Origin of the sequence: Sulfitobacter aquimarinus (assembly GCF_040149565.1) — a bacterium.
GTDB classification, from domain to species: Bacteria; Pseudomonadota; Alphaproteobacteria; order Rhodobacterales; family Rhodobacteraceae; genus Sulfitobacter; species Sulfitobacter aquimarinus.
Genome location: NZ_JBEFLO010000002.1, coordinates 285,510 through 608,916, shown reverse-complemented (window position 1 = coordinate 608,916; position 323,407 = coordinate 285,510). Strand labels below are relative to the sequence as shown.

Here is a 323,407-nt window from a genome sequence, read left to right as displayed (position 1 = left end):
CCCGGGATAGATAATGACAAGAAAATTCGCTTACGTCGTCCACAAGATCACTTTTCCCAACGGCAAGATCTACATCGGCAAGGATATAGGCAAGGACGGTCACACGATCCGATACTTTGGAAGCTGAAACCATGCCCGCGTCGAAGCTGACTTTACCAAAGACGAACTGAGAGACTTCACCATCCGCCGCGAAATCCTGTTTGAGGGAAACGACAAGATTGAGGTTGGACAAAGAGAAATGGCTTTGATCGTTGAGCAAGGATCGAATGATCCGGAACGCGGCTATAATACTGTGCCTAAATTCCGCCCCCTGCCAAAAGCCACTTGAACAGATCAGGCGTCCAAGCAGTTCCAGTACGCAAAGGGGTATCAGGTGGCGGATCGGGGAAGTAAAACCCCAACATATACCAAACAAAACATACGCTTAAGCGAGATTACTGGCGGAGGCTCAGGGATTCGAACCCTGGGGACGCTTCCACGCCCGTCGGTTTTCAAGACCGGTGCATTCGACCACTCTGCCAAACCTCCGCAGTGGGCGCTTACTAGAACGGTCGAAATGATTCTGCAATCGGGCAAAATTCACGCGGCGGTGGGGAAATTTGCCGATGGGGGCGGCGCTCTCTTGTCGGGCGGGGGGATCGCGGGATAGAGTGGCGCAAAGGCTCCGCAAAGGGGCCGTATGGTGTGCCGCCTCAAAAAGCACATCCACAGGCAAGGACGAGGGAATATGGGCAGTCGTATCAATCAGTTACACAAATTCCAGCATGCAACGCGATGGCGCGGCATGCGCAGGGCGGTTGTCCCATTTGTGATCGTCGGCGCCTTGGCTGCCTGCGACGAGCAAGGGCAATTCGCGTTTCCGACCGCTGGTGCAAAAAAATCCAGCGTCCAAGCGGCAGCCCCCAGCGGCCCCACGATCGAGCGTGACGTCGAAGCGCCCGAGGTGTTTTCGGTCACGGGTAACGGGCTTTGGGACGGACGGCCCAGCCTTGGCGGTGTCTGGGTAGCTCACCCCGACGTCACCGACCCCGAGCGTGTGATTATCCGCAACCAGACCAATGGCAAATTCGTCGTCGGTGCCCTTTTCCGTCGCGAGCGTGACATTCCCGGCCCCAGCTTGCAAATCTCGTCCGATGCGGCAGAGGAACTGGGCATTCTGGCCGGTGCGCCCGCAAAGCTGAACGTGACGGCCTTGCGCAAAGTTCAGGAAGCACAGGCCGCGCCTGCCGCTGCGGCTCCTGCGGATACCGGCGTGCCGCCGGCCCCCGACGTGACGGCAGAACCGCTTGATCCTGTTGCTTCAGCAGCGGGGGCCGCGATTGCTACAGCGAAACCCACGCCGCCGCCTGCCCCGCCGAAACCGGCCGCGCAGCCATCCAGCCTGTCAAAGCCCTTCATCCAGATCGGTATTTTCAGCATCGAAGCCAATGCCAACCGTGCCGCCAAACAAATGCGCGGGGCGGGCCTTGCGCCGACGATCAAGAAAAGCACAATCAACGGCAAAACATTCTGGCGCGTTGTTGTCGGCCCCGCCGCCACCAGTGCAGAACGCAGCAGGATCCTGTCGACCATCAAATCGGAAGGCTTCACTGATGCCTATGCCGTTTCCAGCTAACATCTAGAGGTGTCACACATGCGCGGATTGAAAACCACACTCGGGGCGCTTGCCCTGCTTGTCTCCAGCGTGAGCGCGCATGCTTTCGATACCCGCGCCACAGCCGCCTATGTGGCGGATTATCAAAGCGGTACGGTCTTGATGACGAAGAACGCCGATCAGCCGTTGCCGCCTGCGTCCATGTCCAAACTGATGACGCTCTATATGGCGTTCGAAGCGATTGAGAACGGCATTCTGGATCTGGACCAGCAATTGCCCGTCTCTGCCGCAGCCCAGGCCTACGGCGGCTCAACGATGTTTTTGAAAGCGGGTGAGCGGGTCAAGGTCGAAGATCTGATCCGCGGGATCATCGTGCTCTCGGGCAATGACGCCTGCGTTGTGATCGCCGAAGCGCTGGCAGGCACGGAAAGCAAATTCGCACGGCAGATGACAATGCGTGCGCAACAGTTGGGCATGACAAATTCGACCTTCTCGAACTCGAACGGTTGGCCGAAGGCAGGCCACCGCATGTCGATGCGCGATCTAGGGCTGATTGCGACAAAGCTGATCAAGGACTACCCACAATATTACCCTATGTTTTCGCAAAAAGAGTTTCTCTTTGACCCAAAAGAATCCGCGAACCGGTTGAATAGAAACCCGCTTTTGGGCCTTGGCATCGGTGCGGACGGGTTGAAGACCGGCCACACACAAGAGGCGGGATACGGCCTTGTCGGCTCGGCCAAGCAGGGAGACCGGCGGATCATTTTTGTCCTCTCGGGACTAACATCTGCGCAGGCCCGCGCCCGCGAGGCAGAGGCCGTGACCAATTGGGCATTCCGCCAATTCGCGCAAACCTCGCTTGGCGATGCAGGCACGAAAATCGCGCAGGCCGATGTGTCTATTGGCGCAGAAACGACCGTTGGGCTGGAGCTGGCTGAGGATGTCTCGATGCTGCTGCCCGTGAACCCGATTGAGCCGCTGAAAACCGAAGTTGTCTATGACGGTCCCGTCAAAGCGCCTATTCGCAAAGGCGACCAGATCGGAGAGCTGATCATCAGCCCAGAGGGCCTGCCCGAAAAACGTGTGGCGCTGCTAGCCGATCGCGATGTGGCCCCGCACGGGTTTGTAAGCCGCGTGGTTGCCGCCGCCCAACACGTGATTGCCCGCATCAACGCAGGCCCCGCGCCTGAGGCTTCGTGAGCAACAGCGGCCTTTTCATCAGCTTTGAAGGCATCGACGGCTCGGGCAAATCCACCCAGGTGATGCGGCTGGCTGATCATTTGCGTGATCAAGGCCACGATGTTGTCCTCACCCGAGAGCCGGGCGGCTCTGACGGGGCCGAGGAAATCCGTGCGCTGGTGCTGCAAGGCGATCCTGACCGCTGGTCGGCCGAGACGGAAATCCTGCTGTTCACCGCTGCACGCCGCGACCATCTGGAGCGGTTGATCCGCCCTGCCCTTGCCGCGGGGAAGATCGTGATTTGTGATCGCTTTGCCGATAGCACGCGGATGTATCAGGGCCTCAGCCGTGGCGATCTGCGCGGCACGGTCGACACGCTGCATGATCTGATGATCGGGGTAGAGCCCGACGTGACGATTCTGATTGATATGGACCCTGTCGAGGGGCTCAAACGCGCCAAAGGCCGCCAAGGCACCGAAGAGCGGTTCGAGGATTTTGGCGCCGATTTGCAAGCCGCCATGCGGGCGGGGTTTCTGGACCTTGCCGCACAGTTCAGCGACCGCTTTCGCGTGATTGACGGTGCGCAAGCTATGGACGCGGTCACCGCCGACATCCGCACGGCGGTAGCCCAAGCCCTGACAGCGCGGCACTAACCGTTTTCTTACAATGAAAACGACCGGAATTTTTGAAAAATTCCGCCCCGCGCCAAACTGCACACCATTCCAAACCCAACCAATCCCCGATACACCCGACGCATGAGCGACGATACCCCTCCCCAGCCCGAGCGCCTGACCGGTGCGCCACATCCGCGTGACACGCCTGTTTTGATTGGCCAAGACGCCGCAAAGGCCGCGTTTCTGGACGCCTTCAACTCGGGCAAGATGCACCATGCGTGGATGCTGACCGGACCGCGTGGCGTGGGCAAAGCCACATTTGCTTGGGCCATTGCACGTTTTTTGCTGGCCACGCCTGCGCAGGACGGCAGCGATATGTTCGGCGAGACAAAGCCGGACACGCTGGACATTTCTCCTGACCATCCAATCGCCAAGCGGATCAGCGCGGGCGCCGAACCCGGTGTGCATCTGGTGCGTTTGGGCGGGCGTGGCAGCACGGAATCAGACCGCATCAAGAATTTCGCGGACAAGAAATACTCGGCCGTGATCCGTGTGGATGAAATCCGCGAGCTGAACAATTTCATCCACATGAGCGCCGCAGACGGCGGGCGGCGTGTCGTCATCGTGGACGATGCCGATCTGATGAACCCCAACGCCTCTAACGCCCTGCTCAAGATGCTAGAAGAGCCGCCCGCCCGCACTTATTTCATGCTGATCTCGCACCAGCCGTCGGGATTGCTGCCCACCATCCGCTCGCGCTGTCGCACGCTGGCGCTGCGTACGCTGGACGCGGGCGAAGTGGCCGCCGCGATGGATCAGGCGCAGGTGCAGGCCGCCAATACAGACGCGCTTGCCGCGCTGTCGGGCGGCTCTGTCGGCGGGGCGATGCGGCTGTCGCTGCTGGGCGGTGCCCCGCTTTATGCCGAGCTGATCGGCATTCTTGACACCCTGCCCCAGATGGACCGCCCCCGCGTGCTGAAACTGGCGGAACTGGCCGCTGCGCGGGGCGGGGAAGAGCGCCGCGATCTGATGTTTTTGCTGATCGACCTGATGCTTAGCCGATTGGCCCGCAGCGGTGCCTTGGGCCAGCCGCCCCAACCGCAGGCCGCCATGGGCGAGGCAGACGTGCTGATGCGCCTCAGCCCTACCCCGCACCACGCCCGCATCTGGGCCGACACAGCCGAGCAGATCAGCGCCCGCGCCCGCCACGGGATTGCGGTCAACCTTGACCCTGCTGCGCTGGTTCTAGATACCTTTTCACGAATGGCAAAAGCAGCCCCTCGCTAAGCGTTGGATGGACCCCCATGACAGATATACCACAGATCACCGATAGCCATTGCCATCTGGATTTCCCCGAACTCATCGCGGAACTGCCCGATGTGATCGCCCGCGCCCAAGAGGCAGGCGTGGCCCGCATGGTCACCATCTGCACCAAGCTCATAAACGAACCCGCCGTGCGCGCCATCGCCGAGACCCACGCACCCGTGTTCTATGCCGCAGGCACCCACCCGATGAGCGTCGCCTCGGAGCCGATGGCCACCGTAGATCAACTCATTGAAATCGCGCAACATCCCAAGATGGTCGGCATCGGCGAGACAGGGCTGGACTATCATTATACAGCCGAGAGCGCACAGGCGCAGCAAGAAAGCCTGCGCCTGCACATCACTGCTGCGCGTGAGACAGGTTTGCCGCTGATCATCCACAGCCGCGATGCGGATGCTGATATGGCCGAGATCCTGCGCGACGAGCACGCAAAGGGGGCCTATACCTGCGTGATGCACTGTTTCTCCTCCTCTGCCGAACTGGGCCGCGCCGCCCTTGATCTGGGCTTCTACCTAAGCATGTCGGGCATCACCGCTTTCCCCAAAAGCAGCGATTTGCGCGACATCTTTGCCGCCGCCCCGCTGGAGCGTATTCTGGTCGAGACAGACAGCCCCTACCTCGCCCCGCCGCCGCACCGTGGCAAACGCAACGAGCCTGCGTTCACAGCCCACACAGCCCGCCGCGCGGCTGAGACTTTCGGCATCGACTACGCCACATTCGCTGCACACTCCGAGGCGAATTTCGAGCGGCTGTTTACCAAAGCCGCAGCATACGGTGCCACGTTATGAGCGACATGATGCGCGTGACCATCCTTGGCTGTGGCTCCTCTGGTGGGGTGCCGCGTCTGGGCGGTGTCTGGGGTGCCTGCGACCCGACGGAGCCGCGCAATGCGCGCAGGCGGTGTTCGGCGCTGGTTGAGCGGGTGACAGAGGCTGGCACGACATCGGTGCTGATCGACACCTCGCCCGACATGCGTGCGCAGCTGCTGGACGCGGGTGTGGGACGGCTGGATGGGGTGCTTTATACCCACGCCCACGCGGACCATGTGCACGGCATGGATGACTTGCGCATGATCGTGATCAACATGCGGGCGCGGCTTCCTGTCTGGGCTGATGCACCGACGCACGCCGCGCTGATGGACCGCTTCGGCTATGCCTTTATCCAGCCCGAAGGCTCGATGTATCCGCCCATCCTCGAAATGAACCTGATGGAAGGGGACGTGACCATTGACGGCCCCGGCGGGCCGCTGGTGTTTGCGCCCTTCACTGTGCCACACGGCGGTATGGATGCGCTGGGATTTCGGGTGAACGACGTGGCCTATCTACCTGATGTCGCAAGTATTCCCGATGACATCTGGCCCAAACTCGAAGGTTTGCGCTGCTGGATTGTGGACGCGTTGCGCCGCGAGCCGCACCCGACCCATAGCCACCTGTCGCAAACCCTTGACTGGATTGCCAAAATGGCGCCCGAGCAAGCGGTGCTGACCAACATGCACACCGACCTCGATTATGCCACGGTTGAGGGTGAAACGCCCGACCATATCCATGCCGCCTTTGACGGGATGCAGCTTGAATTCGACCTGACATGACACTTAACGCGCCACATAAAGAATGCCGCTTAGGCATTTGATATGCAAACACTTCTTGATGTAATCCTACCCGTCTTCCTTGTCATTGGATCAGGTTATCTGGCCGTTTGGCGCGGGCTGTTTCCCGTGGCCGGCGTGGACGGCGTTTTGCGTTTTGCACAAAGCTTTGCAGTGCCTTGCCTGCTGTTCCAAGCGATCTCGACCCTTGATCTGGGGGCCGCTTTCGACGCCCGCCTGTTGATCAGCTTTTACTGCGGGGCCTCCGTGTGTTTCGCCCTCGGCATGGTCGGCGCACGTGTCCTGTTCAAACGCGACTGGGAGGATTGCGTGGCCATCGGCTTTTGCTGTCTGTTCTCGAACTCGGTCCTTCTGGGTCTACCGATTTCCGAGCGTGCCTACGGCGCGGATGCATTGTCGGGGAACTATATGATCATCGCCATGCACTCGCCCTTTTGCTACGGGCTGGGCATCACGGTGATGGAGATTGTGCGCAACCGTGGCAAGGCGCGGGGCGATACGGTGCGTGCCATAACCAGTGCGATGTTTCACAACCCGTTGGTGATTGCGATTGCGCTGGGATTTGCCGTGAACCTTGGCGGCATCGGCCTGCCCTTGGTGGTGAATGATGCGCTGTCGCTGATCGTGCGGGCGGCCCTGCCTGCTGCGTTGTTTGCGCTGGGTGGTGTGCTGATTCAATACCGCCCCGAAGGCGATATGAAGGCTATCGCAATGGTCTGCTGCATCACCTTGCTGCTGCATCCTGCCATCGTGTGGACCATGGGCACAGGGCTGGGCGTGCCGCAGGACCTGTTCCGTGCAGGCGTGTTGACGGCCGCCATGGCGCCGGGCTTCAACGCCTATATCTTTGCCAATATGTACGGGCGCGGCAAACGGGTCGCCGCCTCCTCGGTGCTGATCTCGACGGCGGCGTCGATCGTGACGGTCTGGATCTGGCTTGAGGTGCTGTCCTAGACCCGCAGCACCACCGCCTGCGGCATCCGCAACACGGCCGCCACAGGCAACTCGTTCGGGTCCGCATCCGCCGCCATCGACAATTCCAGCTGCGCCACTTTGGTGGCGTTATTGGCCAGCATCAGGATGACCTTGCATTGCGCAATCGCCCCCAGACCCAGCGTCAGGCGCGGGGCGACATTGGGCGCGGTTTCCGGCACGGCTGCGGTGAAAATCTCTGGATCGCGTGCCTCGATCCGGCGGGGGAAGATGGACGCCGTATGCGAGTCGTCGCCCACGCCCAGAAAGGCCACCGCAGGCGGCCAGGCCATGCGATCAATCTCGCTGTTCCAAGTGGCGACCGCGATGTCGGGATCAAGGTCGCTACCAAAGCTCATGTAATGGCACGGAATACCTGCATCCGCGAACAGCCCGCGCAACATCCCTTCGGTCGAGGCGGGGTCATCCACAGGGACCAAGCGTTCGTCGCTGGCCAGCGTGTCAACGCGGGCCCAGTCGATGTCGGTCCGCGCCAGAACCAGCGGCAGGATGCTGCGCGGGGTGCGCCCGCCTGGAACCACCCATGACACACGGTCCTGTGTCGCGGCACAGGCCGCTGCCAAGGCATCGCCCATAATCTGCGCCGCCGCAGCGCCCAGCGCATCCGTATCGGGGAGGGTTCTAATATCTACCATCGTGCTACCTTTGCCGCCTGCGCCCGCATCAGGCGCCATAAATGTTACCGCTCACATTATGGCAAGCGGCCCTCAAGGGCAACGGGACTTAGGCCCGCAGCGCCTGCCATTGCGCAACCATCGCGGTGGCGGTGCTGTCTGAGGGCACAAAGGGGTGCAAGACTGCCAGCCTGTTGCAATTCAGCGTGATATACTGCGCGCCTGTGTCCGCCTTTGCGGCCATCGTGACAGGCACGCCTGCCGCCTGCGCCAGTGCGCCCATCTCTAACGGCTCAGGTGCCCCGATGTTGAGCACCTGCGGCAGCGCCCCCTCTGCATGGATCAATGTGCCGATCACCTGCGCAAACGTCTGCGGCCCGATATATGATCGCAAAGGGGTGCCGCCATTGGGGAACTGGTCAAGGCGCAGCGCCTCCCCCTCTTGCAAGACGGCGGCGTTCAAGAGCAGCGCATCTGCGCCAGCGACATTGCCGATCCGCATCAGGCACAGCTCGATCCCCAGTGTTTCGGCCAACGGGATGCAAGCCAACTCCATCTCCAGCTTGCTTTTGCCGTAGTCATTGACGGGGCGTGGCTCGGCGTCCTCATCAAAGGGTGCATCGCTGTGCAGCCCGTAGACAGCCGAGGTCGAGGCCAGCAGCACCCGCCCCACGCCCATCTGAGCCGCCGCGTGCAGCGCCGCCACCCCGATGGAGGTGTTGAGTGCAAAATCAGCACCCGCACGCGGCACCACACCCGACAGGACAACCATCACATCAAATGGCCCTGCGGCGATCACCGCATCATTGGGCGGATTTTGCATATCCCACAGCAGCCCCGCACCGCTGCGGGTTTGGTATGCAAACGTGGTCGGCATGTGCAGGGGCCCACGCCGCCAACTGCGGCGCAGCATCGTGCCAACGCGGCCACTGCCGCCCAAGACCAGAACCTTTGTCATCGCCCCCCCTTTTGCGTTTGCACTGACATATCGCAGCGAGACGCGGCGGTCTATCGCCGCGCGGGAAAGTCTTGCCAAGCGCCACAAAAGGTTAAAGGCTGGAATTATTGTTAACAGGCGGATCTTTATTCCCACCGCCACTGCTTTTTCCAGGAGCACCCTATGACCCTGACCCTTGATGTTGTGGCCACCGGCCTCGGATTTCCCGAAGGCCCCGTAATCATGAACGACGGTGCGCTGTTGTTTGTCGATATTGAAAAGCAAACCTTGTCGCGCCTCTGTCCCTCTGGCGAGGTTGATGTGGTGGCCAGCCTTGGTGGCGGCCCCAACGGCGTAGCGATCGGGCCCGATGGGGCTGCCTATGTCTGCAACAACGGCGCCGCCTACGGCTTTGTGCAAATGCCTTACGGCGGCAAGACCGTGACAGTGCCCAGCCCCGAGCGGCCCGACTTTCACGGGGGCTGCATCCAGCGGGTCGATTTGGAAACGGGGGCGGTGTCCGTGCTTTATGATGCCTGTAACGGCAAAAAGCTGCTGGCGCCTGATGACATCGTCTTTGATGCAAGCGGCGGGTTCTGGTTCACCGAAACGGGGATACAGGACGACGACACGCTGCAAAAGGGCGGCGTTTACTATTGCACCACCGACGGCACCTCGATCACCAAAGTCGCGACGATTGATATGGCCAATGGCATTGGCCTGTCGCCAGATGGCAAGGTTGTCTATGTGGCCGACACGATCTTCGGGCGGCTTTGGGCGCTGGATATTGTGGGGCCGGGTCAGGTCAAACCCGGCCCGATGCCGGGAATGCCGGGGCGCGTGATCCAAACGTTGCCGGGCTATCAGTGGGTCGACAGCCTCAAGGTTGAGGCGGATGGCAAGATTTGCGTCGGCACGATCTTTAATGGCGGCATCACCGTCTTTGACCCCGATGGCACGACCGAGCATGTGACGGTGCCTGATCTGTTCACCACCAACTTGTGCTTTGGTGGCGCGGATATGCGCGATGTGTGGATCACCGCCTCCAGCAGCGGCACGATTTACAAGGCACGCTGGCCGCGGGCGGGGCTGCCGATGGCCTTTACGGCATGACGCAGCACCAAGGGGGGAAAGACATGGATATCGCGGAAGAGCTTGTCGACACGCTTTACCGCCCCGACGGCAGCCGCGCATTGCGGCCCGTGCACAGCATTGGCATCGCGGCAACGGGGCATTTCACCGCCTCGGACGTGGCGCATGATTATTGCACAGCAGCGCATTTTTCAGGCGATGAAGTGCCCGTGAACCTGCGGTTCTCCAACGGGTCGGGCTGCGCGGTCGCGCATGACGGCTGGTCGGATGTGCGCGGCATGGCCACGCGGTTCCACCTGCCCGACGGCTCTGCCACCGATCTGGTTGCGATGACCCTGCCCGAGTTTTTTGCCCCCACGCCCGAGACGTTTCTGGAATTCGCCAAAGAGGCGCAGCCGGTGCCCGTGGTGCGCCAGACCCCGTGGCAAAAGTTCAAATCCATGCTGGCCCTCACGCCGCCCCTGCCCAACCCCTATCCCGGCGAAACGATCAGCCCCGACCCCGGCGCGATCCGTTTTGCCGACAAACACAAATACGCGCAGTTGGCGGTCTGGCAGGCGGCCAACATCGGCGCACCACAAAGCTATGCGCGGGCGTCCTATCATGCGGTGCATACGTTTGTGGTGACGGGCGCGGATGGCACCAAACGCTGGGTGCGCTTTACCTGGCAGCCCGTCGCAGGCGTGCTGAACACCAACCCCTTGGCACCCCCTGTGGACCGCTATCTGCAAAAGGAGCTGCGCGAGCGGCTGGACCACGCGCCTGCGCGGTTCTCGCTGATGATGGTGATCGGCGAGGTGGGAGATCCCTTCAACGACAGCACCAAACCGTGGCCGCCCCACCGCAGGCGCATCAGCATGGGCGAGCTGACGCTGACCCATGTGCCCGATAACCAAGAGGCAGAGAGCGAAAAGATGAGCTTTAACCCCTGCTTGCTGACAGACGGGATTGCGCTGTCGGATGATCCCGTGCTGCGCATCCGCAAAGAGGTCTACGAGACATCCAGCAAATGGCGCGGGGCCACGCCCTGCCCCTTTGGCAAAGGAGCGGCCTCATGAGTACCCAAGAAAGCTGGCTTGGCAAATTTGTTGACAGCCTGCCTCAACGCGGCTGGTTCAAGTTTTTGTCGAAATACGTTGTGGTCCCCTATTGGGTTTGGCGCGATCCCAAACCCAAACTGGCAGGTGGGCCGCGCCCGTCACCGCAGCCCTCCGAGAATGTGCAGCGGATGATGAACCTGATTATGCCGCTGAAAGATGCATCGCCTGTCGGGCGGGCGCAGGCGACCCTCGCGATTGCCCAAAACGTGGACGAGATTTTCGACGGGCTTGATAATGTCGGCACCGTGCATTTTGCGCGTTTTCTGATTTTGGGCGACAACATCTGCATGATCTCGGTCTATGACGGGGATTTCAGCAATTATATCCGCGATTTCATCGAAACCATCGGGTCGGTCTTTGATGATGTGATCGCGCTGGTCGATGGCGGCGATGCGATGATCCCCACCAACCAGAATGTCGAGACCTTCATTGACTGGGTTCACGCCCATGATCTGTTCCAGGCGCCCGACTTTCCCACCGATCTGTTCGGCCTTCAGGACGCGGCCAGGGGGCTGGGGCCGGACGCGCCCGCGCATGAGCTGATGTCGCTCCCGCGTGAGCTGATCTTGCAGCTAAACGCCAATCCCAACATCTCGCTCGGGGGGGGCTACCGCGCCTATCCGGGCTTTTCCGCCGCCCAGGTGCGCGACAAATTCGGAGTAGGCTGGTGAACGATTTCCACCCCAAAGACCTGCAAGGCAACATCCTGCGTGGCTATCGCCGCCGTTTCGTGCGCTATCTCATGCTGGAAGTCACCGACCGCGCCGCCGCCCGCGCCTTCCTGAGCGTGGCGGTTGAGGGCGGCAGTACCGACATCCCCGCCATCAGGACCGAAGAGACGTGGAAGGTTAAGCCCGCGTCGAGCTTTAACATAGGCATCACACACACGGGCCTGCGTGCCTTGGGCGTGTCCCAAAAACATCTGGACAGCTTCCCGACCGAATTCATCCAAGGCATGGCCGCCCGCGCGCCCAAGCTGGGTGATTTTGGCGACAGCGCGCCCGACCAATGGCCCGCGCCCTTTGACACGCCTGACCGCGTGCATATCGTGGCCTCCATCTATGCCGACGCCCAAGAGGAACTGGACCACGTCGAGGCGCAAGTTGCCCCTGCCTTCAACATCATCGGGTTGCGCAACGGGCGCGGGCTGGAGGATGGAAGGGTCTTTTTCGGCTATAAGGACGGCATATCCCAACCCCGTTTCCCCGCCGCCCATGATCCCGCGATGGCAAAAGTGGACGAGCCTGCGGACCCGCTTGGCACTTTGTTGCTGGGCTATCCCACCTCGCTTGAGAACCTGCGGTTTGCGGTACCGACGCCTGCGCAACTGGGTCTGAACGGATCGTTCAACGCGTTTCGCGTGCTGTCGCAGGATGCGGCGGGATTCGAGCGGTACTTGGACACGGCAGCGCAGACGCTGCTGGCCCATAAGGACGTGAACCGCCTTCTGCCAAAAGGGGCAGAGGATAAGATCGGCAAGGACATGACCCGCGCCCAAGCCCTGCGCGAGGTTATCGCCGCGCAGATGTGCGGTCGCTGGCGCAACGGTGTGCCGTATGCCTTATCGCCCGATACCCCCCACCCCGACCCCGAAGTCTCGCTCACGAATTTTGATTACGGGCGCGAGACGCGCTGCCCTGCGGGGGCGCATATGCGCCGCGTTAATCCGCGTGGTGGCAAGATCGTGCAGCGCATCGCCAATTACACCCGCCGTCTGGTGCGGCGCGGCATGTCCTACGGGCCTGACTTTGACCCCGCCCGCCCCGACGATGCCGAGCGCGGATTGCTGGGCAATTTCATCGGGGCCAACCTTGGCGCACAGTTCGAGGCGGTGATGTGTGACTGGCTCAACCTTGGGCTACAATCGCCCGAGGTCACAGGCTCGAACGATCCGTTGATCGGTGCCAACGCCCCCGAGACAAGCTGGTTTGATCTGAAACTGGCGGATGGGGGTACAATCCGCCTGCGCAATTTCCCGCGCTTTGTGGTGACACGCGGCGGGGCCTATACTTTCCTGCCCAGCCTCCCCGCGATCCGCTATCTCGCGGCGCTCGAGGGTTAGGAGGAAGCGGGCAGTTCGGCCAGCGCCTCTTCGATCTTGGTCAGCATCGGCGACGGGCCGGCGGCCGAGACGATGCTTTGGGCGATGGTCAGATGGGTCCGCGCCAGCGCGTGCTTTTTGCGGACCTTATACATCATGCCAACGATCATTTCGGTCCGCCCGATATGGTGGCAGCCTTTGTCCCACAGTTTGTTTTGGCGCACTTTGTCGGCCAATGCGATAATCCGTTCGGGGCCGCGCAGCATCACCCCCGCCAAGGCGCGGAAGTTGCGCAGCATCACGCCCAATGATGCCTCGCCGTTGCCTGACAGGATTTCCAGATAAACCTCGGCCAGATAAAGGCGGTACCAGTCCGCTGCGTTCCGAAGGCCCATCGCATCGCATTGGGCAATCACCTCTTCGACCTGCGCCAGCCCTGCGCCGATACGCCCGTCCATCACATTGGCAATGCCCGCCATTACATCCGCCGTCACACGGTAAAGGCCAAGGCCACGCGCGTTGCACATGGCGGTAAAGCCCTGCAACTCCTCCGCCGCACCCGGCTTGCCCAGTGGCACCAGCGCGCCGTATTTCGAAATTTTCGCGATAGTGCGCTCAAACTCGGCACGGGATACGGACAGGGCGTGGTCGGAAATACCCAGCGCGGTTTCGTGGTCGTCGGTCGCCAGTGCCGTCAGCGCCGTCATTGCGGTGCCATAGCCAAGGGCGCGGGGGTCATTGGTGGCGCGGCCGACCTTTACCATCTCTTGCGCGGCGGTATGGGCCTGCACCACGCGCCCGCGGCTGACCGCGTTCCACCCCAGATTGGCCAGATAGAAGTTCTTGAGAAACGCATCATCCATCTGCGCCAGCAGCGCCTCCGCTTGCGCAGATTTGGCGTCGAAGGCATCGCTGTCCAGCGTGCCGCTGTAGCACGAGGTGGCAAGCTCGCTCACCAATGCGTAGGCGGTTGCCTCCGGGTCGTCCAACCGCGCGGCCATGGCGGTCAAATCCAGCTGGATCGCGGCGGCGGTGTTGATCTGGCCGCTGGACACTACGCAAGACACCAGATGGTGCAGGAAATGCACATGCGCACGGCTGTCGCCGATCCGGTCCAGATACGGGCGCATCTTGTCGGCCAGGGCGATGACCTTGTCCACATTCATCGACAGGTTACAGCACAGGGCATAATCCGCCAGAAAGGCCACAAACGCCGCATCACTGGCACAGGTCGGGTCACGTTCGTACATGGCGAGGCCGGAGGTGAAATAGGCGTCCGCCTCAACCAAAGAGAAGATGCCGAGGCTGCGTGCCCCTGCAAGGGCTGTGTATTTGAACGCCAGATCATCGCGGCCCGAACGGGCATAGTGATAGGCAAGCGTGTCGGCCTCTTGTGCGGCGTGCTGCGGGCCTGCGCGGGTTTCAATCGCCTGCCCTACGGCCAGATGCAATGCACGCGATTGCTCGGACAGCAGGCTTTGATAGACTGCATCGCGCAGCAGCACATGGCGAAAGATATACTCCGAGGTGTGCGCCTCCGGGGTGATGATGTCCTGAGCCTGCAAACGGGTCAGGGCCGCCTCGGCGTCCGCAGCGCTGCCCAGCACCAGTGCCAGCACCGATGGATCAAACCTGCGCCCCATCACCGCAGCGGCGTGCAGCGTATCGCGGTCTTGCGCGGGCAAGCGGTCAAATCGGGCGGCCAGCAGGTTTTGCATACTTGCAGGCAACGCGCCCTCTGCCGTTTCGCTGTGGAACAAGACGGTGCCGTCTTGCACGCTCAGCTCGCCGCGCTGGGTCAGATAGCTGATGATTTCCTCACCAAAAAGCGGATTGCCCCCTGCCCGTTCTGTCAGCTGCGCCACCAGATCGGCGGGCAGGTCTTCGACGCCCAGATGGCTTTGCGCCAGAAGCAAAATATCGTCGGCCTCCAACGGGGTCAGCGGCAGCTGCGTGACATTCGGACTGTCGAGCCATGTTGGCGCACGCTCTGGCCGTCTGGTGTAGACCACCAACAGATTGGCGCGGTCGGGGGCGCGGATCAGCTTTTCCAGCACGTCTTCGCTTGCGCCATCGATCCAGTGCAGATCCTCGATCCGCAGCACAACCAGACCCAGGCGGCAGCGCTCTTTTAACAAGGTGGCAAGCAGGTCGCGGGTCCGCAGACCGATCAAAACCCCGTCCATCCCGTCCAGCGCCCCGTCGGGCACAGGCAAGCCCAGAAGATTGAGCAGCAGCCCGTGGTTCTGGTCGGAATAGACATGCGCACGGTCCAGCCCCTCGCGCAGCTTTTGCGCCGCTTGCGCGCCCGTATCATGGCGCCGCACCCGATAAGCCGTGCGCAAGACTTCGAGGAAGGGAAAGAGGGGCGTGTTCCGGCTGTCGGCGGCACATTGCCCCGTCAGAACGGTGACGCCGTCATGGCCGATGCGCCGCAGAAACTCATGCACCAAACGGGTCTTTCCCAACCCCGGTTCGGCCACCAGATCAATCGCCGTGCTGTTAGTGGACGCCCGCGCCAACGCCGCATCCATCACGGCAAGCGCATCTTCGCGGCCAACATATTCCTTCAACCCTTGCGCCACCGAGGCATCAAACCGCGTCGCGCCCTCCAGCACCGACCGCAGGTGCCACAGCTTTTGGGTGTCGGCCATGCCTTTGATCTTATGGTCCGCGTCAAATTCTGTCTCGGTGCGCCAGCGGACCAGACGGCGGGTGGCATCGCACATCAGACACCCGCCCGCAGGGGCCAGCGCCTGAATCCGCGCCGCCAGATTGACCGTATTGCCCACCGCCGTCAGCTCGGACCCCGCGCCCTGCACAGGTGCCATCACCGCCAAACCGGAGGAGACCCCCACACGCATCTGCGGACGCAGGCCGAATTCGGCCTCGAACAGATCACCATCCGCCGCGAACCTCTCGGCCACTGCCAAGGCGGCCCGACAACTGCGCAGGGCGGAATCCTCCAGTGTTTCGGGGATGCCGAAGACCGCCATTACGCTGTCGCCCGCAAAGCTGCGCACCGCACCGCCCTGCGCCACAATCGCATCCGTCAGCCGTTGGTAAATCATACGGGTAAGGGCCAGCGACTTGTCCTCGCCCAATGCCTCAACCGTGGCGGTATAGCCCACCATATCGGCGAACAATACGCTGACCTGTCGCCGTTCACCCGCATGCAGTGCGGGGCGGTGATTAATTGAGTGCAGATCATCCATTGCGGCGAAGTTAGCCTACCTAACACGCATAGGTATAGCACTCTGCGCACAAGGACCCCTTTTTTCTTGATTTTTCTCGTATTGCGTGTATTTTGCGCGCAAGTTAACGCGGCGCTGCCGAACTGACACGGGTGTCAGTTGCATTCTTGCTGTTCTGCCAATGCGCGGGCCAGTTTCATCCAGATGCCGCCCTTGCCGACGATGTCTTCGGGGGCACCCAATGCGATTTCCTCCAACATTCTGGCGTAGAAATTCGCGAACTCTGCCTCGAATGTCTCCCTGTCGGTCCCATCGTCTACCGCTGGTCCCTCGCGCAGATAAAGCTCTAGCTTGCCATCGCTGCGCCAGCGTGCGCCACCAAAGAAGGTTGCGGCCTTCCCGTGCCATGCCAGCGTCCCTGCGCCCGCGCCAATATCCAAAGAACATCCCAAGATATCAACGGGGATACGGTCGCCACCGTCCCCTCCGTCAGGGAAAATCCTGACAAGGTGCTGGTCGCGCTTGATCATCTTGACCGCTTTCATGAAATTCATCGCGCCATTGCTTCGGGTCGACAACCGATGCATCAGCGGCTTGTCTCCCGTTTCGCTGTTTGCCGAGAACAGCAGCGATTTCATGCCCAATTTGCGGACAAACACGGCCCAGCCCGCTGCAGCACCAGCGTGCGCATGCGCGAGGAGGACTGTCCGGCCTTTTTCCTTGGCCCGTGTCAGTGCCCCGGGTTCTGGCAACACAACCAGCGCCGAGCGTTGTTTGTGAAGTTCCTCAATCCGCGCAATCTGGTCACGCGACATAGGATCATCTGTTATTTTCCGGGCATTAATCAACGACGTGATAAACTTGAAGTAGTTGCGCGTATGGGCACCCCAATACAGTTTTTTGCGAAATGTCGCCGCTTCTACACCGGACAAACCACGCTGGGCGATCAGCGCATCTGCAAAACGTGCGGTTCTGAGGTCGGGACAGTCGCGATCATAAAAGCTCTCCATCACTTCTACCAATGGCGCGTCAAGCGATCCATATTCGCCATAATCCGAAATCGTCCAGACGTCGGGGCGGCGCGCTTTCATTTCCGAAACGAGTGCGTCAAGTTCCGGCGCAGAAGCGTGACGGCTTTCGATTTCTTGCCAATGCGCCCGCAAGCGTACGCTATCTCTCTCGTGGTCCAGAGAACGAATGAAAATACGGCTCAACGGCAAATCGGCGGGGACCGCTTGCCACAACTCCAACAAGGCTTCGTCCTCACGGGCCGCGGCCAACCTTTGCGCGGCACCGCGGAAAACAGCGTTTCGATGGCTTATTCGGTTCTTGTAAAACTCAAGCGGTTTACCGCGCGCCTCAAAGCTCGCCTCGACGGCTGCGCGAATTTTTTCCAAAGATGCGGCACCGGTCAACTCCAGCAAAAGAGCATCACATATATCCGACATTCTGCTCTCCCCTGAGCCTTTAGTATTCCAGCGCAAATCTACCCTGCATGGGGAATGAAATCCAGCAAACGATCGCCTAATTCCGCGCATTATGCGGCTATGAATACGAAATTCACCTTGCGATAAAACCACTTCGATCTAATCATTTGCGCCATCGGCCCCATCACATAAGGAACGACCAACCATGAGAACAGTCCTGCACGCAGGTATGACCAAAGCAGGGTCCAGTTCCATTCAGGCGACACTGCGCAACTTAACCATGAAAGACTGGGTCTATCCCGACATGTCGCCTACAGGAAACCTGACCGGCGTGTTTGCTACCCTGTTCTGGATCGCACCCGAGACACATCACGCGGCAAAAGCACAAGGGTTCGATGCAGATGTGATCGCGCGCCGAAAAAGCAACTGGCAAAACAAGCTGGACACGCTGATTGAAGAAACAGACAAAGATCTGATTTTTTCAGCAGAGGTGATTTCCAATACCGATGTAGAAGGCCTGACAGCCGCGCGCGACTATTTTGCGGCGCGATCCGAACGGGTTGAGGTCATGGCCTATGTGCGCCCGCCCGTCGCCTATATGCAAAGCGCATTTCAACAACTCTTGAAGGGCAGCAAACTCGACACTCTGAATCTGAATGTCGTTTGGCCGAAATACCAGTTAAGGCTAAGCCGTTTGGACGAGGTGTTTGGCCGCGAGAATGTGACCCTCAAGCTGTTTGATCCTGCCGCGTTTGTCGGCGGTGATGTGGTGCAGGATTTCTGCGCCGATTTGGGCATCGACATTGATCCCGCCCAATGCCTGCGTGTGAACGAAAGCCTGTCGCTAGAGGCGACGGCGCTGTTGTTTGCCCAACGCAACAAGGGCGAAGGCTTGGAAATGGGCATGCCAAACACCTTGCAACGCAACAACCGCTTTATTCAGGCGCTTTCGTCTATCGGGTCGGCCAAGCTCAAATTCTCGGCCGCAGCTGTGGCCCCCGTGATCGAGAGGAACCGCGCCGATATCGACTGGATAGAGGCGCGATTGGGGTGTTCGGTGCTGGATGCTGCTGCACCCAAAGGGCCGTTCATCGAAACCGATCAGGACCTGTTGGACGTGGCGGCCAAAAGTGCGGGTTTGCTGCAAGAACGACTGACCCAGATGCTGGAGGCAAGGACAGATGACCCCTTTGCCCAAGTGCTGCGCAACATCGAAGTGCTGCGCCAGCTCAGCGCTTAACCGCCCTCGTTCTGGCTGCGTTCATGGGCCAGTTTTTCCAACCGTTTGAGCCTTATGGACTGCTCCAGCGTGATCTCGATCAGATAGTCGATCAGACGAGTCTGGAGGGCTGCCTGATCGGGTTGCCGTGGCGCTGTGGGCGGGCCTGACAAAAAGTCGAAACCCAGATTTTTCTTGATGAATTCAAACAGTTCGCGCTGTTCTTCCACGATGCCATCGATGTTGTCATGTTTGAAACACAGGTCCATCAACGTCTCGAATGTGGGGACAGGACGGGCGTGCACATTATGGACCTGACGGTCGAATGTCTCGGGCATGCCGCCTGTGGCAAGGCGCGCATTGAAGGCGGCACGCAGGTAGGTTTCCGCAGGCTCGCTCCGCTCAAGGTGGCGCACGTCGGGCAGGTCCAGTGTGAGGCCGCACCCTTTGGCAAAATCGGCAACCACATCGGTGCCTTTGTCATGCAGGCGCACATCCAGAATATCGCTGAAATGCCCCTGCCAAATGCGGATCGCCTCGTACTGTTTTATCAATTCGGGGGCGAAATCGCTGAACGACCGCATCGGGCCTTCATAGGTTTTGTGCCGCAAGCTCCATTGATGAAACGCGGAAGGCAGCCATTGATGCGGGTCACGCATGTAAGCCAGCACCGACACATCCAATTCACCGCGCAGCGCGTTAAGGAAGGGCAGTATTTTATCGACGCGGTCGAAAAGCCCCTCGTTGGACATGATAAAGGTGCGCGTACCGTTGGCATCGGCGGTTTTTGCCAGCGCCTGTTTGAACAGGCGGGCATATTCGACCTGCTGTTCGGCGGTGCTGTTGCAAAAGGCCATCAGCCCGTCATGCCCGTCAAACTTTGTATCAATCGCGGAAAACCACATACCCAGATACAGCGCATCCTGCGCCGCAAGCGTCTGCGCATTGCCCTGCAACGCACGCTGGATCGAGCTGGTGCCCGTCTTTCCCATACCGACATGAAGAATGAGCCGCATTACAACCTCTTTTGATCTGGTTTGGCGATAAACACCGCCTTGCTATGGGTCAACGCCGCCGCCGTGGGCCATAGCCGCTCAATCAGGTGAAAGATAGTCCCGTCATTTGGCAACGGCTCGTTCGGCCATGCAAAGTTGGGATTGAATAAATCGATCATCTGTTGCGCGACACTGCTTTTGCACCAGAACATGTTTCCCACGGGGAATAGCACAGGTTGTGCTGGAAGGCGGTCACTTATTTCCGGCGAAAGTGCAGAAAAATGGCGCCGCGCATCCCCCCAGCCCAGAATATGCGGATCAAACGCTGTGACCAGCCCGTTGCCCGCCCATGCTGCGGTGAACATTGCAGGCGACAGGCGCGTCTCGTCCCCCAAAAGGATGGTCATCAGGAAGTCTTTCCAGACATCGGCGGCATCCGTCACGCCGATGGATTTTTTCAGATGCACATGGCACCACAGCTCGTCCGTGCTGCTGTCGGCGTAGCCTTCCGAGAAAAGCTTGAGAAACGGCAGGATGTCGCGCCCCTGATTGGGCAAGACAACGGGGGTAAGGGCGATGCCTGTCTTTTCGCCAATGGCAGTAATCTGGCGGGCCTTGGCAAGAGTGTCTGTAGTGACAAGAACCTTGCTGGCCACTTTGAACGCGCAAAAGCGGCGCAGATCAGCCTCCAGATCATCGGGGTAGAAGGCATGCACATGGATCGAGAATTCGGGCGGTGTGGCGGCCTCGGCTTTGGTGGGCCACTGGAATGTTTCGATCTCGCAGGCGTTATGGACAAAGTTGACCGATTGCGCCAGCGCATCGCGTGCCTCTGACATATCGCCCCAGACACGGCGGCGGCCATAGGCTTGCAGCTTTGCACGCTCGACCCTGCGGGCATCGCGGTCGTCGTCTGCGCCGGTAAAGAGAACCGGCACGTCGATGCTGCCTTCGGTCGCATCACCCTTGAGGGTGGCGGTCTTGTTGTCGCTCAACCCGTCGACAATCTGGCTGAAGACATCTGTGATCTTGGCCGCAGCCGTGCGGCCATGCCCTCTGCGCCCCGGAGCTTTGCGCGGCAGATCGGGCAAGGCTTTGGCCGCTTCGGCGACGTTGCAATACTCAACCGCGTGCATCATCTTGTGATCCGCATAGCGCGGGTCATCAAAGCCCGAGGCATTGCGGAACAACAAAACCTCGCAGCCTGCGCGGACCGCGTCAAAGACCACATTCGGCAGCGGGTCCAGCCTTGATGGCAAGAACAACACATCGGCAGCGGCACAGATGTCCGGATAATACTCCCCCGCAGGAATGAAATGCAGGTTAGACGCAGCCGTGCCCGCATTGATCTCGCGCAGGTGGAGATCCAGCCAGACGCCAAAGTTAACGTCTTCGGGGTTCAGACCGTCACCGATCCAAATAAACACGGTGTCATCGCCATTTGCCCGTGCAATCTGTGAGGCTTGCACAAACATATCCGTGCCTTTGCGCAGCTGCACCTGCCCCGCTCCGTACACCAGCCTGCGATTACCCAGATCAATCCCCAGCACATCACCGATACGTCTGCGGGCTTTTGCATATTCGGCTTGCCCCACCTGTCCGGGGACCAGCTCGGCTTGTGGCACGATGAAGCTGTCGCGCTCTACATCAAAGGACAGATCGTCAAACAGCCCCCCCCACGACCAGCGCACAGAATCCGACGAAAACACCAATACATCCGAAAACAGCGCCACATGGATCGGTTTGTACGTCGGGAAGGTGTAGTGGGTGAACTCATGCAGATACGACGCAAAGGGGATGTCGCGCCGCACCAGAAATTTCAAAAAAGGATGGCTCTCGACCGAGTTGAGGATACCGCGGTCAATCTTGTCGATGGCGTCCAACCCCAGAAACGGCGCATCGCGGTCAAGGTTCTGGGACACGACAACCGCATGACAATGCTTGAGGAATTGCCCCATCAGCGGGCCTCGGCGCAGGGTGCCTACAATCACGTTGTGGGTTTCTTGCGCCTCTTTCACGATGTCTAACCCGACCAGCGGCGCACCTGTTCGCGAGCATTCGTGCACGCCAACGAAACAGGTTGGCTTGGACGGATCAAACACTCGGGCACCGTTCAGGCGATCCTTGCGCAGATGTTGCAGGCTGCGCCGCCCCTCATGCAGGCCGTGGCGCAAAAAGTGCATCAGCGGGTCCATGCCAGCCGCCGCAACATCCGTATTTTGCGCCAGATAATAGGCCGCCGAAAAGTCCGAGATCGTCAGATCAAAGGGATGGCCCAGATTGATCAACTCATAAGCCAGTGCGGTAAATTCAGGCTCACCACGCTCAAGCCCTTCGCGCAGCGCGGGCAGCGTGACCAGATCCGCGATCAGCGCATCAAGGTTCGGCAAACTCGCAAGGACGCTCTCATATCCGGTGCCTGCGCGGCCCTCTTCACGGCCGTGGTTATCGTAATGCACCTGCGGGTCCACACCTGCCGCAGACAGGTCGGGATTGTTCTCAATATAGAAGACCGGATCAAACCTGAAATCAGGCCGCGTGTCTTCAAGATCGCTGCCTGCAACAACCGAAAGCCATATCTCGTCCGGGGTCATTGTGCGTCACTCACAACTGCGCGCTCACCGCTTTTGCTACTCCCAAACCGTTATGCCGCGCCAGTGACACGCAGCTGGTCGTACAACTGCCCCGCCGTCTTTATCGAGGCATCCAGTTCGTCGATATCGATATCCAGATCGCAGGTTTCTTCTAGATCAAGGATGAATTCCGCAAACCGGATTGAGCTAAGATTAAGCCCGTCACCGAATAGAACCGAGTCCCGCGCGACGTCGACTTTGGTATAACGCGAAAGGATTTCGCAAAAAACAGACCATTCCGGCATAAGGCGTCCTAAAAATCGTGTTATCAATGGGTTAGTTGTTAAAAAAATGTAATGGAAACACCTGCGATACAAGCATAAAGTGAAATAAAGGCCTGAAGAAAGTGCGCCGATGGCAATATTGACTACAACTTGGCAACATCTGGCGGGCCTGCCCGAACTGGACATCCACACCATCTCCGAAGACTGGGCGCTGACCGCAAGCCTTAAGGCGCATTGGTCACTGATTGCGCAGGATATGGGGCTGCCGCCGTCACGCTGGCTCGATACAGGCGGCGACCGGATGTATTCCGCTGTGATGTATTTGCGGACGTGGTTTGATCTGGACGCCCCCGTCGGTGAAGATGACACCATCCAAAGCCACACCAGTCTGGTCGCAAAAAAGAGCCCCCATTCCCTGGCGGTCACAAAATACACCGTGAACGGTGAACTGCGTGGTGAGGCGGAGTTTCTAACAAGCCTGATCAAGCGCCAAACCCGTGGCAGCAACAAGAAGTTCGCAAAAGTGCGCGGCATCTGGACCACGCCCGATTATAATACAGAAGCGATAGACACACTGCTGGACCAGCATCACGCCAAGAAGTTGACCGCTGCTACAGGCTCCCCCGACCTTGTGCATCAGGTGAACCGCATCCGTGATTTTAATGCTGCGGATTTTTTGTACTTCAAGAATTTTGTAGTCATCGCCAAAGCCGCTGAATGGGCCCAGAACCGCGCTGCACCGCCGCGCCTGAACGCCACACGCAATGCGTGGTTTTTCGGGAACGTCGAGGACGGCGATGACATCCACGCCCATGTGGCGCGCGACGGCGACGCGTTTGCGACGACCCTGACAGACGCAGATGGCCGCCTGCTGTTTTGCAGTGACGGCACTGCACCCACTGTCGACATAAAGGTGCGTTAATACACACTGCCCCCAAAACTCAGGAAATCAGACAATGACCGCCCCCCCCCCAATCCCGATCTACACAAACTGCGCAAACTGGTCGCCCTCGAAATCTGGCGGATGGAGCCCGCAGGCGAAGCGACAGCGGAAGAACGCCGCGCTGAGTTTATTGAAAACCGCAAAGAATACGGCGCAAAAGCGCAGCGTTTCATAAAACGGTTAGAGAAAAGCGGCGTTAATCTGACACTGACCGATCCCGAAATCTGAAGCACGCACAGTGAACTGACGCCGCGGTCACGCAGTGATGCACAGGTCGCGACACACAGAGCCAAGCGCGTCTCATTTCGGCCACCGCGAAACAATCATTCAAAAACAGAAGTTTATAGTGGTGCGGGTGAAGGGACTCGAACCCCCACGCCATAGGCGCCAGAACCTAAATCTGGTGCGTCTACCAATTCCGCCACACCCGCACACGTTGAATTCGAACACTGCCGACATCAACACCGCGTCACTAACAAACCACAATCAAAGATACGAGACTAAAAAAACACGCGACATGAACATTTTCTTGTCATATTGTTGCGACAACCTGAGGCAGGTTAGACAACAAGAGAGACACGCCATGAAACCGAAAACGGTCGGGCTTGTAGGTGGAGAGCTTCCACAGACGGGCCGTTACGCGCCTTATGCACCTCGTGATACGGGGCTGCTGCAAGGCACCACAGTACTGACACTCGATGGCGAAATGCCAGCGGAATACCTAAGTGTCGGTGACAAAATCATTACACGCGACAGCGGCATCGCCCGCGTCGAGCATATCCAGCGCACGACGCGCATGGTGCGCACCATCGCATTGGCGGCAGGATCGCTGGGTCACACCCGCCCCGAACGCGATGTGCTGCTGGCAGGGGATCAGATGTGTCTGATCCGCGACTGGCGCGCACAGGCGATGTTCAGCGCGGACCGCGCATTGGTCGCCGCACGCACGCTGGTGGATGGCGAATTCATTCGCGATCTGGGTATGCAGGAACAGACATTGATCCAGATTTTCTGCGACGGGCCGCATGTGCTCTATGCAGACGGGCTGGAGATCAGCACCGCAGACGGCGCCCGCGCCCGCGGCGAAGTCCTGCACGCAGCCTAACGCCTGCACAAAAATAGCGCGGCCATGGCAGTTCCTTCGGAAAATTGCATGGCGCGCAGCACATAGCCGTAGCTTTTGGCCCCTCCCGCGTGTTGTCTAACCGGGTGGGCGAAAGCTGCGGCTTTTTTGCGTTAGCTCCCTGCGCTGCGGATAACGATTCCCTTGGTGGATGCCGTGCATGTTTTCATTTCGCACAATAATTGATCGCAGCGCCTACTTTTGCATCACGCGCATCGCTTTTCGCCCGCGATCCTGCCCGCGCCCTACGGTTGGCGATGGATTCTCGGGCAGCTGGATGTGATCACTTGCACGGAAAGACGAAGGGGAAGACCATGAAAAAGATCGAAGCGATCATCAAGCCATTCAAACTCGACGAGGTGAAGGAAGCCCTTCAGGACGTCGGCGTGCAGGGGCTTTCCGTTATCGAAGTCAAAGGCTTTGGCCGTCAGAAGGGCCACACCGAGCTGTATCGCGGCGCGGAATACGTTGTCGACTTTCTGCCCAAGGTGAAAGTCGAAATCGTGCTGGACGATGATCAGGTTGATGCCGCCATCGCCGCCATCGTAGATGCCGCCAAAACCGAAAAAATCGGCGATGGCAAAATCTTTGTCTCGCCCATCGAACAAACCATTCGCATCCGCACCGGCGAGACCGGTTCAGACGCGCTTTAATCCACGACATCTACACTATACTGGAAAAGGATACCGCCATGAGCGCCAATGCAGACCTGATCAAACGGATCAAAGACGAGGACATCGAATACGTCGACATCCGTTTTACAGACACACGCGGCAAGCTGCAGCACGTCACAATCGTCAACGATCTCGTTGACGAGGACTTCCTCGAGGAAGGCTTTATGTTTGACGGCTCGTCCATCGCGGGCTGGAAATCCATCGAAGCCTCCGACATGAAGCTGATGCCTGACGTATCCACCGCTTATGTTGACCCCTTCTATGCGGAAAAAACGATCTGCATCCACTGCTCCATCGTCGAGCCCGACACAGGCGAAGCTTATGAGCGTGACCCGCGCGGCACGGCGCAAAAAGCCGAAGCATACCTGAAGTCCTCGGGCATCGGTGATGTTGCCTACATGGGTCCCGAGGCCGAATTCTTCCTTTTCGACAACGTGAAGTATTCCAACAGCATCAACAAAGTGTCCTACGAAGTAGACGCGTCCGATGCCTCATGGAACACTGACACGGATTACGAGATGGGCAACATGGGCCACCGCCCCGGCCTCAAAGGCGGCTATTTCCCCGTCAACCCGACAGACGAATCCCAAGACCTGCGCGCAGAGATGCTGAGCACGATGAAGCGTCTGGGCATGAAGGTCGACAAGCACCACCACGAAGTGGCGTCCTGCCAGCACGAGTTGGGCCTGATCTTTGGCTCGCTCACCGAGCAAGCGGATGAGCTGCAGAAATACAAATACGTGATCCACAATGTCGCCCACGCCTACGGCAAATCCGCGACATTCATGCCAAAGCCGATCTATGGCGACAACGGCTCGGGTATGCACGTGAACATGTCCATCTGGAAAGACGGCAAGCCCCTGTTCGCAGGCGACAAATACGCTGATCTGAGCCAAGAGGCGCTGTATTTCATCGGCGGCATCCTGTCCCACGCAAAAGCTCTGAACGCGTTCACCAACCCGTCCACAAACAGCTACAAGCGTTTGATCCCGGGCTTTGAAGCACCCGTTCTGCGCGCCTATTCCGCACGCAACCGTTCGGGCTGTGTTCGTATCCCATGGACAGAATCCCCCAAAGCCAAGCGCGTCGAGGCCCGCTTCCCCGATCCGGCAGCCAACCCATACCTGTGCTTTGCAGCGCTCCTGATGGCCGGCCTTGACGGCATCAAGAACAAGATCGATCCCGGCGAAGCCATGGACAAGAACCTCTATGACCTGCCCGCAGAAGAGCTGGCCGACATCCCGACCGTCTGCGGCTCCCTTCGCGAAGCTCTGGACGAGCTGGGCAAAGACATGGACTTCTTGCTGGCTGGTGACGTGTTCACCAAAGACCAGATCGAAGGCTACGTTGCGCTGAAGATGGAAGAAGTGCACACCTATGAGCACACGCCCCACCCTGTGGAATTCGGCATGTACTACAGCTGCTAATCCTTCCCGCAGCAAGATAATCAGGGCGTCCTTCGGGGCGCCCTTTTTCAATTCTGACGTGTAGATTTCCGTTTAAAGTCTCAATCTCGCCCGATTGGTTGTGCATGCTTCCATAATTGAACCGACGCGAGACGCCGGATTTCAGTTCAGGAGGGCGTGATGAAAACCGATTTTGAAGAACGCATTGCGCGTCTTGCAGCCAAAGAGCAGACCCCAGCCGCGCCGCAACCCCCGCCTCCCCCGCCACAGCGTTCGCGTTCGGGGCGCAGGCGATTTGTGGTGCCGGGTATTATCGCGATTGCGATCGTTGGTGCTTTGCTCCCCGTTGGTGTTGCTTTTGCAGCCCTGGTTTATATGACGGCCAATGATCCGACCACGTCGACCCGAACACCTGCTGCACCTAAAGATACCGTTTCAGCGGCAAAGGCTACAGGCTCCAAAATCCTGAACAACGCGAAGGTCAGCTATATCCTCATGCGGTATGAAAGCGGCAAGCTCACCAAAGAAGAGGCTATGGAGAAGCTGAAGAAAGCAGGCGTCACGCGCTTTGATTAAGTGCGGGAAGAAAAGGCCGCACGCCAGTTAATGCATGAGCCGCCAAAGAACGGCACTTTTCCGCGCACGCTGGCGCGGATCGCTGCGTGCCGGCGACAAGACTATGCAAGCGCGACAGGGTTGGGTAATGTGCGCCCAATCAGCATATCAGAGGACCTTGTTCATGCGCGCACTCAAGACACTTTCAATTTCGCTTGCTCTATCGGCGGCTCTGGCCGCGCCCGCAGTCGCGGCGCAATGCGGCAATAACGCAAGCGGGTTTGGCGCGTGGAAAGCGGCCTTTGCAGCCGAGGCGCAAAAGGCGGGCGTCAAGCAGCGCGGCCTGCAAGCGCTGGCCGATGCGCAATACGCCTCTGGCACGATCAAAGCGGACCGCAACCAGAAGTCGTTCAAATACACATTGGACAAATTCCTGAAAATTCGCGGCGCAGACACCATTGTCAGCCAAGGCCGCAAGCGCAAGGCGCGCAACGCGGGTTTCTACCAGTCGCTTGAGGCGCAATACGGCGTGCCGTCTGGCGTTCTGCTGGCGATCCACGGGATGGAGACGGGCTTTGGCGGGTTCATGGGAAACAGCCGCGTTGTGTCGGCCATCACCACGCTGGCCTATGATTGCCGCCGCTCGGCGTTTTTTGTGCCGCACGCCATTGGTGCGCTGATGCTGGTGGACCAAGGCACCATCGACAGCAACACCAAAGGCGCCAAACACGGTGAATTGGGGCATACGCAATTCCTGCCCGGCAATGCCATGCGCTATGGTGTGGACGGCGACGGCAACGGCCGCGTTGATCTGTATAACCAGACAGACGCGATGGCCTCGACCGCGAATTTCCTGCGCCGCAAGGGTTGGAAGCCCGGCCAAGGTTATCAGGAAGGTCAGCCGAACTTTAAGGTCATCAAACAGTGGAACGCGGCGACCGTGTACCAGCAGGCGATTGCCATCATGGGTGCCAAGATCGACCGCTAACGCGTCCAAGATACAACCGAATTACCACAGACCCCGTAGGCCCACGCCTGCGGGGTCTTGTTTTATGCGCCCTGCCCGCCTATTTCGGCGTCATAGGGTCAGGCCCCTGCCGTCCGCAAATGGTGAAGCCCTGAAGCAATTAGACGTCCTCAACCACACCTCGCGTGGACTGATGGCAACGCGGACACCCCTCGGCAATTTACGCAAAAGGAGTGATGGACAATGACACAAATACCTTCCCGTGACGTGCTGAAAGCACAAGCAAAGCGCCTGCGTGCCGATATGCGCGACAAAGGCACCGAGATGACCCACGCCAGCGCGCTGGAGACCGTCGCGCACCAATGGGGCATGCGCGACTGGAACACGCTGGCCGCAAAGGCGGATGTGAGCGCGGTGCAATGGCACCCCGGGCAGCGGGCTTCGGGCCGCTATCTGGGACATGCGTTTGACGGGGTGATCAAGGCGGCAAGGCTGTCGTCTTCGGGCGTCTGGTCGCTGACCGTGCGCTTTGACGAACCTGTGGATGTGGTGGAATCGCAGCATTTCACCTCGCTTCGGCGTCAGGTGAACGCGACGATCAACGCGCAGGGTGAAAGCCCGCAGAAAACCTCGGACGGGCAACCGCATATGGTGATTGGCCCTGCATAAATGCTACGGGTCCAGTGGTGAAGGCCGCCGGATGCCCTCTCAGGTTGTGACGACATAGGTGTGGATCGAGAAAACCACCACATCGCTGAGCGGCATACGGATCAGGCATTGCCGTTCTGACCGGATGTAGGGCGCGGCCATTTTGTCCGGCTCGATCCGCCGTGTGGCCCCATGTGCCGAGCGCGGCTGATGCAGTTCGGCATCGTCATACCACAGCTTGTTGAAGCGCCACAGCGGTGTGCCAACGCGGATGGCGTTGAACAGCCGTTGCACGCGTTTGGCGATTGTGCTGTCGTATTCCGCGACAGGTTCATGGATACCGATCAGCGGCTTGCCCGCCTTTTCTGCCAACCGCCAACTGGCGGGAAAGCAGAGGACCGCGCCGACCAACACATGCTCCTCGCCGTGTTTGCGCATCAGGCAGATGTCTTCTTGGACCAGCTGGCCCAGCGTCAGCATCGGCTCCTCGCGCCGGATGGCGACCTGCCGCGCGTCGGGGCAGATGACGTGGGTGGGCGTCACCTCAAAGCCCAAGGCGGGCAGCACGCCCAGCGCCTCCTCCAGCACCTCGACCGCCGCCGCCTGGGCTGTCGGGTCCAGCCACAAGACATTCTTGCGGTGATGCTCCAACAGCGCCAACCGCCGCTGCATTTGCGCCGCGTAAGCATCATCCACGCGCAGCCAGTCGTGCGCCGCCGCTGGCGCCATACCGGGCAGCCCTGCCTCACCGCGCATCTCTGGCGGGAGGGTGTTTTGCAGAATCGCAGTCATCCTCCGATGCTATCGCCCTGCCCCACCGGATGCAAAAGCGACACGCGCTATGTCGCAGCTGCTGTGTGCTGATGTCGGTATAGGAATGCGGGACTAAAAACGCGCCTGTCCCAAGCGCATTTGCCCCGCTGGTGGCAAAGCGCTGATTGGGCGTCTTTTGCCCCTGCATGGATGGGAGAGCCATAGCAAAAAAGGCATCCCGACCTGCGGGATGCCCTTGCGGCGTTATTTCAGTGAGTTGAGGCCGATCATGTTGCCTTCGGTGTCTTGCAAAAGGGCCACAAATCCGAACTCGCCGATGGAGAATTTGGGCCGGATCACCTGACCGCCTGCGGCCTCGACGCGGGCTTGCTCTTGCGCGCAGTCCTGCACCGAGAAGTAGACGATTGTACCGCCGACACCCGGTCCTGCGTGGGGCGCCTTGGTCAGCGCACCGCCTGCGCCATAGGCGCTCATCTCGGCGGGAAAGCTCATCATCTGGCTTTCGCCTGTGGGGTCACCCATGGCTTCCAGCTTGGTATCCAGCACGGTTTCGTAGAACTTGGTGGCGCGGGCCAGATCGTCTACGTAAATGTCGAACCATCCTACTGCGTTCATCTGTGTCATGTCGCTGTCTCCTTGTGGTGTCTAACTTGATGAGACTGTTTTACGCGGTCACACACCAGCGGTATTGTAGAAATCGGACACGCCTGAATTAAACGTCGAATTTTTTCGTGTAGCGCGCAGGGGTGTAGCCCGTCGCATTGCGGAAGGAGTGGATGAAGTGGGACTGGTCGGCATAAGACCACGTATCCGCCCCGTTCAGCGATTGCTGCAAACGCAGGACTTTCAAAAAGTCGTGCGGCGCAAACCCCGTGGTACGTTTCAGCGTGCGCTGTAGCTGGCGCGTAGACAGATCGCAAAGCGCGGCAATATCTGCGACAGTCTGGATCTCGTCGAGGTGTTCAAAAATCTTGGCCGTGACGGGATTGGGCGCAAGGTAGCCTTGGGCCATCAGCGTCTCAACCAGCGTCGAGAGCGTGTCCAGCCCACCTTCAAAACCTGTCTCTGCCAATTGCTGGTTCACTGCAATAAACGGCAGATCACCGCCGTAGGGCGTGTCGAGCTGGCCATAAGCAATCGGCTCGCCCTGTTCCTGCCAGACACCGGGCAGGAAGCGGATGTTGATAAAGTGGAAATCGCGCCCCAGATTGAACTCCTCTGATCTGGCGCGGAGTTTCGAGACGCCTGTCACGTCGCGGTTATACTGGTCGAACACCACATAGGTGCAGGCATCGGGTAGCGCGTGAAAGCGGTAGTCGGCCTGCAAGGGCGTGCTTGTATGCAGCTCCAGATAGCGGTGCACGATACCGCGCAGATGGGCGGGCGGCTCGACCTCGTGAAAGGCGACTGTGTCCACCGCTTTCTCTTTGGCGTTGCCCTTGGGGTCGTACATTGCCGTTACTGCCCCAAGGCTTGGGCCAGATCGTCGATCAAATCGCCCGCGTCCTCGATCCCGACGGACAGGCGCAGCAGCCCTTCGGGGATGCCTGTATGCGGCTCGATTGTGTGGCGATGCTCGACCAGACTTTCGACCCCGCCCAATGATGTGGCACGGTGAAAGAGATTGAGCTTGCCCGTAGCAGCAAGCGCGGCCTGCGCCCCGCCTTTGACCACAAACGACAACAGCGGGCCAAAGCCCCCCTGCATCTGGGTGCAAGCCAGCGCGTGACCAGTGTGGTCAGGCAGGCCGGGGTAGAGGACTTCGGTGACCTGCGGGTGATCGCTCAGGTATTCGGCCAGCTTTTGCGCGTTGCTGGACATTCGCTCGGCGCGCAAGGGCAGCGTGCGCATGCCGCGCAGCAGCAGCCACGCCTCGAACGGACCCAGCACCGCGCCGGCGGTGTCGCGGTCGATGCGGATCGCCTGCCACATGGCGCTTTCCGCATCGGCGCAAGACAGCGCACCGGCCAGCACATCGGAATGGCCATTCAATCCCTTGGTGGCCGAGTGCATCGCAATATCAGCTCCGAACGCCAGCGCCCGCGACAAGGCGGGTGTTGCTGTGGTCATGTCGGCCACCAGCACCCCGCCCACCGCATGCACAGCCTGCGCACAGGCGGCAATATCAACGATGCGCAGCCACGGGTTCGAGGGCGTCTCGATCCACGCAAGTGCAGGTTTATGGGTGGCGCAGGCGGTGGCAAAGGCATCTGTGTCGGCGGCTTCGACCTCGACCAGCGTGATATCACGGCGGGTGCAGAAATCACGGATCCATGCGGTCGTGCCCCAGTAGATCTGGCTTTGCACAAGGGCGGTCGCCCCTGCGGGCAAGGTGCGGAACACCGCCGCGACCGCCGCCATACCAGAGGGAAAGACCATCGCATCGGCGGCCCCTTCCAGCTGTGCCAGAACCTGTTCGACCATCCGGCCATTGGGCGCATGGGAGCGCAGATAGACGTTGCCCTCGACCACGGGCGCGTAGTCTTCGTCGCGCACGAAGGTCGTCGCGGGATGCAATGAGGGCACAACGCCGCCTGTTTGCGGGTCGATCTGGCCTGCGGCCTGCGCTGCGATGGTGGCCGGTTGTAGCTTTGGGGTGGGTTTCGATGTCATCACGCGGCTTTCTGTCAGATTTGTTTGTCTTTCGGTGTATGCGGCGGCTGCGGGCAGTGCAAACGTTCCGTGACGGCCCTGTCCGGGGGTGCCCTTCCTTTAAGCGTTCGTGTCATCGGCGGGCCGCTCATCGCTTCCCGCGGGCGCTCTTCGCTTTGGTTAAACGTCGTGCGGATTGGCGGGCGTGCGCAGATTATCCCCCGCATATCCCCGCCCGCACCTTGTTTCCATGACGCGCACGGTCTATTGCGCCCCTGTCTGCTCGCATAGCTGTCCCTGACAGTCTCACATAAAGGTGTTTCAATGATCCCCCGCTATTCCCGCCCCGACATGGTATCCATCTGGTCGCCTGCGACCAAATTCCGCATCTGGTACGAGATCGAGGCGCACGCCTGTGACGCGATGGCCGATATCGGCGTGATCCCGCGTGAAAACGCCGATGCGGTTTGGAAAGCCAAGGACGTGGAATTCGACGTGGCCCGCATCGACGAGATTGAAGCCGTGACAAAGCATGACGTCATCGCCTTCCTGACCCATCTGGCCGAGCATGTCGGCAGCGACGAGGCGCGTTTTGTGCATCAGGGGATGACATCCTCGGACGTGCTGGACACCTGTTTCAACGTGCAACTGACCCGCGCCGCCGACATTCTGATCGCGGACATGGATCTGCTGCTGGCCGCGCTCAAGCGCCGCGCCATCGAGCATAAGGACACCGTGCGCGTGGGCCGCAGCCACGGCATCCACGCTGAACCCACCACCATGGGCCTGACATTCGCGCGGTTCTACGCCGAGATGGACCGCAACCTGACCCGCCTGCGCACCGCGCGCGAGGAGATTGCAACGGGCGCCGTGTCGGGTGCAGTCGGGACATTTGCCAACATCGACCCCCGTATCGAAGAGCATGTGTGCGAAAAACTCGGCCTCAAGCCAGAGCCGATCAGCACCCAAGTTATCCCCCGCGACCGCCACGCCGCGTTCTTTGCCACGCTGGGTGTAATCGCATCCTCGATCGAGAACGTCGCCACCGAAGTGCGCCACATGCAGCGGACCGAAGTTCTGGAAGGCGCGGAATTCTTTAGCGCGGGTCAAAAAGGCTCCTCCGCGATGCCGCACAAGAAGAACCCCGTGCTGACCGAGAACCTGACCGGTCTGGCCCGCACCATCCGCATGGCCGTGATCCCCGCGATGGAGAACGTGACCCTGTGGCACGAGCGTGACATTTCGCACTCTTCCGTGGAGCGTGCGATTGGCCCCGACACCACCATCACGCTGGACTTTGCCCTGCACCGTCTGACGGGCGTGATCGACAAGATGCTGATCTATCCCGACAACATGCTGGCCAACATGAACAAATTCAGCGGTCTGGTCATGTCCCAGCGCGTTCTGCTTGCCCTGACCCAAGCGGGCGTGAGCCGCGAAGACAGCTATAAGCTGGTGCAGCGCAACGCGATGAAGGTCTGGGACCACGGCAGTGATTTCAAAACTGAGCTGCTGGCGGATGAGGAAGTATTGGCTGCACTCAGCGTTGAAGAGATCGAAGAGAAATTCGACATGGGCTACCACACCAAACATGTCGACACGATTTTCAAACGCGTTTTCGGCGACTGAATATTGCGCATCAGCCCCGGCTGATCGCCCCAATACAAAGCGACAAACAAGCACACGGCGGGATTTCTTTGGAAATTCCGCCGTTTTGCGTTACCTTGGGTCAATGTCACAAAAGGAGTAATGGACATGAAAATGAAGATTGCACTTTCTGCCGCGGCCCTGCTGCTGCTTCCCTCGCTTGGGATGGCTATGGGCTGCAACCAAAGCAAGCAGGCGATGTCCTGCGCTGACGGGTCGGTTTACGATTCCGAAAGCCACAGCTGCGTGGCCACGACCACCTGAACCGCACTGGTTCACCGACCTATCCAACAGTAATGTGATGGGGCGCAGGACGATTTAGCATTTACTGCGTGCCATTGCGCCCTAGCTTCAAGGGCATCAGACATTCAACCGGAGACTTCACCATGCGTATTCTTCTTGCAGCCTCGATCGCTCTTGCCCTTCCCGCCGCGGCCTTTGCCAACGGCGAAGAGTCCTCCACCCCGACCAAGCCGAAATGCGAAAGCGGCTTTGTCTATGACGCGAGCACAAAGAAATGCAAAAGCAAAAACGGCCATACGCTGACCGTTGACGAGCTGTATCAAGAGGTCCGCTCGATGTCTTATGTGGGGCGCTATACGGATGCGCAGGACCTGTTGGCGCAGATGCCCGCAGATGACGACCGCACACTGACCTATCTGGGCTTTACCAATCGCAAGATGGGCAACACAGACGTGGCGATGGAATATTACGCCCAAGCGCTGGCCAAGAACCCCGCCAATATTCTGGCGCGGGCCTACATGGGCCAAGGCTTTGTCGCGGATGGTAAAATCTCGGCCGCGCTGGAGCAGTTGCGCGAAATCCGCGCCCATGACGGCGCTGGCACATGGGCCGAAGCCTCGCTGCGCACGGCGATTGCAACGGGCAAAACCGTCGACTGGTAAGGCCCGACGACACCTGCACGGATAAAATCACACGCGGCGCGTTCTTTTTCCAAAGAATGCGCCGTTTTCTTTTGCGAAACACACAGAAACAGCGGCGTATTTCAGTCCTTTTTTACCTTTCTGCATCACACCTGTCGGCACAGCGTCCCTGCCAAAAAGAACGGTGCCCATGAACGATCTGCTCCCCCTGCCCGGTATGTCATCTGATCTGGGCATGCCCAAAATCATCCCGCAACCCGCGCTTAGCCAGCGTGCAAAAGCCGCGATTGTTGTGCGGTTGTTGATTAACGAAGGCGCAGAGATTGCGTTAGAGGATCTGCCCGCCGACTTGCAGGCGCATCTGACACAACAGATGGGTGCCATGCGGGTGGTGGACCGTGTCACCCTTGCTGCGGTGGTTGAGGAATTCACAGAAGCACTCGATTCAATCGGCCTGTCCTTTCCGGGCGGCATCGCCGGCGCGCTAGAGGCGTTGGACGGCAAGATCAGCCGCGAAACCGCCGCGAGGCTGCGCAAGGAAGCGGGCGTGCGGGCTGCGGGCGATCCGTGGAAACGCTTGCGTGCCCTCACCGTTGAAGAACTGCTGCCGATGATCGAAAGCGAAAGCACCGAAGTCGCCGCCGTGCTTTTGTCAAAGCTGGATGTGCCGATTGCGGCGGCGTTGCTGGGCAAACTGCCCGGCCCCCGCGCGCGTGAGATTACATATGCCGTCTCGCTCACCAGTGATGTGACGCCCGACGCGGTGGACCGGATCGGCCTGTCGCTGGCTGCACAGCTCGATAACAAGCGCATCCCCGCCTTCGACGCAAACGCGGTGGAGCGGTTGGGCGCGATCCTCAATTCATCCTCGACGCCCACGCGCAATGATGTGCTGACGGGACTGGACGAAACGGACGAAGATTTGGCCACAGCCGTGCGCAAAGCCATTTTTACCTTCGGCAATATCCCCGACCGTGTTCCCGTGCGCGACGTTCCCCGCATCCTGCGCGAGGTCGAACAAGCCACGCTTGTCGTGGCAATGGCAGGGGCCGAAGCCGCCGGTTTTGGCGACAGCCGCGATTTCATCCTCGACAATATGTCTGCGCGTATGGCCGACCAGATGCGCGAGGACATCGAGAATTCGGGCAAGATCAAAGCCGACGATGCCGATACCGCGATGCAAGCTGTCATCAGTGCCATCCGCGAGATGGAGGAGCGTGGCGATCTGACCCTTGTCAGTCCGGATGACGACGAAGACTAGGACACCTTGTTGCACGGGGCAGCAAGGTTTATGTGAAAGGTCCACGCAACTTGCTCAGGTATTCATGTCCGCCCCTCAGTCCGCCCCCCAAAAGCCCAAGCCGCCGTTCTGGCGCAATGCAGGGCATTACGCCAGCAATCTGGTGATTGTCGGGCTGATCCGTGCGGCCTTGATGCTGCCCTATGCGACCCGCGTGCGGTTCATGGGCGCGGTGGTGGAACGGGCGATTGGTCCGTTGGCGGGCTACCGCAAGGCCGCGCTGAAAAACCTTGCGCTGATTTGGCCGCAAATGCCCCAGTCCGAGCGAGACGCGATCGCATCGCGCTGCCTCAACAACGTGGGCCGCACCTTTATCGAAAATTACTCGTCCCGCGATTTTCCAAAACGGCTGGCGGATAATCCGCTGACAGGCGACGGAGCTGCCGCATTGGAGGCGGCGGTGGCCGAAGGGCGTCCCGTGGTGCTGGTGACCGGTCACTACGGGAATTATGAGGCGACGCGGGCTGCACTTGTGGCACGGGGGCTGAATATCGGCGGGCTCTACCGTGATATGAAGAACCCCTATTTCAACGCCCATTACGTCAAAACGATGGAGGCCTTTGGCGGTCCTGTTTTCCCACAAGGGCGGCGTGGCACGGCGGGCTTTGTGCGCCACCTCAAGGACGGCGGGCAATTGGTGCTGTTGTTTGACCAACACGTCTTTGGCGCGCCGGAATTCGACTTTCTGGGTCAGCCCGCCAACACAGCCCCCTCGGCGGCCGAGCTGGCACTGCGCTATGACGCGCTGCTGATCCCGTTTTACGGCATTCGCCAACCTGACGGTCTGAGCTTTGAGACAGTGTTGGAAGCGCCCGTGGAGCACACGGACGCGATGACCATGACCCAGGCGATCACCGACAGTCTGGCCAAACGGGTGCGCGATGACCCGACGCAATGGTTCTGGGTGCATCGCCGTTGGCGGCCCAAGGCCGCCAGTTAGTCCAGCCGCGCCGCCGCCACGATGGGGCCGGCATCTGCTTCTTGCACCAAAACAACCACGGACGCGTCACCCGTCACGCTTACCGTCATGTCCAGCGGGCTTTTTCCATCCCAGCTGCCCAGATTTTGCAGATCATGGGCAATGTTGGTGTATTCATAGGTGCTGCCGCGGTTCTCACCGCGCGTAATCTTGCTTTGCTGTTCGGGAATGACCCGCAGCAGATGCACGTCCATCGGCACCGCCGCATCACCAAGCGCGCTGCCTTTGACCGTCAGCGTATCGCCGTTGCGCGTTGCCTCCAGCGTCATACGTGGCGCTCTTGCTTTATGCTCTGCAATCGCCTTGGACAGGTCCATCGGTTTGGCCCCGACGATATCGGTCTGCCCGTTCACAATCATCTCGGGCGTATAGACCGAACGGCGACCTGCATAAGACGCATAAGCCCGCTGCCGTTTGGCATGGGCGGGATCGCCAAATTCATCTGTCCAGCCGATATAGTCCCAATAATCCACATGCAGCGCCAGCGCAATCACATCGGACCTGCCGCTCAGCTCGCTCAGGATGGCATCGGCGGGCGGGCAGCTTGAGCAGCCTTGCGATGTATAAAGCTCGACCACGACGGGCCGTTGTTCGGCGGCGAGCGGGGAGGTCAGCCCAAAAAGAAGGGCCGCGAAATGGGCGATGCCTGGTTTCATGTGATTCCTGTCACGTCGATGTCTGCCCCCTGACTACCGTGGTTCAGCTGTAATAACCAATCAAGGTTTCGAGAGAGCCGCGTGTGGGCTGTGTGTTTGCGCAAAAACGCGAAAATACTGCATACAATGGTATACAAAGCCTTTCTTTGATGTTGAAAACCACGACGAATTGCGCCATTACGAGGCCAAATCCACACCATAGCCACTGCACATACTGGAGCCATGCATGACAATCATCGTCGGTCAGGATACTGCCAAAGCCCGCAAAACGATCACAGCGGGCGATCAATCCATTGCCTATTACTCCATCCCCGCCGCGCAGGCCGCAGGTTTGGGTGATTTCTCAAAGCTGCCCGCCGCGCTCAAAGTGGTGTTGGAAAACATGCTACGCTTTGAAGATGGTAAAACGGTTACCGTCGACGACATCAAAGCATTCGCCGAATGGGGTGCCAATGGCGGCAACAACCCGCGCGAAATCGCGTACCGCCCTGCCCGCGTTCTGTTGCAGGATTTCACAGGCGTTCCCGCCGTGGTCGACCTTGCCGCGATGCGCGATGCGCTGGTGAACCTTGGCGGCGACGCCGAGCAGATTAACCCGCTCAACCCTGTCGATCTGGTCATCGACCACTCGGTCATGATTGACGAATTCGGCAACCCGCGTGCGTTCCAGATGAACGTCGACCGCGAGTACGAGCGCAACATGGAGCGGTATACATTCCTAAAATGGGGCCAGAAGGCGTTTAACAACTTCCGCGTGGTTCCCCCCGGCACGGGCATCTGCCACCAGGTGAACCTGGAATATCTGGCGCAGACCGTCTGGACCGATACGGACCAGAACGGCGAACAGGTTGCATACCCTGACACGCTGGTCGGCACCGACAGCCACACCACCATGGTCAACGGCATGGCCGTTCTGGGCTGGGGCGTTGGCGGGATCGAGGCCGAGGCCGCGATGCTGGGTCAGCCTATCTCGATGCTGATCCCCGAAGTTATCGGGTTCGAGCTGACAGGCGCGATGATGGAAGGCACCACAGGGACCGATCTGGTGCTGAAAGTGGTTGAAATGCTGCGCGAAAAAGGCGTTGTAAGCAAGTTCGTCGAATTCTACGGCGCGGGCCTTGATACGCTGCCGCTGGCCGACCGTGCCACCATCGCCAACATGGCGCCCGAATACGGCGCGACCTGTGGCTTCTTCCCGATCGACAATGAAACCCTGCGCTACCTGCGCACCACGGGCCGTGACGAAGACCGCATTGCATTGGTCGAAGCCTATGCACGCGAAAACGGCATGTGGCGCGATGCGGACTATGCGCCAATCTATACCGACACGCTCAGCCTTGATATGAGCACCATCGTGCCTGCGATTTCCGGCCCCAAACGGCCACAGGATTATATCGCGCTGACTTCTGCACACACGGCCTTTGCAGAATACGTCAAAGGCGTGCGCGAGGGTAAAGACGCCTCAGCCAATGCCGAGGTGCGTTGGGAAGGTGAAGGCGGCCAGCCCGAGCCACAGGATATCCCCGGTGATGAAGGCAACCACAAGCGCGGTTACGTGAAAACCGAGGACGGCCACTATCAACTGCATGACGGTTCTATTGTGATCGCGTCGATCACCTCCTGTACCAACACTTCGAACCCTTATGTAATGATTGGTGCCGGTCTGGTGGCGCGCAAGGCGCGGGCTCTCGGCTTGACCCGTAAGCCATGGGTCAAGACATCGCTGGCTCCTGGCTCGCAGGTGGTGTCGGCCTATCTTGAGGCGGCAGAGCTGCAGGAAGATCTGGATGCCATCGGCTTTAACCTGGTTGGCTATGGCTGTACGACATGTATCGGCAACTCCGGTCCGCTGGAGCCTGCGATCAGCAAGGCAATTAACGACTACGATCTGATCGGCACCTCGATCCTGTCGGGCAACCGCAACTTTGAAGGGCGCATTTCGCCCGACGTGCGCGCCAACTATCTGGCATCGCCTCCTCTTGTGGTGGCCTATGCACTTGTCGGCGACATGAACCACGATCTGGCCAATAGCCCACTGGGTCAGGACAAGGACGGCAATGACGTCTATCTGCGCGACATCTGGCCCACGACGCAGGAAGTGGCAGAGCTGGTCGAACAGACCGTGACGCGCGAAGCTTTCCAAACGAAATATGCGGATGTCTTTAAGGGTGATGAAAAGTGGCAGGGCGTGGAAACCACGGATGCCAAGACCTATGACTGGCCGCCTGCTTCTACCTACGTTCAGAACCCGCCCTACTTCCAGAACATGTCGCCGGAGCCGGGCGTGATCACCAACATCGACGGCGCTAAAGTGCTGGCGATCCTGGGAGATATGATCACCACCGACCACATCTCGCCCGCGGGTTCGTTCAAAGAAACCACGCCGGCGGGTCAATATCTGGTAGAGCGTCAGGTCCCCGTGCGTGAGTTCAACTCCTACGGCTCGCGTCGCGGCAACCACGAAGTCATGATGCGCGGCACCTTCGCCAACATCCGCATCAAGAACGAGATGCTGGACGGCGTCGAGGGTGGCTACACCAAAGGGCCTGATGGCGCGCAGACCTCGATCTTTGACGCGGCAATGGCGCATCAGGAAGCTGGCACACCGCTGGTTATCTTTGGGGGTGAGCAGTATGGCGCGGGTTCGTCGCGTGACTGGGCGGCCAAAGGCACGGCCCTGTTGGGCGTCAAAGCCGTCATCGCGGAATCGTTCGAGCGTATCCACCGTTCCAACCTGGTTGGCATGGGTGTTGTCCCGTTCGAATTCACCAATGGCGACAGCCGCAAATCGCTGGGTCTGACAGGTGAAGAAACGGTGAGCATTTCCGGTCTGGATACAATCCAGCCCCTGCAAGAAGTGCCTTGCACGATCACCATGGCAGACGGTTCTGTGAAGAACATCATGCTGAAATGCCGTATCGATACCGCGATCGAAATCGAATACATCGAACACGGCGGCGTTCTGCATTACGTGCTGCGTGATCTAGCAAACAAAGGCATCGCAGCCGAGTAAGCCTTTGCGATAGTGAAATAAAAGCCCCCGTTGGTGCAAACCAGCGGGGGCTTTTTTTATGTATTGGTCCTTGGGTAAATCTGTATCGGCCTTGGTCAATAGCACAATAACATGCGTGCCCCCCTGCAACGCGTATCCGCATCATGCGACCGGGTCGGAGCGCGCAAGCAGGCCTGTGTATTCCCTGCGCTGGGCCGCGACCTTGCTTGCTCTTGCGGGCCAGTATCCATAAACCTGTTGTACAGGCGTGATTTAGCGCTGGAAGCGCCGAATATATACGGGACTTTTCGAATGGACCTCTCTGCCAGCCCAAGCCGCGATTGTAGCGGATGCCCGATACGGCACCGCGCCGTTTGCTCGTCTTGTGACGCGCATGAAATCACGCGACTGGAGGCGATAAAATACTACCGCTCCTTTGAAGCGGGCCAGCCGATCATGTTCAGCGGCGACCATATGGCGTTTGTCGCCTCGGTTGTCAGCGGCACAGCCACAATCGAGCTTTTGATGGAAGACGGGCGCAAGCAGACGGCGGGTCTGCTGTTGCCATCCGATTTCATCGGCAGGCCAGGACGCGACACAGCCGTGTATGATGTGACAGCAGTAACTGATGTCACGCTGTGCTGCTTTCGCCGCGATGCCTTTGAGGAGCTGGTGGGCGACACGCCTCATATTGCCCAGCGGATGCTTGAAATGTCGCTGGATGAACTGGATGCGGCGCGGGACTGGATGTTGCTGCTGGGGCGCAAAACCGCACGCGAGAAGATCGCGACTTTTCTGCTGATGATCCAAAAGCGCACCCAAAGCACCGTAGAGGGAGCGCAGGATGACGGCAAAGAAATCGCGCTGCCTCTCACCCGTGAGGCGATGGCCGATTATCTGGGGCTAACCATTGAGACGGTCAGCCGCCAATTCTCCGCAATGAAAAAGGCAGGGCTGATCGTGCTGAATGGCCGCCGCGGAGTGGTGATTCCCGATGCGGCCGCGCTGCGCGGTGAAACGGGAACCACCTAAGGCACGTCAATGCGCCATGAGGACCGGCACGGTCGTTGTACGCAGCATATCGCGGGTTGCGCCGCCGAGTATCGCCTCGCGCAGGGGCGAATGGCCGTAGGCCCCCATGACAATCAAATCCATCTGCCGGTCCGTGGCCGTTTGTAGCAGCTGCGCGGAAACAGTCGGCAGGCTGCGCGCCATGATCGCAATATCCGCCGATGCCCCTGAGCGCGCCAGATAGGTGGCCACCCGCCCACCCGGGTCCGAGCGGTCAGGGCCATGCGGGGCAGGATCAATAATGACGATCTCGGCCATATCTGCCTGCACAATCAGCGGCCGCGCTGCGCGGACAGATGCCAACGCCTGCTGCCCGTCATCCCACGCGACCATGATACGTTCAAACGAACAATCGGTTTTGGCGGCGTCCGGCACGATCATGACGGGGGCGCCCGCGCTAAACAGGGAGGTCTCGAATATCTGGCGGTCCAGATCGCTGTGCTTGGCCGCATAGGGGGCGCGCAAGAACATCAGATCGAAGAACCGCATCGTGTTGGAGAAGACACCCGCCAGACCACCCGGCATCACGGTCATGGACCGTATGTCCCATTTGATGTCCTCAACCTCCAAACGGGCCAAGGCGCTGGCCTCGACCTCTTGCGCCAGTTGTTGCGCGTGTTCAAAGTTCTGCTGGACGGCATAGGCCTGCGCCCCTGCGTAATAATACCCCGCTTCGGTCTGGTCGATGCCAAGGCACAGCACATGCAGATGTGCGTCGTGTTTGCGGGCGAATGAAATGGCGGCCTCAAGGGCGGCGGGCGACTGCTCTGGACGGTGCAAGACCGTTGCGATGGCGCTGTATGTCATGTTTCTCATCCTTTCAAATACTGGGTTACACCCGCACGGTGCAGCCAATATCCTGCGGCGTCTTTGACATAGGACAATTTCGCGCAGGCGCTGCGTTTGATCCAGATCAAGACCGCACGCCCGCGCAGACGCAGCCAGCCAACGGCGCGTTTATTGCGCTGCATTTGACCCAGATCAAAGAATCCCCCCTCACCTGCTCCTAAGACTTGTCGATGAACAGGAGCGCCAATTGGGGGCTCGACGCGAAACAGGGACATGTCATGGACTATGTGAAACTCATTCTTTTAGCGCTGGTGGTGCTGTTTTCGGCAGTGGCCAGCAGTTGGGCGCATGATATTGCGTATCAGGTACACGCCGTTCTAATTCTGGCAATTGCTTCGGGCATGTTTATCTGGGTGTTGCGCAACACCGATGAACCCAAGCCAGCGGTCGTCCAGCACAGCACATACGCAGATGGTGTGATCCGCGCTGGCGTGATCGCGACAGCCTTTTGGGGCATCGCGGGATTTCTGGTCGGGACGTTCATCGCCTTTCAGCTGGCCTTTCCCTCGCTGAACTTTGACTGGGCGCAACCTTATGCCAACTTCGGGCGTTTGCGGCCGCTGCATACCAGCGCCGTAATTTTTGCGTTTGGCGGGAACGCGCTGATCGCCACGTCTTTTTATGTCGTGCAACGCACCAGCGCGGTGCGCCTGTGGGGCGGCAACACGGCGTGGTTCGTGTTCTGGGGCTATCAGCTGTTTATCGTGCTGGCTGCCACGGGCTATTTGCTGGGGGCCACCCAGTCCAAAGAATACGCCGAGCCGGAATGGTACGTCGACATCTGGCTTACCATCGTTTGGGTCACCTATCTGGTTGTCTTCATGGGCACGATCTTTAACCGCAAAGAGCGTCACATCTATGTCGCCAACTGGTTCTACATGGCCTTTATCATCACAGTTGCCATGCTGCATGTGGTCAACAACCTGTCGGTGCCTGTCAGCATCTGGGGCAGCAAATCCGTGCAGGTCTTTTCGGGTGTGCAGGACGCGATGACCCAGTGGTGGTACGGCCACAACGCCGTTGGCTTCTTCCTGACTGCGGGTTTCCTTGGCATGATGTACTACTTTTTGCCCAAACAGGCGAACCGCCCTGTCTACAGCTATAAACTGTCCATCATCCACTTCTGGGCGCTGATCTTTCTCTACATCTGGGCGGGACCGCACCATTTGCACTACACCGCCCTGCCCGACTGGGCTGCAACACTCGGGATGGTGTTCTCGATCGTGCTGTGGATGCCCAGCTGGGGTGGCATGATCAACGGCCTGATGACCCTGCAAGGGGCATGGGACAAGCTGCGCACCGATCCGATCTTGCGGATGTTCGTGCTGTCTCTGGGCTTTTACGGCATGTCCACCTTTGAGGGTCCGATGATGTCGATCCGCGCTGTGAACTCTCTCAGCCACTATACCGACTGGACCATTGGCCACGTGCATTCCGGCGCATTGGGTTGGAACGGGATGATCACATTTGCCTGTATCTACTTCCTGACGCCACGCCTTTGGGGCCGCAAGCAGATGCATTCGATGGCCGCGATCAACTGGCACTTCTGGCTCGCGACCCTTGGCATCGTTTTGTACGCCGCCTCCATGTGGGTCACCGGTATTATGGAAGCGCTGATGTGGCGCGAAGTCGATGATCAGGGTTTCCTCGTGAATTCCTTCGCCGACACCGTGGCCGCCAAATACCCCATGTATGTGGTGCGCGGAACGGGCGGTATCCTGTTTCTGGGCGGTGCTTTGATCATGGTCTGGAACATGTTCATGACCATCCGCGGGGCCAAACCCGCGGACATCGCCTTGCCCCACGCAACCCCTGCAGAATAGGAGCCCACAATGGCCTTTCTTGACAAACACGCCATCCTTGAAAAAAGCCCGACGCTGCTTTTGACTGCCTCTTTGTTGGTCGTCACCATCGGCGGGATCGTGGAAATCGCGCCTTTGTTCTGGCTCGAAAACACCATCGAAGAGGTAGAGGGCATGCGCCCCTACTCGCCGCTGGAGCTGACGGGTCGCGACATCTATATCCGCGAGGGCTGCTATACCTGCCACAGCCAGATGATCCGCCCCATGCGCGACGAGGTGGAGCGGTACGGGCATTACTCACTGGCGGCGGAATCCATGTATGATCACCCGTTCCAGTGGGGCTCCAAGCGCACCGGCCCTGATGTGGCGCGTGTGGGCGGGCGGTATTCGGACGCTTGGCATGTGGACCATTTGCGTGACCCGCAATCCGTCGTGCCAGAAAGCATCATGCCCAAATATGCCTTCCTTGCAGACACGCGGATCAACGACAAACACATCGAGGCGCTGCTCTCGACGCACCGTTTTGTCGGCGTGCCCTACACGGACGAGCAGATCGAACAGGCCAGATCGGACTTTAACGTGCAGGCCGATCCCGACGCCGATTGGGATGCCATGCTCGAGCGGTATCCGGGTGCGGCTGTGTCCAACTTTGACGGCCAGCCCGAGCTGACCGAGATGGACGCGCTGATCGCTTATTTGCAGGTGCTTGGCACCATGGTCGATTTCTCGACCTTCACCCCTGACGCAAGCCGATAGAGAGGATTTCACGATGGAAACCTACAGCCTTTTACGACAGTTCGCAGACAGTTGGGTGCTGCTTGCGATGTTTGTGTTCTTCATCTGTGCAGGCATCTGGGCCTTTTTGCCCAGCCAAAGCAACGCACGGACCCAAGCCAGCATGATCCCGCTGCGCGATGATAAACCCGTAGCCGACCCCGCAAACGCGAAAGGACCAACCGATGTCTGACCGCAAGATTGACGACGAAACCGGCGTCGAGACAACTGGCCACAGCTGGGATGGCATCGAAGAGCTGAACAACCCGCTGCCCCGCTGGTGGCTTTGGACGCTGTATCTGACGATCATCTGGGGCATCGGCTATACCATCGCCTACCCTGCATGGCCGATGATCTCGTCCGCGACGTCGGGGACGATGGGCTGGTCCACACGGGCCAATGTGGCGCAGGACATCGCCGATCATGACGCGAAGAACGCCGATTTGGTTACCAACCTGCTGGCCGCTGATATGGAGACTTTGCCGCAAGATGAAGCACTTAATCGCTATGCGGTGGCCCGTGGCGGCGCGGTGTTCCGCGCCCAGTGTTCGCAGTGCCACGGCTCTGGTGCGGCGGGGGCCGTTGGCTATCCCAACTTGCTGGATAACGACTGGCTTTGGGGCGGCTCGATGGAGAACATCATGCTGACTGTTGCCCACGGCGTGCGCAACGACACGGACGAGGACGCCCGCTGGTCCGAGATGCCCGCATTCGGCGAGCTGCTGGAAGCCGAAGAGATCGAGGCGGTGGTGGAATACGTCATCTCCCTTTCGCATCCTGAAAATGCGGGGCCTTTGGCGCAAACAGGGGCCGAGCTTTTTGCGGATAACTGCACCGCCTGCCACGGTGAGACAGGACTGGGCGATGCGGAGATGGGCGCCCCCAATCTGGCTGACGAAATCTGGCTCTATGGCGGCGATCGCGCCACGCTGACGGCGACCATCACCAACTCACGGTTTGGCGTTATGCCCGCGTGGGGCCAGCGGCTGCGCGATGAAGACGTGCGTGCGGTCACGGCCTATGTGCACGCGCTTGGCGGTGGCGAATAAGCCATCAACGCCAAATCAAACAGGGCCTCTGACCTTTCCCCGGCCTAACCAGAGGCCCCGTTCCCCTGCCCCCCGAAGAGACCTGTCTTTTCGGGGGGCAGGACTTGATACAGATCAAGGTACGCGGGTGCGGCCTGCGATATTCTGGATCGGCAAACAGGAATCACAGCTATGTCCGACGGTCCAGTCCCCTCTCTTTATGCCCCTCAGGAACCGATCTTTCCCCGCAAGGTGAAGGGCTTCTTCCGCACGTTCAAATGGTGGATCATGGCGGTCACGCTGGGTATCTACTACCTGACCCCGTGGATCCGCTGGGACCGTGGCGCAAGCCTGCCTGATCAGGCCGTGTTGATCGACATGGCCAACCGCCGCTTCTATTTCTTCTGGATCGAAATCTGGTCGCACGAGTTCTATTTCGTGGCGGGATTGCTCATTATGGCGGGGCTTGGGCTGTTCTTGTTCACCTCTGCCTTGGGGCGGGTCTGGTGTGGCTATGCCTGCCCGCAAACGGTTTGGACTGATTTGTTCATTCTGGTTGAGCGCTGGATTGAAGGCGACCGAAACGCCCGCGTCCGCCTGTGGAAAGGCGCATGGACCGCCCGCAAATGGCGCTTGCGGATCACCAAATGGATCGTCTGGCTCTGTATCGCTGTGGCAACGGGCGGCGCGTGGGTGTTCTACTTTGCCGATGCGCCCACTTTGCTGGCCAGCCTTCTGACCTTCACCGCGCATCCCGTTGCTTATATCACCATCGCGATCCTGTCGCTGACCACCTTTGTCTTTGGCGGGTTCATGCGCGAACAGGTATGCATCTATATGTGCCCGTGGCCGCGCATTCAGGCCGCGATGATGGACCCTGACACGATCACTGTCGCCTACCGCGACTGGCGCGGCGAGCCGCGTGGCAAAAAGCGGGACGCCTCCGAAGGCGATTGCATAGACTGCATGGCTTGCGTCAATGTCTGCCCGATGGGCATCGACATCCGCGACGGCCAACAGATGGAGTGTATTACCTGCGCGCTGTGCATTGATGCCTGCGACGACGTGATGGACAAAATCGGCAAGCCCCGCGGGTTGATCGACTATTTTGCCCTGTCGGACGAACCGGCCGAGCGTGCAGGCGCCGCCCCCAAGCCCGTGTGGAAACACATCCTGCGGCCGCGCACCTTGCTTTATACTGCGCTTTGGTCTGCCATTGGCATTGGACTGGTCTATGCCCTGTTCATCCGCAGCGACATCGAGCTGACTGTCAGCCCCGTGCGCAACCCGACCTATGTGCTGCAATCCGACGGTGCCATCCGCAACATCTATGACGTGCGTTTGCGCAACAAACTGGGCGAGGATCGCACCTTTTCGCTGAACCTCACCAGCGAGGCGATATTGCGGATCGAGCTGGAAAGCAGAGGCCAAGCGGTCGCTGTGCAAGTGCCCGCGGACACCACAATCCTGCAACGCGTCTATGTCACGGCACGCCCGCAAGACAGCGCCGCCTCCAGCGCCAGCACCCCGCTGCGCCTTTGGGTCACCGACCGCGAAAGCGGCGATTCCGCCCACCAGTCAACCATCTTCAACGGAAGGGAAAAACCATGACACAGATAAAAGGATGGCACGTTCTTATGTGGTTTTGCATGGCCTTTGCCGTGATCATCGGCGTGAACCTCACGCTCGCCTATCAGGCGGTCCGCACTTTTCCGGGTCTTGAGGTGCGCAATTCCTACATTGCCAGCCAGTCGTTTGACACCAATCGCACCGCCCAGACTGCATTGGGCTGGGATGTGTCCGCGACCCTGACGGACCACACCCTGTCGTTGATCGTGCTGGAGGACGGCACCCCCGTCGCGCCTGTGGTTGAACAGGCCACATTCGGGCGGGCCACAAATGTGCAGTTCGACGAGACGCCCGAGTTCACCTTTGACGGACAGGCATTGCGGGCGCAGGTCATCGCGGGTGAGGGCAACTGGAACCTGCGGCTGAAACTGCGGGCTGCCGATGGCACCTTGTTCCAGCAACGGGTGATCGTCGAGGTCGCCCCGTGACCGCCGCCTGCGCCGCCTGCGTTGCCGTCCCCACGCCCGAGCCTGTGGATCTGTCGCAAAGCCTCCAGTTCTCCCTGCCAACAATTCATTGCGCCGCCTGCATCGGCAAGATCGAGCGCGGCCTCGCTCCCCTGCCCGGTGTTTCTGGCGTGCGGGTCAATCTGTCGCTCAAGCGTCTGACGGTTGCGGGCACCATAGAGCCGTCCGAGATTCTGGCCGCGCTGAACGATTTGGGGTTCACGGCCTACCCGCTCGACCTTGATGCCCTGACTGCCACAGGCGATGATGCGGGCCGCGCCTTGCTGACACGGTTGGCCGTGGCAGGGTTTGCGATGATGAACGTGATGCTGTTGTCCGTGGCCATCTGGTCGGGGGCAACAGACGCAACCCGCGACCTCTTCCACCTGATCTCGGCGATGATCACCCTGCCCGTGATTGCCTTTTCCGCCCAGCCGTTTTTCCAGAATGCATGGAGCGCCCTGCGCAAGCGCCGTCTGAACATGGACGTGCCGATTTCGCTGGCGATTATTCTGGCGGCGGGGATGTCATTGTTCGAGACTTTGAACAGCGGCGCACATGCCTATTTCGACGCCGCGCTATCGCTGACATTCTTCCTGTTGGTCGGGCGCTATATGGACCACCGCACGCGCAGTGCCGCGCGCTCTGCCGCGAAAGAGCTGACCGCACTGGAGGTGCAAACCGCGCAACGTATCACCGACGGCGAACAAGAAACAGTTGCCGTCTCGGCGCTGAGCGTTGGTGACATTCTGTCGATCCCCACAGGTGCAAGGGTTCCCGTCGACGGTGTGCTTTTGTCCTCTACCGCGCTGATGGACCGCTCGTTTCTGACAGGGGAAAGCGCCGCGATCGAGCTGGCGCAAGACGCAACTGTGCAGGCAGGCGAGATCAACATCGCGGCAGCAGTGAAGATGCGGGCCACTGTGGTGGGACAGGATACAACCCTGCGCCGTATGGCAGCCATGATCGAGACCGCCGAAAACGGGCGCAACAGCTATACAGCCTTGGCCGACCGCGCCGCACAGATTTATGCGCCCGCCGTGCATCTGCTTGCGCTGCTGGCCTTTGCGGGATGGGTCTTTGCGACAGGTGACATACGCCATGCGGTTAACGTGGCCATTGCAGTGCTGATCATCACCTGCCCCTGCGCCCTCGGGCTTGCCGTGCCTGCGGTGACGACTGCCGCGATCAGCCGCCTGTTCGCGATGGGCTATCTGGTGAAACATGCCACCGCACTAGAGCGGCTGGCAGAGGTCACACAGGTGATCTTTGACAAGACCGGCACGCTGAGCGTCGCATCCGTTGCCCTGCCCGACACGCTGACGCCTGCGCAGGCGCAGGTGGCCAAGGCGCTGGCTCAGGCATCCATGCACCCGTTGTCGCGGGCTTTGGACACGGCGCTGAAAGACGTACACCCCGCCGAAGTGACCGGGATTTCAGAGACCGCAGGCCAAGGCATCACAGGTCGCTGGAACGGGCAAACCGTACGGCTAGGGCGCGGTGGCTGGCTCGGTGCGCCGTTCACAGACCTTGGGCTGCAAATCGCGGACGGGCCTGCGTGCCGTTTTGAAAACAGCGAAGCCCTGCGCGACGGCGTGCGCGAGGCCATCGACAACCTTGATCTGCCCTGCGAGATCGTGACAGGCGACGCGCCCGCACCCGCGCAGCGCTTTGCCGCGCCTTTGGGCCTGCCCGTGACAGCAGACGTGCGCCCGACTGAAAAGCTGCGTCTTTTGGAAGATCGCACCGAGGACGGCGCGTTGGTTTTGATGGTCGGTGACGGGCTGAACGATACGGCGGCACTTGCTGCGGCCCATGCCTCCATCGCGCCTGCAACCGCGCTTGATGCCTCGCGCAGCGCGTCGGATGTGGTGATCCTCAAGGACAGCTTTGCCGAGCTGCCGTTTCTGTTGCGCATCGCCCGCCTGACGCGGCACCTGTCGACGCAGAATTTCGCGATTGCGGCGGTCTACAACGCAATTGCGATTCCGATTGCTTTGGCAGGCTACGCCACCCCACTGGCCGCCGCATTGGCAATGTCGGCGTCTTCGATTACCGTATTGCTCAACGCTCAACGTATCAGGATAGCACAATGAATGTTCTTGTCGTTCTCATCCCCGTCTCCCTCGTTTTAGGGGCTGCGGGTCTGGCCGCCTTTATCTGGACCGTGCGCAGTGACCAATACGACGATGAAAAAGGCAATGCCGCGCGGATCTTGCTGGACGACTAGCGGCCCCTCCCCCACGGCGGGTGGGAAAGAGCCACGGGCCTAGTTGCCCTGCGCCGCCTCCAGCGCAGGCAGGAACCTTTGTTCAAAGTCGCTACCGATCAGCGGACCGGCAAAGCGGAACAGCACGATCCCGTCCGCATCAAGGATGAACGTCTCGGGCGGGGCGGTCACGCCCCAGTCGATGGCAGTGCGCCCTTGGGGGTCAAAGCCCACAGCGGCAAAGGGGTTGTCGTCCTCGATCAGGTATTGCGCGGCGTTGCGTTCGGTATCCTTGAAGTTGATACCGATCAGGTTGATGCCCTGCGCCTGCATTTCCAGCAACTTTGGATGTTCGGCGCGGCAGGGCGGGCACCAGCTGGCCCAAAAATTCACCAACGTCACCTGACCCGCCGCCAGCATGTCGGGGGTCAGCGGCGTAAACCCCTGCAACGGCTTTTCAGGCACGCCGGGGGCCGCCTTCCCGATCATCGTTGACGGGATGCCATTGGGATCATCGCGGTACATGCCCACAGCCGCCAAGGCCACAAACGCCGCAAAGATCAGCGGCGGGGCGATCATCATCGGGCTAATTTTTGCCATTGCGCGAGGTCTCCTCTTCGATCCGGCGCAACGCGGTGCGCGCCTTGCGGCCACGGCGCAGGGTCAGCGCCAACAGAACCACCAGCAGCCCGATCGACAGCCCGTAAGAAAGCAAAACGTATTCGGTGTATTTCCCCAAATCAGGCATCAGACATCCCTTTCCAAACGCACGGCCAACGCCTTTGTACGGCGCAGCGCGATCTCGGTGCCTGTGCGGTACAGCACCAGCGCGATAAACAGCAACGTGAAGCCCACAATCGACAGCACCAGCGGCTGCCAGAAAACGTCCGAGATGTTCTCTTCCTTATCAAGGCTCAGCGTCGCGCCCTGATGTAGCCCTTGGCTCCAGAACAGCACGGCGTACCGTGACATCAGCGCAAAGACCGAGCCAACAAGGCACAAGATCGCGGTCAGATCGGCGGCGGTGTCGGGGTCCTCAATCGCCTCCCACAGGGCGATGTAGCCCAGATAGAAAAGGAACAGGATCAGAAACGAGGTCAGGCGCGGATCCCACGCCCACCATGTGCCCCAGATGGGCTGGCCCCAGATTGCCCCCGTCAACAGGCCGATCACCGTCATCACCAGCCCCACAGGCGCCGCCGCACGGGCCGCGAGGGCGCTGACGTGATGGCGACGGACCAGCCAGATCAACGAGGCCACCAGCATCATCATCCACGCATTGACCGCAATCCACGCCGAGGGGACGTGAATATAGATGATCTTGATCGAGGCACCCTGACGGAAATCATCAGGGGTGAAAAAGAACCCCCAGATCAGCCCGACACCGATACCGATTGCCGCCACAGCCCAGGCAAAGGGCTGCACCTTGGCGCTCAGCGCCAGAAACTTGACCGGATTTGCATATTCCCAAAGTGACATGAGAGGTCCCTAATACTTCGTTGTTAAAGGCTCAATGGGCAACTGCGCCCTCACCTGATTGTCATCCGCAAGGCGGCAGCCGCGGCAAAGGGCAGCAAGGCGACAGCACCAAGGCTGATCCCCGCCAGCAACACCAGCGGCGTTTGCGCATCCATCAACGCCGCGCCGCGCCGCGCCGCCTCGGCCCCGAAGATCAGCGTCGGCACATAGAGCGGCAACACCAGCAACGACATAAGCAAGCCCCCCCGTTTGATCCCGACCGTCAGCGCCGCGCCAAAGGTCCCGATCATCGACAGCGCAGGCGTGCCCAGCAGCAATGACAGGACAAGCCAGCCGTAGCCGCCCGCAGGCAAGCTCAGCAAGATACCCAAAACGGGGGCAGCCAAGACCAAAGGCAGCCCCGTGGTGATCCAATGCGCCAACGCCTTGACCGCCAGTGCGGCCTCCAACGGCAAAGGGGCTGTGGCCAGCACATCCAAAGTGCCGTCTTCGAAATCCAGCGCCAACAGACGATCCAGAGACAGAAGACAAGCGAGGAGCGCCCCGAGCCACAGGACACCTGGGGCGATGGAAGCGAGGAGCGCGCTTTGCGGGCCAACACTAAACGGCACCAGCACGACCAAAATCAAAAAGAACGCAAGGCCAAGGCCAAAGCCCCCGCCCGCACGAATGGCCAGCCGCAAGTCACGGATCAACAGCGCGGTCATAAAAATGCCTCGTCACTGGCGCCGTGAAGGGCCGTGGGGGCCGCCCGCAGATCGCTGACATCCAGCACCTGCGCCTCTAGCCCTAGATTAATATGTGTGGCCAGCAGCGCCATACCTCCCCCCGCCAGATGCGCCCGCACCGCATCCGCGAACATCGCCACAGCACCTGTGTCCAAAGATACCGTCGGCTCGTCCAGCACCCACAAGGGGCGACCCGTTACCATCAGCCGCGCCAGCCCCGCACGCCGCTTTTGCCCCGCCGACAGCGTGCCTGCCAACCGATCGGCCAGAGGCGTCAGAGCATAGGCTTGCAAGGCGGGTTCAATATCTCTTTGCCCGTAAACGGCGGCCCAGAAATGCAGGTTCTCGGCCACGCTCAGCATCGCCTTTAGCCCGTCCGCATGGCCTGCATAGGCGACCGTGTCCACCGCACCCTCAATCTGTCCTGACAGAGGCGGTTGCAGCCCTGCAATCGTGCGCATCAATGTGGTTTTGCCCGATCCGTTGGGCCCGCGCAGCACCAGCGCCTCACCCGCGGTCAACGCAAACGACACCCCGCTGAGGACGGGCACGCCGCCACGGGCCACGGCCACATCTGTCAGACGCAGGCCCATCCGCCTAGACCGGCAACATGGCAAGGGCCACGCGGCGCCCCTCGCTCAGCAGTATGTTATAGGTGCGTGCCGCGGCGGGGGAGGCCATCGTCTCGATCCCCGCGCCCATCTGCTCCAGCTGTTCGCGCAGACCTGCGGGCAGATGGGCGATCTCGGCCCCTGTGCCGATGAAAATCACATCCGTCTCCGGCACCAGCGCCTCAAGGGCTGCCACATCATCCAGGCCGCCCCACGTGCGCGTGCCGGAGGGTGCGGTAATCACCGCCCCCTCGATCACCTGACCGCCAATGCGGAAAAAACCGGGGCCGTACCCCTCTACTGGTTTGGCGTCGTTAAACACAATCTCATTCAGGCGCATGGGTCATCCCTTCCAAACTGGCAGGCCGATGATAGCGGATGCTGCGATGACAAGGTAGGCCACGCCCCGAAAAAGACGCTCGTTCGCGGGGTCAAAAAGCCGCGCCCCCAACATGTTTGCAATAAGGTTGGGGATGCCGACCAGCGCACCCAGCAAAACGATGGGCCAACTGATCAGGCCAAAGGCCCACAGCATCGGGAACAACAGCAAATCCAACCCCACCAGATACAGCAGAAAATTCGCTCGAATGACCGAGATCGGCAGTTTGCTCGCCATATAGAGCATGATGACGGGCGGTCCGGGAATCCCCGCAAAGCCGGTCATAAAGCCGCCCACCGCACCCGTCATCACCGTCAACCGCGTCGTCAACGCGCCCTTCAGCCGCCAGCCCGACATGGTCAGCACCAAAAGCACCATCACCAAACCCGACACCACCCAGCCAAAGGCCGTCGCATCCATCGAGGTCAGCGCCCAGATGCCCAACGGCAGCGCCATTACCGCCCCGCAGATCAGCAGCCCCACATCACGCGGCGCGCCGTCGCGCCATGCAGCGGGTGCATTGGGCAGCGGACCAACCACTTCGGCCACAATCAGGAAAATAACCGCCTCAACAGGCGACAACACCGAACTGGCCACAGGCATGATGATCATGGCAGAGCCAAAGCCCGCAAACCCGCGCACCAATCCTGCGACAAAGACCGCAGCAACCAACCAGACAAGCCCCTCGGTCGCGAAGGCCGAGGCAAGCATGTCAGGCATCAATATTCGCGTATTGGCCGCTGGCACTTGGATCTGTCTTGGACCAATCGCGTTTCACGCCAAAGTACAGCAGTGCCGCCGTGGCCACAAAGATCGACGAATAGGTGCCCACAATCACGCCCCAGATCATCGCAAAGACGAAGCCACGGATCACATCCCCACCCAGCACAAACAGCGCAATCAGCGCCAGCAGCGTGGTCACGGATGTCATGAATGTCCGGCTCAGCGTTTCGTTGATCGAGATGTTCAAGACTTCTTTCAGCGGGCGTTTCTTGTACTTGCGCAAGTTCTCGCGGACGCGGTCAAACACCACCACCGTATCGTTGAGCGAGTAGCCCACGATGGTCAGCAAGGCCGCAATGATCGCCAGATCAAACCTGATTTGCAATTCCGAGAAGACACCAATCGTCAGCACCACGTCATGTACCAGCGCCAGCACGGCACCCGCTGCAAACTGCCACTCGAACCGCAACCAGATATAGATCAGCACCGCCCCGATCGCGAGGACCACGGCGATGATGGCCGTGTTGATCAACTCACCCGAGACCTTGGGCCCCACAGATTCGACAGAAACAAATTTGATGTCGGGCCGCACGGTCTTTAGCGCGCCTTCTACGGCCTCGATCACCTCTGTGGTCACCGCCTCTTGGTCATCTTGGGCCTGAATGCGGATCATGGCCACGTTTTGGTCATCGCGAAACTGCGGATCAAAAACTTCGGTGATCGTAATGTCACCCAGCTCCAGCGCCGCCATGGCATCGCGGTATTCCGACACCACCACAGGCAGCGGCGATTCCGTGCGCACGGTTGTCCCGCCGCGGAAGTCGATGCCAAAATTCAGCCCTTGGAGAGCGAACGAAGCCGCGGCAACCACCACCATCAACGCCGAGATTCCCAACCACAGTTTCCAACGGGTGAAGAAGTCGAAGTTCGTGTTTTCTTTTACAAGTCTGAGGCGCATATCAAAGCTCGATTGTTTTGGGACGGCGGCGTTCATACCAGATAACCACCATCAGACGTGTGACAAAAATCGCCGTAAAGACGGATGTAAGGATGCCGATCCCCAGCGTGATCGCAAAGCCGCGCACAGGACCCGACCCCATGGCGAACAGGATAACGGCCGTGATGAACGTGGTGATGTTGGCATCCAGAATAGCGCTGAGCGCCTTTTCATAGCCCAGCGCAATGGCGCGTGCAGGGCCTTTGGAGGTGCGCAACTCTTCGCGGATACGCTCAAAGATCAGCACATTCGCGTCCACGGCCATACCCACGGTCAACACGATGCCCGCAATACCCGGCAGGGTCAGGGTCGCGCCGATCAGGCTCAGCAAGCCGAACAGCAGCCCTACGTTGATGACGAGGGCGATATTGGCGAAGATGCCGAACATTCCGTAGGCCGCAAACATAAAGAACAAGACGGCTGCGAAGGCGACGATGGTCGCAACCTTGCCTGCATCAATGCTGTCTTGACCCAACTCTGGCCCGATGGTGCGCTCTTCAAGGAAATCGAGCTTGGCAGGCAGTGCACCCGCACGCAAAAGCACGGCCAACCGCGTCGATTCCTCGACCGAGAAGTTACCCGTGATAATGCCCGAGCCACCGGGGATGTGGCTTTGGATGGTGGGGGCGCTGACGACTTCGTCATCCAGCACAATCGCGAAGGGCGAGCCGATGTTTTCGGCCGTGTAGTCACCGAACTTGCGCGCGCCGCTGGTGTTGAACCGGAAGCTGACGGCAGGGCCGCCGTTCTGGTCAAAGCTGGGCTGCGCATCGACCAGTTCTTCACCGGTCACAACAGGCGCACGCTCGATCACATAATAAACGCCCGCATCATCCAGCGACGGGACGATCTTGTTGCCGAAACCCGCATTGTCAGAGGCGTCGGTGGTGAAACGCACAACGGGGCTGAATGTTAGCTGGGCGGTGGTGCCGATGATCTCTTTCAGCTCGGCGGCTGATCCGATGCCCGGCACCTGAATTAGAATTCGCTGGGTGCCTTGGCGCTGGATCGTAGGCTCGCGCGTGCCGACCTCGTCGATGCGGCGGCGGATGATTTCCAGCGATTGCTGCATTGTCCGCTCGTCCGTGGCGCTTTTTTCAGCGTCCGACAGCGCTACGGTGATGATGCCATTGTCGCCAGACACCACGATGTCGTTGGCCCCTGCCCCTGTCAGGGTTTGTACAGGCACCGCAAGGCCACGCACGATCTGCATCGCTTCGGCCATCTTGGTCGCATCGCTCAACCGAAAGCGGAGCGTGCCCACCTCGGATTGCACTTCGTTCACAGGGGTCAGCCCGCGCACAGCATCGCGCACAACGGGCCACATCGCATCCATGCGGGCGGCATAGACGTCTTCGACCCGCACTTCGGCCAGCAGATGCGCACCGCCGCGCAGATCAAGACCCAGATTAACCAGACCGTTGGGCAGGAAATCAGGCCACAGCGCCCGCTGCGCCTCCAACTCGGGCGTATTGCCCGACAGCGCGATCTCTTTGACGGCGTCATTATGCCCCTCGACGGGACCGTAAAACGCATTTGGCATAGCCAGCAAAAGGCCGACCGCACAGGTCAGCCAGATCGCAATGCGTTTCCAAAGGGATATCTGGAGCATGAGCCGCCCGCCTTTTGTCTTATACTTGGGAGTGCAGGCTTACTTGGCCGGCTCTGTCTTGTTGATCACGGTCGCGATGGTTGACTGGATCACGCGCACTTTGACGCCATCCGCGACCTCAAGCTCAAGCTCGCCGTCTTCTTTGACTTTGACGACTTTGCCGATGATCCCGCCTTGGGTCACGACCTGATCGCCACGGCGCAGCGCTGCAACCATCGCCTGATGGTCCTTCAGCTTTTTCTGCTGCGGACGGATCAGCAGGAAATACATGATCGCAAAGATCAGAATGAGGGGGATAAACTGCTCGATACCTGCCATGGAGGTGTCCTTTTTACGCGTCTGTCAGGGGCGCATGCCCCCTTCTGTTGAGTTCGCCAGAACCTATGCGCGGGTGCAGGTGTTTGCAAGGACCCCGCGCCCTAAATACAGGGTGTTTACCGAAGATTAACCGCTCCTCCGTAGGCGCCCGGGGCGTGCCCCCTATTCTGGCGGGAAATTATCGGCCATAAGCGCCGAACACGATTCACCAAACGAAGGACCTCACCATGCATGACATCCGCGCTATCCGCGACAATCCCGATGCTTTTGACGCTGCTTTGGCGCGGCGTGGTGATGCGGCGCTGTCGTCGCAGGTTCTGGAACTGGACACCGCGCGCCGCGCCAAAATTCAGGCGGCAGAGGCGGCGCAGGCCGACCAGAACGCCGCCTCCAAACAGGTGGGCGCGGCCAAGGCTAAAGGCGACGAGGCCGAGTTCGAGCGCCTGCGCGCGCTGGTGTCCGACAAAAAGGCCGAAGTCGCCACCATGCAGGCCGAGGCCAAGGAGCTGGACGCCCAGTTGACCGACATGCTGGCCCGTATTCCGAACACCCCCGCCGATGACGTGCCCGAAGGCGCGGATGAGGCCGACAATGTCGAGGTCAAGACATGGGGCGATGTGCCGACCTTCGCCTTCACCCCGCGTGAGCATTTCGATCTGGATAGCGTCGCGGCCAGCATGGATTTCGAGACAGCAGCCAAAACATCGGGGGCGCGGTTTGTCATGCTCAAACGCGGCGTGGCACGTATCCACCGTGCGCTGGCGCAGTTCATGCTCGACACGCATGTAGATGAAAACGGACTGACGGAAGTGAACACTCCCGTGCTGGTGCGCGACGAGGCGATGTATGGCACGGACAAGCTGCCGAAATTCGGCGAAGACAGCTATAAAACCGAAGAAGGCATGTGGCTGGTCCCGACCTCCGAAGTGCCGCTGACCTATACCGTCGCGGGCGATGTGCTGGAGGCCGCCGATCTGCCCCGCCGCATGACCGCGCACACCCTGTGCTTCCGCTCCGAGGCGGGATCGGCGGGCCGCGATACATCGGGCATGTTACGCCAGCACCAGTTTGAAAAGGTCGAGATGGTCAGCATCACCCTGCCGGAGGACTCAGACGCCGAGCAAAAGCGCATGTTGGGCTGCGCCGAAGGCATCCTTGAGGCCTTGGGTATCCCCTACCGCACGGTGATCTTGTGCACGGGCGACATGGGGTTCGGCGCGCGCCGCACCTACGACATCGAAGCCTGGCTGCCGGGACAAGACGCCTACCGCGAGATCAGCTCGGTCTCGACCACGGGTGATTTTCAGGCACGCCGCATGAATGCACGGTTCAAACCCGCCGAGGGGGGCAAGCCGCAGTTCGTGCATACGCTCAACGGTTCGGGCCTTGCGGTGGGGCGCTGCCTGATCGCGGTGCTGGAAAACGGCCAGCAGGAAGACGGCACTGTGCAACTGCCCGCCGTGCTTGCCCCCTATCTGGGTGGCAAGACGGTACTGTCGCTGGACGGCACGCTGGCCTAGTCCTCCTTTGGCGCATTGCCAAAGAGTTCCGGCATCAGCCTGAGCAATGACTTGGGGCGGTAATCGCGCCGCCCCTTGATCCGCGCTGCCGCACTGGCCGACAGTGCGATAGGATGCTCCGGCCCGCTGCGCCATTTCAACAAATGCCCCGCAACCGTGTAGAGCCACGGCACCCGCGTCAGCTCTGCACTGTTGGAAAGCGGATCGGGGGTGGCGTCCAGCAAGGTCTGCATATCAATTTCAAGCCCCGCCTGCTGTGCGCCTGCTGCTATCCATTCAAGCGTGTCTTCGGTCAGCCCGCGTGATTTTGCTGTCGCGCCGCCAAGGATCGCGTGGTTGCCTACAAACCAAAGCTGTTGGTAGGGGCGCGTGTCGCTGGTGTCGCCTTGATTAAGGCCCGGCCCCTGCTCCGTATCCTCCAGATTGGTCCACAGCGACGGTTTGTAAAATATCCGCCGCTCGTCCAGCGCCACAGCGTGACGCGCCGCACTGACCAGTGAGGTAAGCGAGGTATCGTGAAAGCGGAACTTCTTGTTCCACAGGGTCGCGATCTGCCCCAAAATCGGCTCAGGCAGGCCAAGCGCGCCAACCGTATCCCACACCCCGACATAGGCGATCTGGACCTTGTGGTGGTTGCCACCATCGTCCCACGGATGCGCCATGCGCCATTCCAGATCCTGTTGTGAGGTGGCCGCATGGGGCGACAGGCTGCGCCGTGCGGACAAGGTTCTGAGCGTATCAGGCCGATGCGCGTGCCCGCGAGAGCGGTAGAGGTCAAAGGCTTTGTCGACATTTGCCGCCGTGGGGTCTGCGACGATCCCGCATTTGCGGATCATGCCCGTCAAGGAACGTGCCGTATAGGCCCCCCGCGAAAAGCCGAAAATGAAAATCTCGTCGCCCGCCTCGTATTGCTCGCACAAGGTGGTGTAGGCTGCTTTGATATGGTCGTTCAGCCCCCAGCCAAACAGCCCGCCGCCGACCTTCATGGCGATCTTTTCGACAAAGCCGGGGGTGTCGTCGCCAGTGCCGACCCCTTCGAAGTAATGCGTATGTTGGGCGTTGGTGTTGGGCGTCTTGCCCCACAGCCGCACCACATGGGTTGGTTGCGGCATTTTCGGGGTGTCCCATGTGCCGTCGCAAAAAATCGCGATCCGTGCCATTGGCATTCTTCCTTTTCGCTTTATCTCGATCAGAAATTCCAGATTTGACCAGAAAGGTCCAGATGTCACGTCAAGCCACCGCCGTTCTCGCATGCATTTTAGCAATCCTCTTTGCCGCTTCGCCGCTTTTTGTGCCGGATTTTGGCGGCTTTGACGCCGACCAATTCCCTGTTCCGCAACAGGATCCTGCCGTGCAGCCTGCGGGCTATGCCTTTGCGATTTGGGGGGTGATCTATCTGTGGCTCATCGTAGGCTTGGGGTATGGCGCGTGGCAGCGCGGCGAGGATGGGGGCTGGCACGAGATGCGCAAGGCGCTGATCCCCTCGCTGGCCGTGGGCTGCGCGTGGTTGGCGGTTGCCGTGGCCAGCCCTGTCTATGCGTCAATCCTGATCTGGATCATGCTTGTCTCGGCGCTCGTTGCGCTGTTCCGCAGCCCGCGGGAGGACAAGTGGTTCGCCTCATGGCCGCTGGGCCTTTACGCAGGTTGGCTGAGTGCGGCATCCTGTGTATCGCTTGGACTGTTGGCCGCAGGATACGGGTATGTGGATGAAGGCACCGCAGCCTTGGGCGCAATTTTCCTCGCCTTGGTGATCGCCTCAGCGGTGCAAAGCCAGCTGGGCCGCGCGCCGACCTATGGCATCGCCGTGATATGGGCGCTGGTGGCGGTCGTTGTGCAGAACCTTGGCCAGAACACGACAGTCGCAGCCCTTGCGGCAGGCGGCGCACTGGCGCTGGCCCTTCCGACGTTCAAGGCCGCACGAAACGGCTGAGCGGGGCGGCGGAATTTTCAAAAATTCCGGGCCGTTTCCTGCAAAGGAAACGGTTACCTGCTGCCATCGTTGCGGTTGCTGCCGATATGTTTGCGCAGTTTGGACGGTGCCGCCTTCTTGCGCCCCTTATAGGGGTTCGCGTCAGACTGGCCGCGCATCCACAAACGGATCGGCGTGCCGGGCATGTCGAAATCAATCCGCAACCCGTTTACCAGATAGCGGCTATAGCTGTCTGGCACTTTGTCAGGGTGACTACACATCACCACAAAACCGGGCGGGCGGGTTTTGGCTTGGGTCATATAGCGCAGCTTGATGCGTTTGCCTTGGGGTGCGGGGGGCGGATGCGCCTCCAACATGCCCGACAGCCAGCGGTTCAGCTGCGCCGTGCTGACGCGGCGGTTCCACATCTCGTAGGCGCGCATGATCGCCTGGTGCAGACGGTCAAGGCCCCTGCCCGTCTTGGCCGACACGGTAATCAGCGGCGCACCTCGCAACTGCGGCAACAGCCGCTCGAAACTCTCTTTGAGTTCTTTGAGCTTGGCCTGACGGTCTTCTTCAATGTCCCATTTGTTCACGGCGACAACCACGGCGCGGCCTTCACGCTCGGCCAGATCGGCGATACGCAGGTCCTGCTGTTCAAACGGGATTTCGGCATCCAGCAGAACAACCACCACTTCCGCGAATTTCACCGCACGCAAGCCATCGCTGACGCTGAGCTTTTCCAGCTTTTCCTGCACCTTGGCCTTTTTGCGCATGCCCGCAGTGTCAAAAATCCGCATCGGCACAGGTTCGCTGTCAAAATCCGCCGCCCATTCGGTGGTAAGCGAGATCGCATCGCGGGTGATCCCCGCCTCTGGCCCCGTCAACAGACGGTCTTCTTTCAGAATCTGATTGATCAGCGTGGATTTACCCGCGTTCGGGCGGCCTACAACGGCCACTTGCAACGGGCGTGAACGGGTTGGCACGCGGACTTCGTCATCGTCTTCCTCGCCCACATCAACATCCACCTCTGGCGCGTCATCGCGGGCCTTTTCGGCATAGGCGTCGGCCAACGGCATCAAATGGGTATAGAGATCGTTCAAGCCTTCGCCGTGCTCGGCCGACAGGCGGATCGGCTCTCCAAGGCCCAGCGAATAGGCCTCAATCACGCCGGCATCGGCGGCTTTGCCCTCGGCCTTGTTGGCTGCCAGAATAACATGGGCCGAGCGTTTGCGCAGAATATCGGCGAATACCAGATCGGAGGGCGTGATCCCCACCCGCGCATCGACCATAAACAGGCAGATGTCGGCCATATCCACCGCACGCTCGGTCAGGCGGCGCATACGTCCCTGCAAACTGTCGTCGGTGACCTCTTCCAAGCCTGCCGTGTCAATCACGGTGAAACGCAGGTCGGCCAGCCGTGCCGCGCCTTCGCGCAAATCACGGGTCACGCCGGGTTGGTCATCGACCAAAGCCAGACGTTTGCCCACAAGGCGGTTGAACAGCGTGGATTTGCCCACATTGGGACGGCCCACAATGGCGAGGGTGAAGGACATGGTATGCTCCGAACGGGTCTAGACACGCGCCATAGCGCAAAGAAGCGCGGGGCGAAACCCCAACGCCCCGGCTTTAGAAGAACGCAGCGTTACAGGTCTGCGCCTTTAACGGTAGGCCAACAGCTGCCCCTTGGCCGAAACAACATACAGCGTGCGGCCCGCGATCACAGGTGCCGTTGTCGCCCCGCCGGGAATTTCAACCGAAGAGGCAAGCGCCCCGCTGGCTGGATCAAAGCTGCGCAGCACGCCGTCGCCCGAGGCGATGCGCACGCGGCCACCTGCCACAACGGGCGCATGGTGGGCCACTACGCGGCTTTGTTTCAAAGGCTTGCGTTCGGTAAAGTTCGGCAACGGCACGCTCCAGATCTTTGCGCCGTCGCTGGCATCAAGGCGGATCAGCTCGTTTACGTCGCTGATCGCAAATACGCTACCGCCCACAGGCCAAACAGCACCAATGGCGCCTTCACGCGCCGACCAGACCCGCGCCCCCGAGTTCACATCCAGCGCCGCAATACGCCCCGACTGGTTGCCCACATAGACGCGGTCACCCGACACGACAGGCGCCGAGGTCACATCAGACACGTTGCTGAGCGCGCGGCCTGCCCGTTTGCCCAGCACGGAGGCGTCCCAGCGGCTCAGCCCGCCTTGGCGGAACACGGCCTGCACTTCGCCCGAGCCGAAGGCAAAGATCGCCAGATCGGACGTCACCGCAGGGGCCGGAGCGCCCAGAACGTTTGTGGTGTCCTCCGAAGCCCCGACCTGCCACGCAACAGTGCCGTCTTTGCGGTTGATCGCCCAGCCGGTGTTGTCGCCAGACGTCAGATAGACCAGATCGCCCGACACAGTCGGCGTGCCTGAACCGCTGGCGTCCAATTGCTGTGTCCAGCGCACCTTGCCCGTGGCGGCCTCGACTGCGGCCAGCTCGCCGAAGCCGAGCGAGATATAGACAGTGCCGCGATCCTCTACCAGACCGCCGCCTGTCGCGTCGCCTTCTTGGTCGCGCGCGGGGCGCAGATCAACCTGCCACAGGGTTTCGCCCGCAGTGGAGGTGGCTGTCACGATGGACTGGCTATCAAGGGTAAAGACGCGCCCATTGGAGACAACGGGTGCGGCAGTGATGCGGAACTTGCGGCTGTCGCCGTTGCCGATGGGGGCCGACCACGCAAGCGCGGGTGATGCGGCCAAAGCAGGGTGGCTGACCCGCGCCGCAGGGCTGCCCGGAGTTTGCGCCCAATTGGCGTTGGCTTTTGCCCGGGGCAACGAAATTTTGGCTGTTCGGTTGCCCGCAAATTCCACCTGCCCTTGCACAATTCCGTCATCGCTTTGCAGGACCGAGCGTACATCTTCACGCACACCGGGCAGCACGACCTGAGGCTCGGTGCAGGCGGTCAGCGCGGTGATGCCGCCCAGCAGGGCCAGAACCATGCCGTTGCGTGGTGCAAAGTTTTTGGCCGTGCGGCGCTTTGAAAAGCTGTGTTGTGTCATTGCCTGCTCACTCCGGTCTGCGTGATGCCCTGTTTGCGGTATCCCGTTGATACATGCAAACCGCGCCCGCGACATCCTTATCCGTTACTTTCAGTGATGAGGCCCGACGTCAGATCAGGCTCCCCGCCCAAGGCTACAATCACCTGCAATGCGCGTTGTTGCAAGTCTGGCGTGACGCCTGCATCATTCAGCACCGCCTGATAGGTTGCAATCGCAGCCTCGGTGTCGCCCTGCTGGATCGCAATCAGCGCCAATTGCTCTTGGGCCAGCAGGCCCAATGGGCCACCCACAGCGGCCAAAGCCTCGAAACCCTGCTTGCGTGTGTCGGCGTCCATCGTTTCGGCCTGAAGGGTCAGCGCCTTGAAGCTGGCGATCTGGCGGTAAACCTGCGGAATATCCCCGTTCACCGAAACCTCGTTGAGGGTGGCGATCGCGCCGTCCAGATCATCCGCCGAAAGTTGCTCGGACGCGGTCAGCATCGACAAAACGGCGTCTGCTTGCGCACTGCCGCCTTCAATCCCTTGCAGCGCCGTGGCACGCACTGCGGCATCATCGCTGTCCAAAGCGGCAAGAACGGCATCGCCCAAACCTTCGGCCTGTGCGCGGGCCTGCGCCTTGCGGTATTCCGAAAACGCGGCCCCACCTACGATCAAAAGCACTGCCAAGACAGCGATCCAGCCATATTTCTTGAGCTTCGCCATCATCTGATCGCGACGCAGCTCTTCGGTGACTTCTTCGATAAATCCGTCGCTATTGCTCATCCGCGCGTGACCTTTAACAAATCTGTTTTGCCTCTCTTAACGAAGCTACAGGACCAAGCCAAGACCGAAGCGAACCACGCCCGCACTATTGCCCAGCGGCGCGGGGCCGCAAAATTCGGTCTATCAGGCGCAAAAAACCCCGATCTGAACTAGTCGGTTTACGTTCCATGCAGTACACAGCCTCCATCTGCAGGCGCGCGCGGAGCCCTATGCCGCCAACTCTCCTGCTGCTGAATATATGAGGCATCCACATGCGTTTCTTCCCCCTCCTCGCGGCCGCCATCCTTGCTGGCCTCATGTACCTGGCCATTTTCGAGCGGCCCAGCCTGATGGCATTTTTCGGTAGTGACGCAGAAGAGGCCGAGGAAACGGCAACGCCGGATCAGGCGGCTTCTGCCGTTCCGGAAAGCACGCAGTTGGTGCGGGTGGTGGTCAAAACGCTCACCGCGCAGCAAATCGACAGCGCGGTGGTCCTGCGCGGACAAACCTCTGCGGCGCGGCAGGTTGATGTCCGCGCCGAGACATCGGCCGTTGTCGTGTCAGAGCCGCTGCGCAAGGGGGCCTCGATCACGCAGGGGCAGGAAATGTGCCGTCTGGACGAAGGCACGCGGCAGGCCGCATTGGCTCAGGCGCAGGCGCAACTCTCCGAGGCGCAATCACGCGTCCCTGAATCAGAATCCCGCGTGCTGGAGGCGCAGGCCCGTCTGGACGAGGCATTGATTAACCAGAACGCCTCGTCGCGGCTGAATGCCGACGGCTTTGCCTCGACCACGCGGTTGGCCAGTGCCGATGCCGCCGTGGCCGCCGCCCAAGCAAGCGTCAGCACCGCCCAGTCGGGCCTGCGGGCTGCGAAGTCAGGGATTGAAGCTGCCCAAGCCGCCGTAGCAGGGGCCCAGACCGAACTGGGCCGTCTGGTCATCAAAGCGCCCTTCAGCGGCCTGTTGGAAAGCGACACAGCCGAGCTGGGCACGCTACTGCAACCCGGTGCGCTGTGCGGCACGATCATCCAGCTTGATCCCGTCAAACTGGTTGGCTATCTGCCCGAAACCGAGGTTAACCGCGTGACGATTGGTGCGCAGGCTGGTGCGCGACTGGCCGCAGGCGGCAACGAAGTGCGCGGCAAGGTGACCTTTATCTCGCGCTCTGCCGATCCGCAGACACGCACCTTCCTGACCGAAATCGAAGTCCCCAACCCCGATCTGGCCATTCGTGACGGGCAGACGGCGGAAATCCTGATCGCCTCTGCCGGAGCGGATGCGCATCTGGTCCCGCAAAGCGCGCTGACGCTGAATGCCGAAGGCACCATCGGCCTGCGCACGGTGGACGCAACCAACACCGTACAGTTCCAAGCGGTCAAAATCGTGCGCGACACGGTCGACGGCATCTGGGTCACGGGCCTGCCCGCGCAGGCGGATGTGATCGTCGTGGGACAGGAATACGTAATTGAAGGCGTGCAGGTCGCGCCGACCCCGTGGGAGGCAACCCAATGACGGGTATCGTCGACTGGGCCGCCTCGCGCGCCCGCATGGTGCTGGCCTTCATTCTGCTGAGCCTCGTCGTGGGCGCCTTTGCCTATACCACCCTACCCAAAGAGGGTGAGCCGGACATCGAAATCCCCGCGCTGTTTGTGTCCGTCCCCTTCCCCGGCATTTCGGCCGCGGATTCCGAGACTCTGCTGCTCAAACCCATGGAAACCGAGCTGAGCGATCTGGACGGTTTGAAAACCATGACAGGCACGGCGGCCGAGAACTATGCGGGCCTTGCGCTTGAGTTCGAATTCGGCTGGGACAAGACCTCGATCATTGCGGATGTGCGCGATGCGATGGGCACGGCGGAAGCGCTGTTTCCCGACGGGGCCGAGACCTATTCCATCAACGAGATCAACTTTTCCGAATTCCCGATCATCATCGTCAACCTAACAGGCCCCGTGCCAGAGCGCACGATGGCACGCTATGCCAAGCAGCTTCAGGACGATCTGGAAGGCATGGACGCGGTGCTGGAGGCGGGCATTGCAGGCAACCGCGACGAGATGCTGGAGGTGCTGATCGACCCGCTCAAGCTGGAGGCCTATAACGTCACCGCGAACGAGCTGATCAGCACGGTCCAAAACAACAACCAGCTGATTGCCGCGGGCGAAATCGAAAACGCCAATGGGGCATTCTCGGTCAAAATCCCGTCAAGCTTTGACGAGCCGCGCGATGTTTATAACCTGCCCGTAAAAACCAATGGCGACCGTGTGGTCACTTTGGGCGATCTGGCAGATATTCACCTCACATTCGAAGACCGCCTTGGCACCGCCCGTTTCGACGGCGAATCCTCGGTCGCGTTGCAGGTGGTGAAACGCAAAGGTTTCAACCTGATCGACACCGCCACCGCGGTAAAGGAGATGGTCGCGCAGCGCAGCGCCAACTGGCCCGAAGAGCTGCGCACAGCCGTCGAAGTCGGCACCTCCAACGACCAAAGCCGCGTTGTGGACAGCATGGTGCAACAGCTTTTGGGATCTGTCTTTACGGCGATTGCGCTGGTGATGATTGTGGTGCTGGCAGCCCTTGGTATTCGTGCGGCGTTGCTGGTGGGGTTTGCGATCCCGACATCGTTCCTTTTGTGTTTCGCTTTCTTGGCGCTAATGGGAATTTCGATTTCGAACATTGTGATGTTCGGCCTGATCTTGGCCGTGGGGATGCTGGTGGACAGTGCGATTGTGGTGGTCGAATACGCCGACCAACAACAGCAAAAGGGCAAAGCCCCGATGGAGGCTTATGTCGACGCGGCCAAGCGGATGTTCTGGCCTGTAATCTCGTCCACCGCGACAACGCTTTGCGCGTTTCTGCCGATGCTCTTCTGGCCCGGCGTGCCGGGGCAATTCATGGGAATGTTGCCTGTGACACTGATCTTTGTGCTGTCTGCCTCGCTGGTTGTGGCGCTGGTCTATTTGCCCGTTATGGGCGGCGTAACCGGCACGCTTGAGCAGTGGATGGCCTCCAACATGGAGCGGATCGCCTCGCTGCCGTGGTATCTGCACCTGTTGCTGTTCCCTGCCGCTTTTGTAATGATCTTTCCCGCGATAGCCTTGCTGGCGCCTGCGGGCGCTGGCCAATCAGGGCTGATCTTTGGGTGGATCGGGGCGCAATTTGCAGGCATGGACGGGCTTGACCTGCTCACCTCTGTGATCCCGACATTCGCAGTTGTCTTTGGGCTGGTGATGGTGGCGGTGGCTGTGCTGCTGGTGGCGTTGGGTGGTTTCATGCTGTTCCTGCTAACGCTGTTTGCCGTGCTGACGCGCATGGGCAAATGGGGCCGCTGGATCGCGGCGCGGCTGTTCCGCCGTCAGCCCGACCGCATCAACGCAGGCTACAAACGCTCGTTCTTCGGGCATATGATCGAGGCGATCACGGGCAACCCCGTCATGCCCTTGGTCATGTGCGGCATCGTCTTTGTCTTTGTCGGCACCACGCTGATCTTCTTTGGCAACAACTCCAAAGGCGTCGAATTCTTTGTGGAATCCGAACCCGAGCAGGCCATCGTCTATGTGCTGGCCCGCGGGAACATGTCGCTGAGCGAAAAGGACGATCTGCTGCGTCAGGCCGAACAGGTCGTACTGGACCACCCCGGCATCGCCACGGCATTCGCCTTTGCGGGCGAAGGCGGGCTGGACAGCAACACGGGCGGCTCTCAGGCCCCCAAAGACCTTGTCGGCCAAGTCCAGTTCGAGACGATCCCGTGGGAAGAACGCGCCCTGCGCCCCGAACTGGACGGGGATATCGTCATCGCAGAGCTGACCGAGGACCTCGCCGCGATCCCCGGCATCCAGATCGAGGTCTTGTCGCTGGACCGTGGCCCTGCCTCGGGCAAGCCTGTGCATCTGCGCCTCAAAGCCGACCGGTTTGACGATCTGGTTGCCGCGACAGCGCAGGCGCGATCCTATTTCAACGCCGTGCCGGGCCTGACCCTGATCGAAGACACGCGCCCCCTGCCCGGCATCGACTGGCAGATCGACGTGGATGTGGAAAAAGCAGGCCGCTACGGCGCGGATGTCCTCAGCGTGGGGGCGATGGTGCAACTGGTCACGCGCGGGCTGTTGCTGGATACCATGCGGGTCGACACCTCGGACGAAGAGATCGAGATCCGCGTGCGCCTGCCCGAAAAGGACCGCCTGCTCAGCACGCTTGATACGCTCAAGGTGCGCACGCCCGACGGGCTAATCCCGCTGAGCAATTTCATCACCCGCACTCCCGTCCCGAAACTGGCCGAGATCAACCGCATTGACCAGAAGCGCTATATGGACGTGAAGGCCGATGTGACACCGGGCCTGATGAAGATCGTCGCCGCCACCCGCGCGGGCGAAGACGCGGCCGAGGCGCCCACCCTCGCCACCCTGCGCCCTGCGGGGGGTGATGCCGATTTCACCACGATCGAAGGCGACAAATTCAAGGTCACAGACCGCACCGAAGCGGGACGCGACATCGATCTGCAAGCGGGCTACGACAGGCTGGAGCTGCGGCTGGTCCCCGTCAACGCGAACGAGCGGATTGCAGAGATTACCAAATGGCTCGACACCTCCCCCCTGCCCGATGATGTCACCTTCGAATGGACGGGCGATCAGGAAGATCAGGCCGAAAGCCAGGCCTTCCTCAGCTCGGCCTTCACGGCGGCACTGGGGCTGATGTTCATCATCCTGCTGGCACAGTTCAACTCTTTCTATAACGCAGTGCTGGTGCTGGTTGCGGTGGTGCTGTCGACCACAGGAGTTCTGATCGGGATGCTGGTGATGGACCAGACGTTCAGCATTATTATGACAGGCACAGGGATTGTCGCGCTGGCGGGCATTGTGGTGAACAACAACATCATCCTGATCGACACCTATCAGGAGTTCAGCCAGTACATGCCGCGGATCGAGGCGATCATCCGCACCGCCCAAGCGCGCATTCGGCCTGTGCTGCTCACCACGATCACCACAATGGCGGGGCTTGCGCCGATGATGTTCGGCCTATCGCTCGACTTTGCCGAGGGTGGATACACCATCGACAGCCCCACGGCGCTGTGGTGGAAGCAGCTGGCAACGGCGGTGGTCTTTGGCCTTGGCGTGGCGACGGTGCTGACGCTGATGGTGACGCCCTCGCTGCTGGCGATCCGCGTCTGGGCCAGCACATATGCCCACTGGATTGCCCGCCTGCTGGCGCGTATGTCGATGGGTCGCGCCAGCCGTGCCGCCCGCGACTGGGCCCTGCAACGCGACGCCAAACGCGCCCCCGCGAACGAGCTGATCTGGAGCGACGACAGCTTTGAGCCCGCAACCCGGGTCAAGCCCGCCGAATAGCTACGGCCAAGCCTGAGCGGTTATTCAATTTGCGGTTGTTCACTTTATTGTGACAGATCCCCCCTCGCACGGCCTGTGTGAAGGGGGGTATCGTTCGATCTCCCGAACCTCAAAAGGAACACCCGATGCGTAACGCTTTGAAACCGCTGATGGCGGCTGCCGCCCTGACGCTTGCCGTGACTGGGGCACAGGCCGAAATGGTCCACAAAACCAGCCCCCACAGTGTCGCCGCAACCATGGACCGCTTGCAGGCCGCCGTAACGGGCGCAGGCGCCACAGTCTTTGCCCGCGTCGATCACGCAGCAGGCGCAACAAAAGCCGAGATGGATTTGCGTCCCACGCAGCTGTTGATTTTTGGCAACCCAAAGCTGGGCACCCCCGCCATGCTGGACGCACAGACCGCGGGGCTTGATCTGCCGTTGCGCGTGCTGGCCTATGCCGATGACAAAGGCGTGGTCCACGTGACCTATCACAGCCCCGCCACACTGGCCGAAACCCACGGCCTGCCAAAGGACGCAAAATACATCAAGATGATGACCGGCGCTTTGGACAAGCTCACCGGTAAGGCGATCGCAGCAGAGTAAATCCTGCCGCCTCCTGAGGACTGACCGAAAGACAGGCGCGCGCAAAATATGGCGTCAGGCCCTTGGGCCTGACATTTGCTTCAAGACTGGTTGGTTACTCTTCGTTTTGCTGACGATGCCACAGCTGGGCATACCGCCCGTCTTGCGCGATCAACGCCTCATGGGTGCCTTGCTCGACCACATGACCTTGCTCCAGCACGATGATCTGGTCCGCTTCCGCGATGGTGCTGAGGCGGTGCGCAATGGTCACAACCGTGCGCCCCTTGCCTGCACGGCGCAGCGCATCCTGAATCTCGTGCTCTGTCTCACTGTCCAGCGCACTTGTCGCCTCGTCCAGCAACAGGATCGGCGGATCTTTCAGAAGCGTACGCGCAATGCCCACCCGCTGCTTTTCACCGCCCGACAGCTTCAGCCCACGCTCGCCCACCGAGGTGTCGTAGCCTTCGGGTAGGCTGGTTATAAAGTCGTGGATTTGCGCCGCCCGCGCGGCCTCTTCGATCTGGGCTTGGGTCGCGCCATCGCGCCCGTAGGCGATGTTATAGCCGATGGTGTCGTTGAACAGCACCGTGTCCTGCGGCACCACGCCAATCTGGCGATGCAGCGAGTTTTGCGTCACATCGCGCACGTCTTGCCCGTCGATGCTCAGGCTACCGCCCTGCACATCATAGAACCGGAACAACAGCCGCCCGATGGTCGATTTGCCCGATCCGGTCGAGCCGACAATGGCCACCATTTGCCCGGGCTCTGCCGTCAGGTTCACGCCTTTCAGGATCTGGCGGTCATCGTTATAGCCGAACTCAACGTCTTTCAATTCAATCCGCCCGCCCGACACCTTCAACATCGGCGCATCGGGCTTGTCTGTAATCTCGGCGGGCTGTTCCAGCAGATCAAACATCTGCCCCATGTCCACCAACGCCTGCCTGATCTCGCGGTAGACCGTGCCAAGGAAATTCAGCGGCACGGTGATCTGGATCATATAGGCGTTCACCATCACAAATTCGCCCACCGTCAGCGTGCCGTCCTGCACGCCATAAGCCGCCATGACCATCACGGCCACCAGCCCTGCGGTGATGATCACCGCCTGACCAAAGTTCAGCGCAGCAAGCGAGTAATTCGTCTTGATCGCCGCTTCTTCGTATTTCTCCATCGCGCTGTCATAGCGACCTGCCTCGCGGGCCTCGGCCCCGAAGTATTTCACCGTCTCATAGTTCAGCAGGCTGTCGATGGCTTTCTGGTTGGCGTCGGTGTCTTGATCATTCATCTGGCGGCGCAATTTCACGCGCCATTCGGTCACGGCAAAGGTGAACCAGACGTAAAACGCGATGGTGACGGCCACCACGCCCATATAGCTGGCATCGAACTGGATCGTGAGGATGATCCCGATCAACAGCAGCTCCAAAATCAGCGGTCCGATGCTGAATAGCAAAAACCGCAGCAGGAATTCGACGCCCTTCACGCCACGCTCGATGATCCGGCTGAGGCCGCCGGTCTTGCGCGTCATGTGGTAGCGCATGGAAAGGCGGTGGATGTGGTTGAACGTCTCAAGCGCCAGCATCCGCAAAGCGCGCTGTGCCACCCGCGCAAAGATCGCATCGCGCAGCTGTTGGAAACCGACGCCCATCAGCCGCGCCATGCCGTAAGCGACAGTCAGGCCAACGGCCCCCAGCGCCAGCATCGGCACGCCCTCACCCGCCAGCGCGTCGACGGCACCGCGGTAAAACTGCGGCGTGGCGACAATTACCAGCTTCGAGACGACAAGCGCCAGCATCGCCCAGATCACCCGCTTGCGCACCCACGGCATATCCGCAGGCCACAGATAGGGTGCCACCTTGCGCAGCACGCGCAGGGACGACTGGCGTTCTTGCTCGGTGGCGATTTCTTCTTCGGTCATGGCCGGTTTGGCCTGTGCCGTTCTAGATGTGTTTGGGGCGGCTTGGTCTTTGGAGGCGGGTGTATCGCGGGTCATGTAGGTTCCTATGCAGTCACCCGACTACATAGGTCTCTTTGCCCCCAAGGGCCACCTTAGTTCGGCAAATCGAATATCTGACCAGGATAGATCAGATCGGGATTGCGGATGCTGTCCGCGTTCGCCTCGAACACCCGCACGAACAACGTGCCGTCGCCGTACCGTTCACGCGCAATAGCCCACAGCGTGGCACCCGTTTGCACGGTGATGGATTTCACAGGGCCGTCTTGCACAGCACTGGCCTGCGCCAGCACTTCGGCAGATTCGCGTTTAAAGGGCGTCTCGACGCGGCTGCTTACGGTGCCTTCCGCGCTGACCTCGTCCACGCGCAGGGTATAAATCCCCTCGTCCACATTCGGCAGATCGCCGCGCCAGCGGCCATCGTCATCCACCGAGAGCGTCACAACCGAGCGATTATCAAGATAGACCCGCACCCGCGCCGTATCCGCCTGCGCCCGCCCCGACAGCTGCACAGCGCCCAGATCGGAATAGCCGATGGTATCCAGCGCAATCGCCGTCATCGCCTGCGGCCTTGCCGCCTGCAACAGTTGCACCCCGCTGGCGTCGGATTTCAACACAGCCACAGGTGCAGGAGTGGTCTCGGTCTGCGCCACAGGCTCGCCATCGGTTGGCGCAGCCGGCAATTCGGTATCGGCCTGAGCCAGCGCATCCGTTCGCGTTGGCGCGGCGGGCGCCTGCGTATCTGCCTGAGCTTCGTCTTCAGGCGCGGGCTGTACGGGTTGTGCCGCAGGGGCAAGGATGATCTCATCCAACGAGGCGGTCTTCTCCTCTCCGCTGCTGGCGGACAGGCTGACCACTTGCGCAGCCGCAGTCGGGGCCAGCACCGCAATGGCCGCGAACCCGCCGCTCCCGTCTGCTTTGGCAGTGGCGACCTGCTCTCCGTCCAGCAAGATGGCCACATCGCTGAGCGGCTCGGCACGGCCCGCGATGATGGTTGTGCCATCCGCCTCACGGCGCAATTCGTCGAAACTGGGGGCAAGGGGGGCGGATGGCTCCGCGCTTGCCAGCTGGTCTGCGTCGACTGTCTGGGCGCTGGAGCTGTCTTGTTGTGCGGTGGGCGCTGGGGCCGCGTCGCTGTCGGGCGTGCGCATCGGCGTGCCGAACCCGATATAGGCGCCAAGAGCCAAAGCCACGCACATGCCCCCACCCGCAAGAACCGCGCCTGCGTTGCCCCCTAAAGCTGCCGATAATTTGGTCATTCATTCGCGCCTTTGTGCCTTGCGCGTTTTCCACGCGTTGAGGCTTTGTACCGCGCAGGGTAGGATCGGTCAAAGCCGCAGGTCGGCTTATGCCATTTTCGTGAAAACCGATGCAAAGGGTCCCCCATGTCTGTGAAATCAATCTGTGTCTTCTGCGGCTCGCGCGCCGGCGACACGCCCGCCTTTACCACTGTGGCCGAAACCATGGGCCAAGGCATTGCCGCACGCGGCTGGCGGCTGGTCTACGGCGCGGGTGATGTGGGGCTGATGGGCAGTGTCGCCCGCAGCGCCCAAGCCGCAGGCGGCGATACGTTTGGCGTAATCCCCCAGCATCTGGTGGACTGGGAAGTCGGCAAGACCGACCTGACCACCTACATCGTCACCGAAACCATGCACGAGCGTAAGAAGGTCATGGTCATGAATGCGGACGCCTTTGTGGTGCTGCCCGGTGGCGCAGGGTCGCTGGATGAGCTGTTCGAGGTTCTGACATGGCGGCAATTGGACCTGCATGAAAAGCCGATTTACGTCGTGAATACAGATGGCTACTGGGACCCGCTCATGCAGTTGATGAAGAACATCACAGGGCGCGGGTTTGCCGATGACAGCTTGCTTGAGTTTGTGACATGGGTCGAGGACGCCGATGCGGCGCTGGAGGGCTTGGCGCAGGTTCTAGCCTGACCGGTCGCGCAGGTTTCATAAAAAAAGCCCCGCAGCGATATGCTTGCGGGGCTTTCCGTTTCTAAGGTTAAGAAACCTAGGGCTTCCATGCGGGAGGCAACGTTGTCCCAGTTCACCCAGCGTATGGCGAAGCCATGCGCAAGGTCACTGGGAGAGCTGCGCTTGCTATTACATGCGGGACGCGACGTTGTCCCAGTTGACAAGATTGTCGAGGAAGTTGGTCAGGTAGTCGGGGCGCGCATTGCGGAAGTCGATGTAATAGGAATGCTCCCACACGTCACAGCCCAGCAGCGCGGTCTGGCCAAAGCACAGCGGGTTTACGCCGTTCTCGGTCTTGGTGACCTTCAGGCCGCCGTCAGTGTCCTTCACCAACCACGCCCAGCCCGAGCCGAACTGGCCCGCGCCTGCGGCTTTGAACTCGTCCTTGAACTTGTCGACCGAGCCAAAGCTCTCGACCAGTGCCTTTTCCAGCTCGGAGGGCATGGCGGATTTGTTCGGGCCCATCATTTCCCAGAACTGGTTGTGGTTCCACAGCTGGGAGATGTTGTTGAAGATACCGCTTTGCGCAACAGCTGTGCCGTCATAGGTGCCTTTGATGATCTCTTCGAGAGATTTGCCGGCCCATTCCGTGCCTTCGATCGCTTTGTTGCCGTTCACGACATAGGCGTTGTGGTGCTTGTCATGGTGGAATTCCAGCGTCTCGGCGCTCATGCCGTGGGCGGCAAGGGCATCGTGGGCATAGGGAAGATCGGGAAGTTCAAAAGCCATAATATGGGCCTCCTGTTAACGGGATTTCTATCCCGCTAAATGGAGGGCGTTTTGGCCTCGCGTCAAGGCGATACCATAAGATGAATGCCCTTTAGCCCTGTTCCCGCCGATATGCTGTACAAATTCAGCCCGTTCTTTTCTTGCAGCTCCCCCCGCTGCGCAGCCCTTTGTCATAGCCATGCGGGATGGCCGTCAGATCGACCTTGCCCGACTTTTTGCCGATCGAGGCGCGGTAATCAAAGTCGGCAAAGCTGGTGCCGTTGTCCGCCTTTGCCCCTTTCACGGTCCATTTCACAACCGCACGGCTGGCGTTATTGCGCAATACCGTGCCCTTGATCGGCCCCCCTGCAAAATGCAGGATAACCGCGTCCACAGCCTTAACAGAGCCGTCCTTCGCAAAGATCAGCGCAATCTTGGGCGAAATCCAGCCTTGGCTGCGCGATGCGTCTGCCATGTCGCATTCATACATGAACGCCTCGGCCGATACGGCGGGCGTGGCCCCTAAGGCAAGCGCCACACAAGCGGCAAAAATTCTCGATTTAGAGCGGCGCATAGGTTGGGTTCCTTAAAGTCGAAGTTCCCCCAACCTATCCGATTACACCGAAGGGTCAAGGCGACGTCGCCGCACATGCCCTGATTTGCCCCTAGAATGCATCCACTTCCGAGCCGGGCTGTGCCGCGACGCCCAGCACATCGAACACGTATTGCGCGACCGAACGGAAGCAAACCACATGAAACACATCCGCCTCGGGCATCCAGAAGGCGGCGGGCACTTGGGCGATGCGTGTGCGGCGGAACATGCCGGTGGTGAACTGGGCGGGGGCCAGATCAACGGGGGCGAGTTTGGCCATAACCTCCCGCGCACGAGGGCCGCGCACCTCGAACACCGCGCGAGCGTCTGAGACGTTCACGCATAGCGCATGTTGTTTGGCCAGCTTGGTATTCAGCGCCGCGACTTTCTCGCCTGCCTCGGCATAGTCGCACATGACCAGCAATTCGTCGGGTGACATCCACGCGATTCCGTCTGTGCCGCTTTGGGCGCAGGTGCGGATGTCTGGCACAGCCACACCTGCCACAGACGCGACAGCTTTGGTAAAGCTGCGGGCCGACAGGTCGCCGCGCAGGGTGATCATGCCGCGTGGTCCCAGCTCAGTGATTTGGGCGATGCCCGTGGCAAAGGCCGCGCCGTTCAAAGCGGATACTGGCTCAGACATTTTGCTTCTCCCCGTCTTTGTCATAGAACACCGGATCGACGATCCGTGCGCTGTAGGTTTTGCCGTCAGTTCCGGGGAACTCCAGCACCTCTCCCATGCGGTCAGGCCCGTGATGCACCAGCCCCATGGCGATCCCCTTGCCCAACGTGGGTGAATGGTAGCTGGAAGTGACGCGCCCGATCATCTTGCGCTGACCGTTGGCGTTGGTCCCCTCGCCCACGGCATAGGCACCGTCGGGCAGTGTGCTGCCGTCTGTGGTCTCAAGACCCACCAGTTTCCAGCGGTTCGGGTCTGCCATATGGCTGCGCTGGTGGGCGCGTTTGCCAAGGTAGTCCTCTTTCTTCTTGCTCAGCGCCCAGTGCAGGCCAAGGTCTTGGGGGATGACGGTGCCGTCCGTCTCGTCCCCGATCATGATAAAGCCTTTCTCGGCCCGCAGGATGTGCAAGCATTCGGTGCCATAAGGCATCACGCCCAGATCGGCCCCCACAGCCATCAGCGCATCCCAGAAGGCCTGGCCGTGGCTAGCATCGACCGCGATCTCGTAACTCAGCTCGCCCGAGAAGGAGATGCGGTAGACGCGGACCTTGAAGCCGCCAATCACACCGTCCGCCCACTCCATAAAGCCAAGCGCCTCTTTACTGACGTCCATGCCGCCGAGGCTTTCCAGCGCCTTGCGGGCGTTAGGGCCCACCACGGCGACCTGCGCATATTGCTCGGTCACATTGGCGACATAGACCTTCATGTCCCACCATTCGGTTTGCAGCCATTCCTCCATATGGGCATGGATCGATTCCGCGCCGCCCGTGGTCGTGTGGCACAGCCATGTGTCCTCGTCGATGCGGGCGACAACGCCGTCGTCAATGAGGAACCCGTTGTCGTTGCACATCAGCCCATAGCGGCATTTGCCGATCTTCAGCGTGCTCATCATGTTGGTGTAAAGCATATCAAGGAACTTGCCTGCATCCGGCCCCTTAACCACCAGCTTGCCAAGGGTCGAGGCATCGAGCAGGCCCATGTTCGTCCGCGTGTTGGTGACTTCGCGCATCACGGCATCATGGGTGCTTTCGCCTGATTGCTTGTAGGCATAGGGACGGCGCCATTGGCCGACAGGCTCCCACTCGGCGCCGTTCGCTTCGTTCCAGTCATGCATGGGTGTGCGGCGGACGGGCTGGAAGGCCGCGCCGCGTGCCTCACCGCCGATCGACGCCATCGAGATGGGGTGATACGGCGGGCGGAAAGTGGTGGTGCCCACGGTGGGTATATCTTCACCCAAAGCATTAGCAAGGGTCGCGAGACCATTGATATTACTCAATTTACCCTGATCCGTCGCCATGCCCAAAGTGGTATAGCGTTTGGCGTGTTCGACGCTGACAAAACCTTCCTGCGCAGCCAGCCGCACGTCCGAAACTTTGACGTCGTTCTGGTAATCCAGCCACGCCTTTTCGCGCAGCTTCACGCTGGCCCCTTGCGGCATCAACCAGACGGGAGCCATGGGCGCTTCCTCGCGCCGCTCCCCTTGGGAAGCTTTGGTGCCACGCGGCAGTTTCATGCCCAGACAGCGCAGCGTGCCATCAGCCGCCGCATAAGCATCGTTGAGCAGATCATCCAGCGCGAAGCTGCCAGAGGCCGCCCCTGCGGTAGAGACAAACTGCCCCCCGTCCGCACCTTTTGGCGGGCGGTCAGGGTCTGGGCTGAAACAGGCGTTTGCCTCGTCCCAGAACAGCTTGCCGCCGCAGTGGGACCACAGGTGGACAACAGGGCTCCACCCGCCTGACATGGCAACGGCGTCACACGGAATTTCTTCCAGCACCGCGCCTTCGCCCGCTTGGGAGCAGACAGCAACGCCTGTCACCCGCTTGCCGCCTTTGACCGAGGCGATACCGTGGCCCATCAGCACACGAATGCCCAGCGCCTTTGCCTGCGCCATTGCTTCGCTGTCTTGCGGCAGCACGCGGGCGTCGATGATGGCAGGCACGTCGAGGCCTGCGTGTTTGAGGGCAATCGCCGTGAGGTAGGCATCGTCGTTATTGGTTACCACCACCGTGCGGTCGCCCACCGAGACGCCGTAATTGACCACATAGTCGCGCATCGAGGCGGCCAGCATGACACCGGGAATGTCGTTACCCGCAAAGCTGAGCGGGCGTTCAATCGCCCCCGTTGCCGTGATCACATGCCCTGCTCGCACGCGCCACAGGCGGTGGCGGGGGCCGATCGCGTCGGGGTCGTGGTCGGTCAACCGCTCGTATCCCAGCACATAGCCGTGGTCGTAGACCCCTGCGCCCATGCAGCGGGTGCGCAGGGTAACGTTCTCCATCCCCTCAAGCTGGGCAATCGTCGCGTCGATCCAGTCCTGCGCGGGCATGCCGTCAATCTCGCCCCCGTCGACAGGCGTGCGGCCACCCCAATGGGCGGTTTGCTCCATCAGTATCACGCGGGCACCGGACAGGGCCGCGGCGCGGGCGGCTTCCAGCCCTGCAACACCGCCACCGACGATCAGCACATCGCAGAAGGCATAGAAATGCTCGTACGTGTCTTCATCGCGGGCCTTCGGGGCGCGGCCAAGGCCAGCAGAGTGGCGGATGATCGGCTCGTAGACATGCTTCCACAAGGGGCGCGGGTGGATGAACATCTTGTAGTAAAAGCCTGCGGGCAAAAAGCGGCTGAGGTGCTTGTTGATCGCACCTACGTCGAACTCAAGGCTGGGCCAGTGGTTCTGGCTCTCGGCGCGCAGACCCTCGAACAGCTCGGTCGTGGTGACGCGGGCGTTCGGCTCGAAATTGCCTTCGGTGCCGAGGTTGACCAGACCGTTGGGTTCTTCGGGACCAGCGGCCACGATGCCACGCGGACGGTGGTATTTGAACGAGCGGCCGACCAGCATTTGGTCGTTGGCCAGCAGGGCGGAGGCGAGTGTGTCGCCCTCGAAGCCGCTCATGTGGCGTCCGTTGAAGCGAAATTTGACGGGGGTGGCTTTGTTCAGCAGGCGGCCACCAGTGGCGAGACGGGTGCTCATATATCGGCTCCAGCGCGGGTTGTGGATGCGGGATTGAGTTTAAGGGCAAAGAAAAGAAGGGACATCAGATGGCGTCGCGCCAACCGGGGCGTTTTGCGTCGATTTGAGCGAGTAATTCTTCGGGCGGGGTGTAGGTTTGGGCGCTGTAGGTGCCGAAGACTTCGAGGGTCATCGTGCAACGCGCCATGTGGAACCACTTGCCGCAGCCGTTCTGGTGGCGCCAGCGCTCAAAATGCACGCCTTTGGGGTTTTTGCGCATGAACAGATAGGTTTCCATCTGGTCATCGGTGGAGCCTACGGTGTGGCGGGTGATATGCGCCTCGCCGTGGGCGTGGAATTCGGTTTCCTCGGCTGTGATGCCGCAGTTGGGGCAGGATACGATCAGCATGGGCAGTCTCCAGACTTTGAAGAATGACAGGGAGCGGCGGTCGAAAGGGTCCGCTGCCATAACGCAAAAAGGCTGTCTCTTGAGAAAGAGACAGCCGTCAAGTTCGTCACCGGATTGGTGGTGGTTTTATTCCGAAGCGGCGCCTGCTGCTGCGTCTGCAGCGCCTTCAACGGCGTCTGCAGCACCTTCGACGGTGATGTTGACATCGTTTGCACCCGCGCCTTCAAAGCTGCCGCCAAAGACGAAATATGCGAGAACGCCGACCACCACGACAAGCGCGCCGACAATGAAACCCATGCCGGAGCCACCGCCGGTTGTGGTTGTTGTCGTGGTTGTATTCTGACGTTCAACGGCTGGTTGTTGCTGTGCCATGTTCTTTGTTCCTTTGGTCTGTTTGTTTCATTAACAACAGACAAGGCGCCCGAAAGGTTCCATCCTTTTCCGACAACTTCAGACATCCGCGGTGCGCACAGTGCATACATCAATGCGCTACCCCCGCTGCAACACTTTCGTCGATGAAGCGACCTTCGACGAACCGCTCCAGCCCGAAGGCGTCGGTGAGGGGTGAGTAGCCCTTTGCCATCAGCTCGGCCATGGCCCAGCCGGAGCCAGGGATGGCTTTGAAGCCGCCAGTACCCCAGCCGCAGTTGATGAACACGCCGTCGACGGGCGTTTTGCTGAGGATGGGAGAGCGGTCGCCCGTGACGTCCACGATGCCGCCCCATTGGCGCAGCATTTTGAGGCGGGAGACCATTGGGAATGTCTCGACCAATGCGCGGACCGTTTCTTCGATATGGTGGAAGGAGCCGCGCTGGGTGTAGTTGTTGTAGCCGTCCGTGCCGCCACCGATGACCATCTCGCCCTTGTCGGACTGGCTCATGTAGCCGTGGACTGTGTTGGCCATCACGACGACATCCATGCAAGGTTTGATCGGCTCGGACACCAGCGCCTGAAGGGCGACTGATTCCACGGGCAGACGGAAGCCCGCCATATCGGCAAGGTGCCCCGAGTGGCCCGCGACCACCATGCCCAGTTTATCACAGGCGATGTCGCCACGGTTGGTGGACACGCCCGTGACCTTGCCACCCTCGGACCGGATGCCCGTGACTTCGCATTGCTGGATCACGTCCATGCCCATATCCGAACACGCCCGCGCATAGCCCCACGCCACTGCATCGTGGCGCGCCGTGCCGCCGCGGGCCTGCCACAAACCGCCCAGCACGGGATAGCGGGGACCCTCGATGTTGATGATCGGCACCAGCTCTTTGACACGCGCGGGGGGGATGAATTCGGTGGTCACACCTTGCAACATGTTGGCATGGGCCGTCCGCTTGTACCCACGCACCTCATGTTCGGTTTGTGCAAGCATGATGACGCCGCGTGGGGAAAACATCACATTATAGTTGAGATCCTGCGACATCGTCTCGTACAGGCTGCGCGACTTTTCATAGATCGCGGCCGATGGATCCTGCAAATAGTTGGATCGGATGATGGTCGTATTGCGGCCCGTGTTGCCGCCCCCCAGCCAGCCCTTTTCCAAAATCGCCACATTGGTGATGCCGAAGTTCTTGCCCAGATAATACGCCGTCGCGAGGCCGTGCCCCCCTGCCCCGATGATAATCGCGTCATAGCGTTTCTTGGGGGCTGCATCGCGCCATGCGCGGGTCCAACCGGTGTGGTGGCGCATCGCTTCGCGTGCCACGGCAAATACGGAGTATTTCTTCATCACGGGTGTTCCCTGCGGCAATAGTTGTCTGGATTCGGGCACAGCGGCCCGCATACGTCCTTCATGGTGAAGCGGACGGAAAAGAGGATACTCTTCGCGGCATTTGTTAGCTAATTTACGACATCCCCCGCAAGCAGGCAAATTCGGGCGGTGTCTATTCGTCGCGGGGTGGGCAATCGCCCCTTTTGGTCGGGGCGCGGGCGTATTACATCTGGCAAAACGAGGGAGGCGGGTGCCGTGGTGAGTTTCTGGATTGTTGCGGGTGCGATCACAGTGAGTGTGGCGGCCGTTCTGGTGCGTGCGGTTCTGCGCGGTGCGGGGCGCGATACGGGATCGCGGACGGCCTCGGACATAGAAGTGTACCGTGCGCAATTGGCCGAGGTTGACCGTGATGTGGCCCGCGGCGTGGTCACAAAAGACGACGCCGAGCGGGTGCACGCCGAAATCGCACGCCGCCTGATCGCTGCCGACAAGGCGCAGAAATCCGAAGACAGCACACAGCACCGCGCCCCTGTCGGCGCCGCGCTGGCAATCATAGCTGTTGGCGTGGTGGGCAGTCTGGCCAGCTATCTGTGGTTGGGCGCGCCAGGCTATGGCGACATGGCGCTAAAGGACCGGATCGCCTTTGCCGAAGAAGTTCGCAAAACGCGGCCCGCGCAATCGGTGGCCCAGGATTCGCTTCCGCCGTTTGTGGACCCTGCCGAGATGGACGACCGCTACCGCGCCTTGATGGCGCAACTGCGTGAGACGGTCGCAGCGCGGCCAGACGACCAACAGGGCCACGCGCTACTGGCGCAGCAAGAACGGCGCATCGGGAATTATGCCGCCGCCGTGCAGGCGCAGGCGCGACTGGTCGAGTTGAAGGCAGGCGGTGCCAGCCCGCAAGAGCTTGCTGATTTGGGAGAGTTGCGGATTTTGGCGGCGGGCGGCTATGTCTCGCCCGAGGCCGAGATGAGCCTGCGGGCCGCATTGGTCAAGGACCGCTCAAACAGCACGGCACGGTATTATATCGGGCTGATGCTGGCGCAGACAGGCAGGCCCGATCAGGCGTTCCGCATCTGGGATCAGTTGCTGCGGGCGGGTCCCGCTGATGCGCCGTGGATCCCCCCCATTCTTGAACAGATCGAGGAGCTGGCCCAGCTTGCCGGCGTGAACTACTCTGTTCCCGACATCGGAACCGGCACGCAGCGTGGCCCCACGGCAGCAGATGTCGAAAACGCAGCCGAGATGACCCCCGCCGAGCGGATGGAGATGATTGGCAGCATGGTTGTGGGGCTGTCAGAACGCCTCGCCACCGAGGGCGGGCCTGCACGCGACTGGGCAAGGCTTATCTCGTCACTGGGCGTTTTGGGCGAATGGGAACGCGCGGCGGCGATCCATGCCAACGCGGTTGAGGTCTTCGCAGGCGACCAGAGCGCGATTGAGTTGATTAACGCCGCAGGTCGCAAGGCGGGGGTGGTCGAATGATTTTTGATCGGATCGAGGATTTCGCCGCCAGCCTGCCGGCAATGCAGGCCCTGATCGGGCTTGATCTGGGGGAAAAGACCATCGGCGTGGCTGTCAGCGACAGCTTCCTGTCTATCGCCACCCCGCTTGAGACCGTGAAGCGCCGCAAATTCGGCCTTGATGCGGCGCGGCTGGGCGAGATTATCGCAGAGCGAAGGATTGGCGGGCTGATCCTTGGGTTGCCGTTCAATATGGACGGCTCGGAAGGTCCGCGATGCCAATCAACCCGCGCCTTTGCGCGCAACTTTGACAGGCTGCATCCTGCCCTGCCCATCGGGTATTGGGATGAGCGGCTATCCACCGTCGCCGCAGAACGCGCGTTGCTGGAGGCAGATACATCACGGCGGCGGCGCTCGGAAGTGATCGACCATGTCGCCGCTGGCTATATCCTGCAAGGTGTGTTGGACAGGCTGGCCGTTGTGCGCCGCAATCAGGAGGCCGAAACATGAGTGACAAGATCTGGAAGCGGGCCGAGATCGAAAGCCCTTGCATCAAGATTTGTGTGATCCACCCCGAAAGCCGTTTGTGCACGGGCTGCCTGCGTTCGATAGACGAGATTGGCGCATGGTCGCGGATGAGCGCAGAGGTGCGCCGTGCGGTGATGGATGAACTGCCCACCCGTGCGGGTGCGCTGACCAAACGGCGCGGCGGGCGGGCCGCCCGACTGGCGCGTAAGCCCTAGTTTTTGCGGCGCTCTGGCGTTCCGAACATCGCAATCGCTGCGCGGCGGCGCGTTTGACGCGGCAGGGCCACCACGCGGGGTGGCAGAGGGCTGTTTGCAGCCTGCTGGGCACCGGCACGGGCGAAATCGCATTCGGGAATGTTCAGAGCAGGAAACTGCGCAGGGGATTTCCCTGTTGAATTGAAATACGCGACATAGCCAAAAGGCCCGGTCATGGTCTGTTTCATCTTCTGCCTCAAATCCTGATGCCCCTCTTTCGGGGGCGTTACACAAGCGTACATGCCAAAGGCTTGGGGCAACAATGGGGCAAAGGTAAGTTTATTGTGCGCCGCGACGAAACAGCTACAGTTGTAGCCATTCTGACGCACCGCCTGCGCATTCAGGGCGAAAGAAGGCGACCATGCGGCCCTGCCCGTCGGGATCGCGGTGCGCGCCCCAGCTTTGCGTGCCATGCAGCAAAAACGGATGCAGCAGCGCGGATTGCCCCTGCCGCAACAGCAGCGGCACTGGGGTGCATACCTCGAACACATGGGCGCGGGCCTGTTTGTAAGCCTCTGTAATATCGACCTGGTCGGCGGGATTATCGCCAATAGCCCTACGAAGGGCCGCCTGCATGATCTGCTGGCTTGCGGGCCAGACAACGGTGGGGGCCGCAGCGCAGTCTCCCAGCGGGATGGCCAGAATATAAGCGTGGTATTCACGCGCAAAGCGGCGTCGATCTGGCCCCACGGGCAGCAAGCCGTCCACATGCGCCGCACAGCGGTTTAGTCGGTAGCGGTGGTTTGCGTCGCTCTCGCCGGCGTCCTGTTTGGGGTAGCCTTCATAGATGATCGACAGTTGCGCAGGGTGCAGCGGCAGCTCCGGCACCGCGCTCTGCCATGGGCCGCGCAGTGGCACGCCTGCGATACTGCCGTCTGCCGCATTGGGCAGCGCATCCACACCTACAAACCACGTCTGACCGTGGCGCAGATTGTCGGGGCCGCGCATCTGTGGCTGTGCCACGATGGTGCGGGCGATGTCGGCTGCGGCCTTGCTCCATGCAGCGGTGTGCGAATCGTGATCGTAAACGGTATACCCGTCCGGCCCCGTCACCCCATCAGCGCCTTGCGCAGCATGTTGAGCGCCACCAAAACCAGAAACACACCAAACGCCCGTTTGAGCGGTTTGGGATCCATCGCATGGGCCAGCCGTGCGCCGTAGGGTGTGGTAATCAGCGTCATCGCGATCACCAGCACAAAGGCCACCAGATTGACCGCTCCAACAGTAAAAGGCGGCTTGGACGCGGCGTCCATCTCAACGAATAAAAACCCGATCACCGAGGGCACGGCAATCACCACGCCAAAGCCTGCCGCCGTAGCCACCGCACGGTGGATCGGCGTGTTATACAGACTCATCAACGGGACGCCAAAGCTGCCCCCGCCGATCCCCATCAAGACCGACAAAAAGCCAACGGCAGGCGACAGACCAGCACGCGCCACACCTTTGGGCATTGCCTCACCCAGCCGCCACTCTGCGCGGCCAAAGCTCATGTACAAGCCCACCACCAGCGCCAGCACGCCAAAGATCGCTTGCAGCGTTGAGGAGCGCAGGCCCGAGACGGCGACCATGCCGATCACTGCACCAATCACGATGCCGGGGGCCCAGCTGCGCAAGATCTGCCAATCCACCGCGCCCTTTTTATTGTGCGACAGGACCGAACGGACGGATGTGACGATGATCGTCGCCAAAGATGTGGCCAGACACAGCTGCATCAACTGTTCACCGCCATAGCCAAGCGTCTGGAAGGCGTAAAAAAACGCAGGCACCAGAACGATGCCACCGCCCACGCCCAACAGCCCCGCAAGCACGCCTGCAAAGGCTCCGATGACCATCAGCATAACTGCCATTTGTATCAGCAAAATTGTGTCTGGCATGGCGCGTCTCCTTGCGGTGTGGAATGTGTTAAGGTGTTGCTACACTGCGCGGGCGGCGGCGGCCAGTGCGGTTTGCTCTTGTGTTTGCTCCAGCGCGTCGCGGACCAGCGCAGTCCCCGCCCCCTGCAGATGCGCGCCCTGCGACAGCACCCGCCGCCACACCCGCGCACCCGGACGGCCCGCAAACAGCCCCAGCATATGCCGCGTGACCGAACCAAGCTTGCCGCCCGCCTCCAAATGCGCCTCGATATACGGCAGCATGGCCAGCACGGTGGCTTCGGCTGTGGTGTCGGTGCCGGTCCCGTAGATCAGGCGGTCGGCCCGACACAGGATGTCGGCGGGTTGGTGATAGGCCGCCCGCCCGATCATCACCCCGTCCAGCCCCGCGTCCAGCGCCGCCTGCGCCGTCTCCAACGTGGTGATCCCGCCATTGAGGGAGATATGCAGATTGGGAAACAGCTCTTTCATGCGGTGAACCAGCGGATAATCGAGCGGCGGGATGTCGCGGTTTTCCTTGGGGCTAAGCCCGTCCAGCCACGCTTTGCGGGCGTGGATCGTCACGCGTTCAACACCCGCCGCGACAATGCGGCTGAGGAATTCGGGCAGGATGTATTCGGGGTCTTGGTCGTCCACGCCGATGCGGCATTTGACCGTCACCTCAACATCCACAGCACGGCGCATCGCGCCCACACAGGCCGCCACCAGCGCCGCGTCCTTCATCAGCACCGCGCCAAATGCGCCTGATTGCACACGGTCAGAGGGGCAGCCGACATTCAGGTTAATCTCGTCATAGCCCGCTTGTGCGCCGATGCGCGCCGCCTCGGCCAGTTCGGCGGGGTCGGAGCCGCCAAGCTGCAGGGCCACGGGGTGTTCGGCAGGATTGTGATCCAGCAGATGCAACGCGCCGCCGCGCACCAGCGCGGGCGCGGTGACCATCTCGGTATAAAGAAGGGTTTGCGTGCTCATCAACCGATGCAGATACCGGCAGTGGCGGTCGGTCCAGTCCATCATCGGGGCGACGGATAGGCGTGAGGCCCGCACGACCATGGCGCGGCCCAGATTGGGCCGGTGTGGCGGTTGTTCTGCGGGCTGGTTTGCATCAGACATGGTCGCGTCGTCTCGCCTTGTTTGTGTCCATCACGCCCGCCTGATGCGGGCCTTGTGTGTCGTGACATAAGCGACAAATCGGGTTTGGCCAAGGGGGCGTTCCCCCTACCCCATCCAACGCGTCAGGCAAATACAAGCGCCCGCAGTAGCAGGCGGCTCATCTGCAGGGTTCCTAAAACTAGCGCCGCGTGGCTGCACCGCCTATACAGGCATCAGATAGCGCCAAGTGAAAGGCAGATAATGACCACCTACACCACCGTCACCGCCCCGATCGAAGGGCAAAAACCCGGCACATCCGGGCTGCGCAAGAAAACCCGTGTGTTCATGGAGCCGAATTATCTGGAGAATTTTGTGCAGGCCACGCTAAACGCGATTGGCGGCGCACAGGGCAAGCGGTTTGTGGTGGGCGGCGACGGGCGCTATTTCAACCGCGAGGCGATCCAGATCATTTTGCGGATGGCCGCCGCCAATGGCGCAGCCGAGGTGATCGTGGGCCGTGACGGTATTCTATCAACGCCCGCCGTGTCGCATCTGATCCGAATGAACCAGACGGACGGCGGGTTCATCCTGTCGGCCAGCCATAACCCCGGCGGCATCGACGCGGATTTCGGCATCAAGTTCAACTCCGAAAACGGCGGCCCCGCGCCCGAAGGGCTGACCAACCAGATATTTGCGCAGACCAAAACGCTGGACGCTTATCACATCACGCAAAAGGATGACGTGGATCTGAGCCGCATCGGCATCTCCCGACTGGGCAGTATGACCCTGCATGTCGTGGACCCTGTGGAAAGCTATAGCACGTTGATGCAGACGCTGTTCGACTTTGACGCGATCCGTGCGCTCTTTGCCTCTGGCTTCACCATGCGGTTTGATGCGATGCACGCGGTCACGGGCCCCTACGCAACCGAAATTCTGGAGGAAATGCTGGGCGCACCCGCTGGCACTGTCATCAACGGCACCCCCTCCGAGGATTTTGGCAAGGGCCACCCCGACCCCAACCCCATCTGGGCCAAGGATTTGATGACCGAGATGATGTCGGACAGCGCGCCTGATCTGGGTGCAGCCTCGGACGGGGACGGCGACCGCAACATGATTGTGGGGCGCGGTGCCTATGTCACCCCCTCTGACAGCCTTGCCGTACTGGCTGCCAATGCGCATCTGGCCCCTGCCTATCGCCGCGGTTTGGCGGGGATCGCCCGCTCGATGCCGACAAGCGGGGCGGCAGACCGCGTGGCGTCGTGGCTTGGCATTCCTGCGTATGAGACGCCAACGGGCTGGAAGTTCTTTGGCACGCTGCTGGATGCGGGCAAGGTGACGCTATGTGGCGAGGAAAGTGCCGGAACGGGGTCGGACCATGTGCGCGAAAAGGACGGGCTTTGGGCCGTTCTGCTATGGCTCAACATCCTTGCTGTGCGCAAGCAGTCGGTTGCACAGATCATGGCCACGCATTGGGCGGAATACGGGCGCGACTACTATTCACGCTATGATTTTGAAGCCGTCGCATCGGACAAGGCCAACGCCTTGATGCAGGGGCTGATCGCCAAACTGCCGCAGCTGCCGGGCCAGCAGATCGCGGGCCTGACGGTCAGCGCGGCGGATGAGTTTACCTATACCGACCCGGTAGATGGGTCTGTCGCGAGCAATCAAGGCGTGCGGATTATGTTTGAAAGCGGGGCGCGCGCTGTGTTCCGCCTGTCGGGCACAGGGACCGAAGGGGCCACGATCCGCGTGTATCTTGAACAGTTCTCGGGCTTGGGCGGCGACATCAGCCAAGACCCGCAAACCGCATTGGCCGCCGTTTGGGCCGCAGCGGTGGCGCTGACGGATATGGAGCAGACAATCGGGCGCATCACGCCTGATGTGATTACCTGAGGGCACAGGCGTTGGGGGGTATTCTCCCAACGCCTTTGCGGGTTATTCCGATACCGTGACGCCCCTACGGGGCATTTCAATACAGTGACGCCCTTACGGGGTCTTCCAATACAATGACGCCCCTACGGGGCGATTATCGGGCTGGCTGCGATCTGCGACGCTGACGTGTCGACGCCCACAAACCGCGTGCCGTGCTCGAACCAGCTTTTGGGCGCTGCCGCCCCCCACAGCGTCTGGCGCTGGGGGTCCTTGAGGTCCCAGTGGATCGGCTCCATATCAGGGTCGACGGTCTGGTAGTCCGAGCAGTAGATCTCGATCCGGTGGCCGTCAGGATCAAGGATATAGAGGAAAAAGGCGTTGGAAATCCCATGCCGCCCCGGTCCGCGCTCGATATTATCGACATAACCCGTGGTCGCCATCAGATCGAGCAGATCAATGATGTTAAGCGGGGTCGGCACCCAAAACGCTACATGGTGCATGCGCGGGCCCGTGCCGTTGGTGAAGGCCATGTCATGCACGCCGCCCTTGCGGTGCATCCACGCGGCCCACAGCTTTTTGCTCTCGGCGTCTTCGGTGTATTCCGTCACGCGAAAGCCGAAATCGCTGTAGAAGGCCACGCTGGCATCTACATCGGGTGAGAAACAGTTGAAGTGGTCGATCCGAAGCGGCTTCACCCCGCGGTACAGCGCGTATTGCTGGTGGATCGGCGGCAGGCGGTCCATCTTGTGATAGAACTCCAGCGGAATGCCGTGGTTGTCGGATGTCAGCAGCGTGCGGCCCTGATAGGCGCGGTCCACCCATTGGGTCGGGCGGCCTTTGGACTGGAAATACGTCTCGGCGCGGTCCAGATCATCCTCGTCAAAGGTTTTGAACCCCATCACCTCGACCGTGCCGGGCTGCTCGGATTTTTGCAGGATGATGCAATGATGCCCGCGTTCTTCCATGGCGCGTAGATAGATGTGGCTGTCGTCCTCATCCGTCACTTGCAGGCCTAAAATCTCGGTATAGAATTTACGCGAGGCATCCAGATCGGCCACATTCAGACAGGCATGGCTAAGGCGGATGGTGTTGAAATCAGGGTACAGGTTCGGCGCGGGTACAGGCATCAGAGCGCTCCTAGTTTCGTGATTTTATGCTGGCCCGTAGCAAAGCCTACGTGCTTTTGCTCCATGTAGAAATCGAACGAGAAATCACCACCGTCGCGGCCGATGCCGCTGCTTTTTACGCCACCAAAGGGCGTGGGCAGGTGGCGCACGTTCTCGGAGTTTACCCAGATCATCCCCGCCTCCAGCTTGTCGGTAAAGCGCAGCGCACGGGTCAGATCATTGGTCCAGAGATAGCCCGTCAGACCATAGTCGGTGTCATTGGCCATCGCCAGCGCCTCTTCCTCGGTGCTGAAGGGAATCGAGGTAAGGACAGGGCCAAAAATCTCCTCACGGGCGACGCGCATCTCGTTGGTGGCGTTGGTGAACACCGTGGGGCGGATGAAGTATCCCTCGCTGCCCACAACCTCACCGCCTGCGGCGATGGTCGCGCCGTCGGTGCGGGCGATGTCGAAATAACTGGTGACTTTGGCAAAGTGTTCTTCGCTGACCAGCGGGCCGATCTCGGTGGCGGGGTCCAGCGGATGCCCGACCTTGATCGCCTCGACCCGTGCGACCAGCCTGGCCTCGAATTCTTCGCGAATAGTATCTTGCACAAACAGGCGCGAAGACGAGGTGCAGCGTTCGCCATTGATCGAGAAGATCATGAAGATCACCGCGTCCAAGGCCCGCTCAAGATCGGCATCATCAAACACGATGACAGGGTTTTTACCGCCCAACTCCAGATGGTTTCGTTTGAGCGTATCTGCCCCCTGCTTGGTGATCAGGCTGCCCGTGCTGCTTTCGCCCACAAAGGCGATTGCCTTGATCTTGGGGTGTTCGCACAGCGCACGGCCCGCATCATCGCCAAAGCCGTTCACGGTGTTGAGAACCCCCGCTGGCAGGCCTGCCTCCTCAGCGATCTCGACCAACAACCGCGCGGTCAGGGGCGAGGCTTCGGCGGGTTTATGGACCACGGTGCAGCCTGCCGCGAGGGCGGGCGCGATCTTCCATGTGGACAGCATGAAGGGCGTGTTCCACGGCGTGATGACCCCCACGGGGCCAATGGGCACGCGGCTGGTGATGTTCATCAGCGTGGGCGATTGCAGGCTTTGGCCGTCGCGTGCCTGTACCACCTGATCCGCGAAATAGCGGAAATTTTCGGCACCGCGCAGGGCCGCCTTTGACATGAACTTGATCGTCTGGCCCGTGTCCCAACACTCGCACAGGGCGATCTCTTCGGCGCGGGCTTCGATCCCTTCGGCGACGCGGATCAGGATGCGCTTGCGCTCTAGTGCGGGCATGTCGCGCCACGTCACAAACGCCTCAGAGGCCGCATTGGCCGCGGCATCAATATCGGCTGCTGTGCCGCGGGCGACATCGCAGATCAGTGATTTATCCACTGGCGAACGGGTCTGGAACACGCCGCCACTGCCCGCCACATCACCGCCCGCGATACGGTTGGGGATGCCGTCAGTGCGGAACCGCGCCAACAGGGTTTCGAGCTTTTCCAGATTGGTGTCAAAAGCGGTCATTGCGTATCCTTCAAATGGTGGCGGATGGTGCCGTGCTTGGGGGACAGGCCCGCATCTATATCGCGCATCTCGGCCGAAAGCGCGATGGAGCGGGTGGCAAGCGCGGGGGCGACAAACGTCTTGAGCGTGTCGAAAATGCGGGTCACGGCCTCTTGTTTCACGGCCTCTGGCCGCCCTTCGCGCAGGCGGATCGACAGGTCGATGAAACCGTGCGCCGGGCTGCCATCAGCGATGGCATAGTGATCGACCCGCGTGGCCCGCACGCGCACGCCTGCCATGGGGAATGTCTCGATCTGCACAGCCGCTGCGCGGATAGCCTCGCACAGTGCGCCCATGTCCACGACATCTTCAAGGTTGGCGGAATAGTCGATCTGGAAATGCGGCATCACGGGCTCCTCAATTACTTATCATGTTAATTAAAATGCTCCACCTGTCAACCCTGCTATAGCCCACCCCGGTTTACCCCCGGCGGTCATGGCTCAGGCCCACTGCGCTCCGCGTAAAGTGTGACCAGTTCCCCCCCCCGACGCAGGCACCACCGCATCCAGGCTCGGAAGGCTTGCGCCGATCTATATCAGCTGCGTTTGAAATGCCGGCTTGGGTAACATCGGCATTGGTGTCCGCTGCGCGGCAATTCCATCGGCACGTGGCCCAGAGGTATTTGCGCGAATGCCCTGCGCGGCTATTGGCCCGCCGTGCTTCTGACGATAGGTTTGCCTCCATGACACGCGAAAGAACCCTTGCCGCCGCCGCCGCCCGATTTGATAGCGGGCAATTGCAACATGAGCTGACCGATTTGGTCCGCTACCAGAGCGAAAGCCAGAACCCCGATCAGCTGGCGGTGCTGGCTACCTACCTGACCGAAGCGATCCGCCCACGGCTGGAGGCGGCGGGCTTTGCCTGCACAAGCCACGACAATCCTGTGGCGGGCGGCGGCCCCTTCCTGTTTGCCCAACGCATTGAGGACGCGGCCCTGCCCACTGTCCTGATCTACGGTCACGGGGATGTCGTTCTGGGACAGGCCGAACATTGGAGCGAGGGGCGTGCCCCCTTTGAGCTGCGCGATGAAGGAGACGCCCTTTACGGGCGCGGCAGTGCCGACAACAAGGTGCAGCATCTGATTAACATCATGGCGCTAGAGACGGTGCTGGCCCAGCGCGGGCGCCTTGGCTTTAACGTCAAGATCGTGATGGAAACCAGCGAAGAGATCGGCTCCCCCGGGCTTGCGCAGATGATGCAGCAGCACGCAGGGACATTGGCGGCGGATGTGCTGATCGCGTCAGACGGGCCTCGGCTGGCGGCGGATGTGCCGACCATGTTTATGGGATCACGCGGGGGGATCGGATTTGATCTGGTGGTGGATTTGCGGGACGGCGCGCATCACTCGGGCAATTGGGGCGGGCTGTTGGCCGACCCTGCGATGATCCTTGCGCATGCGCTGGCCAGCATCACGGATGCCCGTGGCCAATTGCGCATTCCCGAATGGCGCCCCGACAGCCTGACACCTGACATTCGCGCAGCCCTTGCGGGTCTGCCCGTGGGTGGCACGGGCGGCGCGGGGCCGCAGATTGATACGGATTGGGGCGAAGCAACGCTGACGCCCGCCGAGCGCGCCTACGGTTGGAACAGCTTTGCGGTGCTGGCGATGAAGTCAGGCACGCCCGAAGCGCCGCTCAACGCGATATCGGGCTATGCGCGGGCGACCTGCCAGCTGCGTTATGTGGTGGGGACAGATGCCCAAGGCGTGCTGCCTGCGCTACGCCGTCATCTGGATGCGGGCGGGTTTGAAGCGGTGGAGGTTGTGCCGTCGGAGGCAGGCATATTTGCCGCTACACGCCTTGCGCCGGGCCATCCTTGGGTCAGTTATGTGAAACGCTCGATCACGCAGACAACGGGCAAAGCACCCCATGTGCTGCCAAATCTGGCGGGCTCGCTGCCCAATGATTGCTTTGCCGATATTCTCGGCCTGCCGACGGTGTGGATTCCGCACAGCTATATGGGGTGCAACCAGCACGCGCCGGACGAGCATGTGTTGAAATCCATCTGCCGTGAGGGGCTGGAGATCATGGCCGGCCTGTTCTGGGACATCGGCGAGGGCGGCGGGCCCGCGCCTCAATAGGCGTTGAACTCCAGCAACATGCGCGTGCGCTGCGCCGTCAGTTCGGACAGACAGGTCGCGCGGATCAGCGGCTGGAGTGAGCCGCCCTCGAACGGGCTGGCATGAACGGCACAGGCCGCATCACGGTAGGCCAGCCAGGCACGCTGCGCTTTGAGCAAGGCCGCCCCCTGCCCGATTGCATCGGCAAATGATTTCGCGGATTTCCACGCTGTGTTTAGCCCGGCATCCGCTTTCTCGTAGTCCTTTGCAGCGCAGGCATTCATCAACTGCTGCGCTTGCGGCGCGATGCACTCCGCCGCCGTTTGCGCCTGCGCCCCCCCAGCGAGGAGCAGCGTAGCGGCAAGGGCACATGCCCTTGTCGCACCACAAAGCCACACCAGCCCGGCAGAAAAACTGTTAAACGTCATCGCAATCCCTCCCTTAGACAACAAGATACCCCACGGCACGCCAAGACGCGCCATGGGCAAAGCTCAGTTCGCGAGCGACGGCAACCACAGCACAATCGCGGGGAACGCCACCAACAGCGCGATCGTCACCGCATCGGCGATGAAAAACGGTGTCACACCGCGAAACACGTCTTGCACGGTCAGGTCATCGCGCACGCCCGCCACCACAAAGCAGTTCAGACCGATCGGAGGGGTGATGAGGCAAAACTCGGCCATCTTCACCACCAATATCCCGAACCAGATCGCACACATCTGCCCCGACATGCCAAAGGCGCTATCCGCAGCCGACACCATCTCGCCGCCATTCAGCGCCATAACCGCCGGATACACTACAGGCAGCGTCAGCAACAGCATTCCGATCGCATCCATGAACATCCCCAGCACCGCATAAGCCAGCAGGATACAGATCAGGATCACAATCGGCGCCAGCTCCAACGAGGTGATCCAGTCCGAAAACGCATCGGGCAGCTCTGCAAAGCCAAGGAACCGCACATAGATCAGCACGCCCCAGATGATCGTAAAGATCATCACGGTGAGTTTGGCCGTCTCCAGCAACGCTTCCTTCAGCTTGGCCCAGCGCATCCCGCGATAAAGCGCCATCAGGAAGACGATGAACGCGCCCACGGCGCCGCCCTCGGTCGGGGTGCCCCATGCGTCGCCAAAGGGGTTGTAGACAAAGAAGATGATGATCACGACCACGGCCACAATGGGCAGCGCAGGCGGCAGGCTCTCGAACCGTTCTTTCCATGTAAAGCCGGTCACGGGCGGGCCCACGTTCTTCCAGATCATCGCAATGCCGATGATCAGCGCGGCATAGACGATGGCGCTGAACATACCGGGGATGAACCCCGCCAACAGCAACATGCCCACGTCCTGCTCAACGATAATTGCGTAAATTACCAAAATGGCCGAGGGCGGGATCAATGAGGCAAGCGTGCCCCCAGCAGCCACAACTCCCGCCGCAAATTGCTTGTTATACCCGATCTTGAGCATTTCGGGGATGGCGATCCGCGCAAACACAGCCGCCGTAGCCACAGACGCGCCCGACACGGCCGCAAAGCCTGCGGTGGCAAAAACGGTCGAGACAGCCAAGCCCCCCGGCACCCACGCGATCCAGCGTTTGCACGCCTCGAACAGCGCGGTCGTCAGCTTGGCGTGATAGGCCAGATAGCCGATCATGATAAAGACGGGGATCAGGCTCAGAACCTGCGCCGAGACTTTGGAGTGCGGCGTAAGGCCCGCGATCTTTGTGCTGATCTCAACCGCTTTCCAGAAACGGTCCGGGTCGTAGTCAAAGCCGTTCCAGCGCAGCCAGATCAGCCCGACATACCCAGCAAGGCCAGCGGCAAAGGCCACGCGCATCCCCAGCACGACCATAAGAAGCATACCGCCCGAGACCCATAGGCCAATTTCAATCGGTTCCATCAGTCCGCCCCTTCCATCATCTTGGCTTCTGCCATCGCCTGCTGCTCAACCGTCAGCGACAAAGGCACGGCGACAGGGCTTTCCAAGCCCAGCACCAGCGCACGCGCATAGCCCCACGCCTGCAAAACCAGCCGCAGGATCAACACCGCAAAGGCAAACGGCACGACGATCTTGCTGGGCCAGATCGGCAGGTTCACATCAATCGAGCTATCGCGCGAACAAAACGGGCGCGCGCAGTCAAACGAGCGGTCAAAATGCTCCCATGCGCCGTAGGTCAGGCCCACGATCAGCAGCAGCATCAACAGCACCGAGACCAGCTCAAACAGCCACAAGACGCGACCCTTGAGCGCGTTGACCAGCATGTCCATGCGGATATGCGTGCCGTCGCGTGCGACATAGGACACGCCCATGATCGCGATGATCGGCATCGCCGCCTCGATATAATCGACGTAGCCCAACAAGGGGCTGGCAAAGAATTTGCGCGCCGTGACGGAATAGGCCGCCAGAAACATCAGTGAAAAAATCGCAAGCCCGCTCAGCAGGGCGCAAAAGCGCTCCAGCGGCAGTAGCATGCGGTCAAGTTTGCTTAAGATGCTGGAGTCTTCCAGCACTGCGGCTGATCCCGCCATCGGCCCGCCCCCTTGTTTAAAATCATGTGCAAAAAGGGCTGCGCGATGTCCCGCGCAGCCCAGTGTTTTCAGCGGTCAGGGCTGGTGTGCCCCGCCCCTTTAGCTGCCGCTTTTTGCGTCAGCGAGTGTTTTGACAACCAGATCATACAGTTCTTGACCCGGCATGCCCTGGGCTTCCATGTCGGCGATCCATTTGTCGCGGATCGGGTCCGCCGCGGTGGAGCGGAAGGACGCGATCACATCATCGGAAATCTCGACTTTTTCCACGCCTTTTTCTTCCAGCACGCTATCCCAGCGTTGCAGCAGTTCGCCGTAGTTGGCCAGATAGTGGTCCAGCGCCTCGTCAACCGAGCTGTCGAGTGCTTCGCGGTGCGCGTCCGACAGACCTTCATAGGCGTCGATGTTCACCACAACAGGGCAGTTCACCGTGCCGGGATTCAGGTTGGCTGTCCACCAGTCGGCCTCGTTGATGGTGCCAAAGCTGAGGTGGGCGTGCTGTGCGAAGGCAACCGTATCAACAACGCCCGAATCCATCGCTTGGAATGCTTCGGTGGCTGTCACGGATGTGGGCACACCGCCAACGGCTTCGAAGGCTTGGCCGATACCGCCTGTGGCGCGGACGCGCATACCTTTGAAATCTTCCAGCGTGGCACGAGGAGCGCCGGTGCCGACAAGGTTGTATTGCGGCATGGGCGACGTCATCAGCAGTTTTGCATTCCACTGCGCCATTTCTTCGGTCGCGGCGGGGTGGGCATAAACGGCTTTGGAAATCGCGACTTCCTGTTCAAGATTCTCAACGCCGAGGAACGGCAGTTCCAGCACGGTCACAACGCGGTTTTTATCGCGGTGATAGCCCGCGCAGAATTGTGCCATCTCGAACGCCCCGATCGAGATCCCGTCAAGGTTCTCGCGGTTTTTGGACAGGCCGCCGTAGCTGACGTTCATGGTGAATTCGCCGTTTGTCTTTTCCGAAACCAGTTCGGCCAGTTTTTCAACATGCTCGGTAAACGCGCGGCGTTTGCCCCAGACAGATACGTTCCATTCGGTTGCAGCGGCTTCGGATACAAATGCAAAGCTCAGTGCGCAGACGGCTGCGCCGCTCAGAAATTTATTCATCGGTTTCTCCCTTTGGTGCGCGTCCTTCACGGTGCGCTTGGGGCAGAGCCTACCGCGTGATCTTGGCGGTGCCAAGCCCCGACTGACGGCGCGTACGCCCAAGGCCCGTGCGCGCTAACGAGGATGAATTTACAAGATTTACCAGAATTGGGAAATTTCTTTACCGAAGTCACCGCCCCCACCGCCACCCAATATTCCCTTCCCCGCATACAGCCCATAAGGTCGGCCCAAACACCGGCGAACTAGCGCACATAGATGACGCAGCCGCCCCCAGGAGGAGACCTTTTATGTCCACAACAGCAAAAACCTATCCGCCCAGTGCCGACCTGTCCGCTGCTGCCCACGTTGATGAGGCCAAATATGACGCGATGTATGCCGCGTCGCTGGCCGACCCCGATGCGTTCTGGCGCGAGCAAGGGGCGCGGGTGGACTGGATCAAACCCTTTACCCAAGTCAAAGACGTGGATTTCACGCTGGGTCAGGTCAAGATCAACTGGTACGCGGACGGGCAGCTGAACGTCGCCGCCAACTGTATCGACCGCCATCTGGAAACACGCGGCGACCAGACAGCCATCATCTGGGAGCCCGACAGCCCCGAAGACGACGCCCTGCACATCACCTACAAAGACCTGCATGCAGGCACCTGCAAAATGGCTAATATCCTCAAGGATATGGGTGTGGGCAAAGGCGACCGTGTCATCATCTATATGCCGATGATCCCCGAAGCCGCCTTTGCCATGCTGGCCTGTGCGCGCATCGGTGCGATCCATTCCATTGTCTTTGCGGGCTTCTCGCCCGATGCTTTGGCTGCCCGTGTGAATGGCTCCGAAGCCAAGGTCGTGATCACCGCGGACGAGGCACCGCGCGGCGGGCGCAACACGCCGCTGAAGGCCAACGCCGACAAGGCGCTGGAGACCTGCGACGCTTCCGTCAAATGCCTTGTGGTGCGCCGCACCGGTGGCGATGTGGCATGGAACGAGGCGCGCGATGTGGACTATACCGCGCTGGCCCCGACTGCCTCGGCCACCTGTGAACCTGAGGCGATGGACGCCGAAGACCCGCTGTTCATCCTCTATACCTCGGGCTCGACGGGTCAGCCCAAGGGCGTCGTCCACTCAACCGGCGGCTATCTGGTTTATGCCGCGCTGACCCACGAGACGACGTTCGACTATAAGGACGGCGACATCTTCTGGTGCACGGCGGATGTGGGTTGGGTCACGGGCCACAGCTATATCGTTTATGGCCCGCTGGCCAATGGCGCGACGACCGTCATGTTCGAGGGCGTTCCGACCTATCCCGATGCGGGCCGCTTCTGGCAGGTCTGCGAAAAGCACAAAGTGAACCAGTTCTACACCGCCCCCACAGCCATCCGTGCGCTGATGGCGCAAGGTGACGACCACGTCAAAGGATCGGACCTCAGCAGCCTGCGCATCCTTGGCACCGTGGGTGAGCCGATCAACCCCGAGGCGTGGAACTGGTACAATGACGTCGTCGGTGGCGGCACCTGCCCCATCGTGGACACATGGTGGCAGACCGAAACAGGCGGCCACCTGATGACCCCGCTGCCCGGTGCACATGCGATGAAGCCCGGCTCGGCAATGAAGCCGTTCTTTGGCGTCAAACCGGTCGTGCTGGAACCCACCACTGCGGAAGAACTGCAAGGCAACCCCGTAGAAGGCGTGCTGTGCATCGCCGATAGCTGGCCCGGCCAGATGCGCAGCGTCTGGGGCGATCACGAGCGGTTCGAGAAGACGTATTTCGCCGACTACCCCGGCTATTACTTCACCGGTGACGGCTGCAAACGCGACGAAGACGGCGATTACTGGATCACGGGCCGCGTCGATGACGTGATCAACGTCTCGGGCCACCGCATGGGCACGGCAGAGGTCGAAAGCGCCCTTGTCGCTCACCCCAAAGTCGCCGAAGCCGCCGTTGTCGGCTACCCGCACGAGATCAAGGGCCAAGGCATCTATTGCTACGTCACCCTGATGGGCGGCGAGGAATACACAGACGAGCTGCGCGCCGAGTTGCGCACATGGGTCCGCACGGAAATCGGCCCCATCGCCTCTCCCGATTTGTTGCAGTGGGCACCGGGGCTGCCGAAAACACGCTCGGGCAAGATCATGCGCCGCATCCTGCGCAAGATTGCCGAGGATGATTTCGGCGCGTTGGGTGATACCTCGACGCTGGCGGACCCGTCGGTGGTGGATGATCTGATCGCCAACCGTATGAACAAGTAAATCATCATCGCACATGCGGTGATGTAACAGGCGTCCCTTCGGGGGCGCCTTTTGCCGTTCTTGCCGGGCAGCGATCCAAACACCGCCACATGCCTGCGTGGCAGAGTGCCGCAGAGCGCCCGACCGCGCCAATGCCGCCCCCCGAACCCACTGGACAAATCCCGCGTTGCGTGGCACCGCTGAACCCATTGGAGACCGACATGAACAGTTTTACCCCCGACCCCACCCGCACCACCGATCTGCGCCGCGCCTTGGGGCAGTTTGGCACTGGTGTGGCTTTGATCACTGTGCAATCGCCACAGGGACCTTTGGGCATGACGGCGAATTCGTTTTCCTCTGTCTCGCTGGACCCGCCACTGGTGCTGTGGTCGGCGGCGCGCAGCTCGAAACGTCATGATGCCTTTGCAGGGCAGACCCCGTTTTGCATTCATGTATTAAGCGCCGAGCAAACCGAACTGGCCCGCCATTTTGCAGCCCAAGGGCATGACTTTGCCCCCTACCCCTATGATGAAGGTCCCAACGGCGCGCCTACGCTGCGCGGGTGTCTGGCCACCTTCCATTGTGACGCATATGCGGTGCATGGCGCGGGGGATCATTCGATCATTCTGGGCCAGATCACCCATATCGCCACCCAGCCCGATGAGCCTGACGGCCTGCTGTTCAAACGCGGCACCTTCGGGCGCTTCACCCCTGCGGGTTAATAGTCTTTCTCGAAGAATATCCCGATGGATGAATCTCCGTCCGATCCCAGTGTCGCCCGTCCCGTCAGGTTGGGCGTCAGATCGATGTTGAGCGAGACTTCGCCCGTTCCGTCAGACGCCGCCGTCACATCTGTATAAACATTATCGCTGAGGTATTTGCCCACGCGCAATGCCGTCTCGCCGCTGTCGGTGGTGGTCACGTCCAGATCATCCAGACCAAAGCGGTCGCGCAGATTGCCGACCACGCCGGTGCCGCCGCGCCCTGCCAGCGTGGCCACTGCGTTGGCCAGTTGCAGCGCCTGAAAGGCTGAAATCTCGGACAGGTTGCGCCCGAACAACAGTTGGGCCAGCACCTCGTCCTGCGGCCCTGCAGGTGAGCTTTCAAAGGTCACTTCGGGCGCGTCTGCCGGACCCTCGACAATGACGCTGGCGGTGCCCGTGTCGGTCGAGGTGGTCGAGACGAAGCGGATGTAGGGCACAAAATCGCCCTGAAACTGGGCGCTGCCTTCGGCCAGATCAAACCGTTTGCCCAAGATGTCCAGCCGCCCGCGCTCCAGCTCGAACCGGCCTGTCGAGATGATGTTGTCGGTCGTCCCCGTCAGACGCAAGCGCCCGCCCAGCTCGGCATCCAAGCCGCGCCCGCGCACAAAAATCCGCCCCGGTGCGTCGACCAGAATATCCAGACCAAAACCGCCACTGCCCCCGCCCGAGGAGGTAACATTATCGCTGGCGGCACTGCCCTGATCCAACAGCCCTGCGCGGGCGCGTGTTCTCTGGTTGGCAGAGGACGCGCCCACATGAGTAATGTCCGGAATGTCGCCAATGCTGGTCAGTCCCGTCGAGGGGACAGTCACAAATGTCTCGTTGATCGTGAGTCCGCCGCTGATCTGCGCCCCGCCTGAAATCGGGCCGCGCAGGCCCAATGCTCCGCTGATCGAGGTCCGGTAAAGGCGCGGATCAATCAGCGCCACGTTGCGCAGGGCGATGTCGATATCCGCCTGCTGTGCCCCCGACAGCCCCACGGTGCCGTTCACGGCAATGTCGCCGCCATTGCTGGCCCGTGCGGTCATGTCCACAGTGGCGCGGGAGTTGGCCATTTGCACGGTTGCGTTGATCCCCTCCAGCGCCACGCGCAGGTTCGGCGCGGTTAGCGTGGCACCTGTGGTCTGGATGGTTCCGCTGAGGGCCTCCAGCCCCGCGGGGCCGTCAAGGCGCAGGTCAAACCGCGCCTGACCTTGCAGGCTACGCGGCGCGATGAAGGGCGCGGACAGGCCCAAGGGCGCACTGCCGTTGATCCCGATGTCCAGCGTGCCATCGTTGCGGGCCAGACCCGCGATCTGCGCTTGGGTACCTGAAGGGCCACGGGCCGAGGTGTTGATCTGCCAGCCCGCAGGCGTCTTGTCCGCCCGCCCGTCAAGGCTCAGCGGGCCGCTGACCTTGGGCACCAGCGCACCGAGGTTGGGCATATTGAGCGTAAAGGCCACGCCCGCATCCGCCCCCGTCACCACACCGTTCACCGAGGCGCGGGTGCTGTAGGGACCAAAGGCATTGGTGCGCACGACCAGCCCCTCAGGGGTCTGGCGCAGGGTGCCATTGGCCGAAAGCGGTCCGTTCACACCCGGGGCCAGCGGTGCCACGTTGGGCACGGATACATCGAAATCAAGCGCCATGTTGTCGCCCGTGGCAAGCCCTGCAACCTTGGCCCGAGCGCCGTAGGGGCCGCTTGCGGTTGTGTCGATCACAATGCCCGCATCAGTCACGCGCAGCTGCCCCCGGGCGCGCAACGGGCCGCTGACCTGGGGCACCACGCGAGAGACTTGGGGCACGGACACATCGAAATTGATGTCCACGGCGGGCGTGATCAATCCGTTGATCCGCGCAGTCGCGTCATAAGGCCCGTTTGCATCAGTTTGCAGCATCCAGCCTTGCGGCGTTTGACGCAGGGTGCCCGCAGCGTTCAGCGGCCCTGTGACCTCTGGCGCAAAATCCTGCACCTGCGGCACGGCGGCGGTAAAGGCCAGTTCCGCATCTGGTCCTGTGGCCAGCCCGTCCAACTTGACATTGGCACCATAGGGACCATCCGCATCCACATTCACACGCCAGCCTTCGGTGTCGCCTATGGCACTGCCCGTCAGCTCCACGCGGCCCTCGTATTGCGGCAGCACCACCGCGATGTCGCGCAGCACGATATCCGCGTCCACCCGGCTGGAGGCGGTGGCAAGCTGCGCCTCGCCTGTCATCAGCAGGGCCGCATTGCTCAACTCAAGCCCGCGCAGAAAGGTGCCGTTCACGTTGCGAATGGCATTCATTTGCACATCTGTGCGCCCTTCGAGCAGCGCATCAGCTTGCGCGATGCCCGTCTTGATCCCCTCGGCCGTGCCCTGTGCTTGCAGGTCGAACTCCCCGCTTAGCGGTGTGACGCTGCCCTTGAGGGTCAGCGATGTGGCACCGTCCAATTCGCGCCCCGCCAGCGCGGAAAAGCGGCTGAGGTCGGTGGCGTTCAGCACAGCGTCCAGTGTGGTTTGCAGCCCCGCGCCCAGGCCGCTGAACTCCAGATCGCCTTGCAGGTTGTAATCCGCCCCCTCAAGCGCCAGCGCACTGATGCGGAACGGCTGGTCGGTAAGGTAGTTGATATCCGCACGCCCTGTCACATCCGTGCCAACCGCCTCGGCCAGCGCGGGGTCCGTCAGGGTCACGCCCTGTGCGCCGAACTGCACCGCGCCGCGCAGCTGGCCAATGGCGCCATTGGCCCCCGTCAGCGTCCCTGTCGAGCGTAGCGTGGTCTGCGCAATGCTGGCCGCAGCGCTGGTCAGGTCGGTGATGTCAAATTGCGCCTCATAGGCTTCGCCCGCATCCAGATCATAGTCGATGTTCAGCGTGACGCGGTCGAGCGCCACGTCGCCCTCGCCCCCCGGTAGCAAGACCGCTTTGCCATCGGCGCGGGCCACGGTGCCTTCGATGTCGATGAACGCGGGCCATTTGTCAGCGTCAAGGCGCACCTGCCCCTGCAGGTCAACGGCAGCCGCTTGCAGATCCAGCTGGTCTACAGAGACCGACCCGTCCGCCGCAAGAAGCGCGTCGGCCTTCAACCCCACATCAGGGCCAAAGAAATCGCGGTATTCGGGCGCGATCACCGCCGTGATGTCGCCGCCGATATCGGCCACGATGCGGCGGTCGGGGTTTGCTGCGTCGCCTGTTGTCTTGACCGCAATCTCGCCCGCCAAACGCTCGGACCCGTCGGTGTCGATTTGCAGATCGAACACCAGATCATCCAGCGGGCCGTTTGCCACCACGCTCAAATCTACCGAAGGTTCGTTCGGGATGGCCAGCACAGTGGCCGCAATGCCGTTTTCCTGCTCGCTCAGCTTTAGCGTCAGATCCAGTGTGCCCGCATCGCGTGACAGGATCGCGGCCAGATCAAAGTCACCGCGTTTGCCATCGGTACGGCTGGCCACAAATTCCGCGACAAGACCGTCACTGTTGAGTTGCGCATTGGCTGTCATCTGCAGGCGCAGTGCCTCGCCCACGATCGGTTCGCCCACATCCAGTTGCGCGATCCGCAGCTTTTGAATGTCGATGGACACAGGAAGATCGGGCAGCGTGGGGAAGGTAAACGGCGTGGCCTCGGCGCTTGGCGGCGCATCTTGCTCGGTCACTGGCAGGCGGGGCAGATCAATGCGCGCGGCGCTCAGCTCCTCCACCTCCAGCCGCCCGCGCAACAGCGCAGAGCGGTTCCAGTCCAGAACGACATCCTCCATCGTGAGCCAGACACCATCGTCGTCGGCAATGGACAGCAGGTCGAACGAGGCGGCAGAGCTGAGCGCCCCGCGAAAACCGATGATTTGCACGTCACGGCCCGCACTGCTCAAAAGCTCCTGAATTTTGGAGACGAGAAAGCCTTTGTCTTCCTCCTGTGCGTAGGCAGGCACGGCAAAGAGTACGGCAACAAAAGCGAGAGCAAGGCGGATCATACGCATCAGAACGACTGCCCTATACCGATATAAACCTGAAAGTCGTCTTCGTCCTCGGGGCCAGACGTCGGCACCGCCACGTCCAGCCGAATGGGCCCGATTGCGGTGTCATAGCGCAGGCCCAGCCCCGCGCCCGAATGCCATATGCCAGAGCCGTCATAAAACTGCTCCTCTCCGATGTAGCCTGCGTCGGCAAAGGCCACGATGCCGATGCTGTCGGTCACGCTCAGCCGTGCTTCGGCAGAGAGGCCCAGAAAGCTGCGCCCGCCGCTGGTGTCATCACCAACGGCCACGCCAAGGGTCTGATAAGATTGGCCGCGCACGGTGCCGCCGCCGCCCGAGTAAAACAGGTAGTCGGCGGGCGCTTCGGACAGGTCCGGCCCCGCGACCGATCCGAATTGACCGCGCAAGGCAAAGGTCACGGGGCGCGCTGTGCCCACCGTGTGATAGCCGCGCAGATCGACAAAGCTGCGCACGCCATTGTCCGAGCCTGACAGCGCAAGGAAGGGCATCACATCGGCCTTGAAGTAATAGCCTTTGCGCGCATTCAGCGGGTTGTCGCGGTAATCAAATACGGTCCCCAAAGGGGCGGTCAGCAGGGTATATTCATTCTCGCCAAAGGCGTCGCGGGTCTGCGCCGTGCGCAGCCCAAGGCCCAGCGTGTAGGTGCGTTTTTCGTTGGCCCGCCGCTCGATCCCCGCGCCGATGTCAAGCTGGCGCGAGAAAAAGGATTCCTCGTCCAATTGCTCAAGCTTGGCGAGCGCAAAGAAATTTGTATCCTCGTTAAAGGTGGCGGGACGGTCAAATCGGGCGGACAGGCTGTAATCGGTGCCGCCTGTGTCACCGCCGATGCTGCTGATTTCACCGTCAAGGCGCAGCCGCTCGGCCCCGCCCAAAAGGTTGCGGTGCAGCCAGAAGGCGCTGACCGCCAATCCATCCCGCGAGGCAAGCTCGGCCCCGAAGCCGATGCGGCGCTTGGGGGCGTCGATGATCTGGGCGGTGACGGGCAGCGTGTTGTTCGGGCCGATCTGCTCGGCCTCCGTGAGGACGGCAGCGTTAAAGGCTCCGGTGCGGCGCAAGCGGTCCGTGGCAAGACGCAGCTCTTCGGGGGAGTAGACCTCCCCCTCGGGCAGACCCGCGATGTCGATGATGCGCTGGTGGCGCACGTCCGTCTCACCCGAGATCAGCAGCGGGCCAAAGCGCAATTGCGGACCGGGCCGCAGGGTCAGGGCGGCATCAATGCGCCGTTCGGGGTGATTGGCGGTCAGTTCCTGCCCTGCAAGTTCGGCCTTGGCGTGGCCGCGATTGCGCCACCCGTCAACGCCTGCGGAGACGGTATTTTTAAGCACGCTCAAGCTGGCGGTTTCACCAGTGGCAAAGCCATCGGGGAGCGTGGTGTTCTTGGCCAAAGGCGCGATGCGGGCGTTGCCAAAGCGGAATTTCGGCCCCGCATCGACCTTGATCTGCACCTTCGAGATGCTGGCGGGTGGATTGACCGGCGCGATACCTGCCGCTTCGCGTCCATCGACCAGAATACTGATGCTGCCACCAAAATGTCCGTTGTCATAAAGCACAGCCAACAGACGTTTGTAATCTGCTTGGGCTGCGGCCAAAATCTCGGAGGCCGACGGTTTATTTTCCTCCAGCAAGGTCTGCTCGACCAACAGCGATCCACCGCGCAGCGTGTCCTTGAGGTCGTCCCCTACATCACCGCTCAGCCGTACATCTGCGGCTTGCGCCCCGATGGCGCCGGCGCATAGCACCGCCGCCGCTACTGCATGGCCCCGCAGCCCGATCCGAAACATTGGTTTCACTTGGCTTTCCTCAGACTCGAACCCCTCGTACGCCGTCTGCGGTTTGCCGCAGCTCTGGATCAGGGTCTTCACACTCTATTTTCGCGCCAGCATACAAGGGGAATACCCTGTTACGCAAACAGCTTCATGCGGTTTGCGCGCAAATCCCCCCTATATCTTGAGCGGGCAGAGCGAAATGCCACGCCCCGCCCTGCACTGTGCCGCGCGGACGATTGCAAATGACCGCGCAGGATCGTTAAAACAGCGCAACAACGAAAAGGGGATACGATGACGGTATTGATTGCAGGTGGCGGGATTTCAGGGCTGGCGCTTGCGCTGAGCTGTCATCAGGTGGGCATCCCGTTTCAGGTCTTTGAGTCCGCCGCCCGGATGCGCCCCTTGGGCGTGGGCATCAACCTGCAACCCTCTGCCGTGCGCGAGCTTTTCGCACTGGGGCTGGAGGACCGTCTGGACGAGGTGGGCATCCGCCTGAAGGATTACGGGTTTTACACCAAAAAGGGTCTGCATGTCTGGACCGAACCACGCGGCCATGACGCGGGCTATGACTGGCCCGCCTATTCGGTGCATCGCGGGCGGCTGCACATGATGCTCTACGATGAGGTGATCCGCCGTGCGGGACCGGACGCGGTGCAGACGGGGTGGAAGGCGACAGGCTTTGCCCAAGAGGACAACGCGGCCGTCTTGTCCCTATCCAGCCGCGACGGGCAAAGCAAAACGGTGCGCGGCGACGTGATCATCGGGGCGGACGGCATCCATTCCGCGATCCGCAGCCAGATGCAGCCGCAAGAGGCCGCGCCCAAATGGAGCGGCGCGGTTCTGTGGCGCGGCACCACGCAGGCCAAGCCGTTTCTAAGCGGCGCGTCGATGGTGTTGATCGGGCATGAGGGCCTGCGCTTTGTCAGCTATCCCATCTCGGCCCCTGACCCGCAGACGGAGCTGGCCACAATCAACTGGATCTGCAACCTGCAGGTCGACAAGGCCGATGCCTTCCGCAAGGAAGACTATAGCCGCGCCGCAAATCTGGACGACTTTTTGCCCGCGTTTGAGCAGATCAAGTTTGACTGGCTGGATGCCCCTGCCCTGATCCGCGCCACAGACGAGGTGTTCGAATACCCGATGGTGGACCGCGACCCGCTGGACAGCTGGACGGTCGGGCGCACCACGCTGATGGGTGACGCGGCCCATGCGGCCTATCCCGTCGGCTCCAACGGGGCGGGCGCGGGCATTACGGATGCGCGGAAACTGGTGGCGCGGTTCCTACAGCACGGCCTGACCGAAGACGCCTTGCAGGCTTACGAGGCCGAAATGCTGCCCGCGACCTCCAAGATCATCCTGATGAACCGCTCTGCGGGACCGGATAAAATCCTCGACGTGGTCGAGCAGCGCTGCGGCGGGCAATTCGAGCGGATCGAGGACGTGATCCCCCACGCCGAGATGGCCGAACATGCCGCCGCCTACAAGCGCGCCGCGGGCTATGGCATCGCCGAGACGAACGACGCACCGCCGATTATTCCAGCCGATGCACGGTTTACGCCTGCGGTCTAAGCCGCTGTTATCGCGACACGAAACCCCGCCTTGCAGCAAATGCATGGCGGGGTTTTGCATGTCGTGGTTGAAATCTGTCAGCGCTTTGGATAGGATACCGCTATCCGAGGAGGTCTCGGACAGACATCGTTGCGGAGGACGCACGCTATGACGACCAAACAGACTCTGGCTGTATTTATCGGCCGTTTCCAACCCTTTCACCTTGGACATATGGACGTCGTCACCCGCGCACTCGACGCGGCGGACAGTATCCTGTTGCTGGTGGGCAGCGCGTATCGCCCGCGCTCCTGGAAGAACCCCTTTACCTACGCCGAGCGGCGCGATTTCATCATGGCGGGCACCGCTGCGCTGGATAAACCTGTGGCGACGCTTCCCTTGGTGGACACGCTTTATAATGACCGCGCATGGACCACCAATGTCCGCACCGCTGTGACCGCGCATATGCGCAAGGCAGGGCTTGATCCTGCGACGACGGATGTCATTTTGACGGGGTTCGAGAAGGATAAATCCTCGCGCTATCTCAGTTGGTTCCCGACGTGGAAAATGCTGGATGCGACCCCCACCAAAGACGGCACCGCCATTCTGAACGCCACCGACCTGCGCGAGGCGCTGTTCTTCGGCACACACGATCCCGCCCGCTTTGGCACGGCCCATGTCGCGCCCGTGACCCAGTGGATAGACGCCAACAAAGATGCAGTGCAAACCATCCGCGACGAGGGCAAATTCGTGAGCAACTACCGCGCCCGCACGGCAGCGGCCGAGGCCGTTTATGGCTACCCGATCCCAGTGAACACCGCCGATGCGGTGGTGGTGCAATCGGGCCATGTACTGCTGGTCAAACGGGGCGCGCATCCGGGCCGCGGGCTTTGGGCCCTGCCCGGTGGCCACATTGACCCCGGCGAGACGTCCCAGGATGCAGCCCTGCGCGAGCTTTACGAGGAAGCCGGGCTGGACATGCCACGCGGCGCGATGCGCGGGCGGATGCGGGCGCGGCGGGTGTTTGACCATCCTGAACGCTCGGAAAAAGGCTGGGTGCGGACCGAGGCGTTTGTCTTTGAGCTGCAAGATCGCGCCAAGCTGGAGAAACTGAAATCGGGCAGTGACGCGCAAGCCGCAGAATGGGTGCCGATCACCGAGATCACGCCCGACACGCTGTTCGAGGACCACTTTGACATCATCCACGCGATGGTTCCCGAAGTGCCCTTTGCCTATGCGTCCATCCTGATGGCGCATTAAAGATCGCTGCTGCGCGAGCGTATCGTGCAGACCCTACCGCTGTGGGAGGTCCACAGCGCAGACCGTCCAAATCCGAGGAGGAACAGGACAATGACCACACGAAACGCCAGCGCTTATGCGCTGTTTGATACCGCTGTTGATGCGCAAAATCTGATCTTTGACACCGACAGCTACAAACTTTCCCACTTCACTCAATACCCCGAGGGCACCGAATATGTGTCATCCTATATCGAGCCGCGCCGCGCGTGGGGGCAGATCGACCACGTCGTCTTTTTCGGCTTGCAGATCGAGCTGGCAAAGCTGGCGGGTGAGGTCGTAACCCAAGTGATGCTGGACGAAGCCGCCCCCTTTCTGCGCACCCACGGGTTCGAGATTTTTGTGGAAGGGTGGCAGCATATTATCGACGCGCACGGCGGCCGTTTGCCCGTGCTGATCGAAGCTTTGCCCGAGGGCACCATCGCCCCCGTCGCCGTGCCGCAGGTGCGGATTGAAAACACCGACCCTGCCTGTTTCTGGCTGGTGTCCTATCTTGAGACTCGATTGCTGCGGGCGGTCTGGTATGCCTCGACCGTGTGTAGCCTGTCGCACAGCGTCATGCGCTCCATTCGGACCCGTATGGAAATGACTGATGGGACTGTGGACGGGGCCGAGTTCAAGTTGCACGACTTTGGTGCCCGTGGTGCCGCCAGTGCGGATGCAGCGGCCATTGGCGGTGCGGCGCACCTTGTGAACGCAGCAGGCACCGACACCATCGGCGGGCTGGTTGTGGCGCGCAATGTCTACGGCGCGGATATGGCTGGCTTTTCGATCCCCGCGACCGAACACTCGACCATGACCGCCGCAGGTGTGGCGGGGGAGTGCGACCAGATGCGGCGCTTTCTGGAGGTGAACCCAACCGGCATAATTGCCTGTGTGTCAGATAGTTACGACCTGATGCGGGCGATCCGTGACTATTGGGGTGGTGCCTTGCGCAAGGCAGTGCTGGCGCGTGACGGCGTGCTGGTCGTGCGTCCCGACAGCGGTGACCCCGTTGCGATTGTGCCCGAGGTGATCGAGGCGCTGATGGTTCAATTCGGGTATACCACCAACGCCCAAGGCTACCGCGTGCTGAATGACAAGGTGCGGGTGATTCAAGGCGACGGTGTCGATCAACACTCGATCCTCGCGATCATGGAGGCGATGATGGCGCAGGGTTTGGCCATCTCCAACATCGCCTTTGGCATGGGCGGCGGGTTGCTGCAAAAGCTTGACCGCGACAGCTTTGGCTATGCGATGAAGGCTTCGGCGATTTATCGCGGCGGCGCATGGCACGATGTCTACAAAGATCCGGTGACTGCCAAGGGCTCCAAAACCTCGCGGCGCGGCAAGCAAGGCGTGATGCGCAGTGACCACGGTGCGCTGGTAGCACGGCCTGCGGCCAATATCCCGCAAGGGGCCGACGCGCTGGGGCCAGTGTTTCGCGATGGCCGGATCCTGCGCCGCCAGCGGTTTGAGGATATCCGCGCCCGCGCATGGCTTGCGGCCTAAACGCCCCTGCCCCTCGCGCCACCTGCGCGGGGGGCATTTCGTTGCCTAGCCAACAGGTAAGGGCAGGCCAAGCGGCGCCATCGCGACTGGCGTCCATAGCGCCACCCGCAGTGTTAGGGTGTTTCTTCGATCACCTTGCGGGCCACGCGGAAACATTCCAACGCCTGCGGCACACCGCAATAGATGCCGATAACGTGGATGATGGCCCGCAGTTCATCGTGGCTCACCCCGTTGCCAAGAGCCCCGCGACAGTGGGTTTCCCATTCGGCCATCTTGCCCAGCGCACCGATCATCGACAGGTTCATCATCGAGCGCGTCTTGGCGTCGATCACGTCATCGCCCCAGCCGAAGCCCCAGCACCACGCGGTCATCGCCTCTTGGAAAGGGCGCGTAAAATCATCGGCGGCGGCAAGGTTCTTTTCAACATACTCCGCGCCCAGTGTCGCCTTGCGTTGCGCTAAACCCTTTAGAAATAAGTCCTCGTCAAATGCGCTCATGTCTTTACCGCCCTTTATCACGCCGCGGGTCCCTGCCCGCACAACCCAGGAATAGCCCAAGCTGCGGCCACGGCGCAACGGCCCCTAGGCCGCGTTTCGGTGCGCCAGATTCACCGTCTGGCTGGTCTGGAAGGCCTGCATCAAATCCAGCAGGCTTTTGGCATCTGCCGCCAGCCGCATGCCTTTGGTCGACAGCTCGTCCGCCATTGCTGCGTTGTGCTGGGTCACTTTATCGAGGTTTCCAACACTCGAATTCATCTCATCCAAGCCTTGCGCCTGATCGCCCGAACGGCTGGCCACCTGCGAGACGGAGTCCGCAATTTCGTTGAACTGGTTCACGATCGCCTCGATCGAGGCGCCCGCCTGCCCCACCAGATCGACACCTGATGTGACCTGATCGGTGCTTTGCTTGATATATCCTTTGATCTCTTTTGCAGCTTCGGCAGAGCGGTGCGCAAGCGCGCGCACTTCGGTGGCGACCACCGCGAACCCCTTACCGGCAGAGCCCGCACGCGCGGCTTCGACGCCCGCGTTCAGGGCCAGAAGGTTAGTCTGGAACGCGATGTCGTCAATCACGTTGATGATTTTGGAAATCTGGGTCGAAGATGCCTCGATCCCTTCCATCGCCGTCACGGCACCTTTGACAATCTCTCCGCTGGCCATGACTTCGTTACGCACTTCGGTGGCACCCTGCTGCGCGTCTTTGGCCTTGCTTGCGGCCTCGTCCACCGAGCTTGCGATCACCTGCATCCCTGCGGCAGTCTCTTCCAGTGTGGCGGCTTGCGTTTCAGTGCGGCGCGACAGATCAGTGGTGGCAGCGCTCATCTCGCCGATATTCATCTCGATCCGCTTTGCGGTCTGCGTTACCTCGTTGATTGTGGCACCCAGTTTCCGGATGGCGCTGTTGTGGCTCTCGCGCAGCTGGATGTACTGCGCGGGGAAGTTTCCGCCGATCTCGTTGTCCAGCCTGCCGTCCGCCAGATCGCTCAGGTGGCGCTCCAGCACCTCGACAACGTATTCCGCACTTTTACGCACCTCGTTCGCCTCTTGCTCCGCTTGAGTAGCGGCCTGTGCTTGCTGACGGGATTCGTTTTGCTCTTGTTTCAACGCCTGTTCAGCCGCACTGCGTTTCACAAGGCTCACCATAAGGATGCTTGTTTCCAGAATCACCACTGCGGCATGAAATGCGGCGCGCTCTATATTCTGCACCAAATCCGCGCTTGGAAAAATCATCCGTGGCAGAAGAACGCTCAGCGAGAGGTGATGGACCGCAACGAGAACTGTCGCCAGCAGCAGCGCACGCGCGCTGTTCAAGGTCGACACAATCGCGAGGATCGCAAAGAACATCATATGCGAATCCAGCTGCCATTTGTGCCCGACCAGGGCGGATGTGAACAAAATGCACTGGCCGACGAACGTAAAGCTCAGCACATAGCTGCGCAGCGAGTCCGACATTTGGCTGCTGGCCCATGCCAACAGGCCCAAAGCGCCCCCTGCAATGGCAAACACCCACCACATCTCCAGACTGTTCAGAAAGAAGGCCGCAGCAGGAGACAGCGGCACCAGCAACCAGCTGACCGCCTGTCGCAAATACTCTTCACTGGTCCAGATTTTTGCCGACAGGGCGGGGTTTGAAGCGTTTTTCAGCATAATTCCAATATCTTCTTTCCGTTCAGGACAAACCAAGCACCGCTTTGATAAAGACGCTCAAGGCTGTCGGTATGGGACAAAACCACAAAGGCCCCAAAGGGCGCACGATCGGGGAAGGCTTCGGGGACACCAGATGCCGCCAGGACGTCCGTGATGGGCTGCCCCCAAGGGGCTGCGACGACCAGCGCCAAGCCGTCGCGATCTGGCGCGGGCTGGGTCGCAAGGGTAACAGCAGGCAATGCCGCCGTGGTCAGCATTGCTGCCGATATGAATATGGCCGTTTTCATTCCATTCCGCTCCCAAAGGGGCATTGCGCACCGAATTGCAACAGGCATAGCTATGCCTCGCACAGATGAATTTTGCGTTTACGGCTACTGTGCAAAGGTATTTCGTGCGAGCGGTATGCGGAGCTTCTGCACTCCTCTTCCCGCAGCGTTTTTCTGGAGTGGAACTTTGGCATCGGCCTAGTGCATTTCGCGGACAACATCTGTTCTTTGGCCTAGATTGCCTATCGGTCTTTAGACTGGAGTAGCTTGTCTGTAACTCGTCCGGATTGCCTTACGCGTCGTGCGTCAAGCCAAACAGGCGCTTGGCTTTGGCAATATCTCTGGTCCCGGTGCTTTTTCTGATTGGCGTCTGACGACAAGCTTTTGCCACGTCAGCCGCTGCGCCGACAAGGTAAACATAGATACTGCTCTTCAACTTGGTCGGGTAAGGGATGCGCATTCCTGCACGCAACATCAACAGACGATCGACCCATCGGCTTCGCCGCAAACAATTGCATTTTAGGAAGATAGATTGGTGCGGTCGGAGAGACTCGAACTCTTGAGGTGTTCTTATAGGATGTTGTTTTAATATACTTTTAGCCCCTCCCCTTCAAGAGCTGTGTACCATCCTTGTGTCCGCCCATTGGACGAAAAATAAGAACCAATAATCGTCGTGACATCTGACCGAAAGGCCTCTTTCAGAAAGTGGGAGGTTTACGCCCTCGATCTTCCCACCAAGGTAGCAATCGCCCTAGATCATCTGCGAATGGATATCTTCGCTTATCTTTGTCCGCCTCCACAGGTAGCTTGTGAGCTATAGTATCCAGCCGCCAACCTAGAAATTCTGTGGTGTTGGACGAAATTAGAGCCTCTTTAAAGCTGGCTTCGCTAACGACAGTCAAAGTCCTCTCTAGTTCAGGTGCTGCGACGAATGGGATTGGCCTACGATCCTCTTCCGTGATTAACGGTTCTTTTTTGCAGGCCATCTCTTCCGCACCTTTAAACACCAGCCTCCTTAGAGGCTCCGACATTTCTAGCCAATTATCTAGCGTGAGTACGACACCTACCGCGTCTGGGGTAACAGACAGGCCAGAAAAGCCACGGCGGCAGTGGGAAAAGAATCTCCAAATCTGAAACACCGCTTTCGTCATGTCTTCGTACCCTCTAGCTGCGATAGGGTCTCTTCCGAACATCGCCTGATGTGACATCTTTGTAGCTTTGCACTCTATCGCAATATCTATTTCCCCTTCCAGAAAACAAAGAATGTCTGGAGATGCGTAGGAATTTGGTTTCTTGCGGTAGTCGAATTCACGCGTCCACTTCGAGTTGGGAAGTGAAGTGGTTAAATAGTTGAAACAGTAGTCCTCAAACCGCTTACCATAGTCATCTCTAATTGGCCCGCCGCCTCCTACCACATCGTAGAATACACCCGATGTAACTCTCTCGAGGATCAAATCAGGCAATGGAGCACGTATCCTTTCGCCTTCTTCGCCGAACCTGAGGCAGGGTGACTGCCGCAATATGCTAGGTTTGTCAGCGGTATGAATAACTCCTCGACGGTTTTCTCGCGCCTGCTTTGCCGCTTGAGGATACGGAAGCGCAACCAATGACAAGACACGTTCAACTTCATATGGTTTGATCCCCATCTGCCCCCAAACATCGTTGTTTCGGATTACAGGGTATTGAGTCAGAAGAACGTAAAGCATGAAGCCAATATGAACAAAGCGATCAAGGGAAATGCCATGTGTGCGCTCGAAATATGCCGCGCATTCTCCCTGACCATAGACATAGACGTTCCGATAAAACTGAGGAACATTCACGTACCCACGTTGCCAATCGAATTGCCGAGCTGCGATCCGCCCCATCTCAAAAAAGACGTCCTGGCGTTCTTTCTGTATGCTAAATTCAGCATTTTCGAGATGCCTTAGCCAGTTGACACACTGGGCAGCAGCTTGGAAATGATCCCAATGAAGTGTTCGCGTCCTTCCGTTCCTTGTGGTCTTCTTTTTGCGGACCGTCATCAGTTCGTTAGCGAGCGTTTCAATTTCCCAAGGCCTTATCGAAAGCTCGTCCCACATCTCTACAGTTTCTGCACCCTTAGGAATCGTGTCAGACTGGATGAATTTTCTTGCGGGTTCGGGATTGTCTGATTGTAATATATGTGTTGCCCACAGAAGCTGGATGAACTCCTCTTTTCCGGCAGCGCCAATCAATCTGTTGAGCTTTTTGCGATAATAGGAACGCATTTCGACTACCCCTGCTAGGTTGCGTTTTTATCAATGCTATCAGTTCTCCACCCAACCAAAGAGCAAAAATGAGGCCACCCAAGAGCACCACCAAGTTACGACAGTGGATCAGCAGCTCACTCAGCTTGCAGGACTACGTCTGGGTTGGGGCGCATTGGCTGCAGGTTCTGGAACTGGATTTGGAATGACCGCCTCTAAGCTTCTACGCAACGCATCACCCTTCATCAGCAGCTTTTGGACAGCAACTTCATATTGCTTAGTCCCCTTGTAACCGAGCGTGACTGCAACTTGTTTTGTGGACGGAGTAGATTTGATCTTCATCTTTTGGATCAAGCCTTCCCAGTTCCCAGACTCCCTTAGCGCCTTCAGTTCCTCTTTAAGTCTATTTAGCTTTGCGGTCGGGTCGTCAAAAGTGATCTGAAAGTCTGCTGTTTTCTCCATTAGCTCACTTGCACTTATCCGCTTGCTTTCAAACTCCTGTCGAAAGGATTTATAGACTGCGTCCTTTGCTAGGGCCTCAATGTTGTCATCAGATATTGAAGCACAGGCTCCGGCTAGGACATCTGAAAGGGCTACGTCTGTCCCTGCTATTGGAATAACCGCCTCAATTACAGTTGGATGATAGTAAACTGACTCAATCGCGTAGACACCCAAAGCCGCAATACCTTCGGCCTGTAATGTACTTAGGTCCTGACGGTTATCGGAATCGACAATGCCGCCTGCCTGCATGTGATGAAGGCCACTCGAATTGTTTAGCGAGATTACAGAGTTTCTGACATCCTTGCATGTTCCGCACGGCACAATGGTCGCCCCTGCAAAGAACAATTTATAAAGAGGCAGATCCAAACTTTTTTCCGCATCGCCTTCAACAAAAATGACCTTTTCACGCGCTCCGTAGATCGCTTCTGCAACTAACGGATCGAGAGAGCCAATATTGTCGATCTTTTCCGCCTGCCAGTTTGAGCCGTCAAAAGCGTAGACAATAAGAATTTGAGCGTCTTGATGATCTCTTGGCAGGCTCAGGTCATGCGTTGAAATAACCCATTTGAGATCTGGTCGTATCTGCCGAAGATATGAGAGCAATGGACTAGAGATTGACCTGTGGAGGTGTCTCTCTGGCTCATCAAGGAAAATAGTGGCGGCTTGCCCGGCAAGGATAGCGCTCGCGGCGATAATGAAAGCGGACCGCTCACCGTCAGACATCTCGTTGAACCCGTATTCGCCTTCAATACCTTCCTTCTTGACGTTCAGCTTCGACTTGTCGTCCCAATTCAAACTGATCGGCAAATTTGCAGACATAAATGCTAAGTTGAGCAAATCGATAGGCATCTCCGAGGCAATCCGTGCCTTCTCAGCATCATTGCCCGCCTTGTCTGCCTCAAAGTATTCGGAATAGAGATAGTCACCCCGTGATTTCAACCTGAAGAGTAGGCCGTTTAGCCAATCGGCGTTGTTATGGTATTGCCGAGAAAAACGGGCTTCACTATTTCCTTGGATCGAGCTTCTGGCGTACTGTTCCTGCTTGGAACTCTGCTGAGCGCTGGTCGTAATAGCGGCTGAAGCAAAGCTAATTTCTCTGTTGCCCGCAATAAGGTGTGAGGTCTTGTCCTGCTTGCCCCAGTTGAAGAGCAGTGTTGACTTGCCAGATCCATTTGCGCCCAGCACATAGAGTGCCTCCCCTTCAGCAAGTTCGATACTTAGTGCATCAGCGTTTTGTCTCTGAACATTCAAAGTAGCCATTTGGAGAAATCACCTCAGTAAAAATACACGTACAAACAGCAGCATAAATCAGATTTCTGCAATGCGAAATGCAACTCAAAGGTGAGAAACATAAATACTAGAGCGAACCCGTTAGTCTAAGTGCTCCACCTTTCAATCGCTGCCTGCGCTGCTACTGGATTCTCTTTTATCCTCAGCACGGCCTGTCGCGATATTCTGGTAGCCTTCGCAATCACTGTGGCCCCCTGCCCCTGCGACAACATTTCTTGCACCGTTTCGAGTATGCCTTGGTCATAGCTCGGTTTCTTCCCACGGTACTTCGTAGGATTGCCCTTTACGGCCTGTATTCCAGCCTTCTGGGCCTCCTTCGTTGCTTCTGCCTGAGCCTGTGCCGTTGCAGCCATGAACGCAATGAGAGCGTCGCTCACGGCCTCATGCATCGGATCTGTAGTGGCTCCGTCGAACGTCATGTTGTTGATTACCGTGCGGATGACGACACCCTGCCGCATGAAGGCACGGATTGTGTCAGTCACATCCTGATAGTTTCGCCCTAGTCGGTCCACCCACCGTACGACCAGCACGTCACCTCGCCTCAACTTGTCAAAGAGCCGCCTGCCCTCTTTTCGATCCGACAACTTGGTGCTGAGACCTGAAACGCCATGATCTGCGATCACCTCGTCGATCACAAAGCCTGCGGCCTCTGCTTGGGTTCTCTGGTGGTCAATGTTCTGGTCCGCAGTGCTGACGCGGGCATATAGAATGGTCTGGGACATGCTGTTCCTTGAGTGTTCGTTAAGGTTCTGTCCCTTGATATGCGTGTCCGATAAAAACGATCAACCCTTACGGACAGAAATCAAGTCAACTTCAGGCTGTCCGCTGCACTATACCTTTACGGACAGAGCTTTACCACTTGCTGTGCTGTGGCGGGCGATAACCTTAAGGCAGCGAAATCAATTCAGGCTGATATCGATGCCAAGAACTTGCACAACAACACTTAAGGGAATGCTTTTCATGGTTATCCGCCTACCTGCCCCACTCCATCACCACGCTGACATTCATCCGCCACGCCCCCTGCCTATCTTACACCAGCCCCGCCATAGAGCGCCTGTGTGGCCCTGAGAGCGTTGAGATGCGCTTTCTGCGTCACTTCTCCCTGACGCCCTGCACATGGCCTATGGCGGCCTCTGTTGTGGTTCTGAGTATCATGGTAAGACCAGCTTCTCCTCACCTATGACATGCCCACCATCTTTGCGGGTAGATGGGAAAAAGGGACGCGACTACCCAAGAGTAATTTAGGTAGTGAAGATTTTCACACGCGCCGCTTGTCGTACTTGGCCACATAGTTCAGCTCCTGAATACATCTCAAGGCCCATCGCTGTGTAGGCGTCAGTGGCCACGGATCACCGCCGATCTGGGCGGGCCACCCCCTCCTCGAAGGGTATGGGGGAAGAAACGCCTTCACGCCGTTATAGATAGGGGCTCAGATATTTGCTGTTTGTTTGGTCCCCCCTAAAACGGTAGGTCGTCTTCATAATCATGGTCGGGATCGTAATCTGCATCGTACGCGGCAAAGCTCATAACGGTATGAAAGTCAGGCCCCAAACGGCAGGCAAACAGTTTTCCCAACGCCGCTGGGCACCGCCGCCCTGCTTCTGTGAGTGCAGAGCCGAAAGCCGCGTCCATCTTCGCGTAGTGAGCCTCTAGACGGGCCTCGTCATCGCTTGGATCCTCTTCATCCTTTGTTCGACCTAGCGCTTCAAACCAAGTTTCTGGAATATGCTCGTCCATTTTATGTAGACGCTCTAGCACCTTGCGCATATTGGATACCTGAGAGGTGCTTATACCCGCGCTTCTTGCAGTATTCGCGATGCTCAGTGGGTATTCATGTTCGCCCGTCCGTTGACATACCAGCCGCCATGCGCCGTTTTGCCGTTCTTCGGTGGTCATTGGCAGTTGGTTCTTTGTGTTTGATCGCAGTGCGTATGCTTGTGCTTCTTCAAACGAACCACTGAATACTTCAACTTGCACAGCCGCTGTTTTGCAGTTGCGGCGATACGCTTGGTGCCTGTGGTGGCCTGCAAGGACACAGTAGTATCCATCTGTTGGGTTCCTCCAGACCACCATCGGGTCGAGAACAACGCCCCTCTTCACCAACGCCGCGAGTTCTGTGACGTGCGCAGGGTCGAGACCGTGCTTCCTGAACTGGAAGGAGCTTGGGTCGGTTTTAATGTTGCTGATCTTCAGCTTGGTTCGCCTTGTTTTCGCTAAGGCTTCAGCGTTGTTTTTCTGGGTCATTTCATGGTCCGCATGTGAGTTTTATGAAGACCAGCCCGTTCGCCAGCCTCTACAAAATGTAGACCCTAAGGGTGTATAGCTAAGAAGCGCCAAAGGCCCCCGCAGACCTCCTAGGAGACCTGCGAGTGCAAGGCTGCGGACCAGTCAAAAGAACGACTTAGGTTGCCTCTTAGTAGCTAAGGTGGGCACCTACTCGTCGTTTCCTTCTAATGGTGGCGCTTAATGGTTGAGGTGGCTACCGGACCCTGTCGAGCCAACCGTTGAAACTACAAGCCGCACCGTGAAGCTGAGTACACTCTGGCCCTTGGCGCAACGACACAGCAAACTTACCATGCTGGCCAATCGCTATCGCGCAGCCGTCCTCTTTGTACTCAGAGGACAGTAAAAAAGTGTCCCCCTTTCGGTTGTTCGCGAAGTATCCTTCGACGTACCCAAAACACCCCTTCATTTTTATGCTTACGCCAACGTCTTTCCCATCGACAATCATACGAACCTGTCCACCGTCTTGGCCTTGGCCTTCATAGACACCATCAAGAACATCTTGGGACCAACCTATCGAAGGGACAGACAAGACTGCAATTATTAGCGAAACAAAGACATTCATTCGGTTCATCTTCGATATCCTTCATTATGTGTAAGCGCTTAAGTGGCCAGATCATCACCCAGCTCAATTTTCGGAATTTTACAAAGCTCTCGGTACAGAACTGCTACAGGGGTTTCTCCATAGCTTGCTGCCGCCCGCCCGTCTTCATGGCCTTTCAACACATCGCTATACTCTGGTGCAATGTCCGCCTCTCGAGCTACCGTTGCAAACCTATGCCGCCAAGCATGGTTTGGCTAAACTTCGGGATCTGTGATGCCCACCTCAGACCTGATCCATTCGGCAACTTTCCCATAGACACCCCCAGCTCTAGCCCCAATTTCTTTAGCTTCAGGGATATCAGCAAAGACATACATACCAGCCCGCTTTTCAAACACATCCACCAAGCCTTGTTCTAATAGTTGTGGGTGCAGCGGCACTTGCCGAAAGTTTCCAGTCTTCACGCGTCCAGCTTCCGGAGTGATGTAAAAGTAGTAGACTCCCTTGTCTATTTTGAGATCACTAGCTCTAAGTTGGGCTACTTCACCTGCTCTTGCCCCAGTTAAGGCACATATCCATGGCAACCATCTAATCGCTCTTTGATTGTGGTCGTGCATCCCTGTCGGCAATCTCGACGGGTCTAGAGCGGCTCTAAGGATACTTTTGGCCTCGTCGTCCGTAAATCCTTTAGGACGCAGCCTTGGCTTCTTCCGATACTTGAAACTGAACCCTTTGGTAGGGTCATGGTCTGTGCGGCCCTTCTCGATAGCGGTTCGGTAAGTTGCCCTCACTGCGCTTAGGTATTTGGTGCTGATGGTTCGTGGAGCCAAACCCTGCTCATCTCTTAGATATTCACACCACCTGTCTATATCTTGCTTGGTAACCCTCTCAGCCACGCCGTGTCCCACAAATGCAATCAAGCTGTCGAGCTTCTGGCGGCTATCTTGAATTGTTTTGGGTGCCTTACCATCGGCAAGGTGCGTTGTTTTCCACCATTCAAAGAATGCAACTAGTGACTGGTCTTCGATTTCTGGTCGAACGTCTTTAGCGGCATTCGGTGCAGACCACTCCGGATATCTGCTCCCGTCTGGGTCATCCCTGTAATCGCCTTCAGTGTTCTTCTGAAGCTGTCGCCTCGCCTGATGGTCAGCCTTATACATCTCACGCAGCAAGGCCGTCCTTTGTTCACTGCTAATTTTCAACCCTTTGGAAAGCAGTAGCGCATCAGTCGCTCTTCCATACCAAACCGCCAGCCTTTCATGGTCGTCCGCTAGGCCTTCGGTCATTTCGGTGAGGTTCTGATAGGCTGCTGTACTTCCTGCATCCTCATGGAAGGTCTCCAACCATTTGCGATAATACTCACCGCTTAGTGCAACCATTTGCCTTTGGCTCAGCTGCACCACACCAACGCGCAACTGCGCCCAAATAGCCTCGTTCTCGCCGTGCATAAGATTGAAAAGGCGCTTGGCCTCGACAGGGTCTCTAGTCTTGAGGCTCCTTTTTATGTTCGCTGCGCCAAAAGCTTCGATGACATCAGCGGGCACGCGAACACGATATTCGTAGATGCCGCTTTTCTTATTTTTCTGAGGACCAGCCATGCGCATTCCTGTGTGTACCGCCCTTGTGTACCACAAAGATCGAGACAAACCACTGATCGCACTTAACTTATTGCTTTCGAAGAAAGATAATTGGTGCGGTCGGAGAGACTCGAACTCTCACGGGTGTTACCCCACAGCGACCTCAACGCTGCGCGTCTACCATTCCGCCACGACCGCACGCCATGGATGGTGCGTTCCAATAGCGCGGGCGGCGCTGTACCTCAAGAGGCAAATTGCACCAATTCGTACTGTTTCGAACATCAGCCCTCTGCCCTTGCGCTTGGCGGCGAAAACATAGACCCTTGGTTGGCACAAAATCGGTAGAGAGCCCCATGCCCCAAGACACAGCTGAAATCCCCCCCCTTCAAATCGACATCGTATCGGATGTGATGTGCCCGTGGTGCATCATCGGATTTCGCCAGCTGGAACAGGCGCTTGGCGCGACGGGAATCGGCGCGTTCATCCGCTGGCATCCGTTTGAGTTGAACCCGAACATGCCGCCCGAAGGGCAGAACCTGCGCGAACATATCGCCGAGAAATACGGCGCTACACCCGAACAGAGCGCGCAGAACCGTGCGCAGCTGTTGGCGATTGGCGCTGATCTGGGGATCGACTTCACCTATTCGGACAGTTCGCGCATCGTCAACACCTTCGCCGCGCACCAGCTTTTGGACTGGGCGCAGGAGCATAACCTGCAACACCCGCTGAAGATGGCGCTGTTTAACGCGCATTTCACGGCTGGGCGCGATGTTTCCGATACGGATGTTCTGGTCGAGGTGGCGCACTCCGTCGGGCTGGACGCGGATCAAGCGCGCGACGTTCTCGGGAGCGGATCGCACGCCACCCAAACCCGCGCACGCCAGCAATTCTGGACCGAACGCGGGATTAGCGGCGTGCCTGCAATGGTGTTTGAGGGCAAATACCTGCTGACTGGCGCGCAGGGGGCGGAAAACTATGCACAAATGCTGCACAAGCTGGTACAGGAACGGGCCGAGGCGGCACCAGCGTGACCGCGCCTGCCCTGCCTAGACTTCACGCATGATAGAATGGATCATCACCCCCGGCCTGACCGACTTTCGCACTGCCGAGCAGGCGATGGAGGCGCGTGTTGCCGATATTGCCGCGGGCACGGCGGCGGAGTGTATCTGGCTGGTCGAGCATCCGCCGATGTACACGGCCGGCACCTCGGCCAAAGACGCCGACCTGCGTGAGCCGGACCGCTTTGATGTGTACGCGACAAAGCGCGGCGGGCAATACACCTATCACGGGCCGGGACAGCGGGTCGCTTATGTGATGCTGGATGTGGGCGCACGCGGGCATGATGTGCGTGCCTTTGTCAAACAGCTAGAGGCTTGGGTCATCGCCGCATTGGCAGAATTCAACGTGACGGGTGAAATCCGCGAGGGGCGCGTGGGCGTCTGGGTCCCGAGGCCCGAAAAGCCCGCAACCGCAACCGGATCAATGGCCGAAGACAAAGTCGCGGCCATCGGCATCCGCCTGCGCAAATGGATCAGCTTTCACGGAATCTCGATCAATGTGGACCCCGATCTGAGCCATTTTTCAGGCATCGTGCCCTGCGGCATTACCGAACACGGGGTCACCAGCCTTGTTGATCTGGGCCTGCCCGTAACCTTGCCCGATGTTGACCTGGCCCTGCTGCGCAGTTTTGCGCAGATTTTTGGCGAAGCGCCGCAAATCATCACGCCATCCTGACACGGCGTCAGGCGACAGAGCGCCCTTCCGCATCTTCGGGCTGAAATTCCTCGATCAAGGTGATCAGGTTTTCTAACCGCAACGGTTTGTCGCAAAAGCTGTGCACGTTTGGATCAGCCTCGGCGCGCCAGTGGTCGGCGGGCAAAAGAGAGGTCGACAGCATCACAATGATCAACTGCGCATCCGCTTCTACGTTCAGCTTCGGGTATTGCTCCAGAAACTCGAAACCGCCCATGCCGGGCATATTAATGTCGAGAAAGATCAGCTCGGGCAGCGGGCGGTGCGCGGTGAGGTCGGCGTTCAGAATATCCAACGCTTCCTGACCGTCTGTGGCCACGTCTATCACCTCTACCAGGCCCGATTTGGCGATCACACGTTGATGCAGCATGTTCGTCACGGTGTCATCGTCGACAAGCAATATGCGTTTAATCAGAGTCATGTTGAATATCCTTGTCTGGGAAGTTTATCTGGAATTCTGCGCCTTGCCCGCGGGTACCGGACAGCGTGATACTGCCGCCGCGGTGTTGCAGCATCCGCTTGGCACAATAAAGCGAGATGCCGTTACCAGCCGGCGCCTTGTGGGCGCGCTGGAACAGGCCGAATACTTTTCCACTGTCGGTGGCTTCATCGATCCCTGTGCCGTTGTCCGCAATCGCAAGCGTAACCCGACCGTCCACTTCAGTCGCGCGGATGGTGATCGAAAGCGGCCGGTCGGGCGCTGCGTATTTCACGGCGTTATCAAGGATTGACGACAGAATGCTGCTCAGCTCGAACCGCGCAAAGAACACCTCGATCTGCGGAGCAACATCCACAATGACCGGTAGTGCATTCTGCCCCATCGCCTTTTGCAGGCTGCCGATCGTCGCCATCACCTCATCACGCAGGTTGAACATTTTTGCGGGCAAGGCACTGCTCAGCCTGATTTGCGCCACCAGAACAAGGCCGTGGATCTTACTGTGCAGCTGCGCGGCGCTGGTGTTGATCCATCGCACCAATTCGACCCGTTCTTCGCGGGGCTGGTCGGGATGGTCTTGCAGCATCAGCGCCAAACGGCTGAGGTTATTGGCAGGCACTTTCAGGTCGTGGGTCGCGATAAAGGTCAGCTGCTCCAGCTCTACCACCGCATCTTCGAGTTGGGATGTGCGTTCGGTAATCCGTTCTTCCAGCTCTGCGTTGAACATAGCAAGCTCGGCGGTGCGGGCGATGACTTTGGCCTCCAGCTCCACGTTCAATGCGGCCAGTTCGTCCTTGTTGGTCTTTTCGACAGTGATGTCAGTGGCAGAGCCGATATGGCGCAAGACACGCCCCTCGGGGCAGCGGTCAAACACAGTATCGACCGAACGCAACCACCGTATCGCCCCGTCTTTTCTGATCACACGGTATTCGATGGTCAGGCTTTCATCGTCCTTCAGCTGCGCGATTCGCTCCATGTTGCTGGCAACCGAGGGGAAATCATGGGGGTGAACGATATGTGCCAACACCTGATCCCCCAATGCTTGAATCTGGGCACTGGAATACCCCAGATAGGCCGCAATCGAGCGATTCATATATTCATTGGAAAAGGTTTGGTGATTGAAAACATAGACAAAACCGGGCATCATCTCGATCACGCGATTGATTGAGGGCGCACGCTGTGGTTCCCCCGACAGCAGCCCGTCCGCCGTTAGCTCGCCAATGTTGTGTTCTCTGGTGTCCACGCGTTCTTTCCAAATCAATTTGATCAGCGGTAAATTCGCATCAAGGGATTACTCGGCGGTTAACTTTTTCAAAACTGAAGGGTGCAAAAACACCGTAAGCTGCACCCGAGCGACCGATTTCGGAGACCATTGATAAAATTGGGTCCAGTTGCCTTGAAAATACTTGGGCCTGCGACCATCGCGCCCATTGCGCGGCGGTGCACATGCTTTTAGAAGACATTCCAAGACCGTGATGCGTTTTGCCAACAGCCGCATTGCGAATTTCAATACCAAGCCAAGGAGGCACCGCATGGCAGACGCAGCCATTAACGGGCACGACCATGAAGACGAGCGTGGATTTTTCACGCGCTGGTTTATGTCCACAAACCATAAAGACATCGGTATTCTATATCTGATCGTCTCCGCATTTGTCGGGTTCATCTCTGTCGCATTCACGATCTACATGCGTCTCGAGCTGATGAACCCCGGCGTTCAGTACATGTGTATGGAAGGCGCGCGTTTCATCGCCGATTCCGCCGCGACCTGTACGCCCAACGGTCACCTTTGGAATGTTCTGATCACCGGTCATGGCATTCTGATGATGTTCTTTGTCGTGATCCCTGCCCTGTTCGGCGGTTTCGGCAACTACTTCATGCCGCTGCAAATCGGCGCGCCTGACATGGCGTTCCCACGGATGAACAACCTGTCCTTCTGGCTTTATGTTGCTGGTACGTCACTCGCCGTTTGTTCGGTGGTGATGCCCGGTGGTAACGGTCAGGCCGGCTCTGGCGTGGGTTGGGTTCTGTACCCGCCGCTGTCCGTGAAAGAAGGCGGCATGTCCATGGACTTCGCGATTTTCGCGGTTCACGTCTCTGGTGCGTCATCCATCCTTGGTGCGATCAACATGATCACGACATTCCTGAACATGCGTGCCCCCGGCATGACCCTGTTCAAAGTGCCGCTGTTCTCGTGGTCGATCTTTGTGACCTCGTGGCTGATCCTGTTGTCCCTGCCCGTTCTGGCCGGTGCGATCACGATGCTGCTGATGGACCGCAACTTTGGCTTTGCCTTCTTTGACCCCGCTGGCGGTGGTGATCCGGTTCTGTATCAACACATCCTATGGTTCTTTGGCCACCCGGAGGTCTACATCATCATTCTGCCAGGTTTCGGCATCATCTCTCACGTGATTGCGACCTTCGCGCGCAAGCCGATCTTTGGCTACCTGCCGATGGTTTGGGCGATCATCGCGATTGGTGCACTGGGCTTTGTTGTGTGGGCACACCACATGTACACAGTCGGGATGACACTGAACCAGCAGGCCTACTTTATGTTGGCGACGATGGTGATTGCGGTCCCGACTGGCGTCAAAGTATTCAGCTGGATCGCGACCATGTGGGGCGGCTCTGTTGAGTTCAAGACACCGATGCTGTGGGCCTTTGGCTTCCTGTTCCTGTTCACCGTTGGTGGCGTGACAGGCATCGTATTGTCGCAGGCCGCTGTGGACCGTTATTACCACGACACCTACTATGTTGTGGCGCACTTCCACTATGTGATGAGCCTTGGTGCCGTGTTCACGATCTTTGCGGGTATCTACTTCTACCTGCCGAAGATGACGGGCCGCATGTACCCTGAATGGGCAGGCAAGCTGCACTTCTGGGCGATGTTCATCGGTGCGAACCTCACATTCTTCCCACAGCACTTCTTGGGTCGTCAGGGTATGCCACGTCGCTACATCGACTATCCTGATGCGTTTGCATACTGGAACTGGTGGTCAAGCATGGGCGCGTTCCTGTCGTTCGGCTCGTTCATCTTCTTCTTTGGTGTGATGGCATGGACATTGACACGCGGCGCGCGCGTCACGGCCAACAACCCATGGAACGAGTATGCAGACACGCTGGAATGGACTTTGCCGTCCCCTCCACCAGAGCACACGTTCGAACAGCTGCCGGTACAAGCGGATTGGGACAAATCCCACCACTAAACCAGCAGCGTCAGCCAAGGCTGACTGCATAAAAGGCAGAGGGCTCCAACGGCGGTTGGGGTCCTTTTTTTTGTGGCGCTCGAACTTTGCCGTTATGCGGGTTGAGGGTGCGGGATTGAGTTTAAGGGCAAAATAAAGAAGGGGGTGGTGCTGATGTCTGTGTTTATCATTTGTGTGGTTCTGCTGGGGCCGCAGGCGTTTGCCGCGATGCGCGGCGTGGGGCCTGCGGGGATGCTGATGCTGCTTGTGCTTTGCATCGCGGGGATGATGGCTGTTCTGGTCGTGGCTGCGATGCCGCCGGGGGGCGCGTTGGAGAGTACCGCCTATGATCAGGACACCTATTATGTCGTGCATCTGACGCTATTTGGGTACGCCGTTCTTGGGGTAATGCTGCTGACGCTTTTGTATTGGGTGGTGGAGTGGGCGCGCCCGCAGGCGGACATGCGGGTCGATGTTGTTTTGGTGCAGGGGGTTGTTGCGTTGATGACCGCTGCGGTTGTTCTGGGTCTAGGGCCAGACGGATCGGGCTATGGCGGGGATATGCGTCCGGTTGTGCTGATTGAAGGGGGGGCATTGGCGATGGTCGGCGTTTTGGCAGTGCGTGCGGTTTGGCATCTCTTGCTCCAGCGCCCGAGGTAGCCCCGCACTTATTGTCGCATTGATCGCACGGGCGATCGGGGTACAAGGGGGTATGCCTTATGAATGGACCTCACCGCCCCAGAGCACGCCGCAGACGATGCGGCTTTGGCCGCATAATTCCTTGCCTGCGCGGGGCATGGCTGCCTTTGTGCTGACCACTTTTACGCTGATCTCGATCCCTGTGCTGCCCTTGCTGGGCTCGCCCATTCTGTGGGGAATGTTGCCGTTTACCCTTGCGGCGGTATGGGCAATTTTCTGGGCGCTACAGCGCAACCACAAGGTCCGCCAGATCAATGAGGAATTGGTGCTGGGGGACCGCATGGCCGTGCTGGTGCGCACCAACCCCAAGGGCGATGTGCAGGAATGGGATTGCGAACGCTATTGGACGCAGGTCACCAAATACGAGAGCGAGGGTCCTGTACCCCACTACGTCACCCTGCGCGGCAAGGGCCGCGAGGTCGAGATTGGTGCGTTTCTGAGCGAAGAAGAGCGGATCGCCCTGTATGACGATCTGCTGCGGGCGCTGAAGCGCGACTAGTTCGACAGCCGCTCTTTGAGCATGGGTCCAACGCGACCAAAATCCATCTGGCCTGTGTATTTCGCTTTCAGGGCGCCCATCACCTTGCCCATATCGCGGATGGATGTCGCACCCGTTTGCGCGACCACAGCATCCACAGCCGCCTTCGTCTCATCCTCGGAGAGTTGGCGCGGGAGGAATTCCTCGATCACTTCGATCTCTTCGCGCTCGCGCTCTGCCAGATCAAGGCGCCCGCCCTCTTCGTAGGCGCGGGCGGATTCGAGCCGCTGTTTCGCCATTTTACCAAGGATCGCGAGGACTTCACCTTCGCCCACTCCTTCGTCGGTGCCTTCGGCACGCGCCGCGATGTCTTTGTCCTTGATCGCAGCATTTACCAAGCGAAGCGTCGACAGCCGCTGGGCTGCTTTGTCTTTCATTGCTTGCTTCAACTCTGTACTGATACGGGTACGCAGGTCCATGAGGTGCCTCACTCGGGTTATCGGGAACAAGAGCGGGGACACTACCCAAACCGCCGCGAACATGCAATGCGGCAGGGTGGCGCTAAGGCGCTGTTATACATAAGTTTTTCATTTCTGCTAAATCTTGACCCTCCCCCGACTGCGCTATAGGTTGCACCCGTTTGCCGCCACAAGAGCCTTGCGCTCTTGCCCCTCCGGTCGGGCCTGCCGCCCTGCCTCTGCTCAAAGGATATGACCATGGCCACCGCTGTTCCTGCACACCCCACCGCCTGCCTTGCCCTTGCTGACGGGTCGATATTTTACGGCGTCGGGTTTGGCGCAACGGGGCAGACCGTTGCCGAGATGTGTTTTAACACTGCCATGACGGGGTATCAGGAGATCATGACCGACCCGTCCTACGCGGGCCAGATCGTGACCTTTACCTTCCCGCATATCGGCAACACAGGCACCAATGCCGAAGATGACGAGACAGCAGACCCGGTGGCCGCTGGCATGGTTGTGAAATGGATGCCAACCGAGCCGAGCAACTGGCGTGCGACGCAAGACCTATCCGCATGGCTGGCCGCACGCGGGCGCATCGCCATCGGCGGGATCGACACGCGGCGCCTGACCCGCACCATCCGCCAGCAGGGCGCGCCCCATGCTGCCCTTGCCCATGACCCCGACGGGAATTTCGATATTGAGGCGCTTGTCGCCGCTGCCCGTGGCTTTGCGGGCCTTGAAGGGATGGATCTGGCCAAGGATGTCACCTGTGCGCAATCCTATCGCTGGAACGAGATGCGGTGGGCGTGGCCCGAAGGCTATGTCCCGCAAACCGCGCCCAAACACAAGGTTGTGGCGATTGATTACGGCGCGAAACGCAACATCCTGCGCTGCCTTGCCTCGGCGGGCTGCGATGTGACCGTGCTGCCTGCTTCCGCAACTTACGAAGATGTCATGGCGCATCAGCCTGACGGTGTCTTTTTGTCCAACGGCCCGGGCGATCCTGCAGCCACGGGCGCTTATGCTGTTCCGATGATCCGTGACGTGTTGGACAAAACCGAGCTGCCGGTTTTTGGGATTTGCCTGGGTCACCAGATGCTTGCCCTTGCCCTTGGCGGCGCGACGGTCAAGATGGGCCATGGCCACCACGGTGCCAATCACCCCGTTAAAGACATTGATACGGGTAAGGTTGAGATCACCTCTATGAATCACGGGTTCGCGGTTGATAGCCAGTCCTTGCCAGCAGGCGTGGTCGAAACGCACCGCTCGCTGTTTGACGGCTCAAACTGCGGTATCCGCATGGAAGGTCGCCCTGTCTATTCGGTCCAGCACCACCCCGAGGCCTCTCCTGGTCCGCAAGACAGCTACTACCTGTTCGAGCGTTTTGCGGAGGCCATGTCGGCCCGCGCCTAACGCCCAACGCGGTCAGCCCTTGATTAACAGATCCTTAAGACTTCTTTGCGATAGTCTTAACTGATTTGAAACGATCTTGGGTGAAACCGCGATGAGCGAACTCTACCTGCGATTGCCCGACCCACAGGCTGTTGCCCCACCAAAGGTTCGGCTGCCGCTGGGTCGGGTGATGGTCAACGCAGGCCATATTTCACAACGCGACCTCGTTCACGCGCTGGATTTGCAGCGCCACATTGATGCACCTTTGGGCGAAATTCTTGTGTCCGAAGGGCTCGCTAGCAGCTCCGAGATCCTTCAAATGGTCTCTAGGCAGCATAATATTCCTGTGGCAGATCTGTATGCCGACCCGCCGGATGTCACGATCAGTGATGCGCTTCCCTCTGCGCTGTGCCTGACGCATCGGTGTGTGCCGTGGATGAAGATGGGTGATGTGCTTTTGGTCGGGACCGCGCACCCCGATGATTTCAACCAGCTATGTGCCTGTTTGGGCCGCAAAGGGCGGCGGATGCTGCCCGTATTGGTGGACGAGCATCAAATTCGCAGCCATATCGGTACGCTTTACGGGGCCGAGCTGGCGCAACGGGCCGCGACCCGCGTCCCTGCCGCGCAAAGTTGCCGCAGTTGGGACCCCGATGCGCCATTGCGCAAACCGTTTGTCTTTGCGTTACTTGCGGTCTTTGTCATTGCCACCCTGCTGGAGCCACGTTGGATGTTCACCATCGGCGTGGTCGTCGCCTTCGTCACCCTGATGATGAGTACGGCGCTGAAAACCGCGGCGTTCATCGCTCAACTCTCCGAGATGTCACAAAAGACCCCGCCCCTGCGGCCCCCGAACCGTTCGGTATTTCCCTTGCCGAAAGTATCGATTTTGGTGCCTTTGCTGCGCGAAAAAGAGATTGCTGGCAAATTGATCCAGCGTCTGACCCGCCTGACCTATCCCAAATCCTTGCTAGAGGTCGTTCTGGTCCTTGAGGCCGACGACACAGTCACACGTGACACCATCGCGCGGACCGACATGCCGGGCTGGATTTCGGTGATCGAAGTTCCGGGGGCAAACAACCTCACGACAAAGCCCCGTGCGCTCAACTATGCGCTGGATTTTTGCCGCGGGTCTATCATCGGCGTCTGGGATGCAGAGGACGCGCCAGAGGCAGATCAGATCGAAAAGATCGTTACCCGTTTTCAGGATGCGCCCGCAAATGTTGCGTGTTTACAGGGGGTTCTGGACTATTACAATCCGCGCAATAACTGGCTGTCGCGGTGCTTTGCCATTGAATACGCGACGTGGTGGCGCATGATTTTGCCGGGCGTTGCCCGCTTGGGGCTGGTCATTCCACTGGGCGGCACCACGCTGTTTTTCCGCCGCTCTATCCTTGAAAAACTGCACGGATGGGACGCCCATAACGTGACCGAAGACGCCGATCTGGGCATACGGCTCGCCCGCCACGGATATGTCACCGAACTGGTCCCCACCGTCACCTATGAGGAAGCCAATTGCCGTGCGTGGCCTTGGATCAAACAACGCTCACGCTGGCTCAAAGGGTTTGCGATCACGTGGTTGGTGCATATGCGTGCGCCCGCCGCGTTGATGCGGGATCTGGGGTTTGTGCGGTTCTGGGGGGTGCAGACGCTGCTGTTTGCTACCTTTGCGCAATTTGCGCTGGCGCCGCTGCTGTGGTCGTTCTGGATCACGCTTGCAGGGTTCGAGCATCCCGTAGCCGCGACATTGGGTGCGTCTGCCGCCTCAACGATGGCGTGGATCTTTATCGTGACCGAAGTGGTAAACCTGAGCATTTCGATGGTCGCCGTCTCGGGGCCGCAGCACCGACATCTGTTGATTTATGTTTTGACGCTACCGCTGTATTTCCCGATGGGCGCCCTGTCTGCCTATAAGGCCGTCAAGGAAATGGTTTTTGCGCCCTATTTTTGGGACAAAACCGAACACGGCATCGCCGCAGCCGAGCAGAATTAAGCTTCGGCCTCTCGGGCCTCGGCCTCTTGCTTGAGCCGTGTTGTAAACGCGACAGAGATATGCGCCCGCAATGCCGCGTCTGCGGCATCCCCGTCCCGTGCCTCGATTGCGGCGACGATCTTGTCATGCTCGGCTTGCGCAATCTCCCCGCGCCCGACAACCGCCAGCGACGTTGTCGCCATCAACGCCATAGAGCGATGCACAAGGTCCAGTTGTTGCACCAAAAATCGGTTATGCGAGGCAAGGTGGATCTGCTTGTGAAAGCGGCGGTTGGCGCGGGCCAAGGCGGCGGGGTGTTCGACCAGCGCGTCATCCTCTGTCACCATTTCGCGCAGCAGGCGCACTTCTTCTTCGGTGGCGTTACGGGCGGCCAGTCGGGCGGCCAGCCCTTCCAGCTCTCCGCGCACAACGTATAGCTCGGCCATCTGGTTGTGATCCAGCGAGGCCACGATCAGGCTGCGCCCGTCCCGTGCAAGAAGCGATTGCGTCTCGAGCCGCTGCAACGCCTCGCGGATGGGTGTGCGCGAGACGCCAAAACGCTCGGCCAGCTCGCTCTCTACCAGACGGCTCCCGGGGCGGTAGGTGCCCGTGTCGATCGCATCAAGGATCATCGAATAGGCATCGGTATTGCCAGAGCGTCCGGCAGTATAGGCGGGGGGCATGGCGCAGCCCTTTCTGTTTGACTCGCAGCACCTTATCCAAAGACCCCTTGCACGCCTAGCCCCCCTTGCCTACCAAAGGCCCATGCCCCGCGATGCTTTCTCTCATGTGGATACTTGGGTCTTTGACCTTGATCACACGCTGTACCCGCCCTCTGCGCGCCTGTTCGACCTGATCGAGGTACGGATGCGGGCGTGGATCATGGACACCATCGGCGTGGACCAGCCCGAGGCCGACCGCCTGCGCAAGCATTACTGGGAAACCTATGGCACCACGCTCACGGGTTTGATGCGCGAGCATGGCGTTGATCCTGCGCCCTATCTGACGGATGTGCACGACATTTCGATGGAGAGCCTGACGCCCGATCCGCAACTGGCCGCCCGCATCCGCGCCCTGCCCGGACGGCGCATTGTCTACACCAACGGCTGCGCCCCCTACGCCGAGCGTGTGCTGGAGGCCCGCGGCCTGTCGGGCATCTTCGACGCCATCTACGGGGTTGAACATGCCGACTACCTCCCCAAACCCGAGCGGGCAGCGTTTGAGCGGATCTTCACCCGCGACACCCTGACCCCGACCCGCGCCGCAATGTTCGAGGATGATCCGCGTAATCTGGCAGCTCCCCATGACATGGGGATGCGTACGGTCCATGTGGCCCCTAAACGCGCCGACGGATCGCATGTGCATTTTCACACCGACGACCTATCTTCTTTCCTGAACGAATTGACGCGGTAGGCACCCATGGACAGCACATGTGACATCCTGATTTCGGGCGGCGGCATTGCAGGCATGACCGCAGCGGCGGCCTTTGGCACCGCAGGCTTCAACGTGATCTGCGTGGACCCTACGCCGCCGGTGACAGACGGTGCAGCGGACGGGGCCGACCTGCGCTCGACCGCGATGCTGCAACCTGCGCGGACTTTGCTTGAGCGTGCAGGGCTTTGGGACGCACTCGCCCCCCATGCAGCCCCTTTACAGATCATGCGCATCATCGACGCAGGCGGGTCCGAGCCAGAGCCGCGTGTCACTCGCGAATTCGACGCCTCCGAGATTTCGGACCAGCCCTTTGGCTGGAATTTCCCCAACTGGCTGCTGCGCCGCGAGATGCTGGAGCGGCTACACGCGTTAGACACCGTTGATTTCCGCGCAGGTGTGGGCACGGCGCGGCTGTTCACCCGCGAAAGCGGGGCCAAGGTCACGCTGAGCGATGGCACGCGCATCGCCGCCAAACTGGTGATTGCCGCAGACGGACGCGGATCGCCCATGCGGACGGCCGCAGACATCGGCGTGAACACGCAACGCTACGGGCAAAAGGCGCTGGTCTTTGCTGTGACCCATGAGGTTGCGCATAACAACGTCTCGACCGAGGTGCACCGCACGGGCGGTCCCTTCACGTTGGTGCCCCTGCCCGACCGCGAAGGCAAGCCTTGCTCTGCCGTGGTCTGGATGGACGATGGGCCCAAGGCACAAGCGCGGATGGAGATGGATGTGGCCGCGTTCGAGGCCGAAGCCTCGGCCCGCTCAACCCATCATTTCGGGCCTTTGAAACTGGTCAGTCAGCGGCAGGTCTGGCCCATCATCACACAGCACGCTGAACGGCTCAGCGCCGAGCGCGTGGCCCTGATCGCCGAAGCGGCCCATGTCATGCCCCCCATCGGGGCGCAGGGGTTGAACATGTCACTCAGCGATATTGCGACGCTGCTGGATCTAGCGATCAAGCGGCCCGAGGGGTTGGGCGATGCGAAGATGTTGGAAGCGTATCATAAGGCCCGCTATGGCGATATTACCCTCCGCGTGCGCGGGATTGACCTGCTCAACCGCGCCTCACAGGCCAGCAGCACGCTGGCGCGGGATGCGCGGGCCGCAGGGCTTAGCGCACTTTATGGCGCGGCGCCTGTGCGTAAGATGTTGATGCAGATGGGCCTCGGGATGCGCTAGGCGTCTTCGGCTTTCTCCGCCTCCAGCTTGGCGGCGTGTGCCTCGACCTGCTCGACGATGTGATCGACCATGCTGGCATTATCCTGTTTGTGGCTTTGCTTGCCCGCCAGATACACCATGCCGGAGCCAGCCCCCCCACCGGTAAAGCCCACGTCCGTCATCAGCGCCTCACCGGGGCCGTTGACGACACAGCCGATGATGCTCAAGCTCATGGGGGTCTTGATATGCTCAAGCCGCTTTTCCAGCGTCTCGACCGTTTTGATCACATCGAACCCTTGGCGGGCGCAGGACGGGCAGGAAATGATGTTCACACCGCGGTGGCGCAGGCCCAGAGATTTGAGGATCTCGAACCCCATTTTCACTTCTTCCACGGGATCGGCAGACAAGGACACGCGGATCGTATCACCGATGCCCATCCACAAAAGATTGCCCATACCGATGGCTGATTTGACAGTGCCCGAAATCAGCCCGCCTGCCTCGGTGATCCCAAGGTGGATGGGGGCGTCTGTGGCCTCGGCCAATTGCTGATAGGCAGCGGCGGCCATGAAGACGTCGGAGGCCTTGCAGCTGATCTTGAACTCGTGAAAGTCGTTGTCTTGCAGGATTTTGATGTGGTCCAGGCCACTCTCGACCATCGCGTCGGGGCATGGCTCCCCGTATTTGTCCAGCAGGTGCTTTTCCAGCGATCCTGCATTCACGCCAATGCGGATCGAGCAGTTGTTGTCGCGGGCGGCTTTGATGACTTCCTTGACGCGTTTCTCATCACCGATATTGCCGGGATTGATGCGCAGGCAGGCGGCGCCCGCCTCGGCGGCCTCGATCCCGCGTTTGTAATGGAAGTGGATGTCGGCGACCAAGGGCACGGGGCTTTCGCGCACAATCTGTTTCAGCGCGGCCGAGCTTTCGACGTCGGGCACAGAGACGCGTACAATGTCCGCGCCTGCCTCGGCGGCGGCCTGAATCTGCGCAATCGTCGCAGGAGCGTCCGTGGTCAGCGTGTTGGTCATTGTCTGCACGCTGATCGGCGCATCGCCACCCACAGGGACGTTGCCCACCATAATCTGGCGCGATTTACGGCGATAGATGTTGCGCCAAGGACGAATATGATTCAGCGACATGCCAACCTCACCAGACAGTTCAGACACGACTTAAGTAGCCACGCAGGCGGGGCACTGCAATGCAAAGCTGTGTGATAAATGGGGATTAGATCGGGTTTACTGATCTTCGGCGGGTTCTTGCAACGGCCCTGCCGCTTCGGCGCGCAATTCCGCCACAAGCGTTTCCAGCGCGCTGTCATCGCCTGGCACCGCAGGCTCATACAGTTCGGCCAAAGCCTGCTGTTGCAGCGGTACATTCGACGTCACGCTGCCGCGGCCGCCAACGGGGCCGAAGAATTCGCCGTTCATGACAAAATAGACAGCGCCGCTTTGACCTGTGCGCAGCACGGGGGGCTCTTCCAGCGCAGGCACGTTGAACGTGTCGCCCTTTTGCATGACTTTTTCAAAGATGTTTGAGCCGTCGGCCGCTGTCACACGCACCCATGTCTCGCCCGTGGCGATGACCTGAACGGCGGGGGCTGGCCCCTCAACAACTTGTGGAATGCTAAGGCCCGCTGTCAGCGTATCCTCGTCGGCCAATGCGTCCTGCACGGCGGTGTCAATTGCGCCCGTCAGCGGATCGGCTGGAACGGCGGGCGATTGGAACAGGCCGCTGGTGCGCGGGTCAAGCGACGCGATCGGTGCGTCACGCGCAACCATTACAGGCACATCCAATGCGGCAGGGCGGTACAAACGGTCCAGCGCCTCGATCCGCGGCGCATCGGCCAGCGGAGAAGGCGTTGTAACGTCAACACCTGCGATACCTGATGCTGCTGTCGGCGCGTTGGCCTGCAGCGGGTCAAGATCGGACAGAACAACAGGCGTCTGGTCAACGGGTGCAACCTGCACGCGCTGCACTTCTTGCATTACGGTCCAGCCACCAAAACCGATGGCACCGATCAAGGCAACCAGCACCCCCATCGACCCGATGGCCGCAGGTTCGATCCGCGCCAAAAAGCCTTCACCATCCGGTGCGAAGGGCATCGCGGGACGCGAGAAGATATCATGTTCGGCTTGCCGGCTCAGCCGGTCTTCGCGGGTGGGTTTATTCACCACGGAAGCTTTGGCCGACATGCCGTGGGCCACGCTGAAGCCGCTTTCGGCACAAAACGCATCAAACGCCTTGTCGGGGTCCATGTTCAGATAGCGCGCATAGGACCGCACATAGCCCGCGATAAAACCAGGGGTGTCGAACGCGTCAGGGTCCGCATTCTCGATCGCCGCGATGTAGGAGGCCTTGATCCGCAGTTCGCGCTGCACATCCAAAAGAGATTTGCCAAGCGTCGCACGCTCGCCCCGCATTAGATCACCAAGACGCAATTCGAACGCGTCAAAGCCCGTCTGCTCTGCCGCATCGCTGTTTTTATTCTTGGAGGCCCAACGCCCAATCATAACTACTGCCCTAGTCCCGTCTATTTACCCACTTGTCCTGTGGGACAAGAAACCATTGATTCGTCACGGTCACTTGTTGATAGAAACCTAACACAGCGCAATCGCTTTAGCGAGTTTTAGCAGGACTATCCCGCCAATTCGGCACGATTCAGCGCACAATGCGCCCAAAGACCGTCCATTGCAGTCACCAATGCATCCATTTCTTGCGGTCCGTGCACGGGAGACGGCGTAAAACGCAGGCGCTCTGTGCCGCGTGGGACTGTCGGGAAATTAATGGGTTGCGCATAAATACCGTGCTCGTCCAGCAGCATATCGGACAGCATTTTAGTATGCACGGGGTTACCCACCATCACGGGCACGATGTGGCTGCCGTGATCGATAATCGGCAGGCCAAGCCCCTTGAGACGCAGTTTCAACGCTGCGGCCTGTGCTTGATGCTGCTCGCGCAATTCAGGGGCGCGTTTCAGGAAGGCGACACTGGCGGCGGCCCCTGCGGCCACGGCGGGAGGCAGCGAGGTGGTGAAGATAAATCCGGGCGCATAGGACCGGATCGCATCGCACATCTTCTCGGATGCGGCGATATAGCCACCCATCACGCCGTAGGCTTTGGCCAATGTGCCGTTGATGATGTCGAGACGGTGCATCAGGCGGTCACGCTCGGCCACCCCTGCCCCGCGTGGGCCATACATGCCCACGGCATGCACTTCGTCGATATAGGTCAGCGCGCCAAATTCATCCGCCAGATCGCAGATCGCCTCGATCGGGCCGAAATCGCCGTCCATCGAATAGATCGATTCGAACGCAATCACCTTGGGTGCGTCGCTGTCGTCGGCAGCCAGCAACTCGCGCAGGTGCTCAACATCGTTGTGGCGGAAGATGCGCTTGGCCCCGCCGTTGCGGCGCACACCCTCGATCATGCTGGCGTGGTTCAATTCATCCGAATAGATGATCAGCCCCGGAAACAGTTTTGGCAGCGTGCTGAGCGTGGCATCATTGGCGATATAGGCCGAGGTAAACAGCAGCGCCGCTTCCTTGCCGTGCAGATCGGCCAACTCGGCCTCGAGCCGTTTGTGATAGACCGTTGTGCCGGAGATGTTGCGTGTCCCGCCCGAGCCTGCGCCCGTCGCCTCAATCGCCTCATGCATGGCCTCGCGCACGACGGGATGCTGGCCCATGCCCAAATAATCATTGCCGCACCACACGGTGATGTTCTGTTCCGTCCCGTCGGGTTTGGTCCAGACAGCGTGGGGGAAATTGCCATTGCGGCGTTCGATGTCGATGAATGTGCGGTAGCGGCCTTCGTCGTGCAGGCGGGCAAGCGCCGCATCAAGCTGTTCCGAATAAGTCATGCGCGTCTCCATCGTAGGCCACACAACATGTGCGGTATTTACAAAGGGGAAATATAGAACGGTTCCAAGTCGATCAATACGCAATCCAGCGCGATGTGTCGCAGGCGGGTTTCCGATTGGAAAACCGCGCCACTGGACATCGCTTACCGCGCTGTTAGGGTCGCGCCAAATCCCTGATAAACGGAGCACTTTTATGTCCCTCGACGCCGTCCTTTCCCAGATCGACACCGACCTTCCCGCCGCGACCGAGCGGTTGCTGGAGCTTTTGCGCATTCAGTCCATCTCGACCGATCCGGCCTATAAAGACGCCTGTCAGGACGCGGCAGACTGGTTAGTGGCCGACCTGCAAAGCCTTGGTATTGATGCACAAAAACGCGAAACGCCGGGCCACCCGATGGTGGTGGGGCATGTGGGCCCCGAAGACGGCAGGCCGCACCTTTTGTTCTACGGCCACTACGATGTGCAGCCCGTGGACCCGATTGAGTTGTGGGACCGCAACCCGTTTGACCCCGCCGTTGAGGAAACCGATGCAGGCCCCGTCATCCGTGGCCGCGGTGCGGCGGACGACAAGGGCCAATTGATGACATTTATCGAGGCTTTTCGCGCGTGGAAGACCGTCCATGGCGACTGGCCCTGCCGTGTGACCTTCTTTTTCGAGGGGGAAGAGGAATCAGGCTCGCCCTCGCTGGTGCCCTTCATGGAGGAGCATAAAGAAGAGTTGCGCGCCGATTTTGCGATGATCTGCGACACAGGCATGTTCGAGAGCAAGACGCCGTCGATTGTGACCATGCTGCGCGGCTTGCTGGGCGAAGAGCTGACCATTACGGCCCCCACCAAAGACCTGCACAGCGGCATGTTCGGCGGGATCGCCATGAACCCCATCCGCGTCATGTCACGTATCATCGCATCCCTGCACGACGATCAGGGCCGCATCACCGTGCCGGGCTTTTACGACGGCGTGCCAGAGCTGTCGGACGAGCTGGAGGCCCAGTGGCAGGGCCTTGCCTTTGATCACGCGGCATTCTTGGGCGATGTCGGCCTGTCGGAGCCTGCGGGCGAACAGGACCGCACACCGCTCGAGATGATCTGGTCGCGGCCCACGTGCGAAGTCAACGGCATCGGCGGCGGCTATCAGGGCGACGGGTTCAAAACCGTGCTGCCGTCACAGGCCCATGCCAAAATCTCTTTCCGACTGGTCGAGGGGCAAGACCCGCTGGTTATCCGCGAAAACTTCCGTGCCATGGTGGAAGGGATGCTGCCCGCTGATTGCTCGGTCGAGTGGACGGGCCACGGGGCAAGCCGCGCCTCGGGCACGCCGACAGACGATCCCGCCTTTGGCAAGGCGCTGAAAGCACTTAGCGACGAATGGAACGTGCCCGCCGCCTATATCGGTTGCGGCGGGTCGATCCCCATCGCGGGCCATTTCCAGAACATCCTCGGCACGCCGCCCGTGCTGATCGGCTTTGGCAAGGACGACGACCAGATCCACTCCCCCAACGAAAAATACGACATGGAGAGCTTCCACAAAGGCATCCGCTCGTGGGCGCGGATTCTGGACGCGATTACCTGAGCGTAGATTGCGGCGCACCCTCAAGTCATATTCAGGACGGGTGCGCCGCCCTTCAGGGACGGTCCAGAATATAATCGGGGCGAATGCCTGACGCTGCGATGGATGTCTCGACATCATTACCGGCAAAAAATCCGTAGCCCGCGATCAGCGCGGTCTTTACCCCCGCAGCCTGCCCGCCCAGAATGTCGGTGTGCAGGCTGTCGCCCACCATGACGGTTCGGTTGCGGTCTACCCCGCCCAGATGAGCGAATGCCAGATCAAAGATGTTGCCAAACGGCTTGCCAAAGAACTGCGGTGCGACGCCTGTGGCATCGGCAAGACGGTGCGCAAAATGGCCCGGCTCAACCGAAAAACCGGTTTCGCGGGGGGCTACGATGTCGGGGTTGCCCACATAAACGGGGCGCGGATTGCGTTTCAAGGACGCATCAAGCATGGTTTGGCGCGTGTCCGTCCAGACCGCACTGCCCAGCAGGACAAAGGCGTCAACCGAGTCGTATTCGGCGGCATCTTCGGCGAGATACACCATGTCAAACGGCTCAATATCGCCGCGCCCAAGGCTGGGCGTGGCCATCAGCCCCCATTTCACAGGTGCTATATTGTGCAGCGCGTGCAGCGTGGCCTTGCGGCTGGTGATGACGTCCTCGGGGGCGAAATCATAACCGAGGCGCTGGTATTTTTCCATCAGATTGGCGTGGGGAAAGCCCGCGGCGTTGGAGACGACGATCACCCGCTTGCCCGCCCGTTGTAGGCCCGCCACGCGCTCTGGCACGCCGTCAATCGCGGTCTCCCCGATGTTCAGAACACCAAAGGCGTCCAGCATAAAGACGTCCATATCGCCTGCCAGCGCATCAAGGTTGTCCAACCGCACGGACCCTGCAACGGGCCGTGCCGCAGGCAAACGCTGGCGCACGGCCTCATAGGCGGCGAAAGCCTCCTCGAACGTCAAATGATCGCGCCGCGCACTTTGGCCGACACCCATTCCGAGATCACGACTGCCGCCAAAATCACCAGCAGGATCAGCGACACCTGCGGCCATGCCAGCACGTTGAGCGAGGACGAAAGCTGCAATCCGATGCCGCCCGCGCCCACAAGGCCCAGCACGGTGGATTCGCGGATGTTAATGTCCCAACGGAACACGGCGATGCCCGCAAAAGCCGGCAGGATTTGCGGCACGATGCCGTAAGCCATTACCTGCCAACGTGAGGCTCCTGTGGCGGTGACGGCTTCCACTTGCGTCTGGTCGATCTCTTCAATCGCCTCATACAGCAGCTTGGCGCAGAACCCGATCGAGCGGATAGCGATGGCCACCACCCCCGCAAACACACCCGGCCCGATGATCGCGATCAGCAGCAGCGCCCAGATGAGCGAGTTGATAGAGCGGGTCGCGACGATGATCAGCAGCGCGATGGGGCGGACAAACAGCTTGGACGGCGTGGTATTGCTGGCCGCCAGAAAGGCCACCGGCACTGCCAGCAACAGCGAAAAGATCGTGCCCAGCGTCGCGATGTTCAGCGTATCCCAAATCGGCTTGCCCAACTGGGTGATGTATTCCCAGCGCGGCGGGGTCGCACGGGTCCAGATGTCATCGGCAATGCGCGGCGCATCCCAGACAAAGAACCATGTGGTCGAGGCGGAAATCTGTTGCCAGCAATAGGCAAAGATCGCCACACCGATCAGCCACAACACCCAATGAGAGATGCTTTCGCGGCCCGTGCGGCGCTGCCAGATTTTCTGGCCCTTAAGGTCTTGTACCGGCATTATTGCACCCTCGCCCGAATGACGCCTGACAGATATTCCAACGCCATAACGATCCCGATGATGATCAGCAAAATCGCCGCCGCCGTGTCGTACTCATAGCGGTCAAAGGCGGTGTTCAGCGTGGCACCAATGCCCCCCGCCCCGACCAGCCCAAGGATCGCGCTTTCGCGAAAGTTGATGTCGACGCGGTATATGCTGAGCCCGATCAGGCGCGGCATGACTTGCGGCTGCACACCGTAGTTGATCCACTGCGTCCAACGCGCCCCCGAGGCCTTGATCGCTTCGGCCTGTACGCGGTCCATGCTCTCGATATCTTCGGCCAGCAGCTTTGACAAAAACCCTATCGTCGCAAAGCTGAGCGTGAGGAAGCCCGCCAAGGGACCAAAGCCAAAGATGGCGACCAGCAGGATGGCGACGATGATTTCTTGCAGCGCGCGGCTGACGGCGATGATGCCGCGGCACACCATATAGACAGGCAAAGGTGCGATGTTGCGCGCCGCGCCCAGCGCGATGGGGATCGAAATGGCGATGCCCACCACCGAGGCCGCGATGGTCATGATGATGCTTTCCAGCATCCCCTCGTAAATATCGGACGAGCGGGTGGTGAAGTCGGGGCTGGTGAAAGCCAGCACAAATTTTTTGCCGCGCTCAAGCCCCTCGTAGACGCGGTTCCAGTTCACGTCGATGGTCATGTAGGCCGCGACCAGATAAGCCAGCGCCCCGATCAGCAGCGCCCAGCGCAGCCATGGCCGTTTGATGAAAGCGGGCTTGCGCCACGGCTTGCCGACCAGGTTGTCCAGCTCGCTCATGCGACCGCCTCGACGTCGTCTTCGTCTTCGTCGACTTTTTCGATGGTCGCTTCCCAGTCTTCTGCGCCGTAGATCGTGGTCAGCACATCAGGGGTCAGCCCCTCTGGCGGGCCGTCGAATTCCACCGCGCCGAAACGCAGGCCGATGACGCGCTGCACAAACATCTGCGCAAGCGCCACATCGTGGATGTTGATAATCGCGGCCAAGCCGCGCTCTTTGCACAGCTCGCAAATCAGGCGCATGATCTGGCGCGAGGTTTTGGGATCAAGCGAGGCGGTGGGTTCATCCACCAGCAACAGCGCAGGGTTCTGGATCAGCGCACGGCAGATGCCCACCCGCTGGCGTTGCCCGCCCGACAGCTCGTCCGCGCGTTTGTCCGCCATATGGGCAAGGCCCACACGGTCCAGCAGGCGAAACGCCTCGTCCACGTCGGACTGTGGAAAGCGGCGCAGGAAGCTGCGCCAGAACCCGACATAGCCCAAGCGGCCCGACAGGACGTTCTCCATCACCGTCAGCCGCTCAACCAGCGCGTATTCCTGAAAGATCATGCCCATGCGGCGCCGTTCACGGCGCAACGCGCCCGACGACAGGCCCGTCAGTTCAACATCACCCAGATACACCTTGCCCGATGTCGGCTCGACCAGACGGTTGATACAGCGGATCAGCGTGGACTTGCCCGCCCCCGATGGCCCGATCAGCGCCAGTACCTGCCCCTCGGGGATCTCCAGCTCAACCGCCTTCAGCGCCTGATCACCAGTTTTATACGTCTTCACAAGCTTCTCAAGCCGCAGCATGAAAGCCCCCCTACCCCAAGTTCAATTATGGTTGAAAAAGGCGGACCCGAAGGTCCGCCAGATCACGTGTTATTCACACGCGTAGCTGACACCGTTTGCGGTGTCGATTTTGCGGATCACTTCCCAGAATTCCTTGTAGGTCATCGGCAGGAACTGCCCCTCGTTCGATTTCTCGAACTCGGCCTGAAGCGATGTGCCTTCCCAGTCAAAGTTAAAGAACGCGCCTTTGATCTGTTCCTTCAGCTCGGGCGTCAGGTTATGCGCCGTGCCAAAGCCCGTGGTCGGGAAGGTTTGCGATTTGTAGATCACTTTGACCTGATCCTCGGTGATGACATCGCGGCTCAGCATACGGGCCTTGACCGAGTTGGCGATAGAGGCCGCCATGTAATCCTTGTTGGCCACACCAAGGATCGAGTTGTCGTGCTTGCCCGAATAGACGGGCTCAAAGTCACGCTCGGGCAGCATGTCAAAATCACCCTTCAGGATCGCGGAGGGTGCCTTGAAGCCCGAATTAGACGTGGGCGAGGTAAAGGCCAGTTGCTTGCCCTTGATGTCCTCGACCTTTTCGATGCCCGAACCGGGATAGGTGATGATCTCCATCTCGTAGCCGAAATTGCCGTCCTTGGACGCCATGATCGTAAAGGGGTTAAAGCCCGCACAGTTCACAGCCAGCGGATTGGAACCTGTGTTGAAGCCCGCGATGTGCAGACGGCCCGACCGCATCGCCTCGATCTGGGCGGCGTTGTTCTGGACCGGAAAGAAGACGACCTTTTTGCCGGTTTCTGATTCGAGGTGCGTCAGGAAATCGGACCACGCCTCCTTGTAGACCGCGGGATCTTCAACAGGTGTGTAGGCAAAGATCAGCGTGTCAGGATCAACCTGATCGGCCACATCGGTGGGCGTATCTGCAATCAGATCGCCGTCCACATCGCAAAACTGCTTGTCCAGATCGCCACGCGGGCAATCCTGCGCCGCAGCGGGGCCCGCCAGTGAAAGTGCGAATGCCATGGCCGCGCCAGACAAAAGTGAGTTCATTGTTTTCATTAAAGTATCCTCCCAAGACCTAGAAGCTACCGCGAAACCACAGATAAGCAATAGAGTTTCTTTTGGCCTTCGCAAAGAAATTTGGCGTGGTTAGAGGCCGGACCGCAGCGTGAAACAACGGCCCAGCACGGGCGCCAGATCGCGCCTGTTACAGAACCTTGTCGACAACCGTTTTCAAACGGCCCAGCGTGCCGTCGACATCATACAGCTTGTCCAGACCAAACAGGCCCAGACGGAAGGTGCTGAAGCCGTCAGGCTCGCCCACTTGCAACGGCACACCTGCAGCGATCTGCATGCCCTGCGCGGCAAAGGCTTTGCCCGTCTTCACATCAGGATCATCGGTATAGCTGACGACAACACCAGGGGCACCAAAGCCCTCGGCGGCCACCGAGGCGATGCCTTTTTCGGCCATCATGGCACGCACGCCCTCACCCAGCTTCCACTGCGCTTCCTTCAGACGGTCGAACCCGTAGTCGCGGGTCTCTTGCATCGTATCGCGGAACACGCGCAGCGCATCGGTAGGCATGGTCGCGTGATAGGCATGGCCGCCGTCCAGATAGGCCTGCATGATCGCATGCCATTTGCCCAGATCAATGGCAAAGCTGTCCGAGGTCGTCTCGCCCAGACGGGCGACACCACGATCCGACAACATGACCAGACCTGCACAGGGCTGCGCGCTCCACCCCTTTTGCGGGGCCGAGATCAGCACATCAACGCCAAGTGCGGCCATATCCACCCACGCGCAGCCCGACGCGATACAATCGAGCACCATCAAGGCACCCACCTCATGCGCGGCTGCGGCCATTTCGGCGATATAGTCGTCGGGCAGGATCACGCCTGCCGATGTCTCGACATGGGGGGCAAAGACCACGGCAGGCTTGTCGGTGCGGATTGCCGTGACCACATCTTCGATGGGCGCAGGGGCGTAGGGCGCAGGTGCTGTATTGCCCTGGGGGCGGGCCTTCATCACAGTTGTATTGGCGGTCAGCCCGCCCGTCTCGATGATCTGGCTCCAGCGATAGGAAAACCAGCCGTTGCGCACAACCAGCACATCGCGGTCGCGGGCGAACTGGCGGGCTACGGCCTCCATGCCGTAAGAGCCGCCCCCGGGGACCACCACGGCAGAAGCCGCACCGTACACCTCACACAACATCTCGTGAATATCGCGCATCACGCTCTGGAACGCCGCGCTCATGGAATTGAGCGAGCGGTCCGTGAACACAACCGAAAATTCCTCCAACCCTTGCGGGTCCACTGTATCAAGCAATGCCATTTCTGATCCTCCAACCAAATTTATCACTCTGGGACATAGAAACAGGGGGCCTTTTTGGCAAAGTCTATTTGGGTGCACCGCGCCCCTATCACAGGGGCAGACGTTCACATCGCGCCCGCAGGTTTCCTTTGATAGACATTACAGCGGTCCCGCCAACCGCTCCTCGCTCAGCAACACATTCGCCTCGACCTCCCCCGCACCGGGCAGGGTCATGATACGGCGCCGCAAAACACGCTCGAAATCGGGCAGGTCACGGGCCACAACCCGCAGGCGGTAGTCATACAGACCCAGGACATGCTCAACGGTCTGCACCTCCGGAATGGCCATGACCGCCCGTTCGAAATCCTCCAGACTGACGCGGCCCCGCAAGGCCAGCTTTACCCCCAGAAACACCGTGACCCCAAAGCCCAGCTTTTCCGCATCCAACCGCAGGGCGCGGCCGGTGATGATGCCTTCGCTCTCCAACCGCTTGATCCGCCGCCATGTGGCAGGCTGGCTCAGGCCCAGCGCCCGCCCCAACGCCCCCGCACTTTGCGTCGCATCCCGCGCCAGCGCCCGCAGCAGCTGCGCGTCAATCGCATCTAATTCACTCACAACGGCAGCCCCTCACTCGTTTTAATCCGCGCCACATGCATCAACGCCTCAATCTCGGAAATATGCGGCAAGGTCAGAATAGAGCTGCGGTAGATCTGCTGATAATGCGCCATATCCCGCGCAATGATCGACAGGCGCACATCCACACGCCCCAAAAACGTCTGCACCTCGATCACCTCGGGCACATCCCGCGCCTGCGCCAGAAACACATCAAACGCATTGCCTTGCGTTTTATCCAGCGTAATTCTCAGCGAAACCTCAACCGTATAGCCAAGGGCCGCCCAGTCAATTACCGCGCCCACGCCCTGCACCACACCCAAGTCCTGCATCCGCGCAATCCGCCGCGCCGCCCGTGCCCCGCTCATCCCCGCACGTGCGCCCAACTCCGCAGGGCTCAGGCTCGGCTCCGCCTGCCAATAACGCAACAAACGTCGATCCGCATCTTCAAGCATGATTTTTCCAGCAAAGGCCCATATAGCGCATGATTTTCTTTATTTTGCTTTCTAAACTCATAAACCAACACTAGCGCCCCGCGCAACACCCGCTATGTTGCACCCCAGTTCAATCCAACCAAGGAGATTCCAATGCGCGTTTATTATGACCGTGACTGCGACGTAAACCTCATCAAGGACGCAAAAGTTGCGATCCTCGGCTACGGCTCACAGGGCCACGCCCATGCTCTCAACCTGCGCGACTCAGGCGCCAAGAACCTCGTCGTCGCCCTGCGCGAAGGCTCGCCCTCTGCTGCAAAAGCTGAAGGCGAAGGCCTCAAGGTGATGGACATCGCCTCTGCCGCCGCATGGGCCGACGTAATCATGTTCACAATGCCCGACGAACTGCAGGCCGACACCTACAAGAAATACGTGCACGACAACATCCGTGAAGGCGCTGCAATCGCATTCGCCCATGGTCTGAACGTACACTTCGGCCTGATTGAGCCGAAAGCAGGCGTTGACGTCATCATGATGGCACCCAAAGGCCCCGGCCACACTGTGCGCGGCGAATACACCAAAGGCGGCGGCGTGCCTTGCCTTGTCGCCGTTGACCAGAACGCATCAGGCAAAGCCCTGGAAATCGGCCTGTCCTATTGCTCCGCCATCGGTGGCGGCCGCTCGGGCATTATTGAAACCGACTTCCGCGAAGAATGCGAAACCGATCTGTTCGGCGAACAGGCCGTTCTGTGCGGCGGTATCGTTGAGCTGATCCGCATGGGCTTTGAGACCCTTGTTGAAGCAGGCTACGAGCCAGAGATGGCCTATTTCGAGTGCCTGCACGAGACAAAGCTGATCGTGGACCTGATCTATGAAGGCGGCATCGCGAACATGGACTACTCGATCTCCAACACAGCCGAGTATGGCCAGTACGTCTCCGGCCCGCGCATCCTGCCCTATGACGAAACAAAAGCCCGCATGAAAGAAGTCCTGAGCGACATCCAGACAGGCAAATTCGTCCGCGACTTCATGCTGGAAAACGCTGTTGGCCAGCCAACGCTCAAAGCGTCGCGCCGCTCCAACGACGAGCACCAGATCGAAATCGTCGGCGGCAAGCTGCGCGACATGATGCCGTGGATCTCCGCAGGCAAAATGGTCGACAAAGCAAAGAACTAAGCCTTCACTATCACGCGAAAGGCCCGAGGTTTCCCTCGGGCCTTTTTGCATTCAAACGGCCGCCACACGCATTCTAAGACGAGCCTGCTAATCTCGATCCGCCGCCAAGGCCGACTTGCGCGCCCCAAGGTCGCTCATCCGCCGATCTACTTCAGTCTTGGAATAATAGGCAAAGCCCGCCGCCACCAGCAAAGTGGTAATGGCCATCGCACCGATCAGCATGGATATATCCATCGTTCGTGTCCTTTTCAGATTCACGTCCAGACAAACCCGCAGACACGGCACCGCGTTCCCGTCCGAATTGCCGCACCCCTTGCGCCCACCCTGCCTTTCCCCGTATCTGGACGAATGAATACCTCCCCCAACATCACCCCGCTCAGCTGGTTTATGATCGCGATCCTTGGCCTCACATGGGGCGGCACCTTCATGGTGACCGAAGTGGCGCTTGCCGGAGGCATGCCGCCCTTTTGGCTTGCCGCCTCGCGCATCGCTTTCGCCGCTGTGCTGATGGGGCTGATCTGGGCCGCTTTGGGCTGCCCGCTGTTTGGGGCGCCGACCACTGGCGCAGACAAACGCAATCTGGTGATTATCGGCGGGCTCAGCTCGGCTGTGCCGTTTTCGCTGCTGGCGTGGGGGCAACAGTATGTGACGTCGGGCTTTGCGGGCGTTTCCATGGCGGCCGTGGCGCTTATCGTCCTGCCCCTCGCCCACTTCACCGTTGCGGGCGAACAAATGACCCTGCGCAAAACCATCGGGTTTGTGATCGGATTTGTCGGCGTGGTCATCCTGATCGGCGCACAAGCGTTCGAGACATCAGGCAGCGCGTTTGAAACCTCGGGCCGCATCGCCTGCGTTCTGGCCGCAAGCTGCTATGCTATCGGGTCAATCATGCTGCGCCGCTTGCCCGCCGCGCACCCCATCGGCCTCGCGACTGTGCTGCTGATGATCGGTGCTTGCATCACCGTCCCGCTGGCTTGGGCGGTGGAAGGGCCACCCCCGGTCCCGTCCAAAGAAATTCTCGCCGTTTTGGCGTTTCTGGGGCTGATCCCAACCGCAGGTGCGAATTTCCTGCGCGTGCTTGTCGTGCGCAGCGCGGGTCCAGTGTTCATGTCACTGGTAAATTATCAGGTCCCCGTCTGGTCTGTGGTCTTGGGCAGCTTGATCTTGGGCGAAGCTTTGCCCCGCTCGCTCTTGCTGGCCATGACGCTCATCCTGATCGGCGTGGGCCTCAGCCAATATGGCGCCCTGCGACGGCTCTTCCGCCGCTAGGGCCTCCTCCTGCGCGCATCGGCTGCGGCCGGATGCGCGCAAAAACATGTTGTGCAGGCCTTGGCCTGCGCCTTCAGGTCACGTTTTCACCGCATCCTCAACAGCCACCACAACCGCGCGGACCGCCCGCGCCATCAGCGCGGCATCCTCATGCTCGGCCATGACCCGAACGAGCGGCTCGGTCCCTGATTTACGGATCAACAACCGCCCATCTTGCGCCAGATCGGACTCGGCCTGCGCAATCGCGGCCTTCACGTGCGCGTCCTCCAGCGGGGTCTGCCCCGCGCTGAAGCGCACGTTTTCCAACACCTGCGGCACCGGCTCGAATTGGTGCATCAACTCCGACGCGGGTCGCTCGGCGCGGATCATCTCGGCCAGAAACTGCATCCCCGCCATCAGACCATCGCCTGTGGTCGCGTAATCGGTCATCACGATGTGACCCGACTGCTCGCCGCCAAGGTTAAAGCCGCCCTGCCGCATCCGCTCTACCACATAGCGGTCGCCGACTGCGGTGCGTTCCAGCCGCACGCCTTTGGCTTGCAGAAAATGCTCCAGCCCCAGATTGCTCATCACGGTGGCAACCAAAGCATCGCCCTTCAGCCGATCCTCTGCCTTCCAGCGGGCTGCCATCAGCGCCATGAACTGGTCGCCGTCGCCCACCTGCCCCTTTTCATCGAGCAAGATCACGCGGTCCGCGTCACCGTCCAGACAGATGCCCACATCTGCCCCATGCGCTACCACAGTCTCGGCCGCCGTTTGCGGATGGGTCGAGCCGCAGGCATCGTTGATGTTATGGCCGTTGGGCGATACGCCCACAGGGATCACTGTCGCGCCCAGTTCCCACAGGGCCATCGGGGCCACATGGTGCGCTGCGCCGTTGGCGCAATCAATGACCACCTTCAGACCGTCCAGACGCATCTGTCGCGGAAAGCTCGACTTGACCCGCTCGATATAGCGAAAGCGGCTGTCGTCAATCCGCTTGGCGCGGCCGATTTGCGGCGCGGTTGTGGGCTCCACACCTTCCGCCACCAGCGCCTCGATCTCGGCCTCGACCGCATCGGACAGCTTGAACCCGTCGGGGCCGAAAAACTTGATCCCGTTATCTTGTGCAGGGTTATGGCTGGCCGAAATCATGACCCCCAGATCGGCCCGCATGGAGCGTGTCAGCAACCCCACCGCCGGCGTCGGCACCGGCCCCAGCAACAGCACGTTCATCCCCGTTGAGGTCAGCCCCGCCGTCAGCGCGTTCTCAAACATATAGCCCGACAGGCGCGTGTCTTTCCCGATCACCACGCGGTGAACCGAAGACGCACCATCGCGGCGGAAATACCGGCCCACGGCGGCGCCGATGCGCAACGCCATCTCGGCGGTCATAGGGTGAATATTGGCCGTGCCGCGCACGCCGTCTGTACCAAAGAGTTTTGTCATATCAGCATCCTGCCATGCTCGCGCGCCAAAGTGCAATGGCCTGCGCGGTCTGCGCTACGTCATGCACGCGCAGAATCTGCGCGACTTGTGAAATCCCTGCCAGCCCCACCGCGATTGAGCCTGCCATCCTGTCCCGCGCCTCGGGTGCGTTGCCAATCGTGCCGATAAACCGCTTGCGCGATGCGCCCAGCAGCACAGGCACGCCCAGCGCATGAAACAGGCTCAGCCGTGCCAATAGCGCAAGATTATGCTCTTGGGTCTTGCCAAAACCGATGCCTGGGTCCGCAATGATGCGGGTGCGGTCTGCGCCCTTGGCTTCCAGCATTTCGATTTGACCAGCCAGAAAATCATACACGTCCAGCAAGACGTCATCATATTGCGGATCATGGTGCATCGTCGCAGGATCAACGGGGCCGTGCATCACGCAGACAGGCACCTGCGCCTGAACAGCCACATCCGCCAAAGCAGGGTCATAGGTAAAGCCCGACACATCGTTGATCAGGTCCGCCCCCGCCGCCAACGCCGCCTGCGCGACATGCGCCTTCCGCGTATCAACCGAGATTTGCCCCCCGTAGCCTTGCGCCCGCAAGCCTGCGATCACAGGCACAACCCGCGCCGCTTCTTCGTCCGCGTCAACTGTCACGGCACCGGGCCGTGTGGATTCGCCGCCGATGTCCAGAATATCCGCGCCCGCAGCGGCCATCGCCAAACCGGCCGCAACCGCGTCATCCGCCGCCGCATGCAGCCCCCCGTCCGAGAAACTGTCAGGCGTTGCGTTCACAATCCCCATGATCTGCGGCCGCCCGCCCCCCAGCGAGGAGCGTGAAGCGAGGAGCGCCCCCCGTGCGGTGTCAGGAATGTCGCACGCAGGCACAACACGCGGTGCCACACCACGCTGCAAAACCTCTACATGCGTGAACCAGCCCCATCCGCCACCCAGCTGCAACGCACCATCAGGCCGAGCAACATCGCAGCTTACCAAGGGGCGGTAGTAGATCTTAGGCATGTGGCAGCGTCTTTGCATCAACTGAAACAGCGCGCAACGGCACTGGCGCGTCATCGGGCAGGTCGGCACCAATCACCAACATCTCCCGCGCCTCGAAAGTCGCAGCAAACCACGCGGCCAACGCCACCGCATCGCGGGGCTGGGCCGAGGGCGTGTCCACACTGTCCAACACAATCTTCGACGGTGCCCAAACACAGGTCTGGCCGTTCTTCATCGCCCACTCCAACTCGGTCCGCGTCTCGACCACCACACAGCGGTCATCGCGGGCAGCCAGCACCCATGCGTTCTGCTCGATCGCGAGCAGATCAATCCGCCGCTGCGCCATTTTATGCGCCACCTGTGGCGCCGCACTGTCAGAGGCCCCCACACACAACACCAATGGCCGCCCGAATCCGTGCAGCTGATCCAGCCAACCGTTCAGATGGGGCGCGGCGATGGCTGCATTGCTCAGAAACACCAACTCGGGCTGTTCGGGCACATCGGGTGTTACCTCGGTCGGGGATGGCGTGCTGTCTTTGGCGCGCATAATCTCGACACCCAAGGCACCGGGGCCACGGTCCAGCTTTTCAATGCGCACAAAAACCCGCATGGCCTGCGGCTCGGCAAGGATCAATTCGGCCACGCGGTCGGCCAGTGTCTCGAGCAGGGCCAAGCGCTCCACGGCCAAAGCCGCCTGAATGGCCTCCGTCACGCGGTCATACGACAGGATCCGATCAACATCGTCATCAATCGGGCCGCTCAGCGGTTGCACCTCGACGGCGATGTTAAAGCAAATGCGCTGGGTCACGCCGCGCTCGGCCTGAAAGGCACCGATCTCGACCTCTACCGTGTGGTCGCGCACCGAAATACGGTCCAGCACATCGCTGGTCGCTGTGGCCGCCGCCCGCTCGGACGGGTGGGCAAAGGCAAGGCGCGTCTCGGTGGTCATAGGATTACTCCGCGGCAAAGAATATACAGCGCGTGTATCGCGCCACACAACGCCGGTCTAGGTCCGGATGCGCCCCTATGCCCGCGATTGGCGCCAGCTTTGCCCGCAAGCAGTGCGGGCGTCTTAGTTGCTGGCGACGCGTGCGCCGCGGCGGTAAAACAGATGCACGCCAAACCGCGCCGTGCGCTTGAACTTGGAGGCCCAGCTGGGTTTCACGGCAGTGGTATGATAGAACGTCGCCCCGTCCGTCACATCAGGCGATTTGCCGTCCAGCGTGGCACGCGCCACTTTGGCCACGCGGGCGTGGGCGGCAGGCTCGGACACGATCTCGGGGCGGCCATCGCAGGTATAGGTAAACTGGCAGGCGTATTTACGCCCCGTCCCCTGATTAATCACACCGCAATAGGAATTCGGGAAGCGTTTGGATTTAACGCGGTTGCGGATCACCTCGGCCACTGCGAACTGCCCCTTGAGCGTCTCGCCCCGCGCCTCGAAATAGAGCGCCTCTGTCAGGCATTTGAATTCGGCCCCGCCGGTCGGCTTTGGCTGGGCAGACAGCCATTTGGCCGTAAAGACCTTGTCGGTCGCTGTTCCTGTTACGGCCGCAACGGGAGGAGTCGCCAGCGCCTTGAGCTGTCGGGGCGCGGCGCTCGCAAGGCCGCGTGCCTCGATCTTGGCCAACGCCTTGGCCGTGGTGTTGGCCTGTACGCTTACAGGCAAAGCAACAGTTGCCATCACAAGCCCTGCAGCCATCAAAGTCCGAACAGTAAAATTCATCATCGTTTCCAGCGTCGTTTCATCGCTGCGGCACCTAAGGCGTGGCCTGCGCGGCTGCAACCCGCGCATTAGAACATGCGCGGCCTCGTGCCGACAAGCCCAAGGGCACGCGGCCAAGCCCCCTTAATGCTTGGATATTTTTTCGGAGATAGCCAATTGCGCTGCGGCAAGACGCGCCACAGGCACGCGAAACGGCGAACATGAAACATAGTCAAAGCCCGCTGCGCGGCAAAATGCGATTGATTCGGGGTTGCCGCCATGCTCGCCACAGACCGACAGGGTGATGTCGGGCCGCGCCATGCGCCCACGTTCGGCCCCCAGCTTCAACAATTCGCCCACGCCGTCATGATCCAGCGTGTGGAACGGGTCTTCGTCGAACACACCCTGACGCACGTAATCGGACATAAACCGCCCCGCATCGTCACGCGACAGGCCGTAGGCCATCTGCGTCAAGTCGTTGGTGCCAAAGCTGAGGAAGGCGCAATGGGGCGCGATCTCTGCGGCGCGCAGAGCGGCACGCGGAGTCTCGACCATGACCCCAAGGCGGTAGTCAAAGGCCACGCCACGCTCTTGACGCACGGCATTGGCCACGGCCTCTATCGCGGTTTGCACGATCTCGACCTCGCGGCGGGCGGACACAAGCGGGATCATGATCTCGGGCACGATGTCGCGGCCGTCCTGAATGGTCTCTGCGGTTGCCTCAAAAATAGCGCGGGCCTGCATTTCGTAGATTTCGGGCACGGTGATGCCAAGGCGGACACCGCGCAGACCCAGCATCGGGTTGTATTCCCGCATCGCCTCGATCCGCCGCGTCACATGGGACCGCGGAAGATCAAGCGCATCGGCCAAGGCACTTTGCCCTGCTTTGTCGACGGGCAGGAATTCGTGCAAGGGCGGATCAAACAAGCGGATGCAGACGGGGCTGCCCTGCATGATGCGGAACAGCTGGCTAAAGTCGTCGCGCTGCATGGGCAGCAACCGCTCCAGCACGGCGCGGCGGCCATCCGATGTATCGGCAAAGATCATCTCGCGCATGACCGTGAGCCGCCCTTGGTCAAAGAACATATGCTCGGTCCGACACAGCCCGATCCCCGTCGCGTTGAAATTACGCGCCGTCTGGGCGTCCGCAGGCGTGTCGGCATTTGCGCGGACCTGAATATCGGCGCAGTCTGTCGCCCATTGCATCAAGGTCTGGAAATACTCGTCCAAAGCCGCCTCTTGCAAGGTGGCCGCCCCCGCAAGGATCTGACCCGTCGAGCCATCGACCGTCATTTCATCGCCTGCGCGGAAGACGCGGCCGTCCGCGGCGGTGATTGTCTGCTCCACCTGATTGAACGTCAGGGTCGAGGCCCCCACCACACAAGGCAGCCCGATGCCACGGCCAATCACCGCCGCGTGGCTGGTGATCCCGCCCCGTTCGGTCAGCACGGCGGTGGCCGCATGCATCCCGCGCACATCCTCCGAGGTCGTCTCGCGGCGGACCAGAATACAGGCTTCCTTGCGCGCGGCGCTGGCCTGCGCTTCGGCGGAATCAAACACCAGACGGCCCGTGGCCGCACCGGGGCTGGCGGCGATGCCCGTGCCCACCACATCGCGCCGCGTTGAGGGGTCGATCTGGCGGTGCAGCAATTCGGTCAGCAGGCCGGGTTGCACGCGCATCAGGGCTTCTTCGCGGCTGATCACACCGTCCTGCGCCAGCTGGACCGCGATCCGCACCGCCGCACGGGATGCACGTTGCACCCGCACCCCGTCGAGGATGTGAACGGTGCCGTCTTCGATTGCGAACTCGACCTGCATCTCGGCCCGCAGGCGTTTGCGCATCAAGGTGGCATAGTCTTTGAGCGTCTGAAACGCCTCTGGCAGCGCCTCTTCCAGTGCGGGGCCACGCGGGTCGCGGGTGAGGTAGAGCGAGGCGGAATCCCCCGCAAGTGCATCGCGGCCCTGACTTTGGCTCAGATAGCGGCCCGTGACCTGCGGCGCGCCTGTGTCACTGCTCACCAATTGCAGGACGCCTGAACCGCAATGTCCTGCCCCCAGACCAAAAATCATCTGCTGCACCACAAGGCCCAGCCCCGCATCCAGCGGCGCGCCTTTGGCCTGCCGCAGCAACCGCGCCGAGGTGCCGTTCCACGCCCGCGCCATCGACAACAGCACCGCCGCCAGCTGGACGCGGCGCGATTGGGGGAACTTCTCGTCGGTCTCGCTCTCGTAAGCGGCGAGCGTTTGGGCCAGCCCTGCGCGGCCTTCGGCCTCGACATCGTCGAACATATCGGGGTCAAGGCGGGCGACGTTGATGGCATAGGACTGGATGAAGCGCGTATAGATCGCGGCGGCGGCGTCTTCGCCCATATTGGCGCTATAGGTCGCGAACCGTGCGTCGTTCATCCCGATGTTGAGCACCGCGCCCGGCCCGCCCCAATCGGGGTCCTGACTGGACGGGCGTACGCACAGCAGCGCGTCATTCGGGAATTGGTCAACGATACAGTCAACGTCCGGCAGCTCGCCGTTGGCAATCGCCTCGACCGTTGCAAACGACAGCGCGATGGTGCGCGGCACGGGCAGATCTAGCCGCACCAGACGTTGCAAACACTTGGCCCGCCCGCCGTGGGTATCGGTGGCGACAGGCGCTGTTTGTGTAATCAGCGTGGTATCTGGATTATTCTGCACGGGGTTTCTGCACTGCGGCACCTTTTGGTTTCACGCGCAGCATAAGGGCATCCGCGCACAGGGCAAGCCTTTGCTTACACTGTGCGCTACTACGTCAACTAGCCGTCGATGCGCGTGAGGTCCGCAATGGAGGCACATAGCGTGCGGATACGGCCCAGCAGGTTCAGACGGTTGCGGCGCACCACGTCATTATCGGTGTTGATCTGCACCGCGTCGAAAAACGCATCCAGCGTAGGCCGCAGCGAGGCCAGCGCCGACATGGCGGTCGAGAAATCCTGAGCCACCATGGCGGGCGCAATCACGCTGTCGGCTTGGTCCAGCGCCTTGAACAGCGCGCGTTCCTCCTCTGTCTCGGCGTATTTGATGTCGCCGCCGTGGGAGTATTCAATGTTGCTGCCCGCCTCGGCCTGAGACAGGATGTTGTTGGCCCGCTTGAAGGCTTGCAGCAGGTTTTCACCATCGTCGGTTTTGAGCGTATCAGAAAGCGCACGGGCGCGTTTGACCAGCAGGGTGAGGTCGTCGTTGCCTTCCATCGCGATACAGGCGTCGATGATGTCGTGCCGGATGCCTTGGTCTTTGAGGTAGACTTTTAGGCGGTCGTGGAGGAAGGCGAGGAGGTCAATCGAATTTCTATCAGGCGTCAGGTCCAGACCAGTCCAATTAGATAACTTCGCAGCCTGCGCAGAATACCAGTCCGCTGCACGAAGATCTTTTTCTGACCTCTCCTCTCTCTCTTCCACTGTCATTTCAATCCAAGGCTTGTCCGCAGACATATCAAAAGGGTTTTTAGATTTCAGCCATACCAAGTGTGAGGAAAGCCCGAAATAGAGCCAGTCGCTTAACGGAAGTGATAAACCGTTCTGCAAAACCAATCTAATAACCCCCAGCCCAGCCCTACGCAGCGCAAACGGGTCTTTGCTGCCTGTCGGCTTCTCATCAATCGCCCAGAAGCCTGTCAGCTTGTCGATCTTTTCGGCCAATGCCACGGCGATGGAAACGGGTGCTGTGGGCACATCATCTGACGGGCCAAGGGGGGCGTAATGCTCCTCGGCTGCTTGCGCTACCTCCTCGCTATGGCCAGCGGCGGCAGCGTAGTAGCGGCCCATGAGGCCTTGGAGTTCGGGGAATTCGTAAACCATTTCCGAACTGAGGTCGGCTTTGGCGATCCGCGCGGCTTGCTCGGCGGCGTCTGCGTTTGCACCGACCATCGGGGCGAGTTCGCGGGCCAGCACGGCCATACGCTCGATCAGCTCGGCCTGCGTGCCCAGCTTGTTGTGGAAGGTCACGTTCTTGAGGTTCTCGACCCACGCGGCCATCCCCTCTGACGATTGGGCCACCCGCAAGTCGTTGTCCCAGAAGAATTTCGCATCGGCCAGACGGGCGCTCAGCACCTTCTCGTTACCCGCAAGGATCGTCGCGCCATTGTCGGCGGTGGTGCGGTTGGCGACGGTGATGAACTTCTCGATCCGCCCTGTCTTGGGGTTGCGGACGGAGAAGAATTTCTGGTGCTCTTTCATCGAGGTCTGCAAAACCTCCGGCGGCAGGTCGAGGAAATCATCCCCGATGCGGCCCATCAGCACGACGGGGTATTCCACAAGGCCCGCCACCTCGGCCAGCAGGCCTGCGTCCTCGACCACTTCCATGCCACTGGCAAAGGCCACGTTGGTCGCATCGTTCCAGATGGTGTCGGCGCGCGCAGCCGCGTCCAGCACGACAAAAGCGCGGGAGAGTTTGGCGGTGTAGTCATCAAAGCTGCTGACCGTAAAAGCATCGGGCGCAAGAAAACGGTGGCCGCGGGTGGTGTTGCCCGACACGATCCCGTCCACGTCCAGCGGAACAACCTCGGCCCCGTCTTCACGGCTGAGGATGCACAGGATGGAATGCAGCGGGCGCACCCATTTGAGTGAACCACTGCCCCAGCGCATGGATTTGGGCCATGGGAAGGTGCGGATGGTTTGCTCCAACACTTCGCCGATGATGTCGGCGGCGGGGCGGCCTTCGCGGGTGATCTTGGCAAACAGGATTTTGCCTTTGGGCGTGTCGCGCTCTTCCAGATCATCGCGGGTCAGGCCCGCACCGCGCAGGAAGCCCTCGATCGCCTTTTCGGGCGCGTCTGCCTTGGGGCCTTTACGCTCTTCCACCGTGCGGGGGCTGGCGTCCAGCACGCCCTCGACCGTCAGACACAGGCGGCGCGGCGTGGCAAAAGCGGCAGCGCTGGCATAGGTCAGACCTGCCTCGACCATGCCGTTGGTCACCAGCTTTTTCAGATCCTCGCAGGCGCGTTTTTGCATGCGGGCGGGGATTTCTTCGGAGAACAGTTCAATCAGCAGATCAGCCACGGGGATACCTCGGGGTGTTATTCGGTTGGTGCGGTCGGCAAGGCGGGGCATTCTTCGCCCACCACCGTGCCGTCATAGGCTTTTTCGCCACAATCGTTCAGTTCGTGCCAGACATAGCCGCGCCCGTCCTCGGTGATCGCGACCACGCGGTCCACACCGTAATGGATGTTCTTCTGGCTCAGAAAGGTGAGCGCGGTGCCTGCGGCCAGCTCATTCGCGATGGCCTCGGCGTTGAAGCAGTCAAACCAGTTTGGCGCGTTGCGCGGGGTCATGTCTTCGACCATCTGGAAGGTCTCGGTCATCAGCGCGAGGCTGTAGGGTGTGGTGAAACACGCACGGTAGCGAATGGGAGAACTGTCGGCGTCAATGGCCTGGAAGTCATCGGTAGGAATGACTTCGCCTTGCGCACTGCCCAGCATGATTAATTCGACCCCGTCCGCGGGGGCGTCGACCTCTTGGTAGAAGCCGTAGACTTGCAGATAGTATAGTGCCGCACCTGCGGCCAAGGCTGAGATCACGATGAACCCCCCTAAAAATTTACCCATCATACCGGATACTCCCGCGGCGCAGGCATCATGCCGCGTCCTCGGACCAGCCGCCTGCGCGGGTTTGCACAAAGGCGTCGGCGCACATCTTTGTCAGTGCGCGCACACGGCCAATGTAGGCTTGGCGTTCCGTCACCGAAATCACGCCCCGTGCGTCCAGCAGGTTGAACATATGGCTCGCCTTGATCGCCTGATCATAGGCGGGGTGTGCCATGACGATGCGCTTGCCTGTCTTGGGGTCCACATGCTCTTGCGCGATGATGGCTTTGCACTCGGCCTCTGCCTCTTCGAAATGGCGCAGCAGGACCTCGGTGTTGGCCACATCAAAGTTCCAGCGGGCGTATTCTTCTTCGGTCTGTTTGAAGACATCGCCATAGCTGAGCGGGATCAGCGCGTCGGGGTCGTTGAACGGCATGTCCATGACGTGATCCACGCCAAGGATGTACATCGCCAAACGCTCCAACCCATAGGTCAGCTCACCCGAGACGGGCTGGCAGTCGTGCCCGCCGACCTGCTGGAAGTAGGTGAACTGGCTGACTTCCATACCGTCACACCAGACCTCCCAGCCAAGGCCCCATGCGCCCAGCGTCGGGCTTTCCCAGTCATCTTCGACAAAGCGGATGTCGTGCAGGTCCATGTCCACGCCAATCGCTTCCAGCGAGCCGAGGTAAAGCTCTTGCAGGTTGGGCGGGCTGGGTTTGATCAGGGTCTGGTACTGGTAATAGTGCTGTAGGCGGTTGGGATTCTCGCCGTAGCGGCCATCGGTCGGGCGGCGCGAGGGCTGCACATAGGCGGCGGCCCAAGGGTTTGTCCCAAGCGAGCGTAGGGTCGTGGCAGGGTGGAAAGTGCCCGCCCCTACTTCCATGTCATAGGGTTGCAGAATGGCGCAGCCTTGGCGTGCCCAATACCCCTGCAACCGCAGAATAATTTCCTGAAACGAACGAGGAGTGTCAGCCATGATGCGTCCTTTGCCATTTGACGCTCTTACTAGGGGCACGCGGGGCTAGGGTCAATCAGCGCGCAAACATGCCGCAGCTTGGGCACAACGGCAGGTAAATCTGTTCGAAAGGCCTGATTATCATATGGGAATCACCGCTAAATACTGTTTATGTGCCGCAAAGTAATATAATGAGAGCTATTGCCCTGATGCTGCGCCTTATCCTGATCTGCCTGACTTCCCTGATGCTTGCGTTTACGAACGCTGCCGTTGCCCAGTCCAACAACCCGGATGAAGTCGTCTGGATCCAGATCGAAGCGCAACAATCGCTGACCCGCGCAACAGACCGTGCCACGGCTTATACGACCTTGTTGCAGGACGTGAACGGCTTTTCAGTTGGCGGTGGCTGGTATGCGGTTGTCGTCGGCCCCTACCGCCGTGCCGACGCCGAGCTGGTCTTGCGCCAGTATCGCCGCGACGGGTTGATCCCGCGTGACAGCTTTATCCAGCGCTCAAGCCGCTTGCGCCAACAGTTCTGGCCCGTAGGTGCAAATGTGTTGGGCAACGGTGCGGTGGCTGCACCTGATGGCACCGTGCCCGCGCAGCCCGAGGCCCCTGCCCCCGCCGCGCAGCCCGAAACGCCTGACGAACAGGTTGCAGAAGTGGCCCCCACGCCCGAGCCTCAACCCGAACCAGAGCCGGAACCACAGCCCGCAGACGAAACTCCGGCCGAGGCCCAACGCTCGGAACGCGCGCTGAGCCGTGACGAGAAGAAGCAGTTGCAGGTAATGCTGAAATGGGCCGGCTTTTACACAGCGGCGATCGACGGGTCTTTTGGACGCGGCACCCGCAATTCGATGGCAGCATGGCAAGAGGCCAACAACTTCACGAAGACGGGCATCCTGACAACGCTGCAACGTGCCGAGTTGAAGAAACAGTATAACGCCGTGCTCGACGGGCTTGGCCTGCAAACGGTGCGCGATACCCAAGCGGGGATCGAGATGACCCTGCCCACAGGCGTGGTCAGCTTTGAGCGCTACGAGCCGCCCTTTGCCCAATACAAGCAATCCGGCGATGTCGCCGCCCGCGTGCTGCTGATCAGCCAACCTGGCGATCAGGACACGCTGTTTGGCCTGTATGAAATCATGCAAACCCTTGAGATCGTGCCGCTGAATGGCCCGCGTGAGCGTAAGAAGTCCAGCTTTACGCTGGTCGGCCAAAACAGCAGCATGATCAGCTATACCCAAGCGGCGTTGGAAAACGGCGAGATCAAGGGCTTTACGCTGATCTGGCCTGCGGGCGACGAAGAGCGCCGCACACGCCTGTTGGAAGAAATGAAAAACAGCTTTACCCGTATGCCCGGTGTGCTGAGCGCGACGGCAGGCAATGCCTCGCAACAGTCGATCGACATGATTTCAGGGCTGCAAATCCGCAAACCGAAACTGTCCCGCTCGGGCTTTTTTGTGAACGCGAAGGGCACGGTCGCGACGACATCGGCAGCCGTGCAAAGCTGTTCGCGCATCACGTTGGATGGCGACACGGATGCAGAGATCATCACAGATGACGCAGCACGCGGTGTGGCGTTCCTGAAACCAAAAGCCTCGCTTGCGCCCTTGTCCGTTGCCAGCTTTGCCGCAGCGCCAACACGCCTGCACAGCGAAGTCGCTGTCGCCGGATACTCGTTCGAGGGAGTGCTGAGCGCACCTTCCATGAGCTTTGGCACATTGGCGGACGTGCGCGGTCTGGATGGTGAGCAGAATATCAACCGCCTCACGCTCAAAGCGCGGGCGGGCGATGCGGGTGGTCCTGTACTGGACCGTACGGGCGCGGTGATCGGGATGCTGACGGCCGCGCCTGAAGGCGGCCCGACCCTGCCGGGCGACGTAAGCTTTTCGGTGGATGCCGCGACCGTTGTGGCTGCCAGTGGGGATGCGGGCGTGACCTTGCCAGGCGCAGCGGCAGACGGGGCGGCCAGCCTCACCGCTTTCCAGCTGTCGCAGAAGGCCAGCGGCATGACCGTATTGGTAAGTTGCTGGGAATAACGCCAGCCCCGGGGGACGGAATTTTCAAAAATTCCGCCCCGTTTTTTTTCGAAAAAAACGGCTCCGACGCGGGCGGAGTTTCTATGACGTAAGCTTTGGCGTCGCGTAGATCAGCGTCGGCCCGTCCGCGTTGAACGCATCACGCACGGCATCTTGGAAAGCCTCGATGCTATCTGGTGCCACCGCCTGCGCACCAAAGGCTTCGGCCAGTTTGCAAAAGTCGGGATTGCCTGCGACGACGGCATTGGGCGCGATTTGGGCGCGGACCATGCTGTCCTCGATCTCGCCCAGTTTGCCGTTGTCCCACAGAATGATCGGCAGGCTTAGACCCAGTTCAACCGCCACGCCCAACTCTTGCACCGTATAGTGAAAACCGTAGTCCCCGATGATCGCCATCGTGGGTTTGCCTTGCCGCGCAATCGCGCCACCGATCGCCGCAGGGGTGGCATAGCCCAGCGTGCCAAAGCCATAAGGATGATGCCAATGGCCTGCGCGGTCCATGTCCCAGACTTCTTTGGCGACATAGGCGAATTGGGTCATATCCGAATAGATCATCGTACCTTCGGGCACCGCGTCGCGCAGCGCGTCACATAGTGGCACAATGCCCGGGCGCTCCGCATCCACCTCGGCACGCCAACGCGTACGGGCGGTCGAGATCTCGCTTGTGGTCCAGTCCGTGTCAGGCGTGTGTCCTTGCGCCATCTCACGCAGCTTGCGCAGGGCGGCACCTGCATCGCACTGCACATGCACGCCTGCGGGGCCACCTGCCAGCACCTCTGTATCCTTATCGATGCGGATGAATTCACCTTTGTGGCCCAATTCATCCCGCCACAGGTCAACCTCGGCCAATTCTGTCCCGACGGCGACGACCATATCGGCCTTCGCAAAGACCTCGGCGCTGTCGGGGCGCGCCAGTGACGCGCCGAAATGCAGTGGGTCTTCGGCTGTAACCACCCCTCGCCCCGCATAGCTGGTGAAGGAGGCAGCCCCAAGTTCTTGCATCAACGCCTGCGCATCATGCGATGCGCTGACCGCCCCGCCCCCAAAGACAAAGAGCGGGCGGCGGGCGGTCAGGATCGGTGCGAGAGAGGCCGCGATGCCGAGTGTACTTGGCGCTGTCAATGTGCTGCGCGGACCTGCGGCCACGGCGGGTGCCTCTAGTGCGGCAATAGGCACCTGAATATGTTTCGGCCGGCGGCGGTCGAGTTCAAATTCGCTTAGGGCGCGGTCGATCAGGGCATAGGCCGCCTGCGCGGTCACGGCCTCTTCGGACCAGTCGCAGACGGTTGCCGCCGCCGCACGCTGGTCGCGCATCTGGTGAAGTTGCCCGCGTGTCGCCGCCACCTCGTCCAGACAGCTTGAGATCACCAGCATAGGCACACTATCGCTATAGGCCTGCCCCATCGGCGTCATGATATTACACAGGCCGGGCCCCGTGATCACATAGGCCACGCCGACCTTGCCGCTCGCCCGCGCATAGCCATCGGCCATAAAGCCCGCGCCCTGTTCGTGACGGGCCAGCACATGGGTGATGTCTGCCTCTTCGATGCCACGGTACATTTCCTGATTATGCACGCCCGGAATGCCGAATATCACATCCACGCCGCGTGCCTTGAGCATATGCGAGATTTGCGCGCCCAGCGGGCGGGTTTGTGGATCGGTCATTATGCTCTCCAGAACTTAACGGTAAAAATCACGTAGACGACCATCAGTTCCAGCCGACCGACCAACATGGCCAGCGTCAAAATCCACTTGGCCGGATCATTGAGGGTTGAGAAATTGCCCGCAGGGCCAATGATGTCGCCCAACCCCGGGCCGATATTGGCCAAAGCCGCCGCCGCCCCCGAAATTGACGTGACAAAATCCAGCCCCGTCATCGAAAGCGCCACGGACACAATACCAAGGGTCAGCACAAAAAAGATAAAGAAGGTCATGACCGAGGCAAGGACGTCCTCGCCTACCGGTTTGCCGTCATAACGCGGGGTAAAGATGCCGTGCGGCGAGCGGATGCGCCGCAGTTGCGCACGGATCGAGGCGAACAAAAGCTGATAGCGGAACACTTTGACCGAACAGGCAGTCGAGCCCGCACAGCCGCCGACCAGTCCGATAAAGAAGAACAGCGCCACCGCGAAGCTGCCCCACCTCATATAATCAACCGAGGCATAGCCCGTGCCCGAGATGATGGAGGTGACGTTGAAAAGTGCCTCGCGGACGGCTTGTTCGCGGTCCAGATGCACGCCATCTTCGAGGATCAGGATCAGCAGAACGATCAGCACGCCAATCGTGCCGACAAAGCCGCGCACCTGCGGGTCACGCCACAGCGCAATCGGGTTCCCGTTGATAAGCTGCACGTAGCGGACAAACGGCAAAGCCGCGAGGATCATAAAGCCAGCCGCCGCATACTCCAGCGGGCCGGCAAACGCGGCGAACGAGGCGTCGTAATTGGCAAACCCGCCCGTGGCGATCGTGGTCATCGCGTGGGCTGTGGCGTCGAACACATCCATCCCGAAATACAAATAGACCATGGCGCAGATCAGCGTCAGCGCCACATAAAGCCCCGAAATTTGCGTGGCAATCTGCCCTGCACGGGGCAGGATTTTACCAAAAGTATCAAAGCTTTCGGATTTAAAGATTTGCATGCCGCCGACGCGTAATTCGGGCAGGAACACCATCGCTACAACAATGATACCGATCCCGCCCAACCATTGCAGGATCGCCCGCCAGATCAGCAACCCTTTGGGCAGATCATCCAGCCCCACCAGCACGGTGGAGCCTGTGGTGGTCAGGCCCGACATCGCCTCGAACACCGCGTCGACAGTTCGCGCGTCCGTTTCGCCCAGAACGAAAGGGATGGCCCCGAACAGCGGCAGCGCCACCCAGACCGAAGATGTCAGAAGAAAGGTTTGCTGGATCGTCAGCCCTTCGCGGACGCCGCTGGCGCAGGCAAGGGCGATGACGGTGCCCGCCAAGACGGTGATGATGCCGCTTTGAAGAAACACGGGCCAATGGCCGCGCCCCTCGGCCAGATCAACCATCAAAGGGATCAGCATGGCGGCGCCAAGCACCGCCACCAAAAGGCCAATCACGTATCCTATCGGGCGCACATCCATGCGCGCAGGGTTGGCGCGGGCGGCGTCAGGTGTCAAGCAACCGCCGCCCATGCCCGTGCAGAAAGACGCAAGGCGTGGCCCTTCAGAGGTAGTAGATATCGCGCAGCACGTGGCGCGTGATGTCTTCGCGCTTCAGCCCCAGATGGGCCAGTTCGGCGTCTGATTTACCCTGTAGCGTCCGGATCAGGTGCATCCGCGATGACGCAACCGATGCGTCCATATAGCTTTTGCCGATGGATTTCAGCACGTCACCCACAGCCGTGATCGCGGCGCGCAGGCCCCCAACGGCAGAGTGGAAGGCAGAGTGATCGTTTGCGGTTTGATAGGTCATTTTGGATGCCTCGGCTCGTTACTTTGTGTGTCTGTGTTGAGAACAAAACTAGGCCATGCTGCAGCGCAGCACCACCGACAATAACGCATAGCCGCTTGCCGTTTGCTGCAACGAGCCCACCGCGAAAACGCAAAAGACCGCCCCGAAGGGCGGTCTATGTTGTTAAATACAATGGCCGTTTCAGCCTACATGGAACAATGTGTTGAATAGTTTCGGATCAAAGCTGGATTGTGCAAAGGTCGGTCCCTCAGTCAGAACGCTGACCGCGTCGTGGCTGTGCAGGCTTTCCTGATGGCTGGCGATGACACGGAAATCGGCGATGCGCGTGTCGGCGAGCAATTGTTCGCAAAACAGGCGGGCTGCGTCCTCCACAAAGATCGGGTTGGCGGCGTTCAGCTCGGCAAAGGCTTGCTCGTCCTCGCGCTTGACCATGACTTGCGTCTCGGTGGGGACGGCGCGGCGACAGGCGTCGATCAGGTCCTCGAACCACAAAATATCTGCGCCGTCTTCCAAAAGCACCGACACCCTGGCAACCGATCGTTGCGAATGCGGCGTCGCCAATTGGTTGCGGGTGGCGCGGGCATGTTCGGACAGCTCAAGCGAGCACGGGCATGTGCTGGAATAGACGTAATCCAGATGGATGATCCGCTGGCGCACGCCCGCAGTCTCGACCAGTTCAAGGGCCACGTCGTAATACTGATACCCCTCCAGCCCCGACCGCAGACTGGCGATTTTCATCGGGAAAGAGAACCGCATCTGGATGCGGGCGTCAAAGCTTTCGAGGTCATTGATGTAGTCATCAAGGGCGGCTTCGATCACCTGAAAGCTGAACGTGCTTTCGGCGTGTTTGTAGAAACTGCGCATGATGCGGGACATGTTGATGCCCTTCTTGTCCGCCTCAAGGCTGACGGTGCCTGTCACGGATGTTTGCAGGCTCAGCGGGCCATTGTCGCGGGTGGCGAACTGCACGGGCAGGCGGAAGTTCGAAATGCCGACGTGCTGGATTTGCTGGTTGGCACCTTTGATCAGGCTGGAGGGGCCGTTTTGCAGGTCCGGCAGGCTGGCCTTATACTCCGGCTCAATCTCGAAATCTTCAGGATAGTCGCGTTCGAATAAAGGATAGGCCGCGCCTCCGCCCAGCAGCTGCGCCACAGCAGGGTCGAGCGTGGCAAGCTCTGTCTGATCCGCAGTGGCGGCCCAAGCACGCAAAGTCTCAAGTGCCGCTTCGGCCGCTGTGCGGTCTGGCGCAGGTGCAATCGGTGTCGAGATATTCATGGGTCCGCCCCCTTGTCTGTCTGAACCCATATGTAAGCGTCCTGCACCATATTGCCAAAAATTAAACAAAGATAACGGGGAATACCGCCCCATCCCGCTTATTTTACGGCATCTAGCGCTTGTAAAAAGTCTTTGACCAGATCGCTTTCCTCTTCCAGACCGATGCTGATCCGCACCAATCCCGGCGCAATGCCAAGGCTGGCTTTCTGATCCTCGGGCAGGCGTTGGTGGGTTGTGGTGGCGGGGTGGGTCAGGATGGTCTTGGCATCGCCAAGGTTGTTCGAGATCACCCCGATTTTCAGCGCGTTCAGGAAGGCAAATGCCGCGTCCTTGCCGCCCTTCACATCCACGGCCAGCACGGTGCCCCCTGCCCCCATCTGCCGCTGCACCAGCGCGTTTTGCGGATGCGCCGCAAGACCGGGGTAGATCACCGCGTTCAGCCCCGCGTGCTCTTCCAGCGCCTGTGCCACCGCCTGCGCGGTCGCCGTTTGCGCCCGCACCCGCAGGCGCATCGTTTCCAACCCTTTAAGCATGACCCAAGCGGTGAAGGGCGACATAGAGCCGCCTGTGTGCTTCATGTAAGGCTCGACCGTGTTGCGAATGAAATCGGTGCTGCCAAGGATGACACCGCCCAAGGTGCGCCCCTGCCCGTCGATATGTTTGGTGGCCGAATAGACGACCACATCGGCGCCTTGCTCAAACGCGCGCGAATAGACGGGCGTGGCAAAGACATTGTCGATCACAACCAGCGCACCTTGCGCATGGGCGAGCGCCGAGACAGCCTCGATATCAATGACTTGCAGGGTGGGATTGGAGATGGATTCGAAAAAGACAGCGCGGGTATCGGGGCGGATCGCGGCCTGCCACTGATCCAGATCGGTGCCATCGACAAAGGTGACCTCAACGCCATAGCGGGTCAGGATTTCTTCGAGAACATAGAGACACGAGCCGAACAAGGCGCGGGCGGAAACAACGTGATCGCCAGCCTTGAGCATCGACATCAACGCGCCCGAAACGGCCGCCATGCCCGAAGCCGTGGCAAAGCCGTCCTCGGCCCCTTCGAGCGCCGCGATGCGTTCTTCGAACATCGCAACCGTGGGGTTGCCGTAGCGGCCATAGATGTATTCATCAGGGCCGGACGCAATGAACCGCTGTTCGGCGTGTTCTGCGCTCTCGTAGACGAAGCCCTGCGTCAGGAAAATCGCCTCTGACACTTCGCCAAACTGGCTGCGTTTTGTGCCTGCGTGTACGGCCTTGGTACCTGGTTTCCAATCGTCGCTCATTACGTATCCTTTCTGTGCCCGTGGGATGGGGTCGGGCAACAAAAAACCCCCAGACGCGGTCAAGCGAAAGGGGGGCTTTCATCCTGACCTTTTAGCGGAATGTTTAACGTGGCCCGCAATCCGGTAACAAATCGCCACGCCTGAGTGGTTAGGCTATCGGCCCGCAGCGGTCAACAGGCGCGAACGCGGATGTAACGCAATGTTCATCCAAAGCTGCCATCGTGGTCCGACACCCCAGATCATCACGCGCCTCTTGGGGGCGCCTTCGGAAAAGGACGGGCAATGCCATTGCTCCGCATCAATGCCGCTGTGCAAGGGCTTTGTCTGCATGGCTCGGCCCAGCCGGTCGCCAGTGCGCTATCGCAACGGTTGGCAGGGCGTGATCCTGTGGTGGTGATGGTGCACGGGTACAAATACTCGCCCTTTGTTGCAGATCACTGCCCTCATGCGCGGCTGTTTCACGCGCAAGGCTGGCCCGCAGGGCTGGGCGTGTTTGACGGCAGCCAATCCGCCATCGCATTTGGCTGGCATGCCCGTGGCGGGCTGCGCACAGCGCACAGCCACGCGCTTGAACGTGCCGTCCGCCTGGCCGAACTGGTGCGGGCATTGCGCGGGCGTGGTCCCGTGCATTTGATCACCCATTCGCTGGGGGCAACACTGGTGCTGGCGGCCCTACCCTATCTGAACGAGGGCGATGTGGCGCGGATCGTTGTGTTGAACGGGGCCGCACATCTGGGGTTGGCGCGTCATGCGCTGGCCACCCCCTGCGGGCAGGCAGCCACCCTGTTTCATGTCACATCACGCGAAAACCGCTTTTACGATCTGGGGTTCGAGGCAATCGTCGCAGGATCCGGCACCATGGGGCGCGGGTTGCAGGCGCGCAACACGGTCGAGATACAGATCAGCTGCGCGCAGACGTTGGCAGGTTTGCGGGGCCTTGGCTACGATATTGCCCCGCCGCAACACAGGGTTTGCCACTGGTCCAGCTACAAACGCCCCGGCGTGATGGCGTTGAATGCTGCTTTGTTGAACGGGGCGCTCGACCTGCCACAACTGCGGGCGATCAAGCCACAGGTTGCGCCGCGGTGGACTGCAGTTTTGCGCCGCAAATCACAGGTCATACGCGGGCTTCAGTCCCCCAAGGGTCCCCTGAATGGCCGCGCCTCATAGGCATCGGCCGGGCGTCAAACTCTCTCAGAGAGTTTGTGCACAAATCTTCTTCGAAGATTTGCCTACCCCTCGCCGTCCGCGTCTTCGATGACATAGGGTTGCAGCTTGGCAAATTGCCAAAACAGGAACAGCATAAGCGCTACGGGGAAGGCGAAGGTTTCGATCTTGACCCACGCGTCGGTGGACATCGTCCGCCAGATCACCTCGTTCACGACGGCCAGCACTGCAAAGGCAAGCGCCAGACGCCGCGTCAGGATCATCCAGCCCTCGTGTTGCATCGGCATCATATCGGCCATCACATATTCCAACCACGACCGCCCGCGCAAAAGCCCGATGCCAAGGATCGCCGCCAGCAGCCCGTAGACGATGGTCGTCTTCATCTTGAAGAACCGCTCGTCATTGAACCACGCCGTCAGTCCACCAAAGAAGATCACCATAAAGGCCGTGAACACCTGCATCCGGCTCAGCTTGCCCGTCAGCGCCCACAAGATCCCCATCGCGATCAGCAAGATCGGCACAAACACCACCGCCGCCACGATAAAGCCCGTGTACTCCACGCCACCAAAGCTGAAAACATCGTCCTTGATCCGCACATAAAGCACGAAAAAGGCCAACGTGGGGCCCAGCTCCAATACCTGCTTCAGGATCGGGTTAATTTCGCGCGGTTGCGCCATGACTAGCCTCCAAATTCTACAATCACCGCCCCTGCGGCGATCAACATCATCAGCATCACGCGGCGCGGGCCGACTGTCTCTTTCAGAACCAGCCAGCCGATCAGGGCCGCGAAAACCGTTGATGTCTCTCTCAATATTGCGGCCTCGCCCACCTTATCAAGGCGTGTCGCCATCATAATCGCGCCAAAGCTGAGGAAAGCGATCACACCACCGAACACACCGCGCTGCATCAAAGGCCCCACGGCGGGTGAGTCCTCCATCCGGTGCCAGCGGCGGTACGCGATGATCGGGAACAAGAACCCGTCGATCATGAAAAACCACGCCAGAAAGGTAAACGGATTGGCCGTGGCCCTGATCCCGTAGGCGTCAAAGGTCGTATACATCGCGACCAGCACGCCGGTCAGCACCGCCAGCCCCAATGCGGCGCGCAGGGTGTCCCGCTCGGTTTGTAGATACATCAGGTTATAAAGCGCCAGACCAAAGATCCCCGCCATAAGCACCAGCACCCCGATCCACTGCACGGTGTTAAAGCTTTCATTGAAAATCAGGTAGGCACCGACCACGGTGAAGAGCGGCCCCGTGCCGCGCACGACGGGATAGACGACCGTATAGGCACCTTTGGTATAGGCGGCGGCCTGCAAGAGTTTGTAGATACTGTGGATCACCCAAGCGCCCGCAAAAATAGGCCACATATGCGGCTCGGGCCATGGCACGACAAACAGCGCAAAGGGCGCTGCCATCACGCAATAACTGCCGTCGATCGCACCGCGCGTCAGCCACGGATCATGCCGCCCCTTTTGCAATGCGCCAAAAACCGCGTGCAAAAACGCCGCCATAAGCGCCAGACCCAGCGCCATATGATGCCCCGTTTGCGTCCCCTCGATCGAGATGAGCCAGTCTGTCACGACAATGCCCCAAGCGGCATCTAGCGGTCCAAACCAGTGAGCGCGTCAGCAAATTCCTGCGGGTCAAAGGCTTGCAGATCGTCGATCTGCTCCCCCACGCCAATCGCGTGAATCGGCAGACCGAACTTATCGGCCAGTGCAACCAGCACACCGCCTTTGGCAGTGCCATCCAGCTTGGTCATCACAAGGCCCGACACGTCCGAGATTTCCTGAAAGACCTTCACCTGATTGACTGCATTCTGGCCCGTTGTCGCGTCCAGCACCAGCAAAGTGTTATGCGGCGCGTCGGGGTCTTTCTTGCGAATGACGCGCACGATCTTGGCCAACTCCTCCATCAGGTCGCCGCGGTTCTGCAACCGTCCCGCCGTGTCGATCAGCAACAAATCAGCGCCGTCTTCCTGTGCGCGACCCATAGCGTCAAACGCAAGGCTGGCAGGGTCCGAGCCTTGGGGCGCGGTCAGCACAGGCACGCCTGCGCGGTCGCCCCAGACCTGCAACTGCTCAACCGCGGCGGCGCGGAAGGTGTCGCCTGCTGCAATCACCACCTTCTTGCCCGCAGCGCGGAACTGGCTGGCGAGTTTGCCAATGGTCGTCGTCTTGCCCGACCCGTTGACCCCCACCACCAGCACCACCTGAGGCGTCTTGGCATAGAGCGGCAGCGGCTTGGCCACAGGCTCCATAATGCGGGCGATCTCGTCGCTCATCAGGGTCTTGATCTCTGTGACCGAGAGTTTGCGCCCCAAACGCCCCTCGGCCATGTTGGCGGTCACGCGCAGGGCGGTATCAACGCCCATGTCGGCGGTGATCAGCAATTCTTCCAGCTGCTCCAGCATGGCGTCATCCAGCACGCGGCGCACGACGGGGGCTGCTGTTTTGCGCCCCATAAGACGGCCAAGAAGGCCGGGTTTGGCGGCAGGCTCTTCGGTTTCTTTGCCCTCAAGGATGGGCGCGACGGGAGTGAGCGTGGTGCGCAAAGGCTCGGGCGCGGCTTCCGGCTCTGGTGCCTCCTCGGGCGCGGGCGCTTCCTCCTCGGCAGCGAGACGGGCCGCTTCGGCTTGTGCCTCTTGCTCACGGCGGGCCGCTTCGGCCTGCGCCTGTTTCTGGCGGGCTTCTTCGGCGGCACGCTCGGCGCGCAGTGCTGCTTGCGCGGCTTCTTCTGCGCGGGCGGCCTCTTGCGCTGCCTGTTCCGCACGGGCAAGCTTTTGTGCCGCTTGCTTGGCAAGGGCTGCATCTTGCGCGGCCTGCGCTGCGGCTTGGGCCGCTTTTTGCTGTTCGGCCAATGCGGCGGCGTCACGCTCTGCCTGACGGGCCGCTTCTGCCTGTGCTTGTAGCCTTTGCGCTTCGGCATCGGCGCGTTCTTGGGCCTGCCGCGCCGCCTCTTCGCGGGCCTGTGTTTCGGCTTGCTCGGCCTTTGCCTGCTCTGCCTGACGACGGGCTTCTGCCTCGGCCTGCGCCGCGATTGCGGGGTCAGGCTCTGCTGTGATCTGCGCGGGGGCGTCATCCACCTGCCCGCCATCGCTGACAATCGCCTCCAGCCCTTCGTCGATCTTCGAGGAGGAGTTGAACAGTCGGTCTTTTAGCTTTTTGAAAAACGCCACGCGGCAGGTCTCCGGCTTGATATACCCATCTGATCTAACCGCTCTGGGTGGCGGATGGAAGGGCACGCGATTGACAAGCCTGCTGCGGGTTGTCACCAACGCCCTATGCGGTTGGTTTTGATCCTTTTATCCCTGATCTGGGCAGGCACGGCGATGGCCGACCCGCGTGCGCCCAAATGCAGCACGGGAAAATGGGGCCACGCCCATTGCATCCGGTCCGAGCATTTTGTGCATGACACCTGCAACGCGATCGAGGTCTTCTCGAAACGTCACGGGCTGGACACCGGTTTTTTCGCCCGCCTTATCTGGCAGGAAAGCCGCTTTGATCCCAACGCACTGAGCCACGCGAACGCCCGCGGCATCGCGCAGTTCATCCCCTCGACGGCGCGGCTGCGCGGGCTGAAAGACCCCTACAACCCCGCCGACGCGCTGGAGCATTCCGCGCAATATCTGGCCGAGATGGTCAAACGCTACGGCAACGAAGGCATGGCCGCCATCGGCTATAACGGAGGTGAGCGGCGGGCGGCGGGATTTCTGGAGGGCAAGGGGCTGGCGCCCGAGACAGTGAACTATGTCCCGATCATCACCGGCCTCACGGCCGAGCAATGGCGCGATGCGCCCCCCAAAGACCACGACTTCCGTCTTGATAAAACCAAGAGCTTTTATGCCGCCTGTAGCGAGATGGCGCGCAAACGCAGACTGACGCCGATAAAGCGGGTCAAACCCGCCCCGCCCCCTGTGAAGCCATGGGGCGTGCAGCTGGGATTTGGTGTGTCCAAAAAGGCGGCGCGTAACAAGATCAGCCAGCAAACAAGCTCGTGCCGCGCCACGGTGCGGCGTGAGAAGCTGGATTTGATTTATGTAAAAAACCGTGTGTCGGGCAAAAAGGGATACTTCTTTGGCCGCATCGGGCGCAACACGCGGCAGTCGGCTCAAAAGCTATGCACCACGCTCAAACGGCAAAGATGCCGCTGTCTTGTGGTGCAAAACAAATAAGGTCGTCAAAGGGTGGAGGAGCGCCCCCCGTGCATCACACAGGGGTCGTCCTTTGGTCAAATCTCGTCCGCGAAATGCTTCATCGTCAGGCGGATCGGGTTTGGGGCCGCTTGGCCCAAGCCACAGATAGACGCATCGACCATGGCCGATGAAAGCTCCTCCAACAGGCCCTGATCCCATGTGTCGGCCTGCATCAGCTTGACCGCCTTTTCACACCCCACACGGCAGGGCGTGCATTGGCCACAGCTTTCATCCTCAAAGAACCGCAGCATATTGAGTGCTGCGTCCCGCGCACGGTCTGCCTCTGACAAGATCACTACGGCGGCGGACCCGATGAAACTGCCGTGCGGCTGCAACGTGTCGAAATCCAGCGGGATGTCGTTCATATGTGCGGGCAGCAGGCCCGAAGACGGGCCGCCCGGTTGGTAGGCCTTGAAGCTATGCCCATCCGCCATCCCGCCTGCGGCGTCGATGATGTCCATCACAGTCGAGCCCGCGGGCAGCAGATAAACGCCCGCCTTGGCCACGCGCCCCGAGACGGAGTAGCTGCGCAGGCCTTTGCGCCCGTTCTTTTCGACGCTAGACAGAATCTCAGGCCCCTCGCGGCAGATGCGGGCGATCCAGTGCAGCGTCTCGACGTTGTGGACCAGTGTGGGCTGACCGAACAGGCCCACTTGGGCCACGTAAGGAGGACGGTGGCGCGGTATTCCGCGCTTGCCCTCGATGCTTTCGATCATGGCGGATTCTTCGCCGCAAATATAGGCACCCGCCCCGCGCCGCAGATCTATATAGCCAGCCGCCACAACGCCTGCGTCCTCTAGTGCTGCAATCTCGCGGGAGAGGATTTCCAGCACGGCGGGATATTCGTCGCGCATGTAGATATAGCAGCGGTCCGCCTCGACGGCCCAAGCGGCAATCAACAGGCCCTCAAGGAACAGATGCGGCGTGCGCTCCAGATAATAGCGGTCTTTGAATGTGCCAGGCTCGCCCTCGTCCCCGTTCACGGTGAGGTAGCGCGGCCCTGCATTGCCCCGCACAAAGCCCCATTTTTTGCCCGACGGAAAACCCGCCCCGCCCAAGCCGCGCAGACCAGAGGCCAGCACGCTTTCCTGCACCGCCTCCCAATCGCCGTTCTTGCGCAGATCGCTCAGCGTGGCGTAGCCGCCGTTGGCCGCATAAGTGGCATATGTCTCGTAGTCGGGGATGTGGGCGTGGGTGTCGTTTGCCGCGATGGCGGCGTGGACTTTCTCTGGCGTGGCGTTGTCGATATGGGCGTGGCCCAGCTCCAGCACCGGTGCGGTATCGCAGCGGCCCATGCAGGGCGCACGCAGCACGCGGACCTCCGCTGGGTCGAGCCCGTCTTCGAGCGCGGATTTCAGCGCCTGCGCGCCCGCCAGTTCACAAGAAAGCGAATCGCACACGCGGATGGTGAGCGCGGGGGGCGGTACCTCGCCCTCCTTCACCACATCGAAGTGAGCGTAGAAGGTGGCGACTTCGTAAACCTCGGCCATACTAAGGCGCATTTCCTCGGCCAAGGCACGCAGGTGGGCGGCAGAAAGGTGGCCGTATTCGTCCTGAATGAGGTGGAGGTGTTCGATCAGCAGATCGCGGTCGCGCGGCTCTGCGTCCAGCAGATCGCGGACCTGCCCCCAAGCCTGATCCTCAAGCTGGCGGCCTTTGGTATGGCGGCGGCCTTTGCCTTTGCCGGATTTCCACACGCCTTTGTCCGGCCCGTTTGATTTATTGTCCAATGCCATTGCGCAGGCCCCTTTGTCTGTTGCCTGTTGGTAGCAAAATGCAGGCACGGCGTTGAGGCGAAAAGCGACAATTCGGCGGCTCTTTGCGCGGTGGATAGGCGGGGATTGGGGCGGATCGGAAACCTATGGGCTGCGGCTCTGGTAAGGGCGCCGTGCATCTGGCAGGTTGTCGCCATGAGATATGCCATATTTATCATCGCGGCCTTCTGTGCCCAATCTGCTGCTGCCCAGTCCACCATGACAGCAGAGGAGTTTGATGCCTATACGCGGGGCAAAACGCTGTATTACGGGAACGGGGCGGCGCCCTACGGGGCGGAAATATACTTGCCCGACCGACGTGTGCGGTGGTCGTTTCTGGATGGGCAGTGCCGTGACGGGGTCTGGTACGAGGAAAACGGGCTGATTTGTTTCACCTATGAAGAGCGTCCAGAGCCGCAATGCTGGAGCTTTGAGCTGGGGCGACAGGGATTGATTGCGCGGTTCGAAAATGATCCTGCGGTGACGCCCTTGTTTGAGGCCAATGAGAGCACGCAAGAAATGCTGTGCTTGGGGCCCAAAGTCGGGGTGTGATCTCGGGCGGTGGCCGGGGGCCAGCCCCCTTTTTGCCCAAGGCAAAAATTCCCCCATAGGATTTATAGCCAGAAAAATATGCGCTTGGCGGACAGGCTTATTTTTTCGAGGGATGGACGGTGACGGTGTTGTCGGCGAATTGAATTGTCAGCGTGTCGTGTGTGGTGGCCTGTGCGCTGGTCGTGATGAGGGTTTCATCGGCGCGGATCACGGCAAAGCCGCGTTCGAGTGTGGCCTCGTAGCCCAAGGTGCGGCGCAGGCGTTCGGCTGTGGTGATCTGGCTTTGCCATTTGGCGATTTGACGGTTTGCGGCCTCGGACAGGGATTTTGTGGTGCGGGTCAGGCGTTGGGCCTGCTGCTTGCGCTCTCGCATCAGGGCGGGGGCAAGGCGGGCGGCGCGATCGTTCAGGCGGGCGCGGTCTTGGGACAATTTGCGGGTGAGCGTGGCGGGGCGCAGGCCGCCTGCGATATTCGTCAGGCGCATTTTGCGGCGCTGCACGCCCGCCATCAGGGCGGGATCAAGGCGGGCGGTTGCGCGCTCCAGCCGCAGAGCGGCGGCATCGGTAAGAGAGGCCGCGCGCATCAGCCTGTCGCCTGCGCGGTCAAGGCGCTGCCGCGGCGTGTCGAGCAAGCTGTCGGGGCGCGGCAGGGCGCGGGAGACGTCGCGCAGGCGTTGGCCGCGCTGGATCAACCCTTGGCTCAGGGCGCGGCTGAGGCGGGCATGTTGCTGGTCAAGATAGGCAAGGAGTTCGACGCGCACGGGCACGGCGAGTTCGGCTGCCGCCGTGGGGGTAGGCGCGCGTTTGTCGGAGGCGTAGTCGATCAGCGTTGTGTCCGTTTCATGCCCCACAGCCGAAATCAACGGGATGTCGGAGGCGGCGGCAGCACGCACCACCGCTTCTTCGTTAAAGCCCCACAGGTCTTCGACCGAGCCGCCGCCACGGGCGACGATAATCAGATCGGGGCGCGGAAGTGCGCCGCCAGGCGTGAGGCGGTTGAAGCCTTCGATCGCGTGGGCCACTTCTGGTGCGCATTTGGCACCTTGTACGGCGACGGGCCAGATAAGCACTTTGCGCGGGAAGCGGTCCCGCAGGCGGTGCAGGATGTCGCGGATCACCGCCCCTGAGGGCGATGTGACCACGCCGATGATGTGGGGAAGATAGGGCAGCGGTTTTTTGCGACTTGCGTCAAAGAGGCCTTCGGCGGATAGCGCCGCTTTGCGTTTCTCCAGCACCGCCATGAGCGCGCCCATGCCTGCGGGCTGGATGTCTTCGATGATGATCTGGTATTTCGACTGGCCCGGAAATGTAGTGATGCGGCCTGTGGCGATGACCTCCATCCCCTCTTCGGGCAGGGTTTGCAGGCGCGATGCCACGCCTTTCCAGATGATGCCCGCCATCACGGCTTTGTCGTCTTTGAGGTCAAGATACATATGACCCGAGCGTGGCAGGCTCACGCGGCCGACCTCGGCGCGGACGCGGACGTGGCCGAACTCATTCTCGATCACGCGTTTGATCGCGCCTGACAGCTCTCCGATGGTGTATTCGGGGCTGTTGTCCCCTGCGGGGGTGTCGTCTGGTGCGTCGTCAAACAGATCCATGTGCCGCGTCCTTGTGCCTGCCGCCTGTGCAGCATAAAACGCGACTGCATAAGTTCCAAGGGAGTGCGCGGCATGAATATTCTGATTTTGGGCAGTGGCGGGCGCGAGCATGCGCTGGCGTGGGCTGTGATGCAGAACCCCAAATGTGACAAGCTGATCGTCGCCCCCGGCAATGCGGGCATCGCGCAGATCGCGGATTGCGCCAGCATCGACATCAACGATGGCGCCACGGTTGTGGAATTTGTCGCCCGCAACAACGTGGACTTTGTGATCATCGGACCAGAGGCGCCGCTGGCCGCTGGCGTGGGTGACCGTTTGCGCGAAGCTGGTGTACTGGTGTTCGGGCCGTCCAAGGCGGCGGCAGAACTGGAGGCCTCCAAAGCCTTCACCAAAGAAATTTGCGATGCCTGTGACGCGCCCACGGCGGCCTACGGTCACTTCACCGATGCGGCGGCGGCCAAGGCGTATGTGCAGGCAAATGGCGCACCGATTGTTGTGAAGGCCGACGGGTTGGCCGCAGGCAAAGGCGTGATTATTGCCGAGACCGTGGCACAAGCCGAGCATGCGATTGACGATATGTTCAGCGGTGAATTCGGTGCGGCCGGCGCCGAGGTCGTGATTGAGGAATTTATGGAAGGCGAGGAAGCCTCGTTCTTTATTCTGTGCGACGGCGAGAGCGTGCTGCCCATTGGCACCGCTCAGGACCACAAGCGTGTGGGCGACGGCGATACGGGCCCGAATACGGGCGGAATGGGAGCTTACTCGCCCGCGCCTGTCTTGACGGATGCGATTGCCCAGCGGGCGTTGGACGAGATCATTCGCCCGACCATGGCCGAGATGGCAAAGCGCGGCACGCCCTATCAGGGGGTTCTATATGCGGGATTGATGATCAAGGACGGCGCGCCGCGACTGGTGGAATATAACGTGCGCTTTGGCGATCCTGAGTGTCAGGTGCTGATGATGCGGTTGGGCGCGCAGGTGCTGGACCTGTTGCAGGCAGCCGCCGAAGGGCGTCTGGACGAAGCGCAGGTGAACTGGGCCGATGATCATGCGCTGACGGTCGTTTTGGCCGCCAATGGCTACCCGGGCAGCTATGAGAAAGGCTCGGTCATCGGGGGGCTGGACCGTTTCGAAGGCGACAGCAAAAATATGGTGTTCCACGCAGGCACTGCGATGCGAGACGAGGGAATCGTGGCCGTCGGCGGGCGTGTTCTGAACGTCACGGCGCGGGGCGAGACCTTGTCACAGGCACGCGAGCGGGCCTATTCGATGGTCGACGGTATCGACTGGCCCGAGGGGTTTTGCCGCAGCGACATCGGGTGGCGGGCGCTCACCTGATCTGCTTTTGCCCGTGGCCCCTGTGGGATTGAGTTTAAGGGCAAAATGAAGTCAGGAGGACGGCGTGTCTTCGCAGATCACGGGGTCTTGGCTGATGTCCGAGATGCGCTGCACCTCACGGGATCTGTTGGCCATGACCAGCAGCGTGCCTTGGTCCATGAAAGGAATCCAGCAGTTTTCAGGATCTGGCGCGTCTTCGTAGATAAAGCACAAAAGCGGGCCGCGCAGTTCAATCCGGCCATAGGTACAGCGGCCCGACTCGTCGGCCCAAACCGTTAGATCGCGGCGCAAGAACTCCTCGACGCCGACCAGCCTGTCCGTGCTAATGCTGGAAAAGCTAAGCGTGCGTTTCAGGACAAGGTCGATGAAAGCATCAGGAGTGATCTGTTCCTGAGCTGTGGCGGGCGCTGTGGCAAGCAATAGCAGAAAAGCGGCGAGGCGTTTCATTTGCACCCCAATGCTGCGGCAAAGCTGTCGCGGTTAGTGTGGCCGCCAATGTCACGGGCTTTCAGTGATTTGCCGTCGAAAGTGACGGCCATCAGGCGTTGCCAATCGGCGCGGGCCACGATCATCTCTGTGCCTGAGCCACAGTCGCGCAGCCCGCCTGCGATGTCGCGCTCGCCGATGCGGTGATTGGTCAGATTGCCAAGCGTTGCAACCTCGGTCAGATCACCATTGGCAAAGCGCCAGACGCGCAGGGTTTTGGCCAAGTGGGGGCGGTCGATATAGGCCAGCTCGATCCGGCCGTCGCCATCCATATCCGCAATGCCGATCGGGGCCAGCCAGCGGTTACGCGTCCCGATATAGGGAGTCGCGGCCAAAAGGCGTTTGTAGGTGTAGACCGCAAGCCGCGCGCCAAAGTTCTGGTGCGATTCGACCACGATCACTTCGGGTTTGCCATCACCATCCACATCGGCAAGCCGCGGCTGCGTGTCTTCAAAGACGCGTTCGACGGGGAGGCGCAGCACATATCGGGTGTTGCGGTCCTTGGTATCAGACGACAGCGCGTCACCGCTGTTGTTCTTCGTCTCGATTTCCAGCGCGCCGTGTTCGACCGCATCGCCCAGAACACCGTGGGCATAGCGTGTTGTAGGCTCGGTATAGCGGGCCGAAGTGATGGTTTCCGCAGCAGCGGCAACAGGCACCAGCAACACCAGCACCACGCACAACGAATGCCGGACGCGGCGCACGGCGCGGGGCCACACGCACCGCGTCAGACGCCGCGCCCCCGTGGTCATTATATCTGCTTTTCGGGCATCTTCACGCGCAGACCATCCAGCGCATCCGTCACCTTCAGCTGGCAGGTCAGGCGCGATTTTGCGGGATCGGGCTCAAACGCGAAATCCAGCATATCTTCTTCCATGTCGTCCTTTGCGGGCAGTTTTTCCACCCATGCATCGTCAACATACACATGGCAGGTCGAGCACGCGCAGGCGCCGCCACAGTCGGCTTCAATGCCTGGAATATTGTTATCGCGTGCGCCTTCCATAACGGTCAGGCCTGCGGCAACCTCAACCACATGCTCGGTTCCGTTATGCTCGACATAGGTAATCTTGGCCATCAAACTTGCCCCTTGTGTGTTCTTTACTTTCGCTTTTCTACGCAAGCCACCCGCCGCACGCCAGCCCCTTTTGCGCCGCATGTTGCCGCACTTGTCCGTCCTTCTAGTCAAATGCCGTAAAACCCGCTAACTCTGGGCGCAGGGAAAACAGACCCAAAGGCATTGGGCTATGACACAGGCACATATTTTCAATCGGGCACGGCCCCTGATCTGCACGCTGCTTGGCGTGGCGGTTCTGGGCGGCTGTCTACAGGCAACGACCGTGTCTAAGACAGGCGTGATCGTCGGCAACGGGCTGGCACCCGAAGGGGCCGCACCTGGCACCTGCTGGGGCAAAATCCCGACCCCTGCGGTGGTCGAGACGGTGACAGAGCAAGTCCTTGTCACCCCTGCCAAGACCAACGCCGACGGCACATTGGCAACCCTGCCTGTCTACCGCGCGGAAAGCCGCCAGCAAATCGTGACCCCTCGTATGGACCGCTGGTTCGAGATCCCCTGCCCGCCCAGTTTCACGGTCGAGTTCGTCTCGACCCTACAGCGTGCGTTGCAGGTGCGCGGGCAATACGCGGGCGCGATTTCGGGCAATATGGACGCAGCCACCCGCCGTGCGGTGCTGGCGGTTCAATCAGCAAACGGATTGCACAGCGATGTCCTCTCGATTGAGACAGCGCGGATGTTGGGGATCGTGGCGGTGCCGCGCACGCAGTGATCTGCACAGGACATGAAAAAGGCGCCCCGTTCCGCCGGGGCGCCTTTTTCTGTTTTATCTTGGAAGATGTTACTGATCTTCGAGCGTGAGCGCGACAAAGCGCGGATCACCTGCACGGCGCACGAGCAATAACAGCGACTTGCGCCCCGCCTCACGGGCGGCATCAACGCGGCCGTTCAGGTCCGCGATGGTCGCGATGTTTTGCTGGCCAGCTTCGGTCAGGATGTCACCGGGTCGCAAACCTTTTTCGAACGCTTCGGAGCCTTCGGCAACTTCCGTCACTGCGAGCCCCTGCATGTCGGCAGACGCGCCCAGTTCCTCGCGGATCTCGTCGGTAAGTGGCGTGATGGTCAGCCCCAGCAATGACGATACTTCGGGCTCTGTCGGTGTTGCTTCTTCCTCTTCGGTTGCGGGCGCCGCTGCACCAGAGGCATCTTCGCGGCGGCCAAGCACCACGGGGATGGTCTGGCTTTTGCCTTCGCGCAGGACTGTGACGCGAACGGTGGCACCTACGGGGCTGTTGCCCACCTGGCGCACAAGGCCGCGTGTATCCGCCACTTCGACGCCGTCAAATGACAAGATCACATCGCCTGTTTCAAGGCCAGCGACCTTGGCCGGACCTTCTGGTACGTCCGTAATCAATGCGCCTGTTGCAGCCTCAAGGCCCATGGCGTCGGCCACGTCCTGTGTGACGTCCTGAATGCGCACGCCCAGCCAGCCGCGCCGCGTCTCGCCGTATTCCTTGAGCTGGTCAACCACGCGGGTCACCACATTGGCCGCCATGGAAAAGCCGATGCCGATGGACCCGCCGTTTGGCGACAGGATCGCCGTGTTCACACCGATCACATCGCCGTCCATGTTGAACAAGGGCCCGCCCGAATTGCCACGGTTGATCGCGGCGTCTGTCTGGATGTAGTCATCATAGCTGCCTGACAAGGCGCGGTTGCGGGCGCTGACGATGCCAGCCGAAACCGAGAACCCCTGCCCCAGCGGGTTACCCATAGCGATAACCCAGTCGCCCACACGCGCCGCGTCGCTGTCGCCGAAGCTTACAAAGGGCAGCGGGCCGTCGGCCTCGACCTTCAGCAGGGCGATGTCGGTGTTGGGGTCGGTGCCGATCACCTTCGCGACCAGCTCGGAACCGGTAAAGAATTCGATTGTGATCTCGTCCGCGCCTTCAATCACGTGGTTATTGGTGACGACATAGCCGTCTTCCGAGATGACAAAGCCGGACCCCAACGCCGAAGACCGCCGCGGAGCGGGCGCGGTGCCGTCGCCGTCGTTATTGCGGTCTTGAAATTCGCGGAAGAAATCCTCGAAGGGGGAGCCTTCGGGCACGATACCGCGCGGCCCCGTGCGCCCTTCGACCAAGGTGGATGTGGTGATGTTCACGACCGAGGGGCTGATTTTTTCTGCCAAGGGTGCCAGGCTTTCGGGTTTGGCATAGGCCATTACCGATTGCAGGACCAATAATGACAGGGCCATCAGCCCGATCAAGGCGGCGCGCAGCGCTGTTGCGTGTTGGGGGGGAAGTGTCCGGGCGACCGCTTTGGGCTGCATATATCGTCTCCTGATCGCGGCCCTTTCCCGATGCATCGGGAGGTGGCCGGCGTGATTGTGGCTGTTACAGAGCATGGTGCATGGTGCGTCTGCCCTGCGCAACCAATAAGATATGCAGCTTTGCCGCGATTTCAACAAATGGTGACGCAGCTGTGAGCGGGCGCGGCCGCTCCTCGGTGCGCGGCTATGCCGCTGCGCGGCGGCCACTCCCTCCTCGCTTATGAGGGGTCAGGGCAGGACACGGGCCTCGCGCCGCAGCACGATCAGTGCAATAACAAGCAGCGTTGCCGACACACCCGCCAGCACAATCCACCCCAATCCCGCGACCAAAGCGCCCGATGCAAAGGCGCATAGGGTCGAGACAAGCGCGATCACCGTGTCGTTGGCTCCCTGCACCATCGCCTTTTCCGCCTCGGGGACCGCAGTGGCCAGAATTGCGGTCGCGCCGATGAAGCCGAAATTCCACCCCACGCCCAGCAACACAAGCGCGCCGTAGAAATGTGATATACTGAGCCCCGTCATGGCCGGCAGAGACGCCAGCACCAGCAGGCCGACCCCGCCAAATGCGATCCGCTGACCGCCGAAGCGTTTGATCAGGAAGCCCGTGAAAAAGCTGGGAGCGAACATGGCCACCACATGCCAGCGGATCACATCCCCTGAGGCCGCCTCGGTGAAACCGCAGCCGATCATCGCAAACGGGGTCGGCACCATCAAAAACACCATCACCCCCTGCGACACGGCCCCAAGGCCCACGGCAAGGCGCACTTGCCTGCCCTTCAGCACCGACAAGGACGCAAAACGTGCGCGCAGAGTTTGCGGTGGGGCCGCGGGCGGTTTCGGCAGGCGCGTCAACACCAGCGGCACCAGCCCGATCAGCGATAATACCGCCAAGGCCGCGTAAGCCCCTGCAAGAGGGACGGGTGCCAGCGCGTTTTTCGTCATGATGAAGACCTGCGGCCCGACAAATGCGGCGATCAACCCCGACGTCAACATCAGCGAGATGGCGACCGGCTGCCATTGCGGGCTGACCGTCTCGGCTGCGGCAAATCGGAAAAACTGGTAACAGGCAAGAGCTGCCCCCAAAGCCATATGGCCGATGCACAGCAACACGAAACTACCGCTCAACAGCGCCCAAAGCCCCAGCAACGCGCCGAAAATCGCGCAAGCTCCGCCCGCAACAAACCCCGCCTTGCGCCCCCAGCGCCCCATCATCAACGAAAACGGTGCCGCCGCAAAAAGCCCCGCCAGAGTAGAGAGCGACGCAGGCAGTGTCGACAATGCCGCCGACGGCGCCAACATCATCCCCGCCAATCCGCCAAGGATAATCAACATCGGCATCGATGACCCAAGGATGGTATTTGCCGCAAGCAGCCCCAGATAGGACCCGTTTCGCGAGAGCATCGAATTGCGCATGTGAGTTTCCTGTTCAGACGGTGTTACCCATTGGTAAATTGCGGCCACCATGTCTACAATGTCAAAATGGCATCAAATACAGACACCCCGCGCACCCGCAGCATTGATGTTTTGCTGTTTGATGATGTCAACATGCTCGATGTGTCAGGGCCGGCGCAGGCCTTTGACACCGCGATGCGGATGGGGGCGAAGGCGTATGACATCAGATATGTCTCGGCTGACGGAGGCGCGGTGCGGGCTGGTTGCGGGATGCGGCTGGTGCCCGACGCCGCGCTGTCCGGCGATACCGCCAGCGACGATCTGCTGATCCCCGGCGGGCGGGGCATTGATGCGCTGCTGCCTGACACGCATGTTCGTGCGGTGATCGCCAGCCACCTGCACCGCAAACCCAACGGGCGCGTTATCTCGATCTGTTCGGGGGCTTTGCTTTTGGCGGCGGCGGGGGTGTTGGAGGGGCGTGCGGCGACAACCCATTGGTCGCGGGAGAGGGATACTCAACAGCACCCAGATGTGGCTTGGGATCTTGACCAGATATATTGCGCGGACGGTCGGGTCTTTACCTCTGCGGGGGTGACGACGGGGATTGATCTGGCCTTGTCGATAATCCGAGACGATTGCGGCCCTTCTGTTGCGCTGTCGGTTGCCCGCGAACTGGTGGTGCAGCTGCGCCGCACGGGCGGGCAAAGCCAGTTCTCCATCAATCTAGCCAGCCAGTTTGCGCCCCAAGGCGCGCTGACCCGATTGATCGAGCGGATCGTCAGCGTACCGCATCTGGACTGGTCGCTGGATGCGCTGGCGCAAGAGGCGGGCATGAACCCGCGCACCCTGACCCGCCACTTCAAACGTGATCTGCAAGAAACGCCTGCGCAATTTGTCGAACGGGTGCGGGTGGATCACGCCCGCGGGTTGATCGCGGACGGGCTGCCGCTCAAACAAGTCGCGCGGGCAAGCGGGTTTGGCGATCTGCAACGTATGCGGCGGGCGTTCCAACGCCGTTTTGGCATCCATCTAAGCGACTATGTAAAGGGGTTTGCGATCTGAGCCTTGGGCAAATAGCGATGCAGCCTGTGCCCAAATGCAAAGGGCCGCTCCTTGCGGTGCGGCCCTTGTCGGAAGTTTTAATTTGTCGGTCCTAGCGGTTTTCGCCCTCTTCCGAGCGCGACCCCTGATCGGAGCGCAGGTAGTTGAAGAATTCACTGTCGGGCGACAGAACCATTGTCGAGTTATTACCCTTCAGAGATTCCTCATATGCCGCGAGCGAGCGGTAGAATTCAAAGAACTCGGGGTCCTTGGAATAAGCTTCCGCGAAAATGCGGTTCCGCTCGGCGTCGGCTTCACCCTCAATGATCCGCGCATCGCGGCGCGCTTCCGAGATGATCTCCTCAAACGTACGGTCCGCAAGGGCGGTCACACGCTGGGCCGCCTCACGGCCACGGGCACGCTCGTCCGTGGCTTCACGCTCCCGTTCGGCGATCATGCGTTGCAGGGTCGCGTCAAAGTTTTGCTCGGGCAGGTTTGTCTGGCGCAGGCGCACATCCACGACCTCAAGACCCAGCGCATTCGCACGCGCATCAGAGCGCACGCGAATTTGGTCCATCAGGGCGGAACGCTCTGGCGACAGGATGGTGTTGGAGGTCACACCCTGCGAGCCCAGAACGGCGCGGATTTGCGATTCGAGAATACCGCTGAGGTCATTTGCCGCGCGGTTCTCACCGCCCGAGCCCACGGCCTGACGGTATTGCACCACATCGTCGATGCGGTAGAGCACGAAGGCGTCGATTTCCAAGCGGCGGTCATCGGCGGGTGTGACTTCGATCACAGGCGTTTCGAGCGAAAGGATACGATCCTCGAAGCGCGCAATCTCGTCTACCATCGGCACTTTGAACCCAAGGCCAGGCTCGGTCACGACCTGTTTGATCTGGCCAAAGCGCAGAACCAGCGCCTTTTCACGCTCGTCCACGACAAAGACGGACGACATGATACCTGCGACGGCAATCACCAGAATGGGGATCAGAAAACTGGATTTATTCATCAGTTGTTTCCTCCGGAACGGCGCAATTCATTGAGCGGGAGATAAGGGACAACCCCCTGCCCACCAGCACCGCCGCCTGTGTTATTCTCAAGGATGATCTTGTCGACGCCACCAAAGACTTTCTCCATCGTCTCGAGATACAGACGCTTGCGGGTCACTTCGGGGGCGGCCGCATATTCGGTCAGAACCGCCTCGAAGCGCGAGGCCTCACCGATGGCGCCGTTGACTTCGCGCGCGCGGTAGCCTTCGGCCGCTTCCAGCAGCTTGGCGCTTTCACCGCGGGCTTCGGCGGTTTTCTGGTTGGCATAGGCATCGGCCTGACGCTCCAGCCGGTCACGCTCTTGCTCGGCGGCTTGCACATCGCGGAAGGCATCCACAACAGACACCTGCGACGAGGCACCATTTGCATCGGTCACAACAACCGTGCGCGAGGGCGGGTCAACCTTGTTCACGTTGACACGCAGGACGTTGATGCCTGTCTCGCGGTTGTCCAGCGTCGTCTGGATGAGCGCTTTTACCTGCTCTTCGACCAAACCACGATCACGGTTGAGGATCGGGGCCAGCTCGGACTGTGCGATCACTTCGCGCATGGCGGATTCGGAGATCGCCCGCACGGAAGCATCGGGATCGCGCAGGGAGAATTTGAACTGCTCGGCGTCTTTGATGTTCCAGACCACCTGAAAGTCGATGTCGACGATGTTCTCGTCCGTGGTCAGCATCAGGCCGTCATTGCCACTGCCCCCACGGCTGATGCCCAATGTCTCGGTGCGGTTGGTGGTGACGTCAAAGACTTCCGCCGTGACAACAGGCCATGGGGCAAAATTCAGGCCCTCGGTGCCGATGCCCGAGAATTTACCCAAGAAAAGCTCGATTGATTGCTGTTCGGGGCGGACCGTATAGGTCGAGGCGAAGAGCCATGCAGCCGCAGCCACCAGCACGCCGATACCGACCGTGCCGCGGGTGAGCGCGGGGCCACCACCGCCGCCTGTACCGCCACCGCCGGTGCCATTGGTGCGGCCACCGCCGCCCATCAACACGCGCAACTGTTCTTGACCTTTTTTGACCAGCTCGTCGATTTCAGGGATTGGGGGCTTGTCACCGCCGCCGCCGCCATTGCCGCCGCCGCCGTTGTTGCCACGGTTTCCACCGCCGTTGTTTCCGCCGCCGCCGTTACCGCCGCCGCCTGAATTGCCACCGCCGCCCCAAGGACCGCCTGTGTTGCCAGCCATATGTATTTTCCTCTTCAAAGTCGCCCCGTCGGGGCAGGCTTGTCGTATGATATCTAAGTTGGTCGTCTGTCGCGTTATTTCAAGGTTTGGCTGATTTACGGCCCCACCGCAAAACGTAAAATCTGTCGGGGTATCAAGTCCGCGTCGGCGTGCGCATGGTCACCAGTTCCTCGGACATGGTGGGGTGGACCGCGCAGGTCTGGTCAAACTGTTCTTTTGTGGCGCCCATTTTCACGGCGATGCCTGCCAGCTGGATCATCTCGCCCGCTTGCGGTGCGACGATATGACAGCCCAGCACCACGCGGGTTTTCTGGCTCACGATCAGCTTCATCATCACGCGGTCCTCACGGCCCGCAAAGGATGTCTGCATCGGCTTGAACGATGTGGCATAAACCTCGATCGGCTCTTGCTCGCGGGCGTCTTCCTCGCTCAGGCCGACGGTGCCCATTTCGGGCTGGGTGAAGACGGCAGAGGGGATCAGCTCGTGATCTACCGGCGTCGGCTCTGCGCCAAAGACGGTCTGCACAAAGGCCATGCCTTCGCGGATGGCCACAGGTGTCAGGTTCACACGGTCGGTCACATCGCCGATGGCGTAAACAGAGGGCACAGCGGTCTGGCTGTATTCATCGACTTCAATCGCACCGTTGCGGCCCAATTTGATGCCCAGCTCCTCCAGCCCCATATCGTTCGAATTGGGCGCACGGCCCGTGGCAAAGAACAGGTGGTCATAGATTTTCTCGACACCTTGGGTGGACTTGGTCCAGATGCCGCCTTCGCGCTCTTCCATTTCCAGCACGCTTGAGCCCGGCTGCATGTCGATGCCCCGTGCCGCCATCTGCCCCGCAATCAGCGCGCGCGTCTCGTCGTCGAACCCGTTGAGGATCTGGCCCCCGCGATAATACATGCTCACATCCACGCCCAGACCATGCAAAATGCAGGCAAACTCGCAGGCGATATAGCCACCACCGATAATCAGCATGGAGCGCGGCAGTTTTTCGAGATCAAAGATATCGTCCGAGATCAGACCAAGATCGGCGTTTTTCATGTCAGGACGCACAGGGCGGCCGCCCGTCGCGATAAGGATATGCTTTGCGGTCTTTTCCTCGCCCGTAGACAGGGTGACAGTATGCGCGTCTTTCAGCGTTGCACGGGCGTCGAACTTGTCCACACCGGTCCCGTCGAGCAGCTTACGGTACACACCTTCAAGACGGTCAAGCTCGGCCCGCATTTTGGCGGCAAACACGTGCCAGTCAAAGGGGCCGTCGCTGACGCTCCACCCGTAGTCGCGGGCGTCTTGGAACATGTCGCGGTAGGTTGAGGCAAAGACCATCAGCTTTTTGGGCACGCAGCCACGGATCACGCAAGTCCCGCCATAGCGGTCTTCCTCGGCCAGCCCGACGCGTGCGCCGTATTCGCCCGCAGCCACCCTTGCCGCGCGCACCCCGCCCGAGCCGCCGCCGATCACAAACAGGTCGTAGTCGAATTGATCGTCAGCCATGGGGTCTCTCCGCTATGTTGATGCCTTACGAACTGTCTAGCGCCCCCTGCGCGTAATGACCATATCGCCGTCGCTCAAAAACATGTGCGCTGGTGCCGCACCGGGTGCGGGCCATGTGCGCCTTCCGGATGCGGGCACCCGATCTGATGATCGTGACCGCGCTGCTGGCCTTGACGCAACTGATCGCCCCGACACCGCATTGAGAGCTGCGGGTTGTAACGCTGCTGGGCCGTGTCCTTTGGCTGCGCAGGTCAGGCGTGACCGCACTTGGCCTGCCGCACTGAATGGTGCGGCTACCGGGTTCGGGGCTTATGGTTTTGGGGGCTTAATCGCTCAGGTCAGAGAACAGATTGTCGCTTTCGACAAAGTCCAGCCGTTCGGTTGCGACGGTGCCTTCGTTGATGTCGCGCACTTCAACGCGGCCGTCGCCGTAGCCCAGAACAACCGTGTCACAGATGTCGATGAACAGGCCGTTCTCGACCACCCCAGGCATCTGGTTGATCACCAGCGCCAGCTGCCGTGCATTGCCGATGCGGCCTAGATGCAGATCAAGGATGTGGTTGCCCTCGTCCGTCATGAACGGGCGGTCGCCATTCATGCGCAACGTGCTGGAGCGGCCCAGCACATCCATCGAGATCAGCGTTTCTTCAACCAGCGCCTGCGTGGTTTGCCAACCAAAGGGGATCACTTCGATAGGCAGCGGGAAGGCGCCCAGATGTTCGACCTCTTTGCCGACATCCGCGATCACGATCATCTGGTCGCTGGCAGTTGCCACGATCTTTTCTTGCAACAGCGCGCCGCCGCCGCCTTTGATCAGGTTCTGGTCGCCGTCGAATTCATCGGCACCGTCGATGGTCAGGTCCAGCCACTTTGCCTCGTCCAGAGAGATCACTTCGATCCCCACTTCGCGGGCCAGTTGCGCGGTGCGGCTGGAGGTCGGAACGCCGCGAATTTTCAGCCCCTCGTCGCGGACCATCTCGCCCAGACAACGGACCAGCCACGCGGCGGTGGAGCCTGTGCCAAGACCGACACGCATGCCGTTTTCTACAAATTGCGCGGCACGTTTGGCGGCGACGAATTTCGCCTTGTCGATGGGGGACAGATCAGAGGACATGGGGCAGCTCCCTTTAGATTCCCTCGCGCTTATAAGAAAGAAGTGAACGCGGTGCGAGAGGCAATTATGCGGTGCCCGCGATCGGCGCGTTTCGTGTGAGGTCCTATTGGCCGCCAGATGGTCGTTTTCAGGCTGGTGCCTTTTGCTGCGGGCAGGCACAAAAGCGCCATGACCTATGTGCCTCACTACGCCCCTGACAACGCGTCACCGATCATCTGCCTTGCGGTTGATCATTCGGAGGTACCGTCCGACACTGCACTGGTAGACCGCGCATTGGCCACCCGGAATGCGGTGGCTGCCGATTTACCCGCAGGATTTGGTAGCGTGTTGCCCCCTGCCATGATGTCCTATCTGTGGGGCTGTCTGCGGTGGTGTGCGCGATACCCTACGGATCACAGCCGCGATTGGTTTGATCTGGCCACCTACACCGCGCTGGCGCAGCTTTGGGTGGAGCTTGAGGCATTGCCCTGCACCCGCGCCCTGCAAACCGCCAAGCGGCTGGGCCAGACAGCTTTCACCAACCCAACCTATGCCAATCCACCGTTTGGGAGTGCCACCTGATGTTTCTATCTGTCTTCGAGATGTTCAAAGTGGGGATCGGCCCCTCGTCCTCCCATACAATGGGACCGATGGTGGCGGCGGCGCGGTTTTTGGACATGATGCGCGCCTCGCCGTTCCAGTTTACTGGGCTGCGCGCCTCGCTACACGGCAGTCTGGCGTTCACGGGCGTCGGCCACGCGACTGACCGCGCCACTGTGCTGGGTCTGGCGGGCTTCACGCCCGAAGATTACGACGCGGCCCGTGCCGAGAAGACCCTGAAAGGGATCGAGGAGGCGCATGTTATCACCGTGGACGGCCTGCCGCCGCTGCGCTTTAACCCGAAGACCGATCTGGTCTTTGACTATGACACACCGCTGACAGGCCATGCCAATGGCATGACTCTGATGGCAACGGACGCGCAGGGCGATGTCACCTTGCGACAGGTCTTTTATTCAATCGGCGGCGGTTTTGTGCTGACCGAAGCGGAACTTGCCGCTGGGAAAAACACCGATGAGGGCGCGCCCGTCCCCTACCCGTTCAAATCCGCCGCCGAGATGCTGGAGATGGCGCAGGCCTCGGGCAAGAATATCGCCCAAATGAAGCGCGCCAACGAGGAATCGCGCGGCGGTGCGGCGCAGCTGCGCAGTGGCACGGCGCGGCTGTGGCAGGTGATGAACGATTGCATCAACCGCGGGCTTGAGACGGACGGCACCCTGCCCGGTGGCCTGAACGTCAAACGCCGCGCCAAGGGTATCTACGACGCCCTACTGGCCGAACGCGGGCTCAACCAATCCGCCCCCCACACGATAAACGACTGGATGAGCGTTTACGCCATGGCCGTGAACGAGGAAAACGCCGCAGGCGGTCAGGTCGTCACCGCCCCCACCAATGGCGCGGCGGGGGTGATGCCCGCGACCTTGCGCTACTACCTCGACCATGTGCCGGGCGCGTCAGAAAGCCATATCGAGGATTTTTTGCTGACGGCGGCAGCCATCGGCGGGCTGGTGAAATTCAACGCCTCGATCTCGGGCGCGGAAGCGGGGTGTCAGGCCGAGGTCGGATCGGCCGCGGCGATGTCGGCAGGCGCGTTGTGTGCGGTGATGGGCGGCACACCGCAACAGGTCGAAAACGCAGCCGAAATCGCGCTGGAGCATCATCTGGGCATGACCTGCGATCCTGTGCGCGGACTGGTGCAGGTGCCTTGTATCGAACGCAACGGGCTGGGCGCGATCAAGGCCGTCTCGGCCGCGAGCCTCGCGCTGCGCGGCGACGGCACGCATTTGGTGCCGCTGGATGCCTGCATCGAAACGATGCGCCAGACCGGCGCGGATATGAGCGAGAAGTACAAAGAGACCTCCCTTGGCGGATTGGCGGTGAACGTTCCCAACTGTTGACGTCCGGTCATGACAATTATCAGGGCTGGCGTTGGAACGTTTGGCTGTCGCCTGCGTTGCCTTCGTGATGCGCAGCTATTGCGTGAGAACACAAACGACAGGACACGACATGAACATTCTGATGATCCTCACCTCCCACGACAAACTTGGCGATACTGGCGAAAAGACGGGCTTCTGGCTCGAAGAATTCGCCGCGCCTTATTACACGCTGAAGGACGCTGGTGCGCAGGTCACGCTGGCCTCGCCCAAAGGCGGTCAACCGCCGCTTGATCCCAAAAGCGATACGGATGATGCACAAACGGATGCCACCAAACGCTTCAAAGATGACAAAGAAGCACAAGAGGCGCTGGCCAACACCGCCGTGCTTAGCGATATTACTTCAGATGGCTATGACGCGGTGTTCTACCCCGGTGGCCACGGCCCGCTTTGGGACCTTGCCACAGACGCCGACAGCATCCGCCTGATCGAAGAATTCGCCGCCAAGGACCTGCCCATCGGCGCGGTCTGCCACGCGCCTGCAATCTTTAAAGATACCAAGCTGGGCGACAAGCCACTGGTCGCGGGCAAGAAGGTCACTGGGTTCACCAACTCCGAAGAAGACGCGGTTGGCCTGACGGATATCGTGCCGTTTCTGGTCGAAGACATGCTCAAGGCGAACGGCGGCGTCTATCTGCGCGGCGACGATTGGGCCAGCTTCGTAACCACGGATGGCAAGCTGGTTACAGGTCAGAACCCCGCCTCCTCCGAGGAAGCGGCCGAAAAACTGTTGGCTCTTTTGTAACCCATCTGCCGAAATGCCAGAGAGGGGCCGCGCAACCAGCGCGGCCCTTTTGCATTTGCGCAACGCGCGGCCTTGCTTCGGCTGTCTGCGCGCTCTACCCCTGCGCTATGACCGCCGATAAACCCGCCCTTGGTATCCTCCTCATGTTGGGGTTTTGCATCATTGCACCGCTTGCGGATGCTTTGGCAAAACTGCTGGGGGCCAGCATCCCGTTGGGGCAGCTGGTTCTGGTGCGATTTGCGGTGCAGGCCGCGTTGCTGTTGCCCGTGGTGATTGCCCTGCGCATGCCGTGGCGTCTGTCTGCGGAGCTGTGGCGCTTGGTGGTGTTGCGCACGGTGCTTCATATCGCGGGCATCGCGCTGATGTTTTCTGCGTTGAAATACCTGCCCCTTGCCGATGCGGTAGCCATCGCCTTTGTCATGCCCTTCATCATGCTGCTGCTGGGCCGCTTTGTGCTGGGCGAAGAGGTCGGCCCGCACCGTTTAGCGGCCTGTAGTGTCGGGTTCATTGGCACGCTTTTGGTGATCCAGCCGAACTTTCGCGATGTCGGATGGGTGGCGTTGCTGCCGTTGGGCGTGGCCGTTGTCTTTGCGCTTTTTATGCTCACCACGCGCCAGATCGCAAAACACGTGGATGCGGTCACCTTGCAGGCGGTCAGCGGCACCATTGCGACGGTTATGCTGCTCCCTGTGATTGCGTTGGGCATCACGGCCGGCTTTGCCCCCCTCACTCTCGTTTGGCCCGATGCTTTCGACCAGAGCATGCTTCTGGCCATCGGCGTCCTTGGCACGGGCGCGCATCTGTTGATGACGTGGTCGCTGCGCTTTGCGCCCGGCGCCACGGTCGCACCCATGCAATATCTTGAAATACCCTTTGCCACGCTTATCGGGTTCTGGGTCTTTAACGAGCTGCCCGACAGGCTGGCCGCTTACGGCATCGCGCTGACCATCGCGGCGGGACTGTATATTATCATCCGCGAGCAGGCCAACGCGCGCCGCCTTGCACGAAATGCGCCACCAGCGGGCTGAGGTATCGGCGCGGCACGATCAGCACTATGCCCGCCGCCTCTATCTGCAAACTTACCGGCCCTAACGCACGGTTCGATGTGCCGATAAACGTGGCGGGGTCAAACGCCAGCCCGTCAATCGGCCACTCCAGCCCCGTGCTGCGGCCTGCACCCGCCACCAGCGGAAACAGCGAAACAACATCCCCAGCCGCCATATCAAGCGACAGATCAGGCGGCGCGATCAGCACAGCCTCGGTCGGGGTGAGCAGAATACAGGGGCGATCCGCATGGGCCAAAAGCGTGTGCATTGCCGCCAATTGGTGGTCCAGCCGCCCCCCGCAAAAGCCCACCCCCACCACCACAGGGGCCGCCACCGACCGAAGAGCCTTGTCGAAATCGGTAGTTTGTTGTTCACTTACGCGGTGCTGATGGCGATCGGGAATACGGGCCAATGCCTCTGGGGGGGCGCTGTCCATGTCACCGATCACAGCCTGCGGCGTGACACCTGCGGCCAAGGCCGTGACCAGCCCACCGTCGACAGCAACAAGTTTCGGCGCGATGGTTAACACCTCCGCAATATCTGCTGCGGTAGCCTGCCCCCCGCCGATAAGGGTAATTGGATCGGAACTTTGAATGAGCGCTTTTGACATACGCCTTTGTGCCGAAATTGGTGCGCGGCCACAATATCACCACACAATGATACCGCGTCTGGCACAGTTTCGGGCCGCTTTGGTCTTGGATAACATGGTAAACGTCTCATCACAAAGACGCAGAGGACGAGCATCCGATGATTAATAACAACAAGATACTTACCGTTTCATATGGCACTTTTTCGTGCACCCTTGAGGGATTCGATGATTCCTTCGGGACGATGAAAGCCATTGCCGAGTATTTCCGCGATCTGGCCTCGGACGACCGATACTTTGGCGCAGAGCCGCCGCAGCCGGACGCACAGATGCTGGCCCGCATTGCCCAGCGTGAAATGTCACGCCATGTCGAGGCCCGCGAGGACAAGGGACGCATCGTTCTGTCCGCCCACAACGCGCCAGAGGCGGCCGCCCTTGTCGCGACACAAGCTGCCAAGGACCCTGCCCCGTCTGATGCGGCTGAGCTGCCAGACACAGATGATGTGCAAGCCGATCAGGCCGAAGCGGACCATGCCGCCACCGAAGTCGAAGACACCCGCGATGGGGCCGCCGATTCGGTTGAAGGTGCTGTTGAAGCCGTGGAGCCCGAAGCCGCCGACGTCGAAGACGCGCCTGAAATGGCCGACATCGTGGAAGCGCCTGAAGTGGCCCATACCGAAAAAGCTGACGTAGAAGACGCGCCCGCAATCGACGAACCCGACATCGTGCCCAGCTTGCCTGACGCCGAGGTAGAGGCGTTCTTTGCCGACAGCACTGACACCAACACCGTCGAGGACGGTGTGATCGAGGTTCAGCCTGCCGCCGCTCAGGTCCGTGCCGATAGCATCGCAGACAAGCTCAAGCGGATCCGTGCGGTTGTGTCCCAACAACCGGACGAGGACGCAGCCCCCGATTATTCCGAAGACCAGCACGCCGATGGCAACACCGCCGCCGCCGCACTGGCGGATGTTGCTGATGCGGACGCGGATGAAGAAACCGATGTGCTGGCGGACACGCTGCGCGACATCGAGGATGCGCTGGAAGAAGACGACGCCCACGACATCCCGACAGCCGACGAGGCGCTGGACGACGAGGAAAGCGATGACGACGACATCTCCGCGATCCTGAGCCGTCTGGAAGCCGATGCAGCGGATGAAGACAGCACGCAGCAGGACCAGGACGACACCTTTGACGATGATTTTGACGCCGAAGATCTGAGCGACAATATCATGACCGCAATGGGTAAGGGCGAGCCTGCGGATGCGGCAACTGACGCGGAGAACCTGTTCGAGGACGCGCAAGAGCCAGCGCCGGCAGAAGCCGCCGCGCCAAAAGGTACAGTAACCCCGAAACCAGCCGCCCCGCGCACCCGTGTTCTGAAGGTAAAGCGCGCAACGCTGGAAGCCGCCATTCAGGCAGGCCAGCTCGAGGAATATGACGACGACACACCTGCGGCCACTGCCAAAACCTCGTCGCTGAGTGACGAGGCCGAGGAGGAGCTGGCCCGCGAGCTGGCGGAACTTGAAGCGGATATTCAGGCCGATGGTCAGGATGATATCGACGACGATTATGACGACCTCGACGCCTATGATGACGCCGACGATGCGCCCGACCTGGACGTTGCCGAGAACACCACCAAAGCCCCGCGTGCGCAACTTGATCAAGTTGCGGACGACAGTTTCTCACGGCTGATGGAAGAAACCGAACAGCAGATGGAAGAGCCTGAAGGCTCGAACCGCCGCGATGCGTTTGCCCATCTGCGCGCTGCCGTTGCCGCGAAAAAGGCGGATGAGGCGGTTGGTGCCACCGATGATGCAATCGAGAGCGACGAACCCTACCGTGACGATCTGGCCAGTGTTGTGCGCCCCCGCCGCCCTGCCAGCTCCGAGCGTACCCGCACTGAACGTCCAAGCGAGCCGCGGCCTGCCCCGCTCAAACTGGTGGCGGAGCAGCGGATTGATACGACAGAACCGCGCCGCGTGACACCTGTACGCCCGCGCCGCGTTGCCGCAGCCGCTGCACCAGAGGCCGAGATGCCAGAGGTCGAAGGCAGCTTTGCGGATTTCGCAAGCGATGTGGGGGCCACAGAGCTGCCTGATCTTCTGGAGGCGGCAGCGGCCTATCTGTCATTCGTTGAAGGCCACGCAGAATTCTCGCGGCCCCAACTGATGACCAAGGTCCGTCAGGTCGAGAAAGAAAACTTTACCCGTGAAGACGGGCTGCGGTCTTTCGGGAAGCTGCTGCGCGAAGGCAAAATCGAAAAGCTGCGCGGCGGACGTTTCCAAGCCTCCGAGCAGATCGGTTTCAAACCCGATGCCCGCGCGGCCAGCTAGGACGCCGACAGTCAGAATAGAAAAGGCGGGTTTAGCGACCCGCCTTTTGGCTGTCTGGCCTTTATGTATCGTCAGAAAGTGGCACAGCAGAGCAAAATCGGGATCGGTGCTTTCACGCCAGCGGGTCTTGGGGGTTGTCGGGGTCTGCTTGGCCGACACCTTTGAAGATTGCCTTCATCGGGAACGCCCAGATCACGCCTGACCCGATATAGATCATGAGTTCTACCCAGAATGGCGGGCGATCGAACTGGGCAATCAGCCAGATCATCGCGACAATATACACAGGCAGGCCGATCAGCAGCACAAACAGCGACCAGCGGCGGCGGGCTTTGTATGTCAGGGCCATGCGTTTCTCCTTTGGTCGCGGGGCGTGGGACATCAGATGGTCCGCGCCCCGCGAAAATCAATTGCGGCGTTTAGTCCGCAAAGGGGTCCGTGACCAAAATCGTGTCCTCACGCTCGGGCGAGGTAGAGAGCAATGCGACGGGGCAATCGATCAGCTCTTCCACGCGGCGCACGTATTTGATGGCCTCCGCTGGCAGGTCCGCCCAAGAGCGCGCGCCCTCGGTCGATTGTGACCAGCCGGGCATTTCTTCGTAGATCGGCGTGCAGCGCGCCTGTTGATCAGCGGCGGTGGGCAGGTAATCAAGGCGCTCACCGTCCAGCTCATAGGCCACACAGATTTTCAGCGTCTCGAACCCGTCCAGCACGTCCAGCTTTGTGAAGGAGATGCCGTTCACGCCTGATGTCGCACAAGTCTGGCGCACCAGTACCGCGTCAAACCACCCACAACGGCGCTTGCGGCCTGTGACGGTGCCGAATTCATGGCCCCGCTCGCCCAAACGTTGGCCATCTGCATCGTTGAGTTCGGCCGGAAACGGGCCTTCGCCCACGCGGGTGGTGTAGGCCTTTACGATGCCCAGCACAAAATCAATCGAGCCGGGGCCGATGCCCGTGCCTGTCGCCGCTTGGCCCGCGATCACGTTGGATGACGTCACAAACGGGTATGTGCCAAAGTCGATGTCCAGCAGCGCGCCTTGCGCCCCTTCAAACAGGATGCGCTTGCCCGCTTTGCGTTTCTCGTTGAGGATTTTCCAAACGGGGGCTGCGTATTCCAGCACGCTTGGCGCAATCGCACGCAGATCGGCCAGCAGGCGGGCGCGGTCCACAGGTTCCAGGCCCAAGCCGCGGCGCAGCGCGTCGTGATGCACCAAGGCACGGTCCACGCGCAGTTCCAGCGTCGCATCATCGGCAAGGTCCGCCACGCGGACCGAACGGCGGCCGACTTTGTCCTCATACGCGGGGCCAATGCCGCGCCCTGTGGTGCCGATCTTGGCCACGGATGTTTGCTCTTCACGGGCGCGGTCCAGCTCTCCGTGGATGGGCAGGATAAGCGGTGTGTTTTCGGCAATCATCAGCGTCTCTGGCGTGATGTTCACGCCTTGGCCGCGCAGGCCCTCGATCTCGCTTTTCAGGTGCCACGGGTCCAGCACAACGCCGTTGCCGATGACAGACAGCTTGCCACCGCGCACGATGCCCGACGGCAGCAGGCTCAGCTTGAAGACCTCTCCGTCGATGACCAGCGTGTGGCCCGCGTTATGGCCGCCCTGAAAGCGTGCGATGACGTCGGCACGCTCGCTCAGCCAGTCCACGATCTTGCCTTTACCTTCGTCGCCCCACTGGGCGCCTACGACAACTACATTGGCCATGATGTTCCTTCCGTGCCTGCGCATCTGCGCAGCATGCGTGTTGCAAACCCGCGCCCGTATAGCGGCGCGGGCGGCGGCATGGAACCGCAAACTGCGCCTTTCCCATAGACTTTTACGCCACCCCCTAAGATATTGCCCGAAAATATAGAGGTGGAGCAGGTATCATGGGCTTTCTTTTACGTTGGGTTTGCGCGTTTTTGCTGTTGGCAGCGACGTTTAACCCGACCGAGTATAACTATGTGCAATGGGTGCGCAGCTATGGCGGGATGAATGTCTCGATTGCGGTTCTGACGGGGCTGGTGCTGTTGATTGGCTATATCATCTACCTGCGGGCGACCTTGCGCAGCATCGGCGCGTTCGGGATGATTCTGGTGCTTGCGGTTGTCGGAGCGGGCCTGTGGGTCCTTTATGATCTGGGCGTGCTGCGCCTTGACGATCCAAGCTTTAACGTCTGGCTGGGCCTTGCTGCCCTCAGCTTTGTTCTGGCCATCGGCCTCAGCTGGAGCATTGTGCGCCGTGCGCTGTCGGGTCAGGCGGATGTGGACGATGTCGATGCCTGACTGCGGGACGGTGGGTGGGGCGGATTGAGGCCGTCAGGGCTCAACAGCGCCATCCAGTGTAACGGGCTGCCCGTGCGGCGTCGACAAATAGGCATGCTCCCACGCGCCCCGCGCCTTTTCCAGTGCGGTTGGGTCCGCCATGTCTTTTTCGCCCAAAAAGCTTTCTAGCGTCTCGACCCAGGCGGTAAAGTAATCGTCGCCGCCGTTCAGCTCTTTTGCCAGACCATGCGCCCTGAGCGTTGCACCAAACCGCTGCGCCCACTCGGCCCAGACAAAATGCCCCGCCTCGTTCAGATGCACGGTCAAGGCAAAGACCTGCGCGTGCCACGGGGCTTGAAAGGCGGGCTCTGGTGCGCGGGTCATAACGGTTTCAGATAGCTTTGCCACAGGTCCAGGACAACCTCGTCGCGGGGGTGTTCGGGATGCTGCCACAGCTCGGACGCCGGAAAGACCACCGCATAAAGCGGCTCTGGCGCTTCGCCCAAACCATGCGCGTTGCTGTCCGGGAAAACATGCGTTCCGTGATACCGCTCGATCCGGCCCTTGGCGCCAGCGGCATAGGTCGGCAGGCGCGTGTGCCCGCCCGCAACGAATGTATTCTGCGCCAAGCGGCGGGTTTTCACTGCGTCCCCCACCTTGAACAGCGGTGCTACATCACTTTTGCGGTCCGCGGGGCCACCTTTGGCCAGCACAGCAGCAACCTGTTCGGCAGTCAGCTTCTTGTCCGCCAATGCGCTGATTTCCGCCTTGGACTTACCTGCCAGTTCCTCAACGCTCAGCACACCCGTCTGCACCAACAAAGCGGCCAGCCCGCCCATCCATTTCTCGTAATAGCTGAAGGCGGTGTAATCCTTGGGCGGCAGGCATTCGCGCGCGTGGCGTGAGACGTCGATGTTCCATTTGCCAAGGCTGCCTGCGGCCAGCGTCAGCGCCAGCGCACGCTGGTGCCAATCCGCGTGAAACTTCACGTCTTCGGCCTCTGGCACCACGGGGCCATCGCCGAAACGGCCGCCCATGTCGTGGGGGCGGCTCACGCCCCTGCGCCTTCTATATTGTGGGGGCTGCTCACGTCGCCTGCGCCTTCTATATTGTGGGGGCTGCTCACGTCGCCTGCGCAGTTTGTGATCTGGAGGTGGCTCATGTCGGCACCTGCGCGATGCCCGTGCCGATCATACTGTCGCGGCTGACCAGTTCCATCAGCGCGTCTTCGGACCAGCCCTCTGTGCCCTCGGGCCGCATGGGCAGCACGAGGTAGCGCACCTCGGCTGTCGAATCCCAGACCCGCACGGCGGTGCCTTCGGGCAGGGTCACACCAAAATCGGCCAATACCGCACGCGGTTCGCGCACGGCGCGGGCGCGGTAGGCGTCGGATTTGTACCACCCGGGCGGAATGCCCAGCAATGGCCACGGGTAGCAACTGCACAACGTACAAACGACCATGTTGTGGGTTTCGGGCGTGTTCTCGACCACCACCATATGCTCGCCCTGACGTCCGTAATAGCCCAGCGCCAGCAAAGCCGCATCCGCGTCCTCGCGCAGGCTGGCCGCGAAATCAGGGTCGCTCCACGCTTTTGCGACCACATGCGCGCCGTTGCGCGGGCCGATCTTGTTCTCGTAGGTGTCGATGATCACATCCAGCGCGTCTGCGTCGATCAACCCCTTCTGCGTCAGGATGGTTTCAAGCGCTTTGACGCGCAGCGCGGGCGCTGGCGGCAAAAGGGTGTGCGGGTGATCATGGTCGTGGCTATCATGTGGCATACCGCGCAGAGTGCCGCGCAAAATCCGCCTTGTCCATCGCATAGGTGCAGACAGACACGCATCCTCCCTTGCCCATGGCGCTAAATGTGCCTAGATACCCCCAAACAGAACAGACCCAGATAAGAGCAGCCCGTACCCCTATGGAAAATGTCGTCCTGATCATCCACCTCATTCTTGCGCTCGGCCTGATTGGCGTGGTGTTGTTGCAACGCTCGGAGGGCGGCGGCCTTGGTATTGGCGGCGGCGGTGGCGGCGCGAACTCGGGAAGGCCACCAGCCACCCCGATGAGCAAGGTGACATGGCTTCTGGGTGCCGCGTTTGTTGTGACCTCGATCACGCTGACCATCCTGTCTGCACAAAAATCCGCTGGTGTGTCGGTTCTGGACCGTTTGACAGATTCGCCCCCACCACAAAGCCAAAGCGACGTGCCGACGCCTGACCTGAACAATCTGTTGCCACCGTCCGAGGGCGACAACGCACCGCTGGTCCCGACACTCGACTAGACAGACGAAACTCAAAACCTTGAGGGAAACGGCCGGCGCGCAACATGATGTTGCGGCTGACCGCTTGCGCAGAGGTTCCGAATCCTGTTAGACTGAACCCCCGTGGCGGTGCGATATTCGCACCCCTTTGGGCCGGTTGATCGCAGGCCCAATTGATGCAGTTAAGACGCAAGACGCGCACGGGAGAGACCTTAAAATGGCACGCTATATTTTCATCACCGGTGGTGTGGTATCCTCGCTTGGCAAAGGGCTTGCTTCGGCTGCTTTGGGCGCATTGTTGCAAGCGCGCGGGTTCTCGGTACGGCTGCGCAAGCTGGACCCCTACCTCAACGTCGATCCCGGCACGATGAGCCCGTTCGAGCATGGCGAAGTTTTCGTGACAGACGACGGCGCCGAGACCGATCTGGACCTTGGCCATTACGAGCGTTTCACAGGCGTGGCAGCCCGCAAGACTGATTCCGTCTCGTCGGGGCGCGTCTATTCCACCGTGCTGGAGAAAGAACGCCGCGGCGATTATCTTGGCAAAACCATTCAGGTGATCCCCCACGTCACCAACGAGATCAAAGACTTTCTGGCCGTAGACGAAGACGAAGTCGACTTTATGCTGTGCGAAATCGGCGGCACCGTGGGCGACATCGAAGGCCTGCCGTTCTTTGAAGCGATCCGCCAGTTCGCCCACGACAAACCACGCGGTCAGTGTATCTTTATGCACCTGACGCTGCTGCCCTATCTCGCCGCCAGCGGTGAGCTTAAAACAAAGCCCACCCAACACTCGGTCAAGGAATTGCAAAGCATCGGCATCGCGCCCGACATCCTTGTGTGCCGCTCCGAACATCCGATTCCCGAGAAAGAGCGCCAGAAGATCGCGCTGTTCTGTAACGTGCGCAAAGAAGCGGTTGTTGCGGCCTATGATCTGAAATCCATTTACGAGGCGCCGCTGGCCTATCACGCGCAAGGGCTGGATCAGGCCGTACTGGACGCCTTTGACATCTCCCCCGCCCCGCGCCCCGATCTGAGCGTTTGGCACGACGTTTACGACCGCATCCACAATCACGAGGGGCAGGTTCGTGTGGCGATTGTGGGGAAATATGTCCAGCTTGAGGATGCCTATAAATCCATCAAAGAGGCGCTGACCCACGGCGGCATGGCCAACCGCGTCAGTGTTTCGGTAGAATGGGTTGACGCCGAGGTGTTTGACAAATCCGACGATGTCGCCGCCCATCTTGGCGGCTTTCACGCGATCCTTGTGCCCGGCGGCTTTGGCGAGCGCGGCACCGAGGGCAAGATCAAGGCCGCGCAATATGCGCGTGAGAACAAGGTCCCCTATCTTGGCATCTGTCTGGGCATGCAGATGGCCGTGATCGAAGCCGCCCGCAATGTTGCGGGCCTGTCTGCTGCGGGCTCGGAAGAGTTTGATCACGAATCCGGTAAAAAGCGTTTTGAACCAGTGGTCTATCACCTCAAGGAATGGGTGCAGGGCAATCACAAGGTTGAGCGGAAAGTCGGCGATGACAAAGGTGGCACCATGCGTCTGGGCGCCTATGACGCCACGCTGACCGAAGGCTCGAAAGTGGCCGAAGTCTACGGCACCACGTCGATCGACGAACGGCACCGCCACCGCTATGAGGTAGACATTGCCTACCGCGAACAGCTGGAAAAGGCGGGCATGACCTTTTCGGGCATGTCCCCCGATGGCAAACTGCCCGAGATCGTGGAATGGTCCGACCACCCGTGGTTCATCGGCGTACAGTTCCACCCCGAACTCAAGTCGAAGCCATTCCAGCCGCATCCTCTGTTCGAAGGTTTTGTAAAAGCCGCCAAAGAAATGTCGCGGCTGGTCTGACGCCGCGACCGCGATAGATGCGTTTGTGCCCTACTGACCGCGCAGGACAGGGCCACGCGCCCCCGACGATCTTGTTGCGGCGCAAAAGCTGATGCCAGATCAGGGGTGTTGCTGGGTAGCAAAGCCGTGGCATGCGCTGAGGGGCAAGCCTATGGTGGCTGTAGACGGCCTCAGCGCGCCCCTACTTCAAAGCATTTGACTTTGCAGGCCAAAATTCTGGCCCGTAAACTGGGTACTTCCCAAGGTCCGATCCAATCGCTCGTGGTGCAGGACAAGCCGCGCTTCTTCCATTTTCAATACGCGCCTTGCGGTCCTGTTGTCCCCCGCGGGTCCGGATGTAGCACTTTTTATCTCCTGAAGCTCGGGCATCGCGTAGAGTAGTTTTCTAGCTTCATCCCCCAGAAACAGGCTTTCGCATTCCAGCCCCTCGGCCGAGACGACGTGGTGTTTCTCTAGCAGTAGGTGGACGTAGCAAACGCGCGGCTGTGGGATGATCAGGATATCGTCGCCGTTGACGCAGGATTTTGCGGGCACAAATGCCTCATCCACGCCGAAATAATACTGCACATAGGGTGATTTCAGCAAAACACGGTGCTGCTGAGAGAGGCGTATAGGCGTGGTATTGCCCATTGCGCCTTGCGCAAATACGACAGGTGCGTTCGGCCCTACTGCTGCGCAAATCCGGTGACCCACCCACAACACCGCGACATCACCCGCATCCTTTGTCGAGACAAGATCACCGCGCTTGAATGCGCCAGCGGCCTTTGACCCGTCGGGGGTCCTGATCCGAGTCTCGGACGCAAAGCAGACAAATCTGTGATCGTAAGCCGCATTAGAATCCGTCGTATAAAACTGCGGCTCTGCCGACGGGTTGTAGTTATCCGCATACCACCCTTCCAGATCAAACCCGGGTGTCCAGATCACCTGAGCAACCTCACCATTTTCGTCCACCCCCTCAAAGACAATAACGCCGGCGGTGCCGTCGGCTCCCACAGGGTCCGAGCGGACAACAACAGCGTCAATGATCGTGCTACCCCCGACCTGTCCGCCCCAACTAACATCATAGGTATCGCCCAGCTCGAAAAGCCGTGGATCCGTGTCGCCATCTTTCGTCGTGACAACCAGATCTTTCGACCCCTGCGGCGGGTTATCGAATGTTGACTGGCCTTCAGCTGTGCCAACGTTGTCACGCGTTGCCACCCCAAACTGGTTATCCTGACCGATAAATTCAATTGACATATGCGCCCCCGTTTAGTCGGGATTATGGGCACAAATTACTAAAGAACCGCTAAACGACGGATCACACCACAATCGCAGCCGATCCTGCACCACGCAGCCCGCACCGCCGGTATTAGCCGTTGCGCACAGGCAGGCATCCGCTAAACCCGTTGTATGCTCAGTTACCAACATATTTATCACGCCGGGAATCTGGCCGATGTTCACAAACACAGCCTGCTGGCGTGGATGCTTGATTATCTCACGCGCAAGGACAAGCCGCTGACATATCTGGAGACGCACGCAGGTCGTGCGCTTTATGATCTGGCGGCAGAGGAATCGCGCAAGACGGGTGAAGCGGCGGCAGGGATTGCGCAAACCCGTGGCTGGTTTAAAGGCGATCATCCTTACGCCCGCGTTCTGGACGCGATTGCCGCAAGCGATGGTGCCGATGCCTATCCCGGCTCGCCCATGATCGCCGCACATCTGCTGCGCCCCACAGACCATATCCATCTGGCAGAGCTGCACCCGCGCGAACACGCGGCGCTTGAGCTTGCCATGTCGCCCACAGGGGCCAAAATCCACCTGCGCGACGGGTTCGAAACCGCTTTTGCGCTGTGCCCGCCCACGCCACGCCGCGGGATGCTGCTGATTGATCCAAGCTATGAGATCAAGGACGACTATACCGCCATTTTCCGCCATATCGCAAAGCTGCACCGCGCATGGAATGTGGGCATCATCGCCCTGTGGTATCCGATTTTGACCAATGGCGCGCATGTGCCGATGCTGGAGGCGCTTAGCGCGCAACACGAAGGCGCGTTGCGCCACGAGGTCCGCTTTGCGCCCGCACGGCCCGGTCACGGTATGGTAGGCTCCGGCATGTTTGTGCTAAACCCGCCCTACGGCTTGGCCGAGCAGGCCAAGTGGCTGGGCGCACGCTTTGCCAGCCTGCGTTAGGGGCAATTCATTTCTTTGGGGGAGAACCACATGACGAAAAAGGGATACTGGATCGGGAACATGGATGTGCGCGACGCGCAGGTTTATGAAAAATACCGCGCCGCAAATGCCAAACCGTTTGCCGATTTCGGTGCTAAATTCATGGTGCGCGGCGGCACCCAGCAGGTGCGCGAAGGCACCGCGCACGGGCGCACTGTGGTCATCGAATTTCCCAGCTATGCCGATGCGGTCGCCTGCTATGAAAGCCCGGGCTACCAGAATGCCAAAGACATCCGCATGACCGTGTCGGACGGCAGTTTGATAATTGTTGAAGGCTACGACGGGTAACTATGCTATGCTGCGGGGATGAGACTCCTTGCAGCCCTCATACCCGCCCTGCTGCCCCTGCCCGCCTTTGCCTGCGGGGCTGCCGTTTGTCTGGTCGATCCCGACGACCTTGTCTTGCCCGATGTTATCACCTTTGACGAGACCCGCGCAGGCTATGGCCCCGGTTACCCCGTGGACGATGTGCTGGCGCTGGAGGGTGCGCGATTCGGGCAGCATTTCGCGGGGCAACGCATTGCCACGCGCGGCACGCATGACGCGGTTGAGGGCGCGGCCTACGGTCCGCTGACGCTGGAGACAGGCCCCGAGGGGCAGAACCTGTCGGTGGTGAATTTCATGGGGCTGACCGTGCTGAACGGCTATGGCCACGCGGGTTTTCCCAAACGTGATGCGCAGGGCGAAGGCGCGATTGCGATCCTGTTTGACCGTGATCAATCCGCGCTCTCCCTTGATGTGCGGGGCGGCGAGGACGGACAGGCGCGGGTCTTGTTTCTGCGCCGTGACGGCAGCGTTTTGGCGCATGTTCCGGTGTCACCGGTGGGCGAATTCGCCTTTGGGTTTATCCACGCGCGGGGCCTTGCCGAGATTGCGGGCGTAGTGGTCATCAACACCGATCCACAAGGCATTGCCATTGATACAATTCGGTTTGGCAAGCTGCCCGATCTCAGCTAAACTTTTCCCCATGTTAGAACGTCTTTTCCCGCGCCGCGCGCCCGCCCGTAAACCTTTGCCACAACCCAACGCCCAACTGGCCTTGGGCGCACTTCTGGTGCGGGTTGCTTTGGCCAACAAACAATATCTTGCCGCTGAAGTCGCGCAGATCGACAAAACGCTGGCCGCCACATTCGGCCTTGGCCCGATCGAGGCCGCGAAACTGCGTGCCGAATGCGAGGCGCTGGAGCGCGACGCCCCCGGCACGCCCGAATTCACCAGGATCCTGCGCGAAGAGATCGCATATGAAGACCGCAAGACGCTGGGACATGCGATGTGGGCCGTTGCCATGGCCGATGGCCACCGCGACGAGGATGAAGAGGTGCAGCTGCTGGCGATTGAAACCGCTTTGGGGCTGAGCAATGAAGACATTGCAGCAGCCCGCAAAAATGCGCTGGGACAATTGTAATCCCGTGCCGTTGCCATAGGTTACCCTCATGTTTGCTGATTTCCTGAAACGCCTGACGGCGCCCGCCCCTGAACCGCTTGCTGAAACAGATGCCCGCCTTGCGCTGACGGCGCTTTTGGTGCGGGTTGCACGGTCCGACAACGACTACAGCGCGGCAGAGCGGTCGCGCATTCAAAGCATCATCGCCGCCCGCTACGGCCTTGACGATACCGACCGCGACGATCTGCTTGCCCGTGCAGAAGAGCTGGAGACCGAGGCCCCCGACACCGTCCGCTTTACCCGCGCGATCAAAGATTGCGTGGCCTACGATGACCGTCTCGCCGTGATCGAGGCGCTGTGGCAGGTCGTGCTGGCCGATGGTACGCGCGCCAAGGAAGAAGATGCGCTTTTGCGGTTGGTGGCCAATTTGCTTGGCATCACCGATATGGACAGCGCCCAAGCCCGTAAACGCGTCGAAGGCTGACCCAAGGGCAAGAAGCCGCCTTTGATCATTGCGTTCAAGACGATTCTCGCGTCATATTCCGTGCGATATAGAAAAACGGCGGCCCCACGTGACATCAGACACCCCAGTGATCGAAATCCGGAACCTGCACAAAGCCTACGGCGCGTTGGAGGTTCTCAAGGGCATCAACATCGCGGCCCCGAAGGGGCACGTTATCTCGCTCATCGGGTCGTCGGGGTCCGGCAAATCAACGCTGCTGCGCTGCTGTAATCTGCTGGAGGACAGCCAGCAGGGCGATGTCCTGTTCAAGGGTGAGCCTGTGACATGGAAGGGCAATGCCCACGCCCGCCGCCCAGCGGATGCCAAACAGGTCCTGCGCATCCGCACCAACCTGAGCATGGTGTTCCAGCAGTTCAACCTCTGGGCGCATATGAGCATCCTCGAGAATGTGATGGAGGCCCCCGTGACCGTGCTGGGCCGTGACCGCGCCGAGGTTGAGACGGCCGCACGCGAATACCTCGACAAAGTGGGCATCGGCGACAAATGCGACGTCTATCCCGCGCAACTGTCAGGCGGGCAACAGCAACGCGCCGCCATTGCGCGTGCCTTGTGCATGGAGCCGGAGGCGCTGCTGTTTGACGAGCCGACCTCGGCGCTGGACCCCGAGTTGGAACAAGAGGTGGTCAAGGTCATCAAAGACCTCGCCGCCGAGGGGCGCACGATGATGATCGTGACGCATGATATGAAACTGGCCGCAGATGTGTCGGACACGGTTGTGTTCCTGCACCAAGGGCTGATCGAAGAACAAGGGCACCCCGACACGCTGTTCGGCGCGCCCAAATCAGAGCGACTGCGCGGGTTCCTGTCTGCGACCCACGCCGCATAAACAAAGTAAACGGTACACCAAAGGGAGATACCACAATGAAAAACCTGATCCTTGCGACATCCGCATTGGCCCTGACCGCGGGCATGGCATTGGCTGACGGCCACGCCAAAACCATCCGCATGGGCACCGAGGGCGCCTACCCCCCCTATAACTTCCTCAACGATGCGGGCGAAGTTGACGGGTTCGAGCGTGAAGTCGGCGACGAGCTGTGCAAACGCGCCGAACTGACCTGCGAATGGGTCACAAACGAGTGGGACAGCATCATCCCCAACCTCGTCTCCGGCAACTACGACGTGATCATCGCGGGCATGTCCATCACCGACGAGCGTGACGAAGTCATCGACTTCTCCGAGGCCTACACCCTGCCCGATCCGTCCTCCTACCTTGCTATGGGCGAGATTGATCTGAAATCCGCCGTGATCGCAGCGCAGACAGGCACCATTCAGGCGTCCCACATTGCCTCCATGGACGGCGCGACATTGGTCGAATTCGCAACACCCGAAGAAACTGTTGCTGCCGTGAAAAACGGCGAAGCAGACGCGGTATTGGCCGATAAATCCTTCCTCGCGCCCATCGCCGAAGCCGAAGCAGACCTGCAACTGCTGGCGCAGAACGAACTGCTGGGTGGCGGCATCGGCCTTGGCATCCGCGAAAGCGACGGTGAACTGCGCGAGAAGTTCAACGTAGCGATCCAGTCCATGAAAGCGGATGGCTCGCTCAATGCACTGTTGGCCAAATGGCTGCCAGAAGCAGAGCAATTCTGATCTGATAGAACGACCAGAGCGGGCCGGACGCGGCCCGCTCATCCCCCCCGCCCTACAGACGCGCAGGGCGATACGGCTCCAACAACGCAGCCGTCGTGTTGGACACACCGCGCAGCATTTCCTGCGCCACCATTTCCCCCGCAACAGCCGCCAGCGTGATGCCCGAATGCATCGTCGCCACATACAGCCCCTCGCGCACAGCGCCGATGACGGGCAACCCGTCTTGTGGCACGGGACGATGCGCCAGCGTCAATTCGGCCCAATCAAGCGCCAGATCAGGCAGCAGCGATGACAGCCGCGTCAGCACCTGCGCCGCCGTAGCCTGCGGATCGTCCGGCACGTTTTCCGACGCATCGGCCTGATGGTTCACCGCCGCAGGCATGAGCAAACTACCATCGGCCAGCTGCCGCAGCTCGCCAAATTCGGACACAAGGATATGGGCCAGCACCGGTCGCACGGGCCGTGTGCGCACGACCAACGCAGGCCGGTGCAGCATCGGCATGGGCGTGCCTGCCATTTGCATCAGTGCCTCGCTGCCTGTGCCTGCGGCGATCAGAACATGATCCGCGTGCAAGGTGCCTACTGGCGTGCGCAGTCCTGTGATGCGGTCTGCTGACTGTTCGAACCCTTCCACCCGAAAGCCGCGCAAGTGCTGCGCGCCGCGTTTAACCGCCTCGGCCAGCAGGCTGCGGGCTACGTGTGGACTGTCGGCTGCGGCTTCGGTGGTGAAGTGCAACGCCCGCGCGGGCGGGGTGGCGATATGCGGCTCAAGTCTGGAAAACTCGGTGCGGTCGACCTCTTGAACGGCGTAGCCAAGTGCCTGTAGCGCCTCACGTTGCGCGTCAAAGGCTGCGCCTGTTTCCTCCCAACACAGGGTGCCCTGCCACGTCAGCGGCAGCGACATCTGCGCCGACAACCGCCGCCACGCGGCAATGCCCTCTGCCCGCAGGCGGTAATGCGCAGCATCGTGGTGAAAGCTGGCGTTGATCCACCCGAATGATGCGTCGGTCGCCGTCTCGCCCCCCGCGTCCACCACACGGACCTGCGCGCCCGCCGATTGCAGCGCCAAAGCGGCAGCCGCTCCGATGATGCCCGCGCCGATTACGATCACGGAGGGAGAGGATGATGGCATGGATTGCTCCTTTTCCCCCACCCTGCCCAAGCCGCATGTGGTTGACAAGACGCCCCCTTTGCCGACAGTGAAGGGCGACAACAAGAGACACCCCGAATGTTCCAGTTCTGCACCGACCCTTCCCAACTTGACAGCCTGCGCTGGTTCAGTTGCTACCTGACGACGGGCAAGCACATGAACCTCTATTGGTCTGTGCTGACGGTGCTGACTTTGCTGGCGATTACGGCGCCTGCCGCCCTTGCTTTCGGCTTTGCCGGTGCCTCGGCTGCGCGGTCGCAGATTGCGCCGCTGCGCTGGATCGGGAAGACCTATATCGCCATTGTGCGCGGCATCCCCGATATTGCGTTCTTTTTGTTCTTTGTGATCGCGCTGGATCAAGGGATTGAGTACCTGCGCCACAAGGCGCTGTGCCCCGCGTGGGAAGAACCGATCCGCCAAGGCAATGATTTTATTGTATGTGCCGCCGCCAAGATGCCACTCGGCACTGCGCCGCAATGGGTGCATGAAACCTATGGCTTTGCCATTGCCGTGCTGACCTTTGCCATCGTGTTCGGCGCTTTTGCGGCCAACGTACTGTTTGGGGCCATGCGCGCCGTGCCGCGTGCGCAGTTGGAGACGGCGGAGGCCTACGGCATGTCTCCGCGCCAGATTTTCCGCCGCGTGTTGGTGCCGCAGATGTGGGTCTATGCCCTGCCAGGACTGGGCAACCTTTGGATGGTGCTGATCAAGGCCACGCCGCTGTTGTTTCTGCTGGGGGTCGAGGACATTGTCTATTGGGCGCGCGAGCTGGGCGGCTCAAAAACACCGCGCTTTACCGACTACCCCCATGCCGACTGGCGGATGTGGTATTTTCTGGCGCTCTTGGTGTTTTACCTCGCCTTCACCCGCGTGTCAGAGCTGGTGATTGACCGCGCCATGACGCGCCTGACCCGTGGTCAGGCCACCACGGGCGGAGAAGCGCAAAGGAAGCTGGCGTAATGTCGTGTATTCAGACCATTCAGGATTACGCCCTGCGGGCGGTCGGCATCGGCGAACGCCTCCTCCCGCGGGAGGATTTCACCCTGTGTGAACAGGTCACGCTGATCGGGTCGGGCATGATCTGGAACGTGTATTTCGGGATGACCGCGCTGGCGCTGGGATTCTTTGCCGCCACCTTGCTGGCACTGGGCAAGGCCAGCCCGCGCCGCATTTTGCGCAAACCTGCCGAATGGTTTATCTTTGTCTTCCGTGGCTCGCCGCTGTTCATCCAGTTCTTCTTTGCCTATTTCGTCTTCCTCAGCCTTAAATCGAGCGTCCCTTTCTTTGATCCGTTCACCTCTGCATGGCTGGGCGCGTTGATCGTGTTGTTTTGCAACACCTCCGCCTACTCGGCCGAGATTTTCTATGGCGCGCTGCAATCCATTCCAAAAGGCGATGTGGAGGCGGCAGACGCCTATGGCCTGACGGGCTGGGCGCGGTTCAAACGCGTGATCTGGCCCACCATGATGCGCCTTGCCTGGCCTGCCTACACGAACGAGGCGATCTTTCTGTTTCACGCCACCACGCTGGTCTATATTTCCAGCTTTCCTGCATGGCAGCAGCGCGGTGATGCGCTGTATTACGCCAGCTATTTTGCCGACAAAACGTTCAACCCGTTCATCCCCTACCCGATCCTCGCGGGCTACTTCATCCTGCTCACGCTGGTGGTGATCGGCGTGTTCGGATTGGCAAACAAGCGCCTTAACCGCCACCTGCCCCAAGAGCGGCGCCAAAAATTGCGCTTGCGCCCTAATCTGATCAGGTAGTAGAATTTGATCAAATTCCGTGGTGCTGGACATAGGGCGTGGATTTGCCCGCCGACTGACAGCCCCCTTAATGGTGATATATGCATAACTGGCTTCGTAAAAACCCGACCGTCCGCACCATCCGTGTGGCCGCCGCTGACCTGAATGGCGTGCCGCGGGGCAAACGTATTCCCACGCGCTTTGCCGACAAGATCACCCAAGAGGGCACGCGGTTCCCGTTTTCTGTTCTCAACCTCGACATTTGGGGCGAAGACATCGAAGACAGCCCGCTGGTCTTCGAGAGCGGCGACCGTGACGGTGTGCTGAAACCGACCGAGCGTGGCTTTATGCCGATGCCGTGGCTCGACGCGCCCACTGCCTTGCTGCCGATCTGGATGTTCCATGAGGATGGCCGCCCCTACGACGGCGACCCCCGCCATGCCCTGCGCGCTGTGCTGGAGCGGTTCAAGGCCCGCGGCCTTACCCCTGTTTGCGCGGTCGAGCTGGAGTTTTTCCTGATCGACGACAGTGGTCGCAAGCTGCAAATCCCCGAGAGCCCCCGCTCGGGCAAGCGGCGCAAGGGCGCGGAAACGCTCAGCATTCGGGCGCTCGACCAGTTCGACGAGTTCTTTACCGATCTTTATGACGCCTGCGAGGAAATGGACATTCCCGCCGACACGGCCATCTCCGAAGCGGGATTGGGCCAGTTCGAGATCAACATGATGCATTGCGACGATGCCCTGCGTGCCGCCGACGATGCGTGGCTGTTCAAGATGCTGGTGCGGGGCCTCGCGCGGCGGCACGGGTTTGCGGCCAGTTTCATGGCGAAACCGTACAAGGATTACGCGGGCTCTGGCCTTCACACGCATTTCTCGGTGCTGGATGCGGACGGGAACAACGTATTCGACAATGGCGGACCGGAAGGCACCGACACCATGCGCCACGCCGTTGCGGGCTGTATGCAGGCGATGGCAGGCTCGGCGCTGGTCTTTGCGCCGCATGCCAACAGCTTTGACAGGATGATCCCCGGAAGCCACGCGCCCACGGGCATCAGCTGGGCTTATGAGAACCGCACCTCGGCCATCCGCATCCCGTCAGGGTCGCACAAGGCGCGGCGGATCGAACACCGCGTATCGGGGGGCGACGTGAACCCCTATCTGATGCTCGCCGCCGTGCTGGGGGCCGCGATCAACGGGATCGAGGACGCGGCAGAGCCGCCCGCCCCGATCACCGGCAACGCCTATGCCGCCGATCTGCCGCAGATCCCGCACACATGGGCTACCGCGATTGACGCGTTCGAGAATGACCCCGCCATCGCCCGCATCTTTGCGCCCGACCTGATCCGCAACTTTGTGCTGACCAAACGTCAGGAGCTTGAGGCGATGGCCGACCTAAGCCCCGCAGAGCAGGTCGAAATTTATCTGGATACGGTGTAAGCTATGAAAATCGGCATTCTACAAACAGGCCACTCCCCCGAAGAGATGCTGGAAGACCACGGCACCTACTCGGACCGCTTCACCGCCCTGCTGGACGGGCACGGGTTCGAGTTCGAAACATTCTCGGTCGTGGATGGCGCGTTTCCTGAGGGCACGCAGGACGCGGATGGTTGGCTCATCACCGGCTCCAAACATGGCGCTTATGAGGACCACGACTGGATCCCCCCGCTCGAAGAGCTGATCCGCGACATCCGCGCCAGCGGCAAGCCGATGATCGGCGTGTGCTTTGGCCACCAGATTATCGCGCAAGCTTTGGGCGGCAAGGTCGAGAAATTCGACGGCGGATGGTCCGTGGGCCGCACAGAATACACCATGGACGGCGCGCCCGTTGTGCTGAACGCATGGCATCAGGACCAAGTGCTCGCCCTGCCCGAGGGCGCACAGGTTGTGGGCAGCTCCGATTTTTGCGCCAACGCAATGCTGGCCTACGGCGATCACATCTGGACGCTGCAACCGCACCCTGAGTTCGGATCGGATTTTATTGACGGGCTGATCCGCCACCGCGGCAAAGGTGTGGTGCCCGATGCAAAGCTGGCATCGGCCAGCGCCGATCTGACCCTACCCAATGACAACGCGCAAATTGCCACTCAAATGGTGAATTTTTTCAAGAGGAAAGCGAGGGCCTGATGGCCGACTGGAAAGACAGCCTACCCGAGGCGGCGAAACTCTATCTGGATGGCAGACGTCTGGACGAGGTCGAATGCATCATCCCCGACCTGCCCGGCATTGCACGCGGCAAGGCGGTGCCTGCATCGAAATTCGCCCGTCAGGATATGTTCCACCTGCCCGACAGCATCTTTTACCAGACCATCACCGGCAATTGGGGCGAGGCCGCAGGCGATGAAGGCTTCATCGAAAAAGACATGATCCTGCGCCCCGACATGTCCACCGCCACGGCTGCCCCGTGGACCGCCGACTGGACGCTGCAAGTCATCCATGACGCCTTTGACCGCAACGGAAATGTGGTCGAATACAGCCCGCGCAATGTCCTCAAACGTGTGGTGGACCTCTACCGCGCCAGTGGCTGGGAACCCGTTGTCGCCCCCGAGATGGAGTTCTTCCTGACCGCGCGCAACCTTGACCCCGCGCAGGCGATCAAGCCGATGATGGGCCGCTCCGGCAGGCCCGCCGCCGCACGGCAGGCCTATTCCATGACGGCCGTGGATGAATTCGGCCCCGTGATCGACGACATCTATGATTTCGCCGAAGCGCAGGGGTTCGAGATCGACGGCATTACCCAGGAAGGCGGCGCAGGCCAGCTGGAAATTAACTTGTTGCACGGCGACCCCGTCAAACTGGCGGACGAGGTGTTTTACTTCAAACGCCTGATCCGCGAGGCGGCGTTGCGCCACGATTGCTATGCCACCTTCATGGCCAAACCGATCGAGGACGAGCCGGGTTCGGCCATGCATATTCACCACTCGGTGCTGGACACGCAGACTGGTGCCAACATCTTTTCAGCCGAAGACGGCAGCGAAACACCCGCCTTCATGCACTTTATCGCGGGGCTGCAAAGTCACATGCCGAACGCGCTGGCCGTGTTTGCACCCTACGTCAACAGCTATCGCCGCTACGTCAAAGACCACGCCGCCCCCATCAACCTTGAATGGGGCCGCGACAACCGCACAACAGGCATTCGCGTCCCCTTGTCCAGCGCCGCGGCGCGGCGGGTTGAAAACCGTCTGGCGGGCATGGACTGCAACCCCTATCTGGGCATCGCCGCCTCGCTGGCCTGCGGGTATCTTGGCCTCAAGGAAGGGCTGCAACCCGCCCCCGAATACAAAGGCGATGCCTATGACGGCGACGGCGACATCCCGCGGACCATGGGCGAAGCCCTGCGCCGCTTTAACGAGGCGACCGCCCTGCACGAAATCCTCGGCCCCGACTTTGCCCGCGTTTACGGTATCGTCAAAGAGGCGGAATACGAAGAGTTCCTGCAAGTCATCTCGCCATGGGAGCGCGAGCATTTGCTGCTGAACGTATGAACCTTCTCTACGCCAACGACAAAGCGGGCAACTATCCGCCCAGCTGGTACGCCGCGACTGCCACGCCCCTGCCCCTGTCCGAGCCACTGCGCGGCGCACAAAAGGCAGACGTTTGCATCATTGGCGCGGGCTACACGGGCCTGTCTGCCGCGCTGCATCTGGCACAAATGGGCCGCGATGTGGTGCTGCTGGATGCGCAACGTGTGGGCTTTGGCGCATCAGGGCGCAACGGCGGGCAATTGGGCTCGGGCCAGCGGATGGAACAGGACGCGCTGGAGGCGCTGGTCGGCGATCCCGAAGCAGCCAAACTCTGGGACCTCGCCGAAGACGCCAAGGCCCTCGTCAAATCCCTCATCGCCGAGCACGCCATCGACTGTCAGCTCAAACCTGGCGTGGCATGGACCGCGTCAACCAAGGCCGACACGCGCCACCTGCACAAATATGCCGCGCATTTGGACCAAAAATACGGCTACGCCCACATCGAAACACTGGACCACGCCGCCCTGCAAGACGTCTGCCCCTCCCCCGACTACCTCGGCGGCATCCTAGATACGGACGCCGCACATCTGCACCCGTTGCGCTACGCTCTTGGTCTGGCCCGTGCAGCCAAAGCCGCAGGTGTCCGCATCCACGAACGCAGTGCCGTGCACCACATCGACGAAGGCACGCCCGCAACCGTGCGCACAGATGCAGGCCATGTGCAGGCAAACCACGTCATCCTCGCCTGCAACGGCTACCTTGGCGGTCTCAACCGCCGCGTGGCGGCCCGCGTCATGCCCATCAACAACTTCATCATCGCAACCGAACCCTTGGGCGACCGGATGGCCGATGTGCTGCCCCGCGATGTCGCCGTCGCCGACAGCCGCTTTGTCGTGAATTACTTCCGCCGCTCACCCGATGGCCGCCTGCTGTTCGGCGGCGGCGAAAGCTACGGCTACCGCTTCCCCAGCGACATTGCCGCCAAAGTGCGCGGCCCGATGACCCAAATCTTCCCACACCTCAAAGACGTGAAAATCGACTACGCATGGGGCGGCACGCTTGGCATCACGATGAAGCGCCTGCCCTATCTGATGCGCACAAATAACATCCTGTCGGCATCGGGGTATTCGGGGCATGGCGTTGGGACCGCCACCCACGCAGGACAACTTATGGCTCAAGCAATTGCGGGTGACACAGACGGCTTCGACACGCTCGCAGCCCTTCCCACCTCTCCGTTTCCGGGCGGTCCCGCAATGCGCTCGCCCATGCTCGCCCTCGCCATGACATGGTACAGCCTGCGCGACCGCCTCGGCGTCTGACACGCGCCTATTTTTCTGGCCTTAAATCCTTTGGGGGAATTTGCCCTTGGGTCAAAGGGGGCTGTCCCCCTATCCACACCACAACCACCCCCAAACGAAAAAGGCGGACCCAGCGGCCCGCCCAAATCAAATTCCCGAAACGTCGAAAAACTACTTCAGCTTCGAAAGCTTCTCTTGCAATTCAGCCAACTGCCGCTTGATCGCATCCAGATCTTCCGTGCTTTGCGCAGCCTCGGCCGCAGGCTCCGCGGGTTTGGCACCTGGCCACCCGCCGGCAACACCGCCCGTCATTGCCTTTATGAACGCCTCTTGCTGCGCTTGCATCGCGTCAAATCCGGGCATGCTCGCCAGCGGGTTCATGGAATTCATGTTCTCCATGACCTTCGCCTGCCCGTCGCGCAGCATCGAAAACGACTGCTGCAAGAATTCGGGCACAACACTGACCTTGCCCGTCATGTAACTGCGCACCAGATCGTTGAGGACTGCAACAGGCAGAACGCTCTCGCCGCGGCTTTCGTGTTCGGCAATGATCTGCAACAGATACTGCCGCGTCAGATCGTCACCGGATTTCAGATCAACAATCTGGACCTCACGGCCATCACGGATGAAGCCTGCGATATCTTCCAGCGTCACGTAATCGCTTGTCTCTGTATTATAGAGCCGCCGGCTGGCGTATCGTTTAATCAGAAGGGGTTTGCCCGTCTCAGCCACTCACATTCCTCCCAGACCTTGTGCTGCGTTGCAGCCTAGACGCTGCATGCGCAAAAAGAAAGGGTGAGCTGCAAGCAGCCCACCCCTCATTTTCCCACTCGGTAAAGAGTGCGAAGTCTGGCCCTAGGCCTGACTTATTTTGTTGTCGCTTTTTTGGCAGCGGCTTTTACGTCGTCGCCGGCTTTTGTCATGACGGCTGTGGCTTCGTCGGACATGTCTTTGCCTGCGGCCATCATCAGTTCAACTGTTTCCATCTGAACTTTTTTCGCAACTTCGGCGAAAGACGCCATGTGCTCGGCCGCCGCTTCTGAGTAGGCAGATGCGAAATCGGTCATCGCTTTTGCGTAGTCAGCAGGCTCGGATTTTGCTTTGGACATGTCGGACAGTTTCGCGACAGTGTCTTTTGTCCACTTGGAGGAAATCTCGGTGGATTTCTCAACAGCTGTCAGCGCTACGCCGGACAGTTTTTCGCTCAGCGTGGCGGAGGTTTTGAAAGACGCTTCCATAGAGGATGTGTCGACGGGGAATGCGCCCATCATGTCTTTGAGCATTGTGGTCATGTCGGGTGTTGTTGCAGTTGCCATTGTCATAATTCCTTGCATTTTATCAAAGGATCGCATCCGCCTGGCTCATCCAGCTTTCTGCGTCTGCAAGGAGATATACATGCTGCAGCGCGGCATTGCAAGGCTTATTCTGCAATGCAGCATTTTACATTACCATGGGTAAACCACGTTTGAAATCAGCCCCTTGCCTTTACGGCAACGTAACTTCCGGGTGCATCGCCCAAAATAACCCGACCGTCCGCACCCGGAATACGTGCGGGAATCATCTCGCCCGATCGCGCATCAAGCCAGCTTTCCCACCGCGGCCACCACGACCCTTCGGTAAACGCAGCACCCGCAAGCCAGTCGCTATACTCAAGCGACAGATCGTCGTTGGTATAGTGGCCGTATTTCCCTTTGGAGGGCGGATTGACGATGCCCGCGATATGGCCCGACTGGGTCATGATAAAGGTCTTGTCGGTGCTGCCCATTTTTTGCACCCCGCGAAAGCTGTCTTTCCACGGCGCGATGTGATCCGTTTCGCAAGCAATGGCGCAGAGCGGGATATCGACCTCGTCCAGCACAAGATGATGCCCGCACAGATCATATCCGCCTTCGGCCAATTCGTTGCGCTGGCACAACCCGCGCAGATACTGCATGGCCATCTTGGCAGGCAGGTTCGCCCCGTCCCCGTTCCAGTACAACAGGTCAAAGGCGGGCGGCGTCTCGCCCATCATATAGCTTTTGACCGCAGGCCCGTAGACCAGATCGTTCGAGCGCAAAAACGAGAACGTCCGCGCCATCACGATCGAGGGCAAGATGCCCTTATCGGCGGTCTCTGCCTCGATCCCGTCGATGAAATCATCGGTAAGGAAGGGCTGGAACTCTCCCTGATCGGAGAAATCGGTCAGCGCGGTAAAGAAAGTTGCGGATTTCACCGAAGTATCGCCGCGCTGCTTGAGCAGGCTCAGCGTCAGGCTAAGCGTGGTGCCCGCGATGCAGTACCCCACGGCGTTGACCTGATCCTGCCCTGTGATCGCCTTGACCTCGTTGAACGCCGCGACGTAGCCGTCTTCGATATAGTCCTCCATGCCGACATCGCGGTAGCTGCTGTCGGGGTTCACCCATGACACCATGAACAGGGTATAGCCCTGATCGACGACCCATTTCACAAACGAGTTCTGCGCCTTGAGGTCTAGAATATAGTATTTATTGATCCACGGCGGAAAGACGACCAGCGGCGTGGTATGCACCTTTTTGGTGGTGGGGGTGAACTGGATCAACTCGAACATGCGGTTGCGGAACACGACTTTGCCGGGCGTGGTGGCGATGTTACCGCCCAGCTCGAAAGCGTCCTCATCCGCGAGTCGCACGATCAGCTCGCCGTTGTTGGCCTCCAGATCGCCGATCAGGTTTTCCAGCCCTTTGATCAGGCTCTCGCCCTCGGTATCTACAGCGCGTTGCAGCGCGTCGGGGTTCGTCGCCAGAAAGTTGGTGGGGCTCATCAGGTCGATGATCTGCCGCGAGAAGTAGCGCAGGCGCTGCTTTTCGTGCGGGGCCATGTCCTCGACGTCTTCAACCGCCTGCGCGATCGCCTCGGCGTTCATCAGGTACTGCTGTTTGACGAAGTTGAAATAGGGGTGTTGCTGCCACATCGGATTGGCAAAGCGGCGGTCGGTGGCGGTACGGTCTTCGGGCGCGCTCAGCGTGCCTTTGGCCAGCGCCTGCTGCGCCTCGACAAAATGGGTGACGGATTTGGACCAGAAGGCCAGTTGGTGTTCGATCACTTTGGCGGGGTTGTGCATCGCCTCGTGCACATAGGCTTTTGCCGCCTTCGAAAAAAGCTCCTGACTGGGGCCATCCAATGCCGCCTGATGCGTATTGCGCGTGGCCAGAATATGCGTGAGCCGGTCGCGCAGGGCGTCCACCTTGTTCAGGTTCTCGGTCATTCGGGCCAGAGATTCCGCGCCCTGTTCACCACCATCCGTAGATTTAGTTGTCATCTTAACCATTCCCCCCTATGTTGCACCTGCAGCATTTTCGTCAGCCGCCCTCTTTCGGGGCGTGCGACAGCCGATGCACCCAACCGCGTTGGGTCATTTTTCAGGAGCACCGCAATGCGTTACATGGCATCTTACGATTTAATGGAAACGATCCGAAACACCAACCAGTGGCTCGGCGCGTCAACCCTTGCGATGGCCTCCTACCCTGCCTTTTCTATGTTCCCCAACCCCGCGATGCAATGGATGAGCGCGTGGGGCGAGGTCACAGAGCGTACTTTCAGCCGCATGGTGGTCAAACCCGACTGGAACATCCCCCCTTTCGTTGGCGCCAGCGGGACGGACCGCATGGTCACAGAAGAAATTGAGATCAAGGGCGAATTCGGCGATCTTTTGCACTTCCGCGTGCAAGGGCGCACGGAAAAGCGCCGCAAGGTTTTGCTGGTTGCCCCCATGTCGGGCCATTACGCGACGCTGCTGCGCTCGACCGTGATCAGCCTGCTGCCCGACTGTGATCTGTATATCACCGACTGGCACAATGCGCGTGACATCCCTGTCAGTGCGGGCAAATTCGACATCGAAGACTACACCATGCATCTGGTCGACTACATGCGCCACCTTGGCAGCGACCTGCATGTCATTGCTGTGTGCCAACCCGCCCCGCTGACCTTGGCGGCAACGGCCTATCTGGCCGAAGAAGACCCCGACGCGCAGCCCAGCACGCTCACGCTTATCGGCGGCCCGATTGATCCCAGCGCCGCCCCGACCGAGGTGACAGACTTTGGCCACTCGGTCACAATGGGCCAGCTTGAACAGTTTATGATCCAGCGCGTCGGCTTTAAATACGCGGGCGTGGGCCGCAAGGTTTATCCCGGCTTGTTGCAGCTCAGCTCGTTTATTTCGATGAATGCGGACACGCATAAGGACGCGTTTATGGGGCAGATCCAGCGTGTCGCCCAAGGCGAGGCGCATGAGCATGACAAGCACAACAAATTTTACGACGAATACCTCGCCGTGATGGACATGCCCGCCGAATTCTACCTGTCGACCGTGGACCGCATTTTCAAAAACGGTGAAATCGCAGCGAATGAGTTCGTCGTGAACGGCAAAAAGGTGGACATGGGCAAGATCACCACCGTCGCCGTGATGACCGTAGAAGGCAGCAAGGACGACATCTCGGCCCCCGGCCAGTGTATTGCGGCGCTTGACCTGTGCAGCAATGTGCCGGACGATCAGAAGGCCAGCCACGTCGAAGACGGCGCAGGCCACTACGGTATCTTTGCGGGCAAAAGCTGGCGCACGAATATCCGCCCGCTTGTCCTTGATTTCATCGACGATCACGAGGCCCGCGTGCCACCCGCGTTCCGCCAGAAAGAGATTGCCAAAGGCAAAGCAGCCAAAAAGAAGCAATCAACCGCTTGATTGGTTTGAATGCTGCGCCCTTTCCCCGCACGGGGTGAAGGGCGCGGTCTACCCTGCCTTCTGCAGGGGCAAAGCGCCCGCTTGGTGCGCCTCCCCCCCTACCTGCGTTATTGCAGCACGTAAGGCTGCGTCATCCAATTGCGCAGCGCGGCTGTCGTCTCGTCTGGTTGCTCCAGCGTGGGCAGGTGGCCCGACTGCTCCATCACTTGTAGGTGGGCATAGGGAATCAGCTCGGCCATAAATTCATGGCGCTTGACCGGATTGATGGTGTCATAGGCACCGCACAGGATCAGCGCAGGCACTTTGCAGCGGCGCAGCGTGCCTTGCTGGTCCTTGCGGCGCTGCATTGCCCGCGACTGGCGCACAAAGGTATCCGGCCCCAAGGTGCGGCCCATGTCCTCGACCAGCGCAAGCACTTCGCTTCTATACGCGCCGGGGGCCAGGGCAGAAGCAGGGATTTGATCGCGCAAAACATCCGCGAACCGCCCCGAGCGGACCTTGACGATCTGCGGCTCGCGGTTGGCGGCAACCACAGGTGTTTCGGCCAGCGGGTGCGTATCCATCAGCGCGATGCGGCTGACACGGTCAGGTGCGCGGCGCAGGATCTCCATCGCGACCACACCGCCCATCGCCGCCCCTGCCAGCGCAAAGCGTTTCGGCAAAATGTCCAACAACCCCGAAGCAATCTCCTCAATCCGCTCGCCCTTGGTCACGGGGGCGACGGTCACGGCGGTCTCGCTTGACAGCTCGGCGATTTGCGGGCCGAACAGGCGCGCATCACACATCATGCCCGGCAGTAAAACCAGCGGCTCTTTCATCGGGGAACTCTCACTCTTGAACGCTGTGGCATGCATGCAGTGATGCGCGCCCGCGTGCAAGCCCTCAGGGGTAGGCAATACCGCGAAACGGCGGGAAATCGGCATAGCGTCGCGCACGGGTGGCGCGATCTTCGGCAGGCTGCGCACCTGCCCGCAGCAACATGCCACGCGGCGCGATATAGCTGCTGATCGTGCGCTGGGGCTCGGGCCGCCACGCAAGGTTGAACGCACAGAGTTTGGGAAAGAACCACATCTCGGAATAGGGCAGATGGTCGTGGACCCACCACGCCAGATCACGCCAGTCGCGCCCCTGTTCGTATTGGTCGGCGAACCACGGGATCACCAGTGACGTGCCCGCGATGGGCGGCCCGTCCCAATCCCAGATGTGGCATTCAATCGGGTTGTCGCTGCGCGCGCAATTGAGCTTGTTCTCGTTTCCAAAAGTATTCAGCGTGGCCGAGCGGTAGCCCGACCGGATGGCGATGCGGCCAAAGGTTTCCTCTAGCGGGTCAAGCAGTTGGGTACATAACGCGCGGCCCCGTTCAATCGCCAGATCGGGTAGGTCGGGGATGTTGGGGATGCCGTGGAATGCGCTGATCTCGCTCATCAGGAAATCCCGCATGTAGAAATGTTTGGACAGGCGCACGCGGCCCAGTGTCTCAAGGCTCCACATGCTGGCGGGGGTGCGCATCAGTGGCCGTTCCAGCGAAAGCTGCCGTCGTCGGCCAGCGCGGAATAGGGGTTGTGGGCGACCTCCCATATGGTGCCTTCGGGGTCTGCAAAATATCCGATGTGACCGCCCCAGAACACGTCGGAGGCCGCCCGCAGGATACGCCCGCCCGCCGCTTGCGCGGCGTCCAGTACCGTGGCCACATCCGCCTTGTCGCGCACGTTATACGAAAAGGTCGCGGCACCGCGCCCCATGTCCTCCACGCTTAGGCCGATGTCTTCGGCCAGTTTTTCCAGCGGGTACAAGCCCAGAGTCTGCCCGATCAGATCAAAGGCCACGACTCCGTCTTGTGTCTCGACACGGGTCCAGCCCAGCGCCTCGTAAAAGGCGGCGATGCCCTGCATGTCGCGCACGCCAAGCGTGATCAAACTGATGCGTTGTTCCATGGGTACGGCTCCTTTTTGTCCGCGTGTTGATTTCGGCCACCCTCTCATCCATTTGCGCAGGCGATGCACGATCAGCGCCGGATCACATGCGCCCGAACGCCCGCGCTTTGCACCACATAAGGCTGCCCCCCGCGTGCTTTATCCGCTGACGTCCTGCACGGCGCGTTCAATCAGGCCAAGGCACAATGCATCGGAAAAGCGGTGATCGGCGTCTTTGACCAGTAGCAATTGCGCGTCAGGGCTGCTGATATGACCAAGCAGTCGGGTCGCGGTGGGGACGCTCACGGCGGTGTCTGCGGTGCCTTGCAACATGCGAACCGACACAGGCAGCTCCAGCGCGTCGCGCAGCACCAGATGGGTGCGGCCATCCTCGACCATGCGTTTTGTAACCACATAAGGTTCCATGTAGTCCGAGGGCAACTCGACCCGTCCCTCCGCCTCCAGCTGCGCCTTTTGCGCGGCGTCAAAGCCCGCCCACCAGCCGTCTTCGGTGAAATCGGGGGCGGCGGCGATGGTGACAAGCCCCGCCAGACGCTCTGGCCGCGCACGTGCCAGCAACAGCGACTGCCACCCGCCCATGGACGAACCTACGGGGATGATTGGCCCCTCGGTCAGCGCGTCAATGGCGGCGAGCGTGTCTTCGTGCCAATCGCCGATGCTGCCTTCCTCGAACGTGCCGGAGGATTGGCCGTGGCCGGAATAGTCGAACCGCAAAAAGGCGCGGCCCGTGGCGCGGGCCCAATCCTCCAGATGGATGGCTTTTGTCCCCTCCATGTCGGATTTCAGCCCGCCAAGGAAGACCACGCACGGCCCTTCGCCCGTGGTCAAATGATAGGCGATGCGCCGTCCTTGGGGTGTGTCCAGATATGATGGCTCGGCCATATGTGTGCTCCCGTTTTGTGCTGCGCGATCATGCGCAGCACGCACGGCCAAGAGCAACGGGTCGCGCAAAAATAGTTAGGGGCGTGCCTTGGGTATGATCGTCAGGCTTCGCGCCGATCCGGACGCCCTGCGCCGGAATTGGGGGGCCGTATGCGTGTGGCCGCTGCCGTCAATGCCGCGGGTTAGCCGCTGACATAAGGCCCGTTATTGGGGCGATAGAATTCTTTTTGGTTGTGAAGCCGCCCCAGCAATTCCACGATATCACTTGTGTGGTCTTCGCCTTGCGCCGCAGGCAGCAGCGCACGGGCCCCTTCGCGGCCCAAAGACAGATCGCGTTCGACCACCCGCAGGGCCGCCTCCAGAAGTTCGATGTCATTGAGGGTGAGGTCGAAAGTCCTGTTATACTTGGGCATGGCGGCACCTTTCCTTTTCTACGGGCGAGTGTGCCGCATCGCGGCGCGAGGTTCAACAGCCCGCAGCGCAGGATTTGCGACGTTGCGGCGCGGCGCGATGGTGGCCCTTGTGGGGGGCGGCATTGGTGCTACCCTAGCGCCATGACGCAGCCCCATTCGGATCGATTGCTGATCCCCACCCTTTCTGTTTGTAATTTTGTGATCGGTGTCGGTGCCTTCGGCATCATCGGTCTGGTGGAGCCGTTGGGCGCGGATATGAACCTGACCCCCGTGCAAACAGGGCAGCTTTTGACGGTCTATGCCGTGGCTTATGCGATCTTGTCGCCGCTGCTGGTGGCCTACACAGGTCAGGTGGGGCGGCGGCGCATTCTGGCGGCGGGGGTGGCGATGTTTGTGGCGGCCGCAGCGCTGTCGATTGTCGCGCCGGGGATTATGGCGCTGAATGGGACGCGTGTTCTGGCCGCAGCGGGTGCGGGCCTGTTTACACCGATTGCCGCAACCGTGGCTGCCATGCTCAGCCCCGAGGATCAGCGCGCCAAAGCACTGGCCGCCGTTTTCTTTGGCCTGACCATGTCGCAGGTCGTGGGCGTCCCTGCCAGCAGCTGGATCGCCTATACTTTCGGCTGGCGATGGGCCTTTGGTCTGGTTGTCGCGGTTGGCCTGCCCTGCCTGTGGCTGATCTGGACCCGCGTGCCTGCGGGCCTGCGGTTCGAGCCCGTGACCCTGCGCGATCTGCGCGATGTCTTGGGCGAAGGGCGGCTGATGCTGGCCGTCGCCTTCACCGCCACATTCATCGGGACGCAGTACATTCTGTTCACTTACATCGCCCCGTTGCTGAGCGCGACGATGGGCTTTGGCCGTGATGGCATCGCCTTTATGCTGATGATCGCGGGCGTCGGGGCGGTGGCGGGCAATGTGATCGGCGGCTATATGTCCGACCGCTTCGGGTGGCGGGTAACGCTGACGATTGTGTGCCTGATACAGGCCAGCGTGCTGCCTGTGTTCTCGCTGCTGCCGCTGCCGCCTGTGGCGCTGATGGTGCTGGTGTTTATCTGGTCGCTGGGCAGTTGGTCGTTCATGGCCGCGCAACAAACGCGGCTGATCACACTGGCGGGTCACCGTGCGCCTGTGGTGCTGGCGCTGAATGCGGCGGCGATCTATCTGGGTGCTGCCGTCGGGTCCAGTCTGGGCGGCGTGTTGATCAACACGCTGGGCCTTGTGTCGCTGGGCATTGGTGCGGGTTTTGGCGCAGTGCTGGCGCTGGTACATTTGACACTATCTGCGCGGCTGGAGCCTTTGGCACGCCCCACCTCTTGACGTGGCCGCCAGCGGGCGGCAAAACCCGCGGCACATATAACCCGCAACCGGGCGTCTCGTAGGCGCCAAACCGACGAGGAGGCCCCATGGCCCAAATCGCACTCACCCTTCCCGATGGCTCTGCCCGACACTATGACGCCGGTATCACCGCAGGCGAAGTCGCTGCCGACATCTCCAAATCCCTTGGCAAGAAAGCCATCAGCGCCACCGTGAACGGGGCGCATTATGATCTGGCATGGCCCATTGACGCCGACGCCACCCTTGCGATCCACACCATGGCGGACGAAGATCAAGCGAACGAGCTGGTGCGTCACGATCTGGCCCACATTATGGCCCGCGCCGTGCAGGAAATCTGGCCCGATACAAAAGTCACCATCGGCCCCGTCATCAAAGACGGCTGGTACTATGACTTTGACCGCAAGGAGAGCTTTACCCCCGAAGACCTCGGCCTCATCGAAAAGAAGATGAAAGAGATCATCAACAAACGCGACCCCGTTCGGACCGAAGTCTGGGACCGCGCCCGCGCGATCAAACATTATGAAGACTTGGGCGAGCCCTATAAGGTTGAGCTGATCGAAGCGATCCCCGGCGACGAGCCTTTGCGCATGTACTGGCACGGCGACTGGCAGGACCTGTGCCGCGGCCCGCACCTGCAACATACGGGCCAAGTGCCGGGTGACGCGTTCAAACTGATGTCCATCGCGGGTGCCTACTGGCGCGGCGACAGCGACCGCGCCATGCTGCAACGCATCTACGGCGTGGCGTTTACGGGCAAAGAAAAACTGCGTGCGCATCTGAACATGCTGGAAGAAGCCGCCAAACGCGACCACCGCAAGCTGGGCCGCGAGATGGACCTGTACCACATGCAGGAAGAGGCCCCCGGTCAGGTGTTCTGGCACCCCAACGGCTGGATGGTCTACACCCAGCTTCAGGATTACATGCGCCGCAAACAGCGTGCCGACGGCTACGTCGAGGTGAACACACCGCAGGTGGTGAACCGCAAGCTGTGGGAGGACTCAGGTCACTGGCAAAACTATCAGGACCACATGTTCATCGTCGAAGTGGACGAAGAACACGCGGCACAAAAGACCGTCAACGCGCTTAAACCCATGAACTGCCCCTGCCACGTGCAGATTTTCAACACGGGTATGAAAAGCTATCGCGACCTGCCCCTGCGCATGGCCGAGTTCGGGTCGTGCAACCGTTATGAGCCCTCGGGCGCTTTACACGGTATCATGCGCGTGCGCGGCTTTACCCAAGACGACGGGCACATCTTTTGCACCGAAGACCAGATCGTGGACGAAACGGCGAAGTTCATCGCCTTCCTTGCGTCTGTCTACTCGGATCTCGGCTTCAACGACTGGACCATCAAACTGTCCACCCGCCCTGAAAAGCGTGTCGGCACTGAGGAAAGCTGGGACCGTGTCGAGAAAGCGCTGGGCGATGCGTGCAACGCCGCGGGCTATGAATACGAGCTGCTGCCGGGTGAAGGGGCGTTCTATGGCCCGAAGCTGGAATTCACGCTGACGGATGCGATTGGCCGTGAATGGCAGTGCGGCACGCTGCAAGTGGACCCCAACCTGCCCGAGCGGCTGGACGCGACTTATGTGGGTGCCGACGGCGGCAAGCACCGCCCCGTCATGCTGCACCGCGCCACGCTTGGCAGTTTCGAGCGGTTCATCGGCATCCTGATCGAAGAACACGCAGGCAAGCTGCCCTTCTGGCTGGCCCCGCGTCAGGTGGTTGTCGCCTCTATTACCTCGGACGCGGATGAATATGTGGCCGAAGTGGTGGAACAGCTGCGCAGCGCAGGCGTGCGCGCCGAGGCGGACATGCGCAACGAAAAGATCAACTACAAGGTGCGCGAACACTCGGTCGGGAAAGTTCCCGTGATCCTCGCCGTGGGAAACCGCGAAGTGGACGAACGCACCGTATCCGTGCGCCGCTTGGGCGAAAAACAGACCTCGGTGCAGGGGCTGGATGATGTTACAGCCGCCCTGAAACGTGAGGCCACAGCGCCGGACCTGTTGTAACAATTGAGCATCTCAGAGGGGCCTCGCGCCCCTCTTTTGTTACAAAATGCAGAATTTTCCGCATAGGTAGGCGGATTTTTCTTTATTTTTTGGCGCGTATCATGACGCCCCTGTGACACACTGTCTCGTGAGTAGATTTTAAACAGGCGAGCTGTTTTACTGGCTTCACCAAACGTCAACACGACTTCATACGAAAAGGGAGACACCCGATGTCCACAACACTGAAAACTCTTGCCATCGCAGGCGCAGTTGCAACATCCATGACAGGTGCCGCAACCACGGCTGACGCCGCCGCCAAAGAGAAATGCTATGGCGTGTCTGTCGCAGGTGCCAATGATTGCGCCGCGGGTCCCGGCACCACATGCGCAGGGACATCCGTCACTGATTACCAAGGCAACGCATGGACGCTTGTTGACGCAGGCACCTGCGAAAGCATCGAGCTGCCCGCCATGGCAGACGGCACAGCGCGGACAGGCTCTCTCGAAGCGCTGGACCGTGACCTGCCCGCATAAATCATTCCCACAAAGCCCCGCGCAATGCGGGGCTCTGTGACCCGTAAATTCGGACTGGAGGGCGACACGATGTTTGACCAATCCTCCCCTGCCACCCGCCTGCCTAACGGTGTCGGCGTCAGCTATAAACCCCAACATTTCAACGATCTGCGCGATGCGCCTGGCCCTGTTTCGTGGATCGAGGTCCATGCAGAGAATTACATGGGCGACGGTGGCCGGCCACACGCGCAACTGCGTGCGCTGGCCGATGACTTTGCGCTGTCTGTACATGGTGTCGGGCTGTCGATCGGTGGGGAAACGCCGCTGGATACAGACCACCTTGCGCGGCTGCGCACCCTGCTGGACCGCACATCCCCCGCCAGCTTTTCCGAACATCTTGCGTGGTCCACCCACGGGGCCGAGTTTCTGAACGACCTGCTGCCCCTGCCCTATACCGATGCCACATTGACCCGCGTGGCCGACCATATCGCGCAAGTCCAAGACACATTGGGCCGCCAGATGCTGTTGGAGAACCCCTCCAGCTATCTCGCTTTTGCCGAAAGCACCTATTCGGAAACCGACTTTCTTGCTGCTCTTGTCCACAAGACAGGATGTGGTTTGTTGCTGGATGTGAATAACGTCTTCGTTTCATCCACAAACCTCAACCTCAGCCCACAGGCCTATATCGATGCCTACCCGCTGGAGGCTGTGGGCGAAATCCACGTGGGCGGCCATGACGAGGACCACGACGATCACGGTGCGCCCTTGCTGATCGACAGCCACGGCGCGGCGGTGGTTGATCCCGTTTGGGCACTGTTGGATTATACGCTTGCGCGCTCGGGTCCCAAACCTGTGTTGGTGGAATGGGACACGGATGTGCCCGACTGGCCCGTTTTGCGCGATGAAGCCGACCGCGCCGCTGCGGCCCTCGCGCAGGTCATGGCCAACTGATGCACGTCACCCAAAGCGAATTTCGCGCCGCCTTGCTGGACGCGGCCACCCCTGCGCCTGACGGGTTGCTGGACGGTGCTGGTGCGCCTGCGGGGCGGCGGTACGACGTTTACCGCAACAATGTCACCGTGTCCCTGACCGAAGCGATGAAGCTGGCCTTTCCCACCGTCCGCAACCTGCTGGGTGCGCAAAACTTTGATACGCTGGCGCCGTTGCATATACGTGCGCATCCCCCGAAATCACCGTTGATGATGCATTACGGCGCTGATTTTCCCGCGTTTCTGGAAGGGTTCGAGCCGCTTGCGCATCTTGGATACCTCGGTGATGTGGCCCGTCTGGATCTGGCGATCCGTGCGGCGTATCACGCCTCGGACGCGGACGCATTTGACGCGCGCCTTCTGCAACAATCCCCCGACATCCTGAACGATCTGCCGCTCACCCTCGCGCCTGCAACGCGTATCTTGCGCTCGCGTTGGCCGCTTTATGATCTGTGGCGGCGTGCCTATGACGACAGCGCCCCCGCCCCGCAACCCGTGGGTCAGGCTGTGCTGATTACCCGCCCCGAATTCGACCCCGAAGTGCATCTGCTGCCCACAGGGGCCGCGACATGGCTGAACGCGCTGCGCACCCTGCCTTTGGGACAAGCGGTCGAGGAAGCCACCGCGGCCGCTCCTGATTTTGATTTTGCCACGACCCTCACGCTGACCTTGCAGGCCCACGCGTTCTGCCCTCCCGAAAAGGATACTTGAATGACTGCCCTCCTGAACCTCTATCACGCGATCACCCTGCGGCTTGAGCGTGCCGACTGGCTGCTGCCGACGCTTGCCCGCCTGCTGTTTGCGGCAATCCTGTTTATGTATTTCTGGATTTCGGGGCTCACTAAAATCGGTGACGGGCTGTTGGGCATCTTTACGCCTTCAGTCGGTGCCTACGCACAGATTTTCCCCCGCATGATGGAGGCCGTCGGCTATGACGTCGACCAATTCACCATCTTCCACACGCTCTTTGTGCTGGCGGGAACATGGGCCGAGTTTATCCTGCCCGTGCTGATTGTCGTCGGGCTGTTCACGCGGTTGGCCGCTCTGGGCATGATCGGGTTCGTGATCTTGCAATCGCTGACGGACCTCTACGGCCACGGAGGACTGGGCGACCCCAAAGTGCTGGGCGCATGGTTTGACAAGATCCCGGACGGGCTGATCATGGATCAACGTGCGCTGTGGATCTTCTTGCTGGTCGTGCTGGTAATCAAAGGTGCGGGGCCGCTTTCGTTTGACCGCGCCCTACGCGGGCGGGCGGGCTAAAGCGCCGCGACCTCCTCGGCCGTCTTGGCCGACCATCCCAGAAACAGCTGATCGCCCGCTTTGATCAGCGGGCGTTTCATCAAAGCGGGGTGCTGCGCCAGTAGGTCCAGCGGATCGGTGGCCCGCGCCGCCTCGTCCAGATTGCGCCACGTGGTCGAGCGGGTGTTGACCAGCGCCTGACCGAACTGCGCATAGGCCGCCGCCATGACCGCATCCGGCACACCATCTGCGCGCACATCAACCAGTGTCGCATTAGGCAATGCCTTCATCGCCTTGCGGCAGGTGTCACAGTTTTTCAAACCAAACAGCTCGATCATCGCTTAATTTCTCCTCAACTGGCGCGGCATTTTGCCGATATGCGCAGAATCTTTTTCCCAATCCTTGAAATTCTCGGACTTTGCCCAAAATCTTGTTGTGTCGGCTCTGACCAACGGGCCGTCGGCAGGTCCGGTGAATTTTGGCTCTGCCCGAAATAGCAAGGAGTGAAGACGATGCCAACGGGTACCGTAAAGTGGTTCAATACAACAAAAGGTTACGGGTTTATCGCGCCCGAGGGGGGCGGCAATGATGTGTTCGTCCACATCTCGGCCGTAGAGCAATCGGGCCTGACGGGTCTGGCCGATGATCAAAAGGTCAGCTTTGAGATGTCAGAGGGCCGCGATGGCCGCCAGATGGCGGCAGACATCACGCTTCTCTAGATCGTTATAACTCAGTCGAACGTGCAGCCCTTGGTGCCAAGCTGGCACTGGGCTTTTGCGCGGCGCACGTGGCGCTTTTTCTGCACGACCTTGTGGTGCTTTTTCTTGGCCACGGGGTGCGACATGGTGGACTGATAGCTGGTGCGCGTGTTGGGCTTGCCGCAGCAGATGACCCCGTCGATCGAGACGGGCTGTAGCCCTGCGGGGCAATAGTTATGCGAGGCGGCATAGGGGTAGATTTTCACCTCTGCCGTTGCGGTGTTCGGGATCGCTGAGACCATCCCCAAGGCTGCGACCAGCGCCAGTGTGTTGAATTTTGACATGCTACACCTGTTGTTTTGATTTGTTACAGGTAGTTTTGCCGAGGGCTGGGCTTTGTGTCCAGCTTTTTTGGTTTTCGGGCTGATCCCCAATAAACAAAGCGCGCCTTCTAAACAGAATTAATTAGGCTGAACCTCAACATCAAGCACCGCGCCCGAACCGAGGGGCTAGTGTGAAGCGCCTGCGTCAAACCGTAGGTTTGCCTTCGGCAAAACGGGGGCGGTTCGGGCGCTGCCCAATCAGAGATTGGGCATTGGTTGGACAGTTGTATATGCTGTAGGGTGGGTGAAACCCATCCATTGCGCGTGGGTTTCACCCACCCTACGCTTGTTATTTCTTCCCGCCTTTTCCGTCGTTTATCGACCTTATTGTCGGCTTCGCGGACGTTGGCGGCGGCGGCTTCTTTTCAGTAGTCACATCTATTCCTTTTCCCTCTTCGAAGGACTCTTTTTCTTATCGTTCCATTTTCCAGGCTCTTGATCAACTTTACGTTGCCCACGGGTCGCCATGTAGGTTCTGATCTCTCCATTATCACTAGCCCTTCGGCGCGTAGTCTTTCGGCTAGTAAACCCGACCGGTTGCTTTTCGTCTTCTTTATCTTTTCCCAACTGTGGCCCCAAGAATAATACTAGGTCAGAAGCAGCAGAATCCACGCCGGAATCTGGCACCAAGAAAGCACTAAGCTCCACCAAAGATTATCTTTAGTTTCATCAAGAACTCTTTCGTTCTCATTAAAGTACTTATCGGCATCTTTTGACAATTGGATTAATATGTCCTCATCTGTTCTTCCAAGTTCATTTTGGGCAAGTATCCAATTCACGTCGAAGTCAAAAGTGCACTTTCTCCAAGTTGTCATAACGAGGATAGAGAAGCAAATTGACATCGCGAAAGTCAAAACCACAAACAAGCCCTCAAACCCATCATTGAGCAAACCGATACGTGATGTAAAACTCTCCAAAGTAAGGCTTGTCCCCAATGAAGCGAAAACTGTCCCTATGAGACCAGTTATCGCAGCGCAGAAAGATGCTTGATTACGGAGATTCTTTAAATCTTCTTTTTGATTCACTAATTGCGACTTTGAAACTTCATAAGACAAGCGCGCAATTTCGAGGCTCACTTAAGCGCTCCCTCAAACTCCCGCCATTCTCCTTTACTCATTCCGCTGTTCTCCTGCGTCACTTCCTCCCCCTTCAACATCCGCCGCACGCAGTCCAGCGCCTTCCCAGACAAGGTCGCCCCGCCCAGACGGTAGTCCTCGAACGCGCCGTAGGCGGCTGGCACCCAGTCCGCCACTACTTTGCAGATGGCATCGGCGTAGACGCGGATCTCGTATTGGGCGTGCTCGTCTGCGCGCAAGCGCAGGAAGTGGAAGAGGTTGTGCAGGTCGACCTTCCAGTACCACTGCGTGTAGATGTTGGCGGGCAGGTTCATGCGGGCGAGTTCACGCGCGAGGCCGTCTTGGGGCTCGCCGTCGGGGCCTTCCTGCGCGATCATGGATTCGTAGTGGTCGTAGGCACGGTTGCTGTCAGATTTGAGAATCTCCAGCACGCGGGCGGCTTCGGCCCCTTCCAGCACGCCGCCTCGACCTTGATTGTTCACCACGGACTGCGCGTTGATGTGGCTGGCCTCGGGGATATAGAACTCACGGTCCAGAATCGAATAGCGGGCGGAGTATTCGTTGACGTTGGCGGTGCGGTGGCGAATCCACTGGCGGGCGACGAATACGGGCAGTTTGACGTGCAGCTTGATCTCGCACATCTCGAACGGGGTGGAGTGCCAGTGGCGCATCAGGTAGCGGATCAGCCCTTCGTCGTTTTGCACGGATTTCGTGCCTTTCCCGTAGCTTACGCGGGCGGCCTGACAGATCGCGGCGTCGTCGCCCATATAGTCGATGACGCGGATGAACCCGTGATCCAGCACTTCGTGCGCGGTATACAGATGTGCCTCCATCCCTTCCGAGACCGCACGCAGGGTTGTTTTGCTCTGGGCGCGCTGCGCGTCGATTTCGGCTTGTTGTTCTGGGCTGATCGGCATGGGGGCGGTCCTTGTGACGGGAATGAGGTGGATTCGGCCCCTACTATATCTGGCGGACGGGCGGGCAGGAACCGCAATAGGCGGTATTGTATTTTCGTCATGGTGAACGGGATTTTTCGCAGGCGGATGCACGCGCCGTTGACAACCCAGCCGTGCGCCAGCGATTGTGGCAAAAAACAAGTATAGCTTTTCTGAGGGCAGATCATGAAAACGCAACTCCTAAGCCTCGCTTTGATGGCGAGCCTTGCCGCGTGTAGCGGCGGCAACCCGTTTGAAACCGAAGACGACACCACCGATAACGGCGGCGGCGTCACAGACGGGGAAACTGTTGGCGACGGCGAAGGCACAGGGATCAACCGTGATGGCATCCCCCCCGGAACCCAAGGTGCCTCGCCAAATGCATCTATCTTCCGGTCTGAAGCCCGCGTCGACGGTGACGGCGTCGATAGTGGCAACGGCTTTGCCACCGGCATGACCTACAATAGCGCGGACGATACCTTTACGGTTGATAACATCGCGTTTGACGGCGACCGACCTTACGACCGCGGCACCGCGGTAAGCTCGCTCAGCCTCAAAGCCAACGGCGAAGGGCGGTTTCAGGTTTATGAAGCGCCGACTGTTGCAATCGATCCTGTCAACGAAGAACGCATCAATCAGCTTAGGTACCGCGCTGTTTACGGCGTGAGCCAAAACAGCGTGACTGACAGCAACGGCAACACACGGCCGACAACCCAGTTCGCTATCGTGCGCACGGGCAATTATGTTGACTATGGCTTTGGTGGCTTCATCTACCAGCGCGACACCGAAGTGACGTTGCCCGACACCCTGCAAGCAACTTTCAGGGGACATTCGGCTGGTCTGCGCGACAACAGCCAGGGTGGTGGGCTGCAATACACCACAGCTGACGTGACTGTCGATATTGATCATGACGACTTTAACGATGGCCAGACCATTCTGGGGGACGGCGTCAAAGGCGAGATCACCGATCGTCGGGTTTTCAATCTCGACGGGGTCGACATCACAGAGCAGGTTGCAAACTCTCTCGGCGAAGGTGTGACTGAAATCCCTGATGTCTTGTTTGTCATTGGCCCTGATGTTCTGGATACCAACGGCGAGATTGTGACAGAAATCCAGTCGCAGATCGTCAACGATGAGGGCGAGGCAAGCATCTACGAAGAAGGCACTTTCTACGCGATTGTATCCGGTGAAGACCCCGATGAAATCGTTGGTGTCTATGTCTTGGAAAGCGGTGACGGTTTCCGCGATACCTCAGGGTTTATCGTATACCGCAACGATCCCGAGTAAGACATAATGCGATCCGGCATTTTTAAGCTGTCGTGCGGACTATTGGCAGGCGTGGTTGCGGTCGCATCTGCGCCTGTATCCGCGCGCAGCAATACTGAAAACGTTGTGGTCCTTGCACCTGACCAAATGCGCATCGCGGCCGAGCTGAACCTGCGCAATGGCCAGTTTGACCGCGCACTTGCATTTGCAGATGCGCTTTTGGTGCGTGACCCAAATGACGTGGCCGCACTGTTGATCCGTGCGTCCGTTTTGCGCGAGAAGCAGCAATACGCACAAGCGCGTGCTGCTGCTAGCTCGGCTTGGAAATACGCAACAACTGACGGGCAAAAATATACCGCCGCCCTGTTGATGGCACAGGCGTTGTCGTCAGACGATAAACGCACCCGCGCCCAGCTATGGCTGAGGCGGGCCGCCCAAGTCGCGCCTACAAAGCAACACAAAGCCCGCGCCGCGCGTGATTTCAAACACGTCCAACAGCGCAATCCGTGGCAGACCAATCTGTCATTCACGATTGCGCCCAACAGCAACATCAACAACGGCTCGGCCCGCGACAGATCCGTATTGCTCTATGAAATCCTGAGCCCCCTCGCCGGCGGGGAACCCTTCGAGGTAGAGCTTGGCACAACCAGTAAAGCAATATCCGGGATTGAGACGGGTTTGGATCTGCAAACTCGCTATCGTTTTCATCAAACGAGCAATAGCGCCCATGATCTGCGTGCCCGACTCTCGTACAAGACCTATCAGCTGTCCGGCTCCTCTAAAGATGACCTGCGCGAAGATGATGTATCTCGTGTCGAAAACGGTGAAGAGCCGCGCAACATCACCGGCAGTGATTTCGCCTATGGCACGCTGCAACTGGGCTATGGCTACAAGAAATTGCGCAGCGATCGCCGCGGGGAATTCAGCCTGACCGCCGATCTGGGTCAAAGCTTTTACGGCGGTGCGCGCTACAACAGCTATCTGCGCACCAATGTCTCGCAAAGCTATTACGCCACCAAAACCGCGAAACTCACCCTCGGCCTCAGCAGTGACATCCGCCGCGCCCAGCGCGGATCAGACCAGCACCTCCTGACACTGTCCACAGGTATGAGCCGCCGCTTAAGCAGTGGTGACGGTCTCTACCTCGGGGCCAGCATCAGCACGCTGAATTCCGGCACCGAACGGCTGGAGTATGACGAAGTGCGCCTGCGCACGGGCTATGTGCTGGGTCGTGAGGTCATGGGCACCGCGCTGAGCTTCGGCCTTGGCACCAGTTACCGCGACTACGATGTTTCACCCCATGATCCCTCGGGCCGCCGTGATTTTCAGGTTTCGGCCGACATCACCGCGACGTTCAAAAACATCGACTACATGGGCTTTAACCCCACGGTCAGCTTTACAGCATCCAAGACCAATTCCAACATCGGTCTGTATGATGTGAACCGCACAGGGATCAGCATCGGCATCGCCTCGTCATTCTAGGTCTGGCTCCCTCGACATGAGGGCGCGGAGTGCTAGGATACTGCGGACGATGGAAACAGGAGTCCCCCATGCCGATCAAATATTTGCACACAATGGTGCGCGTCAAAGACCTTGATGCGTCAATCGCGTTTTACAAACTGCTGGGGCTGGTAGAGCGCCGCCGCATCGACAACGAAGGCGGGCGTTTTACGCTGGTGTTCCTGTGCCCCCCCAGCATGGACGACGGCCACGCGGATGTTGAGCTGACGTACAACTGGGACGGCGATGACGCCTTGCCCTCGGACAGCCGCCACTTTGGGCACCTCGCCTATACGGTCGATAACATCTACGAAACCTGCCAGCACCTGATGGACAATGGCGTGACCATCAACCGCCCGCCCCATGACGGGCGCATGGCCTTTGTCCGCTCGCCCGACAATATCTCGGTCGAGTTGCTGCAAGAAGGCGACGCGCTGGAACCTGCGGAGCCGTGGACATCAATGGGGAACACCGGACATTGGTAATAAAATCCGCGTGTCTGGTGGGGGGGCTGGCGCTTGCCGCCCTCCCCGCCCACGCGGTCGAGTGCCGGTTGGCGCTGGCGTTGGCCATTGATGTCTCAAGCTCGGTTGATGCGGCCGAGGACCAGCTACAGCGCAACGGCTTGGTCGCCGCCCTCACCGCACCCGAAGTGCAGGCCGCGTTCTTTGCAGCCGACCTGCCTGTGGCGCTGGCGGTCTACGAATGGTCAGGCCGCTATAATCAGGAGATGATCCTTGATTGGCAAATGATCGACAGCCAATCGGCCCTACTGAGCGCTGCCGAAACCGTCGCTGCCAGCACCCGCAGCCACAATGATTTCCCCACCGCCATGGGCTATGCCTTGGGCTACGGCGCAAAGCTGCTGGCCCGCAGCCCCGATTGCCTGCGCAAAACCCTCGACATGGCGGGTGACGGACAAAGCAACGAAGGCTTCCCCCCCGCCAGCGCCTACCGCGAATTCCCGTTTCAGGGCGTCACCGTCAACGGCCTCGTGGTTAACGCCGCCGATTTCGAAGGCGAGGTCGGCCTCATCGCCTTTTACCGCGGCGAGGTGATCCGCGGCCCGGGCGCTTTCTTAATCATCGCCGACGGTTTCGACGATTATGAACGCGCCATGACCCGCAAGCTGGAGCGTGAACTCACCCCTCCCGCAATCGGCGCACTCGGCATGTCCAAGGACGCAGGGTGAAACGCGCCCTGCTCACTGCCGCCTGCGCGCTTTGGGCCGGCACCGCCACAGCAGAACAACCGTGCCGCCACGCGCTGGCCCTTGGCCTTGACGTGTCAGGGTCGGTCGACGCCCGCGAATACCGCCTACAGATCAACGGCCTCGCGACGGCTCTCGACAGCCCCCCCGTCCGCGCCGCCATTCTCGCACAGCCTGAAACCCCGATTGAACTGATGGTCTTTGAATGGAGCGGCCCCAAAGACCAACTCACCTTGCTCCCGTGGACTCGCCTCACAACTGCCGACGACCTCGACACAGCCATCACACAAATCCAGTCGACCGAGCGGCGCACAGACGCAACTCCCGGCACGGCCTTGGGCGTTGCCATGCTGCACGGCGCCGCCCAGCTCGCCCAACGTAGTCACTGCTGGCGCCGCACGCTCGACATCTCGGGCGATGGCAAAAGCAACCTCGGCCCCCGCCCGCGCACCTTAAAACAGCGCATCGCGACCCAAGGCATCACCATAAACGCACTCGTCATCGGTGCCGACAATCCCGCCAGTGGCGACATCCGCGAACAGGGTATCGCAGAACTCACCGCCTACTTCAGCGCCGAAGTCATCCTCGGCCCCCACGCCTTCACCGAAACCGCGCTGGGATTTGAGGACTACGCCACAGCCATGCAAACCAAACTGCTGCGCGAACTCGACGGCCTCGTCCTCTCGCTACGCTGAGCCGGAAACCCTATTTTTTCTGGCCTTAAGTCCTCTGCCCCATTCGTCACACCGCGCTTACGCGTCATGCCCGGGGTTCTGACGCGCCAGCTTGCGCAACAACCCTGGCCAAACCAGATTGTCGCCCATCCCGGGCGTAAACGCCCCTGCCGCCTGCCCCTGAACCACATCGGCCATTTCCTGCGGCTCTTCGTGCAATGCGCCGTCCCCCGCCGCTTGGGCCAGAATTTGCGTCTTGCAGGCGTTTTCCAGAAAATACATGCGCAGAAACGCAATCGCGCAATTTGGCCCGACCGTCAGCGTACCGTGGTTGCGCAGCATCAACAGGCTTTTGTCGCCAATGTCCGCGACGATCCGCTCGCGCTCGTCCAGATCCAGCGCGATACCTTCATAGTCGTGATAAGCCAGATCATTGCTCACCGTCATGGCAAACTGGGTATAGCGGCGCAGCCCGTCGTTTTGCACCGACACCGCCACCCCGTAGGGTGTATGCACATGGATCACACAGCCCGCGTCATGGCGTACCGCGTGGATGGCGCTGTGGATTGTGAAGCCTGCGGGATTGATGAAATAGGGCGTGTCGGAACAGATGTTGCCGTGCAAATCAATCTTCACCAGACAAGATGCCGTCATCTCGTCAAACATCACGCCGTAGGGGTTGATCAAAAAGCGCTCTTCCCCGTCCTCGTCGGGCAACCTGACCGAGATATGCGTGAACACCAAATCGGTCCAGCCATGCAGCGCGCACAAGCGGTAGGTCGCGGCCAACTCACAGCGTAGCTTCCACTCTGTCTCGTTCACCGCTCCTTTAAGGCTGGGCAGCGCTGCCGGATCGGGAATGTCAAATCCTGTGCCTAATGCTGTTTGCGTGTTCATGTCGCGCTCCTGTCCTGTCTGGTTTCGATCCCAGTGGACACTTGCGCCGACTTTCCTGTCAACGATGCTGCCGCAGCATGACGTGGCGTAGCAAGATGCGCCCGCAGCATCTTTGCCCCGAAAAAACAAAAGCGCCGCACCGTTCAGACAAAACGGTGCGCCGCATATATTTCACTATGGTTGCCGTTGGCTTCCCTCACAAGCCTAGGCATCCAAACCCTAGTAGATATAGCGGATCTGATCCGTCCAATACCGTTCGACCCGTTTGAGCGAAGCCGTAATATCGACGATCCCTTCCGGGCCCAATACACCCCTGTCTTCCAAACCGCCTGCGTGTCGTTGAAACAGGTCGGCAACCACATCGCGGATGTAGCGGCCATTTTCGGTCAGGCGGACACGGACCGATCTGCGGTCAATCTCGCAGCGTTGGTGGTGCATATAGCCCATCTCGACCAGCTTCTTGAGATTGTAGCTGACATTGCTGCCTTGATAATAGCCGCGGCTTTTCAATTCCCCGGCGGTGACTTCGTTATCGCCGATGTTGAACAACAACAGCGCTTGCACAGCGTTGATTTCCAACACGCCGACACGTTCGAATTCGTCTTTGATCACGTCCAGCAACAACCGGTGTAGCCGTTCCACAAGGGAAAGCGCCTCCAGATACCCCGACATAAATCCCTTTTCGGGCAGGAACGCCTGCTCATTGGCTGGCAGACCAATGCTGTCCTGAATGCTCATACTACTCTCCGACTGTTATGGCTTCTGGAGGCAGATTGAAGGGTGAATCAAAATATTTCGTTAAAAGTCAGCAAACCCGATCAAGACTTTGAGATATGGGCTTTTATCTGTTCGATCAACGGCTCGAACTCTGGTTTCGGGGTAAACTGCCCCGTGACCCATTGATATAAATCATGGTCATTTTCATCCAACAGGTCGTCATAGGTCTCAAGTTCGGCCGCGCTCATCTTGTCCAGACTGTCGGTCGCAAAGGCCTGCAAGATCAGGTCCATCTCTTTTATCCCGCGCCGCATAGAGCGCATGGCGAGCCGTTTGATCCGCACCTCGCGGGGTTCGTTTTCGGGGCGGTCGGGGCGTGGCATCTCAAACATCGGGGCGCTCCATCAACAAAGCCCGCAGGCGTTTTTCCAAATGGGCGACTTTCTTGGCGCTCTGGGCCAGCTCAACCCGCAGGCCGCGCATGTCGGACAACAGATCGGCGGCGTCGCCTGTCATAGTGCCTGCACCCTCGGGGCCGTCCAGCCCTTCACCCTCGCCGTTGATCAGCCACATCATCGAAACATTCAGCAACCCCGCCAGCATCGACAAACGGTTGGCACGCGGCTCTGCTGTGTCATTTTCCCATGCGCGCAGGGTTGTGACGCGGATGCCGAGGCGGCGGGCCAGAACGGTCTGGGTCATGCCTGCGGCCTCGCGGGCGGCGGCCACACGGTCACCAAAGGTGGCGGCATCGGGGCCGAACCAGTCGGTATCGTCGGGATTGTGATCAGTATCGGTCATGCAAGCTCCTGTTGCGCGGTTGAGCGCTTGATCGGCATAGGGTCTCCCCCTAAGAGGGTCATGCACGTCTATAACGGAATGAGGCCAAAATGGAACTGCTGTCGAAAACACTTGCCCGCGTCAAACCATCGCCCACCATCGCCGTCACGGCAAAGGCGCAAGAGCTGAAGGCCGCAGGCCATGACGTGATTGGCCTTGGCGCTGGTGAGCCCGACTTTGATACCCCGCAGAACATCAAAGACGCAGCCGTTGCGGCCATCGCAGCCGGCAAAACGAAATACACAGCAGTCGACGGCATCATCGAGCTGAAGCAGGCGGTCTGTGCCAAGCTCAAGCGCGACAACGATCTGGACTATGTCCCCGCGCAGGTCAGCGTTTCAACAGGCGGCAAGCAGGTGTTGTATAACGCGCTGATGGCCACACTGAACGAGGGTGACGAGGTCGTCATTCCCGCGCCCTATTGGGTAAGCTATCCCGACATGGTGCTGTTGGCGGGCGGGACACCCGTCATCGCCGAAGCGTCATTGCAGACAGGCTTCAAACTGACCCCCGACCAGCTGGAGGCGGCGATCACGCCCAAGACGAAATGGCTGATCTTCAACTCGCCCTCCAACCCGACAGGCGCGGGCTATACCTGGGACGAGCTCAAGCAGTTGACCGACGTTCTGATGCGTCACCCGCATGTCTGGGTGATGACGGACGATATGTATGAACACCTCGTTTATGATGATTTCAAATTCTGCACTCCCGCACAGGTAGAGCCGCGCTTGTACGACCGCACGCTCACCGTAAACGGCGTGTCCAAAGCCTATGCGATGACCGGCTGGCGGATCGGCTATGCCGCGGGTCCGGAAAAGCTGATCGGGGCGATGCGCAAGGTGCAGTCGCAATCCACCTCCAACCCCTGCTCGGTCAGCCAGTGGGCGGCGGTCGAGGCGTTGAACGGGACGCAGGATTATATCGCGCCCAACAACGAGATGTTTGCGCGCCGCCGCAATCTGGTGGTCGAGGCGCTGAACAAGGCCGAGGGCATCCGCTGTCCCGTGCCGGATGGCGCATTTTATGTCTATCCGTCGATAGCGGGCTGCATTGGCAAAACATCCGCCGGTGGCACGCTGATCGAGAATGACGAGATTTTCGCCACCGCCCTTTTGGAAGAAACGGGTGTGGCGGTTGTGTTTGGTGCAGCCTTCGGGCTCAGCCCGAACTTCCGCGTCTCCTATGCCACATCAGACGAGAATCTGGTGGAAGCCTGCAAGCGGATCACCGAATTCTGCGCGGGCTTGCGCTAACCTTGGATTGAGAGCGCGCTCATCGCTACGCTGTGCGCGTTCTTCGCTTTTTGTATCGGGCTTGGTTTTTATGGTGAACGCTGTATAGGCTGTCTCCGAGCGAACTCTTTTTACGGGAAGCCCGATGGCTGACACACTGCCCGAGTATTATTTCCGCGTCCGCGAGAACGGCGCATTTGTGTTCAGGCTGGACACCGAGAACCGCCAGCGGCGGATCGAGATGGACCAGATCGCTGTCGTCAACATGCGCAACGGCGAGATCAAGGCACACGGCGACCGCACGCTGGCCGCTGTGGACGTCGACGCCATCAAGAACTGGATGGAAGAGCGGTCAAAAACCCTCGCCCACCGCGAAATCGACGACATCTTCCGCGCCATCGACTATCTCAACACCACCACCCACTGGGCGCAGTCGCGTGCCACGGACGAGCAGTTGGAGGCCGTGACGGACCACCTGTTGCTGGCCATGCATGATCTGCGCAGCACGCTTGTGCGCAAAAAGGCAGACCGCCTCACCAGAGACTAGGGCGCTTTGCGTGCCACGCCGGGCAGGACGCGGAACCAGAACCGCCAGTTCAGCAGCACCGCCGCGACAGCCAGCCCAAGCGCCAGACCGCCCCAGATGCCGATGCCCTCAAGCTCCAGCACAAACCCCAGCACATACGCCACCGGAACGCCCACGACCCAATAGCTGAAGGCCGTGATCACCATCGGCAGGCGGGTGTCCTGCACCCCGCGCAGGGTGCCAAGGGCGATGGCCTGACTGCCGTCTGCCAGCTGGAACAGCCCCGCCATGAACAACAGCACCACACCGATAGAGATAATCTCGGCACGGGCGGGTTCACCGTCTAGGATGAAGATGCTGATGAAGAATTCGGGGAACAGCACAAACATCACCACGGTTAGCACCGAAAACGCCAGCGACATCACCGTCACAATCCACGCGCCGCGCGCCAGATGTTGCGGGTCGCTGCGCCCGTAGGCATTGCCCGCCCGCACCGTGGCCGCATTGCTCAGACCCAAATGCACCATAAACGTCATCGCCGTGAACTGCATCGCGATCCCGTGCGCAGCCAGGGGCACAGTCCCCAGCCACCCCATCATCACGGCCGAGGCAGCAAACAGGCCCGTCTCGCTTAGTGAGGTGATCGAGATCGGCCAGCCAAGGCTGAACACCCGCGCCAGCATGTCGCGGTCCACCGCCCAAATGCGGCGAAACAGGTCGTGTTCGGGCAGGATCACGCGGACATAGACCACCACACCGACCAGCGACACCACTTGCGTCGACAAGGATGCAACCGCCGCACCGATAATGCCCAACTCGGGTGCGCCCCAGTTGCCAAAGATCAACGCGTAATTGACCAACGCATTGGTCACCGCCGCCAGCACGGTGATCCACAACACCACCTGCGTCCGCTCAAGCGCGGCCAGATAGCTTTTGAGGACCATGACAAACAGCGCGGGCAAAATCCCCCACCCCGCCACCGCGAGGTAGTCCGCGCCCAGCGCAACCACCGCATCGCCCTGCCCCAACAGGCGCAGGATCGGCGCGGCAAAGATCATAACAGGCAGCACCAGAGTCGCGAACCCGAAGCTGAGCCATAGCCCCATGCGCGTGGCACGGCGGATCGAGGTCTGGTCGCCCTCGGCGCTAAAGCTGGCGACCATAGGCATGACCGCCCATGCAAAGCCGCTGCCGAAAATAAACAGGATAAAGAAATAGGTAGAGGCCAGCGTGCCTGCGGCCAGCGCCTCGACCCCGTACCAGCCCAGCATGACCGTATCGGTCACGCCAATTGCGATCTGCGCCAGATGCCCCCCGATCAGGGGCAGACCAAGGATGGCGATGGCACGGATGTGGCCGAAGATGGACATAGGTGTTAGCATACCTACGTCTCTAGGCGCAATTGCACGCCCCGAACAGGCACGAAATGCACGCAGCCGGCAGACGCGTGCCTGTATGAAGTTACGTAACGTCTGCGGGATGGCAATTGTGCGAACCCGCACCCGTGGCCTAGGCTGCGGCGCATGACCCAGACCGCAATTGACCAGATCACCCCTTATGCCCCCGCCCTTGCCGCACGCGGGCAGCACGCGATCGGCGTGCGCACCACGGTGATCCGTTTCGAAGACCAACCCGACATCACCCGCACGCAAGCCCGAGGGGCCAGCCGCGAGCTACCGCTTGAGATATGGTACCCCGCCGCCGCCGATACGCCCCAAGGCGGCAGCTATGACACGCTGATCCGCTGCGGCACACGGCGGGCCACGTTGCGCGGTCAGGCGCGGCGCGATGCGCCAGCCCTTCCAGATGCCCGCGCCCCGCTGATCGTGATCAGCCATGGCTATCCCGGCAACCGCTATCTGATGGTCCATCTGGCCGAGGCATTGGCTTCCCACGGCTACGTCGTGGCCGCCTGCGACCACACGGGCAGCACCTATGACGACGCGGATGCCTTTGGTATCACCCTGCTCCACCGCCCGCTGGACCAACTGGGCGTGCTGGATGCGATGGCCGCGATGGGCGGAGACATTGGTGCCCTAGTGGACTGCACCCGCACGGGGCTTGTCGGGTATTCCATGGGCGGCTACGGCGCGTTGATCACCGCGGGCGCGGGCCTTGCGTCCGAAGCTGTCGCGTTTGAGCGCGCCCCGCCCGCGCGGATGCTGGCGCGGCACGTGGCGGGCACAGACAGCCATGCCGCCCTGCACGACGCACGTATTAAAGCCATTATACCAATCGGCCCGTGGGGCAACTCTTACGGCATGTGGGCTGCGGACGGTCTGGCGGGCCTGCGTGTGCCGATGCTGCTGATGGCAGGGACGGCGGATGACGTTTCGGGCTACGTTGCGATGCGTGGCCTGTTCGACGGCGCAGTGTCCGTGGACCGCCATCTGCTTAGCTTTGCCCATGCAGGCCACAACGCCGCCGCCCCCTACCCCGCGCCGCCCTGCTCCTACGCCGTATCAGAGCGGTTAGGCTGGGCGCCGTTCCAGCATTACGCCGATCCGGTGTGGGATACGGTGCGGATGAACAACATCGCCCAACACTATGCCACTGCCTTCTTTGGCCTGCATCTGCGCAAAGACGCCGTGATGCAGGACTATCTAACGCCTGCGTTCCACGGCTTCGCCGCAGGGACCGCAACCGGCCTCAATTTCGAAAGCCTACACGGGAGCACAACACCATGACCGACCACTGGACCGAGGAAGTCACCCTGAATGGCAACCCCTTCTTTGTGCGCCATTGGGGTAAAAAGGACGCGCCGCGCCTTTTGATGCTGCACGGATTCCCCGAGTATTCTGGCGCGTGGGCCGATCTGGCCCCGCTGCTGGCCGAGCGGTTCCACTGCATCGCCCCCGACCAGCGCGGCTATGGCAAAAGCTGGCGGCCCGCCGAAGCCGAGCAGTATAAAACCGCCCTGTTGGTCAGCGATATGGCCGCGCTGATCGGGGAGGAACCCGTTATCTTGCTGGGCCATGACTGGGGCGCGTCCGTGGCCTATGCGCTCAGCATCGGGCGGCCCGATCTTGTCTCAAAGCTGATCATCCTGAACGGCGTGCATCCCGCGCCGTTCCAACGTGAGCTGGCCAAGGGCGGGACGCAGACGGATGCCTCGCAATACATCCACTTTCTGCGCCGCGAAGGGTCCGAGGACCTGCTGGCCTCCAATGATTTCGCCAAACTGATGGCGCTGTTTTCGGCCCATATGAATATGGACTGGCTGCAAGGCGAAACGCTGACGCAATACAAAGAGGCGTGGCGCGACGCGGCTGGCCTGCGCGGGATGGTCAACTGGTACCGCGCCTCGCCCCTCAAGATCGGTCAGACAGGTGAGGAAATCTCGGGTCTGGTGTTTGATCCTGCGCGGCTGCAAGTGCGCTGCCCGCATCTGCTGGTATGGGGCACGGCGGATACCGCGCTGCTGCCTGAAACCCACGCAGGGCTGGAGGACTACGCCCCCGACCTCACAAGGGTCGAGATTGAAGGCGTGGACCACTGGCTGCACCACCAGAAACCGCAGGCGGTGGCCGATGCGATTCTCGACTGGCTTTGAGGGCGCGGGCAACTGGATTTCCCCAAAAGTCGGAGACAACCGATACGCCCCGCCGCCCGTTTGGCGGCACTCGCTTATCCCTTTCTTAATAGACCGCCCCTATCCACTGGGCGGAATCGTTGGAGGGCTTTATGCGGATTTCTTTTGTTTTCAGCGCGCTGATATTGACCATCGGGCTGTTTGCCACGGCAAAATCAGGCTTGACACTGGTTGAGGCATCTCGCGATTACCAACGCGTCGGGCAACTGTCCGAACTGGCAGAGGCGCGTACCGCGTGGATTGACGGCACTGTTGCCCTGTCGCTCGAGCGCAGTGTCACGCAGGTTGCCCTTGCGCTGGACGAACCTGCGCCGCAAGCGCTTGTTGATCTGATCAACCAGCAACGCCAACTGTCTGACCGCCTGTTCAACAGCACAAAAAGCCAGCTCGAAACGATCAGGGAACTGCCAAGCCAGTCAAAGTTCGCCACGCAAGCATCCGAGCTGCGGGCGCAGGTTGGCGCGCTGCGCGACGAGGTTGATATCATGCTGGCCAACGGCAGCGCCAAACGCAGAGCGGCCCGCGCCTACAACCTCCCGTTCGAGTTGAAAGAGGCGATTTCGAGCCTGAAAAACCTGTCAGACCTGATGATCTATAAAAACAACCTCACCTCGAGTCAGGCGGCATCGCTGTCGATCTTGCAAGAACGCGCGTGGGAGATCCGCGAATTCGGCGGGCGCGCACGGACCTATTATGCCATCGCAACCCTGACGGGCCGCCCCTTTGACGCACAAACCAAGGCCGCAGTCGCGATCGAGAACACGCGCTCTTTCGGGGCGTGGCAGAACGTCGACAACACACTGGCAAACGGCGAAGTGCCGCCAGAATTGCAGCAGATGGCATCCGCAGCCCAGGCCGCATATTTCGGCACGTATATCGACGCGATAAATACTTTGGATGCAGAGATGACAAGCAATGGTTTCGGGGACGTCATCGACTATTCCATCAGCTTTGACAGCTTCTTCCAACTGTCCAGTGATGCCTTGGGACAGGCGGCGGGCCTGTCAAAGGAAGCGGGTGCGGCGCTTTTGACCTATTGGGGGAAACGCCGGACTGCCGCGTGGAACAGCCTTGTTATCAACGGCGTGATCCTCGCGCTTGTTGTGGCTTTGGTATTGGGGGCGCTGATCATTGTCCGCAAGCGGGTCACATCGCGGCTGGAGGCCGTGACCGAAGCGCTGGTCGCCACGTCGAACGGTGATTTCGAAAATTCGGTCGAGAAACGCAAAAACGACCTGAGAGAGATCGGCGATCTGGCCACAAGCCTTGGTGATCTAAGCCGTATGCTTGCCACGGCGGACACCGCCAAACAGCAACAAGAAGCGGATCAGGAGGTTCAGGCCAGAGTAGTTTCCGAACTCTCGACGGGGTTGCGGCAGATGTCTGATGGTAATCTGGGCCATACGATCTCTGCGCCGTTTGGCGGGCGTTATGAAACCCTGCGCGGCGATTATCACGCAAGCTGCGAGCGGCTGCGCCAGCTGGTGGGGTCGGTTGTGGAAAGTAGCCAGCAGATCAACACAAGCTCGCATGAGGTGCAGGGCGCCACCTCTGATCTGGCACGGCGCACCGAAAATCAGGCCGCCTCGTTGGAGGAAACGGTTGCAGCGCTGGATGAACTGGCCACCGGCGTCAAAGCCACGGCACAAGGTGCGGGCAAGGCGGATGAATTTGTTCTGGCGACCAAAGGCCACGCTGAGAAAGGCGGCGTAATCGTGCATCAGGCTGTCGACGCCATGCAACAGATCAAGGCGTCCTCGGACGAGATTTCGCAAATCATCGGGCTGATTGATGACATCGCGTTCCAGACCAATCTGTTGGCCTTGAACGCGGGCGTCGAAGCGGCCCGCGCAGGCGAAGCGGGGCGTGGCTTTGCCGTTGTCGCCTCGGAAGTGCGGGCGCTGGCGCAACGTGCCACCGAAGCCGCCAAACAGATCAGCGACCTGATCAACAGCAGCTCGCAACACGTGCAGCGCGGAGTTTCCCTGGTCTCAGATACGGGCACCTCCCTGACCCAGATTGTGGGTATGGTCGAAGAGATCAGCGGCCTTGTCAGTGAAATCTCGACCGCGTCGAAAAATCAGGCCAGCAACCTGTCAGAGGTGAATGTATCGGTGACGCAACTGGACCGCGTAACACAGCAAAACGCGGGCATGGTACAACAGCTTTCAGCCGCCAGCAGCGAAACCACAAAGGGCGCCGAAGCATTGAAGCGATCGACGAAGCTGTTTTCGTTTGAGGGGGATGCTCAGCAAAGCACCGTACAAGCCGTGCCTTTCCGCCGCAGCGCCTGAGCCTGCGGTGGACCTGCCAGCCCACAAGAACATCAGCCCTACAAAAGCCCAAATGGTGTTTTCGGCAAAAGGGTCGTCGGTCGCGAAAGCCGATTATCGCATTGCAGGTCCGGTCTGGTCTCAATCAAGCTTTGCCGTGGCGCCGGGTAAATCGCTTTTGCCGGACAGAGTATTGCGGCGCTCTTGTCAACCTGTCTTCGACGTCCAGCGGCGCGAATACCCGTGTTTGTGCAATATATCTTCTATCTCTGATAAAGCTGCGGACCGGTCAATCATAGAATGATCTTGGAAACCGTGGTTGCGATCCGGAATGCGCACAAATGGCTTTCTCTCGGATGACAAAGGCAGCGCTGCAACAAACCGCTCGGAGCATTCAATCGGGACAACATCGTCATTTTCGCCGTGTAGAATTCCAATAAATGCGTCCTCGGGAAGCTGCGAAAAAACGGCAGGATCGGGCGAGATATCTGCACGCCGCGCCTGCGGGATCATTCCGTTTCGATACCCTTCCGGACCGACATCGGTAACAGGTGAAAACAGGATCATACCTGCGATCCTACTGGCAACCGCTTGCGCAGCATGCAACGCCAGCAAGGCCCCGGCGCTGAAGCCAACCAAAATGATCTTCTTATTTGGAAATCGCTTTTCTGCCCATAAAGTCGCTTCAACCGCATCCGAAATCGAGCGGTCAATTCCACCGCCGTGAATTGCAAACACGTTATATTCGACAAACAAAAACCTGGAGGCGTAGGGCGCCATGTACTTTGACCAATGCGATACGTCATTTGGCGTTCCCGCAAACCATCCACCGCCATGAAATACTACGAATATGGGCGCCTGTGCGTTTCCGCCGCTATAGTCAAGAATAACGCGGTCAGGACGGTAGTAATGTGTTTCGCACTCCAATTTTCCTGCCAAAAATAGCAGCCGATTTTTAACAGTTGCCAATGCGGTACGAATACGTCTCAAGCCTGATCCACCCTCTAAAGCGTTCAAGCGTTTTTTAAATTACTTTTGTCACGACCCTTTGTAGAACCTATTGGCTTCATCGCCGCAAGATCAAAGGCTGCCACTGCGACTCATAGGTCCATGGAAAACACAAACCAGCCTCTCAATCCGCGCCAGAAGCCCAAACAAGCAATGACTGCCCGATCTATTTTCGGGCGCGGGTAAAGACCATCTTTTGCGCGTGTAAATCCGCCTTATCACCAATCCACGCATAGGCCAGCAGCGCGGGCTCTCGGTCGCCTACGGTGATGCGGTGGAGATGATCGGGCGGGTTAAAGATCATCGAGCCGGGGACATAAACGCCCTGATGGTTCTCGCTCACCGCGCCAGACAGGCAGACATAGCTTTCGGTGATGCCTTTGTGGGCGTGGGCGGGATAGGTACAGCCCGGCGCAAACAGCACCACGCCAAGGATCAAGTCGTCACAGATCACAGGCCCGTTCTGGCCCGCCAGTTCGGCATAGGCATAGCTGTTGGCCAGACCCTTTGGCACTTTTTCATAGCCGTATTGCCAGCTCAGTTGCGAATCCAGCGCATCGAACGCACGCACCACAGGGGCCAGAACGCCCTGTCGCCCCTCATCCAACGCGCGGCGCAAATGCGCTGTGACAGGTTTTTCGGCACGCGGCTGCACCTGCACCACCGCGTTTTTCTTGAGCAAGCGGCTGATTGCCTCGCGCACTTTGCGCTGATGGCCGCGGATGCGATCACTGCCCCCTGCGGGCAGATAGCGATACAACTCATCATATTCTTGCAACAAGTAGCGCCAGTTAGGCAAATCGCGCAGTGTCTGCGGGGGGGTGTCGGGCATCGCTGGTCTCCCTTGTCTTTTGCCGCATTTAACGCGCAAACCGCCCTGCGAAAAGGGCACAACATGCAATTCATGTGGATAACAGCCACGCGGCGATTGCCCCTCCGCCCCGCGCCTGTCAAAATAGCCGCCAATCAAAAGCAACAACAGGCGCACCCCATGTCCGATCTTCTCTCTGGCAATGCCCCCGATCCCACCGACTATGATGCCTCCTCGATCGAGGTGCTGGAGGGGCTGGAGCCTGTACGCAAACGCCCCGGCATGTATATCGGCGGCACAGACGAACGCGCATTGCACCATCTGGTGGCCGAAGTCCTTGATAACTCGATGGACGAAGCAGTGGCAGGCCACGCCAACCGGATCGAGGTGGAGCTGCACGAGGACTATTCGTTCACCGTGCGCGACAACGGGCGCGGCATCCCGATTGATCCGCACCCCAAATTCCCCGACAAATCCGCGCTCGAGGTGATCTTGTGTACCCTGCACGCGGGCGGCAAATTTTCGGGCAAGGCGTATCAGACTTCGGGCGGTTTGCACGGGGTTGGCGCGTCCGTGGTGAACGCGCTGTCGGATTCCATGGTCGTGCAAGTGGCCCGCAATAAAGAGCTGTATGAGCAACGCTTTTCACGCGGCATCCCGCTGGGACCGGTCGAAAAGATCGGCGCCGCCCCCAACCGCCGCGGCACCACCGTGACCTTCCACCCTGACGCGGAAATCTTTGGCAGCCACAAATTCAAACCCGCGCGGCTGTTCAACTCCATCCGCTCCAAGGCGTACCTGTTTTCGGGCGTCGAAATCCGCTGGAAGTCGGCGATCAGCGATGGCGAGACGCCCCAAGAGGCGACCTTCCACTTCCCCGGCGGTCTGTCCGACTACCTGTCGGAAACGCTGGGCAAATCCACCACCTATTCCGAAGCCGCTTTTGCGGGCACCGTGGATTTCGGCGAGAAGTTCGGCGAAGCAGGCAAGGTGGAATGGGCAATCAACTGGACCCCTGCCCGCGACGGCTTTATCCAGTCCTATTGCAACACGGTCCCCACGCCCGAAGGCGGCACCCATGTCGCGGGCTTTTGGGCCGCGATCCTGAAAGGCATCAAAGCCTACGGCGAGCTTTCCAACAACAAAAAAGCCAGCCAGATCACGCGGGACGACCTGATGTCAGGCGGTTGTGCGCTGGTGTCGTGCTTCATCGCCGACCCTGCGTTCGTGGGCCAGACCAAAGACCGGTTGAGCACCGAAGCTGCGGCCAAAATGACCGAAGGCGCTGTGCGCGACCACTTCGACAACTGGCTGGCGGCAGACACAAAATCCGCAGGCGCGATCCTTGATTTTCTGGTGCTGCGTGCCGAAGAACGCCTGCGCCGCCGTCAGGAAAAAGAGACCGCCCGCAAGTCGGCCACCAAAAAGCTGCGCCTGCCCGGCAAGCTGACCGATTGCACCAGCAAATCCCGCGAGGGGACGGAGCTGTTTATCGTGGAGGGCGACTCGGCTGGGGGCTCTGGCAAGGGGGCGCGTAACCGCGTGAACCAAGCACTGCTGCCGCTCAAGGGTAAAATTCTCAACGTGCTGGGGGCGGCCTCGGGCAAGCTGAACACGAATGCCGAAATCAACGATCTATGCGAGGCGTTGGGCGTTGGCATGGGGACGAAATTCAACCTCGACGATCTGCGCTATGACAAGATCATCATCATGACCGACGCGGACGTGGACGGCGCGCATATCGCAGCACTACTGATGACGTTCTTCTACACCCAGATGCGGCCCATGATCGACGCAGGGCATTTGTATCTGGCCTGCCCGCCGCTCTACCGCCTGACGCAAGGCGCGAAACGCGTCTATGTGGCCGATGACGCCGAAAAGGACGCCCTGCTGGAGAAAGGTCTGGGCGGCAAAGGCAAGATCGACGTGCAGCGGTTCAAAGGTCTGGGCGAGATGGATGCGAAGGACCTCAAGGAAACCACCATGGACCCCGCCACCCGCAAATTGATCCGCGTGTCCGTGGACGAGGACGTGCCGGGCGAGACAGGCGATCTGGTGGAGCGGTTGATGGGCAAGAAGCCGGAACTGCGGTTCCAGTATATTCAGGAGAACGCGCGGTTTGTGGAGGAGTTGGATGTTTGAGTAAACCACACAACTATTTCACAAATTCTTTGGAACGAGCTTTGGCTCTCCTAGACCTTGCGGAAAGCCAAGAAGAACCAAATGATGACTTATCTAGATCAGCTGCCGTACTTTCGGTAGCAGCCTACGATCATTATTTCACATCCAAATTTTGCGATGTACTTGCAGGCTACCTGAGAAAAGCAAAACCCAACAAAGAGTTGCTAGAGCAACTTTCACGTGCAGGTCTAAACACCGAGGCTGCGTTAGAAATTGCAGTGATGAAGCGGCCATTCCGTAGGATTAGGTCGCTTCTAACATCGGCTCTAAGTGAGAAAACCACAAACCGAACGAAATCGATCGACAACCTCTTTTCCGGAATTGATCTTAATGGCCTTAGTGGAAGGGTAACTAAGAAAATTGGTAAATCTTCCGTGCCAAAGAGCATCGACAAATTGGTAGATATGCGGAACGATATCGTCCATTCAGCTCATATCAACTCGCACGGGAAGCCAAAGGCGGTAGATGGTTCCAAGATACGAATGCGGGTGCAACACGTGGCACTTTTTGTAAACACCAGTGAGGATATCATAAACGATTGGGTTAAATCTTCGGCAATCGCATCAGTTTCTTCCTCCACTTAATTTTCGCTTCCCTATCCACAACCTGCTTTGCAAGTTACTCCCAAAGCCCCCTCCCCATGGGGGGAAGGGAGGGGGCTAGGCGCGCTTGCGCGCCTTGGTGGCAGGAACATCTGTTGTCTCGCAGCGCATTGATTGCCCGCTGATTTTCCACACCACGCTTCGCGATGATTGGTCTTGCGTCTGGTTCGAGGTTCCGCACTAATACCCCCATGCGCTACGCCCTCCTCCTCGCCCTCATCCTCACCGCCTGTGCGCCCTCGCGCCCGCTCACCGAGACCGAGCGCGCTTTTGCCGCCACCATCCACGGCCCCGCCCTCGACGTCTCCAAAGTCCGCCTGCATGACGGCGCCCCCACCCGTGCCGTCACCTTCAAACGCAAGCCGCGGCCGCGCACGACCTGTCGGGAGCTGATCTTTCCCCCGAACACGGAAGAGAAGATTGTAACCTCCAAGCCCGCTGCCGTGGCGCTCTATAACCGTGTACTGTTCGACAAGGACTGGTATCTGGACGACTATCTGCCCGACTATCCCGACCGCATCGGGCTGGTCGCCGCGATGCTGCTTGCGCATGAGCTGACCCACGTCTGGCAGTGGCAAAACCGCAAGCTTACCGGCTATTCCCCACTCAAAGCCGCGCGAGAGCATCAGGTGAGCGATGATCCCTATCTGTTTGATCTCAAAGACCGCAAGTTCCTCGATTTCGGGTTCGAGCAGCAAGGCTCGATCGTGGAGGAGATGGTCTGTTGCACCGCGCTGAACCCGCAAGGGGCGCGGACCAAGCGGCTGCATGGGCTGGTGTCGCAGGTTATGCCTGTCGCCCCGCTACCGCAAAGCCCTGCGCATGACGTGCGGGTTCCTTGGGACGGTGTCAACATCGCCCGCATCTGCACGTGAGGGGCGGTATGACACATTACGCGATTATCATGGTGCTGGCGGGGATCGGTATTCCTGTGCTGGCGGCGCTGAATGCGCAGCTTGGCGGGCGCATCGGCTCGCCTGCGGCGGCGGCCTGTGTGCTGTTTGTGGTGGCCTTGGCCTCGGCGTTTGTGGTGGCGATGATCCACGCGCCGCAGGGGTTTGCAAAGCTGCTGACGGCGCCGAAATACCTGTTCTTTGGCGGCGTGTTGATCGCCTTCTATTTGCTGAGCATTACCTTCATCGCGCCGCATTTCGGCATCGGGAATGCGGTGTTCTTTGTACTACTGGGGCAGCTTTTCTCGGCGGCGTTGATTGACCACTTCGGGCTGTTTGGTGCGCAACTCTCGCCTGTCTCGCTGACGCGGGCGGCGGGGATTGGTGTGATGGCCTTTGGCGTCTGGTTGACCCAGCAAGGGTAGGCCACCACCGGAATTTTCAAAAATTCCGGCCGATTTTTTCGAAAAAATCGCGCCCTCCTCAAGCCTTAGAGAGCGCCGTGATCTGTGCCCAAGTTTCCTCGCCCACCTCAACAGGGTCCATCGCGACTTTGTTTCGGCCTGGCATCCGTGCGCCTTCGTCTTGCGCGATGTGGTCCGCCAAAGCGGCGATCTTGTCGCCGAAATCGGACTGCGCCGAAGGGTCAATCAACAAATAGAACTGCCCCAGATCATGCGGCGCGCCCTCGGGCGCTTTGAGCGGTTTGACATCGCGCGACAACACAGAGCCCGTCATCGCCGCCGCCAGCACCTCGGCCATCAGGCCAAAGCCCCAGCCTTTGTAGCCGCCCATTGAAACAAGCGAGCCTTTGATCGCGGCATCGGGGTCGGTGGTGGGGTTGCCCTGCGCATCCAGCGCCCACCCTTCTGGAATACGCTCCCCCGCGGCTTTGGCCATGGTGATCTTGCCCAAGGCGACGGTGGTGGTGGACTGGTCAAATTGCATGGCAATGCCGCCCTGCCCGTCCGGCACGGAAAAGGCGATAGGATTAGTGCCAATCGCGCGGGTTTTGCCGCCCGGTGCCGCCACGATGGGCGAGGCGTTGGTAAAACCGATCCCGATCATGCCCGCAGTGGCAATCTGTTCGGTGAAATATCCCAGCGATGTACAAGTATGCGCATGGGCCACAGCCAAGGACGCCACACCGTTCACACGCGCCGCATCCAAGGCCACAGGCAACCCGTGTGAAAACGCCGGCTGCGCAAAGCCAAAGCCCGCATCGACCACAACCGCCCCTACCCGCGGCTTGCTCACCTGCGGGGTGACGGTGCCCGACACGCGGCCACTGCGCAATTGCTGGCAATAGCTCTCGACATAGTAGAGCCCGCAAATCTTGTTGCCAACGCTTTCCGCCTTGCGCACAGCACGCGCCACTTCGGCCGCGGCAAAGGCACCGGCACCGTGGACCGCCAGTGCACGGCGGACGGTTTGTTCAATTTCATCGAGGGATATTTGTGGCATGATCACCGCTCTGCAAAAGGATATTTCCTTTGACAGAACAGCCAGCCCACGCGGCGTCAAGCCTGCTTAGCTCTCCAGCAGGGCCGGTACAGGCACAAATTGCACAGCACCTGCATCAACCGGCGCATCAACGCCCTCCAACCGCAGGCTAAGCCCTGTGGATAGCTCGATCCGCAAACCGCCGTCTTCGACGACCTGTTCTGTGATGCTGGCGGTATCGGGGGCTGCGGTCTCAACCGCGATGGCGTCCTCGGATGCGTTAAAATCGGTCACGGTCACAGGCGTTGTGGCATCTTGCGCGTCTTGTGTGGTGACAAAGACGTCGCGGCCTTCGCCACCTGTGCCCGTATCCCCATCGCCCAGGAACAGCGTATCATCGCCTGCGCCACCAATCAGCGTATCGCTGGCGTCATCATCGGGGCGGGTTGCGCGCTCGAACGCGCCAAAGAGCGCATCGTCGCCGTTGCCGCCCTCAATCACATCCGCGCCATTGCCACCCGCAAGCGTATCGTTCAACGCGGACCCCGTCAGCGTGTCATTCCCGCCCGAGGCATCATGGCTAACCGCCCTATCCGCTTCCGCGACAAATGCCGCATCCGCATCGGTGCCACGGCTGGTGCGCACGTCGCCCTCGTTATCTTCAAGGCTGCGTGCATTCTGGATGAAAGTCTCTACATCGATGATTTCAATGGGGTCTTCTGCCGTTTCTTCGGGGAGTGCATCGTCTTCATCATCCGCGGCAGGGTCGTCGTCAAGATTCACGAACCCCACTAAAAGCGGGCCGATTGATGCCAAAAGCATGGTCAAAAGTGCGGACATAGCGGGACCTGTCTTGTTGTTTCCGTTTTAACTCGAATACAGGTCAAATGTGGTCAGACTTGGGTTCTACTGCGGTGCTTTCGCGAAGTTTTCGCCCCTCAGGGCGCAGTCAGCGCACCTTGTTCCAGCCTGATCTGGCGGTCCATGCGGGCGGCCAGTTCAAGGTTGTGGGTCGCGATCAGAGCCGACAATCCCGTGCTGCGCACCAGCTCCATTAGGGCGGCGAACACCGTCTCGGAGGTGGCGGGGTCAAGGTTGCCTGTCGGCTCATCCGCCAGCAGTAGTTTAGGACCATTGGCCAGCGCACGGCAGAAGGCCACGCGCTGCTGCTCTCCGCCTGACAGGGCGGCGGGGCGGTGCGCGGCGCGGGCGTCAACGCCCACTTGGGTCAACAGATCCATCGCGCGGGCGGTCGCGGCCTTCGGGCTGACCCCGTTGGCCAGTTGCGGCAGCACGATATTTTCCAGCGCGCTGAATTCAGGCAGCAGATGGTGAAATTGATAGATAAAGCCTACGTCCTGCCGCCGCACAGCCGTGCGGGCCGCATCGCGTTTGCCGGTCATATCCGCGCCATCAATCGCAACCGTGCCCGCGTCAGGCGTATCCAGAAGCCCCGCAATATGCAGCAGCGTGGATTTGCCCGCCCCCGAAGGCGCGACCAGTGCGACCACCTCGCCGCGTGCCACGCTCAGGTCGATCCCGCGCAGCACGGTGACTTCGTTTGGCAGGCCGTGGTTATAGGCTTTGGTGATGCCCGACAGGGCCAAAACAGGATCACTCATAACGCAGCGCCTCGACGGGGTTCATCCGCGCCGCACGGCGCGCGGGAAAGATCGTGACGATGAAGGACAGGCCCAGCGACAGAGCAACAGCAGACATGACATCACCGAACTCCAACTTGGCGGGAAGGAAGTAGATGCCGCGAATGGAGGGGTCCCACGCGTTGCCCCCCGACATCCAGTTCACAAAGCCAAAGATCTGATCGACATATAGCGCAAACAGGCAGCCAAAGATCACGCCCAGCGCCGTGCCGATGATCCCCGTGAAGGCGCCGCAGATGAAAAACACCCGCAGGACCGAGCCCTCGGACAGGCCCATTGTGCGCAGGATGCCAATGTCGCGGCCCTTGTTTTTGACCAGCATGATCAACCCCGAAACGATGTTCATCGCCGCGATCAGCACAAGGATCGACAGGATCACGAACATCACATTATCCTCGATATCCAGCGCGTTCAAAAACCCCGAGGACGCCTCGCGCCATGTCCAGATCAGCGCGGTATCGCCCGCCGCCGCCAGAATATCGGGGCTGAGGCCGTCAATCGCGTCAGGCTCGGCCACCATCACCTCGATCTCGTTCACCGCCCCTTCGGAGTTGAAGTAACTCTGCGCCTCGGCCAGGGGTAGATAGGCGCGGGTGCGGTCGATGTCATAGCGGCCGGCGGTGAAGATATAGGTCACCTCATAGGCATTCACCCGCGGCGAGGTGCCGAACGCCGTCTTGACCCCATCAGGCGAAATGATGCGGATACGGTCGCCCACCTGCGCGCCCAAGGTCCGCGCAATCCCCGATCCGATGGCGACCCCCTCGCCAAAGCGGGCGATGTCGCCCGAAGCCGCCTGCGGATTGGCGATGCGCGGGATGGTGGCGAGGTTTTCGGCGCTGATGCCGTAAATCTCCATCCCTGCGTTGTTGCCCTGAAACGTTGCCATGACCTGACCGCGCAGAATGGGTGCGGCGCGGGTGACACCGTCTACGGCAGCAATGCCAGCGGCCAGCGCATCATAATCGCGGATTTTGCGGTCCACCATGCCGTTGGGCTGCACCACGCCCATCTCGTAGACGGTGACATGGGCGTTGGCGCCAAGGATCGTATCCACAAACTCGGCCCGAAAGCCCGAGCGCACGGCAAGCGTCGCAATCAGCGCAAAGACCGCCAATGTGATGCCGATCAGGCTGATCCACGTCATCGTGCTCACCCCGCCCTCGGCGCGGCGGGCGCGCAGATAGCGCCATGCGATCATCCACTCAAACGGGGCGAAGGGGGCAGTTTTGGAGGCCATTTTATGCTCGATCTGTCAGGCGCGATTTCGGGGCAAACTGCGGGTTTGCGGCCATGTGGTCAAGGCTTTGCGCAAGTGCCGTGGTCACTGGGGGGCCGCGTGGGCGGCTCTGCGCCGTCGGAATGGCATACGCAGCACGCCTGCCAGCAAACTAACCGCCAACAATCCGACCACAAAGCCAACACCCGCAAAGCTGAGGCCCGCGAAATTCACGGGCACCGCAGGCTGGAACGCAGCCCACGCAGCGCGGGCGATTTCGGGGTCGGTAAAGCGGCTGGCGTGGTAGGCGCGCATGAACGGGCCTTGGTTTTCCAGCAGCGCCAGATCACCCCGCAACTGCGTGTAGCGATTGATCGAGCGCGTCATGTCCGCCCGCCGCCGCTCCAGAAAATCGGTGCCTTGCAATTGCGCCAAAGCGGCGTCACGGCTCAGGTCCGATGCAGCAGCCGAGGCATCAAAGTCCGCGACCACTTCGCCCAGCGCGTCCACCGCACCGCCCAACCGCTGCATATATTGCTGCGAGAATTCGGGGAACTGTGCCGATGTCGCCGCCCCGGCCAGCCCGCCCGCCAATGCCACACTGCGCATGATCATGGGATGTATCTACCTTCGCCTGTGCTGCGTGCTTGAGGCGGATTACACCTGTGCAGCAGCTTTTGTCGTTGCCCCAAGCCTAGCACAAATCACGCAAAGTCACAGCCCCGGCGGCGGATTTATACCGCCAAAGCAAAGTTGTTACTGCGGCGTGAGGCGCAGCAACCGCCCGCTGGAGTTATCCAGGATCAGGATCGCCCCGTCGCGGTCCACCTCGACATCGCGCACACGGATTTCACCAGACAGAAACCGCTCTTCGCCCACCACGCGTTCGCCCTCCAGCTTCAGCCGCACCAACCCGCCAGGGTTCAGAGAGGCGGCAAGAATGTCGCCGTTCCAATCGCCAAACATCGCGCCCTCGTAGAACGCAAAGCCCCCCGGTGCGATCACCGGATCCCAGTAATACTGCGGCTCGGCAAAGCCTGACGCACGGGCCTGCCCAGCACCCACTGCACTGCCGTTATAGTTCACCCCGTAGGAGACCACAGGCCAGCCGTAATTCGCGCCCTTGGTGATCTTGTTTAACTCGTCACCGCCCGCAGGCCCATGCTCCAACGTCCAAAGCGTGCCGTCCAAGGGCCGCACGGCAGCGCCCTGCACATTCCGGTGGCCCAGAGTCCACACTTCGCTGTCAAAGGGATTGCCCGCCGCCGCCCCGCCTTCGGGGTTTACGCGCACAACCTTGCCATAGGTCTTGCCTGCGTCCTGCGCAAACTGTCGCTCAAGGTTCGAGAAATGCTCGCCCGTGGTGACGAACACGACACCTTCCGTGGCCACCACGCGGGACCCGAAATGCATCGGGTTGGGCGACGGCGGGTCTTGTACGAAGATGTCGCGCAGGTCGCTCAGGCTGCTGCCATCCGCGCTCAGCACGGCACGGGCTGCCGCAGTCGCAGACATGCCGCCAGACATCGGTTTTGCGTAAGTCAGATAAATCACGCGGCTTTTTGCAAAATCCTCGGCCAAGGCCACATCCAGCAAGCCGCCCTGCCGCTGCGCCAGCACTTGCGGCACGCCCGCAATCGGCGCACTCACAACGCCGCCCCGCACCAGCCGCAATGCGCCTGACCGCTCTGTCACCAGATAGTCGCCATTCGGCAAAACCGCGACACCCCAAGGCGTGTCCAACCCAGTGGCTAATTCCTGAACCTGCAACTCAACGCCGCTGTCCATCGCGGGCGCACGGGTCTGCGTCGGCCACGCAGGCGTGAACTGGGGCGCATTCGCCGCGCCCTGCTCAACCCCTTGCGCGCTAGCCCCTGTTGCCAGTGCCAGTGCCGCCAAAATCATCAGATACCGCATCGCCAATCCCTCCCCTGCTACAGGCAAAAGATGGCGCAAAACGGCGCAAGGTCCAGCCCGCGCCGCCGCTTTTCGGTTAAATCCCGCGCACGTCCAGACCTTTGTAGATCTCGGCAATCCGCGCAACCGCCTGCTCTGGCGGCATCTCTTCGCTCTCGCCTGTGCCGCGCGAGGTCAGCTCAACCACACCGTTCTTGAGGCCCCTTGGCCCGACGGTGATCCGCCATGGCAGCCCGATCAAATCCATCGTGGCAAACTTCCCGCCTGCCCGCTCGTTGCGGTCGTCGTACAAGGGTTCAAGCCCCAGCGCCGTCAGACTATCATAAAGCGCCTGACACGCCGCATCTGCCTCCTCGTCACCCTGTTTGAGGTTCACAATCCCGCAGTGGAACGGTGTCACCCCCTCGGGCCAGATGATGCCTTTGTCGTCATGGCTCGCCTCGATGATCGCGCCCAACAGACGCGATACGCCGATACCGTGGCTGCCCATGTGCACAGGGACAACCTTGCCGTCAGGGCCCTGAACGGTGGCGCCCATTGCTTCGGAATACTTGGTCCCGAAATAGAAAATTTGCCCCACTTCGATGCCCCGCGCCACACGGCGGCGTTCTTCAGGCACCTCGTCAAACAAGGCCGCGTCATGCGTCTCGTCGGTGCGGGCATATTTGGTGGTGAACTCTTCCATCACAGCCGCGCATTGCGCATGGTCGTCATAGTCGATCTCGCGGTCCCCAAAACGCAGGTCCGTGACGGCGCTGTCGTAAAACACCTCCGACTCGCCCGTCTCGGCCAGAACCAGAAACTCATGCGTATCGTCGCCGCCAATCGGGCCGCTGTCCGCCCGCATCGGGATTGCCTGCAAGCCCATCCGCTCATAGGTGCGCAGATAGCTCACCAAATGACGGTTATACGCATGCATCGCATCCTCTTTCGTCAGGTCGAAGTTATACCCGTCCTTCATGAAAAACTCGCGCCCGCGCATGACGCCAAACCGCGGCCGCATCTCGTCGCGAAACTTCCACTGGATGTGGTACAGCGTTAACGGCAAGTCCTTGTAGCTGCCCACATGCGAGCGGAAAATATCCGTCACCATTTCCTCGTTGGTCGGACCATACAGCATGTCACGCCCCTGCCGGTCGGTGATGCGCAGCATCTCCTCGCCGTAATCGTCATAGCGCCCGCTCTCGCGCCACAGATCCGCAGATTGCAGCGTTGGCATCAACATCGGCACGTGGCCCGCACGCACCTGCTCCTCATGCACAATATTCTCAAGCTTTCGCAGCACCTTAAAGCCCAGCGGCAACCATGAATAAATCCCCGCCGCGTTTTGCTTGATCATCCCCGCCCGCAACATATAGCGGTGGCTGACGATCTGCGCCTCGGACGGTGTCTCTTTCAAAACAGGCAGAAAATAACGGCTCAAACGCATGGCAAAACTCCTCGGCACTGTGCTCCCAAGTGCCTAAGCCAATCGCCAACCAGACACAACAAACCAGTGCAAACACACCGCCCTATTTTTTCCTAGCCTTATATCCTTTGGGGAGTTTGAGGGGCAAAGCCCCTCATCAGCAAAATAAAATCAAATGGGCGCCAGCGCCCCGTTTCTACGCCTGCGCTGCACGCTGCACCAACCGCAACGCCACCTCGGTCGCCTTTGCCATATCCTGCACCGAAATCCACTCAAGCGGTCCGTGAATTTCTTGCATTCCGGTAAAGATGTTGGGGCACGGCACGCCCATCTCGGTCAGACGCGAACCGTCGGTGCCGCCACGAATGGCCACGGCCTGCGGCTCCAATCCCGCGTCGCGTACAGCGGCATGGGCCAGATGCACAGGCGTCATGTCCTTTTCCAACCAATAGCGCATGTTGCGGTACTGTGGCGTGATCTCGCAGGTGATCTGCGCACGGGGTTCGGTCAGGCCGACCAACTCGCACACCGCCTGTAGGATCGATCCCTTCTTGGCCAGCCCTTCGCGCTCGAAATCGCGGATGATGAAGCCGATGCGCACCTCATCCGCGTCTCCGCTGATGTCTGTTGCGTGGATAAACCCTTGCGTCCCGCTTGTCGTCTCGGGCGTCATGTTCTTTTGCGGCAGCGTATCGATCACTTTTGCCGCCAGCGACATGGCATTCACCAGCTTGTCCTTGGCCCATCCCGGATGGATCGAGACCCCCTTGATCACCACCACCCCGCGATCCGCGCTGAACGTCTCGTGCTGGACCTCACCGGGGGTCGAGCCGTCGAACGTATAGGCGAAATCACAGGCCAAATCCTTTGGCAGGCGCGGATCGACACCGCGGCCAATTTCCTCGTCAGGGGTAAAGGCAAGGCGCAGCTTGCCATGGGGAATCTCGGGGTGGCGCAGCAGATGCTGCGCGGCCGTCATGATGATCGCCACGCCCGCCTTGTCGTCCCCGCCCAGCAGCGTGGTGCCGGATGCCGTGATCAGATCATGGCCCACACATTGCGCCAGATGCGGCGATATATCAGGCCCCAACCGCCGCTCTGGCGCATCGGGAAAGGTAATATCGCCGCCGTTATAACCGCTGATCACCCGCGGGCGCACGCCTGTGGCATTGAATTGGGGCGCGGTATCCACATGCGCGCACAGGCCCACAACGGGGCCTTCCACCGTCGCAGGCACCGTTGCCAGCACAACACCGTAATCCGTCAGCTCGACATCCTGCGCGCCCATTTCCTCCAGCTCGGCCACCAGAAGGCGGCTCATGTCCAACTGACAAGCCGTCGATGGCTGGGTTGGGCTTTTCTCGTCGGACTGGCTGTCAATCGCGGCATAGCGCATCAGGCGGTCCTGAAGCTCGGTGTCGTAGGCTGTGCGCATCTGGGTGGCTCCTTCAAATTTCATTGCTATGGGCTATCTGGCAAAAGGATATGTCAAAGTTTAGGCAGCACCCTCATCCGTGACAATAAAGAGCTGCCCCAAAAGAGCCGCCCGCGCAATTGCCTGAGGCGTGGTCTCCACATCCAGCGCATCGCGTGCGCCGCGCATGTGTTTTTCCACCGTGGCAACCGACAGCCCCGTCAGCACCGCAATATCCTGCATTGATTTACCATCCGCGACCCATTCCAGCATCTCGCGCTGGCGCGGGCGTAGCGGGTCGCGCTTGGACGGCAGCGGCATACGCGTGATGTTCAGGTGTGCGGCGATGCACATCGCCTCGATCCCCGCGCCGTGCTGCGCCCAAAGAGCATCCATATCAGCCTGCGACCAGTCGCGTTGCCCCATCATGCCCAAGCCCCCTTTTAGCCGTGTGGTGTCCGACGCAAAGCTGAGTAGATAGCCCGCAGGCTGGCCCGCCTTTTCCATCTCATGAAGAAAAGTCTGCTCGTCCGGGTGCAACCATTCCGCAGCCGCCTCTTGCAAGAACCACCCCCAAGATACCGCACCGTCATTCTCCGCCATCCAGCGGTAATGCGGCGAGCGGCGATATAGCCCCGTTTCGATGTAGTCGGTGAAATCTTGCGCACCCAGACTGGAGAGATACAGGATGTCTTGCAAATCCCCCAATGACATCCCGTAGCGCGAGCGGGTTAGACCGTAACGCACGGCCGTGATCCCGAACAACGCCAACCCCTCCAGCAGCAGCGCCCAGACTTCACTATATGATGTTGCCTTCAGAATGCGGGCGGTCTGCGCCAATACTCTGTCTGCCTTTGGTGCCTGCATGGCGCCCCCCCCCCGTCAGCCGGCCAAGTTTGAGCGGTGAGGCATCCGCTGTCCAGTCCCAAGCACCGCCCCCCCCCGGCGTCGGCGCCATCGCCACACGGTTTTTTTTCGTGCATCACACCGTCGGCGAAACCGTAATTCGCCCCGCCACCCTTGAAACATGGCCCTGCATGGGCAATGTGTCACCCAACCCGCAAGGAGAAAGAGCCATGGCGTTGCCCGTAAAAGACCAGCTTAAGTATTGGGGCATCGCGTCGGTGGTGTTCCTGGTGGTGCTTTGGGCCATGGGCAACGTGCTGCTTCCCTTTATTCTGGGCAGTGCCATCGCCTATTTTCTTGACCCTGTTGCTGACCGCCTTGAGAAAATGGGCCTGACGCGTGCCATGGCCACTGCGGTGATCACCGTGATCGCGCTGTTGATGTTCGTGATTATGGCGCTTCTCGTGGTTCCGACGCTGGTCGCCCAAGCGATCAACCTGTTCGAAATCGCGCCCGATCTGACCCGCCGTTTCAGCGCTTTCGTGATCGAGCGGTTCCCCTCCTTGCTGGAGGAAGGCTCGACCTTGCAAACATCTCTCGATTCCGTGGGGCAGATCGTAAAGGACCGCGGCGGAGAGCTGCTCAATACCGCGCTCAGCTCGGCTGCGGGGATCATCAACATCATCATGTTGTTTGTCATCGTGCCTGTGGTGGCGGTGTATATGCTGCTGGATTGGGACCGTATGGTGGCGCAGGTGGACGCGCTGCTGCCGCGTGACCACGCGCCCGTGATCCGCAAACTGGCCGGTGACATCGACAAAACGCTTGCCTCGTTTATTCGCGGGATGGGCACGGTCTGTCTGGTGCTGGGGACGTATTATGCGATTGCGCTGATGCTGGTCGGGTTGCAATTCGGCCTTGTGGTCGGGTTCATCGCGGGGCTGGTCACGTTCATCCCCTACCTTGGCGCGCTGATCGGCGGAGCCTTGGCGGTCGGGCTCGCGTTGTTCCAGTTCTGGGGGGATTGGTTCTCGATCGGGTTGGTGGCAGGCGTGTTTGCCATCGGTCAGGTGATCGAGGGCAACGTGCTGACGCCCAAACTGGTGGGTAATTCGGTGGGTCTGCATCCTGTGTGGTTGATCCTGGCGCTGTCGGTGTTCGGGGCGCTGTTCGGATTTGTCGGCATGTTGGTCGCCGTACCCGTCGCCGCGTCACTGGGTGTGATCGCGCGCTTCGCGGTGGACAGCTACCGCGACAGCCTGCTGTATCGCGGCACGGATGCCGCGGATAAAGACGCGGGCTGATGGCTGTTCAACTGGGCCTTGACCTGCCGGTGCGCACCGCACACGGCCGCGATGACTTTCTGGTCGCCCCGTCCAACGCAATGGCCGTTGCCATGATCGAAAACTGGCGCAACTGGAGCGGTGCGAAACTGGTGCTGAGCGGGCCTGCGGGCGCGGGCAAAACCCACCTCACGCACGTCTGGGCGCAAGCGGCAGGCGCACGCATCATCGCCGCGCAATCCCTGCGCAAAGAAGACGTGCCCGCCCTCGCCACCAGCTGCGTCGCGGTAGAGGACGTCAACACCATCGCCACCGACCCAGCCGCGCAAACAGCACTTTTCCACCTGCACAACATGGTGCTGGCCGAAGGCCATTCGCTGCTGCTGACTGGAACGGGCGCTGTCGCGCATTGGGGGCTTAGCCTGCCCGATCTGGTCAGCCGCCTACAAGGCGCGTTGGAGGCCGGCATCGACGCCCCCGATGATGCGCTGTTGTCGGCGGTGCTTGTGAAACTGCTGGCCGACCGCCAGCTTATGCCGCCGCCTGACGTGATCCCCTATCTGCTCAAACGGATGGACCGTTCCTTCGGGGCGGCGCGTGATGTTGTGGCGGCCCTTGACCGCGCCAGCCTTGCTGCCAAGCGGCCCATCACCCGATCGCTGGCCGCGACAGTGCTGGACAATTAGGCCAAAGCTGCGCGATACTTGATCCTTCTTAAAATTGTTACATTCATGCTGGATAAGCACCCCGATGTCTGACGCCGATTTCCTCACCGCGCCGTTCGAGGCGCCCGTGGCCCTGCCCGATCTGGACCTGACTGGCCCGGACCGGTTCCAGAACCGCGAACTCAGCTGGCTGGGTTTTAACTGGCGCGTCGTCGAAGAGGCGCAGAACCCGCGTGTGCCATTGCTGGAGCGGTTGCGGTTCTTGTCCATCTCGGCCGACAATCTGGACGAATTCTATACCGTGCGCGTGGCGGGCCTGCGTGAATTGGCCCAAGCGGGCAACACCACCCCCGCCGCAGACGGGCTCACCCCCGCCGAGCAGTTGGTCCTGATCAACCAGAACGCCCGCGCCCTGATGCTGCGCCAACAAGAGGTCCTTGTTGATCTGCTGGCGGAAATGGACGCAGCGGACATCATGCTTGAGGGGCCGAATGACCTCAGCGCCGAAGACCTTGCAGCATTGGACGAGGTGTTTCTCAATCAGGTCTTTGCCGTTCTGTCGCCGCTGGCGATTGACCCTGCACACCCCTTCCCTTTCCTGCCCAACACAGGCTTCGCGCTGGCCGTGCAGATGGAGCGGACACGCGACAAGAAACCCCTGCAAGCCCTGCTGCCCATTCCCGCACAGATCGACCGCTTTGTGCGCCTGCCCGCGCCCGAAGGCTGCAAACGCTACCTTCCGCTCGAAGAGCTGCTGGTGCTGAAAATCCCCGACCTGTTCCCGGGCTACAAGCTCAAGACCCATTTCGAATTCCGTGTCCTGCGCGACAGCGATCTGGAGGTCGAGGACGAGGCCGAAGACCTGGTGCGCGAATTCGAGGTTGCCCTGAAGCGCCGCCGCCGTGGTGGCGTGGTGCGCATGACCCACTCGGCAGGGGCGCCGCCCAAACTGCTGCAGGCCATCATGGACGAGCTGGGGACAAAACCCCAAGACGTGATCGAGATCGACGGAATCATCGGCATTGACGATCTATCCCAATTGGTCAGCGATGACCGCCCCGATCTTTTGTGGCCCCAGTTCACCCCGCGTGTGCCCGAACGTGTCACCGACCACGACGGCGATATGTTCAAGGCGATCCGCTCAAAAGACATGCTGCTGCACCACCCGTATGAGACGTTCGACATGGTCGTGCGCTTTTTGCAGCAGGCCGCCCGCGACCCGCAGGTGGTGGCGATCAAACAAACCCTTTACCGCACCTCCCGCAACAGCCCGATTGTCGAAGCGCTCTGCGAGGCGGCAGAGGACGGCAAATCCGTCACCGCCTTGGTCGAGCTGAAAGCGCGGTTTGACGAGGCCGCCAACATCCGCCAAAGCCGCAGGCTGGAGCGGTCGGGCGCGCATGTGGTTTACGGCTTTATTGATCTGAAAACACACGCAAAAATCAGCACCGTTGTGCGCCGTGAGGGCGACGAGCTGGTCACATACACCCATTACGGCACGGGCAATTACCATCCCATCACCGCGCGCATCTATACCGATCTGTCGCTGTTTACCTGCGACAAAAAGCTGGGGCGCGACGCGACCAAAGTGTTCAACTACCTGTCGGGCTATGCCATGCCCGCGCATCTGGACAATCTGGCGATCTCGCCCACCACGCTGAAACCCCGCCTGCTGGAAATGATCGCCGCCGAGGCCGCCCATGCACAGGCGGGCAAACCCGCGGTGATCTGGGCCAAAATGAACAGCCTTGTGGACGACGAGGTCATCGACGCGCTGTACGCCGCCTCGAACGCCGGCGTGCAAATCTCGCTGGTCATTCGCGGCATCTGTGCGCTGCGGCCGGGCATCGAAGGCCTGTCGGAAAACATCCGCGTAAAGTCCATCGTTGGGCGTTTTCTAGAGCACAGCCGCATCGTCTGCGTGGGCAACGGCTACGGCCTGCCGCACAAAAAATCGCGGGTATTCATCTCATCCGCCGACTGGATGGGCCGCAACCTCAACCGCAGGGTTGAGACTTTGGTCGAGATCAGCAACCCAACCGTGAAGGCACAAATCACCAGCCAGATCATGGCCGCCAATCTGGCCGACATCGCGCAAAGCTGGGTCATGGCGCCTGACGGCACCTTCACACGCCCGCCCCTGCCAGAAGGGCAATTCGCCTTTAGCTGCCATCGGTTTTTCATGGAAAACCCCTCGCTCTCCGGGCGCGGCTCTGCGGGGGCGTCAGACGTTCCGAAACTGACCCATACCGACGACTAACATACCGCCTGTGCCGCGATTGGCTCAGCCCTGCACAGTGCGGCACAAAAAGCATGAGGACGGCGCAGGCCGGCCTCTCCGGCAGGTCACGTCCGGTTAACGATTGACGGGGCGCGGGGGATGGGCCAACGTGCAGACCACTTACCGCCGCATCTGTCGGAGCGCGCATGGCTGATCTCACCTCCCCTCTTCCTGTCCCCGAAACCGGCGTTGCCGATCTGGGGCTGTTCGGAAAGCCCCTGTTTGAGGATCCGGGCGCACGGGCGCTGCGCCGCGTGGGGGTTGTCGATGTCGGCTCCAACTCGGTACGGATGGTGGTATTTGACGGCGCGGCACGCTCGCCTGCGTATTTCTACAACGAAAAGATCATGTGCGCCTTGGGCGCGGGCATGGCCGACACGGGCCATCTGTCGCCCGAGGGCCGCGTGCGTGCGCTTTCTGCGATGCGGCGCTTTGCAAAGCTCGCCGAAGGGATGGGCCTGTCCGAGCTGACGGCCGTGGCCACCGCCGCCGTGCGCGACGCCACCGACGGGCGGGATTTCTGCGAAGAGGTGAAGGCCGAGACGGGCATCAAAATCTGGGTCATCGACGGCGAGGAAGAGGCGCGGCTGTCGGCGCAGGGCGTGTTGCTCGGCTGGCCGGGCGCTTACGGTCTGGTCTGCGATATCGGCGGCTCCTCGATGGAGCTGGCCGAGATCAGCGGCGGGCGCGTCGGCAAACGCGTGACCTCGAACCTTGGGCCGCTGAAACTGCGCGACATCAAAGGCGGCGCCAAGGCGCGCAACCCGCACATCAAAGACGTCATGCACAAGCTGGCCGACAAAATGGGCAGCCAGCGCGACCGCTTGTTCCTTGTCGGCGGCTCGTGGCGGGCGATTGCGCGGATCGACATGATCCGCCGCGGCTATCCGCTGCATGTGCTGCATGAATATCGCATGACCCGCGCCTCCGTGCGCGAAACGGTCGAGTATATTCGCCAATCCGACATGGAGGAGTTGCGCAATATCGCGGGCGTCTCCTCGGCCCGTGCGGCCCTTGTACCTTACGCCTGCGAAGTCCTCAGCCGCTTGGTCAAGACCTTCAAGCCCAAAGACATCGCCGTCTCAAGTTATGGCATCCGCGAAGGCATGCTGTATGAACAGATGCCCCAACGCCTGCGCGACCGCGATCCGCTGATCGAGGCCTGCCGCTTTGCCGAAGCCAAAGACGCCCGCAGCCCGGGCTTTGGCCGTGCGCTTTATAACTTCATCCTGCCGATCTATAAATCCGCCCCCGCCCCGCGCCTGCGCCTGATCAAGGCGGCGTGTCTGCTGCATGACGTCAGCTGGCGCGCCCATCCCGACTACCGCGCCGAAGTCTGTTTCGACAACGCCACCCGCGCCAATCTGGGCGGGCTGAAACATTCCGAGCGTATTTTTATGGGGCTCGCCCTGATGCACCGCTATTCTAACAAAAGCGAAAATGCACGGTTTGCGGATCTGTTTGACATGGTGGACGAGCAGACCCGCAGGGAGGCCGAAATTCTGGGCAAGGCCATGCGCTTTGGCGCGATGCTGTGGATGGACAAAGTAAACGAGCTGGGCGAGATGCGCTGGTTCCCCAAGAAAAAAGAGCTCCACCTGCGGCTGAGCGCGGATATGATGCCGCTGTTCGGCGAAGTGGCCGAGGCGCGGTTTACCTCACTGGCCTCGTCACTGGGCGCACAGGCGATTGTGAAGACCGCAAAACGCTAAAGCTCGATTTGCGGGGCCTCTGGCTTGGGCGTGAATTCGGGCGCGTCAGGTTTGCGGCGGATGATGATGTCGCCGTTGGGCAGGACCTCGGGCGCGTCATAGGCGCTCCAGTCCTCGACCTCTTCCAGAACGGTGCGTAGCTTCGGCCCCATCTGCGCCATGAAATCCTGCAAGGCGGGGCCTGCGTCCTCCAGCAGTTCGGCCATGTCATCCAAGGCGGGTGCCATCTCTTGCATCAGCCCTTCGAAAAACAACTGCGCACCGCGCTCCATCAAAGACGGCTCTTCCTCTGCAAAAGCGGGAGAAGCGAGCAAAGCGGCGACAAGCGGGGCGGCGATAATTTGTTTCATGGAACACAATATAGGGGCGGTCGGGCCATTCGCCAAATCCTATAGGTCGATGTCCACCGTCACGGGGAAATGATCGGAGGCTGTAACAAGTGCGTCGCGCAGCGCAGGATTGCGCCAACAGTCAGGGTCATCCAACGGATGCCAGATGCGCCAGCGCGGGTTGCGGGCCCGCAAATCGGGGCAGACCATGATATAGTCCAGCAGCGCCTGCAAGAACCGCTTTTCCTGCCTGATCCAGAACCGCGAGGTCGTGGGCGTGGCCCCGATCCGCTGCGACAACGCACGCGCGGCGTGCGGATCATAGAGAGGATGCGCGCCCTGTGTCCCCAGCACAATCTCGACGCTGGAGCGGCCAAAGAGGTCCTCGAACACGTCCAGCCCGGGACCATCGTTGAGGTCCCCCATCACCATCAGCGGCACCCCGTCGGCCAGGTGCGCATCCACCCTTGCCCGCAACCAAATCGCTTGGGCCAGCTGCTTGCGGCGGTTGGCGATGGCGATCTGCATGGCGTGGGCATCATCCCGCGCACCGTGCGGCGCTTTGGATTTCAGATGTGCGCCGATCATCCGGAATGCGGTGCCCGAGACGGATGTCACTGCCAGTTCCAGCGGCGGCTTCGAGAAGACGACGCTGTCGCGGGTGGCGTCGATGTCCAGATCAATGCTCAGCACCCCGTCGAAACGCGGCGCACCTGTGGCGCCTTCGGGGCCTGTGGGCACGCCTTGGGGGTCATGGGTGGCGGTCAGCACATCAGGGTCATAAAGCAGGGCGATTTCCTGCTGGGTATTGTTGGCAAAGCCCATCACGGCCTTGCGGGCGCGCAGATCAAAACGGGCGGCAAAATGCTCAAGTGCGGCGGTGCCGTCGTGTTTTGCGCCTGAATCCGGTGCCTCGACCACCATCACGGCGTCCGCGTCCATAGCGCGGAACACATGGCCCACGGCGGCGGTCTGCTGTGCGCGGGTCACATCGCGCCGCGAGGACCACGCATCGTCGTTGTGCAGCGCGTCATTGTCGTCGAACAGCCCCGAAAACCACTCCACATTATAGGTCGCAATCCGCATCACGCCGCCTTGCCCGAGATCGTCTCCCATGCGCGGTTGATGTCGATCATCCGCTTTTCCGCCATGCGGATCGCTTCTTCGGGCAGGCCTCGGGCCTTTAGCCCGTCGGGATGGTTGGCGCGGACCAACGCCCGCCATGCGGCGCGCGCCTCCTCTTGCGTGGCATTGGGCGCAATGCCCAGCACCGTATGCGGCAGGGGTGATGAATTGGGCACGAAACGCGCGCGCAGCGCCTCGAACGCGCCGTGGGGCAGCGCGAAGATGTCGGCGACTTTTTCGAGAAACGCATTTTCGTTGGGATGGTAGACGCCATCGGCCATGGCGATGTGGAACAGCCCTTCCATCAGGTCGATCAGGATGGGCGCATCCTCGCCGAACATGTTTTTGATCCGGCGGGCGTAGTCGTCAAAGCCTGCCACATCCGTGCGCGCAAGGTTGAAGACTTTTGCAGCCCCTTGGGCATCATCATCACCGATGCGGAACACTTCGCGGAAGGCCATCACCTCGTCGCGGGTCACATGGCCGTCGGCCTTCGCCATTTTGGCACCCAGCGCAATCACCGCAATGGTAAACGCGACTGATCGTTCGGGCGGCGTGCGCAGCTTGTCGAACACAGCGCCCAAGCCCTCGCCTGCGGCGAGCGAGGCCAAGGCCTCGGATATGCGTTTCCAGATCGACATGGGACGTACCCTACCCCGCGTTGCGTGTCTTGTCAGGGGGTGCCGATGGTCCGTGTCATCAAGATGAGGTCATGCCACCGCCCTGCCTTGGTCCCTACCTGTGGCAAATGGCCGGTCTTTGCAAACCCCAAACGGCTGTGAAAGGCGACAGCGGCGGGATTTTCGCTGCCGATGCCTGCGACCATCACGTGAATGCCTTGGCTGTGGGCCGTGGCAATGGCCGCCTCCATCAAGGCGCGCCCTGTGCCGCGACCGTGTTGCGCGGTGATGATGCTATGCTCGGCTGTGTGGGCGTAGCCCGGGCCTGCGCGGAAGGGCCCCCATGTGACAAACCCCAGGCAAGTGTTGTCCTGTTCGGCCACTAAAAACGCATCGGGCCGCGCCGACAGCAATGCCGCCATATCTGCGTCGGTCTTAAGCGCGGTGGTAAAGGTCGCCGTTGTGTCACGGATCATTGCGTTCCAAAGCGCCTTGACGACCTCCAGATCGGCGGCGGTGGCCGCACGGATCAACACAAGGTAACGTTACCTGATGGCGTGCGCATCTGAACGCTCAATTTCGCATCCCCAACAGCAAAGGTGATCCGCCGATCAGCGAGGAGCGGAGCGAGGAGCGCCCCCAGCGCCGCCCCTTGCGGGTGGCGCACCTCCAGCCCTGTTATCGCGCATCCCGCTTGCGTCAATCGTGGCGCTGGATGCGCGTCACCGATCCACTGGATCAGCGCGGGCACGCAATTATCAAACGGCAAAACCCCGTCCGCAGGCACCGCCATCCGCCACCGCAAATCACCACGCTGCAAATCCACAGGCATCCCAAACCCGTCCGGCAATGCCGCCAGCGTTGCATCCAGGTCATCACAACGACAGATCCAGTTGGTCAGACGCGGCCCGCCTGAAAAACGGTCCAGATCGAACCAGCGGGGCCGATCTGGCGTGGGCGCCGCGGGATTGACCGCAATCGCCTCTAGGTAAAGGTCATCCTCCAACCCCAACAGCGTGTTGTGGGTGTGGAAGACATCATGCTCCCCGCCCTGCTGCAAGGACACGCCCAACGCGCCCTCCACATGGGCCGTTGCCACCGCGAGCGTCTCTCCCGCGATGGCGATGTGATCGAAGGCGATCATGTGCGTGTGGCGCGGATCAGTTTCAGGATATCCTGCGCCGCATCAGGGATGTTCGTTCCCGGACCAAAGATCGCTTTGACACCAGCGTCATAGAGGAACTGATAGTCCTGCTGCGGAATCACGCCGCCACAGATTACCAGAATGTCCTCGGCCCCTGCGTCCTTCAGCGCCTTGACCAGCTGCGGCGCAAGCGTCTTGTGACCCGCCGCCTGAGAGCTGATGCCGATGACATGCACATCGTTGTCTACCGCGTCTTGGGCGGCCTCGGCAGGGGTCTGGAACAACGGCCCCACATCCACGTCAAAGCCGATGTCGGCAAAGGCGGTGGCGATGACCTTGGCACCACGGTCGTGGCCGTCTTGCCCCATCTTGACCACCAACATACGCGGGCGGCGGCCTTCGGCCTCGGCAAAATCTTCGACCGACTTCTGGATCGCGGCAAAGCCCGCATCGCCTTCATAGGCCGCGCCATATACGCCTGCCAACGTCTTGACCTCGGCGCGGTGGCGGCCGAATTCTTCTTCCATGGCCATGCTGATCTCTCCTACGGTGGCGCGGGCGCGGGCGGCCTCAACGGCGGCCTCCAACAGGTTTCCACCCTCGCGGGCGCGGCGCGACAGCTCGTGCAGCGCGTGTTCTACGTCTGCGGTATTGCGACTGGCGCGGATGCTTTCGAGACGCTTGATCTGGCTGTCGCGCACGGCGACGTTGTCCACGTCAAGGATGTCGATCTCGTCCTCTTTTTCACGGCGGTATTTGTTTACACCGACGATCACATCCGTCCCACGGTCCTGACCCGCCTGACGCTGTGCGGCAGCCTCCTCGATCCGCAGCTTGGGCATACCGCTGGCCACAGCCTTGGTCATGCCACCCATTTCCTCGACCTCCTCGATCAGCTTCCACGCGGCCTCGGCCATGTCATGGGTCAGCTTCTCGACGTAGTAGCTGCCTGCCAGCGGATCGACCACGTTGGTCACGCCTGTCTCTTCTTGCAGGATAAGCTGGGTGTTGCGGGCGATGCGGCTGGAATTTTCGGTCGGCAGGGCAATCGCCTCGTCCAGAGCGTTTGTGTGTAGCGACTGCGTGCCGCCCAAGACCGCCGACATCGCCTCGTATGCCGTGCGGATCACGTTGTTATAGGGGTCTTGCTCTTGCAGGCTGACGCCCGATGTTTGGCAGTGGGTGCGCAGCATCGAGGACTTGGGGTTCTTCGGCTCGAACTCCGCCATGATGCGCGACCACAACAGACGCGCGGCCCGCAGCTTGGCCGCCTCCATGAAGAAGTTCATGCCGATGCAGAAGAAAAACGACAGACGCGGCGCGAATTTATCCACGTCCATGCCTGCGGCAATCGCGGTGCGCACGTATTCGCGGCCATCCGCAAGGGTAAAGGCCAGCTCCTGCACAAGGTTCGCGCCCGCCTCTTGCATGTGGTAGCCCGAGATCGAGATGGAGTTGAATTTCGGCATCTCGTTGGCGGTATATTCGATGATATCCGCGATGATCTTCATCGAAGGCTCTGGCGGGTAGATATAGGTGTTGCGCACCATGAATTCTTTGAGGATGTCATTCTGGATCGTGCCCGACAGCACGGCACGCGAATGGCCCTGTTCTTCGCCCGCGACGATGAAGTTCGCAAGAATAGGGATGACTGCGCCGTTCATCGTCATGGATACGCTGACCTTGTCCAGCGGGATACCGTCAAAGAGGATTTTCATATCCTCGACGCTATCAATGGCAACGCCCGCCTTGCCGACATCGCCCTCAACCCGCGGGTGGTCGCTGTCATAGCCGCGGTGCGTGGCCAGATCGAACGCGACCGAAACACCCTGCTGCCCTGCTGCCAACGCACGGCGGTAAAAGGCGTTTGATTCCTCAGCCGTTGAAAAGCCAGCATATTGGCGGATCGTCCACGGGCGGCCCGCGTACATCGTGGCCTTCACACCGCGTGTGTACGGCCCTTCGCCCGGAATGCCGCCCAGATGGTTCACGCCGTCCAGATCATCGGCGGTATAAAGCGGGGCGACGTCGATGCCTTCCAGCGTCTTCCACGTCAGATCATCCAGCGGGCGGCCACGCAGTTCCGCTTCAGCCAGTTTGCGCCAGTCGTCCTTGGAGGCTTGGGGGGTCTTCTTGGTCATGGAGCTGTCCTTTTATCGATGATCCCGCTGGCAGGCTTTGGCCTGCTCTTGTGCGGGAAGTGTCCTGTGTCAGTGTCGCAAGCCCATCCGCACCAGCGGTGAGCCACATCATATCGTCGGCGTAAGCTTCGCGCAGGATTGCCGCCTGCGCGGGCGTAAACGGGTTCCACCGCCCGTCCTGTTGGGCCAGATTTTCGGGCCAATCGGCATCGGGGATACCGTTTTCGATCAGTTTCTCGCGCAGCATACGCGCATCGGGCGAGCGGTTGAGCCACGCGCTCGCGTGGGCACGCGGCGCGACCCGTTCCGTCATCTGCGCGAGCATCTTATCCGCCTGCCCTGCGAATTGTTCAAACGGCATGATCTTTATCTCTGCGCCTGGCAGGGCGCAGGACATATCCGTGATCACATCGCGCCATGTGCGCGGCGCGTTTGCAAACGCCTCGATCCGCGCAGGTTCTGGCACCGCATGGCCCCGCCCCACGCCGTAAGCCACCACAGAAGACCACCACAGATCAAGCGAGCGTATGGTCATCACAACGCGGCTGATCCGCCCCTCAAACGCGGCATCAAGGCGGGCCATCCGCTCGCCGATCGCGGGATACAGCGTGGCGGCCCGCAAACAGGCGCGGGGCGCGCCGATCATGTTCTCCTCGGAAACGAGCAACCGAGCGGCACCTGCGCGCTGCGCTTGGGCCGAGTGCATCCGCACCCGCCCCATCGCCCTGCGCTGCAAGTTGCGCCCGTTGAGCATACGCGGCTTGGCAAACAGCCCCTCCATCACGCCACGGCGCAGCATCTGCGGCTCCCACAGGGCTGTGCCGTCTTGCATCATCTCTGCACGGTTGCCGCGCAGATAGTGCTGGAAACTGGTTGAACCGGTGCGATGTGCGCCCACATGAAGAATAATATCCATAAGCCTAAAGATGCCTTTGTGCCAAAGGGCCGCACGGGGCAGCCGCGTGAGAGATGTGGCGGCAGTCATGCGGCACAACCTCTTGCGGCGGGCTTAATGATAAAAATGGCGCGATGAGGCGTCGCAATCGCGGGCATGCCCCCTATATTGAGGTTAAAGGGGACAGGTATGAAATCGATCTTAAGTGCTGTTTTTGTTGCGCTATTTGCAACATCCGTGCAGGCAGACTCGCACATCTCACCCGATGAAAATTTGGTGGTCTTACAGGCCGTTGAAGCGGATTTGAGCGAATTTAAATGGAAAAACCGCCCCGTCGTGGTCTTTGCCGACAGCGCAGATGACCCTGCGTTTATCGAACAAATGCAACTGCTTGAGGCCCGCGCCGCCGCATTGGCCGAGCGTGACGTGGTGGTGATCGTCGACACAGACCCCGCCGCGCGCAGCGCCATCCGTCTGGCCATGCGACCACGGGGGTTCATGCTGACGCTGGTGGGCAAAGACGGGCGGCTCAAGCTGCGCAAACCCTTCCCGTGGGACGTGCGTGAAATCACCCGCAGCATCGACAAAATGCCCATGCGCCAACGGGAAATTCGCGAAGACAAGGAAAGCGCCAACGACAGGTGAAGGCCACCGCCTTCATTGCATATTAGCCGCTTTGCCCCTATATTGCAGGTATGAGACAAGGAGTGTTCCCATGAGTACGCCAAAATCACCGCGCCCCGTCCTTGGCCAACGCGGCCCGCGCCCCGGATACTGACAGATGCGCTGACAGTGCCGCGATTGCGCTGTTGCCATCCTCAAACGCCTGTTTTTTCAACGAGATATAGTCAGTATAGACTGCTTGGCGCAGCTTTTGCGGCGCAGCCTTCAGCGCATCCGAGCGTAGGTCTTCGATGATCGCATCAATCGCAAACACCTGATTGTAATAGCGTGTGATTGGCTGAATCACCGGTTCTGGCAGAATGTGGATTTCGGGCAGAACGGCCATAAAAATTGTGTCGTTCCGCTCTGACGGGATAAACGGTATATAGGTCGCATCGTCGGCCATTTTTGTGCTCACCCTGTCCCAGACATCATCCAGATCGAAAAACGCCAGCGCATCGCGGTAATGCGTGATTTCAGCCAGCAAAGCCGTCGCCATGTCGTTCTGTTTCTCTTGGCGGCGGCGGTCATCGGCGCGGCGGTCGCGCCAACTGGACACGAACCAGCCCAGCACATTGACCATCGCCGCAATCGCTGCGGCGATGATGACCGGACCTATCCACGCGCCTGCGTCCATGCTGCGTTATTCGAACTCCATGATCACATCATCAACGGCCAGACTGTCGCCTGCGCCCGCGTTGATCTTGGTCACTGTGCCCTTCTTCTCGGCGCGCAGGATGTTCTCCATCTTCATCGCCTCGATGGTACACAAGGCCTGGCCCTCTTGCACTTCGTCGCCCACGGCAACATCCAGTTTCACCACCAGACCCGGCATCGGGCAGAGCAGCAGCTTGGATGTGTCCGGCGGCACTTTGACAGGCATCTTGCGGGCCATTTCGGCCTGAAGCGGCGTGCGCACATGGACCTTCAGGTCCGCGCCACGGGTGCGGATGCGGAACCCGCCCGAGATTTTGCCGACTTTCAGCACCAAAGGCGCATCCGTCACTGTCATCTGCGCCAGCTGGTCCCCCGGCGTCCAGTCACCCGCAACGCGCAGGGTTTCGCCGCCTTCAAACGTCACGTTCGCGCCGTCATGATCGGCGGCGATGGTCACATCAAAGCTGTGATCCTGCAGTGCGACATTCCATTGCTGGCCGACTTTACGTTCGTGATTGTCCATACGGCCCGACACGCGGGCACGGCGGATTTCGGCAACGCGGTGCATGGCGGCGGTGGCGGCGGCGATGCGCTTCAGCTCACCCTCCTCCAGTGTCACGCCCTCGAACCCGTCGGGGTATTCTTCTTCGATAAACGCGGTAGTCATGTCACCGCTGACGAATTTGGGGTGGTCCATCACGGCGCTGAGGAACGGCAGGTTGTGGCCGATGCCTTCCACCTCGAAACTGTCGAGGGCCACGCGCATCCGCTCAATCGCCTGCGCCCGCGTTGGCGCCCAAGTACACAGCTTTGCGATCATCGGATCGTAGTACATGCTGATCTCGCCGCCCTCATAGACGCCGGTATCATTGCGCACTGCCGTCTCGCCTGCGGGGGCGTTATCCTGCCATTTGCCATTGTCCAGCAACGGGCCGGCGGCCACTTCTTGCGGCGGGCGATAGCGGGTCAAACGGCCGATGGAAGGCAGGAAGCCGCGATACGGATCCTCGGCATAGAGACGGTTTTCGATCGACCAGCCGTTGATCTGCACGTCCGACTGTTTGATCGTCAGCTCTTCACCATTGGCGACGCGGATCATCTGCTCAACCAGATCGACACCGGTGATCAGCTCGGTCACGGGGTGTTCCACCTGCAGGCGTGTGTTCATCTCGAGGAAGTAGAAGTTCTTGTCCCCGTCGACGATGAATTCCACGGTGCCCGCCGATGTGTAGCCCACGGCCTGCGCCAGCGCGACCGACTGTTCGCCCATCGCCTTGCGCGTGGCTTCGTCCAGAAACGGGCTGGGCGCTTCTTCGACAACCTTCTGGTTGCGGCGCTGGATCGAGCATTCACGCTCGTTCAGATAAATCCCGTTGCCATGCGCATCGCAGAGCACTTGGATCTCGATGTGGCGCGGCTGGGTCACGAATTTTTCGATAAAGATACGGTCGTCGCCGAATGAATTGGCCGCCTCGTTCTTGGAGGACTGGAACCCTTCGCGGGCTTCCTCATCGTTCCATGCGATGCGCATCCCCTTGCCGCCGCCACCAGCGGAAGCTTTAAGCATGACGGGATAGCCGACTTCATTAGAGATTTTCACGGCCTCATCCGCATCCGCGATCAGGCCCATGTAACCGGGAACCGTGCTCACGCCTGCTTCTTGGGCGATCTTCTTGGAGGTGATCTTGTCCCCCATCTTCTCAATCGCGCCTTTGGGGGGGCCGACGAAGGCCACGCCTGCCGCCTCAAGCGCCTCGGCGAATTTTGAGTTCTCGGAGAGGAAACCATAACCTGGGTGCACGGCCTGCGCGCCCGACTGTTTGATCGCATCCATCACTTTGTCGATGACGATATAGGACTGGTTGGCGGGCGGCGGGCCGATGTGGATCGCCTCGTCCGCCATTTGCACATGCAGCGCCTGTTTGTCGGCATCCGAATAGATCGCCACAGTTTGGATGCCCATTTTTCGGGCCGTCTTGATGACACGGCAGGCGATCTCGCCTCGGTTGGCGATCAGGATCTTATTGAACATTACATGAGCCCTTTTGAAGTATGAATGGGGGTAAGAAACGCAAAACACCTCCGCAGGCCAAAGGGCCGCGAAGGTGTCAGGTTGTTGGATTGAAAGCGCGTGGCGCTGTTAGTTACAGCGGACCAGTTCCGTGCGACAGGCAAGGACATTCGCCCCTGCGCCGATGGCGGCACCTTGTACGACACTGCCGTTAGTGAGCACCGCAGCGCCTGCGCCGATGGCCGCGCCACCCAGTGCCTGATCGCCAACGGTTTGCCCGCAGGCACCAAGTGTTCCAGCCACAAGAAGGGCCGCGCAAATTTTTCTGACTGCCATTTATCTACTTCCTTAAAAACGTTGCTTGCCTTCTCAACAAGAGAGGGCAGCAGTTGGTTCCCTCCCCCTGCAACAAAGCCGTCAAAAAACATGGGCAGCATGGCGGAGGGACATGCCTGCTGCCCACGAAGGGAAGAGGTATCGTTTCTAGATGCGGACCGCTTGGTGCGGTGCGCTGAGGCGACCGTGACCCACGCGCCTGCCTGCGAAAAGCGTGCAGTCACCGCACGGCGCATTTCGGCAAAGCTGTGCCCGGGATGATATGGCGTGCGCGACATCATGCTTATTCTTCGCCCACGATCTGCGGGAAAGCGGCGCGGGCGGCACGCATGTCGATCTTCAGCATCGCCTCGTAATCGGCGGGGTCGAACGGGTCGGTTGCGGGGATGACCTCGCGGCCAAAGAACCACGACAGGCGGCCCGCATCCAGATTGCCACGCTCGAACGGCTCCTCGCCAAAGTGTTCCCATAGCGCGGTAAAGAACGCCTCATCCGCGCGGCGGTCGGGGGCGCGGCGGTCGGGACGGCGTGCGCGCTCCGTGATCGGAGTGGCCCCTTTGGGGTTGGCGCGGCGCAATGTGAACTGGAAATCAGTGCCCGGCAGACGGCCCGGGAATCCGCGATGTTTGAGCATGTAATCTAGTGCCATGCTGCACCCCCTTTCGCGGTGGGGGTATCGGTCGCAGAGGTCAGGATGGGCGCGGACGCCCACCCTGTCTGTCGCTTATTTGTATTTGCCTGTGTACACGGGCTCTTGGCTGATCGGCTCTGGATCAACCACGACAAATTCTTCGACCTGCTGCTCGCGCGCACAGGCTGCAACGGCGACCAAAAGGCCGAATGTTGCCAAAAGTTTGATGCTCTTCGACATCTATATCTCCTGTCACTTGTTGTACGGGACGGTTTACAGAAACCTGCCATCTTTCCCGCAATAAATACGGGCCGCACAGATGTACCGCCCGCAGGCATGATACCCAAGTGAAGGAGGTCTGGATATGTGGATAAAACCGTGGATATTTTCTGTGACTCATTAGCCGCAGAAACGTGTTCACATGCGGGTCGCGCCGCAAGATGTTGTGTATGCATTAGAAATCATCCCACATGCAGGTATCGTTTTTCGGCTTGAAAGCCTCGAAATACTGGACCGCGTCAGGATCCGGCACGCCAAATTCGGTGATCCGGTCCATGAAAGAGATCACGATCTTGTCCCCCTCCAGCGCGTAATCGGTCATATATTTCAGCGCCACGTTTTGGCACAGATGCATCATGTCGGGGCCCGCCAGGTCAAAGTCGACGCTCTTGCCGATCTGCGGCGCGAGGAAGCGGAACCGCAGATATGTCGCGGTCTCCTGCGCGTCCACCAGCACTTCATGCAGCGTGACGGGCTGTCCCGACGGCACATCGGCTGCGGCCAACGGCGTAGCAAGCAGGGCAAGCGCAGCGAACACTTTCACGATGCCTGCACCCTCAAACACGCCGTTGTCGGCGTGGCTGATGGTGCAGCTGGAAGGGGACCAAACGCTCATGGTTGGCTTACAACGGAATATTGTCGTGTTTCTTCCACGGGCGCGTGGTCTTTTTGTTGCGCAGGCTGGCAAAGGCCCGTGCGATCCGTTTGCGCGTGCTGCGCGGCTGGATCACCTCGTCGATAAAGCCACGCTCGGCCGCGACAAAGGGGTTGGCAAAACGCTCTTCGTAGTCCGCGGCGTGCTGCGCGATTTTGTCGGCGTCGCCAAGGTCGGCGCGGTGGATAATCTCGGTCGCGCCCTTGGCACCCATCACGGCAATCTCGGACGTCGGCCACGCGTAGTTGAAATCCGAGCGCAGGTGCTTGGACGCCATCACAACATAGGCACCGCCGTAGGCTTTGCGCGTGATCACGGTGACCATCGGCACGGTCGCCTCGCCATAAGCAAACAGCAGCTTCGCGCCGTGTTTAATCACGCCGCCATATTCCTGCGAGGTGCCGGGCAAGAAGCCGGGGACGTCGATCAGTGTGAGGATCGGGATCTCGAACGCATCGCAGAAACGCACAAACCGCGCCGCCTTGCGTGCGCTGTCGATGTCCAGCACACCCGCCAGCACCATCGGCTGGTTCGCGACCACACCCACGGTGCGGCCTTCGATGCGGATAAAGCCTGTGACGATGTTCTTGGCGAACTCTTCCTGGATCTCGTAGAAGTCACCCTCGTCGGCCAGTTTGAGGATCAATTCCTTCATATCATAGGGCGTGTTGGCGTTTTCCGGCACCAACGTGTCCAGCGATGCCTCGATGCGGTCCGGCTCGTCGAAAAACGGGCGGACGGGGGGCTTTTCGAGGTTGTTGGAGGGCAGGAAATCGACCAGACGGCGGACCTCGGCCAGCGCCTCGACATCATTTTCGAACGCCGCATCGGCGACAGAGGACTTCTTGGTGTGGGTGCTTGCGCCGCCCAGTTCCTCGGCTGTGACCTGTTCGTTGGTCACGGTTTTCACCACGTCAGGGCCGGTGACAAACATGTAAGAGCTGTCTTTGACCATGAAGATAAAGTCGGTCATCGCAGGCGAATAGACTGCACCGCCAGCACATGGCCCCATGATCACGCTGATCTGTGGCACAACGCCCGAGGCTTCGATATTGCGCTGGAAGACTTCGCCATAGCCCGCAAGGCTGTCGACGCCTTCCTGAATACGCGCCCCGCCCGAGTCGTTGATGCCGATGATGGGCGCGCCGTTTTGCACGGCCATGTCCATGATCTTGCAAATCTTCTTTGCGTGGGTTTCGGAGACCGAACCGCCCAGAACAGTAAAGTCCTGCGCAAAGACATAGACCAGACGCCCGTTGATCGTGCCCCAGCCCGTAACCACGCCGTCGCCTGCGGGCTTTTGCTGCTCCATCCCGAAGTCGGTGCAACGGTGCGTCACGAACATGTCGAATTCTTCGAACGAACCTTCGTCGAGCAGCAGATGCACCCGCTCGCGTGCGGTCAGTTTGCCGCGACCGTGCTGCGCGTCGATGCGCTTTTGGCCCCCACCAAGGCGCGCGCCAGCGCGGCGGTCATCAAGCTGTTGCAGAATATCTTTCATGGCGGGCTCCTCCCATAGGACTGTTACAGCTGTGTGTAGCCGAGCTGTGGTCAGAGACAAAGGTTGATTTAGCAAATTTGCAAATACTTTTCAACAGACGCAAAGTTAATTGCAAATAAGCTAATTTATTTATTTCGCAGCCGCCTGTCGACAATACCGCAGCCCCGTCCTAGGTTGCGTGAAATGGAACAGATGAGACAGGACCTCCGCCCCGTTCAACTTGGCGATCGCAGGTCACCCCCGCATATTTTAACGCTTATCCTGCTTGCTGGCATGTCGGCCTGCGTGATGAACATGTTCTTGCCCAGCCTGCCCGCCATGTCCGCCTATTTCGAGACAGAGTATGCGGTGATGCAGCTTTCGGTGGCAATTTATCTGGCTTTCTCTGCCATTTTGCAAATTTTCATCGGGCCGTTGTCGGACAAAGTCGGGCGCAGGCCCGTGATCTTGTGGGGGCTTTTGATTTTCCTTGCTGCCACGCTGGGCTGTATCTATGCGCCGACGATTGAGGTGTTCTTGACCTTTCGCATGGCCCAAGCCGCCATTGCCACCGCTATGGTGCTCAGCCGTGCCGCTGTGCGCGATATGTACAGTCAGGATCAGGCGGCCTCGATGATCGGGTATGTGACGATGGGCATGGCCGTGGTGCCGATGATCAGCCCCGCCATCGGCGGCTTTCTGGACGAGCTGTTTGGCTGGCAGGCCGTGTTCTGGGGGTTCTTTGCGCTGGGGGCCGCTGTGCTGGCGCTTGCCTACTTTGATATGGGCGAGACGGCCGTGGTTTCGGAAAAATCCCTGACCGCGCAATTCGCGGAATACCCCGAGCTTTTGCGCTCCCCGCGCTTTTGGGGATACGCGCTGGCCGCCGGCTTCAGCTCGGGCGCGTTCTTTGCCTATCTGGGCGGCGCGCCGTTTGTCGGCCAAGTCGTCTTCGGCATGTCGCCCGCGACGCTGGGCCTGTTCTTTGGTGCGCCTGCCATTGGTTATTTTGTCGGCAACTTCCTGACGGGACGCTATGCGCGCACCTATGGCGTGAACCGCATGGTGCTATGGGGATGTCTGGCCAATGCGCTGGGTGGGGTGATCTCGCTTTTGATATTCGAGGTGGGGCTGGGCACGCCGGTCAGTTTCTTCGGAATGATGACGATGGTGGGCCTTGGCAACGGGCTGTGCATTCCCAATGCTACGGCGGGAATGCTGTCGGTGCGGCCCCATCTGGCGGGCACGGCATCGGGCCTTGGCGGTACGATCATGATCGGCGGCGGCGCGGGCCTTAGCGCGTGGGTGGGCGTATTGCTCACGCCTGAAACGGGGGCCTTCCCGCTGCTATGGATGATGCTGGTCACTGCATTGCTGGGCCTTGTGTCGATCCTGATGGTCATGCGCCGCGAGCGGCAGTTGGCGGGCCGCTAGGTCAGACTTGCACGGCCGAGTTTGCAAAGTTACTTCTGTCGTGACAAGCAGCTTTGCAAAGGGGCGTGACCCATGGCCATTCAGAAACTCTATGCCGGAGCAAAGCTGCGCGAACAGCGGCTGCGCCTTGACCTGACGCAAAAGGATTTCGCCGCACGGCTGGGCGTGTCCCTGCCCTATCTCAACCAGATGGAAAACAACAACCGCCCCGTCTCGACCACGGTCGTGCTGGCGCTTGCATCCGAATTCGGCATGGACGTGACGGAACTGAGCGCGGGCGACAGCGAACGGTTGGTCAGCGACATGCAAGAGGTGCTGGCCGATCCGCTATTCGGGGGCGAGCTGCCGCCGCTGGCCGATGTGCGGCTGACCGCCTCGAATGCGCCCGGTTTTGCGCGGGCGTTTATCGCATTGCATCAGAACTACCGCCAAGCGCATGAACGCCTTGCCTCGCTGGACGAAGCATTGGGCCGCGAGGATGCCCGCGCCACGCCCAGCCCGTGGGAAGAGGTGCGCGATTTCTTCCACTATTGCGACAACTACATCGACGCTGTGGACCGCGCCGCCGAACATTTCGCCGCCCGCGCCGAGACCCCCGCCGATATCCGTGCTGTAGCGCTGGAAGCACTTGCCCAAAGCGGTTTGGAGGTGCGCTTTGTCGATATGGATGCCCTGCGCTTTGTGGATCACAGCCGTGGCACGCTGGACATCTCCGCCCGTGCGCAGGACGAAACCCAGACCTTCCAACTGCTGCTCCAAGTAGCGCTCCGCCAGCACGACACGCTGCTGGAGGCCACGCTGGACTTTGCCCGCTTCAGCTCGGAAGCCGCGCGCGACATCGCCAAGCTGGGGTTGGCCAACTACTTTGCCGGTGCCGCCCTGCTGCCTTACCGCGATTTTCACGCGCAGGCGCAGGAATGCCGCTATGATCTGGAGGTTCTGTCCCATCACTTCGGCGCGTCCATCGAACAGATCGCCCACCGCCTGTCGACCCTGCAACGCCCCGGCGCCAAAGGGCTGCCGTTTTTCTTTGTCCGCGTCGATCAGGCGGGCACGATCACGAAACGCCACTCGGCCACGCGGCTGCAATTTGCGCGCTTTGGCGGAGCCTGCCCTTTGTGGAATGTGCACCGCGCCTTCGAAACGCCGGGTCAGTTTCTGCGCCAATTGGCTGAAACGCCCGACGGTGTACGCTATATCTCGATCGCCCGCGACATCTCGAAATCAGGCGGGCGATTTGGCGCGCCTGTGCGCCGCTTTGCCATCGCCTTGGGCTGTGAGGTGCGTCATGCGGGGCAGCTGGTCTATGCCGACGGGCTGGACCTGACACGTGCGCCCGCGTTCGAGCCTATCGGGATTTCATGCCGCATTTGCACGCGCAAGGACTGTCACCAGCGCTCTGTCCCGCCGCTGGAGCGGAACCTGACGGTTGATCCCGACCGCCGCGATGTGCTGCCCTATAGCGTGGATTAACGCCGCGAGGCGCGCCAGCCCGCCGCCTGTGCCGCGGCAGCCGAGCAGAACCACCGCTCGCCCTTGGCCTCGTTAATGCCGGTGCGTTCATAGAATGACTGGCCCGGTTGGTGAAAAATCCTTTTTCCATCCGCGCTGATGTTGCCCTTGATGGCGCAGGCACGGTCGGGTGGGATGCGGCCCTTGGCGCGGGTTGCGCGGTGCTGGGCAGGGGTTTGCAGGCGCACGGCGTGCAATCCGCGATCAACCTTTGCGGCGTCTGCCTCGATCTGCACATAATCCGCGCCGTATTTCACATAGGCAAAGGCCAGCCCTTCGCGCACCAGCCACGCGCCGACGTCTTCGCCCAGCGCCGTGCAGCGGGCAACGGTGCGGCCATAGCGGTCGGTATCCACCGCCTCACACTCCGCATCGGCGCCGTTATAGCGGTCTTTCACAACCTTGGTGATCCAGCCACCACAGGCCCAATCGGCGCCCTGCTCTGTCTCGCACATCTGGTCGTTTTCAGGCGCGTCGATGGCGTGCAGTCGGATGCGTGTGCCCGCCACATCGAACGTATCCCCGTCGATCACCGACACAGGTCCGCTGATGTCAGCGGTGCTGCTACGGTTCGCATTCAGGATACCACCCGACGACCCAAGAGCCGCCAGCCCAAGAACCAAAAGGCCGCAAAAGCGCCAGCGACGCGAAGATATGAGAGAGGAGCCAGACATCAGCCTAGGCTATGAGCGTTATACATGCTCATAGCCTAGGCGGTTTAGGTGAAATAGTTAATAAAAAGTTAACAAACCTCGTTTTGGCGTGGCAAAATTAACCAATTACCGCTGCTCCGTCTCCCAATTCGGATGGATCCACGGCGTGTCATTCGACGCCGCCAAAGGATCACGGCCCAAGACATGGTCCGCCATCTTTTCACCCACCATAATCGACGGGCCATTCAGGTTCCCGTTGGTGATGCGCGGGAAGATCGAGCTGTCGACGACGCGCAGCCCCTCAACCCCGATCACGCGGCCTTGGCTATCAACCACGGCGTCTTTGTCGTCCGTGCGACCCATTTTGCAGGTGCCACAGGGGTGATAGGCGCTCTCGGCGTGTTCGCGCACAAAGGCGTCGATCTGGTCGTCGGTTTGCACATCCGCGCCCGGCTGGATTTCGTGTTTGACGAAGGGCTTGAACGCGTCCTGCGCAAAAATCTCTCGGGTCAGACGGATGCAGCGGCGCCATTCCTCCCAGTCATCGGGATGGGACATATAGTTAAAGTTAATGATTGGATTGTCGGAAGGATTTCCAGAGCGGAGCGAGACCCGCCCGCGTGATTTTGACCGCATCGGCCCAACATGGGCCTGAAAGCCGTGCCCCTCGGCCGCAGCCTGACCGTCATAGCGCACCGCGATGGGCAGGAAATGATACTGGATGTCAGGATAGGGAATGCCCGCACGGCTGCGGATGAACGCAGCACTCTCGAACTGGTTCGAAGCACCCATACCCTTTTTAAAGAAAAGCCACTGCGCCCCGATCACCGCTTTGGAGAAGATGTTCCAGTGTTTATAAAGCGTAATCGGCTGGCTGGCCGCCATCTGCATATAAACCTCCAGATGGTCCTGAAGGTTACCGCCCACGCCAGGGCGGTCCGCCACAACTTCGATCCCGTGCTCGGATAGATGCGCGGCGGGGCCGATCCCCGACAGCATCAACAGCTTGGGCGAGTTGATCGAGGACGCCGCCAGTAGAACTTCGCGCCGCGCACGGATAACTTCGGTCTTGCCACCGCGCAGCACTTCAACGCCGACGGCGCGGCCCTCTTCCATCACCACCTTTTGCGCCAAGGCGCGTGTGATGGTGACATTGTCGCGTTTCAGCGCAGGGCGCAGATAGGCATTCGCCGCAGACCAGCGGCGGCCCTTGTGAACGGTCTGCTCCATCGGGCCAAAGCCTTCTTGCTTTTCGCCGTTGTAGTCGTCGGTTGCCTCGTATCCCGCCTGTTTGCCTGCCTCGACAAAAGCCTTGAACAGCGGGTTTTCACGCGGACCACGGCTGACATGCAGCGGGCCGTTTTTGCCGCGCCAATAGCTGTCGCCGCCATGGCCGCTGTCGTGCCATGTCTCCATGCGGCGGAAGTAGGGCAGCACATCGGCATAGCTCCACCCGTCCGCGCCGCTGTCGCGCCAGTGGTCAAAGTCCATCGCGTGACCACGCACATAGACCATCCCGTTGATCGAGGACGATCCCCCGATCACTTTGCCCCGCGGCACAACCAGTTCACGGTTGTTCAGATGCGGCTCTGGCTCCGACATCAACCCCCAATCATATAGCGACATGTTCATCGGATAGCTCAGCGCGGCGGGCATCTGGATGAGCGGCCCCGCGTCGGTGCCGCCATGTTCGATCACCAGCACCGAGGCACCCGCCTCGCCCAGTCGGTAGGCCATCGCGCAGCCCGCGCTTCCCGCCCCTACAATTACAAAATCAGCTTCCATCAATTCGCACTCAGATAACCAGCAAGAAGGGAGATAAACGCCCCCACATGCACGACCATGATCGCACGGTCATTCCACATAACGCCGACCGCAAACCACAATGCAATTCCGGCAAAGAAGGCAAAGATGTTCCACGGCTGCCAGCCAAGTCCCGTCAGCCCGTAGCCGACCAGCTGAACAGCAGTCGCGATCCATTTCACAATATCGACCCGCGTCAGCTGCGAGGACGGGGCTGGCTGCATTTCTTGCATCAAAACGGCGCCTCCACATCGCCCATGCGCACGTAGACAGATTTGACCTGACTGTAGTGTTCGATTGCGGCTTTGGAGTTCTCTCGCCCTACGCCTGACGCCTTCACCCCGCCAAAGGGGGCCTCGACCGGTGCATCGTTATAGGAGTTGATGAAACAGGTGCCTGCCTCAAAAGCCGCAGCAACACGGTGCGCGCGGGTCAGATCGCGGGTAAACACACCTGCGGCCAGACCGAATTCGGTATCGTTAGCGCGGGCCATGACGTCTGCCTCGTCTTCGAAATCCAGCACCGCCATGACGGGGCCGAAAATCTCTTCGCGGGCGATGACCATGTCGTCAGTGACATCGGCAAAGACGGTGGGCTGCATGTAAAAGCCTTCGCCCTCAATCGCTTTGCCGCCATAGACCAGACGCGCACCTTCGGCTTCGCCCTTGGCAATATAGTCCAGCGCGATGTTCATCTGCGCTTCGGACACCATCGGGCCAAAGTTTGTGGCCTCGTCCATCGGGTCTCCGATAATGGCCGTGTCGAGCCGTTCGGACAGACGTTTCAGGAATGCTTCCTTGATGTCTTTGTGCACAAACACCCGCGTCCCGTTCGAACAGACCTGACCAGAGCTGTAGAAGTTGCCCAAGATCGCGCCCGAGACGGCGTTTTCAATGTCCGCATCCTCGAAGACGATCATAGGGGATTTACCGCCCAGCTCCATCGTGACGTGTTTCATTTCTGCTGCGGCGGCGGCGTATACCTTGCGCCCCGTCGGCACAGAGCCGGTGAGCGAGACTTTGTCCACACGCGGGTCGGTGACCAAAGCGGCACCAACGTCGCCCAAGCCCTGCACCACGTTATAAAGCCCTGCCGGCAGGCCTGCCTCGACCAAAATCTCGGCGACTTTCAAAGCGCAGAGCGGCGTTGTTTCGGACGGTTTGAAAATTACCGAGTTGCCGCAGGCCAGCGCGGGCGCACCCTTCCAGCAGGCGATTTGCGTGGGGTAGTTCCACGCGCCGATGCCCACACAAACGCCCAGCGCCTCGCGGCGGGTATAGACCCAATCCTCGCCCAGGGGGATGTGCTCTCCGGTCAGGGTCGCGGCCATGCCGCCGAAGTATTCGAGCGCATCTGCGCCAGAGGTCGCATCGGCAACGGAGGTTTCCTGATAGGGTTTGCCCGTGTCATATGTCTCAAGCACCGACAGGTCGTGATTGCGGTCCCGCATGATGTCCGCTGCGCGGCGCAAAATGCGTCCCCGCTCGGTCCCGCTCATCGCTGCCCAAGCGGCTTGGGCGCTCTTCGCTGCGGTCAGCGCGCGGTCGATTATGGCGGGGGTTGCTGCATGCACCCGCGCAATCACAGCGCCTGTGGCGGGATAGATCACATCGATCGGTGTGCCTGCGGTGTCTTCGACATATTCGCCATTGATGAAATGGCTGGCGGTGGGCTGGGTTTGCATGAAATCTCTCTTTTCTCAGATGTGGCCCCGCGCAGCACATCCGTGCGGGGCCGTAGGTTTTACATGGTGGAGTTAAGCGAAGCCGCCTGCCCGTCAAGGTTGGACATCTGCCCGCGCTTGACGAAGAACATATAGGCCAGCGCCGCCAGATAGATGCCGATCACCACGGTGCCGACCCACTGGATCTGCAACCACTGGCTCTGGAACAGCAGCGTCAGCACAAACAGGCCAATCGCGTTTGCCAGCACATAAGACACAGTGCCAAACCGCTCGGTCGTGAGGTTCAGGTTGTCGGTGTACAGACGGATCAGCGAGTCAAACGAGTTGATCACAAACACGATCCCCACCACGGTCATCGCCCAGTTGGGCAGACCCGCCGTGCCGATGCCGTTGAGGTGGTAGTAATACAGAACCGAGAACCACAGCGCCAAGGGAATGGACGGGAACACCAGCAAAGCCGCCAGCAGTTGGTACGTCTTCAGACCACCGACAAAGCGGCTCACGAATTGGCCGATCATGATGGACCACGCAAACCACCAGAACAGGTAGAACTCGTGATAATCCGTCAGCGGGATGATGAACTTGTGAATGTTCGCAAAATACCCGCCGATGTTGCTGGACGTGCTGGCCAGATCGCCCACGCTCATCCCGGCGTTCAGGAACATATAGGCGATAAGGGCAAAGAACAGCACCGTGGAGCTGACCGAGAGGACGCGCACGAACTTGAGGTCTGTGGAGCTGAAGGCAGCCACAAGGATCACAAGGAAGCAGATCAGGTAGAAGACTGGCAAGATCGTCTCACCGTCGCCCACTTCGGCAATATAATAGGGCATATAGATCAGGAACAGCGCGCCGGTAAACGCGCAGGTCGTGATGATCACGATGTTGTTGAGAATTTTCACCACCGGAATGTCAAAGAACTTCACCCGCGGTTCGATCGCACAGAAGTAGAAGGTCGTCAGGAAGTAAAAGGCCCAGATCAGAAAGCCCCAGAACCCGAACTCAAGCGCGAGCGGGTTGGTGAAGGCATAGGCAGGCTCGGTCGCGGTATCGGCATAAAGCGGATAGTCAAAGGCCAGCGGGAACATGATGAGGCCCACGTCGAGGCCGGAGGTGAACAGGATTGCGATGAAGGTGAACAGCGATACAGGCGTGGTGCCCGTCAGGGGCAGGTTCCACCATTTGATCACACAGAAGATCACCAGCGCAAAGGCAAGGATCACTCCGAACGAGATGATTGAGGTCAGCATTGTTTCGTCCCTAGAAAGTGTTGTCGGGTGCGTTATGAGACCTGCGGACCTGCACCCATCGGGGCCGCCGGTATATTGAACTCCCTTCGGGGGGAGATGCGTCGTTACTCCCCGCGCGGGAAGCGTTTGTTTTCTTCCAACACATTCAGGTCCATATGGTTGCGCATATAAGCCTCCGAGGCCATGCGCAGCGGTTGATAGTCCCACGGGAAATACCCGCCCGAGCGCAGCGCGTCGTAGACCACCCAGCGCCGCGCCTGCGATTTGCGCACATCCGCGTCGTAAGCGTCCAAATCCCAACGGGCGTCCGCCTTTGCCTGCAACTGGCTCAGCGTGCCTGCGTGGGCGGGCACCTCTGCCAGATTGGTCAGCTCATGCGGATCGGCGTCCAGATCGAACAATTGGTCGGGGTCCAACGCGCAGCGGTTGAACTTCCACTTACCATAGCGCAGCGAGACAAGCGGCGCATAGGAGGCTTCGGCGGCGTATTCCATCGCCACAGGTTCGGTCCTCTCAACCCCCTGCCCCATGGGCACAAGGCTTTGGCCCGTGGTCCACGGCATGATCTCGGACATATCCACGCCCGCCAGATCACATAAGGTCGGGCAGACGTCGATGTTGCTGACGGGGGTGGTGTGCAGCCCTGCCTCCATCTGGGGAGCGCTGATCATCAGGGGCACACGGGCGGAACCCTCGAAAAAGCTCATCTTGAACCACAGGCCGCGCTCTCCCAGCATGTCACCGTGGTCGGAGACAAAGAGGATGATCGCCTCTTGGCGCGTGTCCTCGAGGGTTTGCAAAATCTCGCCGATCTTGTCGTCGAGATAGCTGATGTTGGCGAAATAGGCGCGGCGCGAGCGGCGGATGTTTTCCTCGGTTATGTCGAACTCGCGCCAGTTGTTGGCGTCGAAGATGCGCTGGCTGTGCGGGTCGTGGTCGTCATAGTCCATGGCGGGGACCTCGGGCAGCAGATGTTCGCAATCCTCATAGAGGTCCCAGTATTTCTTGCGTGCCACGTAAGGATCGTGCGGGTGCGTAAAGCTGGCCGTCAGGCACCATGGCCGCGCATCCATACCGCGCGACAGCTCGTATATCTTGCGCGTCGCCTCATAGGCGACGGCATCGTCATATTCCATCTGGTTAGAGGTCTCGGCCACGCCTGCGCCTGTGACCGACCCCATGTTGTGATACCACCAGTCGATCCGCTCACCGGGTTTGCGGTAGTCGGGGGTCCAGCCGAAATCGGCGGGATAGATGTCGGTGGTCAGGCGGTCCTCGAACCCGTGCAGCTGGTCGGGCCCGACGAAATGCATCTTGCCCGACAGGCAGGTGTAATATCCTGCGCGGCGCAGATGGTGCGCATAAGTGGGGATCGAGGACGCGAACTCGGCCGCGTTGTCATAGACGCCCGTAGCGCTGGGCAATTGGCCCGACATGAACGCGGCCCGACCGGGGGCGCAGAGCGGCGAGGCGGTATAGGCGTTTTTGAAGCGGGTCGAGCGTGCCGCCAGCTTCTTGAGGTTGGGCGCGTGCAACCAGTCGGCAGGGCCATCGGGGAACAGCGTGCCGTTGAGTTGGTCAACCATCAGGATCAGGATATTGGGCTGGGTCATGGTGTGTCCTTGAGGATGTCTGACAAAGCGCCCAATGCTGTCGCCTTGGCCGATGCGGCGTTCTTGGAAAAGGCGGCCCGCAGGTAGAGCCCGTCGATCAGGGCGGCAATAACCTCGGCATGGGCTTCGGGCGTGGGGCTGATCGGGCGCAGGGCGTGGCGCAGATTACTGCGCAGGCGCGACTGGTAGAGGGCGAGCAGCGCTTGCGTCTCGGGCTGCGTAGCAGCGCCGGCATAAAGCGTCATCCATGCACTGACCGTAGCGGGGGCAAAGCAGGTATGGTCGAAACTCGCCACGATAATCGCCTCGGCCCGCGCACGCGGGGTTCGGGCGCGGTGCAAATGGTGGCGCACCACGGTGCCGTATTCGCGCAGGATATGGCGCATGGCGGCGCTGAATATCTGGGTCTTGCCGCCGAAATAATGATGCGCCAGCGCGGTGGACATGCCTGCCGTCTTGGCGATTTGCCCTACGGTTACATCCAGCGACTGCGCACGCCCTACCTCTGCAATGGTGGCCTGCACCAAAGAGGCACGGCGCAGCGGTTCCATCCCCAGTTTGGGCATCAGATTCGGATCATTTTCAACATAGGCGCAAGGGTGTCGGTTTTAGATTGACCCGTCAATCAATAAAACCTCAGCCCTTTGTCGCCACCGCATCAGGTGTCACGCTACGCTTTAGCATGGCTTCGCGCCACGTGATAAACGTGACCGAACCTAGGATGACAATGCCGCCCAAGACCACCCAGATATCAATGGCTTCATCGAACCACACCACGCCCAGCGCTGTGGCCCAGACAAGTTGTAGGAAGGTCACGGGCTGCGTCACCGTCATGGGTGCAGCAGCAAAGGCCATCGTCATCGTATAATGCCCCGCCGTGGCGAAACAGGCCACAGCCGCAAGATACGCCAGCTCTGTCCCCGTGGGGGTGATCCAGTCGGCGGCGGCAAAAGGAACCAGCCCGATGGTCACAAAGATCGACAGCATGGCGACTACGATGCCAGGTTTCACCTCGTCCGCCAAGACTTTGGCCACCAGATAACTGCCCGCAAAGACCACCGCCGCCAGCAGCATCGCCATATGCCCGTCCGATACCTCGCGAAAGCCCGGGCGCAGGATGATCGCCGCCCCCGCCAGCCCCATCAGCACCGCAATGATGCGCCGTGCGGCCAAACGCTCGCCCAGAAACAGCGCGGCGCCGATGGTGACATAGATCGGCGCAAGATAGTTCATGGCAGTGACCTCGGCGATGGGGATGCGCACCATGGCGTAGAACCACAAAATCACGCCCCCCGCATGGCACACCCCGCGCAGGCCGAACAGGCGCCATTGGCGGCCGGTCAGATGGGCGGCGAATATCGACCTCAGCGAGGGCAGCAAAAACACCAACCCCATGGCATAGCGCAGGAACGCAGCCTCCCCCGGAGGCAGGCGCGGGCCCATGGTTTTAACCAGTGCGGTCACAAGGATGAAACACAGCCCCGTGACCAGCATCCAGAAGATACCTGTCATCGGGCGGGAAGGAGTGCGGGTGGTCATACCGCTAACTGAGCGTAATATTCCAAGTAGTGCAAGCGGTTAAAGCAAAAGAAGGCTCGCCGCGATGGCCCACATGGTCAACGCAATCCCGCCGTCCAGTATGCGCCAGCTGACGGGATTGGCAAAAAGCGGCTCTAACAACCGTGCGCCGTAGCCCAGCGCGAAAAAGAAAGTGATGCTGGCCAGCACGGCCCCTGCCCCAAACGCCAACCGATCATCATACTGCGCCGAGATCGACCCGATCAGCACAAGCGTGTCCAGATAGACATGCGGGTTCAGAAACGTGATCGTGAGCAGGATCAGCAAGGTCTGGCCCAACGGTTTGGGATCAGCGCGTGCGGCCTCAAGCGTGCTTCCGCCGCGCCACGCGCTTTTTGCATTCATAAAGCCGTAGACGATCAGAAACGCCGCGCCGCCATAACGCATGACCGTTTCGAACCAGGGCACCGCCTCGGCCAGAGCGCCAAAACCCGCCACGCCCGCTGCGATCAACAGCGCATCGGAAACACCGCAGGTCAGGCATACCCAGAACACATGCTCGCGCCGCAACCCCTGCCGCAGGACAAAAGCGTTCTGCGCGCCAATCGCCACGATCAACGACAGGCTGAGGAGAAATCCGGGGACAAAGGCGTTCATTATATCTGGTATCCTGCTTCGGCTCGGTACAGTGCTATGCAGCAGCCCCGCATTTGTCGAGCGGGAACAGCAGAGCCCGCAATTGCGTTCCGCGCGCGATGGCTGATTGTGGCTTTTCGCAAAATATCCGGCGAAAATTCACTGAAATATCTTTCATTTATTACAGCCGGTTATGGCCAATACGTAAAATTACAAAAATATTTCACCGCTTCACATGAAACTGAACAGCTAGCTCTGGCGTATGTACATCAGAACACCTATCTGCCCTATCAAAGATAAAGGAAAAAAAGCAGATGACCGACACCCTTAAAAAGCTGGAAATCAGCGCAGATGAACTGGAACTGATCGCGTGCGCGCTTGAGACCCAGAGCAAAATCTTGCGGATGCAGGCCCATGCTGGTGGAAGCGGGTCACAGGAACGACTGAACGCAGTCAAGCGTCTGCTGGCTACGATTTCACAGCAGCGCGAAACACCCCAAGCGCCCCGTCCGCCCCAAACAGGGGTATGGGGTATTTTGCGGTCCTTGGGGCAAGCAGTCTGACCACAGACCCATAGAACGCCAAACGCCGCGACACATTGTGTGCGCGGCGTTTTTATATGTGCTGGGGTGATGTGGTGCGCTGTTATTCCAGCGCTTCCATCACCTCGTCCGAGGCCTCGAAGTTGGCCGTGACGCGCTGCACGTCGTCATCATCTTCCAGCGCATCAATCAGCTTCATCAGCTTTTGCATGCCCTCAAGGTCCATCTCGGTTGTGGTGGTCGGACGCCAGATCAGCTTGGTCGACAGGCTCTCGCCCAGCTCTTTTTCAAGCGCGTTGGACACATCGTTGAGGTCCGTATCGGCGCAATATACCGTATGCCCGTCTTCAGTGCTTTCGACATCTTCGGCGCCTGCCTCGATCGCGGCCATCATGACGGTGTCGGCATCGCCAACATCCGCGCCGTAAACCACCTCGCCCTTGCGGTCGAACATAAAGCCGACGCTGCCTGTCTCACCCAGATTGCCACCGTATTTGGTGAAGGTAGAGCGCACGGTCGAGGCGGTGCGGTTGCGGTTGTCTGTCATCGTCTCGACGATCACGGCCACACCGTTGGTGCCATAGCCCTCATAGCGGATTTCTTCGTAATCTTCCGCATCGCCCCCCGTCGCCTTCTTGATCGCGCGGTCGATGTTGTCTTTCGGCATCGAGGCCTGCTTGGCCTCTTTCACCGCAAGACGCAGGCGCGGGTTCTTGTCAGGATCGGGCTCGCCCATCTTGGCGGCTACTGTGATCTCTTTCGAGAACTTCGAGAACATTTTCGAGCGCAGTTTGTCCTGACGCCCCTTGCGGTGCTGGATATTTGCCCATTTGGAATGGCCTGCCATGGATCGTCTCCGTTTCGTGTACCTATTTCAGCCGCGCTTATACGGTAGCGGATGCATCGGGGGCAAGGCTCACGTCTGCGGGATTTCTTCGTCCATGATCCTGCACTTTGTGATCTGGACATGGCGATGCGGGGGCCGATCCGCAGCTGCACGGGCACTTTTATGTCCAACAGCGCGGGAACCGGCCGCTTGGTCATCGTCATTCCCCCTTGCTCTTGGATTCTCTGTGCAACATGGTGCGCGGATGACCCAAGACCAGATAATCCTCTTCGCGCTCTTCGGAGCTGTTTTCGGCCTGCTTTTGTGGGGCCGCTTTCGCTATGACATTGTTGCCTTTTCCGCGCTGATGGCCGGTGTTGTGCTGGGCGTAGTCGACAGCAAAGACGCCTTTAACGGCTTTGGCCACCCCGCCACGCTGGTGGTGGCACTGGTGCTTGTCGTCTCGGCGGGGCTTGTCCGCTCTGGCGCGGTGCTGCTGATTACGCGCACGCTGGTCGATGCCTCGCGATCGCTTGGGGCGCATATCACGCTGATGGGCGCTGTGGGCGGGATTCTGTCGGCCTTTATGAACAATGTCGCGGCCCTTGCCCTGCTGATGCCTGTCGACATCCAGACCGCCCGCAAGGCTGGCCGCGCACCCGGCCTGTCGCTGATGCCGCTGTCGTTTGCCACGATCCTTGGCGGCATGGTCACGCTGATCGGCACGCCGCCCAACATCATCATCGCCGCCATCCGCGAAGAATCGCTCGGCGCGCCGTTCAAGATGTTCGACTTTGCGCCCGTTGGCGGCGTTGCAGCGATCGCGGGCCTCGCCTTTGTCGCCCTTGTCGGCTGGCGGCTGATCCCCGCCCGCGATGACGGCAGCATCAGCGCCGAAGACCTGGACGCCTATATCGCCGAGCTGGTCGTGCCCGATGACAGCAAACACATCGGCAAGCGCCTGTCCGAACTGGAAGACACAGCCGACAAGGCGGATGTCACTATCATCGGCCTGATGCGCGACGGCAAGCGCCGCTATGGCCGCGCCCAGAACGCACAGCTGCAAGCAGGCGATGCACTGGTTCTGGAAGCCACCCCCGATGCGCTCGACGAATTCCGCTCGACCCTCGATCTAGGTGTCGCTGACCAGTTGCGCGAAGAACGCCTGCGTGCAGACGGCGACGGCGTCGAGATTATCGAAGTCGTCGTCACGGCAGAAAGCCGCCTTGCAGGGCGCACGACGCAATCCGTCGGCCTCGCGTGGCGGCAACGCACAGTCCTGTTGGGCATCTCGCGGCGCGGCAAAAAGATCACGGCACAACTGCGCAAAACCACGCTAGAGACGGGCGACATCCTGCTGCTGCTGGTCCCGCGTGACACGGGCGCGGACGTGACCGAATGGCTCGGCGTTCTCCCGCTCGCCGACCGCGGCCTCGCGGTGACGGAAAACAGCAAAGTCTGGCTTGCCATAGGGCTTTTTGCAGGCGCAGTTGTCGCCGCATCCCTTGGCCTTATCTATCTACCTATCGCTTTAGGCATCGTGGTCGTCGCCTATGTGCTGGCCAAAATCGTCCCCCTGTCCGAGCTTTACACACATATCGAATGGCCCGTTGTCGTACTCCTTGGCTCGATGATCCCGCTCGGCGCAGCACTCGAAAAATCGGGCGGCACAGAACTGATCGCAGGCTCGCTGGTCAACCTCACCCAAGGCATGCCCGCATGGGCCGTCCTGACAGTGTTAATGATTGTCACAATGACCCTCTCCGATGTCCTTAACAACACCGCAACAACAATCGTTGCGGCCCCCGTTGGCATCCAGATGGCCCAGACCCTCGATGTAAACCCGGACCCCTTCCTCATGGCTGTCGCCATCGCGGCCTCCTCGGCCTTCCTCACCCCCATCGGCCACAAGAACAACACGCTGATCCTTGGCCCGGGCGGCTATGGCTTCGGTGACTACTGGCGCATCGGCCTGCCGCTCGAAATCATCGTCGTCGCCGTCTCGATCCCCGCCATCCTCGTCTTCTGGCCCCTCTGAAGAAGCGCACAGCCAACACCGCGCCCCTTCTTCATTTTGCCCTTAACCTCCGGAGGTCTGGAGGCAGAGCCTCCATAGGGCGCGCAAGCGCCCTTCAAAGCTCACCAGATCAACGGAATAACCGCACTAGCGATCAGCGACATCGACAGGTTCAGCGGTATCCCCACCCGCATAAAGTCGGTAAACTTATATCCGCCCGGCCCGTAGACCAGCGTGTTCGTCTGATACCCGATGGGCGTGGCAAAAGCACAAGACGCCGCGATCATCACCGCCACCACCAATGCCCGCGCATCGATGCCCAATGCCGCCGCCAGCGAAATCGCAATCGGCGTCATAATCACCGCCACCGCATTGTTCGATACAATCTCGGTAAACACCGTCGTCATCAGGAACACACAGAAGATCACCACCGCAGGCGGCATCCCCCCCAGCGCAGGCGCAACCGCATCCACAATCAGTTGCACCGCTCCTGTGTGCTGCAACGCAGCCCCCACACAAAGCATCGAGAAAATCAGCGCCAGCAAGCGCCCGTCGATGAAGGAGAACGCCTCGTCCGCGTCGATGCACCCCGTGACCAGCACCACCGCGACTGCAATCACCGCGAGCATCAAGATGGGCGCGACGCCAAGGGCCGCCAGAACCACAATCGCCGCCAAAGCCCCGATCGCAATGGGCGCGTGGCCGCGGCGGTAGGCACGTTGCGAGGGCGTGCTGACGTCGACCATATCCATCTCGACCGCGAGGCGCTGAATATCCTCGCGGGCCCCTTCCAACAGCAGCGTATCGCCCACGCGCACCACCAGATCATCCAGCTGCCGTCCGATGTTCTGGTTGCGGCGATGCACCGCCAGCGGATACACCCCGTACCGCCGCCGCAGACGCAGCGCGCCCAAACTGCGACCGATCATCTTGCACCCGGGTGTAATCAGCACCTCCACCGTGTTCGTCTCCACAGCCGAGACCTGATCCACGCGCTTTAACTCGGGCGTGGCCTGAAGGCTCAGCAATTCCGACATCTGCGTGCGCAGCACCACACGGTCGCCCGTTTGCAAGACGACATCCGCCAAATTGCGCCGCAAGGACGCATCGCCGCGCACAACGTCAATCAGCCGCACACCGTCGCGTTTAAACAGCTTTACGTCCAGCACTTCGCGGCCAATCAAGTTGCTTTCCGGCGGGATCACGGCTTCGGAGAAGAACTTCATCTTGCTGCGATCACTCAGCATCCCCGCCATGCTGTCCCGCTCGGGCAGCAGGCGGCGGCCTATAGTCGCCATATAGATCAGTCCCCAAGTACAGACGACCAGCCCGATGGGCAGGATCTCGAATATCCCGAAAGGCTCCAGCCCCTGCCCGCGTGCGACCCCGTCCACCAACAGGTTCGTCGAGGTCCCGATCAGCGTGAGCGAGCCGCCCATGATCGCGGCATAACTCAGCGGGATCAGCAGCTTGGAGGCTTTGGTGCCCAATGTCTTGCTGAGCTGCACCACGACAGGGATCATCACCACCACAACAGGCGTGTTGTTCATGATGGCCGAGGCCCCCATGACCGACAGAATCACGCCCACCACGGCCATCTTGGGATTGGTGCGGGCATAGCGTTCGGCCATTTGCGTCAAAACCTCGAGCGCGCCTGTCCGCACCAGCGCCCCCATCACGATGAACATCGCGGCGATCGTCCAAGGGGCCGAATTCGACAGCACCATGCGCGCATCTTCATAGGGCAGCAGCCCCATCGCCAGCAGCGATGCCGCCCCGCTCAGCGCGACAACCTCGGTCGGCAAGGTTTCACGCAGGAAAAGGATGAACATTACCGCGACAACGGTCAGCGCAAGGACCGCTTGCGAGAATTGCGAAAGCTCGAACATAGACATAGGTTCCGTTCCCGTTCTGCGGGCCTCAAGTGTTGCCGACAAGCGGCCCGTCTGCAAGCGGTGCTTTTGTGCGCGGCTGTGCCGGATATACGCCGAAACGCAGGCCCGGCAAGCGGCGAGCGGTGAAATGCGCATTCCCGTTGGCAGGGGCGCACAGGGAAATCGCGCTCGGCAGCGGGGAAGTGTCCGGCCGACATAGAACAGCCATCAACGCCGCGCCCGGAATGTTTTGCCAAACCAGCACCCCGAAGGAGCCATAGCCTGTGTCCACCGCGATCTTGCCCAGCGATTGTGCCGCCCCCCAGCCCGCGCCCATAACCACCAGAAAGGCACTGAACAGCAGCACCTTGAGGCGGCGCAGCGCGGGGCGCGGGGTCACGGGGCGCTCTGTTGCAATTTGCCGCCTTGGCGCACGGGCACCACGCGGGTGGCGCGGCCCGTCTTGTCGTCTGTCTCGATGTAGACGCCCGACAGGGTCGCCTCTCCGCCAGCGGGGGTAAAGCGTTCCTTGGGCATCCCCGTGATGAACCGGTTCAGCGGCTCTTTCTTGTCCATCCCGATGACGGAGTTGTAGTCGCCACACATGCCCGCATCGCTTAGGTAAGCGGTGCCTGCGGGCAGGATCATCGCGTCGGATGTGGGCACATGGGTGTGGGTGCCGACAACAAGGCTGGCGCGGCCATCACACCAATGCCCCATCGCCATCTTCTCAGAGGTCGCCTCGCAATGCATGTCAACGATGATCGCGTTGGCCATGCCGCCCAGCGGGTGCGTTTTGAACACCGCATCCAGCGCCGAGAACGGATCATCGAACGGGCGTTTCATAAACACCTGCCCCAAGGCTTGCGTCACCAAGACCTGCTTGCCCGTGCGGGTTTTGAACAATCGCGCGCCCTTGCCCGGCGCGTTTTTCGAAAAGTTCAGCGGGCGGATCACCCGCGGCTCTTGCGCGATAAAGGTCAGCATGTCCTTTTGATCAAACGCATGATCGCCCAGCGTCAGACAATCGGCCCCTGCCTCAAGCAGCGTCTTGGCATGGGCGCCCGACAGGCCCATCCCCGAGGTCGCGTTTTCGCCATTCACCACGACAAAATCGAGCTTCCATTCACTGCGCAAGCGGGGGAGGTTTTCGGTAATGGCACGGCGCCCTGCGCGGCCCATCACGTCTCCGAGAAAGAGTATTTTCATAGCGGTAGGGCTAGCCCCGCAAGGCGCGTGGTGCAAGTGTCAAGCGTCTCGCATCGCCGATGCGCGGGTGTTTTTCAAAAGTTACGTTCCGAAAAACCCACATCTCCCGCGCTCTAGCGGATGTCGATCACGCCTGCTTCGGTCACGATCATGTCCAACGGCTGGTCTGTGGCCTCAAGCGGGGCCGCATCCACCTGTTGGCCCGCGAAGGCGAAACCAATTGCCAGTGTCGCACGCTTTGCGCGCAGCATCTCAAGGGTGCGGTCATAAAACCCGCCGCCATAGCCCAGCCGCCCGCCACGCCTGTCAAAGGAGAGCAGCGGCACGATGAGGATTTCAGGCTCGAAGAAGTCACACTCCGCAGGGATTTTCGCACCGAAAGCACCTGCGACCATAGGTGTATCGGGGGACCAACGGGCAAAGTGCAGCGGGCTTGCCGCAGCCTCGATCACGGGCACGCCGACGGGTCCATGGGCGCTGGCCTCGGCCATGGCGGGGGTCGGGTCAATTTCGGTCCGGATGGGCATGAAGCCTGACAGGGGCACACCGCGATACCCCGCAAGGACCTCGCTTAGGTAGCCCGCCTGGGCCGCGTTGGCCGCCTCGAACAGCGGCTTGCGGGTGGCAAAGGCGGCTTTGCGGGCGGCGGCTTTGGCTTGCGCCAGGCTCACAGCAGTACCGCCGCGGCAAGGCCAAGGAAGGCGAAAAAGCCAACTATATCCGTCACCGTCGTCACAAACGCCCCGGAGGCAAGCGCGGGGTCGATGCCCAACCGTTCCAGCAAAATTGGAATGCCGGTGCCAGCCAGCCCTGCCACGATCATGTTGATCACCATCGCCACGGCGATCACAGCGCCCAGCGCGGGGCTGCCGAACCAGATCACGCCCACGATGCCCATCACCACGGCAAAGATTGTCCCGTTGATGAGCCCCACCAGACATTCACGGCGAATAACGCGCCAGATGTTCGAGCCGGTCAAATCCTTGGTGGCCAGTGCGCGCACGGCCACGGTTAGGCTCTGCGTGCCCGCATTGCCGCCCATGCTGGCGACAATGGGCATCAGCACGGCCAGCGCCACGATCTGCGCCAGTGCCACCTCGAACTGCGCAATCACAAGACTGGCCGCAATAGAGGTCAAAAGGTTCACGCCCAGCCACGGCAGGCGCTGTTTCGTCGTCATGATCACACGGTCCGAAAGCGAGCTTTCGCCCACACCCGCAAGGCGCAGGATGTCTTCCTCGTGCTCTTCGTCCAGCACGGCCATGGCGTCGTCGATGGTGATGACACCGATCAGGCGGCCGTCTTCGTCCACCACGGGGGCCGAGATCAGATGGTACTGGTTGAACGCATAGGCCACATCGCCCTCGTCGCGTAGGGCGGGGATGATCTGGAATGTCTCCTCCAGCAGCGCAGTCAGCGGCACCTCGCGTTTGGAGCGCATGAGCTTGCCCAATGTCACATTGCCCACGGGATGCATCCGCGGATCAACCACGATGATGTGGTAGAACTGGTCGGGAAGCTCGGCCTCGGGGGTGGCGCGCAGATGGTCGATGGCGGTGCCCACGGTCCAATGCTCGGGCGCTTTGACGACCTCGCGCTGCATCAGACGACCGGCCGAGTATTCGGGGAAGGTCAGCGCCTGTTCCACCGCCGCGCGGTCACCGTCGTCCAGCGTGCTGAGGATGGTTTCTTGTTGTGGGCCTTCAAGGTCCTCGATGATGTCGACCACATCGTCACTGTCCAGCTCGCGCAGCGCTTCTTGCAACACTTGCGGGGTCAGGATGCCGATGACCTCGTCGCGAATCGAATCGTCGAGCTCCGACAGGATTTCACCGTCAAACTCGCGACCGTAAAGACGGATCAGACGGGTCCGGTCAAAGGCGCTGATCTGTTCCAGAAGGTCCGCGATATCCGCAGGGTGCAGCGGGTCCATCAACTCGCTCAGTTTTTCGCGGTCTTCGATGTCTACGGCATAAAGAATGGCCGATACATCGCGCTTGCCCAGCACATAAGCCTCGGCTTGGTCCTCACCTGTGGAGAGGGATTGCTCTGAGATTTGCTCTGACATGGGCGCCCTCCGTTGAACTGCCTTCAGCATAGGCATCCGCCTTGCGGACTACAATGGCGCGGGGTGCCTTGTGCAGGGGGCTTTTTGCGGTAAAACAACATGATGAACACCCAGACCCTTCTGACAGGCCAGACCCTTACGTTTCACGGAGACCCGCTGGTTCAGCCGTGGCAGGACTGCGTGCGCATCGACAGCGCGGGTGCGGTGCTGCTGGCGGGGTCGCGGATTGCGGCGGTCGGCTCTGCCGCCGCGCTCAAGGCTGCGCATCCGCAGGCAAAGGTGATCAGCTACGGCGATGACCTGATCTGCCCGGGGTTTGTTGACGCCCATGCCCACTATCCGCAAACCGCCATGATTGCGAGCTGGGGAAAACGGCTCATTGACTGGCTCAACACCTATACTTTCCCCGAAGAGGCGCGGTTTGCCGATCCCGACTATGCCCGCACCATCGCAGGGCGGTATCTGGATCTTACAGCCGCAAATGGCACGACAACCGTGGCTTCCTTTGCCACCATCCATGCGCATAGCGTTGATGCCCTGTTCGAGGCAGCACAGATGCGCGGCCAATGCGTTGTGACGGGCAAAACCTGCATGGACCGCAACGCGCCAGATGATCTGCGCGACACTGTGCAGACAGCCTATGACGACAGCAAATCGCTGATCGGGCGCTGGCATGGCACGGGGCGTGCGCAATACGCAATCACGCCGCGCTTCTCGCCCACCTCAACGCCCGAACAACTCAGCGCATTAGGGGCCTTATGGGGCGAGCATCCCGATTGCCTGATGCAAACCCATCTGAGCGAGCAGCCAGACGAAGTCGCGTGGGTGGCAGAGCTTTTCCCCGAAGCCCGCGACTACCTCGATACCTACGAGGCACACGGGCTGCTGGGCGCACGCGGCCTTTACGGCCACGCGATCCACCTGACCGAGCGCGAGATTGACCGACTGGCGGAGGTGCAAGGCCGCGTGATCCATTGCCCCACATCAAATGCGTTTATCGGATCGGGCGCGCTGAACCTGCCACAGCTGGCCGCACGCGGCGTGCCCTTGGGGCTGGCGACGGATACGGGCGGCGGATCATCCTTTTCGATGCTGCGCACGATGGCCGCGGCCTATGAGGCAGCGCAACACCACGGAGGGCCGCTGCATTCGGCGCAGCTGATGTGGCTGGCCACCGCGGGATCGGCCCGCAGCCTGCACCTGCACGACGAGATCGGGCACCTTAACGCGGGGCATTACGCTGACCTTGCGGTTCTCGACCTCCGCTCGACCCCTGCGATTGCCCAACGTGCCAATCGGGCGGATGATGTATGGGAAGACGTGTTTGCCACAGTGATGATGGGCGATGACCGTGCGGTCCGCGCCACGTGGATTGGCGGCGCAGAGATCACAGCAAGCTGAATATCCCCCCCCGCGAGGGGCTCAGGCCCGCAATGCGCACCCAAAATGTCTTATCTGCGCCGTCCTTTGGGACGGGGTAGATGCCGCGCGGTCACGCGGCGTTCAGCAGCGCGATGCGCCAACAACCAGCACGCGAAATCCGTTCACATTCGCCATGCCGAAGTCTTTTGCCTTACGCTTGACCATATTCCTGTAATGCCCCGGCGAGGTGCGCCACCCCTCAATCGCCGAGGCATCGCTGCGGTGCCCCCGTGCGACATTCTCGGCCAGTGTGCACCAGCGATAGCCGACACGTTTGACCCGCGCGCGCAGGTCCGATCCATCGCTGCCCCTGTGGGACATGAACGCGTTTGCGGCCATGTCTTTGGCATGGGCCAATGCCGCACGGTCCAGCTTTGCATTTCGTCTCAGCGCGGGCAGACCCGCCCGTGCGCGGATCGCGTTGACCATTGATCCGCCGGATGAGGTTGCGCTGACGGGTTGGGCCGCAACGCTTTGCGTCTGGGGTGCCCCGCCGCATGCGCCAAGGGTGGCAACCAGTGCGATACTTACCAACAAATTCTTCATACCCGTTCCTTTAGCTGCTCTGCCATATCCCGCTGCCGTACCAGCGTTGCGGCCATGTCTAGCGTCACAAGGTTTCTATTTCGTACCACTTGCCGCCCTTCGACAAAAAGGTCGCGCACCGTTGTCGGACCAGCAAGAAGCAGCGCAGCACGGTCCCATGATCCCGCCGATTGCACGCCGCTCACATCCCAAACAGCGATATCTGCACGTTTACCCAGCGCGATTCTGCCGCAATCGGGGCGGCCCAATACATCCGCGCCGCCGCGGGTGGCAATCTCCAACGCTTCGCGTGCGCTCATGGCGTCGGCCCCCAGCGCGACGCGCTGCAACAACATCGCCTGCCGCGCCTCGGCCACCAGATTGCCTGCATCATTGCTGGCCGAGCCATCAACGCCCAAGCCCACAGGCACACCCGCATCCCGCATCGCCCGCAAAGGCGCGATACCGCTGCCCAAACGGCAGTTCGAACACGGGCAATGCGCCACGCCTGTGCCCGTGCTGGCGAACAAATCGATCTCGGACGGGTCCAGCTTGACGCAGTGCGCGTGCCAGACATCGGGACCGACCCAGCCCAGACTTTCGGCATAGGCACCGGGACGGCAGCCGAAGGTCTCAAGCGAATAGGCGATGTCTTCGTCGTTTTCCGCCAGATGGGTGTGCAACATCACGCCCTTGTCGCGGGCCAGCGTGGCGGCGTTGCGCATCAGATCGGTGCTGACCGAAAAGGGCGAACAGGGCGCGATGCCCACGCGGCACATGGACCCGTCGGCGGGGTCGTGGAAGGCGTCGATCACGCGGATACAATCCTCAAGGATCGCATCCTCACGCTCAACCAATGCATCGGGCGGCAAGCCGCCGTCGCTTTCGCCAATACTCATCGCGCCGCGTGTGGGGTGGAAACGCAGGCCGACTTCGGCGGCGGCATGGATGGTATCCTCCAACCGCGACCCGTTGGGGTAAAGGTAAAGGTGATCCGAGCTGAGCGTGCAGCCCGACAGCGCCAGCTCGGCCAGGCCGACCTGCGCAGAAGTGAACATATGATCCGGCGTGAATTGCTGCCAGATCGGATAGAGCGTGCGCAGCCAGCCAAACAACAGCGCGTCCTGCCCACCCGGCACGGCGCGGGTGAGACTTTGATAGAGGTGATGGTGGGTGTTCACCAAACCGGGTGTGACGATACAGCCCGAAACATCGACAACCTCTGCCCCCTCGGGCGTGGGCAGGTCCTGCCCGATTTGCGCGATCACCCCGTCTTTGAGGAGGATGTCACAGCCGCGCAACTCGCGGCGGGTGTCATCCATCGTCAGGACCGTTTCGGCACCGCGCAAAACTGTGGTGGTCATAGCCCCTCCTGCGTGCGCAATATCGCCAGCGCTTCAGCGTGGATTTCTGCGTTGGCCGCTGCGATGGCGCGGCCACCTGCGTGCGCGGGGCCACCGTTCCAGTCAGTCACGATGCCGCCTGCGGCCTGCACCAAGGCCAGCGGCCCCTGAATGTCATAGGCTTGCAAGCCTGCTTCGATCACCAGATCAACCTGACCACTGGCGACCAGTGCATAAGCGTAACAATCCATTCCGTAACGTGTCAACCGCGCCTGACGGGCCACGGCGTGAAACGCCGCCCCCTCGGCATGGGAGCCTACTTCGGGGAATGTGGTAAACACAGTCGCCTGCGACAAGGCACGCGGGGCGCGGGTGCGGATGGGCCGGGTTTGGCCTGCGCGTGACATCTCGGCCCCCAAGGGCGTGCCGATGAACCGCTCGCCGATATAGGGCTGGTCGATCACACCCAGAAACGGACCATCCGCCCCACCCACGGCAATCAGCACCCCCCATGTGGGCGTCCCAGAGACAAAGCCGCGCGTTCCGTCGATCGGGTCCAACACCCACGTCAGCCCGCTTGTGCCATCCTGTGTGCCAAGCTCTTCCCCTAAAATACCGTCTTGAGGGCGCAGATCGGCCAGAACCGCCCGCATCGCGGCCTCGCCGGCGCGGTCGGCCTGGGTGACGGGATCGTAGCCGCCCGCCAGCTTGTTATCGGTGTGCAGGTCGGGGCTACGGAAATAGGGAAGGATCGCGGCACGCGCGGCATCTGCCATGCGGTGCGCGGCGGCGGTCAACTCGTGGATCAGAAGGGTATCTTGTGTCATACCCTGTCGTCTCACTCTGATCTGCGTCTTGCAAGGGGGCTTGCGCAAAACCGCCGCCCGCTGTGCCGTCACCGCGCCAGATCAGCCAACATCGCTAAGCACGCGAGCCAGTTCAAACAGACGGCGGCGTTGGTTTTCGGGGATGGCGTAGTAGCAGCGCACCAGCTCCATCGCCTCTTTGTCGCCCAACAGGTCGCCGGGCGCAGCAAAGGCAGACGGCATTGCCCTTGTTTCCTCGCCCTCGACCCCGTCAAAGAAATGGGAAACAGGCAGCCCAAGGGCCGCAGAAATTTCGTAGAGCCGAGAGGCGCTTACGCGGTTCGCACCCGTTTCATATTTCTGGATCTGCTGAAACTTGATCCCCACAGCCTCTGCCAGCCCTTGTTGTGTCATCCCGATAAGCCAGCGCCGTTGACGGATTTTTTTACCGACGTGGGTATCCACTGCATGAGCCAAAATCGTACCTGCCTTCTATCCCGACGGCAAAAATTTGCCTGCTTGGACGCGACACAAGCAACCGCTCGGACAAAGAGCATGGTAGGCAGGTATGTCGCGTCTACTTGGAAAACTATTAAAGTTGGCACGATTTTTATTTAGGGGAATTTCTGGCCAAATTACCCCCAAAGCCTCCGATCACCCCGCCCCCAGCTGTGCGGTCAACACATTCACCAGATGCTCCAGCGGCTCGCTCAGCTTGCCCGCCGTTTTATACAGGTTGATTTTCTGCATCGGGAGATCGGGCAAAGCGCCGCCATGGTCGATTGGCACCAGCTGCTGCGGCTCGGTCCCTTCGATTGAGGTAAAGACCGCCAGATCGGCGCTGACGGTGGCGTGGATCGAACTGTCGTTGTCTGTCTCCAGCAGCATCTGCCACGGAATTCCCGCATTATCCAGCGCGCCCACCACCAGTGGCCGAAAGGTACACAGACGGCCAAAAGCGATGTTGAGCGGACGTTGACGCCACGCGGCCCCGCCCGGCGCGCCCACCCAGTTTAACGGCCGCTCGGCCAGCGTCACGCCCCCTGGCGCAACTGCGGTTTCGGTGGTGAGAATCACATCACACTCTCCCTTCGCGAACATCTGGTGCAAGATCAGCGTATGCGATGCCTCGAGGGCGATGCGGATTGCGGGATAGGCCGCGTTGAATTTCTTTAGCACTTGTGGAATCGCGGGATGGACAACGTCATGGGGCACCCCAAGGCGCAGCGTGCCTGTGAACTCTTGCGCTGTCAGCCGTCCGACGACCTCGTCGTTCAGGGCAACCATGCGCCGCGCATAGCTCAGCAATTGGTCGCCGCTGGCGGTGAACGACACGGTGCGCCCGCTGCGGTCCAGCAGTTGCAGGTCCAGCAATTCCTCGATCCGCTTGATCTGCATCGAGACGGCCGATTGCGTCAAATGCAGGAATCCCGCTGCCCGTGTGACACCGCCCGCATCTGCCACCGCGACCAGCGCACGCAGAGTTGCTACGTCCAGATTTCGCATACATCACCATTCATTATGAGTTACATCATTAACATTCGTTTTCATTATGCCACCCCATCCCTCATATATCAAGCATCGGAATGATTGAGCAAAGAAACATCACAAAACGGAGTATTCAAAATGCGTATCGCCCTGCCCCTCACCCTCTCTGCCTCGCGCCGCCGTGGCCTGTCCCTGTGGCGTTTCATGGCCCTGCGCCGCAGCCGCCGTGCGCTGGCGGCCCTTGATGACGCCGCCCTGCGTGATGTCGGGATCAAGCCAGAGGACGCACAGGCCGAGGCCACGCGCCCGATCTGGGACGCGCCTGCCGCGTGGCGGGATTAACCAAAGCTAAAAACCTGACTGAAAAACCTTGAAAACCACGGGTCTGCATCCGATATTGGACGCAGACCTGACCCGTTTTGGGATCGGGACATCTTTTTGGGAGTTTTACATGGCAGACGTGAACACAATCCGGACCAGTGCCGGAAGCCGCACAGCCGCGATTGATGAGGGCCTGCGCGCACACATGAGCAAAGTCTACGGCACGATGTCCGTAGGCATGTTGATCACTTTCGCCGCCGCTTGGGCGATTTCGGGTCTTGCGGTCACATCCGACCCCGCCGGTGCCACGATGGCGCTGCGCGAAGGGCAATACCTGACGGGCTTGGGTCAGGCGCTCTATGCCTCGCCGCTGAAATGGGTTGTGATGTTCGCACCGCTTGCGTTTATCTTCGGCTTTAGCGCCGGCATCAACCGCATGTCCGCCGCGACTGCGCAACTGGTGTTCTACGCGTTCGCACTGGTTATGGGTGTTTCCATCAGCTCGATCTTCCTTGTCTACACAGGGTTTTCGATCATTCAGGTCTTCTTGGTCACAGCCATCGCGTTCGCGGGTCTGTCGCTGTGGGGCTACACCACGAAAAAGGACATCTCCGCATGGGGTAGCTTCCTGATCATGGGCGTGATCGGCCTTATCATCGCGTCCATCGTGAGCATCTTTTTCCCGAACCCCGCGCTGACCTTCGCGATCTCGGCCATCGGTGTGCTGATCTTTGCGGGCCTTACCGCCTATGACACGCAGCGCATCAAGACCGAGTACGTTGCACATGCGCAGCACGGCGACACAGAATGGCTGGGCAAAGCGGCCATCATGGGCGCGCTGAACCTGTACCTGAACTTTATCAACATGTTCATGTTCCTGCTGCAGCTTCTGGGCAACCGCGAATAACCTACGCTTAGTTTGAAATGATCAGGCCCCGCTCTCCGGTAAGGTGAGCGGGGCCTTTTTTATGGCGCGGTCTGAACGGGTCGTGAAAAGCAATGGTGGTGCTGCTGCGGGACTGTTAAACGCGGGGTATCAGAACCGCGCACAAGGGAATGACCGATGATCCAGCCGACCGCCTCTTTCAAAGAAAATCTGGCGCAACTGCCCGCCGTTGACGACATTGCCCGTATCGAGCTGACTGATGCCTCGGGGGCCGTTGTTGCAACCATCCCGAACCAGCAGGGCAAGCAAGGGTCACTGGTGGTCTACCGCTATCTCGCGGAACACTTCGGCACATTGGACGCGAATGCGGCGACCCACGGCACGCTGATTTTCGGCGAGCATACGCAAGACGCCAGAAACCGCCCCGGCGCGCACCCTAACATTGACCGCTTGTTCGAGATCATCGCAGGGGCCGCACCTTTGGGGATCAAGGTCGTAGCTGCCTAAGCGCGGCCTTAGCGGGCTTGCTTTAGGAACAGGTCGAAGATTTCGGGCACATTGCCCTCGCCCATGCCAGCCTCCAGCGCGGCCTTGAGGTTGGCATCCGTGCCTTCAGCGATTTGCGCACGCGTGCCCATGTCCTCAAGCATTTCCACGAAATACCCGATGTCCTTGCTGGCGTTGGCGATCGAGAACCCAAGATCGCTGACACCGTCCACCGCGTAATTCTTGCAAAACTGCATAAACGGAGAGTTGGACGGCCCCGCCGACATGATGTCAAACAGCTGCTGGCGGTCCACCCCTGCCCGCTGCGCCACGGCGAATGCCTGCGCCATGGTGCAAACAGTGGTCATCCCCATGAAGTTGTTGATCAGCTTGGTCACATGGCCCGCGCCGATGTCACCAAGGTGAAAGACATTCTCGCCCAGCACATCGAGGACCGGCTTGACCTTGGTATAGGTCTCCATTTCGCCTGCGGCCATGATGTTGAGCAGACCGTCCTTGGCATGGGCAGGCGTGCGGCCCAGTGGCGCGTCGATCATGCCTGCGCCCTTGGTGGCCAGATCGGACGCGATCTTGCGCGTCGAGGCGGGAATGGACGTGCCAAAGTCGATCACATCCGCGCCCTGCTTGATCCCTGCAAGGATGCCGTCATCGCCGTAGACCAGACCTTCGACAACCTCCGATGTTGTGACGCAGAGCATCACAATATCGCTGGCCTGTGCCAATTCTTTGGGGGTCGAGACTTCGACAGCGCCGCGGGCGACGGTCTTGGCCACGGCTTCTTTGTTGCGGCCCATAACCACCAGATCATAGCCGTTGTTTTGCAGGCACTCGGCCATGTTGCCCCCCATGAGGCCAAGTCCGATGAAACCGATGGTGGGTTTGGTCATTGTATGCTCCCGTTTAGCGATTTGGTTATGATTAAACGTCTGTGAATGCCTGAACGCCCGCTTGGGCGATCTGGAGATCCTGCGCCGGCGTGCCTGAACTGACGCCGATGCCGCCGACGACTTCGCCCTCGCTCAGGACAGGTAGGCCGCCCGCAATCGTCAGCATCCGCCCTCCAAGGGTCGAGGAGATGCCATAAGCGGGCTGGCCCGGTTGGCTAACAGTGCCCAGCACATCGGTGCCGTTCTTGATCCCTGTCGCGGTATAGCTTTTGTCGATGGCCAGATTGATGCTGGTGACCTTGGAGCCGTCCATGCGCTCAAACGCGATAAGGTTGCCGCTCTCGTCTGTGACGGCGATGCAGACGGGCACGCCGATGCTGCGGGCGTGCGCCCGCGCCCCTGCGATCAGCCTGCCCGCATCTTCAAGGTCGAGCCGTTTGAATGTCAGCATTTGCGCGTTCCTTTTGTTAGTCGCCAATGATCAGACTGGGCAATGTCAGCGATATTGCAGGGACAAAGGTGATCAACATGAGCGCTGCGAATATCGCCAGATAGAAGGGCCAGATCGTCTTGACCGCTTTTTCCATCGGTAGGTTGCCGACGGCGCAACCGACGAACAGACAGGTCCCCACAGGCGGTGTGCACAGGCCAAGGCCAAGGTTGACCAGAAGGATCATACCGAATTGCAGCGGATCAATGCCCAGCATGGTCATCACAGGCATGAAGATCGGTGTGCAGATCAGGATCAGGGCCGCCATATCCATGATCATCCCCAACAGCAGCAGCACCACGTTGATCATCAGCAAAACAAGGATCGGGTTTTCCGTAATCCCCAGCAGGAACTCGACCGTTTTGGTGGGCACGCGGTTGAAGGTGAGCATATAGGCAAAGGCCCCCGCGCAGGCGATCAGGATCATCACCATCGACGTGGTCCGCACAGAAGAGATTACGGCCGTCTTGAACCCCTCCCATGACAGGCTGCGGTAGACCACCAGCGTCACGATAAAGGCGTACATCGCGCCGAAGGCACCGGATTCAGTGACCGTAAAGATGCCCGACAACACGCCGCCCACGATGATCACAGCCGTCAGCAGACCGGGGATGGAACCGACAAATGCGATGGCAAGGGCTGTCCAACCGGGGAACTGCTCGGCGCGGTAGCCACGTTTGACGGCAACGACATAGGCCGCGATGGCAAGGCAGCAGCACATCAGCACGCCCGGCACCACGCCTGCGAGGAATAGCTTCGAAATCGACACAGCGCCGCCTGTGGCCAGTGCAAAGATAATCATGTTGTGGCTGGGCGGAATGATGATCCCCGCGATTGAGGACGTCACGGTGACGTTCACCGCATAATCCGCGTCATAGCCTTTGTCCTTCATCACCGGAATCAGGATCGACCCCAGCGCAGAGATGTCGGCGATGGCCGAGCCGGAGATGCCGCCAAACAGCATCGAGGAAAGCACGTTCACGATCCCAAGACCACCGCGCACAGCGCCTACTGCCGCTTGGGCAAAGCGGACCAGCCGTATGGCGATGCCGCCGTGGAACATCAGCTCGCCCGCAAAGATGAAGAACGGGATCGCCATGAGAGAGAAGACGTTAATCCCCGACACGATCCGCTGGAAGCCTACGAACAGGGGCAGCCCTTCGAACCAGAAGGCGGCAAGCGCGGAGATGCCCAGCGCATAGGCAACGGGCGTGCCAATGAACACGCAAAGGGCAAAGACCCCCAAAAGAACCATAAGTCCCATGATTAACCCTGATCTATATTATCTTGGCGCATGTCCCGCCCCAAAAACAGGCGGATCAAATGGCCGGTGGAGAAAAGAAAAAGCAGCACGCCGCTGATCGTGAGCGGCAACGAGCGGAGCCCCTCGGACCATTGGATAAGCGGGATCAACGTGTTCCATTTAAACTTGGTCAGTTCGATCCCGTACCAGAACATCATGCCGCCAAAGCCTGCCATCAGGACATCGGTCACGATGACAAAGACCAACCGCACGCGGGCGGGCACCATGTTGCGGAACACCACAACGGACAGGTGGGTGTGGTTATGCACCCCCGCCGCAGCCCCCAGAAACGCGATGACCATCACCAACAAAAGCGAGACTTGCTCGACCCACGTTGGGGTGTCGTTCAGCACATAGCGACCAAACACCAGCCATGCGAAGATGACGGTCATGATGACGATGGCGGTGCCTGCGATCAGCACACAGATACGTGCGAGCAGATCCAGAACCCTGTCCATTGCACGCAGCAATGCAGGGGTTGAATTGGGTTCTTGCATAGGGTCCCCGCTAAGCAGATGCATCCGGCGGGCCTTTTTGCCGCCGGACGCGATTGATATGGCTTACTCGGTGGCTTGCGCCATCTCGACCAGAGCTTTCATATCGGGGTTGGCTTTCAGATAGTCGGCATAGACCGTGTCCATCGCGGATTGGAACGGCGCTTTGTCACCGATTTCATTGACCATGATGCCTGCGGCTTCCACATCCTTGCGCGCCTGCGCAGAGCCTACGGCCCACAGCTCACGCTGGTGCAGGGCGGCTTCTTGTGCCGCACCGCGGACCGCTTCCTGCATCTCGGCAGACAGCGCGTTGAACTTGGTGGTGTTCACGCAGATACACTCGGGAATGATCAGGTGCTCGGACAGCGAATAGTGGGTTGTCACCTCGTAGTGGCCGACGTTCTTGAACGAGGGGAAGTTGTTTTCCGCACCGTCCACAACACCGGTTTTCAGCGCTTGCTGCACTTCGGAGAAGGCCATCGGGGACGGGTTACCGCCCATGGCAGAGATCATCGAGGTGTAGAGATCGTTGTTCATCACGCGAATCTTCAGACCCGCCACATCGGCAGGCGTGTTGATCGGCTTTTGGCTATAGAACGAACGTGCGCCTGCATCAAACCATGCCAGCGGCAGAATGCCTGCGTCGCCCATTGCGGCGGCAACTGTCTGGCCCGCATCGCCTTCCAGCACGCGGAACATGTGTGGCACGCTTTTGAAGATGAACGGCAGGGAAACAAGGTTCGCCTCTTTCACCATCGGGCCAATCGGGCCGAGGTTGAAGTTACCGACCTCGATCGCGCCAATGCGGACCTGCTCCAGCGCGTCAGGCTGCGAACCCAATACACCACCGTGGAACACGTCAACGGTGACTTCGCCGCCTGTGGCCGTTTTGACCAGCTCGGCGAATTTATCCATCGCGGCGGTGTTCGGGTGGCCATCGTTGTGGATGTTCCACGCGCGCCAGCCGTCAGCAGCCGCCGCACCCGTCACCAAAGCCATAGCCGTCGTGGCCGCGAAAAGCGTTTTTGTAAATGTCATGGGTTCTCCTCCCTAGTGTTTCTCGAACAGCGCGCGCCGTAGTGATTGAGCGGGGAGTACTGCGCCTTTTGGCATCTTCACCCTCCGGTCCGGAATCGCTGTCCCAGCAATAAGGAGACTAGTATCCAAGTTATGTCAACAATTGACTTTCGGGGCTTCGTCTGACTTGACATACACGGACAAGGTGACAGGCTGCATAACGTGACATAGGTCGAATTATCTGCCCGCAGAGGGCGATAATTTGGCACAAATGCAATAGCTTACACGATCATGGCCAGCCATCACCGCCACCGACAAAAACAGGACAAGAGCAAGACCAAGTGGAAGATATTGTAAGGCGCACAACGACCGACGCGGTCTATGAAACACTCCATAGCGAGATTGTTTCACTGCAATTATTGCCCGGAACCAAGCTGTCAGAGACAGAAGTGGCCCGCCGTTTCGGCGTTTCGCGCCAGCCCGTGCGCAACGCATTCACCAAATTGGGCAATGATGATCTGCTGGTGATCCGTCCGCAAAAGGCCACCGAAGTGCGCGGCTTCTCGATGGAGCGGATCGCCCTCGCGCGGCTGGTCCGCATGGCGGTCGAGCTGGAGGTCGTGCACCACGCCGTCAAAATCTGGGACGCCCCGCGAGAGGCCAAGATGGCCGAAAATCTGGCCCTACAGGAACAGGCGGTAAAAGACGGCGATATGGCTGCCTTTCACGCGCTGGACTATGACTTTCACAAACTGATCTACGTCTTGGGCGGCAATCCTATGGCTTTTGAGGTGATGCTGGAATGCAAACAAAAGGTCGACCGTTTGTGCCTTCTGAGCCTCGGCAAAGAGCGTGAGGTCGCCTCCATTCTGGAAGACCACCGTCAGATCGCCGCAGGCATGGCCTCGGGCGATCTGGAACTGGCACAATCCGCCATGCGCAAGCACCTGTCACGGCTGGATCAGACGATCGAATACATCCACCAGACGCATTCGGACTACTTCGAATAGCGCGGTCAGGCCGTCCCGCGCTCGGGGCGGTCGCTGTCGATGTTGAACTTCATCCCGTCCAACAGCTCTTCCAGATCGGGCCGCGCTGCGGGGCCGTTCGAAATATCAACCAGCATCAGTGTCCCGTTGGGGCGAATCGCAAATGCGCCCGGCTCTGCAAACAGGTCCGTCGTCTCTGCCTCCGACAGTGGCGACGAGACATAGAGGCCAAGCGCGCGCATCTGCGGCTCGGTCAGGCCATAGCACAGATCAAAATCCCAGCCGAATTCGGCCATATCCGCCGCTGCTTTCTCCTCGGTATCAGAGGACACAACCACCACGTCCATCACATCGGTCCATGCAGGCAACACCGCGTTGAGCTTGTTCAGAAAGCGTTTGCAGCGCGGGCAATGCTTGCCACGGTAGACAAACAACATGGTCCAACGGTCTTTGGCTTGGCCAATGCTCACCCGCGCGTCAGACCCCGGTTTGGCAAAGCTCATCTGTTCGATTTGTGCGCCGACATTCGGTTTTGCTGTGATCATAGCGGGAATTCCTCTTGGGGTTTCTGTGGCGTGCCACTGGGGTAACGCCCACAATCCATTGCATAGAATGCGCCAGACTGGAAAGTACATCACAACAAATTGTGCGGCCCGCATATCAAGCACCGCGTCGCTCTGCGCAGACGTTGTCAGATGGCGCACAGCGGTGCCGCTTACATCTGCCTGCACAGCCTCTGCAACCTCGCGGCACCCTCTTTGCCGGCCCCGCTCCTTCGCTTTTCATTTTGCCCCTAAACTCATCCCCCGCTTTCACCGAACAATGAACTTTAAAATGGGGCACAAAAACGCAAAAAGCCGCGCTGGTCAGCGCGGCTTTCAATGCATCAAAAGAGAGGCGATCTTACTTGATCTTGCCTTCTTTGTATTCAACGTGCTTGCGCGCAACGGGGTCGTATTTTTTGATGACCATTTTTTCGGTCATGGTGCGTGCGTTCTTTTTTGTAACGTAGAAGTGGCCTGTGCCCGCGGACGAGTTCAGACGGATCTTGATCGTGGTTGGCTTAGCCATTTTGTCTTCTCCTGTGCAGCGACGTGCCTACCTTGGCGCGCGCGTAATCTCTGAACCTCGGCTTCTACCTTTGCTGCGGTCCGAGTCAACCCCCTACCCGCGCTACATCGGCTAGAGTAGCCGGAAAATTCGAATTTTCCGGTCCGGAATTTTAAAAATTCCGGCGCTCGAGGCCAATGGATGCGCGGAAGGCCTATAAGCCGGATTCTGTCCCGGAGGTTGCCCTCCATCGATGACCATTCCTCTGACCTTGCCGTTACCGACAAAGCTACAGCCGCCAACCCGGACCTGCTGGAGCGAAAGAAGCTCCGCCTGCTTGCCCGAAGACAAACAAGCACGCGGTCCCTATTTGGCGTTGCTCCCGGTGGGGCTTGCCATGCCGCCGCTGTTGCCAGCCGCGCGGTGGGCTCTTACCCCACCGTTTCACCCTTACCTACCGACACTCCAAAGCGAACCATGGAACCGCAGGCGGTTTATTTTCTGTGGCGCTTTCCGTCGGGTTGCCCCGCCCGGGCGTTACCCGGCACCGTTCCTTTCCGGAGTCCGGACTTTCCTCCCGAATACCTTGCGGCATTCAAAGCGGTCATCCAGCCTTCCGCGCAGCCCTGCCCTACGCGAGGCGACGGGGCGCGGTCAATGCAATTGCGGGGTCAGAGCGTGAAATCATCGCGCTGCAACGGCCCCGTGCGCCAGGGCGCATGGCGCAGCCGTGTCGCAGCCAACAAGGTGGCCACATCAACATCCGCCGTGAACCCCGCGCTGCGCGCCGCGGCGATAAAAGCCGCCTCATCCCCTGCCCCGACCTCGCGCGGCACAGCAGAGGCGGCAAGGCCCTGCCGCTCCAACCTGCGCCAGTCAAAACGGGGGCCGGGGTCGATCTTGCGGGCGGGGGCGATGTCGGAATGGCCAATCACGCCGCTCGGCGCAATATCCCACCGTGCCATGATCCCGCGCAACAACTGCTCAAGCGCGGCCATCTGCGGCTCTGAAAACGGGTGCGTGCCGCGATTGTCCAGCTCGATCCCGATCGAGCGGGAGTTGATGTCGTCCTGCCCGCACCATTCGCCAGCACCCGCATGCCATGCGCGGGCGGTTTCCTCGACCATTTGGGTCACGTCGCCGCCTGCACCGATCAGGTAATGTGCCGAAACTTCCGCCGTGGGATCGCACAACCGCTCAAGCGCGGCCTGCGCGCTGCCCATCGCGGTATAGTGTATCAGAACAAGCGTGGGCAGCAGCCCGTCGCGGCGCGGGCCGCAATTGGGCGATGGGTGCATCACAGCCATTGCACGAGGCGCGTTAACCGCCCGTGTTGCGGAACGCAGACGGGTCCCAGCCGCATGCATAGCCATCCCCGTCGGGATCCATGCCTTGACGGTCCCTCTTTGGCCCGCCAGCTTCAAGGAAGGCAATCTGGGCCTGATCCTCGCCACTGAATTGTGCGCAGGCGCGCTGGAACTTTTTCTCGGCGTTAAAGCTGCGGCGTTTGTAGATGCGCGTGCCCACGGGGTTTGATGTCGACAACGCATAGGCCACGATATTCGGGCCTGTCGCTGTCCGCTCGGGCAATGCTTGGGGCTGGATCACCTGATACTGTGCGCGGTTGGCGGCAAGTCGGGCGGCGTCGCCCTCGATGCTGCGCTGGCCTGACACGGCGTCGAAATTATTCTCGCGACTGATGCCTGTGGCGCTGTCCACCACGGCGGGCGCCGGGTTGGACGGGCTGGCCTGTACGGGGGCCACGCCAGAGTTGTTGGCCGCGGCCGCAAGGCTCTCTGCATCGTTTGCCTGACTGGTCTGCGCCAGAATGGCGGCGGTCTGGGCGGCCGTATCAGCGGCAGAGCCCGCAGGCGGCAAGGACTGCGCAGTCACACCCGGTGCAGCAGGCACCGGATTGGCAAGCGCCGCGTCACGGTTGGCTTTTTGCTGGTCAAATGTCTGGTCGAAACCGACGCCAAAACGACTATCCTCGGGGGCGGCGGGCTGGCACGCCGCAAGGACGACCAAGGCACAAGCCCCCAAGCCAAAACGAACACTCATCATCTCAATAGCCTGCTTTTAATTACGCGTTGCGCCGCGTTTACCACCATTTGTCGGCTTTGGCTACAAAACCGGCGGCCTGTTCAAGCGCGTAGGCGGAAGACAGCAGATCGCCCTCTTCCCACGGACGCCCGATCAGTTGCAGACCCAGCGGCAGACCGTTTGCGTCTTGTCCCGTTGGCACCGCGATGCCGGGCAGACCTGCAAGGTTCACCGTCACGGTAAAGACGTCATTGAGATACATCTGGATCGGGTCCGCATCAATCATTTCCCCCAAACCAAACGCAGCCGAAGGCGTTGCAGGTGTCAGGATGCAATCAATGCCTGCGGCGAACACATCGTCAAAGTCTTTCTTGATCAATGTGCGCACACGGCGGGCGCGGTTGTAGTAGGCGTCATAGAAGCCCGCTGACAACACATAGGTGCCGACCATCACGCGGCGCTGCACCTCGGGGCCGAACCCTTCGGCGCGGGTTTTCTCGTACATCTCTGTGATGCCGTCGCCTGCGTCCAGCGTGGCGCGGTGGCCATAGCGCACCCCGTCATAGCGCGCGAGGTTCGAAGACGCCTCGGCCGGGGCGATCACGTAATAGGCAGGCAACGCGTATTTCGTGTGCGGCAGGGAAATATCGACAATCTCGGCCCCTGCGTCTTTGAGCATGGCCGTGCCGTCTGCCCAGAGCTTTTCGATCTCGGCGGGCATACCGTCCATGCGGTACTCTTTGGGAATACCGATTTTCTTGCCGCGCATGTCGCCTGTCAGGGCCGCTTCGAAATTCGGGACGGCGATGTTGGCGGAGGTGCTGTCTTTTGGGTCATAGCTGCACATGGCCTCCAGCATGATCGCCGCGTCGCGCACGGATTTGGTCATCGGGCCAGCTTGGTCGAGTGACGAGGCAAAGGCCACAACACCCCAGCGAGAGCAGCGGCCATAGGTCGGCTTGATGCCCACGGTGCCGGTAAAGGCCGCAGGCTGGCGGATCGAGCCGCCTGTATCGGTGCCGGTGGCGGCAAGGCACAGATCGGCCGCGACCGCCGCAGCGGACCCGCCCGAGGAGCCACCCGGTGTCAGCGGCGTCTCGTCCGCGCCACGGCGCCACGGGTTGACCGCATTGCCGTAGGCAGATGTTTCGTTCGAGGAGCCCATGGCGAATTCGTCCATGTTGAGCTTGCCCAACATCACAGCGCCCGCATCCGCGAGGTTCTGGCTGACGGTCGATTCGTATTCGGGCTTGAACCCTTCGAGTATGCGCGAGGCGGCCTGCGATGGCACACCTTTGGTGCAGAAGAGGTCCTTGATGCCAATCGGCAGGCCACACATGGCGGGAGCCTCTTCGCTGGCTTTCAGCCGCTCATCGGCGGCGGCGGCGCGCTCCAGCGCGATCTCGGGCGTGTGGTGGACAAAGGCATTCAACGCGCCTGCGCCTTCAATGGCGGTAAGACACGCTTGGGTCAGCTCCCTGGACGATGTCTCACCCTTGCGCAGGGCATCGCGGGCTTGGGCGAGGCCCATTTTGTTCAGATCGGTCATTATTCAACCACCTTCGGTACGGCAAAGAAACCTTCACGGGAATCGGGCGCGTTTTTCAGCACCGCCTCTTGCTGGTCGCCATCGGCGACCACATCGGCGCGGCGGGCAAGGTTTTGCGGGGTGACGGACGTCATCGGCTCGACGCCTTCGATGTCCACTTCGGACAGCTGTTCGATGAAGCCAAGGATCGTGTTGAACTCTTGCGCGAGCGCGGGCAGCGCGTCAGGTTCTACTTTGATACGGGCCAGTTTTGCGACCCGTGCGGCGGTGCTCTCGTCTATCGACATGGGGTTTCCTCATCTGCTTGTCTGTCCTCTACCGCTCTGCCGCGCGTGCTGCAAGTCACGCGCGCCGGGGCGGGGTCTTTTCTATGGCGTGCGGCGCGGCTAGGCTGGCGGGAGTTGCACAAAAAGGGAGCATGGGCATGAACATCATCTGGCTGGGGCACGGATCGTTCCGAATCGAAATCGAGGATCAGGTGGTGTTGGTAGACCCGTGGCTGAACGGAAACCCGATGTTGCCAGAGGACCAGTATGCCGCGGCCACCGCAGGTGCGACGCATATCCTTGTCACCCACGCGCATTTTGATCACATCGCGGATGTGGTGCAAATTTCCAAGGACACGGGCGCACCTTTGTCGGGCATGTACGAGCTGGCGCAATATCTGCACGCGCAGGGCGCGGTCGAGGGGCAGGCCTTTAACATGGGTGGCACCATTGCGATTGGCGATAGCGTCACGGCCAGCATGGTGCCTGCGTCGCATTCCTCGACTGCGGATGTGGGCGGGACGCGGCGCTATATGGGGACCGAATCCGGCTTTGTCCTGCGCGGCGAAGGGCACACGATCTATATCTCGGGCGACACAGGGCTGATGGCCGATATGGCGTGGATCGGGGATTATTATAAACCCGACATCGGCATCCTGTCGGCAGGCGGGCATTTCACGATGGACATGGACATGGCGGCCTATGCGGCGCGGACCTATTTCGATTTCAAAACGGTTATCCCCTGCCACTACCGCACAATGCCGATGCTTGAGCAATCGGCACAGGCTTTGGAAAACGGCGTGTTGCCAGGCACTTCCGTGATCGAGCCCCGGGTCATGCAGGCCATAACGCTTTAGCCGCGTCTGGCGGCGAAGAAGTCGCGCAACATACGCGCACAGGCTCCTTCGGATATCCCTTCAAACACCTGCGGCGCGTGGTGGCATTGCGGGTGCGCAAAGACGCGTGCGCCGCTCTCGACCCCGCCTGATTTGGGATCGGACGCGCCGTAGTACAACCGCTCGATCCGGGCGGCGGCAATGGCACCTGCGCACATGGGGCACGGCTCTAGCGTGACATAGAGTGCGCATCCTGAGAGGCGCTCCGCGCCCAGATGCGTGCAAGCGGCGCGGATGGCCAGCACCTCGGCGTGAGCGGTGGGATCGTTGTCCTCGCGGGTGCGATTGCCTGCGCGGGCGATCACCTCGCCCTCTGGCGATAGAACAACCGCACCCACGGGCACTTCGCCCCGCGCCGCTGCGGCACGGGCCTCTTGCAGCGCCAATTCCATGAAGGATGTAAAAGCCATGTTCCTTGATGGGGGCAAAACGGTCCCTTTCGCAAGGGGGGCGGTTGCGCTATGGCAGGGCGTATGACCGATACCCCCTCCTCTGCGCCCCAAGGCGACCGCATCGCAAAGACCCTCTCTCGTGCTGGCATCGCCAGCAGACGCGAAGCAGAGCGGATGATTGAGGCGGGCCGTGTGAGCGTGAACGGCGCGGTGATCACCTCGCCCGCGTTGAACGTGACACCCGCCGACCGCATCGTGGTCGATGGCAAGCCTGTGGGCCAGCCAGAGCCTGCGCGCCTGTGGCTCTATCACAAGCCTACGGGGCTGGTGACGACGGATGCGGATGAAAAAGGCCGCACGACGATCTACGACACATTGCCCAAGGATCTGCCACGGGTGATGAGCGTGGGTCGGCTTGACCTGAACTCCGAAGGGTTGCTGTTGCTGACGAATGATGGCGGGATCAAACGGTTGTTGGAGCTGCCCTCGACCGGTTGGCTGCGCCGCTACCGCGTGCGGGTGAACGGGCGGCCCACGGATGAAGTGCTGGAACCGCTGCGCAAAGGGATCATCGCCGAGGGCGAGCCATTCCAGCCGATGGAAGTGGTGCTGGACCGCCAACAAGGCGCGAATGCATGGCTGACCGTGGGCCTGCGCGAAGGCAAGAACCGCGAAATCCGCCGCGCCATGGACGAGATCGGGCTGAGCGTGAACCGTCTGCTGCGGGTCAGCTATGGCCCGTTTCAGCTGGGCGATCTGAAACAGGGTGACGTAGAAGAAGTGCGCCGCAAGGTGCTGCGCGACCAGTTGGGACCAGAAGCAGAAGCCTTGCTGGGTGCCGCTCCCGAGGCCCCGACCCAAGTCAAACGGGCCTTCAAACGGCGCGTCCCGCATAAGGGTGAGTTTGGCGGCCCCGGCCAGCCCGGTTACGCCAAAGCGCCGGAAGAGCAAACCGACGACCGCCCCAAGCGCGGCAAACCAGCAAAGAAATATCGCCCCACAAAAGCCGTCCGTGACGCAGAACGCAGCGCAGCGGGCGCACCGCCGAAGCCGCGCAAATTCTCTAGCAGCGCGTCAAAGCGCGATGCGGCGGATCCAACCAAGGGCCCACGGCGGCGGTAGCGTTACAAAAGTCTGTCGCCAGACTTTTGCCCAAAATTTCCTCGAAATTTTGCCGTGCCGCCGTCGGATCAGGCGCGGATTACGACAGTTGCGGTCAAGGCTGCAGCGATTGCACCGCACACAATGCGCAATTTGCGGCGGCGCGTATGTGCCGCACTTGGCGTCAAACAGGGCTTTCGTGTATCGATAAACTTACGTTGCTGCATCAAATTTACTCGTTACTGGTTTGACCCCACGCCTGCACCCGGGGCATCTATCAGAACTTAAACACTTTTACGCAAAACCCGTTCAGGGACAAAATCTCCCCTCTTTCCCCCTGTGCTTTCAATTCACATTTCCGCTGCGCTAAGCTATGCGTAGCCCCCAAGAAAGACCCCAAGGAGCGACCATGGCTGACCTGCTAACCATCGAAAATCTCGGAAACCTGATCATGCTGTGCTTTTTGCAAGCCGTGTTGGGGTTCGACAACCTTCTGTATATCTCTATCGAAAGCCAGCGTGCGCCCGTCGCACAGCAGGCCGCCGTGCGCAAATGGGGCATCTTGCTGGCCGTGGCGCTGCGGGTGATCTTGCTGTTTGTTATGATCAAAGCGATTGATGCCATGGCAGAGCCGTTCTTTATCCTGAATTGGGAGGGTGTGCTGACCGGTGGCGTCAACTTTGCCACGCTGGTGTTTATCATCGGTGGTATCTTCATCATGTACACGGCGGTGAAGGAAATCGGCCACATGCTCTCGATCGAGCATTTGGATACCGACATCGAGGGCAAAAGCGGCAAATCAGCGGCCAAAGTTGTGGCGCTGATTGTTCTGATGAACCTCATCTTCTCCTTTGATTCGGTGCTGTCCGCGCTGGCTATCACGGATGTCTTCCCGATCCTCGCCTTTGCGATCATCCTGTCGGGCATTGCCATGTTGCTGCTGGCCGAGCGCGTGACGCAGTTCCTTGAAGCGAACCGCATGTACGAGGTCCTTGGCCTCTTCATCCTGCTGATCGTCGGCATCGTCCTGCTGGGCGAAGCGGGTCAGGCCGCCGCCCACGCCATGCACGACCCCGAGCTTGCCTTGCGCTTCTTCGGCTACGAGGTGATCCCGATGTCCAAGACCACCTTCTACTTCAGTGTGCTGGTTCTGGTTGCGGTTGAGGTGATCCAGTCGGGCTATACCCGCAAGCTGAACGCCGAACGCCGCACAGGACAGCGCCACTAGAAACAATGCGCCCGTGCGCATATGTTACTGCAACGCCGTGTGGTTTGCGCGGCACCTTCGGGGGAAATGATGGGACCGGCACCGTTTAGAAAAACAGCCTATATCGCGCTGATCGTCGTCCTGTTCGGCGTCAGCTCCGGCTGGCTCGGAGGGCTTTGAGCATGGCAAAGCGTTTTGGAGGCCAATACAGCCCCGATGGTACCTCCCCCCCCGCGCTGGAGGGCGGCAAGAAGCGCCGCCGCCTTGAGGTAGACCCAGCAGGCGGACGGGCGAATGTCATGTTTGTGCCTGCGATTGTTCTGGTCGCC

Annotated in this window: 316 protein-coding genes, 3 tRNA genes, 1 other RNA gene and 1 riboswitch (1 of these 321 running past the window's edge); of the genes, 131 read left to right on the top strand and 189 right to left on the bottom strand. The window is 60.4% G+C overall.

What is annotated here, in order from left to right:
- Together ABMC88_RS07025 and ABMC88_RS07020 are read right to left on the bottom strand one after the other, a co-directional pair.
- Positions 1–259 (bottom strand): hypothetical protein (locus tag ABMC88_RS07025; RefSeq protein ID WP_349576125.1); only part of this gene is annotated, 259 nt, incomplete at its 3' end.
- Positions 260–438: 179 nt separating this feature from the next.
- Positions 439–528: transfer RNA gene (locus ABMC88_RS07020), tRNA-Ser, on the bottom strand.
- 256 nt (positions 529–784) lie between these two features.
- Here ABMC88_RS07020 and ABMC88_RS07015 point away from each other — a divergent pair.
- The 7 genes from ABMC88_RS07015 (at position 785) to ABMC88_RS06985 (ending at position 7,270) form a co-directional block, all read left to right on the top strand.
- Positions 785–1,615: an SPOR domain-containing protein gene (locus ABMC88_RS07015; protein WP_439655578.1), complete on the top strand. Its 831-nt coding sequence runs from the start codon at positions 785–787 to the stop codon at positions 1,613–1,615.
- 18 nt (positions 1,616–1,633) lie between these two features.
- On the top strand, positions 1,634–2,794 hold the full coding sequence (locus ABMC88_RS07010) for a D-alanyl-D-alanine carboxypeptidase family protein (RefSeq protein WP_349576123.1): 1,161 nt from the start codon (positions 1,634–1,636) through the stop codon (positions 2,792–2,794).
- A complete protein-coding gene (gene tmk, locus ABMC88_RS07005) occupies positions 2,791–3,426 on the top strand; it encodes a dTMP kinase (RefSeq protein ID WP_349576122.1) in 636 nt (211 codons plus the stop codon). Before ABMC88_RS07010 ends, tmk begins: the two co-directional genes overlap by 4 nt.
- Before the next feature lie 102 nt (positions 3,427–3,528).
- Positions 3,529–4,674 carry a DNA polymerase III subunit delta' gene (locus tag ABMC88_RS07000; RefSeq protein WP_349576121.1) on the top strand — a complete coding sequence of 382 codons (1,146 nt, stop codon included), beginning with the start codon at positions 3,529–3,531 and terminating at the stop codon, positions 4,672–4,674.
- A 17-nt stretch (positions 4,675–4,691) separates the two neighbouring features.
- Positions 4,692–5,498 carry a TatD family hydrolase gene (locus tag ABMC88_RS06995; protein ID WP_349576120.1) on the top strand — a complete coding sequence of 269 codons (807 nt, stop codon included), beginning with the start codon at positions 4,692–4,694 and terminating at the stop codon, positions 5,496–5,498.
- Positions 5,495–6,298, top strand: coding sequence for an MBL fold metallo-hydrolase (locus ABMC88_RS06990; RefSeq protein WP_349576119.1), 804 nt, complete (start codon positions 5,495–5,497; stop codon positions 6,296–6,298). The genes ABMC88_RS06995 and ABMC88_RS06990 overlap by 4 nt, the downstream gene beginning before the upstream one ends.
- Positions 6,299–6,340: 42 nt before the next feature.
- A complete protein-coding gene (locus tag ABMC88_RS06985; RefSeq protein ID WP_349576118.1) occupies positions 6,341–7,270 on the top strand; it encodes an AEC family transporter in 930 nt (309 codons plus the stop codon).
- Here ABMC88_RS06985 and ABMC88_RS06980 read toward each other — a convergent pair.
- Together ABMC88_RS06980 and ABMC88_RS06975 are read right to left on the bottom strand one after the other, a co-directional pair.
- Positions 7,267–7,944, bottom strand: a complete 678-nt coding sequence (locus tag ABMC88_RS06980; protein ID WP_349576117.1) for a 6-phosphogluconolactonase — start codon at positions 7,942–7,944, stop codon at positions 7,267–7,269. The two genes, ABMC88_RS06985 and ABMC88_RS06980, sit on opposite strands and share 4 nt — an antisense overlap.
- Positions 7,945–8,032: 88 nt before the next feature.
- Positions 8,033–8,881 carry an NAD-dependent epimerase/dehydratase family protein gene (locus tag ABMC88_RS06975; protein ID WP_349576116.1) on the bottom strand — a complete coding sequence of 283 codons (849 nt, stop codon included), beginning with the start codon at positions 8,879–8,881 and terminating at the stop codon, positions 8,033–8,035.
- A gap of 162 nt (positions 8,882–9,043) precedes the next feature.
- Between ABMC88_RS06975 and ABMC88_RS06970 the strand changes: the two genes are divergently transcribed.
- The 4 genes from ABMC88_RS06970 to ABMC88_RS06955 are packed head-to-tail and all read left to right on the top strand — an operon-like array spanning position 9,044 to position 13,114.
- Entirely contained in the window at positions 9,044–9,973 is a 930-nt protein-coding gene (locus ABMC88_RS06970; protein ID WP_349576115.1) for an SMP-30/gluconolactonase/LRE family protein, read from the top strand.
- 23 nt (positions 9,974–9,996) lie between these two features.
- Positions 9,997–11,010, top strand: coding sequence for a catalase (locus ABMC88_RS06965; RefSeq protein ID WP_349576114.1), 1,014 nt, complete (start codon positions 9,997–9,999; stop codon positions 11,008–11,010).
- Positions 11,007–11,723: a hypothetical protein gene (locus ABMC88_RS06960; RefSeq protein WP_349576113.1), complete on the top strand. Its 717-nt coding sequence runs from the start codon at positions 11,007–11,009 to the stop codon at positions 11,721–11,723. Before ABMC88_RS06965 ends, ABMC88_RS06960 begins: the two co-directional genes overlap by 4 nt.
- Entirely contained in the window at positions 11,720–13,114 is a 1,395-nt protein-coding gene (locus tag ABMC88_RS06955) for a Dyp-type peroxidase (RefSeq protein ID WP_349576112.1), read from the top strand. The genes ABMC88_RS06960 and ABMC88_RS06955 overlap by 4 nt, the downstream gene beginning before the upstream one ends.
- Here the strand turns inward: ABMC88_RS06955 and ABMC88_RS06950 are convergent.
- Together ABMC88_RS06950 and ABMC88_RS06945 are read right to left on the bottom strand one after the other, a co-directional pair.
- Positions 13,111–16,308 (bottom strand): ATP-binding protein, encoded by a 3,198-nt coding sequence (locus ABMC88_RS06950; protein ID WP_349576111.1) that lies wholly within the window; start codon positions 16,306–16,308, stop codon positions 13,111–13,113. The genes ABMC88_RS06955 and ABMC88_RS06950 overlap by 4 nt on opposite strands.
- A 134-nt stretch (positions 16,309–16,442) precedes the next feature.
- Entirely contained in the window at positions 16,443–17,735 is a 1,293-nt protein-coding gene (locus ABMC88_RS06945) for a hypothetical protein (protein ID WP_349576110.1), read from the bottom strand.
- Between the two features lie 184 nt (positions 17,736–17,919).
- On the opposite strand from ABMC88_RS06945, the gene ABMC88_RS06940 reads away from it, so the two are divergent.
- On the top strand, positions 17,920–18,954 hold the full coding sequence (locus ABMC88_RS06940; RefSeq protein ID WP_349576109.1) for a hypothetical protein: 1,035 nt from the start codon (positions 17,920–17,922) through the stop codon (positions 18,952–18,954).
- Here ABMC88_RS06940 and ABMC88_RS06935 read toward each other — a convergent pair.
- Genes ABMC88_RS06935 through ABMC88_RS06925 form a run of 3 tightly spaced genes read right to left on the bottom strand, consistent with a single transcriptional unit; the run spans position 18,951 to position 22,806 of the window.
- Entirely contained in the window at positions 18,951–19,949 is a 999-nt protein-coding gene (locus ABMC88_RS06935; RefSeq protein ID WP_349576108.1) for a hypothetical protein, read from the bottom strand. The two genes, ABMC88_RS06940 and ABMC88_RS06935, sit on opposite strands and share 4 nt — an antisense overlap.
- On the bottom strand, positions 19,949–22,522 hold the full coding sequence (locus ABMC88_RS06930; protein ID WP_349576107.1) for a rhamnan synthesis F family protein: 2,574 nt from the start codon (positions 22,520–22,522) through the stop codon (positions 19,949–19,951). The genes ABMC88_RS06935 and ABMC88_RS06930 overlap by 1 nt, the downstream gene beginning before the upstream one ends.
- A 50-nt stretch (positions 22,523–22,572) precedes the next feature.
- Complete coding sequence (locus tag ABMC88_RS06925) at positions 22,573–22,806, bottom strand: phosphopantetheine-binding protein (RefSeq protein ID WP_349576106.1); 234 nt, start codon at positions 22,804–22,806, stop codon at positions 22,573–22,575.
- A gap of 109 nt (positions 22,807–22,915) precedes the next feature.
- Here ABMC88_RS06925 and ABMC88_RS06920 point away from each other — a divergent pair, with 109 nt between their 5' ends.
- Positions 22,916–23,707: an LnmK family bifunctional acyltransferase/decarboxylase gene (locus ABMC88_RS06920; RefSeq protein WP_349576105.1), complete on the top strand. Its 792-nt coding sequence runs from the start codon at positions 22,916–22,918 to the stop codon at positions 23,705–23,707.
- Positions 23,708–24,075: 368 nt separating this feature from the next.
- Here the strand turns inward: ABMC88_RS06920 and ABMC88_RS06915 are convergent.
- Positions 24,076–24,159 (bottom strand) — tRNA-Leu (locus ABMC88_RS06915).
- 152 nt (positions 24,160–24,311) lie between these two features.
- On the opposite strand from ABMC88_RS06915, the gene ABMC88_RS06910 reads away from it, so the two are divergent.
- From ABMC88_RS06910 to ABMC88_RS06885, 6 genes are all read left to right on the top strand, one after another.
- Entirely contained in the window at positions 24,312–24,833 is a 522-nt protein-coding gene (locus ABMC88_RS06910; protein ID WP_349576104.1) for a Hint domain-containing protein, read from the top strand.
- Positions 24,834–25,165: 332 nt separating this feature from the next.
- Positions 25,166–25,504, top strand: a complete 339-nt coding sequence (locus ABMC88_RS06905) for a P-II family nitrogen regulator (RefSeq protein WP_349576103.1) — start codon at positions 25,166–25,168, stop codon at positions 25,502–25,504.
- A 38-nt stretch (positions 25,505–25,542) separates the two neighbouring features.
- Positions 25,543–26,952 carry a type I glutamate--ammonia ligase gene (gene glnA / locus ABMC88_RS06900; protein ID WP_349576102.1) on the top strand — a complete coding sequence of 470 codons (1,410 nt, stop codon included), beginning with the start codon at positions 25,543–25,545 and terminating at the stop codon, positions 26,950–26,952.
- A gap of 159 nt (positions 26,953–27,111) precedes the next feature.
- A complete protein-coding gene (locus ABMC88_RS06895) occupies positions 27,112–27,507 on the top strand; it encodes a hypothetical protein (protein WP_349576101.1) in 396 nt (131 codons plus the stop codon).
- Positions 27,508–27,670: 163 nt separating this feature from the next.
- Positions 27,671–28,474, top strand: a complete 804-nt coding sequence (locus ABMC88_RS06890; protein ID WP_349576100.1) for a lytic murein transglycosylase — start codon at positions 27,671–27,673, stop codon at positions 28,472–28,474.
- A 222-nt stretch (positions 28,475–28,696) separates the two neighbouring features.
- Entirely contained in the window at positions 28,697–29,122 is a 426-nt protein-coding gene (locus ABMC88_RS06885) for a glyoxalase superfamily protein (protein WP_349576099.1), read from the top strand.
- A gap of 39 nt (positions 29,123–29,161) precedes the next feature.
- Here the strand turns inward: ABMC88_RS06885 and ABMC88_RS06880 are convergent, their stop codons facing one another.
- The 4 genes from ABMC88_RS06880 to ABMC88_RS06865 all read right to left on the bottom strand — a co-directional run bounded on the left by ABMC88_RS06880 (position 29,162) and on the right by ABMC88_RS06865 (position 32,488).
- A complete protein-coding gene (locus ABMC88_RS06880) occupies positions 29,162–29,893 on the bottom strand; it encodes a heme-dependent oxidative N-demethylase family protein (protein WP_349576098.1) in 732 nt (243 codons plus the stop codon).
- 225 nt (positions 29,894–30,118) lie between these two features.
- Positions 30,119–30,499 (bottom strand): VOC family protein, encoded by a 381-nt coding sequence (locus ABMC88_RS06875; protein WP_349576097.1) that lies wholly within the window; start codon positions 30,497–30,499, stop codon positions 30,119–30,121.
- An 88-nt stretch (positions 30,500–30,587) separates the two neighbouring features.
- Positions 30,588–31,328, bottom strand: a complete 741-nt coding sequence (locus ABMC88_RS06870; protein ID WP_349576096.1) for a helix-turn-helix domain-containing protein — start codon at positions 31,326–31,328, stop codon at positions 30,588–30,590.
- 5 nt (positions 31,329–31,333) lie between these two features.
- Positions 31,334–32,488: a trans-sulfuration enzyme family protein gene (locus tag ABMC88_RS06865; RefSeq protein ID WP_349576095.1), complete on the bottom strand. Its 1,155-nt coding sequence runs from the start codon at positions 32,486–32,488 to the stop codon at positions 31,334–31,336.
- A 303-nt stretch (positions 32,489–32,791) separates the two neighbouring features.
- On the opposite strand from ABMC88_RS06865, the gene purB reads away from it, so the two are divergent.
- The 3 genes from purB (at position 32,792) to ABMC88_RS06850 (ending at position 35,019) form a co-directional block, all read left to right on the top strand.
- Positions 32,792–34,096 carry an adenylosuccinate lyase gene (purB, locus tag ABMC88_RS06860; protein ID WP_349576094.1) on the top strand — a complete coding sequence of 435 codons (1,305 nt, stop codon included), beginning with the start codon at positions 32,792–32,794 and terminating at the stop codon, positions 34,094–34,096.
- 126 nt (positions 34,097–34,222) lie between these two features.
- Complete coding sequence (locus ABMC88_RS06855) at positions 34,223–34,378, top strand: hypothetical protein (protein WP_349576093.1); 156 nt, start codon at positions 34,223–34,225, stop codon at positions 34,376–34,378.
- A 122-nt stretch (positions 34,379–34,500) separates the two neighbouring features.
- Positions 34,501–35,019 (top strand): tetratricopeptide repeat protein, encoded by a 519-nt coding sequence (locus ABMC88_RS06850; RefSeq protein ID WP_349576092.1) that lies wholly within the window; start codon positions 34,501–34,503, stop codon positions 35,017–35,019.
- 27 nt (positions 35,020–35,046) lie between these two features.
- Here the strand turns inward: ABMC88_RS06850 and ABMC88_RS06845 are convergent, their stop codons facing one another.
- On the bottom strand, positions 35,047–35,190 hold the full coding sequence (locus ABMC88_RS06845) for a hypothetical protein (protein ID WP_349576090.1): 144 nt from the start codon (positions 35,188–35,190) through the stop codon (positions 35,047–35,049).
- Here ABMC88_RS06845 and ABMC88_RS06840 point away from each other — a divergent pair.
- Together ABMC88_RS06840 and ABMC88_RS06835 are read left to right on the top strand one after the other, a co-directional pair.
- The gene (locus ABMC88_RS06840) at positions 35,189–36,259 is read left to right on the top strand and encodes a flagellar motor switch protein FliG (protein WP_349576089.1); all 1,071 of its coding nucleotides are present in this window, start codon (positions 35,189–35,191) and stop codon (positions 36,257–36,259) included. The genes ABMC88_RS06845 and ABMC88_RS06840 overlap by 2 nt on opposite strands.
- Before the next feature lie 64 nt (positions 36,260–36,323).
- A complete protein-coding gene (locus ABMC88_RS06835; RefSeq protein WP_349576088.1) occupies positions 36,324–37,238 on the top strand; it encodes a lysophospholipid acyltransferase family protein in 915 nt (304 codons plus the stop codon).
- On the opposite strand, the gene ABMC88_RS06830 is transcribed toward ABMC88_RS06835, so the two are convergent.
- Positions 37,235–37,933: a DUF1223 domain-containing protein gene (locus tag ABMC88_RS06830; protein ID WP_349576087.1), complete on the bottom strand. Its 699-nt coding sequence runs from the start codon at positions 37,931–37,933 to the stop codon at positions 37,235–37,237. The two genes, ABMC88_RS06835 and ABMC88_RS06830, sit on opposite strands and share 4 nt — an antisense overlap.
- Positions 37,934–38,159: 226 nt before the next feature.
- Here ABMC88_RS06830 and acnA point away from each other — a divergent pair, with 226 nt between their 5' ends.
- Together acnA and fnrL are read left to right on the top strand one after the other, a co-directional pair.
- Positions 38,160–40,946: an aconitate hydratase AcnA gene (acnA, locus tag ABMC88_RS06825; RefSeq protein WP_349576086.1), complete on the top strand. Its 2,787-nt coding sequence runs from the start codon at positions 38,160–38,162 to the stop codon at positions 40,944–40,946.
- 291 nt (positions 40,947–41,237) lie between these two features.
- Complete coding sequence (gene fnrL / locus ABMC88_RS06820; protein WP_349576085.1) at positions 41,238–41,957, top strand: transcriptional regulator FnrL; 720 nt, start codon at positions 41,238–41,240, stop codon at positions 41,955–41,957.
- Between the two features lie 6 nt (positions 41,958–41,963).
- Here the strand turns inward: fnrL and ABMC88_RS06815 are convergent, their stop codons facing one another.
- The gene (locus ABMC88_RS06815) at positions 41,964–42,803 is read right to left on the bottom strand and encodes a universal stress protein (protein WP_349576084.1); all 840 of its coding nucleotides are present in this window, start codon (positions 42,801–42,803) and stop codon (positions 41,964–41,966) included.
- Between the two features lie 5 nt (positions 42,804–42,808).
- Positions 42,809–42,967, bottom strand: a complete 159-nt coding sequence (locus tag ABMC88_RS06810) for a hypothetical protein (RefSeq protein WP_349576083.1) — start codon at positions 42,965–42,967, stop codon at positions 42,809–42,811.
- A 96-nt stretch (positions 42,968–43,063) separates the two neighbouring features.
- Between ABMC88_RS06810 and ccoN the strand changes: the two genes are divergently transcribed.
- The 8 genes from ccoN to ccoS all read left to right on the top strand — a co-directional run bounded on the left by ccoN (position 43,064) and on the right by ccoS (position 50,754).
- Positions 43,064–44,668, top strand: coding sequence for a cytochrome-c oxidase, cbb3-type subunit I (gene ccoN, locus ABMC88_RS06805; protein ID WP_349576082.1), 1,605 nt, complete (start codon positions 43,064–43,066; stop codon positions 44,666–44,668).
- 9 nt (positions 44,669–44,677) lie between these two features.
- Positions 44,678–45,403 carry a cytochrome-c oxidase, cbb3-type subunit II gene (gene ccoO, locus ABMC88_RS06800; protein WP_349576081.1) on the top strand — a complete coding sequence of 242 codons (726 nt, stop codon included), beginning with the start codon at positions 44,678–44,680 and terminating at the stop codon, positions 45,401–45,403.
- A 13-nt stretch (positions 45,404–45,416) separates the two neighbouring features.
- On the top strand, positions 45,417–45,614 hold the full coding sequence (locus ABMC88_RS06795) for a cbb3-type cytochrome c oxidase subunit 3 (protein WP_349576080.1): 198 nt from the start codon (positions 45,417–45,419) through the stop codon (positions 45,612–45,614).
- A complete protein-coding gene (gene ccoP / locus ABMC88_RS06790; RefSeq protein ID WP_349576079.1) occupies positions 45,607–46,470 on the top strand; it encodes a cytochrome-c oxidase, cbb3-type subunit III in 864 nt (287 codons plus the stop codon). Before ABMC88_RS06795 ends, ccoP begins: the two co-directional genes overlap by 8 nt.
- Before the next feature lie 171 nt (positions 46,471–46,641).
- The gene (gene ccoG / locus ABMC88_RS06785; protein ID WP_349576078.1) at positions 46,642–48,060 is read left to right on the top strand and encodes a cytochrome c oxidase accessory protein CcoG; all 1,419 of its coding nucleotides are present in this window, start codon (positions 46,642–46,644) and stop codon (positions 48,058–48,060) included.
- On the top strand, positions 48,057–48,506 hold the full coding sequence (locus ABMC88_RS06780; protein ID WP_349576077.1) for a FixH family protein: 450 nt from the start codon (positions 48,057–48,059) through the stop codon (positions 48,504–48,506). The genes ccoG and ABMC88_RS06780 overlap by 4 nt, the downstream gene beginning before the upstream one ends.
- A complete protein-coding gene (locus tag ABMC88_RS06775; RefSeq protein ID WP_349576076.1) occupies positions 48,503–50,620 on the top strand; it encodes a heavy metal translocating P-type ATPase in 2,118 nt (705 codons plus the stop codon). The genes ABMC88_RS06780 and ABMC88_RS06775 overlap by 4 nt, the downstream gene beginning before the upstream one ends.
- Complete coding sequence (gene ccoS / locus ABMC88_RS06770; protein WP_349576075.1) at positions 50,617–50,754, top strand: cbb3-type cytochrome oxidase assembly protein CcoS; 138 nt, start codon at positions 50,617–50,619, stop codon at positions 50,752–50,754. Before ABMC88_RS06775 ends, ccoS begins: the two co-directional genes overlap by 4 nt.
- A gap of 39 nt (positions 50,755–50,793) precedes the next feature.
- Here ccoS and ABMC88_RS06765 read toward each other — a convergent pair whose 3' ends face one another.
- From ABMC88_RS06765 to yajC, 10 genes are read right to left on the bottom strand one after another with little or no spacing between them, the layout of a single operon-like run.
- On the bottom strand, positions 50,794–51,333 hold the full coding sequence (locus tag ABMC88_RS06765) for a DsbE family thiol:disulfide interchange protein (RefSeq protein ID WP_349576074.1): 540 nt from the start codon (positions 51,331–51,333) through the stop codon (positions 50,794–50,796).
- On the bottom strand, positions 51,320–51,481 hold the full coding sequence (gene ccmD / locus ABMC88_RS06760) for a heme exporter protein CcmD (RefSeq protein WP_349576073.1): 162 nt from the start codon (positions 51,479–51,481) through the stop codon (positions 51,320–51,322). Before ccmD ends, ABMC88_RS06765 begins: the two co-directional genes overlap by 14 nt.
- Positions 51,481–52,212 (bottom strand): heme ABC transporter permease, encoded by a 732-nt coding sequence (locus ABMC88_RS06755; protein ID WP_349576072.1) that lies wholly within the window; start codon positions 52,210–52,212, stop codon positions 51,481–51,483. The genes ccmD and ABMC88_RS06755 overlap by 1 nt, the downstream gene beginning before the upstream one ends.
- 50 nt (positions 52,213–52,262) lie before the next feature.
- Positions 52,263–52,919, bottom strand: coding sequence for a heme exporter protein CcmB (gene ccmB / locus ABMC88_RS06750; RefSeq protein WP_349576071.1), 657 nt, complete (start codon positions 52,917–52,919; stop codon positions 52,263–52,265).
- The gene (gene ccmA, locus ABMC88_RS06745; protein ID WP_349576070.1) at positions 52,916–53,533 is read right to left on the bottom strand and encodes a heme ABC exporter ATP-binding protein CcmA; all 618 of its coding nucleotides are present in this window, start codon (positions 53,531–53,533) and stop codon (positions 52,916–52,918) included. The genes ccmB and ccmA overlap by 4 nt, the downstream gene beginning before the upstream one ends.
- 4 nt (positions 53,534–53,537) lie before the next feature.
- A complete protein-coding gene (locus tag ABMC88_RS06740; protein ID WP_349576069.1) occupies positions 53,538–53,891 on the bottom strand; it encodes an Mth938-like domain-containing protein in 354 nt (117 codons plus the stop codon).
- Positions 53,892–53,894: 3 nt separating this feature from the next.
- Positions 53,895–54,650 (bottom strand): sulfite exporter TauE/SafE family protein, encoded by a 756-nt coding sequence (locus tag ABMC88_RS06735; protein ID WP_349576068.1) that lies wholly within the window; start codon positions 54,648–54,650, stop codon positions 53,895–53,897.
- A complete protein-coding gene (gene secF, locus ABMC88_RS06730; RefSeq protein WP_349576067.1) occupies positions 54,643–55,611 on the bottom strand; it encodes a protein translocase subunit SecF in 969 nt (322 codons plus the stop codon). Before secF ends, ABMC88_RS06735 begins: the two co-directional genes overlap by 8 nt.
- Before the next feature lies 1 nt (position 55,612).
- On the bottom strand, positions 55,613–57,262 hold the full coding sequence (gene secD, locus ABMC88_RS06725) for a protein translocase subunit SecD (protein WP_349576066.1): 1,650 nt from the start codon (positions 57,260–57,262) through the stop codon (positions 55,613–55,615).
- A gap of 39 nt (positions 57,263–57,301) precedes the next feature.
- Positions 57,302–57,580, bottom strand: coding sequence for a preprotein translocase subunit YajC (gene yajC / locus ABMC88_RS06720; protein ID WP_349576065.1), 279 nt, complete (start codon positions 57,578–57,580; stop codon positions 57,302–57,304).
- A 227-nt stretch (positions 57,581–57,807) separates the two neighbouring features.
- Between yajC and serS the strand changes: the two genes are divergently transcribed.
- Positions 57,808–59,100 (top strand): serine--tRNA ligase, encoded by a 1,293-nt coding sequence (gene serS, locus ABMC88_RS06715; protein ID WP_349576064.1) that lies wholly within the window; start codon positions 57,808–57,810, stop codon positions 59,098–59,100.
- On the opposite strand, the gene ABMC88_RS06710 is transcribed toward serS, so the two are convergent.
- Entirely contained in the window at positions 59,097–60,260 is a 1,164-nt protein-coding gene (locus ABMC88_RS06710; protein WP_349576063.1) for a T6SS phospholipase effector Tle1-like catalytic domain-containing protein, read from the bottom strand. The two genes, serS and ABMC88_RS06710, sit on opposite strands and share 4 nt — an antisense overlap.
- 62 nt (positions 60,261–60,322) lie before the next feature.
- Here ABMC88_RS06710 and ABMC88_RS06705 point away from each other — a divergent pair, with 62 nt between their 5' ends.
- Positions 60,323–61,030, top strand: coding sequence for a TspO-related membrane protein (locus ABMC88_RS06705; protein WP_349576062.1), 708 nt, complete (start codon positions 60,323–60,325; stop codon positions 61,028–61,030).
- 53 nt (positions 61,031–61,083) lie between these two features.
- On the opposite strand, the gene der is transcribed toward ABMC88_RS06705, so the two are convergent.
- The 3 genes from der to ABMC88_RS06690 form a co-directional block, all read right to left on the bottom strand.
- A complete protein-coding gene (gene der / locus ABMC88_RS06700) occupies positions 61,084–62,565 on the bottom strand; it encodes a ribosome biogenesis GTPase Der (protein ID WP_349576061.1) in 1,482 nt (493 codons plus the stop codon).
- Between the two features lie 105 nt (positions 62,566–62,670).
- Entirely contained in the window at positions 62,671–64,050 is a 1,380-nt protein-coding gene (locus ABMC88_RS06695) for a PQQ-like beta-propeller repeat protein (RefSeq protein WP_349576060.1), read from the bottom strand.
- Between the two features lie 77 nt (positions 64,051–64,127).
- Positions 64,128–64,811 carry a hypothetical protein gene (locus ABMC88_RS06690; RefSeq protein WP_349576059.1) on the bottom strand — a complete coding sequence of 228 codons (684 nt, stop codon included), beginning with the start codon at positions 64,809–64,811 and terminating at the stop codon, positions 64,128–64,130.
- 251 nt (positions 64,812–65,062) lie between these two features.
- Between ABMC88_RS06690 and ABMC88_RS06685 the strand changes: the two genes are divergently transcribed.
- The 3 genes from ABMC88_RS06685 to ABMC88_RS06675 all read left to right on the top strand — a co-directional run bounded on the left by ABMC88_RS06685 (position 65,063) and on the right by ABMC88_RS06675 (position 70,712).
- Complete coding sequence (locus tag ABMC88_RS06685; RefSeq protein ID WP_349576058.1) at positions 65,063–66,301, top strand: efflux RND transporter periplasmic adaptor subunit; 1,239 nt, start codon at positions 65,063–65,065, stop codon at positions 66,299–66,301.
- Entirely contained in the window at positions 66,298–70,128 is a 3,831-nt protein-coding gene (locus tag ABMC88_RS06680) for an efflux RND transporter permease subunit (RefSeq protein ID WP_349576057.1), read from the top strand. The genes ABMC88_RS06685 and ABMC88_RS06680 overlap by 4 nt, the downstream gene beginning before the upstream one ends.
- A gap of 125 nt (positions 70,129–70,253) precedes the next feature.
- The gene (locus ABMC88_RS06675) at positions 70,254–70,712 is read left to right on the top strand and encodes a DUF302 domain-containing protein (RefSeq protein ID WP_439655577.1); all 459 of its coding nucleotides are present in this window, start codon (positions 70,254–70,256) and stop codon (positions 70,710–70,712) included.
- 94 nt (positions 70,713–70,806) lie between these two features.
- Here ABMC88_RS06675 and ABMC88_RS06670 read toward each other — a convergent pair whose 3' ends face one another.
- On the bottom strand, positions 70,807–72,678 hold the full coding sequence (locus ABMC88_RS06670; RefSeq protein ID WP_439655576.1) for an ABCB family ABC transporter ATP-binding protein/permease: 1,872 nt from the start codon (positions 72,676–72,678) through the stop codon (positions 70,807–70,809).
- 56 nt (positions 72,679–72,734) lie between these two features.
- A complete protein-coding gene (locus ABMC88_RS06665; protein ID WP_349576056.1) occupies positions 72,735–73,898 on the bottom strand; it encodes a LysM peptidoglycan-binding domain-containing protein in 1,164 nt (387 codons plus the stop codon).
- A gap of 126 nt (positions 73,899–74,024) precedes the next feature.
- On the opposite strand from ABMC88_RS06665, the gene ABMC88_RS06660 reads away from it, so the two are divergent.
- Positions 74,025–74,576: an LOG family protein gene (locus ABMC88_RS06660; protein WP_349576055.1), complete on the top strand. Its 552-nt coding sequence runs from the start codon at positions 74,025–74,027 to the stop codon at positions 74,574–74,576.
- A 168-nt stretch (positions 74,577–74,744) separates the two neighbouring features.
- On the opposite strand, the gene ABMC88_RS06655 is transcribed toward ABMC88_RS06660, so the two are convergent.
- The 7 genes from ABMC88_RS06655 to ABMC88_RS06625 form a co-directional block, all read right to left on the bottom strand.
- Complete coding sequence (locus ABMC88_RS06655) at positions 74,745–75,344, bottom strand: superoxide dismutase (protein ID WP_349576054.1); 600 nt, start codon at positions 75,342–75,344, stop codon at positions 74,745–74,747.
- A gap of 124 nt (positions 75,345–75,468) precedes the next feature.
- On the bottom strand, positions 75,469–75,897 hold the full coding sequence (locus tag ABMC88_RS06650) for a hypothetical protein (protein WP_349576053.1): 429 nt from the start codon (positions 75,895–75,897) through the stop codon (positions 75,469–75,471).
- A 91-nt stretch (positions 75,898–75,988) separates the two neighbouring features.
- Complete coding sequence (locus ABMC88_RS06645; protein ID WP_349576052.1) at positions 75,989–76,558, bottom strand: sarcosine oxidase subunit gamma; 570 nt, start codon at positions 76,556–76,558, stop codon at positions 75,989–75,991.
- The gene (locus ABMC88_RS06640; RefSeq protein ID WP_349576051.1) at positions 76,551–79,568 is read right to left on the bottom strand and encodes a sarcosine oxidase subunit alpha family protein; all 3,018 of its coding nucleotides are present in this window, start codon (positions 79,566–79,568) and stop codon (positions 76,551–76,553) included. The genes ABMC88_RS06645 and ABMC88_RS06640 overlap by 8 nt, the downstream gene beginning before the upstream one ends.
- A gap of 64 nt (positions 79,569–79,632) precedes the next feature.
- Entirely contained in the window at positions 79,633–79,956 is a 324-nt protein-coding gene (locus ABMC88_RS06635) for a sarcosine oxidase subunit delta (protein ID WP_349576050.1), read from the bottom strand.
- Positions 79,957–80,082: 126 nt separating this feature from the next.
- Positions 80,083–80,328, bottom strand: a complete 246-nt coding sequence (locus ABMC88_RS06630; protein ID WP_349576049.1) for a hypothetical protein — start codon at positions 80,326–80,328, stop codon at positions 80,083–80,085.
- A 109-nt stretch (positions 80,329–80,437) separates the two neighbouring features.
- Positions 80,438–81,682 carry a sarcosine oxidase subunit beta family protein gene (locus ABMC88_RS06625; RefSeq protein WP_349576048.1) on the bottom strand — a complete coding sequence of 415 codons (1,245 nt, stop codon included), beginning with the start codon at positions 81,680–81,682 and terminating at the stop codon, positions 80,438–80,440.
- 240 nt (positions 81,683–81,922) lie between these two features.
- On the opposite strand from ABMC88_RS06625, the gene ccmI reads away from it, so the two are divergent.
- From ccmI to ABMC88_RS06610, 3 genes are read left to right on the top strand one after another with little or no spacing between them, the layout of a single operon-like run.
- Positions 81,923–83,149 (top strand): c-type cytochrome biogenesis protein CcmI, encoded by a 1,227-nt coding sequence (gene ccmI, locus ABMC88_RS06620; RefSeq protein WP_349576047.1) that lies wholly within the window; start codon positions 81,923–81,925, stop codon positions 83,147–83,149.
- Positions 83,146–83,637 carry a Holliday junction resolvase RuvX gene (ruvX, locus tag ABMC88_RS06615; protein WP_349576046.1) on the top strand — a complete coding sequence of 164 codons (492 nt, stop codon included), beginning with the start codon at positions 83,146–83,148 and terminating at the stop codon, positions 83,635–83,637. The genes ccmI and ruvX overlap by 4 nt, the downstream gene beginning before the upstream one ends.
- Positions 83,634–83,870: a DUF1289 domain-containing protein gene (locus ABMC88_RS06610; RefSeq protein ID WP_349576045.1), complete on the top strand. Its 237-nt coding sequence runs from the start codon at positions 83,634–83,636 to the stop codon at positions 83,868–83,870. The genes ruvX and ABMC88_RS06610 overlap by 4 nt, the downstream gene beginning before the upstream one ends.
- On the opposite strand, the gene ABMC88_RS06605 is transcribed toward ABMC88_RS06610, so the two are convergent.
- From ABMC88_RS06605 to dusA, 4 genes are all read right to left on the bottom strand, one after another.
- The gene (locus ABMC88_RS06605; protein WP_349576044.1) at positions 83,867–84,085 is read right to left on the bottom strand and encodes a hypothetical protein; all 219 of its coding nucleotides are present in this window, start codon (positions 84,083–84,085) and stop codon (positions 83,867–83,869) included. The two genes, ABMC88_RS06610 and ABMC88_RS06605, sit on opposite strands and share 4 nt — an antisense overlap.
- A gap of 127 nt (positions 84,086–84,212) precedes the next feature.
- On the bottom strand, positions 84,213–84,962 hold the full coding sequence (locus tag ABMC88_RS06600; protein WP_349576043.1) for a hypothetical protein: 750 nt from the start codon (positions 84,960–84,962) through the stop codon (positions 84,213–84,215).
- Positions 84,959–85,783, bottom strand: coding sequence for a sulfite exporter TauE/SafE family protein (locus ABMC88_RS06595; RefSeq protein WP_349576042.1), 825 nt, complete (start codon positions 85,781–85,783; stop codon positions 84,959–84,961). The genes ABMC88_RS06600 and ABMC88_RS06595 overlap by 4 nt, the downstream gene beginning before the upstream one ends.
- A gap of 39 nt (positions 85,784–85,822) precedes the next feature.
- Entirely contained in the window at positions 85,823–86,830 is a 1,008-nt protein-coding gene (dusA, locus tag ABMC88_RS06590; RefSeq protein ID WP_349576147.1) for a tRNA dihydrouridine(20/20a) synthase DusA, read from the bottom strand.
- A 300-nt stretch (positions 86,831–87,130) separates the two neighbouring features.
- On the opposite strand from dusA, the gene ABMC88_RS06585 reads away from it, so the two are divergent.
- Positions 87,131–88,762: an alpha-D-glucose phosphate-specific phosphoglucomutase gene (locus ABMC88_RS06585; RefSeq protein WP_349576041.1), complete on the top strand. Its 1,632-nt coding sequence runs from the start codon at positions 87,131–87,133 to the stop codon at positions 88,760–88,762.
- Positions 88,763–88,884: 122 nt separating this feature from the next.
- Here ABMC88_RS06585 and hpaD read toward each other — a convergent pair whose 3' ends face one another.
- The 3 genes from hpaD to ABMC88_RS06570 are packed head-to-tail and all read right to left on the bottom strand — an operon-like array spanning position 88,885 to position 91,765.
- Positions 88,885–89,868 (bottom strand): 3,4-dihydroxyphenylacetate 2,3-dioxygenase, encoded by a 984-nt coding sequence (gene hpaD / locus ABMC88_RS06580; RefSeq protein ID WP_349576040.1) that lies wholly within the window; start codon positions 89,866–89,868, stop codon positions 88,885–88,887.
- On the bottom strand, positions 89,868–91,379 hold the full coding sequence (gene hpaE, locus ABMC88_RS06575; RefSeq protein ID WP_349576039.1) for a 5-carboxymethyl-2-hydroxymuconate semialdehyde dehydrogenase: 1,512 nt from the start codon (positions 91,377–91,379) through the stop codon (positions 89,868–89,870). The genes hpaD and hpaE overlap by 1 nt, the downstream gene beginning before the upstream one ends.
- Positions 91,376–91,765, bottom strand: a complete 390-nt coding sequence (locus ABMC88_RS06570; RefSeq protein ID WP_349576038.1) for a 5-carboxymethyl-2-hydroxymuconate isomerase — start codon at positions 91,763–91,765, stop codon at positions 91,376–91,378. The genes hpaE and ABMC88_RS06570 overlap by 4 nt, the downstream gene beginning before the upstream one ends.
- 335 nt (positions 91,766–92,100) lie before the next feature.
- On the opposite strand from ABMC88_RS06570, the gene ABMC88_RS06565 reads away from it, so the two are divergent.
- Positions 92,101–93,498 (top strand): M20 family metallopeptidase, encoded by a 1,398-nt coding sequence (locus ABMC88_RS06565; protein ID WP_349576037.1) that lies wholly within the window; start codon positions 92,101–92,103, stop codon positions 93,496–93,498.
- Here ABMC88_RS06565 and ABMC88_RS06560 read toward each other — a convergent pair.
- The 4 genes from ABMC88_RS06560 to ABMC88_RS06545 all read right to left on the bottom strand — a co-directional run bounded on the left by ABMC88_RS06560 (position 93,492) and on the right by ABMC88_RS06545 (position 97,114).
- Positions 93,492–93,905 (bottom strand): lysozyme inhibitor LprI family protein, encoded by a 414-nt coding sequence (locus tag ABMC88_RS06560; RefSeq protein ID WP_349576036.1) that lies wholly within the window; start codon positions 93,903–93,905, stop codon positions 93,492–93,494. The genes ABMC88_RS06565 and ABMC88_RS06560 overlap by 7 nt on opposite strands.
- Before the next feature lie 63 nt (positions 93,906–93,968).
- Positions 93,969–95,369 (bottom strand): TRAP transporter large permease, encoded by a 1,401-nt coding sequence (locus tag ABMC88_RS06555; RefSeq protein ID WP_349576035.1) that lies wholly within the window; start codon positions 95,367–95,369, stop codon positions 93,969–93,971.
- Entirely contained in the window at positions 95,369–95,998 is a 630-nt protein-coding gene (locus ABMC88_RS06550) for a TRAP transporter small permease subunit (RefSeq protein ID WP_349576034.1), read from the bottom strand. Before ABMC88_RS06550 ends, ABMC88_RS06555 begins: the two co-directional genes overlap by 1 nt.
- Positions 95,999–96,097: 99 nt before the next feature.
- Positions 96,098–97,114: a C4-dicarboxylate TRAP transporter substrate-binding protein gene (locus ABMC88_RS06545; protein ID WP_349576033.1), complete on the bottom strand. Its 1,017-nt coding sequence runs from the start codon at positions 97,112–97,114 to the stop codon at positions 96,098–96,100.
- A 287-nt stretch (positions 97,115–97,401) separates the two neighbouring features.
- Between ABMC88_RS06545 and acs the strand changes: the two genes are divergently transcribed.
- Together acs and ABMC88_RS06535 are read left to right on the top strand one after the other, a co-directional pair.
- Entirely contained in the window at positions 97,402–99,354 is a 1,953-nt protein-coding gene (gene acs / locus ABMC88_RS06540) for an acetate--CoA ligase (protein ID WP_349576032.1), read from the top strand.
- Positions 99,355–99,554: 200 nt separating this feature from the next.
- On the top strand, positions 99,555–100,055 hold the full coding sequence (locus ABMC88_RS06535; protein ID WP_349576031.1) for a flavin reductase family protein: 501 nt from the start codon (positions 99,555–99,557) through the stop codon (positions 100,053–100,055).
- Here the strand turns inward: ABMC88_RS06535 and ABMC88_RS06530 are convergent.
- Both ABMC88_RS06530 and ABMC88_RS06525 read right to left on the bottom strand, forming a co-directional pair.
- Positions 100,052–104,032 (bottom strand): translocation/assembly module TamB domain-containing protein, encoded by a 3,981-nt coding sequence (locus tag ABMC88_RS06530; protein ID WP_349576030.1) that lies wholly within the window; start codon positions 104,030–104,032, stop codon positions 100,052–100,054. The genes ABMC88_RS06535 and ABMC88_RS06530 overlap by 4 nt on opposite strands.
- On the bottom strand, positions 104,032–105,831 hold the full coding sequence (locus ABMC88_RS06525) for an autotransporter assembly complex protein TamA (protein WP_349576146.1): 1,800 nt from the start codon (positions 105,829–105,831) through the stop codon (positions 104,032–104,034). Before ABMC88_RS06525 ends, ABMC88_RS06530 begins: the two co-directional genes overlap by 1 nt.
- Before the next feature lie 276 nt (positions 105,832–106,107).
- On the opposite strand from ABMC88_RS06525, the gene ABMC88_RS06520 reads away from it, so the two are divergent.
- The 3 genes from ABMC88_RS06520 (at position 106,108) to ABMC88_RS06510 (ending at position 110,148) form a co-directional block, all read left to right on the top strand.
- Positions 106,108–107,385, top strand: coding sequence for a flavin-dependent oxidoreductase (locus ABMC88_RS06520; RefSeq protein ID WP_349576029.1), 1,278 nt, complete (start codon positions 106,108–106,110; stop codon positions 107,383–107,385).
- Between the two features lie 147 nt (positions 107,386–107,532).
- Positions 107,533–108,621, top strand: a complete 1,089-nt coding sequence (locus tag ABMC88_RS06515) for an NUDIX domain-containing protein (RefSeq protein WP_349576028.1) — start codon at positions 107,533–107,535, stop codon at positions 108,619–108,621.
- Between the two features lie 90 nt (positions 108,622–108,711).
- Positions 108,712–110,148 (top strand): nicotinate phosphoribosyltransferase, encoded by a 1,437-nt coding sequence (locus tag ABMC88_RS06510; RefSeq protein ID WP_349576027.1) that lies wholly within the window; start codon positions 108,712–108,714, stop codon positions 110,146–110,148.
- 113 nt (positions 110,149–110,261) lie between these two features.
- On the opposite strand, the gene ABMC88_RS06505 is transcribed toward ABMC88_RS06510, so the two are convergent.
- The 9 genes from ABMC88_RS06505 to ABMC88_RS06465 all read right to left on the bottom strand — a co-directional run bounded on the left by ABMC88_RS06505 (position 110,262) and on the right by ABMC88_RS06465 (position 121,176).
- On the bottom strand, positions 110,262–110,645 hold the full coding sequence (locus tag ABMC88_RS06505; RefSeq protein WP_349576026.1) for a carboxymuconolactone decarboxylase family protein: 384 nt from the start codon (positions 110,643–110,645) through the stop codon (positions 110,262–110,264).
- Between the two features lie 84 nt (positions 110,646–110,729).
- Positions 110,730–112,295, bottom strand: a complete 1,566-nt coding sequence (locus ABMC88_RS06500) for a methyl-accepting chemotaxis protein (protein ID WP_349576025.1) — start codon at positions 112,293–112,295, stop codon at positions 110,730–110,732.
- On the bottom strand, positions 112,289–112,582 hold the full coding sequence (locus ABMC88_RS06495; protein WP_349576024.1) for a hypothetical protein: 294 nt from the start codon (positions 112,580–112,582) through the stop codon (positions 112,289–112,291). Before ABMC88_RS06495 ends, ABMC88_RS06500 begins: the two co-directional genes overlap by 7 nt.
- Positions 112,583–113,259: 677 nt before the next feature.
- Positions 113,260–114,807: a hypothetical protein gene (locus ABMC88_RS06490; RefSeq protein WP_349576023.1), complete on the bottom strand. Its 1,548-nt coding sequence runs from the start codon at positions 114,805–114,807 to the stop codon at positions 113,260–113,262.
- Positions 114,808–114,927: 120 nt separating this feature from the next.
- Positions 114,928–116,547: an AAA family ATPase gene (locus ABMC88_RS06485; RefSeq protein ID WP_349576022.1), complete on the bottom strand. Its 1,620-nt coding sequence runs from the start codon at positions 116,545–116,547 to the stop codon at positions 114,928–114,930.
- A gap of 116 nt (positions 116,548–116,663) precedes the next feature.
- A complete protein-coding gene (locus ABMC88_RS06480; protein WP_349576021.1) occupies positions 116,664–117,299 on the bottom strand; it encodes a recombinase family protein in 636 nt (211 codons plus the stop codon).
- A 736-nt stretch (positions 117,300–118,035) separates the two neighbouring features.
- A complete protein-coding gene (locus ABMC88_RS06475) occupies positions 118,036–118,821 on the bottom strand; it encodes a ParB/RepB/Spo0J family partition protein (protein ID WP_349576020.1) in 786 nt (261 codons plus the stop codon).
- A gap of 837 nt (positions 118,822–119,658) precedes the next feature.
- Positions 119,659–120,999, bottom strand: coding sequence for a DUF6538 domain-containing protein (locus ABMC88_RS06470; RefSeq protein WP_349576019.1), 1,341 nt, complete (start codon positions 120,997–120,999; stop codon positions 119,659–119,661).
- Between the two features lie 91 nt (positions 121,000–121,090).
- Positions 121,091–121,176, bottom strand: a tRNA-Leu gene (locus ABMC88_RS06465).
- Between the two features lie 155 nt (positions 121,177–121,331).
- Between ABMC88_RS06465 and ABMC88_RS06460 the strand changes: the two genes are divergently transcribed.
- Both ABMC88_RS06460 and lipB read left to right on the top strand, forming a co-directional pair.
- Entirely contained in the window at positions 121,332–122,009 is a 678-nt protein-coding gene (locus ABMC88_RS06460) for a DsbA family oxidoreductase (protein WP_349576018.1), read from the top strand.
- A gap of 28 nt (positions 122,010–122,037) precedes the next feature.
- Entirely contained in the window at positions 122,038–122,712 is a 675-nt protein-coding gene (gene lipB / locus ABMC88_RS06455) for a lipoyl(octanoyl) transferase LipB (RefSeq protein ID WP_349576017.1), read from the top strand.
- 7 nt (positions 122,713–122,719) lie between these two features.
- Here the strand turns inward: lipB and ABMC88_RS06450 are convergent, their stop codons facing one another.
- Positions 122,720–123,151 (bottom strand): response regulator, encoded by a 432-nt coding sequence (locus ABMC88_RS06450; protein ID WP_349576016.1) that lies wholly within the window; start codon positions 123,149–123,151, stop codon positions 122,720–122,722.
- Positions 123,138–124,409: a sensor histidine kinase gene (locus ABMC88_RS06445; protein WP_349576015.1), complete on the bottom strand. Its 1,272-nt coding sequence runs from the start codon at positions 124,407–124,409 to the stop codon at positions 123,138–123,140. The genes ABMC88_RS06450 and ABMC88_RS06445 overlap by 14 nt, the downstream gene beginning before the upstream one ends.
- Before the next feature lie 289 nt (positions 124,410–124,698).
- Here ABMC88_RS06445 and ctaD point away from each other — a divergent pair, with 289 nt between their 5' ends.
- The 3 genes from ctaD (at position 124,699) to ABMC88_RS06430 (ending at position 127,546) form a co-directional block, all read left to right on the top strand.
- A complete protein-coding gene (gene ctaD, locus ABMC88_RS06440; protein ID WP_349576014.1) occupies positions 124,699–126,369 on the top strand; it encodes a cytochrome c oxidase subunit I in 1,671 nt (556 codons plus the stop codon).
- A 153-nt stretch (positions 126,370–126,522) separates the two neighbouring features.
- Positions 126,523–127,008, top strand: a complete 486-nt coding sequence (locus tag ABMC88_RS06435; protein ID WP_349576013.1) for a hypothetical protein — start codon at positions 126,523–126,525, stop codon at positions 127,006–127,008.
- Between the two features lie 52 nt (positions 127,009–127,060).
- Positions 127,061–127,546 (top strand): DUF2244 domain-containing protein, encoded by a 486-nt coding sequence (locus ABMC88_RS06430; protein WP_349576012.1) that lies wholly within the window; start codon positions 127,061–127,063, stop codon positions 127,544–127,546.
- On the opposite strand, the gene ABMC88_RS06425 is transcribed toward ABMC88_RS06430, so the two are convergent.
- Entirely contained in the window at positions 127,543–128,004 is a 462-nt protein-coding gene (locus tag ABMC88_RS06425) for a GatB/YqeY domain-containing protein (protein WP_349576011.1), read from the bottom strand. The genes ABMC88_RS06430 and ABMC88_RS06425 overlap by 4 nt on opposite strands.
- Positions 128,005–128,241: 237 nt before the next feature.
- On the opposite strand from ABMC88_RS06425, the gene carA reads away from it, so the two are divergent.
- Complete coding sequence (carA, locus tag ABMC88_RS06420; RefSeq protein ID WP_349576010.1) at positions 128,242–129,399, top strand: glutamine-hydrolyzing carbamoyl-phosphate synthase small subunit; 1,158 nt, start codon at positions 128,242–128,244, stop codon at positions 129,397–129,399.
- Between the two features lie 91 nt (positions 129,400–129,490).
- Positions 129,491–131,371 carry a glycosyltransferase family 2 protein gene (locus ABMC88_RS06415; protein ID WP_349576009.1) on the top strand — a complete coding sequence of 627 codons (1,881 nt, stop codon included), beginning with the start codon at positions 129,491–129,493 and terminating at the stop codon, positions 131,369–131,371.
- On the opposite strand, the gene ABMC88_RS06410 is transcribed toward ABMC88_RS06415, so the two are convergent.
- Positions 131,368–132,033 carry a GntR family transcriptional regulator gene (locus ABMC88_RS06410; protein ID WP_349576008.1) on the bottom strand — a complete coding sequence of 222 codons (666 nt, stop codon included), beginning with the start codon at positions 132,031–132,033 and terminating at the stop codon, positions 131,368–131,370. The two genes, ABMC88_RS06415 and ABMC88_RS06410, sit on opposite strands and share 4 nt — an antisense overlap.
- 82 nt (positions 132,034–132,115) lie before the next feature.
- Here ABMC88_RS06410 and ABMC88_RS06405 point away from each other — a divergent pair, with 82 nt between their 5' ends.
- Together ABMC88_RS06405 and ABMC88_RS06400 are read left to right on the top strand one after the other, a co-directional pair.
- Positions 132,116–132,763 carry a pyrimidine 5'-nucleotidase gene (locus ABMC88_RS06405; protein WP_349576007.1) on the top strand — a complete coding sequence of 216 codons (648 nt, stop codon included), beginning with the start codon at positions 132,116–132,118 and terminating at the stop codon, positions 132,761–132,763.
- Positions 132,764–132,769: 6 nt separating this feature from the next.
- Positions 132,770–133,966: a UbiH/UbiF family hydroxylase gene (locus tag ABMC88_RS06400; protein ID WP_349576006.1), complete on the top strand. Its 1,197-nt coding sequence runs from the start codon at positions 132,770–132,772 to the stop codon at positions 133,964–133,966.
- Here the strand turns inward: ABMC88_RS06400 and ispG are convergent.
- From ispG to hemA, 3 genes are all read right to left on the bottom strand, one after another.
- Positions 133,963–135,084, bottom strand: a complete 1,122-nt coding sequence (ispG, locus tag ABMC88_RS06395) for a flavodoxin-dependent (E)-4-hydroxy-3-methylbut-2-enyl-diphosphate synthase (protein WP_349576005.1) — start codon at positions 135,082–135,084, stop codon at positions 133,963–133,965. The genes ABMC88_RS06400 and ispG overlap by 4 nt on opposite strands.
- 96 nt (positions 135,085–135,180) lie before the next feature.
- On the bottom strand, positions 135,181–136,455 hold the full coding sequence (locus tag ABMC88_RS06390; RefSeq protein WP_349576004.1) for a helix-turn-helix domain-containing protein: 1,275 nt from the start codon (positions 136,453–136,455) through the stop codon (positions 135,181–135,183).
- Positions 136,456–136,580: 125 nt separating this feature from the next.
- Positions 136,581–137,804 (bottom strand): 5-aminolevulinate synthase, encoded by a 1,224-nt coding sequence (gene hemA / locus ABMC88_RS06385; RefSeq protein WP_349576003.1) that lies wholly within the window; start codon positions 137,802–137,804, stop codon positions 136,581–136,583.
- A 193-nt stretch (positions 137,805–137,997) separates the two neighbouring features.
- On the opposite strand from hemA, the gene ABMC88_RS06380 reads away from it, so the two are divergent.
- Positions 137,998–139,374 (top strand): M20/M25/M40 family metallo-hydrolase, encoded by a 1,377-nt coding sequence (locus ABMC88_RS06380; protein ID WP_349576002.1) that lies wholly within the window; start codon positions 137,998–138,000, stop codon positions 139,372–139,374.
- Positions 139,375–139,426: 52 nt separating this feature from the next.
- Here the strand turns inward: ABMC88_RS06380 and ABMC88_RS06375 are convergent, their stop codons facing one another.
- The 8 genes from ABMC88_RS06375 to ABMC88_RS06340 all read right to left on the bottom strand — a co-directional run bounded on the left by ABMC88_RS06375 (position 139,427) and on the right by ABMC88_RS06340 (position 146,098).
- Entirely contained in the window at positions 139,427–140,353 is a 927-nt protein-coding gene (locus tag ABMC88_RS06375; RefSeq protein ID WP_349576145.1) for an HAD-IIA family hydrolase, read from the bottom strand.
- Positions 140,317–141,132, bottom strand: a complete 816-nt coding sequence (phnE, locus tag ABMC88_RS06370; protein WP_349576001.1) for a phosphonate ABC transporter, permease protein PhnE — start codon at positions 141,130–141,132, stop codon at positions 140,317–140,319. The genes ABMC88_RS06375 and phnE (ABMC88_RS06370) overlap by 37 nt, the downstream gene beginning before the upstream one ends.
- Positions 141,132–141,941 (bottom strand): phosphonate ABC transporter, permease protein PhnE, encoded by an 810-nt coding sequence (gene phnE, locus ABMC88_RS06365; RefSeq protein WP_349576000.1) that lies wholly within the window; start codon positions 141,939–141,941, stop codon positions 141,132–141,134. The genes phnE (ABMC88_RS06370) and phnE (ABMC88_RS06365) overlap by 1 nt, the downstream gene beginning before the upstream one ends.
- Positions 141,938–142,735 (bottom strand): phosphonate ABC transporter ATP-binding protein, encoded by a 798-nt coding sequence (gene phnC, locus ABMC88_RS06360; protein WP_349575999.1) that lies wholly within the window; start codon positions 142,733–142,735, stop codon positions 141,938–141,940. Before phnC ends, phnE (ABMC88_RS06365) begins: the two co-directional genes overlap by 4 nt.
- Positions 142,736–142,804: 69 nt before the next feature.
- Positions 142,805–143,779, bottom strand: coding sequence for a phosphate/phosphite/phosphonate ABC transporter substrate-binding protein (phnD, locus tag ABMC88_RS06355; protein WP_349575998.1), 975 nt, complete (start codon positions 143,777–143,779; stop codon positions 142,805–142,807).
- Positions 143,780–143,927: 148 nt separating this feature from the next.
- Positions 143,928–145,052, bottom strand: a complete 1,125-nt coding sequence (locus ABMC88_RS06350; protein WP_349575997.1) for an aminotransferase class V-fold PLP-dependent enzyme — start codon at positions 145,050–145,052, stop codon at positions 143,928–143,930.
- 138 nt (positions 145,053–145,190) lie between these two features.
- Positions 145,191–145,646, bottom strand: coding sequence for an Lrp/AsnC family transcriptional regulator (locus tag ABMC88_RS06345; protein ID WP_349575996.1), 456 nt, complete (start codon positions 145,644–145,646; stop codon positions 145,191–145,193).
- The gene (locus tag ABMC88_RS06340; RefSeq protein ID WP_349575995.1) at positions 145,643–146,098 is read right to left on the bottom strand and encodes an Lrp/AsnC family transcriptional regulator; all 456 of its coding nucleotides are present in this window, start codon (positions 146,096–146,098) and stop codon (positions 145,643–145,645) included. The genes ABMC88_RS06345 and ABMC88_RS06340 overlap by 4 nt, the downstream gene beginning before the upstream one ends.
- Positions 146,099–146,230: 132 nt before the next feature.
- Here ABMC88_RS06340 and ilvC point away from each other — a divergent pair, with 132 nt between their 5' ends.
- Positions 146,231–147,253 carry a ketol-acid reductoisomerase gene (gene ilvC, locus ABMC88_RS06335; protein WP_349575994.1) on the top strand — a complete coding sequence of 341 codons (1,023 nt, stop codon included), beginning with the start codon at positions 146,231–146,233 and terminating at the stop codon, positions 147,251–147,253.
- Between the two features lie 87 nt (positions 147,254–147,340).
- On the opposite strand, the gene ABMC88_RS06330 is transcribed toward ilvC, so the two are convergent.
- Entirely contained in the window at positions 147,341–147,487 is a 147-nt protein-coding gene (locus tag ABMC88_RS06330; protein ID WP_349575993.1) for a hypothetical protein, read from the bottom strand.
- A 114-nt stretch (positions 147,488–147,601) separates the two neighbouring features.
- On the opposite strand from ABMC88_RS06330, the gene ABMC88_RS06325 reads away from it, so the two are divergent.
- Positions 147,602–148,522 (top strand): DMT family transporter, encoded by a 921-nt coding sequence (locus ABMC88_RS06325; protein WP_349575992.1) that lies wholly within the window; start codon positions 147,602–147,604, stop codon positions 148,520–148,522.
- 78 nt (positions 148,523–148,600) lie between these two features.
- On the opposite strand, the gene glmM is transcribed toward ABMC88_RS06325, so the two are convergent.
- From glmM to ABMC88_RS06285, 8 genes are all read right to left on the bottom strand, one after another.
- Positions 148,601–149,950 carry a phosphoglucosamine mutase gene (glmM, locus tag ABMC88_RS06320; protein ID WP_349575991.1) on the bottom strand — a complete coding sequence of 450 codons (1,350 nt, stop codon included), beginning with the start codon at positions 149,948–149,950 and terminating at the stop codon, positions 148,601–148,603.
- Position 149,951: 1 nt separating this feature from the next.
- Positions 149,952–150,956 (bottom strand): dihydropteroate synthase, encoded by a 1,005-nt coding sequence (folP, locus tag ABMC88_RS06315; RefSeq protein ID WP_349575990.1) that lies wholly within the window; start codon positions 150,954–150,956, stop codon positions 149,952–149,954.
- Positions 150,949–151,884, bottom strand: coding sequence for a dihydroneopterin aldolase (locus ABMC88_RS06310; protein ID WP_349575989.1), 936 nt, complete (start codon positions 151,882–151,884; stop codon positions 150,949–150,951). The genes folP and ABMC88_RS06310 overlap by 8 nt, the downstream gene beginning before the upstream one ends.
- Before the next feature lie 123 nt (positions 151,885–152,007).
- A complete protein-coding gene (locus tag ABMC88_RS06305; protein ID WP_349575988.1) occupies positions 152,008–152,619 on the bottom strand; it encodes a cell wall hydrolase in 612 nt (203 codons plus the stop codon).
- A 165-nt stretch (positions 152,620–152,784) separates the two neighbouring features.
- Positions 152,785–155,328, bottom strand: coding sequence for a putative PEP-binding protein (locus ABMC88_RS06300; RefSeq protein ID WP_349575987.1), 2,544 nt, complete (start codon positions 155,326–155,328; stop codon positions 152,785–152,787).
- Between the two features lie 98 nt (positions 155,329–155,426).
- Positions 155,427–157,667, bottom strand: a complete 2,241-nt coding sequence (glyS, locus tag ABMC88_RS06295) for a glycine--tRNA ligase subunit beta (protein ID WP_349576144.1) — start codon at positions 157,665–157,667, stop codon at positions 155,427–155,429.
- A 17-nt stretch (positions 157,668–157,684) separates the two neighbouring features.
- A complete protein-coding gene (locus ABMC88_RS06290; RefSeq protein WP_349575986.1) occupies positions 157,685–158,215 on the bottom strand; it encodes a DUF6446 family protein in 531 nt (176 codons plus the stop codon).
- Between the two features lie 25 nt (positions 158,216–158,240).
- Positions 158,241–159,170: a glycine--tRNA ligase subunit alpha gene (locus ABMC88_RS06285; RefSeq protein ID WP_349575985.1), complete on the bottom strand. Its 930-nt coding sequence runs from the start codon at positions 159,168–159,170 to the stop codon at positions 158,241–158,243.
- Between the two features lie 170 nt (positions 159,171–159,340).
- On the opposite strand from ABMC88_RS06285, the gene ABMC88_RS06280 reads away from it, so the two are divergent.
- Positions 159,341–161,191 (top strand): trypsin-like peptidase domain-containing protein, encoded by a 1,851-nt coding sequence (locus ABMC88_RS06280; protein ID WP_349575984.1) that lies wholly within the window; start codon positions 159,341–159,343, stop codon positions 161,189–161,191.
- A gap of 81 nt (positions 161,192–161,272) precedes the next feature.
- Here the strand turns inward: ABMC88_RS06280 and ABMC88_RS06275 are convergent, their stop codons facing one another.
- The 5 genes from ABMC88_RS06275 to metZ all read right to left on the bottom strand — a co-directional run bounded on the left by ABMC88_RS06275 (position 161,273) and on the right by metZ (position 167,190).
- Positions 161,273–162,856 (bottom strand): thiamine pyrophosphate-binding protein, encoded by a 1,584-nt coding sequence (locus ABMC88_RS06275; RefSeq protein ID WP_349575983.1) that lies wholly within the window; start codon positions 162,854–162,856, stop codon positions 161,273–161,275.
- Entirely contained in the window at positions 162,856–164,301 is a 1,446-nt protein-coding gene (locus tag ABMC88_RS06270) for a TrkH family potassium uptake protein (protein WP_349576143.1), read from the bottom strand. Before ABMC88_RS06270 ends, ABMC88_RS06275 begins: the two co-directional genes overlap by 1 nt.
- An 82-nt stretch (positions 164,302–164,383) precedes the next feature.
- Positions 164,384–164,632, bottom strand: coding sequence for a hypothetical protein (locus ABMC88_RS06265; protein ID WP_349575982.1), 249 nt, complete (start codon positions 164,630–164,632; stop codon positions 164,384–164,386).
- A gap of 180 nt (positions 164,633–164,812) precedes the next feature.
- Positions 164,813–165,907 carry a GTP cyclohydrolase FolE2 gene (folE2, locus tag ABMC88_RS06260; RefSeq protein WP_349575981.1) on the bottom strand — a complete coding sequence of 365 codons (1,095 nt, stop codon included), beginning with the start codon at positions 165,905–165,907 and terminating at the stop codon, positions 164,813–164,815.
- 98 nt (positions 165,908–166,005) lie between these two features.
- Complete coding sequence (metZ, locus tag ABMC88_RS06255) at positions 166,006–167,190, bottom strand: O-succinylhomoserine sulfhydrylase (protein ID WP_349575980.1); 1,185 nt, start codon at positions 167,188–167,190, stop codon at positions 166,006–166,008.
- A 71-nt stretch (positions 167,191–167,261) separates the two neighbouring features.
- Positions 167,262–167,338, bottom strand: a riboswitch (SAM riboswitch).
- 134 nt (positions 167,339–167,472) lie between these two features.
- On the opposite strand from metZ, the gene ABMC88_RS06250 reads away from it, so the two are divergent.
- Complete coding sequence (locus tag ABMC88_RS06250; protein ID WP_349575979.1) at positions 167,473–168,360, top strand: alpha/beta fold hydrolase; 888 nt, start codon at positions 167,473–167,475, stop codon at positions 168,358–168,360.
- A 62-nt stretch (positions 168,361–168,422) separates the two neighbouring features.
- Here ABMC88_RS06250 and ABMC88_RS06245 read toward each other — a convergent pair whose 3' ends face one another.
- Genes ABMC88_RS06245 through ftsY form a run of 3 tightly spaced genes read right to left on the bottom strand, consistent with a single transcriptional unit; the run spans position 168,423 to position 171,537 of the window.
- Positions 168,423–169,034 carry an inner membrane-spanning protein YciB gene (locus tag ABMC88_RS06245; protein ID WP_349575978.1) on the bottom strand — a complete coding sequence of 204 codons (612 nt, stop codon included), beginning with the start codon at positions 169,032–169,034 and terminating at the stop codon, positions 168,423–168,425.
- A gap of 2 nt (positions 169,035–169,036) precedes the next feature.
- Entirely contained in the window at positions 169,037–169,939 is a 903-nt protein-coding gene (locus tag ABMC88_RS06240) for an EamA family transporter (protein ID WP_349575977.1), read from the bottom strand.
- Between the two features lie 20 nt (positions 169,940–169,959).
- The gene (gene ftsY / locus ABMC88_RS06235; protein WP_349575976.1) at positions 169,960–171,537 is read right to left on the bottom strand and encodes a signal recognition particle-docking protein FtsY; all 1,578 of its coding nucleotides are present in this window, start codon (positions 171,535–171,537) and stop codon (positions 169,960–169,962) included.
- A gap of 117 nt (positions 171,538–171,654) precedes the next feature.
- Here ftsY and ABMC88_RS06230 point away from each other — a divergent pair, with 117 nt between their 5' ends.
- Positions 171,655–172,533 carry a lytic transglycosylase domain-containing protein gene (locus ABMC88_RS06230; protein ID WP_349575975.1) on the top strand — a complete coding sequence of 293 codons (879 nt, stop codon included), beginning with the start codon at positions 171,655–171,657 and terminating at the stop codon, positions 172,531–172,533.
- A 56-nt stretch (positions 172,534–172,589) separates the two neighbouring features.
- On the opposite strand, the gene ABMC88_RS06225 is transcribed toward ABMC88_RS06230, so the two are convergent.
- Entirely contained in the window at positions 172,590–174,290 is a 1,701-nt protein-coding gene (locus tag ABMC88_RS06225; RefSeq protein WP_349575974.1) for an NAD(P)H-dependent oxidoreductase subunit E, read from the bottom strand.
- A gap of 174 nt (positions 174,291–174,464) precedes the next feature.
- Between ABMC88_RS06225 and ABMC88_RS06220 the strand changes: the two genes are divergently transcribed.
- A complete protein-coding gene (locus tag ABMC88_RS06220; RefSeq protein WP_349575973.1) occupies positions 174,465–174,860 on the top strand; it encodes a hypothetical protein in 396 nt (131 codons plus the stop codon).
- A gap of 97 nt (positions 174,861–174,957) precedes the next feature.
- Here ABMC88_RS06220 and xseA read toward each other — a convergent pair whose 3' ends face one another.
- Complete coding sequence (xseA, locus tag ABMC88_RS06215) at positions 174,958–176,460, bottom strand: exodeoxyribonuclease VII large subunit (protein WP_349575972.1); 1,503 nt, start codon at positions 176,458–176,460, stop codon at positions 174,958–174,960.
- A 72-nt stretch (positions 176,461–176,532) separates the two neighbouring features.
- Between xseA and purD the strand changes: the two genes are divergently transcribed.
- On the top strand, positions 176,533–177,798 hold the full coding sequence (purD, locus tag ABMC88_RS06210) for a phosphoribosylamine--glycine ligase (RefSeq protein WP_349575971.1): 1,266 nt from the start codon (positions 176,533–176,535) through the stop codon (positions 177,796–177,798).
- A gap of 51 nt (positions 177,799–177,849) precedes the next feature.
- Here the strand turns inward: purD and ABMC88_RS06205 are convergent, their stop codons facing one another.
- Genes ABMC88_RS06205 through ABMC88_RS06195 form a run of 3 tightly spaced genes read right to left on the bottom strand, consistent with a single transcriptional unit; the run spans position 177,850 to position 179,359 of the window.
- Complete coding sequence (locus tag ABMC88_RS06205; protein ID WP_349575970.1) at positions 177,850–178,245, bottom strand: hypothetical protein; 396 nt, start codon at positions 178,243–178,245, stop codon at positions 177,850–177,852.
- A complete protein-coding gene (locus tag ABMC88_RS06200) occupies positions 178,242–179,036 on the bottom strand; it encodes an FG-GAP repeat domain-containing protein (RefSeq protein ID WP_349575969.1) in 795 nt (264 codons plus the stop codon). Before ABMC88_RS06200 ends, ABMC88_RS06205 begins: the two co-directional genes overlap by 4 nt.
- Positions 179,036–179,359 carry a 2Fe-2S iron-sulfur cluster-binding protein gene (locus ABMC88_RS06195; protein ID WP_349575968.1) on the bottom strand — a complete coding sequence of 108 codons (324 nt, stop codon included), beginning with the start codon at positions 179,357–179,359 and terminating at the stop codon, positions 179,036–179,038. Before ABMC88_RS06195 ends, ABMC88_RS06200 begins: the two co-directional genes overlap by 1 nt.
- A 169-nt stretch (positions 179,360–179,528) precedes the next feature.
- On the opposite strand from ABMC88_RS06195, the gene ABMC88_RS06190 reads away from it, so the two are divergent.
- Positions 179,529–180,068 carry a peptidoglycan-binding domain-containing protein gene (locus ABMC88_RS06190; RefSeq protein WP_349575967.1) on the top strand — a complete coding sequence of 180 codons (540 nt, stop codon included), beginning with the start codon at positions 179,529–179,531 and terminating at the stop codon, positions 180,066–180,068.
- A 69-nt stretch (positions 180,069–180,137) separates the two neighbouring features.
- Here the strand turns inward: ABMC88_RS06190 and ABMC88_RS06185 are convergent, their stop codons facing one another.
- Both ABMC88_RS06185 and ABMC88_RS06180 read right to left on the bottom strand, forming a co-directional pair.
- Positions 180,138–181,628, bottom strand: a complete 1,491-nt coding sequence (locus ABMC88_RS06185; protein ID WP_349575966.1) for a DegQ family serine endoprotease — start codon at positions 181,626–181,628, stop codon at positions 180,138–180,140.
- 228 nt (positions 181,629–181,856) lie between these two features.
- Complete coding sequence (locus ABMC88_RS06180; RefSeq protein WP_349575965.1) at positions 181,857–183,041, bottom strand: MFS transporter; 1,185 nt, start codon at positions 183,039–183,041, stop codon at positions 181,857–181,859.
- Between the two features lie 66 nt (positions 183,042–183,107).
- Between ABMC88_RS06180 and ABMC88_RS06175 the strand changes: the two genes are divergently transcribed.
- Positions 183,108–184,082: a GlxA family transcriptional regulator gene (locus tag ABMC88_RS06175; RefSeq protein WP_349575964.1), complete on the top strand. Its 975-nt coding sequence runs from the start codon at positions 183,108–183,110 to the stop codon at positions 184,080–184,082.
- A gap of 91 nt (positions 184,083–184,173) precedes the next feature.
- Here ABMC88_RS06175 and hflC read toward each other — a convergent pair whose 3' ends face one another.
- From hflC to rpiA, 4 genes are all read right to left on the bottom strand, one after another.
- A complete protein-coding gene (hflC, locus tag ABMC88_RS06170; RefSeq protein ID WP_349575963.1) occupies positions 184,174–185,073 on the bottom strand; it encodes a protease modulator HflC in 900 nt (299 codons plus the stop codon).
- Positions 185,073–186,302, bottom strand: coding sequence for an FtsH protease activity modulator HflK (gene hflK, locus ABMC88_RS06165; RefSeq protein WP_349575962.1), 1,230 nt, complete (start codon positions 186,300–186,302; stop codon positions 185,073–185,075). Before hflK ends, hflC begins: the two co-directional genes overlap by 1 nt.
- 133 nt (positions 186,303–186,435) lie before the next feature.
- Complete coding sequence (gene gorA / locus ABMC88_RS06160) at positions 186,436–187,800, bottom strand: glutathione-disulfide reductase (RefSeq protein WP_349575961.1); 1,365 nt, start codon at positions 187,798–187,800, stop codon at positions 186,436–186,438.
- 325 nt (positions 187,801–188,125) lie between these two features.
- Complete coding sequence (gene rpiA / locus ABMC88_RS06155; protein WP_349575960.1) at positions 188,126–188,914, bottom strand: ribose-5-phosphate isomerase RpiA; 789 nt, start codon at positions 188,912–188,914, stop codon at positions 188,126–188,128.
- A 168-nt stretch (positions 188,915–189,082) separates the two neighbouring features.
- On the opposite strand from rpiA, the gene ABMC88_RS06150 reads away from it, so the two are divergent.
- The 4 genes from ABMC88_RS06150 (at position 189,083) to ABMC88_RS06135 (ending at position 192,657) form a co-directional block, all read left to right on the top strand.
- The gene (locus ABMC88_RS06150; RefSeq protein WP_349575959.1) at positions 189,083–189,475 is read left to right on the top strand and encodes a hypothetical protein; all 393 of its coding nucleotides are present in this window, start codon (positions 189,083–189,085) and stop codon (positions 189,473–189,475) included.
- Positions 189,475–190,848, top strand: a complete 1,374-nt coding sequence (locus tag ABMC88_RS06145; RefSeq protein WP_349575958.1) for an L-serine ammonia-lyase — start codon at positions 189,475–189,477, stop codon at positions 190,846–190,848. Before ABMC88_RS06150 ends, ABMC88_RS06145 begins: the two co-directional genes overlap by 1 nt.
- 109 nt (positions 190,849–190,957) lie before the next feature.
- Positions 190,958–191,629 carry a type 1 glutamine amidotransferase domain-containing protein gene (locus ABMC88_RS06140; RefSeq protein WP_349575957.1) on the top strand — a complete coding sequence of 224 codons (672 nt, stop codon included), beginning with the start codon at positions 190,958–190,960 and terminating at the stop codon, positions 191,627–191,629.
- Positions 191,630–191,736: 107 nt separating this feature from the next.
- The gene (locus ABMC88_RS06135) at positions 191,737–192,657 is read left to right on the top strand and encodes a DMT family transporter (protein ID WP_349575956.1); all 921 of its coding nucleotides are present in this window, start codon (positions 191,737–191,739) and stop codon (positions 192,655–192,657) included.
- Here the strand turns inward: ABMC88_RS06135 and ABMC88_RS06130 are convergent.
- Positions 192,599–193,285 (bottom strand): thiamine diphosphokinase, encoded by a 687-nt coding sequence (locus ABMC88_RS06130; protein WP_349575955.1) that lies wholly within the window; start codon positions 193,283–193,285, stop codon positions 192,599–192,601. The two genes, ABMC88_RS06135 and ABMC88_RS06130, sit on opposite strands and share 59 nt — an antisense overlap.
- A gap of 221 nt (positions 193,286–193,506) precedes the next feature.
- Between ABMC88_RS06130 and ABMC88_RS06125 the strand changes: the two genes are divergently transcribed.
- The gene (locus ABMC88_RS06125) at positions 193,507–195,594 is read left to right on the top strand and encodes a hypothetical protein (RefSeq protein ID WP_349575954.1); all 2,088 of its coding nucleotides are present in this window, start codon (positions 193,507–193,509) and stop codon (positions 195,592–195,594) included.
- Positions 195,595–195,706: 112 nt separating this feature from the next.
- Here the strand turns inward: ABMC88_RS06125 and ABMC88_RS06120 are convergent, their stop codons facing one another.
- Positions 195,707–195,940 (bottom strand): DUF2842 domain-containing protein, encoded by a 234-nt coding sequence (locus ABMC88_RS06120; protein ID WP_349575953.1) that lies wholly within the window; start codon positions 195,938–195,940, stop codon positions 195,707–195,709.
- A 70-nt stretch (positions 195,941–196,010) separates the two neighbouring features.
- On the bottom strand, positions 196,011–197,303 hold the full coding sequence (locus tag ABMC88_RS06115; protein WP_349575952.1) for an adenylosuccinate synthase: 1,293 nt from the start codon (positions 197,301–197,303) through the stop codon (positions 196,011–196,013).
- Positions 197,304–197,467: 164 nt separating this feature from the next.
- Here ABMC88_RS06115 and ABMC88_RS06110 point away from each other — a divergent pair, with 164 nt between their 5' ends.
- Complete coding sequence (locus ABMC88_RS06110; RefSeq protein ID WP_349575951.1) at positions 197,468–197,863, top strand: DUF6524 family protein; 396 nt, start codon at positions 197,468–197,470, stop codon at positions 197,861–197,863.
- A 33-nt stretch (positions 197,864–197,896) separates the two neighbouring features.
- Here ABMC88_RS06110 and ABMC88_RS06105 read toward each other — a convergent pair whose 3' ends face one another.
- The 3 genes from ABMC88_RS06105 to nthA form a co-directional block, all read right to left on the bottom strand.
- Positions 197,897–198,226 carry a nitrile hydratase accessory protein gene (locus ABMC88_RS06105; RefSeq protein WP_349575950.1) on the bottom strand — a complete coding sequence of 110 codons (330 nt, stop codon included), beginning with the start codon at positions 198,224–198,226 and terminating at the stop codon, positions 197,897–197,899.
- Positions 198,223–198,897, bottom strand: a complete 675-nt coding sequence (gene nthB / locus ABMC88_RS06100) for a nitrile hydratase subunit beta (protein ID WP_349575949.1) — start codon at positions 198,895–198,897, stop codon at positions 198,223–198,225. Before nthB ends, ABMC88_RS06105 begins: the two co-directional genes overlap by 4 nt.
- A gap of 103 nt (positions 198,898–199,000) precedes the next feature.
- The gene (gene nthA, locus ABMC88_RS06095) at positions 199,001–199,621 is read right to left on the bottom strand and encodes a nitrile hydratase subunit alpha (protein ID WP_349575948.1); all 621 of its coding nucleotides are present in this window, start codon (positions 199,619–199,621) and stop codon (positions 199,001–199,003) included.
- A 140-nt stretch (positions 199,622–199,761) separates the two neighbouring features.
- On the opposite strand from nthA, the gene secG reads away from it, so the two are divergent.
- Positions 199,762–200,124, top strand: coding sequence for a preprotein translocase subunit SecG (secG, locus tag ABMC88_RS06090; protein ID WP_349575947.1), 363 nt, complete (start codon positions 199,762–199,764; stop codon positions 200,122–200,124).
- A gap of 196 nt (positions 200,125–200,320) precedes the next feature.
- Positions 200,321–201,967 (top strand): CTP synthase, encoded by a 1,647-nt coding sequence (gene pyrG / locus ABMC88_RS06085; protein ID WP_349575946.1) that lies wholly within the window; start codon positions 200,321–200,323, stop codon positions 201,965–201,967.
- Positions 201,968–202,153: 186 nt separating this feature from the next.
- On the opposite strand, the gene ABMC88_RS06080 is transcribed toward pyrG, so the two are convergent.
- On the bottom strand, positions 202,154–203,206 hold the full coding sequence (locus ABMC88_RS06080) for a Hint domain-containing protein (RefSeq protein WP_349575945.1): 1,053 nt from the start codon (positions 203,204–203,206) through the stop codon (positions 202,154–202,156).
- Positions 203,207–203,359: 153 nt separating this feature from the next.
- Between ABMC88_RS06080 and rlmJ the strand changes: the two genes are divergently transcribed.
- The 7 genes from rlmJ (at position 203,360) to ABMC88_RS06045 (ending at position 207,675) form a co-directional block, all read left to right on the top strand.
- Positions 203,360–204,139 (top strand): 23S rRNA (adenine(2030)-N(6))-methyltransferase RlmJ, encoded by a 780-nt coding sequence (gene rlmJ / locus ABMC88_RS06075; protein ID WP_349575944.1) that lies wholly within the window; start codon positions 203,360–203,362, stop codon positions 204,137–204,139.
- A gap of 30 nt (positions 204,140–204,169) precedes the next feature.
- Positions 204,170–204,466, top strand: a complete 297-nt coding sequence (locus ABMC88_RS06070) for a DUF1330 domain-containing protein (RefSeq protein ID WP_349575943.1) — start codon at positions 204,170–204,172, stop codon at positions 204,464–204,466.
- Between the two features lie 18 nt (positions 204,467–204,484).
- Positions 204,485–205,135 carry a hypothetical protein gene (locus tag ABMC88_RS06065; protein WP_349575942.1) on the top strand — a complete coding sequence of 217 codons (651 nt, stop codon included), beginning with the start codon at positions 204,485–204,487 and terminating at the stop codon, positions 205,133–205,135.
- Between the two features lie 10 nt (positions 205,136–205,145).
- A complete protein-coding gene (locus ABMC88_RS06060) occupies positions 205,146–205,583 on the top strand; it encodes a tellurite resistance TerB family protein (protein WP_349575941.1) in 438 nt (145 codons plus the stop codon).
- 28 nt (positions 205,584–205,611) lie between these two features.
- Positions 205,612–206,046 carry a tellurite resistance TerB family protein gene (locus ABMC88_RS06055; protein ID WP_349575940.1) on the top strand — a complete coding sequence of 145 codons (435 nt, stop codon included), beginning with the start codon at positions 205,612–205,614 and terminating at the stop codon, positions 206,044–206,046.
- An 88-nt stretch (positions 206,047–206,134) separates the two neighbouring features.
- Entirely contained in the window at positions 206,135–206,911 is a 777-nt protein-coding gene (locus tag ABMC88_RS06050; protein ID WP_349575939.1) for an ABC transporter ATP-binding protein, read from the top strand.
- Between the two features lie 35 nt (positions 206,912–206,946).
- Complete coding sequence (locus ABMC88_RS06045; RefSeq protein WP_349575938.1) at positions 206,947–207,675, top strand: transporter substrate-binding domain-containing protein; 729 nt, start codon at positions 206,947–206,949, stop codon at positions 207,673–207,675.
- Positions 207,676–207,727: 52 nt separating this feature from the next.
- On the opposite strand, the gene ABMC88_RS06040 is transcribed toward ABMC88_RS06045, so the two are convergent.
- Positions 207,728–208,807 (bottom strand): NAD(P)/FAD-dependent oxidoreductase, encoded by a 1,080-nt coding sequence (locus tag ABMC88_RS06040; RefSeq protein WP_349575937.1) that lies wholly within the window; start codon positions 208,805–208,807, stop codon positions 207,728–207,730.
- A gap of 96 nt (positions 208,808–208,903) precedes the next feature.
- Between ABMC88_RS06040 and ABMC88_RS06035 the strand changes: the two genes are divergently transcribed.
- From ABMC88_RS06035 to ABMC88_RS06010, 6 genes are all read left to right on the top strand, one after another.
- Positions 208,904–209,785 carry an ABC transporter permease gene (locus ABMC88_RS06035; protein WP_349575936.1) on the top strand — a complete coding sequence of 294 codons (882 nt, stop codon included), beginning with the start codon at positions 208,904–208,906 and terminating at the stop codon, positions 209,783–209,785.
- Entirely contained in the window at positions 209,785–210,591 is an 807-nt protein-coding gene (locus ABMC88_RS06030) for an ABC transporter permease (RefSeq protein ID WP_349575935.1), read from the top strand. Before ABMC88_RS06035 ends, ABMC88_RS06030 begins: the two co-directional genes overlap by 1 nt.
- A gap of 80 nt (positions 210,592–210,671) precedes the next feature.
- Positions 210,672–212,006, top strand: a complete 1,335-nt coding sequence (locus tag ABMC88_RS06025; protein WP_349575934.1) for a glutamine synthetase family protein — start codon at positions 210,672–210,674, stop codon at positions 212,004–212,006.
- Positions 212,007–212,009: 3 nt separating this feature from the next.
- Complete coding sequence (locus tag ABMC88_RS06020) at positions 212,010–212,693, top strand: type 1 glutamine amidotransferase (RefSeq protein ID WP_349575933.1); 684 nt, start codon at positions 212,010–212,012, stop codon at positions 212,691–212,693.
- Positions 212,693–214,051 (top strand): glutamine synthetase family protein, encoded by a 1,359-nt coding sequence (locus tag ABMC88_RS06015; protein WP_349575932.1) that lies wholly within the window; start codon positions 212,693–212,695, stop codon positions 214,049–214,051. The genes ABMC88_RS06020 and ABMC88_RS06015 overlap by 1 nt, the downstream gene beginning before the upstream one ends.
- Positions 214,048–215,349, top strand: coding sequence for an NAD(P)/FAD-dependent oxidoreductase (locus ABMC88_RS06010; RefSeq protein WP_349575931.1), 1,302 nt, complete (start codon positions 214,048–214,050; stop codon positions 215,347–215,349). The genes ABMC88_RS06015 and ABMC88_RS06010 overlap by 4 nt, the downstream gene beginning before the upstream one ends.
- A 150-nt stretch (positions 215,350–215,499) precedes the next feature.
- Here ABMC88_RS06010 and phaR read toward each other — a convergent pair whose 3' ends face one another.
- From phaR to ABMC88_RS05995, 3 genes are all read right to left on the bottom strand, one after another.
- Positions 215,500–216,060: a polyhydroxyalkanoate synthesis repressor PhaR gene (phaR, locus tag ABMC88_RS06005; RefSeq protein ID WP_349575930.1), complete on the bottom strand. Its 561-nt coding sequence runs from the start codon at positions 216,058–216,060 to the stop codon at positions 215,500–215,502.
- Between the two features lie 134 nt (positions 216,061–216,194).
- Positions 216,195–216,644, bottom strand: a complete 450-nt coding sequence (locus tag ABMC88_RS06000) for a phasin family protein (protein ID WP_349575929.1) — start codon at positions 216,642–216,644, stop codon at positions 216,195–216,197.
- A gap of 155 nt (positions 216,645–216,799) precedes the next feature.
- Positions 216,800–218,605, bottom strand: coding sequence for a PHA/PHB synthase family protein (locus ABMC88_RS05995; RefSeq protein WP_349575928.1), 1,806 nt, complete (start codon positions 218,603–218,605; stop codon positions 216,800–216,802).
- A gap of 114 nt (positions 218,606–218,719) precedes the next feature.
- On the opposite strand from ABMC88_RS05995, the gene phaZ reads away from it, so the two are divergent.
- On the top strand, positions 218,720–220,024 hold the full coding sequence (phaZ, locus tag ABMC88_RS05990) for a polyhydroxyalkanoate depolymerase (RefSeq protein ID WP_349575927.1): 1,305 nt from the start codon (positions 218,720–218,722) through the stop codon (positions 220,022–220,024).
- A gap of 107 nt (positions 220,025–220,131) precedes the next feature.
- Here phaZ and ABMC88_RS05985 read toward each other — a convergent pair whose 3' ends face one another.
- From ABMC88_RS05985 to ABMC88_RS05965, 5 genes are all read right to left on the bottom strand, one after another.
- On the bottom strand, positions 220,132–220,842 hold the full coding sequence (locus ABMC88_RS05985) for an alpha/beta fold hydrolase (RefSeq protein ID WP_349575926.1): 711 nt from the start codon (positions 220,840–220,842) through the stop codon (positions 220,132–220,134).
- A 64-nt stretch (positions 220,843–220,906) separates the two neighbouring features.
- Positions 220,907–221,515 carry a hypothetical protein gene (locus tag ABMC88_RS05980; RefSeq protein WP_349576142.1) on the bottom strand — a complete coding sequence of 203 codons (609 nt, stop codon included), beginning with the start codon at positions 221,513–221,515 and terminating at the stop codon, positions 220,907–220,909.
- 17 nt (positions 221,516–221,532) lie between these two features.
- A complete protein-coding gene (locus ABMC88_RS05975; RefSeq protein WP_349575925.1) occupies positions 221,533–221,958 on the bottom strand; it encodes a VOC family protein in 426 nt (141 codons plus the stop codon).
- A gap of 138 nt (positions 221,959–222,096) precedes the next feature.
- Entirely contained in the window at positions 222,097–222,840 is a 744-nt protein-coding gene (locus ABMC88_RS05970) for an alpha/beta fold hydrolase (RefSeq protein ID WP_349575924.1), read from the bottom strand.
- 182 nt (positions 222,841–223,022) lie between these two features.
- Positions 223,023–223,253, bottom strand: a complete 231-nt coding sequence (locus tag ABMC88_RS05965) for a hypothetical protein (protein ID WP_349575923.1) — start codon at positions 223,251–223,253, stop codon at positions 223,023–223,025.
- Between the two features lie 141 nt (positions 223,254–223,394).
- Here ABMC88_RS05965 and ABMC88_RS05960 point away from each other — a divergent pair, with 141 nt between their 5' ends.
- From ABMC88_RS05960 to ABMC88_RS05935, 6 genes are all read left to right on the top strand, one after another.
- Entirely contained in the window at positions 223,395–224,570 is a 1,176-nt protein-coding gene (locus ABMC88_RS05960; RefSeq protein ID WP_349575922.1) for an MFS transporter, read from the top strand.
- A gap of 86 nt (positions 224,571–224,656) precedes the next feature.
- The gene (gene thrS / locus ABMC88_RS05955) at positions 224,657–226,603 is read left to right on the top strand and encodes a threonine--tRNA ligase (protein WP_349575921.1); all 1,947 of its coding nucleotides are present in this window, start codon (positions 224,657–224,659) and stop codon (positions 226,601–226,603) included.
- A 209-nt stretch (positions 226,604–226,812) separates the two neighbouring features.
- A complete protein-coding gene (locus ABMC88_RS05950) occupies positions 226,813–227,115 on the top strand; it encodes a BufA1 family periplasmic bufferin-type metallophore (protein ID WP_349575920.1) in 303 nt (100 codons plus the stop codon).
- Between the two features lie 69 nt (positions 227,116–227,184).
- Positions 227,185–228,045 (top strand): MNIO family bufferin maturase, encoded by an 861-nt coding sequence (bufB, locus tag ABMC88_RS05945; RefSeq protein ID WP_349576141.1) that lies wholly within the window; start codon positions 227,185–227,187, stop codon positions 228,043–228,045.
- Positions 228,045–228,794 (top strand): HvfC/BufC family peptide modification chaperone, encoded by a 750-nt coding sequence (locus ABMC88_RS05940; RefSeq protein WP_349575919.1) that lies wholly within the window; start codon positions 228,045–228,047, stop codon positions 228,792–228,794. Before bufB ends, ABMC88_RS05940 begins: the two co-directional genes overlap by 1 nt.
- On the top strand, positions 228,795–229,346 hold the full coding sequence (locus tag ABMC88_RS05935; RefSeq protein WP_349575918.1) for a DoxX family protein: 552 nt from the start codon (positions 228,795–228,797) through the stop codon (positions 229,344–229,346).
- On the opposite strand, the gene ABMC88_RS05930 is transcribed toward ABMC88_RS05935, so the two are convergent.
- A complete protein-coding gene (locus ABMC88_RS05930; RefSeq protein ID WP_349576140.1) occupies positions 229,343–229,660 on the bottom strand; it encodes an arsenate reductase family protein in 318 nt (105 codons plus the stop codon). The genes ABMC88_RS05935 and ABMC88_RS05930 overlap by 4 nt on opposite strands.
- Before the next feature lie 177 nt (positions 229,661–229,837).
- On the opposite strand from ABMC88_RS05930, the gene ABMC88_RS05925 reads away from it, so the two are divergent.
- A complete protein-coding gene (locus ABMC88_RS05925) occupies positions 229,838–230,044 on the top strand; it encodes a cold-shock protein (protein WP_349575917.1) in 207 nt (68 codons plus the stop codon).
- Between the two features lie 11 nt (positions 230,045–230,055).
- Here the strand turns inward: ABMC88_RS05925 and ABMC88_RS05920 are convergent, their stop codons facing one another.
- The 3 genes from ABMC88_RS05920 to thyX form a co-directional block, all read right to left on the bottom strand.
- The gene (locus tag ABMC88_RS05920; protein WP_349575916.1) at positions 230,056–230,367 is read right to left on the bottom strand and encodes a hypothetical protein; all 312 of its coding nucleotides are present in this window, start codon (positions 230,365–230,367) and stop codon (positions 230,056–230,058) included.
- Between the two features lie 626 nt (positions 230,368–230,993).
- Positions 230,994–231,482 carry a hypothetical protein gene (locus tag ABMC88_RS05915; protein ID WP_349575915.1) on the bottom strand — a complete coding sequence of 163 codons (489 nt, stop codon included), beginning with the start codon at positions 231,480–231,482 and terminating at the stop codon, positions 230,994–230,996.
- Positions 231,479–232,399: an FAD-dependent thymidylate synthase gene (gene thyX, locus ABMC88_RS05910; protein ID WP_349575914.1), complete on the bottom strand. Its 921-nt coding sequence runs from the start codon at positions 232,397–232,399 to the stop codon at positions 231,479–231,481. The genes ABMC88_RS05915 and thyX overlap by 4 nt, the downstream gene beginning before the upstream one ends.
- Positions 232,400–232,603: 204 nt before the next feature.
- Here thyX and ABMC88_RS05905 point away from each other — a divergent pair, with 204 nt between their 5' ends.
- The 5 genes from ABMC88_RS05905 to ABMC88_RS05885 all read left to right on the top strand — a co-directional run bounded on the left by ABMC88_RS05905 (position 232,604) and on the right by ABMC88_RS05885 (position 237,088).
- A complete protein-coding gene (locus ABMC88_RS05905) occupies positions 232,604–233,704 on the top strand; it encodes a hypothetical protein (protein ID WP_349575913.1) in 1,101 nt (366 codons plus the stop codon).
- A 105-nt stretch (positions 233,705–233,809) separates the two neighbouring features.
- Positions 233,810–235,165 (top strand): surface lipoprotein assembly modifier, encoded by a 1,356-nt coding sequence (locus ABMC88_RS05900; RefSeq protein ID WP_349575912.1) that lies wholly within the window; start codon positions 233,810–233,812, stop codon positions 235,163–235,165.
- A 68-nt stretch (positions 235,166–235,233) separates the two neighbouring features.
- The gene (locus ABMC88_RS05895; protein ID WP_349575911.1) at positions 235,234–235,668 is read left to right on the top strand and encodes a VOC family protein; all 435 of its coding nucleotides are present in this window, start codon (positions 235,234–235,236) and stop codon (positions 235,666–235,668) included.
- Entirely contained in the window at positions 235,668–236,375 is a 708-nt protein-coding gene (locus tag ABMC88_RS05890) for a DUF1194 domain-containing protein (RefSeq protein ID WP_439655583.1), read from the top strand. Before ABMC88_RS05895 ends, ABMC88_RS05890 begins: the two co-directional genes overlap by 1 nt.
- The gene (locus tag ABMC88_RS05885; protein ID WP_349575910.1) at positions 236,372–237,088 is read left to right on the top strand and encodes a DUF1194 domain-containing protein; all 717 of its coding nucleotides are present in this window, start codon (positions 236,372–236,374) and stop codon (positions 237,086–237,088) included. The genes ABMC88_RS05890 and ABMC88_RS05885 overlap by 4 nt, the downstream gene beginning before the upstream one ends.
- Before the next feature lie 57 nt (positions 237,089–237,145).
- On the opposite strand, the gene ABMC88_RS05880 is transcribed toward ABMC88_RS05885, so the two are convergent.
- The 4 genes from ABMC88_RS05880 to ABMC88_RS05865 form a co-directional block, all read right to left on the bottom strand.
- Complete coding sequence (locus ABMC88_RS05880; RefSeq protein ID WP_349575909.1) at positions 237,146–237,964, bottom strand: class II aldolase/adducin family protein; 819 nt, start codon at positions 237,962–237,964, stop codon at positions 237,146–237,148.
- Between the two features lie 219 nt (positions 237,965–238,183).
- Entirely contained in the window at positions 238,184–238,702 is a 519-nt protein-coding gene (locus ABMC88_RS05875) for a MarR family winged helix-turn-helix transcriptional regulator (RefSeq protein ID WP_349575908.1), read from the bottom strand.
- Between the two features lie 80 nt (positions 238,703–238,782).
- Positions 238,783–239,073, bottom strand: a complete 291-nt coding sequence (locus ABMC88_RS05870; RefSeq protein WP_349575907.1) for a succinate dehydrogenase assembly factor 2 — start codon at positions 239,071–239,073, stop codon at positions 238,783–238,785.
- Entirely contained in the window at positions 239,066–239,482 is a 417-nt protein-coding gene (locus tag ABMC88_RS05865) for a helix-turn-helix domain-containing protein (protein ID WP_349575906.1), read from the bottom strand. Before ABMC88_RS05865 ends, ABMC88_RS05870 begins: the two co-directional genes overlap by 8 nt.
- Positions 239,483–239,571: 89 nt before the next feature.
- On the opposite strand from ABMC88_RS05865, the gene ABMC88_RS05860 reads away from it, so the two are divergent.
- Together ABMC88_RS05860 and ABMC88_RS05855 are read left to right on the top strand one after the other, a co-directional pair.
- The gene (locus ABMC88_RS05860) at positions 239,572–240,774 is read left to right on the top strand and encodes a pyridoxal phosphate-dependent aminotransferase (RefSeq protein WP_349575905.1); all 1,203 of its coding nucleotides are present in this window, start codon (positions 239,572–239,574) and stop codon (positions 240,772–240,774) included.
- Between the two features lie 124 nt (positions 240,775–240,898).
- Entirely contained in the window at positions 240,899–241,300 is a 402-nt protein-coding gene (locus tag ABMC88_RS05855; RefSeq protein WP_349575904.1) for a hypothetical protein, read from the top strand.
- Here the strand turns inward: ABMC88_RS05855 and ABMC88_RS05850 are convergent.
- Positions 241,297–242,661 (bottom strand): MATE family efflux transporter, encoded by a 1,365-nt coding sequence (locus ABMC88_RS05850; protein WP_349575903.1) that lies wholly within the window; start codon positions 242,659–242,661, stop codon positions 241,297–241,299. The genes ABMC88_RS05855 and ABMC88_RS05850 overlap by 4 nt on opposite strands.
- Positions 242,662–242,802: 141 nt before the next feature.
- On the opposite strand from ABMC88_RS05850, the gene ABMC88_RS05845 reads away from it, so the two are divergent.
- The 3 genes from ABMC88_RS05845 to ABMC88_RS05835 all read left to right on the top strand — a co-directional run bounded on the left by ABMC88_RS05845 (position 242,803) and on the right by ABMC88_RS05835 (position 247,165).
- Positions 242,803–243,966 (top strand): alpha/beta hydrolase family protein, encoded by a 1,164-nt coding sequence (locus tag ABMC88_RS05845; protein ID WP_349575902.1) that lies wholly within the window; start codon positions 242,803–242,805, stop codon positions 243,964–243,966.
- Positions 243,963–244,832 carry an alpha/beta fold hydrolase gene (locus tag ABMC88_RS05840; protein WP_349575901.1) on the top strand — a complete coding sequence of 290 codons (870 nt, stop codon included), beginning with the start codon at positions 243,963–243,965 and terminating at the stop codon, positions 244,830–244,832. The genes ABMC88_RS05845 and ABMC88_RS05840 overlap by 4 nt, the downstream gene beginning before the upstream one ends.
- Before the next feature lie 131 nt (positions 244,833–244,963).
- On the top strand, positions 244,964–247,165 hold the full coding sequence (locus tag ABMC88_RS05835; protein WP_349575900.1) for a methyl-accepting chemotaxis protein: 2,202 nt from the start codon (positions 244,964–244,966) through the stop codon (positions 247,163–247,165).
- A 186-nt stretch (positions 247,166–247,351) separates the two neighbouring features.
- On the opposite strand, the gene ABMC88_RS05830 is transcribed toward ABMC88_RS05835, so the two are convergent.
- Together ABMC88_RS05830 and ABMC88_RS05825 are read right to left on the bottom strand one after the other, a co-directional pair.
- The gene (locus tag ABMC88_RS05830) at positions 247,352–248,134 is read right to left on the bottom strand and encodes an alpha/beta hydrolase family protein (protein ID WP_349575899.1); all 783 of its coding nucleotides are present in this window, start codon (positions 248,132–248,134) and stop codon (positions 247,352–247,354) included.
- A 184-nt stretch (positions 248,135–248,318) separates the two neighbouring features.
- Positions 248,319–248,984, bottom strand: a complete 666-nt coding sequence (locus ABMC88_RS05825; protein WP_349575897.1) for a dimethylsulfonioproprionate lyase family protein — start codon at positions 248,982–248,984, stop codon at positions 248,319–248,321.
- Between the two features lie 159 nt (positions 248,985–249,143).
- Here ABMC88_RS05825 and parE point away from each other — a divergent pair, with 159 nt between their 5' ends.
- The 4 genes from parE (at position 249,144) to ABMC88_RS05805 (ending at position 253,064) form a co-directional block, all read left to right on the top strand.
- A complete protein-coding gene (gene parE / locus ABMC88_RS05820) occupies positions 249,144–251,105 on the top strand; it encodes a DNA topoisomerase IV subunit B (protein WP_349575896.1) in 1,962 nt (653 codons plus the stop codon).
- Complete coding sequence (locus ABMC88_RS05815) at positions 251,102–251,728, top strand: HEPN domain-containing protein (protein ID WP_349575895.1); 627 nt, start codon at positions 251,102–251,104, stop codon at positions 251,726–251,728. Before parE ends, ABMC88_RS05815 begins: the two co-directional genes overlap by 4 nt.
- Positions 251,729–251,937: 209 nt before the next feature.
- A complete protein-coding gene (locus ABMC88_RS05810; protein WP_349575894.1) occupies positions 251,938–252,621 on the top strand; it encodes a hypothetical protein in 684 nt (227 codons plus the stop codon).
- 8 nt (positions 252,622–252,629) lie between these two features.
- Entirely contained in the window at positions 252,630–253,064 is a 435-nt protein-coding gene (locus ABMC88_RS05805) for a DMT family transporter (RefSeq protein WP_349575893.1), read from the top strand.
- A 58-nt stretch (positions 253,065–253,122) separates the two neighbouring features.
- On the opposite strand, the gene ABMC88_RS05800 is transcribed toward ABMC88_RS05805, so the two are convergent.
- From ABMC88_RS05800 to ABMC88_RS05760, 9 genes are all read right to left on the bottom strand, one after another.
- Positions 253,123–254,103 (bottom strand): Ldh family oxidoreductase, encoded by a 981-nt coding sequence (locus ABMC88_RS05800; protein WP_349575892.1) that lies wholly within the window; start codon positions 254,101–254,103, stop codon positions 253,123–253,125.
- Between the two features lie 66 nt (positions 254,104–254,169).
- A complete protein-coding gene (locus tag ABMC88_RS05795; protein WP_349575891.1) occupies positions 254,170–254,922 on the bottom strand; it encodes a hypothetical protein in 753 nt (250 codons plus the stop codon).
- A 98-nt stretch (positions 254,923–255,020) separates the two neighbouring features.
- A complete protein-coding gene (locus ABMC88_RS05790) occupies positions 255,021–255,704 on the bottom strand; it encodes an ABC transporter ATP-binding protein (RefSeq protein WP_349575890.1) in 684 nt (227 codons plus the stop codon).
- Positions 255,697–256,983, bottom strand: coding sequence for a lipoprotein-releasing ABC transporter permease subunit (locus ABMC88_RS05785; RefSeq protein WP_349575889.1), 1,287 nt, complete (start codon positions 256,981–256,983; stop codon positions 255,697–255,699). Before ABMC88_RS05785 ends, ABMC88_RS05790 begins: the two co-directional genes overlap by 8 nt.
- Positions 256,984–257,067: 84 nt before the next feature.
- Positions 257,068–257,577: a DUF2937 family protein gene (locus tag ABMC88_RS05780; RefSeq protein ID WP_349575888.1), complete on the bottom strand. Its 510-nt coding sequence runs from the start codon at positions 257,575–257,577 to the stop codon at positions 257,068–257,070.
- A 141-nt stretch (positions 257,578–257,718) separates the two neighbouring features.
- Complete coding sequence (locus ABMC88_RS05775; RefSeq protein WP_349575887.1) at positions 257,719–258,879, bottom strand: PQQ-dependent sugar dehydrogenase; 1,161 nt, start codon at positions 258,877–258,879, stop codon at positions 257,719–257,721.
- A 76-nt stretch (positions 258,880–258,955) separates the two neighbouring features.
- Positions 258,956–260,308: a proline--tRNA ligase gene (gene proS / locus ABMC88_RS05770; RefSeq protein WP_349575886.1), complete on the bottom strand. Its 1,353-nt coding sequence runs from the start codon at positions 260,306–260,308 to the stop codon at positions 258,956–258,958.
- A 175-nt stretch (positions 260,309–260,483) separates the two neighbouring features.
- Positions 260,484–261,722, bottom strand: coding sequence for a peptidase T (pepT, locus tag ABMC88_RS05765; protein ID WP_349575885.1), 1,239 nt, complete (start codon positions 261,720–261,722; stop codon positions 260,484–260,486).
- A gap of 60 nt (positions 261,723–261,782) precedes the next feature.
- Positions 261,783–262,568: a helix-turn-helix transcriptional regulator gene (locus ABMC88_RS05760; RefSeq protein WP_349575884.1), complete on the bottom strand. Its 786-nt coding sequence runs from the start codon at positions 262,566–262,568 to the stop codon at positions 261,783–261,785.
- 209 nt (positions 262,569–262,777) lie between these two features.
- Here ABMC88_RS05760 and ABMC88_RS05755 point away from each other — a divergent pair, with 209 nt between their 5' ends.
- The 4 genes from ABMC88_RS05755 (at position 262,778) to ppx (ending at position 268,488) form a co-directional block, all read left to right on the top strand.
- On the top strand, positions 262,778–263,851 hold the full coding sequence (locus ABMC88_RS05755) for an AI-2E family transporter (RefSeq protein ID WP_349575883.1): 1,074 nt from the start codon (positions 262,778–262,780) through the stop codon (positions 263,849–263,851).
- On the top strand, positions 263,851–264,516 hold the full coding sequence (locus ABMC88_RS05750; protein ID WP_349575882.1) for an HdaA/DnaA family protein: 666 nt from the start codon (positions 263,851–263,853) through the stop codon (positions 264,514–264,516). Before ABMC88_RS05755 ends, ABMC88_RS05750 begins: the two co-directional genes overlap by 1 nt.
- A gap of 64 nt (positions 264,517–264,580) precedes the next feature.
- Positions 264,581–266,755 (top strand): RNA degradosome polyphosphate kinase, encoded by a 2,175-nt coding sequence (locus ABMC88_RS05745; protein WP_349575881.1) that lies wholly within the window; start codon positions 264,581–264,583, stop codon positions 266,753–266,755.
- Between the two features lie 167 nt (positions 266,756–266,922).
- Positions 266,923–268,488 (top strand): exopolyphosphatase, encoded by a 1,566-nt coding sequence (gene ppx, locus ABMC88_RS05740; protein WP_349575880.1) that lies wholly within the window; start codon positions 266,923–266,925, stop codon positions 268,486–268,488.
- Here the strand turns inward: ppx and ABMC88_RS05735 are convergent.
- Genes ABMC88_RS05735 through ABMC88_RS05705 form a run of 7 tightly spaced genes read right to left on the bottom strand, consistent with a single transcriptional unit; the run spans position 268,485 to position 274,832 of the window.
- Complete coding sequence (locus ABMC88_RS05735) at positions 268,485–268,838, bottom strand: hypothetical protein (RefSeq protein ID WP_349575879.1); 354 nt, start codon at positions 268,836–268,838, stop codon at positions 268,485–268,487. The two genes, ppx and ABMC88_RS05735, sit on opposite strands and share 4 nt — an antisense overlap.
- Before the next feature lie 39 nt (positions 268,839–268,877).
- Entirely contained in the window at positions 268,878–269,903 is a 1,026-nt protein-coding gene (locus ABMC88_RS05730) for an endonuclease/exonuclease/phosphatase family protein (protein WP_349576138.1), read from the bottom strand.
- Positions 269,903–270,583, bottom strand: coding sequence for a TerB family tellurite resistance protein (locus tag ABMC88_RS05725; RefSeq protein ID WP_349575878.1), 681 nt, complete (start codon positions 270,581–270,583; stop codon positions 269,903–269,905). Before ABMC88_RS05725 ends, ABMC88_RS05730 begins: the two co-directional genes overlap by 1 nt.
- A 32-nt stretch (positions 270,584–270,615) precedes the next feature.
- Positions 270,616–271,098 (bottom strand): GNAT family N-acetyltransferase, encoded by a 483-nt coding sequence (locus tag ABMC88_RS05720; RefSeq protein WP_349575877.1) that lies wholly within the window; start codon positions 271,096–271,098, stop codon positions 270,616–270,618.
- Entirely contained in the window at positions 271,092–271,706 is a 615-nt protein-coding gene (locus ABMC88_RS05715; protein ID WP_349575876.1) for a VOC family protein, read from the bottom strand. Before ABMC88_RS05715 ends, ABMC88_RS05720 begins: the two co-directional genes overlap by 7 nt.
- Complete coding sequence (scpA, locus tag ABMC88_RS05710; RefSeq protein ID WP_349575875.1) at positions 271,703–273,847, bottom strand: methylmalonyl-CoA mutase; 2,145 nt, start codon at positions 273,845–273,847, stop codon at positions 271,703–271,705. The genes ABMC88_RS05715 and scpA overlap by 4 nt, the downstream gene beginning before the upstream one ends.
- Positions 273,795–274,832 carry a hypothetical protein gene (locus ABMC88_RS05705; RefSeq protein ID WP_349575874.1) on the bottom strand — a complete coding sequence of 346 codons (1,038 nt, stop codon included), beginning with the start codon at positions 274,830–274,832 and terminating at the stop codon, positions 273,795–273,797. The genes scpA and ABMC88_RS05705 overlap by 53 nt, the downstream gene beginning before the upstream one ends.
- 213 nt (positions 274,833–275,045) lie before the next feature.
- On the opposite strand from ABMC88_RS05705, the gene ABMC88_RS05700 reads away from it, so the two are divergent.
- On the top strand, positions 275,046–275,387 hold the full coding sequence (locus ABMC88_RS05700) for a DUF4174 domain-containing protein (RefSeq protein WP_349575873.1): 342 nt from the start codon (positions 275,046–275,048) through the stop codon (positions 275,385–275,387).
- 85 nt (positions 275,388–275,472) lie between these two features.
- On the opposite strand, the gene ABMC88_RS05695 is transcribed toward ABMC88_RS05700, so the two are convergent.
- From ABMC88_RS05695 to ABMC88_RS05665, 7 genes are all read right to left on the bottom strand, one after another.
- Positions 275,473–276,042 carry a hypothetical protein gene (locus ABMC88_RS05695; RefSeq protein WP_349575872.1) on the bottom strand — a complete coding sequence of 190 codons (570 nt, stop codon included), beginning with the start codon at positions 276,040–276,042 and terminating at the stop codon, positions 275,473–275,475.
- A 6-nt stretch (positions 276,043–276,048) separates the two neighbouring features.
- Complete coding sequence (locus tag ABMC88_RS05690; protein ID WP_349575871.1) at positions 276,049–278,094, bottom strand: acetyl-CoA carboxylase biotin carboxylase subunit; 2,046 nt, start codon at positions 278,092–278,094, stop codon at positions 276,049–276,051.
- A 108-nt stretch (positions 278,095–278,202) separates the two neighbouring features.
- The gene (locus ABMC88_RS05685) at positions 278,203–278,409 is read right to left on the bottom strand and encodes a hypothetical protein (protein ID WP_349575870.1); all 207 of its coding nucleotides are present in this window, start codon (positions 278,407–278,409) and stop codon (positions 278,203–278,205) included.
- 283 nt (positions 278,410–278,692) lie between these two features.
- Positions 278,693–279,043: a hypothetical protein gene (locus ABMC88_RS05680; protein WP_349576137.1), complete on the bottom strand. Its 351-nt coding sequence runs from the start codon at positions 279,041–279,043 to the stop codon at positions 278,693–278,695.
- Positions 279,044–279,133: 90 nt separating this feature from the next.
- A complete protein-coding gene (locus ABMC88_RS05675; RefSeq protein WP_299024218.1) occupies positions 279,134–279,280 on the bottom strand; it encodes a hypothetical protein in 147 nt (48 codons plus the stop codon).
- A gap of 214 nt (positions 279,281–279,494) precedes the next feature.
- The gene (locus ABMC88_RS05670; protein ID WP_349575869.1) at positions 279,495–279,935 is read right to left on the bottom strand and encodes a DUF6497 family protein; all 441 of its coding nucleotides are present in this window, start codon (positions 279,933–279,935) and stop codon (positions 279,495–279,497) included.
- Between the two features lie 7 nt (positions 279,936–279,942).
- Positions 279,943–281,475: an acyl-CoA carboxylase subunit beta gene (locus ABMC88_RS05665; protein ID WP_349575868.1), complete on the bottom strand. Its 1,533-nt coding sequence runs from the start codon at positions 281,473–281,475 to the stop codon at positions 279,943–279,945.
- A gap of 183 nt (positions 281,476–281,658) precedes the next feature.
- Between ABMC88_RS05665 and ABMC88_RS05660 the strand changes: the two genes are divergently transcribed.
- Both ABMC88_RS05660 and ABMC88_RS05655 read left to right on the top strand, forming a co-directional pair.
- Entirely contained in the window at positions 281,659–282,888 is a 1,230-nt protein-coding gene (locus ABMC88_RS05660; RefSeq protein ID WP_439655575.1) for a multidrug effflux MFS transporter, read from the top strand.
- A gap of 72 nt (positions 282,889–282,960) precedes the next feature.
- On the top strand, positions 282,961–284,361 hold the full coding sequence (locus tag ABMC88_RS05655) for a helix-turn-helix domain-containing protein (protein WP_349575867.1): 1,401 nt from the start codon (positions 282,961–282,963) through the stop codon (positions 284,359–284,361).
- On the opposite strand, the gene ABMC88_RS05650 is transcribed toward ABMC88_RS05655, so the two are convergent.
- From ABMC88_RS05650 to ABMC88_RS05610, 9 genes are all read right to left on the bottom strand, one after another.
- Positions 284,358–285,074: a thermonuclease family protein gene (locus ABMC88_RS05650; protein WP_349575866.1), complete on the bottom strand. Its 717-nt coding sequence runs from the start codon at positions 285,072–285,074 to the stop codon at positions 284,358–284,360. The genes ABMC88_RS05655 and ABMC88_RS05650 overlap by 4 nt on opposite strands.
- Positions 285,075–285,179: 105 nt before the next feature.
- Positions 285,180–286,838 (bottom strand): choline dehydrogenase, encoded by a 1,659-nt coding sequence (gene betA / locus ABMC88_RS05645; protein WP_349575865.1) that lies wholly within the window; start codon positions 286,836–286,838, stop codon positions 285,180–285,182.
- Positions 286,838–287,089, bottom strand: a complete 252-nt coding sequence (locus tag ABMC88_RS05640) for a DUF6552 family protein (RefSeq protein WP_349575864.1) — start codon at positions 287,087–287,089, stop codon at positions 286,838–286,840. The genes betA and ABMC88_RS05640 overlap by 1 nt, the downstream gene beginning before the upstream one ends.
- Positions 287,089–288,540 (bottom strand): betaine-aldehyde dehydrogenase, encoded by a 1,452-nt coding sequence (gene betB, locus ABMC88_RS05635; RefSeq protein WP_349575863.1) that lies wholly within the window; start codon positions 288,538–288,540, stop codon positions 287,089–287,091. Before betB ends, ABMC88_RS05640 begins: the two co-directional genes overlap by 1 nt.
- Before the next feature lie 59 nt (positions 288,541–288,599).
- A complete protein-coding gene (locus ABMC88_RS05630; protein WP_349576135.1) occupies positions 288,600–289,787 on the bottom strand; it encodes a BCCT family transporter in 1,188 nt (395 codons plus the stop codon).
- Positions 289,788–289,894: 107 nt separating this feature from the next.
- Positions 289,895–291,403: a choline-sulfatase gene (betC, locus tag ABMC88_RS05625; protein WP_349575862.1), complete on the bottom strand. Its 1,509-nt coding sequence runs from the start codon at positions 291,401–291,403 to the stop codon at positions 289,895–289,897.
- Positions 291,400–291,969, bottom strand: a complete 570-nt coding sequence (gene betI, locus ABMC88_RS05620; RefSeq protein ID WP_349575861.1) for a choline-binding transcriptional repressor BetI — start codon at positions 291,967–291,969, stop codon at positions 291,400–291,402. The genes betC and betI overlap by 4 nt, the downstream gene beginning before the upstream one ends.
- 70 nt (positions 291,970–292,039) lie before the next feature.
- The gene (locus ABMC88_RS05615) at positions 292,040–292,942 is read right to left on the bottom strand and encodes a DMT family transporter (RefSeq protein WP_349575860.1); all 903 of its coding nucleotides are present in this window, start codon (positions 292,940–292,942) and stop codon (positions 292,040–292,042) included.
- A 39-nt stretch (positions 292,943–292,981) separates the two neighbouring features.
- Positions 292,982–293,578 (bottom strand): LysE/ArgO family amino acid transporter, encoded by a 597-nt coding sequence (locus tag ABMC88_RS05610; RefSeq protein ID WP_349575859.1) that lies wholly within the window; start codon positions 293,576–293,578, stop codon positions 292,982–292,984.
- Between the two features lie 36 nt (positions 293,579–293,614).
- On the opposite strand from ABMC88_RS05610, the gene ABMC88_RS05605 reads away from it, so the two are divergent.
- Positions 293,615–293,857 carry a hypothetical protein gene (locus ABMC88_RS05605; RefSeq protein WP_349575858.1) on the top strand — a complete coding sequence of 81 codons (243 nt, stop codon included), beginning with the start codon at positions 293,615–293,617 and terminating at the stop codon, positions 293,855–293,857.
- Between the two features lie 14 nt (positions 293,858–293,871).
- Entirely contained in the window at positions 293,872–294,120 is a 249-nt protein-coding gene (locus tag ABMC88_RS05600; RefSeq protein WP_349575857.1) for a hypothetical protein, read from the top strand.
- Between the two features lie 82 nt (positions 294,121–294,202).
- On the opposite strand, the gene ABMC88_RS05595 is transcribed toward ABMC88_RS05600, so the two are convergent.
- Complete coding sequence (locus tag ABMC88_RS05595) at positions 294,203–294,946, bottom strand: YebC/PmpR family DNA-binding transcriptional regulator (protein WP_349575856.1); 744 nt, start codon at positions 294,944–294,946, stop codon at positions 294,203–294,205.
- Positions 294,947–295,190: 244 nt separating this feature from the next.
- Here ABMC88_RS05595 and ABMC88_RS05590 point away from each other — a divergent pair, with 244 nt between their 5' ends.
- The gene (locus ABMC88_RS05590; protein WP_349575855.1) at positions 295,191–296,963 is read left to right on the top strand and encodes an SLC13 family permease; all 1,773 of its coding nucleotides are present in this window, start codon (positions 295,191–295,193) and stop codon (positions 296,961–296,963) included.
- A gap of 101 nt (positions 296,964–297,064) precedes the next feature.
- On the opposite strand, the gene ABMC88_RS05585 is transcribed toward ABMC88_RS05590, so the two are convergent.
- The 5 genes from ABMC88_RS05585 to mgtE all read right to left on the bottom strand — a co-directional run bounded on the left by ABMC88_RS05585 (position 297,065) and on the right by mgtE (position 302,093).
- Entirely contained in the window at positions 297,065–298,837 is a 1,773-nt protein-coding gene (locus ABMC88_RS05585) for an SLC13 family permease (RefSeq protein ID WP_349575854.1), read from the bottom strand.
- A gap of 25 nt (positions 298,838–298,862) precedes the next feature.
- On the bottom strand, positions 298,863–299,216 hold the full coding sequence (locus ABMC88_RS05580; RefSeq protein ID WP_349575853.1) for a hypothetical protein: 354 nt from the start codon (positions 299,214–299,216) through the stop codon (positions 298,863–298,865).
- Entirely contained in the window at positions 299,213–300,025 is an 813-nt protein-coding gene (locus ABMC88_RS05575) for a TIGR00282 family metallophosphoesterase (RefSeq protein ID WP_349575852.1), read from the bottom strand. The genes ABMC88_RS05580 and ABMC88_RS05575 overlap by 4 nt, the downstream gene beginning before the upstream one ends.
- Before the next feature lie 113 nt (positions 300,026–300,138).
- Complete coding sequence (locus ABMC88_RS05570) at positions 300,139–300,690, bottom strand: 5-formyltetrahydrofolate cyclo-ligase (protein WP_439655582.1); 552 nt, start codon at positions 300,688–300,690, stop codon at positions 300,139–300,141.
- A gap of 2 nt (positions 300,691–300,692) precedes the next feature.
- Positions 300,693–302,093: a magnesium transporter gene (gene mgtE / locus ABMC88_RS05565; protein WP_349575850.1), complete on the bottom strand. Its 1,401-nt coding sequence runs from the start codon at positions 302,091–302,093 to the stop codon at positions 300,693–300,695.
- 102 nt (positions 302,094–302,195) lie between these two features.
- On the opposite strand from mgtE, the gene guaD reads away from it, so the two are divergent.
- On the top strand, positions 302,196–303,494 hold the full coding sequence (guaD, locus tag ABMC88_RS05560; RefSeq protein ID WP_349576134.1) for a guanine deaminase: 1,299 nt from the start codon (positions 302,196–302,198) through the stop codon (positions 303,492–303,494).
- A 102-nt stretch (positions 303,495–303,596) separates the two neighbouring features.
- Here guaD and ABMC88_RS05555 read toward each other — a convergent pair whose 3' ends face one another.
- The 5 genes from ABMC88_RS05555 to ABMC88_RS05535 all read right to left on the bottom strand — a co-directional run bounded on the left by ABMC88_RS05555 (position 303,597) and on the right by ABMC88_RS05535 (position 307,695).
- The gene (locus ABMC88_RS05555) at positions 303,597–304,061 is read right to left on the bottom strand and encodes a CAP domain-containing protein (RefSeq protein WP_349575849.1); all 465 of its coding nucleotides are present in this window, start codon (positions 304,059–304,061) and stop codon (positions 303,597–303,599) included.
- A complete protein-coding gene (locus ABMC88_RS05550) occupies positions 304,058–305,404 on the bottom strand; it encodes an 8-oxoguanine deaminase (RefSeq protein ID WP_349575848.1) in 1,347 nt (448 codons plus the stop codon). The genes ABMC88_RS05555 and ABMC88_RS05550 overlap by 4 nt, the downstream gene beginning before the upstream one ends.
- Complete coding sequence (gene hisN, locus ABMC88_RS05545; protein ID WP_349575847.1) at positions 305,401–306,210, bottom strand: histidinol-phosphatase; 810 nt, start codon at positions 306,208–306,210, stop codon at positions 305,401–305,403. The genes ABMC88_RS05550 and hisN overlap by 4 nt, the downstream gene beginning before the upstream one ends.
- 81 nt (positions 306,211–306,291) lie before the next feature.
- Positions 306,292–306,666 carry a helix-turn-helix domain-containing protein gene (locus ABMC88_RS05540; protein WP_349575846.1) on the bottom strand — a complete coding sequence of 125 codons (375 nt, stop codon included), beginning with the start codon at positions 306,664–306,666 and terminating at the stop codon, positions 306,292–306,294.
- 177 nt (positions 306,667–306,843) lie between these two features.
- The gene (locus tag ABMC88_RS05535; RefSeq protein WP_349575845.1) at positions 306,844–307,695 is read right to left on the bottom strand and encodes a LysR family transcriptional regulator; all 852 of its coding nucleotides are present in this window, start codon (positions 307,693–307,695) and stop codon (positions 306,844–306,846) included.
- A gap of 120 nt (positions 307,696–307,815) precedes the next feature.
- Between ABMC88_RS05535 and ABMC88_RS05530 the strand changes: the two genes are divergently transcribed.
- From ABMC88_RS05530 to ABMC88_RS05520, 3 genes are all read left to right on the top strand, one after another.
- Entirely contained in the window at positions 307,816–308,019 is a 204-nt protein-coding gene (locus ABMC88_RS05530; RefSeq protein WP_349575844.1) for a YjiS-like domain-containing protein, read from the top strand.
- A gap of 109 nt (positions 308,020–308,128) precedes the next feature.
- Positions 308,129–308,905, top strand: coding sequence for a Bax inhibitor-1/YccA family protein (locus ABMC88_RS05525; protein WP_349575843.1), 777 nt, complete (start codon positions 308,129–308,131; stop codon positions 308,903–308,905).
- A 156-nt stretch (positions 308,906–309,061) separates the two neighbouring features.
- Positions 309,062–309,391 carry a DUF2322 family protein gene (locus ABMC88_RS05520; RefSeq protein WP_349575842.1) on the top strand — a complete coding sequence of 110 codons (330 nt, stop codon included), beginning with the start codon at positions 309,062–309,064 and terminating at the stop codon, positions 309,389–309,391.
- A gap of 8 nt (positions 309,392–309,399) precedes the next feature.
- On the opposite strand, the gene ABMC88_RS05515 is transcribed toward ABMC88_RS05520, so the two are convergent.
- The 5 genes from ABMC88_RS05515 to ABMC88_RS05495 form a co-directional block, all read right to left on the bottom strand.
- Complete coding sequence (locus ABMC88_RS05515) at positions 309,400–310,299, bottom strand: NAD(P)-dependent oxidoreductase (RefSeq protein ID WP_500812339.1); 900 nt, start codon at positions 310,297–310,299, stop codon at positions 309,400–309,402.
- 10 nt (positions 310,300–310,309) lie between these two features.
- A complete protein-coding gene (locus tag ABMC88_RS05510) occupies positions 310,310–310,729 on the bottom strand; it encodes a GlcG/HbpS family heme-binding protein (protein ID WP_349575840.1) in 420 nt (139 codons plus the stop codon).
- Between the two features lie 16 nt (positions 310,730–310,745).
- On the bottom strand, positions 310,746–312,032 hold the full coding sequence (locus ABMC88_RS05505; protein WP_349575839.1) for a TRAP transporter large permease: 1,287 nt from the start codon (positions 312,030–312,032) through the stop codon (positions 310,746–310,748).
- A gap of 2 nt (positions 312,033–312,034) precedes the next feature.
- Positions 312,035–312,568: a TRAP transporter small permease gene (locus ABMC88_RS05500; protein ID WP_349575838.1), complete on the bottom strand. Its 534-nt coding sequence runs from the start codon at positions 312,566–312,568 to the stop codon at positions 312,035–312,037.
- Positions 312,569–312,631: 63 nt separating this feature from the next.
- Complete coding sequence (locus ABMC88_RS05495) at positions 312,632–313,606, bottom strand: TRAP transporter substrate-binding protein (protein WP_349575837.1); 975 nt, start codon at positions 313,604–313,606, stop codon at positions 312,632–312,634.
- A gap of 320 nt (positions 313,607–313,926) precedes the next feature.
- Between ABMC88_RS05495 and ABMC88_RS05490 the strand changes: the two genes are divergently transcribed.
- Positions 313,927–314,595, top strand: a complete 669-nt coding sequence (locus ABMC88_RS05490; protein ID WP_349575836.1) for a GntR family transcriptional regulator — start codon at positions 313,927–313,929, stop codon at positions 314,593–314,595.
- A 5-nt stretch (positions 314,596–314,600) separates the two neighbouring features.
- Here ABMC88_RS05490 and ABMC88_RS05485 read toward each other — a convergent pair whose 3' ends face one another.
- The 7 genes from ABMC88_RS05485 to gatC all read right to left on the bottom strand — a co-directional run bounded on the left by ABMC88_RS05485 (position 314,601) and on the right by gatC (position 319,503).
- The gene (locus ABMC88_RS05485) at positions 314,601–315,119 is read right to left on the bottom strand and encodes a redoxin domain-containing protein (protein ID WP_349575835.1); all 519 of its coding nucleotides are present in this window, start codon (positions 315,117–315,119) and stop codon (positions 314,601–314,603) included.
- A 358-nt stretch (positions 315,120–315,477) separates the two neighbouring features.
- Complete coding sequence (rpmG, locus tag ABMC88_RS05480; RefSeq protein WP_007119221.1) at positions 315,478–315,645, bottom strand: 50S ribosomal protein L33; 168 nt, start codon at positions 315,643–315,645, stop codon at positions 315,478–315,480.
- 180 nt (positions 315,646–315,825) lie between these two features.
- Positions 315,826–316,244, bottom strand: an RNA gene (gene rnpB / locus ABMC88_RS05475) — RNase P RNA component class A.
- Between the two features lie 51 nt (positions 316,245–316,295).
- On the bottom strand, positions 316,296–316,931 hold the full coding sequence (locus tag ABMC88_RS05470) for an N-acetylmuramoyl-L-alanine amidase (protein ID WP_349575834.1): 636 nt from the start codon (positions 316,929–316,931) through the stop codon (positions 316,296–316,298).
- Positions 316,932–316,944: 13 nt separating this feature from the next.
- A complete protein-coding gene (locus ABMC88_RS05465; protein ID WP_349575833.1) occupies positions 316,945–317,688 on the bottom strand; it encodes a hypothetical protein in 744 nt (247 codons plus the stop codon).
- 37 nt (positions 317,689–317,725) lie between these two features.
- Complete coding sequence (gene gatA, locus ABMC88_RS05460) at positions 317,726–319,216, bottom strand: Asp-tRNA(Asn)/Glu-tRNA(Gln) amidotransferase subunit GatA (protein WP_349575832.1); 1,491 nt, start codon at positions 319,214–319,216, stop codon at positions 317,726–317,728.
- Complete coding sequence (gene gatC / locus ABMC88_RS05455) at positions 319,216–319,503, bottom strand: Asp-tRNA(Asn)/Glu-tRNA(Gln) amidotransferase subunit GatC (protein WP_349575831.1); 288 nt, start codon at positions 319,501–319,503, stop codon at positions 319,216–319,218. The genes gatA and gatC overlap by 1 nt, the downstream gene beginning before the upstream one ends.
- A 137-nt stretch (positions 319,504–319,640) precedes the next feature.
- Here gatC and ABMC88_RS05450 point away from each other — a divergent pair, with 137 nt between their 5' ends.
- Positions 319,641–320,339 (top strand): metal-dependent hydrolase, encoded by a 699-nt coding sequence (locus ABMC88_RS05450; RefSeq protein WP_349575830.1) that lies wholly within the window; start codon positions 319,641–319,643, stop codon positions 320,337–320,339.
- Here ABMC88_RS05450 and ABMC88_RS05445 read toward each other — a convergent pair.
- A complete protein-coding gene (locus ABMC88_RS05445) occupies positions 320,336–320,788 on the bottom strand; it encodes a nucleoside deaminase (protein ID WP_349575829.1) in 453 nt (150 codons plus the stop codon). The two genes, ABMC88_RS05450 and ABMC88_RS05445, sit on opposite strands and share 4 nt — an antisense overlap.
- A 63-nt stretch (positions 320,789–320,851) precedes the next feature.
- Here ABMC88_RS05445 and ABMC88_RS05440 point away from each other — a divergent pair, with 63 nt between their 5' ends.
- From ABMC88_RS05440 to ABMC88_RS05430, 3 genes are all read left to right on the top strand, one after another.
- A complete protein-coding gene (locus tag ABMC88_RS05440) occupies positions 320,852–321,892 on the top strand; it encodes a pseudouridine synthase (RefSeq protein ID WP_349575828.1) in 1,041 nt (346 codons plus the stop codon).
- Positions 321,893–322,280: 388 nt separating this feature from the next.
- Positions 322,281–323,099 (top strand): TerC family protein, encoded by an 819-nt coding sequence (locus ABMC88_RS05435; RefSeq protein WP_349575827.1) that lies wholly within the window; start codon positions 322,281–322,283, stop codon positions 323,097–323,099.
- Positions 323,100–323,260: 161 nt separating this feature from the next.
- Positions 323,261–323,407, top strand: the 5' portion of a protein-coding gene (locus ABMC88_RS05430; protein ID WP_349575826.1) for a 5-bromo-4-chloroindolyl phosphate hydrolysis family protein. The gene runs 753 nt beyond the window's last position; 147 of the gene's 900 nt are visible here — the first part of the coding sequence; its start codon is at positions 323,261–323,263; the stop codon falls past the right edge of the window.

Excerpts from the sequence above, each read along its gene's own strand:
- scpA (WP_349575875.1), bottom strand. The coding sequence starts at position 273,847 with ATGACCAAGAAGACCCCCCAAGCCTCCAAGGACGACTGGCGCAAACTG.
- ABMC88_RS07000 (WP_349576121.1), top strand. The coding sequence starts at position 3,529 with ATGAGCGACGATACCCCTCCCCAGCCCGAGCGCCTGACCGGTGCGCCA.
- ABMC88_RS05575 (WP_349575852.1), bottom strand. The coding sequence starts at position 300,025 with ATGAAAATACTCTTTCTCGGAGACGTGATGGGCCGCGCAGGGCGCCGT.
- ABMC88_RS05795 (WP_349575891.1), bottom strand. The coding sequence starts at position 254,922 with ATGTCCGCACTTTTGACCATGCTTTTGGCATCAATCGGCCCGCTTTTA.
- ABMC88_RS05810 (WP_349575894.1), top strand. The coding sequence starts at position 251,938 with ATGCGCTACGCCCTCCTCCTCGCCCTCATCCTCACCGCCTGTGCGCCC.
- ccoO (WP_349576081.1), top strand. The coding sequence starts at position 44,678 with ATGGCCTTTCTTGACAAACACGCCATCCTTGAAAAAAGCCCGACGCTG.
- ispG (WP_349576005.1), bottom strand. The coding sequence starts at position 135,084 with ATGTCGCTGAATCATATTCGTCCTTGGCGCAACATCTATCGCCGTAAA.
- ABMC88_RS05935 (WP_349575918.1), top strand. The coding sequence starts at position 228,795 with ATGACTGCCCTCCTGAACCTCTATCACGCGATCACCCTGCGGCTTGAG.
- secF (WP_349576067.1), bottom strand. The coding sequence starts at position 55,611 with ATGCGCCTCAGACTTGTAAAAGAAAACACGAACTTCGACTTCTTCACC.
- ABMC88_RS06605 (WP_349576044.1), bottom strand. The coding sequence starts at position 84,085 with ATGACCGGGCCTTTTGGCTATGTCGCGTATTTCAATTCAACAGGGAAA.
- ABMC88_RS05640 (WP_349575864.1), bottom strand. The coding sequence starts at position 287,089 with ATGCAAGAAATGCAGCCAGCCCCGTCCTCGCAGCTGACGCGGGTCGAT.
- ABMC88_RS06545 (WP_349576033.1), bottom strand. The coding sequence starts at position 97,114 with ATGAATAAATTTCTGAGCGGCGCAGCCGTCTGCGCACTGAGCTTTGCA.
- ABMC88_RS05780 (WP_349575888.1), bottom strand. The coding sequence starts at position 257,577 with ATGATCATGCGCAGTGTGGCATTGGCGGGCGGGCTGGCCGGGGCGGCG.
- ABMC88_RS06755 (WP_349576072.1), bottom strand. The coding sequence starts at position 52,212 with ATGTCACTTTGGGAATATGCAAATCCGGTCAAGTTTCTGGCGCTGAGC.
- ABMC88_RS05705 (WP_349575874.1), bottom strand. The coding sequence starts at position 274,832 with ATGACTGCCGCCACATCTCTCACGCGGCTGCCCCGTGCGGCCCTTTGG.
- ABMC88_RS06190 (WP_349575967.1), top strand. The coding sequence starts at position 179,529 with ATGACACAGGCACATATTTTCAATCGGGCACGGCCCCTGATCTGCACG.
- ABMC88_RS06495 (WP_349576024.1), bottom strand. The coding sequence starts at position 112,582 with ATGAAAACGGCCATATTCATATCGGCAGCAATGCTGACCACGGCGGCA.
- ABMC88_RS06185 (WP_349575966.1), bottom strand. The coding sequence starts at position 181,628 with ATGCAGCCCAAAGCGGTCGCCCGGACACTTCCCCCCCAACACGCAACA.
- ABMC88_RS05450 (WP_349575830.1), top strand. The coding sequence starts at position 319,641 with ATGAACATCATCTGGCTGGGGCACGGATCGTTCCGAATCGAAATCGAG.
- ABMC88_RS06810 (WP_349576083.1), bottom strand. The coding sequence starts at position 42,967 with ATGCAGCGCAATAAACGCGCCGTTGGCTGGCTGCGTCTGCGCGGGCGT.
- ABMC88_RS05605 (WP_349575858.1), top strand. The coding sequence starts at position 293,615 with ATGCAGCAGCCCCGCATTTGTCGAGCGGGAACAGCAGAGCCCGCAATT.
- nthA (WP_349575948.1), bottom strand. The coding sequence starts at position 199,621 with ATGCCACATGATAGCCACGACCATGATCACCCGCACACCCTTTTGCCG.
- ABMC88_RS06675 (WP_439655577.1), top strand. The coding sequence starts at position 70,254 with ATGCGTAACGCTTTGAAACCGCTGATGGCGGCTGCCGCCCTGACGCTT.
- ABMC88_RS06855 (WP_349576093.1), top strand. The coding sequence starts at position 34,223 with ATGAAAATGAAGATTGCACTTTCTGCCGCGGCCCTGCTGCTGCTTCCC.
- ABMC88_RS05680 (WP_349576137.1), bottom strand. The coding sequence starts at position 279,043 with ATGCTCAAACATCGCGGATTCCCGGGCCGTCTGCCGGGCACTGATTTC.
- parE (WP_349575896.1), top strand. The coding sequence starts at position 249,144 with ATGTCCGATCTTCTCTCTGGCAATGCCCCCGATCCCACCGACTATGAT.
- ABMC88_RS06500 (WP_349576025.1), bottom strand. The coding sequence starts at position 112,295 with ATGCTGAAAAACGCTTCAAACCCCGCCCTGTCGGCAAAAATCTGGACC.
- ABMC88_RS06035 (WP_349575936.1), top strand. The coding sequence starts at position 208,904 with ATGTTCCAGTTCTGCACCGACCCTTCCCAACTTGACAGCCTGCGCTGG.
- ABMC88_RS06550 (WP_349576034.1), bottom strand. The coding sequence starts at position 95,998 with ATGGCGGGATCAGCCGCAGTGCTGGAAGACTCCAGCATCTTAAGCAAA.
- ABMC88_RS05845 (WP_349575902.1), top strand. The coding sequence starts at position 242,803 with ATGACCCAGACCGCAATTGACCAGATCACCCCTTATGCCCCCGCCCTT.
- ABMC88_RS06325 (WP_349575992.1), top strand. The coding sequence starts at position 147,602 with ATGAATACCTCCCCCAACATCACCCCGCTCAGCTGGTTTATGATCGCG.
- metZ (WP_349575980.1), bottom strand. The coding sequence starts at position 167,190 with ATGAGCGACGATTGGAAACCAGGTACCAAGGCCGTACACGCAGGCACA.
- ABMC88_RS06415 (WP_349576009.1), top strand. The coding sequence starts at position 129,491 with ATGAGCGAACTCTACCTGCGATTGCCCGACCCACAGGCTGTTGCCCCA.
- phnD (WP_349575998.1), bottom strand. The coding sequence starts at position 143,779 with ATGAAAACAATGAACTCACTTTTGTCTGGCGCGGCCATGGCATTCGCA.
- ABMC88_RS06990 (WP_349576119.1), top strand. The coding sequence starts at position 5,495 with ATGAGCGACATGATGCGCGTGACCATCCTTGGCTGTGGCTCCTCTGGT.
- ABMC88_RS05615 (WP_349575860.1), bottom strand. The coding sequence starts at position 292,942 with ATGACCACCCGCACTCCTTCCCGCCCGATGACAGGTATCTTCTGGATG.
- ABMC88_RS05495 (WP_349575837.1), bottom strand. The coding sequence starts at position 313,606 with ATGACATTTACAAAAACGCTTTTCGCGGCCACGACGGCTATGGCTTTG.
- ABMC88_RS06205 (WP_349575970.1), bottom strand. The coding sequence starts at position 178,245 with ATGAAACGCCTCGCCGCTTTTCTGCTATTGCTTGCCACAGCGCCCGCC.
- ABMC88_RS05585 (WP_349575854.1), bottom strand. The coding sequence starts at position 298,837 with ATGTCTATGTTCGAGCTTTCGCAATTCTCGCAAGCGGTCCTTGCGCTG.
- ABMC88_RS06400 (WP_349576006.1), top strand. The coding sequence starts at position 132,770 with ATGGACAGCACATGTGACATCCTGATTTCGGGCGGCGGCATTGCAGGC.
- ABMC88_RS06705 (WP_349576062.1), top strand. The coding sequence starts at position 60,323 with ATGTCACGTCAAGCCACCGCCGTTCTCGCATGCATTTTAGCAATCCTC.
- ABMC88_RS05655 (WP_349575867.1), top strand. The coding sequence starts at position 282,961 with ATGGCCATTCAGAAACTCTATGCCGGAGCAAAGCTGCGCGAACAGCGG.
- ABMC88_RS06410 (WP_349576008.1), bottom strand. The coding sequence starts at position 132,033 with ATGCCCCCCGCCTATACTGCCGGACGCTCTGGCAATACCGATGCCTAT.
- ABMC88_RS06330 (WP_349575993.1), bottom strand. The coding sequence starts at position 147,487 with ATGGATATATCCATGCTGATCGGTGCGATGGCCATTACCACTTTGCTG.
- ABMC88_RS05440 (WP_349575828.1), top strand. The coding sequence starts at position 320,852 with ATGACCGATACCCCCTCCTCTGCGCCCCAAGGCGACCGCATCGCAAAG.
- ABMC88_RS05875 (WP_349575908.1), bottom strand. The coding sequence starts at position 238,702 with ATGAGCATTCAGGACAGCATTGGTCTGCCAGCCAATGAGCAGGCGTTC.
- ABMC88_RS06200 (WP_349575969.1), bottom strand. The coding sequence starts at position 179,036 with ATGACCACGGGGGCGCGGCGTCTGACGCGGTGCGTGTGGCCCCGCGCC.
- ABMC88_RS06910 (WP_349576104.1), top strand. The coding sequence starts at position 24,312 with ATGAAACCGAAAACGGTCGGGCTTGTAGGTGGAGAGCTTCCACAGACG.
- ABMC88_RS06530 (WP_349576030.1), bottom strand. The coding sequence starts at position 104,032 with ATGCGTATGATCCGCCTTGCTCTCGCTTTTGTTGCCGTACTCTTTGCC.
- ABMC88_RS06865 (WP_349576095.1), bottom strand. The coding sequence starts at position 32,488 with ATGACATCGAAACCCACCCCAAAGCTACAACCGGCCACCATCGCAGCG.
- ABMC88_RS06950 (WP_349576111.1), bottom strand. The coding sequence starts at position 16,308 with ATGGATGATCTGCACTCAATTAATCACCGCCCCGCACTGCATGCGGGT.
- ABMC88_RS05905 (WP_349575913.1), top strand. The coding sequence starts at position 232,604 with ATGAAAACGCAACTCCTAAGCCTCGCTTTGATGGCGAGCCTTGCCGCG.
- ABMC88_RS06965 (WP_349576114.1), top strand. The coding sequence starts at position 9,997 with ATGGATATCGCGGAAGAGCTTGTCGACACGCTTTACCGCCCCGACGGC.
- ABMC88_RS06510 (WP_349576027.1), top strand. The coding sequence starts at position 108,712 with ATGACCACACGAAACGCCAGCGCTTATGCGCTGTTTGATACCGCTGTT.
- ABMC88_RS06425 (WP_349576011.1), bottom strand. The coding sequence starts at position 128,004 with ATGGACCTGCGTACCCGTATCAGTACAGAGTTGAAGCAAGCAATGAAA.
- ABMC88_RS06145 (WP_349575958.1), top strand. The coding sequence starts at position 189,475 with ATGTTTCTATCTGTCTTCGAGATGTTCAAAGTGGGGATCGGCCCCTCG.
- ABMC88_RS06405 (WP_349576007.1), top strand. The coding sequence starts at position 132,116 with ATGCCCCGCGATGCTTTCTCTCATGTGGATACTTGGGTCTTTGACCTT.
- ABMC88_RS05610 (WP_349575859.1), bottom strand. The coding sequence starts at position 293,578 with ATGAACGCCTTTGTCCCCGGATTTCTCCTCAGCCTGTCGTTGATCGTG.
- ABMC88_RS05550 (WP_349575848.1), bottom strand. The coding sequence starts at position 305,404 with ATGACCACCACAGTTTTGCGCGGTGCCGAAACGGTCCTGACGATGGAT.
- ABMC88_RS05555 (WP_349575849.1), bottom strand. The coding sequence starts at position 304,061 with ATGAAGAATTTGTTGGTAAGTATCGCACTGGTTGCCACCCTTGGCGCA.
- ABMC88_RS06595 (WP_349576042.1), bottom strand. The coding sequence starts at position 85,783 with ATGCCAGACACAATTTTGCTGATACAAATGGCAGTTATGCTGATGGTC.
- ABMC88_RS06030 (WP_349575935.1), top strand. The coding sequence starts at position 209,785 with ATGTCGTGTATTCAGACCATTCAGGATTACGCCCTGCGGGCGGTCGGC.
- ccoP (WP_349576079.1), top strand. The coding sequence starts at position 45,607 with ATGTCTGACCGCAAGATTGACGACGAAACCGGCGTCGAGACAACTGGC.
- ABMC88_RS06290 (WP_349575986.1), bottom strand. The coding sequence starts at position 158,215 with ATGATGGGTAAATTTTTAGGGGGGTTCATCGTGATCTCAGCCTTGGCC.
- ABMC88_RS06940 (WP_349576109.1), top strand. The coding sequence starts at position 17,920 with ATGAGAACAGTCCTGCACGCAGGTATGACCAAAGCAGGGTCCAGTTCC.
- ABMC88_RS06475 (WP_349576020.1), bottom strand. The coding sequence starts at position 118,821 with ATGACCCAGAAAAACAACGCTGAAGCCTTAGCGAAAACAAGGCGAACC.
- betB (WP_349575863.1), bottom strand. The coding sequence starts at position 288,540 with ATGCAAACCCAGCCCACCGCCAGCCATTTCATCAATGGCGAATATGTC.
- ABMC88_RS05715 (WP_349575876.1), bottom strand. The coding sequence starts at position 271,706 with ATGATCGCCTTCGATCACATCGCCATCGCGGGAGAGACGCTCGCGGTG.
- betC (WP_349575862.1), bottom strand. The coding sequence starts at position 291,403 with ATGACCCAGCCCAATATCCTGATCCTGATGGTTGACCAACTCAACGGC.
- rpmG (WP_007119221.1), bottom strand. The coding sequence starts at position 315,645 with ATGGCTAAGCCAACCACGATCAAGATCCGTCTGAACTCGTCCGCGGGC.
- ABMC88_RS06065 (WP_349575942.1), top strand. The coding sequence starts at position 204,485 with ATGAGACTCCTTGCAGCCCTCATACCCGCCCTGCTGCCCCTGCCCGCC.
- ABMC88_RS05925 (WP_349575917.1), top strand. The coding sequence starts at position 229,838 with ATGCCAACGGGTACCGTAAAGTGGTTCAATACAACAAAAGGTTACGGG.
- ABMC88_RS05445 (WP_349575829.1), bottom strand. The coding sequence starts at position 320,788 with ATGGCTTTTACATCCTTCATGGAATTGGCGCTGCAAGAGGCCCGTGCC.
- ABMC88_RS06380 (WP_349576002.1), top strand. The coding sequence starts at position 137,998 with ATGTCCCTCGACGCCGTCCTTTCCCAGATCGACACCGACCTTCCCGCC.
- acs (WP_349576032.1), top strand. The coding sequence starts at position 97,402 with ATGTCCACAACAGCAAAAACCTATCCGCCCAGTGCCGACCTGTCCGCT.
- secG (WP_349575947.1), top strand. The coding sequence starts at position 199,762 with ATGGAAAATGTCGTCCTGATCATCCACCTCATTCTTGCGCTCGGCCTG.
- ABMC88_RS05940 (WP_349575919.1), top strand. The coding sequence starts at position 228,045 with ATGCACGTCACCCAAAGCGAATTTCGCGCCGCCTTGCTGGACGCGGCC.
- ABMC88_RS05790 (WP_349575890.1), bottom strand. The coding sequence starts at position 255,704 with ATGAGTGATCCTGTTTTGGCCCTGTCGGGCATCACCAAAGCCTATAAC.
- ABMC88_RS06350 (WP_349575997.1), bottom strand. The coding sequence starts at position 145,052 with ATGGCATTGCTTGATACAGTGGACCCGCAAGGGTTGGAGGAATTTTCG.
- ABMC88_RS06285 (WP_349575985.1), bottom strand. The coding sequence starts at position 159,170 with ATGGCTGACACTCCTCGTTCGTTTCAGGAAATTATTCTGCGGTTGCAG.
- ABMC88_RS06845 (WP_349576090.1), bottom strand. The coding sequence starts at position 35,190 with ATGGGCACCGTTCTTTTTGGCAGGGACGCTGTGCCGACAGGTGTGATG.
- ABMC88_RS06740 (WP_349576069.1), bottom strand. The coding sequence starts at position 53,891 with ATGCGCCTGAATGAGATTGTGTTTAACGACGCCAAACCAGTAGAGGGG.
- ABMC88_RS06565 (WP_349576037.1), top strand. The coding sequence starts at position 92,101 with ATGACACGCGAAAGAACCCTTGCCGCCGCCGCCGCCCGATTTGATAGC.
- ABMC88_RS05970 (WP_349575924.1), bottom strand. The coding sequence starts at position 222,840 with ATGGCCGAGCCATCATATCTGGACACACCCCAAGGACGGCGCATCGCC.
- ccmB (WP_349576071.1), bottom strand. The coding sequence starts at position 52,919 with ATGACCGCGCTGTTGATCCGTGACTTGCGGCTGGCCATTCGTGCGGGC.
- ABMC88_RS06020 (WP_349575933.1), top strand. The coding sequence starts at position 212,010 with ATGAAAATCGGCATTCTACAAACAGGCCACTCCCCCGAAGAGATGCTG.
- ABMC88_RS05530 (WP_349575844.1), top strand. The coding sequence starts at position 307,816 with ATGCGTATCGCCCTGCCCCTCACCCTCTCTGCCTCGCGCCGCCGTGGC.
- ABMC88_RS06660 (WP_349576055.1), top strand. The coding sequence starts at position 74,025 with ATGTCTGTGAAATCAATCTGTGTCTTCTGCGGCTCGCGCGCCGGCGAC.
- ABMC88_RS05470 (WP_349575834.1), bottom strand. The coding sequence starts at position 316,931 with ATGGCTGTGATGCACCCATCGCCCAATTGCGGCCCGCGCCGCGACGGG.
- ABMC88_RS06765 (WP_349576074.1), bottom strand. The coding sequence starts at position 51,333 with ATGGCAAAAATTAGCCCGATGATGATCGCCCCGCCGCTGATCTTTGCG.
- ABMC88_RS05670 (WP_349575869.1), bottom strand. The coding sequence starts at position 279,935 with ATGAGCGTTTGGTCCCCTTCCAGCTGCACCATCAGCCACGCCGACAAC.
- betA (WP_349575865.1), bottom strand. The coding sequence starts at position 286,838 with ATGGAAGCTGATTTTGTAATTGTAGGGGCGGGAAGCGCGGGCTGCGCG.
- ABMC88_RS06485 (WP_349576022.1), bottom strand. The coding sequence starts at position 116,547 with ATGGCTACTTTGAATGTTCAGAGACAAAACGCTGATGCACTAAGTATC.
- ctaD (WP_349576014.1), top strand. The coding sequence starts at position 124,699 with ATGGCAGACGCAGCCATTAACGGGCACGACCATGAAGACGAGCGTGGA.
- ABMC88_RS06840 (WP_349576089.1), top strand. The coding sequence starts at position 35,189 with ATGAACGATCTGCTCCCCCTGCCCGGTATGTCATCTGATCTGGGCATG.
- acnA (WP_349576086.1), top strand. The coding sequence starts at position 38,160 with ATGACAATCATCGTCGGTCAGGATACTGCCAAAGCCCGCAAAACGATC.
- ABMC88_RS06985 (WP_349576118.1), top strand. The coding sequence starts at position 6,341 with ATGCAAACACTTCTTGATGTAATCCTACCCGTCTTCCTTGTCATTGGA.
- ABMC88_RS05525 (WP_349575843.1), top strand. The coding sequence starts at position 308,129 with ATGGCAGACGTGAACACAATCCGGACCAGTGCCGGAAGCCGCACAGCC.
- phnE (WP_349576001.1), bottom strand. The coding sequence starts at position 141,132 with ATGCCGGTACAAGACCTTAAGGGCCAGAAAATCTGGCAGCGCCGCACG.
- xseA (WP_349575972.1), bottom strand. The coding sequence starts at position 176,460 with ATGGATCTGTTTGACGACGCACCAGACGACACCCCCGCAGGGGACAAC.
- betI (WP_349575861.1), bottom strand. The coding sequence starts at position 291,969 with ATGCCCAAACTGGGGATGGAACCGCTGCGCCGTGCCTCTTTGGTGCAG.
- ABMC88_RS06245 (WP_349575978.1), bottom strand. The coding sequence starts at position 169,034 with ATGGCGCAACCGCGCGAAATTAACCCGATCCTGAAGCAGGTATTGGAG.
- ABMC88_RS06625 (WP_349576048.1), bottom strand. The coding sequence starts at position 81,682 with ATGAAGAAATACTCCGTATTTGCCGTGGCACGCGAAGCGATGCGCCAC.
- ABMC88_RS06000 (WP_349575929.1), bottom strand. The coding sequence starts at position 216,644 with ATGGCAACTGCAACAACACCCGACATGACCACAATGCTCAAAGACATG.
- ABMC88_RS06690 (WP_349576059.1), bottom strand. The coding sequence starts at position 64,811 with ATGAGCAATAGCGACGGATTTATCGAAGAAGTCACCGAAGAGCTGCGT.
- ABMC88_RS06025 (WP_349575934.1), top strand. The coding sequence starts at position 210,672 with ATGCATAACTGGCTTCGTAAAAACCCGACCGTCCGCACCATCCGTGTG.
- ABMC88_RS06735 (WP_349576068.1), bottom strand. The coding sequence starts at position 54,650 with ATGCCTGACATGCTTGCCTCGGCCTTCGCGACCGAGGGGCTTGTCTGG.
- ABMC88_RS07010 (WP_349576123.1), top strand. The coding sequence starts at position 1,634 with ATGCGCGGATTGAAAACCACACTCGGGGCGCTTGCCCTGCTTGTCTCC.
- ABMC88_RS06890 (WP_349576100.1), top strand. The coding sequence starts at position 27,671 with ATGCGCGCACTCAAGACACTTTCAATTTCGCTTGCTCTATCGGCGGCT.
- ABMC88_RS05880 (WP_349575909.1), bottom strand. The coding sequence starts at position 237,964 with ATGAACACGCAAACAGCATTAGGCACAGGATTTGACATTCCCGATCCG.
- ABMC88_RS05650 (WP_349575866.1), bottom strand. The coding sequence starts at position 285,074 with ATGTCTGGCTCCTCTCTCATATCTTCGCGTCGCTGGCGCTTTTGCGGC.
- ABMC88_RS05535 (WP_349575845.1), bottom strand. The coding sequence starts at position 307,695 with ATGCGAAATCTGGACGTAGCAACTCTGCGTGCGCTGGTCGCGGTGGCA.
- yajC (WP_349576065.1), bottom strand. The coding sequence starts at position 57,580 with ATGGCAGGTATCGAGCAGTTTATCCCCCTCATTCTGATCTTTGCGATC.
- ABMC88_RS06795 (WP_349576080.1), top strand. The coding sequence starts at position 45,417 with ATGGAAACCTACAGCCTTTTACGACAGTTCGCAGACAGTTGGGTGCTG.
- ABMC88_RS05590 (WP_349575855.1), top strand. The coding sequence starts at position 295,191 with ATGACCCAAGACCAGATAATCCTCTTCGCGCTCTTCGGAGCTGTTTTC.
- ABMC88_RS05690 (WP_349575871.1), bottom strand. The coding sequence starts at position 278,094 with ATGTTCAATAAGATCCTGATCGCCAACCGAGGCGAGATCGCCTGCCGT.
- ABMC88_RS06375 (WP_349576145.1), bottom strand. The coding sequence starts at position 140,353 with ATGGGTGTCGGCCAAAGTGCGCGGCGCGATCATTTGACGTTCGAGGAG.
- ABMC88_RS06010 (WP_349575931.1), top strand. The coding sequence starts at position 214,048 with ATGAACCTTCTCTACGCCAACGACAAAGCGGGCAACTATCCGCCCAGC.
- ABMC88_RS06130 (WP_349575955.1), bottom strand. The coding sequence starts at position 193,285 with ATGTCAAAAGCGCTCATTCAAAGTTCCGATCCAATTACCCTTATCGGC.
- hpaE (WP_349576039.1), bottom strand. The coding sequence starts at position 91,379 with ATGACCGCTTTTGACACCAATCTGGAAAAGCTCGAAACCCTGTTGGCG.
- ABMC88_RS06460 (WP_349576018.1), top strand. The coding sequence starts at position 121,332 with ATGCCCCAAGACACAGCTGAAATCCCCCCCCTTCAAATCGACATCGTA.
- ABMC88_RS06120 (WP_349575953.1), bottom strand. The coding sequence starts at position 195,940 with ATGGCCCTGACATACAAAGCCCGCCGCCGCTGGTCGCTGTTTGTGCTG.
- ABMC88_RS05835 (WP_349575900.1), top strand. The coding sequence starts at position 244,964 with ATGCGGATTTCTTTTGTTTTCAGCGCGCTGATATTGACCATCGGGCTG.
- hpaD (WP_349576040.1), bottom strand. The coding sequence starts at position 89,868 with ATGCCTGTACCCGCGCCGAACCTGTACCCTGATTTCAACACCATCCGC.
- ABMC88_RS05735 (WP_349575879.1), bottom strand. The coding sequence starts at position 268,838 with ATGAAACAAATTATCGCCGCCCCGCTTGTCGCCGCTTTGCTCGCTTCT.
- ABMC88_RS06535 (WP_349576031.1), top strand. The coding sequence starts at position 99,555 with ATGAACAGTTTTACCCCCGACCCCACCCGCACCACCGATCTGCGCCGC.
- carA (WP_349576010.1), top strand. The coding sequence starts at position 128,242 with ATGGCCACCGCTGTTCCTGCACACCCCACCGCCTGCCTTGCCCTTGCT.
- ppx (WP_349575880.1), top strand. The coding sequence starts at position 266,923 with ATGGCTGATCTCACCTCCCCTCTTCCTGTCCCCGAAACCGGCGTTGCC.
- ABMC88_RS06830 (WP_349576087.1), bottom strand. The coding sequence starts at position 37,933 with ATGAAACCAGGCATCGCCCATTTCGCGGCCCTTCTTTTTGGGCTGACC.
- ABMC88_RS06835 (WP_349576088.1), top strand. The coding sequence starts at position 36,324 with ATGTCCGCCCCTCAGTCCGCCCCCCAAAAGCCCAAGCCGCCGTTCTGG.
- ABMC88_RS05665 (WP_349575868.1), bottom strand. The coding sequence starts at position 281,475 with ATGAAAGATATTCTGCAACAGCTTGATGACCGCCGCGCTGGCGCGCGC.
- ABMC88_RS06570 (WP_349576038.1), bottom strand. The coding sequence starts at position 91,765 with ATGCCGCATTTCCAGATCGACTATTCCGCCAACCTTGAAGATGTCGTG.
- thyX (WP_349575914.1), bottom strand. The coding sequence starts at position 232,399 with ATGCCGATCAGCCCAGAACAACAAGCCGAAATCGACGCGCAGCGCGCC.
- ABMC88_RS06650 (WP_349576053.1), bottom strand. The coding sequence starts at position 75,897 with ATGCGCCGCTCTAAATCGAGAATTTTTGCCGCTTGTGTGGCGCTTGCC.
- ABMC88_RS06140 (WP_349575957.1), top strand. The coding sequence starts at position 190,958 with ATGAACATTCTGATGATCCTCACCTCCCACGACAAACTTGGCGATACT.
- ABMC88_RS06060 (WP_349575941.1), top strand. The coding sequence starts at position 205,146 with ATGTTAGAACGTCTTTTCCCGCGCCGCGCGCCCGCCCGTAAACCTTTG.
- ABMC88_RS06665 (WP_349576056.1), bottom strand. The coding sequence starts at position 73,898 with ATGACCAAATTATCGGCAGCTTTAGGGGGCAACGCAGGCGCGGTTCTT.
- ABMC88_RS06045 (WP_349575938.1), top strand. The coding sequence starts at position 206,947 with ATGAAAAACCTGATCCTTGCGACATCCGCATTGGCCCTGACCGCGGGC.
- ABMC88_RS06560 (WP_349576036.1), bottom strand. The coding sequence starts at position 93,905 with ATGACGTTTAACAGTTTTTCTGCCGGGCTGGTGTGGCTTTGTGGTGCG.
- ABMC88_RS06115 (WP_349575952.1), bottom strand. The coding sequence starts at position 197,303 with ATGGCCAATGTAGTTGTCGTAGGCGCCCAGTGGGGCGACGAAGGTAAA.
- ABMC88_RS05505 (WP_349575839.1), bottom strand. The coding sequence starts at position 312,032 with ATGGGACTTATGGTTCTTTTGGGGGTCTTTGCCCTTTGCGTGTTCATT.
- ABMC88_RS06195 (WP_349575968.1), bottom strand. The coding sequence starts at position 179,359 with ATGGCCAAGATTACCTATGTCGAGCATAACGGAACCGAGCATGTGGTT.
- ABMC88_RS05725 (WP_349575878.1), bottom strand. The coding sequence starts at position 270,583 with ATGTCGATCTGGAAACGCATATCCGAGGCCTTGGCCTCGCTCGCCGCA.
- glnA (WP_349576102.1), top strand. The coding sequence starts at position 25,543 with ATGAGCGCCAATGCAGACCTGATCAAACGGATCAAAGACGAGGACATC.
- ABMC88_RS05485 (WP_349575835.1), bottom strand. The coding sequence starts at position 315,119 with ATGATCACAGCAAAACCGAATGTCGGCGCACAAATCGAACAGATGAGC.
- ABMC88_RS06995 (WP_349576120.1), top strand. The coding sequence starts at position 4,692 with ATGACAGATATACCACAGATCACCGATAGCCATTGCCATCTGGATTTC.
- ABMC88_RS05870 (WP_349575907.1), bottom strand. The coding sequence starts at position 239,073 with ATGTTTGAGATGCCACGCCCCGACCGCCCCGAAAACGAACCCCGCGAG.
- purB (WP_349576094.1), top strand. The coding sequence starts at position 32,792 with ATGATCCCCCGCTATTCCCGCCCCGACATGGTATCCATCTGGTCGCCT.
- ABMC88_RS06135 (WP_349575956.1), top strand. The coding sequence starts at position 191,737 with ATGACCGCCGATAAACCCGCCCTTGGTATCCTCCTCATGTTGGGGTTT.
- ABMC88_RS05510 (WP_349575840.1), bottom strand. The coding sequence starts at position 310,729 with ATGCTGACATTCAAACGGCTCGACCTTGAAGATGCGGGCAGGCTGATC.
- glmM (WP_349575991.1), bottom strand. The coding sequence starts at position 149,950 with ATGACAAAACTCTTTGGTACAGACGGCGTGCGCGGCACGGCCAATATT.
- ABMC88_RS06225 (WP_349575974.1), bottom strand. The coding sequence starts at position 174,290 with ATGGCATTGGACAATAAATCAAACGGGCCGGACAAAGGCGTGTGGAAA.
- ruvX (WP_349576046.1), top strand. The coding sequence starts at position 83,146 with ATGATTTTTGATCGGATCGAGGATTTCGCCGCCAGCCTGCCGGCAATG.
- ABMC88_RS05865 (WP_349575906.1), bottom strand. The coding sequence starts at position 239,482 with ATGACCGATACTGATCACAATCCCGACGATACCGACTGGTTCGGCCCC.
- ABMC88_RS06430 (WP_349576012.1), top strand. The coding sequence starts at position 127,061 with ATGCCTTATGAATGGACCTCACCGCCCCAGAGCACGCCGCAGACGATG.
- ABMC88_RS06180 (WP_349575965.1), bottom strand. The coding sequence starts at position 183,041 with ATGCGCAATTCGATGCTCTCGCGAAACGGGTCCTATCTGGGGCTGCTT.
- lipB (WP_349576017.1), top strand. The coding sequence starts at position 122,038 with ATGATAGAATGGATCATCACCCCCGGCCTGACCGACTTTCGCACTGCC.
- ABMC88_RS05980 (WP_349576142.1), bottom strand. The coding sequence starts at position 221,515 with ATGTGGAGCCTTGAGACACTGGGCCGCGTGCGCCTGTCCAAACATTTC.
- ABMC88_RS06175 (WP_349575964.1), top strand. The coding sequence starts at position 183,108 with ATGGCATCAAATACAGACACCCCGCGCACCCGCAGCATTGATGTTTTG.
- rpiA (WP_349575960.1), bottom strand. The coding sequence starts at position 188,914 with ATGTCCTCTGATCTGTCCCCCATCGACAAGGCGAAATTCGTCGCCGCC.
- ABMC88_RS06880 (WP_349576098.1), bottom strand. The coding sequence starts at position 29,893 with ATGACTGCGATTCTGCAAAACACCCTCCCGCCAGAGATGCGCGGTGAG.
- ABMC88_RS06920 (WP_349576105.1), top strand. The coding sequence starts at position 22,916 with ATGGCAATATTGACTACAACTTGGCAACATCTGGCGGGCCTGCCCGAA.
- ABMC88_RS05600 (WP_349575857.1), top strand. The coding sequence starts at position 293,872 with ATGACCGACACCCTTAAAAAGCTGGAAATCAGCGCAGATGAACTGGAA.
- ABMC88_RS05895 (WP_349575911.1), top strand. The coding sequence starts at position 235,234 with ATGCCGATCAAATATTTGCACACAATGGTGCGCGTCAAAGACCTTGAT.
- guaD (WP_349576134.1), top strand. The coding sequence starts at position 302,196 with ATGAACACCCAGACCCTTCTGACAGGCCAGACCCTTACGTTTCACGGA.
- ABMC88_RS06850 (WP_349576092.1), top strand. The coding sequence starts at position 34,501 with ATGCGTATTCTTCTTGCAGCCTCGATCGCTCTTGCCCTTCCCGCCGCG.
- ABMC88_RS06975 (WP_349576116.1), bottom strand. The coding sequence starts at position 8,881 with ATGACAAAGGTTCTGGTCTTGGGCGGCAGTGGCCGCGTTGGCACGATG.
- ABMC88_RS05520 (WP_349575842.1), top strand. The coding sequence starts at position 309,062 with ATGATCCAGCCGACCGCCTCTTTCAAAGAAAATCTGGCGCAACTGCCC.
- ABMC88_RS06710 (WP_349576063.1), bottom strand. The coding sequence starts at position 60,260 with ATGGCACGGATCGCGATTTTTTGCGACGGCACATGGGACACCCCGAAA.
- ABMC88_RS05840 (WP_349575901.1), top strand. The coding sequence starts at position 243,963 with ATGACCGACCACTGGACCGAGGAAGTCACCCTGAATGGCAACCCCTTC.
- mgtE (WP_349575850.1), bottom strand. The coding sequence starts at position 302,093 with ATGTCAGAGCAAATCTCAGAGCAATCCCTCTCCACAGGTGAGGACCAA.
- gorA (WP_349575961.1), bottom strand. The coding sequence starts at position 187,800 with ATGGCTGACGATCAATTCGACTACGACCTGTTTGTGATCGGCGGCGGC.
- ABMC88_RS05730 (WP_349576138.1), bottom strand. The coding sequence starts at position 269,903 with ATGCGGATTGCGACCTATAATGTGGAGTGGTTTTCGGGGCTGTTCGAC.
- fnrL (WP_349576085.1), top strand. The coding sequence starts at position 41,238 with ATGGACCTCTCTGCCAGCCCAAGCCGCGATTGTAGCGGATGCCCGATA.
- ABMC88_RS06585 (WP_349576041.1), top strand. The coding sequence starts at position 87,131 with ATGACCACCTACACCACCGTCACCGCCCCGATCGAAGGGCAAAAACCC.
- bufB (WP_349576141.1), top strand. The coding sequence starts at position 227,185 with ATGTTTGACCAATCCTCCCCTGCCACCCGCCTGCCTAACGGTGTCGGC.
- ABMC88_RS05805 (WP_349575893.1), top strand. The coding sequence starts at position 252,630 with ATGACACATTACGCGATTATCATGGTGCTGGCGGGGATCGGTATTCCT.
- gatA (WP_349575832.1), bottom strand. The coding sequence starts at position 319,216 with ATGACCGATCTGAACAAAATGGGCCTCGCCCAAGCCCGCGATGCCCTG.
- secD (WP_349576066.1), bottom strand. The coding sequence starts at position 57,262 with ATGCTCCAGATATCCCTTTGGAAACGCATTGCGATCTGGCTGACCTGT.
- ABMC88_RS05695 (WP_349575872.1), bottom strand. The coding sequence starts at position 276,042 with ATGGACGCAGGCGCGTGGATAGGTCCGGTCATCATCGCCGCAGCGATT.
- ABMC88_RS06640 (WP_349576051.1), bottom strand. The coding sequence starts at position 79,568 with ATGAGCACCCGTCTCGCCACTGGTGGCCGCCTGCTGAACAAAGCCACC.
- ABMC88_RS06520 (WP_349576029.1), top strand. The coding sequence starts at position 106,108 with ATGACGGTATTGATTGCAGGTGGCGGGATTTCAGGGCTGGCGCTTGCG.
- ABMC88_RS05750 (WP_349575882.1), top strand. The coding sequence starts at position 263,851 with ATGGCTGTTCAACTGGGCCTTGACCTGCCGGTGCGCACCGCACACGGC.
- ABMC88_RS06555 (WP_349576035.1), bottom strand. The coding sequence starts at position 95,369 with ATGGAACCGATTGAAATTGGCCTATGGGTCTCGGGCGGTATGCTTCTT.
- ABMC88_RS06935 (WP_349576108.1), bottom strand. The coding sequence starts at position 19,949 with ATGCGGCTCATTCTTCATGTCGGTATGGGAAAGACGGGCACCAGCTCG.
- ABMC88_RS06125 (WP_349575954.1), top strand. The coding sequence starts at position 193,507 with ATGAAAGCCATTGCCGAGTATTTCCGCGATCTGGCCTCGGACGACCGA.
- ABMC88_RS06265 (WP_349575982.1), bottom strand. The coding sequence starts at position 164,632 with ATGACCTATCAAACCGCAAACGATCACTCTGCCTTCCACTCTGCCGTT.
- ABMC88_RS06930 (WP_349576107.1), bottom strand. The coding sequence starts at position 22,522 with ATGACCCCGGACGAGATATGGCTTTCGGTTGTTGCAGGCAGCGATCTT.
- ilvC (WP_349575994.1), top strand. The coding sequence starts at position 146,231 with ATGCGCGTTTATTATGACCGTGACTGCGACGTAAACCTCATCAAGGAC.
- ABMC88_RS06945 (WP_349576110.1), bottom strand. The coding sequence starts at position 17,735 with ATGTCGGATATATGTGATGCTCTTTTGCTGGAGTTGACCGGTGCCGCA.
- ccmD (WP_349576073.1), bottom strand. The coding sequence starts at position 51,481 with ATGCCTGATTTGGGGAAATACACCGAATACGTTTTGCTTTCTTACGGG.
- ABMC88_RS05800 (WP_349575892.1), bottom strand. The coding sequence starts at position 254,103 with ATGCCACAAATATCCCTCGATGAAATTGAACAAACCGTCCGCCGTGCA.
- ABMC88_RS06055 (WP_349575940.1), top strand. The coding sequence starts at position 205,612 with ATGTTTGCTGATTTCCTGAAACGCCTGACGGCGCCCGCCCCTGAACCG.
- ABMC88_RS06905 (WP_349576103.1), top strand. The coding sequence starts at position 25,166 with ATGAAAAAGATCGAAGCGATCATCAAGCCATTCAAACTCGACGAGGTG.
- ABMC88_RS06925 (WP_349576106.1), bottom strand. The coding sequence starts at position 22,806 with ATGCCGGAATGGTCTGTTTTTTGCGAAATCCTTTCGCGTTATACCAAA.
- ABMC88_RS06780 (WP_349576077.1), top strand. The coding sequence starts at position 48,057 with ATGACACAGATAAAAGGATGGCACGTTCTTATGTGGTTTTGCATGGCC.
- ABMC88_RS06220 (WP_349575973.1), top strand. The coding sequence starts at position 174,465 with ATGAGATATGCCATATTTATCATCGCGGCCTTCTGTGCCCAATCTGCT.
- ABMC88_RS06680 (WP_349576057.1), top strand. The coding sequence starts at position 66,298 with ATGACGGGTATCGTCGACTGGGCCGCCTCGCGCGCCCGCATGGTGCTG.
- ABMC88_RS06040 (WP_349575937.1), bottom strand. The coding sequence starts at position 208,807 with ATGCCATCATCCTCTCCCTCCGTGATCGTAATCGGCGCGGGCATCATC.
- ABMC88_RS05435 (WP_349575827.1), top strand. The coding sequence starts at position 322,281 with ATGGCTGACCTGCTAACCATCGAAAATCTCGGAAACCTGATCATGCTG.
- ABMC88_RS06490 (WP_349576023.1), bottom strand. The coding sequence starts at position 114,807 with ATGCGTTCCTATTATCGCAAAAAGCTCAACAGATTGATTGGCGCTGCC.
- ABMC88_RS06670 (WP_439655576.1), bottom strand. The coding sequence starts at position 72,678 with ATGACCCGCGATACACCCGCCTCCAAAGACCAAGCCGCCCCAAACACA.
- ccoG (WP_349576078.1), top strand. The coding sequence starts at position 46,642 with ATGTCCGACGGTCCAGTCCCCTCTCTTTATGCCCCTCAGGAACCGATC.
- ABMC88_RS06275 (WP_349575983.1), bottom strand. The coding sequence starts at position 162,856 with ATGACCGATCCACAAACCCGCCCGCTGGGCGCGCAAATCTCGCATATG.
- ABMC88_RS06105 (WP_349575950.1), bottom strand. The coding sequence starts at position 198,226 with ATGACCCGCGCACCAGAGCCCGCCTTTCAAGCCCCGTGGCACGCGCAG.
- ABMC88_RS06080 (WP_349575945.1), bottom strand. The coding sequence starts at position 203,206 with ATGTCAATTGAATTTATCGGTCAGGATAACCAGTTTGGGGTGGCAACG.
- hemA (WP_349576003.1), bottom strand. The coding sequence starts at position 137,804 with ATGACTTATTCGGAACAGCTTGATGCGGCGCTTGCCCGCCTGCACGAC.
- ABMC88_RS06250 (WP_349575979.1), top strand. The coding sequence starts at position 167,473 with ATGCCATTGCTCCGCATCAATGCCGCTGTGCAAGGGCTTTGTCTGCAT.
- ABMC88_RS06070 (WP_349575943.1), top strand. The coding sequence starts at position 204,170 with ATGACGAAAAAGGGATACTGGATCGGGAACATGGATGTGCGCGACGCG.
- ABMC88_RS05860 (WP_349575905.1), top strand. The coding sequence starts at position 239,572 with ATGGAACTGCTGTCGAAAACACTTGCCCGCGTCAAACCATCGCCCACC.
- ABMC88_RS06270 (WP_349576143.1), bottom strand. The coding sequence starts at position 164,301 with ATGGATGTGCGCCCGATAGGATACGTGATTGGCCTTTTGGTGGCGGTG.
- ABMC88_RS05920 (WP_349575916.1), bottom strand. The coding sequence starts at position 230,367 with ATGTCAAAATTCAACACACTGGCGCTGGTCGCAGCCTTGGGGATGGTC.
- ABMC88_RS06645 (WP_349576052.1), bottom strand. The coding sequence starts at position 76,558 with ATGTCTGAGCCAGTATCCGCTTTGAACGGCGCGGCCTTTGCCACGGGC.
- ABMC88_RS06435 (WP_349576013.1), top strand. The coding sequence starts at position 126,523 with ATGTCTGTGTTTATCATTTGTGTGGTTCTGCTGGGGCCGCAGGCGTTT.
- ABMC88_RS06960 (WP_349576113.1), top strand. The coding sequence starts at position 11,007 with ATGAGTACCCAAGAAAGCTGGCTTGGCAAATTTGTTGACAGCCTGCCT.
- ABMC88_RS06305 (WP_349575988.1), bottom strand. The coding sequence starts at position 152,619 with ATGGCAACTGTTGCTTTGCCTGTAAGCGTACAGGCCAACACCACGGCC.
- ABMC88_RS06505 (WP_349576026.1), bottom strand. The coding sequence starts at position 110,645 with ATGAGCGCATTTGACGAGGACTTATTTCTAAAGGGTTTAGCGCAACGC.
- ccmA (WP_349576070.1), bottom strand. The coding sequence starts at position 53,533 with ATGGGCCTGCGTCTGACAGATGTGGCCGTGGCCCGTGGCGGCGTGCCC.
- purD (WP_349575971.1), top strand. The coding sequence starts at position 176,533 with ATGAATATTCTGATTTTGGGCAGTGGCGGGCGCGAGCATGCGCTGGCG.
- ABMC88_RS06635 (WP_349576050.1), bottom strand. The coding sequence starts at position 79,956 with ATGCTGATCGTATCCTGCCCCAACTGCGGCATCACAGCCGAGGAAACC.
- ABMC88_RS06340 (WP_349575995.1), bottom strand. The coding sequence starts at position 146,098 with ATGCTTGAAGATGCGGATCGACGTTTGTTGCGTTATTGGCAGGCGGAG.
- phaZ (WP_349575927.1), top strand. The coding sequence starts at position 218,720 with ATGCGTTACATGGCATCTTACGATTTAATGGAAACGATCCGAAACACC.
- ABMC88_RS06870 (WP_349576096.1), bottom strand. The coding sequence starts at position 31,328 with ATGTACGACCCCAAGGGCAACGCCAAAGAGAAAGCGGTGGACACAGTC.
- folE2 (WP_349575981.1), bottom strand. The coding sequence starts at position 165,907 with ATGAATATCTCGACACCGATTGCACCTGCGCCAGACCGCACAGCGGCC.
- ABMC88_RS05785 (WP_349575889.1), bottom strand. The coding sequence starts at position 256,983 with ATGGCCTCCAAAACTGCCCCCTTCGCCCCGTTTGAGTGGATGATCGCA.
- dusA (WP_349576147.1), bottom strand. The coding sequence starts at position 86,830 with ATGGTCGTGCGGGCCTCACGCCTATCCGTCGCCCCGATGATGGACTGG.
- ccoS (WP_349576075.1), top strand. The coding sequence starts at position 50,617 with ATGAATGTTCTTGTCGTTCTCATCCCCGTCTCCCTCGTTTTAGGGGCT.
- ABMC88_RS05660 (WP_439655575.1), top strand. The coding sequence starts at position 281,659 with ATGGAACAGATGAGACAGGACCTCCGCCCCGTTCAACTTGGCGATCGC.
- ABMC88_RS06110 (WP_349575951.1), top strand. The coding sequence starts at position 197,468 with ATGGGCTTTCTTTTACGTTGGGTTTGCGCGTTTTTGCTGTTGGCAGCG.
- ABMC88_RS05685 (WP_349575870.1), bottom strand. The coding sequence starts at position 278,409 with ATGGCAGTCAGAAAAATTTGCGCGGCCCTTCTTGTGGCTGGAACACTT.
- der (WP_349576061.1), bottom strand. The coding sequence starts at position 62,565 with ATGTCCTTCACCCTCGCCATTGTGGGCCGTCCCAATGTGGGCAAATCC.
- ABMC88_RS06515 (WP_349576028.1), top strand. The coding sequence starts at position 107,533 with ATGACGACCAAACAGACTCTGGCTGTATTTATCGGCCGTTTCCAACCC.
- pyrG (WP_349575946.1), top strand. The coding sequence starts at position 200,321 with ATGGCACGCTATATTTTCATCACCGGTGGTGTGGTATCCTCGCTTGGC.
- ABMC88_RS06885 (WP_349576099.1), top strand. The coding sequence starts at position 28,697 with ATGACACAAATACCTTCCCGTGACGTGCTGAAAGCACAAGCAAAGCGC.
- hflK (WP_349575962.1), bottom strand. The coding sequence starts at position 186,302 with ATGGCTGGCAACACAGGCGGTCCTTGGGGCGGCGGTGGCAATTCAGGC.
- ABMC88_RS06150 (WP_349575959.1), top strand. The coding sequence starts at position 189,083 with ATGACCTATGTGCCTCACTACGCCCCTGACAACGCGTCACCGATCATC.
- ABMC88_RS06480 (WP_349576021.1), bottom strand. The coding sequence starts at position 117,299 with ATGTCCCAGACCATTCTATATGCCCGCGTCAGCACTGCGGACCAGAAC.
- ABMC88_RS05595 (WP_349575856.1), bottom strand. The coding sequence starts at position 294,946 with ATGGCAGGCCATTCCAAATGGGCAAATATCCAGCACCGCAAGGGGCGT.
- ABMC88_RS06980 (WP_349576117.1), bottom strand. The coding sequence starts at position 7,944 with ATGGTAGATATTAGAACCCTCCCCGATACGGATGCGCTGGGCGCTGCG.
- ABMC88_RS07015 (WP_439655578.1), top strand. The coding sequence starts at position 785 with ATGCGCAGGGCGGTTGTCCCATTTGTGATCGTCGGCGCCTTGGCTGCC.
- ABMC88_RS05975 (WP_349575925.1), bottom strand. The coding sequence starts at position 221,958 with ATGGAACAACGCATCAGTTTGATCACGCTTGGCGTGCGCGACATGCAG.
- ABMC88_RS05500 (WP_349575838.1), bottom strand. The coding sequence starts at position 312,568 with ATGCAAGAACCCAATTCAACCCCTGCATTGCTGCGTGCAATGGACAGG.
- proS (WP_349575886.1), bottom strand. The coding sequence starts at position 260,308 with ATGCGTTTGAGCCGTTATTTTCTGCCTGTTTTGAAAGAGACACCGTCC.
- ABMC88_RS06470 (WP_349576019.1), bottom strand. The coding sequence starts at position 120,999 with ATGGCTGGTCCTCAGAAAAATAAGAAAAGCGGCATCTACGAATATCGT.
- ABMC88_RS06655 (WP_349576054.1), bottom strand. The coding sequence starts at position 75,344 with ATGGCTTTTGAACTTCCCGATCTTCCCTATGCCCACGATGCCCTTGCC.
- ABMC88_RS06280 (WP_349575984.1), top strand. The coding sequence starts at position 159,341 with ATGAGAGCTATTGCCCTGATGCTGCGCCTTATCCTGATCTGCCTGACT.
- ABMC88_RS06970 (WP_349576115.1), top strand. The coding sequence starts at position 9,044 with ATGACCCTGACCCTTGATGTTGTGGCCACCGGCCTCGGATTTCCCGAA.
- thrS (WP_349575921.1), top strand. The coding sequence starts at position 224,657 with ATGGCCCAAATCGCACTCACCCTTCCCGATGGCTCTGCCCGACACTAT.
- ABMC88_RS05465 (WP_349575833.1), bottom strand. The coding sequence starts at position 317,688 with ATGATGAGTGTTCGTTTTGGCTTGGGGGCTTGTGCCTTGGTCGTCCTT.
- rlmJ (WP_349575944.1), top strand. The coding sequence starts at position 203,360 with ATGCTCAGTTACCAACATATTTATCACGCCGGGAATCTGGCCGATGTT.
- phnC (WP_349575999.1), bottom strand. The coding sequence starts at position 142,735 with ATGCTGCGGCTTGAGAAGCTTGTGAAGACGTATAAAACTGGTGATCAG.
- pepT (WP_349575885.1), bottom strand. The coding sequence starts at position 261,722 with ATGCGCACAGCCTACGACACCGAGCTTCAGGACCGCCTGATGCGCTAT.
- hisN (WP_349575847.1), bottom strand. The coding sequence starts at position 306,210 with ATGACACAAGATACCCTTCTGATCCACGAGTTGACCGCCGCCGCGCAC.
- ABMC88_RS06815 (WP_349576084.1), bottom strand. The coding sequence starts at position 42,803 with ATGACATACAGCGCCATCGCAACGGTCTTGCACCGTCCAGAGCAGTCG.
- ABMC88_RS05855 (WP_349575904.1), top strand. The coding sequence starts at position 240,899 with ATGGCTGACACACTGCCCGAGTATTATTTCCGCGTCCGCGAGAACGGC.
- ABMC88_RS05825 (WP_349575897.1), bottom strand. The coding sequence starts at position 248,984 with ATGCCCGACACCCCCCCGCAGACACTGCGCGATTTGCCTAACTGGCGC.
- ABMC88_RS05760 (WP_349575884.1), bottom strand. The coding sequence starts at position 262,568 with ATGCAGGCACCAAAGGCAGACAGAGTATTGGCGCAGACCGCCCGCATT.
- hflC (WP_349575963.1), bottom strand. The coding sequence starts at position 185,073 with ATGAATAAATCCAGTTTTCTGATCCCCATTCTGGTGATTGCCGTCGCA.
- ABMC88_RS05755 (WP_349575883.1), top strand. The coding sequence starts at position 262,778 with ATGGCGTTGCCCGTAAAAGACCAGCTTAAGTATTGGGGCATCGCGTCG.
- ABMC88_RS05995 (WP_349575928.1), bottom strand. The coding sequence starts at position 218,605 with ATGACAACTAAATCTACGGATGGTGGTGAACAGGGCGCGGAATCTCTG.
- phnE (WP_349576000.1), bottom strand. The coding sequence starts at position 141,941 with ATGAGCGAGCTGGACAACCTGGTCGGCAAGCCGTGGCGCAAGCCCGCT.
- ccoN (WP_349576082.1), top strand. The coding sequence starts at position 43,064 with ATGGACTATGTGAAACTCATTCTTTTAGCGCTGGTGGTGCTGTTTTCG.
- ABMC88_RS06610 (WP_349576045.1), top strand. The coding sequence starts at position 83,634 with ATGAGTGACAAGATCTGGAAGCGGGCCGAGATCGAAAGCCCTTGCATC.
- ABMC88_RS06525 (WP_349576146.1), bottom strand. The coding sequence starts at position 105,831 with ATGTTTCGGATCGGGCTGCGGGGCCATGCAGTAGCGGCGGCGGTGCTA.
- ABMC88_RS05950 (WP_349575920.1), top strand. The coding sequence starts at position 226,813 with ATGTCCACAACACTGAAAACTCTTGCCATCGCAGGCGCAGTTGCAACA.
- ABMC88_RS06895 (WP_349576101.1), top strand. The coding sequence starts at position 27,112 with ATGAAAACCGATTTTGAAGAACGCATTGCGCGTCTTGCAGCCAAAGAG.
- ABMC88_RS06015 (WP_349575932.1), top strand. The coding sequence starts at position 212,693 with ATGGCCGACTGGAAAGACAGCCTACCCGAGGCGGCGAAACTCTATCTG.
- gatC (WP_349575831.1), bottom strand. The coding sequence starts at position 319,503 with ATGTCGATAGACGAGAGCACCGCCGCACGGGTCGCAAAACTGGCCCGT.
- ABMC88_RS05965 (WP_349575923.1), bottom strand. The coding sequence starts at position 223,253 with ATGCCCAAGTATAACAGGACTTTCGACCTCACCCTCAATGACATCGAA.
- ABMC88_RS05775 (WP_349575887.1), bottom strand. The coding sequence starts at position 258,879 with ATGCGGTATCTGATGATTTTGGCGGCACTGGCACTGGCAACAGGGGCT.
- ABMC88_RS05850 (WP_349575903.1), bottom strand. The coding sequence starts at position 242,661 with ATGCTAACACCTATGTCCATCTTCGGCCACATCCGTGCCATCGCCATC.
- ABMC88_RS06685 (WP_349576058.1), top strand. The coding sequence starts at position 65,063 with ATGCGTTTCTTCCCCCTCCTCGCGGCCGCCATCCTTGCTGGCCTCATG.
- folP (WP_349575990.1), bottom strand. The coding sequence starts at position 150,956 with ATGCCTAAGATCTACTACCGCCCCTTGGTAAGCTGCGATGTTGCTCGG.
- serS (WP_349576064.1), top strand. The coding sequence starts at position 57,808 with ATGCATGACATCCGCGCTATCCGCGACAATCCCGATGCTTTTGACGCT.
- ABMC88_RS06450 (WP_349576016.1), bottom strand. The coding sequence starts at position 123,151 with ATGACTCTGATTAAACGCATATTGCTTGTCGACGATGACACCGTGACG.
- ABMC88_RS06695 (WP_349576060.1), bottom strand. The coding sequence starts at position 64,050 with ATGACACAACACAGCTTTTCAAAGCGCCGCACGGCCAAAAACTTTGCA.
- ABMC88_RS05960 (WP_349575922.1), top strand. The coding sequence starts at position 223,395 with ATGACGCAGCCCCATTCGGATCGATTGCTGATCCCCACCCTTTCTGTT.
- ABMC88_RS06310 (WP_349575989.1), bottom strand. The coding sequence starts at position 151,884 with ATGACCACCGAGACGCGCCTTGCCTTTGCCCACCCGTCCGAGCGGGCG.
- ABMC88_RS05745 (WP_349575881.1), top strand. The coding sequence starts at position 264,581 with ATGTCTGACGCCGATTTCCTCACCGCGCCGTTCGAGGCGCCCGTGGCC.
- ABMC88_RS06875 (WP_349576097.1), bottom strand. The coding sequence starts at position 30,499 with ATGACACAGATGAACGCAGTAGGATGGTTCGACATTTACGTAGACGAT.
- ABMC88_RS05985 (WP_349575926.1), bottom strand. The coding sequence starts at position 220,842 with ATGAAAGAGCCGCTGGTTTTACTGCCGGGCATGATGTGTGATGCGCGC.
- ABMC88_RS06390 (WP_349576004.1), bottom strand. The coding sequence starts at position 136,455 with ATGATTGGGCGTTGGGCCTCCAAGAATAAAAACAGCGATGCGGCAGAG.
- ABMC88_RS05675 (WP_299024218.1), bottom strand. The coding sequence starts at position 279,280 with ATGTCGAAGAGCATCAAACTTTTGGCAACATTCGGCCTTTTGGTCGCC.
- ABMC88_RS06630 (WP_349576049.1), bottom strand. The coding sequence starts at position 80,328 with ATGGCACAGCAACAACCAGCCGTTGAACGTCAGAATACAACCACGACA.